The sequence below is a fragment of the Polaribacter sp. NJDZ03 genome, from assembly GCF_019263805.1.
Lineage (GTDB): Bacteria > Bacteroidota > Bacteroidia > Flavobacteriales > Flavobacteriaceae > Polaribacter.
In genome coordinates this window covers 1,405,001-1,866,373 of sequence record NZ_CP079195.1, presented here as the reverse complement: position 1 = coordinate 1,866,373, position 461,373 = coordinate 1,405,001, and the positions used below count along the sequence as shown (strand labels likewise).

Sequence of the window (461,373 nt, the reverse complement as noted above, 5' to 3'; positions counted from 1 at the left end):
GAAGTATTGTTGCTTTCGAGATTAAAGGAGGTATTGAGGCCGGAAGAAATTTTTTAGACAAAATAAAAATGTGTTCATTATCTGCTAATTTAGGAGATACAAGAACTATTGTAACACATCCATCTTCTACTACTCACGGACGTTTATCTGAAGAAGATAGATTAGAAGTTGGTATTACAAATGGTTTGGTACGTGTTTCTGTAGGCTTAGAACATGCAGAAGATATTATAGCCGATTTAAAACAAGCGTTAGCACTATAATAAAAAGATTGAATAAATATTAAACACGAATTATAGAAGTTCTATTTCTATACTTCGTGTTTTTTTATGCGCTTTTTAAAAATAGAGTAAGATTTTAATAGCTTTTAGGGGTAATTATCTATTCGTTTGATGCGTTAAAAAATAGATAAAAAAAGTAAAGTTTCTAAATGGATTTTATTTTAATTTGTGTCTTTTATTTTTATTAAAATAATAGATTGAAAAAAGACAAAATAAAATTCCAATAATCCAGTAATATCTATTATTTATATCATTATTAAAAGGAATAGCATCAGTATTTCCTATAATATAAAAACTGCCCCAATAAAAAGGGTTTGTGTAAAATGCCTCAGTCGTTTTTAGATAATTTAATTTTGCTTGTTGTAGAGCTTTAGGTTTAGTCATTCCTTTTTTTAGGTTAGAATAAAAATATTTCATTAATTCGGGTGTAGTTTTATCAGAAACTTTCCATCTACTTAATAACAGACTTTTAGCTCCTGCGTATTGAAAAGCATTTCCTAAGCTCATTAAGCCTTCTCCATTAGCAATTTTACCTATTCCTGTATCACAAGCACTTAATACTACAAGATCTGCAGGAATGTTTAACGCAAAAAGTTCATGATTGTATAAAATATTATCCTCTATAGAATCTTTACTTTCTGTAAAGTATAATCTAGATTCTTGTGGATGCTCATCATCTACTTCCCCATGTAATGCTAAGTGTAGTATATTGTATTTATCAGCATTTTTTTTAAAATTTGCTTCCGCAGCTTCCGAATCATAAAAATATTGACCATCTATAATTTTAGAGATCGCTTTTAGTTCTTTTCTGGTTCCTGGTAGATCCTCTTTTAGAGTTGTTATTTGTTTAATATTCGTTTCATTTGAAAACGAAAAAGCGAGACATTCTTTTCTTATTTTAGATTGTTTCTTATTATTTATAGGATTAAATAATAGGTCTATTGTGTTAGCATACGATATTGTGTATTTTTTTAGTAAATAAAATAAATTTCTAGTATTTTCTTTCTTAGCTTCTTTAGTTAGTAATAAATCGAAATTTAGGTACCATAAAGATCCATCTGGTATAATAATTAAATTATCTCCAATTAGTTTATCTTTTATTGGTTTTATAAGTTCTTTATACAAACTGCTAGCTATTTTTTTATAATCTTCTATATTTTCTGAAGTAATAGTATTTCTAAAATAATCTATTTTTTTAGACAACTCAGACACTTTAAATTCTTTTATTGAAATATTCTTTTTTGAAATTGTAAAAGCGTATGTTCTATCTTCAGTTGTAAAAAATTCTAGGATTGTAGTATTTTTATTTATTTTTTTCTGAATATCAGTAATAGATAATTTTTTGTTTTTATGGCTTAGTTGATAATATTTAGGATACTCTTTTTCAAGTATTTTAATTAGAGAATCGTTTTTTTGATTTATAGCAAATAATTCATCTTCAAAATGTTTAATTATTTCTGAATCTGTACTGTTTTTAGATCGTTCAGAAACTATTTGTGATTGATAATAGGCACGATTAGATCTTATGTTTTTTTCAACTTCTAAAAGAGTATCTGGTATCCCCGAAAATTTTTTAGAAGATGCATCATTTAATAAATCTTTTAAAGTGTTTGATTTACTCTTTTCTGAAAAATACCAGGCATCTTCTAAATACTTGTTTTCTTTAGTGTTTTTATATTTCAATAAATGTGATGCAATAGCATCTGCATAAATTGCTTTTGCTTGTTTTGATAGCAACAATTTATCTTGATGATTATTAAAAGATTGACGGATGTAGTCTATGATAATATCTGCCTGGTAATATAATTGTATACTTTGGTTTAAATTGTTGTTTTCTTTAGTTTGTAAATAGTATAAATTTAGCGTTTGAGCTTTTTTGTGTACTATATTTAATGCCAATTGATAATCATAATAAGTATCGTTAATCTTCTTAGAATTCGCCTTTAAAGCTTTATTAAAAAAGTTTAAAGCTAATTGGTATTCTTTTATGTTTTGATGAATAATTCCTATTTTAAAATAAAAATTAGAGGTAAGAATGTGGTTAACTCCATAGTTGTTTTGTATTATTTCTAGACCTTTTTTATAGTATTTTAAAGCACTATTATAATCTTCTTTTTTATTATAAAAGTTGGCAAGTAGTTTATATGAATTTGCTGTAATAGGGTTGTTGTTTCCAAATATATCTTTGTTAATTTTTAAAGCAATTTTAAGATACTTTAATGCTTCTGCATATTCTTTTTTAGAAGATAAGTTATACCCAATAATTTGGTAACTATTAGAAACCTTGGGGTGTTTTTCTCCGTAAACGTTTATATAATTATTTAATGCTCTTTTTTCAAAAATTATGCCATTTTCAAAATCTGCTTTATTAGTGTAAATACTAGCAATACCACTAATTATGTCGCTTGTTATAGGGTGGTTTTCTTTGTAGTAATTAAGGCTAATATTTAAACTCTTATTAAAATATTGTAATGCTTTATTATTTTCTCCTTTACTACGATAAACGATGGCTATAAATTGGTAGGTAGATGTTAGAAATCTTTCTCCTTTTTTATTATTTAAAATTGGAATGGCTTTAAATAAGTAGTCAAGCCCTTCGTGAAACCTTTGTAATTCAATTAATGTTATAGCAATATTGTTCATATTAGTACCTATATGTAAAATATTACCTTTGTTTTTTTTCTTTATTTCTAAACTTTTTTTAAAATATTTTAAAGCTAAATTTAATTTTCTTGTTTGTGTATATATGGTTCCAATATTATTGTAGTTACTAGATATCTCTTTGTTTTTTTTGTGAAGAATATTAATTTTTAAAGCTTTTTTAAAATAGGAAATAGCTAATTCAAATTTTCCTTTTTTATTATATGTAGCGCCAATACTGTTGTAGGATAATGCTAACTTAGGATGGTTTTTAGGAAATATTTTTTGTCTAATAACTAGACTTTTGTTTAAATAATAAATAGTTTTATCTAAATCTAATATTCCGTAATAATAGAACCCTATGTTGTGGTAAGTATCTGCCGCTTGTTCACTTTCTTTAGGTAGGTATAGGGACGTAAGTTCTAAGGCTGTTTTTGCATACGATAAAGAGGACTCTAATTTTCTATTATACCTGTTAATTTGAGATAATCGGTTATAACAATCAACAGTTCTTTTCCATGCGCTGTTTTTTTTATAAGTGGGTAATGCTTTATTATAAAAAAAAATGGCCTTGTTATAGTTTTTTATTTCTTGTAATGAATCTGCTTTGTTGTAATACTTAGAAGCTATTAAAGTATCATTTTTTATTTGAGAAAATATTTTTGAAGTAAAAATGAGAATAACCAATACTCCCCAAATAATTTTGTTTTTATACATTATTTATAATATTAAAGGGGGGAGTATGTTGTATGTGCTAGTTGTGTTGTATAACTAGTGTTCTAAGAGTTGTAATTCTTTTATGTTGTAGTTAGGTAATTTTAAAAACTTGCTAGCTGCTTTAGTATTTCCTTGTTCGAGATAAATAAGCCCTTGATACCAATTAGCAACCTTAGATTTTTTACCAGTATGATAATTAGAAAGTGTATCTAATGTTTTTAATGCAATATCTATTTTGTTTTTTTTGTAGTAAGAAAGTCCTCTAAGCAATAAAACATCTTCATAATACAAGGTACCTGTTTTATAATTACTTACTTGATGAATAGTAGATTGATAATCTTTTTTGTTATAGGTCTTAAAAGCCATTGTAATTTTGTCTTTTATAGAATCTTTACTAGCGCTACGAGTAATGTTTTGGTTGAGGCCAATTTTTTTATCCCAAGCATTGGCTAAGAGTTTATTTATATCTGGTTCTTGTAATGTATTGTTAAGTACCCAAAATGAAAATAAGAGTGCAAATCCTGCAGCAATAGCTCCTATCCACTTCCAATTGGTTTTTTTGGTAGATTTTATCGTTTTATCAGTCTTTAAAATTGCTTTCCATTTATCTGTTTTAGCTTGTTTATCATCATCCAGATAATGTTCATTTACTATATGATTAGCTTCTTTGTAGGTCTCTAATTTTTCACGAAACTCTACATCATTCAATAACCTTTGTTCTAGCTCTTTTAATTCGTCATCAGAAAGAGCTAAGTCAAAAAAACGCGTAATTAAGTCGATGTCTTTTTCTTGAATCATGATTTTTAAGAATTATTTTTTTTCAAATTAGTTAAAGCCTCAAAAACTTTTTTGACTAGTTTTTTTTTACAATTATATTTTGCCTGTACTAAAGCTTGGTAATTGGCATAGCCCATTTCTTGCTGTAGATCTTTTAATTTTATATTCTTATCTAACTCTGTTTCAATAAGTTTTGTGCATTTATCGCATAACAAATTAATAGCAATAGATAAGGCTTTATGTTTTAGTAAATTACTGTTTTCTATGTCTTCTTTATTTTGTGCTGTATCTAAATTATCATCATTAGATTTAGTAAGGATGTATGTGTTGTTGCTATCTAAAATTACCTTACTCCATGGTTGTCTTTTATTTAAGAACCATGCATTTCTGCACATCATATAAATGTACCCTGTACTATTATGAGGTAACTTTTCTTGTTTAATAACAAAACGTTCCCAAAATTTATGCATAGATGTTACAAAAATTTCTTGTGCATCATCATTAGAGTTAGTAAGGACAGTTAGTTTGGGTAGTAGTTTTTTGAAAGTATCTTCAAAAAACCTATTAAATAGAAGTTCATTTCCATTAATAGCACTACCAATTATTTTTTTGAGATTAATTTCTGTCATATAAGAACTGCAATGATACTAAAAATAGATACATGTCATTCTAGGTTTTTTATAATTATGAGAAAAATAAAAAAAAACTTGTTATTATTATTTTAATCTGCATCATATACGTGGGAAGCGATGCTAGTGGATTAAGTTTCTGTGTAAACTGAAACTGATTTATAAATATTGTATTCTAAAAAGCGGGAGCCGAAAAGCTTATATGAATAGAGTAGGTATAATAATTAAATAATTTAAAAAATTATGACAAAATTAGATTTAAAAACAACAACAGAAGTTAAAGGAGGGAAAAAAGGGCCAACAGGGAGAAGATGTGCTAGATTGTTTCGAAGAGGTTATGGAATTGGAGGTTCAGATTCTGCAGCGAGAAGATATGATCGTATTTGTATGTAATAGGTATTAATAATAATTAAAAAATAAAATTATGACAAAATTAGATTTAAAAACAACAACAGAAGTTATAGGAGGGATATCAGGGCCATCTCCAAGAAGATGCGCTAGACTAATGCGTCGATTCTTGAAAGGTTCTTGGCGTGCTGGTAATACTCATGCTAGAATTTGTAATTAAGTTAAATATTCAAAAAAAGAGAGTTATTTATTTTAATAAATAACTCTTTCTGTTTTTTTTATAATTCTTAATCTCTATAAATAGAATACCTTTTTTAGAACTTATTTTTTTGATACAATAATAATAATAATAAAGCTAGTAAAAAGGCTCACTAAAATCGGTAGCCGAAAAGCTTATATGAATAAAGTAGGTACAATAATTAAATAATTATGATAAAATTAGATTTAAAAACAACAACAGAAATTAAAGGAGGAGGGCCGTCACCCAGAAGATGGGACAGGTTGTACCGTAGAGGCATGAATGGTTCCGTAAGCGCTATTGAAAGATTCCTTAGAATTTGTTAAGAGAAACTATCTTATTTTAAAATTAGATAATAAGAAAGCTGTTTATTCGTTGTAATAAATAGCTTTTTTTAAAATCAAATTATGAAAAAAATTATACTTATTTTTCAATTATTTTTTATTTCCATATTATATGGGCAAGATCCTATAAAAGGGGTTATTCTAAATACAGAAACAAATACTCCTGTTGTAAATGCTAACATATATTTTAACAACACATCAATAGGGACTATATCTAATGAAGATGGAGCGTTTGTATTGAGAATCTCTGAGAAACTTAGCAACAAGACTCTTATGTTTTCTTCATTAGGATTTGAAACTCAAGAAATAGAGGTTTTAAAATTAAAAAGACATAGCGATATAATAATAAAACTAAAGCCTATCAATGTGCTTCTTGATGAGGTGATAATCACTACAAGTAAAACCAAGCTAGATGGGTTTCAAATTGTTGAAAAAGCGTTTGAGAACTACGAGACCAATCTTCCTATAGAACCTTATGTAGCAAAAGGATTTATAAGGCACACAGAAAAAACAGAAAAAGAATACAAATGGCTTGTTGAGGGCGCATTTGAAATGTATGACCCAGGCTTTGATGAAAAAAGAGGAGTAAAAATTAATGTACTAGAAAATAGAAAATCTTTAGACAACAGGGTTTTAGATACAGCATATATGGTGAGAACTTATTTACGTGATGTTAACAATTCTAGCTTCAGAAAAAATTATAAAATAGCTAAAGATTACAAAGCTATTTCTCCAATAGAATTAGATAAAGCTTTTGTTTTCTATGATAACCATTATACATCTGGCTATAATAAAGAAATGGGACTAATAGAAAAACTGCTATCTACAGATATAAATAAAATTCGCTACTTTAATAAAAATGAAGCTTCGTTTAGTAAAAAGAACTTAAAGCTATATAAGTTTAAAATAGATACCGTTTTAGGGTATGGAGACGAAAGAGTTTACAAAATAAAATTCTCTAAATTAAATAAAAAATCAAGTAGGTTAGATGTTGGGTATTTATTTGTGCAGAATAAAAGTTATGCTATAACAGAAGTAGAGTATTCTGTATTGTTAGCAAAACCTCATCATCGACGAAAAGTCACAGGTCAAAAAATGCTATACGCTACAAATATTAAATTTAAAGAATATAACGAAAAAATGTATCCCTTCTATATATCTCACAAAACATTTAAAACAAACAATCTTCGTTTGTTAAGAAATATAGAAAATAATAAAAAAGAAGTTCCATCAATTGGTCATATATCTCATCAAGAAATTTTATTCTCAGAAATAATAAATCAAAAGAATGCAATTTCTAAAATAACTTCAAATCTTAAGCTTTGGAATGATAATTTATTCCTTAAAAAAAAGTATAACCCTTCTTTTTGGGATAATTATAATATTTTTTTAGAGAGTAAAGAGCAACAAAAGCAAGTAAAGGATTTAGAACAAAAAATGAATTTAAAAGAACAATTCTTAAACAATAATTAATATTTTAATGAAAAAATTTTTAAACAGTAATCTTTTTTTAATAGCACTAATAATCATTATTATCTGCTATATTATTTCGTTTATATCAACAGATGTGGTATTAAGCGATGAGGTTTATAATAAATATTTGAACGAGAAATTTGAAACAAAGTATAATGATTTTAAAGATTTGGACTTAGATTTATCTGATTTCGAAGATGAACTTCAAGAGTTTGAACAAAACGCAGCAGAAACAAATACTTACGGGTGGGATTATCTTTATATTGATTTAATAGCAATATTAGTGCCTATGTTAATTGTTGTTTTTGGTTTTAGTGGTACGTTCTTAATTTTATTATTGTTTCATAAAAGGCTTCATATTATAAAATTTTCTCACTTATTAAAAGCATCTTTTCTAAGTTATGTTTTATTTTATTTCACAGAAATTATATCTGCAATATATTTTTTAATTTTTAACAATAGTTATCAGTTAAATGATATTCAATCTTTTTCAAGTAAGTTTACTTTTAGTACTTTTTTTGTTAAAGAAGAAACATCTACTTGGTTGTGGAAAATAGTTTCGCAAACAGATTTTGTATTTTTCTTATTCCCTTTATTTGTTGTATTACTTATAAAAGTATTTTATGCCAACTTTAAATTAAGTCTATTGCTAAGGTATTCTTATATAAGTTACTTAATTGTATTTGTTTTTTATAACACCGTATTTTGGTACCTTTTTGACCTTTTTTAATGATGAGAAAAATAATAATTAGTATAATAGTTCTTGGTTTGTCTGCAATTATTTTTGTAGTTGCCCACAAGGCTTTAAGCATAAAAGAAATAGAAAAAGAAAAAACAACTTTTACTAAAAGTAATAGTACTAAACTTCCTTTATTTGAGTTTTTTACACTTGATTCAATTCCTTATTCTAGATATAGTTTAAAGAAAGATAAGAGTTTGGTTTTGGTTTATTTTGATCCGGATTGTGGTCTTTGTAATAAATCTGGTAAGGTTTTTGGTTCCTTTAAGAAGTTTCACGAAAAGTCTCAGGTTTTGTTCGTTTCTTATAGTTCAAAAGATAAAATTGAGGCTTATAAAAAGCGACATAATTTAAACCTTGTTCCAAACATTAAATTTTTACAGTGTAGTTCTGAAGATTTTTATGCACTCTTTAAAGAATCTATTACACCTACATATTTTATTTATAATACAAAGCAGGAACTTATCAAAAAAATTAATGATGATGTGCCAGTAAAAACTATTTTAAGATATATTAAAGCGGCACAAGTTGATGAACAAGTATAAGAAATATGTTGTTTTGCAACATGACCAAAAAGATTGTGGTTGTGCCTGTTTAAAGATGGCACTCCGTTACTACGGAGGTGATGCAAACTTAGAGTATCTTAAAGAAATTAGCGGAACAAACTCTGAAGGCACCTCATTGTTAGGTTTAATTCAGGCTTCAGAAAAAGTAGGTTTGTTGTCAGAGGCTTATCAAGCTAGTATTGAAGATATAAAAAAAATAAAAGAACCATTTTTTCTTCATGTTGAACTTAATGGCTTTTTACATTATTTAATTTGTTTTGATTATCATGAAAAAAAGGGGTTTACAGTTGTAGATCCAGGCATTGGTTTGGTAACGTATTCTGAAGAAGATTTATTGGAAATCTGGAAAGATGGTTATATCCTTATCGTTAAGAAAGAAAAGGGTGGTGTTTCGTTAAAAACGTCAGGTAAAGGATATTTGAACTGGGTTTTAAATATGATGAAAAAAGACGCGTCATATTATATTTCTGCTGTGTTTTTAGGGATTGTTATTGCGTTACTAAATATGACTACTTTAGTTTTTACAGAAAAACTAATAGATGTTGTATTGCCTTCCAGAAGTTTGTCGTTACTATTTAAAACACTAACTATATGGTTTGTCTTACTTTTAATTACAATAGCACTAAATTATGTTCGGTCTGTTGTTTTAATTCAGCAAGCTTACAATTTTAACGTTCGTGTTTTTCGTTTCTTTTTTAAGCGATTATTAAAAATGCCTAAGGTTTTTTTTGATAGTAAAAGACAAGGAGATATGATTGCTAGGATGAATGATACAGAACGTATTCAGCAAAATATTAAAACAATTATAGCCGATTCTTTTATTCAGTTTTTTATGATAATTGTAGCAGTAGGTTTTTTAATTTATTATTCAGTAGAAGTTGCATTAATAGTCTTAGCCTCTTTTCCTATCCTTTATCTCTGTTCTTGGCTTTTTAATAAGAAAATAAAGAAACTTCAACATAAAATGTTTAATGATTATGCTCAAACCGAGTCTAATTATATCGATACAATAAGTGGAATAGAAACTATAAAAGTATTTAATAAAGAAAGCTTTTACTTTAAAAAAAATGCAAGCTTTTATAAGTCTTTTCAGAATTCAATATTAAGTCTATTTAAATATGAAATCAATCAAGGTACTTTAATTGAAATTTGTAGTACAATTATTAGCGCTTCTGGAATTGCATATGCTGTTTTGTTAGTCTTTAATAGAGTTTTAGAGGTTGGAGATTTAATAGCTATTATCTCATTGATATTTATGATTATTGAAGGAATGAAAGGTATTGTTCAGCTTAACTTTGAAATTTTTGAAAGTAAAATAGCTATTGAGCGTATGTTTGATTTTGTAGAGAGAAGTGATGAAATTGATGAAAAGAAAGTAAGCTCTAATTCTAAAATAATTGAAGATATACAGACCATTTCTATCAATAATTTATCTTTTTCTTACCCAGGACAAGATTTTCTAATAACTGCAGCTAATTTAACCTTAAATAAAGGACAAATAACTTTTCTTAAAGGCCAAAGCGGAAGTGGAAAAAGTACCTTGTCTCAACTCTTATTAAAGTTCTATAAGCAGAATACAGGTACTATTACAATAAATAACAACTATTTACTTGAGTCTATAGAAACAAATCTATGGAGAAATCAAATAGCCTATGTGCCTCAAAATATTAAAATTTTTAATGAAAACATTTTATATAACATATCTTTAAATGATAAAAAAGATGATAATGAGGTTATGGATTTTTGCAGAAATGAGCTAAAAATTGAAAATATTTTTTCAAAATTTAAAGACTCTTATTGGACAGTTTTAGGAGAGGAAGGTGTAACGCCTTCTGGAGGAGAGAAACAGATTATAGCTATAGCAAGGGCTCTGTTTTTTAAACCAAAAGTTTTAATTTTAGATGAAGCAACAGCTTCAATGGATATCGCTACTCAAAATCGAATCTTAGAAATTCTAGATGTGATTAAAAAAGATATGATAATTCTTTTTATTACTCATAATGAAGAATTATCTTCTAATAATTTAGCAAACACTTATTTGTTAAAGGATAAAATAATTTCACTAAAATAGGCTTAAAATGTTTAGAACACCTGAGATTTTAAGTGCTATCTATAAAAATAAAGATAAAAGCATTATTGCTGGCATTACAGTGGCATGGGGAATTATGTTGTTAATTTTGTTAGTAGGTACTGGTCAAGGCCTTCAAAATGGCGTTAAAAAAATTTTCTCGGATTACACGGTTAAAACAATTGAAGTCTTTTCTGGTGAAGCTTCTATATCAGACATTAGTGTAAATAAAGGAGATTTAATTACTTTTAATATTTTAGATATCAAAAAAATATCTTCTACTTTTAACTATATAGAGAATATATCACCAGTTGTTGATGTTAAAATACCAGCAATTACTTCAGAAAGAAAAAGTATTAATCGATTTTCTCTAAAAGGTGTTAATGAAAAATATTTCAATATAAAAACACTTAAATTAAATAAAGGAAGAGTTTTTAATACTAGAGATCGTAGTAGGAAAAATATTATTTTAGGTTATGAAATTGCAAAAAATCTCTTCAATAATATTAATTGTGTAGGTAGAATTGTTTTTTTAAATAATGTTGGTTATAAAATTATAGGTGTTATTGAAAAAGATAACTTATTTAATAACTCAGGTTACAATGCTTATATCCATTATGAAAACGCATTAAATATAAGCACTCAAAGAAGTTTTAATGAATTTATTTTATCGTTAAAAAGTAAAGTTAACACAGAAGAATTTCAAAAAACACTTAAAGTCTATTTATCAATAAAAAAAGGAATAAACCCCAAAGATAAAACAGCTTTCTTTTTTAATAATATCGAAAATACATTAAAAACGTTCAATACTTTATTTAATGCTATAAATCTGTTTTTATGGTTTATCGGAATTTCTTTTTTAATAAGTGGCATGTTAAGTATTTTTAATATAATGACTGTTATTGTTAAAGATAGAATAGGGGAGTTTGGTATACGAAAAGCTTTAGGAGCTACACCAAATTCAATTCAGATTATGGTTTTAATAGAATCTTTAATAATTACGGTGGTTTCTGGAGTTATAGGCTTAATTGTTGGGTTCTTTTTAATATATCTTATCAATTTATATATAGAAATTAGTGGTGGAAATAACGAGTTTCTAATTTTAGATATTAACAAGTATGTTATTTTATCAGCAATATTTTTATTAACAGTGTCAGGATGTATTGCCGGTATAATACCTGCAAGAAAAGCTTCAGAAATTTTACCAATAGAAGCATTAAGAACTTTAAACAATTAATACGTAGATGAATAAAGGAATCATTTTTTTTATAATACTATTAATAGGGGCTGGGTTTGCCGTTATTACTTTTAAAAACACACAAAAAACAATTCCTAACGAAGCTCCTAAATATAGAGACATTAGTAAAACCAACTTCTTTTTGGGTAAATTTAAACCTTATGAAATGGTATTGGTTCAGCCAGAAATATCAGGCATTATTGATTCAATTTATATAAAGAGTGGAGACAAAGTATCTGTAGGAGATAAAATTGCAAAATTAAGAATTGTTCCAATTCCTGAAGAATTAGAAAGAACAAAAAAGGCTTTAAGAATTGCAAGTACAGACTTAAAGCAAAAAATAATCAATCATAATAGAAATACTAATTTATTTAATAAAGGAGTAATATCAAGAATGGAATTTGAAAATACAGCATTAGAACTTAATTTTGCTAAAATCGAAAATTCTAATGCTCAAAATAACTACAATATTTCTCAAAAAGGGTTTTCTAAAAATGTTAATGCATCACCAAATATTGTAAAAGCAACTATTAATGGAGAGGTTTTAAATGTATTAGTAAAAAAAGGAGTAAACGTAACAAAAAGAAACACGTATAATGATGGTAATACGATTGCTACAATAGTTAACACTAGTAGTTTTATGTATGAATTTGAGATTACAGAGTCAGATATTTCTCATATTAAGATCGGAGATACTTTTAGTGTTTCTATAAAGGCTCTAAATAATAAATTGGTAAATGCAAGGGTTAATGAGCTAATTCCTTTAATTAAGAAAGATGAAAGTTTTTATTATTTAGTAAGTGCTATTGTTTTAGATACTATCTCTACTCTTAAACCTGGTTTTACTGGTTTAGCAGAATTTACGCTTCAACATAAAGAAGATGTATTAAGTGTTAAAGAGAAAAATATAATTTTTAGAAATAGAAAGTCATTTATAGAACTTATTGGTGAAAATGATGTTATCGAAACTGTTGAGGTAAAAGTTGGTATTTCAGATGGTGTTTACACAGAAGTTTTGTCAAAACTAAAAAAATCAGATAAAATCAAAATTCAGTAATTAAAAATAATAAAGCGCCTTTTTATAGTTGATACAAGTATAAATGGCATTAAAATATTAAAATATTGAATTTCTATTTCTATAATTCGTGTTTTTTTTACTCTAAAAGAGTGTCCTACTATTTTACTATAGTAATCACTTTTATTTACGTATTTTTGTTTTATGCTATCTAAAAAAACAAAATACGGTATTAAAGCGCTAACATATCTAGCAAGGCAAAAGGATAAAACACCTGTTTCTATTGCAATAATATCAGAAAGTGAAAACATTTCTTTAAAGTTTTTAGAAAGTATTTTGTTAACACTTCGTAAAAACGGATTATTAGCCTCTAAAAAAGGAAAAGGTGGTGGTTACTACCTTTTAATGGAGCCTAAAGATATCCAGATGACAACTATTATGCGGGTTCTAGAAGGGCCTATTGCTATGATTCCTTGCGTTAGTTTAAACTTCTATGAAAAGTGTGCAGATTGCCCAGACGAAAACCTTTGTGCAGTTAATAAATTAATGATTCAGGTTAGAGATAGTTCACTTCAAATTTTTAAAAACACTACATTATCAGATCTTTGTAGCTGTAATTAATAGCTATTTTTCTCTTAAACTGATATAAAATATTTTAGCACTATAACCTTGTAGTAGTGAAATATCCTTAAATTTTTCACCTTTTTTTTATTAATCTACTAATTCTGTAGGGTTTTAGAAATTATTAACAATTTTTCTCGACCTATTAGAAAGTTTTGAAGTATGTTTGCATACCCTACTAAAGTAGTAGGATAATTATTTGAATTAATTTTTTTTATGATTTTAGACCAAATCATTTTTAGCAAAAAAGCACAGAGTAAAGGTTTTGAAGAAGATAAGTCTTCAGAAAAACCTTTACGAAGTGTGCTAAAAGCATTAAGCTGGAGAGTTGTTGGTACTGTAGATACTTTAGTGGTATCTTATTATGTAACCGGTGAGTTTACATTGGCAGCATCAATTGCTTCGGTAGATTTTTTAACAAAATTAGTTTTATACTTCTTTCACGAGCGAGTATGGAATAAAGTAAAATGGGGAAAATAATGAGTTTAAACTTAGCACAAGTTAACGAAGAATTAAAAGGTAAAAGTCCAGCAGAAATAATAGCTTGGGCTATTTCTTTTGCCAAAAATCCTGTAATAACAACAAACTTCAGACCATATGAAGTAGCTATTTTAAAAGCAGTTACAGATGTACAAAAAGATATTAAAGTAATTTGGTGCGATACCGGTTACAATACGATGCAGACGTACAAACATGCAGAAGAAATTATAGGAAAACTGAATTTAAACATTCATTTATATACACCAAAACAAACGGCAGCTCATAGAAACGTTGTTTTAGGAGTGCCTTCTGTAGAAGATCCTAAACATGTTTTGTTTACAGAGCAAGTTAAGTTAGAGCCTTTTTCTAGAGCTATGAAAGAACATCAACCAGATGTTTGGTTTACAAACTTAAGAAAAGGTCAAACTGCATTTAGAAACAGTATAGATATTGTTTCTCAAAGTAAAGACGGTGTCGTAAAAGTGAGTCCGTTTTATAACTGGACAGATGAAGAGTTAGATGCTTATTTAGTAGAACAAAATCTACCAAATGAGTTTACCTATTTCGATCCAACAAAAGTAGAAAGTAACCGCGAATGTGGTTTACATTCATAAAATATTTAAGACCGCTTCGCTGTTAGAACCAAGAACCAAGACAAAATTATTATGAGTAACAATATAATACAAGTAGATGCTTTAGAAAGTGAAGCAATTTTTATATTTAGAGAAGTAGTAGCGCAGTTCGAAAAACCTGTTTTATTATTCTCTGGTGGAAAAGACAGTATAACTTTAGTGCGTTTGGCACAAAAAGCATTCTATCCAGCAAAAATTCCTTTCCCTTTAATGCATATCGATACAGGTCATAACTTTCCTGAAACAATAGAATTTAGAGATCGTTTAGCAAAAGAATTAGGTGTCGAGTTAATTGTAAGAAATGTACAAGACAATATAGATTCTGGTAGAGTAAAAGAAGAAACTGGTAGATATGCAAGTAGAAATATGTTGCAAACAGAAACGTTGTTAGACGCTATTGAGGAGTTTGGTTTTGATGCATGTATTGGTGGAGCAAGAAGAGATGAAGAAAAAGCAAGAGCAAAAGAAAGAATCTTTTCTGTAAGAGATGATTTTGGTCAGTGGGATGAGAAAAACCAACGTCCAGAGGTATTCGATATGTTAAACGGACGAATAGATTTAGGTCAGAATGTACGTGTTTTTCCAATTTCTAATTGGACAGAATTAGACGTTTGGTCTTATATAGAACAAGAAAACATCGAAATTCCTTCAATCTATTTTGCACACAAAAGAAATATTTTTGTGAGAGACGGAATGATTTGGTCTGCAGATGATGAAGTTGTTTTTAGAGATAAAGAAGAAGTAGTAGAAGAAAGAATGGTTCGTTTTAGAACCGTAGGAGATATGAGTTGTACGGCAGCAGTTTTATCCGACGCAGTCGATATAGCAAAAGTTGTAGAAGAAATTAGAGATTCTTCAATTTCAGAAAGAGGCGCAAGAATAGATGATAAACGATCTGAAGCAGCAATGGAAAAACGTAAACAACAAGGGTATTTTTAGAATACTTTGGGCGTTTTAACAGGCTTTCCACTATATCTTTTTTTGAAAAAAAATCAAAAAAAGGATGTCGTTTCAATCCCTAACGCAACTATTTGCAAACACCTTACAAAATTTAATCGCTTTGTAAGTATTAAAAATGAATACAAATTAAGCTAAAAGCCAAAGGCTAATAGCGAACAGCTCATAAGAATGAAAGTACTAAAAATAGCAACAGCAGGAAGTGTAGATGATGGTAAGAGTACCTTAATTGGTCGTATTTTATACGATACAAAATCATTGACAGACGATAAGTTAGAAGCGATAGAAGAAAAAAGTAGACAACGTGGTTTTGACTATTTAGATTTCTCTTTAGCAACCGATGGTTTAGTTGCAGAACGCGAACAAGGAATTACTATTGATGTTGCACATATTTATTTTTCTACACCTTCAAAAAGTTTCATTATTGCAGATACTCCAGGGCATATTGAATATACAAGAAACATGGTTACTGGTGCATCAACAGCACAAGCTTCTATTGTTTTAATTGATGCAAGAAACGGAGTTATAGAGCAAACTTACAGACACTTTTTTATCAATAATTTATTGAGAATTAAAGATGTAGTAATTGCTATAAATAAAATGGATTTAGTAGATTTTTCTGAAGAAAAATACAATACCATTAAAGCAGAGATTGAATATTTAGCAAGTAAAAGTGAATATAAAGGTCAGAATTTAACGTTTATACCAATGTCTGCTTTACAAGGAGATAATGTTGTAAATAGATCTGAAAATACGCCTTGGTATAAAGGAGAAACTTTAATGCATCACTTAGAAAAATTAGATATAGAAGATATTGATGATGCTTCTCAAGTTCGTTTTCCTGTACAAACTGTAATTAGACCTAAAACAGAAGAATATCACGATTTTAGAGGATATGCGGGTAAATTGTATGGTGGAGATTTAGCTGTTGGAGATGAGGTTGCTGTGTTACCATCGCAAACAAAATCTAAAATTAAGACAATTAATTTCTTCGATAAAGAATTTCAAGAAGCAAAAAGAGGAAGTTCTGTTACCATTACGTTAGAAGATAACGTAAATGTAAGTAGAGGAGATATGTTAGTAAAAGTAAATGAAGAGCCAACAGTTGCTAAAGAATTAACAGCAACTATTTGTTGGATGGACAAAGAGCCTTTACAAGCATCACAAAAATATTATATTAAGCATGGTGTAAATGATGCGCAAGCAAAAATCACAAAATTGTCTAGTATTATAAAAACAGATTTTTCTGGGATAGAAGAAAATCCGTCAGAATTAGTTTTAAATCAAATAGGAGATATTCAGTTAAAGTTAAGTAAACCATTAGCTTTTGACTCTTATAAGAATAATAAATCAAACGGGTCGTTTATCTTAATCAACCCAAAAACAAATAATACAGTAGGAGTAGGTTTTATCAAGTAGAAAGAATCAAGAATTAAGTACAAAGTAAAACTAAAGTAGAAATTAAGGGTATTAAGAGTTACTTGATACTTAATACTAACTACTAAATACTAGAAAAAATGCAGAGTTTTAGAACAGAAATAGAAAACCAAGTTGTAGAAAAAGATATTATTGATTTAGCAGATAAAATTGCAAAATTCAATAACCTACAAATAGACGAAGAAAAATTTAGAAGTTTACGTTTAGCTAGAGGGGTTTACGGTCAGCGTCAAGAAGGCGTGCAAATGATTCGTATTAAATTGCCTTATGGTAAAGTAATGAGTAATCAATTACGAAGAATTTCTGAGGTTTCAGATGAGTATTCTAGAGGTAGGTTGCATATTACAACGCGTCAAGATATTCAAATTCACTATGTAGATTTACAAAGAACGCCAGAATTATGGGCAGAATTAGAAAAAGATGATGTTACGTTGCGTGAAGCTTGTGGTAATGTGGTAAGAAATGTAACTGCTTCAGAAACAGCAGGTATTGATGTTGATGAGCCTTTTGATGTTTCTCCGTATGCAGATGCTTTGTATAAATTCTTTTTACGTAACCCTATTTGTCAAGAAATGGGACGTAAATTCAAGGTTTCTTTTTCTTCTACAGATGCAGATACGGGATTATCTTATTTACATGATTTAGGATTTATTGCTAAAATTGAAAACGGAGTAAGAGGTTTTAAAGTGATGGTTGCAGGAGGATTAGGTTCTCAGCCAAGACATGCAGAAACTTTATATGAGTTTTTACCATCAGATAAAATTATTCCAGTAATGGAAGGTGTTTTAAGAGTTTTTGATCGTTATGGTGAACGTAAAAGTAGAGCCAAAGCAAGAATGAAATTCTTATTAAAAGACATCGGTTTAGAAGCTTTTAAAGAATTAGTAGCACAAGAACAAAAGGCTATCGAATTAAAATCAGTTGCTATTGATGCAGATGGTTATGTTGCGTCAACTCCAGTTTCTGTTGAAGCACCAGAAGCAGTTATAAAAGACCAAGCAGCATTTGAGTTATGGAAATCTACCAACTTAATTCCTCAAAAGCAAGCAGGTTATGTTGCAATCGGAATTAAAGTTTTATTAGGAGATTTTTATACAGATAAAGCTCGTTTATTAGCAGATTTAGTTGATGCATATGCAGCAGGTGAAGTTCGTTTAACCTTGCGTCAAAATATTGTTATTCCTTTTGTAAAAGAAGATTTAGTTCCTTATTTCTATCAAGAATTAGAGAAATTAGGTTTTGTAGCAGCAGGTTATAATAAAGCGGTAGATATTACAGCTTGTCCAGGTACAGATACATGTAACTTAGGTATTGCAAGTAGTACAGGTATTGCAGACGAATTAGAGCGCGTTATAAAAGCAGAATATCCTCAGTATTTAAAAAATGAAGACCTTGTAATTAAGATTAGTGGTTGTATGAATGCTTGTGGACAACACAATATGGCAAACATTGGTTTTCAAGGAATGACTGTTAGAACACCAGATAAATTAGTGGCGCCAGCGTTACAAGTTTTATTAGGTGGAGGAAATTTAGGAAACGGAAATGCATTATTTGCAGATAAAGTAGTAAAAGTACCAAGTAAAAGAGGACCAGAAGCATTGCGTAGAATTTTTAATGATTTTGAAGCAAATGCTAAGGGAAAATCTTTTGTAGACTATTATAAAGTGACAGGAGAACGTTATTTTTATGATTTATTAAACGATTTGCAAGATGTTACTAATTTAACTCAAGAAGATTTTATCGATTGGGGAGAAGAAGAGAAATATCTAAAAGAAATTGGTATTGGAGAATGTGCAGGTGTTGTAATCGATTTAATTGCTACTTTATTTTTAGAAAGTGATGAGAAAATTGAAAATGCAAACGAAGCTTTTGAAAACGGAGTGTATTCTGGTGCAATTTATTATGCATATCAGTCTATTGTAAATTCAGCAAAAGCATCTTTGTTAGCCGCAGATAAGAAAACAAATACGCATGCAAGTATTATTTCTCAATTTGACACTGAATTTATTTCATCAGAAAAAATAGATTTAGGAGGTTCTTTTGCAGATTTAATTTATCAAATTAATAAGTTTGCTCCAACAGAAGAATTTGCAAAGAAGTATATTAGCGATGCAAATACGTTTTTACAGAAAGTAAGAGCTTATAGAAATGCTGAAACTGCAATTGCAGAGTAAGTTATAAAAGAATAAAATGAGTTTTAAAACACCAAAGTTAACTGTAGTAGGTGCAGGCCCTGGCGATATAGATTTAATTACAGTAAAAGCCATTAAGGTTTTAAAAATGGCCGATGTAGTTTTATATGATGCTTTGGTGAATGAAGAATTGTTAGCATATATAAACCCAGAAGCTGAACAAATTTTTGTTGGAAAACGTAGAGGGTGTTATAAATATCAGCAAGAGCAAATTAATGAGTTGATTGTTACACGTGCAAAAGCAAGCGGACATGTAGTTCGTTTAAAAGGTGGCGATCCGTTTATTTTTGGAAGAGGAGCAGAAGAAATGGAGTATGCTGCAAGTTTTGGTTTAGAAACAGCAATGGTTCCAGGTATTTCTTCTTCTTTAGCAGTAGCTGCTTATCAAAATATACCGTTAACAAAACGTGGTAGCGCAGAAAGTTTTTGGGTAATTACAGGAACTACAAAAGACCATAAAATTTCTAATGATATTGAGTTGGCTGCAAAGTCTAACGCAACTGTAGTTGTTTTAATGGGCATGAGTAAGTTGCCTCAGATTGTAAAATTGTTTCAAGCAGAAGGTAAAAATAATTTACCTGTTGCAATTATTCAAAGAGGAACCACATCTGAAGAAAAAGTAGGAATTGGAACTGTAGATAGCATAGAAAAAATTGTTGCGGATAATGATTTAAAAAATCCTGCAATTATTGTTTTGGGTGAAGTTGTAAAACATCGTGAAACAATTTCAGACGTTCAACAACAATTTGCAAACGAATTAAAAGGATAGATTTATGGAAAAAAATAATTTATATCCTATTTTTTTAAAAACAAAAAATCTTCAAGTTTTAATAATTGGAGGAGGTTTTGTGGCAGAAGAAAAATTAACTTTTTTGTTAAAATCGAGTCCAGATGCAAATGTAACAATAGTCTCTCCTATGTTTAGAGAAGGCACAACTGCATTAGCAAAGAAGGGAAACGTAAAACTGATTAAAGAAAAATATAATAAACGGTATTTAAAAGGAAAGCATATTGTTGTGGCAACAACAGAGTTTCCAGAAGTAAACGAAAAGGTTTATAAACATTGTAGAAAGAGAAGCATATTGGTAAATGTTGCTGATAATCCTCCTTTTTGTGATTTTTATATGGGCGGCATTGTAACGAAAGGAAATGTAAAAGTAGCCATTTCTACCAATGGTCAATCACCAACAACAGCCAAAAGATTACGTCAGTTTTTTGAGGATGTAATTCCCGAAAATGTAGATGACTTGGTGCAGAATTTAAACGAGTTTAGAAAAACAATAAAAGGAGATTTCGAAGAAAAAGTGGAAACATTAAACGAATTCACCAAAGGATTAATAGAGAAAAAAGAATCTTAAGATGATTACAACAGACATACTTATTATTGGAGCAGGACCAACAGGGTTATTTACAGTTTTTGAAGCTGGTTTATTAAAATTAAAATGTCATTTAATTGATGCGTTGCCTCAACCAGGAGGGCAGTGTTCTGAGATTTATCCGAAGAAACCAATTTATGATATTCCTGCATATCCAGAAATTTTAGCTGGAGATTTAACACATAAATTAATAGAGCAAACAAAGCAATTTAAGCCCGGTTTTACCTTAGGTGAAAGAGCAGAAACAATAGACAAGCAAGATGATGGTACTTTTATTGTTACTACAAATAAAGGAACAAAACACCATGCTAAAATTGTTGCAATTGCTGGTGGTTTAGGTTCTTTTGAGCCAAGAAAACCATTGATACCTAACATCGCAGATTTTGAAGATAAAGGTGTTGAATACATTATTAAAGAACCAGAATTTTATAGAGATAAAAAAGTAGTAATTTCTGGTGGTGGAGATTCTGCTTTAGATTGGGCCGTTTTCTTATCCGATGTAGCATCAGAAGTAACTTTAATTCACAGAAGAAATGAATTTAGAGGTGCTTTAGATTCTGTAGAAAAAGTACAAGAATTAAAGAATTTAGGTAAAATTAGAATGATAACTCCTGCGGAAGTAAAAGGAATTATCGGTACAGATAAAGTAACGGGAGTTGCTGTAGAGAAAAAAGGAGAAGATGCTTTTATTGTAGATACAGATCATTTTATTCCGTTATTTGGATTATCACCAAAATTAGGGCCTATTGCAAACTGGGGATTAGAGATAGAGAAAAATGCAATTAAAGTAAATAATGCGTTAGATTATCAAACAAATATTCCTGGAATCTATGCTATTGGAGATGTAAACACATATCCTGGTAAATTAAAGTTAATTCTTTGTGGTTTTCACGAAGCAACTTTAATGTGTCAGAGTGCTTATCAAAGAATTTTTCCAGATAAGAAATACGTTATGAAATATACTACAGTTGGTGGTGTAGAAGGGTTTGATGGAACAAGAAAAGATGCACCGAAAGCTGTTGTAAAAGCGATTGAGTAATTTTTACTACAAGTTTTAAAAAACCTTATAAGTATAAAATTGTTAGGTTTACTTAATTTAGTAGACAATTAATAAAGAGAATAAGAAAGACCTTAAAGGTTTTTAAAACCTTTGAGGTCTAACCAAACAAATTTATTACTTTTGACTTTGGTAAAAAATGTAAAATGAGCGTAGATATAAATATAAAAATAACTGATAGAAATGGTGTAATGCATGAAATTGTAGCACCTACAGACATGGCAATGAACCTTATGGAGGTTGTTCGTTCTTACGAATTAGCAGAAGAAGGTACCATAGGTATTTGTGGCGGTATGGCCATGTGTGCTTCTTGTCAGTGTTATGTAAATTCAGATACCGAATTACCAGAAATGTCAGATGATGAAGATGCTATGTTAGCAGAAGCATTTAATGTAGAAGACAATAGTAGATTGGGCTGTCAGATACAAATGACCCCAGCAATGGAAGGGTTAGAGGTTACTTTAGCACCAGAAATGTAAAAGGCTATAATGAAAGAAACAGCACAAATAGTTACGTTTAAAAACTACAGCATGTGTTTAAGAGATGCGGTAGAAGTTTTTACTAAACAGTTAATTAATAACTTGTTTGATGAACTCCATTTGTCTGAAAGTGGCCAAGAAACAAGATTAAAATTTTTAAAAATTCTAGAAAGATTATCCGTTGAAAACGGAGAGAATTTGTGGAATGATTTTGAAAATTCTTTTGTTACTATTCGTCAAAAATTAGATTTAGATGCTGCTGCTGCAGAAAAAAATGATCCTGCTGCTAAAAGTTTAGAAGAAATTTATTTAGCATATCCAGGGTTTTATGCCATTGCAGTGTATCGCTTAAGTCACCAATTATTAAATTTAGGAATCCCTGTTTTTCCAAGAATAATGAGTGAGTTTGCACACAGCAAAACTGGTACAGAGATTCATCCAGGAGCACAAATAGGAGCTTCTTTTCATATAGATCACGGAACAGGAACTGTAATAGGAGAATCTGCTATTATAAAAGATAATGTACAGATTTTTCAGGGAGTAACTTTAGGAGGAATTCAGGTAAAGAAAAGTTTAGCATCAACAAAAAGGCATCCCACTATAGAGAGTGGTGTTGTTATTTATGCAAACGCTACTATTTTAGGAGGAGATGTTGTAATAGGAAAAAACTCTGTAATTGGAGCCAATGTTTGTATTATGGAATCCGTTCCAGAAAATTCGGTGGTAACAGTACAATCAGAAAATAATATTTTTCAAAAAAGAAATTAGAATGAAAACCAAGAGTATCATAGATTTTGTTGGAAATACACCACTTGTAGAAGTGCAAAATATCTTAAAGAAAGAAGGTGTTACTTTATTATTAAAACTAGAAGGAAATAATCCAGGAGGAAGTGTAAAAGATAGAGCAGCCTACTATATGATTTCTGAAGCAATTAAAAGAAAAAACATAAAGAAAGGTGATACTTTAGTAGAAGCAACAAGTGGAAACACGGGTATTGCATTGGCTTTAATGGCAAAAGTTTTAGGTGTAAATATGGTGCTTACAATGCCAGAAAACTCTACCATAGAACGTGTTAAAACAATGCGCGCATACGGAGCAAAAGTAATTTTAACTCCTGCAGATAAAGGTATTGAAGGAGCAATTGATTATGCTTTAAAGTTAAAATATAAAAAAGGATACTTTCGTTTAAATCAGTTTGATAATTTTGACAATCCGAAAGCACATTTTAATACAACAGGACCAGAAATTTGGAGAGATACAGAAGGAGAAGTTACTCATTTTGTTTCTGCCATGGGAACTACAGGTACCATTACTGGCGTTTCTGATTATTTAAAATCACAAAACGAAAATATTACCATTATTGGAGCGCAGCCAACAGAAGGAGCTAAAATACCTGGAATTAGAAAATGGTCTGAAGAATATATGCCCGCTATTTTTAAACCTAAAAAAATAGATCAAATATTTGAAGTAAGTGAAGAAGAAGCAAAAGAAATGACGGTTCGTTTGGCAAAAGAAGAAGGCATTTTTGCAGGAATGAGTAGTGGAGGATCTGTTGCTACCGCGTTAAAAGTAGCAAAATCAATAGATAAAGGTGTTATTGTTGCTATTATTTGTGATAGAGGAGATCGTTACTTATCATCAGATATCTACGAATAAATTATTAAAACAAGAAAAAAGTTCGTTACTTTGTAACGTAATTTAGTTCATTTATTAAATATTGTTATCAAGAAAGGTTGAGGGATTAGACCCGAGGAAGCCTTGGCAACCCTTTATCTTTAAAGAAGGTGCTAATTTCTACTGATTCTTTCTGAACTAGGTTCAGAACCTTTCAGAGAGATAACGGAAAAAGTATCAATTCTTCTTTTCCTGATAACACAAAAATTAATTTTCAGGAATGTCAAATATATACAAAGCTTTACAAGAAAGAATTTTGGTTTTAGATGGTGCTATGGGTACTATGCTACAAGCCTATAAATTCACGGAAGAAGATTTTAGGGGAGAACGTTTTAAAGACTATCCATCACCTTTACAAGGTAATAATGACTTGTTGTCAATAACGCAACCAGAAGCAATAAAAACCATTCATGGTAAATATTTTGAAGCTGGTGCAGATATTATAGAAACCAATACTTTTTCTGGAACTACTATTGCAATGGCAGATTATCAGATGGAAAATTTAGTGTACGAACTAAATTATCAATCTGCAAAAATTGCTAAAGAAGTTGCAAATGAGTTTACAGCAAAAGAACCACACAAACCTCGTTTTGTAGCAGGTTCTATTGGCCCAACAAACAGAACTGCAAGTATGTCTCCAGATGTAAATGATCCGGGTTATAGAGCAGTTACTTTTGATGAATTAAGAATTGCCTATAAACAACAAGTAGAAGCTTTATTAGATGGTGGTGCGGACTTATTGTTAGTAGAAACGGTGTTTGATACTCTAAATGCCAAAGCAGCATTATTTGCTATTGAAGAAGTAAAAGACGAGCGTAGTATTGATGTTCCAATTATGTTAAGTGGTACCATTACGGATGCTTCAGGTAGAACTTTATCTGGGCAAACTGCAGAAGCTTTTTTAATTTCTGTATCTCACATTCCTTTATTATCTGTAGGATTTAATTGTGCCTTAGGAGCTAATTTATTACAACCTCATTTACAGGCTATTGCAAACAAAACGGACTTTGCTATTTCTGCACATCCAAATGCTGGATTGCCAAATGCTTTTGGTGAGTACGACGAAACTGCAGAAGAAATGGGCGAGCAGATAGAAGAATATTTAAAGAAAGATTTAATCAATATTATCGGTGGATGTTGTGGAACATCACCTGAGCATATTAAAGAGATAGCAAGGATTTCGGGAAAATATAAGCCAAGAAATTTTGTAGTTATTCCAAGTAGAATAGAAAAAACTGTATAAATTAATAGACTTTACAAGCTTTTAAAACCAGTAAAGTATTATCATAATAAAAAAATCGATTATTTCTGTAGAGTCAGAAATTTCGTTATAAGTTAGAAGGAATAATGATACTAGAAGTTGCTACATTAAATATTAAAAAAGGTCTTTCAGATGCTTTTGAAAATCATTTTAAGAAGGCAGAAAAGATTATTTCTTCTATGAAAGGATATAACTCTCATCAATTAAAGAAATGTATTGAAGAAGAAGATAAATATATCTTATTAGTGAATTGGGAAACTCTAGAAGACCATGAAATTGGATTTAGAAAGTCTGATGAATATCAACAATGGAAAGAATTATTACATCATTTTTATGAACCTTTTCCAACAGTAGAACATTATAAATAATGAAAATAAAACAAACTAAATATATGAGATTGTCTGGTTTAGAACCTTTAATTCTAAACGAAAACAGCAATTTTATAAATGTTGGAGAACGTACAAATGTTGCGGGTTCTCGTAAGTTTTTAAGATTGATAAAAAACGAGCAATTTGATGAAGCTTTAGATATTGCTAGACACCAAGTAGATGGAGGAGCACAAATTATAGATATTAATTTTGATGACGGTTTAATTGACGGGAAACAAGCCATGGTTCGTTTCTTAAATTTAATTGCTGCAGAACCAGATATTTGTAGAGTGCCAATTATGATTGATAGCTCTAAGTGGGAAATCATAGAAGCTGGTTTACAAGTTGTGCAAGGAAAATGCGTTGTAAATTCAATTTCACTTAAAGAAGGAAAAGAAAAATTTATTTGGGAAGCAAAACAAATAAAACGATATGGAGCTGCCGTAATTGTCATGGCTTTTGATGCCGAAGGACAGGCAGATAACTATGATCGTAGAATTGAAATTGCTAAAAAGTCGTATGATATTTTAGTAGATGAAGTTGGTTTTCCTAGTGAAGATATTATTTTCGATTTAAATATATTTCCTGTTGCTACAGGAATGGATGAGCACAGAAGAAATGCCATCGATTTTATTGAAGCTACACGTTGGGTAAGAGAAAACTTAACCAACGCAAGTGTTAGTGGAGGTGTAAGTAATGTGTCGTTTTCTTTTAGGGGAAATGACGGAGTTAGAGAAGCGATGCATTCTGTATTTTTATATTATGCTATTCAGGCAGGTATGAATATGGGAATTGTAAACCCTGCACTTTTAGAAGTATATGACAATATTCCGAAAGATTTATTAGAGCGCGTAGAAGATGTGATTCTAGATAGAAGAGAAGATGCAACGGAACGTTTATTAGATTTTGCTGATACTGTAAAAGGTTCTAAAGTAGAAAAAACGGTAGATTTATCTTGGAGAGAAAACCCTTTACAAGATAGAATTACACATGCTTTGGTAAAAGGAATAGATGCTTTTATTATTGAAGATATAGAAACAGCAAGACAAGAAGCAACCTCACCAATTGAAGTGATTGAAGGTCATTTAATGATTGGTATGAATGTGGTTGGAGATTTATTTGGAGCAGGAAAAATGTTTTTACCGCAAGTAGTAAAATCTGCTCGTGTAATGAAAAAAGCAGTTGGTTACTTAAATCCCTTTATTGAAGCCGAAAAAGGAGACAAGCAAGAGCCTGTTGGTAAAATATTAATGGCAACTGTAAAAGGGGACGTGCATGATATTGGTAAAAATATTGTGAGTGTTGTTTTAGCATGTAATAATTACGAAATTGTAGACTTAGGCGTAATGGTTCCGCCAGAAAAAATTATTGAAATGGCTATTAGCGAGCGTGTAGATGCTATTGGTTTGTCTGGTTTAATTACACCGTCGTTAGATGAAATGGTGTATTTGGCAAAAGAAATGCAACGTCAGAATTTTGTATTGCCATTGTTAATTGGTGGTGCAACAACCTCTAAAGCGCATACTGCTGTTAAGATTGATACACAATATAAAAATGCGGTTGTGCATGTAAATGATGCTTCTAGAGCAGTAACTGTTGTAGGTGATTTATTAAATAAGAAAACATCACATGAGTACGTTGCCAAAATGAAAAAAGATTATGATGAATTTAGAACCAAGTTTTTAAAACGAGGGAAAGAAAAATCATACATTTCATTAAAGGAAGCACGTAAGCGTAAATATAAAATAGATTGGAAAACGTCTGAGATTGTAAAACCTAATGAATTAGGTATTCAGACTTTAGAACAATTAAGTTTAAAAGAATTATTACCTTTTATAGATTGGAGTCCGTTTTTTAGAAGTTGGGATTTACATGGTAAGTTTCCAGCTATTTTAAAGGATGAGGTTGTTGGTGAGCAAGCTACTATTATGTATGATGAAGCTCAGGCAATGATTAAAGAAATTATTGCGAAACAATTGTTAAAACCAAAAGCTGTTTTTGGTTTGTTTGAGGCAAATACTATAAATGATGATGATATTGCTGTAAAGAAAAAAGGAGGAGAAGAATTTATTTTTAGAACTTTACGTCAGCAATTAAAAAAGAGAGAAGGAATTCCGAATCATGCGTTATCAGATTTTATTGCACCAAAAGAAACTGGTAGAACAGATTATATAGGATCATTTTGTGTAGGTATTTTTGGAGCACAAGAATTAGCAGAAAGTTATAAGGCAAAAGAAGACGATTACAATGCAATTATGGCACAAGCAATTGCAGACCGTTTTGCAGAAGCAATGGCAGAATACTTGCATAAACAAGTTAGAACTAGACATTGGGGTTCTGATACAGATGAAGGTTTAACAAACGATGATCTAATAAAAGAAAGTTACAAAGGGATACGTCCTGCACCAGGATATCCTGCATGTCCAGATCATTTAGAAAAAGAAACCATTTGGGAATTGCTTAAAGTGGAAGAAAATATAGGTGTTACTTTAACAGAAAGTATGGCAATGTGGCCAGCTGCAGCAGTATCTGGTTATTATTTTGCAAACAAAGAATCTAAGTATTTTGGTCTGGGTAAAATTACCGATGATCAAGTAACAGATTATTCAACAAGAAAAGGAATTACAAAGGAGAAAGCTAGAAAATGGTTGCATCCAACACTTGCTGAAGAATAAAAGTTCACCTGAACTTTTACAAAAGGAAGGAAAGGATTATACTATTGTGAGACCCTTCAGGTTTTTAAAACCTGAAGGGTCTAAAAGAAGAGTTTTATAATAGGTAAGAAAAAGGTTTTAAACCCTTCCAGGATTAATCTTACAAAATGAGTATATATGGAATTTATAGAATTACATTTAGGAAGTTATGTTATTTCTCATGGTTTTGATAAAAACAATAAGGAGAAAATGACTCCAATTGCTGCAGAGAAGTTTGGAAAGAAGTTAATTGCAGTTTCTAGAATTAAATCTTTAAGCGAAAAATATATTCTGACTGATTATGTAGACGGAAGATGGATTTATTGGGAATACAAAGAAGATTTCGAAGCTGTAAAAAAGCTGCTAAAGAGCCCATCCTAACTTTCCCGAAGGGAAGGAGCACTCAGATGGAATCTAATAGGTTAGAAAGAGTGTTGGTAAAAATAAATTTAGATAAAGCAAGGAGTTGTTTTTTGTTGTTGAATTGACGCAGGCTTTAACCTGTGTTATAATTAATGAAAGGAATATTGGCTTTAGCCAAACGTTAAAAGGTAGAAAATATTCAGGAAAAAGGATTATTAACAGTTCTATTTTAACGCAAGAGTAAGTTTTGCATTAGCGATTAAAACCTTTCGACTACGCTCAAGACAGGCTCTATCCTTTTTGTTTTTTCGGCAAAAAGATATAGTCTTTCGGCTCAGCTCAAGATAAATTACAAGCGCCACCCTTGTGGTAACGCCCAAAAAGATAAAATAAATATTAATACAAAATAACCCGCAACAGTTTTCCTCCTTCGGAGGGATTAAGGGAGGCTAATGAAAGTTACAGATCACATTAAAAAAGCAAACGGAAAAACATTATTTTCTTTTGAGGTAATTCCGCCACAAAAAGGAAAAAATATTCAAGATTTATATAACAATATAGATCCTTTAATGGAATTTAATCCACCTTTTATAGATGTAACAACTTCTAGAGAAGAATATGTTTATGTAGACAAAGGAAACGGACTTTTAGATAAGAGAATTACTAGAATGCGCCCAGGGACGGTAGGTATTTGTGCGTCTATTATGCATAAATATAAGGTAGATGCAATTCCGCATTTATTGTGTGGAGGTTTCACCAAAGAAGAAACAGAATATGTTTTGGTAGATTGTCATTATTTAGGGTTGGATAATGTGGTTGCTTTAAGAGGAGATGCTAGAAAAGATGAGTCTTATTTTAAGGCAACCGAAGGAGGTAATGCCTTTGCAAGCGATTTGGTACAACAAATATCTGATTTAAATAAAGGAAAATATTTACATGACGATATTATAGTAGAGCATAATTATGATTTTTGTGTAGGTGTTGCAGGATATCCAGAAAAACATATGGAATCTCCGTCTTTAAACACAGATTTAAAACGTTTAAAACAAAAGGTAGATGCGGGTGCAGATTATGTGGTAACGCAAATGTTTTTTGATAATAATAAATATTTCGAGTTTGTTAAAAAAGCAAGAGAAATAGGTATTACAATACCAATTATTCCAGGAATTAAGCCGCTTGCAGTAAAAAGACATTTACAAATATTGCCTCAAGTTTTTAAAATAGATTTACCAGAAGATTTAATAGATGCTGTAGAGGGTTGTAAAGATAATAAGGCTGTAAGACAAGTAGGTATTGAGTTTGCTATTCAGCAATCTAAAGAGTTAAAAGAAGCAGGTGTGCCGTTTTTACATTATTATTCTATGGGTAAAAGTGATAATATACATGCAATTGCATCAAAGTTATTTTAGGCAATAATTTACGGGGAAGCATTAAAAAAAAAATAGGAATTCTTATTTTTAATTTGGTGAAGTTTAATGTGGGAGTTGTTTTTTAAAGCAAAAAATATAGCTGCTATTAAAAATAGGTATACTGAATTTATCTGAAGTTTATGGCTATTTTTTTATTGTAAGGATAACTAGTATTGATAGACAAATAAGAAAAAGTAATTTTTTAGAAAACTACGAAGTAAATAAAATGATTACTTTTGTAGTTCGAAACTAAAATAATAATTTAAAAATATAAAAATGGCATTAGAAATTACAGACGCAAACTTTGACGAATTAGTATTAAAATCTGACAAACCAGTATTAGTAGATTTTTGGGCAGCTTGGTGTGGACCATGTAGAATGGTAGGGCCAATTGTTGATGAAATTTATACTGAGTATGAAGGAAAAGCCATTGTAGGTAAAGTAGATGTTGATGCTAATCAAGAATTTGCAGCAAAATACGGAGTGCGTAACATACCAACTGTTTTAATCTTTAAAAACGGAGAAGTGGTAGACAAGCAAGTAGGTGTTGCACCTAAAAATGTGTATACAGGTAAAATTGATGCTGCTATATAAGTAGTATTCATTTTTTATAATATTAAAAAGGTTTGGCTAACGTCAAACCTTTTTTTATTTTAGTGAAACTCAATTTTGATACATAGCGAAGCTATGAAGTCAAAATTGTAAGTTGAACTAATCCCGCTTTTTAGCGGGATCTTATTATACTATTTTAAGATATTATTGAAATTGTTTCTCTGGTTTTTATCGAAATTGGTTTACGATTATAATTTAAAAAAAGAATTTGAATGAGATTTTATATTTACGTTTTATGTATAATCATTTTTATTTCTTGTGATAAACAAGAGAATCAATTAAAATTAGAAAAAGGAATTTCTTTTGAATTAGCACAATACAGAAAACAACAAATTACAGATGTTGTTTATGATATACATTTTAAAATTCCGAAGGAAAAAGAAAAGAAGATAGCATCTAAATTAATAGTTAATTTTACTATCAATGATTTAAAAAATAATGTTTTTCTTGATTTTAACGAAGATGCTTCTAAGTTGAAGTCAATAAAAGTAAATGGAGAAACATCCATAATAAATCATCAGAAAGAACACGTTATTATTGATAAGAAACGATTGAGTTTAGGTGAAAACTCAATAGAAATATTATTTGAAGCAGGAGAAAAATCACTCAACAGAAATGAAGAGTTTTTATATACCTTATTAGTTCCGGATAGAGCAAGTACGTTGTTTCCTTGTTTTGATCAGCCAGATATAAAAGCCAACTACAATTTAAGGATTACAGCGCCAAAAGATTGGAAAGTCTTGTCAGGTGGTTTTGAAGAAAGTAGTTTAGAAATAGATGGTTTTATAGAGCATACTTTTGCAACTTCAGATTTAATGAGTACGTATTTATTCTCTTTTGTAGCAGGTAAATTTACAGAAGAAACTCAAAACCCAGGAGCGTTTGATATGCGTTTTTTGTACCGAGAAAATAATAAAGAAAAGATAAGTGAAAGTGTAGATGAGGTGTTTAGCATTCATCAGAAATCGATTGACTTTTTAGAAGAATATACACAAGTTAAATTCCCGTTTCAAAAAATGGATTTTGCTGCCATTCCGCCTTTTCAGTATGGAGGAATGGAACATATTGGTGCTATACAATACAGACAATCGGCTTTATTTTTAGATAAGAATGCTACGTTAAATGCTAAATTAAGAAGGGCAAAATTAATTGCCCATGAAACATCGCATATGTGGTTTGGAGATTTGGTTACCATGAAATGGTTTAATGATGTTTGGATGAAAGAGGTGTTTGCTAATTTTATGGCAGATAAAATTATGAATCCTGTTTTTCCAGAAGTAAATCATAATCTTAATTTTATGATGTCTCATTACCCAAGTGCTTATTCTGAAGACAGAACAAAGGGAACAAATGCAATTAGACAGTATTTAGGCAACTTAAAAGATGCAGGCTCTTTATACGGAAGAATTATTTACAACAAAGCGCCAATTATGATGCGTCAGTTAGAAGCATTATTAGGTGAAGAGACTTTTAATGAAGGAATTCAAGAATACATAAAAAAGTATGAGAACTCTAATGCAGACTGGAACGAGTTGGTTGCTATTTTAGATAATAAATCACCAGGAAATATTAAAAATTGGTCTGATGTTTGGGTAAATTCATCTGGAAGGCCTGTTTTTTATGAAGAAATAGAATTGAATGATAAAGGAAACGTAACGAAGTTTGTAATCCATCAAAAAGCAGAAGATGGTTCTAATAAAATTTGGACACAATCTTTTAAAATTAAATTGATTGATAAAAGAGGGTATGAGAAAATTATCAACCTTAAGAATATGGGCAAATCTTTTGATATTACATCAGCAACAAAAGATTTTAAACCCGGACAAGTTTTGTACAATATAAACGGATTTGGTTATGGAGTTTTTCCTATTTATAATAAGGAAATAGACAGATATCAAAATATAACAGATGAGGTTTCTAGAGGTTCTCAATACATTAATTTATATGAAAACATGCTAATAGGAGAAGTTAGCCCGTTAGAAACCTATCAAATTTATTTGAATGCGATTCAAGTGGAAGAAAATGAATTGATAACAAGTTATTTGTCCGGAAGAATACAGACAATTTTTTGGACTTTCTTAACTGAAGGACAGCAAAATAATATTCAGAAGACAACAGAGAATCAGATTTATAAACTATTAGAAAAAGAGTTGCCTAAAAATATTAAGAAGACTTTGTTTAAATTGTATCAATCAATTGCAATTTCTGAAGTCGGTAAAGATCATTTATACCAAATTTGGAAAGAAAATAAGCGTATTAAGAATCTTCTTTTAAATGAAGATGATTTTACTTCTTTGGTGATGAAGTTGGTAATTTTTAAGCATTCTAAATCATTAGATATTTTAAAGCAACAACTAGTTAAAATAACCAATGAAGATAGGTTAGAGCGTTTTAATTGGTTGATGCCATCTCTTTCTGATGATGAAAATGTAAGAGATCACTTTATGAAGTTGCTTTTACAAAAAGAGAATAGGGAAAAAGAACCTTGGGTAGAAACTGCTCTGATTAATATACACCACCCGTTAAGACAAAAATCTTCAGCAAAACATTTAAAATCGGTTTTAGAAACATTAGAAGAAGTGCAATTAACAGGAGATATCTTTTTTCCTAAAGGTTGGTTGGCAAGTTCCATTGGTCAATATTCTTCTAAAGAAGCAAAAGTTGTGTTAGATCAATTTTTAGAGGAACATCCAGATTATAATGCTATCTTATTAAAGAAATTATTACAGACGACAGATAATTTAACGCGAGCTCAAAACATTAAAAAATAAGATGGATTTATCTGAAGTAAAATCAGAAATAAAAAACTTAGACTTACTTGCAAAACAAGTGGTAGAGGGTTTTATTACCGGAATTCATAAAAGTCCATTTCACGGGTTTTCTGTAGAGTTTTCTGAGCATAAATTATACAATAAAGGAGAAAGTACGCGTCATATAGATTGGAAGCTTTTTGCAAAGACAGAGAAGTTGTACACTAAAAAATATGAAGAAGAAACCAATTTAAGGTGCCATATTATCATAGATAATTCTGCTTCTATGCATTATCCTATTGTAAAAAAGCAAACGGTAGACAATTTAAACAAAGTTGGATTTTCTGCAGTTGCCTCGGCGTCATTAATGGAAATACTAAAAAGACAAAGAGATGCAGTTGGTTTAAGTATTTATGGCGATAGTTATGAATATTATGCTCCAGAAAAGGGGAGCGATCGGCACAGAAAGATGTTGTTGCATCAATTAGAGCAATTATTGGTTTCAGAATCTAAATCTTCTACAGAGACCTATAAATACTTGCACGAAATTGCAGAGAAAATACACAGGCGTTCATTAATTTTTGTTTTTACAGACATGTTTCAGCCAAATAAAGATAATGAAACACTTTTTGAAGCTTTAAAACATCTTAAATTTAATAAACATGAGGTTGTTTTGTTTCATACGTATGATGGAGAAACGGAATTTAACTTCAATTTTGACAATAATCCTAAAAAGTTTGTAGATGTTGAAACTGGAGAAGAAATTAATATATACGCAGAAAATATTAGAGAAAAGTACACTGCATTAGTTGGCGATTATTTTAAAGAATTGAAAAATAAATGTTTACAATATAAAATTGATTATATCCCTGTAGATATATGTAAAGGATACAATGCAGTTTTAACGGCATATTTAATTAGTAGAAAAAAAATATAAACTTTTTTTAATTTTATGCTTGTGTATCTAGAAATACATTGTATATTTGCAACCGCTTAAAGCAACGGTCTGGTAGTTCAGTTGGTTAGAATACCTGCCTGTCACGCAGGGGGTCGCGGGTTCGAGTCCCGTCCAGACCGCAAAAAGCACTTCATTTATGAAGTGCTTTTTTTGTGTCTAAATTTTAGTTGAAAAGCATTAAAATTATATAAAATGAAATTATTTTAAAATTATTTCATTTTTTTGTTGCGTATGTAAAAATACATTGTATATTTGCAACCGCTTAAAGCAACGGTCTGGTAGTTCAGTTGGTTAGAATACCTGCCTGTCACGCAGGGGGTCGCGGGTTCGAGTCCCGTCCAGACCGCGAAAAGCACTTCATTTATGAGGTGCTTTTTTTGTGTTTATAAGTTTCTGTATCGCTATAGTTGTTTGCGGTGTTTTTAAAAGCTATTGAGGTAATGTTAATGGATCAAGTCCAAAAGTTGTGGGATTTAGAAATTAGGCATAAATATTTGAGAGTCTAAAAAGGAAAAATTTGATGTTTCTAACACCTCTAAATTGTGCTCTAAATGCTTTTATTTTAGCATTAAACGATTCTGCAGAAGCATTTGTACTTCTATTGTCAAAATAGTTGAGTATATTCTGATAATGTATAGACATTGTTCTAGCAATGGTATTAAAGCTTTTAAACTTCGCTTGTCTTACATTTTCATCCCATTTAGCAAGTCTAGTTAAGGCAACGGTTTTATCTTTTGTTTGATTGTAAATCCAGGATAAGTTTTGACATAAATTGTATGCCTTTTCTATATCTGGATAAGTTTTAAAAAGTATTTCAGCTCTTTCTTGTTGGGAGTTAGTCCATTTGTTACTAGATTTATACAATAGGTATCTACTTCTAGCTAATAATTGTTTTAGAGTATCTCCATTTGGTAGTAGTTTAGGAACATATTTTAAGGAGTTGTTTCTAGCATTTTCTATGGCGTCGTTATCTTTATCTATTGCTTCCCAACGATGTTTAATGGATCAAGGGATCAAGTCCAAAAGTTGTGGGATTTAGAAATTAGGCATAAATATTTGAGAGTCTAAAAAGGAAAAATTTGATGTTTCTAACACCTCTAAATTGTGCTCTAAATGCTTTTATTTTAGCATTAAACGATTCTGCAGAAGCATTTGTACTTCTATTGTCAAAATAGTTGAGTATATTCTGATAATGTATAGACATTGTTCTAGCAATGGTATTAAAGCTTTTAAACTTCGCTTGTCTTACATTTTCATCCCATTTAGCAAGTCTAGTTAAGGCAACGGTTTTATCTTTTGTTTGATTGTAAATCCAGGATAAGTTTTGACATAAATTGTATGCCTTTTCTATATCTGGATAAGTTTTAAAAAGTATTTCAGCTCTTTCTTGTTGGGAGTTAGTCCATTTGTTACTAGATTTATACAATAGGTATCTACTTCTAGCTAATAATTGTTTTAGAGTATCTCCATTTGGTAGTAGTTTAGGAACATATTTTAAGGAGTTGTTTCTAGCATTTTCTATGGCGTCGTTATCTTTATCTATTGCTTCCCAACGATGTTTAATTCTAATTTCTTGCAAAGCATCTAAAGCTAATTTTTGCACATGAAATCGATCTATAACTAGTACTGCTTTTGGAAATGATTTTTTAACGATTAACCCCATGTTTGCTGCCATGTCTAAGGTTACTTCTTTTACTTTTTTTCGTTGTTTTAAAGAGATTTTATTAAGGATTCTAATAACATCTTCTGCTTTAGTGCCTTTAATCATGGCCAGTAAAGCACCTTTTTTTCCATTCGCATTTTTATTAGTCACGATAGTATATAAATCTCCATTAGAAAATGCTGTTTCATCTATGGAAAGATAGCTTCCAGTATTTTCAGGAAAAAGCAACCATTGTTCAGCATGTGGTTTTTGGTTCCATTGCTTAAAATCACTTAAATAATCTTTGTATTGTCTCTGTAAGTTTCTAGGGCTTACTCCGTAAAAGGTTGCTACAACAGATGTACTTGTAGCATTATTACAGACTGATTTGTTTTAAAAAAGCAGCAAATTCACTAGTAATTCTAGTGCCTTTTGCTACTAACTGCCAATCTCTTATCACTAATTTTTTAGAATTATCATCAATCCAACGCCTTCTAATAACATGTAGAAAAACGTTTTTACCTCGAATAGGAAAATCTTGAATAGTGGCTTCTGGAAAAAATCCTTTAGAGCTTAATTTAAGTGTTTTAAATTCTTCAGGAATTGTGTTTAACTCAGTGAAATAGAAATGGAGTTCTTCATTTTTAACTTCGTGTTTGGTAAGTTTAAAATAGTTAACAAGTATTTCTGGTAGTAATAATTTAATAAGCTCAATTGAAGTATCCAAAATAGAAGTAATTTAAAAGTCAAAGTTCTTCCTTTTTATTTTACTCCACAACTTTTTGTGTTGATCCTGTTTAATTCTAATTTCTTGCAAAGCATCTAAAGCTAATTTTTGCACATGAAATCGATCTATAACTAGTACTGCTTTTGGAAATGATTTTTTAACGATTAACCCCATGTTTGCTGCCATGTCTAAGGTTACTTCTTTTACTTTTTTTCGTTGTTTTAAAGAGATTTTATTAAGGATTCTAATAACATCTTCTGCTTTAGTGCCTTTAATCATGGCCAGTAAAGCACCTTTTTTTCCATTCGCATTTTTATTAGTCACGATAGTATATAAATCTCCATTAGAAAATGCTGTTTCATCTATGGAAAGATAGCTTCCAGTATTTTCAGGAAAAAGCAACCATTGTTCAGCATGTGGTTTTTGGTTCCATTGCTTAAAATCACTTAAATAATCTTTGTATTGTCTCTGTAAGTTTCTAGGGCTTACTCCGTAAAAGGTTGCTACAACAGATGTACTTGTAGCATTATTACAGACTGATTTGTTTTAAAAAAGCAGCAAATTCACTAGTAATTCTAGTGCCTTTTGCTACTAACTGCCAATCTCTTATCACTAATTTTTTAGAATTATCATCAATCCAACGCCTTCTAATAACATGTAGAAAAACGTTTTTACCTCGAATAGGAAAATCTTGAATAGTGGCTTCTGGAAAAAATCCTTTAGAGCTTAATTTAAGTGTTTTAAATTCTTCAGGAATTGTGTTTAACTCAGTGAAATAGAAATGGAGTTCTTCATTTTTAACTTCGTGTTTGGTAAGTTTAAAATAGTTAACAAGTATTTCTGGTAGTAATAATTTAATAAGCTCAATTGAAGTATCCAAAATAGAAGTAATTTAAAAGTCAAAGTTCTTCCTTTTTATTTTACTCCACAACTTTTTGTGTTGATCCATGTTAATCTATGGCTCAATTATTTATTTTCATTCCATCAGCTTGCTGTAAAAACGAAAAAAGGCGCATTGTTGAATGCACCTTTTTAAAATATGATAATAAAGTATTTTTGTTTTAGAATCCTTGAGCAATTTTGTCTAATTCAATACTATTTAATATTGAAATATCCTTTCCTTTAAACTCAATAATTTTCTTCTTTTTTAATTCAGATAATAAGCGAATAGCAGACTCTGTTGCTGTTCCTATAATGTTGGCAATATCTTCTCTAGAAAGGTGAATATTTATAGATCCGTCTGCATTTGTACCAAACTTTTTATGTAGATTTAAAAGTGTTTCAGCCAAACGTTGCTTTACTGTTTTTTGAGCCATATCTACAATAACATTATCAGCTTGCTTTAAGGTTTGAGCCATGTCTTTAAGCACATTCATTGTAAAGTTTGGGTTTTTAGATAAATCCTTTAAAATTTCTTCTTTAGGAATAAAACAGACTTCCATGTCGTTTAAAGCAACTGCTTTAAGGTTAGATACTTCGTCAGAGATTAAACTTCTTTCTCCTAATAAATCACCTTTGGTTACCAAACTAATAATTTGATTTCTACCATTTTCACTCATTTTAGAAACCTTACAAACACCATCTTTAATGCAGAAAACACCTTTTAATCGCTCTCCTTCTTCAAAAATAGCCTCTCCCTTTTTTATAACTTTAGATGTTTTGCAGTTAGATATCTTAACCAGTTCTTCTTTAGTTAAGTGTTGTAAGGAATTAAATTGACGAATAATACATTGCTCGCATTTACTCATAATGACTAATGGTATTTGAGAGTCAAAGATATTAAAAATGTGATATATATCATGTTCTAAAGCATGATTCTTATTGTAAATTTGCAAAAGGCAAAAGAGTAAATATGAAATCTACACAATGTTATCACTGTGGTGATTCTTGTGATGATAATTTAATTAAGTTCGATGAAAAGAGTTTCTGTTGCAATGGTTGTAAAACTGTTTATGAAATTTTTTCTGAAAATGATTTAACTTGTTATTACAATTTTCAAGACAATCCAGGGGCAATTCCTACCGAAATTAAAGGGAAATACGACTTTTTAGAGAATATAGAAATCGCTGAAAAGTTATTAGACTTTAATGATGGTAATACACAAATAGCGACGCTTTATATTCCGCATATTCACTGTAGTTCTTGTATTTGGGTGTTGGAAAATTTAAATAAATTAAATCCTAAAATTTCTACATCTCAAGTAGATTTTCCAAAGAAAAAAGTAAGAGTTACATTTAATTCAGATAAAACATCTTTAAAAGAAATTGTACTTTTATTAAGTTCTATTGGTTATGAACCCTACATTAGTTTAGATGATTATGAAGGTGGAAAAAAAGCAGTAGATAGAAGTCTTATTTATAAATTAGGAATTGCAGGTTTTGCTTTTGGAAATGTGATGTTTCTTTCCTTTCCAGAATATTTTGAAGTAGATGGTTTTTGGATAGAAAAGTACAAACATATCTTTAGATGGTTAATGTTTGCTTTTTCATTACCAGTTGTTTTTTATGCCGGTCAAGGATATTTTATATCTGCTTTTAAGGGCTTACGTTCTAAAATATTAAATATTGATGTTCCTATTGCATTGGGTATTCTTGTACTATTTATTAGAAGTACTGTAGAAATTATTTTAGACCTCGGTACAGGTTTCTTTGACAGTTTAACAGGCTTGGTATTCTTCCTTTTATTAGGGAAGTTTTTTCAGCAGAAAACGTACAATTTTTTGTCTTTTGAGCGAGATTATAAATCCTATTTTCCTATTGCAGTTACCCGTGTTTCTAAGGACGGAAAAGAAGAAAATGTTGCTATTTATGATATTGTAAAAGGAGACAGATTACTTATTAGAAACCAAGAATTAATTCCTACAGATGGTATTCTTATCAACGGAACTGCAGATATAGATTATAGTTTTGTTACCGGAGAAGCGGAACCAGTTTCTAAAAAATCTGGCGATAAATTATTTGCTGGTGGTAAACAACTTTCAGGAATCATAGAAATGGAAGTTTTAGCCTCTGTTTCTCAAAGTTACTTAACGCAATTATGGAGCAATGATGTGTTTAACAAAGATAATCAATCTCATTTTAAGACAATTACAGATAAAATTAGTAAGAATTTTACCATCATAGTATTATCGGTTGCTTTGTTATCAACCACATTTTGGTTATTTTTTGATGCTAGTAAAGCTTTAAACGTATTTACTGCGGTTTTAATTATAGCGTGTCCTTGTGCAATTGCTTTAGCAGCTCCATTTGCCTTAGGTAATATGTTACGCATTTTTGGGAAGGAAAAATTTTATTTAAAAAATGCAACTGTTGTAGAGCAGTTGGCAGCCATAGATTCTATTATTTTTGATAAAACAGGTACATTAACCACACATAAAGAAAATACGATTTCTTATGATGGAATTGAGTTAAATAATCAAGAGAAAAGTGTTTTAAAAAGTTCTTTAAGAGCTTCTAATCATCCGTTAAGTAGAACTTTGTATGATAGTTTAGGAGAGGTAGAGGTACTTGCTATTTCTAATTTTAAAGAAATTGTAGGAAAAGGTATTGAAGTAAGTTGTAAAGATGTAAAATTAAAGTTAGGTTCTTCTTCTTTTGTTAATGATAATACAGATATCTCTGCTTTAGATACTGCTGTATATGTTAGTTTTAATGAGGTTTATAAAGGGAAGTTTGTCTTTAAAAATTCTTATAGAGAAGGTGTAAAAGACTTATTTACTTCTTTAAAAGTAGCATATCAATTATCAGTTGTTTCTGGAGATAATGAAGGTGAAAGAGTTTATTTAGAAGATAATCTACCAGAAGGCACCCATTTATTATTTAACCAAAAACCAGAAGATAAATTAGAAGTCGTTGCAGATCTTCAGCAAAAACATCAAAAAGTAATGATGATTGGAGATGGTTTAAATGATGCAGGTGCTTTGGCAAAAAGTGATGTTGGTATTGCGTTGTCAGAAAATATTAATGTGTTTTCTCCAGCTTGTGACGGAATTTTAGATGCATCAAAATTTAATAAAATAGGAGTTTATATATTGGCTTCAAAAAAAGCTATTAAAGTTATCAAATACAGTTTTATACTGTCTCTATGTTACAATGTAATAGGATTGTATTTTGCTGTAACGGGACAATTAATACCAGTAATGGCAGCGATTTTAATGCCTTTAAGTTCTATCAGTATTGTGGTTTTTACAACAATCTCTACCAATTTAATCGGAAACAAAATAAAATAATTATGAGTGTTCATATCGAAGCAAAAAAAGGAGAAATAGCAGCAACAGTTTTGTTGCCTGGAGATCCTATGAGAGCCAAATGGATTGCAGATACTTTTTTGAAAGATGTTAAGCAATACAATGATGTGAGAGGTATGTTAGGTTTTACAGGTACTTATAATGGTAAAAAGGTATCTGTGCAAGGAACGGGAATGGGCATACCATCTACCCTAATTTATGCTACAGAATTAATTACAGAATATGGTGTAAAAAACCTAATTAGAGTTGGTTCTGCAGGCTCTTATCAGAAAGATGTAAAAATAAGAGATATTGTTTTGGCAATGTCAGCTTCTACCAATTCGTGTTTAAATACCATTCGTTTTAACGGAGCAGATTATGCACCAACTGCGAGCTTTAAATTATTTCAGAAAGCAGTAGAAGTTGCAAAAGAAAAAAATATAACTGTAAATGCTGGAGGGGTTTTAAGTTCAGATGAATTTTATGCAGATGAATTTGATAGTTATAAAAAATGGGCAGATTATGGTGTTTTATGTGTAGAAATGGAAACTGCTGGTTTATACACGGTAGCAGCAAAACACAATGTAAACGCATTGTCTATTTTAACTATTTCTGATAGTTTGGTTACCAAAGAAAGAACTACCGCAGAGGAGAGAGAACAAACCTTTAAGGAAATGATAGAAATTGCTTTAGAGCTTACTTAAAAATATTTAAAATGAAAAAATCACTAGTACAAAAATATAACATTCCAGGACCAAGATATACCAGTTATCCAACTGTGCCTTATTGGAACAAAGCAGGAATAGATAAACAAGATTGGATACAGTCTTTTCAAACCTCTTTTAAAGAAAGTAATGCATCCGAAGGAATAAGTATTTACATTCATTTACCTTTTTGTGAAAGTTTGTGTACGTTTTGTGCGTGTCATAAACACATTACAAAACGTCATGAAGTAGAAGATGAATATATAGATACCGTTTTAAAAGAATGGAAATTATATGTGGCTTTGGTAGATGAAGTTCCGGTTGTAAAAGAATTGCATTTAGGAGGTGGAACTCCAACTTTTTTCTCAAAAGAAAACCTAAAATATTTAATGGATGGCATTTTCGAAATTGCAAAAAAACATCCAGAAGCAGAGTTTAGTTTTGAAGGACATCCTAATAATACTACCAAAGAACAATTACAAACGCTGTTTGATGAAGGCTATACAAGAGTAAGTTTTGGTGTGCAGGATTATAATGAAAAAGTACAAAAAGCAATTCATAGAGTCCAGCCTTTTGAAGCTGTAGAGCAGGTGACTAGATGGTCTCGAGAAATTGGGTATACTTCTGTCAGTCACGATTTAATTTTTGGATTACCACACCAAACCAAAGAAAACGTTATTTATAGCATTAACAAAACAAAAGAATTACAACCAGACAGAATTTCATTTTATAGTTACGCACACGTACCTTGGGTAAAAGGTGTTGGGCAAAGAGGTTTTAATGAAGATGATTTACCCAAAGATGATGAAAAAAGAGCCTTATATGAAATTGGGAAAGAACTTTTTGCAGAGTTAGGGTATGTAGAAATTGGTATGGATCATTTTGCACTAAAGACCGATAGTTTGTATAAAGCCACCATCAACAAAACATTGCACAGGAATTTTATGGGCTATACTGCCAATAAAACAAAGCTAATGATTGGTTTAGGAATGTCTGCAATTTCCGATTCTTGGTATGCATTTGCGCAAAATGTAAAGACAGTAAAAGAATATCAGAAAATTGTAAACGAAGGAGAAATTCCAATTTTTAGAGGACACCTTTTATCTGAAGAAGATAGAGTTATTAGAAAACATATCTTAAATATTATGTGTCATTTTTCCACTTCGTGGGAAGACAAAACAATGAACATCAATAATATTGAAGAACATTTAGCATTGTTAAGCGAAATGGAGCAAGACGGATTGGTTAAAATTGATGTAAAATCAAAATCTTTATCAATACCAGAAGAGGCAAGACCTTATGTACGAAACATTTGTATGGCATTTGATTTGCATCTTTTAAAAAATAAGCCAAAAACACAGTTATTTTCTATGACTATTTAACAAAAAATTAAGATATTTACTAAACATGATATTTGTCATGTTTTAAGAAACGGACCAATACTATTTTTGACAAATCAATTATCAGGCAAGATATGAGCGTAATATACCTACTACTAACTATTAGTATACTAGTAGCAATCTTATTTTTTATCGCATTTATTTATTCAGTAAAAACTGGGCAATTTGACGATTCTTATACTCCATCTGTGCGCATGTTATTTGATGATGAATTAGTAAAAGATAAAAAAGAAAAATCAACTAAAGACTAAACATTAAATTATGGAAATGCAGCAATTTTATTACGATAATAAGATCGTAAAGAAATTTATCTATGCCACCCTATTTTGGGGTGTAGTAGGGTTTACAGTGGGCTTATTGCTTGCTTACATGTTTTTGTTCCCTGGGCTAACAGAGGGGATTTCATGGCTAAGTTTTGGGCGTTTAAGACCATTACATACCAATGCCGTAATTTTTGCCTTTGTAGGGAATGCAATTTTTGCAGGTGTTTATTATTCGCTTCAACGTTTGTTAAAAGCAAGAATGGCTAGTAACTTTTTAAGTAATTTTAACTTCTGGGGTTGGCAAGCAATTATAGTTGCAGCAGCCATTACATTACCTTTAGGCTACTCATCATCTAAAGAATATGCAGAGTTAGAATGGCCAATAGATATTGCTATTGCTGTGGTTTGGGTTGTGTTTGGTGTAAACATGATTTGGACTATTTTACAAAGAAGACAACGTCATTTATATGTAGCTATCTGGTTTTATTTAGCAACATTTGTAACGGTTGCTGTATTACATATCTTTAATAGTTTGGCTTTACCTGTTACCTTTTTAAAATCATATTCTGTGTATGCAGGGGTTCAAGATGCCTTAGTACAATGGTGGTACGGACATAATGCTGTAGCATTTTTCTTAACCACACCTTTTTTAGGGTTAATGTATTACTTTGTACCAAAAGCAGCCAACAGACCTGTGTATTCTTATAGATTGTCTATTGTACATTTTTGGTCTTTAATATTTATTTATATCTGGGCAGGACCTCACCATTTATTATATACTTCATTACCAGAATGGGCTCAGAATTTAGGAGTTGCATTTTCTATAATGTTATTAGCACCTTCTTGGGGTGGTATGATAAACGGTTTGTTAACATTAAGAGGCGCTTGGGATAAAGTAAGAACAGATCCTGTTTTAAAATTTATGGTTGTTGCAATTACCGGTTATGGTATGGCAACTTTTGAGGGGCCAATGTTATCTTTAAAAAATGTAAATGCAATTGCACATTATAGTGATTGGATTATTGCCCACGTTCACGTTGGTGCATTAGCATGGAATGGTTTCTTTACTTTTGGTATGTTATACTGGATGGTACCAAGAATTTTTAAAACAAAATTATATTCTGTTGCTTTAGCAAACGTGCACTTTTGGATTGGTACTTTAGGGATTATCTTATACACGTTACCATTGTATGTAGCAGGTTTTGTACAAGCTTCTATGTGGAAACAGTTTAATCCTGATGGATCTTTAACTTATGGTAACTTTTTAGAAACAGTAAGTGAAATTATACCAATGTATTGGATGCGTGCTATTGGTGGTAGTATGTATATTATTGGTGCATTTGTAATGCTTTACAATGTTATTTTAACAGTAAGAGCTGGTAGTAAAGTAGAAGATGAGTTAGCAGAAGCAGCTGCTTTAACAGTGGTGCCTAAACACAGAACTAAAGGAGAGGGATGGCACACTTGGATTGAAAGAAAACCTATTAAATTAACTATTTATGCAACGATTGCTATTTTAATTGGAGGAGCTGTTCAAATTATTCCTACCTTATTAGTAAAATCTAATATCCCTACAATTAGTAGTGTAAAACCTTATACACCATTAGAGTTAGAAGGACGAGATATTTATATTAGAGAAGGCTGTGTTGGTTGTCACTCTCAAATGATAAGACCTTTTAGAAGTGAAGTAGAACGTTATGGTGAATATTCTAAGGCAGGTGAATTTGTATATGATCATCCATTTTTATGGGGATCTAAACGTACAGGACCAGATTTACATAGAATTGGTGGTAAATATTCAGATAGCTGGCACTTAAACCATATGTATGATCCACAAAGTACTTCTCCAGGTTCTATTATGCCTTCTTATAAATGGTTAATTACAGATGAGCTAGATAAATCTAATATTGAATCTAAAATGGAAGTGATGGTTACTTTAGGGGTTCCTTATTCAGAAGAAGAAATAGCAAATGCACAACAGCACATGTTAGATCAGGGAACTGAGATTGAGCAAAACTTATATGCAGATCCAGATTTTGCAAAAAATTATGAAGCTGATAAAAAATATGCAGAAGAAAATGGAGAGGCTTTTATTGAAATGAGAAACAGAGAAATTGTAGCGGTAATAGCATACATACAACGTTTAGGAACTGATATAAAAGTAAAAGATGAACAGAAAACCGCTAAAAAATAAGCCACATGTTTAAATTTATAAAAGGACATCTAGAGAGTATTACCGGCATAGAGATTTATCCTATGATATCATTAATCATATTCTTTACTTTTTTTGTAGTCTTATTTTTATGGGTCTTTACAGCAAAAAAAGAATATATAAATAAGGTAAGTCATTTACCGTTAGATAATTAAAAACTAGAAAAAATGAAAAAATATTTTCAATCTACAATCTATATAATCTTTGTAATTGCTACGTTTTTAGCGCTTGCAAAGTCGTTTATGGTGTACGAAAACCCGTTTGATATTTATGAGAATCCATTAGTTTGGATTGCTCTAATTGGTTTCGTTTTAGTGGTTGTTTTAAAGGAAATGGTAAATGTAATTGCCATAGCTAAAGCAACAGAATTAAAAAATGAAAAATTAGGTATTGTTCCTGAAGAAAGTAATGCTTGGGTTAAAAAACTATTACAAACTTGGACAAAGTCTAAAGATATTGAGAATGAGCAAGAAATAATCTTAGAGCATAACTATGATGGAATTCAAGAGTTAGACAATACATTACCACCTTGGTGGGTGTATATGTTTTATGCATCTATAGTTTTTGCAATTGTATATTTAGTTAGATTTGAGGTTTTAGATGGCGATAATCAAATTGTAGAATATGATAAAGCCGTTGCAGAAGCTAAAGCAGCTCTAAAAGAATATAAATCTACTGCACCTGCAACAGATTTTATAACAGCAGAAAATGTTACTTTATTAACTGATGCTAAAGATTTAGGTAGAGGTAAAGCCGTTTTTAAATTAAACTGTGCATCTTGTCATATCGCAGATGGAGGTGGTGCTATTGGACCAAATTTAACCGATGAATTCTGGATTTTAGGAGGTGGTATTAAAAATGTTTTTAGTACTATTTCTAATGGAGGTAGAGATGGTAAAGGGATGATTGCTTGGAATAAAACATTAAAAGCAGATGATATTGCTAAAGTGGCTAGTTATGTAATTTCTTTACAAGGTACTTCACCTGCAAATCCTAAAGCAGCTCAAGGTGATAAATGGGTAGAAGAAGGGGTAGAGGTTCTGCAAGAACCAGAAGAGAACAAAGAAGAAACAGAAGCTTCTACAGAAATAGAAGTAATAGCACAAATTAATTAGTAAAGTTATGGAAACTCCTAAAAACGAACAATTTAGAGATAGTATTGGTACAATTGATAAATCGGGTAATCGTTCTTGGGTTTTTCCTAAAAAACCTAGTGGTAAATTTTATAAATACAGGTCTTATGTAAGTTACTTTTTATTAGCTTTTCTTTTAGCAGCTCCTTTTATAAAGATTAATGGTAATCAGTTTTTGCTGTTTAATGTTATAGAACGTAAGTTTAATATTTTTGGATTTCCTTTTTGGCCACAAGACTTTTACTTATTGGTAATTTCAATGATTGTAGGTGTTGTGTTTATCATTCTATTTACAGTTATTTTCGGTCGTATTTTCTGTGGATGGATTTGTCCGCAAACTATTTTTTTAGAGATGGTTTTTAGAAAAGTAGAATATTGGATTGATGGAGATAGAGGAAAACAAATACGTTTAGATAAACAAGCCTGGAACGCAGAAAAAATTAGAAAAAGACTTTTAAAATGGTTTATTTTCTTTGTCATTTCTTTTCTTATTGCCAATGTGTTTCTAGCATATTTAATTGGTGGAGATACGTTAATAAGTTACATAACAGGCAGTCCTTTTGATAATACTAGTACGCTAATTTCGTTAACTATATTTACATGTGTTTTCTATTTTATTTTTGCTTGGTTTAGGGAACAGGTTTGTATTATAGCTTGTCCGTATGGTAGGTTGCAAGGTGTTTTATTAGATAATAAAACCATTAACGTAGCATACGATCATAAACGAGGTGAACGTGAGGCAGGAAGAGCTAAGTTTAAGAAAAACGAAGATAGAGAGGCTATTGGTAAAGGAGATTGTATAGATTGTAAACAATGTGTTGTTGTTTGCCCTACCGGGATAGATATTAGAAACGGTACACAATTAGAGTGTGTAAATTGTACCGCTTGTATTGATGAATGTGACCACATGATGGAAAGTGTTGGGTTGCCAAAAGGCTTAATCAGATACGAAAGTGAAGAAAATATAGAGAAAAAGAAACCTTTTAAACTAAACGCAAGAATTAAAGGATATTCTGCTGTCTTATTTATTTTAGTAGGAGTTTTAATAGGAATGTTGTTTTTAAGAAATGATGTGGAAGCAACCATTTTAAGATTACCAGGACAATTGTATCAGCATAAAGAAAATAACATTATTAGTAATGTGTATACTTTTAAGGTGATTAATAAAACAACCAAAGATATAAATGATGTCAGTTATAAATTACTGTCTCAAAAAGGAACTATAAAATTAGTAACCAATCAAGATTTTAGTATTCCGAAGCAAGGTTTAGCAGAAGGAACTTTATTTATAGAAATAAATTCATCAGCATTAAAAAAAGATAAAATCAAGTTAGAAATAGGTGTTTACAGCGGTGATAAATTGATTGAAACTACCATAACCAACTTTTTAGGACCTAGAAGTTATAAATAAATAACATTATGAAAATTAATTGGGGAACAGGTATTACTATTGCAATAATAGCTTTTATGAGTTTTATTTTATACATGGTTATTACTATGAGTACAGATAAATCTTATAGCTACGATTTAGTTACTGAAAATTATTACCAAAAAGAAGTTCATTTTCAGGGAGAAATTAATGCAGAACAAAATGGTATAGAATTTAAAGATAAAGTAACTATTCAAAGAACAATAGAAGGTTTAAAAATAGAATTTCCTAAAGAGTTATCTCCAAATGAAATTAAAGGAAAAGTGTTCCTATATAGACCGTCTAATAAACAATTAGATTTTGAAATACCTATTTCAATCTCTAATACATATTTGCTCGTGCCTGAGAAACGTTTATTAGATGGTCGTTGGAACATTAATTTAGCTTTCAAATATAAGGATAAAGACTACTTAATTAAAAGAGAAATACTGTATTAATGTTTTTATCGGCACTATTATTTGGCTTATTAGGTAGTTTCCACTGTGTTGGTATGTGTGGTCCTATAGCTTTTATGTTGCCAATAGATAGACAAAACAAGACCAAAGGTTTTCTACAGATTTTAAGTTATCATTTTGGTCGATTATTTAGTTATAGTCTTATCGGTTTATTATTTGGGTTTTTGGGCAAAGGATTTTATTTCTTCGGATTTCAACAACAATTATCTATAATTGTTGGTATTAGCATGATTTTGATGGTGCTTTTTCCTAAGTTATTTTCTAAAGTAAATTTTTCTAAGGGAATTAATAAAGTCATTTTTAAAGTAAAGAATGCCTTAGGAAAAGAGTTGAAGAAGAAAAGAAATGATACTTTTTTTACCATCGGTTTTTTAAATGGATTTTTACCATGTGGTTTGGTATACATGGCTGTTTTTGGTGCTATAGCAACAACAAATCCTTTTTTAGGAAGCTTATATATGTTTTTATTTGGTTTGGGTACAATTCCTTTAATGACGGCTGTTGTTTATTTAGGTAATTTTACAAAAGGTACTCTTAGAAAAAGAATTCAAAAAGTAATACCAGTTTTCGTTGTACTTATTGGAGTTTTATTTATTTTAAGAGGGCTTGGTTTGGGTATTCCATATGTTTCTCCAGCCCCTGTTTTAGATATCATAAATGCTAATGATGCTTGTCATTAGTTATTTTTATACTTTCCTTTTAATTTTTACTGTATTAATCATAAATTTAGTATGTTAAGTGAAATATATATAACTTATTGAGTAAAAAATTTAACTTGAAAAGTGTTTTCTATAAGAAAAAGAATATATTTGATAACTTATAATACTTTAGGTTTAATGAAATTAAATTATGTAAAATATTGTTTATTGTGTGTGATGTTTTTTTCTTTTAAAAATTATGCCCAAGAAACATTACCAATTTATCAAGATTATTTATCAGATAATGTGTATTTAGTACATCCATCTGCTGCAGGTATTGGTAATTCTAGTAAATTACGTTTTACAGCAAGACAGCAATGGTTTGGCATCTCAGATGCTCCTGCTTTGCAAACTATAAGTTTCCATTCTAGATTTGGAGATGAAACAAATGCAGCCTTTGGTGTGGTTTTGTTTAATGATAAAAATGGATATCATTCTCAAAAGGGAATACAAGGTACGTATGCATATCATTTACCTTTAAATGATAATGGTAATTATTTTGAGCAATTATCTTTTGGATTGTCTTTTACATTTGTTCAAAACCAATCAGATCAAAGTAGTTTTACAGGAGATGCAACTTTTAGTCAAACAATAGAAAGTAGTAGTTATTATAATTCAGATTTTAGTGTTGCTTACCATAGAGGAGGTTTCTCTTCTTATTTTACCGTGAAGAATTTATTATTAACAGCTAAGAATAATTTAAATATTTTAGAACCTTTAAATTTAAGGAATTACGTTTTTTCTGCTGGTTATTATTATGATGAAAATTATTACTTTCAATTAGAGCCTTCTTTTATGCTTCAAGTAAAAGAAAATACTGGACAGAAGATTGCAGATTTTAATTTAAAAGGATATAAAACACTTAATAACTATCAATTGTGGTTAGCATTGTCTTATAGAAGAAGTTTTGATGCTGTTAATAATTCGCAATTTATATCTCCAATAGTTGGTTTAAATTATAAAAACGTAATGTTTTCATATACCTATACAAATCAAATAGGTGATGTAGTCTTAACAAAATCTGGCTTTCATCAATTAACTTTAGGAATTAATTTATGGACTAAAGATAAAAATTGGCGTAGTATGCCAAATATTAATAATTCATTTATCGGTTTCTAAAAATCTTTTTTAGTTACTATTGTCCAGATGCTTTTATCAGAAAGTAACATTTCTAATACCTTTTTTTCTTTATTGATAAAAAATTGATAGGTACCTTTTTCTTTACTCTTATTAATTAGCAAGTGATTTTCTAAAATACTTTTGGTCTGTCTAGCTACAGCTTGTCCAGAATCTATAATTTGTATTTTATTACCAACCAATTCCCGTATCTGTGGAATTAAGTAGGGGTAGTGTGTGCAACCTAAAACTAAGCAATCTGCGTTCTCTTCTATTAAAGGATTAATATAAGTAGACAATAACGCAGTCATTTCCTTAGAGTGTAGTTTACCATCTTCTATAAGCTCTACTAAGCCTGTTCCTATTATTTCTTTACGTATAATTTTTTGATTGATAGAGTGTGATGTTTTTTCAAACAATTCACTATTTAAAGTTCCTTTGGTAGCAAGTATACCAATGGTATATGTTTTTGTTTGTAAAGCAGCAGTTTTAATGGCTGGTTCTATACCTATAAAAGGAATGTTGTATTTTTCTCTTAAAACTTTTATGGCGTTTGTAGTTGCTGTATTACAAGCTACAATTATAATCTTACAATTTTGTTTTAATAAAAACTCAGTGTTTTTTATTGATAAATCAATGATCTCTTGCTTGGTTTTCTCACCATAAGGAGCATTTTTACTATCAGATAAATAAATAGTATTCTCTTGCGGTAAAAGTGCGTTAACTTCTTTCCAAATGGAAGTACCACCTACACCAGAGTCGAATATGCCAATAGGAAATTTATTAGTTTTTACCATGTTCTGTAAAAATAAAAAAACCTACTGAATTTCAGTAGGTTTTAATTTCTATTATTAAGTAGTTTTATTAAAAACCTAATTTAGTTTTTACAGCGTCAAATAAATCTTCACCTTTTTTAACCAATAAACCTTTACCTACAGAAGCGTCTAAAACATATACTACACTTTTAGAAGCAGCTACAGCATCTATAGCAGTTTGTGCTTTTTCTATGATTGGTTGTAAGCCTTCATTTTGTTTTTTCTGCATATCTTGGTAAGCAAATCTTCTTGCTTGTTCAATTTTTGCAGCTTCTTGTTGTAACTCTTGAGCTCTTTGGTCATTCGTCTCATTAGTTTGACCTTTAGACTCAGCAACATACTTTTGTCTTGTTGCTTCAATTTTCTTTTCCATTCCTGTAATCTCATCTTGGTAAGTTTTACCAAGCTTCTCCATGTCTAATTTTAGTGTCTTAGTTTGTGGCATTTCTGCAACTAATTTTTCAAAGTCTATATGACCTATTTTTTGTGCATTTGCAACACCTGCTAATCCTAAAGTAAATACAGCAATTAATAGTAACGATTTTAAATTTTTCATTCTTGTTTTAATTTAATTATTATTCTTGTTCTTTTTTTTGTTCCTCTTTTTTCTTTCTTAAAGCTTCTATTTTTACTCTTAACAACTCTCTTTTTTCTTCTCGGTTTTGTGACAGTTTTTCTCTTTTTTCAGCTATTAGTTTCTTTTTTGCTTCTGCATCTGCAACTCTCTTTGCCTGTGCTTCTTCTTTTTTAGTAATAACTTCTTTTTGTCTATCTGTTAGCTCGTTTGTAGGAGCAAGATTTCTTTCTTCTCTTTGTCTTCCTTTTTCAGCTATTAATCGACTTCGATCTATAGTTGCTAAAACAAGGTCGCTAATATCGTATTTTTTATTTGAATATAGCATTACCAAGTCACTAGATTTATCAAAAACAAAGTCATAATTTTTTCTTAAAGAAATACTTTGTATTGCATTGTAGACTTGGTCTTGTATTGGCTTTACCAATTGTTTTCTTACAGAAAACATATCTCCATTTGGTCCAAAGTACAAAGACTCTAGTCTTCTTAATTCTATTTGTTTTAAACTAATCTCTTCTTCTTTTTCTTCAATTAAATCTTTTGTTAGAATTGCTTTTTCATTTGCCAAATCTGTTTTTAAGATTTCTATATGTCTAGCTTGTTCATCTAATTTTTTTCTCCATTTAGCAACTTTAGCATCAAGGGTGTTTTGAGCATCTAGATATTCCGGAACATTTTCTAGAATATACTCCATATCTATATAAGCAATTGATTGCCCTCTTTGAGACCAAGAAAAAGTAACACTAAGTAAAAGAACTATTAATAAAAATATTTTTTTCATTTGTATTAAGTATTTAGAAAAAACCGTGCCAAAAAAACTTTTCCCTTACAAAGTAGCAGTTTTCTTAGAATTGTTTTCCAATTATAAAGTGCGTTTGCCAACCAGATTTTTCAGTTTGCCCAGGTAATGGATCAAAACCATGTGCAAAATCAATTCCTAATAATCCAAATGCTGGCATAAAAATTCTTACCCCAACACCTGCTGAACGTTTTATATCAAACGGGTTAAACTCATCGAAATCGTCATAAGAATTACCTGCTTCTAAGAACCCAAGTGTATAAATTGATGCAGAAGGTGCATCTGTAATTGAATAACGTAATTCTAATTGAAATTTATTATAAATGGTTCCACCATAGTTAGATGAAAGTCCACTGTTTTCATAACCTCTTAAACCTACTGTTTCTCTACCGTCTAATTGGTAAGCAGCAATACCGTCACCTCCAACAAAATAACGCTCTACAGGTGTTGCTCCTAAATCATTATTATAAAAACCTAGGTATCCTGCCTCTGCATTGGTCATTAATACCAATTTATCTGTAAATGCAGTGTACCATTTTCCTTTAAAATTTAATTTATAGTATTCTAACCATTTGTATTTGTCTACAGCATCTAAGCTACTATCTTTATAATCTTTATTATTTAATAAAGAATATGGAAATGTTGCTTTTGCTCCGATTGTAAATTCAGATCCATACGTTGGGAATATTAAACTAGGTCCTGCAGAATTTCTTGTTAAAGAAATATTGTAAGAAAGGTTGTTTAAAGTACCGTTATTTAAGTTTAAACCTGCTAAACCAAAATTATAATTATTAGATTTTAATGCTTGGTAACTAATAGACTGAGATAATTGGAAAAAATCATCTGGCCAATTTAAACGTTGTCCTAATCCTACAGATGCTCCAATAATTCCTAAACTTTTACTTTTATCTACATCATAAGTATTAAAATCTAATTGATATTGATTAGAAGAATATACAGAAAAAGACAATGATTTTGGTTTTTTACCACCTAACCATGGTTCTGTAAAAGAAAAACTATAGGTATTATAGGTTCTACTTGTTTGTAACCTTAAAGATAGTGTTTGACCATCTCCCATTGGTAATGGCTTGTATGCAGATTTGTTAAAAATGTTTCTTATAGAAAAGTTATTGAATGATAAACCTAATGTTCCTATAAAAGAACCACCACCGTAACCACCTTGTAACTCTATTTGACTTCCACCTTTTTCTACAACAGAAAAGTCGATATCTGCCGTTTTATTTTGGTAATCTGGTATTACATCCGGAGAAACATTGGCGTCAAAGAAACCTAATTGACCAATTTCTCTAATAGATCTAATAATTGCACTTCTACTAAATAAATCTCCCGGTTTTACGCGTAATTCTCTAAATAAAACGTGATCATTAGTTTTGTCGTTACCAGTAACGGTTACTCTTTTTATACGAGCTTTTTCATCTTCTCTAATTCTAATTTCTACTGTAATAGAATCATTTTGAACTTTAGTTTCTACAGCATTAACAGAAGAGAATAAAAAACCGTTGTCTTGATATAAAGTAGAAATATCTTGAGATGTTGGACTACCATCACCTTTAACACGTTCTTCTAAAACGGCACCATTATATACGTCTCCTTTTTCTATTCTTAAATATAATTGAAGTTGTTCTGAAGTGTATTCTTTATTACCAACAAAAAATATATCTGCAAATCTATACTGTCTTCCTTCTTCTAATGCTATATCAATATCGATAGTATTGTCATCGTTCCAACTAATTTTATCACTAAGAATACGTGCATCTCTGTAACCTAATCTACTATATTTATCTAAGATGCTTTCTAAATCTTCTTGAAAATCTTCTTCTATATATTTAGATCCTTTCCAAAAACGACCAAGAAATTTTTCTTTGGTGTTTTTCATCGTTTTTTTAAGTTTCTTATTAGAAAGCGCTTTATTTCCTGTAAAATTAATGTCCTTAATTTTAATCTTTTTTCCTCTATCAATAAAAATAGCCATATTAACAATGTTAATGTCAGATGTATCTTTTTTAACATCTAAATTAACTTTCGTTTTTAGGTAACCTTTATCTGTATATTTTTTTGTAAAGTAGTTTTTAGTAGTAACAATAAGGTTATCAGTAACCATTGCACCTCTTTTTAGTTCAGCATCTTTTTGTAGTTCTTTTGCTTTCCCTTTTTTAATACCTGCTATAGTAATGTTGTTTAATTGAGGTAATTCTAATACATCAAATTGTAGGTATACTGTACTGCCATCTAATCTAGCTAGGTAAACATCTACGTTACTAAATTGTTTACTTTCGTATAATTTTTTAATGGCACTTGTAAGTTTGTCTCCTGGTAGTTTTATAGGTTGCCCGTTTCTTAAGCCCGTAAAAACCCTAACAGTTTCTTCACTAAACTTTTTTAAACCAGTTACACTGATGCTGCCTAGAGTATATTCCTTCCCTTTCTCAAAAGAAGTGTCTTTAACAGAAGTGGTGTCTATTTTTACTGTTGATAAACTATCTATTTCAGTTTGTGCTTTGGCACTAAAAGTAAAAAATAATGCTATAAACATTATTGATGCAGAAAATAATTTCATAAAAAATTTATTCTGTAATTTGTTCGCTTGTTTTTCCAAATCTTCGTTCTCTATTCTGATAATCTATGATAGCATCGTAAAAATGCTCTTCTCTAAAGTCTGGCCAAAGTATATCTGTAAAATATAATTCGGCGTATGCCATTTGCCATAATAAGAAATTACTAATGCGTTGTTCTCCACTAGTTCTTATCATTAAATCTACGTCGGGCAAATTAAACGTATATAAATGGTTATTTATAGTATTTTCATCAATTTCTTCGATATTTATCTCATTATTAACAACTTTTTTGGATATGTTTTTAATAGTATTAACAATTTCTTCTCTAGAACCATAGCTAAGAGCAAAGGTTAATACAATATCTGTGTTGTCTTTTGTTTGAGAAATTACATCGCCTAAAACTTTTTGAGCTTTTTTAGGTAGACTTTCTATTGATCCAATTGCGTTTACTTTTACTCCATTCTTCATGAAGCCGGGTAATTCCTTTTTTAAAGAATTAATTAATAAACTCATTAGAGCGTCTACTTCTAATTTAGGTCGTTTCCAGTTTTCTGTAGAAAAAGCATAAAGAGTAATTGCCTCAATATTTACTTGAGAAGCTGCGCTAACAGATTCCCTAACGGCTGTTAGTGCATTTCTATGGCCAAAAATTCTATTCATTCCTTTACCCTTGGCCCAACGGCCATTACCATCCATTATAATAGCAACATGTTTTGGCGTTCTTTCTAGGTCGATTAGTAATTTTTTATCCATATTTTTTTTATAATCCGTTTGTATAACAAGCAGGTCTACCAAAGGTATATATTAAAGAAACACCTGTAAACATATACCAATCGTTACCTGTGCCGTCTAAAATTACATTTGGTGTATCTTTAGAAAGGTAGTCTAAACCATCGTCAAAAGTATATCTAAATTTTGCTTCAATTGCAAATGCTAAAGTACCATATAATTTAGACTTATAACCAAAACCAAAAGGAATAGCCAGAGAGGTTTTCTTCTTAAATTCGTTTATTCCTCCTGTTGGTAAGTATGAACTTACGCTTGTATGATTAAAAACAGCTAATTCTAAGATTAGGTAAGGTGTCCAAGTTTTATCATAAGAAGATAAATCATACTCATAGAAATTATATTCGATACCAACAGCTAATTCATTTATATTGTTAGAAAACTTGTATGTTTTTCCGCTAGCGTCTAATCGATCTCTTCTAAACCCTGTATCTGCATCTGCATCATTTCCTGTAATAGGTAAAAGGCTGTAAGTTGCTCTTAAAGCAATTCTAGGATTCCAATTGTATTTATAAGTAAGTCCTCCTGCTAGTCTGTTTGGGTAGAAATAGTAGTTTCTACCAATGTCACCAACATAGTTAGTGCCTCCAATAGTAAGGCCTACTTCATGAAGTTGCCCCAAGAAAATGGAGGTGAAGCTTACAAATACAAAAAATAATATTCTTTTTTTCATTATAAAATAGTGGGCAAATATAGAAAATTCCAATTGCTTTATAAAGTTAATATATAGTCTTTTTTGAATAACAACTTTTTTAAACAAATATTGTAAGCACTACGTTAAACATTTGTTTTGTTTCTAATGTCTTCTCCCCACAAAAGTTTACTTCTTAATGTCTTTAAGAAAGATTGATTTTTTGGTAAAATACTCTTTATGGTAAAGTCAGTTTTTTCTATAAAAATCTTAGTATTGTTTGGTACACTAGTTACTCTAGAGTCTAATGATATTAAGAAACTTTTTTCTCTAGAATCTACTTTTAATTCTATTTTAGTTTCATCGGATATTACTATAGGTCTTGCATTTAAGTTGTGTGGTGCAATTGGCGTAATTACTATGTTTTTAGAGTCTGGTAAAATAACAGGGCCGTTGCAACTTAAAGAATAACCTGTAGAACCTGTTGGTGTAGATATTATTAAGCCATCTGCCCAGTAATTGGTAAGGTATTCTTCGTTTAAATACGTTTTTACACCAATCATAGAAGTAGTGTTCTTTTTGGCTATGGTTACTTCATTTAAGGCAAAATTTAACTCTTCAAAATCTTTTGTTTTAGGTTCTGTTTTAACAGATAAAAGAGTTCTTTCTTGTATAGTGTATTCTCCTTTTAAAACCAGATTTATACTTTCTTCAATAACATCTTTGGCAACGATGGCTAAAAAACCTAATCTACCTGTATTTATTCCTAAAATAGGAATGTCTAAATCTCTAATATGTGTTGCAGAACGTAAAAAGGTACCGTCTCCACCAAGCGTAAGCATTATATCAAAAGTATTGTCTAAATCATTAAAGTTATCAAATGATTTGTAAGAATCTTCTAATACTTTGTGCTCAATTAAAAGGTTGTAAAACCCATGTTCAATATAAAAATCAATCTTATTTTTTTGTAAAACATGTATTAATGTTTTAACTTCTTTTTCTGATGTAATCGCGTATGATTGACCGTAAATTGCTGCTTTCTTCAATTCGTTGTTTTTTTTGGTAAATGCCCTCTTAAAGGTTTACATTTCTAAGTATTTCTGTAAATATTCAGACCTACTTTTTAAGTCTTCTAAATAAATATCATTTTCATGCATAGATATAATTTTATAATCATACCTTCTAAAAGTTTGCATAATTTCATTTATTTCTTCAGAAACTACCTTAATAGTAACTTGTATACTATCTACATCTTTTTCTGATATGTATAAACCGAGTAATTGGCCGCCACTTGCTTCTATAATTTGTACAACCTGACTCATAGAGTAGTCATTCCTTAATTTTTCTATAATTAAAGTTTCGCTTTCTTCAACCATAAACGGACTTGTAGAAAAAACATCTAAGACATCTCGCAAATCAAAATAACCAATATAGTCTTTAGTTTCGTTTAAAACAGGTATAATATTGGTGTCATTATCTGCAAAGATCTTTAATAGTTCTAAAACAGTTGCTTTTTCATCAGCAAAAAAAGAATTTAATAAATGTGCGTGTTCAACTAATTCATCTTCATTATTTTCTATTGTTTGTACATCTTCTTCAGCAAAAGAACCTAATAATTTATTGTTTTCAATAACAGGGAAATGTGTTATATGATAGTCACTAAACATTTTTTGAGCACTTTTTACAGTGTCTTTTAAGCGAAGTGGTTTTATTTGATCTAATAAGTAGTCGTTCATATTCATGCTTTACGAATATAGGATAAAATGATTTAATAAATTATATTTGCAGCCTAATTTTAGACAATGACAAAGTTAAGTGTAAATATTAATAAAATAGCAACTTTAAGAAATTCTCGTGGAGGAAATGTCCCTAATTTGTTAAAAGTTGCCAGTGATATAGAAGCGTTTGGTGCTCAGGGAATAACAATTCACCCAAGACCAGATGAAAGACATATTCGTTATCAAGATGCTAGAGATTTAAAAAATATTGTTACTACCGAGTATAATATTGAAGGAAACCCGATACAGTCTTTTATGGATTTGGTTTTAGAAGTTAAGCCAACACAAGTTACTTTGGTGCCAGATGCTTTAAATGCAATTACTTCTAATGCAGGTTGGGATACCATTAGACATCAATCTTTTTTACAAGAAGTAATTAAAGAGTTTCAACAAAACGGAATTAGAACTTCTATTTTTATTGATACAGATGCAAAACTAATTGAAGCAGCTGCAAAAACAGGAGCAGACAGAATTGAATTATATACAGAAGATTTTGCAACACAATATGATTTAGGAAATTTTGATGCTATAAAGCCATATACAGAAGCGGCTATTTTAGCTCATAAATTAGGTTTAGGTATTAATGCTGGACATGATTTAAGCCTAGATAACATTAAATTCTTTAAAGAGAATATTCCTAATTTGTCAGAAGTTTCTATTGGGCACGCGCTTATTGCAGAAAGCCTTTATTTAGGTTTAGAGAATGTGGTGAATATGTATTTACACAGGTTGAAATAAGTTTACAGTGTTCAGTCTAAGTGACAGTAACAAACAAAACTCTTTGCGCCTTTGCGAGAAAAATTATAAAATATGTCAAAAAACCCAATATTACATTCAACCATAAAAGGAGAAGGAAAACCATTATTAATTTTACATGGTTATTTCGGGATGTCTGATAACTGGAAAACAATTGGAAACCAGTTCTCTGAAGACTTTGAAGTTCATTTAATAGACCAAAGAAATCACGGACGTAGTTTTCATGAAGATGAATTTAATTATGAGGTTTTAGTAGAGGATTTACATAATTATATTCAGCATTACCAGTTAGAAAAAGTAAATATCATTGGCCATTCTATGGGCGGCAAAACCGCGATGTTGTTTGCTGTTACGTATCCAGAATTGGTAGATAAATTAATTATTGTTGATATTTCTCCAAGAATGTATGAACCACATCATAATGCTATTTTAGCAGGTTTAAATTCAATTGATTTCTCTGTACAAAATACGAGGACTTTGGTTGATAAAAAACTAGCAGAATTAATTCCAGAATTTGGAGTGCGTCAGTTTTTATTAAAGAATGTTTATTGGGTAGAAAAAGGACAATTAGGTTATAGATTTAATTTAGAATCTCTAACCGAAAATAACCCGGAAATAGGTGAAGGTTTACCTTCTTTTACGGTTTTCGAAAAAGAGACGTTATTTTTAAAAGGAGAAAAATCTGATTATATTACACAAGACGAAGAACCAATTATTGAAGCACATTTTCCGAATTCTAAAATTATTGAAATTAAAAATGCAGGTCATTGGCTGCATGCTGAAAATCCGAAAGATTTTTATGCTGAAGTTTCTGAGTTTTTGAAGTAAATGAAAAGGAAGTAAAAATATAACTACATTAAGTTTTATTGGTAGTAGTATTTTTTTAATCGTAGTGAAACCTGCACTTCGCAATTAATATCTCGCTTTCGTTATATTGGTAAATCAGTCTATGCTCACTATCAATTCGCCTAGACCAAAATCTAGCGTATTTGTGTTTTAACGGTTCTGGTTTACTTATTCCGTCAAATAGATTTCGTGATATTTCTTTCAGAAGTTCATTAATTTTTTTTAGTTTTTTCTTATCGGTTTTTTGCCAATATAAATAATCTTCCCAAGACTCATCAACAAATATATACTTCATTTTAATTTTCGATTAGCTCTTTATTTAAAGTCGTTCCGTTTTTTAGTTTGTCAATTGCCGCATCTAATAGCAATTCATTTTTTCGAGAAGAAAGTTCGTGATTTGTAGCCATTAAAGAATTATATTCTTGTAATGACATTACTACAATTCCAGAATCTTTTCCTCTATTTATAAATAAAGTTTCAAAGTTCTTTGTTACTCTGTCTAAGTTATTTTTAATATCTTTTCTAAAGTCAGAAACATTTGCTATTTGCATAATATTGTATTTTATATTGTACAAAAAAAGATGTTTGGAATTTTTTTCGTATTGCTGACAATTGAAATAATATAACGTCTGTTTAAATCATTAATTTTAGAGGTAATTGAAGTTCGTTTTTTTACCCTCAGAAACAAACTAAATAATTTTAGAATCAATATCTTTGAATCTTACAATTTTTCAATCTTTTAACACAAAAAAATGAACATAGAAAACGCACAAAAACAAGTAGACGATTGGATTAAAGCTCATGGGGTTCGTTATTTTAATGAGTTAACAAACATGGCACAATTAACAGAAGAAGTTGGTGAAGTTGCACGTATTATTGCAAGACGCTATGGAGAGCAAAGTGAAAAAGAATCTGATAAAAATAAAGATTTGGGAGAAGAATTAGCAGATGTAATGTTTGTGGTTTTGTGTTTGGCAAACCAAACAGGAATCGATTTGCAAGATGCTTTCGAAAAGAAATTAGATATTAAAACAAAACGCGATCACGATCGTCATCACAATAATCAAAAATTAAAATAATGACATTTTCAGAAAAAATAAAACAACCACTTTTTTGGTCTAATTTTGCAAGAGTTGCAATACCTTTCTTTATTATAGTTACTTTAGTTTCCTTATTTATGGCTAGTTTTAGCGATATTTTTTCTGGAGATTTTACTAAAGTTGCAGAAACCAATTTTACAGACGGCAAATGGAAAAACTTTTTTGGTTTTAAAGTGGTCTTTAGTGCTGTTTATGGTTTTTATATGACTAATAAAAAAATGGTTTAATTATTTTCTTAGTATCTTTTTAAAAGACTTTATTCCTGCTTTTATTTCTACATCTAAATGATTTTTTCTTGGTGTTATTGGGCAGGAATACTTTTCGTTATAAGCGCAATAAGGGTTGTAAGTGTTGTTAAAATTTAAGCTTATCGTACTTTCTGCAGTAATATCTGTAAGCATTACATCCATATAACGCCCGCCACCATAAGATTCTTCACCAGAAGTGTCATCTGTAAAAGGTAAAAATAAATAGTCTTTATATTTTTCATCAGTTAAATCATCCTGACTTTGATAAATGGTTAATTCACATTTTTTTCCTTGCAACGTAAAATGTAATTTCCCGTATTCTTTGTACAAGGGCTTTCTGTCTGTAGTGGTTGCCATTTCAAAAGTGGGTGCATTTTCTGTTCTAACTAATTTTGAAGTTACAATAAAGGTAGAGTCAATATCAAAAAAATCTAAGCCTTTAAATTTTTTTAAATCTTTCTTTTTTAAAGGTGATTTTGAGGCATCTTTATAACTCGCGTTTAGTTCTTGTTGATAAATAGTTTTACCTATTAATGGGCGTTTGCCTTGTGAGTTACAAGACATCAATAGAAAAGTGACAGAGAGTAGAATTACTATTTTTTTCATTATAATTTATTTACAAATCAAAAATACAACATTCAAATAATTTTATGTAGCTTTGGCATATTAATAAATTAATTATGAACAGAGTCATTACATATCTTACCAAGTTATCGCGTAAAACGCGAGAATATCGGTCTGTTTATATGTTTTGATATTATCAATATAAAATAAAACAAATAAAAAAGTCCGACTTCACAGTCGGACTTTTTTATTTTTACCATATCAGCTAAACTAAAATGAAAAAATTTTACAACAATTATATAGACACTTTTAGAGGACTCTCTACAGAAGTTTGGTGGTTATCATTAATCACTTTTATCAACAGATCTGGTACAATGGTCATTCCTTTTTTATCATTATATCTTACAAAAAGCCTTCATTTTTCATTAATAGATGTGGGATGGATCATGTCTTTCTTTGGGTTAGGTTCTGTTGTAGGAACTTGGATTGGGGGAAAGTTGACCGACATAGTTGGTTATTATAAAGTAATGTTGGTCAGTTTATTTGGTACAGGAATTCTATTTGTTTTTCTGCAATTTGCAACCACTTTTAACGAATTTTGTTTTGGTATTTTTACGGTTATGTTAGTTGCAGATGCTTTTAGACCCGCAATGTTTGTGGCTTTAAGCGCATATAGTAAACCAGAAAATAAAACGCGTTCTGTAACTTTAATTCGTTTGGCTATTAATTTAGGTTTTTCTGCAGGTCCTGCTATTGGAGGTTTAATAATTACTGGAATTGGTTATGCAGGCTTGTTTTGGATGGATGGAATTACTTGTGTCTTGGCAGCTTTTTTATTACTAAAAGTATTACATCCTAAGAAAGCAAAAGTACAAGATGAAGTAAAAGTAGAAAACCCAATTTCTGTATATAAAGACAAAGCTTTTTGGGTCTTTTTTATTGCCATGTTTATTTTCGGATTTGTATTTATGCAATATTTTTCTACAATACCTTTATATTATAGTGATAAGCGCTTTTTATCAGAATTTGAAATTGGGTTATTAATGGGCTTAAGCGGACTTTTTATTTTCTTACTCGAAATGCCTTTGATAAAATGGTTAGAAGATTTAAAAAAATCTAAAGTCAAATTAATTGCTTTAGGTCTTTTTCTGGTCGGTTTTAGTTTTATTATTTTAAACTTAACAGGTTGGGTGGGTATTTTAATTATCGGAATTTTATTAATGTCTGTAGGAGAAATGATTGCTTTTCCGTTTTCGAATGCTTTTGCTATAGATAGAGCAGAAAAAGGAAATAAAGGAGAATACATGGCTTTGTATAGTATTGCGTTTTCTTTATCACATATTTTCAGTCACAATGTTGGTATGCAATTGGTGGCTAAATTTGGTTTTGAAACCACTTGGACACTCGTTACAGCATTTGCTTTTCTTGGCGTTTTAATTCTATTTTACCTTTTAAGAGTTTTAAGGAAAGAGGTGATATAAAAAAATCCATCAAGTTTTCTTGATGGATTTTTTTAAATTAAATGTTTAATATTTTATTTCAACACAGAAAACTCAATACTAGAATCTGTAAAAACGGTATGTGTTTGTGTTTTAAAATCTTTTTCGTCTGCTTTGTAAATATTGTCTACATACGTTTGCGGATTTAAATCAATTAAAGGAAACCAAGTACTTTGCACTTGCACTTGTACTTTATGACCTTTTTTAAATGTATGAAAAACGTCTTGCAAGGTAATGTTTACATCCGTCTTTTTATTCGGAATAAAAGGTTCTGGATGCTCAAAACTATTTCTGAATCTACCTCTTAACACCTCACTTCTTACCATTAAATGATAATTACCCATTTTTAAATGATCTTGTAATTTATCATTATTTTCTTCTGCGTCCGCAGGATGAACGTCAATCACTTTTACAATCCAATCTGCAGCAGAACCCGTAGTTGCTACTTTTAATTTTGCTAAAATATCTCCGGCTAACGTAAAATCATCTGTTAAAACATCCGTTTCAAAAACCAAAACATCAGGTCTTCTAGCCGCAAAACGTTGGTCGTCTGTCATGTATTTACGAGGTGTAAAAACCGTTTTAATATCTTCAGAATACGGAACAGGATGTTTTATATCACTAATAAAATTAATTTTTTCTGTTGCTTTTTTATCCGAAGTTAATTCTTGGTTTTCAGACAAAAACCAATCCTGTTTTACCACATTCTTAGGAGGCCAAGTATCAAAAGAATTCCATTCTTTTTTACCAGAATCAAAAACATATGCTTCTGGCAAACCAGAATTTTTATCCCCATTTCCTTTTAAGAAATGATTAAAGAATTTTGTTTCTACATCAGACTGAAATTTTAAAGAAATAGAATCTCCAAAATAATAATTGCCCACATAGTTTTCTACGGTATTTCTAGACCATTTTCCGTGATCCCAAGGCCCAAAAACTAAGGTGTTGTAATTGTCTTTTCCATTTTTTTCTATCGCTTTGTATGTAGATAAAGGTCCGTATAAGTCTTCTGCATCAAACTCACCACCAACAATCATGGTTGCAACCGTAGAAGGGACTTTGTCTAAATGCTGAATAATTCCTTTGCTTTGCCAAACAGAATCGTAATTAGGATGTTCTACAAGTTCTTTCCAGAAAAAATCATCGATGCTATCATTATTCTCAGCCGTTTTAACATCTAATTTATCATTCTGAAAATATTCGTTTAAGTTTTTTAAAGGTCCTTTGTCTAAGAAAAACTGATATTGATCTTCAGAATCCATTTTAGGAAATGAATACCAAGCAGAATCAGTCGGAGTGTCTTTATAGGTACCAAATAAAGAAATCGCTCTAAAGTAACTTAACATAAACGCGCCATTATGATGAAAATCATCAAAGAAAAAATCGCCAATACACGCTTGTGGAGAAGCCGCTTTTAAAGCCGGATGCGCATCAATTGTAGAAATTGTTGCATAATGCCCAGGATATGAAATTCCCCAAGTACCTACATTTCCGTTATTGTTTTCTACGTTTTTCACCAACCAATCAATCGTGTCGTAGGTGTCAGAAACCTCATCAGATTGTTTGTCTGTTTTATTCGGAAGGTAAGCACGCATATTATCATAAACGCCTTCACTCATCCAACGACCACGCACATCTTGATACACCACAATGTTCAATTCTTTCATTAAATGAACATTCGGACCAATTTTAGTTTTCATTTTTCCATCTCCGTAAGGCGCAGAACTATAAGGCGTTCTTTGCATTAAAATAGGATATTCTTTGCTCGTATCTTTTGGCGAATAAATAGTTGTATGCAATTTTGTACCATCTCGCATTACAATATTTACTTCCTTTTTGGTGTAATTATCTGCTACAAAAGCGTCTTTTTTAGCTTCTTTTTCTACGGTAGAATTACAAGAAGTTAGTAAAAAAAGACTTAAAAATGTTAAAAGTAAAAGTTTCTTCATATAAAGGTAAATTAGTTTTGGCTAAATCTACAAAACAAAAAAGAGGTGGTAAAAATTCTTCTGTTAAAATGAAAATTGTTTTTTTAGTAGCTATTTCCTGCTTTCACTACTCGCTTTTTTTATTCAGAAAAAGAATAAAAAAGAGCTCAAACAGACCGTTCAATCAGGGCTAGACATCTTTAGTATCTTTTTAGCTGATAAGAAATACATGTCTTCTTAAATTTATTAGAGAAATTAGATAAAACAAAAATGAATTTGAATACTTTTATGGCTGCTTAAAACATATAAAATGAAAAGAGTTTTTTTATCCTTATTGCTAATTACTGTTATAGGTTGTCAATCTAAAAAAGTAGAAAAAAAGACTGAAAATATAAAAGAAGTTCAGGTTAAAAAAGTGTTTCCAAAATTAGAAAAAGACAGATATAATGTTGCTTTTTTAATTATGGATGGAACCTTTAATACAGAATTAACAGCACCTTTCGATATTTTTCAGCACACCATTTTTAGAAAAAATATTAAGGCAATGAATGTGTTTACGGTTGCAAATACAGACAACCCAATTACTACTTTTGAAGGAATGAGAATTTTACCCGATTTTAATTACTTAAAAGATTCGCTACCAAAAATTGATATTTTAGTAGTTCCGTCTGCAGAACATCATTTAGATTCCGATTTAGAAGATACTGCAATGATAGATTTTGTAAAACGAGTAGATAAAGATGCAACATATATTACTTCTCATTGCGATGGTGCTTTTGTTTTAGCAAAAGCAGGAGTTTTAAAAGGAAAGGTTTCTACAACATTCCCGAGTGATATTGATAAAATGCGAGCAACTTTCCCAAATTTAGATATTAGAAAAAAAGTGTTATTCGTACACGACGGAAAATACATTACTTCTGCCGGTGGCGCAAAATCTTTTGAAGCTGCGTTATATTTATGTGAATTTTTATACGGAAAAGAAGTGGCTAAATCTTTAGCTGGTGGTTTGGTTATTGACTGGAATGTAGATAACGTTCCGCATTTAATCGTAGAGTAGTTAATTTGTTTCTTAGAAGAAAGTATATTTTTTTTACACAATTGTCATTTCGACTTTAGGAGAAATCTCATAAAGTTTGGTTAGTGTTGCGTTATCACTGTTATGAGATTTATCTTTTGCTCGCGCTCGTTTTTAACGAGTGCCAATGATATATAGAACATTAGGTTGGGTACTCGTTACAAACGAGCACTAGCGGAGACAAATTTGTGTGAATATGCATTTAAAAAAGACCTCACAGGTTTTAAAAACCTGTGAGGTCTGAATACGTTTAGGTAATCTTAAAAAACCTTCCTTATTAGGTTTTTAATACGCGTTAAGAATTGAAACCGTTCGAATAACTGTTGCTATTCTTAACCTTTTTTCTTTAATTTCTTTTGCTCGCGCTCGTTTGTAACCAGTGCCAAAAATATGTAGAATATTAGGTTCGATACTCGTTGTAAACGAGCATTAGCGAGGATAAAATGTTTTTTTTACACAATTGTCATTTCGACTTTAGGAGAGATCTCATAAAGTTTGGTTAGTGTTGCGTTATCATTGTTGTGAGATTTATCTTTTGCTCACGCTCGTTTGTAACGAGTGCCAATAATATATAGAACATTAGGTTCGGTACTCGTTACAAACGAGCACTAGCGGAGACAAATTTGTGTGAATATGCATTTAAAAAAGACCTCACAGGTTTTAAAAACCTGTGAGGTCTGAATACGTTTAGGTAATCTTAAAAAACCTTCCTTATTAAGTTAGCAATACGGGTTAAGGATTGAAGGCGTTCGAATAACTGTTGCTATTCTTAACCTTTTTTCTTTAATTTCTTTTGCTCGCGCTCGTTTGTAACGAGTGCCAAAAATATGTAGAATATTAGGTTCGATACTCGTTGTAAACGAGCACTAGCAGAGGATAAAATGTTTTTTTTACACAATTGTCATTTCGACTTTAGGAGAGATTTCATAAAGTTTGGTTAGTGTTGCGTTATCATTGTTGTGAGATTTATCTTTTGCTCACGCTCGTTTTTAACGAGTGACAATAATATATAGAACATTAGGTTTGGTACTCGTTACAAACGAGCACTAGCAGAGGCAAACGGAATAAAGCGTATTTTTTTAAAAACAATTGTCATTTCGACTTTAGGAGAAATCTCATAAAGTTTGGTTAGTGTTTCAATATCACTGTTATTAGATTTCTCCCCAAAAGGTCGAAATGACAAATTTGTGGTGAATTGTGTGTTTAAAAAGACCTCACAGGTTTTGAAAACCTGTGAGGTCTGAATACGTTTTGGTAATCTTAAAAAACCTTCTTTATTAGGTTTGAAATACGCGTTAAGGATTGAAACCGTTAGAATAACTGTTGATATTTTAACCTTTTTCCTTTTATTTCTTAGATCGCGCTCGTTTGTAACGAGTGCCAATAACATATAGGGTACTCGTTACAAACGAGCACTAGCTGAGCATTTAATTCTTATATTTAGAACAGTAAAGAATTATAGTATTGATAGATGGAAGTTTTTTAATCCGACAGATGTAAATTATAAACATTACGATATAGGTCGATTTGCCTTCCAATAATCCTTTTAATGTGGAAGATTGCTGTTTTTTAGGGTTTTGGCTAAAGCCGATAATTTACTTTTTAATATAAACAATAGGCTGAAGCCTATTGCTATTGATTTGTTTTTAAAACAAAAATTTCTACACTAATTCCTCGCAATAGATCAATTGCCTATGGATTTATCCATAGGGTATTAGAATTCAAAAAGAAAAGGGCTTTAGCCAAAATATTTATTTAATAGATATGTATTTAATTTTTAGTTTTCAAAAAGCGTGCAAACAAGTCTAGCCCTGATTTAAGCATTTGTTTGAGCTCTTTTTTATTCTTTTTCTGAATAAAAAAAGCGAGTGCGTAAAGCAGGAAATAGCTTCAAATACTATTATAAGAGAGATTTAAAAAATAAGTGTTTATTCAATAAAATTTCTTGTATTTTTGCAAACTATGCAAGAACCTAAAAGACATCAGTTAACAGATTGGTTACCAACTACAAACAAGGAAGTGAAAATTCGTGGTTGGGATGAACTAGACGTTATTTTATTTAGTGGAGACGCTTATGTGGATCATCCATCATTTGGACCTGCAGTAATCGGTCGTATTTTAGAAAGTTATGGCTTGCGAGTGGCTATTGTGCCGCAACCAAGTGTAAACGATAATTTACAAGATTTTGAAAAACTAGGAAGGCCTCGTTTATTTTTTGGAGTTACAGGTGGTTGTATGGATCCTATGGTTTCTAATTACACGGCTAGTAAGCGAAGTAGAGACAAAGATGCGTATACGCCAAATGGTGATAAAGGGTTTAGACCAGATTATGCAACGTCTGTTTATTCTAAGATTTTAAAGGATAAGTTTCCGGATGTACCTGTTTTAATTGGTGGTATTGAAGCTTCTTTAAGACGTGTAACGCATTATGATTATTGGTCTGACAAGTTATTGCCTGGTATTTTAGAGACTTCTAAAGCAGACATGTTGGTGTATGGAATGGGAGAGCAGCCTTTGCGAGAAATTGTAGAATTATTGCAAAAAGGAGTTCCGTTTTCTAGTTTAAAAAACATTAAACAAACGGCTATTTACGTTAACGAAAAGGTAGAGAAATTACCTGTTGTTAACGGTTGGGAAGATGTTACTATTAATTCTCATGAGGCTTGTTTAAAGGATAAAAAGACATTTGCTTCTAACTTTAAAGTAATAGAGCAGGAGTCTAATAAATTAAAAGCGCGTAGGGTTTTACAAAAAGTTGGTGAGAATACTTTGGTGATTAATCCGCCTTACCCAACAATGACAGAAAAGGAAATTGATGGTTCTTTCGATTTGCCTTATACACGTTTACCGCACCCAAAATATGACAAACGTGGACCAATACCTGCGTTTGAAATGATAAAATTTTCTATTAACATTCACAGAGGATGTTTTGGTGGTTGTAGTTTTTGTACAATTTCTGCACACCAAGGAAAGTTTATAGCAAGTAGAAGTCAGGAATCTGTTTTAAGAGAAATTGATAAAGTGGCAAATATGCCAGACTTTAAAGGGTATTTATCTGACATTGGTGGGCCTTCTGCAAATATGTATCAGATGAAAGGGAAAGTACAATCTATTTGCGACAAATGTGTTGCGCCGAGTTGTATTTCGCCTGTAATTTGTTCTAATTTAGATACGTCTCATAAGCCTTTAACAGAATTATATCAAGCAGTTGATAAGCACCCCAAGATTAAAAAATCTTTTATTGGAAGTGGAATTAGACATGATATGTTGGTGCCAGAATTCAATAAAAACGCTGACCCAAAAGAATTGGATGCGTATACCGAAGAGGTAATGACCAAGCATGTTTCTGGTCGATTAAAAGTAGCACCAGAACATACTTCTGATCCTGTTTTAAAACTGATGCGTAAACCGTCTTTTAAATATTTTCACATGTTTAAAGAGCGTTTTGATAAGATAAATATTAAGAAGAAATTAAATTTACAATTAATTCCGTATTTTATTTCTAGTCACCCAGCAAGTGAGGTAGAAGACATGGCAAACTTAGCGGCAGAGACCAAAGATATGGGCTTTCAGCTAGAGCAAGTGCAAGGTTTTACACCAACACCAATGACGGTTGCAACGGTAATTTATTATTCAGGATATCACCCGTATACTTTAAAACCAACTAAAACACCGAAGACTAAAAAGGAACGTGATGACCAACATAAATTTTTCTTTTGGTACAAGAAAGAAAATAAAGATTGGATTAAAAACACGTTGAACAAAGTTGGAAGACAAGATTTATTACAGAAATTATTACCAGAAAATAATTCTTGGAAAAAGAACAAAAGCGCCAAAGAAGTAAAGAATACTTTTGATGATGCTGTTCCGGTTCCTTTTAATAAGAGAAAGAAAAAAGCTACAAGAACAACTTCTTCTAAAAAGAGAAGAAGGTAATTCTTGTAGAATTTTATATAACAAAAAAAAGTCTGGTTTTATTAAAAACCAGACTTTTTTTTGTTATATTATTTTTTGAAATTCAGGTGTAATGGTAAGAGTGAGTCGCTCGCACTAGTGTTTATGTCTTGTCTATTTTTGCTAACTCGAGCGTCTCGATCGTGTAAATACTGATGCTGTTTTTTTTAACGCATTCATTATTATATAGCGGTAAAATTATTAAAAAAAGAGAACTAATTAATCCTTTCCAAAATCTTTAAAAGCAGCCTTTAATTTTTCATCATTTAAAATATATTTCTTGTATTTTCCATCTCTGTATCTATAGTAAATAAAGAAAGGCATAAATAGAAAAGAAAAGTAAAAGACACCTAAACCCATTACAATTTGTGCTTTTTCGTGACTTGTATTTATAAGGTACATTCCAATTGCCATCCAAATTAAAAAGATAGCAAACATTATTTTTAACGTTAACTTCATCTTGCAAAATTACAAAAGTTATATCTTTAATTTCTAATTTTAATAGAAATGAACTCAATTTCATTATTTTTGATTGGTTTGCTACTTATTTCTTGCAATCCATCTAAAAAAAACACGAATATGAACAGTAAAATTGTGATTGCTCACAGAGGTGCTTCTGGTTATTTACCAGAACATACCATGGAAGCTAAAGCGATGGCGTACGCTATGAATCCTCATTTTATTGAGCAAGATTTGGTGTTAAGTAAAGACAATGTGCCTATTGTAATTCATGATATTTATTTAGATGATGTAACAAATGTTGCGCTAATGTTTCCGGATAGAAAAAGAAAAGACAATCGTTTTTATGTAATCGATTTTACTTTTAATGAATTACAAACGCTAAAAGTTACAGAGCGTTTTAATCCCGAAACAGGCAAACAGTTTTACCCAAACCGTTATCCGAAGGGAAAAGGAAATTTTAAACTGCATTCTTTTAAAGAAGAAATAGAATTGATACAAGGCTTAAATAAGTCTACAGGAAAAAATATAGGGATTTATCCAGAAATTAAAGATCCAGCTTTTCATAAAAAAGAAGGAAGAAAGATCACTGAAATTGTTTTAGAAATTCTAGCTGATTATGGTTACAAAACTAAAAAAGACAATTGTGTTTTACAATGTTTTGATGCAGCAGAGTTAGAGAGAATTAGAAAGGAATTAAAATCTGACTTATTTTTGGTGCAGTTAATTGAGTTTGAAGAAGAAACAAAACAATTGGCTCATTTTGCAAGCTATGCAGACGGAATAGGTCCTTGGTATAAGCAAATACTAGATAAAAAAGTAGGAGAGAAGTGGCAGTTTACCACGTTAGTTTCCGATGCGCATAAATTGGGGTTAAAAGTGCATCCTTATACTTTTAGAGCAGATTCTTTAGATGAGTTCACTACCTTTGAAGAAATGATGGAAACCCTCTTAATAGAAGCCGATATTGATGGTGCTTTTACAGATTTTCCAGATTTGATTGTCAATTTTTTTAAAAGAAAGTAATTTAATGAATACTCATTTATATAAAATAAAACACTTTAATAATACTTTAGATCTTTTTTCATCTGAAGAAAAATTATACACTTCTAAGTGGTTTATGGATTTTGGGAAATTTGGTTCTGAGGTTTTTAATTTAGACGATAAAATAATTTATAAGATTACCAAACAATTTCAATTTTGGAAATGGAAAATGGTGTTTACCATAAAGAATAGTCAGGACGTTTTAACCGAATTAATTTCTCAGAACAATAGAAAAACCATCTTTTCTATAGATGTTGATGAGGTTACTTATGAAACGAATATTCATTTTAAAAAGAAAATATCTATTCTAAAAAACGGAGAAAAAATTGCAGAAATTGATGAATCTTTTTCTGATAATGATTTTAAAGACAGTATTAAGTTACAACTTTTAGATAAAAATGATTTAGCGATTTGTTTCTTATTATTTTCTTGTTTAAAAATAGGGGAAACTGAACAAGGCTCTAAAAGAATTATGCCTAGTCAGAAGCAATTAGAGCCTAATGAAGAACCTTGGAGTTAGTTTTACAGGTTTCTAATGCAAATTTTATTATAACAAAACCAAGTATTCGTCGCTATTTTTTTATAGAATCTTCTAAGTCCTTTGCGTAATTAATAACAGCAACTGTATACTGAATTTAAAATTCTTCTATATGTTTTTTGCCTAGATATATTGTGCCACAAAAAGCAAGAATTATATAGGTGTAAAAACTATTGCTCTAAATTTTGAGTTAAAAAAAGAAAGAAAATAAGGGCAAATACAATAAGTATTGAAATACCTAATATTTTCCATATTTGTTTATTTTTATGGACTAAATTTTTTCCTAAATGGGTATTCCAAAAATATTCAGACAACACGGTATACCCAATAATATTCAATATTAAAGTTGTAAAAAAAGATTTGGGTAAATAGTTTAAAAGTATGGTAGAGCAAATGGTATATAATATTCCAAAAATAAGTACTTGATTCCTTACTTTTGGTTTGTTCATTTCTTTTAAGTTTTGCATCAATAAAACAGCACCAAATATGGTGGAAAAGAAAATGGTAAAACCTAGTATGGCATTTTTAGAATATAAAAGAGGTACTTCTAGTTCTTCAAAAGGACTTTTATTACTTTCTATTTTTTCTTTATAAATTGGCGTTTCAGATAGGGTGTTTTCTGTAGACGTATCATCTATAACTACGATTGGTTTTTCTAATATGTTTCTATCTTCTAATTCCCAAGTAACGGCTTGTAAGGCTTCTTCTGTATATATATCTTTTTCTTCGAGAATTGATTCTAACTCTTTGGTAGATTTTATTCTCATATTTGTTGAAAAACTATTTCTCCTCATTTTCTTCTATAGCTTTATGCTGTAACTTCAATTAGCTTATTTCTATAAGCTGTTAATAATTTAGATTTTGAGATAAAACCAATGTATTTTCCTTCTTTAACAACAGGTAAATTCCAAGCTCCGCTTTCTTTAAATTTCCTCATAATATCAGTCATTTTATCAAGACCTATTATAATTATTTCTGGTGGATGTTGCATAATATCTCTTGCAAAAATTGTTTTATATAAGGTTTGGTCAAACATAATTGGTCTTAAATCGTCTAGAAAAATAATACCGGTTAGTTTATTGGTGTTTTTACTTATCACCGGAAAAATATTTCTGTTAGATTTTACAACTGCTTGTTTAATCATACTTTCTAAATCCATATCTGAATAAACAGGTACAAAATTATTTTCAATAACTCTATCAATATCCATTAACGTTAATACAGCATGGTCTTTGTTATGTGTAATTAATTCTCCTTTTCTACCTAATTGCATTGCATATACAGAATACGGATGTACAAATTTAGCGATCAGGTAAGAAATTGTAGCTGTTAACATTAACGGAATAAAAAGTTCATAACCACCGGTTAATTCAGCAATTAAAAAGATAGCCGTTAAGGGGGCGTGTAGTACTCCGGCCATTAAACCAGCCATTCCTACTAAGGTAAAATTGCTTTCAGAAACACTAGACAGGCCAGTTGTATTAATTATTTTAGCAACACAATTTCCTAAAAGACTTCCCATAAATAAAGTAGGTGCAAAAATACCACCAACTCCACCAGCTCCAAATGTTAAAGCACTTGCAATCACTTTAAATAAAACTAAGCCAATTAATAACATAATAACAACCCAAACATTAGATAAATCTAAGTTCATAAAGTTGTTTTTTAGAGCTTCTTCTGGGTTACCCGCAATTAAATTATTAATGACTTCAAAGCCTTCTCCATATAAAGGCGGAATTAAAAAAATTAATCCCCCTAAACCAATACCACCAACTAATAAGCGTTTTATTGGAGAATCTATTTTATCAAAAAGGTTCTGAATTCTATCATAAACCTCTGTAAAATAGATAGAACCTAAACCGGTTGCAGTAGCCAAAATAAGGTAAAAAGGAATGTTGTTTATGGTAAAAGCATCTTCTATTTTAAACGGAAGTAAGACATCTGACCCAAAAAAGAATCTAGAAGTAATAATTGCAGATAAAGAAGCCAAAAGTAAAGGCATCATAGAAGCAATTGTTAAGTCTAAACTAAAAACCTCTATAGCAAAAATAATAGCAGCAATAGGTGCTTTAAAAATAGCGGAAAGGGCACCAGCAGAAGCACAACCAATTAATAAGGTTCTTGATGTTTGGTTTAAATGAAATAATCTGGCAACATTAGAACTAATTGCCGCACCTGTTGCAACAGTAGGTCCTTCTAGTCCTACAGAACCACCAAAACCAACAGTAATAGGAGCTGTTAAAATAGAACCAAACATTTGAAAGCGTTTCATAATTCCTTTTCTCTTAGAAATAGCATATAGCGTAGAAGGAATACCGTGACTTACTTTGTTTCTAATTACATATTTTATAATAAAGTATACAATTGTTAAACCAATAATAGGGAAAACAAAGTAAAAAGCATGGTAATAATCTCTTACTAAATTTCCTTCTAAAAGATGTTGAAAAAAGTGTGTTAAATTTTTTAAAATAACAGCTCCAAAACCGGCTAAAAAACCAACAAGGATGCTAAGTATGTGTATAAATTGTTTTTCAGAGATGTATTTATATCTCCAAATTAATATTTTTCTGTATATTTTTTTTGTTGTTGGCACTTGTTTTATCGATAAGAAATTATAGTATAAAATTATTTTTTTTCTTGATGCTTTACATCCTTCAATAAGTCTAACGCAAAGTAGGTTATTAATACGCCTACAAAAATAATACAAACCCACATAAAAACAGCCGTTTCCCAAAAAGGTTTCTCTTTTATAATTACAGGTGTTGCTTTCGTTTTAATAAAATTATTTACGGATACTTCTTCTTCTATTATTGATGTTTTTTCTGATATAAAATTACCTAAATCATAAGAAGGTTTAGAAAAAGTAGTATCTATTATTAATTGATATTGCTGCTTCTTTTTTAAATTAGATATAATATAAACTGGTTTTTGTAATAAGGTAATGTTTGTTATTTTTAAACTAGGATTGTCTTTGTTTTCGATTTCTATAATAAATTCTTTTTCATTTAAATTATTTAAGAAAAAAGTATTTTCTATTTTAGAACTTAACTGAAAGTTAGCAACTACTTGCTGATAAGTTTCTACTCTCTTTTTTATCTTACGTTCTTTATTTATAATTAGCTTTGCATTACGTAGAAAAAAAGCAGTGTTAACATCAATAGAAATACTGTTAATTTGATGAGAATTATTAGCAATAAATTTTATTTGAGTTATTTTGCTGTCTTTTAATTCCGTAATTTCTTGTTTATAGTTTTTGATGGTTATTGGATCTTCAGAAAAATAGTTGTTGATATATTTACCAGCATCCAAAATATTTATTGGTAAAGAATTTTTATCATTAAATTCTATTTTTAAAAATTGATACGTAGTTGTTGGAAAATTTATTCTTTTTTCTACAGATGATTTTTGAGCAGAATTATTAAGATAAAGAATATTGTTAGCGGTAATACCAAACCAATTTTTAGCATCATTACTTCCTAGAAGGTGATATCTTTTAGAAATATCTGCATTTGCAATTCTTAAAATAAGACTTGTTAGTTTTTCAGTTGCTTTATTTTCTATAATAACAGAAGTTACAGAATCTTTAATTCTTTTGTTTGATAAAATTTTTATCGGCACAAAAGTAGAAAATAATTGATCTGAATGATATTTTAAAACATAAGGCACTTCTTTGTTTGCGCTATCTTTTATTCTGATAAAATTAAAATTATCTCTACTTGCAGACCTAATTTCTGGAGTCAACATTATTTTATGTAAACCCTCTTTTTCTACACTATTTAAAGAGCCTTTATAATTTTGACTAAAACAAGTTAGTCCGATAAAAAAAACGATTAAAAAGCTATATTTCTTCATCTTCTTGAGTTTTGTCATTTACTAATTTTTTAATTTTCTGATACACAAACGAAATAATCAATATTAAAACACCTAATAACATAAAGGCGACTATTTTCCCTGTTTCGGAAGCATTTTTAATATCGTATGCAAATAGTTTTATAATGGTTATTCCTAATAAAGAAAGTGCAATAATTCGTAAGTTTTTCCACTGTTTTTTAATACCTATAATTAAAAATATAAAAGAGAAAATTCCCCATAAAATAGGATACCCAATTTTAATTATTTGGTCTTGTACTGCGTCTATTTTGTTTTCTATAAGATCGTATTTTGAGTAATTATTTGTTTGTGCAGCTAATTCAGAAACAATGGAAGAATTATCAGAAAAATGAACTCCATGTACCATCACTTCGTTACTTAATGTATAAACAATAGCAAAGACAAATACCCAAGGCAGCCATTTACTTTGTTTCGGTTTTATATTAAAAAGAGTCGTGGTCTTTTTAAATAATTGAAATCCAAAATAAATAAGACATGCTAAAATTATATAATGAAAATAGAATGCATAATTACTATGTATTGATAATGCTAAGTTTTCTGCAATTTCATCTGTAGGCAATTTATAGAAGTACCCTATATAAGCGAAAATTGAAATACAACTGATTAATAAAACTACTTTTTCTATATTTTTATGCTTCAATTTTTCTGTAAAGAATAATAAAATTGCAATAAATACAAAATGATACGTAACAGGAAAAGATAGGGACGATGCAGTGTTCTCTAAAAATTGATGTGCCTGATAATTCGTTTCTAAAGCACCAGTAAAATAAGCGACTAATACAAATGCAATTAAAACAATGGTTCTGTAAACCTTTATGCTTAATGTAAAATATTTAGTGACCATATTTCCTTCTTTTTTTAATAACCAATAGGTTACCAATAGAGAAATACTTACTACTAAACCAGCAATAAATAACGGATTAAAAATTACAGATAATTCTTCTGAATACGCGTACAATTCCCAATCTAACAGTAAGCTAATAATAGATAAAACTTGTACTATGATGGCACCTAGTTTAAAAGATTCAATTTTAGATTTTTTAGACAACCAAAATAGTAAAACTACTTCTGCAGCCCAGAAAAGAGTTATCTGGTTTCCTTTAAATTGAATAGGGATGGTTAACGTAACAAAAGTTAAAGCCAAACCAATTAGAATGTAAATAGCATTTTTGTCTAATCCAAATTTCTTGTATAAGGTAGTTGCATAAGCTACATTATAAACTGCTAATAATAATGTGAATAACCCTGTAAAATTAGATTCCAAATCTTTAAGAATTACCATGCCAATTCCGAAGAAAACAAACGTGTTTGCTATTAAAATAAAATATTCAATTTTAGAAAATACACCTTTATTTTTTAAGTTATTTAAAACAATAGTAAGACTAAAAATAAAGTAAAAAATGGTAGCAAAAGTTAAAGCACCATTATGCTCAAAACTATCTTTATCTATATTTAATAGACACCAACCACCAAATAGAATAATGGTAAAAGCAAAATCTACAATCGTTGCTATTTTCCATTTTTTAAAGTATGAGATGGCAAGGATTCCTAAATTTAAAATAGCAATGTAACTAAATAATACCACATAATTTCCTTCGCCAGTACTTAACATAAAAGGAGCTGCAAAACCACCAATTAAAGATAAAATAGCCAATTCTTGTCTGTTGTAAGAAACGGAAACCAAGGCACTAAAAGCCGTTATTACTGCCATAATAGAAAAAGCAACTGTCTGGCTAAATAATTGATATTCATGAAAAGCAATATAGATAGTAAGGTAAAAAACACTAATGGCTCCGGCTACTAAAACAGAGCTAAAGGAAGCGTAATTTTTCTTTAATTTATGAGCAATCATCATTATTAGAGAACCACATAAAACACCAATTCCTACTCTTGCAGGTTCGTTAATCCAATCTTTATCAATAGCAAATTTCACAAAGAAACTAATTCCTAAAACAAGAATTAAAACTCCTATTTTGTTAATTAAGTTCTCTCCAATAAACTTCTCTAAATCTGGGTTTTTTTCTTTAAAAGCTGCTATCCAAGATTTTTTAGGAATCGCTTTTTCTTTCTTTTCCTCTTCTTTAAAAATTGTTTTTTTATCAGCAATTATTGGTGTTACTTTAGTATCCGTATTAAGGATTGGTTTTACTACTTCAGGTATGTCAGAAACAAAAATAATAGGCTCTTCTTTTGCAATAACTATTGGTTCTGTTTTAGTTAAAGGTTTCGTTTCTTTTTGAGAAACAGGTTCGCTTTTAGTTTTTAATATTTCTTCTTTAGAAGTTGATTTTTGCTGTAAGTGTCGTAATTTATCATCTAATTGAAAAACAGAAGTCTGTAAATCTTTCAATTTAGAACTAATGTTTTTGTTTGTAATTAGAAGATAAATAATGATAAAAATGAGTAATACTATTTCCATAGTTAGCAGCGTTTTTTTTAGAATTAGAATAAAGTAATGTCTTGCATTTATTTTTGTGAAGATAAAATATCGGTTCCTAAATAACCATTATCTTTATTATAGTACCAAGCTCTATTTTTTGGCATTTTCACTCCATTTATAGTTTCTAAACCAGAAAGTAAAATGTATTCTCCGCTATTTTTTGTGTCTTTAAAAAACTGATACACTTCCATAGCATATGTTTCTGGATCAAAGTAAAAGTACCAAGTATCTTTACCAACTTCTTTATTGTAGGTAGCTTTTAAAACCAAATAGTCTTTTCCTTTAAATATTTTTTGTGCTACTTTTTTATCAATAATTGTTCCTTCATCTTTCAATTTCATAGGTAAACCATACAAATAGGTATAATAGTTTTTATACATGTTTGCGCGTTCGGCATTCAAATTAAATTTCTTTCTAGTTTCTTCGGATGGATTGCTATCACCATTAAAAGTAAAGCTAGAAGTGGTTTTTTTTACCGTATATTCAGTAGTAATCGTATCTCTAATTGCCTTTACATAAAAATATTCTTCGGGTAAATTAATTTTGATAACACTTTTTCTTGGAGACTTCTTAGGAATTTCCATAATAACAGATAATTCACCATTAAAAGTAGCCCAATTATTATTTGGGTCATGAAACTGAATTGATTTTTCTAACAATTCATTACCAGTTAATTCTTGAGAAAAAGAAACTACAGAGTTAAAAAAGAGGATAAAGCAAAGAAAGTTTTTCATAATCTTAAAAGTAATAAAAAATCCCGCAAAAGCGGGATTTAAAAATTTTATGCCTTTATATCTAAGCGAAGACTAAGCTCTTTTAGCTGTTCATCATCTATAAATGCAGGTGCATCTATCATAACATCACGTCCAGAATTATTTTTCGGGAATGCAATAAAATCTCTAATTGTTTCTTGTCCGCCTAAAATAGCAACCAATCTATCCAACCCAAAAGCCAATCCACCGTGAGGAGGCGCACCATATTCAAAAGCATCCATTAAGAAACCAAATTGTGCTTTTGCATCTTCCTCAGAAAAACCTAAATGTTTCAACATGGTTGCTTGCATTTGCTTGTCGTGAATTCTAATAGAACCACCACCAATTTCATTTCCGTTTAACACCAAATCGTAGGCATTTGCTTTCACAGCTCCTGGGTCTGTGTTTAACAATTCCATTTGCCCAGGTTTTGGCGAAGTAAACGGATGATGCATTGCGTGGTAATGCCCAGTTTCTTCATCTAATTCTAATAAAGGAAAGTCAATTACCCAAAGCGGCGCAAATACTTTAGGATCTCTCAAACCTAAACGTGTTGCCAATTCCATACGTAAAGCAGATAATTGTGCTCTTACTTTATTGGTATCACCAGATAAAACACACACTAAATCACCAGGTTTTGCACCCGTAATTTCTGCCCATTTTGCTAAATCTTCTTGGTCGTAGAATTTATCTACAGAAGATTTAAAAGATCCATCTTCGTTTACACGAGCATAAATCATACCTAAAGCACCAACTTGCGGACGTTTTACCCACTTAATAATATTGTCTATTTCTTTTCTTGTATATGCGTTTCCACCAGGTACAGCAATACCAACCACTAATTCTGCGCTATTAAAAACACCAAAATCTTTATGTTGTGTAACTGCATTTAACTCGCCAAACTCCATACCAAAACGGATATCTGGTTTGTCATTTCCATACAATTTCATGGCATCGTCATATAACATTCTTGGGAATTTCTCCACCTCAACATTATTTACTTCCTTTAGTAAGTGACGCGTTAATCCTTCAAAAATATTTAAAATATCTTCTTGCTCCACAAACGCCATTTCACAGTCAATTTGTGTAAACTCTGGCTGTCTGTCTGCACGTAAATCTTCATCTCTAAAGCATTTTACAATCTGAAAATATTTATCCATTCCACCAACCATCAACAATTGTTTAAAGGTCTGTGGAGATTGTGGTAATGCATAAAACTGACCTTCATTCATACGAGAAGGCACCACAAAATCTCTAGCACCTTCTGGCGTAGATTTTATTAAATAAGGCGTTTCAACTTCAATAAATTCTTGGTTAGACAAGTATTTACGCACTTCCATTGCTACTTTATGACGAAAGATTAAACTGTCTTTAACAGGATTTCTTCTAATGTCTAAGTATCTGTACTTCATTCTAATGTCTTCACCACCGTCCGTTTTATCTTCAATTGTAAAAGGTGGGGTAATAGATGCATTTAAGATTTCTAATTTAGAAACCAACAATTCAACGGCACCAGTAGCCATTTTATCGTTTTTAGACTCACGCTCAATAACGGTTCCTGTAACCTGAATCACAAATTCTCTACCAAGAGATTTTGCTTTGTCCATCATTTCTTTTGGCGTACGCTCTTCATCAAACATTAATTGCGTAATTCCGTATCTATCACGTAAATCTACCCAAATCATAAAGCCTTTATCACGGCTTTTCTGTACCCAACCCGCTAAGGTAACTTCTGTATTTATATGCGATGCGTTTAACTCGCCACAAGAATGACTTCTATACATTTTCTATTAAAATTAGCTTCCTAAAACGGAAATCTTTAAAACTGTCATCCTGAATTTATTTCAGGATCTTTCAAGCTGCAAAAATAATCATTTTCTAGTGAATATGAGTTTTTTGGGCGTTCATTTCTAAAGAGAAATGCCCCGCTTTCCGCACTCGCTTTTTTTATTCCGAAAAAGAATAAAAAAGAGCTCAAACATTATTTTATACTGAGCGTAGTGGAAGTACTGCAATCGGTAACGCAAAATCCGTCTAATGCTCATTAAATAGATAGTATATCGGTGTTTTTTATAGTCAATAGAGCGTTTTACTAATAGAAATCTATAATATTTAATAAAAAGTAGCGGAAATAAAATTATCCTTAGATGAAGGCTTTTCTTCCAATAGAAACAATTGAATATAAAACTTTGCCATCATTTTTTATGTGTTTAAATGTCATCGACATGTATTGGTAAAACGATTATACAGACGATGTGTTTTGTAAGATTAAAAATTATATTGATAAGAAAAGAAACCTTAAGAAGTAGAATTCAATTTAGAAACTAACGTAATTAAAGACTTGAGAGCAGAGGTGTAAAGTGTTGAAAATAAGATTTTAATAGAATTAAGGTAAGAGTTTGGTTGAGAATTATTACCTTAATGGATTAAAAAAAATGAAAATTTCAGACTAAAATAAATGTTTCGTATGTATTGAGATTACTAATACGAACAAGAGGGTCTGAATGGGAAAAAAAGAAAGTATAACACTTTAAAAATAGCATCTCATGAGAAAATTAGTTATTACATTTTTAATTATTCTGTGCAGTTATTCTATAAACGCACAAAAATCAAATATTGTTGGTAATTGGCTTATAACTAAAGTAGAGTCACCAACCAATACTAAACATTTATTTAAAATTATTGAGTTCTCTGATAGGGGAAGAGTTATGATGAAAGGAGTGTTAATTGCTGCTTGGCGTTATAATAGTAGAGGTAATGAAATAGAGATGAGATCTAATGTTGAAAAAGATTTTAATGGTGTCAATGAAATAGTAAGTAGTACTAATAAAGAAATGGTATTAGAAAAAGAGGGTGTAAAAACAACCTATTTAAAATTAGATCTAAATAACATTGCGAAAGAAAATGCAATGTCAAAATTAAAAGGAGTTTGGCAATTAGAAAGTGATTTTGATAGTATTCAATTACTAAAAATGGAACTACCAGATACTTTTTCGATAACAACAATTTCTTCAAGAGATGGTATAAAATCTACAACTAACGGAACTTGGATGTACAATTCTAACGAAAAATCTATAATTTTTATAGGTGAGTCAAAATTATTAAATGGAAAAAGTATGCTAAAAGAGCAATCAGAAAAAGCATTTGTACTAAATATAAATGGAAAAGAAATCATAGCTAAAAAAGAAGTTTCATCTACCACTTTAGAGCGTTTAACTTTTAATATTGATAATTTTCCGGCAAGACCTAACGAAAATTCTCCTTGGTCAGATTTTGATTCTTTATTAATAAAACTAGAACATGTAAACTATTTAAAGTATAAACAAAGCCGGTTAATACAAAACACAACAGATTTTAAAATAGATACTTTATTGACTAAAATTACCATAAATAAAGAAAGAAAAAGTATCACTCTAAATAATTTAGTCATTAATGAAAAAGATACTCTAAAAGGCTCTGAAAGTTTTAAAGGAGGACTTTTAAATAGGAGTAATGATTTTTTTCCTCAAGAAAAACTTGGTCCGTTTAGAGTAATTACAACGGAGACGATTAAAGTAATCGCAGGCGAATTTGAATGCAAAGTGGTAGAAGGTTTTTATGGAGAAGTAAAATTTAAATATTGGATGATTATAGATAAACCAGGTGTTTATGCGAAAGTAATTAGAGAAAACATAACTATTTTTGATAAATTAGATTATCTAATACTGGAGTTGGTAGCATTAAAGTAAGTGCAAAAGATAGTTTCTTTTTTTATTGTTTGAACTAGTTTTATTAAATATACGGATAATGTGATTATAAATATTTTTGTAAATTCTATTTAAATTCAACTATTTGTTTTTGAGTCCAACTTGAAAGCTTAAATTTGAAACTTGAAATCCGAAAAATGAGTAAATTATATTTAGTCCCAACACCAATAGGTAATTTAGAAGACATGACTTTTAGAGCCATTAGAATTCTAAAAGAAGTAGATTTTATTTTAGCAGAAGATACCCGTACAAGCGGTAAACTCTTAAAACATTTTGAGATTGAAACACAAATGCACAGTCATCATATGCATAATGAGCATAAGTCTGTAAAAGGAATTGTACAAAGAATTAAAAATGGAGAAACCTGTGCCTTAATTTCCGATGCTGGAACACCTGCAATTTCCGATCCTGGTTTTTTATTAACCAGAGCCTGTGTAGAAAATAATATAGAAGTAGATTGTTTACCTGGTGCAACAGCATTTGTACCTGCATTGGTAAACTCTGGTTTGCCAAATGATAAGTTTGTTTTTGAAGGTTTTTTGCCTGTTAAAAAAGGAAGACAAACCCGTTTTTTATTATTAGCAGAAGAAACAAGAACTATCATATTTTACGAATCTCCGCATAAATTGATTAAAACATTGGGGCATTTTGTAGAATATTTTGGTGCCGACAGACAAGTCTCTGTATCAAGAGAACTCACTAAAATGTTTGAAGAAACGATTAGAGGAACTGCAACAGAAGTTTTAGCACATTATACAAATAAGCCACCAAAAGGGGAAATTGTTGTAATTGTAGAAGGGAAGAAGTAACTTCTTTACTCATATTAGACCTCACAGATTTTAAAAACCTGTGAGGTCTTTGAAAATTTAGCCACTTTTTATTACTATTAAAAATAGCGTTTCTAAGTGAGTTTTAACGATTGAGAAATCTATAAACTGAATAATTTTGAGAGACATTTTTTATGCTTCACAAATAATAGAAAAGTAAACTAAACAAAACTATTTATTATTCTTGTGAAGTCTAGAATCTAAAGGTTCATTTTGTACTATGGTCTTTATCTAAAAAGGGTGTTGCTTATTTCTATAGAATCAACCAAATTATTTCTAGAAACCAAATAATTAAAAGTAAAAAAAGATTTATCATTTTTATTAAATTATCAGCCAAAAGCTGAGGTTTTGATTATTGTTTAAATAAAAAAGGAATTATTATATCAAACGAATTTAGTCGATCATTTTGATGCTTACTAGTTATTAATCCTCTTCAATATCAAATAAATACTCTACTGTCACATTAAAAAGACGCGCCATTTTAATAGCTAAAGTTACAGACGGATTAAATTTATTATTTTCTATTGCATAAATAGTTTGTCTAGAAACATCAACCTTTTTTGCCAAATCAGCTTGTGTTAAATTATGCCTTGCACGTTCTACTTTTATTAAGTTTTTCATTTAGTAAATGCGTTTTTTAAGTGCGAAAATTATGAGGTAAAACCACAGGAAAAGAATAATAAAATAATCTAAAGTTAACTTTATCTCTTCAGAAATTGAATAAGAAATTATAGTTATTGCTAATCCAATGAAAGATGTTAATTGAAATGATTCTAATCGTAATTTGTTAATATAATCATCTTCTATTTTTTCCATAGACATTAAATATATGACCATACCTAAAATTGAAGCAATCTCTAAAAAATGAATAGCTGAATTGGAAAGTAAGTTTTCAAAGTAATTAAATTTTGTAACATTTGGTAGTTCTCCTGTAAATCCTAACATAAAATCCTTGTAGCCAGAAATTGTAAAACCAACAATAAATATTAATAATCCTAATTTCTTACACCAATTTGGTAACATTTTAATTTTCATAAAGCTATTATTTTTATACAAATGTAAACAATACTTTACATTATGAAAATAAAAGATGTCTTTATTTTTAACTAGATGTTTCTGTTGTAATTAATAATATATAAAAACAATTTATATGTAAATGTCTTGCTGAGCTTGTCGAAGCATAATTTAAAAAGAATTATAAAAAAGGTCCTAGATAAGCTTAGATTGATGCCTTTTTTTTAAATTGTTATGAATATAATTAGCAGTATTTTTGATTTTAATTAAAAACATTTCGGTAATCTATTATTTTATTGAAATCTAAAAAAAAAACTAATGATCATTCAACAATTCATAACAAAACTAAAAGCAAACCCAACTTCAATCTTATTTGCAGAAACCATGCAAGTAATTGAAGACAACTATAATTTTACTCCAACTACTTTTACAAACGGAGATATTAAAAACAAGGCAGGAGAAAACTCGGGTTCTTGTAAGTTATTTGCATTTGCTAAAATTCAAAAAATGACAAAAGAAGAAACGTTATTTTGCTTTGGAGAACATTATAAAAATGTTTTAGAAGATGTAAACGGAGACTCTCATCAAAATATCAGAAATTTTATGAAGTTTGGTTTCGATGGTTTGTCTTTTGAAAGTGAAGCTTTAGAGGTCAAGTAAGAGTTTTTTTTAGAGTTCGAAAGTCATTTCGAAATGAGCTTTTTTGCGATTGAGAAATCTCATAGTATTGTTACGTTTTAGATTCTTCTTCTTCTTCTGTCATTCAGAATTACATTCAGTTTGTCATTTCGAAATGAACTTTTTTGCGATTGAGAAATCTCATTAATAATTATATCTTCTTTAAAAGAGAGATTCCTTGTCTTTCGCCTATTGGTATGTTAAAAAACTGTATTTTTAGAAAATGCAACACCTTTTATCAGAAATAAAACAATGTAAAATTTGTGAGCCACATTTAGATTTAGGAGCTAACCCTGTTGTTACTGCACATAAAAAATCTAAAATTGTAATTATTGGTCAAGCACCCGGAACAAAGGTTCATAAATCTGGGATTCCTTGGGACGATGCAAGCGGAAAACAATTAAGAAAGTGGCTCAATGTTTCTGATGAAGATTTTTACGATGTAGAAAAATTTGCAATTGTGCCCATGGGGTTTTGTTATCCTGGTAAAGGAAAAAGTGGTGATAAACCGCCCCGTAAAGAATGTGCTCCACAATGGCATCAGCAGTTATTTGAATTAATGCCAAACTTAAAAATGATAATTTTAATAGGAATGTATGCACAAAACTATTACCTAAAAGACAAAGCCAAAAGAACGCTTACAGAAACGGTAGATAATTATCCAGAGTATTTGCCTAAATATTTTACACTTCCGCATCCATCACCCAGAAATCGTTTTTGGTTGACTAAAAACCCCTGGTTTGAGAAAAATGTAATTCCAAATTTACAAAACAGAGTTAGAAAGATTATTATGTAAAAAAGTGGCAGAAAGTTTTATTTTTCGATTTTCAATTTTTTGAGAAAGAGTATTAAAGAATTTCTGTCTATCTACAGCAGCATCTCCAGAAAGGTTTTTAGAAAACTCTAATTGAGTTTTTAAATGTAGCTCAATTTGGTTTGTAGTATTTTCATCACTTACCTTAAAGTAACTTAGATTGGTATAAGGAACAAAAACTTTTTTATTAGTTTTTGTTTGCATAAGCACCGTGTTTAATAGAGGAACAAGGTTGTTATGGTATAAATGATAACTATTTTCGCTTTTGTCTCTTTTTTGATTCTTTGCTTGTTTTTCAATTATTAACAGAGAGTCTATTAAACCATCCGCAATTTTTATAGATTCTTCTTTTGTAGTGAGTCCAACGTCAAAAAAGTATTGAATTTGATTTAAAATATTATCGATGGTAGAGTCACTCCAAATTTCTATAAGAGCAACCTTATTGTATTTACTTAAAAAAGTATTATGATTTTTTAGAATTTCTTTAGAGGGAGTAAACTCAGAAAAAGGAAGTTTTTTTACCTTAGAATCGCTAGTAGACATATTTATTAAAGCGAAGATTCTAAACTTAGCAAAATAACTATTACCCGCATGATAGAGAGGGTAATCTTTAAGTGAATTAATTAGTAGCGCTTCTTTAGATTCTAATAAATTTTGAATTTCTTTTACAGCTTCTTTAAAAAAGACATGTAAAAAATCATTTGAAATTATATGATGAGTCTTTTCCACAACAATTTTTTGAGCATTATTTTTTGTTTCAATCAATAATGTGTTTAAACTAATATTGTAATGGTTAGAAAGTTGTAGTGTTTCTGTTAGGTTTAAGGGGGTTTTTCCTTTAATTCTGCGGTAAGCAGCATCATAACTTAAATCTAAAACATCCGAAATTTCGTCTATAAAAGAAACGTTTTTGGGGAGTTTTAGTTTTATTAAGTCAAATAATTTTTCTTGTTCTTTTTTCATAGGGATATTTAAAACTTAAATAATACAAAAAAATAAAATAGATTTTGCAGAATATACAATATTAGAGTAATCTTATTTCATTATTTTTGATTGTTAAATTTGACGAGGTTGGGGGACCTTAATAATTTATTTTAACCTTCTCATTCTAAATGAGGAGGTATTTTTTTGAGAATAAATATACTATTTTTATTGATGTTTACCTACTTCAAAGCCATGTTTTCCTAAATATTGATCTCCACTTTCAATTGCATCTTTTTCTAGTGTTGTTCCCATAGAATCATTCCAACGATTTAAGTATCCAAAAAGAGAAATAACACCTAACATTTCTACTATTTCACCTTCATCCCAATATTTATATAACTCATTTTTAATTTTTGTATCAACAGCATTAGGGACCATAGAGGCAGCTAATGAAAAATCTAAGGCAGCTCGTTCTGCATCAGAAAAAGCAGCATGTGTTTTGTATTCCCAAATATTATCTAATTGTTCTTGTTCTGCGCCATAACGTTCTGCGGCTCTAATGGCGTGGGCTTGGCAATATCTACAACCCGTAGCATTACTAGAAACCCAAGCAATCATTCTTTTTAATGCAGATGTTACTCTACCTTCATTAGCCATAACTGCTTTGTTTAAGTTTATGAAAGCTTTAGAAATTGCGGGTCTGCGTTGCATTGTTAAAACAGAATTAGGACAAAAACCTAAGGTTTCATTAAAGAATAGTGCTAATTCTTTTGTTTCCATGTCGTGTTCTGAAGATAATGGGGTAACTAATGGCATATTTATGATTTTAAATTTATTTATAGAATTCTATTTTATAACTTTACGATAAATATAACGGTAAAAAAATGAAAATAAAACTGCATTCTTATAATCTTCAATTAAAACACACATTTACAATATCTAGAGAGTCTCATGATTTTCAACCAAGTTTAGTTGTAGAGTTAATTTCAGATGGTTTTTCTGGTTTTGGTGAAGCAACTTCAAACCCTTATTATAATATTACGGTTACAAATATGAAGGCTATTATTCAAGAAAACTTGGCTTTTATTGAATCTTTGTCAGGCGAGAAACCTGCTGATTTTTGGCGAAAATTGCAACCGTTATTTGCTAAAAATATGTTTGCATTATGTGCTTTAGATATGGCTTTTAATGATTTGTACGCTCGTAAACAAAACAAAAAGTTATATGAAATTTGGGGTTTAAATATCGGTAAAAATCCAATGACAGATTATACTATTGGTATCGATTCTGTTGAAAAAATGGTAGCGAAGATGAAAGAACTTCCTTGGCCAATTTATAAAATAAAATTAGGGACTAAAAATGATATTGAAATAGTAACTGAATTAAGAAAACATTCTGATGCAATTTTTAGAATTGACGCCAATTGTGGTTGGACAGCAGATCAAGCAATAGAAAACTCTTTTAAATTAAAAGAATTAGGTGTAGAGTTTTTAGAGCAACCTTTAAAAGCAAATGATATTGAAGGGGCTAAAATATTATTCAAAAATTCTGCTTTACCAATCATAGCAGATGAAAGTTGTATTGTAGAAAGTGATGTAGAAAAATGTTTTGGTTTGTTTCATGGTGTAAATGTAAAGTTGACAAAATGTGGAGGACTAACACCAGGTAAAAGAATGTTAGAAAAAGCAAAAGAGTTAGGTTTAAAAACAATGGTTGGTTGCATGACGGAATCTACCGTAGGTATTTCTGCAATTGCACATTTATTACCGCTTTTAGATTATGTAGATATGGATGGTGGTTTGTTGTTAAAAAAAGATATTGCCAAAGGAATTACCATACACAATGGTGTAATTTCTTATGCTGATGAGAATGGAACTGGTGCTTCATTATTATAAATATGCAATTAGAAAAAGCACCAACTACAACAGCTTCTTTAAACGAAAAAGAATACTTGTATTTTAGTGGAACTTCTTATTTAGGAGTTGCTACTTTACCCGAATTTCAGGAATTAGTTTTTAAAGCAATTCAGAAATGGGGAGTTTCATACGGAAGTTCTAGAGGAGCAAATATAAAATTAGCTGTTTATGAAAAAGGTGAAACTTATTTGGCTAATTTTTTACAAACAGAAACAGCTGTAACTGTTTCTTCAGGAACTTTAGCTGGACAATTTGCTATAAAAAAAATAGACACGTTTGTAGATGTTTTTTATTTTATGCCTAAAACGCATCCGGCAATTTTACCGGAAAATTCGTTACCTATTTTTAATAACTTAGAATTACATCCTTCTTTAAAATCAATTAAAAACAAAAAAATAAGTATTGTTTTAGATGGAATTGCAGCATTTGAAACAACGCCGTTTTCTTTTGATTTTTTAAATGAAATTGACAGTTCTAATACTATTTATTTGGTTATAGATGAATCGCACAGTTTAGGAGTTTTAGGAGAAAACGGAAACGGAATTTCTAATTTAGTGCCAAAGAGTAAAAATATAAAAGTGATTATTACTTCTTCTTTAGGGAAGGCTTTTGGTATTAATGGCGGTGTAATTGCTGGAGATTTAAGTTTTATCAATCTTATTAAAAAAGACAATCTTTTTATTGGGGCTGCTGGTATGAGTCCTGCTTTTTTAGAGGTTTTTATAAATGCTCAAGAAATTTATAAAAGGCAATTAGTAAAGCTGAAAAGTAATATGGAGTATATGTTTGATCAATTAAAAAATAATACAGCCATTACTATTGATAAAACGTATCCTGTTTTCTTTCATTCTGATGAAAAAATAGCACAAATTTTATGGGATAAAAATATTTTAATTACTTCTTTTTATTATGCTACAAGTAGTAAGAAATTTAATAGAATAGTTCTCAATGCAAATCATACTAAAGAACAGTTAGATTTTTTATGTAAAAGTTTCATTTTTAATTAAATGAAGTCTTGTATTTTACGTTCAATAGATTTATTCAATTTATCCCTTAACTTATAAGGGTTTTCTTATTTTTGTAAGAACAAGCACAATTTACTATTTCAATTTATAAAAAAACGATAATAATACAATCTAATATGGCTACAAATATTGTAAAAACTACCTGGAAAGAAAACATGCAATTCGAATCTGATAATCCGAGTGGATTAAATTTAACGATGGATGCAGGAGAAGAAAGTGGAGGAGAAGGAAAAGGGTATAGACCAAAAGCTTTAATGTTAGCATCATTAGCTGGTTGTTCTGGTTTAGATGTAGTGTCTTTGTTAGCAAAAATGCGTGCTGAGGTTGCCGATTTTAAAATTGATATTACTGCAGAATTAACAGAAGAACACCCAAAATTTTATAAGAAAGTAAAAGTAGATTATCATTTTACTGATACAGACTTAAAGCCAGAAAAAATTCAGAAAGCTGTAAATTTATCGGTAACAAAATACTGTGGTGTTATGGAAATGTTTCGTCAATTTGCTGAGGTAGAAATTGAAATTCATTTACATAAAATTGAAAATTAAGTGATAAACCAGCTATGAGATGGACGTTAAAACCAAAAGCAGATAGGGAAAAAATAGAAAAATTAGCAAAAGAGCTTCAGGTAGATAAAACCATAGCAGCAATTCTTTGTCAAAGAGGTATCGAAACATTTGAGGAAGCTAAAAATTATTTTCGCCCTAGTTTAGATGAAATTCACGATCCTTTTTTAATGAAAGATATGGATTTGGCAGTTGCTAGAATTGAAACGGCAATTGCTAACAATGAAAATATTCTTGTTTTTGGTGATTATGATGTAGATGGAACAACAGCTGTTTCTTTGGTTGCGTCTTATTTAAAAACGATTTATCCAAATATTGCAACTTATATTCCAGATAGGTATGCAGAAGGTTATGGCGTTTCTTATATGGGAATAGATTTTGCGCATGACAATGATTTCTCTTTAATTATTGCCTTAGATTGCGGAATAAAAGCTATTGACAAGGTTGCGTATGCTACAGAGAAAAATGTCGATTTTATTATTTGCGATCACCATAAACCGGGAGATGAAATACCGAAGGCAGTTGCCGTTCTAAATGCAAAAAGAGAAGATTGTTTTTATCCGTTTGATGAGCTTTGTGGTTGTGGAGTTGGGTTTAAGTTAATTCAAGCTCTGGGAAGCTCTAGAGGTCAAACGATAGAAGATTTTGTTCCGTATTTAGATTTGGTTGCTACAGCAATTGCTGCAGATATTGTACCTATGAATGGCGAAAATAGAGTTTTGGCGTATCATGGTTTACAAGTAATTAACCAAAGTCCAAGAAACGGAATTAAGGCAATTATTCATCAAACTAAAAAGTCTGAATTAACAATTACCGATGTTGTTTTTACCATTGCACCAAGAATAAATGCAGCTGGTAGAATGAAGCATGGTAATTATGCGGTAGAATTATTAACAGAAATGGATTTTGACTCGGCGGTGGAGTTTGCTGCTGCCATAGAAATTTTTAATGCAGATAGAAAAGATTTAGATAAGAAAATTACAGACCAAGCTTTAATTCAGATTATTGACAATGAAGAGGAAGATCGTTTTACTTCTGTGGTTTTTCAACAAGATTGGCATAAAGGAGTTATTGGTATTGTTGCTTCTCGTTTAATTGAAAAATATTATAGACCTACCTTAGTTTTTACCAAAAGTGGCGATAAATTAGCGGCTTCTGCACGCTCTGTAAAAGGTTTTGATGTTTATAATGCATTGCATGCTTGTGAAGAGTTTATAGAACAATTTGGCGGACATAAATATGCCGCAGGTTTAACTTTAGCACCTGAAAACTACGAGAACTTCAAAAATAAATTTGAAGAAGTTGTAAAAGCTACAATTGATAAAGAGTTGTTAACTCCTGAGATTTCTATAGATGCAGAAATAGATTTGTTAGAAATTACACCTAAGTTTTTTAGAATTATTCAGCAAATGGCACCGTTTGGTCCTATGAATATGCGACCGACTTTTAAAACAAGTTGTGTAAGAGATAATGGTTACGGAAAACAAGTTGGTGCAGATAAAACGCATTTAAAACTAAATGTTTTTCAGGGGGATAATAAAAGAACTTTTAATTCCATTGGTTTTGGTTTAGGTGATAAAATGGAGTTTGTGCAAAACGATTTTGATATCGTATATGGCTTAGATGAAAATGATTGGAATGGGAATAAATCGATACAATTATTATTGAAAGATTTAAGATAGATAGCAATTGTCATTCCGACAGAGAGACGCAGGAACGACGAGGAATCTAGAATTTTCGTATTTATAATTTAGATTCCTCAATCGGCAAAAAGGCCTTATTTCAGAATGACATGTTGAGTTTTAAGTTTAATTTATCGTTACAATTGTCATTCGGATAGAAAGACGCAGGAGCGACGAGGAATCTAGAATTTTCGTAATTGTAATTTAGATTCCTCAATCGGCAAAAGGCCTCATTTCGGAATGACATTTTGAGTTTTTAAGTTTAATTTATCGTTACAAATGTCATTCCGACAGAGAGACGTAGGAACGACGTGGAATCTAGAGGTTTCGTAATTATAATTTAGATTCCTCAATCGGCAAAAGGCCTCATTTCGGAATGACATTCTGAGTTTTTAATATAATTGATTATATTTAAGAATGTTTAAACAATACTTTATTTATATAATTACAAACGAAAAGAAAACAGTTTTATATATAGGAGTTACAAACAATATTCAAAAAAGAATTTCCCAACATTATTTTGATAGTCAGAATGCAAAGAAATCATTTGCAGGAAAATACAATTGTTATTATTTACTGTATTATGAAACTTTTGAGGATATCAACTTGGCTATTTTACGTGAGAAACAGTTAAAAGGTTTAAGAAGAGAAAAGAAAGATGAAATTATCTCAGATTTTAATCCGAATTGGGATTTTTTAAATAATGATGTTTTATAATGAATGTCATTCCGACAGATAGACGCAGGAACGACGAGGAATCTTGAATTTTCGTAATTGTAATTTAGATTCCTCAATCGGCAAAAGGCCTCATTTCGGAATGACATTTTGAGTTTTTAATATATTTGGTTATATTTAAGAATGTTTAAACAATACTTTATTTATATAATTACAAACGAAAAGAAAACAGTTTTATATATAGGAGTTACAAACAACATTCAAAAAAGAATTTCTCAACATTATTTTGATAGTCAGAATGCAAAGAAATCATTTGCAGGAAAATACAATTGTTATTATTTACTGTATTATGAAACTTTTGAGGATATCAACTTGGCTATTTTACGTGAGAAACAGTTAAAAGGTTTAAGGAGAGAAAAGAAAGATAAAATTATCTCAGATTTTAATCCGAATTGGGATTTTTTAAATAATGATGTTTTATAATGAATGTCATTCCGACAGAGAGACGCAGGAACGACGAGGAATCTAAAGGTTCTGCAATTGTATTTAGATTCCTCAATCGTGAAATACTCATTTCGGAATGACATGTTTAGTTTTTAAGTTTAATTTATCGTTCCAATTGTCATTCCGATAGAGACTTAGGAGCGACGAGGAATCTGGGTTTTTATAATTATAGTTTTAGATTCCTCAATCGTGAAATACTCATTTCGGAATGACATGTTTAGTTTTTAAGTTTAATTTATCGTTCCAATTGTCATTCCGACAGAGAGACTTAGGAGCGACGAGGAATCTAGAATTTTCGTATTTATAATTTAGATTCCTCAATCGCCAAAAGGCCTCATTTCGGAATGACATTTTGAGTTTTAAGGTTATTTTGTAGTTCCAATGTCATTCCGACAGAGAGACGCAGGAACGATGAGGAATCTAGAATTTTCGTATTTATAATTTAGATTCCTCAATCGCCAAAAGGCCTCATTTCGGAATGACATTTTGAGTTTTAAGGTTATTTTGTAGTTCCAATGTCATTCCGACAGAGAGACGCAGGAACGATGAGGAATCTAGAATTTCTACAATTATTATTTAGATTCCTCAATCGGCAAAAAGCCTCATTTCAGAATGACATTCTAAATTTCTAAATATTTATTTCAATAAAAAACCCACTCCTAAATTAGAAGTGGGAAAATTGCTATGAAAAAGAAAATGATAAGAAAGTATCTTACCATAATCATTAAGACGATCCTTTTTATTAAAACTTACACTTTATTTTAAAATAATTAAAATTAATTTTCCATTGACATTAAAACCATTCTTAACTCCATAAAAGTGAATGATTTATCTACTTTTTCTTTTAGGTCTGTTAAGCTTTTAAATTCTGTATCTTCTATAGCATTTACTATTTGCTTATACTTTTTAGTGTCTATTAATTCTAAAATATCAACATCTCCAGAAGGAATATAACTCGCTAAATGACTTTCTATAGTTCCGGTAGTTAAGCTTCTTTCTTTAACGATTTCTTTAATTGAAAGCCCAGATTTAAACAACTCAAAAGTAATTTGTTTGGTAGGTTTTTTATCTTCTTTCTTTTGCTCGTTTAATTTATTGATTCCGTTTTTTTTACAATAATCTTCAATGACTTCTAAAATTTGCTCACCATATTTGGTTACGCGAGTTTTCCCCATTCCAACAGTGCTTAACAATGCTTTTTCTGTTCTAGGTAAGTCATCACACATGGCGTATAAAGCTTCTTGTGTAAATATTTGAAAATGCGGAATTCCTAAATCTTTAGAAATATCATCTCTTAGCTGGCGTAGTTTTAACGCTAAAATTGGGTCGCGTTTAGAGGCTACTGTTTTCTTTTTAACCGGTGATGATTTTTGTAAAACAGCATTTGCTCTTACTTTTAAATAGTCTCTTACTTTAAAACCATTGTTTATTTTTTGAAGCGCAAACAGTTTTTCTAATAGCTTTTCTTGTAAGCTGTCAAACTGTTTGGTAAAATCACTTTTTACTGTTTTATTGTCTGTAGAAAATTGAATGGCATTTAAAGGTTTTAGAATATTACCTTTTGTTTGTGTTACAAAATAATCTACTGCTTTTGTAAAACGTTCTTGAATTTGAGAACTATTTTCTGGTAAGATATTGTCTTCACAAATTTGTGCTAACTGATTTTTAAATCCGTTAGAAACTTTCATTAAAGCTACAACACCATCATCTTTTATAGTTTGTAAATGATCTATAACATCTCCTTTTATACTTGTATGATTTTTATAAAAAATATCAATTAATCTAGATATTGGGTATAAAAATGGTTGATAATCGAATAACTCAGAAATTAAATTCAGTTGAAAATGTCTTTCAGATTCGTTTAAAACACGTTCATCTGGGTGATTTTCTTCTACACTTTCATTAAAAACACTAACGGTTCTGTCATTAATAATTGCACTGCTGGTAATTGGTGTTTTTAAAACCAAACCTTCTAAAGAAGTACATCTACTTAAGGCAACATACGTTTGTCCGTGGGCAAAAGAAGCTTCTGCATCTATAATGGCTTTTTCAAAGGTTAAACCCTGACTTTTATGAATGGTAATTGCCCAAGCCAATCGCAAGGGAATTTGAGAAAAAGAACCAATTACGTCTTCTTTAATCTCTTTAGTTTCTTCATTAATGGAATAATTTACATTGTCCCAAGTTTCTCTTTCTGTAACAATCTCATCAATTTCATTGGGACACTGTACTGTTACATTTTGTAGCGAAATATCTGTTATAATTCCTATTTTTCCGTTGTAATATCTCTTATCTGGAGAGGAGTCATTTTTGATAAACATTACTTGTGCTCCCATTTTCAATTCTAACTTTTCATCATTCGGAAAAGCATTATCATTGAATTTACCAGAAACATCAGCTTTAAAAAAGTAACTTTTGGTATTGAGTTTATTTAATTCTGAACTGTTAATTAAATTGGCTCTATTATTATGAGTTGTTAAGGTAATATAACCATCATCTTTGGTAGGAGAGAAGGTGGGATCGTAATTTCTATTTAAAATTTCAGCAGATTTTTCTGATAAGGTATCGGTTCTAATTTCATTTAAAATGGTAATGAAATCTTCATTTTTCTGACGATAAATATGTTTCAATTCTATGGAAACAACATCTGCTTCTTGATACGCTTTAGAACTAAAAAAGTAAACAGTATTGTAATGCTGCTGCAACAAACTCCATTCATTTGGCCTAACTACTGGCGCTAATTGTTGTAAATCTCCAATCATTAAAACCTGTGCACCACCAAAAACTTTATTTCGGTTTTTATAACGACGCATCACTTGGTCTATTCCGTCTAACAAATCGGCACGAACCATAGAAATTTCATCAATAATTATTAAATCTAACGATTTTATAATATCAATCTTCGTTTTAGAAAACTTACGTTGCTGGTTTGTATTTGCAATCTGATCTGGTAAAATAGGACCAAACGGCATTTGAAAAAAAGAATGAATTGTTACTCCTTTTGCGTTAATTGCTGCAACACCCGTTGGTGCTACAATAACCATTCTTTTTAAAGATTCCTTTTTAATTTGATGTAAAAAAGTAGTTTTTCCTGTACCTGCTTTTCCTGTAACAAAAATATTTCTATCTGTTTTATCAATAAATTGTAGAGCAAGTTCTAATTCAGGATTTTTTGACATTTTTACTTTTTGGTGCAAGGTAAATAAACATTATTATAAATAATAAAATAATTATTCTTGATTTAACATGTAATTTAACCAATTTTTAAAGAATACTATTGTTTACCTTTTTCGCCATTATAGTGATACACTTTAATGCTGTTTATTTTAGGTTGTTAGGATCTAGTTGTGAGAATAGCCAGCAAACAAGTTTAGCGCTGATTAAGCCTTTCGTCAAGCTCAAGAAAAGCTATTTGTTTGAGCTCTTTTTTGAGGAAGGAAAAGAAAGCGAGTAGCGAAAGCAGGAAATGGCTTCAAATAAAAAAAACCAAGCAAAAGCTCAGGGTTTTATTATAAATAAGTAGTAGGAGAAACGCTATTTATTAATATCTATAAATTTAAGTATCTCTTTGTAATTCTTATTCCATGGCCAAAAGAATTGGCTCATCATTGGTATGTGTTTCTTTTCTTGAAAATTGATGTGAACGCTTGGTTGAAATGTATGTAACTTTTCTACAAATTCTTTATTTTGAGAAATAATTGATGGAAATGTTTTTGTTCCGGTTATCATAAATATAGGTGGTGTTTTTTCTGATACAAAATAAATGGGTGAAGCATCTTTCCAATTTTCTTCTTTGCTTGTCCAAGTTACATCATAATTATGTTCTTTAGTTGGTGGGTATTTCTTTAAAAAAGAATACATATCTAGCCCTGCAGCATCATTTAAAATGATTCCTTTAACCATCTCTTTATTGTTTAAATATTTAGGATTCGTTCCTACCAACGCAATTAAATGTCCGCCTGCAGAATGGCCCATTAAAAATATTTGTTCAGGGTTTCCGTTGTACTTTTCGATGTTTTCATAAGTCCATTTTATGGCTGCAGTAACTTCTTTTGCCATCGTATCGTAATTACCATTAGGGCTTAACGTATAGTTAGGAATAACAGTTACCACACCTTTTTTGGCGAAATTTCTACCTAAAAATCCGTAGATTCCTTTTTTACCTTCATTCCAATAACCACCATGAATAAAAATTACAACGGGGTTGTCTTTAGACTTTCGAGTCTTGTATATATCTAATTGAGGAAAAGAAGTTACTAATGCTTTTGAATCTTTTACATAAGTTATATCGCTTATTTTTTTAGACGCACAGCTAGATAATAAAAAGATACATAAAACTACAGCTAGTCTTTTAAAATAAATAGGTTTACGAATTGATGCTATTAATTTGTTCATTCCTTTTTAAATTTTATTATGCTTTAAGCAATTTTAAAGAAGTTTTTTAATAATATTAAAATATTTAAAAGGGATATATTTTAAAGGTAAATCTATCCAAGTTGGGTTGGTAACAACGGCTCTTTTATGGCTAAAAGCAAAAAAACTGTTTTGTCCGTGATAGTTTCCTAATCCGCTATTTCCTACACCGCCAAATGGTAAATTGTGGTTGCTTACGTGCATTAACGTATCATTAATACAAGCGCCACCAGATGAGGTTTTGGCTAAAATATCTTTTGCATTTTTGTTTTTTCCAAAATAATAGAAAGCCAAAGGTTTTTCATTTTTATTGATGTAATCTATAGTTTCATTAATATGACTAAAACTCATTACAGGCAATATTGGTCCGAATATTTCTGCTTGCATGATTTTAAAATCTGGCTGAACATTATCTATAATAGTAGGAGCAATAAATTTTTCTTTCATATCGATTTCTCCACCTGTATGTATCGTTCCTTCGTTTAATAAGCCACTCAAACGCATTACTGCATCGTCATTTACAATGCGCGGATAAAAACGACTTTGTTTAATATCATCACCATACATCAATTTGATGTTTTTGGCAATTTTATTTAGTAATTCGTCTTTAATAGATTCGTGTGCAAAAAGGTAATCTGGCGCAATACATGTTTGTCCTGCATTAATTAATTTTCCCCAAATAATTCGTTTAGCGGCAATGTCTATATTGGCATCGGCATCTACTATACACGGACTTTTACCGCCTAATTCTAAAACAACTGGTGTTAGATTTTCTGCGGCAGCTTTCATAACTACTTTACCAACTTTAGGACTTCCTGTAAAGAAAATAATATCGAAACGTTGTGCAAATAATAAGGTATTGGTTTCTCTACCGCCATGCACGACACTTATATAATTAGAGTCAAAGTTTTCTGCAATCATATCGTCCATAACCTTAGCAACTGTTGGTGTGTCTGGAGATGGTTTTAATACACTACAACAACCAGCCGAAATTGCTCCAACTAAAGTGTTTATAAGCAGTTGAAAAGGATAGTTCCAAGGAGCAACAATTAATGCTGTACCCAAAGGCTCATACATAATTTTACTAGAGGCTGGTTTTAAATGAAGTGGTGAGGCAACTCTTTTAGGAGCTGCCCATTTTTTTAAATGTTTAACATGGTTGTCAATTTCACCAATAACAAGACTTATTTCTGTTAAATATGCTTCTTCTGGCGATTTGTGTAAATCTTGCCATAAAGCAGCTTCAATTTTTTGTTGATATTGAAGAATGGCTTTTTTTAACGTTTTTAATTGCGTTAATCGAAAGCCAATATCTTTTGTTTTATGTGTAGAAAAAAATGTTTTATGTGCTGCTATATTTTTAAGAATAATATCTTTTGATGTTTCTGTCATTAGAATGTGTGTTTAATTACTTTTTGCGACCTGTAAAATGTTCCATAGTTTTATAAATACCTAATACGGTGCCGGCAAACCAATCGAACATGTTAAGAGACATAAAACCTTGTCCTATTCTTGTAAGTCTATATATGTAGCCTGGAATGGTTACCATTCGTTTATTATTCTCTATTGCTTTAATAATGGTAAGGGAAGCTGCCTCAGGATCTAGAATTGGTATTTTAGATTGTACGCCGTCAAACATTCCTGTATTTATATAGTAAGGCATTATGGTAGTTACATGAATACTCTTTTTTAATTGTTTCATCTCTAAACGTAAACTATCAGACCATCCAATTAAAGACCATTTACTTGCTGCGTATACAGACATTTTAGGGTTAGAAATTAAGCCTCCGGAAGAAGCAATATTACAGATGTGTCCAGAATTTTGATCTAACATCCCTTCTAAAAACTCCCTAGTTATAAACATTGGCGCATTGGCATTAATTTCCATTGTTTTTACTATATCCTTTGTCGTGTGTTCATGAAAAAACTTACCAGCAACAATGCCTGCATTATTTATAAGAATATCTACGGTGCCAGTTTCTTGTATTACTTTTTTAGCAGTTTCTTTAATTTGATTGATATCAGAAACATCAACTACATGACCAACAAGATCACCTTTGTTAGCGAATTCTAAAATAGTTTCATGAATTTTAGAATTGTTGATATCCCAAATAATCACTTTGGCTCCGCGTTCTAATAGTAAACGAACCATTATTTTACCAATACCAGATGCTCCGCCGGTTATTAGTGCTGTTTTACCTTTTATTTGTTTCATGTATTTAAAATTATCAGAATTTAGCTAAGTTATCTTTTTGACAGCTTAGAAACTAATGAAAAGATAAAAGTCTAAACATAAAATTAAATTTAGGAAAAGGAATAAATGAACAAACAAGTCTAGCCCTGATTGAAACTCCATCCTTTTTGCCTTTTTGGCAAAAAGATATAGTGGAAAGCAGGAAATAGCTACAAACAAAAAATCCCAAGCAAATGCTCAGGATTTTAATATTTATAAGTCAAAATGTTTGACTACATTTCTAATGCTTTTGCTGGATTGTTGTCCATCAATAATTCCATTGGGTTTTCTAAAGCCTCTTTAACAGCAACTAAGAAACCAACAGATTCTCTACCATCTACAATTCTGTGATCGTAAGATAAAGCAACATACATAATTGGCTGAATTACAATTCCGCCATTTACTGCCATTGGTCTGTTTACAATGTTGTGCATTCCTAAAATTCCACTTTGTGGAGGGTTTAAAATAGGCGTAGACAACATAGAACCAAATACACCACCGTTAGTGATTGTAAATGTTCCACCAGTCATTTCATCTATAGTTATTTGTCCGTCTCTTGCTCTAATTGCTAAACGTTTTACTTCAGATTCTACACCTCTAAAAGATAAGTTTTCTGCATTTCTAATTACAGGAACCATTAAACCTTTTGGTCCAGAAACTGCAATAGAAATATCTTGAAAATCATTTTTAATTTGGTAATCTCCATCAATCATAGAGTTTACATCTGGAAATAATTTTAAAGCTCTAACCACTGCTAATGTAAAGAAAGACATAAAGCCTAATCCTACTCCGTGTTTCGCTTTAAAAGCTTCTTTATATTCTGTACGTAGATCAAAAATTGGTTGCATGTTTACTTCGTTAAAAGTAGTTAACATAGCCGTTTCGCTTTTTACAGCTACCAAACGCTCTGCAACTTTTCTACGTAACATAGACATTTTTTTACGCTCTGTTCCTCTAGAACCACTTGCTGGTTGTGTTCCCATAGATGGTACTGCTTTTACAGCATCGTCTTTGGTAATTCTTCCATCTTTTCCACTACCTTTTACAGCAGAAGGAGCAATTCCTTTTTCAGCTAATACTTTTTTAGCTGCCGGAGAAGCTGTTCCAGTTGCGTAAGTAGCTGCTTTTGGCGCTTCTTTTACTTCAACTTTCTTTTCTTCTTTTGGCGTTTCTGTTTTAGCAGGTGCATCACCATCTGGTTTAGCAGCGCTAGTGTCAATTAAACAAACAACTGCACCAACGGCAACAGCGTCACCCTCTTCTGCTTTTAAAGTGATAATTCCACTTTCTTCAGCAGGCAATTCTAAGGTTGCTTTGTCAGAATCTACTTCTGCAATTGGTTGATCTTTTTCTACATAATCACCATCTTCTACTAACCAAGTTGCAATTTCTACTTCTGTAATTGATTCTCCTGGAGAAGGAACTTTCATTTCTAAAACACTCATGCTTTCTTAATTTATTAATACCAAAATTAATAAGGTACTCTATTTAATTATTTTATATTTTCTTTTAACTATTTGGGCGTTTTAACAGGCTTTCCATTATATCTTTTTTACTTCTGTTCTCGATACAAATTTGCAAAAGAGCAAATTTACTCGAACTGACAGCAAAAAAGGATGTCATTTCAATCCTTAACGCAACTTACTCAGTATCAAAAACACTGTCTATAACAGCTTTATGACGTTTTTTAAATCTTGTACTAGAACCAGCTGCAGGTACTGCATAGTATTTACGAGAACGAACTGTTAATTTTACCAACTCAAAACGTTCTAACATATAACTCCAAGCTCCCATGTTTCTTGGTTCTTCTTGTGCCCATATATATTCTTCCACATTAGGATATCTGTCTATTACTTTCTGTATTTTCTCTAAATGTAAAGGGAATAATTGCTCAATTCTTACTAGTGCAATATCGTCTCTTTCTAAGTTTTCTCTTTCTTCCAATAAATCATAATAGAATTTACCCATACAGAAAACTATTTTCTTAACTTTTTTAGGTGCTAGTGTATCATCTATAACTTCTTGAAATTCACTAGTAGCTAAATCTTGAATCGTATTAACTGCTTTTGGATGACGTAATAAACTTTTAGGTGTAAATACAATTAAAGGTTTTCTATACGTACGTTTCATTTGTCTACGCAATAAATGATAAAAGTTAGAAGGTGTTGTACAATTTGCAACCGTCATATTATCTATGGCACATAATTGTAAATAACGTTCTATTCTAGCAGATGAATGCTCAGAACCTTGTCCTTCATAACCGTGAGGTAATAAGACTACAATTCCGTTTTGTAATTTCCATTTATCTTCTGCCGCAGAAATATATTGGTCAAACATAATTTGTGCACCGTTAGAGAAATCTCCAAACTGCGCTTCCCAAATTGTTAATGTATTTGGGTTTGCCATGGCGTAACCATAATCAAAACCAAGTACACCGTATTCAGACAATAACGAATTGTAAATCGTCATTTGTCCTTTATTATTTGGGTTTGTGTTTAGTAAGTTGATGCGTTCTTCTGTAACTTCATCACGCAAGATAGCATGTCTGTGAGAAAACGTTCCTCTTTCTACATCTTGTCCAGAAATACGAATGTTATATCCTTCTTCCATTAAAGAACCGTAAGCTAACGTTTCTGCCATTCCCCAATCTAAATTATTGGTTTCAAAAGCCATTTTTGCTCTTCCTGCTAATATACGTTCTGCTTTTCTAACAAAATTTGCTCCTTCTGGTACTGTAGAAACTACTTTTGCAATTTCTTTTAATTTTACTTCAGAATACTTTGTATCATCTGTAAGTAACATTGCATCTAAATCTTGGCGTTCAAAACCTTCCCAAGTAGATTGCATAAACTCTCTAACAATAGATTTTTCTACTTTTTTAGCTTCATCAAATTCTCTTTCAAGCATTTGTTTGAACTCTGAAGTAATTTCTTTTAAATATGAATTATCTATAGCTCCTTCTGCAATTAATTGTGCAGCATAAATATCTTTTGGATTTTTATGTTTTGAGATTGCTTTGTATAAGGTTGGTTGTGTAAAACGAGGTTCATCACCTTCATTATGGCCATATTTTCTATAGCCTAATAAATCGATAAAAATATCTTGTTTAAACTTCATTCTAAACTCTAACGCCATTTCCATTGCATGACAAACAGCTTCTGTATCGTCTGCATTTACGTGTAATACTGGCGATAAAGTTACTTTTGCAACATCTGTACAGTACGTACTAGAACGTGCGTCTAAATAATTAGTTGTAAAACCAATTTGATTATTTACAACAATGTGAATTGTACCACCTGTTTTATAACCATTTAATTTTGCCATTTGAGTAACCTCATACGCAATACCTTGGCCTGCAATTGCAGCATCTCCATGAATTATAATTGGTAATATCTTACTAGAATCACCATCGTATTTTCTGTCTATTTTAGCTCTAGTAATTCCTTCTGTTACTGCAGCTACAGTTTCTAAATGAGATGGATTTGGAACTAAATTCATTTTAATTTCATTACCATCTCTGTAGGTTTTACTTAACGTTAACCCTAAATGGTATTTTACATCTCCATCAATATCTTCATCTTCAAAATCTTTACCTTCAAATTCACTAAATAAATCTCTTACAGGTTTTTTAAAGATATTAACCAAAGTGTTTAAACGCCCTCTATGAGCCATTCCTAAAACACATTCTTTAACTCCGTATATTTCTGCAGCATCTCTTAAAAGAACACTAATACCAGGTATTAAAGTTTCTCCACCCTCTAAAGAAAATCGTTTTTGACCAACGTATTTAGTTTGTAAAAAACTTTCAAAGGTTACTGCTTGATTTAATTTTCCTAAAATATATTTTTTAGCTTCTGTAGAGTAGTTAGGGTGGTTGTCGTTTTTATTAAAACGTTCATGCCACCATTTTAATTTTTCTGGGTTACGCATGTACATGTATTCTACACCAATAGAATCGCAGTAAATACGTTGTAAGTTTTTTATAATTTCAGAAAGTGTTGCTTTTCCTAAGCCTAAAAGCTCACCTGCCGAAAATTCTTTGTCTAAATCGATTTCGGAAAGACCAAAGTTTTCAAGATCTAAAGTTGGGTAATATTGTCTTCTATCTCTAACTGGGTTTGTTTTTGTAAATAAATGACCACGTGTTCTATACCCATTAATTAAATCTACAACAAAGAACTCTTTACGAACTTCTTGAGGTATTTCTGATGAAACTTCTTCTTCATCTTTTAAAGAATAATTCTCATTTGCTAAATCATATCCCTGAAAAAAGCTTCTCCAGCTTGGTTCTACGGCATCTGGGTTTATCAAATACTTATCATATAAATCAGCTATAAAGCCTGTGTGTGCTGCGTTTAAAAACGAAAATTTATCCATATTATAGTTTCTACTTTTTTAAAGTATGTAATGCAGAATCAAAAATACAAATTTTGTAGTAAACCCGTATTATTTATTGATAATAATACAAAATACTTTTTTTTGTATTATTTTAATCTTTTTTTTAAAATTGTTTGGTGAAGTTAAAAAAGGATGTATATTTGCACTCGCAAAACACATTTATGTGTCGCAAACTCCTTCTTAGCTCAGTTGGTTAGAGCATCTGACTGTTAATCAGAGGGTCCAAGGTTCGAGTCCTTGAGAGGGAGCAAAAAAGTCTTATCTTTATTGATAAGACTTTTTTTTTGTTCTAAATTTTTTTTGATTTTTTTAGTGATTGAGGATTAGCTTGGGGGTAAGACTAAAGTTAAAAGCAATGGATCAAGTCCAAAAGTTGTGGGATTTAGAAATTAGGCATAAATATTTGAGAGTCTAAAAAGGAAAAATTTGATGTTTCTAACACCTCTAAATTGTGCTCTAAATGCTTTTATTTTAGCATTAAACGATTCTGCAGAAGCATTTGTACTTCTATTGTCAAAATAGTTGAGTATATTCTGATAATGTATAGACATTGTTCTAGCAATGGTATTAAAGCTTTTAAACTTCGCTTGTCTTACATTTTCATCCCATTTAGCAAGTCTAGTTAAGGCAACGGTTTTATCTTTTGTTTGATTGTAAATCCAGGATAAGTTTTGACATAAATTGTATGCCTTTTCTATATCTGGATAAGTTTTAAAAAGTATTTCAGCTCTTTCTTGTTGGGAGTTAGTCCATTTGTTACTAGATTTATACAATAGGTATCTACTTCTAGCTAATAATTGTTTTAGAGTATCTCCATTTGGTAGTAGTTTAGGAACATATTTTAAGGAGTTGTTTCTAGCATTTTCTATGGCGTCGTTATCTTTATCTATTGCTTCCCAACGATGTTTAATTCTAATTTCTTGCAAAGCATCTAAAGCTAATTTTTGCACATGAAATCGATCTATAACTAGTACTGCTTTTGGAAATGATTTTTTAACGATTAACCCCATGTTTGCTGCCATGTCTAAGGTTACTTCTTTTACTTTTTTTCGTTGTTTTAAAGAGATTTTATTAAGGATTCTAATAACATCTTCTGCTTTAGTGCCTTTAATCATGGCCAGTAAAGCACCTTTTTTTCCATTCGCATTTTTATTAGTCACGATAGTATATAAATCTCCATTAGAAAATGCTGTTTCATCTATGGAAAGATAGCTTCCAGTATTTTCAGGAAAAAGCAACCATTGTTCAGCATGTGGTTTTTGGTTCTATTGCTTAAAATCACTTAAATAATCTTTGTATTGTCTCTGTAAGTTTCTAGGGCTTACTCCGTAAAAGGTTGCTACAACAGATGTACTTGTAGCATTATTACAGACTGATTTGTTTTAAAAAAGCAGCAAATTCACTAGTAATTCTAGTGCCTTTTGCTACTAACTGCCAATCTCTTATCACTAATTTTTTAGAATTATCATCAATCCAACGCCTTCTAATAACATGTAGAAAAACGTTTTTACCTCGAATAGGAAAATCTTGAATAGTGGCTTCTGGAAAAAATCCTTTAGAGCTTAATTTAAGTGTTTTAAATTCTTCAGGAATTGTGTTTAACTCAGTGAAATAGAAATGGAGTTCTTCATTTTTAACTTCGTGTTTGGTAAGTTTAAAATAGTTAACAAGTATTTCTGGTAGTAATAATTTAATAAGCTCAATTGAAGTATCCAAAATAGAAGTAATTTAAAAGTCAAAGTTCTTCCTTTTTATTTTACTCCACAACTTTTTGTGTTGATCCAAAGCAATCTTAAAAGTTGAAGAATTTTAGAACTATGCTTAAATATTAGGGAAGTATAAGTGGAAGAAATAGATGTTTTTCAACTAGTTTAAACAGTATTTTAAAAACTTTCTTTTTAGAGTGAAAAAAAATGAAGAAACACTTGTGGATGTAATAAAAAGATTTATATTTGCACTCGCAAAACACGTTTATGTGTCGCAAACTCCTTCTTAGCTCAGTTGGTTAGAGCATCTGACTGTTAATCAGAGGGTCCAAGGTTCGAGTCCTTGAGAGGGAGCAAAAAAAGTCTTATCTTTATTGATAAGACTTTTTTTTATGCTTATAATTTAACTTTTAATTTGTAAGTCGCAGTAAAATAGCTTATTGTGTTTTTTTTTTAATTAATATATTTTAAGGTGGTAGTTTTTTTGTTTTATAGTTTTTTGCTCTTTTGTGTGTTGTCGTTTTAAAAAAGGTTCTTGTAAAATCAAAAAAATATGATATTGATGAAGATCAAGTTAATGAGCTGTTAATTGTAACATACAAGATACTGTGGGGAAAAAAGAATATAGCGTTAAAAAATACCCTTAAAATAGAAGTGGAAGTAGAGAGTGAGGACTAAAAAATTATATAACAACTAAAAACAAATGGTTGAATCCTACAGATAGTTTTGGGAAATTTGAAAAAGGTGTTGAAAAAGCATAAGTGAACTGTTAATTGGTGTAATTTATATTAATAATAGCTTTTATTGACTTCAATTTTTAGAATGATCACTGCGTGAAGGATAGAAAAGAAAAGCCCATAGTGAGGTACGAACGAGGACTTGTAGTGGATAGCCTGACCATTTTTAACGCAAAATGTTTGTTGTTCTAAATAGTTTCTTGAAAAATGGACACGCCCAAAATATTGTTGCTGTTTTAAAATAAAAAACTCATCAATAATTAAATTGATGAGTTTTGATATGTTTTCGATACTATTCTGAAAAAAAATAGAATTACTCGTATTGTAGTTTACATAGCAACTAAATCTCCAGTAGTATCTTTAGAAGGTAATTCTGTTTTACCCATTAAAAATAAATCTACTTGTCTTGCTGCTTCTCTTCCTTCAGAAATTGCCCAAACAATTAAAGATTGTCCACGACGCATATCTCCAGCAGTAAAAATGTTTTTTACGTTTGTTTGATATTTTCCGTATTCCGCTTTGTAATTAGAACGTCCATCTTTTTCTAGACCTAATTTGTCAGCTAATGTGCTTTCTGGACCTGTAAATCCTAAGGCTAATAAAGCTAAGTCACAAGGCCAAGTTTTTTCTGTACCTGCAATTTCTATTAATTGAGGTCTTTGACCTGGAACCATTTTCCATTCTACATTAACTGTTTTTAATGCAGTTAATTTTCCGTCTGCATCTTTAACAAATTCCTTAGTGTTGATTAACCAATTACGATCTGCACCTTCTTTGTGAGATGATGAAGTTTTTAATTGTAAAGGCCAAAAAGGCCAAGGAGTAGTTGGTGAACGGTGTCCTGGAGGTTTTGGCATAATTTCAAAGTTAACTACAGATTTTGCTCCGTGTCTATTTGATGTACCAATACAATCTGAACCTGTATCTCCACCACCAATAACAATTACGTCTTTGCCAGTAGCTTTTATTTGATCTTTTACTTCTTTACCTAATACAACTTTAGTTTGTTGTGTTAAGAAGTCCATTGCTTGTACAACACCATCGGCATCAATACCTGGTGTTGGTAGGCTACGTCTTTCTGTAGATCCTCCACATAGTACAATACTATCAAAAGCTTTTAGGTCTTTTACATCATAATTAACACCAACATTAATGTTTGTTTTAAATATAATTCCTTCTGCTTCTAAAATAGCAACTCTTCTATCAATAATTCCTTTTTCTAATTTAAAGTTTGGAATACCGTAACGTAGTAATCCACCAACCTCATCGTCTCTTTCAAAAACAGTAACGGTATGACCAGCTCTGTTTAATTGTTGAGCTGTTGCTAAGCCTGCTGGTCCAGAGCCAACAATTGCAATTGTTTTTCCTGTTCTATTTTTTGGAGGTTGAGGTTTAATCCATCCTTCTTTAAATGCACGTTCTACAATGTTTTTTTCAATATTTTCTATAGAAACTGGGTCTTCTATAATACCTAATACACATGATTGTTCACATGGAGCAGGGCATAAGCGACCTGTAAATTCTGGAAAATTGTTTGTAGAATGTAGTATCCATGAAGCTTTTTTCCATTCGCCTTGGTGTACCATGTGATTAAAATCTGGAATTAGATTTCCTAATGGACAACCACTATGGCAAAAAGGAATACCACAATCCATACAACGTGATCCTTGTTTTGTTATTTCGTCTTCAGAAAGAGGAACGGTAAATTCTTTATAATTTTTTACACGATCTTTTACAGAGGTGTATGTTTCATCCTGTCTTTCAAATTCTTTAAATCCTGTTATTTTTCCCATGACATTATGCTTTTGTTAATTCTTCGAACATTGGTTCTTCTGTTTCTAAACGTATTAATGCTTTCTTATATTCAGTTGGCATCACTTTTACAAAGTTTTTTAAACTTGTATTCCAATCTGCTAATAATGTAGCACCTCTATTACTATCCGTGTATAAAACGTGTTTCTCTATAGTTGCTTTTAAGTCATCTGCAACTTCATTAGAGATTTCTTCGAATTCTATACCTTCAGTATTACAAAGTCCGTTTACAAACTTGTTTTCTGGGTCGTATACGTAGGCAATACCACCACTCATACCTGCAGCAAAGTTTCTACCTGTTTTACCAAGAACCACTACTTTACCACCTGTCATGTATTCACAACAATGATCTCCAACACCTTCTACAACCGCAGTTGCACCAGAATTACGAACTGCAAAGCGTTCTCCTGCAATTCCGTTTATATAAGCTTCACCTGCTACTGCTCCAAACATACAAACATTACCAACAATGATATTGTTTTCTGCTAAAAAGTCTGCTTTTGCTGGTTTCTTAACAATTAATTTTGCTCCAGATAATCCTTTACCTAAATAATCATTGGTGTTACCATCTAATATAAATGTTAATCCATGTGCTCCAAATGCTCCAAAACTTTGACCTGCAGAACCTGTAAAGTTGATATTTAATGTGTCTTCAGGTAATCCTAAATGTCCGTAAATTTTTGAAATTTCATTACTTACAATTGCACCAACAGTTCTATTTGTATTTTTTATTGGATACGCTAAGTTCATTTTTTCTTTTCTATATAAAGCTCTGTGAGAATCTTTTAATATAGTAAAGTCTAAAACTTCTTCTAAGTTATGGTCTTGGCTTTCTGTATTTTTAACAATCATCCCTTTATAACCAGTTGGTCTATGTAAGATGCTAGATAAATCTAAACCTTTTGCTTTGTAATGCTTAATAGCATGATTTGCATTGATTTTATGTGTTTGACCAACCATTTCGTCTAGTGTTCTAAAACCAAGTTGTGCCATAATTGCTCTTAATTCTTCTGCAATGTAAAAGAAGAAATTAATTACGTGTTCTGGTGTTCCTTTAAAGTTTTTACGTAACTCTTTATCTTGAGTTGCAATACCAACCGGACATGTATTTAAATGACATTTACGCATCATGATACAGCCAGAAGCTACTAAAGGAGCGGTTGCGAAACCAAATTCTTCAGCACCTAATAATGCAGCAATTGCAACATCTCTACCTGTTTTTAATTGACCATCACATTCTACAACAATTCTACTTCGTAAGCTATTCATTACTAAAGTTTGCTGTGCTTCTGCTAAACCAAGTTCCCATGGTAAACCTGCGTGTTTTAATGATGTTAAAGGAGAAGCTCCTGTTCCACCATCATAACCAGAAATTAAAACAACATCTGCTTTTGCTTTTGCAACACCAGCAGCAATTGTACCAACACCAACTTCAGAAACTAATTTTACATTAATTCTTGCTTCACGATTGGCATTTTTTAAATCGTAGATTAATTGTGCTAAATCTTCGATTGAATAAATATCGTGATGTGGAGGAGGTGAAATTAAACCTACAAATGGAGTGGAGTTACGGACAGCAGCAATCCAAGGATATACTTTTGTTCCAGGTAATTGACCACCTTCACCAGGTTTTGCTCCTTGAGCCATTTTTATTTGAATCTCTTTCGCATTTGTTAAATAATGAGAAGTTACCCCAAAACGACCAGATGCTACTTGTTTAATAGCAGAGTTTCTGCTATCTCCATTGATATCTTTTTGAAAACGTTTTCTGTCTTCTCCACCTTCACCTGAATTAGATTTACCTCCAATTCTGTTCATGGCAATAGCTAAATTTTCGTGTGCTTCTCTAGAGATAGATCCATAAGACATTGCACCCGTTTTAAAACGTTTTACAATTTCTGTCCAAGGCTCTACTTCTTCTAAAGGAATTGGATCTAAGTTATCAAACTGAAACAAACCACGAATTGTCATTAGGCTTTCTGCCTGATCGTTAATAGCTTTCGCGTAAACATCATAACTAGCTTGGTCACTTAATCTTACCGCTTGTTGTAGTTTTGCTACCGTAGTTGGGTTAAATAAATGACGCTCTCCGTTTCTTCTCCATCTGTAATCTCCACCAACATTTAAACCTAAGTTTTTGTCAATTTGATTGTCTGGGTATGCTTGTTTGTAACGTTGATCTATTTCTTTTTCAATTTCATACAACCCAATACCTTCTATTCTTGAAGCGGTGTATGGGAAATATTTTTCTACAAATTGAGAATTGAATCCTACAATTTCGAAAATTTGAGAACCTCTATAAGAATGTAATGTAGAGATTCCTATTTTGTTCATCACTTTTAAGATTCCTTTACCAATTGCTTTGTTGAAATTATCAACCGCTTTTTGCTCGTCCATACCGGTAATGAAACCTTCTTTAACTTGCGTTCTAATAATTTCATTTACCATATATGGGTTTACGGCACTTGCGCCATAACCAAATAAAGTAGCAAAATGATGTGGTTCACGTGGTTCTGCAGATTCGATAATTATATCGAAAAAAGAACGCTTACGTAAACGGTTTAATTGATGATTAACAAAAGAACATGCTAATAAAGCAGGAATAGGAGCAAACTCTTGGTTTACACCACGGTCTGATAATATAATGATGTTGTTCTTGTTTTCAATTGCTTTTTCAACCTGAATAACAATTGCGTCTAATGCATTTTCAAGTCCGTTTAGTCCTTGTGCTTTTGGATATAAAATTTCAATAGTTTTTGCTTTGAAACTTTCAATATCTATATTTCTTATTTTTTCTAAATCGGCATTTGAAATTACCGGATTTTGAATTCTTAATTTTCTACATTGTCTGTCTGTAATGCTGAAAATATTTCTGTCTTTTCCTAAATTTAAACTAATGTCAGTTACAATTTCTTCACGAATACCATCTAAAGGAGGGTTTGTAACTTGTGCGAATAATTGTTTAAAGTAGTTTGATATTAATTGAGGTCTGTCTGATAAAACTGCTAAAGGAGTATCAATTCCCATAGATCCTAAAGCTTCTTTACCTACTATTGCCATTGGTGTAATTACTTCTTGAATATCTTCAAAAGTGTAATTAAATAAACGTTGACGCGTTTTTATGTCAATTGTTTCAATTGGGCAAGTTTCACCTTTATAAGGAACATCTTTTAAGTGTAAACGAGATTTATCTAACCATTCTTGATAAGGTCTTTCAGAAACAATTTTACTTTTTATTTCTTCATCCTCAATGATTCTTCCTTCGTTCATGTCTACTAAGAACATTTTTCCTGGCTCTAACCTTCCGTGTTCTTTAATGTCTTCTGGCGCAACATCTACAACACCAATTTCTGATGACATAATTAAACTACCACTTTTGGTAACTGTGTATCTAGAGGGTCTTAAACCATTTCTGTCTAATAAGGCTCCAATGTAATCTCCATCTGTAAAAGGTACAGAAGCAGGTCCATCCCAAGGCTCCATAATACAACCATTGTATTCGTAAAAAGATTTACGCTCTTTAGACATTGTTGCGTGTTTTTCCCAGGCTTCAGGAATCATCATCATCATAATTTCTGGTAATGAACGACCGGTATGAGTTAATAACTCAACCACCATATCCATAGAAGCAGAATCTGATTTTCCTGGTAAAATAATTGGAAATAATTTGTCTATTTGTGGCCCAAAGACATCACTTTTCATGATTTCTTCACGTACACGCATTCTACTTACGTTACCACGTAAAGTGTTAATTTCTCCATTCTGACACATGTGTCTAAATGGTTGCGCAAGCTCCCAAGTTGGCATTGTATTGGTAGAGAAACGTTGGTGTACAAGTGCCAAACGTGTTACTAAATCTATTTCTTGTAAATCTTTATAATAAGGTCCAATATCTTCTGGCATAATAATACCTTTATAGATGATAGTGGTAAGTGATAAACTTGGAATGTAGAAATATTTACTTTCAGAAATTTTAGATTTTCTGATGGTATGTTCTGCTATTTTTCTAGCAGCATATAGCTTAGCTTTAAAAGTAGCTTCGTCAATTTCATCTGTTTTTCCAACAAATAATTGCTCAATATTTGGTTCTGAAGCTAAAGCAATCTCTCCCAATTGAGAAGAATCTACAGGTACTTCTCTCCATCCTAAGATGGCAAGTCCTTGTTGTTTTATTTCTTCTTCAAATGTGGTTTTACAAAAATTATATTGGTTGCTAACTTTAGGAAGAAATACCATTCCAACAGCATATTGTCGTTGTTCGGGTAAGGGGAAATTACAAACTCTTCTAAAATAATCGTGAGGTATATCTATTAATATTCCGGCTCCATCTCCCGTTTTTCCATCTGCACTAACACCTCCTCTATGTTCTAGTTTTACTAGAATTTCTAGGGCATCGTGTATAATTTGATTTGTTTTATCTCCATTCAAATTACAGATAAAACCAGCACCGCAATTTTCGTGTTCAAACTCTGGTAAGTATAATCCTTGTTTCTCCATATTGTGTTCAATTATATATACAAATCTATGTATTTTATTGAAAAGGATTCAGTATTCTCGCTGTTTTAATGTGATTTTTGTGATGAAAACAATAAAACTGTGTAAAAAGATTACTTATGACAATCTAATGGATTTTTATTATCATATTCATAAAATAAGAAAAAAAGTCTGCAAATTTTTAAGTTTGCAGACTTTTATAATCATTTAATGATTTGATTAGTGCTCATTTAAGCGAAAATCAGGGTATGCATCCATACCATGTTCATGAACATCTAATCCTTCTAATTCCTCTTTTTCACTAACTCTTATACCCATTGTTTTCTTTAGGGTGTATATGATGATGAATGAAGTTGATAAGCAAAATACTGCATAAGATGCAACACCAATTAGTTGACTTATAAATTGATCTACACCTGCAAGGTTACCAAATAAACCAACAGCTAAAGTTCCCCAAATACCACAGATTAAGTGAACTGCAATAGCTCCAACAGGGTCATCTAATTTTAATTTATCTATTAAGCTAACTGCAAAAACAATAATTACACCAGCAATAGCCCCGATTAAAATTGCGTCTGTAGGAGACATTTGATCTGCTCCTGCAGTAATACCAACTAACCCTCCTAAAATACCATTTAAGAACATTGTTAAATCTAAATTTTTATACATTATAGTAGAAACGATAGCCGCAACAACTCCTCCTGCAGCAGCAGATAAACAAGTGGTTACAAGTGTTAAAGATGTTAATCCTGGGTCTGCAGATAAAACAGAACCACCGTTAAAACCAAACCATCCTAACCAAAGTATTAAAACACCAGCAGTTGCTAATGGTATGTTGTGACCAGGGATTGCTTGTATTTTTCCTTTTTTAAATTTTCCTATTCTAGCTCCTAATAAACATACAGCTACAACGGCAGCCCATCCTCCAACGGAGTGTACTAGTGTAGATCCTGCAAAATCGTAAAAAGGTGTTGCTAGTTGATCTAAAAATCCACCACCCCATTTCCAAGAACCTGCAATTGGGTAAACGATTCCTACATAGATTACTGCGAAAATCATAAATGGAAGAATTTTCATTCTTTCTGCAACTGCACCAGAAACTATGGTAGCGGCAGTAGCAGCAAACATTCCTTGAAATAAGAAATCTGTCCAGTAGGTGTAGCCTTCATTGTAAGCTAAGTCTAAAGCGCCTTCAGCTGTTAATGGAGATGATAATCCAAATCCTGCAAAACCAAAAATTCCAGAAGAACCTTCTGCGAAACCAGGGTACATTAAATTAAAACCTACTAGTGCGTATAGTAGAAGTCCGGTTGTTATGATGAATATATTTTTAAAAAGTATGTTAAGTGTGTTTTTCTGTCTCGTTAAACCAATTTCTAAAAATGCAAAACCTAAATGCATAAAGAAAACTAGTGCTGTACAGATCATCATCCATACATTGTTAATTGTTAATAATTCCATGTTTTTTTTATTTTGATTTTTTCTTTAAAGTTTCACCACCTTTTTCTCCGGTTCTTATTCTGTATACTTCTGTGATGTCTGATACAAAAATTTTACCATCACCAACATCTCCTGTGGCAGCAGATTTAAGTAATGCGTCTATGGTTATTTGTTCAAAATCATCATTTACTACTATAGATACATGTCTACGTTGTATATCGCTTGTGCTGTAGCTGATGCCTCTGTATACGTGTCCTTCTTTTTCGTTGCCTAAACCAGTAACGTCCCAATAAGAGAAGAAATTTACGTCAACTGCGTGTAGTGCTTCTTTTACATCGCTGAATTTTGATTTTCTTATAATCGCTTCTATTTTTTTCATGATATAGTTAATTGTTATTTGTTATTATTTAGTTTATCGTTTTTTTTTGTGTGAAAATCACACAACTTATTTTGGTAAGTTATGTGATTTTTAAAAAATAATAATAACTAAACTTTTTTTTTGATGATTTATTTATCGTCAAACTCTCTTTGTCTAACTCCTGGGTATGCGATAGATCCGTGTTCGTGAACATCTAATCCTTCGATTTCTACTTCTTTACTTACACGTAATCCCATTGTTGCTTTTAAGATTCCAAGAACAATAAATGATAAGCCAATTGCCCAAGCAGCATACGCTAATACTCCAGTTGCTTGAACTCCTAATTGAGCAGCGCCACCACCATTGAATAATCCAATAGCTGTGTCTCCATCTACGCCCCAAAGACCGATAACTAAAGTACCCCATGCTCCGGCAACACCGTGAACAGAAGCAGCTCCAATAGCGTCATCAATTTTTAATTTCTTTTCTATAATTTCAATTGCAAAAACTACAATGATACCTCCAATTAAACCGGCAAGTACAGCGCCTCCTGCAGTCATGTTTCCACAACCAGCAGTAATACTTACCAAACCAGCTAATACGCCGTTAAGAGTTTGTGCTAAATTAGGTTTTCCGTACCAGATCCAAGTAGTAATTAATGCTCCTAATCCACCAGCAGCAGCTGATAAGTTTGTGATTAATACAACGTTTGATGCAGCTATAGAATCTGCGCCACCCCAAGCTAGTTGAGATCCACCGTTAAAACCAAACCATCCAAACCAAAGGATAAATACACCTAAAGTTGCTAGTATTTGATTATGACCAGGAATGGGTAATACTTTTCCGTCTACGTATTTTCCAATTCTTGGACCTACCATAAAAGCGGCAACTAAAGCAGCCCATCCACCAACAGAGTGTACAATTGAAGAACCTGCAAAGTCGATGAAGCCCATTTCTGTTAACCATCCACTACCTTGCCATTGCCATCCTCCAGAGATTGGATAAATAACAGCAGTCATTACAATAGAGAAAATAATATATGTAGAGTATTTTGTTCTACCTGCAATTGCACCAGAAACGATGGTTGCAGTTGTTGCAGCAAACATAGTTTGGAAAAACAAATCTGCTCCTTCACCTTGAAATAAACCGCTCCAGAAGAACCATCCGTTAGAGGTGTCACCATACATTAAAGAGTATCCAACTAACCAAAACGTTAATGAGCCTACGCAAATATCTAATAAGTTTTTCATTGCAATGTTAACTGCATTCTTAGATCTTGTCATACCAGATTCTACTAATGTAAATCCTGCTTGCATTAAGAAAACCAAGATACCTGCAATAAGCATCCAAAGCATTCCCATATCTCCATTTATTTGTTCAACAGCTTTTGAAACTTCTGTTACTGGAGTGTCTTGAAATAATGTTAAAAATAAACTCATATATGTTTAAAGTTTTAGTGAATGAATTGTTATATTGATCTTTGTCTTTTCTTAGAAAGAATAAACTGCTGCCATTGTTAAGGTAGAAGTGTTTTTCTTTGTTGGAAAAGCTTCGATAATATAATCGTCAGAATTATCAAACCTTAAATCAGTTATAAATTTTAAGTTGCTTGTTAAGTTGATGTTAGAGGTTAAAGTGAAAGCAGTTACATTGCTATCTACGCTTCCTGCGCTAGTTGTAAAAAGTTCTGGTCTTAATCCTAAAGAGAATTTGTCAGAAAAAGCATTTTGTAAGTATAGTGCTACACCTTGGTATCCTTCGTTAGCGTCACTAGAGTCTGCGTAAGCAGCGTTTATACCTACATAAAAAGTGTCTGTTAAATCGAAACCACCTGTGTAGTCTAAAAATATCCAGTCTGTTGCTCCGCCAGCACTTACAGCACCTGTAATAAAGTTTAAATATTGACCTTTATATCCTACTTGAGCACCTAACTGAGTGTCATCAGTAAGATTTCCGTCTGCGCTAGAAATTCCATGTGCGTTTGTTACAGCTAACATAAAAGATAAGTCTTCAGAAACTGCGTAGTCTGCTTTTACTCCTGTATGAGAAAAAGGACCTGCGTTAAATAGGTAAGATACTGTGTAGTTAAAGTTTGCTGAAGGATTGATAACTTCATATCCTAAAAAAGTATTGAATTGACCTGCTGTAATTGTTAATTTATCAGATACGTTGTAGTAAGCGTATAATTGATTAATTGCTCCTGCCATGTTTGCATCATCTGCTCTTGGTCCAAAAGCAATATCTGCAACAACACCAGCTTTACCTTTTTCGTAAGCAAATACGGTGTTTGCAAATCCTAAACCAAATGCATTTGCATTTTCTGGAGCTGCAATTAATATTCCTGGAGTTCCAGAGTCTCTTGTAAAATTAGTTGTGCCGTATACATCTACTGTACCGCTTAATGTAAAAGTTCCTTTGTCTTCGTTTTCTTGAGCTGTAGCTATTAGGCTGGTTGCTAATAATAATGTGAAAATTACTTTTTTCATAATGTTGTTCTTTTAGTGTTAAATGATTTCTATATTAATTGAACTGGGTCAAAAGTAAATATTAAATTTAAACTGACAAGGGGGTGGTTTTTTAAAATAGGGTGTTTTAGATGTTACACCCTCAAAAAAATAGGGGTTAAACTGAGATAACTTCATTTTGTGGTTTTTGAGGGGTTTGAAATATTGGGTATGTAAAAATGTATATCATAATTTTAGGATATCCATAAAAATGTGCCTTTTGTAAAAAAAAATGCAATTATTGTATATTCGCACCTATGAAATATTCATTTTCTTATATAGTGAGGTTACAATTTCTTGGTTTCCGGTTTTCTGGATGGCAAAAACAAACAAATGCTAAAACTTTGCACGATATGGTAGATAAAACCTTGTCTTTTGTTTTTGAAGACATTCATTATAAGACGATTGGAGTGGGGCGGACGGATGCTAAAGTTTCTGCAAATACATACTATATTCAGATGTTTACAGATAAAATAGTGGAGGAGGATACTTTTATAGAATCTTTAAATGCTAATTTTTCACCAGATTTTAAGGCGATTTCTATACAAAAGGTAGATAGAGGTTTTAATGTAATTAACGCTCCGAAGATTAAAGAGTATCATTATTACTTCTCTTTTGGTGAGAAAAACCATCCTTTTTCTGCGCCTTTTATTGTAAATGTTGATGAAAATCTAGATTTAGAAACGATGCAAGAAGCGGCGAAGTTGTTTGCTGGTGAGCATTATTTTCATAAATACTGTACAAGGCCTTCAGAAAAAACGATATTTAAAAGAATAATTGACTCTTGTGAAATTATAGAGAACGATGTTTTAACGGCTAATTTTTTTCCAGAGAAGTCTTATATATTTAAGGTAAGAGGAAAGGGATTTTTGCGTTATCAGATTCGATTGATGATGGCGACGTTGTTTGAAGTTGGAAAAGGAAATTTGGATTTGCAGTTTATTGAAGCTTCTTTGAAAGAGGATAATGATAAAAAGTATATGAGAAATAATGCGCCCTCCTCTGGTTTGCAATTGTATGATATTGAGTTGGAGGTGTAGTGGTGATAATTTTGTATTGTAACTTGCGTAAGGGGTTCAAGGTGAAATTAGAATGACAAGATTGGTTAACTAAAAAAAGACCTCACAGGTTTTAAAAACCTGTGAGATCTGGAATTAATATAGAATAGTTTAGATAAACGAGTTTGATTTGAAAGGTTGGATGTAAAAGAAAAATCCACCTTTTAAAAAGATGGATTTTTGTACCTTATATGTATAAGGAGTGATTTAACCTTTGATAATTCCACGAGAGATTACAATTTTCTGAATCTCGGAAGTGCCTTCATAGATCTGTGTAATTTTTGCATCTCTCATTAAGCGTTCTACGTGGTAGTCTTTTACAAAACCGTTTCCTCCGTGAATTTGAACCGCTTCTACGGTGTGTTCCATAGCTACTTTACTTGCGTAGAGTTTTGCCATTGCGCTAGACATGTCGTAATTATTACCTTGGTCTTTATCCCAGGCAGCTTTCATAACCAGCATTCTTGCTGCTTCTATTTCTGTGTGCATGTCTGCTAATTTAAAGGCAATTGCTTGGTGATTGCAAATTTCTGTACCGAAGGCTTTACGTTGTTTAGAGTATTTTAAAGCTAATTCGTATGCGCCAGCTGCAATACCTAAAGCTTGAGCTGCAATACCAATTCTTCCGCCAGAAAGTGTTTTCATGGCAAACTTAAATCCAAAACCGTCTTCGCCAATTCTGTTTTCTTTTGGTACTTTTACATCGTTAAATTGTAAAGTGTGTGTGTCTGAACCACGAATTCCTAATTTGTCTTCTTTTGGACCTACGTGAAACCCTTCTGTTCCTTTTTCTACAATAAATGCATTGATGCCTCGGTGCCCTTTTTCTCTGTCTGTTTGTGCAATTACTAAATACACATCTGCACGTCCGCCACTTGTAATCCAGTTTTTGGTTCCGTTAATGATATAGTGGTCTCCTTTGTCTATTGCAGTTGTTGCTTGTGAGGTTGCATCTGAGCCTGCTTCTGGTTCGCTTAAACAGAATGCGCCAACAAATTCTCCTGTTGCTAATTTTGTTAAATATTTTTGCTTTTGTTCTTCATTGGCATATGCTTCTAGTCCGTAACAAACTAAAGAGTTGTTTACGGAAACGATAACAGAAGCGGATGCATCGATTTTAGAAAGTTCTTCCATAATTAATACGTAAGAAATAGCATCCATTCCGCTTCCTCCATATTTTGGATCTACCATAATACCAAGAAAACCAAGATTTCCCATTTTTTTGACTAGTTCATTTGGAAATTCTTGTTTGTTGTCTCTTTCTATTACGCCTGGTAATAATTCTGTTTGCGCAAAGTCTCTTGCGGCATCTCGAATCATGATGTGTTCTTCTGTTAAACTAAAATCCATCTGTATGTGTATTTGTTATATTCGTAATATTTGATTCCAAAGATATCGATTTCGTAACATATTATCAATAAGGATTTGTTATTTTTACAGATATGAATATTGATGAGGTTTTTATAATAGGGGTAATGTCTGGAACGTCTCTAGATGGTATTGATTTGGTGTATGTTCGGTTTGATAAAAATAAGTATCAAGATTTTAGTATTTTATACTCAAAAACGGTTTCGTATTCAGAGAAATGGAAAGCTACTTTACAGGATGCAATTCATTTTTCTTCGGATGATTTAAGTATTCTGGATGTAAATTATGGAAAACTTTTAGGTGAGGAGATTGCTGTTTTTGTTGATGAGTTTCAGATTGAAAAAATCGATTTTATTGCGTCTCATGGGCATACAGTTTTGCATCAGCCAGAAAATGGAGTTACACTTCAGGTGGGAGATGGGCAAACAATTGCAGATGTTACTCATCAAAAAGTTATTTGCGATTTTAGAACACAAGACGTTAATTTAGGAGGACAAGGAGCGCCTTTGGTGCCAATTGGAGATGAATTACTTTTTTCTGATTACGATTATTGCTTAAATCTTGGTGGTTTTTCTAATATCTCATTTCATGAGGATGGTAAAAGAATTGCGTATGATGTTTGTCCGGTAAATATTGTGCTGAATAAATATGCAAAGGAATTAGGTTTTGAGTATGATGATAAAGGACAAATTGCAGCAAACGGAACTTATTTAATGCAGTTAGAGTCAGATTTAAGATTGTTGGATTATTATCAGCAAAAACCACCAAAATCTTTAGGTTTGGAGTGGGTGCAAAAAGAAATTTTTCCAAGATTAGAATCCATAAAAAGAAAACCAGAAGATTTATTAAGAACATTTACAGATCATGTTGCTTGGGCAATTGCGGCAGTTTTGCCTAAAAATGCAAGAGTTTTGGTTACGGGTGGAGGTGCTTTTAATGAGTATTTAATAAATAAAGTAAGAGCAGAAAAAGAAGTAGAACTTATTGTTCCTGGTCATCAATTAATAAATTTTAAAGAAGCACTTATTTTTGCTTTTTTAGGTTTGTTAAAAAGTCAGGGCAAGGTAAATTGTTTGAGTTCTGTAACAGGTGCAAGTGAAAATCATTCTTCTGGAGAGGTTTTTTACCCAAAGTTATAAGAATTGGTGTTTATAAAAAGTTTGTTTCATAGGTTTTTAGGAGGGAATTCTTTTAAAATAAAAAATTTGAACAATCGTTTTTTTACTGTAAGTTTGTAAGGAATCAGCTTAATAAGAAAAATATAAAATTTTAAAAATGAATCAACTTTAACTTTTCCCCTGAAGGGGATTTTAACCAAAAATAAAATTGTTTTAAAAAACAAAAAGAAAAGTGAATTTATTTAAAATTTTATTATGAAAGAATTATTAAAAATATACGAGAATAAGCAACCAGAAATCGTTTTTAATTGGAAAGATCCAGAAACGGAAGCAGAAGGTTGGGTAGTGATCAACTCTTTAAGAGGTGGTGCCGCTGGTGGTGGTACAAGAATGAGAAAAGGGTTGAATATGAATGAGGTTTTGTCTCTGGCAAAAACAATGGAGGTGAAATTTACAGTTTCTGGTCCTGCAATTGGAGGTGCAAAATCTGGTATTAATTTTGATCCGAGTGACCCAAGAAAAAGAGGTGTTTTAGAGCGTTGGTATAAAGCTGTTACGCCGTTGTTAAAACATTATTACGGAACAGGAGGAGATTTAAATGTAGATGCAGATAAAGATGTAATTCCAATCACAGAAAGTTGTGGAGTTTGGCATCCGCAAGAAGGAATTTTTAACGGACATTTTAAACCGACAGAAGCAGATAAAATAAATAGAATTGGTCAATTACGTATGGGCGTAATTAAGGTGATTGAAGATAAAACTTTTTCGCCAGATTTGTCTAGAAAATATACGGTGGCAGATATGTTAACTGGTTATGGAGTGGCAGAAGCAGTGAAGCATTATTATGCAATTTACGGAGGAGAAATAAAAGGAAAAAGAGCAATTATTCAAGGGTTTGGAAATGTGGGGGCTGCGGCAGCTTATTATTTAACCCAGTTGGGTGCTAAGGTTGTGGGGATTATAGATAGAGATGGAGGAGTTATAGATGAAGATGGGTTTACGATGCAAGAAATGACCGCATTGTTTTTGGCGAAAGATGGAAATCAATTAGTGTCTGATGATATGATTCCTTTTGAAGAAATTAATGAAAAAATATGGAGCCTGCCTGCAGAAATATTTGTGCCGGCTGCTGCTTCTAGATTGGTTTCTCAAGATCAGGTTCAACGAATGATAGATACTGGTTTAGAGGTGATTTCTCCGGGAGCGAATGTTCCGTTTGCAGACAAGGAAATTTTCTTTGGTCCAATTATGGAATATACAGATGAACATTTAAGTTTATTACCAGATTTTATTTCAAACTGTGGTATTGCAAGAGTTTTTGCCTATTTAATGGAATCAAAAGTAGCTTTGCCTATGCAGGATAAAGCGATTTTTAATGATACCTCAAATATTATAAAGAAAGCATTGCAAAGAACTTTTAAAAGAAGTGCGTCTAAAACAAAAATTTGTTCAACGGCATTTGAAATTGCTTTAAAGCAATTAATTTAAAGTTATTAGTTAAATTTGTATTCTAAAATTGGGTTGTGTGTTTTAATAAGACGTTGTTAATTCTATGTTTCTATCAAAATGCATTGTAACGAATAGTATCGCTATTAATTTTAGGAGGTACAAAGGGATAAAAAAAATAAATATAAAAATGTCATTTTGTAATATGGCATTTTTTTTGATGTAAAATAAAGACGATTATTTTAAGTTGAAACAATTTAAAAATAGAAAGGTCGTTACTTAAATAGAACTTAAAAATAGAATTAAATGTTGTTGTTTTTTCAAGAGAATAAAGAGGTTTTAGAAGAGGTTGTTTCGGAAGAAAAAACACTTTCTATCTATAAATTAATTATGGATGGTGGTTTAGGAGGTCAAATAATTTTAGCACTACTTTTTGTGTTGTTGGCTGTAGCGATATATATTTATTTTGAAAGATTCTTTGCTATAAAAGCAGCGTCAAAAATGGATGAGAATTTTATGAATCAAATTAAAGATTTTGTTTCTAATGGAAAATTAGAATCTGCAGATGCGCTTTGTAAAAGTAAAAACACACCAACAGCAAGATTAATTGGAAAAGGAATTTCTAGAATAGGAAAACCTTTAGATGATATTAATACCGCAATTGAAACAGCAGGGAAGTTAGAAGTTTATCAATTAGAAAAGAATGTAAGTGTTTTAGCAACAATTGCTGGAGCGGCACCAATGATTGGTTTTTTAGGAACCGTAATCGGTATGATTGTTGCCATTCATGAAATTGCAAATGCAGGTGGTCAAATAGATATTAAATTGCTTTCAGATGGTTTGTATACAGCAATGACAACAACAGTTGGAGGGTTAATTGTGGGTATTATAGCGTACATAACCTATAATCATTTAGTGGTAAGAACAGATAAAGTAATTTATCAAATGGAAGCAAAATCTGTTGAGTTCTTAGATTTATTAAACGAACCAGTATAAGTAGTTTTAGATTCAAAGTTTGAAAAATAATATTTTATGAATTTACGCGGAAGAAATAAAGTAGATCCTACATTCAATATGTCATCAATGACAGATATTGTTTTTCTATTATTGATATTTTTTATGCTTACCTCTACATTGGTTACTGTAAGTGCTATTGATGTTTTATTGCCAAAAGCAGGAGGGAAAACAGAGAATAGTAAATCTGTTGCAGTGTCTATTACTAATGAGTCGTTGTTTTATATTGATAAAACAAAAGTGAGTTCGGCAAGTTTAGAAAGTGAAATTCTAAAAAGTGTTGGAGCCGATAAAAAGAAGACAATTATTATTAGAGGGGATAAAGATGTACCTTATAAAAATGTAATGCAGGTAATTGATATTGCAAATAAGAACAAGTTAAAAATGATTTTAGCTGTAAAAGGCAAGTAAAATGCAAATACTAAATACAACACATAAACGTAAATCTGCTGTAATTACAGCGGTTATTCTGGTGCTTGTTATTTTCGGAATTCTAAATTACGGAATGCATTATTTAGATCCTCCGGAAGAGTACGGATTGGCTATTAACTTTGGAACCTCAGAAGTTGGGAGTGGAGAACCTGTAGAAGATACAAAGAAAATTTCTGCACCAGAAGTGGTAGAGGAAGAAGTTGTAGAAAAAGAGGTGGTAGAAGAAGTTGTAAAAGAAACTCCGCAAGAAGTGGTGAAAGAAGATATTATTACGGAAGAGACTTCAAAAGAGGTTCCTGTCGTAGAAAAGGTGAAAGAAGTAGTGAAAGAACCTGTTAAAAAGGTTGTAGAAAAAGTGAAAGAGGTTGTAAAACCCGTGGAGAAGGAGGTTGTTAAAGAAATTCCGAAAGAAAAGCCGAAACCATCTAAAGCAACTCAAGATGCGTTGAATAATTTATTAAACGGAAATTCTTCTGATGGAAAACCACAAGGAGAAGGAGATGATGCAAAACCAGGTGTAAAAGGAAAAGAAACTGGTGATCCGGCTTCTTCTAAGTACTATGGAAATACCGGAAGTGGTGATGGAGGTGATTATAATTTAGCTGGTAGAAGAGCACTATCTAAACCAAAAGTGCAACCCGATTGTCAGGAAGAAGGTACTGTTGTGGTGCAAATTCAAGTAGACAAAAACGGAAAAGTAATTTTTACAAAACCAGGGTATAAAGGAAGTACTAATACTGCACCTTGTTTACTTAAAGCAGCAAAAGAAGCGGCCTTAAGTACTAAGTGGAATCCTGATGATAATGCACCAGCAAATCAAGTGGGGACTATTATTTATAAGTTTACTTTGTCTCAATAATTACTTACATTTGTTACTTGTTGTGCTTCATTTTGAAAAAAAATAAGCGGAAACAAGAACGTGATATGAGTAGTTGTTTTGTCATATAGACACATAGAGATCAGCGCCTATGTTTTCTGTCTTTCTATTTAGTAGGTTTTTATAATTATTAGATAGTGCGTTAAAATTAGCTCGAATAAACATTATTTTTATCAATATTTAATGACTTATAAACAAACATTAGATTGGATGTTTGCACAATTACCGATGTACCAAAGAGAAGGTAAAACAGCATTCAAAAAAGATTTAACCAATACTTTAGCGCTTTCTAAAGAATTGCAGTTCCCAGAAAAAAAGTTCAAATCAATTCATGTTGGTGGTACCAACGGAAAAGGATCTACAAGCCACATGTTGGCCTCTATTTTACAAGAAGCAGGTTACAAGGTGGGTTTGTATACTTCGCCTCACTTAAAGAATTTTACAGAAAGAATTAGAATCAATGGTTTTGAAATTCCTGAAACAAAAGTTTCATCTTTTATAAAAGAACATAAAGGTTTTTTAGAAAAACAAAGACTGTCTTTTTTTGAAATGACGGTGGGTTTGGCTTTTGATTATTTCGCAGAAGAAAAAGTAGACATTGCTATTATAGAAGTCGGTTTGGGAGGAAGATTAGATTCTACGAACATTATTACTCCAGAGGTTTCTGTAATTACCAATATTGGTTTAGATCATACGCAGTTTTTGGGAGAGACCTTGCCTGAAATCGCTTTTGAAAAAGCAGGTATTATTAAAATGAATGTTCCTGTGGTAATAGGAGAGGAGCAACAAGCTGTTAAAAAGGTTTTTATCGGGAAAGCGGAAGAATGCAAAGCGTCTATTTGTTTTGCTTCGGATGATGGTAAAAGTTATCAAACAGATTTGTTAGGCGATTATCAAAAGAAAAATACAAAAACAGCTGTTGCAGCCATTCAAAAATTAAAAGGATTCACGATATCTACAGAAAACATCGAACAAGGATTGTTGAAGGTTGTTGAGAATACCAATTTAAAAGGTAGGTGGCAGATTTTACAAGAGCAACCAAAAGTAATTTGCGATACTGCGCATAATAAAGATGGTTTAAGTATTGTTTTAAAGCAATTAGAAAAAGAATCATTTAAAAAGATACATTTTGTTTTAGGGGTTGTTTCGGATAAGAAATTAGAAGAGGTTTTACCACTTTTTCCTAAAGACGCACATTATTATTATTGTAAACCAGATATTCCAAGAGGTATGTGTGAGGCTGTTTTGCAAGAACAAGCAAAAGAATTTCATTTAATTGGAAAAAAATATCCTTCGGTAAAAGAAGCCTTTGAAGACGCGTTACTGAATGCAAATCAGGCAGATATCATTTATGTAGGAGGAAGTACTTTTGTGGTAGCTGAAATTATTTAAATAAAATATCATTTTTTACTTGGTAGAACTAAAATAAGTTCTATATTTGCAACCGCTTAGGGCAATTAGCTCAGTTGGTTCAGAGCATCTCGTTTACACCGAGAGGGTCGGGGGTTCGAATCCCTCATTGCCCACCAAAGCAAAATCCTTCACATTTATGTGAAGGATTTTTTGTTTTTAGATAATTTCAAAAAAAAATGAAATTATTTTTAGTTTTATTTGGTAGATCTAAATAATGTGTTATATTTGCAGCCGCTTAGGGCAATTAGCTCAGTTGGTTCAGAGCATCTCGTTTACACCGAGAGGGTCGGGGGTTCGAATCCCTCATTGCCCACCAAAGCAAAATCCTTCACATTTATGTGAAGGATTTTTTGTTTTTAATAGGTTTTGGTAAAGTCGACAATGATTCTTTTATTATATTTGTTTCTTTATAAAAAAAAAAGCTAAAAAAATATTAATGGATATAAAATTATCAGGAAAAAAAATACTTGTTACAGGTGGAGCTGGTTTTATCGGTTCTAATCTTTGCGAGGTTTTACTTGAGAAAAAGAATACAGTAGTCTGTTTAGATAATTTCTCTACAGGGAAAAGAGAGAATATTGAACATTTAAAAGAAAACCCGAATTTTACGTTAATTAATGGGGATATTAGAAGTTTAGAAGACTGTAAGTTGGCTGCTTCTGGAGTAGATTATATTTTGCACCAAGCAGCACTGGGTTCTGTGCCAAGATCTATTAAAGATCCTATTACTACCAATGATGTTAATGTTACTGGTTTTTTAAATATGTTAGTTGCGGCAAGGGATAATGATGTAAAAAGATTTGTGTTTGCAGCAAGTTCGTCTACGTATGGAGATTCTGAATCGTTACCAAAAGTAGAAGACGTAATAGGGAAACCTTTATCTCCTTATGCGGTTACCAAATATGTAAATGAATTATATGCAGATGTTTTTGGTAAAACGTATGGTTTAGAAACAATTGGCTTAAGATATTTTAATGTTTTTGGTAGAAAGCAAGATGCTAATGGAGCGTATGCAGCAGTAATACCTAAGTTTGTAAGTCAGTTTATGAATTTAGAATCTCCTGTTGTAAATGGAGATGGTTCTTTTTCTAGAGATTTTACGTACATAGACAACGTTATTGAGGCAAACTTACTAAGTTTAGTAGCAGATAAAGAGGCTGCTAATGAAATATACAACGTAGCATTTGGAGATAGAAATACTTTAATACATTTATGTGATTCTTTAAAGGAATACTTATCTAAGTATAATTCTAAAATTAAGGATGTAGAAGTTGTTTTTGGTCCTAATAGAATTGGAGACATTCCGCATTCTCATGCAGATATATCAAAAGCTAAGAAATTATTAAATTATAACCCAAAATTTTCTTTAAAAGAAGGATTAAAAGAATCAATAGATTGGTATTGGAAAAACTTAAAGGATGAGTAAAATTAAAATAGGTATTATTGGTTTGGGCTATGTTGGCTTACCATTAGCAAGGCTTTTTGCAACAAAATTTTCTGTTGTTGGTTTTGATATCAATCAAACTAGGGTAGAAGAATTGAAGCAAGGTAAAGATGTTACTAGAGAGATTTCTAAAGATCTTTTAGATAAAGTGATTCTTACTGAAAATAACAATGATTTAGGGTTGTTTGTAACTTCTAGTTTAGAAGAATTAAAAGAATGTAATTATTATGTTGTTACGGTTCCTACGCCAGTAGATAAAAATAATAGACCTGTTTTAACGCCTTTAATAAAAGCAAGTGAAACGGTTGGAAGCGTTATGAAAAAAGGAGATATCGTCATTTATGAATCTACGGTATATCCTGGTGCAACAGAAGAAGACTGTGTGCCTATTTTAGAAAGAGTTTCTGGTTTGGTGTTTAATAAAGACTTTTTTGTGGGGTATTCTCCAGAAAGAATAAACCCGGGAGATAAAAAGCACACCGTAGAAAAAATATTAAAAGTTACCTCTGGTTCTACAAAAGAAGTAGGCGAAAAAGTGAATGATTTATATGCTTCTGTAATTACTGCAGGTACACATTTAGCACCTTCAATTAAAGTTGCTGAAGCTGCAAAAGTGATAGAGAATTCTCAGAGAGATATTAATATTGCATTTGTAAATGAGTTGGCTAAGATTTTTGGATTAATGGATATCAATACACAAGATGTTTTAAAAGCTGCGGGAACAAAATGGAACTTTTTACCTTTTAAACCAGGTTTAGTTGGTGGACACTGTATTGGTGTAGATCCTTATTATTTAGCTCAAAAAGCACAAGAATATGGGTATCATCCAGAAATAATTTTGGCAGGTAGACGTGTAAATGATGGAATGGGGAGATATGTTGCTTCTGAGGTTGCTAAGTTGATGATTCAGAGAGATGTTGAAGTAAAAGGAGCTGAAGTTTTAGTTTTAGGAATTACTTTTAAAGAGAATTGTCCGGATGTTAGAAATACAAAGGCAGTAGATCTTATTTATGAATTAAAAGAATACGGAGCTAATGTAACTATTTTTGATCCTCATGCAAATGCTGCGGAAGTTCAAAGAGAGTATCAGTTAGAGTCTAGTACTGTTTTACCTAAAAAGAAATTTGATGCTGTTATTTTAGTTGTTGCTCACAAAGAGTTTCTTAGCTTGGATTTTGCTGACATAAAAAAAGAAAAATCAATAGTATACGATGTAAAGAATTTCTTAGATTCTAAACTCGTAGATAAATCACTATAAAGAATGAAGAATTTTGCATTAATAGGAGCTGCAGGGTATATTGCGCCAAGACATTTAAGAGCTATTAAGGAAACAGATAATCAGCTGATTGCAGCTTTAGATAAGTTTGATAGCGTTGGTGTGATGGATAGTTTTTTTCCGAAAGCAGATTTTTTTGTAGAATTTGAACGATTTGATCGTCATATAGAAAAACTAAAAAGAGGAGGTACGCATTTAGATTACGTAAGTATTTGTACACCAAATTATTTACATGATTCTCATATTAGAATGGCTTTAAGAAGAGGTGCGGATGCTATTTGTGAAAAACCTTTAGTTTTAAACCCTTGGAATGTTGATGCGTTAAAAGATATAGAAAAAGAATCTGGTCAGAAAATACATACCATTCTGCAATTAAGATTACACCCAAGTATTATTGCTTTAAAAAACAAAGTAGCTTTAGAAAATAAAGCTGGTAAGTACGATGTAGATTTAACATATATTACCTCTAGAGGCAAATGGTACGATATTTCTTGGAAAGGAGATGAGAGTAAGTCGGGAGGAATTGCTACAAATATTGGAGTCCATTTTTACGACATGCTGACTTGGATTTTTGGAGAAGTACAAGAAAATATTGTACATCTTAGAGAAAAAGATAAATCTGCCGGATATTTAGAATTTAAAAACGCTAGAGTACGTTGGTTTTTATCCATTAATGAAGAAGATTTACCGCAAGACATAAAAGAAAAAGGACAAAGAACTTTTAGATCTATAGCTATTGATAATGAAGAATTAGAGTTTAGTGCGGGTTTTACAGATTTACATACTATAAGTTACCAAGAAATATTAAAAGGAAATGGGTTTGGATTAAAAGACTCGGAAGAATCTATTAAAATAGTTCATAATATTAGAAATGCGGCAATTAGTACAATGGGTGAAAAACATCTGTTTGTTTAATAAAAGGAATTTTCTAAATAAAAATTAACTTACCTATAATTTGTTATTATTGATGATAAGGATGGTTTTCCTGAAAAAGAAACATCATAATGTCAAATTATTTTGAATAAAAATAATGAAAAAAAAGAACCTTTTAATTTTCGGAACAAGGCCAGAAGCTATTAAAATGGCACCTTTAGTAAATCAGTTTTTAGCAGACAAAAGGTTTGAAACTAAAGTTTGTGTAACGGGTCAGCACAGAGAAATGTTAGACCAGGTTTTAAGTTTTTTTGATATTACTCCAGATTTCGATTTGTGTTTAATGAAACCAAATCAAAATTTATACAACTTAACAGGAGAAGTAATTTCTGGATTAAAACCTATTTTAGAATCGTATAAACCAGACTATGTTTTTGTGCATGGAGATACCACTACTACTATGGCAGCAAGTATTGCCGGTTTTTATGCCGGAGCAAAAGTATGTCATGTAGAAGCAGGTTTGCGAACCAATAATATGTTGTCTCCTTTTCCGGAAGAAATGAATCGTCAGGTTGCTGGTAGAGTTGCAACCTATCACTTTGCACCTACAATAAAATCTAAAGAAAATCTTTTACAAGAAAATATATCCGAAGAAAATATTTTAATTACTGGTAATACGGTTATTGATGCTTTATTAGAAAGTTCTAGTAGGGTAGATAATTTAGATAATAATGATGTTAAAGAAATTAAAAGTAAAGTTAATTTTGATAAAAGAATTATATTAGTAACAGGACATAGAAGAGAAAACCACGGTGAGGGATTTATAAATATTTGTGGAGCACTTAAAGAAATTGCTGTCAATAATCCTGATGTGGAGATTGTGTATCCGGTTCATTTAAATCCGAATGTTTTAAAGCCAGTAAATGAGTTGTTGGGTGATGTAGATAATATTCATTTGGTAAAACCATTGTCTTATCCATCATTTGTTTGGTTAATGAATCAATCGTACTTAATAATAACAGATAGTGGAGGTGTGCAAGAAGAAGCACCAAGTTTAGGGAAGCCTGTTTTAGTAATGCGAGATACCACAGAAAGACCAGAAGCGGTAGAGGCTGGAACCGTTATTTTAGTTGGTACAGATAAAGCTAAAATTGTAAAAGAAGCGCAAGGGTTGTTAGATGATATCCAAAAATATGAATCTATGAGTTCTTTACATAATCCTTATGGAGATGGTAAAGCGTGCATGAGAATCATTGAATTTATTTCAAATTTAGAGTAATGAAAAAAGTAGAAGTTGTAACGATAGGTTTAGGGTATATTGGTTTGCCAACATCCGCATTAATTGCGCAAAACGGAATTCAAGTTCATGGTGTTGATGTTAATCAACATGTTGTAGATACCATTAACCAAGGAAAAATACACATTGTAGAACCAAGTTTAGATGTTGCTGTAGAAGAAGCCGTAAAAAAAGGTTTTCTAAAAGCAGACATAAAGCCAGTTGAAGCAGCTACTTATTTAATTGTGGTACCAACCCCTTTTAAAGGAAATCATGAACCAGATATTTCTTATGTAGAAGTTGCTACTAAAAATATTATTCCGCTTTTAAAAGAAGACGATTTATATATTATAGAATCTACATCACCGATAGGTACAACAGAAAAAATGATGAATCTTATTTATTCATTAAGACCAGAGCTAGAAGGGAAGCTACATATTGCTTATTGTCCGGAAAGAGTTTTACCTGGTAATGTAATGCATGAGTTGGTTTATAATGATAGGGTTATTGGTGGAGTGGATGAAAAATCTACTCAAAAAGCCATTTATTTTTACAAACAATTTGTAAAAGGAGCGTTACATTCTACAAATGCAAGAACGGCAGAAATGTGTAAGTTGACAGAGAATTCTTCTAGAGATGTGCAAATTGCGTTTGCGAATGAGCTTTCACTAATTTGTGACAAAGCAGATATAAATGTTTGGGAGTTAATTAGTTTAGCAAACAAGCATCCGAGAGTGAATATCTTACAACCCGTTTGTGGAGTTGGCGGACATTGTATTGCGGTAGATCCTTATTTTATTGTGTCAGATTATCCAATGGAATCTAAGATTATTGGTACGGCAAGAGAGGTAAATAACTATAAGTCTTTTTGGTGTGCAGAGAAAATTCAGAATGAGAAATTAAAATTTGAATTAAAGCACGGAAGAAAACCAAGTATTGCTTTAATGGGGTTAGCATTTAAGCCAAATATTGATGATTTACGAGAATCTCCAGCAAAATACATTGCCCAAAAAGTTTTACAAAATACGAATAACGAAGAGTATTTTATTGTAGAACCAAATATTACAGAACATAATATTTATAAAATCACAAATTATAAAGAAGCATTTAGCAAGGCAGATATTGTTGTTTATCTTGTTGCGCATAACGAATTTAAAACATTGCCTATCGATAGGGATAAAGTAGTTTTAGATTTTTGTGGAATTATTAAATAGGATACTGATTAAAGTAAGCTAATTATTAAATAATTATTCGAACAGAATTTTCTCAAATTTCATTGTTTTTCAAGTCTTGAAATATTCATGATTTTTATCGTTTTTAAGTAGTAGTATTTGAAGTTTTAGAAGAAGGGAAAATCTTTTTTAGTCTTAATAAAAATACTATTATGTTGTTGTTAATTAGTTGGTTGTGTTTTTATTTAGTCTTTAAGTAACTAAAGAAATTAAAGAAAAAACTACTGTATAATAAATTATTAAATAATTAACATATATTTGCCAAAAAAGAAACTTATGAAAGTTGGGATAACCTTTAGTGCTTTTGATTTATTTCATGCAGGGCATGTAAAAATGTTAGAAGACGCAAAAGAACAATGTGATTATTTAATTTGTGGTATACAGACAGATCCTACTTTAGATCGTCCGGAAAAGAATATGCCAGTACAGTCGGTCGTAGAAAGATACATACAACTAAAAGGATGTAAGCACGTAGATGAAATTGTACCATATGCAACAGAACAAGATTTAGAAGATATCTTAAGATCTTTTAAGGTTGATGTTAGAATTATAGGGGACGAATACGCGAGTAAACAATTTACAGGTAGAAAATACTGTGAAGAAAAAGGAATCGACTTGTACTTTAATAAAAGAGAACACCGTTTTTCTAGTAGTGGGCTGCGTAAAGAAGTTCAGGAGAAAGAGAATTTAAAAAAGAAAGAGAAATAAATGTTTTACAGGTTTTGGGGATAAGTTGTCATTTATATGGCGATTTAATAATTGACCAAAAATTGAGTGAAAACACCTATTTTTCTGATAGATAATTTAATTTATATTTGCAAAATAAATGAAAAAACTTATTATAGTATCAGGATATTTTAATCCAATTCATAAAGGGCATCTTGAGTATTTTAATAATGCAAAGGCTTTAGCAGATGAATTAATTGTAATTGTAAATAGTGATTTACAACGAGGCTTAAAAGGTTCTAAGGAATTTCAAAAAGAAGAAGAACGCTTGTTTATTGTGCAGAACATTAAATCTGTAGATAAAGCGATGATTTCGGTAGATAACGATAGAACGGTTTGTGCATCTATACGTGCTATTCATGAAAAGTATGGAAAAGAGTATCAAATAGGTTTTGCTAATGGAGGAGATCAAGATAATAATTCTATTCCTGAAGTACCTGTTTGTAAAGAATTACATATTGACTTGATTGATGGTTTGGGTGATAAAATACAATCATCATCTTGGTTATTAAAAAATAATTAGAAAAAACACTTATTTTTAAGTGTTTTTTTATGATAATATCTTAAATAAAATTGAATATTAAAAAATAAAAAGGATTATGAATATTGCTGTAGTTGGTTCTGGTTATGTAGGTTTAGTATCTGGTACTTGTTTCGCAGAAATGGGGAACAAGGTTACTTGTGTAGATATAGATCAGAAGAAAATTCAAAAATTAGAGGAAGGAATCATTCCTATTTTTGAACCTGGTTTAGAACAAATGGTTTTAAAAAATGTAAAAAATAAAAATTTATTTTTTACAACGAACCTAGGAGAAGCTATTAGTGATGCCGAAATTGTTTTTATTGCAGTTGGTACCCCAATGGGTGATGATGGCTCTGCTGATTTACAATATGTTTTAGCCGTAGCAAAGTCTATCGGAGAAACTATGAATAAAAGATTGATTGTAGTAGATAAATCTACTGTGCCAATTGGTACAGCAGACAAAGTAAAAGCGACTATTCAGACAGAATTAGATAAAAGAGGATCTGATTTAGAGTTTAGCGTTGTCTCTAATCCAGAGTTTTTAAAAGAAGGAGCAGCTATAGACGATTTTATGAAGCCTGATAGAGTTGTTATCGGTGCAGATTCTGACTATGCTTTTGATTTAATGAAGCAATTATATTCTCCTTTCTTTAGAACCCATGATCGTTTTATAACGATGGATATTCGTTCTGCAGAAATGACAAAATATGCTGCAAATACAATGTTAGCAACAAAGATTTCATTTATGAATGAGATTGCAAATATTTGTGAAAGAGTAGGCGCAGATGCAAATATGGTGCGTATCGGTATTGGTTCAGACAAGCGTATTGGGTATAGTTTTATTTATCCAGGTGCAGGTTATGGAGGTTCTTGTTTTCCTAAAGATGTAAAAGCTTTAAAGAAAATTGCAGAAGAAAACGGTTATAAAGCAAACTTAATCGAGTCTGTAGAAAATGTAAATGATGCTCAGAAATTAGTAATTGCACATAAAATTGTAAAACGTTTTGGAGAAGATTTATCAGGAATGACTTTTGGTTTATGGGGTTTAGCCTTTAAACCAGGTACAGATGACATGAGAGAAGCACCAGCAATTTATATTGTAAAAGAATTAGAAAAAAGAGGCGCAAAAGTGAAAGCTTATGACCCTAAAGCAATAGAGGAAGCAAAAGAATTCTATTTAAAAGATGCTAAAAACATAACGTACTGTACTTCTAAATACGAAGTTTTACAAGACGCAGATGCATTAATTTTGTTAACAGAATGGAAAGAATTTAGATCTCCAGATTTTGTAGAAATTAAGCAACAATTAAAGAATCCTATTATTTTTGATGGAAGAAATCAGTACAATGCTTTCAATTTAGAAGAAAAAGGATTTGAGTATTTTCAAATAGGGAAATAAAACCGATTTCCGATGTTCGATATTCGTTTACCGCTTAAACGAAAAACGAAAAACGAACATCGAACAACGAGACATCAGATAAGAAAAAAAAGATGAAAAAGGATACTAAAATTTATATTGCAGGTCATAGAGGTATGGTTGGGTCTGCAGTATGGAGAACTTTAGAGAAAAAAGGATACACTAACTTAATTGGTAAAACGAGTAAAGAGTTAGACTTAAAAAATCAAGAAGCAGTTCTTAATTTTTATGAAAAGGAGAAACCAGAAGTAGTTATCGATGCTGCTGCAAAAGTTGGTGGTATTTTAGCAAATAACGATTTTCCATATCAGTTTTTGATGGAAAACATGCAGATTCAAAATAATTTAATTGATACTGCATTAAAAGCAGGGATCGAGAAATTTATTTTTCTAGGTAGTTCTTGTATTTATCCAAAGTTAGCTCCACAACCTTTAAAAGAGGAGTATTTATTAACAGATTCTTTAGAGCCAACAAATGAATGGTATGCTATTGCAAAAATAACAGGCGTAAAAGCATGTCAGGCAATTAGAAAGCAATTTCAAAAGGATTATGTAAGCTTAATGCCAACAAACTTATATGGTACGCATGATAATTTCGATTTAAAGTCTTCTCATGTATTACCTGCCATGATTCGTAAATTTCACGAGGCAAAAATGAATAATAATTCAGATGTTACTTTATGGGGAAGCGGAACGCCAATGCGTGAATTTCTGTTTGTAGATGATATGGCAGAAGCTGTTGTGTATGCTTTAGAAAATGAATTACCAGAATACCTTTACAATATAGGTACAGGTGAAGACTTAACGATTAAAGAATTGGCAGAAACAATTCAACAAGTTGTTGGGCATGAGGGAAAATTAGTTTGGGATAGTTCTAAACCAGACGGAACGCCAAGAAAACTAATGGACATTTCTAAAATGCACAACTTAGGTTGGAAACATCAAATTGATTTAAAACAAGGAATTGAAAAAACCTACAAATGGTTTATAGAAAATATAGAAAATTTTAAAGAAGTTAAGCTTTAAAGATCGTTTGGCGTTTATCGTCCAACGAGTAACGAAAATCGTCCATCGTTTACCGTTTACCGTCCATCGAGTAACGAACAACGAAAATCGTCCATCGTTTATCGTCCATCGTTTATCGTTTACCGTCCATCGAGTAACGAACAACGAACAACGAGTAACGAACAACGAACAACGAGTAACGAAACACGAATAACGAAACACGAATAACGAAAACCGAATAACGAACAAAAAAATGGAATGTAAACTAGAAGTTTGGAAACTAGCGCATCAATTAACGCTTGATGTATACCAAGTTTCAAAAAACTTTCCTTCCTCAGAAAAATTTGGGTTAACCAATCAAGTAAGAAGAAGTTCTAGTAGTGTTCCAACAAATATAATAGAAGGGCAAGGGAGGCAGTATAAAAAGGAGTTTATCCAATTTTTATATATTGCAAAAGGCTCTTTAGAAGAAGCTAATTATCAATTGTTTTTGGCAAAAGATTTAGGGTATATTTCTAATGATGAGTATACTAAATTATTAGATCTTTGTACAAGAATTAAGATGATGCTGTATAAATTAATAAAATCACTAAAGTGAAAAATCGTTCTTCGATTTTCGTCCACTGTTTATCGTCCAACGAAAATCGTCCATCGTTTACCGTTTATCGTCCATCGAGTAACGAACAACGAAACACGAACCACGAACAACGAACCACGAACCACGAACCACGAAAAACGAACCACGAACCACGAATAACGAAAAACGAACATGAAAGTAGCATTAATTACAGGGATTACTGGACAAGATGGCTCATATTTAGCAGAGTTATTATTAGAAAAAGGATATGAAGTACATGGTATTAAAAGAAGATCATCGCTATTTAACACAGATAGAATAGATCATTTATACCAAGATCCACACGATCCTGATCAAAGATTAAAATTACACTATGGTGATTTAACCGATGCGATGAATTTAACGCGTATCATCCAAGAATGTCAACCAGATGAAATATACAATCTAGGGGCAATGTCTCATGTTGCTGTTTCTTTTGATACTCCAGAATATGTTGGTAACGTAGATGGATTAGGTACTTTACGTATTTTAGAAGCAGTAAGAATTTTAGGTTTAGAAAAGAAAACAAGAATTTATCAAGCTTCTACTTCAGAATTATATGGAGGTATGCCAGAGAATAAAAATGAAAGAGGTTTTTATGATGAACTTTCTCCATTTTATCCACGTTCTCCTTATGGAGTTGCAAAAATATATGGTTTTTGGATAACTAAAAACTATCGTGAAGCGTATGACATGTTTGCTTGTAACGGTATTTTATTTAATCATGAGTCACCACGAAGAGGGGAGACTTTTGTAACAAGAAAAATTACCCGTGCAGTAGCTAAAATAGCATTAGGTTTACAAGAAAAAGTTTTTTTAGGAAACTTAGAAGCAAAACGTGATTGGGGACATGCAAAAGATTATGTTCGCATGATGTGGATGATTTTACAAGCAGATAAACCAGAAGACTGGGTAATTGCTACAGGAGTAACTACAACAGTAAGAGATTTTGTACGTTTAGCTTTTAAGGAAGTTGGTATCGAGGTAGAATTTAAAGGCGAAGGAGTTGAAGAAAAAGCATATGTTACAGCATGTAATCATGAAGATTTTCAAATAGAAATTGGCAAAGAAGTCTTATCTGTAGATCCTTCTTATTTCCGTCCAACAGAAGTAGATTTGTTAATTGGAGATCCTTCTAAAGCGAAGAATAAATTAGGTTGGGTTCCAGAGCATGATTTAGCGTCTTTGGTAAAAGACATGATGCAAGGTGATGTTGCAATTATGAAAAAAGATGTTGTTTTGCTAAAAGCAGGTCATGAAATTTTAAAACAAGCTGAGTAAAAAATATCAATATTTAATAGTTGTATGAATTACTTGTTTCTTTCATAAAATAAGTAATTCATATTTTCTAACAAACGCTATAATTGTAGATAATTAATAAATGAGTAAAAGTCAGTTAAAAAAAGGAATATTATTATCTTATGTTGTAATAGGATTAAATACAATTGTAGGTTTAAGTTATACTCCATATATGTTACGTATGCTAGGTAAGAATGAATATGGACTTTATTCACTTGTTATTTCAGTTATAGGATATCTTACAATTTTAGATTTAGGTTTTGGTAACGCTATAGTAAGGTATACGGCTAAGTATAGGGCTGAAGGAAAATTAGAAGAACAGTATTCTATGTTTGGAATGTTTCTTTTGATGTATTCAGGAATAGGTGTTGTAGCACTTTTAATAGGTCTTTTCTTCTATTTTAATGTCAGTTATCTGTTTGGGAACACAATGACGGAAGTAGAATTGACTAAAGCAGGTATTATGGTACTGATAATGGTGTTTAATCTTGCAATTTCTTTTCCATTTAGTATATTTGGTTCTATTATTACTGCATATGAAAAATTCGTTTTTCAAAAAAGTATTCAAATTTTACGAATAGTTTTAAATACATTGATTATGGTTCTTATTCTGGAAATGGGATACCGTGCAATTGGAATGGTTGTTGTTGTTTCTGTTTTTAATGTTTTAACATTATTTATAAATTATATTTATTGTAAATTTAAGTTACATATTAAGATTATTTTTAAAAAAATTGAATTAGTTTTCTTTAAAGAAATTGCTATTTATTCATTTTATATTTTTTTAGGGGTAATAATGGATAAAATATATTGGAGCTCTGGTCAATTTATATTGGGTGCAGTTATAGGTACTGCAGCAATAGCTGTTTTTGCTGTAGCAATTCAGCTTCAAGGTTTATATATGAGTTTTTCTCAAGCAGTTACAGGGGTATTTCTTCCTAAAATAACAGGAATGGTTGTAGAAAAAAATTCAGAAACCGCTGTTTCAGAAGTTTTTATAAAAACAGGTAGAATACAGTTTATAGTTATGTCATTTATTTTGACAGGTTTTATTTTATTTGGTAAAAATTTCGTGATATTATGGGCAGGAAAAGGATATGAAAAAGCTTATTATATGGCTCTTTTGTTTTTTATCCCGTTAACGGTTCCTTTGATACAAAATTTAGGAATTGCCATTCTTCAAGCTCGTAATCAAATGAAATTTAGGTCAATTATGTATTTTTTGATTTCTATCTTAAGTATAGTTTTACAGATTCCTCTAGCTAAGAAATTTGGTGGTATTGGAATTGCTATTGCCATTTCAATATCAATATTTTTAGGACAGATTATAGTTATGAATATTTACTATCACATAAAGCAAAAAATTAATATTTTGAAATTTTGGTCAGAAATATTTAAAATGGCTATTGCACCAATACTTGTAGGTGCACTTATTTATTATTTAAAAACTCTATTTCCAATTAACACTTTATTAGAATTCTTAATAGGTATACTGTTTTTTGCATTTTTGTATATACCATGCTTTTGGTTTTTTAGCATGAATAAATATGAGAAAAACATTATAATACAACCATTAAAAAGAATATTAAAACTAAGAAATTAATGATTAAACAAGAAGAAAATAAACAACCAGAAGTTATAGATTTTGTTGTAAACCCAAATATGTGTATTGGTTGTGGAATGTGTGTTCCTGTTTGTCCTACAAAATCACTTGAAATGGCTTGGAGTGATGAAGGCTTTAAGGTTCCTGTTAAAGTAAATGATTGTGATTCAAGTGGGGAATGTATAACTGTTTGTCCTTTTAATCCTTTTCCAGAAGAAGCAGTGAAAACAGAAACAGAAATAGCAGATATCTTTCTAAAAGATGAAACAGAATCTCATCCTAGAATTGGTAAGTACAATGGTCTTTATGCAGGGTATTCAGAATCTCATAGAATAACTTCCTCTTCAGGTGGTACCGCTACTTATATTTTTGAAAACCTTTTTAAACAAAATATAGTGCAGCATGTTATTTCTGTTAAGCAATCAAATACTAAAGATGCTCATTACGAATTTGCTATTTCAAGTTCGTTAAATGATATTTTATCAGCATCTAAGACTAAATATTTTCCTGTTTCAATGGATACAGCACTGTTAAGAATTAAAGAGCTAGAAGGTAAGGTCGCTATTACAGGTGTTGCATGTTTTGTTAAAGCAATTAGATTAGCCCAGTACAAAGATGTTGAGTTGAAAGAAAAAATTTCATTTATTGTTGGTATTATTTGTGGTGGAGTTAAAAGCCGATTTTTTACTGAATATCTAGCTGAGAAATCAAGTGTAAACAAAAATGATTACGAGAAGCCTCAGTTTCGTATTAAAAACCATAAAAGTACAGCTGGTGATTATTCCTTTGGCTGTGTAAGTTCTTCTACTAAAGAAGAAAAATCCATAAGGATGAAAACTGTTGGTGATATGTGGGGTACCGGCCTTTTTAAGGCTAATGCTTGTGATTTTTGTGATGATGTAACAACTGAACTTGCCGATATTTCTTTAGGAGATGCTTGGATGCCTCCTTACCTTAAAGATGGTAAAGGGACAAATGTTATTGTTACTAGATCTCTTTTAGCAAAGAAGATTATAGAGGAGGGGTTGATTAAAAAAGAACTTGTAATTGATCGTATATCTTTAGAAGCTTTTTTAAAATCTCAAAAAGGTAGTTTTAATCATCGTCAAAGAGCACTTGGTTTTAGGATGAAGAAAAAAAATATAAAAATTCCAAAAAGATTTAATAATGAAAAAATTACAATAGCATTTAAAATTGTGCAAAGTTTAAGAATGAAAATGCGCTCTAATAGCTTGAAAATATGGAAAAATTCTCCAAATGCTATTACATTTGATAACGAAATAAAAAAAGATTTAATTAAATTAAAAAAATTTACAAAATATTATCATTACTATGATGGCATTATTAATAGAGTTTTTGTTTGGAAAAAAAAATAATTTATAGAATATGAAAAAAATTGGAGTTTTAACATTACCATTGAAAGGAAACTATGGAGGCGTTTTACAAGCTTTTGCATTAACTACTTTTTTAAAGGAAAATGGTTTTGATGCTTATTTAGTAGATAGACAGTGGAACCAAACACAAAAAAATCTAAAGTACTATATCCAAAAAATTATATACCACAACCTTCTTATAGGTAAAGTTAAAAAATTTAATAAGAAATGGATTAATCCTAAAACTTTCGAAATAAGATCACAAGAAAGAATGTTAGATCTTAATAATGAGGGGTTTGATGCTTTTGTTGTTGGTAGTGATCAAGTTTGGAGAGTTGAGCATACTGGTGGTGTAAAAAATAATTACTTTTTAGATTTTATTAAAGATAAAAATGTTAAAAAAGTGGCATACGCTGCTTCTTTTGGAAAAGATAGTGTTGATGGAACTGAAGAATCGTTAAATGAAATAAGTTCTCTTTTAAAACAATTTAATGCTATCTCCGTAAGAGAAGAAAGTGGCGTTAAAATTTGTTCTGAAACATTTGATGTAAAGGCAGCACATGTTTTAGACCCCGTTTTATTACTAAATAGTGATGATTACCTTCCTATTATTGATAAATCTAGCCCCAAACTAGTAAATACAATGACAACTTATGTTTTAGATGCATCTAAAGTTAATAACGATATTATATCGGATGCTGCTGCGGCATTAAATTTAGAAGCGGTATCTATAAATTATAAAAAAGATCCGGGATTATTATTAAAGAATAAATCATTAGATTTTTATAATTATATATATCCATCTGTTTCTAATTGGCTAAGAGGTTTTAGAGATGCAGAATTTATAATAACAGACTCATTTCACGGAACAATATTTTCAATCTTATTTAAAAAACAGTTTCTTGTTATAGGTAATGAAAGAAGAGGGCTTGCTAGGTTCAATTCTATTTTAAGTAAATTAGGATTAATGGATCGATTAATAACAAGTAAAAATCCTTATAATAAAGAGATGTTATTTAAAAAAATAAATTTTAATGAGGTACAAGAGTTATTAAATAAAGAAAAAGTTGCTTCGAAATCTTTTTTATTAAGTGCTTTAAAGTAATTGAAATAGTTTTTATATAATTTAGTTGATAATACGTTTTTAATGAATATTTTATTTATTATAGGAGGAAATGACAAAGGCGGAGTTTTAACTTGGTTGGTTGATTTAGCAAAGGAATTAGATAAAGCAGGAGTTAATTTATCTTTTGCAGCTTCATTAAAAGGAGCAAGTTATAAAGCTTTATCTAATTATGGTAAAGCGTATATATTACCCAGTAAAAGTAAAATGTATAACCCAAAAGTAGTTGCAGGAATTCCTTGGTATTCGCCAAGAGTAATGCTTCATAATTGGAAAACTAAAAATTTAAATTCTATTGAAATTTCTAAACTTGTAGATGAAAATGAAATAGATAGACTTATTACAATTGGTTTTAGTGATATACCTAAGTTACGTGTTAAAAGAAAAGACGTACAAGTAATATCTGTGTTACATACTGTACCGCGTATAGATACTACGCCTTTTAAATTGAAGAGTAGGTTTATAACTTATAAATTATCAAAAGTTGATAAAGTGGTTGCTGTAGGCGATGTTATTAGACAAAGGTTAGAAAAGTTTTTAAAAGAAGAAATTATCTTAATACCTAACAGTTGTAAAGATTTTTCAGTTTTTAAGGATAAAAAAATAATATTAAAAGAAAAGTTTAACATACCTTTAAACACAAAGAGTATAGGTTCTTTAGGAAGGTTTTCTAAAACGAAAGGTTTTTTAGAATTGATTAACATATTCGAAACCTTAGCTTTAGAGCATCAAAATCTACACTGTGTATTAGGTGGTAGCCCATCTAGTGATAGTGAAAAAGAATATTTTAAAGAAGTAAAGTCTTTTGCAAGTAAAAGTGATTATGCTAATAGAATTCACTTTCTTGGTAATGTAAATAATGAAGATTTTTATCCAATAATAGATATATATCTTTTAATAAGCGTTAATAGTATAGAAAGTTTTGGTTTAGTGGCTATTGAAGCTATGTCTAGTAATATACCTGTTATTGCTACAGGAAAAGGTGGGCCATTAGAAATTATAGATCATAAAAATACAGGTTTTCTAGTAGAAGATAATAGTGTAGAAAGTTTTAGTAAATACATTTCGGCATTATTACTAAGTAATGATTTGTATGACAAAATAGCAAGTAATGGTAGAGAAGCATTTCTTAAAAGATTTACCAATGAAATTTGGGGTAAGAAATGGTTGCGCTTATTTAAAAGCACTATTAAATCATAAGAAATGAAAAATAAATTATTTTTTGTGCTTATTAATATTTTCTTGTGTTTAATCATAACGCTTTTAAATCAAAGACAAGAATTTATTTGGCTATTTTGTTTTGGTTATATTTTTGTTTGTTTTATATTTTTTACGTTAGTAAATAACGATCTATTATTTAAAAACTCAATTCCTGTTAAAGCTTCAGCATTGTATGTCATTTTTTTTATAGCGATAATAGCAAACAATACATCAAACAATTGGCTTAAATATGTTTCTTTAGCTTTTTTTCCTATAGTAATGTTTCAAACCAATTTTTATTTGTTTAAAAAGCGGTATTTAAGTATTAATGTATTTATATTGTTAGTATTGTTACTTGCTGTGTTAGCTAGTTACAAAGTGTTTTTTGTTACTAAATTATTGGTAGATTCAAATAGCAATACCCTGCAAACAAATTGGTCTAACTTATTAAGTGCTTGTCTTCCAGTAGTTTTTTTAATAAAAAAAAGAAGTTTGCAATACGCTTTTTTATTATTTATAGGAGCTTTTATTATTATAGGCTTAAAAAGAACAGGTTTAATTTCTCTATTTGTAACGCTATTTATTATGGTGTTTTTTAGAGTTCAACAAGGCAAAGTAATTTTTAGTTTAAAATGGGCTGTTTTAACAATACTTTTGCTAATGAGTGGTTACTTGTTTTTTTTACAAGATAAAAGTTCAGAAAATTTAGACAAAGCTATGGGGCGTATAGAACGCTTGTCTGAAGATGGAGGTTCAGGTAGAGATAATTTATATATAGTTGGTTTTAATAATTGGATAGATAATAGTTATGTGCCTTTAGAAAACAAAATTATTGGTTCTGGTTATTATGGGTTTAGAAGAAAATCGGGGCTCTCAAATTATGAGTCATCCCATAATGATATATTAGATTTTGCGTATGATTATGGTATATTTGCTGTACTATGTTTATTATTATTTTATATTAGATTATTTAAAATTTTAATAATACTTTGGGGTAAAAAAAATAAACACTTTCAATTTGTATTAAGTACAGTATTAATTTTTTTAATTTACAGTGTTTTTTCTGGGTTCTACCACTTTTTTTTCTTTTTTATACCATTAATACTTAGTTTTTCTTTAATTGAAGTTATTGTGAATGATGATTTTGGTAAAAGCTGTTCTGTATATAAAATTAGAAGAAATAACAATGATTAATAGATTTTATTATATAAATTACCAGAAATATTATAGTGGAAGTGTGTAAAATAATAGATTTAGAGTTTATATATATCAGAGTACTAATTAAAACTACATGCAAAAAAAAATACACAACTTTACTAACATTCCTTCTCACTACAGAGGCTTGTTATGGGAGAAATTAATAAAATCTAATTTTTTTGAATTTCATTTCTTTTTTGCAATAAAAAATAAGTTGAATATAAAAGAGATTGACTTTAATAAAGAAAGTTTCGAAAAAGATTCTGATAGGCTTCATATCATAAAAAATTATTGGTTAAAGAAAAGAATTTTAATTTGGCAAAGTGGTGTTATTAAAAGTTGTTTCAAAGATGATTTTCATACAGCTATTTTTTTGGGTGAAATTCAAGTTATTTCCACTTGGTTAGCAATGATAATTTGTAAAATTAGGGGGATACAAGTAGTGTATTGGACGCACGGTATTTATGGTAATGAATCTAATCTAAAAAAGAAAATTAGGGTTTTCTTTTATAATACCGCTGATAAAATTTTATTGTATGAAAGAAGAGCCAAAAAGTTATTAATTGCAGAAGGTATTAAATCAGAAAAAATGCTAGTTGTTTTTAATTCTTTAAATTATGATAAGCATCTTAGTATTAGACATAAGCTACAGTCTTTAAATGATTTTCAAGCTGAAAGTAAAGAATTTACCTTTTTGAATCAAGATTTACCCTATCTTATTTTTGTGGGTAGGTTAACACGCGTTAAAAAATTAGATCTATTAATTAGTGCAGTTTCCAATATAAACAAAACAGATAAAAAATTAAATCTCTTGTTGATTGGACAGGGAGACTCAGAAATAACAGGAAACCTAAAAGAATTAGTCAAAGAGTTAAACATAGAGACTAATGTTCAGTTTTACGGTGCTTGTTATGATGAAGAAAAGTTAGCTAGTTTTATCTATTATTCAGAACTTTGTGTATCACCAGGAAATGTAGGTTTAACAGCTATACATTCTTTAAGTTTTGGCACACCTGTTTGTACACATTCAAACTATTTAAATCAAATGCCAGAGGTAGAAGTTATAGAAGAAGGTGTAACTGGTTGTTTTTTTGAAGAAAATAATATTCAGTCACTAGAAAATGTAATATCAAATTGGGTGAATTTACCTAAAAATAGAAGTGTAATTAGAGATAATTGTTACCAAATTATAGATGATTTGTATAATCCATACAATCAGTTAAATGTTATTAAAAGTCTATTAAATGAATAAACAAAGTAAAATTCTTTTTTTTGGACCTTTTCCAGAACCTTATACAGGTCAGTCAATTTCATTTAAACAAGTTTTTGAGAATTTTAATTCTGATAAAATTTTATTTAACACAACTAATTTTAAAAAGAACAAGATAATTAATTCATTATATTGTCTGTTTTTTTTGCCTATAGTTTTCGTCTTCTATAAATTTGATAAAATATATTTTACTTGTACAAGAAGTAAATTTGGTTTTATAAAAGATTTTCAATTATTATTATTCGCTAAAATTTTTAATAAAAAAGTTGTTAATCATTTACACGGTGCTGATTTTATAGATTTTTATAAGAATTCTGGTTTTTTAAAGAAATTAATTAGGTGGAGCTACAATCATATTAATACAAACATTGTTTTATTACCCTCAATGAAAGATCAGTTTAACGAGTTTTCTTCTTCAAAAATAGAAGTAGTTGCTAATTGTTATTCGTCAGATTTTAAAGACTATAAAGTTGATTTTTCATTGAAGAAAAAACAACTTGTTTTTTTATCAAATTTAATATATTCAAAAGGTGTTTTTGTTTTTTTAGAAGCTATTAAAGAGTTATTAGATAAGGATAAAGATTTAATTATAAAGATTGCGGGTTTGCCAATGGGTGATGAATTGATGTCTACAAAAAACGTAAGCATTAAATTTAAAGAAATATCAGAAGAGTTAAAATTATTATATCCTAAAAGATTTTTATATCTAGGTGTTGTTCAAGGAAAGGATAAGGAAGATTTATTAAAAGAAAGTTCTATTTTTGTTTTACCTACATTTTACAAAACAGAAGCTTTTCCACTGACTATTATAGAGGCAATGTATTTTGGGAATGCAATAATAACTACAGATCATAATTATTTAAAAGATGTAATTGATTTAAAAAATGGTGCCCTAATAAAAACGAAGTCATTTAATGATATCGTTGATAATGTTACAATTTTATTTCAGGATAAAAAAAGATTACAGAAAATACAAGGCTTTAATCATAAAGAAGCTATGTTAAAATATAATCCAAATACTTTTGATATGAAAGTTGGAGAAATAATAAATAATTTATAATTAATGAAAATCTCTATAATAACAGTCTGTTACAATAGTGCAAAAACCATCGAAAAAACCTTTAAATCAGTACAAAATCAAACGTATAAAAACGTAGAATACATTGTAGTAGATGGGGGTTCTAAAGATACTACTATAGATTTAGTAAAGAAATACATGTCTATGGTGTCTCAATGGGTTTCTGAACCAGATAAAGGTTTGTATGATGCCATGAACAAAGGGATTGAAATGGCTACAGGAGATATTGTAGGGATTTTAAATTCTGATGATATTTTTACAGATGAAAAAGTGTTAGAAAATGTAGCTAATTTTCATTTAAAAAATAAAAATATTGATGCTTCTGTAGGTAATATTTTACAATTTAATGAAGAAGGGAAAACGGTAAGAAAGTATTCCGCTAAAAATTGGAATCCAGAGAAGCTGAAAATAGGTTTTATGCCAGCGCATCCAGCGATATTTTTTAAAAGAGATTTGTTTAAAAAATATGGACTTTACCATTTAGACTTTACCATTGGTGCAGATTATGAATTGATTACTCGTTTTTTCTTACAACATAAAATCACTTGGAAATTTTCTGATATTACCACTACGTCTATGTTAATAGGTGGTGTAAGTAGTTCTGGTTTTAGTAGTTATCAATTAATTTCAAAAGAAATAAAAAAAGCATTGACCAGAAATAATATAAAATTTAGTTATTTAAAAGTACAGTTAAGAGGCTTTTGGAAAATAATTGGGTTTTTAAATAAAAAGTAATTGATGAACAGTAACTTACATATAATTACAGGAAATAAAGGTTTTGTTGGTCTTAATTTGATAGACTATTTTAAGAGAAATAAAAAAGAAACTGTTGGTGTATCTAGAACGCCAAAGAATGAAGAGCTTAGTTATGAAACTTTAAGTTTAGAAAAATTGAACCAAGCTAAGAGTTTTATTCATTTAGCAGGGAAAGCGCACGATTTAAAAAAGATATCTGAAGACTCAGCATATTTTGAAGTAAATACAGAATTGACTAAAACACTTTTCAATCAATTTTTAAAGAGTGATTGTGAAGTTTTTATTTACATGAGTTCTGTAAAAGCTGCTGCAGATGAAGTAGAAGGTGTTTTAACCGAAGATGTAACGCCTAATCCTGTTACAGTTTACGGCAAATCTAAATTAGCCGCTGAAACGTATATTTTATCACAAGAAATACCTCAAAATAAAAGAGTGTACATTTTAAGACCTTGCATGATTCATGGTCCTAATAATAAAGGGAATTTAAATTTGTTGTATAGTTTTGTATCTAAAGGAATTCCGTATCCTTTTGGTAAATATAAAAATGCAAGATCTTTTGTTTCTGTAGAAAATTTATGTTTTGTAATTAATGAATTGATAGAAAATACGGGTGTACCTTCTGGCATTTATAATGTGGCAGATAATGCCTCTTTATCTACAACAGCTTTGGTTAAAATTATAGGAGATGTCATAGAAAAACCTGCTAAGGTTTTAAATATTCCAAAGTTTTTTGTTGGGCTTTTAGCAAAAGTAGGAGATGTGTTACCATTACCCGTTAATTCTGAAAGGTTACAAAAATTGACAGAAAATTACGAAGTATCTAATGTAAAGATTAAAAAGGCACTTCAAAAAGAATTACCTTTATCAGTAGAAGAAGGAATCAAAAAAACAATCGCATCATTTTAAGTTTATGGAGAAGAATTTAATTGTTTTATGTATATTAATTGCAGCATCTTTTGTGTATTTAAAGTTAGCTAAAAAATTTAATATTGTTGACAAACCCAATGAAAGAAGTTCGCATACGAAAGTAACGATTAGGGGAGGTGGAATTATTTTTCCGATTGCAATTCTATTATTCTTCTTTATGAATGATTTTCAATATCCCTTTTTTGTTTTAGGGCTATTTTTAATTTCTTTTGTTAGTTTTTTAGATGACATCTATACGTTAAGTTCAAAGGTTCGGTTTCCTTTTCAAATCATTGCTATATTCTTAATTTTATATCAAGCAGCGTTTCCTGTTTTTCCATTGTATTATTCAATATTTTGCTTAGTATTTGGAGTTGCAGTAATTAATATGTTCAATTTTATGGACGGGATTAATGGTATTACTGGTATTTATAGTTTGGTAGTATTGTCTGGTATGTATTTTATCAATTTAAATGAAACGATTGTTCATACAGATTTAATTGTGTATTCGGGCTTGTCATTGATTGTATTTGGTTTTTATAATTTTAGAAAAAAAGCACTTTTTTTTGCAGGAGATATTGGTAGCATTGCCATAGGAATGTTGCTTTTTTTTATCGGATTTTTATTTGTTATAAAATTAAATTCAATAATATTTTTATTGTTAATTCTAGTATATGGAGCAGATACAGCACTTACAATGCTTTATAGGCTTATATATACCAAGGAAAGTGTTTTAGATCCTCATAGGCATCACATGTATCAAAAATTAGTGGATGTGTCTAAAATATCTCATTTAAAAGTTTCTTTAGGATATGGTGTACTTCAATTAGTAGTTAATTTTATCATTCTTAAATCCTATAAATTAGAGATGTCAATCCAATTAATAGTGTTTTTTGGTATGATTGTTCTTTTTATCATACTTTATGTTTATCTTTTTAGAGTGTTAGCTAAAAAAGCAAAAATGAGTAATGCGTAATAAAATTCCTTTATCGGAGTCTATTATATCTATTGATTTAAAAACTACTTTTTCATCAATAGATATTGGTGTTGTAGCAGAATTTGAAAAATCTTTAGAAGCGTATTATGAGGGGAAGAAAAGTGTTTTGGCCTTAAATTCTGGAACTTCGGCTATTCATTTGGCACTGATTTTAAGTGGTGTAGCAGAAGGAGATGAGGTTTTATGTCAGTCGTTAACCTATGTTGCCACTATAAACCCAATTATCTACCAAAATGCAACTCCTGTTTTTATTGATAGTGAGAACGATACTTGGAATATGTGTCCTATTCAATTAGAACGTGCTATAAAAGATAGAATCTTAAAAGGTAAAAAACCAAAAGCAATTATTTTTGTGCATTTGTATGGCATGCCAGCAAAAATTGAAGAAATAGTTCGTATTTCTCGTAAATACAATATTCCATTAATTGAAGATGCTGCAGAAGCATTGGGAGCAACCTACAAAGGTAGAAAATGTGGCTCTTTTGGAGATTTTGCAATACTTTCTTTTAATAATAATAAGATTGTATCTACTTTAGGTGGTGGTGCTTTAATATGCAATACAGCAAAAGAAAAAGAAAAAGCCTTTTTTTATGCTACCCAGGCCAAGGAGAAAGAAAGTCATTACGAGCATACAAAAATAGGGTATAATTATAGGATGAATTCTTTAGGAGCACTTATTGGAATAACCCAACTTAAAGAGTTGAAAAATTATATAAGAAAGAGACGTACGATTAATGATTTTTACAAAGCGTATTTTATTAATTTTAAAGAAGTATATTTTTTAAAAGAGCCTTCATCAGATTTTGTATCAAACCATTGGTTAAGTTGTATTCTTATAAAAGTAAAAGATGTTGAGACTAAGAAGCTAAAACTTCTAACGTTTCTTAAAAACAACCATATTGAAGCCCGTTTTTTATGGAAACCGATGCATTTGCAACCTGTTTTTAAAGATTTTCCATTTTATGGTGCTGAGGTAGCTGAAAATTTATTTCTACACGGACTCTGCCTTCCATCTGGATCTACCCTTAATAAAAATGATTTAATAAGAATCTCAGAATGCATTAAGAAATTTTTGTAGATTTGTAAAAAAAATCAACTAGAAAACTAAAAAATGATAAGAACCTTTTTTCTAAGAACCTTAAATAAATATGCATCTAAGTGGCTCGTTTTATTCGTAGACTTATCCTTAGTTTTTATCTCTTTTTTTATCGCTTATTTTATACGTTTTAATGTAAGTTTTAATTTTAATGTTTCTAATTTATTAAATCAAATACCTTATGTTTTAGGTTTTGCGCTGATAAGTTTTTTAACAGTAGGTTCTTACAAAGGTATTATTAGACATACAGGTATTAGAGATGCTTTTAATGTTTTTATAGCAAGTTCTTTAGTTTGTCTGTTACTGCTTTTAGCCATTACTTTTAATGTCTTTTTTAAAGCAATCGATTCTTTTTACATTCCTAAATCTATAATAGTTATCCACTATTTAGTAACTACTTTAGTACTTATTTTAAGTAGGTTTATCTTTAAAGCTTTTTATGAAGTTTTGTCTACGGAGATAGAAACCATTCATAATGTTTTAATTTATGGAGCAGGAGACTCTGGTATTATTGCTTTAAATGCCTTAAATAGAGATAAAAAAAATAATTATGATGTTATTGGATTTATAGATGATAATAAAAATAAAATTGGAAAAAAAATTGATAGAGTAAAGATCTTCAATTCTAATGTGGTGACTAAAAAGTTTATAGAAAAAAATTCTGTAGATGAAGTTATTATTTCTATTCAGAATATTAAACCGAATCGATTATTGGCGATTACGGATAAATTTATAGGGTTAGATGTTGACGTAAAAATTGTACCACCATTATCTAAATGGATTGATGGAGATTTAAATGCAAACCAAATAAGACAGGTTAAGATTGAAGATTTATTGGATAGAGCACCTATTATTATAGACAATCCGATTGTACAAAGAGAGGTAAATAATAAAGTAGTGTTGGTTTCTGGTGCTGCAGGGTCTATAGGTAGTGAGATTTCTAGGCAGTTAAGTTTATACAACTGTAAATTAATTGTATTAATAGATCAGGCAGAATCTCCTTTATATGATTTACAACAAGAATTAATTCAGAAAGGAATCACCAATTTTGTAGCGATTGTGTCTGATGTGAGAGATCGATTTAAAGTAGAGCGCATCTTTAAGAAATACAAACCGCAAAGAGTCTTTCATGCGGCAGCATATAAACACGTGCCTTTAATGGAAAAGTCTCCTTATGAGGCAATTAAAGTAAATGTGTTAGGAACAAAAAACATTGCAGATTTATCTAATGAATATGGCATAGAACGGTTTGTGATGGTTTCTACTGATAAAGCTGTAAACCCAACAAATGTTATGGGAGCTTCTAAACGTATTGCAGAATTATATATTGGATGTGTAAGTAAAGCCTCTAAAAAAACAAAGTTTACAATTACACGATTTGGTAATGTTTTAGGATCTAATGGTTCTGTTATTCCGTTGTTTAAAAGACAAATTGAAAACGGAGGGCCTTTAACGGTTACACATAAGAAAATTACAAGATACTTTATGACCATTCCTGAAGCGTGTAGTTTAGTTTTAGAAGCAGGAACGATGGGTAAAGGAGGTGAAATATATATCTTTGACATGGGGAAATCTGTAAAGATTTTTGAAATAGCCAAAAGGATGATCTATTTATCTGGTTTACGATACCCAGAAGACATCGATATAAAAGTAACAGGATTAAGACCTGGAGAGAAATTATATGAAGAATTATTAGCTGATGGTGAAAATACTACAAAAACCTATCATGATAAAATTATGATAGCAAAGACTCAAAAAATTGATAATTCATTGTTTAAAGTAAAGATTGATGATTTATCTATGAACTTTAATAAGTTAGACAATAGTGATCTTGTAAAATTAATGAAAGAATTAGTGCCAGAATACGTTTCTAATAATTCTGAGTTTGAAATTTTAGATACAAGGCCAAAAGAAGTCAATATAAAATAGTATTTTTGCAAAAAAAAAGAAAATATGAATAGAATTTTAACTACGCTATTTTTACTAGTTCTTGTAATGTCCTCTTGTGTTTCTAACAAGAAAATAGCATATTTTCAATTTGATGAAATAGAACAAGCTAAGGTGAGTAATAAGTTTCAGACTGTTTTTAAACCTGATGATTTATTGCAAATAACAATATCTTCCGATAATATTGAAGCAACTTTACCATTTAATTTGCCGGCTGTAACCTTTGGTACTTCGGGTTCTGCAACAGGAACACCGAAACAACAGACGTATTTAATAGACAGTAAAGGTGAAATAGATTTCCCTATTTTAGGAAAACTAAAGTTAGGAGGATTGTCTAGAGAAACTGCTTTAGAATTATTAAAAGAAAAATTGTCTCCAGACTATATTACCAACCCTACTATTAATATAAGTATTGCCAATTTTAAAGTAACGGTGTATGGAGACGTTAAAAATCCAGGTACCTTTACGATCCCGAATGAAAGAGTGAGTATCTTGGATGCGATTGGTTTGGCTGGAGATTTGAATATTTCCGGTAAAAGAGATAATGTTTTGGTACTTAGAGAAGAGAATAATAAAAAGGTACAATACAGAGTGAATTTATTGTCTAATAAAACATTAACATCACCTGTGTTTTATTTACAACAAAATGATGTGGTATATGTTGAGCATAATAAAGCAAGGATTCAATCTGCTTCTTCCAACTCGAATACAACCTTAATTATATCCGTTACAAGTTTGATTATTACTTTAGTATCTATTTTAACAAGATAAAAAATGCAGACACAAAAAGAGAACACGAGTTTTAAAAGTAACGAAGAGGGGGAAACTTTAAATATTCGTGAGGAGTTGGAAAAGTACTTATTTCATTGGAAATGGTTTGTTCTTGGTGGAATTATTTCAATTATTGTTGCATTTGTTTATTTAAGATATAGTACACCGCAGTATACTGCTTCTACTTCCATATTGATCAAAGACAATCAAAAGTCAGGGATATCTGCAGAGTTAGAAGCTTTTAAAGACATGGGGATTGTTGGTGGAGGCTCAGCTAATAATACAGATAATGAAATTCAAATTTTAAAATCTCGTAAAATTATTGGAACGGTAGTAGATACATTAAACTTAACTACTCTTTATTTTCAAGAAGGTAGAGTAAAAAGAACAGAAGTTTATCAAAACAATGCTATTAGAGTAATATATAATACGGATAAAGAATCTATAATAAAACAGAGCAAAGACACCTCTTTTACTGTTAATATTGTTTCAGAAAATAAATTTGAATTAAAAGATGCAGAAGATAATTTTGTGTCAGCCCATAACTTTAATGAAACAATTTCTTCTGGGATTGGTGATTTTAAAGTGATACAAACAGAAAGTTTTAATTTTAAAGAAGAGCATAAAATTTATGTGACCATTTTAAAAAGAAGTAAAGTAATTGATGCCTATAAGGTGGCTGTCAATGTGAGTGCAGTAGATAAAAATTCTAGTGTTTTAAACTTGTCTCTTAAACATCCAATAAAAGAAAAAGCAGAAGATTTTTTAAATGAACTAGTTAAGCAATACAACTATGATGCGATTAAAGATAAAAGTGAAGTTTCTCAAAAAACAAAAACCTTTATAGATGAACGTTTGTTTGCCATTGGAAAAGATTTAAATGAGATTCAAGACCGCGTAAAGAATTTTAAAACAGATAATAATATTACTGGTCTTTCAGCTGAAGGAGAACTTGCTTTACAAACAGCTTCTTTAAATAATGAAAAATTAATTAATATTAAAACGCAGTTAAATATTGCTGAGGGTGTACTAAATAATTTAAAAAAACAAACCAATACGGATGAAACCTTACCTCAAAACTTGGGTTTTTCAGAAGGTTCAATCTCAGAGTCTATCAAAGCATATAATGAGTTAGTCGTTTTTAAGAATCGTTTAAGTGTAAATGCAGGTGATAAAAACCCACAAATTATACAATACCAGAAAGAAATTAACTCCTTAAAAAACAATTTAAGAAATAGTATTTCTAATTCAATTTCATCATTAAAAACACAGTATGCTCAAATTAGTAATGAGGCTAATAAAATAAACTCTAAAGTCTCTGCAATCCCTCTTTTAGAAAGAGGCTATATAAATATAGGAAGAGAACAAGAAATTATTTCTGGTTTGTATTCATATTTACTAAAGAAAAAGGAAGAAACGGCTATTTCTCTTGCAGTTACTGTTGCGAATGCTAAAATTATTGATGTTGCCTATAGTGATGGGATTCCGGTTTCTCCTAAAAGGAAAATTATATTTTTAGCAGCATTATTATTAGGTGTATTAGTGCCTTTTATTATAATTTACATTAAAAATTTATTAGATACTAAGATACATACAAGAAAAGATATAGAAGAGTTAACTACAATACCTTTTCTTGGAGATGTACCGCATTCTGAAACCAATGAGAAAATTGTGATTGGAAATGATGCAAGAACAAGTACAGCAGAAGCTTTTCGTTTGTTACGAACGAACTTAGATTTTATGTTGCCTACTAAAGAGAATGATTTAGGTAAAACCATTTTTATTACTTCTACCACAAGTGGTGAAGGAAAATCGTTTATTTCAATTAATCTTGCAGCTGCATTGTCTCTTTCTAATAAAAAAGTATTATTAATGGGGATGGACCTTAGGGCTCCTAAAGTAACAGAATATTTAGGGATACCAGAACGAAAAGGAATTACCAATTTTATTACAAATGAAAAGGTATCATTAGAAGATATTAAATTTTCAATTCCAGAAATTAAAGGATTAGATATTATTGCATCTGGTGTGATTCCGCCAAACCCTGCAGAGTTGTTATTACATGCTAAGGTAAAAGAATTGTTTGAAGAGGTTAAAAAAGACTATGATTATATTATTGTAGATACTGCTCCTGTAAATTTAGTAACAGATACCTTATTAGTTTCTAAGTATGCAGATATGTTTTTGTATGTTTCTAGAGCAAATTATTTAGACAAACGCATGTTAAATGTTGCCCAGACTTTATATAATGAAAAGAAATTAGTAAATATGGCAATCATTTTAAATGATACAGACATGACAAGAGGTTATGGTTATGGTTACGGATATGGCTATGGTAATGCGTACGTAGAAACAATTAAGAAACCATGGTATAAAAGAATATTAAGTTAATAAAGCTACCTAAGAAATGGTTAAACTTATTATGCTGAAGTTAAACTGGTCATGCTGAACTTGTTTCAGTATCTTAAGTCACCAAGATTTAATACTCGTAAGAAGCTAAATATAAATTAACAATAAAAAAGCATCCATTCGGATGCTTTTTTTATATGAATTTTTTATTATTATCTAAAAGATGTTTAATTTTTTCTAAATTCTTTTTGGTTCCAATCTTTTTTAAAACTTCTAAATGGTTTCTATGATGCGCATCGGTTCCTGCAAAATCATATAAATTTTCTTTTAAAATCTTTTCACAAATTTTTTGCACTCCTTTACCATATTGTTCGGTAAGGGATAATAAGTTTAACTGAAATAAACATCCTGCTTTTTTTAATTTATAATAATGGTTAAAGTCATTGTGAAGAAAACTATAGCGTTCTGGGTGTGCTAAAACAGGTTTGTACCCTTTAACTTGTATTTCAAAGAGAATTTCATAAAGATTAATGGGGGCACTGAAATAAGACATTTCTACCAGAACATAATTATCTTTTAAGGTAAGAATGTCCTTTTTTTCTAACAATTCAGAAAACTGCTCATCCATCATGTATTCGGCAGCTGCTTGTATAGAAATATCTGTAATATCTCTTTTTTGCAGCTCTTCTTGTACTTCCCTAAGTTTGTCTTTTATCGTATCAGTGGAGTTTTGATAAAGATCCCCCAACACATGAGGTGTCGTGATAAAGTTTTTAATACCGTAAGAACGCATCTTTGAGATTAATGCAATTGAGTTCTCTAAGTTTTTTGCACCATCATCTATTCCTGGTAGTAAATGAGAATGAATATCTATAAAACCTTTTGGGAAAAAATCGATTAAAGGAATTTCTTTCTTTTTAAAAAAGATCATATCATTATATTTATTACAAATTTACAATAATTTAAGATGCTTTATAAATCTTATTCCATTTCAATAAAAAATTTTTAATACGAAAACGATTGAATATTGATTTCCTATTGGATATCAATTTTACTTGTAATATCTTTGAGTAAAACAAAATAATTATGATTTTAATTGCAGATGGAGGTTCTACAAAAGCAGACTGGATTGCTATAAATAAAAATAAAGAAGAGGCTTTTAGAACAAGGACACTTGGTTTAAACCCTGCTATAGTTCCAGCAGAAGAGCTTTATAACAGAATCATTAACATGTTTCAATTAATTAATGTTAAAGACGATGTAGAAGAGATTCATTTTTATGGAGCGGGTTGTGGTACTCCAAAGCCTATTCAGATTTTAAAAACTATTTTAGAATCTATCTTTGTAAATGCAAAAATAGTTATTTCAGAAGATATGTTAGCAGCTGTGTATGCAGCTACCGGTAAAGATCCGGCATTAGTGTGTATTTTAGGTACGGGATCTAATAGCTGTTATTTTGATGGTAAAAACATGGAAATGTTAGTCCCTTCTTTAGGATATATTTTAATGGATGAAGCAAGTGGTAACTACTTTGGGAAAAAATTGATTATCGATTATTTCTATAACAATATGCCTACAGAGATTTCTGAGAAATTTAAAGAAGAGTTTGATCTTGATCCAGATTATATAAAGAAAAACTTATACAGAGAACCTAACCCCAACATGTATTTGGCTTCTTTTGCAAAGTTTATGTTCGATTTTAAAGAAGAAAAATATATTAAAAAAATTATTACCGAAGGTTTTCAAGAGTTTTTTAAATATAGAGTTTTACCGTACAACAAAACTGCAGAAACCCCCATTTACTTTATAGGTTCTATAGCACATTATTTTAGAGATATTTTAGAAGAAATGGCTGCTAAAAATAATCTAGTAATTACCGATGTGATACAAAGACCTATTGATAATTTATTGGAATATCATAGAAATAATATCAATTAATAATAATGTCCGATTAAATATATTTCTAGTTTGATAAAACTTTTTAAAATTAGTGATTTTACCTTTTTTTTAAAGAACACTTTTCTTTTTAGAAATATTTTTATTCAGATATGGCAGACATTTTATTTTAAATTATCACTATTTAGAATAAAGTTAGATTTTAGTCTTGATTCTTGTTTCCAAAAGCGAAGCGGTCTTATCTCTTTTTTGGGGACAATAATATTAACGAATACTATCCAATAGTCTTTCTAAACGCATTCCTCTTGAACCTTTAATCAGTATTGATTGATCTTTAAGAGGATTGTTTGTTAGATGGTTCAACAAGTCTTCAAACGTTTTAAATAAAGAGTTCTTTGTTTTAGTTTGATAAAAATTTTCTCCAACGAAAAAGCAATGGTCAAAGTGAAGATTTTCTACAAAGTCTGCAATATTTTGATGTTCTTCTAAGCTTGTTTTGCCTAACTCAAACATATCGCCTAAAATAACGGTTTTACTTTTAGCTTTAATTTCTTCAAAATTTTCTAAAGCAGCTTTCATACTCGTAGGGTTTGCATTATACGCATCTAAAATAATGGTATTCGCTGTTTTTTTAATGATTTGCGAACGATTATTTTCTGGAATATAGTTTTCTATGCCGGCTTTTATTTCTTTGTTAGAAACCTTAAAATGATGCCCAATGGTGCAAGCAACAGCGATGTTAGTGTAATTATATTTCCCAATAAGATTACTCTGTATAGTGCTGGTATTTAGAGCTAATTTTACAAACGGATTTACCTCCATAAATTGCAAGTTTTCTATAAACGGAATGGATTCTATAGTATTCGTTTTTTCAACTTGTAATGAATCTTGTGGATTTATAAAGGCCGATTTATGATGCTCTTTTAAATAGTTATATAATTCACTTTTTGCAGCTATAACACCTTCAATTCCTCCAAAACCTTCCAAATGTGCTTTACCAAAATTGGTGATGTAACCAAAATCTGGATTACAAATTGTACACAAAAAAGCAATCTCTTTTTTATGATTTGCACCCATTTCTACAATGCCTATTTCAGTATTAGGAGTCATAGAAAGTAGGGTAAGTGGCACGCCAATATGATTGTTTAAATTTCCTTTGGTTGCAGTTGTTTTATATTTTGTAGATAAAACAGCATTTATAAGTTCCTTTGTGGTGGTTTTACCGTTACTTCCCGTTAGACCAATAATAGGAATATTTAAAATCTTTCTATGGTATTTTGCTAATTCTTGTAGTGTTTCTAAAACATCATCAACCAAAATAATATGAGAGTTGTTGTTCTTGTATTTTTCTTCATCTACAATGGCATAAGATGCACCTTGCTTTAGTGCTTCTGCAGCAAATGCATTTCCATTAAAATTATCGCCTTTTAGGGCGAAGAAAATAGTGTTTTTTCTAATAGTTCTCGTGTCTGTATCTACAAGAAAATGTTTGGTATATAATTGGTAAATGTCTTCGAATTTCATTTTTTATAAATAAAAAAACCTCACTGTAATACATACAGTGAGGTTGTGTTCTTTAATAAATAGTGTATTATCTCGCTGAGTTTCTTGCTTTCTTATTCTTAGATGAAGACATAGGACCTACTTTGTCTGTAACACATCTAAAACCAATAAAGTTTGTTGCCATATATTCTGGCAAGTATCTTCTTTGAGCTGGATCTAACCAATATTCTCTATCAGACCAAGCACCACCTTTGTATACTCTTGTTCTGTTACTAATTAAAGTAGTTCTTTTTTGATCGTCATTTACTGAAATCTCTCTACCCGTTTCTGGATCTATTTCCTTCGTTGGGTTTTTAGGAGAGTTGTACATACTTGGTTTAGAACCAAACTGGTCTTGTTCATCTTCGTAGAACCTAGAAGAGTTTAAGTCGCCATCACCTATATCTGTATTGTCTGAAACAGAAAAGTTTCTTCTTAAGGTAGCATCGTTTTTCGTAATTGGAATGTACTTAATAGTTCCTGGTAATTGTTTTGGAGTGATAATACCGTTTGGCAAAGTGTCATATTCTACTTCTGCGTTACTATTGCTATTCACAATAACAACTTTACCATCTTTATCAATCATCTTTTTGGTGAAAATATTACCTCTAAAATAATTAAAATCATTTGCTTCACTGTCTATAATAGGTCTGTAAACATCAGCTACCCATTCTGCAACGTTTCCAGACATATCATACAATCCGAATGCATTTGGTGGATATGATTTTACTTTAATAGGAATGTCTGATCCATCTGAACTCCAACCAGACAAACCACTATAGTTACCTTTTCCTTGTTTAAAGTTAGCCATTTGGTCTCCTCTATGTCTTTTGCTTGTTTCTCTAGAATATTTACCATCCCAAGCATATTTTTTTCTACCTCTAATATTGTTATATTCTCTATTTTCAATATTGGCTTTAGCAGCAAATTCCCATTCTGCTTCTGTAGGCAATCTGTATTTCTGACTTAAAACACCATCTGCTTGTGTAATTTTTCTACCCTGAAAAGCATCTCTACCTCCTTTAGCAGAACCACCAGTTCTAATACCTCTTCTGTAGATGGTAGAATCTCCATCAAAAAGATTATCAGAATCAGCTAAGAAAACATCAGTATCAAAAAAGTTTCTAATACTATCGTTTTCAAAAATATTTTTAACATATCCTTTATCTATTAACTTTTTTAAATTAACAGCATTGGTACGCCATTTACAGTATTGGTTAGCTTGTAACCAACTAACACCAACTACCGGATAATCTGAATATGCTGGGTGTCTTAAGTAATTTTCAGATAAAATATCTGTATTACCTAAACTCTTTCTCCAAACTAAAGTATCTGGTAAAACAGAGTTATAAATATGTTTGTATTTTTCTTCTGAAGGAGGAAAAACATCTTTTGTATTCTGTACATATAAAAAGTACTCAGAATTGGTAACTTCGGTCTCATCCATATAAAAAGAACGGATGTGCATTTTTTTAGGAGTTGTATTCCAATCAAACATAACGTCATCTTGTACTTGCCCCATTGTAAATGAACCACCTTCAATGGCAACCATTCCTAAAGGAATTTCTTGTCCGGCAGTTTCATTTCCTCTTATATAGTTACCATACTTAGCATTGTTAAAAGGCAATCCTGTAAGTGTCGATTTTCCTGAAGTTGATTTACTGCAACTAGCCAAGGTTAAGGCTGATAGTACAACTAAAGATATTTTTAATACGTTTCTCATTTCCTAATTAAAAATTAGTTTAAGGTTTTTATTATAGCGATGCAATTTACAATAATTCTACATTCATACAAGTAAAAGAGAAAATTTAACGCTGCATTTTTCTTCCTACAATTAATTAAACGATTGCTTTTTAAATTTAGTATAATTTATCTTTGTAAGACTTAAAATATCTATAAATTATTTGCGTTATTTGAATACTATTATGAGAAAACAATATTTACCCCTTTTTTTTATTTTTTTAGTGCAAGTAATTTCTGCTCAGACCACTAATTCTGTGCTTTCTACAGGAGATTGGTTTCAGTTTTCTGTGGATACTACCGGTGTTTTTAAAATAGATAGAAGCTTATTACAACAAATAGGAATCTCTACAAACGGTTTAAACCCTAAGAAAATAAGCATTTATGGAAATGGTGGCGCCATGTTACCGGTTTTAAATTCTGATGTTAGATTTACAGATTTACAAGAAAATGCCATATACATAGAAGGGGAAGATGATGGTTCTTTTGATGCGAACGATTTTATCCTTTTTTATGCGCAAGGACCACATGATTGGGATGTAAATGCGGCAAGTAGTTCTGCAACACATAGGCAAAATATTTATTCGGATGTTGCATATTACTTTATTACTGTGTCTAACAATGATGGAAAACGGATTCAAGAAAAGACACCAATAACAACCACTGCTAGCAAACAAATTACCTTTTTTGATGATTATACTTTTTATGAAAAGGAAGAAAGAAACTTAATTGCTGCAGGTACTCAATGGTTTTTTAATACCGATTTTAATATAGAAAATACACAGAATTTTAAAATACCATTTAATAATGCGGTTGCTGGAGCGCCTATTTCTGTTGGGGTTAGAGCTGTTTCTACGTCTATCTCTCCTTCTTCTATGGCAGTGAAAGTGAATGGAGAAGACCTTTATAATCTTAATTTTTCATCTGCAAATACTACAGATAAAGCAAAAACTTCTCAAAGAACAGTGAGTATTGTAAACTCAGCAGATGTTTTAGATGTTTCTATTACTTATAATAATAACGGAAACCCATCTGCTACAGCATTTTTAGATTATATTGAAATTGTAGGTAAAAAAGAATTAATTGCAGCGTCAAATCAATTTTCTTTTAGAAGTTTTGAGCAAGCAAATTCCACAGGTACTGTAGCGTACCGAATTGAGAATAATTCAGCTATTTTTCAAGTTTGGGATGTGTCAGATCATGTGGCGCCTAAAACAGTTCAAAATAATAGTACAGACAATAATTTTACTTTTATTGCTAATGGAGGTACGTTAGAGGAATATATAGTTTTGAATGACAATGATTATTACACGCCAAAAGCACTACAAAACAGACGCGTTGCAAACCAAAATCTACATGCTTTAAAAGACCTTAATTATGTTGTAATTACAAATAAGGCACTTTCTAGTGAAGCCCAAAGATTGGCAGATTACCATCAAGAAAATTCTGGACTCACTACCAAAGTAATTATTTTAGAAGACATCTATAATGAGTTCTCTTCTGGATCAAAAGATATTACCGGAATTAGAGATTTTCTAAGACATCTTTATTTGACAAATTCATCCGAAGAAACTAAACTAAAGTATGTGTGCTTTTTTGGAGATGCTTCTTATGATTATAAAGATAGAATTACAGGAAATAATAATATTGTACCTGTAAAATTGTCTTTCGACAGTTTTAATTTAGCGACTTCTTGGGTTACAGATGACTTTTATGTAATGTTAGGTAATTCTGATGGAGGCATGAATACTAGTGATCAAATAGATGTTGCTTCTAGTAGAATCCCGGTCTCTAGTTTAACGCAAGCCAAAGATGTGGTAAATAAAATTTTGTCATATTATGATAAAAGCTCTTTAGGAGACTGGCGAAATACAATAACCATGTTGGCAGACGATATAGATGAAAGTGGAGAGGAAGTTTTACAACAAGGAGTAGAGTCTATTGCTGATGAAATTAAAGTTAATAAACCAATTTTTAATATTAGTAAAATCTATTTAAATAACTATGTACAAGAAAATTCTTCTGGAGGTGAACGTTATCCAGAAGTTAATGGAGCTATAATCAATGCTATAGAAAAAGGAACCTTAATATTTGATTATTTTGGGCATGGAGGTGAAGATGGGTTTGCGTCAGAAAAAATATTGACAAAAGCTGAAGTTCAGGATTTTAATAATCCCAATACTTTGCCACTTTTGATAACGGTTACTTGCGATTTTTCTAGATTTGATAATCCAAATAGAATTACCGCAGGAGAACTTACTTTATTAAATACAAATGGAGGAGCTGCAAGTATGATTACCACTACAAGAGAGGTTTATATATCAACAGGGCAAAAGTTTAATGAAGAATTAATTCGGGTTTTACTTGAGTTTAAGGATGAAGACTTATCAATTTCACAATCTTTAATGGAAACAAAGAATAGTTTTTCTAGCTCTAGCGCTCAAAAATTCTTTATTTTCCATTTTGGAGATCCAGCCATGAAATTAGCAATACCCAAGCCTAATGTACGTGTTACTCAAATGAAAATAAATGACACTATAGTTAGTAGTACCGATGATTGGCTTTTAAAAGGTTTGACTAAAGTTAGTTTTAAAGGTGAAGTTTTAAATGATGCTAACGTGTTGTTCTCTGGTTTTAACGGAACCTTATCTACCACAGTTTTTGATAAAATAATTGATAAAACTACTTTAGATAATGATAATTTTGGAATAACAATGACTTTTGATACTCAAGATAGTAAAATATTTAGAGGAAAATCTACAGTAACCAATGGTGAGTTTGAGTTTGGTTTTATTGTACCAAAAGACATAAAATTTGCAGAAGGAAAAGGGAAATTAAGTTTTTATGCAAGTGATTCTATTCATAATATTGATAGAGCTGGTTATAATATAGATATTATTGTTGGTGGAATTGATGAAAATGCTGCAGATGATACGGTTGGACCAGAAATAAAACTCTATATGAATGATGAGTCTTTTATTGATGGAGGAAACACAAATGCATCACCAAATTTAATAGCTGTTTTATCTGATTTAAGCGGAATTAATACTTCTATTACTGCGGTAGATCATGATATTATAGGGGTTCTAGATGGCGATAATACCAACCCAATTATATTAAATGACTTTTATGAAACAGAATTAAACGATTTTACAAAAGGAAAAGTTACTTATAAATTAAGAGATTTAGAAGTTGGCCCACATACTTTAAAAATAAAAGCTTGGGATACGTATAATAATTCATCTGAATTAACGTTGAACTTTGTGGTAGTTAGTGATGCTGTATTAAATTTAGAAAATGTTTTAAACTATCCGAACCCTTTTGTAAATTATACAGAGTTTTGGTTTAACCATAACAAACCAAACGAGAATTTAGAGGTACAGGTGCAAATTTTTACGGTTTCTGGTAAATTAGTAAAAACCATCAATCAAAATATACCCAATGCAGAAACTCTGGTAAGAAGTATATCTTGGAATGGCTTAGACGATTTTGGTAACAAAATAGGAAAAGGAGTGTATGTTTATAAATTAAGAGTAAAAGCAACAGCAAGCGGTCTTGTTTCAGAGAAGTATGAAAAATTAGTAATACTTCAATAAAAATTAGATATTTGTCAAATTAAAATAAGAATAAAAACTCAAATGAAGAAATTAGGAATCTATTTTATACTATGCGTATTTGCAAGTGTTAAAGTGTCTGCACAATCAACAATTAATACAGACGATATTGGAGGAATTACTACTGCAATGCCATTTCTTTTAATAGTGCCAGATGCAAGAGCAGCAGGTATGGGAGATGCTGGTGTAGCCACTTCTGCAGATGCATTTTCTCTTTTTCATAATGCTGCAAAAATGGCATTTAGTAATAGACAAATTAAGGCTGCTATAACGTACTCACCATGGCTACGTCAATTAACAGACGATATTTTTACAGGAAGTGCTTCTTATATGAATCGTTTTAGTGATAGAGCAGCATGGGGAGCAGATTTAAAATATTTTTCTTTAGGGCAAATAGATTTAACAAATAATGATGGTAGTGATAATGGAACAATAAACCCAAATGAATTAGCCTTAACAGGGGCGTATTCTTTAAAATTAAGCGAAACGTTTTCTATGGGAGTTGGTTTAAAATATGTGAGATCTAACTTAACTTTTAATGGTACAAATAGTACTTTACAACCAATTAATTCTTTTGCTGTAGATGTTTCTGGATATTATCAATCGTTCGAAGAAAACTACGGTAACTTTAATGGACGTTACAGATTAGGGTTCAATATTGCTAATATTGGTCCAAAGGTTTCTTATGCTCCAGGTACGGGTGAAGAAGACTTTATACCAACAAATTTAAAATTAGGTGGTGGTTTCGATTTTATTTTAGACGATTACAATACCATTTCTACCACAGTAGAATTTACAAAATTATTAGTACCAACTCCACCAATTAGAGATACGGACGGTAATATTACTGATGGTAAAGATGACAACGTTGGTTGGGTAAGTGGTATTTTTCAATCTTTTGGAGATGCTCCAGGAGGATTTAGTAGTGAAATTAAAGAATTTACCTATGCGTTAGGAGCAGAGTATTTATACAACAATGCTTTTGCTTTAAGAGGTGGTTATTTTCATGAAAGTGATACAATTGGAGGAAGACAATATTTTACGCTAGGTGGTGGTTTTAAAACCAATGCTTTAAATATAGATTTGTCATATTTAATGAATTCTTCAGATGTAAGTAATCCATTAGAAAACTCTTTACGTTTTTCATTATCATTTGATTTAGGAGAAGTTTTTGATGATTATTAAAAGTCATTTATTTTTAGTAATTTTATAACAATATTTAAAAGCAGTCAAATAAGGCTGCTTTTTTTGACGAACAGATTTTTATGAAAAAAATTGAAGTTTCAACATCCGCAACAATCTATAAAGATATTTTAGAACTTTCTGTAGAAGACCAAAATTTAATGCAAAAAGCAATAGAAGCTAGAAAAAAAGCCTATGCTCCGTATTCTAAGTTTCATGTAGGTGCTGCCTTGTTGTTAGATAATGGAGAAATAGTTTTAGGAAACAACCAAGAAAGTGCTGCATACCCTTCTGGTATGTGTGCAGAAAGAGTTGCTATTTGGAAAGCGGGTTCTACATATCCAGACATGAAAATTATAAAACTAGCAATTACAGCAAGTTCTACAATAACCAACGTAAACAAACCAATTGGGCCTTGTGGTGCCTGTAGGCAAACTTTGTCTGAATACGAAATCAATCAAAAATCACCATTTCAAGTCCTTTTTATGGGAGAAGTAGGTGAGGTGGTTGTTACAGAATCGCTACTTTCATTATTGCCTTTTTCTTTTGATAGCAAGTATTTATAATCTTTTTATAACAACTGTCATTGCGAAGTTTACTTTTTTGTAAACTGTGGCAATCTCATAATTAAGAAGATATTACTTCGATCCTCGTAATAATGTCTGCTTAAAAAAGTAAAAAGGATGTCATTTTAATCTCTAACGCAAGCAAACAGCAACCTTGTAAACACATGTACTATTTAAAGAATCTTTTAGGTGTTCTAAAAATTAAAATATGAAAACAGATATTTCTTCAAGAGAGGATATAAAATTTATCATCACAAAATTTTACGACTTATTATTATCAGATAAAAAAATGATTCCTTTTTTTGAAGATATTGTAGCGGAAAACCATTTAGAAGAACATTTAGAGGTTATTTCAGACTTTTGGAACGACATTCTTTTTGATACAAATACGTATGCTAATAATGTGATGAAAAAACATGTAGATAAAAACGTTTTTGTAGCTTTTAAGAAAGAACATTTTACCATCTGGATGTCGTATTTTTATAAAACTATTGATGACAATTTTGATGGTGAAAAGGCACATAATATGAAGAACAGAGCAAGGTCTATTGCTACTGTAATGGAGTTAAAACTGGACGTGTATAAATAATATAAACGTAAATTTTCTCTTTTTATATATTCCCTTAAAAAGTAGTTTTGAATATCATTTTTTATACGGTTTTTTAATTCTATGTATAGTGAAATTCGTACTTTAGAGGGCTAATATTTTTTAAGTAAAATAATATTTAATATCAATTATGATTTCATCAAAAATAACAGGAACAGGTACTTTTATTCCTTCTATAACTAAAGAAAACAAAGATTTTTTAAACGAACATTTCTTAAATGAAGATGGTTCGCCTTTTAATTCTGATAACGATGTAATTATAGAAAAGTTTAAAGCGATTACTGGTATTGAAGAAAGAAGATATGCTAAAGCAGCATACACTTCTTCGGACTTGGCTTTCTTTGCGGCTCAAAAAGCTATAGAAGATGCTAATATAGATAAAGAAGAGTTAGATTATATAATTATAGCTCATAATTTTGGAGATGTAAAAGCAGGTGGAAGTCAGAGTGATTTATTACCAAGTTTATCTACCAGAGTAAAACATAAATTGGGTATAGAAAACCCTAATTGTGTTGCTTATGATATTCTTTTTGGTTGCCCAGGTTGGATAGAAGCAACCATACAAGCACATGCATTTATAAAGGCTGGTATGGCTAAAAAATGTTTGGTAATTGGTGCCGAAACATTATCTAGAGTAGTAGATAAATACGATCGAGATTCTATGATTTTTAGTGATGGAGCCGGAGCTTGTATTTTAGAAGCTACGGAAGAAACTGGAACCGGTATTTTAAGCCATGCAACTCAAACTTTTTCAAAAGACGAAGCTTATTATTTATATTATGGAAGCTCTTTTAATAAAGAAGTAGACCAAGATGTACAATATATAAAAATGTTAGGAAGAAAAATTTATGAATTTGCTTTGGTTCATGTTCCTGCAGCTATGAAATTTGCTTTAGATAAAAGTGGTGTTGAAATAGATGACGTTAAAAAGATATTTATTCATCAAGCTAACGAAAAAATGGATGAAGCAATTATGAAACGTTTCTTTAGATTATTTAAAAAGAAAGTTCCAGAAGGGGTTATGCCTTTAAGTATTACTAAATTAGGGAATAGCTCTGTTGCAACTGTGCCTACACTTTTAGATTTAGTTCTAAAAGGTAAAATAGAAAATCAGGAAGTAAATAAAGGAGATGTAGTTATTTTTGCCTCTGTTGGTGCTGGAATGAATATAAATGCAATTGTATATAAGTTTTAAAAGATAAAGCTATTAATCGATACTTTGTTTTTATAATAGAAAATAAATAGTGTAAAGTATTTATAAAAAAACTCAAGAAGATAATTTTCTTGAGTTTTTTTAGGTTTTATATTTTAGGATATAGTAAGATGTAATTGTAATTATTTTTTCTTTATAATCTTTACTAAAATTCTTTGCGTCCTTTGCGTTTAATTTCAATTCAAAATATTATTTTTGCGCATGCAACAACACAACGTACTTATTTTAGATTTCGGATCGCAATACACACAGCTAATTGCGAGAAGAGTAAGAGAATTAAACATTTATTGTGAAATTCATCCTTATAACCATCCACCAAAAAATCAATCAGAGTTTAAAGCAGTTATCTTGTCAGGTAGCCCAAACTCTGTAAGAGGAGAAAATGTTTTACACCCAGATTTATCAGAAATTAGAGGAAAAAAACCTGTTTTAGCAGTTTGTTATGGCGCGCAATATTTAGCGCATTTTGCAGGCGGACAAGTAGCTCCTTCTAATACAAGAGAATATGGTAGAGCAAATTTATCATACATAAAAAGTGGTGAAACTTTCTTTGAAAATATTTCAGAAGGAAGTCAGGTTTGGATGAGTCATTCAGATACCATAAAAGAATTACCAACCAACGGAGAGTTATTGGCGAGTACTAAAGACGTTAAAAATGCGGCTTATAAAATTAATGGTGAAGAAACTTTTGCTATTCAATTTCACCCAGAAGTATATCATTCTAAAGATGGTAAACAATTATTAGAAAACTTTTTAGTTAAAATAGCAGGTGTTGCACAAACATGGACGCCAGATTCTTTTGTAGAAAGCACAGTAGCAGCAATTAGAGAAAAAGTAGGTAACGATAAAGTTGTTTTAGGACTTTCTGGAGGAGTAGACTCTACCGTTGCAGCCGTTTTATTAAACAAAGCAATAGGCGAAAACTTATACTGTATTTTTGTTAATAATGGTCTTTTACGTAAAAATGAGTTCGAAAGTGTACTTACGCAATACGAAGGGATGGGATTAAACGTTAAAGGTGTAGATGCATCGGCACGTTTTTTGAAAGCCTTAGAAGGAATTTCAGATCCAGAGAAGAAAAGAAAAGCAATCGGAAACTCTTTTATAGAAGTTTTTGATGATGAAGCACATAAAATTACAGACGTAACTTGGTTAGCACAAGGAACAATTTATCCAGATGTAATAGAGTCTGTTTCTGTAAACGGAGGACCATCTGCAACCATTAAAAGTCATCATAATGTGGGAGGTTTACCAGATTATATGAAATTAAAAATTGTAGAACCTTTACGTATGATTTTTAAAGACGAAGTAAGAAGAGTAGGTGCTTCTATGGGGATTGATCCAGAATTATTAGGTCGTCATCCATTTCCTGGACCAGGTTTAGGAATTCGTATTTTAGGAGATATTACTGCAGAAAAAGTTAGAATTTTACAAGAAGTTGATGCTGTTTTTATAAACGGATTAAAAGAAGACGGTTTGTATGATAAAGTTTGGCAAGCAGGCGCAATGTTACTTCCAGTAAACTCTGTAGGTGTAATGGGAGATGAAAGAACATACGAAAAAGTAGTTGCTTTAAGAGCCGTAGAAAGTACAGATGGAATGACGGCCGATTGGGTAAATTTACCTTATGAATTTTTGCAAAAAACATCTAATAAAATAATAAATCAAGTAAAAGGTGTAAATAGAGTTGTGTATGATATTAGCTCAAAACCACCTGCAACTATAGAATGGGAATAATGTATATGAAACATGTAAAGTTTTTTGTATTTCTGTGTATTTTAACGTTTACCGTTTCTTGCGGTCAACAAAATAAATACGTACAGTATAAAGTAAAAAAGGGAGAAACAATTAGTGGTATTGCTCGTAGATTAGATATGAATACCAAAGATTTACTTCGCCTTAACCCAGATGTGGGTAGTAATCTAAAAGTGAATTCTGTAATTGTAATTCCTAATAAAAAAATTAAAGCAACAACTTCTACCCAAGATAAAACGGTAGAAGATGTTGCAATGGATGCTAAAGATAAAGAAGCTGCTTTAAAAGAAAAAAAGAATGAGCTTATAGCCGAACTTAAAACAAATTTTGTTGTTTATGAGGTGAAAAAAGGAGATACTTTTTATAGTTTAACTCGTTTTTATAATGTTACTGAAGAAGCGTTAACAACGCTTAATCCTGTTTTATCAGAAGGACTAAAAGTGGGGCAGATTATAAAAATAAAAGCCATAGAAGAAGGAGAAATCGTTATCGAAAATAATATCTATGAAGATGTAATTGATCGTAAAATTCATTTAAAAGCTGCGTTATTACTCCCTTTTAGAACAGATGAATTTGAATCTTTTACAGCAAAAGATATTTTTCAGAAAAGCAAATTGGCAGATATGGTTACAGACTTTTATTTAGGTGCACAAATTGCGATAGATTCTTTAAGAGGTCAAGGAGTTAATGTAGAATTAAATGTCTTTGATACCGGGAAAAATAGTACAAAAATTAAAGCTATTTTGTCTGATAATAACCTTAATAAGAACGATGTTGTAATTGGTCCTTTGTATTCTGAGGAAGCAGAGTTGGTTGCGAATAAGTTAAATGTACCTGTTGTTTTTCCTTTTTATTCTACAAAGCAATCTCAATTTACAGCTTCAAAACTGATTAAAACATCACCAGAGAAAAAAGTTTTTAGAGATGAATTAACTACGTATATAAAAGATAATTTTACAAAAGGAAATTTAATTTTGGTTGGAGACGGAGAATATGAATCTAATATTTCTAATGCAGCCATAAAACAGTCCTTACAATCTCATGATTCTATTGCGGTTGTTCATGTTATAAAACCTTCTAAGGGATATATTGCTAAAAATCGTTTTTTAGAAGTCTTAAAACCAAATCAAAATAATTGGGTTGTTTTAACTTCTAGCAACACTATTTTAGTGGCAGGTGCTATAAATAGTCTAATTAGCTTACCAGATAATACAAATGTTCAGTTATTTACCTATAATAAAGGGGATGCTTTTGATAAAATTGAAAATTTAAAATTGGCAAAAGTTAATTTAACGTATGTAAGCGATGAGTATGTAAATGAAGCTTCAGTTTCAACACAACAATTTAACAGTCAATATTTTCGTAAAAACAATGCGTTGCCTTCATTTTCGGCAACCAAAGGATTTGATATAACGTACGATGTTTTAATTAGATTGGCTTCTGGAGATGATTTAAAAGACACATTTAAAGAAGGTGCCTCTTTTAGAATAGAAACTAAATTTGATTATTCAGGAAAATCAGGAGGTATCTCAGAAAACAAAGGATTATTTATTGTAAAATATAATAAAGACTTAAGTTTAACAAGGTTAAAGTAGTTAAGGTTTAGCTTGTAGTAGCAGTGTTATTTTACTGTTTTTTAGAAGCTATTTCCTGCTTTTACTACTCACTTTTTTTATCCTAAAAAGGAATAAAAAGAGCTCAAACAAATAGCTTGTCTTGAGATTGACGAAAGGTTCAATCAGGGCTAAACAATCTTATTAGCTTTCTGTTTAAATAAGCTCTTGGAAGTTTTTATAAGAAAGTAAGAAGTACATATAAGTCAAAAAAAATCCGCTAAACAGCGGGTTTTTTTTATCACTAAAATGTAAGTGTTAGATTTTTTTTACCTGATTTTTCATTATCTTGATTTAGTCTTTTAACATACCGTGTTTGTCTAATTTTTTATCTTCATCCTATTAAAGTTAGTTGCCTCAGGTTTGCGTCTTTTTGTTATTGAAATACCTGCTAACTGTAATAATTATAAGGCATAAAAAAATCCGCTAGATAGCAGATTTTTTTTATATCAGTAAAAAAGAGAAAGTATTAGATTTTTTTCATCTGATCTTTCATCATCTTCAATTGGTCTTTTAACATACCGTGTTTGTCTAATTTTTTAGCTTCAGCCATTAGGTTCGTTGCTTCACGCTTACGTCTTTTTGTCATTGCAATACCAGCCAGTTGTAATTTAGCCATTGCTAAATCATGATCCATAGGTAAACCTATTTTAACGGCTTTACGTAAAAATTTTTCTGCTTGTGTAATATTCGTCTGACTTAATATAATACCATGTAAATAATTAAAATAACCTTGCTGTTTAACGATTAATGCAGCTTCTGGGTTTTTAATATAGTCTAACCATTTTTTAGTTCCTTCAAAATTTTGCTTACGTAATTGTAAAAAAGCAAGTAAAATAAATTCGTTTTTAAAATAAAATAACACAAAAATTCCTGCCAAAAGTAAGATAGAAATTCCGTTCATTATATTACCTAAGGTAAATTGATACACTGCGAAAGCTGTTATTAAACCTGCTAAAATTAATTTTATATTTTTATGAAACATATTGTTTTTTATTGTTATTAAATCAGTTGCAAAAGTACATTTTATTGCTAAAATATGTATTACTTTTTATAGTATTTCTTGTATTTAAACCAAGCTAAAATTCCTAGAATTATGGTAAACCCAACAGAATAATAAACAGTAGTTGGCGTAATAACTCTATCCCCACTTGCATACGAGTGTAAGCCTGCTAAGTAGAAGTTTACTCCAAAATACGTCATCATAATAGAAAAATAGGCTATTATAGACCATAAATTTATAGTGTATCTACCTCGTAAACCAGGTATTAAACGCATGTGTAAAACAAAAGCATAGATCATAATAGAAACTAAGGCCCAAGTTTCCTTTGGGTCCCAACCCCAGTATCTTCCCCAGCTTTCATTAGCCCACATACCTCCAAGAAAGTTACCGATAGTTAACATTACCAAACCAACGGTCATTGCCATTTCGTTAATAATTGTAATTTCTTTAATATTCAAATCCATTTTGTTTTTGTTCTTTTTGGTTGTAAAAACCATTAGAAATAAAGCAAAAATTCCAAGAATCATAGCCAATGAAAGAGGTCCGTAACTGGCTACAATTATAGAGGTATGTACTAAAAGCCACCAAGAATTTAAAACAGGTTGTATGTTTGCAATTGCTGGATCTAACCAGTTCTGACCAGCAAAAAACAATGTAATTGCTGTTAAAAATGCAGCAGCTGCAATTGTTAAAGCAGATTTTCTTCCTATAAATAAACCGAATAACATTGTTGCCCAAGCAACAAAAATAATTGATTCATAAGCGTTTGTCCAAGGTGCATTTCCGCTAATATACCAGCGGGCAATTAAACTTAAATTATGAACAATAAACAACCCAATTATAATTGCTATTAATCCTTTTACTGTATAATTAATCCATTTTTTAGAATTGAAAATTTGCCACAAAACAAAAATTATTAAAAGTAAACTTACTAAACCGTAGTATTTTACTAGTTTTTGAAAAGGTTGATGTTTGTTATAAGAAATTTCTAAACTAATTTGTTTTTCTGAAGGGTATACTTCAGATCCAAATTTTTGTTGAAACTTTTTAATTCCGTCTAAAATTTGATCTGCTTTTGTATAATCGTTGCTCTTTTTTGCTTCTTGTAAAAGTTGAATGTAAACAGGTAAAGATTGACGAACGAAAACAGAATCTGTAGCTTTAAAACCTGCCGTAGAACTTTCTGGTTGAGAAACCCAGGTATTATTATCATCATTAGGAATTGGATAAATACGTAAAATACCACCACCAATTGCGCTGTATAATAAACCAACACGTTGATCTATTTTAATTAAATCTTTCTCAAATTTATTTTTTACATTTTTCTTTTGAGCTTCAGCAACTTCTTCTTTTATTTTATAAGAACCAGTTGGCGTTATAAAATCTGATAAACGAGCATATTCTGCATCTTTAGATAAACTTAAAGATTCTCTAATATGTGTATTTCCTTTTTCTAAATAAATAACAGGTACTTCAAACCAAAGTCTTGGATTTTCTATTATAGATAATAAAACTTGACTCGGTTGCATTCCATTAAAAGTTTCTGTCTTACTTACTTTTCTAACCAATTCAGAAGCAAAAGTATGAGCAGGTTTCATTCTACCTCCAGCATCTTGAATAACCAATTTATTAAAGCTTTCAGCATGATGAACATCTACTAAATTAGCTTGTAGTATTGAGTCTATTTGATGGTCTGTAATTTTGCTTTCTTTATGCGGAGCATGTTGCGCAAAACTAAAACTAGAAAACATTAATACTGCAATAACAGATAAAGTCATTTTTTTCTTTCTAATCTTTTTTAATCCTTTTTTTAAGTCGTCAAAACGAGTGTTCTTAGCAAATAGAATACAAATTAAACCTGTGTATAAGAAAGAATACCCTAGGTAGGTAATGAATGTGCCTAAAAAATCATGATTTACAGAAAGATGTGTCTCTTCTACTGGTCCAGACAAGTCGTAACTAGATTGGAAGAATTTATAGCCTTTGTGGTCTAAAATGTGATTCATAAAAATTCTATAATCAAAAGTTTCATCTCCATCTATTACGGTTACTTCACTGGCGTAAGACGCAGCACTTTCAGACCCTGGGTATTTTTCTAGTTGAAAGTCATTTAGTTTTATTGAAAAAGGTGTTTCTAAAATTTTTGCACCATATAATACTCTAAAATTTAGTCCTCCAACAGTAACTTCTTTAGAACCCTGAGAGTTAAATTTACCTCCTGTTAATTCTACCCTTTCAGTTTGGCCATTACTTTTAATGTCTACAACAACAACGTCTAGTTTTTTATCGTCTTTAGGGCCACTAGTAGTTTTCATGACACCTTTTTCTGCTGGTCTTGGAATTACAAATTGTAAACCCGACACATTGTGTAAAGTTAAATATTGAAAGTTTTGTAGAGAGTCTTTAGCAATATTACCTTTTTTCTGATCTGCCATTCTAAACCAATCACCATCATCTTTAGAAACCATTTTTAAGTTTCCATTTTGTTCTATAAAGTTAATAGAAGCATTTTCGCTCTCAACATCAAAACCAACTAAAACTCCGTGAATATTTTCAATTGTTCCTTTTTGAATCCAATGTTCATGACGGCTTCCATCCGAAGATTCTACAAAAAACAAATGTTCAATTCCATTTTCATCTTCTACTAATTTTCTTTCAGCCCAAGGAATGTATTCAACAAGCTCAAAACTAAAATCTTGTTCTGTGTCTTCGGTTTTAAAGTGATCTGAGTAGGACCAAGAATTTTTACCCCAAGCAGATAATAACATTGGTTTATTTATTTCTGGCTTTTGTACCTTACCATTATCAATGATAGCGTTTAAATAAGTGGTTTCAGATAAGAATTTATCGGTAGATTCTCCTTCTTTAATTAACATAATACCTTCAAAACCAATATAACGGGTTACTCCTGCACCAACAAGAATTAATAAAAAAGATAAATGAAACATTAAAACGGCCCATTTTTCTTTCTTATACAATCTATATCTAAAGATGTTTCCAAAGAAATTAATAACAAAGAACAGCATAATTAGTTCAAACCACCAGGTGTTATAAACAAGTGCTTTAGAGGTTTGCGTGCCAAAATCGTTTTCTATAAATGTTGCAACTCCCATTGCAACCGCAAAAAGGATAAATAAAACGGCCATTAAACGAGTCGAGTAGAGAATACTAATAATTTTTTTCATCCTTCTGAAATGCTTTTTAAAAGAGCTACAAATTTAAGCATAAAAGCACAAATGAACTTCTAGATATGGGTATATTTATGTATTAAAGTTTTAAAAAAATCATAAAGTTTATGCCTAAATATCATGTAATTCCTAAAACCATAAAAGCGGAAGTAGAAACTGCACTAAATTATTATCCGCAGTTAAAAAACATACACATTCAGTTTAAATTTAAAAAGAATATTAAAAAGTCTACAATGCAAGCAAGACCCACTTTTGATAGTTTTTTTAAATCTACACATAACAGAAAATTTTTAATTTTAATTAGTGAAAAATTTAAAATTTCTGATAAAGAATTTTCTACGCGAGATATTCCTAAAGATATTTTTATTGGTTGGATAGGTCACGAATTAGGGCATATTATGGATTATCAAAATAGAAGTAAGTTAAATTTAATTTGGTTCGGACTTAAATACTTGTTTTCGGATACTCATATTGTGGCCGCAGAAAGAGCCGCAGATGGTTTTGCAGTAAAGCACAAAATGGAATCGTATATTATAAAAACAAAGAATTTTATTCTGAATCATGCTGATATTTCAGAAGCATATAAAAATCGGATTAAAAGATACTATTTGTCTCCAGAAGAAATTATGGTTTTGGTGGATGATCGAAATAAGTTAGAAGAAAATTTAGAGCATATAAAATAAGCATTCTTATTATAAAAGCAAAAACCACCACAAATTTGTGATGGTTTTTACTTTGTTTCAATTTTAGAAAAATTAATCTATCCAAATAGATTTTGTGTTTACAAACTCTCTAATTCCGTAGCTAGAAAGTTCTCTACCATAACCACTGTTTTTAATACCTCCAAAAGGTAATCTTGGGTCTGAAGTTACTAATTTGTTTACAAAACTATTTCCTGCTTCTAATTGTAAAGCAATTTTTTCTCCTCTTTTAGTATTATTTGTAAATACACCAGAACCTAAGCCAAAAGTAGAATTATTGGCTAGTTCTATAGCGTGCTCTTCGTTTTTTGCTTTAATAACAGAAGCTACTGGTCCAAAAAGTTCTTCATCAAAGGCTGTCATGCCAGGTTTTAAATCTGCTAAAATTGTTGCAGGATAATAAGCTCCTTTTCTATCAGGAATTTTTCCTCCTAAAATTAACTTTCCACCTTGTTTGACTGTTTTTTCTACTTGTTTATGAATTTCGTTACGTAAATCTATACGCGCCATAGGGCCATAATAAACATCTTCGTCTGTTGGAGCTCCCATTTTTGCAGCTTTCATTTTCTTTGTAAAGAGTTTTAAGAAGTCATCATAAATTTCTTCTAAAACAATAAAACGTTTTGCAGCAATACAAGTTTGCCCGTTATTTTGTAGTCGTCCAAATGTTGCTAAATCTGTAGCTTTTTCTAAATCTACGTCTTCAAGGATAATGTAAGCATCACTTCCACCTAATTCTAAAACGGTCTTTTTTAAGTTTTTTCCAGCAATTTTAGCAACGGAACGTCCTGCAGGTTCACTTCCAGTTAATGTTACTGCAACAATGTTTTTATCTTCAATAATTGCTTCTATGGCATCTGATGCTACATTTAGGTTTGTAAAAACTCCTTCGGGGAAACCTGCTTCTGTAAAGGCTTCTTCTAAAGCAAAGGCACAATCTTGTACGTTAGATGCGTGTTTTAAAACACCTGTATTTCCTGTCATTACTGCAGGAGCAGCAAAACGAATAACTTGATAAAAAGGGAAATTCCATGGCATTATGGCTAAAGTAACTCCTAAAGGTTTAAATGTTACGTAACTTTTACTTGCTTCAGTTTCTACTATTTTATCGGCTAATAATTCATCAATATTATCTGCATAATATCTACAGATTAAAGCACATTTTTCTATTTCTTTACGAGATTGTTCAATTATTTTCCCCATTTCTTGGGTGGCCAATTGTGCATATTTCTCTTTGTTTTCATCAAAGATATTTGCTAGTTTGTGCATCAATTTAGAGCGTTCGTCTAAACTTGTTTTTTTCCAAGTTTTATAAGTATCGTTCGCTTTTGCAATTTTATCTGTTGTTTCTTTTTTTGAAATTCTGTTATAACTAGTAATTTCTGCTTCTGTAGCAGGATTGATCGTGGTGATCGTTTTCATAATTTTATTTTTTAGAATTTTTACTTAGTAATACATTTAATATTTCATGATTTAGAGAATAATCTACGGCTAAATCAATTACATGTACTCCTTTTAAGCTTAATGTTTTTGTTAAAATTTCTTCGAATTCTAATACAGATTTTGGTCTGTGCCCTATAGCTCCAAAACTTTCTGCATATTTTACAAAATCTGGGTTGTTATATTCTAGTCCAAATTTAGGGAATCCTTCTCCTTCTTGTTTCCATTCAATCATTCCGTAGGCATTATCATTTAAAATAATAATTACCAAATCTAAATCCATTCGAACAGCAGTTTCTAATTCTTGCGAATTCATCATAAAACCACCATCACCATTTACAGAAATAACTTTTTTATTAAGATATAATTCTTTTGTCATAATTGCCGAAGGAAAACCGGCACCCATTGTTGCCAAAGCATTGTCTAAAAGTAAGGTGTTTTGTGCATAAGCAGGGTAATTTCTGGCAAACCATATCTTATAAATTCCGTTGTCTAGTGTTACAATTCCGTCTTCGGGTAAAATATTCCTTGTAATTTTTACTAAACGCTGAGGTAGTATTGGGAAGCGATTGTCTTCTTCATATTTAGATAAATGACGCAATACATTCTCTTTTACTTTTATAAAAAAATCTATATTCCATTTTTTTGCATTCGATGCTAGCTCTTTTGTTAATTGATGTATACTTGTTGCAATATCTCCAATTACATTTAACTGCGGAAAATAAACTTCATGAACTTCTGCTGCAAAAAAGTTAATGTGAATCACTTTTCTGTTGTCATCGGCATTCATAACAAATGGTGGTTTTTCTATGGTATCATGACCAACATTTATAATTAAATCTGCTGCTTCTATGGCTTCATGTAAAAAATCGTTAGAAGATAGAGCGGCAGTTCCTAAATAAAGCGGATTTCTTTCATCAATAATTCCTTTACCCATTTGTGTGTTAAAAAAAGGAATTTCTAATTGATCTACAAAATTAGTTAAAGCTTTACTGGCTCTTTTTCTATTTGCACCAGCACCAATTAATAATAACGGTTTTTTTGCTGAAAGAATCATTTCTTTTGCTTCTAAGATGGAGTTTGTATTTGCAGAAGGAATTTTGGACTTATTCACATTAAAATACTGTGGATTCTGTACGACTTCTTTAGAAACATCTTCCGGAATTTCTATATGCACTGCACCAGGTCTTTCTTCTTGAGAAACTCTAAATGCTTCTCTAATTATAGCACTAGCATTCTTGCCATAGGTTATTTGTTTAGAAAACTTTGTAAGCGGTTGCATCATCTCTAAAATGTCTACAATTTGAAATTTACCTTGTTTGCTTTCTTTTATCGGTTTTTGTCCCGTTAACATTACCATTGGCATTGCACCTAATTGCGCATAAGCAGCAGGCGTCATTAAATTGGTTGCACCGGGTCCTAAAGTAGACATGCAAACTCCTGGTTTACCGGTTAATCGACCATAGGTTGCTGCCATAAATCCGGCACCTTGTTCATGCCTAGTTAATATTAGTTTTATTTTATTAGATTTTCTGATGGATTCTAACACGTCTAAATTTTCTTCACCAGGTAAGCCAAATATATATGCTACGCCTTCATTCTCTAAAGATTTTATAATTATATCTGAAGTTTTCATTTTAGTAAGTTTAAAAGTTAATTTTAGTTTTTTTTGAATTATGCTTTTTGAACAAAATTTTCCCAATCGGCAAACTTTTCTTCTTTCATTACACGCTCCATTTTTACTTGTCCACCTTTTTTCTTGTTATTATCATTCCAATCATGAAATTTTTCAACAGGAATTATGGCAACCTTTACACCTTTTAAGGCTTTACTTCTTGCAACTTTATAATTATTATTTGCTTCTTTTAGAAAATCATCTAAAGCTGTTGCAATTTTATCATTATCACCTTTTAGATCGGAACCTAAATACCAAGAATGATAAAACTCACCATCTTTAAACCGTTTTGCACAAATGGTATATTCTGTAATTGTTGTTGAAAATTTTTCTTCTATATGGTTTATCGCATCATCCATTTTATTGACGGATAATTGAGAACCAACAGTATTTAAAAAGAATTTTGTACGACCTGTAATTTTAATTTCTGCTTTTTCTACATCAGTAAATTCAATTGTATCACCAATTAAATAACGCCAAGCACCACTAACGGTACTTATAATTAATATATAATCGGTGTCTGTTTCAACTTGTTCTAAAGTTAAAGAAGGTGCATTTTGTTTGATAGATCCATCTTCATTTATATAATCTGGATTCATGGGTACAAACTCAAAATAAATACCATTTTCAGTATTTAACTGCATTGCATCAGTTTCAGGTCTTACTTGTGTCGCAATATATCCTTCGGAAGCCAAATAAGTATCTATAACCGTAACGGGTTTCCCTAATAAAGCTTTAAAACTTTTTTCATAAGGACTAAAAGCAACGCCACCAGAAGTATACACTTGTAAATTTGGCCAAATTTCATGAATGTTTTCTAAATGATGAAAATCAATAACTTTCTGCATCATTAATTCTATCCAAGAAGGTATTCCGCTTAAAGCACCAATATCCCAAGATTTTGCATTTTCTGCAATATGTTGTACACGCTCGTCCCAATCTTCAATCTTTGCAATTTCTTCTCCAGGCTTATAATAACCTTTAAACCAAAAAGGAATATTACTAGCACTAATTCCACTTATTTCTCCCTCAAAATGATCTTCCTTTTCATCTAAGTCTGTAGAACTACCTAACATCATAATATCTTTTTCGAAGAAATCTACAGGCAAATCAAAGTTATTTAAAGAAGTAACTTGTTTAATTCCAGAACTTTTTATAGCAGCAATCATTTCATCAGTAACCGGAATTCTTTTACTCGTTTTTCCGGTGGTACCAGAACTTAGAGCAAAATAAGACGGACTTCCAATCCAAGTTACATTTTCTTCACCATTATGAATTTTGTACCACCATTTTTCGTTTAAGGAGTTATAGTCAAAATAAGGAACTTCATCAGCAAAGGAAGTTTGTAAGTCATCACTTAAAAGAATGGATTCAAAATTATAAGCTTCACCAAATTGAGTTTCTTTAGCTGTTTCCAATAAGTTTTTTAAAACCTCTTTTTGAGCTTCGATGTGGTTTGTTTCAGATGAAAGTGTATCTGTTAAATTGATGATTCCTTTAATAATATTTCCTAAGGTTGCCATGATTTTGTTTTTATACAAAGATCAAGTTTATGTAAGTATTAGATTAACTCGTATCATAGAAAAAGGAGTGCATTAGAGTTTTTAAAATTTGGTTTGAGTTAACATCTAAATTGTTTGCAATACCTCTTTATTCATAAATGTTATTATTTTGTGATGAACTTAAATTAGAAATAAAATGAATACAGATAAAAACGAATTAGAAATTATTAAGAAATACGAAGAAAAAGGATACACCAGTAATTATAGAGTTGTGGATGGGATACTAATTGATAACAAAACAAAAAGTACATACAAACCTACTGAGATTTTTATTGTTGCAGAACATCGGTTTGAAGGAATGAGTAACCCTGCAGATATGTCTATATTATATATTGTTGTAACAAAAGATGATTTTAAAGGAACTTTTTTAGCATCTTATGGAGGAGCCTCGAGTACTGAAGCTGCTGAGTTCTTTAACGAGATTCCAAAAGAAAATGTATCAAATAAAGAAAATGTATTTATGTAAAAAGTATCTTTTTATTCTGATGTGCTATCAATTAAAATAGTGAGTAAGTCAATGGCAGCTTGTGCAATTTTTGTTCCTGGACCAAAGATGCCAGCGGCACCAGCATCCAATAAAAATGGATAATCTTGAGGAGGTATTACACCGCCAACAATAACCATAATGTCTTCTCGTCCGTATTTTTTTAGTTCTGCAATAACTTGCGGAACTAATGTTTTATGACCTGCCGCTAAAGAAGATATTCCTAAAATATGAACATCATTTTCTATGGCTTGTTTTGTGGCTTCTTTTGGTGTTTGAAATAGTGGACCAATGTCTACATCAAAACCTAAATCGGCATAACCAGTAGCCACCACTTTTGCGCCTCTGTCATGACCATCTTGCCCTAGTTTGGCAATCATAATTCTTGGACGTCTTCCGTCTAACTCTGCAAATTTATCAGATAATTCTGCAGCTCTGTTATAAAGTTTATCGTCTTTTATTTCTTTACTATATACCCCAGAAATTGTTTTATGAACTGCTTTGTGTCTTCCAAAAACGATTTCTAAAGCATCAGAAATTTCTCCTAAAGTTGCTCTGTTTTTAGCTGCTTTTACAGCTAAATCTAATAGGTTTTCTTTTCCTGATTTTGCAGCTTCTGTTAACGCTTCTAAAGACGTTTTAACTGCAGTGTTGTTTCTAGTAGTTTTTAAATGGTTTAATCTTTTAATTTGAGAACTTCGTACAGCTTCATTATCAACTTCTAAAATATGTAAAGGATCTTCTTTTTTTAACTGGTATTTATTAACCCCTACAATTACATCTCTTTCGCCATCTATTTTAGCTTGTTTTATAGCTGCAGCTTCTTCAATACGCATTTTAGGAATTCCCTTTTCAATGGCCTTTGTCATGCCGCCAAGTTCTTCAATCTCACAAATTAATTTCCAAGCATTGTTGGTTATATCTTCTGTTAGTTTTTCTACATGATAACTTCCTGCCCAAGGATCTACTGTTTTTGTTATATGTGTTTCTTGTTGTAAATATATTTGTGTGTTTCTTGCAATTCTTGCAGAAAAATCTGTAGGTAAAGCAATAGCTTCATCTAAAGCATTTGTGTGTAAACTTTGTGTGCCACCAAAAGCGGCAGCCATTGCCTCAATAGTTGTTCTGGCAACATTGTTAAAAGGGTCTTGTGCGGTTAAAGACCAACCACTAGTTTGGCAATGCGTTCTTAAGGCTAAAGATTTTGGATTTTTAGGATTAAATTGTTTTACAATTTTTGCCCATAACATTCTTGCAGCTCGTAATTTTGCAATTTCTGTAAAATGATCCATACCAATTGCCCAGAAAAAAGATAATCTAGGAGCAAAAGCATCTATTTCCATGCCTACTTCAATTCCTTTTCTTATATATTCTAAACCATCTGCAAGGGTATACGCTAATTCTATTTCTGCAGTAGCACCTGCTTCTTGCATGTGGTAACCAGAAATAGATATAGAATTAAATTTTGGCATTTTACTGCTTGTAAATTTAAAAATATCTGCAATAATTTTCATAGATGGAGCAGGAGGGTAGATGTATGTATTTCTAACCATAAACTCTTTTAGAATATCATTTTGGATAGTACCAGATAATTGTTCTAAAGAAACACCTTGTTCTTCTGCGGCAACAATATAAAAAGCTAAAATGGGTAAAACAGCACCATTCATAGTCATGGAAACAGACATTTTATCTAACGGAATTTGGTCAAATAAAATCTTCATGTCTTCTACAGAATCGATCGCAACACCAGCTTTACCAACATCTCCTTGTACTCGTTCATGATCGGAATCATACCCCCTATGAGTAGCTAAATCAAAAGCTATAGACAGTCCTTTCTGGCCAGCTTTTAAATTTCTTCTGTAAAAAGAATTGCTTTCTTCTGCAGTAGAAAAACCCGCATATTGTCTAATAGTCCAAGGTCTTCTAACATACATAGTAGCATATGGACCTCTTAAATTTGGAGCAATACCAGCTACAAAACCTTCTTGTATAAAAGAAGGTTTTGTGTTTTTATCTGAGTTTTTGAGTTTTATATGTTGTAATTCTTTTCTACTCATTTTTAGGGAGGCCCTCGTCTAGTTTCATTAATTTATACAATTCAACTCCAATATTTTTTACTTTTTTTTGTCTTTTCTTAATTTGAATATAACTCTTTAGGATAAAAGCTAAAGAAAATACGCACAATAGCATAACAGTACTAAATATAAAGTTGACACTGTTTCCAAAAAAATGATAAAACTTGTCTTCTAAAAAATAAAGACTGACTGCAACGAAAAAAATAAATCCTATTATAAGTGTAGGAAGTCTCTTTTTTAATTGTTGAATCTCTAGTTTTAACTCATTTTGTTTTTTCTGTTTAAATAGAATTTCTTTGTTTTTGTCCATTTTCATTTTATTATAAACTTTTTTCAGAATGTAATCGATCCTTTTCTAATAATTCTGAAAGCCGTTTTCTAGTTAATGGGGGGACTAGTGTTTTTATATTTCTTTGCTTAACAAAAGGATACAACTCTAAATCTTGTTGCATTTTATCTTCCTTATTTTGTTGCAAATTTATACCTAAAAGTATAATTTCTTTTTCCTTAAAGCTATTTTCTTCTTTTAATGCACTCTCTTTAATTTTTTTCTGAATGATGCCGTTCTTTAATTGTTTTAAAAAACCGCCACTTTTTTCTATTTGCTTAAAAAGAGTTAATGCGTTTTCTGCTAATTGTTGTGTTATAGATTCTATATAATAAGAACCTTCGGCAAACCCCTGGGCTTCTGCTAAGTAACTTTCTTGTTGTAATATTAATAATTGATTTCTAGAAATACGATTTCCGAATTCGTTAGATTTATGATAAATTGCATCGTAAGAAACATTAGAAATGGTATTTGATCCGCCTAAAATAGCGCTCATACATTCTGATGTTGTTCTTAATAAGTTTACATTATAATCATAAATAGTTTTGTTTCTTAAACTTGGTTGCACAAAAATATGAGCTTCTAAATCTTCAATTTCATATTCTTTTATAAGTGTTGACCATAAAATTCTAAAAGCTCTTAATTTTGCAATCTCAAAGAAATAATTGCTTCCTACAGAAAAAGAGAAATTTATTTTTTCAGCAACGGTACCTCCAAACTTATTTAGATACTCATTTGCATGCGCTAATGTATAAGCGAGTTGTTGTGTAATTGTTGCTCCACAATTTTGATATAAATCTCCAGAAACAACAATACAATTTGTGGTGTTTTTCTGAATTCTCTCTAGCTTTATAAAATCTTCTTTTAAATTAAAAAACCAATTACCTGTTTCCGCTAAGTTACCGATTATATCAGTTTGAAAATATGTTTTTTCTGAATTTATAAATTTAGAAACTTCTAGCTGAAAGGTGTCTTCTAAAAAATGAAACTGAAAGTAGATGAAAATAGATTTTACATCAATATTAAGAAGTAGTTTTCTATAATCAAAATTCTTATAAGCAATAAATTGAACTGAATTTGCGCCTCTTTTTAAAGCGTCTATAGCTAGTAAATTTGCTATTTTTTCATCACCAACAAAAATAGTTTCACAAATATTAAATCCTTTTTTTGGAGTTTCTGTTTTAAGACTAGATCTATCTTCTTGTGTGTAAAATGGTTTTACAACAATACCTTCTTGAGTTTTCCATAACAACGTGTCATTATAATCTGCACCTTTTAAGTCTACTTGAATTTTATTTTTCCAAGCAGCGGGTGTAGTTTTTAGAAAGTCATCAAAAAGAGAATTTTTCATTTCTTATTTTATGGTATCAAATTCTATTAAATAAATTTCTTCATTTTCTTTTTTCATTAAATACTTTTCTCTTGCAAATCGTTCTAATTGAATAGAGTCTTGAAGTTTTTTTATGGTAGCCTTGTCTTCTGCTATTTTCTTTTGATAAAATGAAATTGTACTTTCTAAGTCTTTAATTTCGTTGTCGAATTTTCTATGTTCTAAATAAGAATTTTCGTCAAAAAAGAACATCCAAATTAAAAATGGAATTAAGATTAAAACAAAAACATTTGTTAGAATCTTTACTGCCTTGTTATTTTTAAATTTGTTAAAAGTCATACTAAATTATAAACGATCGTTAATTACTGTTCTAACTACATCAATTGCAACTGTGTTATGCTTGTTATTAGGAATAATAATATCTGCAAAATTTTTAGTTGGCTCAATAAATTGAAGGTGCATTGGTTTTAAAGTATCTTGATACCTGTTTAAAACTTCGTCTATGTCTCTTCCTCTTTCTGTAATATCTCTTCTAATTCTTCTAATTAAGCGTTCGTCTGTATCTGCATGTACAAATATCTTTATATCAAATAAATCTCTTAATGCTTCATTATTTAAAATTAAAATTCCTTCTACAATAACCACTTTTCTTGGGTGTGTTTTAATGGTATCTGTAGTTCTGTTGTGTGTTACGAAAGAATAAACAGGTTGTTCTATTGTTTTTCCTGATTTTAATTTTTTAAGATGCTTAACAATCAAATCAAAATCGATAGCTCTTGGATGATCAAAATTTATTTTTGTTCTCTCTTCATAAGATAGGTTTACAGTTTCGTTGTAATACGAATCTTGAGATATTACACAAACCTCATCGGTAGGTAGTTGTTTAATAATTTGATTTACAACTGTAGTTTTTCCACTTCCTGTACCTCCAGCAATTCCAATAATGAGCATATAATTATGATTAAGATAATTAATTGTCTAAAATAATAAAGATTTATAAATATTTAGGATTTATTTAATCTTAAATAGTTCCTATTGTTAAAAAAGTGCTGTTTTTAATTAGCTGCATTTTTTAAAATAAAAATTAAATTATTATTTAGACTGATTTTTAGGGTTTTACATAAAAAAAGTCTCAAAAAATAATTTTTGAGACTTTTTAATAAATTGAGCCGATGGAGGGACTCGAACCCACGACCTGCTGATTACAAATCAGCTGCTCTAGCCAGCTGAGCTACATCGGCTTTTATTTTGAGAGCGCAAATTAAAGACTATTTTTAGTTACTACCAAATTAAATTTCACTTTTTTTTAATAAAAAAGCTTCAATTTACATTGAAGCCTTTAAAACAAGAATAATTTTACATAAAATAGAAGAAAATTGAATGATCATTTCCGTATTCTATATTTTAGAAACGTTAATTTATTTTATTTGTTGCTTTCCTATTTTTTAATTTTTTAAAAATTTCTATATGTGTCGTAAGTTAGAAATCTGCCAAAGCTTTTTTATAGGTGGTTAAACAACGTTCTCTAGCAGATTTATGTTCTACAATAGGAGCAGGGTATGTAAGTTCTTGAAAGTCTGGAACCCATTTTTTGATATAGTTTAAATCTTTATCAAATTTTTTAATTTGAGTAGTTGGGTTAAATATTCTAAAGTAAGGCGAGGCATCCACTCCTGTACCTGCAACCCATTGCCAATTACCTATGTTGCTGGCTTGTTCGTAATCGTGTAGTTTTTCTGCAAAATAGGCTTCTCCCCATCTCCAGTCTATTAATAAATGTTTGCAAAGAAAACTACCTACCAACATTCTAATTCTGTTGTGCATAAAACCTGTTTGGTTTAATTCTTTCATGCCTGCATCTACTAAAGGATAACCTGTTTCGCCGTTACACCAAGCTTTAAATTCTTCCTCATTATTTCTCCAAAGAATTCTATCATATTTTGGTTTAAAACTCTCTTTAACGGTATGTGGAAAATGCCATAAAATCTGCATAAAAAACTCACGCCAAATTAATTCTTTTAAGAAAGTAATGTTGTTGCTTTTAGATGCATCGTCAACCATTTTACGAATACTAACAGTACCAAAGCGTAAATGTGTGCCTAATTTAGAGGTACTATCTTTTGCAGGGAAGTTTCTAGTTTCTTCATATGTATCAATTAATTGAGATGTTACTTTGTATGAAGTAACTTTTATAGTAGATTCTATAAAACCAATGGCTTCTAATTTTAAAATAGCTTGATTTTCGCTTTTGATAAAATTCTCTAGCAATGTTTCTGATGGAAAAAATTGAATTCCCTTAAAATGAAACGCTTCTATCCATTTTTTAGAATAGGGTGTGTAAACTTTATACGGTGTCCCATCTTTTTTTACAATTTCATTTCTTTCAAAAATTACTTGGTCTTTATAGGTTTCAAAATTGATGTTTTTTGTTGATGAAAATTCCTTAATATCTAAATCTCTTTTTATCGCATAAGGTTCATAATCATGATTTGTAAAAACGGTATCAATGGTATGTTTTTCTGATAAAGAGTTGAAAATTTCTTTAGGTTTTCCGTGATAAACTTCTAAAACGCTACCTACTCCTATTAATTTTTTATGAATATTCTCTATTTCTTGATGAATAAATGAAACACGAGCATCCTCTTTATTTAATTTACTTAAAATTTCTTCGTCAAAAATAAAAATTGGTAGTACTTTTTTTCCGGAGTTTAATGCATGATACAATCCGCAATTATCATCTAAACGTAAATCTCTTCTAAACCAAAAAATATGTATTGCTGTCTTCATTTATTGTTGTTATCTAATTTCTATAGATTAAAAATTTATTTAATTGGTGGGTAGTATTGTCCAAAAAGTTCAATTAATTTTTTTTGTCGGTATTCAAAGATTTCTTCTAATTTAGGTGCTACTAGTATTGGGTTTGCTATTTGACCTAAAATACCCATAGGAACTTTATAGTCTATAATGTCTTCCATTTCTACGCCACCTTCAATTTCTTTGATAAAATGTTTGTGATGCCATAATGCGTAAGGTCCAAAACGTTGTTCATCTACAAAATATTCATTTTCTTTTACGTGTGTAATTTCGGTTACCCATTTTGTTTTTATCCCAAGAATTGGGGTAACAATATATTGTATAATCTGACCAGCAAACATGGGTTTTTCTGCTCCCGAAAGAATGTCAAAACTCATATAAGTAGGTGTAATTACTTTTAAGTTTTTAGGGCTAGATAGAAACTCCCAGGCTTTTTCTAACGTAATTGGTAATTTTTGTTTTCTGTGGAATGTGTATATTTTCATGTTAATTATGAATTAGAATGTAGAGGTTTAATGAAGTTGCAATACAAAGCCAAATCATGTATGGCAATAGTAGATATTTATAACCACCTGTTTTGTTACTTATTTTAAAGAAATAATAAAATAATGTAGCGGTAAGTAATACAATTGATATCAAGCCAATTAATACTAAATGTTGATTGAAGAAAATGTAGTTCCAACTAACGTTTAGAATAAATTGAATTATAAAAACGGAAAGTATTTTTGAGTTGTAATTGGTTGTAAATTGTTTACCTAAAAAGATAGAAAAGCAAATCATAATAAATGTCCAAGCAATTCCAAATACAATTCCCGGTGGTGTCCAAGGAGCTTGGTTTAGATTTGTGTACCAATCGGTAAGTGGTCCGTTATTCATTAACCAGCTTCCAATAGCTAGGGCTCCAAAATTAATTACTAAAAATAATAATGTAAGTTTTACTTGCTTCATGAGTGTATTATTTAGATTGTAAATACTCAATTTTTTTTTAAAATCTTATTTGCTTTTAGATGGCTTGTCGCAATATTTTCTATTAATAGCTTGTAATTTAAAAGCTTATTCATTGGCTATTTGTAAGAATCTTGTGGTTTTTTTATTTCAATTTTCTTTTTAAATATACAACAGAGATCTTTATTATTTTAGGTGTTTTGTTATTTTTGAACTCAACGGATTTGTAATTGAAAAATAATAATCAACTAATTCTCCTTCTGGTGAGACTAAATATTTTTGAAAATTCCATTTTACAGAAGAACTTTTTTTATTATTTAATTTCTTAGATGTTAGCCATGTGTATAACGAATGTTGGTTTTCTCCTTTTACATCAATTTTTTCTGTAATTAAAAAGGAAACACCGTAATTTACTTCACAAAACTCTTCAATTTCAGAAGAGGATCCAGGTTCTTGTTTTCCAAACTGATTACAAGGAACACCAATTACAACTATTTTATCTTTATATGTTCTATACAACTCTTCTAAGTCTTTGTATTGCGGTGTAAAGCCGCATTTAGAAGCTACGTTTACAAAAAGAATGTGCTTGCCTTTAAAATCTGACAAAAGAATAGGGGTATCCTGGAGACTATTAATCTCTATATTGTAAATATTCATATACTTTTGATTTATTTATATTTTAAAACTGACAATTCCGCAGTCTAACTCAAAAATTTGGCCAGAAATAGCACTCGCTTTTTCTGAGATTAAGTAAGATGCTAGGTCTGCAACTTCCTCAGGTGCTAAATATTTTTTTAGAGGATGACGTTCTTTTATGTTTTCAATCATTCGCTCATTGCGCAATAACTTAGAGGCTAACTCTGTATCTGTTACCGTTGGTGCAATGGCATTTACACGAATTAATGGTGCTAATTCTGCTCCTAAAGATTTAGTTAATCCTTCTACGGCAGATTTTGCAGTGGCTACACTTGCGTGAAAAGGCATTCCTAATTTTGCAGCTACTGTGCTAAATAATAGTATGGAAGGTTTGTTTCCTTTTTTTAAAGAGGGTAAATAATGTTGAATTGCTTTTACAGCACCAATTACATTAATCTCAAAGTCTTCTCTGAAATCATTTAATTTTAATCTAGAAATTGGTTTTAGGTTGATGCTTCCTGGGCAATAGATTATAGTATCTATTGCATCTATTTCAGGTAAATCATCTGTAAGGATATCACAAGTAAAGTGATTGAGGTTAATGTGGGAAAGTAAAGGAGCTGTTCTACTGATATTTATAATTGAATTTTCATCAATTAAACTATCAATAATAGCTTTTCCAATTCCTTTACTTCCTCCAATTACTAAAATTTTATTCATTTGCTTTTAAGGTCTTCCTTTTAAGCGCTTTTCAATTTTTTGTTTAACTGCTGTAAGGCGCTTCATTTGATCCATTATTTCAAGATCTTTTTCTGCTTTATATACTTCATTTAGCTCTAAAATTAAGGCTTTTACCTCTCTAGAAGCTACAATTCTATCACTAGTTGTTTTAAATGAGAACTTTCTATGTTCAAATTCTTCCGCTCTTTCTAATAAGTTCATTCTATGTTTCTCTTTTTTGATCTATAATTTGTGAATATAATTATAAAAGTTAGAAAAACAAGAGAAATCTGTAATTATTATGCAGTTAACGGTTTTCCTTTTAAACGTCTCTCTATTCTTTGTTTTATAAGGGTTAAACGTTTCATGATATCCATAATTTCAGAATCTTTATTCTTTTTGTATACCTCGTTTAAGTCTAATATTAAAGCTTTTGCTTCTCTAGCTGCTAAAACACGATCACTTGTAGTTGGAAATCTCATTTTTCTAGTTTCAAACTCTAATGCTTTTTTAATTAACTCCATAATTTAATTTTTCTGTATTGAACATTTAAATCTTCCTTTTTGGAAAGTTCTTAACTTTAAATGTTTTGTTTTTCTTCCCTGAACCTTTTTTCTCCACATTACAAAGCTTTTAGGCTTCATTTCTTTTCGCATTAAATCAATTACTTCTTGTTCTTTTAAGCTGAATTGATATTTTATTGCTTCAAAGGTGGTTGTATCTTACCAGGCGATTTCTATTATACGGTCAATAGTTGTGCCGTTTAATTGCTTCGTGTATAGATTTATCTTATAGTTCTATAGAAGTAACTTTTTATTACTTTAATATGTTTACAGCATTCAACGACCATAAACATATTAAAATAAATTACTTTTTTCTATTATTAAAAAATATATAAAGAAATCAGAGGACTATGTTTTTTATTAACAGTCATTTACAATTCAAAGGTAATAAATGTTTAACTGATATGCAAAGTAATTAAACAAAATTAACGTTTTAAATGATTGTGTTTTTTATTTTGATAAAACTTTGTAAAGTTAAATAGTTTTTAAGTGAGAAATAATGAGCTTCTAAATAATTTGTCGCTATGTTTTTTTGTGAATTTTTCTAAATTGATTATAGATAAAGATGCTTATAAGCTTTGTAAATAAAAGGGGCGTCTTTAAATGCGGTTATTTATTAAGCGTCTTTATTTATATTGTTAATCATACCGTTAAAAACAAACCAATGAAAAGGCATTACGGCATACCAATAGAGTCTACCCGCTAAACCATGAGGTCTAAATGTTGCTGTTTGATATAATTTTCCGTTATCAATTTTAAACTCTAACCAAGCTTCACCAGGCATAATCATTTCTGCATAGAGTAAGAGTTTTCCGTTTTCTTTATCAGCATAAATTACTCGCCAGAAATCTAAAGCGTCACCTACATTTAATTCTGTAGGGTGTCTTCTGCCTCGTCGTAAGCCTGCTCCTCCAAAAAATTGATCTAAGAAACCACGAATTTTCCATAGAAAAGTACCATAGTACCAACCTGTTTCTCCTCCAATTGCCCAAATTCTATCTAATGTTCTTTTTTTATCTTTTACAACTCTTACTTTATGATCTTTAAAACAGCCATATTCTGGAACGTTTACAAACTCGTGGACAAAGTTTTTTAATTTACCACTACTTATATAAGAATCTTTCCAACTAGAAACAATACTGTTTTGTTCAATTTTTTTAAAAGCTAATTTTACAGCTTCTTTGTAAGGCATTGGGTTTACATCTAAAATGGTATTAATGTTACTTTTGTTTCCAATAACTTCTACGCCCATAGAATTTACTAAAGAGCTTGCTAGTTTATAAGAAGTAGAGGTTACAAAGTAGAGCCAATAAGAAGATAGTTTTGGCGTCATTACGGGCACTGTTAAGATGTGTCTTTTTAGTTTTCTAACTTCTGCAAATTGCAGTAACATTTCTTTATAAGTTAAAATTTCGGGTCCAAAAATATCGTGTGAAGTATTATATAATTCTTTTTTATTTAATGCTTTATGTAAAAAAGATAAGACATCTCTAATAGCTAAAGGTTGTGTTTTTGTATTTAACCATTTAGGAGCTATCATTGCAGGTAATTTTTCTACAATGTCTCTTATAATTTCAAAAGAAGAACTACCGGATCCTACAATAATTCCTGCCTTAAAAGTGGTTAAGGCATATTTGTCTGACGCTAGTGTAATTTCTACGTTTTTTCTAGATAATAAATGTTTAGACAGCTTGGTGTCGTTGGTTATTCCGCTTAAATAAATAACTTGTTTTATGTTTGTTGTTTCTGAAAAACGTTTAAAATTGAGTGCGCATTTTTCTTCTAAAAGATGAAATTCTTTTGCAGAATTAGACATTGAGTGAATTAAATAATAAGCGGCGTCTATATCTTTCGTTATATTAAGAAGACTGTCGTTGTCTAAAAAGTCAGCTTCAACTAATTGAATATTTTTTTGATTTCTGTAATAATTTTCAGCTCTTATTTTATCTCTTACAGGGCAAATTATAGTATGTCCATCATTTAATAATAACGGAATTAAACGTTTACCAATATAGCCAGTTGCACCTGTTACAAGAATTTTCATAGACTTTGTTCTTTTTTTTTGATACGAGAATTATTTCTTTAATTTGGGTTTGGAATAACAGTCTAAACCATTAATTAATTGAAACAACATTCCTTTTAGATAAATTGATGACCCATCTTTTTCTAACAATTTACCTATTATATAAAACTCTTCTTGATATTTTGTTGATGTAGGATGTGCGTCTTCAATACTATTTTCATAAATATGATTGATAGTAAAGATAGCATTTTCTTTTATGTTTTTATAAATATCTGTTGGGGGTAATTTTAGGCTTTAAAATAAAGTAGGGGAGCTTAAAGCTAGGGTAACTGTTTATAAGTTTTATTTTATAAACAGCTGTTCTAGGTCTTGGATATTCTTATGATTAAAAAAGGCTCTTACAGCGATTTAAAATTATTGATTTTTATATCTTTTGCTTTTAAATCGTGCATTAAATTATACAAGCCAAAAAAGGTTCTATTAATATAAATAAAGTGTTTAGATCCTCTGTTTCCATTCATATCTTTTAGTTCTGTACTTTTTGCGTATTTAGCACCCAAGTCAGAAAGTTTACCAAAGAAAACGTCATCAGAAAAATCGAAAGTTTCTTGGTGAAATGGCTGCGTAAATAAACTTAGCATCTCGTGAAACATAGCTCTAAAAAATACGAGTTCTTCGTTAGAATCATCCTCTCTTAATATTTCTAACTGAAATAATTTTTCTTCAAAAAACGTAGGGTTGGCTATGTTATCTTTTTGAGCTAATTCAAAATAAGGCACATAAAAGTCTTCTGGAATGGTTTTCATACAACCAAAATCAATGACAATTAATTCGTTTTCTGGTGATATTAAAAAATTTCCAGGATGCGGATCTGCATGTACTTTTTTTAATTTATGAATTTGAAACATGTAAAAATCCCACAAGGCTTGTCCTAATTTATTTGCAACTTCTTGGTTGTCTGTGTAAAATTCTGATAAATGGACACCGTGCATCCAATCCATCGTTATAATTCTGTCAGATGATAATTCAGGATAATAATTTGGAAAATTTAAATTAGGAATGTGTTTACAAGCGGCAACTATTGCCTGACTTTGTTCTACCTCTAATATATAATTGGTTTCTTCAACCAATTTGTTTTCTACCTCTTTAAAATATTTATCAGAATCTTTTCCTCTTATATTAAACATTTTTATAGCAATAGGTTTCACTAAAGCTAAATCTGAAGCGATACTTTGTGCAACACCTGGGTATTGAATTTTTACAGCCAATTCTTTTCCGTCCTTTTCTGCTTTATGAACCTGACCAATACTTGCTGCATTTATAGAAACAGTATTAAATTTGTCATAAATTTCATTTGGGTTTTTTCCAAAATACCTTTTAAATGTTTTGGTTACCAACGCTGGTGAAAGTGGAGGTACGGAGAACTGAGAAAGAGAAAATTTTTCTACATACGCTTGTGGTAAAATACTTTTTTCCATACTCAACATTTGAGCTACTTTTAAAGCACTTCCTTTTAAGGTTTTTAACCCATCATAAATATCTTCAGCATTATTTTCATTTAAACGTGCTTTTGCTTCCTCTTCTGTTTTTGTTATTTTATCTCCATAATATTTAAGATAATTTACTCCAATTTTAGCACCAGTAGTAACTAATTTAGAAGCTCTCTGAATTTTAGAAGTTGGTATAGAATCAATTGTTTTCATAGGCTGCTTAGTTAAAATTTACTTTTTCTTTTAAAATGAATTTTCCAAAATCGATAATGCTTTGTAAGGGTTTAATGTCCATTAAGTCAAAGCGAGCATTGGTTGATTTTTCAATAAAAATATCCGTTTTTTCAAAGGATGGGGAAACGTCATCTAGCCAAAACTTCATAGTTACTAATAAATGAAACCAAGAAGATTCTTGAATAGATTTATCTTGTATTTTTTCTAACTTTTCGTGTTTTAAGTCTATTTTTTCTATGCCAATATTTTTAACGTAGCTGAGGTAGTTTTCTCTTAATTTTTTTAGTGATTTTAGTTTCTTAAAATCTTTTTTGCTGTTTTCTAACGCATACACAACATAACTTCTATTTGCAGTTAGTATTTCGAAAAAAGTAAAATAAAAACTGAGTAATTTGTTTCTTGCATCAAAGTTTTCATAGTCTTCACTTTTAGCTAAAACAGTTATGGTGTGATTAAAAAATTCAGAAAAGATAGCTTCTTCAATAGTTTCAAAAGAACTATAGAATTTATAAAAATCAGCTTCATCAAAATTATTTTCTTTCGCAAAACTATATACAGACTTTGGTTGGTGGTTGTTTTCTAAGACAAATTCCATATACCAAGATATTAAATTGTCTTTTGTAATATTTTTCTTTTTTGCCATAATCTTTTGATATTTATGCAAATATACAATTGTTTAACAATATCTTTGTTTTGTTAAACAATAATTTTATGTTAAATTAAATTGAGAGATTTAGAATTAAAAGAATAAACATCAATAGAATCTCTATATTTGTGTGCAATCTTAATTTATTATTGATGAATTTTAATTTGAAAACAGTATTAATTACCGTACTATTATCAATAACTCTTTTTAGTAGTTGTGATAAAAAACAGTCAGAAAAAAGTAAAAAAATAACAGTACAAAGTAATGCTTTAGCTCAACAGGTTAAAACACCAGAAGGTATGGTGTGGGTTTCAAGCAAAACGTTTTTAATGGGTGCTAAAGAAGGGGATAAATATGCGATGCAGCGAGAAAAACCAGCTCATAAAGTAACGGTAGATGGTTTTTTTATAGATACTCATGAAGTGACTAACAAACAATTTCGAAAATTTGTAGATGCAACTAAATATGTTACTGTTGCAGAGAGACCAATAAATTGGAATGAAATTAAAAAAGATTTACCAGCAGGAACAGAAAAACCTGCAGATTCAATATTACAACCCGGAAGTTTAATTTTTAACAAACATGCTAAAGGAGTTGTTTCTATGGCGAATTATGGACAATGGTGGAAATGGCAAATTGGTGCAAATTGGAAACAACCAGAAGGACCTGGTAGTTCTATTAAAGGGCAAAATAATTTTCCTGTTGTGCATATTGCTCAAGAAGATGCTTTGGCGTATTGTAAATGGTCTAATAGAAGGTTGCCAACAGAAGCAGAGTGGGAATCTGCAGCGCAAGGTAAATTTGAAGATAATATTTTTACTTGGGGAAATAAAGCAGAAGATTTAAACGCGAATGCAAATACATGGCAAGGTAAATTTCCCACAGAAAATATTTCTGAAGATGGGTTTGATTATATTTCTCCTGTAGGATCTTATCCTGCAAATAATATTGGTTTGTATGATATGGCTGGTAATGTTTGGGAAATGACAACCGATTTATTTAATGTAAAATATTATGAAACTTTAGATCCTTCTGTGGTTTTAACAAACCCTACAGGAGCAGATAAATCGTATACGCCAAGTAATCCGTATCAAATAGAGTATGTTATGAAAGGCGGTTCTTTTTTATGTCATGCATCTTATTGTGCTAGTTTTAGAATTTCAGCAAAAATGGGTATGGAGCCTAATTCTGGTTCAGATCATATTGGTTTTAGAACAGTTGTTACTAAAAAAATGTTGCAAGAATAAATTCTTCGTTTAGGTATTTTTTAAATTGTCCCTTACTATTTAATGATGGTAAGGGACAATTTTTTATAAGTATTTATTACATTAAAAAAGATTTTTATTTTAATGAGCTGTTAAATTCACTCTAAATTTAGTTACTAAGCTTATTGGAAATGCATATGTTGAGTATAAGTTGTTAGAAAACGATTGAAATAGCTCTTTTTAAGAGTTGTTGATTTTTATGATGAAAGAACTTTTTTTAATATAGATTTTACTTAAACAATGCTTAATTAACCGATAAGTATACTTCATTGCGTAATTTTCTTTAAAAACTACTAAAATCTATAAAAGAGACGTTAACTTAAAAATTTACGTAAACGTTTACGTAAATTTTTAAAGTTGTAGTAAAATACCTTTAAAGTATTGTGAATATTGGTTTTTTTATACAATAAAATCTAAATATGAAAAGCAATATTAAATTGTTAATTTATACGGATTTCTCATTTTTTATTACAAGTAAATGCAAATTTGATACTTTTGAGAGGTATAATTATTCGATTATCTAAAAGACATTTATTTGTTTTGTCAACTTAAAAATCAACTAAGAAACTATTAATTATGAAAAAACGTATTTTAAAATTCAATTAGGAATTTTCATTATGATTGGTTCTAATGTTTTTTTTAAATATTACAGGGAATGTTGAGTGAGACTCAGGGCCTATAACAGAATTTGCTGTTATTGTAAAAGGTTCTATTAATTGAATATTAACAGGTTTTGATGTGAATTTTAGTTTTAAAGGAACTAATTAGGTGGTTGGTTAATGATGTGGTTTACCATATAGTAAATCCAAATACAACAACAGCAAATGGGCAGCCTTACCCTTTTAATGATGAATTTTATTTTGCTTTTGCTTTATCTGTAGGTGGTAATTTACCGAGTGTAAAACCAACTATACAAGATTTTCCAGATTATTTAATTATTGATTACGTGAGAGTTTATAAAGCAAATTAATAGATAAAGAATGTTATTTGAATTTATTGGTTGTCACTTAAATAGATTATTAATTGTATTACACTTATAACTTAAAACAGTATCGTTAGATGAAAAAATCATTATTTGTTGCTTTTGTTGTTTCTTTAGGAGGTTTTTTATTTGGTTTTGATGCCGGAATTATTTCTGGTGTAATGTCTTATGCTGGTCCCGAATTTAATTTAACAGATGCTCAATTAGGTTGGGCGGTAAGCTCACCATCATTTGCAGCAATGATTGCAATGTTAGTATCAGGCAGGTTAAGTGATATTATTGGTCGAAAAAAAATATTAATTTTAGTAGCACTGCTGTATGCCGTTTCAGCAATATTATCTGCTTTAGCAACTTCTTTTGAAATGCTTTATATAGCAAGAATGATTGGAGGGGTGGCTTTTGGAGCCGCTTTAATACTTGCGCCTATCTATATCTCAGAAATATCATCTTCAGAAAATAGAGGGAAATTAGTATCTATTCAGCAATTGAACATTGTGTTGGGCTTTTTTGCCGCTTTTTTAAGTAATTATTTTTTTAATAAGGTTTTTACTTCTGGAGAGAGTACCTTTTTAAACCAAGATAACGTTTGGCGTTGGATGTTGGGAGTTGAATTGTTACCAGCATTATTATACTTTTTTTTATTGTTTTTTGTACCAAAAAGTCCAAGATGGTTATTCCTAAAAAAGAAAAATCAAGAAGCAACTTCTGTTTTAATTAATATACACGGTAAAACTTTTGCAGAAAAAGAAGTAGTAACAATTTTAGATGGTTTAAAATTATCAGAAAATAATGAAAAGATTAGAATAAAAGATTTATTTAAACCATCATTAAAGTATGTATTGATTGTAGGGCTTACCATTGGTATACTGCAACAAATTACAGGTATAAACGCAATTTATTTTTATGCTACTTCTATTTTTAAACAAACTGGTATTGGTACAGATGCAGCTTTTGCATCCGGAATATTATTAAGTTTAACAACATTAGTATTTACTGTGGTGGCAATTTTACTTATAGATAAAATTGGAAGAAGACCGTTGCTGTTATTTGGCACTTTGGGTATTTCAATTAGTCTGTTGTTATGCGCATATGGCTTTAACCAGGCAACTTATAAATTAACTACAAAAAAGATAGCTCAACTTAAATTTCCTAGCAAAGAGAACTTACTTCAATTTTCAGATAAAACTTTTACAAATGATGTGTCATTTAAAAATACAATGAAATCTACTTTAGGAAATAAAGTGTATTTAGAAAACGAAGGAGATATTTTAGAGGTAGCAACTACCATGAATGCAACATTGGTTTTAATTGGTGTTTTAGGATTTATTGCGTGTTTTGCTTTCTCTCTAGGGCCAGTAATGTGGGTAATGTTGTCTGAGTTATTCCCTAACTTATATAGAGGTTTAGCAATAGGTTTTATAGGATTCGTAAACTCTTTTGTTAGTTGGGTTGTTCAGTTAGTTTTTCCATGGGAATTATCTAATATAGGTAATACATTGAGCTTTTTTATATTTGGAATAATCGCGCTTATTGGCTTTTTTATTATGTTAAAAATATTACCAGAAACTAAAGGAAAATCCTTAGAAGAATTAGAAATTGAACTTTTGAAATAGAAATGAAAAATTATATAGAAAACCCAATCTTAAAAGGATTTAATCCAGACCCATCAATATGTAGAGTTGGTGATGATTATTATATTGCAACTTCAACATTTGAATGGTTTCCAGGTGTGAGAATTCATCATTCTAAAGATTTAAAAAACTGGAATTTAGTTGCCCATCCATTAAATAGAGAATCTCAATTAGATATGAAAGGAGTGCCAGATTCTTGTGGGGTTTGGGCGCCATGTTTAAGCTATAGTAAAGGTCTTTTTTATTTAGTTTTTACCAATGTAAAATCATTTGATGGTGTCTGGAAAGATACCCCAAACTTTGTGGTAACGGCAAAGGATATTAAAGGAGATTGGAGTGAGCCTGTTTATTTAAATTCAAGTGGTTTTGATGGATCATTTTTCCATGATAGTGGAAAAACTTGGTTCTTAAATATGCTAGTAGATCATAGAAAAGAAAAGTTTTTTGGGGGTATAGAATTACAAGAATACAATTTAAAATCTAAAGCTTTAGAAGGAGATGTTTTTTATTTAACAGACGGCACTAAATTAGGCTTATCAGAAGGTCCTCATTTATATAAACGTAATAATTATTATTATTTATTATTAGCAGAAGGAGGAACAGAATACAATCATGCTGCGACAATATTAAGATCTAGAAATATAAAAGGTCCTTTTGAAGAACATCCTCAAAACCCAATATTAACCTGTAAGAACGAAGAAAATCATCCTTTGCAAAAAGCAGGACATGCTTCTATGGTAGAGACTCAAGCTGGAGATTGGTACATCGTTTTTTTAATAGGGAGGCCTTTAAGTGTAAGAGGTAGGTGTATTTTAGGAAGAGAAACTGCAATAGAGGAAATAATATGGGAAAATGATTGGCCAATATTAAAATCTAAAACGAATTTACCTAGAGTTAAAATACCTATGGCAGATTTAAAGGAATTTAAATATAGTAAAGGTGATTTTCATGACGATTTTAACTCTACAATACTTCCTAAAGATTATCAATCATTAAGAATTCCTATAAACGAGAATTGGTTATCGTTAAAAGAAAGACCAGGTTTTTTAAGATTAAAGGGTAAGGAGTCTTTAAGTTCATTACATACGCAAGCAATAATAGCAAAAAGATTACAACATCTAGAAGCAGAGGTATCAACGGCTATAGAATTTGAACCTGAAAATTTTCAACAACTTGCCGGATTGGTGCTATATTATAATACAGGGCATTATCACTATTTACATATTACAACTAATGGAATAGATAAATATATTTCTATAATTTCTTGTAATTATTTTATAACAAAAGAGCAAGATGAAAAATATATTATAACTGGAAAAAAAAGTGTTGTTTTAAAAGCAACAATTATTAGAGAGAAACTTCAATTTAGCTTTAGTTTAGATGCTGTAAACTTTAAAAATATCGGGGTAGTTTTAGATATGAGTATTTTATCTGATGATAATGTAAGGGATGGTAGTGAGCGTTATAGACCTGCTTTTACAGGAAGTTTTATAGGGATTTGTTGTCAAGATTTAAAAACGAATAAACTTCATGCTGATTTTGATTGGTTTGAATATAAAGAAATAATACAAAAAAAATAAAATTATGAATTTAAAAACGATCACACTTATTGTCTTTTGCGTCCTTTTTTATCAATGTAAATCTAACGATACAAAAGAGAATAAAGAAGATTCTTTAGAGGTTAAAAAAGATAGAAAACTTGCAAAATTTGAACCTAAAGAAGGAGTGTTACTATTTGTAGGGCAAGAGTTAGAAGCGGTTGGGGGTCTAAAAGATTATAATGATGGTTATTTAGATCATTATAAAAAACCTGCAGGATGGACGACTTATACAAGCATCAACCCTGGAGACAACTCCTTTGGTTTTACTCATAAAGGTCTAGATGGTCTATGGAGTACCGATGATTGGGGGGATAATGATTATAATGCTACTTTACAATTAGAAAGTTCAAATTTTAAAAATATGGCTCTAGCTATAGGTTTAGCTTTTGTAAATCATGAAGAAAAAATAGCAAACGGAACTCATGATAAATACATAAATAAACTTGGTGATTTTCTATTGTCTTTAGGAGATCGTCCTGTTTTTTTAAGAATAGCTTATGAGTTTGATGGAGAGCCATGGAATCATTATGATAAAAAAAATACGATAAAAGCATATAGAAGAATGGTAGATATGCTTCGTGCAAAAGGTGTAACGAATACTGCTTTTGTTTGGCAGTCTACAGGATTTATGTCTAGTCTAAATGAATTGGAAGATTGGTATCCTGGAGATAATTATGTAGATTGGTTAGGGTTTTCGTTTTTTAACGGTTGGAAAAAACAAAATATGATTGAATTTGCAAGAACTAAAGGAAAGCCTGTTTTTATTGCAGAAGCTTCACCAACTTCTTCTGATAAAATTTTAGATCCAGAAGAAAATAAAGGAATTACAAAAAAAATGAACCTTTCAAATCCACAGGAAGCAGAAATGGCATGGAACGAATGGTTTGTTCCTTTTTTTAATACAATTGATAATAATTTAGATGTTGTAAAAGCCGTTAGTTATATTAATTGTCATTGGGATGCGCACCCAATGTGGCAAAACAACCCTACCTTTAAAGGGATAGATGCACGCTTAAATTTAAGCGATACTATTAGTAAACGTTGGGTAAAGAAAATATCTGAGAAAAAATACATCCAGTCATCACCAAATTTGTATCATGAATTGTATAACAATTAAGGTAGTTTTAAAACTAGGTCTTTAATTTTTTACAACAGAAAATGTATGAGACAATTAGAACAATATTGAGAGGTAATAAGGGTTTTTTGCTCATTTATAGGTAAGTAAATAAGCAACTATATTACTCAATGAAAACAAGTTTTAACATGTATTCTTGGGTAATTTAGACTCTTATGTTTATATAATAGTTGGTCATTTAAAGTAATTGATGTGTAGAGTTTCTTAAAATTAAACTTGTTTTAATTATTTTAGTTTCAAAAATATTATCACTATCGTTGGTGTCACTTTCAATGCGCTCAATAAGTTTTTCTGTAGCTTTTTGACCTATATAAACAGCGTGTTGATTTATACATGTAATTGAAGGGTTTACGTATTTAAACAAGTTTCCATTTGTGTATCCGATAAAAGATATTTCTTCGGGAATTTTATATCCTCTAGATTTTGCAATAAACATTGCTTCTATTGTAGATTGTTCTTCTAGTCCAATAAAGGCATCTACGGTATTATAATCTAATAAGGTTTTAATTTCTGTTTCAAAATCATACCCTTTTTTTATCAACACAATTAACTTTTCATTTAATGCAATACCATTATCTTTTAGTGCCTGTTTATAGCCATCTATCCTTAACCTTACAATTCCTAAATTATCTAGTACAGAAACAATAACTATATTTTTACAACCGGTTTTTATAAGGTACTCAGTAGCATTGTATGCACAATTAAAATCATCAACAATTATTTTATCACATTTAATACTATCTGCAACCCTGTCAAACATAACTATTGGACCTGCATCTTGTATAAAATTTTGTAAATGGGTAAAATCTTTTTTAGATTGTGTTTCTTCACATAACGAAATTAAAAGACCATCCACGGTCCCTTTTTCAAACATATTTGTTGATTCAATTTCTTTTTCTAAACTTCCATTAGTTATAATAATAATTATATTGTATCCTTTTTCATTAGCAATTTGTTCGATGCCACTAAATATTTTTACAAAAAAGTGATTTAATAAGGTAGGTATAATAACACCAATTGTTTTAGTCCTTTTATTCATTAGACTTAAAGCAATACTATTTGGTTTGTAATTATGTTTTTTTGCGTATGTTTTTATTTTTTCTTTGGTACTAATACTTATTTCATGGCTATCTTTTAAAGCTTTTGAAACAGTTGCAACTGATACATTAAATTCAGTCGCAATTTGTTTAAGTGTCATTCTTTTTTTCATAGCTTATTTTTGAAATTTAAACCTTGTAAAGCTAATTTAAAGAAAATAAATACAAAAAGAGATGATTTAAAATATATGTTTTATTGAGTGTGAAAAGTAAAAATTTTAAAACCGAATCAAGACGTATCTTTAATGTTTCTGATGTTTTTTGAATTATTAGGGATCAACACAAAAAGTTGTGGAGTAAAATAAAAAGGAAGAACTTTGACTTTTAAATTACTTCTATTTTGGATACTTCAATTGAGCTTATTAAATTATTACTACCAGAAATACTTGTTAACTATTTTAAACTTACCAAACACGAAGTTAAAAATGAAGAACTCCATTTCTATTTCACTGAGTTAAACACAATTCCTGAAGAATTTAAAACACTTAAATTAAGCTCTAAAGGATTTTTTCCAGAAGCCACTATTCAAGATTTTCCTATTCGAGGTAAAAACGTTTTTCTACATGTTATTAGAAGGCGTTGGATTGATGATAATTCTAAAAAATTAGTGATAAGAGATTGGCAGTTAGTAGCAAAAGGCACTAGAATTACTAGTGAATTTGCTGCTTTTTTAAAACAAATCAGTCTGTAATAATGCTACAAGTACATCTGTTGTAGCAACCTTTTACGGAGTAAGCCCTAGAAACTTACAGAGACAATACAAAGATTATTTAAGTGATTTTAAGCAATGGAACCAAAAACCACATGCTGAACAATGGTTGCTTTTTCCTGAAAATACTGGAAGCTATCTTTCCATAGATGAAACAGCATTTTCTAATGGAGATTTATATACTATCGTGACTAATAAAAATGCGAATGGAAAAAAAGGTGCTTTACTGGCCATGATTAAAGGCACTAAAGCAGAAGATGTTATTAGAATCCTTAATAAAATCTCTTTAAAACAACGAAAAAAAGTAAAAGAAGTAACCTTAGACATGGCAGCAAACATGGGGTTAATCGTTAAAAAATCATTTCCAAAAGCAGTACTAGTTATAGATCGATTTCATGTGCAAAAATTAGCTTTAGATGCTTTGCAAGAAATTAGAATTAAACATCGTTGGGAAGCAATAGATAAAGATAACGACGCCATAGAAAATGCTAGAAACAACTCCTTAAAATATGTTCCTAAACTACTACCAAATGGAGATACTCTAAAACAATTATTAGCTAGAAGTAGATACCTATTGTATAAATCTAGTAACAAATGGACTAACTCCCAACAAGAAAGAGCTGAAATACTTTTTAAAACTTATCCAGATATAGAAAAGGCATACAATTTATGTCAAAACTTATCCTGGATTTACAATCAAACAAAAGATAAAACCGTTGCCTTAACTAGACTTGCTAAATGGGATGAAAATGTAAGACAAGCGAAGTTTAAAAGCTTTAATACCATTGCTAGAACAATGTCTATACATTATCAGAATATACTCAACTATTTTGACAATAGAAGTACAAATGCTTCTGCAGAATCGTTTAATGCTAAAATAAAAGCATTTAGAGCACAATTTAGAGGTGTTAGAAACATCAAATTTTTCCTTTTTAGACTCTCAAATATTTATGCCTAATTTCTAAATCCCACAACTTTTGGACTTGATCCATTATTAGCCACTTAAAAGAGTTCTGTTTTTACTTACTATTTTTTTTAATACTCTTTGCTTAAATCTGAGTATTAGAAATAAGAGAATGCCCTGAAAGTGAGGTGTAATTTTAACGGATACTTTATTGGTTAAAATAACTGTAGGTATAAATGTCTTAAGTGTAAGGTAAAATGTACTTTTTTTGTTTAAAATCAATCAAGTTTTAGGATTGTTTAAAAACTTAAAAACCTTGATAATCATTTGATTATCAAGGTTTTTAAATACTGTGACATTTAAATCTGTCGGGGTGGCAGGATTCGAACCTGCGACCTCCTCGTCCCAAACGAGGCGCGATGACCGGGCTACGCTACACCCCGAAAATTGATACACTCAATTTGCGAGTGCAAATATAGAATAATATTTGTATATTTATTGAAATATTAATTTTATTTTTAAAAAAATGAAGCAATTTATTTATATTCTTATCATCTATTTCGGTGTTCTTGTATCTGGTTTTTCTCAAAGTAAAGAGTATGAGTTAATTGTGCCTGATTTAACGAATCCGTGGGGTTTTACTTTTCTACCAGATAACACTATGTTAATTACAGAAAAAGAAGGAAAGCTTATTCATTTTAAAGATGGTGTAAAAATAGAAGTACAAGGTGTTCCAGAAATTTACCTTAGAGGTCAGGGTGGGTTTTTAGACATTGAACTGCATCCGGATTATCAAAAAAATAACTGGATCTATTTTACCTACGTATCATCCGAAGGAACAGGAAGTGGAGGAAATACCGCTTTAATGAGAGCAAAACTAAAAAACAATCAATTAATAGATAAAGAAGTCTTGTACAAAGCGAGTCCTAATACTACAAGATCACAACATTTTGGCTCTAGAATAACTTTTGATGAAGAAAACCATGTTTATTTTAGTGTGGGAGATAGAGATAATAGAGATGAAAATCCGCAAGATATTACAAAAGATGGAGGGAAAATATATCGGTTAAATGATGATGGTACGATACCAAAAGACAATCCTTTTGTAAAAATAAATAATGCTAAAAAAGCAATTTATAGTTATGGGCATAGAAATCCACAAGGGATGAGAATGAACCCATTAACAAAAGAAATTTGGTCTCACGAACATGGTCCAAAAGGAGGTGATGAAATAAATATTATTAAGATTGGTAAGAATTATGGTTGGCCAAAAGTAAGTTATGGCGTTAATTATAGTGGTACTAAATTTACAGATAATACTTCTCTACCAGGTATGGAAAACCCCATTTATTATTGGACACCCTCTATTGCGCCAAGTGGTATGGCTTTTATAAACAGTGATAAATATGGTAGCTGGAAAGGTAATTTATTAATAGGTTCTTTAAAGTTTCAGTATTTAACAAGATGCATATTAAAAGGAAATAAAGTTTTTAAAGAAGTAAAAATGCTAAAAGGTATAGGGAGAGTTCGCTCTATAGCGCAAGGTTTAGATGGATTTATGTATGTTGGTGTAGAAAATTTAGGAATTATTAAATTACTTCCAAAATAATATTTCAATTTTATAAACTTATTTTTCCATTGTTAAAACTTATAAACAATCGTCTTTTAAAGGAATAAAAAAGAATATTTTTGTTTCCTATAATCAAATAAATTTAATATGTCAGATACAATAGAAAAAATAAAATGTTTAATTATTGGTTCTGGTCCTGCCGGTTATACAGCAGCAATTTATGCAGCAAGAGCAGACATGAAACCTGTAATGTATACAGGAATGCAGATGGGAGGTCAATTAACAACAACAACAGAAGTTGATAATTTTCCGGGATATCCAGAAGGTACAGATGGTACTGCAATGATGACAGATTTACAAAAACAAGCAGAACGTTTTGGTACAGAAGTTCGTTTTGGATTGGTAACTAGTGTTGAGTTAAGTGATAAAGTTGGTGGAATTCATAAAGTTATTGTAGACGAATCTAAACATATTGAAGCAGAAACAATTATTATTTCTACAGGAGCTACTGCTAAATATTTAGGATTAGAAAGTGAACAACGTTTAATAGGTGGTGGAGTATCAGCTTGTGCAACTTGCGATGGTTTTTTCTATAAAGGACAAGATGTAGTAGTTGTTGGAGCAGGAGATACTGCTGCAGAAGAGGCTACTTATTTATCTAATATTTGTAGTAAAGTTACCATATTGGTTCGTAAAGATTTTATGAGAGCTTCTAAAGCAATGCAACATAGAGTTAATAAAACTAAAAATATTGAAGTTTTATACAACACAGAAATAGATGAGGTTTTAGGATCTAATGTTGTAGAAGGAGTTAGAGCAATTAACAATAAAACAAAAGAAACTACGAATATTTCTGTAACAGGTGTTTTTATAGCAATAGGACATACGCCAAATTCAGACTTATTTAAAGGAGTTTTAGATATGGATGAAACAGGGTATTTAATTACCAAAGGTAAATCTACAAAAACAAACTTACCAGGAGTTTTTGCTGCAGGAGATATTCAAGATAAAGAATATAGACAAGCAGTTACGGCAGCAGGTACAGGTTGTATGGCAGCTTTAGATGCAGAACGTTATTTAGGAGCCTTAGAATAAGTAACCTTATATTAGAGCATAAAAAAAGAGATTACATATTAATGTAATCTCTTTTTTTGTTTATTGATAATTGTCATTTCAAAATGAGCCTTTTCGGGCGATTGAAAAATCTTATTATCTTAGATAAATAAGATTATTTCAAAATTATTTTTCATTCCTTGTTTAGAAGGAAACTTTTAACAATAGTATTTTTATAATTCTTTTAAACAGTAGCAGAAGCTTTCATAGATTTTCTGTATGTAAAAGAATTAAAAATATTTCTTTTACCAAAATTGTTCATAGATTTTGCGTTTACAAATTTTCCAAAAAGTATTTTACTAACACCAAAGTATTCGTATTTATTTCCGTCTGTAAAAGTAACTTCTAATAACATACTTTTATGATGCCAGTCTGCAACTTGAAATTCTGTTATAGTTGTTTTGTAAGCATCTAAATTAGCTGCTTTTGTTTCTGGAGCGATACTAACTAAGAAATGATACCCATCTATAATTTGAGTACTCATTAGATCTGCTTCCTCTTTTTTAGAGTCATCAGTAAATTTATCTGGATGCCATTCCTTTACTAAACCTCTATAAGATTTTTTTAAATCTTTTAAATCAATAGCTCCTTCTACTCTAAAAAGTTTTTTATATTCTTTAATACGTTTCATTCGTGTGTTTTCAAATTGCGTGCAAAAGTACTGATATTAAATGGATTGTAGTGCAATAAAAGTTTATTAAATTATAAATAGAATTCTTTAAACTTTAATTTCATTTTATCATAAGGTATTTAGCTCCTTTGAAAACAGTTTTTTAATTGTTAAAGTTGATAGTTTACTGATTTTTATCATTTTATTATCATTTCTTATTTTGCATCTTTAGAAATATCTTTAAAGCATTTTATTATGAAAACAAGCATTTCTTATTACCAAAGCAAAAGTGAGTATCGTCTTTTTGTAACAAAATCATTTTCTAGTTTGGTAAAACTAAAAAAGGAAGATAATCAAACCGATTTTAATCAATTAGTTTTAAAAATTTTGCCAGAAATTAGAAATTATGTAAATCAAAGATTGAATACAGCGATAAAAAAAGGTCATTTTTCTAAAAAGAAATACAAAGCAGATGATATTATAGATCAACTTTTTATCACAATTTACGATACGATTGATGAGGTAGAAAATGAAGGTAATTTCTATTTATGGTTGTTTAAAAAAACAAATGATTTACTAGAGGATGTTATTGTTGAAGAAGAGTTTAATGAATTGTTTTTTAAAAACATTGATGATTATTCCAAGCCAGAATGGGATGAACTACAGGAAGAATTTAGTACAGATGGAGGAGGAGATTTAGTGTTGCTAGAAGAGTTAGATGATGCAACTTATAACCATAATGATTATAGCTTAGACCATGTATTTGTAGAGGATGATGAGAAAGATTTAGCTGATAAATTAGATACGCAGTTAGGTGAAGACAAAGTGAACGAACATATAGCATTAGTGCTGCACAATATGCCTGCTGCTATGCGAATTGTTTTCTATTTGTTTACAAATCAAAAATTAAAAATAGAGGAAATTGCAGAAATACAGAAAAAATCGATTCCTGAAATTGAAAAACTTCTAAGTGATGCTAAAAAAGCAATACAAAGAAGTTTGTTTAATAGATATTCTGTCGATCGTTAATGTTTTTAATTGATGTGTAAATCGTTTTTACAGCGAAGCAATTAACGGTATTGTTTATCATTTAAAATAACCAATATGTCTGTTTAAGCGGAGTTGATGCCTCTATCACTTTTTATAAGATTGATAAAAAAATGAACTTAATAAGAAGTGATTCTTTTATGTCGGATAGAGTCTTTTTGAGCATTTGTCCAATTATAGTTTCCTTCATAAATACCTTTTGTTTCCCAATCTCCATACATTGGGTTTGGCAAAACAATATATTTATTACCAAAAGAGGTATGCAAACTATCTGTGTTTTTGTTTCTTTTATCAGTAGTGCTATTTTCAAATATTGATGAAAAGTCAGATAAATTATCGCCAATAAGTAGCACTATTTCATGTGTTTTGTTCACAATACTTCTTCTTGTTCCTTTTTCACTACTGTTTGTTTTTAAAAGTACATGAGTTTCATCAGCAAAAGGAAAATCCTTTAATTGTAGGTTTTCGATGGTTTCTTTTGTCTGTGCTGCAGATCTGTTAGAAATATAAAATACAGCTACATTTTTACTTTTTGCATACTTAAAAAAAGCGAGTGCTCCTGGTATGGCATTTGCCTTTTTCTGGGCTACCCATTCTGCCCATCTATCTGAAGTGTAGTTTTCATCTAACTCAATTTGTTTGCCAGAATACGGACTATTATCTAAAAGAGTTTCATCTATATCAGTAACAATAGCAATTGGTTTTTTAGAGGTATTATTTGCAAGAATTTGATCTAAACGAAGTTGCGCTAAATTGTATGCTTGGTACGTTAATGCTTTGTATTCAGCTGCATTTTGAACCCATAATAAAGATTGAATGGTATGTTCTTTAATAGGAAGGTTGCCTGTAATTTGTTGTTTTATGGTTGTAATTTGAGTTTTACACCCAAAGAATATGAATGCTGCAAAAAGAGAAAAAAATATTTTATTTTTCATTGTGGCTTCTAATTTAGGAAATATGAAAGAGTTTCAAAATTAATATAATTTTAATTATTCTATGAATATTTAGAGTATAAAAAAACCATCATTAAAAATGATGGTTTTTACAACAAACAACTAATTTAATCTAAAATTAAGATTAATTTTTTACTATATTCTGATAGTCAGTTGAGTTTGAAGGAGAATTTGAAAACTTCGACAAACTCAATTTGACATCAAGAGATTCTTAGAAGCAGTATTTGTTTTCTGCTTTGACTTTTTCTGCTATTTCGTCACGTAAATCTACAATGTCTGGGTAGTTTTGGTACTTCGTAAAACGTTTTAAGCCCATTAACATCATACGTTGTTCATCACCTTCCGCAAAAGAAATAATACTTTCTTTTCCTTTTTCCTCAATAATATCTACTGCATGATATAAATATAATTTAGACATTGCAATTTGAACAGATTGTGCTTCTTTGCTAGTGCGTTTTACATTTTTTTCTGTTCTTAATATAGCTGATTCAGCCATGTAGATTTCAATTAAGATATCTGATGCTGCAATTAATAATTGTTGATGTGATTCTATTTCTTGACCATATTTTTGAAGTGCTGCACCTGCAACCATTAAAAATGTTTTCTTCAACTTAGCAATCATATGTTTTTCTTCAGAAAATAATTCAGAATAATCTGGAGTATCAAAAGAAGGTATTCCCATTAGGCTATTTGCAACTTCTGTTGCAGGACCTAATAAATCTACATGACCTTTCATTGCTTTTTTAATTAACATACCAACAGAAAGCATTCTGTTAATTTCGTTTGTTCCTTCATAAATACGAGCAATTCTTGCATCTCTCCAAGCAGATTCCATAGGTGTTTCTTCAGAGAACCCCATTCCACCAAAAATCTGAATTCCTTCGTCTGCACAATTTTGTATGTCTTCTGAAACGGCTACTTTTAAAATAGAACATTCAATAGCATATTCTTCTACACCTTTTAATTCTGCTTCTTGATGTGTGTTTCCTGCTGCTACTCTTAAAGCAATTCTGTCTTCAATATCTTTAGAAGCTCTATATGTAGCAGATTCACCAACATAAGCATTGGTTGCCATTTCAGCTAATTTTACTTTAATGGCACCAAAATCTGAAATAGGTGTTTTAAATTGTTTACGTTCGTTTGCATATTTTACTGCATGTGTAACAATTCTTCTTTGAGAATCTAAACAAGCAGCGGCTAATTTAATTCGTCCAACATTTAAAGCATTCATGGCAATTTTAAAACCTTCACCACGCCCTGCTAACATGTTTTCTACAGGAACTACAGTATCGTTAAAAAAGACTTGTCTAGTAGAGCTTGCTCTAATACCTAATTTATGTTCTTCCTCTCCCAATGTAATTCCATTCGGATTTTCCTTATCAAACTCAACAATAAAACCAGTAATATTTTTATCACCTTCTATGCGAGCAAAAACAATCATTAAACGACAAAAACCTGCGTTAGAAATCCACATTTTTTGACCGTTAATTTTGTATGACTTTCCATCAGCAGATAATTCAGCGGTAGTTTTACCAGAATTTGCATCAGATCCAGCACCTGGTTCTGTTAAGCAGTAGGCACCAAACCACTCACCAGTAGCTAATTTTGGTACGTATTTTTGTTTCTGTTCTTCGGTTCCATATAAAGTAATAGGCATAGTTCCAATTCCTGTATGTGCACCAAAAGCAGTACTAAAAGAACCTGTACCAGAAGAAATATAATCACACGTTAAAACGGTAGAAACAAACCCCATTCCCAATCCTTCATAAGCTTCAGGAACAGCTACACCTAAAAAACCTAATTCACCAGCTTTACGCATTACTTCTTCTGTAAGTGCAAAGTCTTTAGCTTCAAAGCGTGCTTTATGAGGAATGATTTCTCTATCATTAAATTCCATCACTGCATCTTTCATCATTTGTTGCTCTTCAGAAAAATCTTCTGGAGTAAATATATCTTCACAGTTTGTTTCCTTAACAAGGAATTGTCCACCTCTTAATAAATCTGCCATATTTTTGTTTTTTTAGATTATAGAAGAAAGAAAATAGAAAAAAGACCATTATTGGAGGTTCCTTTGAAATCCCATAGTCATCCGTTGGAATTCTTCTATTTTTTCTTCAATTTTTTTTAAATTAATTTCAGTAATATACTGCCTATGTTTTGCTACTAATAGTTGAGTTCCTAATTCAAAAGAAGAACCTAAAGAAATATCTAAGAAATGACTGAAAGATTTATTTGTTCTAGAAGAGCCTTCAGCAATATTACTTGGCATAGACACGGAACACCTACTTATTTGTGAACTTAAATCATATCTTTCGTGCTTTGGAAAGTTTAATAACAAGTCAGAAATATCATTTGTAATCTCTAAACCGAGTTTCCAAATTTTTAGATTCTTGTAATTATGTCTTTGTTTTGCACACATCTATTTATCTCTTATCTTTTTTCTTTGTTCTCTTTTTTATTTTATGAAAGAAACTCAAACACACCTGCAGCACCTTGTCCAGTACCAACACACATGGTTACCATTCCGTATTTGTTTTTCATTTCGCGCTTGCGCATTTCATCAAATAATTGCACAGATAATTTTGCGCCTGTGCAACCTAATGGATGACCTAAAGCAATGGCTCCACCATTTACATTTACAATGTCTTGGTTTAAATTTAGCTCACGCATTACTGCTAAAGACTGAGAAGCAAATGCTTCATTCAATTCAATTAAATCAATATCTTTTTGTTGCAAACCTGCTTGTTTTAAAACTTTAGGGATTGCAGCAACAGGACCAATTCCCATAATTCTAGGTTCTACACCCGCAGCAGCATAATTTACTACTCTGGCAATTGGTTCTAGATTTAATTCTTTCACCATTTCTTCACTCATTACCATTACAAAAGCAGCTCCATCACTCATTTGAGATGAGTTACCAGCAGTTACACTTCCGCCAGCAGCAAAAACCGGACGTAATTTATTTAAAATAGCTGTTGAGGTTCCTGCTCTTGGACCTTCATCTTTAGTAACTGTATATTTTTTTATAGCTTTCTTTCCGTTTTCATCTAAATATGTTTGTTCTACTTCTATAGGAACAATTTGATCTTGAAAACGATTTTCTGCTTGTGCTTTTAAAGCTTTCATGTGAGATTTAAAAGCAAATTCATCTTGGTCTTTTCTAGAAACCTTAAATTGATTTGCTACCGCCTCTGCAGTGTTTCCCATTCCCCAATAATAATCTGCATGACCAGATTTAATGGTATCATAATTTAATTCTGGTTTAAAACCTGTCATCGGTACAGAGCTCATGCTTTCTGCTCCACCTGCAATAATACAACTTGCCATTCCTGCATTAATTTTAGCTGCTGCCATGGCAATGGTTTCTAATCCAGACGAACAGAAACGGTTTACAGTAACTCCAGGAACATCCACAGAGTTTAATCCTATTAAAGAAATAAAACGTGCCATGTTTAACCCCTGTGCTCCTTCTGGCATTGCGTTACCAACCATAACATCATCTATACGTTTTACGTCTAAATTTGGTAACTCTTTCATCATGTGCTGAATGGTTTCTGCACCTAATTCGTCTGCTCGTTTAAAGCGAAAAACACCTTTTGGAGCTTTTGCAACTGCTGTTCTATATGCTTTTACTATATATGCTTGTTTTGTCATTAGTATTAAGATTTTAGTATAAAGAATTAAGACTTAGTAAGTGATTTTTGAAGAGAGAAATTCATTCTTGTTACTTCAAGTATTTCATTTATAATGGGTCTTACATTTTCTTCAGTAATTAAATTTAATCTTTTAGATAAATATAATTGAGTTAATAATTCATAAGAAGAACCATTTGCAATTCCTAAAAATTGCTTAAATTCTCCATTGGTATTTCTTCCTGCTCCTTCAGAAATGTTAGAAGGTATAGAAACAGCACTTCTTCTTAGTTGAGATGTCAATCCATATTTTTCCTCTTTAGGAAAATTTATGGAAGCTTGATAACACTTTTCTGTTATATCCATTGCTTTTTGCCATATTTTCAAATCTTCAAACCTGTGCATATTAATTAGTATTAAGATTGTTAGTAATAAGAATTAAGTACAAAATATTATAGAAAACCTTTTTCATAAAGATGCTCAGTCTTAATACTTTGTTCTCAATACTTAATTCCTAAGTGGTTTCCCCGTCTTCAACATTGCTTGAATTCTCTCTAACGTTTTTCTTTCCGTACATAAACTCAAAAAAGCTTCCCTTTCTAAATCTAATAGATACTGTTCTGTAACTAAAGTAGGTTCAGATAAATCTCCTCCAGCCATTACATAGGCCAGTTTATTAGCTATTTTCATGTCATGTTCAGAAATATATTTAGAATGTTCCATAGAATCCGTTCCTACTAAAAACATACCCAAAGCTTGTTTACCTAAAACCTTAACATCTTTACGTCTTGCAGGTTGAGTATAACCACTTTCTGCCATTAATTTTGCGTGTGCTTTTGCAGTTGCTATTTGTCTCTCTTTATTAACAACAATAACATCTTTTCCTTTTTGAAGTAAACCTAAATCAAATGCTTCATACGCAGAAGTAGATACTTTTGCCATACCAATAGTTAAGAAGTTTTCTTGTAAAACGTTTAATTCAACGTCTCCTTTTTGAAAAGAATCTGATGCTCTTAAAGCCATTTCTTTAGAACCACCACCACCAGGAATTACACCAACTCCAAATTCTACTAATCCCATATAGGTTTCTGCAGCTGCAACAACTTTATCTGCGTGTAAAGAGATTTCACAACCACCACCTAAAGCCATTCCATGAGGAGCAGAAATAGTTGGTATAGATGAATATCGCATACGCATCATCGTATCTTGAAAATGTTTGATGGCATAATTTAATTCATCATATTCTTGCTCTACAGCCATCATAAAAATCATACCAATGTTTGCCCCAACAGAAAAGTTTGCTGCTTGGTTACCAACAACCAAACCTTGAAAATCTTTTTCAGCTAAATCTATTCCTTTATTAATACCGGCTAAAACATCACCACCAATCGTATTCATTTTAGATTGGAACTCTATATTTAAAATTCCGTCTCCAATATCTTCTATAACAACACCAGAATTTTTAAAAACTTCGTTTGATTTTCTAATGTTATCTAAAATAATAAAACCATCTTGACCCGGTTTTTTAGTTTGAGATTTAGAAGGAATATCATAAAAATAAGTAGCACCTTCTTTAACTGAATAGAAAGATTTAGAACCAGAAGCTAACATTTCTGTTACCCAAGTTGCAGGTTCTGCTCCTTCAGCTTTCATTAATTCAATTCCTTTTTCTACACCAATTGCATCCCAAATTTCGAAAGGACCATTTTCCCAACCGAATCCCGCTTTCATGGCGTCATCAATCTTATACAATTCATCAGAAATTTCTGGAATTCTATTTTGAACATACGCAAACATTGCTGCAAAGTTCTTTCTGTAGAATTCTCCAGCTTTATCTTTTCCTCCAACCAACACTTTAAAACGGTCAATTGGCTTATCAATCGTTTTCGTAAGTTCTAAAGTTGCAAATTTTGCTCTTTTAGAAGAACGATATTCTAAAGTATCTAAGTCTAAAGTTAAAATTTCTTTTTTACCTTCAGTATTTACTGTTTTTTTATAGAAACCTTGTCCGGTTTTACTTCCCAACCATTTGTTTTCCATCATTTTATTGATGAATTCTGGAAGTTTAAATAAATCGTGAGCTTCATCATCAGGACAGTTTTCATAGATTCCGTTTGCAACGTGTACAAGCGTATCTAAACCAACAACATCCACAGTTCTAAAAGTAGCAGATTTTGGTCTTCCAATAACCGGACCTGTTAATTTATCGACTTCTTCAACTGTTAAGCCTAATTCTTTTACTTGATGGAATAAAGATTGAATTCCGAAAATTCCAATTCTATTCCCAATAAAAGCAGGAGTATCTTTTGCTAAAACAGAAGTTTTACCTAAAAATTTTTCTCCGTACATCATTAAGAAGTCAGTAACTTCTTGTTTACAGTCTGGACCAGGAACAACCTCAAAAAGTTTTAAATATCTTGGAGGATTAAAAAAGTGAGTAACCGCAAAATGTTTCTGAAAATCTTCACTTCTTCCTTCATTCATAAATTGAATAGGAATACCAGAAGTATTAGAAGAAATAATTGTACCAGGAGTTCTGTATTTCTCTAGTTTATCAAAAACAATTTTTTTAATGTCTAGTCTTTCAACAACAACCTCCATAATCCAATCTACATCCGCAACTTTTGCAATATCATCATCTAAATTACCAGTGGTAATTCTATTTGCAAATTTTTGATTATAAATAGGAGATGGTTTAGATTTTAGGGAAGCTGTGAGTGCGTCATTTACTAAACGATTTCTTACAACTTTGTCTTCGAGAGTTAGTCCTTTAGCCTTTTCTTTGTCGTTTAATTCTCTTGGCACAATGTCCAATAAAAGAACTTCAACTCCAATGTTTGCAAAATGACAAGCAATTCCGCTTCCCATAATCCCAGAGCCAATGATTGCTACTTTTTTAATTCTTCTAGTCATTTGTTTTTAAAATTTTTTGACGTATGATTTAAAAAGAAATAAGATGTAAGACTTTTGTATTCAGTCTAATTATCTCAGGTCATTCAGTCTTTAGTCAATTTTGTTATACTGCTTTATTTTTGTTAGTATTTTCGTAAATATCTTTATCTGCAATTAGTTTGTTAATGGTAGATGTTACTTTAAAAAATCCTGCTAAATCTTCTTTAGAAACATTTTCCATTACGGTTTCATTAAACTGTATTACATACGCTTTAGATATTTTACGCATTTCTTTGCCATACTCAGTTAATTTGATGATGACACTTCTACCGTCATCTGGGTTTTTCTCTCTAGAAATAGCCCCTTTATCTTCCATCGTTTTTAATATTCTAGAAAGACTTGTAGGTTCCATTCCCATTAAAGGGCCTAAAGCTGTAGATGGTGTACCGTTTAGCTTGTCTATATTTAATAAAACAAATGCGGTAGCCATTGTACTATCATGTTTTACGGCCTGCTCGTTATACACTTTAGCGACTGCTTGCCAAGTTGCTCTGAGCTCATGATCTATTGATTTTAATTTATTCATTATGTCAAATATATAAAAATTTATTATGCATGCATAGTAAATTTAGAAAAAGTTATGCGTGCATAGTAAATTTTAACAAATAATTTAGCCTTTTTAAGACCACATACTTGTGTTTCTTAAGTTGCGTTTTTATAATTATTATCTAAAAGGAGACCTTTTGTTTTTATTAATTGAAGTCTTTTTAAATTATATTGTAACGTTTTATCAAGTTTTTATACTAATCTTTTTAAAATATGTAAGTTTGTGATTACTGAGAACTTTCAGAAAAAAATTATTAAGAGGCAATGAAAAATTTATTAGAAGTTAATAATGTTGTAAAAAATTATGGTGATTTTAGAGCATTAAATGATGTTTCATTACATATACCTAAAGGATGTGTTTTTGGATTATTAGGTCCAAATGGAGCAGGGAAAACATCTTTAATTAGAATTATAAATCAAATAACAATGCCAGATAGCGGATCTATTATTTTAGATGGAGAAGTATTGGCACCTCATCATACAGCACAAATTGGTTATTTACCGGAAGAACGTGGTTTGTATAAATCGATGAAAGTAGGAGAGCAAGCCTTGTATTTAGCACAATTAAAAGGATTGAGTAAAGCTGAAGCAAAAAAACGTTTAAAATATTGGTTTGATAAATTTGATATTTCTGCTTGGTGGAATAAGAAAATTGAAGAACTTTCTAAGGGAATGGCACAAAAAGTACAATTTATTGTAACGGTGATGCACAATCCTAAATTATTAATTTTTGATGAACCTTTTTCTGGATTCGATCCTATAAATGCGCAATTAATTGCTAAAGAAATTTTACAACTTCGTGATGAAGGTGCAACCATTATTTTTTCTACCCACAGAATGGAATCTGTAGAAGAAATGTGCGATGAAATTGCTCTGATTGATAAATCGAACAAAATTTTAGACGGTAAGTTAGACGATATTAAGCGTCAGTTTAGAACGCATACGTTTCAAGTAGGCTTGCATACTGATCATCCTAAGGAAGTGGAAGCGAAATTAAAAGAGAATTTTGAGGTTTTTCCATCAAACTTTAAATTATTGAATGACAGTTTAACAATGAATATAAAATTAACAGAAGGAAATACTGCAAACGATTTGTTATCATTTTTAACAAGTAAGGGAGAAGTGCAGCATTTTGTAGAGTTGATACCAAGTGCAAATGATATTTTTATTCAGGCAATAAATAAGAACAATTAATAAAATGAGCAAGTTAAAACTAATTATACAGAGAGAGTTTATTGCAAAGGTTCGTAACAAATCTTTTATAATGATGACTTTTTTAAGTCCGTTATTAATGATTGGTATGGGGGCTTTGGTGTATTTTCTGATGCAAAAAAATGATGAGAAAGTTAAAGAAATCGTTTATGTAGATAATTCTGGGTTGTTTTCTAAAGAAGATTTTAAAGATTCTAAAACCATTCATTATACAGATTATACTGCTTTAGGAATTGAAGAAACAAAGAATAAGGTTGAAGAGGGAGATTATTACGGAGCACTAATTATCCCGAAACAAGATAGTTTAGAATTGTTGGCAAAATCGATAGAGTTTTATTCTACAGACTCCCCGGGAATGTCTGTTATGAGTTCTATGGAAAATAAAATTGAAACTAAAATTAGGCATGTAAAATTGAATAATTTTGGTATTGATATAGAAAAAATAGAAGCTTCTAAGATTAATACAGATATTAAAATGTATAATTTTTCTGGTGAAGAATCATCCAAATTAATAAACGGATTAAAAATAGGAGTCGGGGCTATTGCTGGTTACTTATTAATGATGTTTGTAATGATTTATGGTACTTCTGTAATGAGAAGTGTTATTGAGGAAAAGACAAGTAGAATTATAGAAATTATTGTTTCGTCTGTAAAACCATTCCAACTAATGTTGGGTAAAATTTTAGGAAATGCCTCTGCCGGTTTACTGCAGTTTTTAATTTGGGGTATTATACTATCTGTTATTTTGTTTGTTGCTCAGTCTGTTTTTGGAGTAGATATGGTAGAAGTACAATCTGCAAGAATACCTGCGGAACAAATGGATGCTGTACAACAAGCAACAGCAGGAGATAAAGGTCAGATGATTGTACAAGAAATTCTGAAACTACCAATTTTAAAAATGTTTGTGTTATTTATTTTTTACTTTCTAGGTGGTTTTATGTTGTATAGTTCTTTATTTGCAGCTGTTGGTGCTGCTGTAGACAATGAAACAGATACACAACAATTTATGATGCCAATAATGTTACCTCTTATTTTAGGAGTTTATGTTGGTTTTGCAACCGTTATAAATGATCCTCACGGATCTATTGCCGTATTGTTTTCTCATATTCCATTTACAAGTCCTATTGTAATGTTAATGAGAGTTCCTTTTGGTGTTTCTTGGTATGAATTGGTAATTTCTATGGCATTATTGTTAGTTACATTTGTATTTATGGTTTGGTTAGCAGCTAAAATTTATAGAGTAGGTATTTTAATGTATGGTAAAAAAGCTACCTATAAAGATTTGTATAAATGGCTAAAATATAAAGGATAATACTAGTTTTAATGAGAAAAATATTAGATTTTATAAATTCAAACTATGTAATAACAGATACTTTTAGTATCAGTATTCTGGATGTTCTTATTTTGACAATTACTTTAACAACTGCTTCTGTAGTGATAAGATTGTTAAAAAAAATAGTTAATAGAAAATTACTGCCAGAGAATGAATTAAAGGTTAGAAGTATTTTTTCTTATTTAACTTGGATTATCTATGTAGTTATTTTTTTAGTAACTATAAGTAAAATGGGGGTAAACTTAACGGCCCTTTTTGCAGCATCTGCAGCACTTTTAATTGGTGTTGGTTTGGCTTTGCAAACGTTATTTCAAGATATTATTTCGGGTGTTTTTATAATGATTGATAAATCTGTGCATGCTGGTGATATTATTGAGTTAGAAGGGAAAGTTGGTAGAGTAGAAGAAATAAAATTAAGAACCACTAGAGCGGTTACCTTAAATAATAAAGTATTAATAATCCCTAATCATTTATATTTAACCAACAGTTTGTATAATTGGACACAAAATGGCACTACCACAAGAGAATCTGTAAAAGTTGGAGTTGCTTATGGTAGCGACGTACAATTGGTAAAAGAATTGTTAATTAAAGCTGCAAAATCTCACCCAAGTGTTTTAGTTAGTCCACCAGTTTCGGTGCTTTTTGAAGATTTTGGAGATAGTTCGTTAAACTTTAAAGTAGTTTTTACACTTGCAGATAGTTTTAAAGCACAATATCCACAAAGTGATATTCGTTTTGAAATAGATAGATTATTTAGAGAACACAATATTTCAATTCCATTTCCTCAAAGAGATATTCATGTTTATTCTAATACGCAAGGACTTGTTAAATAAGGATTAAAATGAAGAGATGTATAATTGTTTTAGTATTATTTGTTAGTTTAATAACAAATGCACAGTTAACAGATTTGGCTAGAATAGAATATTCTTTTATTCCTAAAAAAGAATCTGATGATCAATATACTAGAATTAGAGCGTTGTTTAATTATCCTATAAAAATAAAAGAAGATAGTTATTTAATAATTGGTTCAGAATTTAATAGAATTTTTTTAAATTTAAAAGATGAATATCCTTTTGATACCTCGTTATTAGAAAACATTAATGTTATTGATTTAAATTTAGCATATACTCATAAAATGAGCGATCATTGGAGAGTTGCTTATAGTTTTACGCCTAGGTTAGCTGCAACCTTAACCCACAAAATAACAAGCGAAGATTTTTTTATTAACGGAGGTCTTTTTTTTATAAAAGATAGAACAAAAGATAAAAGCTTAGCAAAACCATATCGTTTAACTTTGGGCTTAACCTATAATACAACTGCGGGTATTCCTTTTCCATTACCATTAATAAATTACTTTAGGCAAGTAGATGAGAAATGGTCTTATACGGTTGGTGTGCCTAAAATGAATATAAAGTATAAAATAAACCCAGTAAACAGTCTACAATCTTTTGTAGGTTTAGATGGTTATTTTGCACATTTAAAGACGCCAATAATTATAAATAATAAAGAAGCAGACAATATATCTTTATCTGTATTGGTAGCAGGTTTAGGCTATGACTATCAGTTTACAAAGCATTTAGTGTTATTTGCTTATAGTGGTTACACTGTTAGATTGAGTAATGTTTTAAGAGATAAAGACAGAAAGAATGTATATACTTTAGATAAAGTAAATGCGTTTTATTTAAGAACAGGTATTAAATTTAAAATATAATGTCAAAGATTTTAATTATAGAAGATGAAGCTGCTATTAGAAGAGTTTTAACAAAAATTATTTCTGAAGAAAATGAAACTTATCATGTTGAAGAGGCAGAAGATGGTTTGTTAGGGATAGAGATGATTATGAATAATGATTACGATTTGGTCTTATGTGATATTAAAATGCCAAAAATGGATGGTGTTGAGGTATTAGAAAAGGCGAAGAAAATAAAACCAGAAATTCCTATTGTTATGATTTCTGGGCACGGAGATTTAGACACAGCTGTAAATACAATGCGTTTAGGTGCTTTTGATTATATTTCTAAACCACCAGATTTAAATAGACTTTTAAATACAGTTAGAAATGCTTTAGATAAAAAAGTATTGATTGTAGAAAATAAAAGGTTGAAGAAGAAGGTTAGTAAAAACTATGAAATGATTGGTGAAAGTGCTGCAATTTCTCAGATAAAAGAGATGATTGAAAAAGTAGCACCAACAGATGCAAGAGTTTTAGTAACCGGACCTAATGGAACAGGAAAAGAATTGGTTGCACATTGGTTGCACGAAAAATCTGATAGATCTAAAGGTTCTTTAATAGAGGTAAACTGTGCTGCTATTCCATCAGAATTAATAGAAAGTGAATTATTTGGTCATGTAAAAGGTTCTTTTACCGGAGCAAATAAAGACAGGGCAGGTAAGTTTGAAGCAGCAAACGGGGGAACTATTTTTTTAGATGAAATAGGGGATATGAGTTTGTCTGCACAAGCAAAAGTATTACGTGCTTTGCAAGAAAATAAAATTCAGCGTGTTGGTTCTGATAGAGATATTAAAGTAAATGTTAGAATTGTTGCTGCGACTAATAAAAACCTTAAAGTTGAAATAGAAGAAGGTAGATTTAGAGAAGATTTATACCACAGGTTAGCGGTTATCTTAATTCAAGTTCCATCTTTAAATGATAGAAGAGAAGATATTCCGTTATTAGTGGATTTTTTTACTGATAAAATTTCTGTAGAACAAGGAACTCCTAAAAAAGCATTTTCATCTGCTGCCATAAAGTTATTACAAGAATATGATTGGACAGGTAATATACGAGAATTAAGAAATGTAGTAGAGCGTTTAATTATTTTAGGAGAAAAAGAAGTCTCTGCAAACGATATTAAGATGTTTGCAAGTAAGTAGCTTACGTAGTTTCTAATAAGCTAATAATTTCTGTAAAACCTTTTGATTTTGCAATATCTAAGGCAGATTTGTTTTCTTTGTCTTTAAGAGATAAATCTGCATTTTGTTTCAATAAAAATGCCACCATTTTTGGTTGATTATACATGGTTGCAAAAATTAAAGGTGTATAACCAAGATTATTTTGTACGTTAATATTTGCATTATTTTTTAAAAGGAGTGCTGCTATATCAGTATTTCCTTTAAAAGCAACACCTAATAATGCAGTGTTTCCTTTTGCATCACTATAATTTACATTTGCCTTTTTATTAATAAGGGCTTCTGCAATTTCTATTTTATTAAAATAGGTTGCAAAAACTAATGGTGTAAAACCTCTTTTATCTAGTCTATTTGCCAATTCTGGAAACCTTTTTAAAAGTGTTTCTATTACATCGATATTTGCAGATTGAATTGCTTCAAAAAAAGTATTTAAAATATTCATAAGTAGTGTGTTTATTATAAGAGACTGTTTAAAAAGCATTAAATCTTGTCATGCTGAATTTGTTTCAGTATTTTAACTTACTGAAATTCAATCTTCATAAGAATCTGAAATAAATTCAGATTGACAAAAAAACGTGCTTTTTAGCCAGCCTCTTTTTTAAAATTAATTATTTAACATCAAATCTATCAGCATTCATCACTTTTGTCCAAGCTTTTACAAATGCATTTACAAATTTTTCTTTATTATCATCTTGCGCATATACTTCCGCGTAAGAGCGTAAAATAGAGTTAGAACCAAATACTAAATCTACACTGGTTGCAGACCATTTAAAAGTATCCGTTTTACGGTCTCTAATTTCATATAAACCTGCACCAACAGAATTCCAAGTATTTCCCATATCTGTTAAATTTACAAAGAAATCATTGGTTAAAGCACCTTCATTATCTGTAAAAACGCCATGTTTAGTTCCGTCGTAATTAGTACCTAGAACTCTCATTCCTCCAATTAAAATTGTCATTTCTGGAGCAGTTAAACCTAAAAGTTGTGTTTTATCTAACATCAATTCTTCCGGACTAACAATGTACTCTTGCTTTAACCAGTTTCTATATCCGTCTGCAATTGGCTCTAAAGGTTCAAAAGAGGCTGCATCTGTCATTTCATCTGTAGCATCTCCACGACCAGCAGTAAAAGGAACAGTGGTATTAAAACCTGTATTTTTAATTGCTTTTTCTACACCAACATTACCCGCTAAAACAATGGTATCAGCAATACTAATTCCAAATTCTGTGGCTATAGGAGTTAAAATACCTAAAACTTTGTTTAATCTTTCTGGTTCATTACCAGCCCAATCTTTTTGAGGAGCTAAACGAATACGAGCACCATTTGCTCCTCCACGCATATCAGAACCTCTATAAGTCCTTGCGCTATCCCAAGCAGTAGCAACTAATTCTGGTATCGTTAAATCGGTATTTGAAATTTTTTCCTTAACTAGGTTTACGTCATATTCTTTCTTTCCTTTAGGAATTGGATCTTGCCAAATTAAATCTTCAGAAGGTACATCCGGACCGTAATATCTAACTTTTGGTCCCATATCTCTGTGCGTTAACTTAAACCAAGCACGTGCAAACGTTTCAGAAAAATATTGGTGATCTTTACTGAATTTCTCACAGATTTTACGATAAATAGGATCTACTTTCATGGCCATATCTGCATCCGTCATCATAGGATTCAAACGAATAGAAGGATCTTCTACATCTACCGGTTTATCTTCTTCTTTAATATTAATCGGTGCCCATTGTGTAGCTCCTGCCGGACTTTTTGTTAATTCCCACTCATAACCAAACAAAAGGTCGAAATAACCATTATCCCATTTTGTAGGTTCTGTAGTCCATGCACCTTCTATTCCACTTGTTACCGTATCTCTACCAACACCAGATCTGGTAGGGTTAGACCAACCTAAACCTTGGTTTTCTGTAGGGGCTGCTTCTGGTTCTGGGCCTAATTTACTAGCATCTCCATTTCCGTGTGCTTTACCAACTGTATGACCTCCCGCAGTTAAAGCCGCTGTTTCTTCATCATCCATTGCCATACGAGCAAAAGTTTCTCTAATATGTAGCGCTGTTTTTGCAGGGTTAGATTTACCGTTAACACCTTCTGGGTTTACATAAACTAATCCCATTTGTACAGATGCTAATGGGTTTTCCATTGTGCTAGGATCTTCTACATCATTATAACGCTCATCACTTGGTGCTAACCATTCTTTTTCATTACCCCAATAGGTATCTTTTTCTGGTTGCCAAATATCTGGCCTACCAAATGCAAAACCATATGTTTTTAAACCCATAGATTCATAAGCAATGGTGCCAGCCAAAATGATTAAATCTGCCCAACTTAATTTGTTTCCATATTTTTTCTTAATCGGCCAAAGTAAACGTCTTGCTTTGTCTAAACTAGCATTGTCTGGCCAAGAATTTAAAGGCGCAAAACGTTGGTTTCCGCCACCACCACCACCACGTCCATCACTAACTCTGTAAGAGCCTGCAGAGTGCCAAGATAAACGAATCATTAATCCTCCATAGTGCCCCCAATCTGCTGGCCACCAATCCTGACTATCAGTCATTAATTTTGTTACATCTTCTTTTAAAGCATCAATATTTAAGCTTTTTAACGCTTCATGATAATTAAAGTCTTCACCAAGTGGGTTTACTTTTGTGTCATGCTGATGTAAAATATCTAAATTTAAAGAATTAGGCCACCAGTCGTTATTTGTTTCATTCGTAGTATTTCCTCCGTGAAAAGGACATTTAGAAATATCGCCAGAAGTATCTTTTAAGTTTTCCATTATGTATATATTTTAAATTTTATGTTTTAATTTTCGACAAAACTACAACATGTTTTCAAATAAATTTTATCTATTGTTTTTATATTTAAATAGTTAAAAACTATAAATATGATTTTTTTTAAAAGCATTATTTTTTAATACAGAATATTTAGTATAGCGTTAATCTATTTACAGTTCTTCTAAGTATAGTAAATAGTTATAGTGATATCAAAAGTTACCATTATAATTTCTACTTTTTTTTTTCTTTATTTTTATCTTTGTACCAGTAAAAATTAGAACATTAATAATTATAAAATTTATATAGAATGGCAACAGCAGTTGGAAAAAAATTCCCAGATTTAAATGTAGACGCAATGAATGAAATGGGAGATACGTTTAAGTTAAACGTATTGGAAGAAGCAGTAAATAACAAAAAGAAAGTGTTATTGTTCTGGTACCCAAAAGATTTTACATTTGTTTGTCCTACAGAGTTACATGCTTTTCAAGCAGCTTTAGGAGAATTTGAAAAAAGAAATACTATTGTAATTGGTGCTTCTTGTGATACTCCAGAAGTTCACTTTGCATGGTTAAGTACTTCTAAAGATAATGGAGGTATAGAAGGTGTTACATATCCAATTTTAGCAGATAGTAACAGAAACTTATCATCTATCTTAGGTATTTTAGATATTACGAATGAAACTTTTGATGAAGCTTCACAAACAATTCAAGTAGAAGGAGATAATGTAACTTATAGAGCTACTTATTTAATTGATGAAGAAGGAACTGTTTTTCATGAAGGTATTAATCACATGCCAGTTGGTAGAAATGTAAATGAATTTTTACGTTTAATTGATGCTTATGCGCACGTACAATCTCATGGAGAGGTTTGTCCTGCAAACTGGGAAGAAGGTAAAGAAGCAATGGCTCCTAATGCAAAAGGAACAGCTGCATATTTAGCATCTAACTAAAAAATAATTTGTTAAAAGGAAAATGTTCGTGTGAATTCGGGGGAATAAGCACGGGCTACTTTCCTATTATATATTAAAATATGGTACAAGAATTAAGTCAAGATAATTTAGCAAATATAGTTGCTGACAATAAGAAAGTAGTAGTACAGTATGCTGCAACTTGGTGTGGAAACTGTAGAATTATGAAACCAAAATTTAAAAAATTATCTTCAGAAAATGAAGAGATGGTTTTTGTAATTGCAGATGCAGAAAAATTTCCTGAAAGCAGAAAATTAGCAGATGTTAGTAATTTACCAACATTTGCCACTTTTGTAGACGGAAAACTTGTAAACCAAACACAAACAAACAAGTTAGATGTTTTAAAGGAACTTGTAAACGAAGTTGTTTAATTATGAAACTACCTGTAATAAAACATTTAACTAATTTTATCGAAGAAAACGATCAAGATTATGTGTTAGAAACAATTGAAACTTTAGAAGCTTTAACAGAAGTTCCTTCTTTAAAAGATGACGAATTAGATGTTATTGGCGAGATAATTTCTAATATGTATGGTGCTCTTGAAGTTGATAAAATGGTAAAAGATGGTACTCCAAAGAAAGAGGCGTTAAATACTTTTATGAAACGTGTTTTAGGTTCTATTGATAAATAAATAGTAACTATGTGTAGTGTATAGAATCTCAAGTGAAAGCTTGAGATTTTTTTTGTTTTATAATGCCTGGTAAAGCGTAATAGATTTTTTTTTCTGATATTGTTTTACGAGAGATGTGTTATTCGATTTATTATAACAGCTATAGAAATTTATTTTGCAGTTGTGCTGTAACCTCATTTCCTCTATAAATGGCACCTTCCATATAACCACCGTAACTGGTTGAAGTTTCTGAACCAGCAATTATAAATTTACCTTTTAGAAATTCTTTCTGATAAACGGAATGTCCATTATTAAAATGTGGATTGATAAAATTGTTGTTTTCAAAATTTAAAAGACCTTCTTTATTCCATACTTTTTCTTCATAAGAAAGATAGTTTAGTCCATCTTTACCAAAGAATTTAAAGAGTTGTTCTTGTATTTTTTTCTCTCTATTTTCTTTTGATTCATTTGACAAAGCACCATTTAAAAATCCCATTAAAGCAAAACGGTTATTCTCAAAATTAGAATGATCGTACATTTCTGTAAACGGACCAATATTACTAAACCCAACACCAGATAAACCTTGTTCTTTCCAAAACGGAGTTTTATAAACGATTGCAAATTTTATAGAATCTTTCATCCAGGTGTGTGTGTTATTTGCAATTTGTATGAGCTTTGTGTCTAATTCTGAAGTAAATAAAACTGAATTCACTAATAGTTGAGGTGGAATTGTAGAAACAACTACATTAGCAATAAATGCTGATTTTTCGGTGCTTACTTTTATACCCGTTTTAGTATCGTCAATTTTTAAAACTTTCTCGTTTAATTGAATTTCATCTTCAGTAAAATCTTTTATCAATTCGTCTAATATTGTTGCCGTTCCGCCAACAATTCTATAACTAATTTCTTGGTTTTTTGGCACTTTAAAACGCTGTGGTAAATTGTTGCTTTCTGCTTCAAACAAAGCGTCTCCATTCATATTTTGTTCAAATAAAGAGATGTTTAATTCTTTACAAACTTTTAATAATGCTTCATTATACCTCCAAAGCCAAGTTGCACCTAATTCAACTTTTGTATCATTTACTTTTTTAGTGTAAACTCTACCACCAATTCTATTGTTGGCTTCTAAAATTTGGATTGAAAAGCCCGCTTTTTTTAATTTATAGCCTAAATAAATACCTGAAATTCCTGCGCCAAGAATAATAATTTTTTTCTTCATTTTGATAAAAGAGAACCTTACTTATTTAATTTCGATTTAATAAAAAGACCCATTTCTTCACCCCAAACTTTATAAGTCAATTCTGATGGATGCACGCCGTCACTAAAATAAATTTTAGAATTATTTGTAGGTAAACTATGTTTTTTACTCCAATTTTTTAGCGTGATAACTTCATTGTAATAGAAAACGTTCTTTTTACTTTTAGTTATTGTCTGTAATCTCTCTCCTAAAATCTCTACCAAATTACCTATTACAAACTTTATAGGTTTTGTAAATGCAGGAAATTCTTTTATCGGAGGCATGTTTGTAAAGAATAGAGGAGTACCAGGAAATTTATTTTGTAATAAATTGATGAGATTTTCTATTGAATCAGCCCATTTTTTTGGGGAATTTAAGGTAAAGGCATCATTACCTCCCATACCTATAACAATAATATCTGTGGAAGTTTCTTCAATTTTAGGAATAATTTTTTCACAAACTTTTGCTAGAGTATAGCCACTTCTAGCATATACCCGCCAATTTATATTACTTTTTAAATTGATTGCGAGTGTATTTGATAAAGAACCGGTAAATCCATTTTTATGGTAGTCTACACCAACACCCGCAATAGTACTTTCTCCAATAGAAAGTATATGTAGCGTTTTATTAAAATTACCATTAACATAGCCTGTAGGTTCTTTTGCTTCGGGAAGTTTTGGTACTTTTTTTCTAATGTTTTTACCTTGAAAATATAAAAAGGGTAGTAATGGTACAGAAACTAATGCGCCTAAAAAGTATTTTACTTTATTCTTCATCCTTTTTTGCGTCATTTACTTTTTTAATGATGGCTTTTAAGCGTTCTCTATTTAACTGTTTTTCTAGCTTCACCTTATTAATTTTCTGATTCATCAATTTAGTGTGTTTTGCTTTATTAACAGAGTTTTTAGCTTTTCCTTTCCCTTTTTTTGGCATATTGTTAAATTATAGGTTTATTATTTTCTGTGGAATAACCACCAGTTCATATCTCTACTCAATTTAAAACCTAATTTCTCATATAGAGGAATTGCAGCATTCCCTTTATTGGTATGCAAGATAGGTAGTTTTTTTTCTTTTAATATTTCTTTTGTTGTATGATATATCAGTTGTTTAGCAAATCCTTTTCTTGTATAATCTGGATGTGTAACGACAGAACTAATTTCAATAAAATCATCAGTTTGCATTCGTTGTCCTGTAATAGCAACTAGTTTATCGTCTTTAAAAATACCAAAGAATTTCCCCATTTCAAAACCTTTCTTTTGATAAAAACCTGGCATCACCAACCAAATTAAATCATATACTTCATTTATGTGTTCTTGTGTTAATAACACAATATCTTCTGTAATTTCTACAGCTATTAAGTTCTCTAATACCATTTGGCATCCGTTTATTTTTTTCTCAAGAACTACATACCTATCATCTATTGTAGGGGTATCTTTTTCTGAAACTAAAAAGAATTTTTCTGCAATTTTAGAATGGGCTGTTAAAGCATTGGCTGTTTTTTCGGCATCAAAAAAAGAGCCAAAAGAACAGGTCTCTGCCTGATAGAACTGCACGCCATCATACTTTAATAAAGAGGTGTTGTGGGTTTCATTTAATGAATACCAAACAGGGTTTTTTAGTTTTTGTTCTAAGTCTTTCATCAGAAATAAATATATAAAAAAAAGCTCACAAACTGCGAGCCTTTTATTTTGTTTCTCGTTTTAAAAAAGTATTATAATTCTTTTTTAAATAGTTTAGAGTTCTCTGTAAACTGAGTTAAAAATATTTTAGCGTCTCCGTATACTTCAGTTTTGCTTTTATCTGAAGCTTCTATAGTAATACTTTCTGAAGCGTTTATAGTAATCGTAGCTGAGTCTTTTATATTACTTGTGCAAGTAGTTGTACTTAGTTTTTCTCCGTTTAACGCTGAGTTTTCTAGTGTAATTGCATTAAATAAATTAGCCGTTCCTTCAATATTTAAAGTAGAATTACCAATCATTCTTGTGTTTAAGTTTTCTGCTTTAATAATCATATCTACCTTACAAGATTCAGCTAAATCTAGGTCTACATCTTTACTTTCTATATTTAATTTACTTTTAGATCTCAATTGAATTCGAGATTTATTATTATTTAAGAGCTTAAATCTATCAGCTTGTATCTTTAAATCTGCTATTCCATAATCGTTTATTTTAAGTAACATAGAGGTTGTTTTTATGGTACTTAAAGACTCTATTTCTGCATCATCATTTAAAGTTATTTCTTTTAATGCGTCTTTATAATTTAAAGTAATATTTAATTTTTTTGCTTTTAACTTTTTATCAGTAGTTATTGTTAAGATAGAGTCTGTAACACTAAAAAGGATATGTTTATGTAGGTTTTTATCAGTTTCTATGTCTATTGATGAAGACATATTAGAGATTGCTAATTCAACTTTAAAATCATTATTTATAACCACACTATGAAAAGGAGCTAAGTCTGTTTTTATCTTTGATATTAATCTATTTCCTTTTATTTTTTCTTGACTATAAGTTGTGTTAAATAAAGCGAATACTAATATTAATAATAATGTAGTTTTCTGTTTCATATTTTTTCTTGCTATAAAAATTAAAAACCATTTCAAAAAAATATTGAAATGGTTTTTATTATAAAAATTAAGGTAAACCTTAAGCTAACATTGTAACCGGGTTTTCAATAAATGTTTTTAATGTTTGTAAAAATTGAGCTCCAACAGCACCATCTACAGTTCTGTGATCTGATGTTAAAGTTAAATTCATTGTATTACCAACAACTATTTGTCCGTCTTTTACAACTGGTTTTTGTACAATTGCACCAACAGATAAAATAGCTGAGTTAGGTTGGTTTATAATAGAGTTAAAGCTACCAATACCAAACATACCTAAGTTAGAAACCGTAAAAGTACTTCCTTGCATTTCTGCTGGAGCTAATTTTTTATTTCTAGCTTTACCTGCTAAATCTCTTACACCTGCACCAATTTGAGTTAAACTCAATCCGTCTGTATGTTTAATTACCGGTACTAATAAACCATCATCTACAGCTACAGCTACACCAACGTGTATATGACTGTGATAAATTGTATTTGCCTCGGTCCAAGAAGTATTAACTTGTGGATGCTTTTTTAATGCCATTGCACATGCCTTAACTACCATATCGTTAAAAGATACTTTAGTGTCTGGCATTGCATTTATTATTTTTCTAGATGCCATTGCATTGTCCATATCAACTTCAATATTTAAACTGAAATCTGGAGCTGAGAATTTAGAGTTACCTAAAGACTTAGCAATTGCTTTACGCATTTGAGAATTCTTAACTTCTTCTGAGTTTTCTACACCAGTAGCAGCAACATTTGCAGTAGTAGGAGCAGCCTCAACTTTAACCGCAGGAGTATAGTTTTCTATATCTTTTTTAATGATTCTTCCGTTTTCACCAGAACCCTTTACATCTGCTAAATTAATTCCTTTATCAGAAGCTATTTTTTTAGCTAATGGAGATACAAAAATACGTCCGTTAGCTGTATTGTTTGTAGTAGAAACAGTTTTAGTTTCTTCTACTTTAGCAGCTGGTTTTGTTGCAGCCTTTTCTTCTGTTTTAGCAGCAGGAGCAGTTGTGTTTTCTGTAGCTGCTGATGCATTACCTCCATTAGCAACTAGTGCAGAAACATCTGTTCCAGCAGGGCCAATAATAGTTAATAAGCTATCTACAGGAGCAGTTTCTCCTTCTTGTACACCAATGTAAAGAATAGTTCCTTCATAGAAACATTCAAATTCCATTGTTGCTTTATCTGTTTCAATTTCAGCAAGCATATCACCTTCAGAAACTTCATCTCCAACTTTCTTTAACCAAGTTGCAATGGTTCCATCAGTCATTGTATCACTTAAACGCGGCATTGTAATTACTTGCACTCCTTCTGGAATTGTAGTAGATTCTGTAGCACTTGTTTCTGTAACCGTTTCTTCTTTTACTTCTTCAGTAATAGTTTCTTCCTTTGCAGGTTCTGAACTACCGTTTATAATTGCAGAAATGTCTTCACCTTCTTCACCGATAATCGCTAATAATACATCAACAGGAGAAGTTTCTCCTTCTTGAATACCAATATATAAAAGAGTTCCTTCATAGAAAGACTCAAATTCCATTGTTGCTTTGTCAGTTTCGATTTCGGCTAAAATATCACCTTCCTCAATTTTATCTCCAACATTTTTTAACCATTTTGCCACAACACCTTCTTCCATGGTGTCACTTAGTCTGGGCATATTTATAATTGTAGCCATATCTTAACTTATAAAAGGATAATCTTCTTGTTCATAAACCATATCATACATTTGTTCAGGTTCTGGGTAAGGAGAATCTTCTGCAAATTGCTCACATTCTTTTACTTTTACTTTTACCTCTTTATCTACTGCAGCTAATTCTTCTGCGGTAGCATACCCTTTTTCTAAAATAATGTCTTTTACTTGCGTAATAGGATCTATTTTTTTGTACTCTTCTACTTCATCTTTCGTTCTGTAGTGTTGTGCATCAGACATTGAGTGACCTCTATATCTATATGTTTTCATTTCTAAGAAAGTTGGTCCATCACCACGTCTAGCTCTATCTAAAGCTTCGTCTATAGCTTCGGCAACTTTAATAGGGTTCATTGCATCTACTGGGCCACAAGGCATTTCGTATCCTAAACCAAGTTTCCAGATATCTGTATGGTTTGCTGTTCTTTCTACAGAAGTACCCATTGCATATCCATTGTTTTCACAAATAAAAATAACAGGTAATTTCCATAACATAGCTAAATTAAAAGCTTCGTGTAAAGAACCTTGTCTTGCAGCACCATCTCCAAAACATGTTAATGTTACACCACCAGTATTATTGTATTTATCACCAAAAGCAAGACCTGCACCTAAAGGAATTTGACCTCCAACGATACCATGACCACCATAAAAACGGAATTCTTTTGAAAAAATATGCATAGAACCACCCATTCCTTTAGACGTTCCAGTAACCTTTCCATATAATTCTGCCATTACACGTTTAGGATCTTCTCCCATACCAATTGGTTGTACGTGGTTTCTATAAGCCGTAATCATTTTGTCTTTAGATAAGTCCATTGCATGTAATGCACCTGCTAAAATTGCCTCTTGCCCATTATATAAGTGCAAGAAACCTCTAACTTTTTGTTGAATGTAAACAGAAGCAAGTTTGTCTTCGAACTTACGCCAAAAAAGCATGTCTTTGTACCAATCTAAATAGGTCTGTTTGGTGATTTCTTTCATTTTTAGTGATATTGTTTGTTTTAAGGTTATTAAAATTTACTCTTTCAATAACCAGTCACAAAAATAACTGTTTTTGATAGAATAAAAAAACTAGATTAGTTTAAAATAAAACAAAATATTTTAAGAGTATTATTTGTCTTTAGCTATTACTATCGTGGCTTTAGCGCCAGTTGCTAAGTTCCATTCATTAGAAGAGAGTAGTGTACCGGCGTCATTATATACCTTAAAAGCGGCTGTATTTGGTCCGGATGTACCTTGGTTTAGTGCTTTAAAGGCAATTTTATTAATACCAACTTCTAAAGGGATATTAAATTTTTGATAGCTTCGTTTTAAGGTAATGTTATGTACAACGGGTACGTCGTTTACAAGTATAGTAACCATGTCTCCATCAGGATATTGAAAATCTCTGCAAATAATATTTACACTTTTAGAGTCTGTTCTAAAACTACCTAGATCTTGATCTATTACGGGGTAAATATATTGACCGTTTATTTTTTTAAATGCTTTTAAAAAACGCTCTTCTCTTTGCTTTTCTTGTGTTATAATACCTTTATTATTAAGGTCATTTTCTTCCTTTTGCTTTTTTAATTTATCATTTTCTTTGTCAAAAGCATTTTTAAAACCATCGTTTCCTTCTAATTCTAATGCTTTCGGTTTTGTAACTTCTTTAGAGTTATTTAAAACTACTCCTTTAATTTTGCCTTTTTCTCGGGTTCCAGAATTAGAATCTAATTGTGCAGATAATTGAAATACAGTGAATAAGGAAATGGAGAGAAAAAGAAGAAAATTATTTTTTGTTTTCATTATATATAATACTTTCAAGCATTTATGCAAATATAATGCCGATTTTTAGTGAAGCTGTTTCTATTTTGTTAAAAATTCTTATTCTATTGGGAAATTAAAGTAGGTATTAGGAAAAGGTTCATTTCTTAAAGTAAAATGCCACCATTCGTTTTTATAAGGTCTAAAATTATTTTTTATCATTATAGTACGGAGTAGCAACCTACTTTTTTGTTGCTCTGGAGTGATGTTTTTTGGTAGGTAATGAGATTTTATACCAAAAAAATCATACGGACACCCCATGTCTAATTCTTTACCTGTTTTAATATTTATAATTGTTAAATCTACGGTGCTTCCTCTTGAGTGTCCAGATCTAGATGCAATATAACCTCGTTTAAATAATTGAGATTTTGGTGTATTTGGATAATACGCTTTTTTCATTAACGTATCTTCTAGTACTTTAGCCCATTTAACAAAATGGTTTACTGCTTGTTGTGGTCTGTATGCATCAAATATTTTAAGACTCAACCCTTCTTTTTGTAGACTCTGTTGTATTTTAGTTAAAGCATTTGCAGAAGATTTAGTAACTATAATACAATTTTTATGATAGCCATCAATGGGTTTCCCTATAAAGTTATTGTTTCCTAAATAGCGCAATTCTTTTTCAATAGTTTTATCAACATCAGATAAATAAACAAAACCATCTGGAAGGTTTTGTGAATTTACAAAGAGTGTACTTAAAATAAAAAATAGTGTTATTAATCTTTTCATCTCATCAAAAATACATAAAAAAAATACCTGAGAAATATTTCTGCAGGTATTTGTTTAAAGACTATCTAATTTTAATGTACGGGTTTGGTGTTGTTTAATTAGGTAATAATACCGTATCTATAGCATGTATTACTCCATTATTTGCTTGTACATTGGTTGCAATTATTGTACTTACTCTATTTCCTTCGTCCGTTAAAGTTGCTCCGCCAGTTACATTGGCAGTTAATATTTCTCCGGAAAGAGTGGTAAGTTGCAAGGCATCACTTAATGCTGTGTCTTGTGCATTTATACCTGTTAATACATGTGTTTTTAATGTTGCATCTAAAGTACTTTTTGGTATTTCTGCCAATGTTGTAAGTTCCAATTCACTTAAAACAGCTACAAAAGCATTGTTAGTTGGTGCAAAAACGGTATAAGGTGCAGTTGTGCTAGTTTCTGGTAAAGAGAGTATACTAACAAAATCGGTATCTAAATCGCTTCTTGTAAGTGCTTGAACTAGTATTGAAAAGTTTGGGTCTGCTGTAGCAAAAGTAACTACAGTAGGTAGGCCAATTACTTTATTAATAATATGTACCGTTCCGTTGTCTGCAGAAATATTTGGTACCGTTACTGCAGATGATCCGTTAAATAAAACCCCATCTTCTGTATTAATATAAAGAGACATAGCTGTGTTTGAAGCAGCACTTGTTGCTTTTGTGCTTGCATAACCGGTAGATAAATCTGTAGACTTTAAGCTACCGTCTATTACGTGATTTAATAGTATTTGTTGTAAAACAGGTACCGGGACGTCCTCTACAGAGTTAAAATTATTTTCTGTTAAAAATTCAGAAAAAGCTTCATTGGTTGGCGCTAATACTGTAAAAGGTCCAGGTCCGCTTAAGGTAGTTGCTAATTCTGCCCTTTTTACTGCCGCGACTAAACTACTTAAGTTTCCATCAATGGCTACATCTACAATTGTATTTGTTTTAATTACGGTCTCATGATCGTTATCATCACTACATGAGATTAGTACTGCTAATAAAGTTAAAATGCTTAAAAATTTTGAAATTGTTTTCATTCTATGAGTGTTTATGGTTAAAATATAAAACTGTTTAACAAAAATAGGTAAATATTAAACAGTTTTATATTTTATTTTGTTAAAGTTTTTCATTAAAAGATTAAACAAAAAAGAAGTTCTCAACAATTACTTACTTAAACTAGCTTAAAAAAGTCTAATTTTGTGTTTAATAAATGAATTAAATGAATCAAACTACAAATACAATTCTAATGATTCGTCCTATTAATTTTAGGATGAATGAGCAAACTGCTGTAAATAACTATTATCAAAAAGAAATTGATAATATACTTCCATCAACAATAAATACAAAAGCACAACATGAGTTTGATACTTTTGTAGAAAAATTACAGAGTTTTGGAATTCATGTAATTGTTGTTTCTGATACCAAGGACGCTGATACACCAGATGCTATTTTTCCTAATAATTGGATTTCTTTTCATGAAGATGGTACTGTTGCTATGTACCCAATGTTTGCAGAAAATAGACGTTTAGAAAGACGAGAAGATATTTTAGAAGAGTTAGAAAAGGAGGGGTTTTTAATAGAGAATATAGTAGATTATACTTCTGCAGAAGAAGATCATGTATTTTTAGAAGGAACTGGAAGTATCTGTTTAGATAGAGTTAATAACAAGGCATATTGTGCACTTTCTCCTAGGGCAGATGAAGAATTATTTATAGAGTTCTGTGAAGATTTTGAATATACACCAGTAGTTTTTACGGCAAATCAAACAGTAGACGGTAAAAGGGCAGCAATTTATCATACCAATGTTATGATGTGTGTGGGAGAAACATTGGTTATTATTTGTTTGGCTTCTATTGATGATAAATCTGAACGTAAAAATGTATTGAAGCATTTAAAAGAAGATGGTAAAAAAGTAATTGACATTACAGAAGAACAAGTAACCAACTTTGCCGGAAACATGTTAGAGGTTCATGGTAAAGATGATGAACGTTTTTTAATTATGAGTCAAGCTGCTTTTAATAGTTTAACGCAATCTCAGAAAGCACAAATTAACAATCATTGTAAAATTATTTCTAGCCCTTTAGATACTATTGAGTTTTGTGGAGGTGGTAGTGCACGTTGCATGATGGCAGAAGTTTTCTTGCCTAAAAAATAAGGCTAGCTACTAATTAAGTATAAAGATACTAGGCAAACGCAAGGTTGATAAAGGAATTATAAGAATCTTCTTTACAAAACTTTGCGTTTTTTTTATTTAAAAAAAAACAATTTAATCTTCTCTATGCATTTACTTCTCCTTGCTATTGCTCCTGCAACCATCATTATATTATATATTTATTTTAAAGACAAGTTTGAAAAAGAGCCTATTTCTTTTTTATTTAAAAACTTTCTTTTAGGAGCAACGGCAAGTGTGTTAATTACTGTAATTCTTGGTGGTTTTGCCGCAAGGTTTCTTCCAGTTACTGATGCAACAAATATATTTCAACAATTTGTTAAGGCATTTATAGTAGTTGCCTTGGTAGAAGAGTTTTCTAAATATGTAATTGTAAAATATTATGCACAAAGAAATAAAGAATACAACGAGCCTTTTGATGGTATTGTTTATGCTGTAATGGTTTCTATGGGTTTTGCTACCTTAGAGAATGTCTTATATGTTTTTCAACACGGAGTTTCAACCGGCATATTAAGAGCATTTACTGCGGTTCCGGCACATGCTACATTTGCCATTTTAATGGGGTATTTTATGGGGAGAGCAAAATTTTCTAAAAATAGAATAGTTTTAAACATAACAGGTTTGTTTTTTGCAACACTTTTTCATGGAGCGTATGACTTTTTTCTGTTTATCAACTTTATTCCAGGAATTTCTATAGGTGCATTTATTTCTTTAATAATTGGAATTCTACTTTCTAGGAAAGCGATAAAGAGCCATCAAAATAGTTCTGTTTTTAAATTTTTAATCAAAAAGAAACCCCAAAACTAAGTCTTGGGGCTTTTTAATAACTTATTTCCGTTAGAAAGAATTATAAAATAGAACTTATTTTACTTTTCTAAAACTTCATCAACTACAACTCCGGTTGTTCCGTTTGGTGATTCTATATTTAATAAATTAGCAATCGTTGGTGCAATGTCTGTAATATTGTATCTTTTAGATGATGAACCTTGTTTTATTCCATTTCCATAGAAAATAATTGGTACATGTGTGTCATAAGAATAACCAGAACCATGGCTTGTGCCTGTTCTTCCGCCAGTTAAAGTAGCCGGATTAGGTATCATTAAAACATCTCCAGATAATTTTTGATTATACCCGTTTTGAAGCGAATTTAATATACCAGAAGAAAAATGTGTTGTTTGTAAAGTTCTTGCAGTTACTGCTTTATAGATTCCATCAAAATTAATTATTTCATCCGCTAGTTTTTGAGCAACCGTGTTTACTTCTAAACCTAAAGATTCTACTTTATCTTTATCTAAAAATATTTGATAGTTAGAAACGTTTTCAATTAAATCTACAGAATTAAAATATTTTTTAGTGGTTTCTAAAACAAAATCCCTAAATTTTGTCATCTCTAAATAATGAGCAGGTATTTTTAAAGACTGTAAATAAGCTGGTACATGAACTGCTGCGTGATCTGCAGTTAAAAATAATGTGTAATTATCTTTTCCAACTTGTTGGTCTAAAAATTGAAATAAATCGGCTAAATCTTTGTCTAAACGTAAATAAGTATCTTCTGTTTCTATGGCAGAAACTCCGTATTTGTGACCAATGTAATCTGTAGAAGAATAACTAACGGCTAAAAAGTCTGTATGTTCACTTTTACCTAAATTTTCACCTATAATTGCAGCCTTTGCAAAATCTGTTGTATAGGTATTACCTGCAGGTACTGTTTTTATTAAATCGAAATTTCCATTTCTAGAGCGTAAGGCTTTTAGATTTTTAGGGAAAGTTGGAGATTCTTGGCCTTTTAATTTTCCTTCATAAATATTATCATCAACTCTACTACTTGTGTATGTTTTTATATCGTAAAGTGTTTCCCAAGGTGTATTAAGGTATTTATCTGCATTATTATTTCCATTGAAATCTTTTACCCATTTAGGCAATTCATTCATATAATATGTACTGGTAATCCAAGTATTAAAATTACCACCATCATACCAATAAGCTGCATTTGCAGTATGACCTGCAGGTAAAATTGCAGATCTATCTTTTATAGAAACACCAATAGTTTTACCAAACATATTTTGAGCCAAATGTAATTGATCTGTTATGGTTGATGTATAAAGTCTTTTAGGAGATTTTTGTCCATATTTACCTTCATTACCAACCGTTTTATAATTGTTGTCATCTACGCAATAAATAGATTCTTTTTGGTATTTATCATACCAGTTGTTAGAAATAATTCCGTGTTCGCTTGGTGTTGTTCCTGTATAAATAGAGGTGTGCCCAACTGCAGTATAGGTTGGTATGTAGTTGTAATGAGCATTTTCTAAAGAAAACCCATTTTGTAAAATTCTATTAAATCCGTCTTTTCCATATCTATCAGAATACCTAGTTAAATAATCGTACCTCATTTGGTCGATAACAATACCAACTACTAATTTTGGTTTTTTATTTTGCGATGATATTTTGCTGTTTCCTAAACAAATAAATAGACAGATAAAGCTAAAAAGTAATTTGAATTTCATGAGTAGATATATAAATTATAGGTCAAAAGTAATTATTTTTTGTTTTGATTTGGTCAATTCAACCTAGTATTAATGATAATTTAATACTTTAGCACAAAATTAAAATGAATGGGTTACCTAGAACATATTGGTAAATATTTTCTGATGTTAGGTCGTGTTTTTAAAAGACCGCAAAAGGGAAAAGTTTTTTATGAAGCTTTGGTAAAAGAGATTGATGAATTAGGCTTAAAATCTTTAGGGATTATTATGTTTATTTCCTTTTTTATTGGAGGTGTAATTGCATTACAAACGGCTTTAAATTTAGACAATCCTTTTATTCCAGAATCTTTAATAGGTTTTGCCGCAAAACGTTCTATTATTTTAGAATTTGCTCCCACTTTTTGTTCAATCATTTTGGCAGGTAAAGTAGGTTCTTATATAACATCTAGTATAGGTACTATGCGTGTTACAGAGCAAATTGATGCTTTAGAAGTGATGGGAATAAATGCTTTAAGTCATTTAGTACTGCCTAAAGTGATTGCAACTGTTTTCTTTTATCCTTTTTTAATATCATTAGGGATGTTTTTAGGAATTTTAGGAGGATGGGTTACAGGTGTTTTATCTGGACTTTTTTCTGGTGCAAGTTATATTGAAGGAATTCAAACAGATTTTGACCCTTTTTTACTAGCGTATGCGATTATTAAAACTTTAGTTTTTGCATTTTTAATTGCTACTGTACCTTCTTATCATGGTTATTATGTAAAAGGAGGTTCTATAGCAGTAGGGAAAGCAAGTACGCAAGCTGTAGTTTGGACTACCATTTTAATTGTAATAGCCAACTATTTTTTAACTCAAATGCTTTTAACCTAAAATATGATTGAAGTAAATAATATACACAAAGGTTTTGGAGAAGCAAAAATATTAAAAGGTATTTCTGCCACTTTTCTACCAGGAGAAACTAGTTTAATCATTGGAGAAAGTGGTTCTGGTAAAACAGTGTTTATAAAGTCTTTAATAGGCTTACATACACCAGAAGAAGGTACTATTTCTTTTGATGGTAGAATAAATACTCAATTTACAGAAAAAGAGAAACAGCAATGGAGGCAAGAAATTGGTATGGTTTTTCAAGGAAGTGCGCTTTTTGATTCTCAATCTGTAGAAGATAATGTGATGTTTCCTTTAAAAATGTTTACCAGTCAATCTCAAGCAGAAATGTTAGAGCGTGTAAATTTTGTTTTAAATAGAGTTAATTTAGAAAATTCTAATAAAAAGCTGCCAGCAGAATTATCTGGGGGAATGCAAAAAAGAGTTGCCATTGCAAGAGCAATTGTTATGAACCCTAAATACCTTTTTTGCGATGAACCAAATTCTGGTTTAGACCCAAGAACATCAATTGTAATTGATAATTTAATTCAAGAAATTACAGATGAATATAAAATTACAACCGTAATTAATACACATGACATGAATTCTGTAATGGAAATTGGAGAAAAAATAATTTTTTTAAAAGAAGGTCAAAAAGCATGGCAAGGTACTAGTGAAGATATTTTTAAAACTGACAATGAGGCGGTTGTGAGTTTTGTGTATTCTTCTAATTTATTTAAAAAAGTAAGAGAAGCATATTTAAATGAAAAAAAATATAAATAGATTTGTTTTATCTAAAATAAAGTATATCTTTGCAGCCGCTTAAAAGGAAATAAACGACCTGGTAGCTCAGTTGGTAGAGCATCTCCCTTTTAAGGAGAGGGTCCTGGGTTCGAGCCCCAGCCCGGTCACAAAATTTAAAAATTTCATAAATATTTTGAAGTTTTTTTATTAAAGTAATTGCATCGAGAAGCGTTGTTTTTCGAATTTTAATTAAGCGTATCTTTTAGTCATTAAGATAAAATAAATGACCTGGTAGCTCAGTTGGTAGAGCATCTCCCTTTTAAGGAGAGGGTCCTGGGTTCGAGCCCCAGCCCGGTCACATTAAATTAAAAGCTTCACAGAAATGTGAAGCTTTTTTTATGCAAAAAAAGTTAGGGGCTGTTTAATTGTCAATTTTAAATTTTTGTATCTTTCCCAAGTTAATAAGAAACTTAATTTTGATGGAAGAAGAAAATAAGGTAGTTGAGGAAAAGGTAGATCAATCTAAGCAAGGAATGAAAGATGAAGCTAGAGGTTTGCTCTTTAGTATCAGAAAATATTTAATAGAACTTTTAGATTTTAGACACGATACAGACCATGAAGCTACCATGGAGGCTATTAAAGCAGATATACCTTTTAAGGGTGCTACTGCTTGGATTCTTATTTTTGCGGTCTTTGTGGCTTCTATAGGATTAAATGCTAACTCTACAGCAGTTGTTATCGGTGCCATGTTAATATCGCCCTTAATGGGGCCTATTTTGGGAATAGGAAGCGCTTTTGCAATTAATGATATTGAGGTGTTTAAAAAATCATTAGTCAGTTTGGCAACGATGATTACTTTAAGTTTACTTGCTTCATTTGTTTTTTTCTATTTCTTTCCATTAAGTGAAGATACATCCGAATTGTTAGGGAGAACAAAACCAGATATTAGAGATGTATTAATTGCCTTTTTTGGTGGTTTGGCTTTAATGGTTGCAAGAACAAAAAAGGGAACGGTAGCTTCTGTTATTTTTGGAGTTGCTATTGCTACTGCATTAATGCCGCCTTTGTGTACTGCAGGGTTTGGTTTAGCAAAAGGTTTTTCTGGAGATACTGTTGGTTTTACCTATGCTTTAGGAGCCATGTATTTGTTTACAATTAATACCATTTTTATTGCTTTGGCAACATTTATTGTATTAAAACTGTTAAGTTTTCCAATGCATAAATATGCGAATGCAGCAAGAAGAAAACGATATGCTACTATTGCAACGGTAGTAGGTATTGCTGTTATGATTCCTGCTGTTTACACTTTTTTACATGCCTTAGAAGAAAGTAGGGTAAATGCACAGTTAAAAACGTTTGTTAAAAATGAGGTAATGACCATTGATAACTATCAATTAATTGATGAAGATTATGATTTTGATACTAAGGTTTTAAAGCTAAATTTCTTTAACGAAGTAACTGCTGTAGAGAAAAACATGTTAGAAAGCAGTTTGATTAATGATCCGAGATATGATCGCTTAAAAGAAGTGAAAATTAATATTAAAGGAAGTGATACTAAGAGTTTCGAATTAATTACTACAGCGTATACAGAAAAAAGAGAAGAGTTGAATGAAAGTAAAAAGCGAATACAAGAACTTGAAGATAAGATTATTGAGCTAGAAGGTATCATTTCTGGTTTAAATATAAGGATTGAAGATGATGCGCTTCAAAATGATAAAAAAGCAATTGCTTTTAGTAGAATTTCTAAAGAGGCAAAAATTCTATATAGTGAAATAGAAGAAATAGGGTTTTCTAAAGTTTTATTTTCTAAAGATTTTATAAATATAGATACCATTCCTACGGCAACAGTAAAATGGAATTTAAAAGTGTCTGATACTATTATTCGTGTAAAAGAAAAGAAATTACGTACTTGGTTGCAAAAAGAAATGGACTTAGATACGTTGTTTATTAAAAGAGAAAGATAAGCTTTAAGGAGCTTTCTAAAAGTTTTGAATATTGTCATACTGAACTTGTTTCAGTATCTTAACGTATCTATATTCAATATTCATAAGAATCTGAAATAAATTCAGATTGACAAAAAAATCACTTGTTAGATAATCTCATTTGTTAAACGAATTACTCTATAATTGATGTTATTAGGTTAAATAAACTCTAACCGTTTTTGTAAAACTCTATTTCTACATTTTGGTTGAATAGATATACTTTTTTATTGCTCATATTCATGCATTCATATCGGGTTCTACGTTTGTTTCCTCTTTTGTAGATGGTGTTTTTAAATACAAATAAACTCCCAAAAGGGATGTCAAAAATAAAGTGCTTGCCAGTTTCTGCTACATTTCCTCTTAGCGCTAAAGATAAATCGGCATCTGTATCTGTGCTTGCTTTAGGGTTTTTAAAATATCTTGCTAAAAAAGGTAGCATTTCTATAGGGTAAATTTCTGGACGTAAAAAAGGCAGCATTAAATGCTGAAAAACCATTTTCCATTCTTTACCATGAGGCTGCACGCGTCCAAATTTTTGATGCGTAACATGATGTGCAATTTCATGCACTAGCGTAAGTAAAAACTGATATTTATTAAGGTTATTATTTACTGTAATTTGAAATCTTCCGTCTGGTAATTGCCTAAAATCACCATGTTTCGTTTCTCTCTGGTTTACAATTTTTAGCGTAAAAGAATGCTCGTTTATTAGAAATTCTATAAACGGAATTGCTTTTAAAGGAACGAAATTTTGATAATTTGAATTCAATTTTTAAGATTGCTTACGGCGTTGTTGTTGAAACTTGTAATACTCTTCCGTTATAAAATTTATTTCCAGTTAAAGAGAAATCAAAAATATAATTAGCCATTTCTGAGGCAGATGTAGGTGCTTCATACCCAGGGAAAGCTTCTTCTAGCATTTCTGTTTGTACAGCTCCTAAAGCCAGAACATTAAAAGCTATTTGTTGGTCTTTATATTCTTCTGCCAATAATTCAGATAGCGTAATTACTGCGCCTTTGGCAGATGAATATGCTGCTAATCCTGGGAATTTTATACTTCCTTGAATTCCGCCCATAGAGCTTATAGTAACTACATGACTTCCTTTTTGCATAAACGGAATCATTAATTTTGTGATCTCTGCAACAGCAAAAACATTTACTTTGTAGACTTCTAAGAAATCATCCGAAGATAAATCTGTAAAAGGTTTGTTGATTAATTTACCAGCGTTATTGATTAAAATATCAACTTGTTTCCAATTATTTTTAATATAATCGGTTACCTTTTCTAAATCTGAATTCACAGATAAATCAACAGAAAGTAAAGTGATATTTTTATGATTAACCTCAGACAGTGGTTTTGTGTTTCTAGATAAGGCCAACACATTATGTCCGCTTTCTGCAAATTGTTTTGCGAGTTCAAAACCAATTCCTCTGCTTGTACCTGTAATTACAATGTTTTTCATTTCAATAAAAAAATTTGAACGAGCAATTTACTCATTTTTTCAAACATTTAAACTCAAAATCATTACAAATGAAACCTGCAGTAGTTTAATTTAGATCTCCAAGGGTTTTAAAAAACATTAAGGTTTATCTGTGTTTTTTAATTAGAAGTAACGAGTAGGGCTTATAAATAAATTATTTAAGTAATTCCTGTAAAGGTAGAAACTTATAATTCAATATATTTAGAGGATACTATAATCTCATAAAGGTTAATTTCACCTAATAGCAGAAATATTTACTCTTCCGCATCAAAAGTAATGTGTTGGTAAGCACCAATATCAGGATTTGTAGTTCTATCAACACCTAAAATATCCGTAGAAAAAGAAGTTGCTTTTGCTTTGTTAATAGCATTAGATTCTTCTCCAATTATAAAATCACTCTTTTGAGTATTTCTAAAATGAGCATTTCCATTTATTATGTTGTCTTGGTAAAAAGTATTTGTAAAATCTAGTTCGGTATTGTCTTTAAAAGCATCATTATTATCAGTAAATTTAATCATAGAATTACTAACGGTATAATTAAATATTCCGCCTCCATCAACTTTATCTAAGATAAATTCTATGTTGTTATTTCCATCAAAAATACAATTGGTAAAATTTGCTGCATGTAAATTTCTTGTTTCAATAATTTCTTGTCCAGTTTCATTGGTATAAGTAAGAAAATTATTGATTAAAACAGCAGGTAATTGACGTATACTATTGTTCCAGTAGTTTGCAAATGTAGAATGGGTAAAGTTATAGGTTCCTCCAATAGTTGCAGCTAAAGAAACCTGACCTGCAGCGCCAATAACTACATTGTTACCTGTAATATTTGCTTCTCTACCTAAAATTCCATAACTAGAATGGTTATAGATTTCTGTGTTTTGTAATTTTAAAGTTGGGGTAGAAGGAGTGCCAATACTATCAACCAAAATACCTATTGTACCGTTTTTAATAATAGTGTGGTTTATTTCATTGTCTTTACTTCCTGCACGCATCCAAATAGTACCCCATTGTCCGGCAGTTTCACTAAAAGAATGTTCTAAACGGTCTCCTTCAAAAACAACTTTTTCAGTTAAAGTTCCGTTTACTTTTAAAGTAGCTTTATCATCTACAATTAAACCAGAATTATCATGGAAATAAATTTTTGCTCCGGCTTCTATAGTTAATGTTTTATTTGCTGGTACTGCTACAAAGCCGTAGATAACAGTTGGTTTTATATTTGTAATTGTTAATTCTGTGTCTGTTAAAAACCGGCCTTTTAAAGAGGTTGGCTCTCCGTTTAAAGTTAGGCTATCAATTTTCATAGTAACAGCATCTTTACCCGGATAAATAAAATTAGCATCTTGTACTAAAGTGACTAAATCTACATTTTGTTGAGAACTACCAGAGTCAAATAAAATTTTGTCTGTGTAAAGCGGATTAATAACATTACTAGCGTTTATAGTTGTTTCTACAAAAATAAAAATACTGTCTTTAGCAAGAATATCTATGTTTTTAAAATCTTTTCCAGGAATTCCATCAACATTTAATCGGTAGTTAGAATTTGTACCGTTTTCTAGTTTAATTTCTGGAATTGTAATGGCATTTTGCCCTCTATTATATACTTTTAAATTATACGTTGCAGAGCCAATGTTTGTAAATATAGTGTCTAAAAAAATGGTGTCTTTAGAGAATTCTAATTTTCCAGAACTAAGAGTTGTATCAAAATCTTTTCTACAAGAACCTAAAGAAGCAACAATAATAATTAAGAAGAGGTATATAGTGTATCTCATGTTGTTTTTATAAAAAATCACCACATAGAAACATAGTATACATAGCACTATGTTGTCTATGTTTCTATGTGGTAAAACTTGTTTTTATTTTTAAATATTAAAATGTATTAGAGTGATAACTTTTTAATACCTCAATTATTATTTTTTAATCAATTCAATTTCAAATAATTTACCCCAATGTTTACCTGTTACAAAAAGACGGTTATTCTCTTCATCATAAGCAATACCATTTAAAACTTCATCATGAGGAACCAATTTTTGCGTTTTTTCCATTTCAGCATGTAAGCCTTTTAAATTTGCAATACCTTCTACAACCCCAGTTTTTGGGTTTATAACAACAATAGCATTTTGCTGATATTTATTTGCATAGATTTTTCCTTTAATCAATTCTAGCTCATTTAAATCGGCTACCGCGTATTTGTTTGTATACACTTGAATCGATTTTTCTTCTTTTAAAGTTTCCGGATCTAAAAACCAAATTTTAGAAGTACCATCAGATTTAATTAATTGAGTTCCGTTATGTGTAAAGCCCCAGCCTTCTATACTTTTATCATAATTAAATTCTTTTTCTTGTTTAAAAGTATCTAAGTCGTACACAAAACCTTTTTTTGCTTGCCAAGTTAACCAGTAAATTTTATTGTTAAGAATGGTCATTCCCTCGCCAAAATACTTTTTATCTAAATCTATTGTTTGTAAAACTTTACCCGTTTTAATTTCAACTTTTCTTAGTGTAGATTGTCCTCTACGTCCTGTAGTTTCATACAAAAAACCATCATGATATTCTAAACCTTGTGTGTAGGCAGTTTTATCATGCGGATATTCATTTATAATTTTATAGCCATATACAACAGGTGCTTTGTTTGCTAAAACTTCAAAAAAACTGTTTTCCTTTTTTGTCTTTTCAGCATAAAAAACTAAGGCAGAAACTTGGTGTTTTCCAACACCTAATTCAGTTGTGTTAATAGAAATAGTATTTCCATCTGAAGAAACCTCATTTCCATTCACAAAAAACTGAACACTTTTTATAGCTTTCTCTTCTTTCTCTTTTAAAGTAACTTCAATATTAGAATTTAAAGCGACTTGTTTTTTATGCTCTAAGCTAAATTTATAGACATCAGAGCAAGATGTAATTAGCAGAAAACACGCAAAAAATGCAACAAGTAAGGTATTCTTTTTCATTTTTGTAATTTTTTATATTTATTTTTAGTCTTTTTACTTTTTAGAAAAGTGATGAAAAACCACTATTCATCAACGAAATCTGATGTAAAAATAACGAATGTGATTGTTAGACCAAATAAAAACAAAATATTTATTTGTTAATTAAAAAATATAGTTAAATTTGCATCCTCAAAATAGTAAATAACAACTATTTAGAGAATCGAGTAAGCTTTACCAACTTCACTCATGCAAACATAACATTAAAGTATTAAAATATAATAAAATGAGAAAAGGAATTCATCCAGAAAATTACAGAATGGTAGCTTTTAAAGACATGTCTAATGAAGATGTATTTTTAACACGTTCTACAGTAGACACTAAAGAAACGTTAGAAGTTGATGGTGTTGAGTATCCTTTAGTAAAATTAGAGATCTCTAGAACATCTCACCCTTTTTACACTGGTAAATCTAAACTTATTGATGCTGCAGGTCGTATCGATAAATTTAAAACGAAATACGCAAAATTCAAAAAAGAGTAATTCTTTTAGAATTTTCAATATATTTAAAACTCCAACATTTATTTGTTGGAGTTTTTTATTTGCCTTCAACTTAATTTCTATTAATTTATTTATAATTTTAATAATTTGGGCGTTACCTAAAGGTCGGGTTTTACGCTACAATCTTTTTTTAACTTGTTATTTATAAGAAAGTTTTTTGCTTTCTGCAGCAATCTTACCTTTCTAAAAACAGATTGCTTCGTTCCTCGCAATGTTATTATAATAAAAAAAGGATTTCCACTGCAACCCCTAACGCAAAATATTTGTAAGGGTTGTTGCTAAATTTCGTACTAAATAAGTATTTTTAACATCGTTTAAAACAACTATAATTATATTAGAAATACAATCCTTTTTATTTCTTAGTATATGATGTCTGCAAAAAGAGTGTATCAGTAAAAAAATAAATTAAATAGATAGCTTCTAATAAAGGCAAAGGCAGCTTTTTATGTTGTAAGGTGTTTTGCTATAAGTACATATAAGATTGGTGTAGCAATAAGTTTTATGTTGCATTTAGATGTTGTTCTGGCTAGAGAAAACAACTTATATATTGGTCTAGTTTTTGTAGCAATGCAACATAACGGTTTTATAAAAGCGTTGGTGTAGAAAGGTGAAAATGTACTTATAAAATAATGATTTGCTGTTATATGAAAAGTAGTTGTTATAGATGTAAAAAAGAGGGGGTTTAATTGGTTTAAAAAGAGTTTATTATAGTAAATAAGAAGCGTGTATTTTATGAAAAATTTTGATATTGTTATTATTGGAGGAGGTCCTATTGGTATTGCTTGCGGACTGGAAGCTGAAAAAAAAGGCTTAAGTTATGTTATTTTAGAAAAAGGACCTATTGTAAATTCTTTATACAATTATCCCGTAAATATGCAGTTTTTCTCTTCTTCAGAAAAGTTAGAAATAGATGAAATTCCTTTTATTAGTAAAGAAAATAAGCCAAGAAGAAGTGAAGCTTTAGAATATTATAGAAGAATTGCTTCTTCAAATAAATTAAATATTAAGCTGTTTGAAAAAGTAATTTCTATTTCTAAAGTAGAAAACAAGTTTACTGTTGTTTCAGAAAAAAATAGCTATAAGTCTACAAATATTGTAATTGCAACAGGTTTTTATGATCTTCCTAATACATTAGAAATTCCTGGAGAAGACTTGCCAAAAGTTTCGCATTATTATAATGATCCACACTTTTATTCTGGACAAAAAGTAGTTGTTATTGGCGCTAGTAACTCATCTGTAGATGCTGCTTTAGAGTGTTATAGAAAAGGAGCAGAAGTTACTATGGTTATTAGAGGTGCAGAAGTAGGGCATCGTGTAAAATATTGGGTAAAACCAGATATTATTAACAGAATAGAAGAGGGAAGTATTAAAGTATATTATAATAGCAACGTTAAGGAAATAACAAAAGAGACGGTTGTTATTCAAACTGAAAAAGGGGTGGAAACCTTACAAAACGATTTTGTTTTGGCACTAACCGGTTACAAACCAAATTTTATTCTTTTAAATAAAATAGGAATTACTTTTTCTAATGATAATAGTAAAATTCCTACTTATAATGATGAAACTATGGAAACCAATGTTAGTGGTGTCTATTTAGCGGGTGTAGTTTGTGGAGGTATGGATACGCATAAATGGTTTATAGAAAACTCTAGAATTCATGCAAAAAAGATTGTTGCTGATATAGTGGGCAAGTAATTTTTTTCATTTTTAAAGAACCTGATATATATAAAAAGCCTTCACATTTAATTGTTAAGGCTTTTTAATTTTAGTATTGAGTTTTTTATTAAAATAATTTTTTATAATAATCTGCAGCCATTCTTTGAGTTGTAAACTCCGGAATAACATCATCCATTGCTTTAAATACTATTTTTTGCCAGTTCTTAGGAGCGTCATAATACGTTGGCAATACTTTGTTTTCTAAAATATTATATAAATTATCAGTATCTAACTTATCTTGTTCGTACGTTGGTAATTTATAATCTAGTGCAGGCAATACAAAACAGTTTTCTTCGTCTTTTTTAAATTCTGGAATCCAACCATCATCTGTAGAAACATTTATAGAACCATTCATGGCTGCTGTCATTCCACTTGTACCAGAAGCTTCACGTGTAATTCTTGGTGTGTTTAGCCAAACATCAGAACCGCATTTTAATTTTCTAGACAAGTCTATTTCATAACCAATAAGTACGGCTAAATTTGGTTCTTGTTTAGATTGATGTACTAAATGGTTAAAAGTGTCTATAGCACCATAATCAAACGGATATGGTTTTCCTGCCCAGATAATTTGTACAGGATATTTCTCATTATTAATTAATTTTTTAAAACGATCGTAATCATGTAAAAGTAAATCGGCTCTTTTGTAACCCGCAAAACGTCTTGCCCAAACAATGGTTAATACATTTGGATCTAACTTTTTTCCGGTCTGTTTATACACCTCTTCAAAAAGTTCACTTTTTAATTCAGATTTTTTCTTTTTATAGGCAGTAACATTACCTTTTTTCCAAGAATTTTTGATCGTTTCATCTTGCCAAAATTTCTGATTTTGAGCATTTGTAATCGGAATTATTTTACAAATACCTTCATAATATTTCCACATATCGTTAGCAACAATAGCATGAAGTTTAGAAACACCATTTGCTTTTCTAGCCATTCGTAAGGCAGATATGGTATAATTAATCATGTCTCCATTGACCATTTCTTTGTATAATTCTTCTTCAGAAAGAGATCTGCCAAAGAAACCACATCTGTTTAAAAGACGCGCATCGCGTTCTTCATTTCCAGCTTTTTCTGGGGTGTGTGTTGTAAATACCATTTGTTCTTTGGTTACTCCTTGGTCTTTTAAATAATAAAAAGCTGGTAAAGCATGTCCTTCGTTTAAATGATAGGTGTCTGCGCCTCCTAAGGCTTCTACAACTTTAGCTCCCGCAATACCTAAAACAATACTTTGCGAGATTCTTGTTATCTGATTTTGGTCATATAAATGATTGGTTATCGTTTTAGATAAGTGGTCATTTCCTTCTACGTCTGTGCTTAAAAAATACATGGGTACAGTGCCAAAAATTTCTGGTTTTAAAACATAGGCTCTTACTTTTACATTCGGGTTGTCATGAAGTTTTATGGTTACTTCAATGCCTGTATATTCTAAGAAATCGAAGTGTTTTTCGTTAAATTCTGTTTTTAATGTTTGGTCATCATTTCTTGCTTGGTCGTAGTAACCGTACTTCCAAAGCATACCAATACCAATCATATTTTGTTTTAATTCAAAGCCAGAACGCATGTGAGAACCAGCTAAAAAACCCAAACCTCCAGAGTAAATGTTAAAAGCTTGATCGATACCAAATTCCATACTAAAATACGCGACTTTCTTTTTATATTTTGCTGCCGGTTTGTAAGGGTGATGCCATTTACTATATATATGTTCCATTATATTTTTTTGATTTTAAGTATTAAAAGTAAGAAAAATGCGCAACGTATAATGCTGTTTATGAGTTAAATTTAGGTGAATAAAGTTAATTTATAATGCTTTTAAATTTAAGGTAAATAGTTTGTTTTTAGTTTTTTATGATATCCCTCATTTTTAGTTTGAATAGGTTTTTTAAATTCCTTTTTTAGGGTTTTATGAGATTTCTCAATCGCTTTAAAAAGCTCATTTTGGAATGACATTCGTTTTATTATTCCGAAGAATGAGAGGTTGATAAAAAAGTTAAATAGACTTGTAAATTATTATAAAAACAAAAAAAACCGCTTCAAAAAGAAACGGTTTTAAAATATTTAAAGAACACTACGTATTCTACATATAATCTTCAATAGGGTTACAAGAACAAATTAAGTTTCTGTCTCCAAAAGCATCATCTACTCTACGTACAGAAGGCCAAAATTTATTGTCAGCAATATATGGTAAAGGAAAAGCTGCCTGTTTTCTTGTGTATGGTAACGTCCATTCATCTGCCGTTAACATTTCTTGCGTATGAGGAGCGTTTTTTAAAGGATTATTATCATCCTCTTTAGAGGCATTTTTAATTTCTTCACGAATAGAAATCATCGCATCACAAAAACGATCTAATTCTGCCATAGATTCAGATTCTGTAGGCTCAATCATCATAGTTCCAGCAACAGGAAAAGAAACGGTTGGTGCATGAAAACCATAATCTATTAAACGCTTTGCAATGTCTACCACTTCAATTCCGTTTTGTTTAAAATCACGGCAATCAATAATCATTTCGTGCGCAGCTCTATTCATTTCTCCAGTATACAAACTATTATAATGTCCGTGTAAACGTTCTTTAATATAGTTGGCGTTTAAGATAGCATTCTTGGTAGAATCGGTTAATCCTTTGGCACCTAACATGGTAATATATCCGTAAGAAATTAAACACACTAAAGAAGAACCCCAAGGAGCAGCAGAAATAGCTGTAATTGCATTTTCGCCACCTGTAGCAACTACAGGGTTTGTTGGTAAAAAGGGTACTAATTGTGGAGCTACACAAATTGGGCCAACTCCAGGACCACCACCACCATGAGGAATGGCAAATGTTTTATGTAAGTTTAGGTGACAAACATCTGCACCAATCGTTGCCGGATTTGTTAACCCAACTTGCGCGTTCATATTTGCGCCATCCATATATACTTGTCCGCCGTTGGTATGAATAATTTGCGTAACTTCTTTAATTGCTTTTTCGTAAACTCCGTGCGTAGAAGGATAGGTAACCATTAAAGCAGCTAAATTATCTTTATGTAAAATTGCTTTAGCGCGTAAATCTTCTACATCAATATTTCCTTTAGCATCTGTTTTGGTAACTACAACTTTCATACCAGCCATCACTGCAGACGCAGGATTTGTACCGTGTGCAGAAGCAGGAATTAAACAAATATTTCTGTGAGATTCGTTGTTAGATTCATGATACGCTCTAATAGTCATTAAGCCAGCAAACTCACCTTGTGCACCAGAATTTGGTTGTAAAGACGTACCTGCAAAACCAGTAATAATATTTAATTGATGCTCTAATCTTTTTAAAACTTGTTGATATCCTTCCGCTTGATTTAATGGCACAAATGGGTGAATATTTCCCCATTGTGGGTTGCTTAAAGGCAACATTTCTGAGGCTGCATTTAATTTCATAGTACAAGAACCTAAAGAAATCATAGAATGATTTAAAGCTAAATCTTTACGCTCTAATTTTTTAATATAACGCATCATATCTGTTTCCGACTGGTACGTATTAAAAACATCGTTCTCTAAAAACGGTGTATTTCTTGCTATATTTTCTGTAATAACTTCAAAATCTGCATTAAAAGATTCTTTGGTTAAAATCTGATGAAAATCGTCTACAATTTCAGCATCAGCAGCAGTAGATTTCTTTTTAAGTTGACCAAAAATGGTAAACAAGTTCATTAAATCTTTTTGTGTAGTTGCTTCATTTATAGAGATAGAAATATGTTTATCATCTACATAATTAAAGTTTACTTTAAAAGACTCTGCAACAGATTTTACTTTAATAGATTCTATTTCTACTAATAAAGTATCAAAATAAGAAGTATTTAATTGCTTAAACCCAGCTTTTTCTAAATAATCTGCAACTAACTTTGTTTTATTATGTACAGAATCTGCAATAAACTGTAAACCACTTTTACCATGATAAACAGTGTACATACTTGCCATTACTGCTAATAAAACTTGTGCAGTACAAATATTAGAAGTTGCTTTTTCTCGCTTAATATGTTGCTCTCTTGTTTGCAATGCCATACGCAAAGCACGCTCTCCGTTTCTATCTTTGGTAACACCAATAATACGTCCAGGAATACTTCTTTTATATTTTTCTTTAGTTGCAAAATAAGCTGCATGAGGCCCTCCGTAACCTAACGGAATTCCAAAACGCTGTGTGGTTCCTACAACAACATCAACACCAAATTCTGCAGGTGCTTTTAATTTTACCAATGATAAAATATCAGCTGCAACGGCTACTTTAATATTGTTTTCATTTGCTTTGGCAACAAAAGCAGTATAATCATAAACTTGACCATGTTTACCTGGGTATTGTAAAATTGCTCCGAAAAAGTCATCAGAGAAATCAAAATCCTCATGGTTTCCAACCACTAACTCAATTCCAATAGGAGTAGAGCGAGTTTGTAAAACAGATATTGTTTGTGGTAAAACTTCTTCAGAAACAAAAAACTTATTTACATTGGCTTTCTTTTGTGTTCTTTCTCTAACATCAAATAAAAGTGCCATTGCTTCTGCAGCAGCAGTACTTTCATCTAACAAAGAAGCATTTGCCAATTCCATTCCTGTTAAATCGCAAACCATAGTTTGAAAATTTAACAACGCCTCTAATCTACCTTGTGCAATTTCTGCCTGGTAAGGAGTATAGGCAGTATACCAACCTGGGTTTTCTAAAATATTACGCTGAATTACACTTGGCACAATTGCCTCATGATATCCTAAACCAATATACGTTTTAAAAACTTTATTTTTTTCTGATAATTCTTTTATATGAGCTAAATACTCATATTCGCTTTTAGCAGGCGCTAAATCTAACTCATTTTCTAAACGGATATCATCTGGAACAGTTTGGTAAATTAACTGATCTAAACTATCTGCTTTTATCGTTGATAACATTTTTTCTTGTTCCTTTTTATTAGGTCCAATATGTCTGTTTTGAAACAAATTTGTATTCATGTAATAAAGTTTTGATTTGGCTTATTTCAATCGATATAGTTTGTGTTTTATCACCTTTAAATCAATTGGTTTTAAAAGTCTCAAAAGTAGGGAAAAAATAAAATAATTAGTTCATTTTTTGAGCAAAAAAGGTAGAATTATCAACCAAAAAAGAATGTTATGTACATAATTTCAGATAAATATCAAAAGAACCGATTAAATGAGTGTCTTTTCCGTTACTCTTTTTATCTAAAATAGAATTATAAGTAAGGTTGGTATTTGGTTTTGTATTTTATATTTATAAAAATAAATAAATTTATCATCAATCAGTTTAAATTCATTTGGTATAAAACCTATTTTTGTCAAATGAAATTTTTAAAACAGGTGTTCGATTTTTATATAAATGCAAGTATTCATGTTGCGTTTTCTGTGTATGCGCTACTAAGAATTACAGAAGTTTATTTAGATTTATCTTATGATAGTAACTTAAATTATTTTATGTTTTTTGGAACTATTACAGGGTATAATTCTGTAAAATATGCAGGTGTAGCAAAATTACATCATAAAAGTCTAACCAAAAGCTTAAAGAATATACAAGTATTTTCCTTTTGCTGTTTTTTAGCCTTGTGTTACTTAGCATATCAAATTCCTTTAAAAACACTGTTGTATACCATTCCTTTCTGTTTGTTAACGGTTTTGTATGCAGTTCCTTTTTTAAGTGGAGTAGATAAGTCATTAAGGCAGGTAAGCTATTTAAAAGTTATTATTGTAGCTTTTGTTTGGGCTGGTTTTACGGTATTAATTCCTGCGGTAGACGCAGGTAAAGAAATTACTTTAAATGTGCTTTTTTTAATGTTACAAAGGTTTTTAATAGTAGTGGTTTTAATTTTACCTTTTGATATTAGAGATGTAAAATATGATGCTATTTCTTTACAAACCATCCCAAAAAAAATAGGTGTAGCAAAAACAAAGAAATTAGGATTAATGCTGTTGGTTTTCTCTTTAGTTTTAGAATATTTAATTACAGCCAACGCTATGGTTAAAACTCCTTTTATGCTTTTCTTTTTTCTATTGATAATTTTCTTAATGAGAGCAGAAAAAGAACAATCTAAGTACTTCAGTTCCTTTTGGGTAGAGTTATTGCCTATTGTTTGGTGGTTAATTCTTTTAGGATTCCATAATTTTTAAGGTTGAAAAACTATTATTATGGAAGTATTTTTAATTTATCAGAATAAATAAAATAGATATCATAAAACTGTAAGATAGCTTCTTAATTCCCTACTATATTTGTAGATTTACTCACTTAAATTCAACCAAGATTCTTAAGTAATGATTAGCACAAAAAGAAATTATATTTTCGATTTTGACAGTACCTTAACTAAGGTAGAGGCATTAGATGTTTTAGCAGAAATAACCTTAAAGAACAATCCTAAAAAAGAAGCAATTATTCAAGAAATAATTGACATTACCAATTTAGGTATTGATGGCGAAATATCCTTCACAGAATCATTAGAAAGAAGAATAAAATTATTAAAAGCGAACAAAGCAGATTTGTCTGGTTTAGTAGCAGCTTTAAAAAAGCAAGTATCAAAATCTATAGAAAGCAACAAAGAATTTTTCGAAAACTTTGCAGATGATATCTATGTGATTTCTTGCGGATTTAAAGAATTTATAGATCCTATTGTAGAAGAATACAATATACCTTCAGAAAGAGTGTATGCAAATACTTTTGAGTTTGCTGCCGATGGTGAAATTATTGGTTTTGATGCTAATAACCCATTGTCTCAGCACAACGGAAAAATAAAGTGTTTAAAAGACATGAATCTCGAAGGAGAAATACAAGTTATTGGTGATGGGTACAGCGATTATGTAACTAGAGAAGCTGGTGTAGCAGACAAATTTTTTGCTTACACAGAAAACGTTTCTAGAATTAAAACAACAGAAAACGCAGACCACATTGCCCCAAATTTAGATGAATTTTTATACGTAAACAAATTGCCAAGAAATATCTCATACCCAAAGAACAGAATTAAAATTTTATTATTAGAAAACGTACATCCAGATGCTTTTAACAAGTTGTCTACAGATGGTTTTTCTGTAGAAACAGTTTCTAAAAGTTTGTCTGAAGATGAATTGATAGAAAAAATAAAAGACGTACACGTTTTAGGTATTCGATCTAAAACAAACGTAACGCAAAGAGTTGTAGACGCAGCAGAAAAATTAATGGTAGTAAGTGCTTTTTGTATTGGTACCAAACAAATAGATTTAGAAGCGTGTAAAGAAAGCGGAATAGTTGTTTTTAACGCACCATACAGTAATACACGTTCTGTTGTAGAATTAGCTATTGGAGAAATTATTATGTTAATGCGTAGTGTTTTTCAAAGAAGTACAGAAATTCACAACGGGCAATGGAATAAAACTGCAGAAGGTTCTAGAGAAGTTCGTGGTAAAAAACTAGGTATTGTTGGTTATGGTAATATTGGTAAGCAATTATCAATTTTAGCAGAAGCTTTAGGTATGGATGTTTATTATTACGACGTAGAAGATACTTTAGGTTTAGGAAATGCAACTAAAGTAGATCAATTATCAGATTTATTAGCATTATCTGATGTGGTTACTGTACATATTGATGACAATTCTGCAAACAAAAACTTTATTGGAGAAAAAGAAATTTCTCAAATGAAAGATGGTGCACATTTAGTAAACCTTTCTCGTGGATTTGTAGTTGATATTAATGCTTTAGCAAGCGCTTTAAAAAGCGGAAAATTAGCAGGAGCAGCAGTAGATGTTTATCCTTCTGAACCAAGAAAAAATGGGGAGTTTTATACAGAGTTACAAGGTTTACCAAACGTAATTTTAACACCACACGTTGGTGGTAGTACAGAAGAAGCACAAAGAGACATTGCAGACTTTGTACCAAGTAAAATTATGGCATATATGAATTCTGGAAATACAGTAGATGCTGTAAATTTCCCTAATATTCGTTTACCAAGACAAACAAATGCACACCGTTTTTTACATATTCATAAAAATGTACCTGGTGTAATGGCTAAAATAAATAAAGTTTTAGCAGAATACGAATTAAATATTAACGGTCAATATTTGTCTACAGATCCAAAAGTTGGCTATGTAATTACAGATTTAGACAAAGAATACAACAAAGAAGTTTTAGAAGCCTTAAGAGAAATTGAAGGGACTATTAAATTTAGAGTATTGTATTAATATATAGTAAATGAATAAATATCTATTTATTTTCATTTTATTAATTTCTTATAATTCATTCTCTCAACTTAATTTTAAAACTTATTTTAAAAAAGCAGAGAATGGATTTGAGCTTTTAGCAGACAACAATGAGTATTGTCCGGTTTCGGTTGAGGTAGATTTAGAGTTGGTTAACTTGTCTACATCCAACGGAAATTTTAAAACGTACGTAATTCCTGCAAGAACCACAGGCTTTATAATTACAAATTTAAAAGCCATAAAAGCGGGCGGATACAAATACAATTCAAAAACAAAGTATAATTACGGAGACTTTGCAAAGAAAGAGATAGATACTATTGCCGTAAAGCAGCAAGACACTGTTGCGGTTGAAGAATACATTTACAATCTTCCTTTTAAAAAAGGAAAAAAGTTTAAAGTATCTCAAGGTTATAATGGCACAATAACACATCAAAAGAAAAATGCACTAGATTTTTTAATGCCAATTGGTACGGATATTTATGCAGCAAGAGAAGGCGTTGTAATTAAGGTGGTAGATCATAACACCAAAACATGTGTTACCAAAGGCTGTTTAGAGTTTAATAATTATATTTTAATCTATCATTTAGATGGTACATTCTCCGATTACGTACACATAGATACCAATTCTGCTAGCGTAAAACCAGGTGATAAAGTAGCCAAAGGTCAGTTAATTGCTAAAAGCGGAAACATTGGTTGGTCAACCGGTCCTCATTTACATTTTGAGGTTTTTAAGCAAGAAATTATCAAGCGAGAAACCCTTAAAACCAAGTTTAAAATAAACGACGGAACAGAAGCCCCCGTTTATTTAGAAGAAAAAGTAAAGTATCAAAGAAAGTATGAATAGGCTTTTTTTAAATAGAAAACACCCTTCAGATTTTATAATTTGAAGGGTGTTTTTTTTGAAGCTATTTTCTGCTTTCACTATATCTTTTTGCTGAAAAAGCAAAAAAGAACTCAAACAAATAGTTCAACCAGGGCTAGACTTGTTTGCAAATATGTTATTCTTAATAAGAACCTAGCACTCTGTTTATTTTAATACTGTGCTTTATAGCTGTGTATGTATTTGTGATATTAAAATTTCTAAATTTTTATAAACTGCTACTTTTCAAAGAAAAATATAACTGCTTTGATGAAAGCAAAGATAAATAATTTTAATATCGGTTGCTTACTACAGTCTTTTTCAGGCTATCCTACTTTTTTTCGAATGCTATGTAGTGAGTCGTATTTTCATTGAATAATGGAATTATCTTAACTTCGCATTTATAGGTTGTTCCGTCTTTTTTGTAGTTTACTATAATTTCTTTAAAAGGCTCGACTTGTTGTATTTTTTCCTGAATTCTATTTTTAGTTTTTACGGAAGTTTCTTCTCCTTGTAAGAATTTAGGAGTTTTGTTTATTGCAAATTTTTTAGAATAACCAGTCATTGATGTAAATCCTTCGTTTACCCAAATTATGTTTTGATTTTTGTCAGTTACGATTAATGCTTCATAGTCATTTTCAGAAAAAGCAAGATCTAGGTCATTTTTCCAATTGAACTTTTTAGCAAAAGAAAGCACTTGTTCTATTTCCATTCTCTTTTTAGCTTCTATTAACCTGCTATAGTAATCATCCATAAAAATATCCCAACTCACCAAAGGCGTCGCTTTTACTGTTGAAATTTCAACTTTTGGCTTTATTTCATTATATTCTTCTCTATTAAGACTAGATAAGTAAATATCCAAACATTTCATGTCAGTAAGATTATTCTTCATAGTGTCCTTGGTATTCAATATTGTTGCAATGTGTTTTTAAAAGCTTTGTTACTTGGTTTAAGTAGTGATTCTCTCAAGTGAGTTAAAAGTAAAACAGCATATTTAAAATTACTCCTTTTTATATTTCTTATGTTCTATTTTCTTTTTCTCTAAAATTGCATAAAATTTTCGTGGCGATATTTTTAGATCTTTTGTTATTTCGCTCACTTTTTTCTTTCCTTTTGTATACAGCTTTAAATTTTTGTTTACTTCTTTGTCAAAATAGTGTTTTTCTAATTTCGCAACAATTTGTAATTCAGTCAGATTTGAATCATTTGCATATTTTTCAATTTCCGATTTAATGTCTTTAAAATTACTCATATTTATCAATTTTAATGCTTTTACTCAATGAATTCTATGGTTGGTGTATGTGGTTTATTACGTTGTTTCAGCAGTGAATGTACTAAATAAACTACTAACTACGAAATTCCGAAGGGATTTCTAAAGTGAGCAAAACTATCAATTAGTTATACTAGATATTGGCTTTTCGTTGTTTTATTCAGCAATACTTTTACATCCGATTTAATGAGTAATTAATAACTGACTAAATTACAGATACTGTTTGGTTTTATTTTTTAATTCAGTTTCTGATTTTGTAAACGAGCTAAAATACTTTAATGCTATAAACTTACTAAATTCAAATAATGAGTAAGAATTCTATAAAATTATATTTTTGTATTTTGTTTTTACGTTTTTCTAATTAGATCCGTTAACTGGTTTTGTTACAGGTTCTTGAAAATCACAAGATACTTCTTGAAAATCGTCGATAAAAGGAGGATTATTTCCACTTGGATTATTGGGATTATAATTAGGGTTTGCCTTTGGTATATTTACAACTTTAGTGCAATCATCTTCACAGCTAAAAAATAAAGTTATTACAATTGTTAGAGTTAAAATTTTTGTAATCTTTTTTATTAATTTCATTTTTTATTAATTTTATTTAAAAAGTTCGTTTTTGAATTTATTTGTCAATGAATGCTTACTTATTATACCTAAAGTTTTATTTTTTCTTTCAAATCAACAATCATTTTATCTTTTACACCTAAATAACGTTTACTACCTAAATATCTATTCTTATTAAATTCATCATAATTAGCTTCATCAGCACTCATAGAACTTAAATGCACGTTACCAGAAGAATGAATAAATTCCATTTTATCATTGCCCAACCAAATACCAACATGCACAACACGTTGTTTTTTATCTGATGTGGCTTTTGTACCAAAGAACATTAAATCTCCTTTTTCTAAATCTTTAAATTGTAGGTTTTTATCTACTGTTTTACCTGCGTTAATTTGCTGAGAAGCATCTCTAGGAATGATAAAACCATTCATTAAATAGACCATTTTTGTAAAACCACTACAGTCAACTCCTTTGCTAGAAGTTCCGCCCCATAAATAAGGAGAACCAGTTAATGTTTTTGCTACAGTTTCTACATTTTCTTTGGATGCCTCCACGCTTTCTAACCAAGAATTGTAAATAACAGCTTCCTCTTTTTTAAGAAACCCAATTCTGTTATCAGGATATTTTACTTTATAGAAATTATCGTCCTCAGAAAGATACTGTAGTAATCCACCTAAAGTAATGTCAGAAACAATTTCAGAATCAGTAGATTTATCAACATAAACATAGCCGAAATTTTTGGCAAACATTATTTTTTTAGCATCGTTCCAAGCATTAAAATCGTTTTTAGTTATTAATTGAATTCCACCTTTATCAACCCAAGAAATATAATTATCCGGAGTCTGAATTCTATAGAAGTCGCCTTTTTTATCTAAAACTTTTAAAGACATTCCTAGCAAACCTTGCGTACCTAGTTCTGCAGCATGTTTTGGATTAGAACGAATATTAATTACAGAATTTCTAGCAATTGCATATTGTAGGTTTCCTATGGCAGAATCCGGTAAAACACGTACGTTATTGGTAAATGCTAATTTTCTGTTTTTTAAGCTATCTAAAAAAATAGTAAATGCTTTTTTAGAAGTTGTTTCTCCTTCTAAAATAAGTTGATTGTCTGCAGATTCAATATTAATATCAAACAACTCTACACGTTTGTCAGGTGCAAATTCAGCCTTTAAAGTTGTGTAAATTGTTGTTAATTCATTTGTTGGTTTTTGCTCATTCTTACAAGAAAAAGAAATAAGAAGCATACTTAGCAATAAGTATTTATAAAGTTTCATAAATGTCTATTTTGTGTAAAAATACAAAAAAAGAGAATTTATTTAATTGCTTTATTAATCCAATATTATTGAAACTTATTTAGGATTGTTTTATATTTGGAGACACTCATTTTTTAAGCTGATGAAATATCAAAATAATTTAGAATTTGCCAAACAGCAAGATAAAGAAGATCCTCTTTCTTATTTGCGCAATCAATTTCACATTCCGAAAGATAAAAACGGAAAAGACTGGTTATATTTTACAGGGAATTCTTTGGGCTTACAGCCAAAATCTACTAAAAAATATATCAATCAAGAATTAGAAGATTGGGCAAATTTAGGTGTAGAAGGTCATTTTGAAGCAAAAAATCCTTGGTTACATTACCATGAGTTATTAACCGATAAAATGGCGAAAATTGTTGGCGCAAAACCAATTGAAGTTGTGGTGATGAATACGCTTACCACAAATTTACATTTGTTAATGGTATCTTTTTACAGACCAACAAAAACCAAATATAAAATTGTTATAGAAAGTGATGCTTTTCCTTCAGATAGATATGCAGTACAATCTCAATTAGAATTTCACGGATTTTCTAAAGAAGATGTTATTGAGTGGAAACCAAGAAAAGGAGAAGAATTATTAAATATTGAAGATTTAGAAACCATTGTAGAAGAACAAGGTGATGAAATTGCTTTGTTATTAATTGGAGGCGTGAATTATTACACCGGTCAGTTTTTAGATTTAAAGCGAATAGCCGAAATTGGTCATGCTAAAGAGTGTGTTGTTGGAATTGATTTAGCCCACGGAGCAGGAAATATTCAGCCAAATTTACATGAATCAGGAGTCGATTTTGCCGCTTGGTGTACGTACAAATATTTAAATTCTGGTCCCGGAAGTTTAGCTGGGTTATTTGTGCACAAAAAACATGCAAAAAATAAAGACTTACCACGTTTTTCTGGTTGGTGGAATCACAACAAAACCACCCGTTTTAATATGCGCATGCCTTTTGATGTAATGGAAGGAGCAGAAGGTTGGCAATTATCCAATCCGCCAATATTATCTATGGCAGCCATAAAAGCATCTCTAGATTTGTTTGATGAAGTTGGGATGGATGCTTTAAGAGAAAAATCAGAAAAACTAACCGGTTATTTCGAGTTTTTAATCAATGAAATTGGTTCTGAAGATATTAAGATTATTACGCCAAGTAATCCAAAAGAACGCGGTTGCCAATTATCCATTCAAGTTAAAAATGCCGATAAAAGTTTGCATAATAAACTAACTGAAAAACATATTATTACCGATTGGCGAGAACCAGATGTTATCCGTTGTGCGCCAACGCCAATGTATACTACTTTTGAAGATGTGTACAATATGGTTTCAATATTAAAAGAGTTATTGTAGATAGAAGAAACCTCACAGGTTTTTAAAACCTGTGAGGTTTAATTTTAGAAAAAAATGAACAAAACAGATAAAATATTAATAATCGGTGCAGGTTTATGTGGAAGTTTACTTGCTTTACGTTTAGCACAAAGAGGTTATAAAATTGAATTATACGAAAGCAGACCAGATTTAAGAACCACAGATATTTCTGCCGGAAGGTCAATCAATTTAGCCTTGTCGGACAGAGGTTTTAAAGCGTTGCGTTTGTGTGGAGTAGAAGAAAAGGCTAGAGAAATTTGCATACCAATGTATGGTAGATTAATGCATGACAGAGCAGGAAACACCTTTGCATCTAATTATTCTGGTAGAGAAAATGAATATATCAATTCCATTTCTCGTGGCGATTTAAACGCATTGTTATTAAATGAAGTAGAAAAGCACGAAAACGTAAACATTCATTTTAATAAAAAATGTAAAAATGTTGATTTAGAAAAGAATACGGCACATTTTAAAGATAACAAAACCAAAGAAGAGTTTTCTATAAAAGCAGATGTAATTTTCGGAACAGATGGTGCAGGTTCTTCATTAAGAAAAAGCTATTATTTAGAACGTAAATTTCTTTTTAGCTATTCTCAAAATTATCTAAATCACGGTTATAAAGAATTAGAAATTCCTGCAGATAAAAGCGGAAAACATCAAATTAGCAATCAGCATTTACACATTTGGCCTCGTGGCGATTTTATGTTAATAGCCTTACCAAATTTAGATGGAAGCTTTACAGTAACGCTCTTTTTAAGTTATAATGAAGGCGAGTTTAATTTTGAAAACTTAACATCCGAGGAAAAAATCACTGAATTTTTTGAGAAAGAATTTCCAGATGCTTTGGCAATTATTCCAAATATAACAGCCGAATTTATAAACAATCCAACTGGAGCTTTGGGTACTGTAAAATGTTCTCCTTGGAGTTATCAAAATAAAACTGTTTTGTTGGGAGATTCCGCACATGCAATTGTACCTTTTTACGGACAAGGAATGAATGCTTCTTTTGAAGATATTACCGTTTTTGATGAAATTTTAAATCAAAATTTAGATTCTTGGGAAACCATTTTTAAGACGTACGAAAAAGCAAGAAAACAAGATACGGATGCCATTGCAGATTTAGCGATTGATAACTTTCATGAAATGAGAGACCACGTTGCAAATCCTATTTTTAAAGAGAAAAGAAAGATAGAAATGGATTTAGAAAAGACGTTTCCAACCCAGTATTTTTCTAAATATTCTTTAGTCACTTTTAATGCAAATATTGGGTATAATGAAGCTATGAAACGCGGTAGAGCGCAAGACAAAGCGTTGTTAAATTTAATTGCAGGAGATGACGTTCACACGCATTTAAACATGACCAAAGCCGAATTACAAGTCATTTTAGAGAAAGTAAACACAGAAACAAATAACATTTTAGCAGAAGATAAAATTGCAGGTATGTAGTTTTTTTAGAAGCTATTTCCTGCTTTCCGCACTCGCTTTTTTTATTCAAAAAAGAATAAAAAAGAGCTCAAACAAATGCTTCAATCAGGGCTAAACCAATTAATAAAAGCTATTGCTTAAAGAAAATAAAAGCTAGTCAAAAGATATAAATTTTTAATAGTGTAGAATTAACTAAAAATGTCTCCTCGAGCATTACAGAAATCAAAAAGTATTTTGATTGAAAGTAGCGAACGTAGTTCACTAGAGGATGATAAATATAATAATCAACTAAAAATGTCTCCTCGAGCGCAGTCGAGAGGTAATTATGAAAACGTATTTTGTATACATATTAAAATGTTCAGATAATTTACTTTACACAGGGATTACAAATAATCTCGAAAGAAGGTTTGAAGAGCATCAAAAGGGTTTAAATAAGAGTTGTTTTACTTTTAAAAGAAGACCTTTAGAGTTGATTTTTAATCAAGTTTTTAATGATGTAGAACAAGCCATTTATTTTGAAAAGAAAATAAAAAAATGGAGCTCTAAGAAAAAGTTAGCATTAGCAAATGAAGATTTTGATCTGTTACAAATTCTTTCTGAATGTAGAAATGCAACACATCATAAATAGTTCTCGACTGCGCTCGAACTGACAAGAAAATAATGAATATCTCCTCGAGCATTACTGAAATCAAAAAGTATTTTGATTAAAAGTAACGAACGTAGTTTATCAGAGGATAAAAATATAATATTTTAACTAAAAATGTCTCCTCGAGCGCAGTCGAGAGGTATTTATAAAAACGTGTTTTGTATTCATATTAAAATGCTCAAATAACGAACTGATAAAAAAATAAATGAAAAAATATATAGTTTTACTACGCGGAATAAATGTCTCAGGAAAAAACAAACTTCCAATGGCAGAACTACGCGATTTATTAAACGATTTAGGTTTTAAAAACGTACAAACATACATACAAAGCGGAAACATTATTTTAGAATCAGATGAAGGTAAATCTGTAATTTGTAAGAAAATTAATCAAGAAATTCAAACTAAATTTGGTTACGATGTTCCTGTAATTGCAAGAACAATTCCTCAATTTAAAAAAGCAATTACTAGTTATCCTTTTCCTACAGACAACACCAAAATAGTTGCTTTTGTTTTCTTAAACAAAAAGGTCTATGAAACAAAAGTTGAGGTAAAAGATATTGAGAACGATCAATATTTAATTGATAATGATATGGTATATATTTATTGTGAAAGTAGTTTTTCTAAAACAAAACTTTCTAATAATTTATTTGAGAGAAGCTTGTATGTAAGCGCAACAACTAGAAATTATAATACCACATTAAAGTTATTAGAGTTGGCAGAAAGCAATTAAATTGATATGAAATATACAATTATTGGCGCAGGAATTGGTGGGTTAACGACAGCTTTGGCTTTTGAACAAAAAGGAATCGACTATCAGATTTTTGAAAAAGCAGCTGTTTTAAATGAAGTCGGAGCCGGAATTTGGTTAGCGCCAAATGCATTGCAAGTTTTAGAAAGTTTAGGTGTTTTAGAAGACGTAATTACTAACGGAAATTTTATTGATAGAATTACCATTGGAAAACAAGATTTATCGCCAATTTCAGATAGTCATCAAGATTTTATAAAGGATATTTTTGGTTATACTACAGTTGCAATACATAGAGCAGCGCTTCAAAAATTGTTGTTTGATAAAATTCCGAAAGAGAAAATATTTTTAAATAAAGGATTTGAATCTTTTAAAGAAATAGCAGCCAACAAAATTGAAATTACTTTTAACGATACTTCTAAAACTACAACCGATTTTTTAATTGCTGCAGATGGCATCAACTCTAAAGTTAGAAAGCAATTATTTCCAGAAAGTAAGAAAAGATATTCTGGACAAACTTGTTGGCGAGGAATTACAAATAGGGTGTTAGAAGACCATTTATTACACAGAGGATTTGAGCTTTGGGGCAATAAAATTAGATTCGGAATTTCTAAAGTATCAAAAGATAAAACCTATTGGTTTGCAGTTGTTTTAGCAAAAGAAAATGAGCAAGTTGAGGTTAGTTTGGTAAAAGAGAAGTTGCTAAAAATGTTTTCTGAATTTGATCCTTTAATTACAGATTTAATTGCTGCAACAGATATTGATCGAATTATAAAAAGTGATATTCACGATTTAAAACCGCTTAAAAAGTGGCATAAAAATAATATTTGTTTAATTGGAGATGCAGGTCATGCAACTACTCCGAATATGGGACAAGGAGGCGCACAAGCAATTGAAGACGCGTTTTATTTAAGTAATTTAATTGCTGAAAATAAAGACAAAAATGTGTTTGAGTTGTTTCAGAAAAAAAGACAAAAGAAAGTAGATTTGGTGGTAAATCAATCTTGGATGACCGGTAAAATGGCACATTGGAAATACGGAAGAGGTTTTCGCGATTTTATCTTAAAAAGTGTTCCTAAATCTATTATAAATAAGAAAATGATAGCGTTATATCAGCTAGAAAAATAAGTTATGAATACAGAAATAAAAGAAAAAATAATAGCAGTTTGTGAGGATAAAATAGCTAAAAAAGGAACAAATGTTGGTTTGTCTTTTTATGCATTTTTCAAGAATAAAAATGATAATCCGGTTTTGTTAATGGAAGTCGCTAAATGGTGGATTGAAACTCATAAATTAGATCATTTTGAAAAAGCCGTGAAGATTAAACAGATGGTTTTGGATTATAAATAAGTATCAAGAACAAAGAACAAAGAACAAAGAGACAAATTGCATAGATTGTAAAATGATATAATTTTCGACTGCGCTCGACGGAACATAGAACAAAAAAGATGAATTTAGGATTACAAAACAAAAACGCTTTAGTTTGTGGAAGCACACAAGGAATAGGAAAAGCAACTGCAATTTTATTAGCAGAAGAAGGCGTAAATGTTACGTTAATTGCTAGAAATGAAGAAAAGTTAAAAACAGTTTTAGCCGAATTACCAAACAAGAATCAAAAGCATAATTATTTGGTGGCAGATTTTTCTAATCCAGAAGAGTTACAGAAAGTTTTAGAAACTACAGATTTAAAATTTCATATTTTAGTTAATAATACAGGTGGACCAAAAAGTGGCGCTTTAATTTCTGCAACCTCATCAGATTTAATTAATGCGTTTCAAATGCATGTTGTTTGCAATCAGATATTGGTACAAGCGGTTGTTCCGTTTATGAAAACAGAAAAATTTGGGAGAATTATTAATGTCATTTCTACGTCTGTAAAAGAACCAATTCCGGGTTTAGGGGTTTCTAATACCATTAGAAATGCGGTTGGTAATTGGGCAAAAACATTGTCTACAGAATTGGCAGCCTTTCAAATTACAGTCAATAATGTATTACCAGGTTTTACAGATACGGCTCGTTTAGATGAGATTGTTAAAATAAAAGCTAAAAATGAAAATACTACTGAAACTGAAATGGTTGCAATTATGAAGAGTTATGTGCCCGCAAAACGTTTTGCAAAACCAGAAGAAACTGCTGCTGCTATTGTTTTTTTAACAAGTGAACAAGCAAGTTATATTAATGGAATTAATCTTCCTGTGGATGGAGGTAGAACCAAGAGTTTATAAAAGCCGACCTAAATCCTCCCAAAGGGAGGTAGTTTAATGCAGGAAAAGAATTATATTAGGAGAGTAAAATATATTATTAATAGAAGATTTCAAATTTCACCCAGTTTGGAGTTCCTTCCCTTTGGGAAGGTTAGGATGGGCTTTTTCTTATGAGCAATTTAGTACAGCCTTTAAATTTTAAAAAGTGGATTGATGAACATCGTCATTTATTAAAATCGCCTGTTGGTAACAAGCAAGTTTGGGATAATGGCGAGTATATTGTGATGGTTGTTGGTGGGCCAAATAATAGAAAAGATTATCATTATAATGAAACTCCGGAGTTTTTCTATCAGGTAGAAGGAGACATGATTTTAAAAATAATTGATGATAAAGGCCAACAAATTGATATTGAAATTAATGAAGGTGACATTTATTTGTTGCCTGCAAAAGTGCCACATTCGCCACAAAGAAAAGAAAATACGGTTGGTTTGGTAATTGAGTATCCGCGAAGAAAGAAGATGAAAGATGCTTTGCAATGGTATTGTGAAAACTGTGGAAACCTTTTGTATAGAAAGAAATTTAAGTTAGAAAATATAGAAGTTGATTTGCCAATAATTTTTGATAAATTTTATTCTGATATAGAAAAATGCACGTGTGACAATTGTGGAACGGTAATGGAAGCTCCGAAAAAAGTTGGCAGTTAATCAGTTTCAGTAAGTAGTAAAAAATAAAAAGTTCGTCATTACGAATGAGGAACGAATGAAGTAATCGGTTTGTTAATAAAGAGATTGCTTCGTAAACTCGCAATGACAGTAATCATGGAAAAAAGAAAACTTCGCATAAACGGACATTCACATTTATTGCCTTATCCAGAAGAAATTCCTCAGTTTATGAAGGACAAAGAGATTTTTTGGGTAGACGATGAGCGTAAACACATGTTACAGAAAGGATGGAAACGTCCTGTGACAGATTCTAGTTTTTTCTTAGATGAGAAATTATTGTGGATGGAGAAAAACAAGTTAGATCATGCGGTGGTTTTAAACCTTTCTCAATTATATGGTAACGGTTTACGTTTAGAAGAAATGAAAAAAGCGTTGCGTTTTCAGAATGATTTTAATGCAAAAGTGCAAAGAGAACATCCGTCTAAATTTACGTGTGGTTTTGTGGTGCATCCTGGTTTTATTTATGGTGCTTTAGATGAAATAAAACGTTGTGTAGAAGAATTAGGCTTAAAAGTTTTGTGTTTGCCAACACATTTTATGGATTCGATAGGGCAATGGCGTTGTGTTTTTGATGAAGAAAATGATGCAATTTTTGAATTGGCAGATAAATATAAATTGGCAATTGAAATTCATCCGTATGATGGTGATAAAATGATAAAATTAGAAAATACCAATTGGCGTTTTCACTTAATTTGGATGTTGGCACAATGTGGAGATGCGTATCATTTTTACACCTTAAACGGAATGCAAGAGCGTTTTAAAAATATTAGAACATGTTTTGCTCATGGAGGTCAATTGGCACAAATGAACTTAGGAAGAAGGATACAAGGTTTTGATGGAAGACCAGATTTATTTGAAGGGAAAACGCATCCTAGAAAAGCGGTTGGTCACAAAAATATCTTTTTTGATACTTTGGTGCACGATACAGATTCTTTAAAATTAATGTTTAAAAGGCAAGGCACAAGTCAGGTTTTAATGGGTTTAGACGATCCATATCCGTTAGGAGAAATGGAAAGTGATGCACAGTCTTCTTATCCTGGTAAAATATTAGATCTAGCAATTAGTGAGAATATTATTACCGAAACAGAAAAAGGGCAAATTTGGGAAGATAATGTCTTGCAATGGTTGTTTGGTGATGATGAGGTTGCGAAGCAAGAATTGATTACTAAAATTTTAGGGTAACAATTGTCATTTCGACGATAGGAGAAATCTCATAGGGTTTAGTTTATGAGACTTCTCTTTATATTTCATTCAAAATGACAAATTAATTTTTAGTTTTTAACGATGACTAAAAACTATTTCTCACATTGTTTTAAAACTCCTTCTGCTCTTTTTCGCATAAACTTTGGGTAAAACTCAATATCATTTTTTTCTTTCTTACCAAGGTTAATTGCTCTTTTAATTTCTGCACAATAAGGTTTTGTAGATTTACCGAAGAAACGAGCAGATCCCATATTCCATTCTGCTCGTGCTAAAATAACACGTGGATTTTTAGGTGCAATTTGTAATGCTTTTGCATATAATTGACTGGTTTCTCCAGATAAAGTCATGCCATATTTTTGTCCGTCGAAAGCAATATATCCTAAGTTTAAAAAAGCTTTAGCAACCAAAATTTCTGGGTTGTTTTTAGAATTCGATTTTGCAATATCTAAATACTCCTGTGCTTTAATTAGTTTTGCATTTAAAACAGTTTCGTCTTTTAAACCAAAACATGTAATTGTTTCTATGGTTGCTACATAATAGGCTGGCATCCATTTTTTAGGTGTTGCTTTAGATATTCTTTCAAATAATTGAGAAGCTTCTGTTAAATTCCCTTTTTCCCATAATCCGAATGCTTTTTGCATTCCTTTTTGGTATTTTGTTTGCGCAGCAATCCCTGTCGCAATGAAAATTGCGATGATTAAAATAGATTTTTTCATCTTATAAAATTTTAGGTAGTTGGGTTATATTTTAATTTCAATTGTTTTGTTTGCTATTAATTGAAATTTAGCATCCTTGTACTTTGGAGGTCCCATAAAGCCTCTAGCGTTGTTTGAGCAACCATAGTCTTCTTTAGGGATTTTCATGAAATTGGTGTCCATTTTGTTGTTGCTATTTTCATCATGAATAAAAGAAACAGCATATTCTCCTTTTGGCAAATCTTTAAAAATGACTAATGATTTTTTGTCTTTAATTTTAACAACATCACCTTTAAAATGTTTCTTTAAGAAAGTATCTTTATTGTTATAAAGACCAATTAATAAAGATCCTTTATCAGAATTTAAACCAGAAATATTAATAGTTAAGTTGGCAGTTTCTTCTTGTGCGTTTGTAGTTGAAATTGCACTAAAAATGATAGTGAATATTAAAATTAATTTTTTCATAACTATTTTTCTTTTTTGATATTTCAAATATCAGATGTTTTTAAGGATAATATACAAGAATAATACCGAATTGTTGTTTTTTGTTTCTGAGTTGTAAAAAATACTTGTTTTTTATAAGTAACAAAAAAAAGAGGCTGCCTTAAAAAGTAATAAATCTTGTCATGCAGAACTTGTTTCAGTATCTTAATTTACTGAATATCAAATTTCAAAAGAATCTGAAATAAATTCAGATTGACAAAAAATTACTTTTTAGACAACCTCTTTTAGAAGATGTGTTTAACGTTAATGGTTCATTGCAAAAGAAGCTGCTTTACTTATTTCTTTTAATTCCTTTAATACTAATTTAATCATTTTGTTGAAGTCGAATTTAATTGTAGTTGTTTTCATTTTAGTTGTTTTTATAAAGGATAATATTATCTATTGCTGTTTGTGCGTTTGTGTTTATAATTATTAATTTGTAAGAGCCTTTTTTTAAACTTATTTTTTCATTAAAAAGACACCAACCTTCCGAGTTTGCTTCAGGAAAAAAAGAGATAATTGGCTCTGAGGTATTGTTTAAGTCATTTTCATATATAGCTACTTCTAAATTATAATTTCCCCATTTAGAGAAGTCTCCTGGCTTATAATATTGAAATTGAATGCTTAAATTGTTGCTCGTAAAATCTTCTGTAAAAGTGATTTCTTTTTCTATGGCAGAAACAAAATAACCAAGACAAGTGCCCATATTTGTAGCAACAAAATTAGAATCGTTACCTATATAAGAATAGGTAAGCCAATCTGTAAAATCTTCTTTTTTACCCATGTAAACGGTACCACAGTGGTTTGTTTCTTCGGGAACATTTCTTAATTTTTTTCCAGCAGTGTAATTCCCAAAAAGACTTGTTGTAAAGCCTTCGTTAGAATCTTCAAAATCTAAATTGTAAAGTACTTTTTCATTACTTACACTAAAAGAGATTGACTGTTCGGATGATTGATTATTATTAGTTACCGTTAAAGTGAAGCTATAATTTCCTTGCTCTAAATTTGTTACTGTAATGTCTTTTTTATCATTTTCAAAAAGGGCATTACCACCAGCCGTTTTTTTCCATAAAATACTTTGTATTTGACCAGGTCTACCGGTTATGGTAGCATTTATTTCAATACTATTCTTAGGTAAGAAAATCGTGTCTACAAAATTAATAGCAATTACTGGAGTGCTAAGAGTTTCGTCTTCATTATCTGTACTTGTACAAGAACTGATAATGAAGACAGACAGTAATAATAGTGAGAGCTTTTTCATGATGATAAATAATTTTGGAGTTGTTATTTATAACTACTTTTGTTGACTTTGGTATTAAACGTTTTACTTTATAAAAACCCTCCTTTTTATTTTTTGTAGGGTTTTACCAACTTTAAACGTTTTATAAATAAGAATATATCCTATGAAAGAATTGAAGTCTGTTTGTGATTCTAAAATTTTTGAAGTACTCTATAACAAATACGCAGATGATGTTTATGGGTTTATGTTCTATAAATGTGGCAATAAAAGTTTAGCAGAAGATTTTGTACAAGAATCTTTTGTTAAAATGTGGTCTAATTGTAAAAAGGTAATTTTCGAGAAAGCAAAAGCCTATCTATTTATGGTAGCTAATAATTTATTTATAAGTGATTATAGACATCAAAAAGTGGTTTTAGAACATCAAAAAATAATACCAAATGCTGTTACTTCAGAAACACCAGAATATGTGTTAGAAGAACAAGAGTTTTTAAAAAAACTACAAACGGTTATTGGTAATTTATCAGAAAAACAAAGAGTAGTTTTTTTGATGAACAGAATTGATAAAAAAAAGTACAAAGAAATTGCCTTAGAATTAGATATTTCTGTAAAAACAGTAGAAAAAAGAATGAGTGCAGCTTTAAAAGAAATAAGAACGTATATAAAAGGAATTTAATATGGAAGCTATAGAAAAGTCTGAAACATTGTTGGCTAAATGGGTTTCTGGAGAAATGACTAAAGAAGAACTTAGTGCGTTTAAAAAATCTGAAGATTATAAATTATTTGTTAGAATAAAAGAAGAAGCTACTTTGTTTAAAAGACCAAAGTTTAATAAAGAAGAAGTATTCTCAAAAATAGTAAATGAAATTACAGAAAACAAAAAGGTAATTTCTTTAAAGGCTGATAAAAAAAGTAAAGTTTTTAGTTTAAAAAATATAATGAGTGTTGCTGCAACTTTGTTATTGTTGGTAAGTACTTTTTATTTTTTAAATTTTAATACAGATATAAATACTGGTTTTGGGGAAAAAAGAACAATTATGTTACCAGATAATTCTACCGTTATTTTAAACGCAAAATCTAGTTTATCTTATAATAAGAAAAATTGGAAACAAGATAGAACGTTAGAATTAGAAGGAGAAGGGTATTTTAAAGTAGCAAAAGGAAGCAAGTTTCAAGTAAAGACTACCGAAGGAATTATTAGTGTTTTAGGTACTCAGTTTACTGTCTTTGAAGAAGAAGATTTTTTAACTGTTACTTGTTTTGAAGGAAAAGTAAAAGTAGAAAGAAAGGATATTGTAGTTATATTGACTAAAGGACAAACGTTTTCACAATATAAAGATACTGTTCCTTTAAAAATAGGGACTAAGAAAGTGAATCCGGATTGGTTAAAACAAGAAAGCTCTTTTGTGAGTGCGCCTTTGTTGGTTGTTTTAAAATCTATAGAGAAACAATACCATATTAAAATGATAAATTTAGAATTAAAAAAGGACAAACTTTATACAGGTAGTTTTGTGCATACAAACTTAAAACAAGCCTTAGATGCTGTTTTATTACCTATGAATATAAGTTATACCATTTCTAACGATAAAAAAATTGTTACTTTAAAATAAACATTTTGCAAAAACAGATCTTCTTTTTCTTTTTAATTTTATCCTTAAATATTTTTTCGCAAGAGGATAAACTAAAAGAGACTTCCCTAAAAAAAGTATTAACAACCATTGAAACAAAGTTTCATATAAAGTTTGCGTATGCAAATCATTTAATAAAAGGGAAAAGTATTGTTTTTAATATTGATGATAAAAAAATAGCAGCTATAATTTTAGAATTAAAAAGAGCAATTCATTTAGATATTAAAGAAGTAAGTGATAACAGGTTTTTAATTGTTTTACCACCAAAGGAGATTACTATTTGTGGACAATTACAAAATGCGAATAACATTACAGAAAAATTAAGAGGAGCTTCTATAAAAATAAAAGGGACAAATATTGGTGTACTTTCAAATAATGAAGGTAAGTTTAGTTTTAGTAACATAGAAACTTCTGCTGTTTTAGAAGTCTCTTTTATTGGTTTTAAGACGATAGATATTAGCCTTCATGCATTTATTTTTGAAGACTGCTTATTAATACCAATGCAAGAAGAAGCTACTTTTTTAGAAGAAATAATTATTACTAATTATTTAACAAATTCAATTTCTAAAACAATTGATGGCGCTATTGTATTTAGGCCTAAAAATCAAAATGTACTTCCAGGGCTTACAGAACCAGATGTTTTGCAAAGTGTACAACAATTACCAGGTATTTTAAATGTTGATGAAACTGCTTCTGGTTTGCATGTTCGTGGAGGAACACCAGATCAAAATTTAATACTTTTCGATGGAATTAAATTGTTTAACACCGGTCATTTTTTCGGTGCAATTTCTGCGTTAAATCCATATATAATTGATAAAGTAACGGTGTACAGAACAGCCTCAAATAGCAAATACGGAAATCATATTGCAGGTGTTGTAGATGTAGAAACATCGTCTGACATTGCAACTAAAATATCTGGTTCTGCTGGTTTTAATTTTACGCATGTAGATGCAAATCTTAAAGTACCAATTGATAAAAAGGTAAGTGCAATTCTTTCTGTAAGAAGGTCTATTGCAGATATTGTAAGAACACCAACAATAGATAAATTATCTAACAAAGCTTTTCAGCATTCTTCTGTAACAGAAGACGCTAAAGATGCAGAAGAGTACAATGTTATTAGTGATAATGATTTTAAATTTATAGACTATAATCTTAAAATAAATTACAAACCAACAGAAAATGATTTACTTTCTATAAGTCAGATCGGAATTTTAAATAACTTCGATTATAATTTTCTAAACTTAGATTTAGAAGAAAAAAGATCTGATCATTTAAAATTGAAAAACCTTGGTTATAGTACTCATTGGAACAGAAAATGGACAGAAAAGTTTTCTCAAAACTTAAATGTTAGTTATTCTAAATATAATTTGAATTACAATAATTTAAAGACTTCTAATGATTTAGAATATGCTGAAATAGAAAAGAGAAATGAAGTTGCTAATTTTGAAGTGAAATTAGATTTTTTACAAACAATAGGTGAGTTTCAACAAATGAAATATGGATATCAATACGGATATCAAGATATTTCTTACTTTTTGGAAAGAGAAAATAGCAACCAATTTTCTGGAACTAAATTAACGTTAGATACCAATAGTAATAATATTCATACCTTGTTTAGTGAGTATTCATATAACTTTAAGAAAAAGTATGCGTTAAAAATTGGAGTTCGTGGCAACTATTTTTCATCTATAGATACCTATACTTTAGAGCCAAGAATTTTTATGCAAATAAACGTTTTACCTAAATTCTGGTTAAACAGTTCTTTTGAAGTAAAACAACAAAATATAAGTAAATTATTAGAATTCGATACCATAGATTTTGGTTTAGAAAATCAGCTTTGGGCATTGTCTAACAATGAAGAAATCCCTTTATTAGAAAGTAATCAGTTAACTTTTGGGGCTCTATATTCAGCAAATAATTTTACTATTGATGTAGACTTATATCGAAGAAAAATAAAAGGATTAACTACTTTAACAACGGGGTTCGATAGCTTTATTCAAGAAATTTATACAGGTGAAGCTGTAACGATTGGTTTAGATTTGTTGATAAAAAAAACGTGGCATAATTTTGATACTTGGGTAAGTTACAACACAGGGAGTTCTAGTTTTACATTTAGTGAACTTAATGAAGGAGAAGAATTTAGCGGTAATTTTGATGTCTCTCATTCTTTTTATTGGTCTAATAATTTTAAATATAAAAGCTTTACTTTTTCTACAGGTTTTAGTTATAGAGTTGGTATTCCGTTTTCTTCATCTGGCGGACAAGATGATAATTTTGGTATTATTAGAAATGGAATAAATGATGATCGATTACCTAATTACCATAGATTAGATTTTTCTAGTACCTATGATTTTAGGTTGAATAAAAAAGTAAAGGCCAAAATTGGTCTATCACTATTAAATATTTACAATCAAGAAAACATATTAAAAAGAGAATATGAAAGTAAAAGAACTACTGGTTTTAACGATGTCTTAGTCAAAAACGACACAAAATCTCAAGGTTTTACTCCAAATTTCTTTTTTAGAGTTTCTTTTTAATAAACCTTTCGTTTACAAATTATCTAGCTGATTAGTTTTTTTATGGTTACTTATAGTCCAAAAGAAACCTACAAAAAAGAAGCGATCTGCATTTGGAGTAATTGCTTGTCGCTCGAAATTTCCATTCGGTTCTGCGGAGTTTTTATAGTTGTAACCAAACACATTCTGAGTTCCTAAAACGTTATTTACAGAGAAATATAAAATCTTTTGCTGATCTATTAAATATGCCCAATTTAAACTTAATGAATTGTAGTTTTTTGTTTGATTATTTAAGAATCCCGCTTCGTTAGGATTTGTATAATTTCTGCCAGAAGCAAAGTTATAACTGAAACCAATTTGACTTTTCCAATCTGCTATCCAATGTTTAGCCACCAAAGATAAATTATGTTTAGAAGCAAAATTGGGTCTTGCAGTAGTTGGATAATTTTTATAATCTCTTTCGGTGTCTAAATAAGAGTAAGAAACCCAATAATCGGTGTTTTTAATTTTACCATTTTGTCTCCAGAAAATATCGAGACCTTTAGCAAAACCAGTTCCGTTATTATTAAAGTTGCTTGTAAATATTGGTCGGTTATTATCAAATTTCACCAAGTCTTTGTATTCTTTTAAATAGGCTTCAATTCTAAAAATTTGCCCTTGTTTAGTATGTTGGTAATTGGCGATTAAATGTGAGGTGTTTTCGGCTTTAAAATCTGTATTGAATTTTAAATATTCGTTTTTTGGATTCTGATAAAATTGTCCGTATGCCAATGAAAATTGCGCGTTTTTGTTTACTTTATAAGCTAAAGAGACTCTTGGTGAAATGGTAGACTCCTTTAATAACTCAGAATGTTCTGCACGAACTCCTATTTTTGTTGCCAAGTTTTTAGAGAAGAAAATATCTGTTTCTACAAAGGAAGCAAAGATGTTATTTTGAAATCCATATTCTATTTCATTACTATTATTAGCGGTGTAAGCTTCATTAAAATTGGCCATAAAATATTCTGAACCAAAACTAACTTTAAATCGGTTAGAAAACTGTTTTTTAAGCTTCACTTTAAAGTGCATCGAGTTTTCATTGTCTGTTACTAAATCGTCAATAATTTTAAGGTTAGAATGATCGTTTGTAAAACTAAACCCCGTTTCTATTCTCCAATTATCTCCAAACTTATTCTTATAAGAGGTATTAAAATAGAGGTTTCTGTTTTTTAATCCGAAGTAAAAACCTTCATCATAATTAATATTATCCTGTATAACATCAAAATCTGTATAACTAAATGCGCCATACAATTTTAACAAAGATTCATTTTTAAATTTATGTCTATACACCATTTCTCCACTTAAAGACTGTACCGGATTTTTCCATGTATTTCTATCAGGAAAAGCTTCTTGATAAGGCGCCAGATTAATGTAAGATGTATTTATACTAAATGAGTTGTTTTCCCAAATTTGTGTATTTCCAACGCCTAAACCTAAAGTCATAAAAGAAACGTCTGTTTTTTCTTCTGTAGGTTCATCAATAGTATTTAACTGTAAAACACCAGACAATGCTTGTCCGTATTCTGCAGAATATCCTCCAGTAGAAAATGAAATTCCTTTAAATAAGAAAGGAGAAAAGCGTCCACGACTAGGAATGTTATTTGCACTTGGCGTATACGGTGTAAAAACACGAATTCCATCCACAAAAATCTGAGTTTCTTCTGCTTCACCACCACGCACAAATAATCGTCCATCTTCATCTACCGTAGAAGTTCCAGGAAGTGTTTGCAAAGCACCCATAACATCACCCAAAGCACTTGCCGTGGTAACAATGTCTAAGGGTTTAAGAACAGTCACTTTTGCTTTTTCGTTGGCTTCAAAAGTTCCTGCATTAATAACTACAGCGCCTAGAGAGCTTACATCATCTCTTAATTTTATTTTTAAATTTTTAAGTGATGAAACATCCGCAGTTTTTATAAAAGGTTCAAAAGAAATAAAAGAAATGACTAAGTTTTGAGTTCCTTTCTCATCAGTTTTGAAAGAGAATTCTCCTTTATCGTTGGTCGAAGTTCCATCATACGTTCCATCTAAATAAACATTCGCTCCATTGATAGGATTGTTTTTAGCATCGGTTACATTTCCTGAGATGGTGTTTTGTGCAATTGTAGATAATTGGCAGCTTAAAAATATAAAAAGTAGAATATGTTTCATCTTGTTTGGTTTGGTGCTACAAAGATGTGATGTTATTCATGCTAAAAATAAAAACAAATACTGAGTTGTATTTTTTAAATGATGAGTTGTAAAACTTTTATATAATAAGAAAAACTGTTTTTAATTTTCTAAATGAACGTTTTTGAATGTGATGAATATCTTTTTTTACAAATTTCAGTAAGCCTATAAATTTATCTTATCTAAGTTTTTTTAGTTTGTTGAAAATGAGTAATCCACCGTAGGTTGTCTTTGTAAAGAAAAGAGTATCATCCTTCTTTTCTTTATGTTTACTTAATGTTGTAGCTAGAATTTTACCTATCCGTTAATATTTATTTAACGTTTTTAACAGTAAGGTTACTCAAGATTAAAGGAACAGTAATACTTAGTTAATATTTAATAAGGCTTCAAAAGATATTTTTGTAACCAATTAATTAACCATAATAAATTAAATGATGAACAAGTACATTAAATTATTTTTATTCCTTTTTGTTACAACTTCTGTAAGTACAGTTTTAACTAGTTGTAATCCCGAAGATGGTGTGGATGGTATTGACGGAGTTGATGGCGTTAATGGATCGGACGGTTCAGACGGTAAAGATTTTACACCTTCTCCAGAAATGTTTTCTAACAAATCTTCTTTAGCTCCTTTAGTAACATTAAATCCAGATTTTAGTTCTGTTGAAGCTTTTTCGTTATTAAGTTCTACAGATGTACTTTCTAACGGTTTCCGTTTAGTTGGTGCACAAGATGGTGCTGGATTTTTAAAAGATGGAGATGAGTACATCTATGTGGTAAATGCAGAAGATGATTACGCAGTTTCTAGAATTCGTTTTGACAAAGACCTAAATCCTATAGAAGGAGATTGGTTATTAAATAGTGGTGTTGCAGATTATGCAAGACAATGCTCTGGAACTATGTGGGAAGCGGCAGTTCACGGTGGAGATAAAGATATCTTTTTATCTGCTTCAGAGAGTTATGCTAATGATGTAAAAGGTATAGACCCTTGGGTTGAAACACCTACACCTACAGCAGATTTTGGTTTAGATGCTTTAGGTGAATTTTCTTGGGAAAATGCAGTGCCTTTACCACAAGGAGCGTATGCTGGTAAAACAGTAATTGTTGGAGGCGATGATGATTCTGATGGGTCTGAAGGACAGGTTATTATGTATGTTTCTGAAAATGGAGATGCCGATTTAGAAAACGGAAAAGTATATGTTTTAAGATTTAAACAAGTGTCTAACGGGGCAGGTGGAGCAATGGATGTTGCTGCTAATACTGTTTATAATGAAGGAAGTTTAGATTTTTCTAAATCGTATGATATAGAATTTGTTGAAATTGTTGATGGAGCTAGTTTAACTAAAGGTGAAATGGAAACAGCTTGTACAAATGTGTTTGCTTCTCAGTTTATGCGAGTAGAAGATGTAGATTATAGAAAAGGTAGCGATGCCAATGCAAGAGAGGTGTTTTTTGCAGTAACTGGTAGAGGTCCAGGAAGAGGAACTTATAATGATTGGGGTACAGTTTACAAAATTGAATTAGATGCAACCAATCCATTAGAAGGTAAATTAACGCAAATTATTAGCGGTAATACAGATACTAATAATATGGATGGTAATCTATCAGAATTACAAAGTCCAGATAATCTTTGTGTAACAGAAAACTATATTTATACGCAAGAAGATCCAAACTCTTTTTCTAGAAATCATGCTGCTCAAATTTATCAAAGTGATTTAAATGGTAACAACACTAAAGTTGTTTTATCATTAAAAATTGAAAGCAACTTAGACCCAAAAGGTTCTACAGGTTTTTCTGGTGAGTTTGGTGCATTAACGGATATTTCTGATAAAGTAGGAGTACCAGGTACTTTTATGTTAAACCTACAACCACATTATTGGAAAAGTGATGATTTTGTTTCAAGCAGTTTACCACATAATGAAGGTGGGCAAATTGTGTTGTTAAAAGGATTAGATAGATAATATAGACCATATTTTAAATAGTAAGAATCTTCATTTTTATAATGAAGATTCTTTCATTTTATAACTTTCAACATGTTTAGATATTTTAAATCGTTATTTTTTTTATTAACTGGTATTCTTTTAATATCCTGTAATCAGGATAAAAAAGAAATGATTCCTATTGTTAATTGGTCTTTTGCTCAAGAGTACTATGCTCAAAATTTAGATATTGCTTTGCTGTATATAGATAGCTTAGAAGTTGAAGGAATGCATGGCCAAAAATCAAAAAAGTATTTTGCGTTATCTAGAGCCGCATTTAAAAAAGCAGAACCTTATGCCTCTTACTTAAACCCAGAAGTTGGTCACAGAGCTAACGGACCTGCTTTATCAATTTATAAGGATGATACTGGTAAAATAATAAAACCAGTAGGGTATCAAAAAATAGAAGAAAGTGTTTTTGATGATGAAACTACAGAAGCAGATTTTAAACAAGAATTGTATGTGCAAAAGGGCTTGCTTTCAAACCTAAAAAAAGGGATTCTAAAACGACCATTAAATCCGCAACGTTTTTTTATAGCAACACATCAGCAGCTTTTAAGAATTGTAAGTTTGGCTATTTCTGGTTTTGATACACCCGTAAGTCATTTAGGAATTAAGGAAACGATTATTTCCTTAGAAAGTTTACAAAATGTTTATAAGGAAACAATACAGGGTGTTGTAAAAGAGAAAAATAAGGAGTTAGACGCTGCTTTTAACAGTAATATTGAAAACGCTATTTCGTTTATTAAAACAAATGAAGATTTTGATACGTTCGACCGTTTTACATTTACAAGAGATTATATGAATTCAATTACTAGAAATTGGGTTGAAATAAGAAAAGTGAGTGCGCTTTGGAAACCCATAAATACAACGCCTTTTAATTTTGATGCGCCTACCTTTTTTGAAGATAATAGCTTTAATCTAAATTATTTTACGCCAGCGATCAACCAAAATCCAACCGATAAACAAATAGCTTTAGGAAGAAAATTATTTTCAGATCCTAAACTTTCCGAAAATGGAAAAATGGCTTGTGTTAGCTGTCATTTAGAAGACAAAGGTTATGCAGATAATGTCGATTTTAATTCAGATAATCAGGGGAATCCTTTGCAAAGAAATACACCAACACTTATCAATACTGCTTTTCAACAAAGTTTCTTTTTAGATGGAAGGTCAAATACATTAATAGATCAAATTTCAGCTGTTTTTACAAACGATAAAGAGTTTAATTCTAACGTTCATAAATTTTCTAATGCTATTTTAAAAGATTCAACGTATACATCTCTTTTTAAAGATGCTTTTGGTAAAGTATCCTCTAATAATACAGATGTTATAAAAGCAATTTCATCTTATGTTTCCACTTTAAATGGTTTCAATTCTAAATTTGATAAAAATATTAGAGGAGAAGAAAATAATTTTTCTGATGAAGAAAAACTTGGGTATAACTTATTTATGGGAAAAGCTTTATGTGCCACTTGCCATTTTATGCCGTTAACAAATGGTACAGTACCTCCATTTTTTACGGAGACAGAAAAAGAAGTTATTGGAGTTCCGGAAACAGCAGAAAATAAAAAATTAGATGATGATTTAGGATTTTATTGGAGCTTTAAAGAAGAACTGCATAAGGGAATGTTTAAAACACCTTCTATAAGAAATATTGAATTAACTGCTCCGTATATGCACAACGGTGTTTACAATACTTTAGAGCAAGTAGTAGAGTTTTATAACCTTGGCGGTGGAGGTGGATTAGGTTTTGATTTGGAGCACCAAACCTTACCTTTTGATGAATTGAATTTAACTGCAGAAGAACAAAATGCTATTGTAGCTTTTATGAAAACTTTGACGGAAACGCTTGATGAAAATTATGATGAGCATGAATAGCTAATTCATCGTATTTTATTTTTTGATATCTTCTTTAGAGTGATTTTTTGATTGATCAAATTAACATTTTAAAGAAGATATTCTTTTTCTATACTACGTGGTTTTAAGTAAAATGTTTTAAAAGGTAGATAAAGTATTAAAACGTATCCTTTTTTCTATGGATAAAAATCTGTAATACTTCATACATTTCAACTTTATCAGAATTCATTTTTTAGTTTTTTGAAAATAGTAGAATATAAAACCGCTTGTAAAATAAAGAATAATATCAATAAAGTCTTTGGTATATCTTGCTAAATATGTAGAGAAAATAAACTCAAACAATAAGCTATATAAAAAGCAGACATATAAAATGATAGGTAAACTCAAAGTATATTTTTTATCATTTTTAGACCATTTTAAAACATACAAACAGATATAAAGTACAATGGGAATAATTAAAAAATCATTTACATAATGACGAACAATTCTTGGTAATTGAACATTAAAAAAGGAACAGAAATAGATAAAAGTACCTGTACTTATTGAAAATATAAAATAGTAAAAAAGTGTTTTTTTCATATTTAACCCGCAGCAACCATTGCAACTAACCAAGCTAAACCAGCACCAATAATACTAACAATTGTAAAGGCAGAATATAAAATCCATCCAATAATTTTATAAAAAATATTAGAATGGTTTTTTAATCTTTCCGTTAAATTAGGATTTTCTCTTTCATAAATAACCTTATCAATTTCTTTTTGCTTTACAATGTTGGCTTTGAATTCTCTTTTCTTTTGATGAGAAATTAGGGTGTTGCAGTTTGTGCAATACTCTTTATTAGTATTGAAAACCCCACAGTTCGGACATTTTATAATTCTTTTTTCAGCCATTTATTTTCTAAAACTAAAGCTGTTTTTATTCTTATAAGGCCTAATAATTAAACGTGTTTCTCTATCAAAACGAATGTAATTATACACCCAATTTAGAAAAACAATGGCTTTATTTCTAAAACCAATTAAAGAAAATAAGTGGACAAACATCCAAACAAACCAAGCAAAAACTCCTTGAAATTTCCAGTTTTTTAAATCTACAACCGCTTTATTACGTCCAATAGTTGCCATGGAGCCTTTGTCTTTATAAACAAATGCTTCTTGTTTTTTATTGAAGAGTTTTGCCAATATGTTTTTTGCAACTAATCTACCTTGCTGAATTGCAGGTTGTGCCATCATTGGGTGTCCGTAAGGATTTTTCTCTGAAGACATACAAGCAACATCACCAATTGCATATACGTTTGGGTGCCCTAAGACTTGATTGTATTCATTTACTTTTATTCTTGCGGCTCTTTCTATAACACATTCTGTGTTCAGGCCATCAATCATTTCACCTTTTACACCTGCAGCCCAAATAACAGTTTCTGCTCTAAAATGATCTACACCATTTGTCGTTACTGTTTTTCCATCATAATCTAAAACACGCAAGTTTTTCCAAACATGAACGCCTAGTTTTATTAGAAAATCTTCTGCTTTTTCAGAAGCTTTTGCGCTCATTCCTTTTAAAATACATTCAGAACTTTGAATTAAGTTTATCTGCATTTGTCGGATATCTAAATCAGGGTAATCTTTAGGTAAGATTCCTTTTTTCATTTCGGCCAAAGCACCAGCTAATTCTACACCTGTTGGTCCACCACCAACAATTACAAAATTCATTAAAGCATTTCTTTCTTCAATATTTGAAGTTAATAAAGCTTCTTCAAAATTTTCTAAAATTAAACTTCTAATATTTAAAGATTGCGGAATGGATTTCATTTCCATCGTGTGTTTTTGGATGTTTGTATTTCCAAAAAAGTTGGTTGTAGAACCTGTAGCAATAATTAATTCATCGTATTCTAAGTTTCCTATAGAAGTTTCAATGGTATTATTTTCAGGGTTTATTTTTACTACTTCTGTTAGTCTAAAATAAAAATTATCTACATCGTTAAAACGCTTTCTTAACGGAAAAGCAATAGAATCTGGTTCTAAACCACCTGTTGCAACTTGATATAACAAAGGTTGAAACGTGTGATAATTATGTTTGTCTATTAAAACAACCTGTAGTTCTTGTTCTTCTAACCCTCTGGCTGCTGCCAAACCAGCAAATCCGCCACCAATAATTACAACTCTAGGGAAACTTGTTTGTGGAATGTTCATTTCTTATTAGATGTTTAAAAAGTGGTGTTATTAGATTTTTAGAAAAGCAAATTTACTGAAAAGTGATGGTTTCTTATTTGAAACTTCTTTTTATTTCTGGAAGTGATTTCTTTGAACTTATAAATTCTGTAATCACTTTAAATCGAATAGTGTCTATATCATCTTCAAAATAGTTTGCCCATTTTGTTTCTTTAAATAAAATTGAGATTTGTTTTGTTTTTTGTTGTGCTTCATTTAAAGTAAAAAGTAAGTTATTGGCACCTGTTTCTTTAGGTTGAATTCTCGCTGTTTTTTCTTCAAAATTGACATCAATAAAAAATATTTTTTCAGTAGAATTGATAGGGTAAAAGTCCTTCCATTTTGCAAAACCAATCACTATTTGTTGGTTTTTATAATCTTCGTTAGCAATTAATTTCCATCTGCAATTTGCCACACGTCCCCAATGATTAGATTTTCTATACACACCTTCATCTGTATAGAAATACATACTTTCTGATTTGCTTTTATAATTGGTGTTTTCTGGAAATTGAAAATTATCAACTTGGTTAAATTCGCAGAAGGTATGTTTAAAGAAGTTGGTTTTGTTGTAGGTTTTCAAAAATTTTCTTTTTAATAATTTAGACCCTTCAGGTTTTTAAAACCTGAAGGGTCTTTTTTTTGTGGCAAATTTAATAAAGGAATCTGAATTATCGTATAGAGTTTGCTTCGTTCCTCGCAATGACGCATAAAAAAACGCAATCAAATTAATGATTGCGTTTTAGTTATTTTAAGAAAAAATGTTTTTCTTTTTAGAAGATCTCTCTTTTATCGGGATAAGTTCAATAACGAATTTTGATTTATCAAAATTCTATTTCACTTACTTTACTTCTTCGAAATCTACATCTTCAACATTGTCTCCCTGAGCATCAGCTTCTGGTTGACCTTGTTGTGCACCAGCATCAGCTCCTGCAGCACCACCTTGAGCAGCATACATCTCTTCAGATGCAACCTTCCAAGCTTCATTGATAGTTGCTAAAGCAGTATCAATTAAAGTTAAATCTTGAGATAAGTGAGCAGCTTTTAATTCTACTAAAGCAGCTTCGATTGGTGCTTTTTTATCCGCAGATAATTTATCACCAAATTCAGTTAATTGCTTTTCTGTTTGAAAAATCATAGAATCTGCTTCATTGATTTTTTCTGCAGTTTCTTTTGCTTTTTTATCCGCATCAGCATTTTCTTCTGCATCTTGCTTCATTTTTGCAATTTCATCTTCAGATAAACCAGAAGAAGCTTCAATTCTAATCTCGTGAGATTTGTTTGTTCCTTTGTCTAAAGCAGAAACTTTAATAATACCATTTGCATCAATATCAAAAGTTACTTCTACTTGAGGTACACCTCTTTGTGCAGGAGGTAAACCATCTAAATGGAAACGACCAATAGTATTGTTATCTGCAGCCATAGCTCTTTCACCTTGTAATACGTGAATTTCTACTGATGGTTGGTTGTCTACTGCTGTAGAGAATACTTGAGATTTTTTTGTAGGAATTGTTGTGTTTGCATCAATTAATTTTGTGAAAACATTCCCCATAGTTTCAATACCTAAAGATAAAGGTGTAACGTCTAATAACAATACATCTTTAACATCTCCAGATAAAACTCCACCTTGAATAGCAGCTCCTAAAGCAACAACTTCATCAGGGTTTACACCTTTACTTGGTGCTTTTCCAAAGAATTTTTCAACAGCTTCTTGTACAGCAGGTATTCTTGTAGAACCACCAACTAAAATAACTTCATCAATATCAGAAATAGTTAAATCAGCATTTTTTAATGCAGTTTGACAAGGCTCGATAGTTCTTTTTACTAAATCGTCAATTAATTGCTCAAATTTAGATCTAGATAAAGTTCTTACCAAGTGTTTTGGTCCACTAGCAGTAGCAGTAACATAAGGTAAGTTAACTTCTGTAGAAGCAGAAGAAGATAATTCAATCTTCGCTTTTTCTGCAGCTTCTTTTAAACGTTGTAAAGACATTGGGTCTTTACGTAAGTCTAAATCTTCATCCGCTTTAAACTCATCTGCTAACCAGTTAATGATTTTTTCATCAACATCATCACCACCTAAATGTGTATCACCAGCTGTAGCTAATACTTCAAAAACACCATCTCCTAATTCTAAGATAGAAACATCATGTGTTCCACCACCAAAATCAAAAACAGCAATTTTTTTATCGTCGTTAGACTTGTCTAAACCATAAGCTAATGCTGCAGCTGTTGGTTCGTTTATCATTCTTTTTACAGTTAAACCTGCAATTTCACCAGCTTCTTTTGTAGCTTGTCTTTGTGCATCGTTAAAATATGCTGGTACAGTAATAACTGCTTCAGTAACCTCAGTTCCTAAATAATCTTCAGCAGTTTTTTTCATTTTCTGTAACACCATTGCAGAAATTTCTTGAGGTGTATATAAACGACCATCAATATCTACTCTAGGTGTATCATTATCTCCTCTTACAACTTTATAAGGTACTCTTCCTGCTTCTTTTGTAGATTCAGAAAATTTGTTACCCATAAAACGTTTAATAGAATAAACAGTTTTTGTTGGGTTTGTTACAGCTTGTCTTTTAGCTGGGTCACCAATTTTACGTTCTCCTCCTTCTACAAAGGCAACGATAGATGGTGTAGTTCTTTTTCCTTCTGCGTTAGGGATTACAACTGGCTCGTTTCCTTCCATTACAGAAACACAAGAGTTTGTTGTACCTAAATCAATTCCAATAATTTTACTCATAATATTTATTTTAATAAATTTTAATTCAATTTTACATTTTCTATTAGGCAAATGCTGTGCCAACCGCTTTTATACTAGCAAATGTCAGTTATTTTAAAAAAAAATTTTAAATTAATGTGACATAATGACACAAAATGTATCTAATAGATTGGATAGGAAGAATATTTGAATATAATTTTTAATTCCTTATATTTGGATAGTTCTATTTGAGATAAAGTAAATCTATAAGTTATAATCTAAAATTCTAAAAAAAAATCATGAGTAAATTTGACGAAAAAGTAGCGCAGTATTCTAAGTTTATGGACGATAAAGGTCTAAAATATGATGCAGACTTATTAAAGGCTGTAACAAAGGGATTAGGTCCATCTATTTATAAAAAAGATGCTGAAACCGTGTCTGGTTCAGATGCAAAAGAATTGTTAACGGTTAAAAATAATTTTTTAATTAAAAAGTTAGGTTTAGCAGATGGTCCAAAATTAGATGAAGCGATCAATAAAGTAGTGGAGGCAATTGGTAAATCTGAAAGAAATAAATACAGAGCAGTCTTTTATTATATGTTAGCTGTAGAATTTGGAAAGGAATCGATATACAACTAATATAAAATATAATTTTAATAAAAAAATCCAACTCATTGAGTTGGATTTTTTACATTTACCACAATTCTTAATTAAATCTTACGAATGTCGCAATTTATTAGTGTTTTTGATATGCTCAAAATAGGTGTTGGTCCCTCAAGTTCTCATACACTTGGGCCTTGGCGAGCTGCCGAACAATGGATCCGTCAATTAAAAGAAAATGAAAATTTTCATTTAGTTGATGCAATTCAGGTAGATTTATATGGTTCTCTATCTTTAACAGGTAAGGGGCACGCTACCGATTTGGCAATTCAATTAGGGTTAACAGGAGCAGATCCAGAATACCTGCCTATTGAAAACATTGCTACTATTATTGATGACATTAAGGAATTAAAAATACTTTCTTTAAACGGAGAAAAAGAAGTGCCTTTCTATAAAGAATCTATTGTATTTAATAGAGCATTTTTACCATTTCATGCAAACGGAATTACTTTTAGAGGTTTTTTTAAAGGTGATGAAATTTCTACACAAACCTATTTTTCTATTGGAGGAGGTTTTATTGTGCAAGAAAATGATCATTTAGAAGAAGAAATAGAAATCAATAAAAAGAATTTTCCTTTTCCAATCAATAGGGCTTTACAACTAGAAGAGTATTGTGAAAAAGAAAATTTATTAATTTCTGATATCGTTCTTCTAAATGAATTAGAATTAAATTCTGCAGAACATATAGATAAAGAATTGCACAGAATTTGGGATACGATGCTAGAATGTATGTTTACAGGCTGTCATACAGAAGGAAGGCTTCCTGGAGGTTTAAATGTAAAAAGACGTGCTTTTGATACACATAAAAAATTAATAAAAGATACCAGTTATACAAACCCAAAAGAATGGTTAACTGCCATAAGAAGCACAGAAGTAAAATTTAGAGAAATTTTAAAATGGGTTAGTTGTTTTGCATTGTCTGTAAATGAGGTAAACGCCGCTTTGGGTAGAGTAGTTACCGCACCAACAAACGGAAGTGCAGGTGTTATTCCGGCAGTTTTAATGTATTATATGGTGATAGAAAATCATGAAGCCGATTTTAGTCACGTTAAAAAATTCTTATTAACGGCTGGTGAAATTGGGAGTGTTTTTAAGAAAAATGCTACAATCTCAGCAGCAATGGGAGGTTGTCAGGCAGAAATAGGTGTTTCTTCTGCAATGGCAGCAGCAGCTTTAACAGAATTATTAGGCGGTACAGCAGCACAATGTTTGTCGGCTGCAGAAATTGCTATGGAACATCATTTAGGTTTAACCTGCGATCCTATTGCTGGTTTGGTACAGGTGCCTTGCATAGAACGTAATTCTATGGGCGCAATAAAAGCGATTCATGCCGCTGAAATTGCTTTAGAAACAGATCCTAAAGAAGCTTTGGTGCATTTAGACAGTGTAATAGATACCATGTGGGAAACCGCAAAAGACATGAATAAAAATTACAAAGAAACCTCAGAAGGTGGTTTGGCAGTTACCGTGAGAATTGTAGATTGTTAATCAGTCTTCAGTTAGCAGTCGTCAGTCAGTTTGTGACAGCAAACTGCGTACTGAAGACTGCTAACTTTTTTTAACGTGTAAAAACCAAATCATTTCCAGAAGATAACTCTTCAGAAAAACGGTATTTATCAACATTAAAACCTTTTAAATCTTCTATAGTTTTAACGTTATTGTCAATAATATAACGCACCATTAAACCACGAGCCATTTTAGCGTAGGTCATTACAATTTTATATTCTCCGTTTTTATAATCTTTAAAAATAGGTGTAACCATTGGTACTTTTAAAACCTTTTTAGGAATTACTTTAAAGTATTCTGTACTTGCTAAATTTACTAATAATTCTCCGTCTTCTAATTCTTCATTTAATGCATTGGCAACAGTATCACCCCAAAACTTGTACAAATTTTCTTTAGTACCTACTTTTAAACGAGTTCCCATTTCTAAACGATACGGCTGAATTAAATCTAAAGGTTTTAATAAACCGTATAAACCAGATAAAATTCTTAAGTTGTTTTGAAGTAAAGGTATTTTTTCTTCTTCAATAGAGTTTACATCAATCCCTTTAAAAACAGCACCTGTAAAAGAGTAAATAGCTTGCTTTGCATTGTCTTTGGTAAAAGGAGTTGCCCAAGTTTGATTTCTATCATAATTTAAAGCAGACAAATCATCAGAAATTTTCATCAACTCAGATAAGTTTTTTTTAGAAAGTGTTTTTAGTTTCTTATTTAACTTTTCAGATTGGTCTAAAAAACGAGGTTGCGTATGTAAACTTGTAGGTACTTTACTTTCGAAATCTAAAGATTTTGCTGGTGATATTATGATTTTCATATAATGTAATTCAGAAATAATTAAAGTATAAAAATACAAATGTTTATAGATTTCTTAAATGTATTTTAAGAGTAATATTTAATACTGTTATAATTATTTGTAATAGTTATAGTGTTTTTTGATAAGTAATTTCTTTTTTAAAATTAGTTAATCTAAATCTATATCCTTAGAATTCTCAGAGTAGGTTCTCCATTTTTCTAAACACTCTGTAATATCTGACGGTACTTCAGAATTAAAACGCATAAACTCACCCGTTTTAGGGTGCGTAAATCCTAATGTTTTTGCATGCAACGCTTGTCTTGGTAATACTTTAAAACAGTTGTTTACAAATTGCTTGTATTTGGTAAACGTTGTACCTTTTAAAATATCATCTCCACCATAACGCTCATCATTAAAAAGGGTATGTCCAATATGTTTAAAATGCGCTCTAATTTGGTGTGTTCTACCAGTTTCTAGTTTACATTGTACCAAAGTAACATACGTTAAACGCTCTAAAACTTTGTAATGTGTAACAGCATGTTTTCCAAAATCACCATCAGGAAAAACAGCCATTTGCAAACGGTTTTTTAAACTACGTCCTATATTTCCAATAATAGTACCTTCATTATCCTCTACATTTCCCCAAACTAAAGCATAATACAAACGCTCTGTAGTTCTGTCAAAAAACTGTTTCGATAAATGTGCCATTGCAAATTCTGTTTTTGCAACTACTAATAATCCACTAGTATCTTTATCAATTCTGTGCACCAAACCTGGTCTTTCGTTAGAATTGGTTGGTAAGTTTTCTATATGATGAATTAAGCCATTCACTAAAGTCCCAGAATAATTTCCGTGACCAGGATGCACTACCATACCTGCAGGTTTGTTTACTACAATTACCGTGTCATCTTCATAAACAATGTCTAAAGGAATGTCTTCTGCCACCAATAAGTTTTCTGCTGGCGGATATGATAAAACAACTCTAACAACATCATTTGGTTTTACTTTATGATTCGATTTTACAACCGCATCATTCACTAAAATATTACCTGCTTTTGCTGCTTGTTGAATTTTATTTCTGGTAGCGTTTTCTACAAAATTCATTAAAAATTTATCTACTCTTAAAGGTTCTTGTCCTTCACTAGCTGTAAATCTATGATGTTCGTACAAATCGTCGTTTTCTATATCTTGAGGTTGATTTTCTTGCAAAATTTATTTTTTAAGTCGAAGTAAATATTCATCGAATATCAACCTTTAACAGTTTAATTTTTTATTTTTGAATACTGAATACTGAATACTGAATACTGAATACTGAATACTGAATACTGAATACTGAATACTGAATACTGAATACTGAATACTGAATACTGAATACTGAATACTGAATACTGAATACTGAATACTAGTTCCCGTTTCCGTCACCTAAAACTAAATCTACAATAGAGTTTAAGGGTAATTTATCTCCGTGATTTAGAATTTCTCCTTTGTAGCGCAATCCACGTACAACATCTTTACCAATATCTCTAACAGAAATTGGGTTTGTACCAATATTAAAACCAATTGAGCGTAAATGAGAAGTAGCTTGTCTCTTAGTTCTTCCGTTTAAATCAGGAACAGTAACATCTCTATATTTAGATGGGTTTAATGTTAAGTAAATTTTACGTTTTTCTTTTACAAAATCTCCTGTTTCTGGAGATTGCTCAATGACAGATTTTTTTGGATAATCTGGATTGTAACTCGCGCTATCTATAACAATAAAATCTAGATTTAATTCTTCTAACTTTAGTTTTACATTTTCTAAAGACATTTTATGTAAGTTAGGAACTTGAATTTTTTGATGATGATTGGTAGAATAGCCTAACCAATATTTTAAGGCAAAAATAAATACCAATAAACCTACAATTGCAATAGCAACTTGTATAAAAAAGGATTTACTTTTAATAAATTGAAAAATACTCATTTTTTGATTTTTAGAACGCACAAAGATATAAAAACTAAACGTTGCTATTTCTATATTTATTTTGATAAATTTGTTTTATTATTTTAGAATCCATGAAACAGAATATTGCTATTGTAATGGGTGGTTATTCATCCGAAGTTAATATTTCCCTAACCAGCGGAAATGTAGTGTACAACCACTTAAATAAAGAGAAATACAATCCGTATAGAGTCCATATTTTAAAAGATAAATGGGTTGCATTAGATGCTGATAATAAAGAATATTTAATAAATAAAAGTAATTTTTCTTTTAATCTTAATGGTACGCCTGTTATTTTCGATTGTGTTTTTAACGCAATTCATGGTGCGCCAGGAGAAAACGGAACCTTGTTAGCGTATTTAAAATTGATTAATTTAAAACACACTTCTGCTCCTTTTTATCAAATGGCATTAACTTTTAATAAACGAGACACGTTAAGTGTTGTTAAAGAATATGGCGTTAAAACGGCACTTTCTGTTTATTTAAATAAAGGAGATGTTGTAGATTTAGACGCTATAATTAGCAAAGTTGGGTTGCCTTGTTTTGTAAAACCAAATAATGCGGGTTCTAGCTATGGAATTTCTAAAGCACATACAAAAGCAGAAATGTTGCCTGCTCTAGAAAAAGCCTACAAGGAAGATTCAGAAATTTTAATTGAATCTTTTTTAGACGGACCAGAAGTTTCGGTTGGGGTTATTCAGTATAAAGGAGAAACAAAAGTATTACCAATTACAGAAATTGTTACAGAAAATGATTTCTTTGATTATGAAGCTAAATACGAAGGGAAATCTCAAGAGATTACTCCTGCTAGAATTTCTGATGAAGAAAAAATTAAAGTAGAAGAAATAGCTATAAAGGTATATAAAATTTTAAATATGTCTGGTTTTTCACGTTCAGAATATATTTTAGTGAACGGAGAACCGCATTTCTTAGAAATGAATACAGTGCCCGGTTTAACCGAAAATAGTATTTTACCGCAACAAGCAAAAGTAGCAGGTATTTCTTTAGAAGAGTTATTTGATAACGCAATAGAATCGGCTTTTTTATAGAAGCAAGATTATCACAGTTGTGTCGTTGAATCAGGATGTTTTTGAAACAAGACGTAAAAACTAATTTATGTATATTGTAGAAACCAGAATAATTCTTGGTTCGAAAACATCAAAAAATACAAAGCTATGAAAAGACATAATTTTAAAAAGTTACAAATTTGGCAAGAAGCAATAGAGTTAGTTACCTTAAACTATAAATTTACGTCAACTTTACCTGATTTCGAAAAATTTGGTTTGGTGAGTCAATTAAACAGATGTGCTGTTTCTATTCCTTCTAATATATCCGAAGGAACAAGTAAAAGGACTAATAAACATTTTGTTTCTTTTTTAGAACATAGTTTAGGTTCTGCTTTTGAATGGGAAACTCAAATTATAATTTGTAATAATTTAAACTTCATGTCTCATGAAGTTTTTCTCGATTTAGAAAAAAGAATTCAGAAATTACAACAAAAAATATCAAATTTTATTTCAAGAGTCTTCGTTCGTGGTTCAAAAACATCATGATTCAAAAAAATCTAATAACATCAAATTTTTAAATAAAAAATGAAAAGAGCAATTTTCCCCGGATCCTTTGATCCAATAACATTAGGTCATTTTGATATCATAGAGAGAGGTGTAAAATTGTTTGATGAACTAATTATTGCCATTGGTATAAATGCTGATAAAAAATATATGTTCAGTTTAGAAGAGCGTAAAAAATTTATTGAAGATTGTTTTAAAGATAATCCGAAAATAAAAGTAGTAACCTACGAAGGTTTGACGGTTCATTTTTGTCAAAAAAATAACGTAGATTTTATTTTTAGAGGATTAAGAAACCCTGCCGATTTTGAATTTGAGAAGGCAATTGCACATACAAACCGTGATTTAGCACCCATTGAAACCGTTTTTTTACTAACAGCAGCAAGTACTTCTTATATTTCATCATCTATTGTAAGAGATGTAATTAGAAACAACGGAGACTATACAAAATTGGTTCCAGAACCGGTAAGAGTTAAATAAATATGGATAAATTTTTTAAGGGAGTCTTTTTAGTTATTGTTTTATTTTTGATGTTTTCTTGTGATAATTTATCCAAAGAAAAAAAAGATTTTACAACACTTTTCGAAAAGTCTGATGGAACCGAAACGCCAGAATACAAAGAGATCATTTCATATTATAAAGATCTTGCAGAAGCACATACTTCGGTTGCTTTATTTTCATTCGGACAAACAGATTCGGGAGAACCTTTGCACCTCGTTGTTTACAATAGAGAAGGTGTCTTTAATGTAGATGAAATAAAAAAATCAACCAAAAATAGAATTCTTATCAACAACGGTATTCACCCAGGAGAATCAGACGGAATTGATGCATCTATGTTGTTGCTTAGAGATATTGTACAAAGTGATTCTTTAATAGAAAAGTATAAAAATACTGTTATTTGTGTAATTCCGGTGTACAATGTTGGTGGTTCTTTAAATAGAAATTCGCATACAAGAGCCAATCAAAATGGTCCAAAAGAATACGGATTTAGAGGAAATGCAAGGAATTATGATTTAAATAGAGATTTTATAAAACAAGACTCTAGAAATTCAGCAGCTTTTGCAGAAATTTTTCATACTATAAATCCAGATGTTTTTATAGATAATCATGTAAGTAATGGTGCCGATTATCAATATGCAATTACACATTTATTTACACAACACAATAAACTAGGAGGTAAGTTAGGTAACTTTTTAGAGACACAGATGCGTCCGGGTTTAGAAAAATCATTGCAACAAAAAGGAATTTCAATTACACCTTATGTAAATGTTTGGGGCACCACGCCAGAAGCAGGGTTTTCTCAGTTTTTCGATTCTCCAAGATACTCTACAGGATACACAACTTTGTTTAATACTTTAGGATTAATGGTAGAAACTCACATGTTAAAACCTTATAAAATAAGAGTGGAGCAAACGTATGAATTGTTGTTTTCTGCGTTAGATTTTACAGAAGATCATTCTGATAAAATTAAAGAATTAAGAGCCAATGCTGTTGATGAGGTGTTGTCTAAGAAAACCTATCCTATTAGATTTAAGGTTGATAAAGAAAAACTTACAGAATTACAATTTAAAGGCTACGAGGCCGAGTATATCGATAGTAAAGTAACTACAGGAAAACGTTTGTTTTATGATACTACAAAGCCGTACACAAAACCCGTAAAATATTACAATAATTTTGTAGCGACGCAGTCTGTAAAAATTCCGAAAGGGTATATTTTAGAACAAGGTTGGCATAAAGTTTTAGAGCGCTTAAAAAACAATAAAATTGAATTTACTCGTTTAAAAAATGATACAATTATTGCAGTGGAAGTAAATCATATTGCTGAATTTGAAACTCGAAAAACAGCCTACGAAGGTCATTATTTACATTATAATACCACGATAAATGCATCAATTCAAAAATTTCAATTTAGAAAAGGAGATATTTACATTCCTACAAATCAAAACGGAGTTCGGTATTTGTTAGAAACGTTGGAAGCTGCAGCAACAGATTCTTTTTTTAATTGGAATTTTTTCGATACTATTTTACAACAAAAAGAAGGATATTCTGCCTATGTTTTTGAAGATATTGCAGCTTCTTTTTTAGCTGAAAACCCTTCAATAGAAAAAGAATTTTTAGAAAAACTGAATACAGATACTGAGTTTGCAAATAATCCAAAAGCGCAACTAGATTTTATCTACAAAAAATCACCTCATTACGAACCAGCACATTTACGTTTGCCAATTTTTAAAATATTTTAAATTATGAAAGTACTACCAATCGTTTTGTTATCCATATTTTTCTTCGGATGTAAATCTGAAAAAGTTAAAACAGCAACAACAAACACAGATGTTAAGACTAATTCCTTTTATGTTGGTACGTACACCAATAAAGATTCTAAAGGAATTTATAAATACGAACTTTCTGAAAAAGGAGAGTTACGAAAAGTAGGCTTGGTTGCAGAAACCGTAAATCCTACTTTTTTAGCAAAATCGAAAGATGGTAAAATACTTTTTGCAGTTGGAGAAACCAATGTAAACGGAACAGGTTTTGTAAAATCTTTTAAAATTGAAAAAGATTCTTTACAATTGATAAGTAACGAAGAGTCTGGTGGAGCAGGTCCTTGTTTTGTTGCTATAAATGATGATAATTATTTGATAACCGCAAATTATGGCGGCGGAAGTGTTGGTTTACTAAAAGCATCTGCTTCTGGGAAGTTATCGAAATTATTAAATGTGCAGCAACATGTTGGTAAAGGAACAACAGACAGACAAAAACATCCACACGCACATTCTGCGTGGTTTCATCCAACAAAAAAAGAAGTTATTTCTGTAGATTTAGGAACCAATGAATTATTGTTTTCTAACATCAATGAAGATAAACTTGTTTATACAAAACAAAAGTCTTTAAAAATGGCAGAAGGAGCAGGACCAAGACATGTAACGTTTCATCCAAATAATAAGTGGATTTATGTTTTAAATGAATTAGACAATACGGTTTCTTTGGTAAAAGAAAAAGAGGAAGCGTATTTTGTAGATTTTACAATTTCTACCTTGCCAAAAGACTTCACAGATTATAGCAAAGCAGCAGATATTCATATTTCTAAAGATGGAAAGTTTTTATATGCTTCCAATCGCGGACACGAATCGATTGTTATTTATGCGGTAAATGCTGAAGATGGAACCTTAACCACAATTGGTTACGAATCTGTTTTAGGAAAAAATCCTCGTAATTTTTCTTTATCTCCAGATGAACAATTTTTATTAGTTGCAAATCAAGATACGGATAATATTGTTTCTTTTAAAAGAGATATTGCTACGGGTACATTAACTTTTGTAAGTGAGATTGCTGCACCAACTCCGGTTTGTATTTTGTTTTAGGTTTGTAGTAGTTACAATTCAGTTAGTGCGTTTTCTGTCTGATTCTGTCAAAGACTTTGTACGTGTTAAAAATCCTTCGACAAGCTCAGGAGGACATTTTGCCTTTAAATTGGATTCAGATATATTATTAGTTATATTTTGTTTTCAAGAGTTATCAGTTTAAAAGCAATGCAATGCTAGTGCGAGCGTCTCGCTCGTACTTTCTTAATTCAATTTGCAAAAAAAAAATAGTATGGATTGGTAACAGAGAAGTATTGTTGATGTCACGAGCGGGACGCTCGCGTTAGCAGATATTTATATATGAGTCTGTGTATTTAAATTGGTTTCAATTTTGCGCGTGGTAAAAATCCTTCGACAGGCTCAGGAAGACATTTTGCGTTTAAATTGGATTCAGATATATTACTAGCAAGATTTTGTTTTCAAGAGTTATCAATTTAAAAGCAATGCAATGCTGGTGCGAGCGTCTCGCTCGTACTTTATCATGTATACATGATAGGTGCTCTCTTGTTAGCAGATGTTTATAAATGAGTCAATACGTTTAATTGGTTTCAATTTTATAAAACAAAACCTATGTTTACTATGTGTCTATGTGTTTGATTTTATGTGTGTTAAAAATTCTTCGACAAGCTCAGGAGGACATTGTGAATTTAAATTGGTTTCAGGTATATTATTACAAAATCTATGTGTCAATTTTATAACGACATGTCAGTCAGAGCTTGTCGAAGACTTTTTTGAGCATAAAATATTCTGCGATTAGCTTAGGAAGACAATGTGAGTTTATATTGGGTTTAGATATATTATAACATAAAATCTATGTTTTCTATATACCTATGTGGTCAATTTTTATAAGAGTTGCCTGTTCGAGCACAGTCGAGAACAATTCAATATTTAACGAAGTAGAAAATTATTTTATTCGTAACTTGTAATCTCTAAAATCAATTTTAAAACAACACATGCTTTTAATTTTAATTAATTGGATTTATATTTTTATATCCTGCTTAAGCTTTGGTTTTTTATTAAAAAAACTATTTAAAATTGAATCCCAAAATTTTACCATCCACCATATTTTAGGACTATTTTCAATTACATTATTCAGTTGGTTATATGCTTTTTTCTTTGCCTTAGACCTTGTTTATTATGGGGTAATGAGCAGCATCACTCTTTTTTGTCTTTATTTTTTCAGAAATTATATTAAGATCCAGTTAACGCAGTTTAAAAAGAGTTGGTTGTCATTTAGTAAAACCTATAAATTTGGACTTCTTTTTATTTTTATCATTGCTTTGGCAATGTCTTCGGTTACACCTTCTATTTTTGATAATGAGAGTTATTACCTGCAAACCATTAAGTGGTTAAATGAATATGGTTTTGTAAAAGGATTAGGTAATTTACACATCTTTTTTGCGCAAACTTCTAGTTGGCATATTTTACAAGCAGCGTTTACTTTTCCGTTTTTAGAAACGAATTTTAACGATTTGAATGGTTTCTTTTTAATCATTTTTTCTTTTTACAGCTTTCAGCAGTTGCATCAATTTAAGACAACAAAAAAAATACATCAATTATATATAGGAAGTGTGTTGGTTAGTTTGCCTTTTATTATTTTTTTCATCAACGCACCATCTCCAGATTTACCGGTTTTTTTAATAAGTCAGTTGTTATTTTATCTTTTTTTAAAGCATTTTAAGAAGATTGAATACTCTAATTTTATACTTATTCTATTGCTCACAATTTTTTTATGTGTTATTAAAATTACTACTTGTATATTGGTTTTATTACCATTGATTTTATTTATAAAACATTATAAAGTACTGAAAAGTAGTTTGGTAAACCCCATCGTATTCTCACTTTTTGTATTGGGATTGTTTTTAATGAAAAATGTAATTCTTACAGGTTACTTGTTATATCCTTTGCAAATTTTAGATGTTCTAAATGTAGACTGGAAAGTACCTACAGCACTCATTCAATTGTTTAAAGTAGGTACGTATAATGCTGCTTTCGATTATCAAGAGTTAGCAAATCTTTCTACCTATCAATTATTTATTGCTTGGATAACTTCGTTTAAGTTTAACGGAATTATAAATATGATATTTATGTCGCTTTTAATCTCTTTCCCTTTTTTATGGTATTTTAAAAGTAAAGAAAAGTCCGTGTTTATATTGTATGTAATAGGTGTTTTAAATTTTGTATTGGCTTGGATTTTCTCTCCTCAATACAGATTTTTCTTTTTTTATATGTTATTCTTTGCCATGCAAATCTGTGTTTGGTTTTTTAGAAAAGAAAAAACAATTGTATTTTTTATGGCTGTGAGTTTGTTATTAAGTTTGGTTCCTTTTTTAACAGAATTAAAGCTAAGTAATTATACCACTATTAAAAAAACGAATACTAAAACAAGCCTTTTAAAACTTGAAAATATTTTACAACCAAATGTAAATTCTAGCATGAGTGCCGACTTTGAGCAGCATATAGAAAACGGGTTTCACTACAATTCTCCCACAAAAGAAAGTTATTTCTGGACGGTTGGTATTGTGCCTTTACCAGCAGTGAATGTCAAACAAATTTCTTTTATAAAAAAGCACTATAAAATTGTTCCGAGTTTAAGAACTGAGGATGTTGGAGATGGTTTTATGAGTTTGGTTAGTGAATAGTGGATTTTTATAGGAAAAGAAGATAATATTATTTATTTTAGAAAATAGTTTAAATAAAATTGAAAACAAAAACACCCCTTGTTACTTGTGCAATCATCCATTTTGATGACAAAATTTTAGCTGTTCAACGAAGCGATACAATGAAACTTCCTTTGAAATGGGAATTTGCAGGTGGAAAGATTGAAAAAGGTGAAACTGAAATTGATTGTATAAAAAGAGAAATATTTGAGGAGCTAAACATTATTATTGATGTAAAGAAAAGACTTACTCCTGTCATTCATCAATATTCTGATTTTAAAATTAAATTAATTCCATTTATTGCTGATTATGTTTCAGGGGAATTGTTATTTAAAGAGCATTCTGATTTTGTTTTAGTTAATAAAAACGAATTAATTAACTTAGATTGGGCTGATGCAGATTTACCAATTTTAAAAGAATTTTTAGCATTATGAATCAAGGAATTTACGAAGAATTAATAACACAGTTAGTTTCTGCGAATTTAAATAAGCTAGACAAAGAAAAATTCTATTTAAAGAAAATTAAAATTGATAAAGAGGAGGCTTCGAGTATTTTATCTAAACATTTAGCACTAACGGTAAAACATGCTTTTCAGCTTATAAAAGGAAAAATAGAACTACAAATAGAAATTGCTAATAAAATAATTAAGTTACTAAAAGAAGAGCTTAACAAACAAGAGTTTGAAGGAGATTTAATAAATATTGAAGGAGAAATTTTAAAAGCTGTTTTTTCTAAAACGGATGCACATTTTTTTAATTTAGATTTAAGACTTAAAGAAATAACGCCCTATACAAGGTTAACCCAAAGCGAATTATTTACAGGAGGAAATGGCGGTTTATCTTTAGAAAGTGAACTTAAAAAAGAAATCCTTTCTTCAAATCAAATAAACCTATTAGTATCTTTTATCAAATTTAAAGGCATTATAATTCTTGAAAAAGAATTAAGAGAGTTTACAGAACGTGGCGGAAAATTAAAGGTAATAACAACCACATATATTGGCGCTACAGATTATAAAGCCATTCAATTACTTTCTAAACTACCAAATACAGAAGTTAAAATATCTTACAACACATCTAATGAAAGATTACATGCTAAAGCTTATTTATTTTACAGAAACACGGGTTTTCATACAGCATACATAGGTTCTTCTAACTTTTCTAGATCTGCTCTTACGGATGGTTTAGAATGGAATCTAAAAATTACAACAAAAGAAGTTGGTCATATTATAGATAAATTTCAAAAAACTTTTGATGCTTATTGGCTAAGTAAAGATTTTGAAACGTTTGATGATTCTATTCATAAAGAAAAACTTCAAAATGCATTAAAACAAAGTAAATTTAGCAAGCCTTACGTGAATACAACTGCTTTATTTGATATTAAACCATTTCCTTATCAAAATGAAGTTTTAGAAAAATTAGAAGTAGAAAGAACTGTACATAACCGATTTAGAAACCTTGTAGTTGCAGCAACAGGAACTGGTAAAACAGTTATTTCCGCATTTGATTACAAACGTTTTAAACAAAATAACAAATCATCTAAACTCTTATTCCTTGCGCATAGAAAAGAAATACTACAAAAATCATTATCTACTTTTCAAGGAGTTTTAAGAAACAATAATATTGGCGAATTATGGGTGGACGGTATGGTTCCTGATAATTTCGAATTTGTTTTTGCTTCCGTTCAATCAGTAAATAACCAACTAGAAAATTCTAATTTATCACCAGATTATTATGACTTTATTATTGTTGATGAATGCCATCATCAAACAGCAAATAGCTATCGAAAAATAATCAACTATTTTAAACCAAAAGTTTTACTTGGCTTAACCGCAACACCAGAACGTATGGATGGTGGGGATATTCTTGATGATTTTGATAATAAAATTGCCGCAGAAATTAGGTTACCTGAAGCAATGAATAGAAAACTGCTTTGTCCTTTTCAATACTTTGGAATTACAGATAGTATTGATTTAACAAACGTAAGTTGGGTAAAAGGTAAATATGTAGCTAGTGAACTGACAAACCTTTACACAGGAAGTGATAGAAGAGTTAGAGAAATAATAGGTGCTTTAGATAAATATTCAAAAGACATAAATGATGTAAGAACATTAGGATATTGTGTTTCTATAGAACATGCCAAATACATGGCACAAAAATTCACTTTAGCAGGTTTAAGAGCAGCTTATCTTACAAGTAATAATAGTAATGAAAGAGTTTTTATCCGTCAGCAATTAGAGAAAAAAGAGATTAATTATTTATTTGTTGTTGACATGTTTAATGAAGGAATTGATATTCCGGAAATAGACACAGTACTCTTTTTAAGACCAACAGAAAGCTTAACGGTATTTTTACAACAACTAGGAAGAGGTTTAAGACTTCATGAAGAAAAAGACTGTTTAACGGTGTTGGATTTTGTTGGAAACTCTAAACCAGAATATAATTTTGAAAGTAAATTTAGAGCTTTAATTGGTAAAACAAATACTACTGTTTCTAAAGAAATTGAAGATGATTTCCCTCATCTTCCTTTAGGTTGTTCTATTATTTTAGAGAAAAAGACAAAAGAAACTATTCTTGAAAATATAGCAGCTGCCACTTCTCTAAATAAAAAGAATTTAATTAGTAAAATTAAAAGTTTTCAGCATGATACAAACTTACCTTTAACTATTGGAAACTTTAGCAAGCTCTACTCGATTCCTTTACAAGATATTTACAAAAGAGGTAGCTGGAAAAGACTATGTCAACTTGCAGGAAAAATAGAAGATTTTAATACCGAAAATGAAAAGGCTATTGTTTCTGCTATTTCTAATAAATGGTTATCTACAAACTCATTAAGTTATTTTACTTTCATTTTAAAAATTGCAAAACAGAATTTTAAATTGGTTTTATCTGAATTAAAAGAAAATGAAAAAACAATGCTTTTAATGCTTCATTATGATATTTGGTTAAAAAAAGGTTCTTTTAATTCTTTAGAAGAGAGTATCAAACAAATTGGAAACAATCCTACTTTAGTGGAAGAAATAAAAGAAGTTCTTGAATTCTTAATTGAAAATATAGATTTTAAAGAATTACCAATTAATCTTCCGTATCTACAACCTTTAAAATTACATAGCCGTTACACTAGAGACCAAATATTAGTAGCTTTTAAATTTAGTAGTTTTGATGACAAATCTACTATCAGAGAAGGAATAGCAGAAAAAAAGGATATAAATACTGAACTTTTATTTATCAATTTAATAAAATCAGAAGAAAACTTCTCCCCAACAACGATGTATGATGATTATGCTGTAAATGAATTATTATTTCACTGGCAAACTCAAAATTCTGCTAGACCAGATACAGGAAAAGGATTGTCTTATATAAATCATAAAATAACCGAAAAAAGAATATTACTTTTTGTTCGTGAAAAAGCAAAAAATGAATTCGGAAATACTAATGGATATGTTTTTATTGGAGAAGGAAATCTAAAAGATTATTATGGTTCTAAACCAATGAGTATCAATTGGGAATTAAATGAGCCAATGCCACATTATTTATGGAAAGATGCTGCAAAATTAGCAATAGGATAAACAACAAAAAAGCTCAACTTTTAAAAGTTGAGCTTTTTTAACAATCTATAAATACCTTCTTCTAAAACTTATATTCCCCCAAAGGTTTAGGGAAATCTTCAGGATTTGCAGCTAAATGATAACGAGGGTCATCAATATCTTCTAAAATAACCTCAGAAAAAACAGGGCTCGATTTAAATAGCAACAATTTACAATCTTCACTTAAGTGTTTTAGTGTAATTTTTTTTCCAGCAGCTTGGTATTTTTCAACCAAATTAAAGATAGCTTCTATGGCAGAATGGTCGGTTACACGAGCTTCTACAAAATCTATTTCTACAACGTCTGGATCATTTTTGATGTCAAATTTCCCATTAAATTCAGTGATACTTCCAAAGAAAAGTGGTCCCCAAATTTCATAAATTTTTGTTCCGTCTGCTTTAAAACGTTTTCTAGCTCTAATTTTCTTAGCACTTGTCCATGCAAAAGATAAAGCAGAAATAATAACCCCAACAAATACTGCAATGGCTAGGTCAAAGAAAACTGTTACGGCAGACACTATAATTAATACAGCAGCATCAGACATTGGTATTTTCTTTAAAATTCTAAAACTAGACCAAGCAAATGTTTCTATCACCATCATAAACATTACACCAACAAGCGCTGCAATAGGTACTTGCTCAATATATTTATCGGCAAATAAAATAAAGGTAAGTAGGGTTAAGGCCATCATAATACCAGATAAACGTCCACGTCCGCCAGCATTAATGTTTATCACCGTTTGCCCAATCATACCACAACCACCAGTTCCTCCAAAGGCACCACTTACAATATTTCCTGCACCTTGCGCAATACATTCTCTATTTCCGTTTCCTCTAGTTTCTGTTAACTCATCAACTAGATTCATAGTCATTAAGGTTTCTATTAAACCAACTGACGCTGCTAAAAATGCATACGGAGCAATAAATTTTAAAGTATCTAAATTAAAAGGAAGGTTGCTCCATAATTCTAAAACATTTAAGTTTTTAGAAAGTTCTGCAATTCCGTTTAAACCAGCTCCACCACCGTCTCTAATAAAATCTCCAACATTAATTGAGTTTAATCCGCTAAAAATAGAGATTAAAGTAACTATTAAAATAGCTGTTAATGCAGCCGGAATTTTTGTTGTAATTTTAGGTAAACCCCAAACGATTAACATGGTTAATAATACCAAGCCAATCATTATATATAAGGTGTTGCCTTGCATGCTATATTTTACAACTCCAGAATCTTTTACAGCATAAAAGCCTTCGTCAGAAACATTAAAAACTACTTTTTTAGTGTTAAGATCAAAAACCTGACCTTCAGAAATTAAAAATAACTCTTCGTTGGTAGTACTATTTTTAACGATATTATCATCAATAGTAAATATTACCGTGTTAGAAACTAAATCTTTAACTTGGTTATTAGATACGCTATAAACCAATTCTTTAGATTCGGTTTTACGCATATTTTGTCCGTAGAAATCTTTTTTATTTTCTTTAAACATTCCCAATTGTGCCATAAAAATAACAATGGCCAAACCGTTTACAAACCCCATCATTACGGGATGCGGAATTAGACGTACAAATTTACCTAACTTAAAGAGTCCTGCAAAAATTTGTATCACCCCCATTAAAACAACGGCGGCTAAGAGATAAAAATAGCCCATATTTTCTACCGGATTGTCAAATAACAAGCCTTTTGCATGTCCTTCTTGTATCATGTGTACAAAAATTACTGCTACGGCACCTGCGGCTCCAGAGATTAAACCTGGTCTTCCACCAAAACTTGCTGAAATAATTCCTACTACAAAAGCACCGAACAATGCCACAATAGGACTTATTTGTGCTACAAAGGCAAAAGCTACAACTTCTGGTATCATTGCTAAGGAAACGGTTATTCCGGCAAGTACATCATCTTTTGCGTTTGGTAATATTTTTCTAATAAATTCAGTCATAATTTGGTAATTTTTAAAGTCGGCAAAGATAGACGGTTTTTTTAAAAAAAGACCTTTCTTGTGAGGATTGTTAATCCATACAAATGTATTTATCAGATAAGTAGGTTACCAATTCATAAATATGAACTAACTAAAAAAGAAGTGTTTAACGGAGTTAAGAAGAAAAAATAATATAAAAAAGTACCTTAACTTTCAGATTTAACCTAAATTAATCTTCAGTACTTTACTAATTAGTGGTTTCTAAATAGGTGTTATACACTAATTGAATGTTAGCGTACGTATTTTCTAATGCAGCTTCAATGGCTGTTTTATTTTTAAAAACAACTTCGGTAATGCCTTCTTCTAGTTGAGGTGTTAATTTTTCTGAATAATTAGAAGTCATTAAATACCAATAAGTCTGTTTTAATTTAACTCCTTTATGAAAATAAATATGATAAGTAGTAATTAAAGGTTTGATAAGTTGCAGGTTAGAAATGCCACATTCTTCTGTTACTTCCCTAATTGCTGCGGTTTCTATTGTTTCTTCTTTTTCAATCCATCCTTTAGGTAAATCCCAAACACCGTTTCTTAAAATAAATAAAACTTCTTTTTTGGGGTTTAGCACTAATCCGCCAGCGGCGGGAATTACTTTCATATTTGTTAAAAAAGATTTCCAATCATTCTCTAAGTCAGTCGAGTAAAAAATAACTCCTTTAAGTTCATTGTTTTTTAGTTTCAGAATAATTTCATCAAAAACAACATTCTTAAAATTGTAAACAGGAAAAATATTTTCTTTTTGTGAAGAAGAAGTGAAAATTATTGGCGTATCATTTACAAAAACTTTATACATTTGCGATATGATTTTAAACAAAGATACGGCAAAAAAAACAGCTGAACTTTTATTGCAAATAAAAGCAATAAAGTTAAGCCCAAATGATCCCTTTAATTGGGCGTCAGGTTGGAAGTCTCCAATATATTGTGATAATAGAGTTACTTTATCTTATCCTCCAGTTCGTGTTTTTCTTAAAGAAGAAATATCAAAACTTGTAGAATTAGAATATGGTAAGCCAGATGTTATTGCTGGTGTTGCTACAGGTGCAATTGCTATTGGGGTTTTAGTAGCGCAACAATTAGGTGTTCCTTTTATTTATGTTAGGCCAGAGCCAAAAAAGCATGGTAGAAAGAACCAAATTGAAGGGCATTTAGAAAGCGGACAAAATGTTGTTGTAATTGAAGATTTAATAAGTACAGGTAATAGTAGCTTAAATGCAGTGGAAGCTTTAAAAGAAGCGGGTGGTGTTGTAAAAGGTATGGTTGCTATTTTTTCTTATGGATTTGATATTGCAAAGAAGAATTTTGAAGAAAAAAATGTAGGATTAACTACTTTAAGTAATTACGAAAACTTGTTAGAACAAGCTTTAGATAGTAATTATATTACAGATAAAGAGTTGGCAACATTAAATGATTGGAGAAAGAACCCAAGTGAGTGGAAACAATAAAATTGAAGCATGAATATTAACGGAAATACAGTTACTATAGAGAAATCTGCTGAAGAAGTGTTTACTTTTTTTACAGATTTAAAGAACTTTGAGCAATTAATGCCAGAGAATATTCAAAAATTTGAAGTTGATGGTGAATCTTTTATATTCGGTTTGCCTGGTATGCCAGAGATTAGACTCGTTTTAAAAGAAAAAACACCATTTACTAATATTACATTAGGTGCTGCAAGTAGTAAATTACCTTTTACTTTAGCTGCGGATATTAACGAAATTGCAGAAAATAAAACAGAGGTAAGCTTAAAATTCGATGGAGAATTTAATGCAATGATGGCAATGATGATTAAAAAACCATTGACAAAATTTGTAGATACGCTTACAGAAAATATAGGAAAACTTTAAAGAAAAGAAATTTCTTTAAGTCCAAATTCTTGGATAATATCATCTTCTAATAGAACTTGTAGTTTTCCGAAATCTGAAATTCCAGAAATCATTCCCATAAAAATTTCATCCTTACTATTTTTAAACATAGTAGGGATATTTTTTTTATACAATACATCTAAATATTTTTCTTCCAAAAGTTTAAATTTTTGAGAAGTTAAGCATTTTATGTTTTTTTGAATTTCTTCTAAAATATTAGATAATAAAAGATCTAAATTAGACTCTAAACCCGTTTCTAATTTTAAAGAAGTAGCGTTCTTTAAGTGTTCAGGGAAAATTTCTTGGTTTACATTTAAGCCAATTCCTACAAAAGAATTTTTAATACGATCACCAGAAAAGGTGTTTTCAATTAAAATGCCACAAATTTTCTTGTTTGCTGACAGAATGTCGTTAGGCCATTTTATAGATGGTTTAGGTAAGTTTTTAGCTAATAAAACAGTATAAATAGATAAGGAAATAGCAAAGTTTAAATATTTTTTTTGAACTACCTTTAAATCTTTAAAACTTATGAATACGCTGAATGTTAGGTTTTTATGTGGTTCGGAAACCCACTTATTTTGTTGCTGACCTCTCCCTTTTGTTTGGTTTTGAGTAACAACAGTTGTAAAATTCTCTAGGGTAGAATTTTGAGCTAAATCCTTTAAAAAAGAATTCGTAGAATCGGTGGCACTAAGTTTGATTGTTTTCAAGTGTTAAATAAAGTGTAAACTACTGTAATAATACACAAAATACTCGCAAAAAAATAATAACTTTGCGTTAAATATAGAAAAAAGTTAATGACAAATAAAAAAGTAAGTACAGATGATTTAATTGCTTTAATTATTAAAGGGATTGATGAGGTAAAAGGAGAAAATATTCAATTATTAGACTTACGAGATATAGAGAATACTGTATGCGATTATTTTGTAATCTGCTCGGGAAACTCAAATACACAAGTAAATGCAATTTCTGGTTCTATTCAAAAAATAGTAAGCAAAGAACTTAAAGACAAACCTTGGCATATAGAAGGCCAAACAAACTCTGAGTGGGTTTTAATGGATTATGTAAACGTAGTGGTACACATTTTTCAAAAACAGGTTCGTGACTATTATGATATTGAAAGTCTTTGGGGTGATGCTAAAATTACAGAGATAAAATCAGTTTAATCTTTTTATTTTTTAAATAAATGAGTGATTCAAAAAAAGATAGTAATTCTAATATGCCTAAATTTAAGTTTAACGCGTATTGGATATATGGTGCAATATTTGTTGTAATAATGGCATTTCAGTTTTTTAGTAGTGGAGATTTAGCTACTAAAAGTATTTCTAAAAATGAGTTTAATGATATCTTAAAAGATAATGATATCTCTAGAATTGTTGTTTTAAATAACAATTTAGCTCAGATTTATATTAAAGAAGAAGCACAAAAAAAACAACGTTATAGTAAGATTATAAACTCTGCTTTTTATACGCAAGGATCTTCTTTTTATGACTATAATTTTGGGGATTTACAAAATTTCGAAAATAATGTTGAAAAAGCAAGACAAGCAAACGAGCTAGACTTTGATATAAAAAATGAAAACAAAACAAGTATTTTTGATACTATTCTAGGTTTTTTACCTTTTATAATATTAATTGCTGTTTGGTTGTTTTTTATGAAAAGAATGTCTGGCGGTGGAGCTGGAGCTGGTGGCGGAGGTCAAATATTTAGCATTGGTAAATCTAAAGCAAAATTATTTGATAAAGACACAAAGGTAAAAACTACGTTTGAAAATGTAGCCGGTTTAGAAGGTGCTAAAGAAGAGGTACAAGAAATTGTAGACTTCTTAAAAAATCCAGAAAAATATACTTCATTAGGAGGTAAAATTCCAAAAGGTGCTTTATTAGTAGGACCTCCAGGAACAGGTAAAACCTTACTAGCTAAAGCGGTTGCAGGTGAAGCAGATGTTCCTTTTTTCTCTTTATCTGGTTCAGATTTTGTTGAAATGTTTGTAGGTGTGGGTGCTTCTCGTGTAAGAGATTTATTTAAAAAAGCTGCAGAGAAATCTCCTTCTATTATCTTTATTGATGAGATAGACGCTATTGGTAGAGCTCGTGGTAAAAATAGTATGACTGGTGGTAATGACGAGCGTGAAAACACGTTGAATCAATTATTAACAGAAATGGATGGTTTTGGTACAGATGTAAATGTTATTGTACTAGCAGCAACAAACAGAGCAGATGTTTTAGATAGTGCGTTAATGCGTGCGGGTCGTTTTGATAGACAGATCTATGTAGATTTACCAAACATCAACGAAAGAAAAGAAATTTTTGAAGTACATATTAAGCCTTTAAAATTAGCAGGAGATGTTAAGATAGATTTCTTAGCACAACAAACACCTGGTTTTTCTGGGGCAGACATTGCTAATATGTGTAATGAATCTGCATTAATTGCTGCCAGAAATGGTAAAAAAGCAATTCATCATCAAGATTTCTTAGATGCTGTAGATAGAATTGTTGGTGGTTTAGAGAAGAAAAATAAAGTAATTACACCAAAGGAGAAAAAAGTAATTGCTTTTCATGAAGCAGGTCACGCAACTATTAGTTGGATGTTAGAGCATGCTGCACCATTGGTTAAAGTTACTATTGTACCTAGAGGACAATCTTTAGGAGCTGCTTGGTATTTACCAGCAGAAAGAATGATTGTGCAGACAGAGCAAATGTTAGATGAAATGTGTGCTACCATGGGTGGTAGAGCTGCAGAAAAGGTAATGTTTAATAAAATATCTACAGGAGCTTTAAGCGATTTAGAAAAAGTGACCAAGCAAGCAAAAGCAATGGTTACTGTTTATGGTTTAAATGAAGCAGTTGGTAATGTTACGTATTATGATTCTTCTGGAAACGATGGTTTTGTTAAACCTTATAGTGAAGAGACCGGTAAAACAATAGATCAAGAAATTTCTAAAATTATTGAAGCTCAATATGTAAGAGCAATAGAAATTTTAGAAGAAAATAAAGATAAATTAACGACTCTTGCAGAATTATTATTGGAAAAAGAAGTTATTTTTAAAGACGATTTAGAAAAGATATTCGGTAAAAGACCTTTTGAAGAAGCTCTTGAAGTAGAAATCGTTGAAGATAAAAAAGAGATTCCTCCAGTAGAATTAAAAACTGAAGAATAATAAATGAATTTTTTTAAAAAGCTATTCAACATACCCAATAAAGAAGAAAAGGACATCCAAAGACAAGAAGTAGATCTTTCTTTGGATGATCTTTTTGTACATAACTTTCTTGATAAAGGAGGTAAGTTTTTATATTGTTTAAAAGAAAGTGAAGTTGTAGAGAACTTAAAGAGTATTTTAAAAGAGAATAATTGGAATCAATTAACGCTTTTAGATGACAAGTTATCTTCCTTTTTAAATAGACATGAGGTAGCAATGAATAGAAATTTCAATTCAAATTTTCCTGTTTTCTTAAATTGCGAACATTTAATTGCAGATAATGGAGATATTTTATTTTCATCAAAACAATTAAAAAGTATTAAGTTATCAGAGATGCCTCAAAACTTTATCGTTTACGCAACTACGAGTCAGTTGGTTAAAGATATGGGAGAAGGGTTAACAGGTATTAAAATTCATCATAAAGATAATTTGCCTACCAATATTTCTGCCATAAAAAATTATAACATCCATAAAAATGATGATAATTTCTTAAACTACGGCAACAGTAACTCAAAAAACTTATATTTGCTGCTATTAGAAGATTTATAATATGAGTAACCTTTTAAAAAGGAGTCTTTCAGGCATAATTTACGTTTTAATTTTTATATCAGCGATTCTTTTTTCAAAAGAATCGTATGTGGTTCTAACAACTATTTTTGGGTTGTTGTGCGTTTGGGAATTTTCTAAACTCATTAAATTTAAAGGATTGATAGGGTATATTTTCTTTAGCTTAACATTATTTTTAATGTTAAAAAGGCCAGAAAGCTATGCCGTAATTATTATTTTAGGAATTACAATAGTTTCTTCTTTATCTCTTATCTATTACTTATTTACTAAAAAAGAAATTTCTTTCTCTAATGATAGATCTAAATCTGGTTTACTAATTAGGTACCCTATTTTTTCTATGATTTTTTTAATCCTTCTACCTATTTATAACGGAGAATATAATCGGTATTTAATAATTTCTATTTTAATTATGATATGGGTAAATGATAGTTTTGCTTTTTTAGTGGGTAAAAATTTTGGGAAAAGAAAATTATTTGTTTCTGTTTCTCCAAAAAAGACACAAGAAGGTTTTTTAGGTGGGTTGGCTTTTGCTTTAATTGCGGCCTTTATAATTAGTAAATTAAATACCGATTTTACAGTAGTAAATTGGTTAGTTATAGCTGTTATTGTTAGTGTAATTGGTACTATTGGAGATTTAGTAGAATCTAAATTTAAAAGACAAGCCAATATTAAAGATAGTGGTACTATTATGCCTGGGCATGGTGGTATTTTAGATAGATTGGATAGTTTGTTATTTGCAGCACCATTTGTATATTTGTATATTAATTTTATAATTTAAGTATGATTCGTTTTCACAAAGAAGGGTATAAAATAATTGTTATTACCTTTATAATAACAATAGTAGGTGTATTGCTAGCCGATAATTTAATTAGTATACCTTGGCTTGTTAAAGCAATTCAAGTTTTATTACTTGCTTTTTTAGTAATTGTACTACAGTTTTTTAGAAACCCTAAAAGAGTTGCTCCATTAAATGACAACGTATTAGTTGCACCGGTAGACGGTAAAGTGGTTGTTATAGAAGAAGTAGAAGAACCAGAATACTTTAAAGGAAAAAGATTACAAGTGTCTATTTTTATGTCTCCTATTAACGTGCATGTTACCAGATACGCTATGAGTGGAGTTGTAAAATATAGTAAATATCATCCAGGAAAATATTTGGTTGCATGGCACCCGAAAGCATCTACAGAAAACGAAAGAACTACGGTAGTTGTTAATAATGCAGCTTTTGGAGATGTTTTATACAGGCAAATAGCAGGTGCATTGGCAAAGAGAATTGTTAATTATGCAAAAGTTGGTGATACAGCTGTACAAGGAGCAGATGCAGGTTTTATTAAATTTGGTTCTAGAGTAGACCTTTTTCTTCCATTAGGTACAAAGCTAAATGTATCTTTAAATGATACAGTAAAAGGAGGAGTTCAAGTAATTGCAGAAAAATAGTAAGATATGGAATCTGATTTAGACAAAGATTTTAACGAAGCTTTCTATAGAATTTCTAAATTAGAAAAAGTGATTGCTCCAGACATTATGCTAAAATTTTACGCTTACAATAAGCAAGCCAATTTTGGTAATAAGTTTTCTTTTAATGACGAGCATAACGTTAGAAGCGCATTTAAATTAAATGCATGGATGCAATTAAACGGCATGAAATCTGACGTAGCAAAACAAGAATATATTAATTTAGCAAAAATAGTTTTAAACAGTAAACAATAACATTATGAAAAGAGTAGTAGTTTTATCATTATTAATGATTGTAGCGTTTAATTTTTCATCTTGTAAATCAGATAAAAAATCTGATAAGAAAGTAGAAGATACAATTAAAACAGAAAAGAGTGCAGCAGCTTTTTCTTTAGAGAAGGCAAAAAATGAAATTAACTTTGTAGCGTATAAAACTACAGATAAAATTCCAGTAGGAGGTCAATTTAATAAAGTTGATATTATTTCTGGAGGAGAAGGAGCTTCTATTAAAGATGCTATTAATAATACAGAGTTTTCAATTCCTGTAAGTAGTATTTTTACAAAAGACACTAGTAGAGATTTTAAAATTCAAAAATTCTTCTTTGGTGTAATGGATAATACAAAATTACTTTCTGGTAAATTATTGATAACAGATGACGTTAATGGTGTAGCAGAAATTAAAATGAATGGAGTTACAGAAAAAGTAGCTTTTACGTATACTATTGTAGAGAATGTTTTTAAAATGACAGCTACTATGGATATCACTAAATGGAATGCTTCTGAGGCTTTAGCATCATTAAATACAGTTTGTAGTGATTTACATAAAGGTGCAGACGGAGTTTCTAAAACATGGAGTGATGTGGCTTTAAATATTACTTCTACTTTCTAAGAAGCATTATAAATTATTCAACGCTTTTTTAAGTGTTTTAAATCGAAAAGAATATCCGTTCTTTTCGATTTTTTTTGCCGAAATTTTACTTCCTTCTAATAATATTTTTGCCATATCGCCAAATACAAGCTTCAACATAAAACTAGGAACTCCAATTCCTAAATAAGGTTTGCCTATGCTTTTTGCTAATTCCTTAGAGAATGTTTTACTAGTGTGGTGTTCTGGAGCAACGGCATTAAATACACCTTCTAAATTATCATCAATAACTTTTATATAGATGGCACATAAATCATCTAAATGGATCCAAGGTAAAAATTGTTTTCCAGAACCTAAAGGAGTTATAATAGGTGTTTTCATTTTGTCTAATGCACCGCCTTTATCTGTTAAAACAACGCCGGTTCTTAAGATTGTTACCGGAATGTTTTTTGTTGAAAATTGCTGTGCGGCGTTTTCCCATTTTTGGCAAACTTCACCTAAAAAATCAGTACCTGCTTTGTCTGTTTCTTCATATATTTTATCTGTAGTAACAGCGCCGTAATAACCAACGCCAGAAGCAGAAATAAAACCTTTTAAATTAATTTTAAGCTCATTAATTTTATCATACAGTAAATTGGCGCTTTTTACTCTGCTATCAATTATTATTTGCTTTCTTTCTTTAGTCCAACGTTTGTCTGCAATTCCTGCTCCGGCTAAATGAATAATATAATCGGTATCTAAAAGTGCTATTTCATCAATGTAATTAGAAGAAATATCCCATTTAAATTCATTTTCTTCTTTGGGATTTCTACTTAAAATTACAACTTCATGATTTTTATCAATCAGTAATTTTGATAATCTTTTGCCGACTAAACCCGTACCACCTGTAATAATTATTTTTGCCATATGGTAAATATAATTAATTTTTGTCTAATGTTTTTAGAATATTATAAAACAAATTTATGCATACATATAGTAATCCAATGTTAATTTTTATTTTTCATCCGTATAAAATTGTACTTTTATAGTGATGAAAAAAAATAATAAAAGAAAAGGTTTTGTCTTTAAAACCTATGAAGCAGAAAATCAATCTCCTTTCGAAAAATTATTCGAAATTTTTAAGGAATTGATAACACATACCTCTGGAGATTTTGATGAAGCCATAGATTGGTTGCGTTCTTTAGATAAAGAATATAAATTAACGGATGAAAATTATACTATTGATGACTTTATTGAAGATTTAAAGAAGAAAGGCTACATAAAGGAAGAGGTAAAAGGAGATGGGACTGGAGTTAATAAGATTACTCCAAAAACAGAACGTGCTATTCGTCAGCAAGCATTGAATCATATTTTTGGAAAAATAAAACGAAGTGGTGCTGGTAATCATAAAAGTAAATCTCCAGGAATAGGAGATGAACATACCGGAGATTTAAGAGAATATCAATTTGGTGATGCCTTAGACAAAGTTTCTATGACAGAAAGCATTAGAAATGCGCAGGTAAATAACGGAATAGATAATTTTAGTCTTACCGAAAACGATTTGGTGGTGGAAGAAACCATGCACAAAAGCCAAATGAGTACGGTTCTAATGATTGATATAAGTCACTCTATGATTTTATATGGAGAAGACAGAATTACTCCTGCTAAAAAAGTAGCGATGGCGTTGGCAGAATTAATTACTACTCGTTATCCTAAAGATACCTTAGATATTATTGTTTTTGGAAATGATGCGTGGGCAATTAAAATTAAAGATTTGCCTTATTTACAAGTAGGACCATATCACACAAATACGGTTGCAGGTTTGCAGTTAGCGATGGATTTACTCCGAAGAAAAAGAAATACCAACAAACAAATTTTTATGATTACCGATGGTAAGCCAAGTTGCTTGCGTTTGCCAGACGGACAATATTATAAGAATAGTAATGGTCTAGACAAATACATTGTAGACAAATGTTATGGAATGGCACAGCAAGCCAGAAAATTACACATTCCGATAACTACTTTTATGATTGCGCAAGATCCGTATTTAATGCAATTTATAAAGGCGTTTACAAAAGCAAATCAGGGTAAAGCATTTTATACAGGTTTAAAAGGTTTGGGAGAAATGATTTTTGAAGATTACGAAACCAATAGAAAAAAGAGAATTAGAGGGTAGAATAAATCCTGTTTTTTTAGAAAAAAGAATATAGAACAGAGAAGAAAGAATAGATTGCAAAGAACTTATTAATATTAGAAATAAAAAGACATAATTATAAAAAAACTAAAAATTTGGCAAATAGGTTTAAAATTGTCCTTTTTAATTTCTGATATTTTAGAAAATTTCCCTAAAAATGAACGATATGATTTGACTTCTCAAATAAGCAGATGTTCAATTTCTATTCCAAGTAATATTTCAGAGTGATCTTAAATAACTGATAAGTCTTTCAGTCACTTTATAGATATTTCTCTTGGTTCTAGTTTTGAGTTAGGGACACAAATATTAATAGCACATCATAAAAAATATATTAACATAAAACAATTAGAAGAGTTAGAAAGTTTAATTGCTGAATGGCAAAGAATGACTATGGGGTTCCAAAATGGACTCAAAAATTAGTCTTTTCTCTTTTTTCTTTGCTCTCTTATCACACACATAATATGAATATACATACATTAGGAGAATTAAAAGCATCAGGATACAAATCTAAGTCAATTAAAGACGAATTAAGAGAAAACCTGATAACCAAAATAAAAAATAAAGAAACCGTTTTTAAAGGAGTTCATGGATATGAGAATACGGTTATTCCGGAATTAGAAAGAGCTATTTTAAGTAAACATAATATTAATTTATTAGGATTAAGAGGGCAAGCAAAAACACGTTTGGCTAGATTGATGGTAGATTTATTGGATGAATACATTCCGGTTGTTGCAGGTTCTGAGATTAATGACGATCCTTTACAGCCAATTTCTAGGTTTGCTATTGAGTTGATTAAAGAAAAGGGAGATGATACACCTATTTATTGGCTGCATAGAAACGAACGTTTTGCAGAAAAATTAGCAACGCCAGATGTAACGGTTGCCGATATTATTGGTGATGTAGATCCTATAAAAGCAGCCAATTTAAAATTAAGTTATGCAGATGATAGAGTAATTCATTACGGAATGATTCCACGTGCAAACAGATGTATTTTTGTAATTAATGAATTACCAGATTTACAAGCAAGAATTCAGGTTGCACTTTTTAATATTTTACAAGAAGGAGATATTCAAATTAGAGGATTTAAATTACGTTTGCCTTTAGATATGCAATTTGTGTTTACAGCAAACCCAGAAGATTATACCAATAGAGGAAGTATTGTTACACCTTTAAAAGATAGAATTGGTTCGCAAATTTTAACACATTACCCAGAGGATATTGAAACAGCTAAAACAATTACACAACAAGAAGCAAATAAGGTAGGTTCTCAAAAAGACTTTATAGCAGTGCCAGAATTGGCAAAAGACTTGTTAGAACAAATTGTTTTTGAAGCGAGAGAAAGTGAGTATATAGATGCTAAAAGTGGTGTGAGTGCCCGTTTAAGTATTTCTGCTTTCGAAAATCTATTAAGCACAGCAGAAAGAAGAGCATTGCTTTCTGGTGATGAAAAAACAATGATCCGTTTAAATGATTTCGACGGAATTATTCCTGCAATAACAGGAAAGGTAGAGTTAGTTTATGAAGGAGAGCAAGAAGGCGCACAAGTTGTGGCAGAAACCTTAATAAAGAATGCAATTAAAACGTTGTTTCCAAGTTATTTTCCGGAGATAAAAAAGTTAGAAAAACAAGGAGAAGAATCTCCTTATGATGCTATTATTTCTTGGTTTTTTAATGCTGATGAAGATTTCGAATTATTAGATGAACATACAGAAGCGCAATACAAAGCAGAATTAGATAAAGTAAAACCTTTAGATGCTTTTATAAAAGAATTTCAACCAGATATGAATGAAGCAGATGCTTATTTTATGAAAGAATTTGTGTTATGGGCATTGGTGGAGTTTAAAAAATTAAGTAAGTATCGTTTTGCAGAAGGTACTCAATTTAAAGATCCTTATGGAAACTTTATAAGCGGACTGTAAGTTTTAAATACACTTTAGATATGAATGTCAAATTGAGCTTGTGGAAACTTTGTAAAAAGAACTTCGACAAGCTTAGTTTGACATTCTTAATTTTAATTAGTTTTTTAGATGAAGAAGTAAGATATTCCTAAAAAACAATTGAAGCTATAGATGTCAGTCTGAGCTTGTCGAAGACCATAACTACAAATTACCTATAGCTTACTTATTTACTTCAAATAATTGAATAATCTCTATAATTATTTTTTGTCATTTCAACTTTAAGGAGAAATCAGATAAAGCAACATTATTTGGTTTTCTAAATGAATTTTAATCTTATGCTCAAATAAAACTTCGACAAGCTCAGTTAGACATTCTTAGGTTTAATTGTTTTTTTAGATGAATAATATAAAAGTATTCGCAAAAACAATTCAGCATACAAATGTCTGTCTGAGCCTGTCGAAGACTAAAACTACCTATTTCCTCTACCTTTTTTATTAGCTTCACATAATTGAATAATCTCCGTAATTCTTTTTTGTCTTTTCGAGTTTAAGGAGAGATCATATAAATCAACATCCTTTGGTTTTCTAGATTAATTTTAATCTTGTGCTAAAATAAAACTTCGACAAGCTCAGTTTGACATCGTTAGTTTTAATTGTCTTTTTTTAGATGAAGAATTAATGTATTTCTAAAAAACAATTGAACATATAATATGTACTGTTTTTACACAGTTTTGTCATTTCAACTTTAAGGAGAAATCAGATAAAGCAACATTATTTGGTTTTCTATATGAATTTTAATCTTATGCTCAAATAAAACTTCGACAAGCTCAGTTTGACATCGTTAGTTTTAATTGTCTTTTTAGATGAAGAATATAAAAGTATTCGCAAAAAATAATTCAGAATACAAATGTCTGTCTGAGCCTGTCGAAGACTAAAATTACCTATTTCCTCTAGATTTTTTATTTGCCTTACATAATTGAATAATCTCAGTAATTCTTTTTTGTCGGGTTGTTTCTCTCTTTGCTTGATGTATCCAATACAAATAACTCTTTTTATAACTAGGTGCAAAATTATTGTAATTGTTAAAAGCCGTTTCGTTTTTAGCAAAGGCAATTTGTAAATCATCAGGAATAATTCCTTTTTCGACAGCATCTAAGGTGGTCCAACAACCATTTTGTTTTGCAATTTCTATAATGTCTAATCCACTTTGATGCATTAAATTATCAGCAATTAAATTTTGAATATAATTTTTATTCACAGCACTCCAAACACTTTTTTGTTTTCTTGGGCAGAAATATTGCCTGCGTTTTCCTGCTCCTAAACTTTTTACAGTTGCATCTATCCAGCCAAAACATAAAGCAATCTTAACGGCTTCTTCCCAACGCATAGATGCTTCTTTATTTTCTACTTTATAAAAAATTAGATAAATTCCTTCTGATAAATTATAATTTTTAGACAACCAAAGGCGCCATTCAGCATCATTTTTAAAGTAAAATTCTTCAACTTCATTCATAATTTAGAATACTAAGAGCAACTTGCCAGTTTTTTATTCAATTATAAGTAATTAAAATTTATAATTAAAAAGAGTTGTTTATAAAGAGAGGTTAAATAAGAAAATAATTTTTATCATTCTCTATTTACTATTTTTTGATAGCCATAATTATCACAATCATAAAAATGGAGGTACAAATAACGATAGATAGCTCAAGTTTTGGTTACGCTATATTTTTTAATTAAATTCAGTGTTATTAATGATTCTATCATAAAAACACAATGAAATGACTGAAAACAGCTTAAATAATGAAAATAAAATAAAATTATTATCATTTGATATTGACAACACTTTAATTGATTTTCATACCTATAAAAGTAACTTTAAAAAAATATGGGAAAAGTATCATCATCAAAGTGATGTAATTTTAACGTATAATACAGGTCGTTTAATAGATGACGTTTTAGATTTAATAGATAAAAAGGTGCTTCCAGAACCAGATTATATTATTTCTGGCGTAGGTACACATATTTATAATTATAAAAAAGGTGAAATAGTAAAAGAGTTTAATGATGTTTTAGATGATGGTTGGAATTTAGAGTCTGTAGAAAATATCATTCAGAAAATAAAACATCCTATTAGTGATCAACCAACAAAATTTCAGCATTCTTATAAAAGAAGTTACTTCTTTCATGATGCCAGTAACGAGCTTATTGAAAGTATAGAACAAGATTTTGCAGATGCAGATATGGATGTAAATATTGTGTATTCGGGTAATAAATTTTTAGATGTTTTACCAAAATGGGCCAATAAAGGAAATGCTTTACGTTGGCTATTAAGAAGATTAAAATTTAAATCTAATGAGGTTTTAGTTGCTGGAGATAGTGGTAACGATTCTGCAATGTTCGATTTAAAAGATGTGTCTGGTATTGTGGTTGCAAATGCACATGACGAATTGTACTTGTATACAAAACATAAAAAAGTTTATCATACAGAAAAAGAAAAAGGAGATGGTATTATAGAAGGGTTAATTTTCTATAAAATATTACCAAAAGAAGCGCTTGAAGATACAAACATCGATCACTCGGAAGATTTTTTTATCAAAAAAGAAAAAGAAAATATTACTCAAGAAGATACAGATGAAAAAGTTGCATTAATTAAAGAGGGATATGTAAAAGCAATTGAAGCGCTTAAGAAAAATATTACACCGCTTGGTTTTTCCGCTTGTTCTATAAAGGATAATATACCTAATGGTACCGATGAAAATTATCATAGTGTTTGGGCCAGAGATGGCGCAATTACTGTTATAGGTTCGTTGTCTTTAATAGATGATGAAGAAATTCATCAATGTCAAAGACAAACATTGGTTACGTTGATAGAAAACATGTCTAGAAACGGACAAATACCTGCAAATGTTAGACTAAAAGATGGTGAGCCAGATTACTCTGGAGTTGGAGGAATTTGTTCTATAGATAGTGGTATTTGGGTAGTAATTGCTTTCTATGAATATGTAAATGTTACTAAAGATATTCAGTTTTTAAGAAAATATATTGGAGATATTAAGGAAACCATGCGATGGTTAGGAGCCCATGATAGTAATAATGATGCACTTTTAGAAATTCCGGAAGCTGGAGATTGGACAGACTTATTTGGAAGAAGTTATAATATTTTATATGATGAAATTCTTTGGTATAGATCTAATGTGTGTTTTGGACGTATGTTAGAAATGTTAGGAAGCCATGAGGATGCTGGGGAATATATTAGATGGTCTCAGGTGATTAAAAAAGAGATTGTACAAAACTTCTGGCCTTCTACGCAGCAAAAATTATTTCAATCGGTTTCATTTGCAGAAAAGCAATTTACATTAGGAGACACTTCTTATTTAATAGCACAAACTACACCTTTCGATTTTAGCTGGCGTTGTGATGTTTTAGGAAATGTGTTGGCTTTTTTACACGGAACCATAGATGCAGAAAAAGCACATCAAACTTTTAAATTTATGCTAGGTGTTGGTGTAAATGATCCTTTTCCGGTTGCAAATGTATATCCGGTGGTAAGTCCTGGAGATCCAGATTGGAAACCTTATTACACCGTAAATCTTCTGAATTTACCCAACCATTATCACAATGGTGGAATTTGGCCTTTTGTGGGTGGTTTTTGGGTAAAGTTTGTAAATAAATTAGGGTTTAAAGACATTGCAATAGAAGAATTGCACAAACTAGCTTTAATCAATAAAGAAGGAATTAATGAAGAGTGGGAGTTTACAGAATGGGCACATGGAACCACAGGGAAACCAATGGGGAAAGCATACCAAGCTTGGTCTGCTGCTCAATATATATCAGCTTGTAACGATTTAAAAATAATTAAAACTATAACTAAAAAATAGAAATATGAAATCAATATTAATGATTTCTTTACATGGATATGTAGGGGCGCATGCAGAATTAGGAAAACCAGATACAGGAGGACAAGTTGTATATGTTTTAGAATTAGCAGATAGATTTAGTAGATTGGGTAAACGTGTAGATCTTTTAACAAGACAGTTTGAAGAGCAACCAGAATATGATATTGTAGATGATAATTTTAGTGTTTGGAGAATTCCTTTCGGTGGAAAAAAATTCATTAGAAAAGAAGACATGCACGATCATTTAAAAAAGTTTGTAACTAATACTTTAGCAGCAATTAAAAAAGAAAATAAGAAGTATGACGTTGTTTATTCTCATTATTGGGATGCAGGTTGGGCAGGACAAAAAATTGCAGAAGAATTAGGTATTTGTCACGTGCATACGCCACATTCTTTAGGTTGGTGGAAACAACATTCTATGGGAAGTGATATGGACGAGAAAGTGATGGAAAAAACCTATCGCTTTAAAGAACGTATTAGAAAGGAATATTTTGTGTATCAGATGTGTAATTTTGTGATTGCAACCACACTTCCGCAGGTAGATTTATTAGTACAACAATACGATGTATTGTCTAGAAATTGTAGCATGATTCCTCCAGGAATTGATGAAAACAGGTTTTTTCCGGTACCGTCTAAAGAGAACGATAAAATTAGATTAAAGTATGATATTAAACCAACCGATATCTTGGCGTTGGGTAGAATGGCGCATAATAAAGGCTACGATTTATTAATACGTTCGTTACCAACAGTTTTTGAATTATGTCCGGAAGCTAGATTGGTTGCTGCTATTGGTGGAGATTCTCAACAAGATAGAGACGGAATTGAAACTTTAAAAGTATTGGCGAAGGAGTTAGGTGTTATGGATAAAATTAAATGGAAAAATTATATTGCAGATGAAGATTTAGCAAACGTATATAGATCTGCAAGTATCTTTGTAATGCCATCTAGATATGAGCCTTTTGGTATGGTTGCTATTGAAGCAATGGCATGTGGAACGCCAAGTGTAATTACCGTGCATGGTGGTTTGTGTGATTTAATTGATTTTGGAAACCAAGCTTTATTTGCAGATCCACACAGGCCAAAAGAATTTGGAGCAATGATGGCAATGCCTTTACTATACCCTAAATTAAGAAACGAAATGTCTGTAGAAGGCGCACGTTTTGCACGTAGAAATTTTGGTTGGACAGGAATTGCAAAAAGGATGTTAACCATTTTTAATAGTTCTATAAATCAAAACACTATGGAATCTAATATTTATTAGTAAAGCTAATAACGTAAATGTATTATGTTACATAGTAAGTTTTTTATAGTTGAATACATTCCGGTTTTTATCGGGATCTAAATCCTTGGTTAATGATGTCTAAAATAGTCTGTTTTGGTGAAGTTTTGTGGGATGTTTTTCCTACACATAAAAAAATAGGAGGAGCGCCTTTAAATGTTGCAGTTCGTTTAAAATCTTTTAAGAATGATGTTGCTATGGTGAGTGCCATTGGTAATGATGAATTAGGAAAGTTGATTTTAAATTACATAAACGATTTAAAAATAAATACGGATGGTGTAGTAATTTTAGAAGATTATACAACAGGAGAAGTTGCTGTAACATTAAATGAAAAAGGAGCTGCTACCTATGAAATTGTACATCCAAGGGCTTGGGATAAAATTCCACTTACAGCAGCAGCTGCAACACTGGTAAAACAAGCTGATGCTTTTGTTTTTGGAAGTTTAATAACAAGAGATGCTATTTCTAAAAACACATTGTATCAACTTTTAAAGCTTGCTAAATATGCCATTTTTGATGTGAATTTAAGAGCACCTTTTTACACAAAAGAAATATTGGTAGATTTAATGTATAGGGCAGATTTTATAAAATTAAATGATGATGAGTTGTATGAAATAAGTGATTTTTTAGGTTCTCCTTTTCATAATTTAGAACAAAACATACATTTTATAGCTCAAAAAACAAAAACAGCACATATTTGCGTTACAAAAGGCGAACATGGTGCTGTTTTATTATATAACAATGCATTGTTTTACAATAGTGGTTATAAAATTAAAGTAGTAGACACTGTTGGTTCTGGAGATTCTTTTTTAGCCTCATTAATAAGTCAATTAATTAATGGTTCAGCTCCACAAAAAGCAATTGATTTTGCTTGTGCTGTTGGTGCCTTAGTTGCTCAAAATGAAGGAGCAAATCCTATTATTACAGAAAATGAAGTTGTTCAGTTTAGTGGTTTGTAGAGTGTTTTTTCTAATTATTAAAAGCGTATTTCCTTTTTTTATATCTTTTAGAAGGAATAGAATCTAAAATATAATGAATAGAAATTATTTTAGAAAATATTAATTTATTAGAATTTTCCCACAATTAATTTCGTGGTCATTAATTTTGTAAATTAGTTCTTCTTTTTGTAATTCAAATCGAGCTCTTACTGTTCCATTTAGACCTTTGTTAGAAATAGCAACCGTATAAAAAAGATGCGAACTATTAGGTTTAATTATTGTTCTCAATTTGGATGGTTTATTCATATTTTCTTTAAGAAAATTTATTATATCCAAACCATAATTCGGAAATGATTCTTTCTCAAGAGTCATCTCGTTATTTGGTATATACAAATTGAAGTTTATGTTAGGTGCGGAAGGTATTATAAATGAATTGGCAGAAAAAACTATTTCTAATTCCAAATTAGAAGCCGAATTATTAGATATAGAAGTCCAAAATGTTACATAAACAAATTCTTTTCCGTTTGTTGTTGTAAATCTTTGTCCGCCTTTTGGATAACTATTCTGAATTGTAATATCCTTATTAATAGAATTTTTATATTCAAATTTGGTATGAAAATTTTGTCCTATTATTGTATTTGTGAACAGAAATATAGTAAATACGATAGAGAGTTTCATTAGTTTACCTGTTTTTTCGGCTTACGTACAATGTGTTTCTGTATTGGAAGTTACGTTTTTAATGAACGGCTATTTTCCGAAGGAAAATTGAAATTTTAGGTAGAACACTAAAATAGCAATTTTAATACATGGTGTTGTTAGTATTTTATTGTTTGACTTTTACTTCAAAATCTATATTCTCAGAATAATAATCTAGGTAAATAAAGATTGGATTTTTCGTGTCAAGTAATTTATAACTTTCCACAATACCATTTTCACCAAAGCTTAAATTTGTAAAATTTTCATAAGGATGTAAACAGCTAAACCGGAATAGTGAGAATAAGTTATAAGGAATATTTTTTATTTTCAATTCAGCAATACTTGTTATTATTTTCTTTTTTTTGTTCTTGTATTTAATTAATTTTACTGTTTTTGATAAGCTGTCTTTAGCTATAACTTTAAAATCAAAGACTGTATTAGGTAAATCTCTATAAAATACATTTGAGGTATTTTCATATTTAAATTGATGATGAATCTCTTTTTCATATCCCTCACTTTCAATTACTTTAAAAAAGTGATGTTTTGATTTTTTTAAATCAACAATTTCTCCAATGTTTTTATCTTTAAATTTATATATATATAAGAAATAGCTATTGTCGTTTTTGTTAGAATAAATAATTTTCTGCTTATAGAAACCGTTTTCTGATTTATAGTTAGTCAATAAGTTAAATTTATAATTCTGAGCTAAACAATTAACCGAAATCATTAGTGTTAGAATAAGTATAGTTTCTCTCAAATTATTATTATTTAATTACCTACGTTGTTGTATAAACTTTACTGAGTTGCTTAAGTACTGAATTTACTAAATAAAACACGAACTACGAAATTCTATGGAAATTTCACAAGTGAGCTAAAATCAGTAATAAAATTTATTTTTTGTTAGCAATAGTTATATTTTTATGATCTTCATATTATATTTTGTAAAATAATCAAGAATAAATTGTACTTTATCTTTATCAGAATTTTTCATTTCTTTGTAAAGTTGCTTTCCTAGTATTTTTGGGAATTGTTTGAAATCTGATTTAGAATCTATTATATGCAATCCATCCAAATCTTGAAAGTATAATGTTTTGGATTCAATAAATTGATCTTTTTCCAGATCCATATGTGATGGCCACTCTACACTTTCTTCAAAAGATAAAACTTTGTTTTTTAGATAAATATAATCATGTAAATATAAATTTAGTTTCCCTTCTTTAAGTTGATTTTCTGAGTTTTCAATTAAAACAGTCATAAAAGCATTTTTTTTTACCGCACGACTAAATGTTTTTATTTTAAATGGTAAGGATTTTAAAGTTAAAGTTTTTCCTTCTGAATTTTTCATTAATAAATATGTGAAATTATCAGGGTTTATTGTTTTTTTATCTCCTTTTTCTGTAATATAGACAAAACCTCTTTGTATTGTTTTAATCGGCAATACTTCACCTTTTATTAGTGTTGTATCATTCTTTTTATTTACTAAATAATAATTTATTGGTTTTTTAATATTTGGATTCAGCTCATCTATACTTTGAAGTGCTTGAGAATAACTTAAGGATATAAAACCTATTGATATAGCAAAGAATAATTTAGTTTTCATAAGTTTTTTATTGAGATTGGTTTAAATTATTGATTTTCAATGAAAAAAAATCAAGAATCATACCAAATTATTTAATAATTGGTGTGATTCTTAGATTCAGTTTTTATTATTGCCAAATGTTAATACTTTAAGCATATAACTACTATCTCATTATCTCATTAGGAAAAACAACAACACTTTCATGTCCATTTTCTCCAACAGCTGCCACACCAAAAAAGAAGTTGTCAATAACAATTCCGTCTAAAGTAAATTCTGTAGCTTCTACATACCTAGCATGGTCCCAAGTAGGAGAGGTGGTATCTCGCCAATAAATTTTATAACCTTTGGCTCCGTCAACTTTATCCCATTTTAATTTTACAGCTGCTTCTACAATTCCGCCAATAGCTACTTTTTTAGGAGCTTCTGGTGCCCAAGCTAAATTGGCCATAGTAATGGCGTTTACGGCAGTTAGTTTTTTTGCATATTCGAAATTTACATGCTCAAAAGTATCTCCGTATGCAATACCTTTTTCAGTTCTAATATCTTGATGTTGCTGTGTGTAGTTTTCATGCGCTTCCATAATTCTAATTCCTGCAAAACCTAAATCGTTAAAAGGTCTGTGGTGTCCTCCTCGTCCAAATCTATCTAATCTATAAATCATCATTGGGTTCATTTCTGGCATATATGTTTTTACATTTTTATGAATATATCTTGCCAATTGTCTAGAAACCCCATCTACCTCACCGCCATAAAAACGTCTTGCTTTGCGTTGTTTTTCCGTTTCATTTGCAGGCACCGGTTCCGAGAAAATTCTAAAACTACGATTGTCAATTACACCATCTACACCTTTAATATTACCAATCATATCGTTGTTTAAAACTCCGATAATTTCCCAATCTTGTTCTTTTGCATAGTTGGCCAAACCAGCACCACCAAACAAACCTTGTTCTTCACCAGAAAGACCTACATAAATAATACTGCTTTCAAATTGATACTTACTTAAAACTCTTGCGGCTTCTATGGTTCCTGCCATTCCGGAGGCATTGTCATTAGCACCAGGAGCATCTGTGGTAAAATCCATTGCATCGCTTGCACGAGAATCAATATCACCACTCATAATAATATATTTGTTTGGGTATTTTGTTCCTTTTTGAACTGCCACAACATTTACAATCCAAGCATCGTGAGGTACTCTTCTATTCCCTTTTTTTGTTACAAAATCCTTTTGATAAAAAGTGTTGATACAGTTGTTACAATTGCTAGATATTTTATCGAATGCGGCTTTTATCCAGCGTCTAGCTGCACCAATACCTTTAGTTGTAGAAATGGTATCTGAAAAAGTATTTCTTGTACCGAATTCTGTTAGGGTTTTTATGTCTGCTTTAATATTGTCTGCAGAAACTGCATTTATGATATCGTAAATTTTAAGATCTGTTTGTGCAGAAATAGAAATTGACATCAATAAAAATAAGAGTGTAATTTTTTTCATCCGAAGGAAAGTTTAGGAGACTAAATTACAAAACAAAAAAGAGAACAGATTAAAAACCGGTTCTCTTTTACTATTTTATTTAAAATGCTATCTGTTATTTGAAATCTATCGTTAAACCTTCGTTTAGAATAGTACTTGTAGCATGTACGTTATTCATCTATACTAACATGAAATAATGCATCACCTTTATTTACAATTGGAGTTTTATTAATACAGAAAATATTACAATCAAATGGCGCATAAATTTTCTTTTTAAACTCACCAAAAGGATCTTGTATTACGCCTAAAACTTCTCTCTTTTTTACAAAGCTTCCGTTGGCAACTCTAATTTTAAACATCCCAGAATCAGAGGCTCTTAACCATTTTGCTTTATGCACAAAAACAGGAGTTGCTCTAACCGTAATATCGCCTTCAATAAGACCTAAACGGATTAATACATTTCTAGTTCCGTTAACACCTTCGTTAATAATTGTAGGGTTTAGTTCTTTAGATTTTCCACCTTCAAAAAGTAACACGGTTTTACCCATTTTATGTAACGTATCTCTTAGTGATTTTGTAATGTTTTCAGAAAAAACAATCATTGGTGGGTTAAAAACCTTTGCCAATTCTAATGCTTTTTCATCATCTTTACTACATCTAATTTGTGCAATATTGTCACGATCTCCACCACCGGTATGAAAATCAATGACATAATCTACAAGTGGTGCAATTTCTTTTGTAAATTGATAAGCAAACTGGCTTGCTAAAGAACCACTAGCAGAACCAGGAAACATTCTATTTAAATCTCGTCCGTCAGGAAATTCTCTAGTCTGAATTAAATAGCCAAAAATATTAAAAACAGGAATACAAATAATGGTTCCGGTTTTCGGTTTATTAATCTTTAAATTAATAATTTCTCTAATAATACCAACACCATTTGTTTCATCTCCATGTATACCCGCTAGTAATAAAACTACGGGACCAGGATTCTGAGAACGTTCTATAATTATAGGCACCTTTACAGTGGTTCTGGTATGTAGTTTTGCTACTTCTAAATCTAAAACAGTACGTTTTCCTTCAGGAATTACTTTTCCTAAAAGGATAAAAGGTTTACTCGACATGAATTTCTAAAAAACGGATTATTTCTTTTGCAATATTTTTACCTGTAGCTACTTCAATACCTTCTAAACCAGGAGAAGAATTTACTTCTAAAACCAATGGTCCTTTAGAGGATTGTAACATATCTACACCAGCAACTCCTAAACCTAAAGCTTTGGTTGCTTTTAAAGCTGTTTTTTCTTCTTCGTCTGTTAATTCTATAACAGTAGCATTACCACCTCTGTGTAAGTTAGAGCGGAATTCTCCTTCTTTACCTTGACGTTTCATAGCTCCAACGACTTTACCATCTACCACAAAAGCTCTAATATCTGCACCGCCAGCTTCTTTAATAAATTCTTGCGCAATTACTCTTGCACCTAAACCATTAAAAGCTTCTAAAACAGAAGTTGCAGCATTTTTAGTTTCAGCTAAAACAACCCCTAAACCTTGTGTACCTTCTAATAATTTTAAAATTAAAGGAGCGCCACCAACAGATTCTACAACATGCTCTACATCTTTAGTGTAATTAGCAAATACTGTTTTTGGTAAACCAACACCAGCTCTTGCTAAAATTTGTAAACTGCTTAATTTATCTCTAGATTTTACTAAAGCTTGAGAAGAAACTGCAGAAAATACTTTCATCATTTCAAACTGACGAATAACAGCAGTTCCGTAAAAAGTTACAGAAGCACCAATTCTAGGTATAATAGCATCTATATTTTCTATGTATTCACCCTTATAAAATATTTTTGGAGATTTTCTTTCTATTTCAATGTTACATTTTAAATGGTCTACAACCATTACTTCATGACCTCTTTTTTCAGCGGCTTCTACTAATCTTCTAGTTGAATACAATTTTGGATTTCTAGACAGAATTACAATTCTCATTATATTTTATTTTTTAATTTGTGTGATAAATCTTCTTTAGCAGTATCTATCACAAATTTTTTGTTTAAAAATTTTCTTCCCAATAATACAGGATATTTCATGTCTTTACGTTCACTTAATGTTAAATGAATTGGAAAGTTTATATCAAACATGATGATTTCTGTCTCAATCATAAATCTTTTTTCAGAAATACCATTAGAGCTTTTAACCAATTTAGAAGCATACTTTTTTGTAGAAAACTCTTTGTTGTTGTAAAACGAGTGTTCTGGATCTAATAATGTAAATCTAATAAAATTTTCATCACCTACAGTAATTTCTTCAATATTAGAACAATGAATTGATGATGTATATGCGCCAGAGTCAATTTTTACGTCAATATCTTCTAAAATTAATTCAGGAAAATCGGCTTTATCAATTCTACCAATTGTAATCTTCATTTGTAAATTATATTAAGAAGTAAAATTACAGATACTTATTGATTAAAAAAGAAAAACTTTTATAATTTTGAAATGGCTGCTTCTGCACAACGTTCTCCATCCATAGCAGCAGAAACAATTCCACCAGCATAACCACCACCTTCTCCACATGGGTATAAACCTTCTATTTCTGTATGTTCTAAACTTTCTTTTCTTGGGATGTTTACTGGAGATGAAGTTCTAGATTCTACCCCAATAATATTCGCTTCGTTGGTATAATAACCATGCATTTTTTGTCCGAATGCAGCAAAACCTTTCCTTAATCTACCGCCAATAATTTTTGGCAATAAAGAATGTAAAGGAGCCGATTTTAATCCCGGTTGATACGAACAATCATTTAAATCGTTAGAAAGTCTTCCATCCACAAAATCTACCAATCTTTGTGCGGGTGCAGTTTGTGTTCTTCCTCCTGCCAAAAAGGCTATTTTTTCTAAATCCTTTTGAAATTCTAACCCTTTTAAAGGGCCAAATTCTTCGTATTTTTTAAAATCTTTATCAATATCTAATTCAACAACAATTCCCGAGTTTGCAAATCTATTATTTCTACGAGAAGGCGACATTCCGTTTACAACAACCTCACCATTTGCTGTGGCTGCAGGGACAATAAAGCCTCCAGGACACATACAAAAAGAATACACGCCTCTGTTGTTTACTTGATGCACCAAACTATACGCTGCAGCAGGTAACAATTCGTCTCTTTCTCCTGAGCAATGATATTGAATTTGATCTATAATTTCTTGCGGATGTTCTACACGAACGCCCATTGCAAAAGACTTTGCCTTTAAAGCAATTTCTTTTTTATGTAACAATTCGTAAATATCTCTTGCAGAATGACCTGTTGCCAAAATAACGGAGTTTACAGCCATTTCTGTTCCGTTTTTCAGCTGAATAGCTTGTAATTTATTATTTTTTATGGTAAAATCTGTAACGCGAGTTTCAAAATGAATTTCTCCACCATACTTTAAAATATTCTCACGAACATTTTCGATAATTTTAGGTAGCTTATTGGTTCCTATGTGCGGATGCGCATCTACCAAAATTTGCTCTGTTGCTCCATGAAAAACCAAGTTTTCAAAAATTCTTCTAACATCGCCACGTTTTAAAGAGCGAGTATATAATTTTCCATCAGAATAAGTACCTGCGCCACCTTCTCCAAAACAGTAATTAGAATCTTCGTTTACAAAATGATCTTGATTAATGGCTTTTAAATCTCGCCTTCTATCTTGTACATTTTTTCCACGTTCTAAAACAATTGGTTTGTAACCTAACTCTATACAACGCAAGGCAGCGTACATTCCTGCAGGTCCAAAACCAATAATATGAATTTCTTTTGCATTAGAAACGTCTTTGTATTCAAAAATATAATCAGATTTATCTGGAATATTTTCGTTGATGTAAACGGCTACTTTATAATTAAAAATGATGTCTTTTTTACGTGCATCAATAGATTTACGTAAAACTTTTACGGCAGAAATTTCACTTTTATCAAGGCTTAATTGCTTAGAAGCTTTGTATAATAAGATGTTTTCTTTACGTTCTTCTATTAAATTTACTCGAAGTTGAATTTCTTTTACCATGTTGCAAAAATAACAAAATTTAAAGGTTAATAAATAAATAACTTTATGCTAAAATTAAGAATTAGATATTTAATTTTTTATAATTTTAAGTGATAACATAATTGTGAATATTATTCTCATAAAATGCAATGAAAATCAAAGGAAAAAATCACGATTTTATCTATCTTTAAAAAATATTTAAAAGAATGCTAGATCAAGAGAAATATAAGGTTAAAAACACCATTCAACTTACTGATTTTAATACAAAAGAGGTAGTTGAAAAGGCAGAGAAAAAGCTAAAAAAAATTAGAAAAAAGCTAAGTAAAATTCAGGATACCATGTATGCAGAAGGCAAATATAGTATGCTTATTTGCTTGCAAGGAATGGATACTTCTGGTAAGGATAGCTTAATTAGAGAGGTTTTTAAAGATGTAAATGCACGTGGAGTAGAGGTGCATAGTTTTAAAGTACCAACAGAGTTGGAATTAAAACACGATTTTTTATGGCGTCATTATATTGCGCTTCCTGCAAAAGGGAAAATTGGTGTTTTTAATAGAACACATTACGAAAACGTTTTGGTAACAAGAGTGCATCCTAGTTATGTTTTTGGAGAAAATATTCCGACTATACATACGTTAGAGGATATCAATGATGCTTTTTTCCATGAAAGAATGGAAAGAATCAATAATTTTGAAAAACATATTGTAGATAGTGGAACCATCATATTAAAGTTCTTTTTAAATTTATCTAAAGACGAACAAAAGAATAGATTATTAAGAAGATTAAATCTTCCTGAAAAGAATTGGAAGTTTTCTGCAGGCGATTTAAAAGAACGCAAACTGTGGGATAAATATCAGTTTTGTTATGAGGATTTACTAAACAGAACGTCTAAAGAAAACGCACCTTGGTTTGTAATTCCTGCGGATGATAAGCCATCTGCTAGATTAATTTTAGCAGATATTGTATTAGAAGAATTAGAAAAATATAACTTTAAAGAACCTACATTGCCTGTAAAAATTCAGGATCAGGTAGCCGAATTTAAAACACAATTAAATAACGAGTAAGAGTTGTCTTTTCTGTGAAGTCAGTAAGTACACTCTAACGAAATAAATTAAAAATAGCTTCTTGCTTTTGCAAGATTGATAAAAAATAAAAATGAATTTAGATTTAAAGAAGCCAATCGTATTTTTCGATTTAGAAACAACAGGAGTAAATATTGCAACAGATAAAGTTGTTGAAATAGCTATATTAAAAGTTTTTCCAAACGGAAATAAGGAAAGTAAAACTTGGTTGGTAAATCCGGAAATGGAGATTCCACAAGGATCTATAGATGTACACGGAATTACCAATGAAAAAGTAGCTTCGGAACCAACTTTTAAAGAATTAGCACCACAAATTAATGAAATGATTGCAGATTCTGATTTGGCAGGTTTTAACTCTAACCGTTTTGACATTCCGCTTTTAGCAGAAGAATTAATGAGAGCTGGTATCGATTTTGATATGAAAAATAGAAAAGCCATTGATGTGCAAGTTATTTTTCATAAAAAAGAACAAAGAACCTTAAGTGCTGGTTATCAGTTTTACTGTGGTAAAGAATTAGAAGGAGCACACGGAGCAGAAGCAGATACCAATGCAACCTACGAAATTTTGTTAGCTCAGTTAGATAAATACGACGATATAGAAAACTCTGTAGATGCATTAAGTGAATATTCTACACACGGAGAAAGAGCAGATTTTGCTGGTTTTATTTTAATGAATGATGAAAAACAAGAGATTTTTTCTTTCGGAAAATACAAAGGTAGAACGGTAGAAGAGGTTTTTAAAGAAAACCCAGGGTATAATAACTGGATGCAGAATGCCGATTTTCCTTTATACACCAAAAAGGTGTTAAAAGAAATTAAAGAAAGAATGACTGCTCCCAAAAAGCAAATGTCTGACAAAGAAAAATTGGAAGCTTTACAGCAGAAGTTTAATTTACGTTAGGTTTAATATTATTAGATATCTAAAGTATTGGTTTTTTTTGTCATTTCGAAATGAGCCTTTTTAGGTGATTGAGAAATCTCATAATTAATTAAGAACTTAATTTTTACTCTTGTAATTTAAATAGGTTAAACCAAACTGACAATTACACAGTTAAACACATAAACAGTTACACACAACAATTATGTTTACAGAATATAAAAATTTACCAAATAATTCTCGCGTTTGGATTTACCAATCCGACAGAGAATTTACTACAAAAGAAATTGAATTTATTGCAGCAAAGGCAGAAGATTTTATCAACCAATGGACACGTCATGGAGACGATTTAAAAGGTTCTTTTACTATAAAATACAATCAGTTTTTGGTGTTGGCGGTAGATGAGAGTTTTAACAATGTTTCTGGATGTTCTATAGATAGTTCGGTTCGTTTTATTAAAGAGTTAGAAAACGAATTAAAACTAGACTTAATGGATAAGATGAATGTTACGTTTAAAGATAATGACAATATTAATCTAGTAAAATTGTTCGATTTTCAGAAGTTTGCAGAAGTACAAAAAGTAACCGCAGAAACCATTGTTTTTAATAATATGGTAGCTACCAAAGAAGATTTTGAAAACAATTGGGAAATTAAGGCAGAAGATAGCTGGCACAAAAGATTTTTGGTATAAAAGTTGTTTTTAAATTAGTAAATTAAGTTAGCAAATTATTGCGTTAAGGATAGAGCGGTCTGTTTGAGCTCTTTTTTAGGTGCGGTTAGAGTGATTACGCTTTTTTGCGTAATTGTACCGAGAACAAACCTAGAAAAAGCGAGTAGCGAAAGCCTGTTAAAACGCCCAAAAAATAGGTTCGAAAATAAGATGAAGAAAGAGTTACTGATTATCCTTTTTATAGGTTTTGTTTTTAATTTATCTGCACAAAGTGTAGATCCTTTATTAACAAAAGATGCCGAGGCGCAAGATGTTTGGGTAGATAGTATTATGAAAAATATGTCGATTGATGAAAAAATTGGTCAGCTTTTTATGATACAAGCCTATTCTAATAAAGACCAAAAGCACGAAGCTTATATAACCAATATGATTCAAAAATATCATGTAGGTAATTTAATTTTTATGCAAGGTACTCCAGAAAAGCAAGCAGTACTTACTAATACATTTCAAGATGCGGCAAAAGTGCCTTTGTTAATTGGTTTTGATGGAGAATGGGGCTTAGATATGCGTTTGAAAAATACGTACAGATTTCCTTGGAACATGACTTTGGGTGCTATTGAAAAAGATTCTTTAATTACTGAATTTGGTAAGCATTTGGGGATGCATTGTAAGCGATTGGGCATTCATGTAAACTTTGCGCCGGTTGTAGATATTAATACAAATCCAGAAAACCCAATTATAGGAAACAGGTCTTTTGGTGAAGATAAAGAAAACGTAACCGAGAAAGCGATTGCGTTTACAAAAGGGATGCAAAGTCAAGGCGTTTTGGCAAACGCAAAACATTTTCCTGGTCATGGAGATACCGCAACAGATTCTCACCATACATTACCTGTTTTAAATTTTGATTTGGCACGCTTAGATTCTATTGAATTGTATCCGTATAAAAGGGTTTTTGATGCTGGTATGGCAAGTGTTATGACGGCACATTTAAGTATTGCTAGTTTAGAGCCAGATAGTAGATTGCCTACTTCTTTATCTAAAAATGTGGTGACTAATTTATTACAGCAAAAATTAGGTTTTTTAGGCTTGGTAATTACCGATGGATTAAATATGAAAGGTGCTGCAAATTATGCTACTTCGGCAGAAATTAATTTGGCAGCCATACAAGCAGGGAATGATTTATTGTTAATTCCGCAAGAAATTCCTGCTACGGTAAACATGATTAAAAAGGCTATTGAGTTAAAGACACTAACGGAAGAAAGAGTCAATTTTTCTGTTCGTAAAATATTAAAAGCTAAATATTGGGCAGGTTTAAATGAGTATAAACCAGTTGTCTTAAATAATTTGCATGAAGACTTAAATTCAATTGATGATGAATTATTACATAGAGAATTGGTGAAGAATTCTTTAACGGTTGTCAAAAATAAAAACTACAATATACCTATTACCAATTTAGAAGAAAGAAAAATTGCATATGTAAAATTAGGCGACGATTCTGGATATCCTTTTATTGATATGCTTCAAAATTATGGGCAAGTAGATGAGGTTTATAGTGAAAATTTAGACGGACTTATAACAAAATTGAAACCTTATAACTTGGTAATTGTTGGTTTTCATAAATCCAACGCGAACCCATGGAAAAGTTATAAGTTTACAAATAAAGAATTGGTTTGGTTGCAAGAAATCTCTAGAGAGAATAATGTAATTTTAGATGTTTTTGCGAGTCCTTATAGTTTATTACAAGTAAAATCTTTTACAAATATAGAAGGCATTATTGTGTCTTACCAAAATAGTAAATTGGCCCAAGAACTCTCTGCTCAATTAATTTTTGGAGCTTTTGGAGCAAAAGGAAAGTTGCCTGTTTCTATTAAAGAAGATTTTTCTGAAGGGAGTGGTTTTTTTACCTCAAACTTAAGTAGATTTGAGTATACTATACCAGAAGCTGCCCAATTATCATCTATCAAATTAAAGAAGATAGATTCTTTAGCTAAGATTATTTTAAAGGAAAAAATGGCACCAGGTTTTCAGGTTGTGGTAGCAAGGCACGGTAAAATTGTTTTAGAGAAAAGTTACGGACATCACACAGATGATACGTCTAGAAAAGTAAAAAATTCTGACGTTTACGATTTGGCTTCGCTTACTAAAATTTTAGCCTCTTTACCTTTGGTGATGAAAGCAGAAGAAGAAAATAAAATTTCTTTAAATGAAAAACTTCAAGATCTTTTACCAGGTTTTAAAGGCTCTAATAAAGCATCGGTTTCTGTTAGAGAAATCCTTTCACATTACGGACGTTTAAAAGCGTGGATTCCCTTTTATGTGGCAACTCAAGATAGTATAACACATGAAAATTTACCTGCTTTTTATAGTAATAAACAATCGGAAAGATTTTCTCTAAATGTGGCAAAAAACTTATATATAAACAAGAGTTATAAAGACAGTATTTATAAATATATTAGAGATGCAGACCAAAGAACAACTCCAGGCTATAAATACAGCGATTTAGGATATTATTTACTACAAGAAGCTATAGAAAAAACGTATCAAAAACCTTTAAATACCTTGGTAGATGAAGAGTTTTACCAATCTTTGGGCGCTAATAGAACCACGTATTTACCGCTTCAAAAGTTTCCTGCAAACGAAATTATACCTACTGAAAAAGACAACTATTACCGCAATCAATTAGTGCAAGGTTATGTGCATGATATGGGAGCTGCTATGTTGGGTGGAGTAGGTGGACATGCAGGTTTATTTGCCAATGCAAACGATGTTGCAAAAATTATGCAGATGTATTTACAGAAAGGATATTATGGAGGTAAAAGATATTTAAAAACAGAAACCTTAGACAAATTTAACCATCGTTATTTTTCAGATATGCAGGTGCGTAGAGGCTTAGGTTTCGATAAACCGCAGTTAAACCCTAAAGTTAAAGCAACTTGTGGCTGTGTATCCGACGAGAGTTTTGGGCATTCTGGTTTTACAGGTACTTATACTTGGGCAGATCCTCAAAGTGGAATTGTATATGTGTTTTTGTCTAATAGAGTGTATCCAACGGCAGCAAATAGAAGTTTGGTAAGAAGCAATATGCGTACAGAAATTCAGCAAGTAATTCAAGATGCTATTATAAATTAAGAGGAATAAAATAGTTATTTTTAGAAGCTATTTCCTGCTTTCACTACTCGCTTTTTTTGAGAAAAACAAAAAAGAGCTCAAACAAACCGTTCAATCAGGGCTAGACCTGATTGAACGGTTTGTTTTTTTTCTAAGAACTAGCCTCTGTATTTGTTGGCGCTAATTTGCTGTATAAAAATATAATTAATAAGCTAAAAGAAAAATAGAGTAACGCAATCTTATCACCAAAAAAATAGGATACTATAAACGCTTGTAGTGCATAAAAAACAGGTAAAATAAATAGGTTGTACGTAAATCTAAAAGTATCTATGAAATCGATATCAGGGTTCTTTTTTGCTTGCTTTTTGTAAATTAGATAATGAACCAAACTATTTAAAAGAATTACATAATACAAGAGTTTTAAATAGTTTGTACTACCTTCTTTTTTAGGCGGAAACGTATTTTTTTTAATCATTTCTTGTACCTTTTTTACTTCTGTAAAATCTACTTGAGCATCATTTAGCTTCGTTAAAATAGCATCATAGTTTTCATCTTTTTCTATATGAACAGATAATTCTTTTAACTGATTTACAACTTCGTTTTTTAGAATATTAATAGATTTACTAGGAATATTGTTTGCGTAAATTTCGCTAGCATTAATAGGTGATCCGTAATGCAAAGCCACTTTGCAAGGAAAATGAGATGCATTTTGATACGTAATTCCTACAGGTACTACTTGTATTTGTAAATCTGGGTATTTTTCTATAGCTCCATATACAATTCTAGTAAAACCTTTACTTAAAGGTCTAACGGTTCTGTCTCTACAATCACTACCTTCTGGAAAAATCATTAAAGATTTTCCGCGGTTAAAAATGTTATAACAGGTATTAAAAACTGCCTCGTTTTTTGCCAATTGATCGATGCCGTCTCGCATTCTATAAATGGCAATTAGATTTAGGGAGTTTAGAATCTTTTCTATAATAGGGTTTTTAAAAGCTGCCGCTTTTACTAAAAAATAACTAGCTCTTGGGTTATTTGTGGTCACAATTAGAGGATCTATCAATCCGTTTGGGTGGTTTATTGCAAAAAGTACAGCCCCTTTTTTAGGTACGTTTTTTAAACCAACTACTTTTATTTTTTTAGTGTAAAAAAAAAGTCCGAGTTTAACGTATAAACGCACCAAGCGAAACCATATTTGTGAATTTTCCATATTTTAATAATTATTTTAAAGATGATTTTCTGCCCCAATAAGTTGCTAATGCCATGCCCGAAAAGACATCCCAAACTCCCCAAAAAGCAGCCAGTAAAGCCATTCCACCTAAACCTTCAAAGAAGCCAAAAATAAGTAACAAACCTAAACCGCCGTTTTGTATGCCAGTTTCTATAGCAATTGTTTTACAATCTTTTTTATTCAATTTAAAACTTTTTGAGGTATAAAACCCTAAAATGTAGGCAAAAATATTATGAAAAATAACTAAGAAAAATACATGGTGAATATGGTGTATAAAAACATCTAAATTCTGAGAAAAGGCAATAAAAATTAAAGCAATAAAAACCAACATAGACAATGGTTTTAAAACTTTTTCAATTTTGTGAGCCATTTCCGAATGGTAATGTTTAATAACCATTCCAAGAATTAAAGGGATTCCTAAAATTATAGAAACGACTTTAAATAAATCATACGGATTTAAAGACACCGTTTTTAAAATGATATTGGTTGGTTCATATAAACTTCCCCAAAACTGTAAATTAAGAGGCGTCATAACAATGCAAATTAAGGTTGCAAAAGCAGTTAAACTAACAGATAAAGCAGCGTTTCCTCCAGCCATTTTACTAAAAAAGTTAGAGACATTTCCGCCAGGGCAAGCAGCAATCATTATCATTCCTAATGCAAAACTAGGATGCGGTTTTATAATTAGAATTGCCAAAAAAGTAAAAGCAGGTAACAATATAAATTGCGATAAAACACCTACAAAAACTATTTTAGGATTTTTAAATAGCCTTTTAAAATCTTCTACAGAAATACCCAAAGCGACGCCAAACATAATAATGGCAATGGCTATGTTTAAAACCCATAAACCACTTTCATCAAAGTTTATTTTAATAGCGTCTATATCTATGTTGTTTTGCATTTTTTAAAGTTTCAGGTTTTCTTGATTCTTGTTTCCAAAAAATCTTTTTTCGAAGTTTTTGTCTTTGCCTAAAGTTTACTTAATTCTTAAAAGCAAACTCAATAATGTTCGCCCCCATTTTTAAAGCAGTTTCTCGCACACTTTTTAGGTTGTTGTGTATGATTTCATCTTCCCAACCATCGCTTAAATCTGTTTCATAATCGTAAAAAATAACCAACCTTCCTTCATAAAAGAAACCAAAACCTTGGGCAGGTTTTTTATTGTGTTCATGAATTTTAGGAATCCCATTAGGGAATTTAAAAGTCTGATTAAAAATAGGATGATTATTCGGAATTTCTTTAAATTCTAGACTCGGAAAAACTTTCTTTAATTCTCTTCGTATAAATTTATCTAATCCGTAATTGTCTGAAATATGCAAAAACCCACCAGAAATTAAGTAATTTCTTAAGTTGTTTGCTTCATCATCAGAAAATAGTACATTTCCATGCCCCGTCATAAAAATGATAGGAAAGTTAAAAATATCTTCACTATCAATATTTACTGCTTGTGGATCTTTAGAAATATTGGTACCAATATTTGTGTTTGCAAAGTCTATTAAATTAGGAATTGCTGTTGGGTTAGCGTACCAATCTCCACCTCCATTATATTTTAAAATGGCTACATTCTGTGCGTTTGTAGAAAGTGAGAGTAAAAAGAGAAAAACGAATATTTTTTTCATTAAAGTAAGAGTTCTCGATAAATTTCTATAAAAATAGAATTTACTCGAACTAACATTTAGTTATTAGAAAGCAATATAGTAAAAATTACTGATTGATAAACGAAATGGTATTTACAGCTACCAATGCAGCAGTTTCTGTACGCAATCTACTTTCTCCTAAAGAAATAGGAGTCATGTTTTTTGTTAAACATTTTTTAATTTCATCAATAGAAAAATCACCTTCGGGGCCAATTAAAATGGTGGTTTTTTCTGAAGGCTTTACAACAGATTGTAATAAGTTTTTATCTTTTTGATCTTCGCAGTGTGCAATACAAACGTTACCTTCAAAGTCTTGTTTTATAAAATCATTCAATTTTATGGGTTCATTCAATTTAGGAAGCGTGAATTTTAAAGATTGCTTCATGGCAGACTGAATAATTTTTTCGAAACGTTCTAATTTTACAACTCTACGTTCTGAATTTGAACAAATAATTGGTGTAATTTCATCGATACCAATTTCTGTTGCTTTTTCTAAAAACCATTCAATTCTATCATTTAATTTAGTAGGAGCAATGGCAATATGCAAGTAATAATTCCAAGGTTTTGGTTTTTCTTCAAAACCAATAACTTCTGCCAAACATTTTTTGTCGCTTGCAAGTATAATTTTTACATCAAACAAAAAACCTTTACCGTTTGTAATTTTAAGAATGTCATTTTCTTTTTTACGTAAAACGCGCACAATATGTTTACTCTCAATTTTATCGAATGTAAGTTGCGTTGTTTCTGTAGAAATTTCTGAATTATAAAATAGTTGCATTTTTTAAAATAGTTTCATGGTTTTGTTTTCTCGCAAAGTCGCAAAGGCGCAAAGTTTTTTATTTTTGCCAACTGCCTGCTGAATACTCTTTCTATACGTTCTTCGTCTTTTATGCGTTACAGGATCAAAATTTTCCCATAATTTTTTAATAGCTTCATTGTCTTCTAACTCGGGAGTTCTAATACAATTTTCTATTCCTAGAGGTGCAAAAGTTTTTGTGTATTGATCAAATATTATTGCATGTACCCCTTTATTTTGATAATCTGGATGTACGCCGATTAAGTAAAAAGTAACGTCTTTAGAGTGTTTTCTAGCTTTTAATAAGTGAAACAATCCGAATGGAAATAATTTTCCTTTTGCTTTCTGTAATGCTTCAGAAAAAGAAGGCATTACAATAGCAAAAGCAACGAGTTTATTATTTTCATCAACCACAAATTTTATATATTCGGGGTTGATAAAGCTGATGTATTTCTTCTTAAAAAAAGCAATTTGAGAATCTGAAATAGGTACAAAAGAAGACAGTTTAGAGTAGGATGCACTAAAAACATCAAACATATCATCTACATAAGGCATAATGTCTTTGGTCTTTGTGAAATCTAATGCTTTTAGTTTTAACCTTTTTTTTAAGATTTTACTTATTCTATCAAAATAAACACCATCTACATTTTTAAACTTGAATTTATTTTCTAAATATTCCTTCTCTTTTACAAAACCTAATTGTTCTAAATGATCCTTATAATAAGGATAATTGTACCAGGTTATCATGGTACCAATATGGTCGAAACCTTCTGTTAAAACTCCGGTTTTGTCTAAGTTATTAAAACCTATAGGTCCTTCTATATATTCTAAGTTGTTTTCTAATCCTATTTCTTTTACTTTTTCTAATAGAACTTTACTTACTTCAATATCATCAATAACATCAAACCAACCAAAGCGCATTTTTTTAATTTGTTGTTTTTCAACCTCAAACCAATTGATTATAGCAATAACTCTTCCTACAATTTTACCATCTCTTAAGGCAACAAAAAACTGAGCATCTGCATTTTCAAAAACAGGGTTTTTTGCTGGATCAAAATTGTCTATTTCATCTTTAATAATAGGAGGAACCCAATACTTATGGTCTTTATATAACGAAAAAGGAAATGTTACAAATTGTTTCATTTCCTTTTTGGTGGTCATTTTTTTAATTGTAATCATATTACAAAAATAGTATTTCTAATTGTTATTTTAATCTTCTTCAACTTCTTTCTCGAGCTCTTTAATTTCTCTTTCTAGTTTTTCTATATCCGTTTCTTTTTTTGCCTTTTTCTTCCCAAACAGACCTAAAAATCCCCCTTTTTTCTCTTTTGTAGAAGTTCTTGTTCTGCTTCTTTTTCTAACAGCTTTCTTCTTGTCTTTTTTCTTAAACATTCTAGAGAAAAAACCGTTTTGTTTTTTATTGTACCTGCTAATTGGCGTGTCTTTAATTACTTTACCGCTATCGTCTAAATCTGTATAAGAATCAGAATGACTATCTATTCTATATGAAATACCTACACTACCATAAACGCCTTTAGATTTTCCTTCTTTTAGAAATCTAGCTGAGGTGTTAATTTGAAAATCTTCATTAATAAGATACGCTAATCCTGCACCTAAATTTAAATTATTTTGCTCATTTTTAAAAATTGCTTGGTGTTCTATAAAACCAGACCAATTGTAATTTAAGTTCTGTGTAGCGGTAATAATGTATGAAAGTTCAAAGAAATCGGTTCCTATTTTATCGTAATATCCATTGTAAACAATATTAAATCGATCTGTAATGTTTTGTTGTAATAAAATTCCTAATTTAGGAGAAACGCTTCCTGTTTTATAAATGTCATTTACTTCATCTGTATTTACCCCTAAATACAAAGCAACTGAAGGAATTAATCGTTTCTTATCAAAAGCATGTCGCCTTCTCCAACTTCTTACTTCTTTTGTTTTATCTGTATATTCTGGTTGAAATAACAAATATTTTGCACCGATTGTAAATTTACTCAATCCAGAAGTTGAATACTGTGATGTAAAAATGTTATTAAACGTAACTTCGTCTTTTTGGTAGGTTAACTGCGCATTTAATTCTAATTTTTCAAGAAAAAAACTTGTTCTAAAAAGTAAATCTGCTCCAAAAGATTCTGGTATAGAAAAAGTAGGCTCTATATTCGTCTTTTTGTAGAAAAAACTAGTTTCAAATTGATATACGCCTGTACCAACACTATAAGGACTCTCTGAAAAACCAGGATTATTAGAGTTTATTACATCTGTGTATTGTGCTTGTGTAGAGTAGGTTATGGATACGGTGAGCGTAATAAAAAATTTCAGGAAAAGGTTTTTCATAAATTAGGATAATATATTATTGGCAGTATCTACTTATTACACAAACATAGTATAAAAATGCTATTTTATAAAAGCAAACGATACTTTTTTGAGTTTATGAAAGTTTTATAGTTTGTAAACGCTCCAATTGTATTCAAATTGTTATTTTTGATTGATTTTTTTATAAATAAATATTTGAATGGGATTATTAAGAACCATAGCTATTATTGTTTTTTGCTATTATGCTTTTAAGTTTTTAGCAAAGTTATTCGCACCTTTTTTAATTAAAAAAGCTGCTGAAACAATTAAAAAGAAAGCAGAACAGCAATACGGTGGCGGACAACAACAAGAACCGCAAAAAAATACTGTGCCAGAAGGGAAAACAGTAATTGATAAAACTCCAGGGAATCAACAGCAAAGTAAAAACTCTGTTGGTGAATATGTGGATTTTGAGGAAATAGATTAATTGAGTTAGTCATTTAGTTTCCGTATCTTATAGCTTTAAAACATTGATATATGGATAATTTTGAAGGTCAAGATATACTAAACTTTATAAAAGAACTACCAAATGATGAAGCCTGTAAAGCTTATTTATCAAAAATAAAATGGCAGGATGGTTTTAAATGTAGTAAATGTGGACATACAAAAGGTTGTGAAAAAGCTGGATATAATTATCACTGTTATGCTTGCCATCATGTAGAAAGTGCTACTGCAAATACACTTTTTCATAAAGTTAAATTTGGATTGCAAAAAGCGTTTTGTGTTGCTTTTGAAATGAGCACAAATAGTAAAAGTACTTCAAGTATTCAAATGGGTAAACGCTTTAGTATTCGTCAAGGAACTGCATGGTATTTTATGCAAAAAGTTCGTAAAGCAATGAAAAGTAGTCAAAAATATCCTCTAGAAACCTTAATTCATGTTGATGAGTTTACTGTTGGAGGAAAAGAAGAAGGAAAACAAGGTAGGAGTTACGATACAAAAAAGAAAAAAGCCGTAATTGCAGTAGAATTAACAGATAACAATAAGGTGAAAAGAGTTTACATTAAATCTATAAACGACTATTCTGCAAAATCATTAACACCAATTTTTGAAGAACACATAAGTAAATCTGCTAAAATAATAACAGATAAATGGAGAGGATATGAACCTTTGAAAGAAGTTTATAACATTGAGCAAATCTATAGTAATAATGGTGCTAACTTTAAACAATTACATGTCATGATTATGCAAGTTAAGTCTTGGCTTAGAGCAATACCAACTCATGTAAGTAAATGGCATATTCAAGCTTATTTTGATGAATTTTGTTTTAGAATTAATAGATCTCAATTTCAGAAAAGTATATTTCATAAAACAATTGAAAGAATGGTAGTTGCCAAACCAGTTTATCAAAATCAAATAAAACAGAAGCTAAACGTATAACTCAATAGATTAATTTATGAAGTTTACTAAAATTTTACCTTATTTAGGTGCTATTGCAATTTTTGCTTTGGCATCCATTATCTATTTTCATCCTGTTTTAAAAGGAGAGAAACTAAATCAGTCAGATATTACTCAGTTTACCGGAATGGTAAAAGAGATTAATGATTTTAGAGCAGATAAAAACACAGAACCTTATTGGACAGGCGCTTCTTTTAGTGGAATGCCGGCGTATCAAGTAAGTGCTTATTATCCGAATGATTTTGTAAGAGGATTAGACAGAACTTTACGTTTTTTACCAAGACCTGCAGATTATACTTTCTTATATTTTTTAAGCTTTTTTGTGTTAATGATGGCTTTGAAAGTAAATTGGAGATTGGCTGTTTTTGGATCTCTTGCCTTTGGTTTTTCAACCTATTTAATAATTATTTTTGGAGCAGGACATAATGCAAAAGCTCATGCAATTGCTTATATGCCGTTGATTTTGGCGGGATTGTTATGGATTTTTCAGAAGCGATATATACTTGGTTTTATGGTGACTGGAGTTGCAATGGCTTTAGAAATTTATACCAACCATCCTCAGATGACCTATTATTTAGGTTTTGCACTAATCATATTAGGTATTGTAGAATTTATTCATGCAATTAAAGAAAAAATTATTCCTACTTTTATAAAACAAGTTGCCATAATTTTTGCTGCAGTTTTATTAGGTATTGGTGCAAATGCACCTCGTTTAATGGCTATGAAAGAATATGCAGATCATAGTACCAGAGGGAAATCTGAATTGACCATTACGCCAGATGGAAGTAAAAAAGAAGTTACAAAAGGTTTAGATAAAGCCTATATTACAGAATATAGTTACGCAAAATTAGAAACTTTTAATTTATTCATTCCTCGTTATATGGGCGGAGGAACCATAGAAAAATTAGGTGAAGGTTCTAATTTTTATCAACTTTTAGAAGAAAAAGCAGGTAGAAATGCTGCTAAAGAATACTCGGAACAAGCACTTACGTATTGGGGAGATCAAAATATTGTTGAAGCACCCGCTTATATTGGTGCTGTAATTTTCTTTCTATTTTTCTTAGGGATATTTTTAGTAAAAGGACGCTTGAAACAATGGTTAGTTACTGCAACCGTTTTTTCAATTTTAATGAGTTGGGGAAGAAATTTTGATGTTTTAACCAATTTCTTTATTGACTATTTTCCGTTGTACAATAAATTTAGAGCAGTATCCTCGATACAAATAATTGCAGAATTATGCGTGCCTATTTTAGGAATATTAGCATTAAAAGAATTCTTTTCGTCTAAGATTTCTTCGGATGAAAAACTAGACGGATTAAAAAAAGCAGTCTATGCTTTTGGAGGATTAATTATTGTTGGTTTTTTATTAGCACACGGGTTTTCTACTTTTGAAGGAATACGAGATGCACAATATAAACAGTTACCTGGTTTAGCAGATGCTATTATTTCTGATAGAAAATCGATGTTATTTACAGATACATTGCGTTCTTTATTTTTAATGATACTTTCTGCAGGTATTTTATGGATGTTGTTAAAGGATAAATTAAAACAAGGTGTTGCTATTTTAGCATTAACTGTCTTTTTGTTATTCGATTTAATTTCTGTTGATAAAAAATATGTCAATGAAGATGATTTTAAATCTGCAAGAAAAATTGATAAACCATTTATAGCTTCAACAGCAGATAAAATTATTTTACAAGATAAAAGTCATTATAGAGTTGGTAACTTTACGGTAAACCCAATGAATGATGGAAGTACATCTTATTTTCATCAATCTATTGGTGGGTATCACGCAGCGAAGTTAGGTCGCTATCAAGAGTTATTCGATTTTCAAATTGCCAAAAATAACATGCAAGTTTTAAACATGTTAAATACCAAATATTTTATTATTGGTAATGATAAAGGAGAGAAGCAATCGCAATTAAACCCAGATGCTAACGGAAATGCTTGGTTTGTAGAACGTGTAAAAATTGTAGATTCTGCAAATAAAGAAATGCTTGCATTAGATTCTTTAAACACAAAAAATACTGCTGTTTATAAGAAAGATGTTGCTAGTGGAAATCAAATTACTTTTCCTAAAGAAATTGATAGTACTGCCAAAATAGAGCTTTTAAATTACGATGTAACAACGTTAACATATCAAGCTAAAACATTGAAAGATCAGTTTGCTGTTTTCTCTGAAATATATTATAAAGATGGTTGGAATGCTTATGTTGATGGAAAATTAACGCCTCATGTTCGTGTAAATTATGTGTTACGTGGAATGACAATTCCTGCCGGAGAACATACGATTGAATTTAAGTTTGAGCCAAAAGTAATTCAGCAAGGAAAAATTATTTCATTAGCTTCTTATGCGTTGTTAATTTTGATAACAGCGGGTTGGTTTTTTTATGAAAAGAAGAAAGAAAAACAATGAAAATAGGGATGATTTTAGATGCTCCTTTTCCGCCTGATCCAAGGGTAGAAAACGAAGCCGTTTCTTTAGTAAAAGCAGGTCATGATGTTTTTCTGTTCTGTTTAAAATATGGAAATGAAAAATCGTCTGAAGTTATAAATGGAATTCAGGTTAAAAGATTTGTTTCAAATCAACTAGAATATAAATTATCCGCTTTAGCGTATACCGTCCCTTTTTATGGTGTTTTGATGAAAAAAAAGATTCATCAATTTATAGAAGAAACTAAAATTGATGCGTTACATATACATGACATTAGAATTGCAGAAGCTGTTTTTAATGCAAACAAATCTTTCAATGTACCTGTAGTTTTAGACTTGCATGACAACATGCCAGAAGTGATGAAATTGTATCCGCACTTGCAGAAATTTCCAGGAAAGTATATTATTTCACCAGCAAAATGGAAAAAGAAAGAAAAGGAATTTATTGAAAAAGCAGATAAAGTAATTTCGGTTTCTCCTGAATTTTTAGATAATTTGGTAGAAAGAATTCCATCTGTAAAAGAAAAGTTAGTTTTAGTGCCTAATACCATTAGAGAGTCATTTTACAAAGATTATAAAATTGATAAAACGATTTTAGAGAGATATAAAGACAATTTTGTACTCTTGTATTTAGGAGACACCCATTTAAGAAGAGGCTTGCAAACTGCCATTGAATCTCTAACTTCTTTAAAAGAAACCATCCCAAATATTAAGTTGGTTATTGTAGGAAAGAATACGACAGATGTTGTTTTAAAACAACAGGTAGCCGACTTAAAATTAGAAAAATTTGTAGATTTTGAAGGTTGGCAAAATGTTTCTTTATTTCAATCTTATATTTTGTCTAGTGCTATTTGTATTTCGCCTTTGCATAGAAACTTACAACACGATGTTGCGTATGCAAATAAGATTTTTCAATATATGAGTTTAGCCAAACCACTTTTAGTGAGTGATGCTACGGCTCAAAAAAGAGTTGTAGAGAACAATAAAACAGGTTTAATTCATAAAGACAGAGATGTTAAAGATTTTTCTGATAAAATTATAACGCTCTATAAGGATGAGGAATTAAGAAATGAGTTAGGACAAAACGGAAAAGAGTTTATAGAAAATGAATTCTCTTGGGAGCAGACTTCTAAAAAACTGCTACATTTATACGATAATCTACCATCTTGAAAGTATTAATAATTACATATTATTGGCCGCCTGCAGGAGGTTCTGGCGTTCAGCGTTGGTTAAAATTTGTAAAATATTTACAAGAATTTGGCATTGAACCTGTTGTGTATACGGTTGATAATGTAAAGTATCCGAAGGAAGATAGCACCTTAATTAATGAAGTCCCTAATGATATAGTAGTTTTAAAACAACCTATTTGGGAACCTACAGATGTTCTTTTTTGGAAAAAGAATAGACCTCAGAAAAGTGGGATTTCCAATGCAAGTAATGGAGGGATTTTATCATTTATAAGAGGGAATTTTTTTATTCCAGATCCTAAAGTATTTTGGGTAAATTCTTCTGTAAAATATCTTCAAAAGTATTTAGATTCCAATAATATTCATACAATTATTTCTACTGGTCCGCCGCATAGTATGCATTTAATTGCTCAGAAATTACATCAAAAAAACAACATAAAATGGCTTGCAGATTTTAGAGATCCTTGGACAGATTTGTACTATAATAAAGATTTTAAGCAATTGTCTTTTGCGAAAAATCGAAATAAAAAATTAGAAGAGAAAGTTTTAAAAAATGCAGATTGTGTATTAACGGTTAGTAATGCTCTAAAAACCGAATTTGCTAAAAAAGCGAGTAGAGTAGAAGTGATTACTAATGGTTTTGATGATGAAGTTTTAACCAATAGCACAGGTGTTTTAGATACGGATTTTTCTGTTTCCTACATCGGTTTGTTGCCAAAACAAAGCAATCCTAAGGTGTTGTTTAAAGTTTTAAAAGATCTTTGCTTGCAAAGTGCTGATTTTAAGAATGATTTAAAATTGAATTTTATTGGTGATATTTCTGATGAAGTTAGAGACGAAATTTCTAAAAATAACTTAACAGAGAACTCCAATTTTATTGGATATGTTGCGCATGATAAAGCAATAGCATATCAGCAGAATGCTCAGGTTTTGTTGTTGTTAATTCCGAATGTAGAAAAGTCAGAAGGAATTTTAACAGGAAAACTATTTGAGTATCTAACTGCCAAAAGACCTATTTTAGCAATTGGACCAGAAGATGGAGATTTATCAGAAATAGTAAAAGAAACAAATGCAGGTGTTGTAATTGACTTTAATAATGAAGAAAAAATGTCTTTAGAAATATTAAAATTATATCGTCAATATAAAAAAGGAAGTTTACATGTGAACTCTAAAAATATTGAGAAATTTCACAGAAAAGCTTTGACGAAAGAGTTGGCTTTGATTCTTAAAAGTTTACATTCGTAATATGGGAGTTGTATTTAAACAGTCTTTAAAAAACACACTTTTTATTTATCTTGGTTTTGCCTTTGGCGGAATTAATACCTTGTTTTTATATACTCGTTTTTTAGAAGATGAGTACTATGGTTTGGTGACTTTTCTGTTATCTACTTCTAATTTATTAATGCCGCTAATTGCATTAGGAATTCACCACACCATTGTAAAGTTTTTTTCTAGCTATTTTACAAAAGAAGAGAAAGATAGTTTCTTGTCATCTGTACTTTTTTTACCACTATTCATTGCAATTCCAATCGCTTATTTTGGCAACCTATTTTATCAAGAAATAGGAGATTATTTATCCGTAGAAAATCCTATTATAAAAGATTATACGGTTGTTATTTATCTAGTAGCTGTTGCTTGTTCTTATTTCGAGATTTTTTATTCTTGGGCTAAAGTTCAGTTTCAGTCTGTATTTGGTAATATTTTAAAAGAGCTGTATAACCGTGTAATGGTAATGATTTTGTTATTTGCAGTTTACTTTGAGTTGATAACAAAGCAGGAATTTATTTATTATTTAACCGGTGCTTATTTTCTAAGAATGTTTATAATGATGTTTTATGCATTAAAATTATATACGCCAAAATTCACCTTTTCTAGACCAGATAACTTTAAGGAAGTAATTCGTTATTCTGGCTATATTATTTTGGCAGGAAGTGCAGGAGCCATCATTTTAGATATTGATAAATTTATGATACCTGGTAAAGAATCTTTGGTTATTGCAGCTTATTATTCAGTAGCCGTTTTTATAGGTTCTTTTATAGAAGCACCAAGTAGAGCAATGTTAAACATTTTACAACCTTTAACATCTAAAACATTAAATGAAGAAAATCATAAGGAAGTAGCTTCCTTATATAAAAAGAGTTCTATTAACCTATTATTAATTAGTGGCCTTTTCTTTGTCTTGATAAATGCAAACGTTGGTCAATTATTTAACTTACTTCCTAAAGAATATGGTGGTGGTGCATTGGTGGTTCTTATGATTTCTGTACTGAAGCTATATAATGGTTTCTTAGGGAATAATGGAGCAATCATAAACAATTCTAAGTTTTACAAGATTACATTACCCATTAGTATTTCTATGGCGTTATCGGTTTACCTTTTAAATAAACTTTTTTATTATGAATTAGATATGGGAACAGATGGATTAGCATTGGCAACTTTAATCGTTATCTTTTTAGCAAATACGTTTAAACTGTTTTTTGTAAAACGTAAGTTTTCTATGACACCTTTTACAGACAAGTCGTTAAAAATGATTGTAATAATTACTGTTCTTTATCTTGCTTTTATTTTTTGGGATTTTACAATAAGTGATATTTATTTATGGAAGTTTCCTGTTCATCCTATTATAAATATTGCTTTAAAAAGCATTTTAATAACGGTAGTGTATATCGTTATAGTGCTTAAACTTAATATTTCTAATGAGTTTGATTTACTTTTAAAAAAATATTATAAATAGCAATCTATATAATCTGTAAGCATGTGAAATAACAATGCAATACAGAGTGTTCTGGTTTTTTTTAAAAACAAACCTACTGTATAAAAGCCTATAGCTATGTAAGAATGCAAGGGGTGAAAGTTAATGCTACATCTATTCTCTTTAAAAATTGGAGTGGCTAATAAATGATCTAAATCTACTAACATAGAACATAAAAAGATGAAGTAAACCTTTTTCCAATTATCTTTAAAAAATAAATAGGCTATAAGAGCAGGTATTATAAAATGTAGGGTATAATGTATTATAAATTTTGACATAAAAAAAGGTTTACTCTTTTTACAAAATAAACCTTTATTTTAGGGGTAGTAATTCTTGGGGGTTTTTAGAATTCTTACACTGCTAATTTAGATATAATTTGTTTATTTATTCTTTACCTATGTTAATAGAATTATTTTGAATATATTTTTTTTCTAATTCTACTTAATTGCACAGCAGAAATATTTAAATATGATGCTATGTGGTACTGTGGTATAATATTTTCTATATTAGGTATTTCTTTTTTTAGCTCTTTATACCTTTCTGTTGCATCTAAAACGGATAAATTATATATCTTTTTTTCGAATAATAAAAAAATACTTTCCAAAGCATTTGCATACATAACTGCAATGTCATTATCAACTAAAGCGAGTTCTTTTAATTTTTTATAATTTATAACATATAATTCACAATCAGTTAAACATTGGTAGGTTAACAAAGAGTTTTTATTAGAAACTAAAGCTCCAAATGAACCTGTAGAACTAAAAGGTACAAATAGACTTCTTATGTATTCTTTTCCATTTTCATCTTCATAATAAGATCTAACAATTCCTTTTTTTAAAATATATAAATCGGTGGGTTTATCTCCAGTTTTAGTTAAAGTATCTTTATTATTAAATTCTTTTAATTCTGTTAATTCTAAAAATTTTTGATACGATTTAGGAGGTAATTTATGGAAATTATTAATAAAAAAGGACAAAATATTCATTAAAGAAGAGTTTTTATTTATAAATAACTAATTGCATTTGGTCCTTCCATAAAGATTAAGTCTAAAATTGATAAATTAGGAATAAATCCATGCTTGTCATCAAACATCTGTATGTAAGATTCTGTTGTTTTTTTTGGTTTATTTTTAGCATTTACCAGTTCTCTAAAATCAGGTTCTGTAGTTTCTACAAGGTATTCTTGAGTTTTAGAGTATTGCTGAGAAATTTGTAATGCATCAGTAATAAACAGATGTGTATCTATATTTACGTCTTGTAAAAATGTATATTTTTTCTGGAATATTTTAATCAAATCATCTTCGTAAAACTCGTAAAAAGGAGAGGTTCTATAAGCTGTTTGTAACGATTTTAAATGATGATCTTGCCAAATAGCGTCATTGTCTACCAATAAATCTTTTGTTTTTTTACGTTGAGAAGTACCTTTATTTTTATCTTTAACAGGAATGTTTAATAACTGTTTTCCATTAGAATTATAAACGTAGCATCTGTTTCTATAGCTTTGTTTCTGAAAATTATCTTCCATTTCAAAAATAACAGCATCAGATTTTACAATCTCAGTATATTGAGAAATTGGGCCAAAATAAGTGGGTATAAATAGTGACATTTTTAATGTTTTTTATCTCTGCTTTAGTAGTGATTTCTAACTTGTTATTTCTAAAAACTAGAAACCGCTACTTAAAACTGAATACTATTTTGTAGCTTTCTTTCCTTTATAAAAACTATATCCAATATATAGCGCTATTAATCCAAAAACAATATATCTATAAGAAACAGGTTCTCCATCGCCACCAACAGTTGTAAACATTCTGTCCCAACGAATAGATTTTATCTTTGCTCCCATAGTAGGTGCGTTTGCATCCCAACTAAACCATATCATTACGGGTTTACCAAGTACATGATCAAAAGGAGTGTAGCCATAATAGCGTGCGTCTAAAGAGTTGTGTCTGTTATCTCCCATCATCCAATAATAATCTTGCTTAAAGGTATAAGAATCTGCTTTTTCACCATTAATAAAAATATTGTCACCAACAATTTGTAAATCGTTGTTTTCGTAATTTTTAATAATTTGCTCGTAATATGGTAATGATTTTGCATTAATCTTTACAGTTGCTCCAGCTTTAGGAATATAAATTGGGCCCATATTATCTTGGCTCCATTGATTTTCTTTTATATGAGGAAAAATACCAACATCAGTTCTATAATTTACTTTTTTTAGAGATACTGTAGAAGGAAGTTTTTTTAGTTGGGTAAACTCTTCTTCAGTTAAATTAATATTTATTTTGTTAGCCACATTGGTCATTTTTAAGCGGCTAGCTAACCCTTGAGAAATACGTCCTGCAACTTCTGTATATAAAGAGTCTGAATCTATTTTAGATAGGTCTGCACTTTTTTCAAAAGCTTCCTGAATCTTAGGGTTGTTCCAATATTCATTTAAAATCTTATATACATTCGTTCTATCTTTATTGATTAAAAACTTTGGAAAGTTATTTATATCAATTGTAGATTTTGCTTCGTAAGTATAGTAAAATTGAATTTTTGCTCTGTATGGTAATTTATTTTTTTGTCCGTTAATATATACGTAACCATCTTTAATTTCTAAAGAATCTCCAGCAATACCAACACTACGCTTTACATAATTGGTTTTTTTATCTACTGGTTTGTATGTAAATTTACCAGAATGATCTCCCCACATGGTTGCTAAAGTATCTGCAGGCCAATTGAAACAAACAATATCGTTGTTTTTAATTTGCTGTAAACCAGGTAAACGTGTATATGGTAATTGTGGACTTTTTAAGTAAGAAGCAATTCCTGTAAATGGTATAGAATCATGTACCATTGGTGCAGCGATTACTGTAGATGGAACTCTAGCTCCATAATGAAACTTACTTACAAAAAGATAATCTCCTACCAATAAAGACTTTTCTAAAGAAGAAGTTGGTATGGTAAAAGGTTGCATAAAATAAGTGTGTACCAAAGTTGCCGCAATAATTGCAAAAGCAATAGAACTAACCCATTCACCTAGTTCAGAACGTGGTTTTAAGCTTCTTTCTGCATTGTACTTTGCTTCTGTAGCATAATTGATGTAAAAAATATACAGACCTAAAGTAACAATAACTAATAACGAATCTAATTTTTTATAGAAACCAAAAGTTCTAATAGTTTCAATCCAAATAACAGGAAACATTAATAGGTTTACAATTGGTATAAATAATAAGATTATCCACCATTTTGGTCTATTTATAATTGGCATTAAAATAATTCCGTTGTAGACAGGCACTGCAGCTTCCCATGCTTTTCTACCCGCTTTAACATATAATTTCCAAGTACCTAAAAAATGAATTACTTGTATTGCTAAAAAAAAGATAAACCACTCTATATAAGTCATAATAGTACTATTTATTGTCTGTTCAATCGCAGTTGAGAACTTGATGTTTCATAATAAAAAAATAAACCTCTCAACTGCGATTGAGGGGTTACTTATATTTTTATTAGTAGTTTTATTATTAATTTGTTACAGTCTTTAACGGATGTTTAACACATCTTTCATAGAGAAAACTCCTTGTTTTCCTACAATCCATTCAGCTGCTACAACGGCACCTAAAGCAAAGCCTTTTCTACTGTGTGCAGTATGTTTTATTTCTATAGAATCTACTTCAGAATCATACCAAACGGTGTGAGTTCCTGGAACTTCAGGAATTCTTTTTGCAACAATTGGAATGTTTTCTTCGGATGTTTTTTCGTCTAACTCCCAATTATTTTTAGAAGAATTTTCTATGATTCCTTCCGCCAAAGTAATTGCGGTTCCACTTGGTGCATCTAATTTTTTTGTATGATGAATTTCTTCCATAGAAATATTATAATCTTCTAAAGAGCTCATCATTTTTGCCAATTGTTTGTTCAATTCAAAAAAGATATTTACTCCCAAACTAAAATTAGAAGCATAAATAAATGCGCTGTTTTTTTCTTTACAAAGTGCAACGGCATCATTGTATTTGTCTAACCAACCGGTAGTTCCAGAAATTACAGGAACATTATTGTTAATACAGTCGCTAATATTATTGTAAGCAGAAGTAGGTACACTAAAATCGATAGCAACATCAGCTAGTGTAATATCAATTACATCATCTACGTCTTTTTTTATTACGATTTCATGTCCGCGAGATAAAGCAATTTTTTCAATTTCTTTCCCCATTCTTCCATAACCTAATAGTGCAATCTTCATTTTAAAAATTATATTTAATTGTTAGACCTACTTTTGGAGCTTCAAAATAAGTAGGATCGTTAATAAAAGTAGGTTTAAACGATAAATCATCATCTGTATTAAATTGTAATAAATGTGCATTAACACTTGCTTCTACAATTTGTAATACATAGAGTATAACGGTTGTTAACAAAGACATATCTCTATTTTCGCTTAACTGTTCTTGTGCTCTTTCTAAAGTTTCTAAAGAAAGTATTTCTAGACCATTCACCGTAAATTCGTCTACTAAATTATTTTTTCTAAGTTTGTAGGCAGTTCTGTATCTGTGGTATTCTTTATTATTGTCTAAATAAAAATAAATACTTGTACCCATAGCAGCCCAAACAATTGGTGCTTTCCAATATTTTTTATTATAAACCTGACCCATTCCTGGAAATATAGCAGAGTAAAATGCGGCCTTAGACGGTGCTAATGCATCGTAAACGCCTCCTTTTTCAATTTTTATATCTCCTTTTATTTTTAAATCTTTCACATTCACAGAATCTTTCTGTCCAAAAATAGAGGCAGAAATAAATGCAAGGAATAAAACAAATATTATTTTTTTAATAGACACTTATTTTAATAAGTTTTTGATGCGGTTAAAATCTTCTTCAGAATGAAAAGGAATAGAAATTTTTCCTTTACCATTAGTACTAACAGTAACGTCTATTTTATGCCCAAAGTATTCACTAATATCTTTAACACTACTTTTAATGTAGTTAGGTACTGGTTTCTTTTTTGGTTTTGCAATAGCGCCAGATTTTAAGCTTTTTACTAAATCTTCTGTTTGTCTTACAGATAATTTATCTCTTAAAATTTTCTCGTAAATAGCTAATTGATCTTCTGTATTTTCTACATTAATCATAGCACGACCATGTCCCATAGAAATAAAACCATCTCGCATACCTGTTTGTAAGATTGGATCTAATTTTAATAAACGTAGATAATTGGTTACCGTAGAACGTTTTTTACCAACTCTTGTACTTAATTCTTCTTGCGTTAATTGAATTTCATCTATTAAGCGCTGGTAAGATAAAGCAACTTCTATTGGGTCTAAATTTTTACGTTGAATGTTTTCTACCAATGCCATTTCTAGCATTTCTTGGTCATTGGCAAGTCTTATATATGCCGGTACTGTTTTGTTTCCAATTAATTTAGAGGCTCTAAAACGACGCTCACCAGATACTAATTGAAATTTATTTCCTTCTAATTTTCTAACTGTAATTGGCTGAATTACTCCTAATTCTTTTATAGAATTTGCTAGTTCTCTTAATGCTTCTTCGTCAAAATAAGTTCTAGGTTGAAACGGATTTACATCAATTAAATCTAATTCTATTTCAATGATACTTCCAACAAGTTTGTCAGCATTTTTATCTGATGCAGAAATTACGTTAGAAGATTCTTGCAATAAAGCAGATAATCCTCGTCCTAAAGCTTGTTTCTTGGTTGCTTTTGCCATTTTACGAATTCTTTTTTAATAATTCTTGTGCCAAATTTAAGTAATTTACGGCACCTTTACTGGTTGCATCGTAAGCAATAATACTTTCTCCGTAACTTGGTGCTTCTCCTAAACGGGTATTTCTTCTAATTATAGTATCAAAAACCATACTAGAAAAATGTTTTCTAACTTCATCAACGACTTGATTAGAAAGACGTAAACGAGAATCGAACATGGTTAAAAGTAAGCCTTCTATATCTAAATCTGAATTATGAATATTTTGTACACTTTTAATTGTATTTAGTAGTTTTCCTAATCCTTCTAGCGCAAAATATTCACACTGAATAGGAATTATTACAGAATCTGCAGCAACTAAAGAGTTTAAAGTAATTAAACCTAATGATGGAGCGCAATCTATTAAAATATAATCGTAATCTTCTTTTAGATCGACTAACGCTTTTTTTAACATATACTCTCTATCTTCTTTGTCTACCAATTCTATTTCAATAGCAACTAAATCTATATGTGCAGGTATAATATCTACATTTGGAGAGTCTGTTTTAACAATTGCGTCTTTTGCAGAAACAGAATGTTCTAAAACTTGATAGGTTCCATATTCTACAGTTTCAACATCAATACCTAAACCAGACGAAGCATTTGCTTGCGGATCTGCATCAATTAACAAAACTTTTTTCTCTAAAACACCTAAAGAAGCAGCTAAATTTATGCTTGTAGTTGTTTTACCAACACCCCCTTTTTGATTTGCAATAGCAATTATTTTACCCATTATAAAAGTTTAGTTTATAGGTAGTAAAATTACGTTTTTTTCTGTCTTTAGAAAATGAAAGATGTTAACAAAAAGATAAAACTGTAAATTTCTGTATTTCAGTTATTTGTGTTTATTTTTATTGACTTTTTAAACAAATTCAAGCAAAAAAAAACCGAAGCGTAAACTTCGGTTTCTAACAGGTGATATTGTACTATTTCTTTGGAATGTTCTTTAATATAGCTACTAAAAATTTCCAGAATTTTTGTGTTGATGAAATAGATGCTTTTTCGTCTGGAGAATGTGCTCCTCTTATAGTTGGTCCAAAAGAAACCATATCCATTTCTGGGTAATTCTGACCTAAAATACCACATTCTAAACCAGCATGACAAGCTGCTACATCTGCTTTTTCACCATGTAGTGTTTCATATAAATTAGAAACTACATCTAAAATTGCTGAATTTACATTCGGTTGCCATCCTGGGTATTCACCAGATAGATCTACATCAAAACCAGATAATTCAAAAGCAGATTTTAAAGAATTTGCCAAATCTAGTTTGTTACTTTCTGATGATGATCGTGTTAAACAACCAATTTTTATGCTTCCGTCTTTTACAATTACTCTGGCAATGTTATTAGAGGTTTCTACCAATCCTTTAATATCCGGACTCATTCTATAAACTCCGTTATGAGCAGCGTAAATAGACTTTAATAAACCTTCTTGAACGCCCAATTCCATAATTTTATTTGGAAGTGTAATTTCTTGAATGTCAACTGTTAAGTTAGGTTCTATTGTTGAGAACTCTTCTTTTATATTGTTGATAAGTAAATTGGTTTCTAAAAGAAAAGCTTCTTTAGAAATGATGTCTACAGTTACAATTGCAGTACTTTCTCTAGGAATTGCATTACGTAAACTACCTCCATTTATTTCAGAAATTTGTAAACCAAAATTGGTAAAACCATCAAATAATAAACGGTTCATAATTTTGTTTGCGTTTCCTAATTCTTTAATGATATCCATTCCTGAATGTCCGCCATTTAAACCTTTTACAGTAATTGAATAAGCTGTAGCATTTTCAGAAACTTCTTCTTCTGCATAGCTTCTTGTTGCTGTAACATCTACACCACCAGCACAACCCATACCAATTTCATCATCTTCTTCTGTGTCTAAGTTTAAAAGAATTTCTCCTTCTAAAATTCCACCTTCAAGTCCCATTGCACCAGTCATACCAGTTTCTTCATCAATTGTAAAAAGCGCTTCTAGGTTTGGGTGTTCAATATCTTCAGAAGAAAAAATAGCCATAATTGCAGCAACACCTAAGCCGTTATCTGCACCTAATGTTGTTCCGTCTGCAGTAACCCAATCACCTTCAATTAGCATTTTAATACCTTCCTTATCAAAATCGAAATCAGTAGCTGAATTTTTTTGATGAACCATATCTAAATGACTCTGTAAAACAACAGTTTTTCTGTTTTCTAAACCTTTTGTAGCTGGTTTTTTAATAATTACATTTCCAACTTTATCTACAAAAGTTTCCAGGTTTAATTTCTTACCAAAATCTACCATGAACTGAATTACACGTTCTTCTTTTTTAGAAGGACGCGGCACTGCATTTAAATCTGCAAAGTGATTCCAAACAATTTTAGGTTCTAAATTTCTTACTGCTTTACTCATTTTTTTGATTTTTATTATGAATTTTAAAGGCGTTTTAAAGCCTTTAAAAAGTTTAATTCTAGCTAGTAAAATTACAATATTTCTACTATAGTTTCTGTTAAGTCTTTTCTAACTTTTGTTAAATCTTTCATGTAGCAATCATCGGCTCTAAAACCAACGGGAAGTACTAATACAGATTGTAAATTTTGAGCGGTTAAATTCAGAATTTCATCATATTTTTCAGGAATAAAGCCTTCCATAGGGCAAGCATCTATTTTTTCTACTGCACAAACGGTCATTAAATTACCAAGTGCAATATAGGCTTGGTTTTTATTCCATACGGTTAATTCTTCTTGCGTTTTTTTCTCAATATCTGCTGTTAGAAATTCTTTAAAAGGCTTTATAACCTCACTAGGTGTGTTTCTTATTTTCTGTACCAAACTAAAGTAATTTTCTACTTCTAAGCTTGTGTAATTTTTAGGAATACAGATAACTAATACGTGAGAAGCATCTAATATTTGAGCTTGGTTCCAAGAATGCGTAACTAAGTTTTTTTGAACTTCTTTGTTTTTAATTACCACTAACTTTAAAGGTTGTAATCCGTAAGAACTAGCTGTTAAGTTAAAAGCTTCTTTTAAGGTGTTTATTTGAGTCTCTGAAAGTTGTTTTTCTGAATCAAATTTTTTAACAGCATAACGCCATTTTAAACTATCTATAATATTCATTTATCTTAATTAGGTTGCAAAAATAGTTCATTCTTTTTGATGAACTCTGTTCAAGTGATTATAAATATAAATAAAGGTATAAATGATTTTTTGTATCTTGAAAACAAAAAAAAAGATTATGAATGAGGATTTTCTTCATTATGTATGGAAATATCAATTGTTTTCTGTTCACTATTTAAAGACAACTTCTGAGGAAGATGTTGTTGTTTTAAAAGTAGGAACACATAATTACAACTCAGGTCCAGATTTTTTGAATGCCCAACTTAAAATTGATGACCAATTATGGGTTGGCAATGTAGAGATTCATTTAAAATCGTCTGATTGGTATGCACATCACCATGAAATTGATGAGAATTATGATGCCGTTATTTTACATCTAGTTTGGGAAGATGATGCAACTGTTTATATGAAAAATAACAAACCGTTGCCTGTTTTAGTTTTAAAAGATTTTGTGTTTGCTACTGCTTTAAATAATTATCGAAATTTATTTTCGGCCAAACAAAATTGGATTCCTTGTGAAAAAGAAATTAGTACTGTAGATAATTTTACTATTGATAATTGGAAAGAACGTTTATTTTTTGAACGCTTAGAACGAAAATCTATTGAAATAAATAGGGTTTTGTCAGACAATCAAAATGACTTTGAAGCAGTTCTATTTCAGTTATTAGCCAAAAACTTTGGCTTAAAAGTAAATGGAGAAGTCTTTTTTAGCTTATCAAAATCTTTTGATTTTTCGATTCTCAGAAAAGTAAGTTTAGATGAAACTCAATTAGCTGCTTTGTTATTTGGACAAGCAGGTTTTTTAGAGGAGGTTGTTGAAGACGATTATCATCAGCAATTAAAAACCGCGTACAACTATTTGCAACATAAATACAACTTAGAACCGATAGCAAAAGTGCAGTTTTCATTTTTTAGAATGCGACCGCCAAATTTTCCTACCATTCGTATTGCACAGTTAATTACTTTGTATCATTTACATCAAAATTTATTTTCTAAAATGATGCAAATAGAAACCTTAAAGGGATTTTACGACTTGTTTGAAATTGATGTACATCCTTTTTGGAAAACACATTATACGTTTGATAAGGTATCTAAAACATCACCTAAAAAGTTAACAAAGTCCTTTGTAGATTTATTATTGATCAACACTATTATTCCACTAAAGTTTTTATATCAAAAAAATAGGGGGGAAGTAAATGAAATGGGGTTTTTATCGATTCTAAAAAAAATAAAACCAGAAAAGAATAGTATTATTTCTAAGTTTAATGAAATTAAGATTCAATCTAAAAATGCTTATGAAACACAAGCTTTATTAGAGCTTAAAAACAACTATTGCGCAAAGAAACGATGTTTACAGTGCGCAATAGGAGTTCGGTTGTTAAGTGAAAAATAATGTTATTTCTTAGGATTTAAGATTTCATTAATTTTAGCATAACAATCTTTATAATGATATTTTGTAATTGTGTTTATAGCTCTTTTACTTGCTGTATTTACTTGGTATTTTAAAGCTTCTAATTCTCCTCTTATTATAGAAGAGATGTCATTATTCTTAGATTCTTCATTAATCATTAAATTCTTCATTTTTTCAATAAATGATTTTTGAAGAGTTCTTCTTTGTAAGTCAACATTTTTAGTTGCATTTGTTTCAGAAAAAACACCTTTTCTTAAATCTTTAATCATGTCTGATGCTGCATAAAATTCATTTTGAATTACTTCTGCTTCTATCATTCTATTTAAAGTACGGTAATTTAATAAAGTACTTAAAAATCTATTTTGATAACTACCTAATTTTTTAGTGTAATCAGTTTCTTCAATCTTGTTTAAAATGTCTTTATCTAGTAACCAATATTGTGTTTTAAAAACATTTGTTTGTAACCAAACCATTGATTCTTTTTGTTTTGCTTTTGTAACAGGAACATAAATATCGCCAGATTGAGATGGTTTTTTGTTAAACTCGTAAACACCACCAATATTACCAACAACGTGTCCAGAATATCTTCCCCAAACGCTTAATAATTCTCCGTATAATTCACTTAAATCTTCGTAATTATTTGTTTGATCTGATGTCCAATTTGGAAGGTTTTTAGCTACAATTTTTAAGTTTTTAACTCCGTAAGTGCTTGCTTTTACTTGGTCGTTACCAATTCCTTCAGTTTGTGCAGAAGGATCAAAACGTTGTCCACCAAATCTATAAATTGGGTTATCTGCTTTATCTTCAATCCATTTATCTAAAGTTTTTACTTCGTCCTCTGGAGTATTTGCATTTGGCACAACTCTGTATCCCCAATTAATTGCATAATGGTCATAAGGACCTAATTGTCTTATAAAGCGGATGTTTTTATCACCAGGTTGTGCAATGTAATTGTAACGAGCATAATCCATAATGGTTGCTGCAATTCCGTTTTTCTGAGTAAAACTTCCAGAACGTAAAGAGTCTACAGGGTAGGCGTAACTTGCAGCCATATTATGAGGTAAACCTAAAGCATGACCAACTTCGTGAGAAATTACCATACGCATCATTTCTCCAATATCTTCTGCAGGCGTGTCTAAAGTTCTTGCAGACGGATTTGCTGCTCCTGTTTCTAATAAATACCTGTTTCTGTAAGAGCGTAAGTGGTTGTGATACCAAATAATATCACTTTCTAATATTTCTCCAGATCTTGGATCTGCAACACTTGGTCCGGTTGCATTTCTTGTGGTACTTGCTACGTATCTAATTGAAGAATAACGAGCATCTTCCATACTAAACTCTGGGTCTTCTTCTTTTGTTGGAGGCATTTTTGCTGTAATGGCATTTTTAAAACCTGCCGTTTCAAAAACTTTTGCCCAATCATCAACTCCTTGCTTTATGTATTTTCTTAGTTTTTCTGGCGTTGCAGGATCTAAGTAATAAACAATTTGTTTTTTTGGTTCTACTAATTCTCCACGGTTATATGCTTCAACATCTTTAGGTTCTAACCTCCAACGTTTAATATATCTTTTACTATCAGCTTTTAAAGCTTCTGAACTATAATCTACATTTTCTAGAGAAAAATAACCAACTCTTTTGTCTGAAATTCTAGGCATCATTGGTTTTTCTGGAAGTAAAATCATAGATTGATTCACACGCATTGTAATGGTGTTTGTATTTTGATTGCTTGGTGGAGCATCTGCATCAAATGTAAAATTCTGAACGACTTCTACATTTGTAGGGTAACTTTTAATGCTGCTAACAAAACTTCTATCTGCATCTAATCTTTTTACTTTATATGTTTTTCTAAATCTTGAAGATAATCCTGAGATTGCTTTTACATCAGAAGAAAAGAATTTAGTAACATCAACTATGACAGAAGTAGAATCTGCATTTTGAGTTTTAATATCAAAAGAGTAAATAATTGGTTCTAAATTATTAGCTTCTACAGATTTAAAAATCGGTAAAGAATCGTTTGCAACGGCGTTGTAAGATTTTACTTTTAATAAAACTTTATTTTTATATTTTTCCCAAACAACAACTTGTGTGTTAATTTTAGAACCTGCATTTACATAACCACCACCCAAGCCAGCAGGTATGTCTTTTAGTCTAGTAACTAATAACATTTCTTTACCCAAGTAAGATTTAGGGATTTCGTAGATAAATGTATCTTTATTAAAATGAACTTTAAATAAACCTTCATCAGTTTTTGTATCTTTATTTACAAAATCTGAATATTTTGGTATTTTTGATTTAGTTGTTTTAGCTTCTGAATTTTCTTTCTTTTTATCTTTTGATTTTCGTTGAGCTTCAAGAGAATTAGAAATCGTAAAAAGAGAGAGTAATAATAAAAGTAGTGTTTTTTTCATATTAGAGTTTAATGATGTGTAAGGCACTAAATTACTTAAATGTGCTTGTTATTTTCTTAACATTTTCTTATAGTTATGTTAAAAAAAAAGCCCAAAAAAATAGTTTTTTTGGGCTTAATAGAATTTATGTATTGTATTTTAATACAGACTTTTATATTTATTAGGATTCGCTTCATTCATGATTTCATAGATTTTTTCATAAATATCTTCTGCAGATGGTTTAGAAAAATAATCTCCATCTGTACCATAAGCTGTTCTGTGTTCTTTGGCTGTTAAGGTAGCGGGTTTACTATCTAAAAACATGTATCCATTTTGCTTTTCTACGATTTCTTGTAGAAGATAAGCAGAAGCTCCACCAGGTAAATCTTCATCAATGATTAACAATTTATTCGTTTTTTGTAAACTTTTTACACAATCATGATTCAAGTCAAAAGGCAATAAACTTTGTGCATCTATAATTTCTATATTAATATCTGCTTGTAGTAATTCTTTTGCAACTTCTTCTACAATTCTTAAGGTAGATCCGTAAGAAACAACAGTTAAATCTGTACCTTCTTTTACTGTTTCTACAACACCTATTTGTGTTTTGTAATCACCTAAATTTACAGGTAATTCTTCTTTTAATCGGTAGCCATTTAAACATTCAATCACTAATGCCGGTTCATCTCCTTCTAGTAAGGTGTTGTAAAAACCAGCTGCTTTTGTCATGTTTCTAGGTACTAAAACATGAATACCTCTAACATTATTTATAATTCCTCCCATTGGAGAACCTGCATGCCAAATACCTTCTAGTCTGTGGCCACGTGTTCTAATAATTAAAGGCGCTTTTTGTTTACCGAAAGTTCTATAATGTAACGTTGCTAAATCGTCGCTCATTATTTGTAAAGCGTACAGTAGGTAATCTAGATATTGTATTTCTGCAATAGGGCGTAAGCCACGCATTGCTAAACCAATACCTTGGCCAATAATTGTAGCTTCTCTAATACCTGTATCTGCAACTCTTATTTCACCATATTTTTCTTGAAGCCCTTCTAGTCCTTGGTTTACATCACCAATAAAACCAGCATCTTCACCAAAAATAATTACTTCTGGATGTTTTTTAAGAATAGCATCAAAGTTATCTCTCATAATTATTCGTGCATCTACTAATGTTTTACTATCAGAATATATAGGCTTCTTTTCAGAAACGTTTAATGCACTAAGGTTTGACTCACTATGTAAGTATGAAGAAAATTTTTCAGAAGCACTTTTTATTGCGTTTTTTATAAAATTTTGTAGTAATATTTTTTCAGCAAAGTTTTCATCACTTAAATATCGTAATGTTTTTCTAGTGGTAGATAAAACATCTTTTCTACTAGGTTCTACAATAGAAATTAAATCTTTTTTATGTTTATTGATAAAACTACTGTTTTTACTTTTTTCAGCAACCTTGTCTAATAATTGGCAAGCAGTATTTACTTCTGTTTTTATATCATTAATAAAAGCGTTCCAAGCATTTCTTTTTGCACTTAAAACTTCTTTTTTTGCTTCTTTTTCTAAAATAATAAGATCTTCTTCAGATTCTACAAAGCGTAAAGTTTCTCCCGTTTCAGTTTCTAATTCGAAGTCTAAAATCCAGTTTCGCATTTTTGTAATACAATCGTGATCTTTCTCCCAATTTAATCTTTTTTTATCTTTATACCTTTCGTGAGATCCAGAAGTAGAATGGCCTTGTGGCTGTGTTAATTCTTTTACGTGAATTAAAACAGGAACGTGTTCTTCTCTGGCAATTTTTGCAGCTTTGCTATATATGTCAACAAGTTGAACATAATCCCAACCATTTACAACAAATATCTCGTAACCAGCTTTGTTGTGTTCTCTCTGAAATCCTTTTAAAATTTCTGAAATGCTTTCTTTTGTAGTTTGATGTTTCGCATGTACAGAAATTCCGTATTCATCATCCCAAACACTCATTACCATTGGTACTTGTAAAACACCTGCTGCATTTATAGTTTCAAAAAATAAACCTTCACTAGTACTAGCATTACCAATAGTACCCCAAGCAACTTCGTTTCCGTTTATAGAAAATTTAGATTTATGTTGTACGCTTTTTTCTGTTCTATATATTTTAGAGGCTTGTGCTAAACCTAATAAACGTGGCATTTGACCTGCTGTAGGAGAAATGTCTGCACTAGAGTTGTATTGTTTTGTTAAGTTTTTCCAGCTGCCGTCTTCGTTTAAACTGTGTGTTGTAAAGTGACCACCCATTTGTCTTCCTGCAGACATAGGTTCTGCTTTAATATCTGTGTGAGCATATAAACCAGCAAAGAATTGTTGTGGAGTTAACTCTCCAATAGCCATCATAAAAGTTTGATCTCTATAATAACCAGATCTAAAATCGCCCAACTTAAAAGCTTTAGCCATTGCTAGTTGCGGCACTTCTTTTCCGTCACCAAAAATCCCGAATTTAGCTTTACCTGTTAAAACTTCTCTACGTCCTAATAAACTACACTCTCTACTAATTTTAGCTATTTTATAATCATTTAAAACTTCTGTTTTAAAGTCTTTAAAAGATAGTTTTTGTTTATTATCTATAGGTGTTTCTTGCAACATTTTTATGAGCTTTTGTGTGTGTTACAAAGATAGTTTTTTTAGTTGATATTTAAAAATTTATATATTTATTAAGAATTATGTAAAATTATTAAGGATTATGTTGTTTTTGTTGAAAATATTTTAATAAAAACAAAACCTGTACTCATTGTTGTTAATTTATAGAAATAGATATTTTAGAAAGCTCTAAAAAAAATAAGATACAGATAAAGAGAAGTTTGTTTTTAGAGTGTAAAATTAATAATTCTTCTTGTCCTTTTTTAAAATAGAGGTGCTTTAGTTATAAAGAAGTGATTGATATTAATAGCAATTTTTTTAAGTTTAATATTTTTAAAACTCTTAAAATTAAGCTCATTTATTAACTTATACTTTTCTAAGTAGAAGCAATATTTTTTTATACGGTGTTAATAATGAGTGTTCTAAATTATTTTAGGGCGTAAAATTATGGCAGGTAAGTCTATAAAAAACCTCTCTTAAAAAAGTTGTAAATAGATTTTACATCTGCAGATAAAGAGAATCTTATTTTTTCTGGATACGCATTCTGAGATATTTCCCAACCATTGTTAGAATATAAAGGAAAGTAAATTTCGAAAATTTCATGTACAAAATTAAAACGAATTCCGTTTTCGTAGGCAAAATACAGCGGATGATTTTTATTTTTTAAGAAAGCCACATCATTATAAACTTCTATCCATCTCCATAAACCGATGCTAGAATTATTAGAAACCATAAATTGATTTGCAAACCGTGTAGGTAATACAGATTTAAAACCACCTTCGGTGATGATATATTGTTGACTAAAAAAACCAGAACTTTCAGATCTACCTAAGTAATTTAATTGAAAAAGGTAGTCATTACTTCTATCTAAACCAAAACTAAAATAATCTCCTTCCGTTTTGTTGTTAAGGAATACACCTGCAAAAAATCTAAAATCTAACTGTGTGTCTGTTGTTGTTAAGGTTCTAAACCTAAGATCTAATGATGCTTTAGAGAATTTTTTAGCAAACTCAGTACTAAAACTGTATCTAAATTCTTTAATGATATCTGGGTTAGAGTAATTGTAACTTAGACTAAGAATGCTATAATTATCTTGGTCTGTTTTTATAGCATTAGGCGCAATTTCTTTATCTATATGAATTAATTTTGCTCTTAAAGACTCTGATGAAATATCTCTTAATGTTTTTCTTTTAAAAGTAATGTCTACATAAGGAACAAGAGATTTATACGATAAATTAGGTGCGTAATCAGAGGTGCCTCCAGACAAACCGTAAGCTACTTTGTAGATTTTTGTTTTTTCAAAAAACTGATTATAAAGCAAAGAAAAACTACCTATAAGTGTTTTACTTTTTGTAGCATAATAAGGAGATATTTTAAAATCAAAATTTCTTTTTATCAGTGGTTTGTTGTGTAATTTTACACCAAGAATTAAACCATTGTAAAAATTATAATTTGCGTCAGGTTGGTAAAAAACTTGATTGTAATTTGGACTGCTTATGTCTTTTAAAAATGAGAATTTTAAAGGTTTATTAAGAATTTTTTTGTCAACCTTTTTCCAGTTATTTAAAGTATTTAATTCTGGATATAGGTTTTCATAATTTAACACAAAAGTGTCGTAGTCTCCTTTTTTAAATTTTACGGTTTTAGTGCTATCAACATCAGCTATCCATTTTTTTAATATAATTTCTTTATCTTTTATTGCATAAAGAGCCAAAGGAGTAGTAATATTTCTTTTGTTTTTAATGGTTACAGAGATGCTATCTTTTTCTTTTGTTATACTTTCAATTTTATGATCTATTTTTTTATTGGTCTTTACAAAATCATCAAAAAACCAGTCTAAATCTTTAGTAGTCTTAGAAGATAGTAATTGATTAAAATTAGTACTTCTTATAATTTTTAATTGGTTGTTTTGGTAGAACTCTTGTATTGTCTGGTTTAGAATGCTATCACCTAAATATCCTTTTAAAAAACGAAAACCTAGGCCAGCTTTGTACTTGCTTACAATTTTTCTATTAAAATTAGAAAGAGAGTCTGCGGAAGTATTTAATGCTTGGTCTAAAAATTTACGTGCTGTAAATTGGTATACAAAAGGATATTTATCATTAAAATCTAATTTAGAAATATTAAATCTTTTTAAAAACCAAGAGTTAGATACTTTACCTAAAAGTTTTACTTCTGGATAGTACTGCTCTACATATTCTATCATTAAATAGTTTTGTATTCCGTCCATTAACCAGTAATCTTTTCTTTTGTTTAAGAGTAAGGTGTTTTCTATATACCTTTTTGTAAGTGCCTTAAACATTGTAACATCCCATTTAAAAGTATCGGAAAATGGGCGTAAAAAATTAGGCAATTGATTTAAGCCATAGATTGGATTTTTACTTTGAGTTGTTTTATCAATAAAAATTTCTACATGAGGGTATTTTCCTAAATATTTTTGAATAAAAAGGAGTTCTCTATTTAAAATACTGGTTGTTAAATTGTAATCTAATTCTTTAGAGAAAACATCTGTATGTACAGTAACTGTTTTTGTGGTATAGGTTTTTAGTTGTTCGGTTTTGTTGATTCCAAGAATAATATCGGTTTTATTTTTTCCAATTAAATAGTAACTGTTTGTGTTTTCTTTTTTTGTTTTATATTGATATAAATTAGATTCTACAATTAAATCTTTAGGTACATCGATTTCTATTTTAAAATCAGTGCTTTTCTCATATAAATCATCTAAATTTAAATTACTCATTAATTGCCAACCATTGTCGTAAACAGCGGGTGTTAAATACCAATTTCTAAGGTGATAGCCTGTTTTTGTTTTACCATATTTTGTAAAACGAGCATTGGGTATTTTTACAATATAGGTTATAGATATAGTGATTTTTGAATTTGGATATAATGGCTTGTCAAGGTCTATTTCTATAATATCTGCCTGTTTGTCTAATTCTTTAAAATAGACGTTTTCAAAATCTACAGAAAGACTTTTTATGAGAGATGAGCCTAATTCTTCAGCTTTAGCAAAGTATAGATCTTTTCTAAAATCCTTAATAAATCTTTTAGATAACGGCGTTTTTCTGTCTCTATAGCTGTTTGCCCAATTATGAAGATAGACTTTAGTTAATATAGAGTCTGATTGGTTGTAGAAAATAATTTCTTGTTGAATTTTAAGCTCGTCTTTTTTGGTGTCTAATTTAGATTTTATGCTGATTGAATTCTGCTGCGAAAACACAAAAGAGGATGCTAAGAAGCAAATTAGTAATATGTAATAACGATTTTTCAATTAAATCTTTATTGGGTTAAATCAGGGTTTATATTATAATAGCCTATCTTACTATAAAAAAGACAGGCTATATAAAAGTGTAAATTAATATAATATTTTAGAAATTAGGTTTAAAATGATATTTATCGTAAAAATTATTAAGATGTTCAATAGCTTCTTCTGCGGTATCTACCAATCTAAAAAGATCTAAATCTTTTTCACTAATATTTCCTTCTTCTATAAGAGTATTTTTTATCCAATCTAATAAACCTCCCCAGAACTTTGTTCCTACTAAAATAATTGGAAAACGACCAATTTTATGGGTTTGTATTAGTGTAATAGCTTCAAAAAGCTCATCCATGGTACCAAAACCACCAGGCATTACAACAAAACCTTGCGAGTATTTTACAAACATTACTTTACGTACAAAAAAGTAATCGAAGTCTAAACTTTTTCCTTGGTCAATCCATGGGTTATCATGCTGTTCAAAAGGCAATTCAATATTTAATCCTACAGAACTTCCTTTTCCTCTATGAGCACCCTTATTCCCTGCTTCCATAATTCCTGGTCCACCACCAGTAATTACACCGTAACCGTTTTGAGTTAATTGAAAAGCAACTTCTTCTGCTAATTTATAATATGGATGATCTGGTTTTGTTCTTGCAGATCCAAAAATAGATACTGATGGTCCTATTTTACTTAAACGCTCGTAACCATCTACAAACTCTGCCATTATTTTAAAAATAGCCCAAGAATCATTTGTTTTTATCTCATTCCAGGTTTTTGTTTGTAATTTTTCTTTTATTTTTCTGTCATCACTTGTCATTATCTGTAATTTTTTAAAATTTATTTTTCTTTTAGAAAAAAAGAAAGCTTGCTAAAGTAGCTCTTTTTTAACATTATATAATGCTAAATGACTTAATTTTTAATTCAACTCTTTTTTAAGGAATTTAGCAGTATAGCTTGTTTTATGTTCTGCAACTTCTTCTGGTGTTCCTGTGCAAAGAATTTTCCCACCTTTTTTTCCGCCTTCCATACCAACATCTATAATGTAATCTGCTAATTTTACAACATCTAAATTGTGTTCTATAATTAAGACGGTATTTCCTTTATTGGCAAGTTTATTAAGAACATCCATAAGTACTCTAATATCTTCAAAATGAAGACCTGTTGTAGGTTCATCTAAAATATAAAAAGTGTTTCCGGTATCTCTTTTAGATAGTTCTGATGCTAATTTAATACGCTGCGCTTCTCCTCCAGAAAGTGTGGTAGATTGTTGCCCTAGAGTTATGTATCCTAAACCAACATCTTTAATGGTTTTTAATTTTCTGTGTATTTTTGGTATGAGTTCAAAGAAATTTGTAGCATCTTCAATAGTCATATTTAAAACATCAGAAATCGACTTTCCTTTATAACGAATCTCTAAAGTTTCTCTGTTAAAACGTTTTCCTTGGCAAGTTTCACATTCTACTTGTACGTCTGGTAAAAAGTTCATTTCAATCACACGTACTCCACCACCTTGGCAAGTTTCACATCTTCCACCTTTTACATTAAAAGAAAAACGACCAGGTTTATAACCACGAATTGCAGCTTCCGGAGTTTTTGCAAACAAACTTCTAATTTCACCAAAAGTACCTGTATAGGTTGCTGGGTTAGAACGTGGGGTTCTACCAATTGGAGATTGATCGATGTCTATTACTTTATCTACATGCTCTAAACCTTCAATTTTCTTATATGGCATCGGTTTTTTGACACCTCTATATATATGAGCGTTTAAAATAGGATATAAGGTTTCATTTATTAAGGTAGATTTTCCACTTCCAGAAACTCCTGTAACACAAATCATTTTTCCTAAAGGAAATTCTACAGAAACATTTTTTAAATTGTTACCTGTTGCTCCTTTTAGTTTGATAAACTTTCCATTTCCTTCACGACGTTTTTTAGGAACCGCAATTTCTTTTCTTCCTGTTAGATAGTCTGCCGTTAAGGTATTTTGTTTTTTTAACTCTTCAAAAGTGCCAGAACTTACTATTTCTCCACCATGTCTTCCTGCTCCAGGACCAATATCGAACACGAAATCGGCATGCTCCATCATATCTTTATCGTGCTCAACGACTAAAACAGAGTTACCAATATCTCTTAATTTAACTAACGAGTCTATTAATTTTTGATTGTCTCTTTGATGCAATCCAATACTTGGTTCATCTAAAATATAAAGAACACCAACTAATTGTGATCCTATTTGAGTTGCCAAACGGATTCTTTGTGCTTCTCCACCAGAAAGTGATTTAGAGGTTCTGTCTAACGTTAAGTAATCTAAACCAACATCTAATAAAAACTGAATTCTAGTTCTAATTTCTTTTAAAATTTCAGCAGCAATAATTAGTTGTTTTTTTGATAAACTTTTTTCAATATTTGCAAACCATTTAGCAAGTTCAGTAGCATCCATTTGTGCTAAGTCGCTAATGTTTTTGTCTATAATTTTAAAATGAAGCGCTTCTTTTTTTAATCTTTTTCCACCACAGGTAGAGCAAGAAACTTCATCCATAAAACCTTTTGCCCAACGTTTTATTGTCGTGCTTTCTGCACTGTCATATTGGTTTTCTATGAAAGAAATAATTCCTTCAAAATCTATTTTATAATTTCTTGTAACCCCAGCAGCTTTAGATTCAATTTCAAAAGATTCGTTACCGCCATTTAAAATTACGTCTAACGCTTCTTTTGGAATACTTTTTATTGGGTCTGTTAATTTGAATTGATAACGTTCTGCAATATTTTCTATCTGTTTAAAAATCCAACTACTTTTTTGTTCTCCTAAAGGAATTATTCCTCCTTTTTGTATGGAAATAGAGTTATCTGGAATTACTTTGTCTAGGTTAATTTCATTGGTAATTCCTAATCCGCTACATTTATCACATGCACCTTTTGGCGAATTAAAAGAAAAAGTATTAGGTTCTGGATTCGGATATGCAATACCCGATGTTGGGCACATTAATTCTCTACTAAAATAACGAGGTTCATTGTCATCAATGTCAATAACCATCATAATATTATTCCCAGAATATAAGGCCGTTTTTATGGTTTCTTCTAAACGTTTTTCTGCAGATTCATTAATTAAAAGTCTATCTATTACAACTTCTATATCATGCGTTTTATATCGGTCTAAACGCATTCCTTTTTCTATTTCTTTAATTTCTCCATCTACTCGAACACGTAAAAATCCTTGTTTAGAAATTTGCTCAAAAAGTTCTCTATAGTGTCCTTTTCTAGATTTTACCAAAGGTGCTAAAACAGCAATTTTTTTATCAGCAAAATCGGTTAAAATAAGTTGTCTTATTTGTTCATCAGAATAACTGACCATTTTTTCTCCAGTATTGTAGGAGTAAGCATCTGCAGCCCTTGCAAATAATAGCCTTAAAAAATCGTAAATTTCTGTAATGGTTCCAACGGTAGAGCGCGGACTTTTATTAGTTGTTTTCTGCTCTATGGATATTACTGGCGATAGGCCATCAATTTTATCAACATCTGGTCTTTCTAATCCACCTAAAAACTGACGTGCATAGGCAGAAAAAGTTTCAATATATCGCCTTTGTCCTTCTGCATAAATAGTGTCAAAAGCTAAAGAAGATTTTCCGCTTCCGCTTAAGCCAGTTATTACAACTAGTTTTTCACGAGGTATTTTTACATCAATATTTTTTAAGTTATGGACTCTTGCTCCATATACTTCTATATATTCTTGGTCTTTCAAATGAGATCTTTTTGGAAAAACGCAAAGTTAAAGAAACCAATTTTAATTTAAGGATGATTGTTTAACGCTTTTGATAGTAAACTTTTATAGTGAGCAGATTTAATAAATAACAGTAATTTAAAAAATGTTGTTATCAATTGATAAAATACTATATTGCATCTAAATTATTTTAACCTAAATGATAGATAATATTCGACATTTTTTTGAGAGAAATGGGTTTCATGTTTCGTCAAGATTAGCAGATAGAATAGGTATGAGAGCCTTAAATGTGCGTTTATTTTTTATTTATGTTACTTTTTTTACAGTAGGTTTGTCTTTTGGTTTTTATTTAACAATGGCATTTGTTTTTAAGCTTAAAGACATGATATATACTAAAAGAAGTTCTGTCTTCGACCTATAATATATGAAGATAACTGTATTAGAATCTAAAATTAATAAAACCTTATTTTTAGTTATTGCGATACTATCTTTAGGTACAATAGGGTATATGACGCTTTCTAATTACTCTTTTATAGACGCCTTGTATATGACGGTTATTACCGTTACTACTGTTGGTTTTGGAGAGTTAAGACCATTTTCTCCGGAAGAAAAAGTGTTTACAATATTTTTAATTTTAACAAGTATCACCGTTTTTGGATATGCCGTTTCTGCTTTTTCAGAATATTTAGTTAGCGGTAAATTATTTGAACAGTTTAAGCACAGAAAAGTGGAAAAGAAAATAGCAAGTTTAAAAGGGCATACTATTGTTTGTGGATATGGAAGAAATGGTAAACAAGCAATTTTAAAATTAAAAAATTATAATAAAGACTTTGTTGTTATTGAAAAAAGTAAAGAACGAATAGAAGTTTTAGATGCAGCTGGGGTTTTAAATATAAGTGGAGATGCAACTTTAGATGAAACTTTATTAAGAGCGGGTATAGAGAAAGCATCTTATTTAATTACTGCTTTACCTTCGGATGCTAATAACTTATTTGTAGTTTTAACGGTTAGCCAATTAAATAAAGGATGCAAGGTAATAAGTAGGGCTTCTAATGAGTCTTCTTATAGTAAGTTAAAAATTGCAGGAGCAAGTAATGTAATTATGCCAGATAAACTAGGGGGAGATCACATGGCTTCTTTAGTAACTACACCAGATGTTATTGAGTTTGTAGACCGGTTAACTATAGAAGGAGAAACTACTGCTAATTTAGAAGAAATAGCGGTAAATGATTTGCCAGAAAAATATATAAATAAGACACTCTTAGATTTAGATTTAAGAAAAAAAACGGGATGTACTGTTATCGGTTTTATAGACCCCAATAAAGAATATATTATAAATCCGGAAGCAGATTGCCTACTTATTAAAGGGTCTCATCTAATTGTCTTGGGGAGACCAAATCAAATAATTAAATTAAGAGAGTTGTTTTAGTTTAATAAAACTTTAAAAAAGAGCTTTAGGAATTTCATGGCTAAAATAAAATTCTAAAACAGATAAAATAAGAAATCTATTTATGGCTAAAGTTGTTATTACAGGAAGTAATGGATTGTTAGGTCAATCTTTATTAAATTTATTGCTTAAAGAAAAAGAAACTTACCAAGTTTTTGGATTTTCAAGAGGTGAAAATAGATGTGGAAGAAATGATTTTTCTTATGTTTCTATTGATATTACTGAAGAAGAAAATCTTAAAAAAGCACTATTAGAAATTCAGCCAGATTTTATTATTAATACAGCTGCCATGACGCAGGTTGATGACTGTGAAAACAAAAAGGACGCATGTGATTTGCTAAATGTAACGGTTGTAAAATGGTTGGCAGAAATATCAGCAGAACTAAATGCTCATTTAATTCATATTTCTACAGATTTTATTTTTGATGGAATACAAGGTAACTATAAAGAAACGGATATTGCAAATCCATTAAGTTATTACGGATCTTCGAAATTAAAATCTGAAGCACTTTTATTAGAATCAAGTATCAATTACACCATATTAAGAACTATTTTAGTCTATGGAAAAGTGTTTGACATGAGCCGAAGTAATATTGTACTATGGGTTAGAGAGATGTTAGAAAAGGGTAAAGAAATTACTATTGTAGACGATCAATTTAGAACACCAACTTATGTAGAGGATTTAGCCTTAGCTTGTAAGGTCTCTATGGATAAAAAAGCAACAGGTATTTTTAATATCTCATCAAATGAATTATTAAGTGTTTATGAAATTGCACAACAAATAGCAGTTGCTTTTAATTTAGATAAAAACTTAATTAAACCCATATCAACATCAACCTTAAATCAAACAGCAGCAAGACCTGGAAAAACGGGTTTCGATTTATCAAAAACAAATAAAGAACTAGAATTTTATCCAAAATCCTTTAAAGAAGATTTGCAAAGATTTAAAGAAATCTTATTATAAAATTTTCATTTATCGGTTAAAAGTTGTGAAAAGAGCAAATTTTTAGGATATTGCGGGTTACTAATTGAAAAAACAATAATTTTATATATTATGAAGAAACGAATTCTGTCAATGTTTTTATTGGCAATCCCCATGTTAACATTTGCACAAGAAAAAGGATTAGACCAACAAATAGATAAAGCTTTTGGAGATGCAACAGGTTGGTTTGTAAACCTTATCTTTTATCAAATCCCTTTTACAGAAACAATTAGTATTTATTGGGTTTTATTTCCACTTGTTTTTGGGGCAGTTTATTTTACATTTTACTTTAAGTTTATAAATTTTAGAGGTTTTTTTACATCTATAAACATTGTTAGAGGTAAATATGACGATTTAGAAGAAAGACAAAATCATAATGTAGAGATTTCTAAATCAAAATTTACAGATGAAGAAGATAATCCAGATACTATAAGAGTAGAAGGGCATGATGGAGAGGTTTCTCACTTTCAGGCATTAACTGCTGCATTGTCTGCAACTGTTGGTTTGGGTAATATTGCGGGAGTTGCAATTGCTGTTTCAATTGGTGGTGCAGGTGCTACTTTTTGGATGATTATTGCTGGGTTTCTAGGAATGGCATCTAAATTTGTAGAATGTACATTAGGTGTTAAATATAGAGATATAGAAGCAGATGGAACCGTTTATGGTGGTCCGATGTATTACTTAACAAAAGGATTAAAAAATAAAACCTTAGGTAAAATATTAGCAGGCTTATTTGCAATATTTGTTATTGGAGGTTCTTTTGGAGGAGGAAACATGTTTCAAGTAAATCAAGCTTTTCAATTAGTAGAAAGTATTACAACTCCAGTTGGAGGTGTTTCTATTTTACATGGTAAAGGTTGGTTATTTGGTTTGGTAATGGCTATACTAGTAGGTATTGTTATTATTGGAGGAATTAAAAAAATAGCAAAAGTTACCGATAAAATTGTACCTTTTATGGTGGCAATTTATGTAGCCGCTTCGTTGTTCGTGATTTTTGTAAATTATGATATGATTGGTGATGCTTTCGCACAAATTTTTAATGGAGCATTTAGCCCAGAGGGAATTGCAGGTGGAGCAGTAGGAGTACTGGTGCAAGGATTTAGAAGAGCTTGTTTTTCAAATGAAGCAGGTATTGGTTCTGCTTCCATAGCGCATTCTGCTGTAAAAACAAAATACGCAGCTAGTGAAGGTATGGTTGCATTATTAGAGCCATTTATAGATACAGTTGTAGTTTGTACAATGACAGCTTTGGTATTAATTATTACAGGTAATGTTGCTGCAGAAAACGCTTCTTTAAATGATGCACAGGCTATTTTATTAACCTCAGGAGCTTTTGAATCTGCTATTTCTTGGTTTCCGTATGTGTTAACAGTTGCAGTTGTATTATTTGCATTTAGCTCTATGATTTCTTGGTCTTATTATGGTTTTCAAGGTTGGGTGTTTTTATTCGGAAGGTCTAAAAAAATGGAATATACATATAAAATAATTTTCTGTATATTCGTAGTAATTGGTGCGGCAGCGAGTTTAGGTTCTGTAATTGGTTTCTCTGATGCAATGGTTTTTGCAATGATGGTTCCAAACATGATCGGTTTAATAATTCTTGCACCTAAAGTAAAAGAAGAACTAAATAAATATATGGCTGCTATAAAGTCTAGGACAGAAGCATAAATCACTTTTTATGAAAATATTAAAATCCCATTTCTGGTATCACAAAAGCCAAAGAAATGGGATTTTCTTTTTAATACTACTTATCCTTATCGTACAGTCGATAATTGTTTTTGGTAATTTTTCTTCGGATGACAAAATAGACCTCAATTCTAAACAGGTTTTAGCATTTCATCAACAAATAGACAGTTTACGAACGATTGAAATAGAAAATAGAAAGCCTAAAATTTATCCCTTTAATCCTAACTATATTACAGATAGTAAAGGAGAGCAATTAGGGATGTCTATAAAAGAAATAGACAGGTTATTAACGTTTAGAAAAACAAATAAATTTGTCAACTCAAAAAGTGAGTTTCAAAAAGTAACCCAAATTTCTGATTCATTATTACATAAAATTGCACCGTATTTTAAATTTCCAGATTGGGTTGTAAATCAAAATTTAAATTCTTCATTAAAAGGAGCAAAGCAATCTTATTATAAAAAGAAGGAAAAGAAAGTTTCTACTACTGATATCAATAAAGCAACTGCAGAAGATTTTAAAACGATTAATGGAATTGGAGATGCTTTCTCTGAACGAATTGTAAAGTATAGAACAAGATTACAAGGCTTTTCTATAGAAGATCAACTGAAAGAGGTTTGGGGTTTAGATAAAGAAGTTGCAAATAAAGTCTTATCAAAATTCACAATTGTTGATAAACCAATTATCAGCAAAATAAATGTAAATACAGCTACATTTAAAGAGCTTTTAAAGAATCCTTATATAGATTATACGCTTTGTAAAAAGATTTTTGAATATAGAGATGAAGTGGCCGAACTTCAAAATATTTCTGAATTAAAAAATATCAAAGATTTTCCTTTAGATAAATATGAGAGAATAGTCTTATATTTGGAGACTGAATAATAAACACAAACACATTTATTTGCTTATGAGCAGTATGTATTTTACTGAAGAGCACGAAGCTTTCCGTGCAAGTTTTAAAGAGTTTTTGAAAAAAGAAGTAATTCCTCATATAGATAAATGGGAAAAAGAAGGTAGTATAGAACGTTTTATTTGGAAGAAATTCGGAGAAATGGGCTATTTCGGTTTAAATACTCCAGAAGAGTTCGGAGGCTTAAATTTAGATCTATTTTATACAGTTATCTTCTTAGAAGAATTACAGAAAGTTAATTCAGGTGGTTTTGCAGCAGCAATGTGGGCACACGAATATTTAGCCATGACACATTTAGCTAAAGAAGGAGATGATTTTATTAAAAATAAATATTTAACACCAAGTATAGAAGGAAATATGATTGGTTGTATGTGTATCACCGAACCATTTGGCGGGTCAGATGTTGCGGGTATGCGCTCTACAGCAATTAAGCAAGGAGATACATATATTTTAAACGGTTCTAAAACCTTTATTACAAACGGAGTTTATTCAGATTATTTAATTGTAGCTGCAAAAACAGATCCTTCAGATAAGTATAAAGGAATTAGCATTTTTGTGGTAGATAGAGCATCAAAAGGACTTACAGCAACAAAGTTAGACAAGTTAGGTTGGAAAGCATCAGATACGGGAGAGATCGCGTTTGATAATGTAGAAATTCCTGCAGAAAATTTATTAGGAGACGAAGGGAAAGGTTTTCCTTATATTATGCAGCATTTTGCATTAGAAAGATTGGTAATGGGGGTAAATGCACATGCAAGAGCAGAATTTGCACTAGACTATGCTTTAACCTATATGCAAGAACGAATTGCTTTTGGTAAGTCTTTAGATAAATTTCAAGTATTAAGACATAAAATAGCAGAAATGGCAAGTAGAGTAGATATGTGTAAAGAATACAACTACTCAATTACAAAACGACTTAATGACGGACAATATGTGGTAAAAGAAGCAAGTATGTCTAAATTGCTCTCTACTAAAATGGCAGACGAAGTTATTTATGACGCACTGCAAATGTTAGGTGGTTATGGTTATATGGAAGATTATCCGATGGCACGTCTATTAAGAGATAGTAGATTAGGACCAATAGGAGGAGGAACCTCAGAAATCTTAAAAGAGATTATCGCAAAGATTGTAATTGATAAGAAAGAATATAAACCAGCAACATAAGGTTTCCAAAATACCCTGCAAGGTTTCCAAAACCTTGTAGGTATCAATTCAAAAATTTTAATTTTTGAATACACTGAACACTGAACACTGAACACTGAACACTGAACACTGAACACTGAACACTGAACACTGAACACTGAACACTGAACACTGAACACTGAACACTGAACACTGAACACTGAACACTGAACACTGAACACTGAACATTGAACACTGAACACTGAACACTGAACACTGAACACTGAACACTGAACACTGAACACTCTTTTTAAGGCGTTCCCAAAAGGTCGGGCTTTCACTACTCGCTTTTTTCGTACCTCAAAAGAGCTCAAACAAGCCGTTCAATCCCTAACGCAAAAACATATTTAAAATATATTGTAATAACTAATTGTCAATTCATAATTTGTAATTACATTTGCAATCCAAAAAATAAAAATAATAGTTTAAATACTATTCTAAAATATAAAGAGACTATGAAGGGAGGTGCCAACTTATGTTAATTATACCAATTAAAGAAGGAGAGAATATCGATAGAGCTTTAAAACGTTACAAGAGAAAATTTGATCGTACAAAAACGATGAAAAACTTGCGTGCAAGAAAGAACTTCACAAAACCTTCTGTAGCAAACAGAGCTCAAAGAATTAAAGCTTCTTACGTTCAGAGATTAAGAACACAAGAAGAAGTAGGTTAATGAAACTCAATTTTAATAAGTCTGTAAGACGAAATTAAAATTGTAAGTTGAATTAATCCCAATTTTTATTGGGATCTCTACTTAATTCTAAGAAATAAAACCCGTATTGAATCTTCAATACGGGTTTTTTGTGTTCAATTTTTTGTAATTTTACTTACACTTAATGCTAATAATTTGATTGATCCTTTTCTAGAATACCTGTCCTTAGAGAAAAAGTACTCTATACATACTATTACTGCTTATAAAAACGATTTAATCTCTTTTAGAGATTTTTTAGAGACAGCCTATGATCAAGAAAGTTTATTAGAAGTGCATTATCCACAAATTAGAAGTTGGATTGTTTTTTTAGTAGATACTCAAATATCAAACAGAACCATTAATAGAAAGGTAAGTTCTTTAAAGTCTTTTTATAGATTTTCACAAAAAACAAAACAGATAGCATTAAATCCGCTTTCTAAACATAAAGCCTTAAAAACAGAAAAGAGAGTTCAGGTACCTTTTACTGCAAAAGAAATTAATGAGGTTATCAATCAAATAGAAAAAGAGGTAGATGTTACTTTTACTTCTATTAGAAATAAATTAATTGTAGAGTTATTTTATTCCACCGGTATTCGAAGAGCAGAGTTAATTAATATAAAAGAAAGAGACGTTAGTTTATCAGATAAAACGATAAAAGTATTGGGGAAAAGAAATAAAGAACGCTTTGTACCTTTATTAGATACTGTTATTCAAACATTAAAACGATATTTAAAATTTAAACAAGAATTTACAATTGGTTTAGATGAGCTTTTTATTACTGAAAAAGGAAATAAAATTTATGAAACTCTTGTTTACAGAATTATTAATACTTACTTTAGTCAAGTCTCTTCAAAGCAGAAAAAAAGCCCTCATATATTAAGGCATTCTTTTGCTACACATCTGTTAAATGAAGGCGCAGATATAAATTCAGTTAAAGAGTTGTTAGGGCATTCATCTTTAGCATCAACGCAAGTCTATACACAAAATAGTCTTACAGTTATTAAAAAAGTATATAACCAGGCTCACCCTAAGAGTCATAAAACACAGTAAAATATGAAAGTATTCACGCAATCAGTTAATTTTAATGCAGATAAGGAACTTATAGCATATGTAGATGAAAAGGTTTTATCATTAACTAAATTTCACGATAAGATAGTTGACGCAGAAGTTTTTTTAAAAGTGATCAATACTAGCGATAAAGAAAATAAAGTTACAGAAGTTAAGATAAATATACCTGGAAGTGAGCTTATCATAAAAAGAGAGGCAAAAACCTTTGAAGAGGGCGTTAATGCTGCTGTTGACAATTTAAAAAGACAGTTAAAAAGGTCTAAAGAAAAGCTTCGAGATTCTGTTAATTCATAAAAATGAAAAAAAAAGTAAAAAAACTTTAAAAAAAGTTTTGAAAACTGAAATAACTTCGTACATTTGCAATCCGTTAGAAATAGCGGATTGTTTTTTGCATCAAAAGCCGATGTAGCTCAGCTGGCTAGAGCAGCTGATTTGTAATCAGCAGGTCGTGGGTTCGAGTCCCTCCATCGGCTCAAAAACAATAAAATTGCGAAAGCAATTAAGTTCATTAAAATAGTAAATTAAAGGGGAGATACTCAAGCGGCCAACGAGGACGGACTGTAACTCCGTTGACTACGTCTTCGCAGGTTCGAATCCTGCTCTCCCCACAATTTACATGTTAACGCGAAAGTAGCTCAGTTGGTAGAGCGTCAGCCTTCCAAGCTGAATGTCGCCGGTTCGAACCCGGTCTTTCGCTCAAAATTATCAACAGGCCGGTGTAGCTCAGTTGGTAGAGCGCATCCTTGGTAGGGATGAGGTCGTGAGTTCAAATCTCATCGCTGGCTCATTTAAAGGGTATTTTTTACACATTATATATATTTAAACTAAGAATTAAAATTAATAAACATGGCAAAGGCAACTTTCGATCGTTCAAAACCACACCTTAACATAGGTACTATTGGACACGTAGATCACGGTAAAACAACTTTAACTGCTGCTATTACTAAAGTATTAGCTGATGCAGGATTTTCTGAAGCAAAATCTTTCGATCAGATTGATAATGCACCAGAAGAAAAAGAAAGAGGTATTACAATTAACACTTCTCACGTAGAGTATCAAACAGCTAATCGTCACTACGCGCACGTTGACTGTCCAGGTCACGCGGATTACGTAAAGAACATGGTAACTGGTGCTGCTCAAATGGACGGTGCTATTTTAGTTGTTGCTGCAACGGATGGACCAATGCCTCAAACTAGAGAGCATATCTTATTAGGTCGTCAGGTTGGTATTCCTCGTATGGTTGTATTCATGAATAAAGTGGATATGGTTGATGATGAAGAATTAATCGAATTAGTAGATATGGAAGTAAGAGAATTACTTTCTTTCTATGAATATGATGGTGATAATGGACCGGTAATTGCTGGATCTGCATTAGGTGCACTTAACGGTGAGCAAAAATGGGTTGATACTGTTTTAGAGTTAATGGAAGCAGTTGATAATTGGATCGAAGAGCCTTTAAGAGAAGTTGATAAGCCTTTCTTAATGCCAGTTGAGGATGTATTCTCTATTACTGGACGTGGTACTGTTGCAACTGGTCGTATTGAGACTGGTATTGCTAACACTGGAGATGTTGTAGATATTATTGGTATGGGAGCTGAGAAAATGACTTCTACTATTACTGGTATTGAAATGTTCCGTCAAATCTTAGATAGAGGTGAGGCTGGAGATAATGCAGGTATCTTATTAAGAGGTATTGCTAAAGAAGATATAAAAAGAGGAATGGTAATCTGTAAGCCAGGTTCTGTAACTCCTCATGGTAAATTTAAGGCAGAAGTTTATGTTCTTAAAAAAGAAGAAGGTGGACGTCATACTCCATTCCATAACAACTATCGTCCTCAGTTCTATGTAAGAACTACAGATGTTACTGGTACAATTAATTTACCTGATGGTGTTGAAATGGTTATGCCAGGAGATAACTTAACTATTACAGTAGATTTAATCCAACCAATTGCATTAAATATTGGTTTACGTTTTGCAATCCGTGAGGGTGGTAGAACTGTAGGAGCAGGTCAGGTTACTGAATTATTAGACTAATATTATTAGACTAATATTATTAGTTTTTAATAAATAAATTCTAAGGGTGTTCCGTTTCTAACGGAACGCCTTTAATATTGAATTAAAATACGGGCGTAGTTCAGCGGTAGAGCACTGGTCTCCAAAACCAGCTGTCGGGAGTTCGAATCTCTCCGCCCGTGCAATTAAAAATAAGAAAAATGAACTTTATACAATACATCAAAGATTCTTTTGACGAATTAAGCAATCACATGACGTGGGTAACTAAAGAAGAAGCTCAAAAAACTACAGTAACTGTTGCTGTTTTTACGATTGTATTTGCTTTAGCTGTAGCTGGTATAGATTATGTTTTTCAAACAGGATTAGATAACTTTTTTGGAATGTTTAAATCTAACTAATTATGGCAGCTGATTCAGTAATGAAGTGGTATGTTGTTAGAGCCATTGGAGGACAAGAAAATAAAGTAAAAGCTTACATAGAAACAGAAATTTCTAGAGTAGGATTATCAGATTATGTTAGTCAGGTAATTGTACCAACTGAAAAAGTTATTCAGATTAGAAATGGGAAAAAAGTAAACAGAGAAAGAGTATATTTTCCTGGTTATATTATGGTTGAAGCTAATCTATCTGGAGAAGTTCCTCACGTAATTAAAGGTATAACAGGTGTTATTGGTTTTTTAGGAGAAGTTAAAGGTGGTGAACCTGTTCCTATGCGTAAATCTGAAGTTAACAGAATGTTAGGTAAAGTTGACGAACTATCAATACAAGATGAAAATATTGCAATTCCTTTTAATATCGGTGAAACTGTAAAAGTTGTAGATGGTCCTTTTAATGGATTTGATGGAACTATTGAGAAAGTGAATGAAGAAAAGCGTAAGCTTGAAGTAATGGTGAAAATATTCGGAAGAAAAACACCATTGGAATTAAGTTATATGCAAGTAGAAAAAATATAATTGTTACACAAATATATATTGATATCGATTTATTTTTTGGCTTCCAACTAAGAATAAATCATTAAACATTTTTAAAATGGCAAAAGAAGTTAGTAAAGTAGTTAAGTTACAAGTAAAGGGAGGCGCAGCGAATCCATCGCCGCCGGTTGGACCTGCTTTAGGAGCTGCTGGTGTTAACATTATGGAGTTCTGTAAACAGTTTAATGCAAGAACGCAAGACAAACAAGGTAAAGTTTTACCTGTTGTTATTACTGTTTTCAAAGATAAATCATTCGATTTTCTTGTAAAGACTCCTCCTGCAGCAGTTCAGTTACTAGAAGCAGCCAAAATTAAAAAAGGTTCAGGAGAACCAAACAGGAAAAAAGTAGCATCAGTTACTTGGGATCAAATTAAAGTTATTGCAGAAGACAAAATGGTAGATTTAAATGCCTTTGAAATTTCTTCAGCAATGCGTATGATTGCAGGTACAGCTCGTTCTATGGGATTAACAGTAAAAGGTAATGCACCAGCATAAACTTTATAAAAAGTAGTAAAATGGCAAAATTAACAAAAAAGCAAAAAGAAGCTCACGCAAAGTTAGATAGCTCTAAATCTTATGATTTAGCAGCGGCTTCAGCGCTAGTCAAAGACATTACTAATGTAAAGTTTGATGCATCAGTAGATTTAGCAATACGTTTAGGAGTAGATCCTCGTAAAGCTAATCAAATGGTTCGTGGTGTAGTAACATTACCTCATGGAACAGGAAAAGATGTAAAAGTTTTAGCATTAGTAACTCCAGATAAAGAAGCAGAAGCTACAGCAGCAGGTGCAGATTATGTTGGGTTAGATGAATACCTTCAGAAAATTAAAGGAGGATGGACAGATGTAGACGTAATTATTACCATGCCAAGTGTAATGGGGAAATTAGGTCCTTTAGGAAGAATTTTAGGTCCTAGAGGTTTAATGCCAAACCCAAAAACTGGTACGGTAACTATGGATGTTGCAAAAGCTGTTACAGATGTAAAAGCTGGTAAAATTGACTTTAAAGTTGATAAAACTGGTATCGTTCATGCTGCAATTGGAAAAGTATCTTTTGATGCTCAAAAAATTGAGGAAAATGCAAACGAGTTAATACAAACAATTCTTAAACTTAAACCAACAACAGCAAAAGGAACGTATGTAAAAAGCGTTTTTATGTCTAGTACGATGAGTCCTAGTATAGCTGTTGAGGTGAAAACTGTTTAATACGTTAAAACTTATAATTATGACTAGAGAAGAGAAATCACAAGTAATACAAGATTTAACAGCAGTATTAGCAGATACAAATACGTTATATTTAGCAGATATTTCTGGGTTAAATGCACAAACTACCTCTAATTTACGTAGAGCTTGTTTTAAAGCAGGTATTCAGTTATCAGTTGTTAAAAATACATTACTTGCAAAAGCAATGGAAGCTTCAGATAAAGAATTTGGAGACTTACCAACAGTATTAAAAGGTAATACATCAATGATGATTTCTGAAGCAGCAAATGCTCCAGCAAAATTAATCAAAGAATTCAGAAAGAAAACTAAGAATAAGCCTGTTTTAAAAGGTGCATTTGCAGAAGAATCTGTTTACATTGGTGATGATCAATTAGATGCTTTAGTAGATATTAAATCTAGAGAAGAGCTTATTGGTGAAATCATTGGATTATTACAGTCTCCAGCTAAAAATGTTATTTCAGCATTACAGTCTGGTGGACAAACAATTTCAGGTATCCTTAAGACTTTATCTGAAAAATAATTACGCGCACAAATAAACTATAATAAACAAAATTTTTAAAAACAATTAAAATGGCAGAATTAAAAGATTTCGCAGAGCAATTAGTTAACTTAACAGTAAAAGAAGTTAATGAATTAGCTACTATTTTAAAAGATGAATATGGTATTGAGCCAGCAGCAGCAGCAGTAGCAGTAGCAGGTCCAGCAGCAGGAGGAGAAGAAGCAGCAGATGAGCAAACTGAATTTGATGTTATCTTAACAGCAGCAGGTTCTTCTAAATTAGCAGTTGTAAAATTAGTTAAAGAATTAACTGGTTTAGGATTAAAAGAAGCTAAAGGTATCGTAGATAGCGCACCAGCAGCAGTAAAAGAAGGTATCTCTAAAGATGAGGCTGAAGGTCTTAAAAAATCTTTAGAAGAAGCTGGAGCTGAGGTAGAGCTTAAGTAATCATTTACTCCCGAGTTCGAGTAATCGAAACGGGAAAACAAATTTAGGTTTAGGTACTAAGAACTAACGTTTTTAGACCTAAACCATTTTGTGTATATATTCGTTTTTTATTTTTATTTCAGATTTTAATCAAAAAAATATTCTCTTTTGGCAACGAAAAACACTACTGAAAGAATCAACTTCGCTACTTCTCAAATGATTAAGGAATATCCAGACTTTTTGGATATTCAGGTAAAATCTTTTCAAGATTTTTTCCAACTTCAAACTAAGGCAGAAGAAAGAGGTGAAGAAGGTTTGTATAAAACCTTCATGGATAACTTTCCAATTACAGATACAAGAAATCAATTCGTTTTAGAATTTTTAGATTACTTCGTAGACCCACCAAGATACTCTATACAAGAATGTATAGAAAGAGGTCTAACGCACAGTGTGCCCTTAAAAGCACGTCTAAAATTGTACTGTACAGATCCAGAACATGAAGATTTCGAAACTATTGTACAAGATGTATATCTTGGTACAATACCTTATATGACTAACTCTGGTACCTTTGTAATTAATGGTGCAGAGCGTGTTGTTGTTTCTCAATTACACAGGTCTCCTGGTGTATTCTTCGGACAATCTTTCCATGCAAATGGTACAAAATTATATTCAGCAAGGGTAATACCTTTTAAAGGTTCTTGGATAGAATTTGCTACCGATATCAATCAAGTAATGTATGCTTATATTGATAGAAAGAAAAAATTACCAGTAACAACATTATTCAGAGCAATCGGTTTTGAAAGAGATAAAGATATTTTAGAGATATTTGACCTTGCAGAAGAGGTAAAGGTTTCTAAAGCTGGATTAAAAAAAGTATTAGGTCGCAAATTAGCAGCTAGAGTTTTAAAAACTTGGCATGAAGATTTTGTGGATGAAGATACTGGTGAAGTTGTATCAATCGAAAGAAATGAAATAATTTTTGATCGTGATACAATTTTAGATAAAGAACATATTGATGAAATAATAGAGGCAGGTGCTAAAACCGTTTTACTTCATAAAGAAGATAACGATATGGCAGATTATGCTATTATTCATAATACTTTACAGAAAGATCCTACCAATTCTGAAAAAGAAGCAGTAGAGCATATCTATAGACAACTACGTAATGCAGAACCGCCAGATGAGGAGACTGCAAGAGGTATTATAGATAAGTTATTCTTTTCTGAACAAAGATATAATTTAGGTGAAGTTGGTCGTTTTAGAATGAACACTAAACTTCAGTTAAATGAACCTATTGATCAAAAAGTATTAACAAAATTAGATATTATAACTATTATTAAATATTTAATTGAGTTAATCAACTCTAAAGCAGAGGTAGATGATATTGATCACTTATCTAACAGACGTGTAAGAACTGTTGGTGAGCAATTAGCAGGTCAGTTTGGTGTTGGTTTAGCTCGTATGGCTAGAACAATTCGTGAGCGTATGAATGTACGTGATAACGAGGTGTTTACACCAATCGATTTAATTAATGCTAAAACATTATCATCTGTAATTAACTCATTCTTTGGTACCAACCAATTGTCTCAGTTTATGGATCAAACGAATCCATTAGCAGAGATTACTCACAAGCGTAGATTATCTGCACTAGGGCCAGGTGGTTTATCTAGAGAAAGAGCTGGTTTTGAGGTACGTGATGTTCACTATACTCATTATGGTCGTTTATGTCCAATTGAAACTCCTGAGGGACCGAATATTGGTTTAATTTCTTCACTTTCTGTTTTTGCAAAAGTGAATAATTTAGGATTTATCGAGACTCCATATAGAAAAGTTGTAGAAGGTGTTGTTGGAAATGAAGAGCCAATTTATTTAAGTGCAGAGGAAGAAGAGGGAATGAAATTTGCTCAATCTAACTTAGAATTAGATAAAGATGGAAGATTTGTTGCTGAAAGAATGATTTCACGTGAAGGTGGTGATTTCCCAGTTGTTAGTCCAGAAGAGATTAACTTCATGGATGTTGCACCTAATCAAATTGCTTCAATTTCTGCATCTTTAATTCCTTTCTTGGAACATGATGATGCGAATAGAGCATTGATGGGATCTAACATGATGCGTCAAGCAGTTCCATTATTAAGACCAGAATCTCCAATTGTAGGTACAGGTTTAGAGCGTAGAGTTGCAAAAGATTCTCGTATCTTAATCAATGCTGAAGGAGCTGGAGAAGTTACTTATGTAGATGCTAACAAAATTACAATTAAGTATGATAGAACAGAAGAGGAAAAACTTGTAAGTTTTGAATCTGATGAAGTTTCTTATAACTTAATTAAATTTAGAAAAACGAATCAAGGAACAAACATCAACCTAAAACCGATTGTAGAAAAAGGTGATAGAGTTGAAGAAGGACAAGTTCTTTGTGAAGGTTATGCAACACAAAAAGGAGAATTAGCTTTAGGTAGAAACATGAAAGTAGCCTTTATGCCTTGGAAAGGGTATAACTTTGAGGATGCGATTGTAATTTCTGAAAAAGTAGTTCGTGAAGATATATTTACATCTATTCATATTGATGAGTATTCTTTAGACGTAAGAGATACAAAATTAGGAACTGAAGAGTTAACTAATGATATCCCTAACGTTTCTGAAGAAGCTACCAAAGATTTAGATGAAAATGGAATGATTAGAATTGGAGCAGAAGTGAATCCTGGTGATATCTTAATTGGTAAGATTACACCAAAAGGAGAATCTGATCCTACTCCAGAAGAAAAATTATTACGTGCTATTTTTGGTGATAAAGCAGGTGATGTAAAAGATGCATCATTAAAAGCTTCTCCATCATTAAGAGGTGTAGTAATTGATAAAAAATTATTTAGAAGAGCTGTTAAAGATAAAAACAAGAGATTAAGAGATAAAGAAGCAGTAGCTAAGTTAGAAGCTTCTTTTGTATCTAAATTCGAAGGTTTAAAAGATGTTTTAATAGACAAGTTGTTTTTACTTATCAGTGGAAAGACTTCGCAAGGAGTTTACAATGATTTAGGTGAAGAAGTTTTACCAAAAGGTAAAAAATATACACTTAAAATGTTAAATTCTGTTGATGATTATATTCACTTAACAGGTTCTTGGACAACGGATAAAGACTTAAATAGTTTTGTAGGTGAATTAGTTCACAATTACAAAATTAAAGTAAACGATTTACAAGGTTCTTTACGTCGTCAAAAATTTACAATCTCTGTTGGAGATGAATTGCCAGCAGGTATTTTAAAACTTGCTAAAGTTTATATCGCTAAGAAACGTAAGTTAAAAGTGGGTGATAAAATGGCAGGACGTCACGGAAATAAAGGTATTGTTGCTCGTATTGTACGTGCAGAAGATATGCCTTTCTTAGAAGACGGAACTCCAGTTGATATCGTATTAAATCCATTAGGGGTACCTTCTCGTATGAATATTGGTCAGATTTATGAAACTGTTCTTGGTTGGGCAGGTCAAAAATTAGGAACTAAATATGCAACACCAATTTTTGATGGAGCATCTTTAGACCAGATTAATGAGATTACGGATACAGCAGGTGTACCAAGATTTGGACATACTTATTTATATGATGGTGGAACAGGAAAACGTTTCGATCAGCCGGCAACAGTTGGTATCATTTATATGATTAAGTTAGGTCACATGATTGAAGATAAAATGCATGCGCGTTCTATTGGACCATATTCATTAATTACACAACAACCTTTAGGTGGTAAAGCACAATTTGGGGGTCAGCGTTTTGGAGAGATGGAAGTTTGGGCACTTGAGGCTTATGGTGCATCAAGTATCTTAAGAGAAATCTTAACTGTGAAATCGGATGATGTTATGGGAAGAGCTAAAACATACGAAAGTATTGTGAAAGGTGAAGCTATGCCAGAACCAGGTTTACCAGAGTCGTTTAACGTATTAATGCATGAACTTAAAGGTTTAGGTTTAGACGTTAGATTAGAAGAATAAATTTTTTCAGTAACCAATAACCAGTTACAATTTTGTAACTGGTTATTGAATACTGCCAACTGAATACTTATCAAAAGACATGGCAAGAAAACAAGAGAAATACACTGTAAAAAAGTTTAACAAAATCTCAATTGGTTTATCCTCACCAGAAGCTATTTTAGAAATTTCTAAAGGTGAAGTTTTAAAACCAGAAACTATAAATTACCGTACACACAAGCCAGAAAGAGATGGTTTATTTTGTGAGCGTATTTTTGGTCCTGTAAAGGATTATGAATGTGCTTGTGGAAAGTACAAAAGAATTCGCTACAAAGGTATCGTTTGTGATAGATGTGGTGTAGAAGTAACTGAAAAGAAAGTACGTAGAGAAAGAGTAGGGCATATCAACTTAGTTGTGCCTGTTGCTCATATTTGGTATTTTAGATCATTACCTAACAAAATGGGGTACCTTTTAGGTTTGCCATCTAAGAAGTTAGATATGATTATTTACTACGAGAGATACGTAGTAATTCAACCAGGTATTGCAAAGAATGTGGAAGGAGAGCCATTACAAAAAATGGATTTCTTAACGGAAGAGGAATATTTAGATATTGCTGATGAGTTACCACAAGATAACCAATATTTAGATGATACTGACCCTAACAAGTTTATCGCTAAAATGGGTGCTGAATGTTTAATTGATTTATTAGCGCGCATCGATTTAGATGGGTTGTCTTTTGAATTAAGACATAAAGCAAATACAGAAACGTCTAAACAACGTAAAACGGAAGCTTTAAAACGTTTAAATGTTGTTGAAGCATTTAGAGACTCTCAGAAAAATAGAGAGAATCATCCAGAATGGATGATTATGAAAGCTGTACCAGTTATTCCACCAGAATTAAGACCTTTAGTTCCTTTAGATGGTGGACGTTTTGCAACTTCAGATTTAAATGATCTTTATAGAAGAGTTATTATTAGAAACAATCGTTTAAAAAGATTGGTTGAAATAAAAGCTCCAGAAGTTATTTTACGTAATGAGAAACGTATGTTACAAGAATCAGTAGATTCTTTATTTGACAATACACGTAAATCATCTGCAGTAAAAACTGAATCTAACAGACCTTTAAAATCTTTATCAGATTCATTAAAAGGTAAACAAGGACGTTTCCGTCAGAATTTATTAGGAAAGCGTGTTGATTATTCTGCACGTTCTGTAATTGTTGTTGGACCAGAAATGAAATTATCTGAATGTGGATTGCCAAAAGATATGGCAGCTGAACTTTACAAGCCTTTTGTAATTAGAAAACTAATTGAAAGAGGAATTGTAAAAACAGTTAAATCTGCAAAGAAAATAATAGATAGAAAAGAACCAGTTGTTTGGGATATTTTAGAAAATGTAATTAAAGGACATCCAGTTTTATTAAACAGGGCTCCTACATTACACAGACTAGGTATACAAGCTTTTCAACCAAAATTAATTGAAGGAAAAGCAATTCAATTACACCCATTAGCATGTTCTGCATTTAATGCGGATTTTGATGGGGATCAAATGGCAGTTCACTTACCATTAGGACCAGAAGCTATTTTAGAAGCGCAATTATTAATGTTAGCTTCTCATAATATTTTAAATCCTGCAAATGGTGCACCAGTAACAGTTCCTTCTCAGGATATGGTACTTGGTTTATACTATATGACTAAAGAGAGAATCTCTACTCCAGAAGTTAAAATTAAAGGAGAAGGATTAACTTTTTATTCACCAGAAGAAGTAACGATTGCTTTTAACGAAGAAATGGTTGACTTAAATGCTGGAATTAAAGTAAGAACTTACGACGTTGATGAGAACGGAGAACAAGTTAGAAAAATAATTCAAACTACTGTTGGTAGAGTTTTATTTAACGAAGTTGTTCCTGCGAAAGCTGGTTACATTAACGAGGTATTAACTAAGAAAAACTTACGTGGAATTATTGGTGGTATTTTAAAAGCTACAGATATTCCTACAACAGGAGAATTCTTAGATAATATTAAAAATATGGGATATAAATTTGCCTTCCAAGGTGGTTTATCTTTCTCATTAGGGGATATTATTATTCCTAAAGAAAAACAATCTATGATTGATGAAGCCAACAAAGAGGTAGATATCATTGTAGGGAATTATAACATGGGTATGTTAACGCAAAAAGAGCGTTATAATCAGGTAATTGATATTTGGGGTAGAACCAATAACGATTTAACTGAATTATCTATGAAACGTTTACGTGAAGATCAACAAGGTTTCAACTCGGTATACATGATGCTTGATTCTGGTGCAAGGGGTTCTAAGGAGCAGATTCGTCAGTTAACAGGTATGCGTGGATTAATGGCAAAACCTAAGAAATCTACTGCAGGTGGTGGAGAAATTATTGAGAACCCGATTCTTTCTAACTTTAAGGAAGGTTTATCAATTCTTGAATACTTTATTTCTACTCACGGTGCTCGTAAGGGACTTGCGGATACGGCTTTAAAAACGGCAGATGCTGGTTACTTAACTCGTAGATTAGTAGATGTTTCGCAAGATGTTATCGTTAATGAAGAAGATTGTGGTACATTAAGAGGGTTAGAAGTAGCTCCTTTAAAGAAAAATGATGAGATTGTAGAATCTTTATCAGAAAGAATTGAAGGTAGAGTTTCATTAAATGATGTATATCACCCGTTAACAGAAGAGGTTCTTTTAAAAGCAAATCAACCAATTTCTTATCAATTAGCAGTAGCTGTTGAAAAGTCTGGAATTGATGCTGTAGAAGTAAGATCTGCTTTAACTTGTGAATCTACAAAAGGTATTTGTGCTAAATGTTACGGACAGAGTTTATCTACTCTTAACAAGGTACAAATTGGTGAGGCAGTTGGTGTAATTGCAGCACAATCTATTGGAGAACCTGGTACACAGTTAACATTACGTACATTCCACGTTGGTGGGGTTGCAGGTAATATTTCTGAAGAGAATAAATTAATTGCTAAGTTTGACGGTAAAGTTGTTATAGATGATTTACGTACAGTAACTGGTAAAGACAATGAAGGTAAAGAAATTGACATTGTAATTTCTAGAACAGCAGAGATTAAAATTATAGATAAGAAAACAGGAATTACTCAAAGTACAAATATCCTTCCTTATGGTTCTATTATTTTTGATAAAGATATAAAATCAATTAAAAAAGGAGATGCTATTGTACAATGGGATCCATTTAATGGTGTTATTGTTTCTGAGTTTGGAGGAAAAGTGAAGTTTGATAATCTACAACAAGGTATTAACTACTCTGTAGAAGTAGATGAGCAAACAGGTTTCCAAGAGATTGTAATGATCGATTCTAAAAACAAAAAAATCATTCCATCTTTAATTATTGAAGATAATGATGGTAATGCTTTACGTTCTTATAGTTTGCCTTTAGGTGCACACTTAATGGTAACTGATGGAGATAAAGTAGAAAGTGGTCATACTTTAGTTAAAATACCAAGAAAATCTGGTAAAGCTGGGGATATTACAGGAGGTTTGCCACGTGTAACAGAATTATTCGAAGCACGTAATCCTTCTAATCCATCTGTTGTTTCTGAGATTGATGGTGTTGTTTCTTTCGGTAAAATTAAACGTGGAAATAGAGAAATCATCGTTGAGTCTAAAACTGGAGATATTAGCAAGTATTTAGTAAAACTTTCTAATCAGATTTTAGTTCAAGAAAATGACTTTATTAAAGCTGGTATGCCATTATCAGACGGAGCAACCACTCCTTCAGATATTTTAAGAATTCAGGGACCATCTGCAGTACAAATGTACTTGGTAAATGAAATTCAAGAAGTATATCGTTTACAAGGTGTAAAAATTAATGATAAGCATTTTGAGGTTGTTGTTCGTCAAATGATGCGTAAAGTTAAAATTATAGATTCTGGTGATACTTTATTATTAGAGAATCAATTAGTTCATAAAATTGACTTTATCAAAGACAACGATGATATTTTTGGAATGAAGGTTGTTGAAGATGCTGGAGATTCAGAAAACTTAAATGCAGGTCAAATTATTACTGCGCGTCAATTAAGAGATGAAAATTCTTTATTAAGAAGAAATGATCAAAACTTAGTAACTGCAAGAGAGGCTAAACCGGCAACGGCAGAGCAAGTTTTACAAGGTATTACAAGAGCATCACTTCAAACAAAATCGTTTATTTCTGCAGCTTCTTTCCAGGAAACTACAAAAGTATTAAACGAGGCTGCTGTTAGTGGTAAAATAGATACATTAGAAGGCTTAAAAGAAAATGTAATTGTTGGTAAGAGAATTCCAGCAGGAACAGGTATGAGAGCTTATGAAAACATTCTAGTTGGTCCTAAAGACGAAATAGAAAAAAGTTTCTAAATAAACTTAACGTGAAAACGTTTTAAAGTTAAATTATTTAAAAGTTGAATTGTTTAGACGTACTTAGGTGCACTATTCAATTCAACTTTTTTCTATTTTATATCTTTTATTATATATAAAGGTGAAGTTTTACGCGTATAATTCATTTTTTTTTACGATTTTACAGCTACTAGAATTAACAAAGAGACAAATTTAATTATGGAAGAAAATACAAACAAAGACGGACAAATAAATATTGAGTTAGATCAAGAAATTGCGGAAGGTACATATTCTAATTTAGCAATTATTAATCATTCTATGTCAGAATTTATTGTAGATTTTATTAATATCATGCCAGGTGTACCCAAGGCAAAAGTAAAATCTAGAATTATATTAACCCCACAACATGCAAAAAGGTTAACACAAGCTTTGGCAGATAATGTTAGAAAGTTTGAAGAGCAGCATGGTGAAATTAGAGATTATGAACAACCTCCAATTCCTATGAATTTTGGACCCACAGGTCAAGCATAAAAAAAAAGCGAAACTTTTAAAGTTTCGCTTTTTTTACTAATTAAAATCTAAATTGTTGTTTCTATCTGTCTATTTTTCCGATTTAAAACATCATAATATAAAAAATCTATAATCTCTTTTTTACATTGATAAATAGGTCTAGCATTCCAACTATGATTTCCATTTTTTACGCTGTACAAATAATAGGGTTTATTTATTGACTTTAATTTACCTGCAATTGCTTTAGAACCAAAAAGATTTAAATAGCCTACAGATTTTAACTTACAATAATGATGAGAATCTATGTTATAAGGAACTAAATTATCTTGTACGCCATGAAATAACTGTGTAGGAATTGCTGTTTCTATTGTTATTTTGTCAATAGAAGTTACAGCACCAGACATAGCAATAACACCTGCAAATTTAAAATTTGGATTTAAAATTTTATTGCTATAAACATATGCTAAATTTAAAACGGCTTCAGCACCTGCACTAGAACCCACTAAAATTATTTTATCAGTATCTATTTTAAACTTGTTTTTACGACGTAAAAAATATTTTACAGCATAACTTATATCTTGAGACACATCGTTAAATGCTTCTATTTTTAATGCTGATTTTATCTTACAACCAAAACCTTTGTTTTTCATGGTTAACCTGTATGAAATGGAAGCTACTGCATAGCCATATTGTACCATTTCTTCGGCAAAATCTGTTGCAATTTTATCTTTTCTATCACCACCAGAAAAACCTCCTCCATGAACATATATTAATAAAGGAACTTTTCCGGTTCTTTTTTTAGGTTTATAAAATTCGAACTTCAAATTTTTCTCTTTTTTTATTCGATGATAAGTATACGTTCTCTTAGAGAATTTAGTATTCTTTTCTAAGTACCTTTCTTGAGAAAAGCTGGACAAAAAAAATAAAATTAAAAAAAAAGATAATAGTGCTTTCATTTTATGCTTTTAGTTTCAATTTATGAAAGAGTTTTCTTAAATTTAAATATAAAAAAGTATTTGTTTTTGCGTAATAAAAAGATAATAAACAAACAGTTACTAAGAATAGTATTGCCCCAGGTATTGCTTGCATTGGAGTTAAGTTTTTACCAATTATACTATTTAATCCATACCCCGTAAAGCTGCCATAAATAATTATGAAATGAATAACATAAATTGACAGTGTTTGTTGTCCTACTTTTAAAATTAACGGTTTTTTAAAATATTTTTCTAATCCGTAAAAAAAAGAAAAAATCAGTAATACATTTCCTAGTCTAGTAAACAAGTAGTTATAGCTAGCCGAATCCATTAATAATTGGTTGCGAAATAGTTTTGAGAAGTAAACAAGTATATCTGAGGAGTAAAAAATTAGAATACCTCCAAAAATGGTAAAAGAAGTAATAATTATTTTTTTAAAACTTTTTTTAAATACATTTTTATTAAAAATTGTTGCTAAAAATGCACCAAAACAGACATAACCAGACCAAGGAATAATTGTAAATACAGATCCATTGGTTTTAGAAACATAATTGTTTAAAAATATGGGAATAGAGGTTAGGTTTAAGTTTCTATACAAAGGTTCTGTAATAAATATAGTAAAGCCAAAGAGTAATGTTACTATAGAAAAAAGTATTGTTTTTTTATTACAGATAAAATAGAAACATATAATTAATATAAGACTTAATCCTATTATTTGTAGTACATCAATGATCAAAAAGTAAGGATCAAATTTTCCGGCTAACCAACAAAAAAAAGGAATTCTTAATAAATAACCAATACCAATTAAAAAGAACCCCCTAGTTATTCCTTTTACCATTCTTTGCTTTTCTAATCCTTTCTCTTTTGCTTTTAATAAAAGATAAGTGAAAATTAATCCAGAAATAGTAAAAAAAGTTGGAGCTGTAATACCTCTAAAGTATGACCAAATAATAAAAATAGGATGATTTAAATCTCGATAAGAAGTATCTAAAAGTGTATCAATAAAATGCCCTTGTAGCATCATTAAGATAGCAAAAGCCCTAACAATATCAATAAAATATAATCTATTTATATCCATAGAAATAATCTATTTACCGTTAAAGGTAAGGCCATTTAGAGTTTTTATAATTTTGTTATGTTTTAAAAAGTATGTAAACTATATTTGTCTCGTTTTATTTAATAACCAAAAGTCAGCTAATACTAAAGCTGTCATAGCTTCTACAATAGGCACAGCTCTTGGTACTACACAAGGGTCATGACGACCTTTACCTGTAATTTCTGTAACTTCATATTCTGAGTTTATGGTTTGTTGAGAGCTCATTATGGTGGCAACAGGTTTAAAAGCAACTCTAAAGTAAATATCCATGCCATTACTTATACCTCCTTGTATACCTCCAGATAAATTAGATTGTGTAGAGCCATCTTCATTAAAAACATCGTTATGATCTGAACCTTTCATTTTTGCGCCACAAAAACCACTTCCAAATTCAAAACCTTTTACTGCATTTATAGATAACATTGCACTACCTAATTGTGCGTGTAATTTTTGAAATATAGGTTCTCCTAATCCTACAGGTACATTTTGGGCAACACAAGTTACGGTACCTCCAATAGTATCTCCTGCTTTTCTGATTTCCTGTATCTTATTGATCATTTTCTCTGCAGAATCTTCATCCGGACAACGCACAATATTACTCTCTGTTTTAGAAAAATCTAAATCTTGATACGGTTTATCTATAAAAATATCTCCTACAGAAGATGTAAATGCATTTATATTCATGCTTGCAATAAGCTGTTTTGCTAAAGCACCAGCAACTACCCAATTGGCGGTTTCACGTGCAGAACTTCTTCCGCCACCTCTATAATCTCTGTTTCCAAACTTTTTATCATATGTAAAATCTGCATGAGAAGGTCTATAGACATTGGTATTGTGGTTGTAATCTTTAGATTTTTGATTGGTGTTTCTAATAATAAAGCCAATAGAAGTACCTGTTGTTTTTCCTTCAAAAATACCTGAAAGAAACTCGACGGTATCTGGTTCTTTACGCTGTGTAACAATTTTAGATTGCCCAGGTTTACGCCTATCTAACTCATTTTGAATTGCTTCAAAATCTACCTCTAATCCTGCTGGGAACCCATCTATGACTCCGCCAATAGCAGTTCCATGAGATTCTCCATACGTTGTTACTTTTAATAAATTTCCAAAGGAATTAAATGACATAATTATATAATTAGAATAATAATGGCAAATATAATGAACTAGTATACAAGAATTCTAGATTTAGACTTTTTTGTAACGATTTCTAAAAAAAAAATAATAAATTAAAACACTTGATTTATAGGGAGATATGAATTTTCAGTAATGATATTCAAAAAAAAAATAAAATAAATCGTTTTTTATTTTCATAAACTAAAAAAGCTTTCTATATTTGCAGCCGCATTCAGAGCATATCTGATGAGACGCACTGGAGAAATGGCAGAGCGGTCGAATGCGGCAGTCTTGAAAACTGTTGACTGTAACAGGTCCGGGGGTTCGAATCCCTCTTTCTCCGCAAAAAGCCTTACATTTATGTAAGGCTTTTTTTTATTAAATATTATTATGATAAAATTACCGAATTATTTATAAGCAAGAGTTTACTTGTAGGTTGTTTAGCATTTTTATGGATTAAGATAATTTGAACTGTTTTCGGTTAAATTTCAATGCTTTCAAATTCACAGTATTTCTTGTATCTTTCTTTAATATTTTTTATTGAAATGTGCTTTCTCTAATTTTTTAATTTAGGTTAAAAGTCGTTTTTTAATAGATATCATTGGTTTTGCAGTTTACTAAGAAAAGTGAATGTTTTATTTGGAGTTAAGAATCTTTTATAAGAAAGATATATTAAGGAATGTTAGTTGCCCTGTTTTTAGTTAAATTTTTCTTAACTAAAATTTTATTATTTAATTTAGTGTACCTTTGTTATCAATATGAAGCAAGTTTCCCATAAAATAATGTCCTTTATAATGGCCATTGTAGTGTTATTCTCTACAATGTCTTTTGCTGTAAGCATGCATTATTGTGGCGATAATTTAGTGGAAACGGCCATGTTTCATAAAGCGAAAGGTTGCGGAATGGAAATGGAGAAGCCTTCTACTGAGGATTGTAAAGTAATCAAAAAGAATTGTTGTAGTGATAAACAATTTATGGTAGATGGTCAAGATGAATTACAGCTCCAAGTAGATGTTATTTCTTTTGAACAACAAGTGTTTTTAGCTTCATATATTTACTCTTATATCAACCTTTTTGAAGGTTTAGAAAACAATGTATCTTCTTACGGAGAATATGAACCACTGCTAGCTAACAGGCAAATCTTTAAGTTAGACGAGACCTATTTAATTTAATTTTAAACAATAGACTGTATTATCCAGTGATTTATTTCATTAGGATGATTTTTTGTATTCGGTGTTTTTTTTAACGCCACTTTCTAACTGTTTAATAATTAAACTTCATGCTAAATAGAAGCATCAAATTCTTAATAGAGAATAAAATCGTAGCCGTATTATTACTTGTCCTTTTTGTAGGATGGGGAACTGTAAACGCACCTTTTAATTGGAATACTGGTTTTTTACCAAGTGATCCTGTGGCCGTAGATGCCATTCCTGATATTGGTGAAAATCAACAAATTGTATTCACAAAGTGGGATGGTCGTTCGCCACAAGATATCGAAGACCAAATTACTTATCCTTTAACCACCTCCTTATTGGGTATTCCTGGAGTAAAAACCATTCGTAGTTCGTCTATGTTTGGCTTCTCTAGTATTTATATTATTTTTGAAGAAGACATTGAGTTTTATTGGAGCCGAAGTCGGATTTTAGAAAAACTAAATTCACTACCAAGCGGCTTATTACCAGAAGGCGTTAACCCTGCTTTAGGACCAGATGCAACAGGATTAGGTCAGATTTACTGGTACACTTTAGAAGGTAGAGATAAAGACGGAAACGTTACTGGTGGATGGGATTTACAAGAATTACGAAGCATACAAGATTACTACGTAAAATATGCATTATCTTCCGCAAGTGGCGTTTCAGAAGTAGCTTCAATTGGAGGTTATGTTCAGGAATATCAAGTAGATGTGAATCCGGAATTAATGCGTCAGTATAATATTGGTTTAAACCAAGTTGTAAAAGCGGTTAAAAGTAGTAATCAAGATATTGGTGCACAAACCTTAGAAATCAATCAAGCAGAGTATTTAGTACGTGGTTTAGGATATATAAAATCGGTAGAAGATATTGAAAATGCAGTGGTAACTTCTAAAGATTTTACAGCTATTAAAATTAAAGACATTGGTAAAGTTTCTTTAGGTCCTGCAGCACGACGTGGATTATTAGATAAAGAAGGTGCAGAAGTTGTTGGTGGTGTTGTAGTTGCTAGATATGGAGCAAATCCTATGGAAGTAATTACCAATGTAAAAGAAAAAATAGCCGAACTAAAAGGAGGTTTACCAACGAAGGTATTAGCAGACGGACGAACATCTCAACTAACAGTGGTTCCTTTTTACGATCGTTCTGAACTTATTGTAGAAACCTTAGACACACTTACCGAAGCATTAACTTTAGAGATTTTAATTACCATTTTGGTAATTATAATTATGGTTTTTAATTTAAGAGCTTCTATTTTAATTTCTGGTTTGTTACCTGTAGCTATTTTAATGGTGTTTGTGACGATGAAACTATTTAATGTGGATGCAAATATTGTGGCACTTTCGGGTATTGCAATCGCTATTGGAACTATGGTAGATGTAGGCGTCATACTTGCCGAAAATATGATTCGCCATCTTGATGAGGAGAAAGTGAAGAGTGAAAAGTTAAGAGTGAAGAATGAAAACGTCATTCCGACAGAGCAAGGCACGAGCGACGAGGAATCTATGATTTCTACTGTTCAAAACAACAAACTTTCAATAAATGAAATTATTTACAACGCTACCGCGGAAGTTTCCGGAGCCATATTAACAGCGGTTTTAACAACTATTATTAGTTTTGTGCCTGTATTCACAATGATAGGTGCAGAAGGTAAATTGTTTAGACCTTTGGCTTTTACAAAAACAATGGCATTATCTGCTTCTTTAGTAATTGCTTTGTTTATAATTCCGCCTTTAGCAGCTTTTTTATTCCGTAAAACAACGCTAAAAAAATCGTTTAAATACATTGTAAGCGGTGTTTTAATTCTTGCCGGACTTGTAATTGTAATAAGTGGGTTTTGGTTAGGTTTTATAGTAGTAGCTTTCGGAATTGTGTCCTTTTTAAGTTTGTATTTTAATAAAACTGAAATAAACTTTTCGCTTTTCACTTTTCATTTTTCACTTTCAAAAAACCTTGTAAATATTATTATTTCTTCGGCGGCAATTGTATTTCTATTGGCTGAATATTGGAGACCTTTAGGTTTTAATAGAAGTATTTTTATCAACTTAATTTTTGTGGCTATTATTTGCTTCGGAATTTTAGGACTGTTTTCTATTTTTAGAAAATATTACGGGCAAATCTTAGAATGGGCTTTAGCGAATAAGATGTTCTTTTTAATGGTTCCGATCACCGTTCTTGTTTCTGGATTTTGGATTATGAACAATACTGGTAAAGAATTTATGCCTTCTTTAAATGAAGGATCTTTTCTTCTGATGCCAACATCGTTGCCACATTCTGGAGTTGAAGAAAACAAACGTGTGTTACAGCAATTAGATATGGCAGTTGCCACCATTCCAGAAATTGAAACTGTGGTTGGAAAAGCTGGTAGAACAGAGTCTGCTTTAGATCCTGCGCCTTTATCGATGTACGAAAACATGATTCAGTATAAATCGGAATACATGCGTAATTCCGAAGGAAAAAGACAACGTTATAAAGTGAATGCCGATGGTTATTTTATATTAAAAGACGGTAGTTTGTGCGTAAATAATTCTATGCAAATGGAAAAGACCTCACAGGTTTCAAAAACCTGTGAGGTCTCTAGCGAACAACTAATAGAAGACAGCGACGGAGAATTTTACCGCAACTGGCGACCAGAAATTAAGAATCCAGATGATATTTGGAAAGAAATCATAAAAGTAACTAAGTTACCAGGCGTTACATCTGCTCCCAAATTACAACCTATAGAAACCCGATTGGTGATGCTTCAAACAGGGATGCGAGCACCTATGGGAATTAAGGTAAAAGGACAAGATTTAAAACAAATTGAAGCTTTTGGACTAAAACTAGAAAGTCTTTTAAAACAAGCGGAAGGCGTTAAAGTAGAAGCTGTTTTTGCCGATAGAATTGTTGGTAAACCGTATTTATTGATTGATATTGATAGAGAAAAAATAGCACGATATGGAATTTCAATCGAAGATGTACAGAGTGTGCTAAAAGTGGCTATTGGCGGAATGGAATTAACCCAAACTGTGGAAGGTAGAGAACGTTACGGAGTTCGTGTACGTTACCCAAGAGAATTACGTGGCAATCCAGAAGACATTAAAGATATTTATATTCCTGTAGAAAAAGGGAGTCCTGTGCCATTAAGTGAGTTGGCAACGATTCGTTATGAACAAGGTCCGCAGGTAATAAAAAGTGAAGACACCTTTTTAGTCGGTTATGTTTTGTTTGATAAAATTGACGGTTTTGCAGAAGTAGCGGTGGTAGAAAATGCACAAGCCTTATTTCAGCAGAAAATAGATTCAGGAGAATTAATTGTTCCTAAAGGAATCAGTTATAAGTTCACAGGAACGTATGAAAATCAATTACGTGCAGAAAAAACATTGGCTATTGTAGTTCCTTTGGCGTTGGCTATCATCTTTTTAATCTTGTACTTTCAGTTTAAATCAGTGACTACTTCATTAATGGTGTTTACCGGAATTGCAGTAGCATTTGCGGGTGGTTTTATTATGATTTGGTTATACGGTCAAGATTGGTTTTTTAATTTTAGTTTCTTTGGCGAGAATATGCGAGATCTTTTCAATATGAAAACTATCAATTTAAGTGTAGCTGTTTGGGTTGGTTTTATAGCCTTATTCGGAATTGCAACAGATGATGGTGTTGTTATGGCAACCTATCTTACACAAACTTTTGATCGTGAAAAACCTTCGGATAAAATGAGCATTAGAGCTTCGGCCTTAGAAGCTGCTAAAAAACGAATTCGCCCGTGTTTAATGACTACAGTTACTACCATTTTAGCCTTGTTACCAGTTTTAACATCCACAGGAAAAGGAAGCGATATTATGATTCCGATGGCAATTCCAATTTTTGGAGGAATGGTGATTGATATCACTTCTTACTTTATTGTTCCGGTTTTATATAGCTGGAGAGAAGAGGTTAAGTTAAAAAGAGTGAAAAGTTTAAAGTGAAAAACTAAAAGTGATTAATGAAAAATTAAAAGTTTAAAATCATGGAAAAAAGTATTTTAAAAGATAAAAGTTATGCCTTTGCTATTTTAATTGTGAAGTTATCTCAATTATTAGTTTCTAAAAAAAAGGAATATGTTTTAAGTAAACAACTTTTAAGAAGTGGTACAGCTGTTGGTGCGTTAATTCGTGAAGCAGAATTTACTCAGAGTAAAGCAGATTTTATTCACAAAATGAGTATTTCTCTAAAAGAAGCAAATGAGACATTGTATTGGATCGATTTATTAAAAGACACCAATTATATTGATATACAACAGTATAAAATTCATTATAATTTGAATAAAGAATTAGTAGCTATGTTAGTGAGTTCTATAAAAACAGCAAAATCTAAGTTATAATGAAAAAGCATTTAAAAAAAATATCGCCTTTCAAGATTTTTAATTTTCCATCTTGCACTTTAAAATTAAAGCGTATTGCTACTTTTAGTTTTTCACTTTTCATTTTTCACTCTATGAATAGTCAAGAATTAGAAACCTATATTAAGGAGGCTTTAGAAAATAGTCCTGAAATTCAGAAATTCGAGTTGCATTATCGTATTGCTACAGAAAAAGTAAATGAAGTAAACACGTTACCGAACACCGAATTTAGTGCAGGTTATTTTGTGTTAGAACCAGAAACGAGAACAGGAACTCAGCGATTTAAAGTATCAGCAAAACAAATGTTGCCTTGGTTTGGAACAATTACTTCTCGCGAAAATTATGCAAGTTCTTTGGCAGATACTAAATACGAAGACATTGTAATTGCTAAACGAAAATTAATGGTTTCCGTTTCTCAATCTTATTACAAATTATACGTAAACAAAGCAAAACAGGCTATTTTAATTGAAAATAGTAAACTGCTTAAAACTTATGAAACGTTGGCTTTAAAATCGATTGAAGTTGGTAAGTCTTCTGCAGTTGATGTTTTTAAACTGCAAATGCGTCAGAATGAATTAGAGCAATTAAGACTGGTTTTAGAGCAACAATATTTATCAGAACAGACGGTTTTTAATAATCTGTTGAATAGAGAAAAGGATATTCAAATTGAGGTTATTGATGCTTTGCTAATGCCCTCTAAAGATTTTGAAATTACTTCTAGTAATTTAGGATTACATCCTGAATTATTAAAATATGACAAACTATTTCAATCCGTAGAACAATCCGAATTTCTGAATCAGAAAGAAAGTAACCCATCATTTGGTTTTGGGGTCGATTATATTAATATTCAAGCAGGACCCGACATCACTTTTAGTGAAAAAGGTAAAGATATTTTTATGCCAACCGTATCATTATCTATTCCGATATTCAATAAAAAATATAAATCGAAAACGAAACAAAACGAGTTACAGCAACAAGAAATTGAAGCTCAAAAACAAGAACGTTACAATACTTTAGAAACGCTTTTAGATAAGGCGATAAACGATCGGTCTTCTGCAAGAATTAGTTACAATACACAAGTTAAAAATTTACAGCAAGCTAAAGATGCGGAAGATATTTTAATTAGAAGTTACGAAACTGGAACGATCGATTTTAATGATGTTTTAGATATTCAAGAATTGCAATTGAAGTTTCAAATGAATCAAGTTGAAGCCATTTATAATTATTATATTCAAACAACGAGTATTCACTATTTAATTCAATAAAAATGGGACAAACGTTAATTATAAAAAATATGGTTTGTGCTAGATGCAAATCTACAATTATAGCATTATTAACACGTAATGGTTTAGATATTGAATCGATAGAATTAGGAAAAGTTGTTGTCAAACAAGATTTAAACAGCAATTATGATACTATAAAAACAGCTCTTAAAGACCTGGGATTTGAGTTGATTGAAGATGAAGCTAAAGTGTTAGTAGAACAAGTTAAAGTGATTGTAATTCAGTGTATTTCAGAAAACAATTCAGATCATATTATTTCGAAAATCACAAAAGAGATTGGTAAAAACGATTCGGCAATTAGTAAGCTTTTTAGTAAATCGGAAGGTATTACGCTAGAGAAGTATATCATCAACTTAAAAATTGAAAAAGTAAAAGAATACATACAATTAAATCAATTAAACTTTTCTGAAATAGCATACAATCTCAATTATAACAATAGCAGTCATTTAGCAAAACAGTTTAAATCTATAACAGGAATGTCTATGTCTGAGTATCGAAAATCACAAGATTGGGATCGGAAAGAATTAGACCAAATTGTATAAATTATAATCAGAATTAGAAAAACTTATTTTTTAAAACAGCGATACCTTTGTTTGTAAATTATAAAGAACTAACAAAATGAAACATACATATCACATACACGGAATGACTTGTAACGGTTGTCGTGGACACGTAGAAGAAACACTTTCTAAAGTTAAAGGTGTTTCTAAAGCTACAGTTAATTTAGAAAAAGCAGAAGCTACTATAGAAATGGATTCTCATATTTCATTAAAAACCTTCCAAGAAGCTTTAAAAAATGATGGTGGCCGCTATAGTATTCACAAACCGGGAGAACATCATCATATTAAAGAAGTAAAAAAAGAGCTTCCGAAAGGAAAAGGCACAGGTACATTTTATTGTCCTATGCATTGTGAAGACGATAAAACGTACGATAAGGCAGGAGATTGCCCTGTCTGTGGAATGGATTTAGTAGAAGAACAAAACATTTCTATTAACACCGCAGAACAATGGACTTGCCCAATGCATCCTGAAGTTATAAAAGATGAAGCTGGAGACTGCCCTATTTGCGGAATGGATTTAGTGCCTATGAAGCCCGATCTTTCATCAGAAGAAAAAACATACCAAAAGATCATAAAAAAGTTTTGGATTGCAGTTGCTTTTACCTTGCCAATATTTTTAATTGCCATGAGTGAAATGATTCCAAACAATCCATTATATACAATTTTGGAACAAAAACATTGGAATTGGATTCAGTTTACACTGTCTATTCCGGTGGTTTTTTATGCTACTTGGATGTTCTTTGAGCGTGCGTATAGAAGTATAAAAACATGGAATTTAAATATGTTTACACTTATAGGGATTGGTGCAGGTGTATCTTGGCTATTTTCTGTTTTCGGACTATTTTTTCCAGATGTTTTTCCTGCTCAATTTAAAACGGAATCAGGAGCTGTGCATGTTTATTTTGAAGCAGCAACTGTTATTTTAACATTGGTGCTTTTAGGTCAATTATTAGAGGCGCGTGCACATGGAAAAACGAATTCAGCCGTAAAAGAACTCTTAAAATTAGCACCTAATAAAGCCATAAAAGTAGTAGATGGCGAAGATGTAAAGGTTTCTATTGATAAAATTAAATTACATGATGTTTTAAAAGTAAAACCTGGTGATAAAATTCCTGTTGATGGTGTTATAACTGAAGGAAATACAACCATTGATGAATCGATGATTTCTGGAGAACCACTTCCGGTAGACCGATCTAAAGGCGATAAAGTAAGTGGCGGTACTATTAATGGGAATCAAGTTTTTTTAATGAAAGCAGAGAAAATTGGCAGCGATACGTTACTCTCTCAAATTATTAAAATGGTGAATGATGCAAGTAGAAGTCGTGCTCCAATTCAGAATCTAGCAGATAAAGTTTCTGGTTATTTTGTACCTGTGGTGGTGCTTATTTCTTTAATAACATTTGCTGTTTGGGCTATTTATGGACCAGAACCTGTGTATGTATATGCTTTTGTAAATGCCATTGCCGTATTAATTATTGCGTGTCCTTGTGCATTAGGTTTAGCAACGCCAATGTCTATAATGGTTGGTGTTGGTAAAGGAGCACAAAACGGTGTCTTGGTTAAAAATGCAGAAGCTTTAGAAAGAATGGCTAAAGTAGATACTTTAATTATTGATAAAACAGGAACCATTACCGAAGGAAAGCCAACCGTAGAAAAAGCTGCTGCGTTTAATGCTGTTTTAAGTGACAAGGAAGTGTTGCAATATATTGTGTCGTTAAATAGTAATAGTGAACATCCTTTAGCCGAAGCCACTGTAAAATATGGTAAAGAGCAAAACACGGAAGTTTTAAAATCGGAAGGATTTAGTGCTGTTACAGGAAAAGGTGTGGAAGCGACAATAAACAATAAAAAAGTAGCTTTAGGAAATCCTAAAATGGTGGAGTATGTAAATGCTGTAATCACTCCTAAAATGGAGGAAGAAGCTAAAACGTATCAGAAACAAGGGAAAACGGTTTCCTTTTTATCAGTAGATAAAAAAGTTGTTGGTTATGTGGTTATTGGTGATAAAATTAAAGCAACGAGTGCAAAAGCAATAAAAGCACTTCAAGATAGAGGCGTTTCGGTAATAATGTTGACTGGTGATAATTATGATACCGCACAAGCTGTGGCTACCGAATTAAATCTAGCCGATTTTAAAGCAAGTATGTTACCAGAAAACAAATTGCAAGAAGTAACCAAATTACAAGAGCAAGGAAAAGTAGTTGCAATGGCTGGAGACGGAATTAATGACGCACCTGCACTCGCAAAAAGTGATGTTGGTATTGCCATGGGAACGGGTACAGATGTAGCAATTGAAAGTGCTATGATTACTTTGGTAAAAGGAGATTTACATGGTATTGTAAAAGCGCAACATTTAAGTGAAGCTGTTATGAAAAACATTAAACAAAACTTATTTTTCGCGCTGTTCTATAACACATTAGGCATACCAGTTGCAGCAGGAGTTTTGTTTCCTTTTTTCGGAATTTTGTTATCTCCTATGATTGCTGCTTTGGCTATGAGCTTTAGTTCGGTTACAGTAATTGCAAATGCCTTACGTTTAAGAAATATTAAAATATAAATAATAAGATAATTAACCTGCAAGGTATTGCTGACAAAGGAAGCTTCCTTGTAGGTTTTAAAAACAAAGAAACTTATGAAAAAATATAGTGTTTATATAGGTTTAATAGCTGTTGGATTACTTTTAGGCTGGATGCTTTTTGGAGGATCATCAAAAACAGAAGAAATACACAAGCATGATGCTGTAGCAGAAACAAACCAAATGTGGACGTGCTCTATGCATCCACAAATTATGCAACCAGAAGCAGGCGATTGTCCTATTTGTGGAATGGATTTAATTCCGGCAGAAAGTAGTGCAGAAGGGTTAATGGCAGATCAATTTAAACTTTCAGAAAACGCAATGGCATTAGCCAATATACAAACGTCAATAGTAGGGAATACTATTTCTGACGTTGATACTGGTTTTATTTTATCAGGAAAAATTACAGAGAATGAAGATGAAACAGCAACCATGCCTGCTCATTTTGACGGTAGGGTTGAAAAACTGTATGTTAACTCGTTGGGAGAACGTGTTAGAAAAGGACAAGCCGTTGCTCAAATATATTCGCCAACATTGATTGCTGCACAGCAAGAATTAATTACAGCCTATAAATTAAAAGTATCTCAACCACAATTGTATACTGCGGTTAAAAATAAGTTTAAAAATTGGATGATTCATGGGCCACAATTAAATGAAGTAGAACAAACGGGTAAAGTAAAAAATAGTTTTACCATTTACTCGCATGTCTCTGGTGTTGTTACAGAAATTTCGATAAATGTAGGTTCGCATATTATGGACGGAAAACCAATTTTTAAGGTTTCTAATCTAAATACCGTTTGGGCTAATTTTGATGTGTATGAAAATCAAATTAGTCAATTTAAAAAAGGTCAGGATGTTGTGGTAACCACAAATGCATATCCGAATAAAACCTTTAAAGGAAAGGTCAATTTTATAGATCCTATTTTAGATACGCAAACAAGAACGGTGAAGTTAAGAGTGGTTTTAAACAATAAAAAAGAGATTTTTAAACCTGGGATGTTTGTAGAAGGAAAAATTAAAGGCATTATTTCTGGAAGCAAAGAACAAGTAATTACAATACCTGCTTCTGCAGTTTTATGGACAGGAAAACGCTCTGTAGTATATTTAAAAACGAATGCTAATGAATCCGTTTTTGAAATGAAAGAAATTACTTTAGGTAATCAGATAAATAATAATTATCAGGTTTTAGAAGGGTTAAATAAGGGGGATGAAATTGTAACCAACGGAACCTTTACGGTAGATGCTGCGGCGCAATTACAAGGCAAAAAATCGATGATGAATAAAAAAGGCGAAAAAACAATGACAGGTCATGAAGGACATCTTGGTATGGAAATGAGTGATTCTGTTGAAGGAAAAACTATAAATAAAAACGAAAGAATAAAAGTGTCTAAGGAATTTCAAAATCAATTAAAAGTGGTTTTTAATGATTATATATCATTGAAAGATGCATTAGCAAAAGACAATACTAAGCGTGTAATTGCAATATCAAAAACGTTGTTAGACAATTTATCTAAAGTTGATATGAAGCTATTAAAAAGTAAAAATGAGCATGAACATTGGATGCCTTTACACAAAGAAATAAAAGCAACCACAAATTTGATTTTAAATACAGATGCTATTAAAATGCAAAGAATCTATTTTAAGCATTTATCAGCTAACATGGCAAATGTTATAGAAATATTTGGAATCAATGAAAAAGTGTATCATCAATTTTGCCCAATGGCAGATAATAATAAAGGAGCCTATTGGTTAAGTAAAGACGAAAAAGTAGTAAACCCTTATTTTGGAGGTGCCATGCTAACTTGCGGAGAAGTAAAACAAATAATAGAATAAATAAAAATTAAATATTAATAATTAAATTAAAATCAATGAAAAAAATAATTTTAAGTCTAGCTATTATAGCAGCAGTAGCTTTTACAGGTTGTAAAAATGATACAAAACAAAAAACAGAAACTACAGAAGTATCTAATAAAATGGCAAAAGTAGATCTTTCTTTTGGTGTTAGAGGAAACTGTGCTATGTGTAAAAAAACGATAGAAAAAGCAGCAAATGCTGTAGATGGGGTGTCAAATGCAATTTGGAATGTAGAAGAAAAGAAAATAGAGATCTCTTTAGAGAACCCTAAAACCGATACAATGTCAATTCACAATGCAATTGCTGCTGTTGGTTATGATACTGAAAAAGTAGCAGGAAGCGAAGAAGCTTACAAAAATTTACCTGGTTGTTGCCAATATGATCATACAATGAAAATAAATTAGTCTGGTAAGATAGCAGTAGATGAGCATTCTAATAAATAGTCTCATCAAGTTTTTGTGCATGTATATATTATTGTTTTTTTATAAGTAATCAATTAAAGTTAAAAGTGTATTTTTATTTTATGGATTTATTTTTTTCAGAAACTATACGTAATATTTTACCTTTTGATGGTATTACAAATTATCACGGAATAATTTTAGATAAAAAACAATGTGAGTTTTATTATCAGAAATTAATGGCAACCATCAACTTTAAAAATGATGAAGCTATTATTTTTGGTAAAAAGATACGTACTAAAAGAAAAGTAGCTTGGTATGGAGAGTCTGAATATTCGTACACCTATTCTAAAATAACAAAAACTGCAAACATTTTTACCAAAGAATTGTTAGAACTTAAAGAAATTGTAGAGAAGGAAAGTGGCGAAACCTATAATTCTTGCTTGTTAAATTTATACCATTCTGGTGATGAAGGAATGGCGTATCATTCCGACGGAGAAAAAATGCTAAAGAAAAACGGAGCAATTGCTTCGTTATCTTTAGGTGCAGATCGTAAGTTTTCTTTTAAACACAAAGAGAACAAACAAAGAATAGATATTATTTTAGAAAAAGGGAGTTTGTTGGTTATGAAAAAAGGGACACAAACTAATTGGTTGCACAGATTACCGCCAACTAAAAAGGTAAATTCACCTAGAATTAATTTAACTTTTAGAACAATAGAATTGTAATGTTAATTATCAATTTTTTTAATAAAATCGTCTCTATAATTTAACCCAATAGGTATCCAATTGTTATCAATAATAATTCTATTTCTTTGCACAGAATAAATATGTTTTATTGAAACAATGTAGGATTTATGCACACGGATAAAATTTAATCGCCCTAATTTTTCTTCAAAACTCTTAAGGCTGCTAAGTGTTAAAATAGGTTTTTCTCTATTGGTATGAATTTTAATATAATCTTTTAAAGACTCTATATATTTTATGTCTGCTAAGTTTATTTTTAAATTCTCATATTCAGATTTCACAAAAATAAACTCAGGTGTTGTTTCTAAATTTACAATAGGTGTTTCTTCTTCTGTTTTAGACTTTAATAAGCTTTGCGCTCTTGTTGCTGCTTTTAAAAAGCGATGAAAAGGAATTGGTTTTACCAAGTAATCGATGGCATTTAAGTTAAAACCTTCTACCGCATAATGAGAGTATGCAGTTGTAAAAATAAATAGTGGTTTGTTGTCTAAAGATTTTATAAAATCGATTCCAGAAAAATCGGGCATTTCTATATCAGTAAAAATTAAATCTATTTTTTGTGACTGTAAAATAGTTGTTGCTTCAAATCCATTAGAGCAAGAACCCACTAATTCTAAAAACGGAACTTTAGAAATAAAGTCTTCTAATAATTCTAATGCTAGCGGTTCATCATCAATAATTATACACTTCATTTTTTATTTTTTTAAGTTGATTTTTAGGTTTACTTCAAATGATTTTTTAGTATTCGAAATCTCTAAAGTATGCGCATTTGGGTACAGTAAATTCAATCTGTTTTGTATGTTTTCTAAACCAATACCAGAGTCTTTATTTAAAGCATTTTGTAGTGATGATAAATTGTAAACAGTTAAATGTAATTGATCATCATTTGTAGATATTTTAATAGTAATATCTGTTTTTCCTTTATAATTTGTTCCGTATTTAAACGCATTTTCTATAAAGGAAATAAGTAGTAGAGGTTCTATTTTATAGTTTAAATTTCCATGAACGTTTATTTTTACACCGCTAGAATCCTTTAATCGTAATAACTGTAAAGAGATATAGTTTTTTATGTATTCTATTTCTTTTTCTAAGCAAATATAATCTTCATTGGCTTCGTAAATCATATATCGCATGAGTTCAGATAGGGTAACAATGGCAACCGTTGTATCATCAGATTTTTTATTAGCTAAAGAATAAATACTGTTTAATGTATTGAATAAAAAATGAGGGTTTAATTGTGCTTTTAAAAAAGATAACTCAGAATTTACTTTTTGAGAAGCGGCAATAGTTCGTTCTTTTTCAGATTTATACCATTCTGCAACTAGCTTTACACAGGTACTTAAAGCAAAAAATAACAGCAGTAAAATGGGGGGCCTTAAATTGAAGTTGTTTTCTCTAGATCTTCTAAAACTAGGGTTAAAATCGCCTTGTGAAAAAGGAGGTCTTAAAGAGAATTTTAAGGAAGATTTCATTAAAAAAAATATAGAAATAATAATTCCGAATGAAATAATAATGTATAAAATAATTTTTTTATTCAGTAAAAATTGTGGGATTAACACCAAATAATTCAAATAAAAAACAGCAATAAAAGTGAAGTTTAAAATATAAAACGCATTCGGAATTGTGCTTAGTCTAGCATAGGATTGAACGGCAGTTATCACCAAAAAGAAAATCCATATAAGACAATGGACAATTATTATGGTGTTATTTTTTTTTAATAAAGAACTCAATGTTTTCATTATTTAACAAATGCAAAATTATAGTAGACGTTTCTTAAAACTCTCCCAAAAATGTGTTGTTTTTATCACAAAAAAGATTGAAAATTAAATTACTTATAATAGTAACTCAATCTTCAATCTTAAAATATTTTTTTAAAAGAGAGGAGTATTAATCATCTTCGTTTTCTAATTCATAAGGTTTAAACTCCCAAACATCATCAAAATAATAAGTACCACTTCTTCCCATTAATACAAATGCTTTTGTTTCAAAAGTAAAAGTAGATGCATTTTGTCTTGCAGAACCTTCAAATACAGGTAACTCTTCCCAAGTATCTGTAGCAGGGCTATATTCCCAAGCATTGGTGTTTATAGAACCTGCAATACCTGTAGTTACATATCCTTTTCCGTCTAAAGAAAAAGCTGCACCACTGCTTAATAGAATGCTATAATCGTCATCATCATCTTCATCGTCATCTAAATCTGTTAATCGTGTCCAAGTAGCTCCATTAAAAGCATAAAAATCTTCTTCGTAAGCATTATTATGGATTCCTAAACCAATATAAGCAACATCATCAATTGTAAAAACAGAAGCACCTTGACGCTTTTGCCCTCCAAAACCTACAGACTGTTCCCAGGTATCTGAGGTAACATCATATTTCCAAAAATCTTTTTGTTCACTTCCATCATAACCTGTACCTATATAACCATCATTACCAATAGCAAAACCAATGGCAGCGTATCTTGCAGATCCTCCAAAATCTGCTTTTTGAGTCCAAGTATCTGATGTAGGATCATATTCCCAGAAATCATTTAATTTATCTACACCATCATAACCGGTACCTAAATACCCTTTTCCGTTTATAGCAAAACCAACAGCACCACTTCTGGCTACACCAGGAAATGTAGCTTTTTTTACCCAGTAATCACTATCTGAATTATACTCCCAAGTATCAGCTAAATAATCATCACCATCATAACCAGTTACTAAATAACCTTTAGTACCAATGGTAAAGCTTACAGAATTTGCTCTAGAATCACCATCAAAAGTAGAGCTCTCTACCCAGTTTCCGTACTCATCATCATCGTCATCATCACTACACCCTATAAAAAATAGAGACATTATTAATGTTGCTAAAAAGAGCATACTACTCTTTTGTATTAAATTTGTTTTTCTCATTAGATTTAATTTATTTGCTTAATTATTGGGCAAACTTAAAAGCTAATAAATAGGTAACATTACAAAATAGACAAACAAGGGTATTTTATAGATAAACATGTAAACCAAATGTTAATTTTCTTAAAAGGTGTTAATTATAAGGTTTAGCGGTGTTTTTTAGTGGTAAGTCTATAAAAAAAGACTGTTTATATATTTTATGATTTTTAATGATATCTCTACTAATATTTTTGCTTGAAAAAGTAAAATGAGGTATTTAATTTTTGGTATTATAGGTATTGTCTTTTTAGCATCTTGTGCTACCGACGATACTACTTATGAAGTAGGAAGTGATTTTATTGAAAACAGTATTCAAGTTAGAGTTTTAGATACGTTTTCTATAAAAACAGGAACCTTTAAATTAGATTCTATTATAACTTCTAGCACTAATAGAATTTTAGTAGGTAATGTAGTGGATGAAAAGTTAGGTACTTTATCTGCAAAATCTTATTTAGAATTAATAACTTCTAATTTTTCTATAAGTACAGATGCGGTGTATGATTCTATAGGGATGATTTTAAATTATGATACTTACTATTATGGCGATACTACAAAAGTACAGACCTATACATTACATAGAATTACAGAAACAGTAGAGCCAGAAGACGATGCTACTAGTTTTTACAATACATCTTCGTTAGAATACGATGCTGCTATTTTAGGACAACTTTCATTTACGCCAAGACCTAATAAATCTACAGATTCTTTATTTGTTAAAATAGATGATATTTTAGGGGAAGAGATTTTTGATAAAATTGTAAACAATGATATTAATAACACAGACGATTTTTTACAATATTTTAAAGGATTGGTAATTGCGCCAGATACGTCTGTAAATAGTCATGTTTTAGGTTTTAATGCACAAACTACAACGGGTACAGGGAATTCTATAATGCGATTGTATTATTCTATAATTGATGATGACAGTGAGAATAATGATTATTATATAGATTTTGTAATTTCTGCAGCAGGACAGCAGTTTAATGAAATAAAAACAGATTTGTCTAGTACCGTTTTAGGTGATTTTGAAGATGGTGAAGAAATTAAATTAAGCACTGTTACTGATAATTTATTGTTTGCACAATCTGGAACAGGAATTTCAGCGAGAATAGAAATGCCTTCTATTAAAAGACTTTCTGAGTTGTATGAAAATGCTGCTACTTTAAGTGCCGAATTAACCTTTAGCCCATTAAAAGGAAGTTATAGTGATGATAATCCGCTACCAGAATACTTGTCGGTTTATATTGTAGATCATAAAAATAGAATTATACAACAACTTACAGATATAGACGGCAATACTGCTTCAGCAATTTTAATAGCAGATACAGATGAGTTTAATGAAGACACTTATTACTACGTTAATTTAAGTGGTTTTGTTGAGCAAATTTTATATTCAGATACCGATTTAAATTATGCCTTAATGATTCAGTCGGAAAACTTCTCTAAAGAAGTAAGTAATGTAGTAATAGAAAATAACGCAAGTACCAATAGAGAAGTAAAATTATCAGTAAAATATTTAAACTATTAAGATGAGAAAAAAGATATTAATACTAGTGTTAGTAGTTTCAGGACATACTTTATTTGCCCAAAGTAACACAAATACACCTTATTCTTTATTTGGTTTAGGTGTAGAAAATAAAACAGCAACCGGTGGTTTAACAGGTTTAGGGAACACTGGTATTGCACAATCTAATCCGTTTGAAATAAATTTATTTAACCCAGCGAGTTTAAGTGGTATTTTACCAAAATCATTTTTATATGAATTTGGTTTAAACGGTACCTATTCTACCTTACAAACAAACAGTGTAAGTGAAAGTAGTAGTAACGGAAACATCTCTCACCTTGCAATTGCGTTTCCTATAAAACAAGGTTGGGGTATGAGTATTGGTTTGCTTCCGTATACAAAAACAGGGTATAATATAGATGTAGAAAATGCTATTGAAGGTTCTGCAGATACCTATATTACTAGAATTACAGGAGAAGGAGGTTTAAATAAATTTTATTTATCTACGGGGTTTAAAGTGATTAAAAATTTATCTTTAGGTGTAGATGTAGCTTTTCTTTTTGGATCTATCAATCAAGAAAGTATAGCGTATACAGGTTCTTTGGTTTCTATTAGTGATCAAAATCATTACGGAGGCGTAAAATTAAAAACAGGACTTCAATATAAATTACCATCAATTAAAGGTTTTAAAAACACTATTGGCGCTACGTTAGAATTGCCTTCATCTTTAGGAGGATCTCAAACCAGAACTTCTTATAAAACATCTTCTAGCGGAACCTCAATAAGTATAGAAGAAGATGTAGAAAATGATTTAGAAAATTTCGAATTGCCATTTTCCTACGGAGTAGGACTTACTTCTGTAATCAATAAAAAAATTACTACAAGTTTAGATTACCGAAAATTACTTTGGAGCGACACTGCACAACCTCAAAATAACGAAAGTTATGCAGACCAATCTATCTATGCTTTTGGTGTAGAATATGTGTCTACATCAACAACAAATAATTATTGGGCTAACGTAAAATACAGAGCTGGTATTAATTACAATACAGGTTTTTTAAAGATTTCTAACCAACAAATAGATAGTTATTTTGTGTCTTTTGGGGTAGGTTTACCAATGAGAAAGTATAGTAATGATAATTTTAATATTTCTTATTCTTACGGTAGAGAAGGTACTTTAGATAGCAATTTAATTCAAGAAAATTTTCATAAAATTACTTTAAACCTAAATTTTGTAGGGCAATGGTTTCAAAAAAAGAGAATAGATTAAGTAAATAGCACTGTAATTCTATTTTCAACAAGGGGTTTAAACTCCTTGTTAATGAAATGTTGTATTTTTGCAAAAAATTATATTCTTTTGGATACTACAAATCATAAATCGACAAACCTTAATAAATATATCAGCTCATCTGGTATGTGCTCTCGTAGAGAAGCAGAAAAATTTATAAATGAAGGTAGAGTTACCATCAACGGTAAACCAACTCAATTAGGTAATCGAGTTGCTAAAAAAGATGTTGTAAAGTTAGACGGACGATTAGTAGAACCTAAAAATGTTACGTTATATATTGCTCTAAATAAGCCGGTAGGTATTGTTTCTACCACCGATGATAGAGAACCAAATAACATTGTAAAACACGTAAATTATCCAGAAAGATTATTTCCAATTGGACGTTTAGATAAACCGTCTGAAGGATTAATTTTTTTAACCAATGATGGAGACATCGTTAACAAGATTCTACGTGCAGGTAACAACCACGAGAAAGAATATTTTGTTTCTGTAGACAAATCTATCACCGATGATTTTATTGATAAAATGGGGAGCGGAATTCCTATTTTAGGTACTATGACCAAAAAATGTTTGGTAGAAAAAGTAAGTGATAAAATTTTTAAAATTATTTTAACGCAAGGATTAAACCGCCAAATTCGTAGAATGTGCGAATACTTAGATTACGAAGTAACTAAGTTAAAACGTACTAGAATAATGAATGTTGAGCTTGGTTATCTACAATCTGGAGATTGGCGAGAATTAACAGATGAAGAGATGAAAGAAATTAATAAAATGATTTCTAGTTCATCAAAAACTCAAGAAGCATCTGCAGTTAAAGAGAAGCCTAAAAAGCAAGTCTCTAAGAAAAAAGCAGCGCCAACTAAAAACGATTTCAATAAAAAAAGTGCCTCTTTTAGAAAATCATCTCCAAAAAGTAAAAGAAATAACGCTGGTGCTTCCTCTAAAAAGAAACGCTGGTAATCTTTTTTGGACGTTACCTTGCAGGTCAGGCTTTACGCTATATCTTTTTTTATAATTTTAAGCAAAAGCTTAAAATTATAAAAAAAGGATGCCGCTTCAATCCTTAACGCACATTTTAGCCAACCAAAATAAAGCCATAATTTTTTGCCTTTTTTATAACAGTTCATTTTATTTATCAATTCTTAAATAATAGTATCTTTGCAGGCAATGAAATGGAAATTTATTTTAAAATAAATAAATGAGAGAATCAATTAATCATATAGGTTCTAAACTTTTGTAATTAATTATAGTTACAAAAATCATCAAAAATTAAACGATTGAAATTCGACTTAAAAATTACCGACCCAAAAAGTAAGGCAAGAGCAGGAGTAATAACAACTGATCACGGAGTAATAGAAACTCCTATTTTTATGCCAGTGGGAACTGTTGGAACCGTAAAAGGAGTACATCAAACAGAATTAAAAAACGACATAAAACCAGATATAATTTTAGGAAACACCTATCACTTATACTTACGTCCAGGAATGGATATTTTAGAAAAAGCAGGTGGTTTACATAAGTTTATGAATTGGGATAGTAATATCTTAACAGATTCTGGGGGTTACCAAGTATATTCTCTTTCTGGAAGAAGAAAAATTAATGAAGAAGGCGTAAAGTTTAAGAGTCATATAGATGGTTCTATGCATTTCTTTACTCCAGAAAACGTAATGGAAACGCAACGTACAATTGGTGCAGATATTATTATGGCGTTTGATGAATGTACACCATATCCTTGCGATTATAATTACGCAAAACGTTCTATGCATATGACGCATAGATGGTTAGATAGATGTATTAACCATTTAGATAAATTGCCTTATAAATACGGTTTCGAGCAAACTTTTATGCCAATTGTACAAGGTAGTACTTATAAAGATTTACGTAGACAATCTGCAGAATATATTGCAAATTCAGGACAGCAAGCAAATGCAATTGGAGGTCTTTCAGTTGGGGAGCCAGCGGAAGAAATGTATGCAATGACAGAGGTTGTTACAGAAATTTTACCAGAAGACAAACCAAGATATTTAATGGGAGTTGGTACGCCAATTAACATTTTAGAAAACATTGCGTTGGGTATAGATATGTTCGATTGTGTAATGCCAACTAGAAATGCTAGAAATGGTATGTTGTTTACAGCACACGGTTCTATCAATATAAAAAATAAAAAGTGGGCAGAAGATTTTAGTCCAATAGATGATATGGGAATTACTGGAGTAGATACCATGTATACTAAAGCCTATTTACGTCATTTATTTGCAGCAAAAGAAATGTTAGGAAAGCAGATTGCCTCAATTCATAATTTAGGTTTTTATGTTTGGTTAACACGTGAAGCAAGAAAACATATCTTAGCAGGAGACTTTAGAGAGTGGAAAGATATGATGGTAAAACAAATGGATAAACGTCTTTAAAAAGTAAGCAGTGAGCAGTCTCAGTTTACAATTAGAATAGTAACGTTTTAAGAAAGAATTAGAATAAAAGATAATATAATAAGTAAAAAAAAATCACTTCGTAAAAGTCCTTCCCTTCGGGAAGGATTTAGGATGGGCTTATGAAAATAATAGACTGGTACATATTAAAACGATTTTTGGTAACTTTTTTGTTCACCTTATTAATCTTGATTCCTATTGCTATTGCTATAGATATATCAGAAAAGATTGATAACTTTTTAGAACATACAGAATTAGGATTGTACCAAATTATAGATGAATATTACAAAAATTTTATCATCTATTATACCAATACTTTTATGCCTTTGGCATTATTTATTGCTGTAATTTTATTTACATCTAAACTATCAAATAATACAGAAATTATTGCTATTACAAACGCAAGAGTTTCGTTTACACGCTTTTTATATCCTTATTTTCTTGGAGCTACTTTAGTTACCATTATTTCTTTAGGAATGAATCATTTTGTGGTTCCTAATAGTAGTAAGGAAAGGAAAAAGTTTGAAAGAGAGTATATTAAAAATAATAGGCAAAAGCACGAGTTAAAATATGTTAGAGAATTTAGTTTGCAACTTACAGATAGCACCTACATCTTTATACGTAATTTTGATACAGAAGTAAATTCTGGTTATGATTTTACATCAGAAGTATATGATGGAATAGAAATGAAATCTAAATTAGTTTCTGATAGAATAACGTTTAGTGATAAAGATTCTACTTTTACCTTATCTAATTGGAAATTACGTAAGATTTTTAAGGATAGAGATAGCATTTTTTCTGGGACTAAAATAGATACCACTTTTAACTTTACTCCAAGAGATTTAATTTATAAATCTGCTTTAGCACAAGAAATGCCTTCTGGAGAATTACTACGATTTATTGGAGTTTCTAAAAAGAGAGGTGTTAAAAACTTAAATGCATACTTGGTAGAATTTCATAAAAGAACAAGTTTACCAATAGCTTCATATATTTTAACAATTATTGCCGTTGCTTTAGCTTTTAGAAAAAGAAGAGGTGGTACTGGAGTAAATTTAGCTATAGGTATTGGGCTTATGTTTATGTATGTTTTTCTAATGAAAATAGCGGAGGTTTTAGGTGCTGTTGCAGGAGTTAATTCTCTACTTTATGTTTGGCTGCCTAATATTGTTTTTGGCTGCGTAGCTATTTATCTCTACTATAATGCAAGAAAATAAGTTAAACAATTATTTACAGTTACACCTTATCGTTTTTATTTGGGGGTTTACTGCAATTTTAGGTGCATTAATTAGTTTAGATGCCGTTCCATTGGTTTGGTATAGAATGTCTTTAGCGGTAGTTTTTATTGTGCTATATTTTATTATTAAAAAGAAATCATTTAAAGTAGATAAAAAAGGAATTTTAAAGTTTTTTCTAACAGGAGTTATTATAGCCCTACATTGGATCTTTTTTTTTAAAGCCATAAAGGTTTCTAATGTTTCTGTTGCGCTAGTAACTATAAGTACAGGTGCATTTTTTGCAGCTTTAATAGAACCTGTTTTCTATAAAAGAAAAATTAATCCATTAGAAATGGTGTTGGGTTTAATTGTTATTTTTGGGCTTTATATCATCTTTAATTTTGAAAGTCAATATAAATTAGGAATCATCTACGCATTAATGGCATCTTTTTTAAGTGCATTATTTTCTGTACTTAATGGTCTTTTTATTAAAGAATATGCTGCGAATACAATATCATTATATCAGTTAGTTTTCGGGGTACTTTTTATAACTATTTATCTTTTAGTTACAAATGGTTTCTCTGCCTCTTTTTTTATAATTCCAAATTCAGACTGGGTATACCTTTTAATTTTAAGTAGTATTTGTACCGCATATGCATTTATAGCTTCTGTTAAAATAATGAAATATATATCGCCTTATACAGTGATGCTAACCATCAATTTAGAACCTATTTATGCAATTATTTTAGCATTACTTATATTTGGTGAAAAAGAAAAAATGAATCCAGAATTTTATTTTGGAGCATTTATAGTACTCTTTGTAGTTTTATTAAACGGAATTATAAAGAATAAAACAGTGATAAGAAATAAACTAAAAGCAAAGACTGTTAGAAAAAAGTAACTTCTTTTTAAAAAAAACAACTAATTTTATAGTATGTTTGTCTATTCAAACAACTAAAATCAAATAATTACAATATGGAATATTTAGATTTTGAAATGCCTATTAAAGAGCTTTTAGATCAACTAGATAAGTGTGAAATTATCGGTAAAGAAAGTGATGTAGATGTAAGTGCTACTTGTAAGAAAATCGAAAAAAAATTAGATAAAGCGAAGAAAGATATTTATAAGAACTTAACGCCTTGGCAAAGAGTTCAATTATCTAGGCATCCTAATAGACCTTATACTTTAGATTATATTAAAGCTATTTGTGGAGACACCTTTATGGAGCTTCATGGAGATAGAAATGTAAAGGATGACAAAGCCATGATTGGTGGGCTAGGTAAAATTGGCGATCAATCTTATATGTTTATTGGTCAACAAAAAGGATACAATACAAAAACACGTCAATACAGAAACTTTGGGATGGCAAATCCTGAAGGTTACAGAAAAGCATTGCGTTTAATGAAAATGGCAGAGAAATTTAGCATTCCTGTAGTTACTTTATTAGACACGCCTGGTGCATACCCTGGTTTAGAAGCAGAAGAACGTGGGCAAGGAGAAGCAATTGCTAGAAATATTCTTGAAATGACTCGTTTAAAAACACCTATTATTACGGTTGTTATTGGAGAAGGAGCTTCTGGTGGTGCTGTAGGTATTGGAGTTGGAGATAGAGTATACATGATGGAAAATACTTGGTACACTGTTATTTCTCCAGAATCTTGTTCTTCTATTTTATGGAGAAGTTGGGAGTACAAAGAGCAAGCTGCTGCTGCTTTAAAGTTAACAGGTACAGATATGAAGAGGTTAAAATTAATTGACGGAATTATAGATGAGCCAGTAGGTGGTGCACATGCTGATAGAGAAGGAGCTTTTAAAGCGGTACAAGAACAAATTGTTGCTGCTTTTGATGAATTAAAAGATTTAACTAAAGTAGATTTAGTTTCTAAAAGAATGGATAAATATGCAGCAATGGGAGTTTACAAAGAGTAATCTCTTTTTGTTAAGTATAAAAAAAAGGCGAAATCTACATGTAGATTTCGCCTTTTTTTATGAATTTACTAAATTCAAGAGATATTTAAACTAACTTTTTTAGAGTATTAGAAACACAACTAATCTTGGTTTTTGATTCTAAAAGTAAAGTGGTCTAATATCTTTTATGGAATATAAATATTAAATATCTAAAGATTCTAATAATGTTTTAAGTCTAGGATCTGAAGGTCTTGGTGCATTTGCATCTACAATGTTTCCTTGTGGATCAATTAAAATAAATCTTGGAATACCAGAGATTTGATATGCTTGCTGAAAACTAAAATCTTGTCCAGCCCAAAGTTGCACTCCTTTTAATTCGTTTTCTTTTACAAAATCTCTCCATTTTTTTTCTGCAGCTTCCCAAGAACCACCACTTCTTCTAGCTTCATCAGTAGAGATACTTAAAAACGCTATGTTTTTATTATGAAATTCTTTTTCTAAACTTTTTAAAGAAGGTATTTCTCTAATACATGGTCCACACCAAGTTGCCCAAACATCTATATATACATATTTTCCTTTAAAAGAATCTAAAGATTTTTTTCCTCCTTTAACATCTACATAGTCTTCAAATTTAGGAGATACACTTCCTTTTCCCATACTTTTACTTGATACATATGTTTTTTCAAAGTAATCAAACATTTGTGCGTTTTGTTTAGAAGCCATGTCAACTAGAGAACTATCTAAATCATTATAAGAAGATAAAAGACTATTAAAATCTTTTTTTAATGAGATCATTTTAGCATCAAAAGCTTCTTGGTCTAAAGCAAAAAGATCTGCAGGGTTTCCTATATGTTCACTTTGTTCTATTTGTGCAACTATAAAATTAGAGTTAGAAGATCCAGTTCCTGAATACTTAAAACTTTTCATAAATTCTTCTGCATTACCTTTTACTGTAATGTCGAATCCATTTTTTAAATATAATGGAGCTCTTTTTTGAGTACTAGTTTGAAAAGTATAAACATCTACTTTTGGTACTTTTAAAGAATCTTTAAAAGAACCATCTTTATTAATTGTAATTGTTTTAAGGATTCCCATTCTATTAGAGATTGTTAAAATAGAATCTGTATTGTTTTCTAATTTACCTGATAAAGAAACGTATTCTTTAGAATGTTCTTTTGTACAAGAAGCAATTGCTAATAATGTAAAAAGTGCAAGTGTTAATTTTTTCATTTTTTTTTATTCTTAAATTTAATTACAAATATATGATATATGCATAAATAAATATAGTTAAAATTCTTTGCATACGCAGAATAGAAGTAATGTTTTTGATCGTTTGTTAAATAAGAAATAAGTATAAAAGTAGTTGATTTCTAAAACTATAATTCAGAGAGTTTAAAAGGAAAGACTTATTTCTCTGTTGCGCTTAAATTAACCTTAATCCTAATTTATAGAATTAATCTACGTCAATAACTATAACTTCTATTCCTAATTTTATGAGTTCTTTTTTGTAGCTGTCTTCTATTCCAGAATCTGTAATTATTTGATCAACCTCTTCAAGTCCACAAATTCTTCCAAAACCTTTTCTTCCAAATTTCGAAGAATCAGCAAGAATTATTATTTTCTGGGCAGATTTTATCATTATTTGATTAATAGATGCTTCCATAGAGCTCGTTGTGGTTAAGCCAAAATCAAGATCAATTCCATCAACCCCTAAAAATAATTTTGAACATGTAAATTCAGAAAGCATTTTTTCACCTAATGGACCAATTACAGACGAAGAGCTTTTTCTAATAAGCCCTCCAATTTGAATAACTTCAACATCGTTTAATTTAGAAAGAATTAAGGCTGCGTTTAAAGAAGCTGTTAAAACGGTTAACCCTTTTGTAGGGGGTATCTGTGCAGCAAGTTCTGTAATGGTTGTTCCGGAGGCTAGAATTATACTATCGTTTGGTAAAATTAATTTGCTTGCTTTAGAAGCTATTCCTGTTTTTTCACTTCTATGTATCTTTTCTTTTTCAGTAACTGTTTTTTCTTGCGTATATGGGTTTGTAGGAACTGCTTTTCCGTGTGAACGAAATAATAAATTTAATTCTTCAAGATGTTTCAAATCCTTTCTTATTGTTACAGCCGAAACTTTAAACTCTTCGCTTAACTCTAGAACCGTAACAAAACCATTCGTTTTTAACTTGTCAAGTATTATTTTATGTCTATCACCTATGTTTATATACATATTTTATTTTATTAAACAAATATAGTCACTTTTAGAATGTAAATAAACTAAAAATAGATGTTTATGTTTCGTTTTGTAAGCTATTGAAACATAAAAAAACACTTAATTACCTTTTTTATGATCAATATTACCATTTACAACACTATGTAAAGCCTTGTGAAACCTGAGTAACTTAAAATAATAAAAAAAAACCTTCATATTGTTTCGTTTTGTTTCAAATTGATTATATATTTACAATCAGAATTTTAACAAATGTTTAATAAATTGATATTATGATTAGAGATGAAATGATAAAAAAGGTAAGTAATAATACTGAGGAGTATGATTTCATAATAATTGGAGGTGGAGCTACGGGAATTGGTATTGCTTTAGAGGCATCGGCAAGAGGGTACTCTGTAGTGTTGTTAGAAAAGTCAGATTTTACAAAAGGAACATCTAGTAAGGCAACTAAGTTAATGCATGGAGGTGTTAGATATTTGGCTCAAGGAAATGTTGGTTTGGTTAGAGAAGCCGTTGTAGAAAGAGGTTTAATGCTTAGAAATGCGCCTCATATTGTTAAGAGTCAGTCATTTATTATACCTACGCATGGTTTGTATGATGAAATTTTGTATACAGTAGGTTTAACTTTTTATGATTTATTAGCAGGGAAATTAAGTTTAGGTAGATCTAAAAGAATTTCAAAAACTAAAACTTTAAAGCGTATCTCTCTTATTAATCCAGATAAAATATCTGCAGGAGTTGTTTATTTTGATGGTCAGTTTGATGATTCTCGTATGGCGATAAATACGTTACAAAGTGCATCAGAAATGGGAGCTACTGTTATAAATTATTGTAACGTGAATAATTTAATTAAAGATGCTGCAGGAAAGTTAACGGGTGTTTCGTTTACTGATGAAGAAAGTGGTAAGATTCATGAAATTAAAGGGAAGCAAATTGTAAATGCGACAGGAGTATTTGCAGATGATGTGTTAAGAATGGATTCTCCAGGTGCTAAAAAAACAATAGCGCCAAGTCAGGGTGTTCATTTAATTTTAGATAAATCATTTTTACCAGGAGATGATGCCATTACAATTCCTAAAACAGATGATGGTAGGGTATTGTTTTTAGTGCCATGGCATAATAGAGTTATCGTTGGTACAACAGATACACCTATAGCAGAAGAATCTTTAGAGCCTGTTGCTTTAGAAGAGGAGGTTGATTTTATTTTAAAAACAGCTGGTAGATATTTAACAAAAGCACCAAAGAGGAGTGATGTATTAAGTGTATTTGCAGGTTTACGTCCTTTAGCAGCTACGCAAGGGGATGGAGATAAAACAAAGGAAATTTCTAGAAGTCATAAAATTTATACTTCAGAATCTGGTATGTTAACGATGGTTGGTGGTAAATGGACCACTTTTAGAAAAATGGGTGAAGATTTAGTTGATAAATCAGAAAAACTACATGGTTGGGCACACATTCCAACAAAAACAAGAAATTTAAAAATTCACGGATATAAGGAAAATGTAGATTTTACAAAGCCTTTTTACTTTTATGGTTCTGATGAAGAAAAAATGTTAAAACTGGCAAAAGATAAAAATTTAGAAGCTTTTGTAGGTCCTTCATCAAAAGTAATTGAAGCGCAAGTTGTGTGGGCTGTTCAGAATGAAATGGCTAGAACTGTAGAAGATTTCTTAGCAAGAAGAACGCGTTGTCAATTATTAGATGCAAAAGAGAGTTTAAAAATGGCACCAAAAGTAGCAGAAATTATGGCAAAAGAATTAGGGAAAGATATTCATTGGCAAAAAAGTCAAATAGCAGATTATCAAAAAGTGACCTCTAATTATATTTTGTAAGCAATTATAAGTTTAACTAAAACAATTAACTAACAACATGAAAGACAAATTAATTTTAGCGTTAGATCAAGGTACAACATCGTCAAGAGCTATTCTGTTTAACCACAACGGAAAAATTGTTAGATCATCTCAAAAACCATTCGAGCAAATTTTTCCTAAACCAGGATGGGTAGAGCATTGTCCGAATGAAATTTGGTCTTCACAGATATCTGTAGCAGCAGAGGTAACAGCACAAGAAGGTATTTCTGGTCAAGAAATTGCAGCTATTGGAATTACAAACCAAAGAGAAACTACTATTGTTTGGGATCGAGAAACAAGCGAACCTATTTATAATGCTATAGTATGGCAAGACCGTAGAACTGCAAAATATTGTGATGAATTAAAAGCAGCAGGTCATATAGATATGATTAAAAAGAAAACAGGTTTAGTTTTAGATGCGTATTTCTCTGCAACAAAATTAAAGTGGATTCTTGATAATGTTGAGGGAGCAAGAGAAAAAGCAGAAGCTGGTAAGTTATGTTTTGGTACTGTAGATACTTGGCTTGTTTGGAAGTTAACAAGAGGTAAAATGTTTATTACAGATGTTTCTAATGCAAGTAGAACTATGTTATTAAATATTCACTCATTAGAGTGGGATGAAGAGTTGTTAGAATTATTTAATATTCCTAAAGCAATACTACCTGCAGTTAAAGAAAGTAGTGAGGTTTATGGTACTACGGCTACAACGTTATTTTCTAGTAAAATTCCTATTGCTGGTATTGCAGGAGATCAACAAGCAGCTTTATTTGGACAAATGTGTACCAAGCCAGGAATGATAAAAAACACCTATGGTACAGGTTGTTTCTTATTAATGAATACCGGTGAGAAAGCAGTATATTCTAAAAATAATTTATTAACAACAATTGGTTGGAAAATTAATGGAAAAACTACATATGCTTTAGAAGGAAGTGTTTTTGTTGGTGGAGCAGCTATACAGTGGTTGCGTGATGGAGCAAAAATAGTAAAAACAGCTCCCGGAATAAATCATTTAGCAGAAACAGTACCCGATAATGGAGGTGTTTATTTTGTTCCAGCAATGACAGGTTTAGGAGCTCCGTATTGGGATCAATATGCACGTGGTGCTATTTTGGGAGTTACAAGAGGAACTACAGATGCTCATATTGCACGAGCAACATTAGAAGGTATTGCTTTTCAAGTTTATGATGTTGTAAAGGCGATGGAAGCAGATTCTGGAGAAAAAAGTATTGAATTAAGAGTAGATGGAGGTGCAGCTGCAAGTGATTTATTAATGCAAATTCAGTCAGATTTATTTGGTTTTAAAATTTTGCGCCCTAAAACTTTAGAAACAACAGCGTTAGGAGCTGCTTATTTAGCAGGTTTAGCAGTTGGTTTTTGGGATAGCGTAGATGATATACATGCACAATGGGTTATCGATAAAGAATTTTACCCAAAGGCAGATAAGGATACCGTAGAAAACATGTTGCATTATTGGCATAAAGCTGTAAAATGCGCACAAAGCTGGATAGAAGAATAGCAAAACTTAATAATTTTAAAAACTTAAATTATGTCAATTTTAGTAGCAGAAATATTAGGGACCATGTTAATGATTTTATTAGGTAATGGTGTGGTAGCTAATGTAGTATTAAAGGGAACGAAAGGAAATGATTCTGGATGGATTGTTATAACAACCGGTTGGGCTTTGGCTGTGTTTGTAGGTGTTGTGGTTGCAGGGCCTTATAGTGGAGCGCATTTAAACCCAGCTGTAACCATTGGTTTGGCTACAGCAGGTAAGCTTTCTTGGAGTTTGGTTCCAGAATATATTATGGGTGAGTTTATAGGTGCAATGTTAGGCGCTTTCTTAGTGTGGTTGTTTTATAAAGATCACTTTAAAGTAACGGAAGATGAGGGAGGTAAGTTAGCGTGTTTTTGTACAGGACCTGCAATTAGAAATACTTTTTCTAATCTAATTAGCGAAATAATAGGAACCTTTGTATTGCTCTTTGTAATATTCTATTTAGCAGGACCAAGTATAGAGATTGCTGCAGATGCCCAAGCCATAGTTGGTTTAGGATCTTTAGGAGCTGTGCCTGTTGCTTTTTTAGTATGGGTAATTGGTTTGTCTTTAGGAGGTACTACAGGATATGCAATTAATCCGGCAAGAGATTTAGGACCTAGAATTATGCATGCAATCTTACCTGTAAAAGGAGGTAGTGATTGGGGTTATTCTTGGATTCCTATTGTGGGACCAGTTATTGGGTCTGTTTTAGCTGCTCTTCTATATGTAGCTTTAGTTTAAAATTATTCCATAAAAGTTAAAAATATATAAAATGAAAAAAGTATTAATAATACTTGTAGCTGCATTTGCGGCGCAGATAGCTATTGCTCAAGAAAAAACGTTAAAAGAGAGTCCAATTGATTTTTCTGTAGACTTAAAAACCAATCATCTGTGGAGAGGGTTAATTATAACAGACAAGCCAATGGCTGCTGTTTTTGTGAAGCTTAAGCTAAATGAATCGGGAAGTTTTACCACTGGTTTTTGGGGAGGAATGTCTTTTTCTAATGAAAGTGATGGGACTTCATATAAGGAAATTAACTACTATGTGCAGTATGCTAAAAACGGACTTTCTATAGGTTTGTGGGATTTGTTTAACACTAGAGGTGCTGTTAATCCTGATGTTTGGGATTATGATAAAACATCTACAGGTCATTTGTTAGATCTAAGAACTTCTTACAAGTTTAAAGAAAGTTTTCCGCTAACTGTGGAAGCCGATGTACTTTTATTTGGAGGTAAAGATGCACAGTATTCTAATTTAGATTATGAGCAACGTTACTCTACATATGTTCAAGTATCTTATCCTTTAATAAAAGAATCTAAAGTAGATTTAGATGGTTTTGTAGGTGCTGGTTTTTCATTAAATGGAGATACTCATTTATATGGAGATGGAAATGAAAACTTTAATTTAGTAAACGTAGGTTTAACGGCTTCAAAAATAATTGAATTAGGGAATTACAACGTACCTGTTTCAACGACTATAATGTGGAATCCTTCTTTAGAATATGCAAGAATTCAATTAGCAATTAGTCTTTTTTAAAGAAAGATAAATAAAGTGTTTGTATAATAATTAGTTATTGTATAATAATAACAAAAAAAAAGTCTTCTTTTAAAGTAGTTTTACTTTAAAAGAAGACTTTTTTTGGTTAAATAAATCGTGGTTTATTTATTTTTTACAAAAATTAATTTGTGTCTGCTCTTTGAATTTTCTCTTTGGTCTAAATCAAATTTACCAATAGACTTAATTAGTGGAGTTAATTTATCGAAACCATAATTTCTAGAATCAAAATTGGGTTGTTTTTTTTGAAGTAAACTTCCTACGTCACCAAGAAATGCCCAACCTTCTTCATCCGATAAATCTTCAATTGTTGTAGATATTAGTTTTATAACTTTTGATGTTATTTTATCGACACTATCTTTTTCGCTATCTTTAGTGTTAACACTTTCTTTCTTTTCAGTTTGTTTTCTAAGAATTTCTATATAAATAAATTTATCACAAGCAACAATAAAGGGGGTGGGAGTTTTTTTCTCTCCAATACCAATAACTTGCTGGCCTGCTTCTCTTAATCTAGTAGCGAGTTTGGTAAAATCGCTATCGCTAGAAACTAAGCAAAAACCATTTACTTTTTCTGAATAAAGAATATCCATCGCATCAATAATCATAGCAGAATCTGTAGCGTTTTTACCTGTAGTATATGCATATTGCTGTATAGGAGTAATCGCATTTTGTAACAGTAAATTTTTCCATTTAGATAAATGCGGACTCGTCCAATCTCCATAAATTCTTTTAATAGTTGGGTTGCCATACTTTGCAATTTCTTCCATCATTTCCTTAACGTGAGCAGACGGTATGTTGTCTCCGTCTATAAGTACTGCTAAATTTATATTGTCTTGGGCCATTTTATTTTGTTTTGTAATTGCAAAGAACATAAATATGTTCTGCATTTTTTATTCTATTAATTATAAATTAAAAGTAAAGTTAGTTTTTTGATTTCATAAAATCAACAAGTACTAAATATTTGTTTTAATCAAAATTGAACAATTAAATTAATTTAAAGTTTTCATTTTTACTTTAAACATTTTTGCAGCAGAGGTGTAGCCTCCTTCTGTTCCGTCTACAAAGTGTGCATGTTTTGTTTTTCTGTCTAACACGTAACAAGACATTACGGAAGCATGTGTTATATGAATACCATAAATAATTTTATTTTCTTTTTCTAATTGATTAAGGTAGGTTGTAAAAAGATCTATTTTAGGTTGTTCTGCTGTAAATATTGTATTAATCATACCGTCTAACATAAAAGTGTGTGATAATTGACCAATTTGATTTAAGTATTGCTTTCCGTCTTCAGACATGTTAAAATACCACTTACCAATTAAAGTTTTAAACCAATTTTTTAATAAATATTTTAAGTTTTTATTGTCAAGAGTTACTTTCATCTCTTCCCATATTTTAGAAATGCTAAAATTTAATTTTAAATTTGTTGTCTTTATAGGTTGTCTGTTATTAAAGGAGCCAAAAATAGTATCCATTTTTGTAAGTACCTCTTTATAAATTGCTCTTTGATCATTTTCGTTTACAGTATCTAACAGTAAACAAATAACTTTTTTTTGGGTTTGTCTTGGGTTTATTTCTTTCCACCTACATTCCATCCCTTCTAGGTTTAAAAGGTCTTTTTTAAAATGAATATCTTCTATTACAGTAAAAGTGTTTTTAATGATTTCTTCTGCTTTTTTTAAACCATTTCCAAGAATAATAGGAATTGCTAATTGATCTGTTAATTGATGTTTTGCTATTTTTAAATAAGCTTTTTTTTCTGATAATTCTGTTATAGAAATATGTCCAACTCTAAGTATTAAATCGATGTTTTTTTTAATATGAAGACTGTAATTTTCTAATACTAAGGTGATTTTATTTAGAAGTATCGTCGGTATAATAAAAGTAGCTCCATCTCCACCAAAAAAATAAGGAATTTCTATGTTTTTCTTCTCTTTTCTAATGGTGTTTAATACAGAAATTATTGCTCCGGTTGCTGTTAAGTTTATCTGATGATGCTTGCCTTCATCAACAGCTTTGGTTGAGTTTTTAACATCAACAACTACTACATGCCAAGTGTTTGGTAATTCAGAAAAATCAGATTCATCTGCTAATAAATCTACAAGAGTTTTATTAGATTTTTTTAATTTGGTGTAGTATTTTATATTTTCCATTAGTGTAAATACAGATTAATGAGATATATGTGTGGATTGCTAAGTTAGTTTTTTTTAAAATAAATAAGAAGTTAAAAATGATATGGCTTTGTTAAGAAAAGGTTGAATCAAAAAAAATCTCAAAATGTACATTTTGAGATTTTTTATAACTAATTTATGTTTTAAAAAAGGATCCTTTTTATTTTTTAATTATTTTCTTAGAAATATGTAATCCATTTTCAAATGTAAAATTGATAAAATAGACTCCAGAAGGAAGTGTACCTATTCGTATATTTTGATTTTCGCCTACGTTATTCATTTTTTTCTGAATCAATTGCTTTCCAGAAATATCACTAATAAAAACGTTATAGTCTTCATTATTGTTGGTTATATCAAAATATAAAAAATCCTGAGTAGGGTTTGGGAATAGTTTTATGTCAAAACTATTTGTTGAAATATCATCGATACTTAAAGTACTAGGATTTATATTCCAAAGTGTCGTAGAGAAATGTACCGTTTCATGATTGTCAACTTTAAGTAATGTAGTTTTATCTTCAATAGTTGCCAGTAGTTGATTATTTCCACTCGCTAAATCTTCTTTTGAAATAGAGACCGTATAGTCTTCACTATTTATTACAGTTCCGTTTAAAGTCCACGTAATATCTAAGGTATTTGGAAGTGGATTTATAGTGTTTATTGTAAGATCTATAGTTGTAGATAAATCTATAGAACCTGTGTTTTGTGGAGCATAGTTTTCTATTACCGAGGTTAAAGAATGTATTTTTTCTATAGTTCCCTCTGTACAAACTGAACAAAAAGGACTATTTAAAGATTCCATTTTACAATTTTGATGTGGTTTATACCAGCTTGCAGCTGTTCCGGATGTACCATGCGGATAAATACCAACTCCATTTTGGTTCATCCAATTTTTCCATTTTACATTTGTTGGGTTTGTTTCTTGGGTCATGTTTATGCCTTCTCTTACATAAATATCTCCAGGGTAATACTCATCAATAAGATTTGCAAAAGAGTGTCCTAACTCATGTATGGCAATTTGGTTAGCTGACGCATGCAAGGATGCTACGGCAATTTCACCACCACTACCACCATAATAAGGGCTGTTTACTAAAACTAAAACAATGTCGTAATTAGGAAAATTATTAGCTAAAACAGTGTTTACTATAGCGTTGTTAGCTACTAAAAGTCTATGAACATCATATGCATCAAAAGTCGATTCAAAATAATTATCTACTGTAGCTGTAGGTTGATTGTTAGAAGTAGCTTCATCTGATGCTGTACGTGGGTGTTTTGCGCCACTTTCATTAGAAGGTACTTTTATGGCATGCACATTAAAGTAATTTTTATATTCTTTATAAGGTGTTTCTGCAAACAGCGCATTTGAAAAATTAGTAGCATCTGTTATAAATTGATTCAGTTCTGTACTTTGGTATCCGTCTGATAGAATTACAACATTAATTCTACTATCATTAGAACCAGATTGTGTAATTGTGGTTACATCAAAAGTTTGTGCTTTAACAGATGCGCATAAAAATAGAATAGATAAGAGTAGTATTTTTTTCATAATTGTATTTTTAAAAGACTGTTATTGGTTTCACTTAGCAATTTAAGTGTTATAAATTTTGTTTGTGGTTTTAAACCCATTCGAATAGATAGGGTAGTGCTGTCTAATTCAATTGTTTTTCGACTTAATTTACCAAAATCATCTATGTATTCGAAGTTTTTTATTAATGGGTTTTCTATCTGAATACTATCAATAGCTACAGAATTTACATCTTGTTGAATACAGATTAAATCTCCTGCATTACTGTCTGTTCTTTTTTGGAAATTCTTTTTAAGACTTCCTTCTGTAATTATTTTATCAATAAAAGTAAGTTCTATATTTTTATCCTTAGAAACTTTATAAGTTAAGAAAATAATTTGAGAGGCTATCGGTTTAGTTTCCTCAATGGTAGAATTGTTGGTCGTATTCTTTTTTAAAGAAGTACAACCTATTAAAGCTAGAAATAAAAGTATGTAAATAGATTTCATTTTAATTATAAATAAGCAAAGTTAGCATATTTCAATTAAAAGACAATAGTGGGTAAATTGTTCTTTTATAGAAAAAAGAAATCCCAAACTTTCGTTTGGGATTTTTATAATTTTTAAGATTCCTTTTCGGTCTCTGTCCTTATTTCTGGTTTCTTTTCACCTTTTTCAATGGTAATGGTGAGTTTATTTTCCTTCTCATCCAAATCCATATTTATGGTGTCACCTTCATAGAGTTTAGAATTTACAATTTCTTCTGCTAAAGCATCTTCAATGTATTTCTGTATCGCTCTTTTAAGTGGTCTTGCTCCATATTTTTTATCAAAGCCTTTATCCGCAATGTAATCTTTAGCTTTTTCGCTTAAGTTTAAAGTGTAGCCTAAATCTGATATTCTATGTAATAATTTATCTAACTCGATATCTATAATTTTATGAATATCGTCTCTTTCTAGAGCATTAAATACAATTACATCGTCTATTCTGTTTAAAAACTCCGGAGCAAAAGATTTCTTTAAAGCACCTTCTAGTACAGATTTTGCATGTTCATCTGCTTGTGCCGCTTTAGTAGCTGTACCAAAACCTACACCACCACCAAAGTCTTTTAATTGACGAGCACCAATGTTGGAAGTCATAATAATTATGGTATTTCTAAAATCGATTTTTCTACCTAAACTATCGGTAATGTGACCGTCATCTAAAATTTGTAGCAACATATTAAACACATCTGGATGCGCTTTTTCTATCTCATCTAACAAGACTACAGAATATGGTTTTCTTCTCACTTTTTCAGTTAACTGTCCGCCTTCTTCATAACCAACATATCCTGGAGGCGCTCCAATTAAACGAGAGATAGCAAACTTCTCCATGTATTCACTCATGTCAATTCTAATTAAAGAATCATCAGAATCAAATAACTCACGAGCTAAAACTTTAGCTAATTGTGTTTTACCAACACCCGTTTGTCCTAAGAAAATAAAAGAACCAATTGGTTTGTTAGGGTCTTTTAACCCAACTCTATTACGTTGTATGGCTTTTACTACTTTGGTAACCGCTTCATTTTGGCCAATTACTTTTCCTTTAATTAAGGCAGGTAATTCGTGTAATCTATTGGTTTCTGCTTCTGCAACTCTATTTACAGGAATTCCAGTCATCATAGAAACTACTTCTGCAACATTATCTTCCGTTACAATTTCTCTATTTAATTTAGAATCTTCTTCCCATTGGTTTTGAGCAGAATTTAAAGCAGCTTCCATGTTTTTTTCATCGTCACGTAACTTAGCAGCTTCTTCATATTTCTGTCCGTTTACAGCTTTGGTTTTTTGATCTCTAATAGTTTCTAACTTAGATTCTAATTCTAAAACTTGTTGCGGAACCACAATGTTTGTAATATGAATTCTAGATCCGGCTTCATCTAAAGCATCAATAGCTTTGTCTGGTAGGTATCTATCGGTCATGTATCTGTTTGTTAATTTTACACAAGCTTCAATAGCAGCATCTGTATAATTAACATGGTGATGTTCTTCGTATTTATTTTTTATGTTTTGTAAAATCTGTATCGTTTCGTCTACGGAAGTTGGGTCTACAATTACCTTTTGAAAACGACGTTCTAGCGCGCCATCTTTTTCGATATTCGTTCTAAATTCATCCAACGTAGTTGCACCAATACATTGTATTTCTCCTCTTGCTAAAGCAGGTTTTAGCATATTAGATGCATCTAAAGAACCGGTTGCTCCACCAGCACCAACAATGGTGTGAATTTCATCTATAAAAAGAATGATATCATCATTTTTTTCAAGTTCATTCATTAAGGCTTTCATACGTTCTTCAAACTGACCACGATATTTTGTACCCGCAACTAAGCTTGCTAAATCTAAAGAAACAATACGTTTGTCAAATAAAATCCTTGATACTTTTCTTTCAATTATTCGCAACGCTAAACCTTCTGCAATGGCAGATTTACCAACACCAGGTTCTCCAATTAACATTGGATTGTTTTTCTTTCTACGACTTAAAATTTGAGAAACGCGTTCTATTTCTTTTTGTCTACCAACAACTGGGTCTAATTTCCCTTTTTCTGCTAAATCAGTTAAATCTCTACCAAAATTATCTAATACCGGAGTCTTCGATTTTTTTACGTTTTTACCCTTTTGAGGTTGGTCAAAAGGATTTGATTTTTCTGAAGCAAATTCGTCATCAGAAGGTGTTTCTGCAATAGGGTTTAGAGGCAATTCGATATCCTCTACATGTAGCTGTTTGTAAAGCGCTTTAGCTTCGTCATAATTTACATGATATTTGTGAATTAACTTTGTAGTTGGGTCGTTTTCATTTCTTAGAATACAAAGTAATAAATGTGCCGTATCTATAGATTCGCTTTGATATAATTTAGCTTCTAAAAAAGTTGTTTTTAAGGCTTTTTCGGCTTGTCTTGTTAATCGTAAACTTGGCTTATCTGTGCTTTCTGTAAACGTTGGGTTTACAGGGTTTAATTGTTCTAATTTTTTACGCAATAAAACAAAATCAACATCAAATGCTGTTAATATTTCTACTGCTTTTCCTTCTCCTTGTCTTATTAAACCTAGTAAAAGATGTTCTGTTCCAATAAATTCTTGCCCTAAACGTAGCGCTTCTTCTTTACTGAAAGTAATTACATCTCTAACCTTTGGTGAAAAATTATCGTCCATATTTCTATCTGTCTATTATTGATGTGTTGTAAATTTAGTCCTTTTTTTTTATAGATAATTACAAAAAAGATGCCAATGCTAAAAAACTGACAGTTTGACTAAGATACCAAGGTAGAAAACTATTGTAAATCAGGCAAATAAATTCTTGTTAAAAATTATGAAATAATGTTGATAACTCTACTGAATTACAAGTGCTAAAACCTTTGTAAAAACAAGTAAAAATAGTAACTTGCCTTGTTTTAAAAAAATGACGTAAAATTAATCAAATATAAATATGGCAGACGGAGAAAAGTTAATTCCGATTAACATTGAAGAACAGATGAAAGCTGCGTACATCGATTATTCGATGTCAGTAATTGTTTCAAGAGCATTACCAGATGTAAGAGATGGGTTAAAGCCTGTTCATAGAAGGGTTTTGTTTGGTATGCATGAGTTAGGAATTAAAGCTACAGGTTCGTATAAAAAATCCGCAAGAATTGTTGGGGAAGTTTTAGGTAAGTATCACCCTCACGGAGATACTTCTGTATACGATTCTATGGTACGTATGGCACAAAGCTGGAGTGTGCGTTATATGATGGTTGATGGTCAAGGAAATTTTGGTTCTGTAGATGGAGATTCGCCAGCAGCAATGCGTTATACTGAGGTTAGAATGCAAAAAATATCAGAAGACATGTTGGCTGATATTGAAAAAGAAACAGTAGATCATCGATTAAATTTTGATGATACTTTGCAAGAACCAACCGTTTTACCAACTCGTATTCCTAATTTATTAGTAAACGGAGCTTCTGGTATTGCAGTAGGTATGGCAACAAATATGGCACCACATAACTTAACTGAAGTTATAAATGGTACCATGGCTTATATTGATAATAGAGATATTGAGATCGATGAATTAATGCAACACATTACCGCACCCGATTTTCCTACAGGAGGAATTATTTATGGTTACGATGGTGTAAGAGAGGCGTTTCATACAGGTCGTGGACGTATTGTAATGCGTGCTAAAGCTATTATTGAAGAGGTTAAAGGACGTGAGTGTATTATTGTTACGGAAATTCCTTACCAAGTGAATAAAGCAGAAATGATTAAAAAAACTGCTGATTTAGTTAATGATAAAAAAATATCTGGTATTGCGAATATTCGTGATGAGTCTGATAGAAACGGAATGCGTATTGTGTACATTTTAAAACGTGACGCAATACCTAACATCGTTTTAAATAAATTATTTAAGTATACACAATTACAAACTTCTTTTAGTGTAAATAATATTGCATTGGTAAAAGGAAGACCAGAACAATTAAACTTAAAAGAATTAATTCATTATTTTGTTGAACATAGACATGAAGTAATTGTTCGTAGAACTGAGTTTTTACTTAAAAAAGCAGAAGCTAGAGCGCATATTTTAGAAGGATTAATTATTGCTTCAGATAATATAGATGAGGTAATTAAAATTATTAGAGCCTCTAATAATGCAGATGAAGCTAGAGAAAGTTTAATTGAGCGTTTTGAATTATCTGAAATTCAAGCAAAAGCAATTGTAGAAATGCGTTTGCGTCAATTAACAGGACTAGAGCAAGATAAATTACGTGCTGAGTTTGATGAAATTATGTTAACGATAACTGATTTAAAAGATATTTTAGCAAACGAACCAAGACGTTACGATATTATAAAAGAAGAATTATCACTTATTAGAGATAAATATGGTGATGAACGTAGATCTGTAATAGAGTATGCTGGCGGAGATATGCGTATAGAAGATATGATACCTGATACCAAAGTTGTGGTAACTATTTCTAACGCAGGATATTTAAAACGTACAAACTTAGAAGAGTACAAGGTTCAAAATAGAGGAGGTAGAGGACAAAAAGGAGCAACGACAAGAAATGAAGATTTCTTAGAGCACTTATTTGTAGGTACAAACCACCAATACATGATGTTCTTTACGCAAAAAGGAAAAGTATTCTGGATGCGCGTATATGAAATACCTGAAGGTGGTAAAAATACCAAAGGTAGAGCAATGCAAAACCTTATTAATATAGAACAAGATGATAGTGTAAAGGCATTTTTAGTAACTCAAGATTTAAAAGATGAAGAGTATGTAAACAGTCATTATGTTATTATGGCAACAAAGAAAGGTCAAGTTAAAAAGACTTCTTTAGAGCAGTATTCTAGACCAAGAACAAATGGTATTAATGCAATTACTATTAAAGAAGGAGATGAATTATTAGAAGCGAAGTTAACTACTGGAGACAGTCAAGTAATGTTAGCGTTAGCATCTGGTAAATCTATTCGTTTCGAAGAAGCAAAAACGCGCCCAATGGGAAGAACTGCTTCTGGAGTAAGAGGTATTACTTTACAACATGAAAATGATGAGGTAATTGGTATGGTTGCTGTAAATGATATGGAAAGCAATATACTTGTTGTGTCTGAAAAAGGATATGGTAAGCGATCTAAATTAGAAGATTATAGAATTACCAATAGAGGTGGTAAAGGTGTTAAAACATTAAATATCTCAGAGAAAACGGGTAATTTAGTAGCTATTAAAAATGTAGATGATTCTAACGATTTAATGATTATCAATAAATCTGGATTAACAATTAGAATGGCTGTTGAAGATTTAAGAGTTATGGGACGTGCAACACAAGGGGTTCGTTTAATTAATATTAAAGATTCAGATAGTATTGCTGCAGTTGCTAAAGTGGCTCATGAAGAAGAGGTAGAAGAAGAGCTTGAAGGTGATGATATTGAAGGCGCAACTGAGAATGGCACGGAAATTGAAAATGATTCAAATGAAAATCAAGAATAATAATAAATTAATAATTAGTAAAATGAAAAATCAAATATTAGCGTTAACGGTTGGTTTCTTATCAATAGCTTCTTTTGCGCAAAAAGATGAAATAAAAGCTGCTGAAAAGGCAATTAAAAAAGGTGAATTTAAAGAAGCAAAAGCGGCATTAGCAGGTTTAGAAGCTACGGAAGATTCAATGGATTCGAAATATAAAGCAAAGTATTACTTTTTAAAAGGATCTGCTTATGGAGAGTCTGATGTTGCAAAAGCATCTGAAGCTTATAATAAATTAATTGCTTATGAAAAGGAAATTGGAAAGCAAAAATATACAAAAGAAGCAGAGCCTAAATTAAACGAGTTAGTACAATTCGTTTCTAAAAAAGCAATCAAATCATATAACGAGCAAGACTATAAAGATGCAACAAATAATTTTTATTTAACGTATAAGTTAAGTCCTACGGATACTTCTTTCTTATATAATGCAGCTTTAAGTTCTTCTTTAGCTAAAGATTATGATGCTTCTTTAAAGTTTTATAAAGAGTTACAAGATATTAATTATACAGGTATTACAACTCAATATATTGCAATAAATAAAGAAACAGGTAAAGAAGAAGATTTGGGTACTAAATCTAATAGAGATGCTATGCTTAAGTTTGGTGGGTATACAGACCCAAGTGAAAAAACTACAGAATCTAAACAAGCAGAAATTATTAAAAATATTGGTTACATTTATGTAAATCAAGGGAAACCAGAATTAGCAGTTGCTGCTTTAGAAGAAGCTAGAAAGTCTAATCCTAAAGATATTAACTTATTGTTAAATCAAGCTCAAATGTATATCCAATTAGAGCAGATGGATAAATTTGGTGAATTGATGGGAGAAGCTGTAAAACTTGACCCTACAAACCCAACGTTGTTTTTTAATTTAGGTGTTGTAAATGCACAAGAAGAGAAGAATGAAGAAGCAATTGGATTTTATAAAAAAGCGATTGAATTAGATCCAGAATATGGAGATGCTTACTTAAATTTAGGAGTTACTATTTTAAATAAAAGAATAGCAGTTATTAATGAGATGAATGAAAATTTATCGAATGAAAAGAAATATACAGAATTAGAAGGAGAGTTAAAGGTTATTTGTAAAGAAGCTTTACCTTATATTGTTAAAGCAGATGAACTAGCTAGAACAGAAGGAACTGTAAGTACTTTATTAAATATTTATGATACTTTAGAGATGACAGCAGAAGGAGATGCTTTAAGACCTATTTATAAAGAAATGAGAGGTCAGTAATTTAGACTTTCAATTTTATAAAAAAACCGAAACTAATTTTAGTTTCGGTTTTTTTTATATCATTTTTTTTATAATTCTTAATTTGTGAGTATGTTTTTGAAGTTCGGCATTAAAAATACCACTATGATCTAAAGTGTCTATTCTTACTTTACCGTGAGCGTGTATAATGTTGTAGTCGCTTAAAATAATTCCAACATGAATAATTTCTCCTTCTTCATTATCAAAAAAAGCCAAATCACCAGCTTCACTTTCTTCTATAAAACTTAAAACTTCACCTTGTGTAGCCTGTTGTCTGGCATCTCTTAAAAGTTGGTGGCCACACAGTTTATAAACCATTTGTGTAAAACCAGAACAATCAATACCAAAAGGAGTTTTACCTCCCCATAAATAAGGTGTGTTTAAGTAATTAAAAGCAGTTTGTGCAATTTTATTTTTAGATTTTTCTTCTGCTAAAACATTTCCTTCGTATACGTATAACTCTGAGTTTATTTGTAGTTTACCTGCATTATAAAATGGCAAATTAGATCCTAAAGGAATCGTGGTAAGCTCATTTTTACTATTGGTAATAAAATCTATCATTTCTGCTGATAAATATTGCTTTTCAGATTTTAGTTTTGAATAGAAATCTGCAGAGATTTCTGTATATTGTTTATTATCTATAAATCCTTCATAGTTATCAAAAGTCAAACGAATTTTACTCCATTCTTTCTGTTTTTCAATCACCTCAAAAGTTTCACCAAATAAAACTTGGCTAGTCATTTCAGATTGGTTTGATTCTTCTGCTCTTAAAGGAACAATGCTTAAATTACAAATGCCGTATAACAAGTTATGTGTTTTGAGTTTTAAATGTTCAATTAAATTTATTACTAAATTCTTTCTATAACAAATGCACTTGCTCCACCGCCACCATTACAAATAGCTGCAGCACCAATTTTAGCTTTATTTTGTTTTAAAATAGACGTTAAAGCAATTACTATTCTAGCTCCAGAAACCCCTAATGGATGTCCTAAAGAAACAGCGCCACCATTTACATTTACTTTATCATCTGTAATCCCTAAAATTTTCATATTTGCCAAACCAACAATAGAAAAAGCTTCATTTAATTCAAAATAATCTACATCATCAATAGAAATATTTGCTTTTGCTAAGGCTTTTGGTAATGCTTTAGCTGGTGCAGTTGTAAACCACTCTGGTTCGTGAGCAGCATCAGCATAACTTAGTACTTTAGCTAAAGGTTTAATATTTAATTCTTTTGCTTTATCTGCAGACATTAAAACCAACGCTGCACCACCATCATTAATTGTAGAGGCATTTGCAGCAGTAACAGTTCCGTCTTTTGTAAACGCAGCTCTTAAGGTTGGAATTTTATCCATCCTTACGTTGCTGTATTCTTCATCCTCAGAAAAAATAATTGGTTCTCCTCGTCTTTGAGGAATTTCAACAGGTACAATTTCATCAGCATATTTTCCATCACTCCAAGCTTTAGCAGAACGGTTGTAAGATTGTATAGCAAATGCATCTTGATCTTCTCTAGAGAAATTATATTCAGTAGCACAAGTATCTGCACAAACACCCATTGCAACATTGTTATAAGCATCTACTAAACCATCTTTTTGAAGTCCATCTTCCATGGTTATAGCTCCAAATTTAGATCCTTTTCTTGCATGTTGATAGTGCGGAATAGCACTCATGTTTTCCATACCACCTGCAACAATAATATCTGCATCACCTAAAGCAATAGTTTGAGCTGCTAGCATTATAGCTTTCATTCCAGAAGCACATACTTTATTTACGGTAGTACATGGTACAGTATTAGGTATTCCTGCAAATATAGCTGCTTGTCTTGCCGGTGCTTGACCAAGACCTGCGGAAACAACATTTCCCATAAAAACTTCTTCAACTAAATTTGGGTCTAAATTTATTTTTCCTAAGGCTCCTTTTATAGCGATTGCGCCTAATTTAGGAGCAGGAGTGGTAGATAAACTTCCCATAAAACTCCCTATTGGTGTTCTAGCTACAGATACAATTACGACTTCTTTCATAAATAATAGTGTTTACTTTGAATAAGATTTGTTGTGCTAAATTAACTATTTTTAATCAATTTAAGTTTTATTATTCAACTTGAATTTTTGAGCGTGACATTTTTATGGTAAGTTTGTAGTAAGAAGATAAATTCTATGAGTAATATAGTTAATAAACTGTACCAAAACAATGCCATTATTTATAAGGTAATTTTGTTTTTAGTAGCCACTGTTGCAATTGTTTATTTGTTTCCAAAAGGTGGGCAATTTAAATACGATTTTAATAATGGGCAACTTTGGAAATATGATAATTTATATGCACCTTTTGATTTTTCTATTCAAAAAACGGCAGATGAAATAGCTGTAGAAAAAAAAGAAATTGCAGAGAACTCTAAAGTCTATTTTTTACATGATTTTGATGTAGAAAATAATGTGAAATCTAATTATAAAAGAAGAATTTCGTTATTAAAACAATCAGATTCTTTAAATTCAGATCAATTATTAAACATCTCTAAAATTGGTCAAAAAGTTATAGATAATATTTATAAGCGAGGTTTTTTAGAAGTAGTAAGTCAAGAAAGGGTTTCAAATAAAAATGAAATAGTTGCGCTTAGAAAAGGCAATGAAGTAGAGGATATCTTGTTTAAAAACCTTTTAACATCTAAAGAAGTTTTAGAAATAATTAGAAGTAATTTAGAAGAGGAAAGGTCTTTTTATGGTAAAAAAATATTATTAGATTTATTATCTGAAATTATAAAACCCAACATCTATTTTGATACTATTTATACAGATAAAGTAATTGAAAATGCTATAAAAAGTATTTCTTATACGAAAGGAATAGTAGAGGCAGGTAAATTAATTATTTTAAAAGGAGATATTGTAGAGGGAAAAAAACTAGCTGTCTTAAATTCTTTAAAAAGTGAATCTGAGTCTCAGGTTTGGACCGACTCAAATTATAATTGGATTATTTTAGGATATACAATTTTAGTTTCTCTAGCTTTATTGATGCTTTTATTATTCTTAAAAAAATATAGAGTAGAAATATTCGACAATAATAACCAGGTTACCTTTATTTTTTTCAATGTTTTTTTAATGATATTTATACAAACATTGGTTATAAAATACAATGCAGATTATTTATATATTGTTCCTTTAAGTATACTACCTATAGTTTTAAAAGCTTTTTTTGATGCCCGTTTAGGTTTGTTTACACATGTTTTAACAGTGCTGCTTTTAGGGTATATTGTGCCTAATAGTTTTGAGTTTATATACTTACATATTATTGCCGGTATGGTTACAATACTTACCGTTTCTGAGCTCTATAAAAGAGGTAATTTGTTTATATCTGTAGCGCAAATTACACTTATTTATATGTTAACTTATTTTGCTTTTTCAATTATTAAAGAAGGTAATGCTTCTCAAATAAACTGGAATTACTTTATGCTTTTTGCAGCCAATGGTTTGCTGTCTTTTTTATCTATAATTATTATTTATATGTATGAAAAAGTTTTTGGTCTGGTGTCTGACATTACTTTATTGGAGCTTTCTAATACAAATGCGAAGCTTTTAAGAGAGTTAAATGAAAAAGCACCTGGTACGTTTCAGCATTCTATGCAAGTGGCTAATTTGGCAGAAGCGGCAGCGAATGAAATAGGAGCGAATTCTATGTTGGTTAGAACTGGTGCTTTGTATCATGATATTGGTAAAATATTAAATCCAATGTATTTTACAGAAAATCAATCTACAGGGGTTAATCCTCACAATGACTTGTCTGCAAGAGATAGTTCTAAAATAATTACAGATCATGTTATTAAAGGAGTGGAGCTTGCTAAAAAATATAAGTTACCAGATAGAATTATAGATTTTATAAGAACACATCACGGAACAAGTTCTACTTATTATTTTTATAAAAAGGAACAAGAGCTTAATCCTGACACAAAAGTAGATATAAAGAAGTTTCAGTACCAAGGACCTATTCCTTTTTCTAAAGAAACAGCAATTTTAATGATGTGTGATGCATCGGAAGCTGCGTCTAAAAGTTTAACAAAACCTACAGCTTTATCTATTAGTAATTTGATAGATAAAATTATTAGCAAGCAAATGGCTGATAATCAGTTTTTAAATTCGAATATTACCTTTAGAGAAATAGAGATTATTAAGAAAGTAATCAAGAAAAAGTTGATGAATATCTATCATTTAAGAGTAGAATATCCTGAGTAAAAAAAAATAATTTAAAAAAATGTAAAAAAGTCTTGTGAGATCCTTTTTCTAGTTGTAAATTTGCACTCGCAATTCTAGGTCATGCTTTTTGTATGACGTCCGAAAGGAGAGATGGCAGAGTGGTAATGCAGCAGATTGCTAATCTGTCGACCTTAGGGTCGCCAGGGTTCGAGTCCCTGTCTCTCCGCAAATAATTGCCTCGGGGTGTAGCGTAGCCCGGTCATCGCGCCTCGTTTGGGACGAGGAGGTCGCAGGTTCGAATCCTGCCACCCCGACACAGTTGGTCGTAACAACTTAAAAATTACGGGCTCTTAGCTCAGCTGGATAGAGCACCTCCCTTCTAAGGAGGCGGTCGCAGGTTCGAATCCTGCAGGGCTCACTTAAACCTTACTAGAAATAGTAAGGTTTTTTGTTTTATATAGGTTTTCAATATTACTTCCCAATTAATTAAATTTCAGTCTCGTCTTATTTTAATAGTTTTTTTATAACGGGTAACATATTGCTCAAATAGCGTGTATTTGTGTAATATACTACAAGTTATGTCTAAAAATAATTCAATATTACTACCTAAGCTTGATCGTTTGTAGGAGCAAATGGGAGAGCAAATAAAATTAGCACGTCTAAGGGATCAACACAAAAAGTTGTGGAGTAAAATAAAAAGGAAGAACTTTGACTTTTAAATTACTTCTATTTTGGATACTTCAATTGAGCTTATTAAATTATTACTACCAGAAATACTTGTTAACTATTTTAAACTTACCAAACACGAAGTTAAAAATGAAGAACTCCATTTCTATTTCACTGAGTTAAACACAATTCCTGAAGAATTTAAAACACTTAAATTAAGCTCTAAAGGATTTTTTCCAGAAGCCACTATTCAAGATTTTCCTATTCGAGGTAAAAACGTTTTTCTACATGTTATTAGAAGGCGTTGGATTGATGATAATTCTAAAAAATTAGTGATAAGAGATTGGCAGTTAGTAGCAAAAGGCACTAGAATTACTAGTGAATTTGCTGCTTTTTTAAAACAAATCAGTCTGTAATAATGCTACAAGTACATCTGTTGTAGCAACCTTTTACGGAGTAAGCCCTAGAAACTTACAGAGACAATACAAAGATTATTTAAGTGATTTTAAGCAATGGAACCAAAAACCACATGCTGAACAATGGTTGCTTTTTCCTGAAAATACTGGAAGCTATCTTTCCATAGATGAAACAGCATTTTCTAATGGAGATTTATATACTATCGTGACTAATAAAAATGCGAATGGAAAAAAAGGTGCTTTACTGGCCATGATTAAAGGCACTAAAGCAGAAGATGTTATTAGAATCCTTAATAAAATCTCTTTAAAACAACGAAAAAAAGTAAAAGAAGTAACCTTAGACATGGCAGCAAACATGGGGTTAATCGTTAAAAAATCATTTCCAAAAGCAGTACTAGTTATAGATCGATTTCATGTGCAAAAATTAGCTTTAGATGCTTTGCAAGAAATTAGAATTAAACATCGTTGGGAAGCAATAGATAAAGATAACGACGCCATAGAAAATGCTAGAAACAACTCCTTAAAATATGTTCCTAAACTACTACCAAATGGAGATACTCTAAAACAATTATTAGCTAGAAGTAGATACCTATTGTATAAATCTAGTAACAAATGGACTAACTCCCAACAAGAAAGAGCTGAAATACTTTTTAAAACTTATCCAGATATAGAAAAGGCATACAATTTATGTCAAAACTTATCCTGGATTTACAATCAAACAAAAGATAAAACCGTTGCCTTAACTAGACTTGCTAAATGGGATGAAAATGTAAGACAAGCGAAGTTTAAAAGCTTTAATACCATTGCTAGAACAATGTCTATACATTATCAGAATATACTCAACTATTTTGACAATAGAAGTACAAATGCTTCTGCAGAATCGTTTAATGCTAAAATAAAAGCATTTAGAGCACAATTTAGAGGTGTTAGAAACATCAAATTTTTCCTTTTTAGACTCTCAAATATTTATGCCTAATTTCTAAATCCCACAACTTTTGGACTTGATCCCGTCTAAGACGAAAGCTAAGTGCAGATCAAGTTGCAGAACGAGCAGAGACGAGTAGAAGAACATTGTATTCTGTAGAGAAGGGAAAAAGTTCTGTTAGTATTGGTACGTACATTAAAGTTTTAAATGTACTTAGTTTAGAGAAAGACTTTTTAAATTTAGCAAAAGATGACGTTCTAGGTCGAAAGCTTCAAGATATTGGGTTAACTGCTAAAGAGCGTGCTCCAAAAAGAAACTAAAAATGAAAAGAACTCTATATGTTTATGCAGATTGGGTAGAATTAGGTTCGCCTATATTAATAGGGGAATTATATTCAGATACTTTAAGGGGGAAAGAAATATTTTCTTTCTCTTATCATAAAGATTGGTTGCAATCTGATTACGCATATCATTTGGATCCTGATTTGGGTTTATTTGAAGGGATACAATATTTGAATGATGAAAAGTCGAATTTTGGGTTGTTTTTAGATTCTTCTCTAGATCGTTGGGGTAGAGTGCTAATGAAAAGAAGAGAAGCTGCACTTGCCAGAAAAAAAGAGCGGAAAACTGAGAAATTATTCGAAACAGATTTTTTATTAGGCGTTTTTGATGGACATAAAATGGGAGCATTGCGTTTTAAATTGGATAAAGAAGGATCTTTTTTGAATGATAATAAAGCATTAGCAAGTCCGCCGTGGACTTCAATTAGAGAATTAGAGCAAATAAGTTTGCGTTTGGAAGATGATGATAGTTTAGATGATCCGGATTATTTAAAATGGTTGCAAATGTTGGTTTCTTCTGGTTCTTCTTTAGGAGGAGTAAGACCAAAGACAGGTTTAGGAGGAGCAAGACCAAAGACAGGTGTTTTAGATAAAGAAAGTAATTTATGGATTGCGAAGTTCCCGAGTAAAAATGATGGTGATGATATTGGTGCCTGGGAAATGGTTACTTATGAACTAGCTATTCAATCGGGAATTGTAATGGCAGCATCTAAAGCCGAAAAATTTAGCAGTAATAAACACACGTTTTTAACGAAGCGTTTTGATAGAGCAGCTGATAGGAAAAGAATTCACTTCGCTTCGGCAATGACATTATTGGGCTACACAGATGGCACAGATGCATCCTCAGGAGCTAGTTATCTAGAGTTGGTGGATTTTATATCTAAGTACGGTGCGCGTCCAGAAAATGATCTGAAACAATTATGGCGAAGAATTGTTTTTAGTATTTGTGTTTCTAACACTGATGACCATCTAAGAAACCATGGTTTTTTATTGACAGAAAAGGGTTGGGTGCTATCACCTGCTTATGATATAAATCCTGTTGAAACAGGGATGGGATTAAAATTAAATATTTCTGAAGATGATAATGCTTTGGATCTAGACTTAGTGCTGTCGGTTGCTCCTTATTTTTAGAATAAAAAAGGCCGAGGGAAAAAATATAATTGATGAAATTAAAAGTATTGTTTCTCAATGGAAATTGTATGCTAATAAATATGGAATTTCACGTTTGGAACAAGAAAATAAATCACAAGCTTTTATGTAATTATACCAAATGAATTTAATCAGTCATTTTGATGTTCATTTGGTATTAGATGTGTTTTTACCAACTTTACCAAGTAAAACAAGCAAATATTTAAGATTAATAGAATACATAGATGCTGAATCTAGTTCAACACAGGCTTAGTGATAATTTTTCGTAGTTGAAAGTGGTAAGGTTATTCCAAATCTCTTTCCGCTAAAAGCTTGTCTATTTTTGCTGATAACACATCTACTTTATGTTCTAGAGTATCATTATTATCACTAACCATAGCATCTACAAAAATGGAGTTTACCAAAGACAGCCCAAAAATACCACCAGTTATTACAATAAATATAAAATAGAGATACGTAAAAAATGAAAGTACTGGCGAGAGGTTTTGTGCTAATACTTCCGGAATCTCAAACCACCCCTCTACAGTAAATATTTTAAAGATAGAGTACAAAGCCGTTAACGGATTGCCAAAGTATTCGGTAGAAACGCCTTTAAATAAATAAAAGGTAAAAATACCGATGATAAAAATGTAAATCATAAAACCAAGCAAAACGATTACAGATGATTTTAATGCTCTGCTAATTCCTTTTATAAGGTGTTCTATATTGGGTATAAATTTTAAGAATCTAAAAGACTTAAATAAACGCATCACCCTAAAGACAAGCAAGAAACTAATACTTGTAATTTCTAGGTTGCTTAGGTAGGCTATTAAGGTAGGAAAAGACAAAATAACTAAAACAAAATCGAACTTGTTCCAATGGAAGCTAAAGTATTTTTTAGCGCCATATTCTTTTAGTTTTATGCTTATTTCTATAACAAACAAAATGGTAATGGCATTGTCTATTAGCTCGAAAGCAAATTTTTGGTTGGGCAATAACTGAAAGCCGCTCATAAAAATAGTAAACGCATTTACTAAGATTAAGAGCAGTATAAACTTTTCATTTAAGAAGAGCTTCTTTATTTCTTGTATCATCATACTAACTATTGGCAATAATTAAGATTTATATCTATTTAATAATTTAAAGTCGTAAAAAAATCATTTAGCCTTATGAGATTTCTCACTATGTTCGAAATGACAAAATAGGGTTGCTAATTGTCACTTCGACGGAAGGAGAAGTCGCATAACAGTGATAGCGTAACATGCTTTATAAGATTTCTCTCTACGTTCTAAATGACAAATTCGTAACTTATTACTATTTTCTTTGGTATTCATAAATCTTAAGAGTTTTCTACAATCTGTATTTCATCGGCTGTTAAGCCATACAACTCATACACCATAACATCTATTGCTGCGTCTGTTTGGTCTATTTGTGTTTTTAGAGCGACTGCTTTTTGTTGTTCTTGTAAAAAATAATCTTCCCATTCTGCTTCTTCACTTAAGCTTAATTTTATTTTCTTCTTTTTTAGTTCTTTTACAAAATCGGCAAAAGTGAGCAAATACCAACTGTCTAATTTTTTGGGTAGTTTTTCTAAACCTTCAAATTTTCTTTGTAGGGTTCTTTGGAATTTGGTAATCTTCTCAGATAAAGTAATATTGTCTTCTAATTGAAAAATTACTTTTTTTGTAACTTTTTCTGAAATTAAATTAAGATTTTTTGATATAGGGATTGTATCAATTTTATCTCTTCTAAAATCATAATAGCCACCTTGTAAAGTGGTGCAAATGTTTTTTAGATAATAGAAAATCAATTTAGAATTTAATAAACCTAAAAGAGGTTTACTGTCACTTTTAATGTAAAAGTTATTGTCAGATAAATAATAGCTATTAAAGTCTAGTTGAAAATTACAGTTGTTATTAGTTCTTGGGTAAATAATTTTTATATCTTCAAAATCTTTATAGTATGCGATATTATCTTGAACTTCAAACCATTTATACGGTCCAGCTTTTCTACCTTTACTTTCTCCATTATTTCTAGGTTTTAAATCCTCATAATATTCATTTAAATAATTTTTAATAACAGGGTAATTTTCAATATCAACTCCGCGTCTTGTAAATAATATAAAATCATTTGAGGCATTTGTGTTATATCTTTTTATAGCACTTCCTAAGAGTATTGGCTTAATCAGTTCTTCATTTGCGCCATCTTTTAATAAAGAATCTCTTAGCTCCTTTTTGAAAATAAAAACATCGTTTTTGCCTGTTAAAACACCTCTATTTATTTTGCGATCAACCAGTTTTGATAATTTAATTGAGTTACTTTTTATTTTTTCTAATAAATTAAAGTCATTCAGAGTAATGAAATTCCACATATCGTCATTTAAAGAGCTATATGATACTTTATGTTTTTTTATTTCTAATAAACTTATAGGGTCGTTTGTTTTTATCCTTTTATTGATTTCAGAATAATATAAAAAATTATTACTGTAATCTTTCTTTTTATTTAAAACATATATTATAGGATATGTTGTAGCATCAGCAAAAACAGGATAATCATCAAAATCTAATAACAATTCTAAATTAGCATCTTCTTTCATCACTTTTCTTATGTTTTTACCATAAGTTGCTTTTAGAAATTTATTAGGAAGAATGAATGAAAACAATCCATTTACATTTATTAAGTTTATTCCTTTTTCAATAAAATAGGTGTATAAATCAGCTACACTATTGTAACATTTATAGTTTTTCTCTAAATAAGGTTTTATTTCTTTAAACAACTCTTGTCTCACATAAGGCGGATTCCCAATAATCACATCAAAACCACCTTTTTCAAATATTTTAGGAAACTCAGTTTCCCAATTAAAGGCTTTTTCACCAGCAACTTCTGGGTCGTTAATTAAACTATTTCCACATTTAATATTGCTGTTTAAATCATTTAACTTTCTGTTAGGTTGTGCAGTTCTTAACCATAAAGACAATTTGGCTATTTCTACAGATTCATTGTTTAAATCTACGCCAAACAAGTTGTTTTCTAAGATGCTTTTTTCTACATCACTCAAAATCATGGCATCGCCAAATAATTTGGCTTGTAATTCGTCTATATACCCATGCTCATTAATTAAAAAATCTAACGCTTGGTTTAAAAAAGCACCAGAACCACAAGCAGGGTCGCAAATGGTAATTTGTAACAACCAATTTCTGTACTCGGTTAATTTATCAATTAAACCTTTAATGGTTTTCTTTTGTCTTTTTTTGTCTTTGGTGTAGTCATCTTCAATAATTTCTAATGCCAACTTTTTTTCATCACAAAGTTTACCTACCGTATTGTCTACGATGTATTTGGTAATGTATTTAGGCGTGTAAAAAACACCATCTTTTTTTCTTTTGGTTTTAGACTTGTCTATTTCTTGTCCCTCTAATGCTGCTTTAACTTCATCTAATTCATTTAAAGAGTTTTCAAAAATGTGTCCTAAAATATTTACATCAACTTCACTGTCAAAATCATATTCAGACAATTTTAAAGTGTGTTTGTAAAGTAAATCATCATCAATAACAACTGTGTCTAAAATTTCATTAGGTTTAAACAAACCACCATTATAGGCAAAGACATCAAATTGCTTTCCTTTAAAACCTGTGTTTAAGTAGCCAAAGTATTTTTTAAATCGATCAAAAAGTGGGGTGTAGGCATCTAATTCTTGTAGTTTGTTCCATTGGTTTAAAATAAGCCTTACAGAGTTTGGCGGTAGTAATTGCCTGTCTTCTGCAAAAAATAAAAATAGAAACCGATCTAATAATGTTTGCGATTCTTTAAAAAGCGTTAAACTGTCATATTGTGGATTTAACTCCACTAAATTTTTGTGTAATTCTCTTTTAAATAAGCTGTAATCTTTATAGAGTTCTTTGGTAATTTTATCTTCTTGACTAACAGATTCTTTTTTAATAAGGTTAGCAGTATCTTTTTGTATGTTTTGGTAAGCCAAACACAAGTATAAGATTTCAAAATCTTTTTCTGATAAAGTAAACAGATTAAACTCTATATGCTCTATGGCATTGTCTATGTAAAAACGTAGTTTTTCGAAATTAGACGTAATAACATACCTACATTCTGGTTGGTTATTTTTATAGCCAAAAGCTTGTGCTTCTACTTTACTTAAATCTGTAGTTTTTGTGCCTTTTAATTCTATTACTGCCTTTACAACATCATTTACAATAATGGCGCCATCTGCTTTTTTGCTATCTTTTACATTTTTGTATTCTGTAGTAATATTAAAATTAGGAGTCGGGTTTTTTGTATAACCTAAAATAGTAACAAATAGGTCTATAATAAAACCACCTTGGTATTGCTCTTCTTTACTATTTCTAATATTTTCTTGAATACTAGAATTCTGAAAATGGTTTTTAAAGAGCTGCCATTTGGCTGCAATTTCTTCTTTATTCTGATTTTTTAAATACTTAGTAATTACGGTATTCTGAAATAATGGCATAGCTTTTTTTTGAAGAGTATAAATTTAGTTATAATAATTGTTTTTTTAAGATGAAAAGTTAGTTGTTTAAAGGCAGAGGTAAAACTATTGAATATCCGTTTTTTAATCCCCAGCAAAAAAACCTGTCAATATCTACGTAATTAGCGGGTAATAATATACAAGGTAGCGTTACCTCGCAGATTTTATAGATTTACGTAAAGTGAAAATAAAAGTAGGTTGTAACATTTTTCAATCGCAAAAAAAAAAGCTCATTTCAGATAACATTCAGAGTATTATTGCTATTCAATTATCTAATATAGAAACACAATTAAAACTCAAAATGTCTTACTTAGCGTGTCTAATTATATTCAATAGCAGTTCCATAGCTAAGTTAAGCTAATTAAAAAGTAGGTGTAAAATCTACCTACTTCTATAAATTTAATCCATCATTTTTATGTTCATTTGGTATTTATACCAAATGAATTTTAAAATGATTGATGATAAATTTAAATTATTTTTTCTTAATAAGAGATATAAAATGGAATCATAGCCATAGCTACGATTCTATTTTATATTGAATTAGTAAGGAAAAAGAAATGAATTTAATCCATCATTTTGATGTTTATTTGGTATTACATAATTAAGGCCCTTTTTTCATCAAAAAGAATCCCCTAAAAGTATATATTCGCACTCCCTTTTTTTAATCTATTAACGCCAATTCTTAACACATACATGAGCAACGTAAAAAACTGGTTAAATTATTATAAAAACAGTTTAACAGACAGTGAAAACTTAGCGGTAGACATCTCTAGAATTAAAAATTTATTTCATCAAAATTATTGCGATTTAAGCAAAGCAACCATTAGTGCTAAAAATGCTGAAGAGATGCTTGATGTAGAAGAGAAGAGAATTAATAGGTTAAAAGGAGTTACTAAAAAAGAGAGCGATAATTGGCATAAGGTATTTGATGCCGAGGTAATTATAGCACCTTTTCAGTTAGATTTTCAATCTGATGATCCTAATTTTAAACAAAAAACAATTCATCCCTTTTGGATCACGGCAAGAGTAAACCGTTTAGGCCAATTATCTGCACCAAGAGAAATATTTCCATTAATAGTTCGTAATTATTTAGCGCCTGTTGCAGAAGTTGGTAACGATTTTATTTTTTCATCCATAGAAACAATCGCAGAAGCTAGAGATTTAGAAGAACCAGAAGTAGAGGAGGAGGAAGAATTAGATTGGGCTTCTTATTGGGAATATATTAGTTTAGTTTTTTCAGAAATTACGGGTATTGGTATAGAAGATTATAGGGCAGAAGGATATAAAACCAATAACAAAGTCACTTATTTTGCACGAAGTTCTAAAATATCAGCAGCAAAAAGTATTCTGTTTCTGTATGAGAATTTAATAAATGAAACAGAAGAACTTCCCTTAATTTCAAAAATAATAAACCCAAGAAATAGAGAGCGAAGAGATCCTATTACCGATAAAGGCTTTTTAGATTACAACCATTTACATTTAGGGCAAATGTCTAACGAATTTCCACTTTCTATAAGTCAACGTAAAACCTTGTTATCTTATTTAACCGCAGAAGAAAATGGAATTACTGCTGTAAACGGACCTCCAGGAACCGGAAAAACCACTTTATTGCAAAGTTTGGTGGCTACAGAAGTGGTGCGGGCTGCAATTAATGGAGAAGAAGCTCCGGTAATTTTGGCATGTTCCACAAATAACCAGGCGGTAACCAACATTATAGATAGTTTTATAAACTCTAAAAGTACCATGGGTAATTTAGCAGAACGCTGGATTCCTGGTTTTAATGGCTATGCCACGTATTTACCATCGAGCTCTAAAAGTGAAAAATCTTTAAAAGATATCAATTACTTAAAAGGGAATATGTTTGGTAATGAAGGTACTTTGTGCGATTTAGAAAACGAAAATTACCTGCATGATGCCAAGAATTTCTTTTATAGTAGATATCTAGATTATTTTGGTTTCGGCGCAAACTCATTAGAAGATATCTGTAATCATCTACAAGAAGAAATTTCTGTGATAGAAGATAATTTAATGGAGGGCGTACAAATTTCTCAAAATTATTTATCCTCCATAGAAAAGGTAAATAACTTATTGCTCGATAAAGAAAACCACATTAAAAAAAATGTAATTAAAATATCAAAATTACAAGAGTGGCGAGATATCATCGTCAAGATAAAAGCACTCGCTAAAGAGGGTAATTTCATTAACGAAATAAAACGCTATTTTAAAGCAGATTCAGAAGAAAACACGAACAACCCAGAACATCTTTTTATTGTAAATAAAGAAACGCTTGCAGATGATAAAACAGCACTAACCTTTATAAAAAAATGTATTGCAGATCTTAATTTAGCTTTGTCATCAAACTTAAAGTTAAAAAACTGGAAACACTTAAATGAAATTACAGGCTATCCTTTTATTTCAGAAGAACAAATGTGGGAGTTCGAATATGAAAAAATGGAATCTAAAGATAAAACACATCGTTTTTTTTATGATGAAATAGATTTAAGCCTGCGTCACAAAGCCTTTTTATTAGCAACCCATTATTGGGAGGCAAGGTGGATTTTAGAAACAGAAGATGTCTTAGAAAATGAAACCGAAAAAGGAACCGGAGAAAAAACCGTCATTGCAAAATGGAAACGAAGAGCAATGCTTACACCATGTTTTGTGGCAACCTTATATACAGCACCAACACATTTTTTATTCAGCCAGTTTCAAGGAGAGAATGAAAACGGGAAACCAATTTTCGAGTACCTTCCTTTATTTAACTTTCTAGATTTATTAATTATAGATGAAGCAGGTCAAGTAACACCAGAGGTTAGTATTCCTATTTTTTCATTAGCACAAAAAGCTATAGTGGTGGGAGATTTAAAACAGATAGAACCAATTTGGTCTATTCCACCAAAAATAGATTATGGTAATTTAACCAACCAAAATATTGTAACAGACCACTCTCAAAAAGAATATCTAAATAATATAGGGTTTTTAGCATCTAGTGGAAGTATCATGAAAATGGCTCAAAATGCCTGCGAATACGAAACCCCTTTAGTGAGTAAAAAAGAAAACGGATTGTTGCTATTAGAGCATAGAAGATGTAATGATGAAATTATTGGTTTTTGTAATGAACTAGCTTATGATGGTATCTTAAAACCGATGAAAGGTAAAGCGCATAAAGATCAAATATTTGCGTCTATGATGGCATATCATGTAGAAGGAGTTAGTGAACGTAAATTTAACAGCCGTCATAATATGAATGAGGTAAAAGCCATCATTTTATGGATAAATAGACATAAAGAAGACATTCAAAAGGCTTATAATGTAGTTAATATAGAAAGTGTTTTAGGTATTATTACACCATTTGCAAGTCAGAAAACAGAACTGTCCAAAGCTTTAGTTCAATCTGGGTTTAAAGTAAATGATATAAAATTAGGTACCGTGCATGCACTTCAGGGTGCAGAGCGAAATATTGTATTATTTAGTTCTGTATATAGTAATCAAGATGAAGGTGTACTGTTTTTCGATAGAGATAACAAACCAAACATGTTAAATGTGGCAGTTTCAAGAGCCAGAGATAGCTTTATTCTATTTGGAGACACTAGAATTTTTGATGAAACCAAAAACACACCTTCCGGAATTTTAAAAAAGCATTTAAATATGTTTGAAATGCCTACTTAAAAATCAGTACTCAATTTTATAGACTAAATAAGTAGGGGCTATATGTCTATTTTTTAATAGATTCACCAAGTAATACCCAATAGAGAATAATTCAAAATATTTTTTTCTTTTGGGTGTTTCCTTTTTTTTCGTCTATACCATATAAGTATCGTTTTTATTTAATGACCAACATCAATTTAAAGAACGTCTTAGATAAAAAAGGTCGGGCTTTCCACTATATCTTTTTGTATGCTTATTTCAGCTATCGCATCAATAATCATATAAAAAGGATGCCGTTTCAATCCCTAACACTGCTAACTTGCAGATTGAAGTTCTCTTTTCAGATTTCTTTCCTATATAAACACTAGCTTAATACTTAAGAAAAAATATACCTTCTTTCCTTAATATTTAAGACAACATTATTGTTCAGCCCTCACAGGTTTTTAAAACCTGTGAGGGCTTAGAGTTCTAATGATTAAAAAATAAGCTATTTATTTTTTGAACCTATTATACTGTTCCCCTTCAAACTAATACACCTTGCTTCATATAATACATCCCAACCTATGTTTCTATGCGTTAAAAAAACTTGCTTAATCCTTTTTTTACCATTTGTAAAGTACCCAATTGGTCAAATTCATACCATTTTATAAATATGCACCTATATATAAGAGCTTATAATATTCCGGTTTTAAATAATTACTATGGAGAAATTCTCATTTCAAATACCTATAGAGTTGTCAGTCCAAGTACTTTTTTACTGAAAGTATCATATAATGAACAAGTTTAGCACCTAAAAAAGTGGTTACTTCAAGTAGTAAAACACATTTTAACCACACTATTTCTAAGAATCATCCAGGTTTCTTCAAATACCAAAGAACAAAAAGGCTTAAATAGAACCTCGAGACACCTTATGTTTTCTATATCCCTATGTGTTAAAAACAAGCATCCACCACCAAAACCACGCCAATCCCCAAACCCAAAAAAATAACCTCAAAAAAACCTCCCTCATAAACTACTAAAAACAAGCTTATTAAAACCCATTGTAAAATTAAATGAAAATAAAGCTAAAAAAATAGTTGTCAGGTTAAAAATGAGTTGTAAGTTTGCACCCGCTAACAGGATTATCACACAGTTAGCAACGTTCATTGAAGAGTTGTAATTAGATTGAGTATTAGTTGTTTATCTAAATAAAATATCAAAATTTTATTAAAAATAAATTTTAATATTCATTAGGTTTCTAATTAAAAATAGTTGTATGTTTGCAGTCCGAAATTTTCGGCAAAAACGTTCAGAGATTTTTAGTTTTACAGCAAACAAAAAGAAATAAAAAAAAGTTTAATTTTTTATTGTCAGATTAGAAATAGTTTGTATGTTTGCAGCCGCTAAGAATTACAGCGAAAACGATCAAAGAAAATTTGGAATGACTATTAAAAAAGTCAGTTAGTTCGAGTCTAACATTTCTACAAAGTTTTAACCGATTAACAACTTTAAGTTGTTAATTAAGATTGAAACAAAGTTCATTGAAAATATTGAAATTGACAGCGTAATTAAAGAGTAGAATAACCATGTTTAGATTTATTTAAACAAATTCTTTTGAAACTTATTCATTAAAATATTTAAAATATACAATGAAGAGTTTGATCCTGGCTCAGGATGAACGCTAGCGGCAGGCTTAACACATGCAAGTCGAGGGGTAACATTGTGCTTGCACAGATGACGACCGGCGCACGGGTGCGTAACGCGTATAGAACCTACCTTTTACTGGAGAATAGCCTTTAGAAATGAAGATTAATGCTCCATAGTATTGAGACTTGGCATCAAGTTTTAATTAAAGATTTATTGGTAAAAGATGGCTATGCGTCCTATTAGTTAGATGGTAAGGTAACGGCTTACCATGACTTTGATAGGTAGGGGTCCTGAGAGGGAGATCCCCCACACTGGTACTGAGACACGGACCAGACTCCTACGGGAGGCAGCAGTGAGGAATATTGGGCAATGGAGGCAACTCTGACCCAGCCATGCCGCGTGAAGGATGACTGCCCTATGGGTTGTAAACTTCTTTTATACAGGAAGAAACACTGGTATGTATACCAGCTTGACGGTACTGTAAGAATAAGGACCGGCTAACTCCGTGCCAGCAGCCGCGGTAATACGGAGGGTCCGAGCGTTATCCGGAATCATTGGGTTTAAAGGGTCCGCAGGCGGTCAATTAAGTCAGAGGTGAAATCCCATAGCTCAACTATGGAACTGCCTTTGATACTGGTTGACTTGAGTCATATGGAAGTAGATAGAATGTGTAGTGTAGCGGTGAAATGCATAGATATTACACAGAATACCGATTGCGAAGGCAGTCTACTACGTATGTACTGACGCTGAGGGACGAAAGCGTGGGGAGCGAACAGGATTAGATACCCTGGTAGTCCACGCCGTAAACGATGGATACTAGTTGTTGGGTGTATGCTCAGTGACTAAGCGAAAGTGATAAGTATCCCACCTGGGGAGTACGGTCGCAAGACTGAAACTCAAAGGAATTGACGGGGGCCCGCACAAGCGGTGGAGCATGTGGTTTAATTCGATGATACGCGAGGAACCTTACCAGGGCTTAAATGTAGTCTGACAGCTTTAGAGATAGAGTTTTCTTCGGACAGATTACAAGGTGCTGCATGGTTGTCGTCAGCTCGTGCCGTGAGGTGTCAGGTTAAGTCCTATAACGAGCGCAACCCCTGTCGTTAGTTGCCAGCATGTTATGATGGGGACTCTAACGAGACTGCCTACGCAAGTAGTGAGGAAGGTGGGGATGACGTCAAATCATCACGGCCCTTACGTCCTGGGCCACACACGTGCTACAATGGTATGGACAATGAGCAGCCATCTGGCAACAGAGAGCGAATCTATAAACCATATCACAGTTCGGATCGGAGTCTGCAACTCGACTCCGTGAAGCTGGAATCGCTAGTAATCGGATATCAGCCATGATCCGGTGAATACGTTCCCGGGCCTTGTACACACCGCCCGTCAAGCCATGGAAGCTGGGAGTGCCTGAAGTCGGTCACCGTGAGGAGCCGCCTAGGGTAAAACTGGTAACTAGGGCTAAGTCGTAACAAGGTAGCCGTACCGGAAGGTGCGGCTGGAACACCTCCTTTCTAGAGAAAGATGGTGAGTTACAAAAAAAGGTCATTTTTACTCTTTGCTGTTAATTTTAAAATAAAAAGTATTTAAGCTATTATAGTCTCGTAGCTCAGCTGGTTAGAGCGCTACACTGATAATGTAGAGGTCGGCAGTTCGAGTCTGCCCGGGACTACAAAAAAGCAAAAATACTAAGGAAATTCTGGAAGTAAGAGGATTCTACATTCATAATTTAGAATTTATTCTGAATTTCATAATGGGGGATTAGCTCAGCTGGCTAGAGCGCTTGCCTTGCACGCAAGAGGTCATCGGTTCGACTCCGATATTCTCCACAACGGCTTAATGTTGTTGCTGATTTAATTATCAGTGGCGATTCGCCTCAAGTTCATTGACATATTGGTAAAATGATATCGTAAGAATCAAATAGATAGAGAACGATTAGAGTAATATCTAATTAAATAATTTTTTTATAAAAATATAAAAGAGTTCATTATAGTGTGGCAACACACTGTAGCAAAAAGTACAATAAGTTAAGTAAGGGCGTATGGCGGATGCCTAGGCTCTCAGAGACGACGAAGGACGTGATAAGCTGCGATAAGCTACGGGGAGGGGCACATACCTTTTAATCCGTAGATTTCCGAATGGGGCAACCCGGCATGTTGAAGACATGTCACCTAGCAATAGGAGTAAACCCGGTGAACTGAAACATCTAAGTAACCGGAGGAAGAGAAAACAATAGTGATTCCGTTAGTAGTGGCGAGCGAACGCGGATTAGCCCAAACCTATTTTGTTACGGCAAAATAGGGGTTGTAGGGCCACGATATTCGAAGATAAGTGAATTAGAATTGTTTGGAAAGACAAACCATAGAGGGTGATAGTCCCGTAAAAGTAAACGAATTTAAGATAGTGGTACCCTGAGTAGTGCGGGACACGAGTAATCCTGTATGAATCCACCGGGACCATCCGGTAAGGCTAAATACTCCTGAGAGACCGATAGTGAACTAGTACCGTGAGGGAAAGGTGAAAAGAACCCTAAGTAAGGGAGTGAAATAGAACCTGAAACCGTACGCCTACAAGCGGTCGGAGCAACTTCGAGTTGTGACGGCGTGCCTTTTGCATAATGAGCCTACGAGTTACTGTTTCTAGCAAGGTTAATTGATTAAGT

The 461,373-nt window shown here is 30.8% G+C and carries 388 protein-coding genes, 21 tRNA genes, 2 rRNA genes, 4 pseudogenes and 1 riboswitch (2 of these 416 only partly in view); of the genes and pseudogenes, 247 read left to right on the top strand and 168 right to left on the bottom strand.

Translation table 11 applies throughout. The features are described from left to right. On the top strand, positions 1–260 hold the 3' end of the coding sequence (locus KV700_RS08045; protein WP_218599731.1) for a PLP-dependent aspartate aminotransferase family protein. It extends 907 nt beyond the left edge of the window; the window shows 260 of its 1,167 coding nt (coding positions 908–1,167); the start codon falls outside the window, past its left edge; it ends in the stop codon at positions 258–260. A gap of 174 nt (positions 261–434) precedes the next feature. On the opposite strand, the gene KV700_RS08040 is transcribed toward KV700_RS08045, so the two are convergent. Genes KV700_RS08040 through KV700_RS08030 form a run of 3 tightly spaced genes read right to left on the bottom strand, consistent with a single transcriptional unit; the run spans position 435 to position 5,041 of the window. Continuing rightward, positions 435–3,635, bottom strand: a complete 3,201-nt coding sequence (locus tag KV700_RS08040; RefSeq protein ID WP_218599730.1) for a CHAT domain-containing protein — start codon at positions 3,633–3,635, stop codon at positions 435–437. Between the two features lie 54 nt (positions 3,636–3,689). After that, entirely contained in the window at positions 3,690–4,433 is a 744-nt protein-coding gene (locus KV700_RS08035) for a tol-pal system YbgF family protein (protein ID WP_218599729.1), read from the bottom strand. A gap of 5 nt (positions 4,434–4,438) precedes the next feature. Then, on the bottom strand, positions 4,439–5,041 hold the full coding sequence (locus tag KV700_RS08030; RefSeq protein ID WP_218599728.1) for a hypothetical protein: 603 nt from the start codon (positions 5,039–5,041) through the stop codon (positions 4,439–4,441). A gap of 243 nt (positions 5,042–5,284) precedes the next feature. Between KV700_RS08030 and KV700_RS08025 the strand changes: the two genes are divergently transcribed. The 29 genes from KV700_RS08025 to KV700_RS07885 all read left to right on the top strand — a co-directional run bounded on the left by KV700_RS08025 (position 5,285) and on the right by KV700_RS07885 (position 34,735). Then, the gene (locus KV700_RS08025; RefSeq protein WP_218599727.1) at positions 5,285–5,434 is read left to right on the top strand and encodes a hypothetical protein; all 150 of its coding nucleotides are present in this window, start codon (positions 5,285–5,287) and stop codon (positions 5,432–5,434) included. A 600-nt stretch (positions 5,435–6,034) separates the two neighbouring features. Beyond that, a complete protein-coding gene (locus tag KV700_RS08020; protein ID WP_166386921.1) occupies positions 6,035–7,444 on the top strand; it encodes a carboxypeptidase-like regulatory domain-containing protein in 1,410 nt (469 codons plus the stop codon). 7 nt (positions 7,445–7,451) lie between these two features. Beyond that, entirely contained in the window at positions 7,452–8,174 is a 723-nt protein-coding gene (locus tag KV700_RS08015) for a hypothetical protein (RefSeq protein WP_166386923.1), read from the top strand. A gap of 2 nt (positions 8,175–8,176) precedes the next feature. Then, entirely contained in the window at positions 8,177–8,728 is a 552-nt protein-coding gene (locus tag KV700_RS08010; RefSeq protein ID WP_166386925.1) for a peroxiredoxin, read from the top strand. Further along, entirely contained in the window at positions 8,715–10,820 is a 2,106-nt protein-coding gene (locus KV700_RS08005) for a peptidase domain-containing ABC transporter (RefSeq protein ID WP_218599726.1), read from the top strand. Before KV700_RS08010 ends, KV700_RS08005 begins: the two co-directional genes overlap by 14 nt. Positions 10,821–10,827: 7 nt before the next feature. Beyond that, positions 10,828–12,054, top strand: coding sequence for an ABC transporter permease (locus KV700_RS08000; protein ID WP_218599725.1), 1,227 nt, complete (start codon positions 10,828–10,830; stop codon positions 12,052–12,054). Positions 12,055–12,061: 7 nt separating this feature from the next. Further along, positions 12,062–13,111 carry an efflux RND transporter periplasmic adaptor subunit gene (locus KV700_RS07995; protein WP_218599724.1) on the top strand — a complete coding sequence of 350 codons (1,050 nt, stop codon included), beginning with the start codon at positions 12,062–12,064 and terminating at the stop codon, positions 13,109–13,111. A gap of 162 nt (positions 13,112–13,273) precedes the next feature. Then, positions 13,274–13,690 (top strand): Rrf2 family transcriptional regulator, encoded by a 417-nt coding sequence (locus KV700_RS07990; RefSeq protein ID WP_166386933.1) that lies wholly within the window; start codon positions 13,274–13,276, stop codon positions 13,688–13,690. A gap of 216 nt (positions 13,691–13,906) precedes the next feature. Continuing rightward, positions 13,907–14,170 carry a DUF2061 domain-containing protein gene (locus tag KV700_RS07985; protein ID WP_166386935.1) on the top strand — a complete coding sequence of 88 codons (264 nt, stop codon included), beginning with the start codon at positions 13,907–13,909 and terminating at the stop codon, positions 14,168–14,170. Next, positions 14,170–14,784, top strand: a complete 615-nt coding sequence (locus KV700_RS07980; protein ID WP_166386937.1) for a phosphoadenosine phosphosulfate reductase family protein — start codon at positions 14,170–14,172, stop codon at positions 14,782–14,784. Before KV700_RS07985 ends, KV700_RS07980 begins: the two co-directional genes overlap by 1 nt. A 51-nt stretch (positions 14,785–14,835) precedes the next feature. Further along, positions 14,836–15,741: a sulfate adenylyltransferase subunit CysD gene (gene cysD, locus KV700_RS07975; RefSeq protein WP_166386939.1), complete on the top strand. Its 906-nt coding sequence runs from the start codon at positions 14,836–14,838 to the stop codon at positions 15,739–15,741. A gap of 189 nt (positions 15,742–15,930) precedes the next feature. Next, positions 15,931–17,178, top strand: a complete 1,248-nt coding sequence (locus KV700_RS07970; RefSeq protein ID WP_218599723.1) for a sulfate adenylyltransferase subunit 1 — start codon at positions 15,931–15,933, stop codon at positions 17,176–17,178. Positions 17,179–17,276: 98 nt separating this feature from the next. Continuing rightward, on the top strand, positions 17,277–19,370 hold the full coding sequence (locus KV700_RS07965) for a HEPN domain-containing protein (RefSeq protein ID WP_218599722.1): 2,094 nt from the start codon (positions 17,277–17,279) through the stop codon (positions 19,368–19,370). Between the two features lie 16 nt (positions 19,371–19,386). Next, positions 19,387–20,157 (top strand): uroporphyrinogen-III C-methyltransferase, encoded by a 771-nt coding sequence (gene cobA / locus KV700_RS07960; protein WP_218599721.1) that lies wholly within the window; start codon positions 19,387–19,389, stop codon positions 20,155–20,157. A 4-nt stretch (positions 20,158–20,161) separates the two neighbouring features. Further along, positions 20,162–20,746, top strand: coding sequence for a bifunctional precorrin-2 dehydrogenase/sirohydrochlorin ferrochelatase (locus KV700_RS07955; protein WP_218599720.1), 585 nt, complete (start codon positions 20,162–20,164; stop codon positions 20,744–20,746). 1 nt (position 20,747) lies between these two features. Beyond that, the gene (locus KV700_RS07950) at positions 20,748–21,803 is read left to right on the top strand and encodes an NAD(P)/FAD-dependent oxidoreductase (RefSeq protein WP_166386949.1); all 1,056 of its coding nucleotides are present in this window, start codon (positions 20,748–20,750) and stop codon (positions 21,801–21,803) included. Between the two features lie 164 nt (positions 21,804–21,967). Then, positions 21,968–22,300: a 2Fe-2S iron-sulfur cluster-binding protein gene (locus KV700_RS07945; RefSeq protein WP_166386951.1), complete on the top strand. Its 333-nt coding sequence runs from the start codon at positions 21,968–21,970 to the stop codon at positions 22,298–22,300. Between the two features lie 9 nt (positions 22,301–22,309). Next, positions 22,310–23,068 carry a serine O-acetyltransferase EpsC gene (gene epsC / locus KV700_RS07940; RefSeq protein ID WP_166386953.1) on the top strand — a complete coding sequence of 253 codons (759 nt, stop codon included), beginning with the start codon at positions 22,310–22,312 and terminating at the stop codon, positions 23,066–23,068. A 1-nt stretch (position 23,069) separates the two neighbouring features. Continuing rightward, complete coding sequence (gene cysM / locus KV700_RS07935) at positions 23,070–23,957, top strand: cysteine synthase CysM (protein ID WP_166386955.1); 888 nt, start codon at positions 23,070–23,072, stop codon at positions 23,955–23,957. 61 nt (positions 23,958–24,018) lie between these two features. Further along, positions 24,019–24,144, top strand: a riboswitch (SAM riboswitch). A 51-nt stretch (positions 24,145–24,195) separates the two neighbouring features. Continuing rightward, positions 24,196–25,218 carry a homocysteine S-methyltransferase family protein gene (locus KV700_RS07930; RefSeq protein ID WP_218599719.1) on the top strand — a complete coding sequence of 341 codons (1,023 nt, stop codon included), beginning with the start codon at positions 24,196–24,198 and terminating at the stop codon, positions 25,216–25,218. Between the two features lie 104 nt (positions 25,219–25,322). After that, positions 25,323–25,604: an antibiotic biosynthesis monooxygenase gene (locus KV700_RS07925; RefSeq protein ID WP_166386959.1), complete on the top strand. Its 282-nt coding sequence runs from the start codon at positions 25,323–25,325 to the stop codon at positions 25,602–25,604. Next, positions 25,604–28,279: a methionine synthase gene (metH, locus tag KV700_RS07920; protein WP_166386961.1), complete on the top strand. Its 2,676-nt coding sequence runs from the start codon at positions 25,604–25,606 to the stop codon at positions 28,277–28,279. The genes KV700_RS07925 and metH overlap by 1 nt, the downstream gene beginning before the upstream one ends. Before the next feature lie 156 nt (positions 28,280–28,435). Next, the gene (locus KV700_RS07915; protein ID WP_218599718.1) at positions 28,436–28,678 is read left to right on the top strand and encodes a hypothetical protein; all 243 of its coding nucleotides are present in this window, start codon (positions 28,436–28,438) and stop codon (positions 28,676–28,678) included. 434 nt (positions 28,679–29,112) lie between these two features. After that, entirely contained in the window at positions 29,113–30,069 is a 957-nt protein-coding gene (gene metF, locus KV700_RS07910; RefSeq protein WP_166386965.1) for a methylenetetrahydrofolate reductase [NAD(P)H], read from the top strand. Positions 30,070–30,345: 276 nt separating this feature from the next. Continuing rightward, entirely contained in the window at positions 30,346–30,663 is a 318-nt protein-coding gene (gene trxA, locus KV700_RS07905) for a thioredoxin (protein WP_166386967.1), read from the top strand. Positions 30,664–30,893: 230 nt separating this feature from the next. Further along, positions 30,894–33,452, top strand: coding sequence for a M1 family aminopeptidase (locus KV700_RS07900; RefSeq protein ID WP_218599717.1), 2,559 nt, complete (start codon positions 30,894–30,896; stop codon positions 33,450–33,452). Between the two features lies 1 nt (position 33,453). After that, a complete protein-coding gene (locus KV700_RS07895; protein ID WP_218599716.1) occupies positions 33,454–34,368 on the top strand; it encodes a DUF58 domain-containing protein in 915 nt (304 codons plus the stop codon). 66 nt (positions 34,369–34,434) lie between these two features. Next, a tRNA-Asp gene (locus tag KV700_RS07890) sits at positions 34,435–34,508 on the top strand. 153 nt (positions 34,509–34,661) lie between these two features. Beyond that, a tRNA-Asp gene (locus tag KV700_RS07885) sits at positions 34,662–34,735 on the top strand. Between the two features lie 134 nt (positions 34,736–34,869). Here KV700_RS07885 and KV700_RS07880 read toward each other — a convergent pair. The 6 genes from KV700_RS07880 to KV700_RS07855 all read right to left on the bottom strand — a co-directional run bounded on the left by KV700_RS07880 (position 34,870) and on the right by KV700_RS07855 (position 38,506). Continuing rightward, positions 34,870–35,349, bottom strand: a complete 480-nt coding sequence (locus KV700_RS07880) for a transposase (RefSeq protein ID WP_218599830.1) — start codon at positions 35,347–35,349, stop codon at positions 34,870–34,872. An 82-nt stretch (positions 35,350–35,431) separates the two neighbouring features. Next, positions 35,432–36,280, bottom strand: coding sequence for a transposase (locus KV700_RS07875; protein ID WP_218598260.1), 849 nt, complete (start codon positions 36,278–36,280; stop codon positions 35,432–35,434). Positions 36,281–36,407: 127 nt separating this feature from the next. Further along, a complete protein-coding gene (locus KV700_RS07870) occupies positions 36,408–36,758 on the bottom strand; it encodes a transposase (protein WP_218597728.1) in 351 nt (116 codons plus the stop codon). A gap of 12 nt (positions 36,759–36,770) precedes the next feature. After that, positions 36,771–37,160: a transposase gene (locus KV700_RS07865; protein ID WP_254712992.1), complete on the bottom strand. Its 390-nt coding sequence runs from the start codon at positions 37,158–37,160 to the stop codon at positions 36,771–36,773. Positions 37,161–37,287: 127 nt separating this feature from the next. Then, positions 37,288–37,638 (bottom strand): transposase, encoded by a 351-nt coding sequence (locus KV700_RS07860; protein WP_218597728.1) that lies wholly within the window; start codon positions 37,636–37,638, stop codon positions 37,288–37,290. 181 nt (positions 37,639–37,819) lie between these two features. Beyond that, positions 37,820–38,506, bottom strand: coding sequence for a Crp/Fnr family transcriptional regulator (locus KV700_RS07855; RefSeq protein WP_166386973.1), 687 nt, complete (start codon positions 38,504–38,506; stop codon positions 37,820–37,822). 104 nt (positions 38,507–38,610) lie between these two features. Between KV700_RS07855 and KV700_RS07850 the strand changes: the two genes are divergently transcribed. From KV700_RS07850 to KV700_RS07805, 11 genes are all read left to right on the top strand, one after another. Further along, positions 38,611–40,986 (top strand): heavy metal translocating P-type ATPase metal-binding domain-containing protein, encoded by a 2,376-nt coding sequence (locus KV700_RS07850; protein WP_218599715.1) that lies wholly within the window; start codon positions 38,611–38,613, stop codon positions 40,984–40,986. Positions 40,987–40,988: 2 nt separating this feature from the next. Next, positions 40,989–41,687, top strand: a complete 699-nt coding sequence (deoD, locus tag KV700_RS07845; RefSeq protein ID WP_218599714.1) for a purine-nucleoside phosphorylase — start codon at positions 40,989–40,991, stop codon at positions 41,685–41,687. 11 nt (positions 41,688–41,698) lie between these two features. After that, positions 41,699–43,069, top strand: a complete 1,371-nt coding sequence (hemN, locus tag KV700_RS07840) for an oxygen-independent coproporphyrinogen III oxidase (protein WP_166386979.1) — start codon at positions 41,699–41,701, stop codon at positions 43,067–43,069. Between the two features lie 92 nt (positions 43,070–43,161). Beyond that, positions 43,162–43,338, top strand: coding sequence for a cbb3-type cytochrome oxidase assembly protein CcoS (gene ccoS, locus KV700_RS07835; RefSeq protein ID WP_068450341.1), 177 nt, complete (start codon positions 43,162–43,164; stop codon positions 43,336–43,338). A gap of 10 nt (positions 43,339–43,348) precedes the next feature. Then, positions 43,349–45,544 carry a cytochrome-c oxidase, cbb3-type subunit I gene (gene ccoN, locus KV700_RS07830; RefSeq protein WP_166386981.1) on the top strand — a complete coding sequence of 732 codons (2,196 nt, stop codon included), beginning with the start codon at positions 43,349–43,351 and terminating at the stop codon, positions 45,542–45,544. Between the two features lie 5 nt (positions 45,545–45,549). Beyond that, on the top strand, positions 45,550–45,717 hold the full coding sequence (locus tag KV700_RS17275) for a CcoQ/FixQ family Cbb3-type cytochrome c oxidase assembly chaperone (RefSeq protein WP_166386983.1): 168 nt from the start codon (positions 45,550–45,552) through the stop codon (positions 45,715–45,717). Positions 45,718–45,729: 12 nt separating this feature from the next. After that, a complete protein-coding gene (locus KV700_RS07825; protein ID WP_218599713.1) occupies positions 45,730–46,677 on the top strand; it encodes a cbb3-type cytochrome c oxidase N-terminal domain-containing protein in 948 nt (315 codons plus the stop codon). A 7-nt stretch (positions 46,678–46,684) separates the two neighbouring features. Next, complete coding sequence (gene ccoG / locus KV700_RS07820) at positions 46,685–48,106, top strand: cytochrome c oxidase accessory protein CcoG (protein ID WP_166386987.1); 1,422 nt, start codon at positions 46,685–46,687, stop codon at positions 48,104–48,106. Positions 48,107–48,114: 8 nt separating this feature from the next. Then, positions 48,115–48,561, top strand: coding sequence for a FixH family protein (locus KV700_RS07815; RefSeq protein WP_166386989.1), 447 nt, complete (start codon positions 48,115–48,117; stop codon positions 48,559–48,561). Further along, positions 48,561–49,259: a sulfite exporter TauE/SafE family protein gene (locus KV700_RS07810; RefSeq protein WP_166386991.1), complete on the top strand. Its 699-nt coding sequence runs from the start codon at positions 48,561–48,563 to the stop codon at positions 49,257–49,259. The genes KV700_RS07815 and KV700_RS07810 overlap by 1 nt, the downstream gene beginning before the upstream one ends. A gap of 129 nt (positions 49,260–49,388) precedes the next feature. Then, positions 49,389–50,396 carry a type IX secretion system membrane protein PorP/SprF gene (locus tag KV700_RS07805; protein WP_240914627.1) on the top strand — a complete coding sequence of 336 codons (1,008 nt, stop codon included), beginning with the start codon at positions 49,389–49,391 and terminating at the stop codon, positions 50,394–50,396. Here the strand turns inward: KV700_RS07805 and murI are convergent. The 8 genes from murI to KV700_RS07765 form a co-directional block, all read right to left on the bottom strand. Continuing rightward, positions 50,393–51,190 (bottom strand): glutamate racemase, encoded by a 798-nt coding sequence (murI, locus tag KV700_RS07800; protein ID WP_218599712.1) that lies wholly within the window; start codon positions 51,188–51,190, stop codon positions 50,393–50,395. The two genes, KV700_RS07805 and murI, sit on opposite strands and share 4 nt — an antisense overlap. A gap of 67 nt (positions 51,191–51,257) precedes the next feature. Continuing rightward, positions 51,258–51,764: an OmpH family outer membrane protein gene (locus KV700_RS07795; protein ID WP_218599711.1), complete on the bottom strand. Its 507-nt coding sequence runs from the start codon at positions 51,762–51,764 to the stop codon at positions 51,258–51,260. 19 nt (positions 51,765–51,783) lie between these two features. Further along, positions 51,784–52,563, bottom strand: coding sequence for an OmpH family outer membrane protein (locus tag KV700_RS07790; RefSeq protein WP_218599710.1), 780 nt, complete (start codon positions 52,561–52,563; stop codon positions 51,784–51,786). A gap of 64 nt (positions 52,564–52,627) precedes the next feature. Then, positions 52,628–55,159: an outer membrane protein assembly factor BamA gene (bamA, locus tag KV700_RS07785; RefSeq protein ID WP_218599709.1), complete on the bottom strand. Its 2,532-nt coding sequence runs from the start codon at positions 55,157–55,159 to the stop codon at positions 52,628–52,630. 7 nt (positions 55,160–55,166) lie between these two features. Beyond that, a complete protein-coding gene (locus tag KV700_RS07780) occupies positions 55,167–55,910 on the bottom strand; it encodes an isoprenyl transferase (RefSeq protein ID WP_218599708.1) in 744 nt (247 codons plus the stop codon). Between the two features lie 7 nt (positions 55,911–55,917). Continuing rightward, a complete protein-coding gene (locus tag KV700_RS07775) occupies positions 55,918–56,616 on the bottom strand; it encodes a DUF6089 family protein (protein ID WP_205860441.1) in 699 nt (232 codons plus the stop codon). Positions 56,617–56,720: 104 nt separating this feature from the next. Next, positions 56,721–57,620, bottom strand: a complete 900-nt coding sequence (locus KV700_RS07770; RefSeq protein ID WP_166387003.1) for an NAD kinase — start codon at positions 57,618–57,620, stop codon at positions 56,721–56,723. A gap of 36 nt (positions 57,621–57,656) precedes the next feature. Next, positions 57,657–58,310, bottom strand: a complete 654-nt coding sequence (locus KV700_RS07765; protein WP_240914628.1) for a CBS domain-containing protein — start codon at positions 58,308–58,310, stop codon at positions 57,657–57,659. Between the two features lie 66 nt (positions 58,311–58,376). Here KV700_RS07765 and KV700_RS07760 point away from each other — a divergent pair, with 66 nt between their 5' ends. Both KV700_RS07760 and KV700_RS07755 read left to right on the top strand, forming a co-directional pair. Then, positions 58,377–59,090 (top strand): pyridoxine 5'-phosphate synthase, encoded by a 714-nt coding sequence (locus KV700_RS07760; RefSeq protein WP_218599707.1) that lies wholly within the window; start codon positions 58,377–58,379, stop codon positions 59,088–59,090. Between the two features lie 72 nt (positions 59,091–59,162). Then, positions 59,163–59,936, top strand: a complete 774-nt coding sequence (locus KV700_RS07755; RefSeq protein WP_218599706.1) for an alpha/beta fold hydrolase — start codon at positions 59,163–59,165, stop codon at positions 59,934–59,936. A gap of 55 nt (positions 59,937–59,991) precedes the next feature. On the opposite strand, the gene KV700_RS07750 is transcribed toward KV700_RS07755, so the two are convergent. Continuing rightward, a complete protein-coding gene (locus tag KV700_RS07750; RefSeq protein WP_218599705.1) occupies positions 59,992–60,249 on the bottom strand; it encodes a Txe/YoeB family addiction module toxin in 258 nt (85 codons plus the stop codon). A 1-nt stretch (position 60,250) separates the two neighbouring features. Next, positions 60,251–60,505 carry a type II toxin-antitoxin system Phd/YefM family antitoxin gene (locus tag KV700_RS07745; RefSeq protein ID WP_218599704.1) on the bottom strand — a complete coding sequence of 85 codons (255 nt, stop codon included), beginning with the start codon at positions 60,503–60,505 and terminating at the stop codon, positions 60,251–60,253. A gap of 201 nt (positions 60,506–60,706) precedes the next feature. Here KV700_RS07745 and KV700_RS07740 point away from each other — a divergent pair, with 201 nt between their 5' ends. Both KV700_RS07740 and KV700_RS07735 read left to right on the top strand, forming a co-directional pair. After that, positions 60,707–61,033 (top strand): nucleotide pyrophosphohydrolase, encoded by a 327-nt coding sequence (locus KV700_RS07740; RefSeq protein WP_166387013.1) that lies wholly within the window; start codon positions 60,707–60,709, stop codon positions 61,031–61,033. Next, positions 61,033–61,281, top strand: coding sequence for a hypothetical protein (locus KV700_RS07735; RefSeq protein WP_166387015.1), 249 nt, complete (start codon positions 61,033–61,035; stop codon positions 61,279–61,281). The genes KV700_RS07740 and KV700_RS07735 overlap by 1 nt, the downstream gene beginning before the upstream one ends. Here KV700_RS07735 and KV700_RS07730 read toward each other — a convergent pair whose 3' ends face one another. Continuing rightward, positions 61,282–61,908 carry a DUF1684 domain-containing protein gene (locus KV700_RS07730; RefSeq protein WP_218599703.1) on the bottom strand — a complete coding sequence of 209 codons (627 nt, stop codon included), beginning with the start codon at positions 61,906–61,908 and terminating at the stop codon, positions 61,282–61,284. Positions 61,909–62,141: 233 nt separating this feature from the next. Here KV700_RS07730 and KV700_RS07725 point away from each other — a divergent pair, with 233 nt between their 5' ends. After that, positions 62,142–63,347, top strand: a complete 1,206-nt coding sequence (locus tag KV700_RS07725; RefSeq protein WP_218599702.1) for an MFS transporter — start codon at positions 62,142–62,144, stop codon at positions 63,345–63,347. A 53-nt stretch (positions 63,348–63,400) separates the two neighbouring features. Here the strand turns inward: KV700_RS07725 and KV700_RS07720 are convergent, their stop codons facing one another. Further along, positions 63,401–65,314 carry a CocE/NonD family hydrolase gene (locus KV700_RS07720; RefSeq protein ID WP_218599701.1) on the bottom strand — a complete coding sequence of 638 codons (1,914 nt, stop codon included), beginning with the start codon at positions 65,312–65,314 and terminating at the stop codon, positions 63,401–63,403. A 289-nt stretch (positions 65,315–65,603) separates the two neighbouring features. Here KV700_RS07720 and KV700_RS07715 point away from each other — a divergent pair, with 289 nt between their 5' ends. Both KV700_RS07715 and KV700_RS07710 read left to right on the top strand, forming a co-directional pair. Beyond that, positions 65,604–66,350 carry a DJ-1/PfpI family protein gene (locus KV700_RS07715; protein ID WP_218599700.1) on the top strand — a complete coding sequence of 249 codons (747 nt, stop codon included), beginning with the start codon at positions 65,604–65,606 and terminating at the stop codon, positions 66,348–66,350. A gap of 1,980 nt (positions 66,351–68,330) precedes the next feature. Continuing rightward, positions 68,331–70,304 (top strand): YgiQ family radical SAM protein, encoded by a 1,974-nt coding sequence (locus KV700_RS07710; protein WP_166387025.1) that lies wholly within the window; start codon positions 68,331–68,333, stop codon positions 70,302–70,304. A 237-nt stretch (positions 70,305–70,541) separates the two neighbouring features. On the opposite strand, the gene KV700_RS07705 is transcribed toward KV700_RS07710, so the two are convergent. Continuing rightward, complete coding sequence (locus KV700_RS07705) at positions 70,542–70,781, bottom strand: hypothetical protein (protein WP_166387027.1); 240 nt, start codon at positions 70,779–70,781, stop codon at positions 70,542–70,544. A gap of 48 nt (positions 70,782–70,829) precedes the next feature. Between KV700_RS07705 and glpQ the strand changes: the two genes are divergently transcribed. Together glpQ and KV700_RS07695 are read left to right on the top strand one after the other, a co-directional pair. Then, complete coding sequence (glpQ, locus tag KV700_RS07700) at positions 70,830–71,807, top strand: glycerophosphodiester phosphodiesterase (RefSeq protein WP_218599699.1); 978 nt, start codon at positions 70,830–70,832, stop codon at positions 71,805–71,807. 4 nt (positions 71,808–71,811) lie between these two features. Then, positions 71,812–72,345 (top strand): hypothetical protein, encoded by a 534-nt coding sequence (locus KV700_RS07695; RefSeq protein WP_218599698.1) that lies wholly within the window; start codon positions 71,812–71,814, stop codon positions 72,343–72,345. A gap of 188 nt (positions 72,346–72,533) precedes the next feature. Here KV700_RS07695 and KV700_RS07690 read toward each other — a convergent pair whose 3' ends face one another. Genes KV700_RS07690 through aspS form a run of 6 tightly spaced genes read right to left on the bottom strand, consistent with a single transcriptional unit; the run spans position 72,534 to position 81,230 of the window. After that, positions 72,534–73,130, bottom strand: a complete 597-nt coding sequence (locus KV700_RS07690) for a hypothetical protein (protein ID WP_240914630.1) — start codon at positions 73,128–73,130, stop codon at positions 72,534–72,536. Between the two features lie 41 nt (positions 73,131–73,171). Then, positions 73,172–74,956: a chloride channel protein gene (locus KV700_RS07685; RefSeq protein ID WP_218599697.1), complete on the bottom strand. Its 1,785-nt coding sequence runs from the start codon at positions 74,954–74,956 to the stop codon at positions 73,172–73,174. Positions 74,957–74,988: 32 nt separating this feature from the next. Further along, positions 74,989–76,233: a hypothetical protein gene (locus KV700_RS07680; protein ID WP_218599696.1), complete on the bottom strand. Its 1,245-nt coding sequence runs from the start codon at positions 76,231–76,233 to the stop codon at positions 74,989–74,991. After that, complete coding sequence (locus tag KV700_RS07675; RefSeq protein ID WP_218599695.1) at positions 76,202–78,673, bottom strand: DUF2339 domain-containing protein; 2,472 nt, start codon at positions 78,671–78,673, stop codon at positions 76,202–76,204. Before KV700_RS07675 ends, KV700_RS07680 begins: the two co-directional genes overlap by 32 nt. Before the next feature lie 47 nt (positions 78,674–78,720). Next, on the bottom strand, positions 78,721–79,428 hold the full coding sequence (locus KV700_RS07670) for a DUF6503 family protein (protein ID WP_166387039.1): 708 nt from the start codon (positions 79,426–79,428) through the stop codon (positions 78,721–78,723). Positions 79,429–79,475: 47 nt separating this feature from the next. Continuing rightward, entirely contained in the window at positions 79,476–81,230 is a 1,755-nt protein-coding gene (aspS, locus tag KV700_RS07665; protein ID WP_218599694.1) for an aspartate--tRNA ligase, read from the bottom strand. 762 nt (positions 81,231–81,992) lie between these two features. Here aspS and KV700_RS07660 point away from each other — a divergent pair. Both KV700_RS07660 and rsmI read left to right on the top strand, forming a co-directional pair. Further along, positions 81,993–83,174, top strand: coding sequence for a hypothetical protein (locus tag KV700_RS07660; protein ID WP_218599693.1), 1,182 nt, complete (start codon positions 81,993–81,995; stop codon positions 83,172–83,174). A 155-nt stretch (positions 83,175–83,329) separates the two neighbouring features. Then, positions 83,330–84,001 (top strand): 16S rRNA (cytidine(1402)-2'-O)-methyltransferase, encoded by a 672-nt coding sequence (rsmI, locus tag KV700_RS07655; RefSeq protein WP_166387045.1) that lies wholly within the window; start codon positions 83,330–83,332, stop codon positions 83,999–84,001. A 441-nt stretch (positions 84,002–84,442) separates the two neighbouring features. Here rsmI and KV700_RS07650 read toward each other — a convergent pair whose 3' ends face one another. Continuing rightward, on the bottom strand, positions 84,443–84,640 hold the full coding sequence (locus KV700_RS07650) for a helix-turn-helix transcriptional regulator (protein WP_218599692.1): 198 nt from the start codon (positions 84,638–84,640) through the stop codon (positions 84,443–84,445). Further along, positions 84,641–85,054: a hypothetical protein gene (locus KV700_RS07645; protein ID WP_218599691.1), complete on the bottom strand. Its 414-nt coding sequence runs from the start codon at positions 85,052–85,054 to the stop codon at positions 84,641–84,643. It lies immediately after the preceding gene. Positions 85,055–85,351: 297 nt separating this feature from the next. On the opposite strand from KV700_RS07645, the gene KV700_RS07640 reads away from it, so the two are divergent. Both KV700_RS07640 and KV700_RS07635 read left to right on the top strand, forming a co-directional pair. Continuing rightward, complete coding sequence (locus KV700_RS07640; RefSeq protein ID WP_218599690.1) at positions 85,352–85,693, top strand: HopJ type III effector protein; 342 nt, start codon at positions 85,352–85,354, stop codon at positions 85,691–85,693. Between the two features lie 241 nt (positions 85,694–85,934). Next, positions 85,935–86,507, top strand: a complete 573-nt coding sequence (locus tag KV700_RS07635; RefSeq protein ID WP_218599689.1) for a uracil-DNA glycosylase family protein — start codon at positions 85,935–85,937, stop codon at positions 86,505–86,507. Here the strand turns inward: KV700_RS07635 and KV700_RS07630 are convergent. Both KV700_RS07630 and KV700_RS07625 read right to left on the bottom strand, forming a co-directional pair. After that, entirely contained in the window at positions 86,475–87,488 is a 1,014-nt protein-coding gene (locus KV700_RS07630) for a helix-turn-helix domain-containing protein (protein WP_166387051.1), read from the bottom strand. The two genes, KV700_RS07635 and KV700_RS07630, sit on opposite strands and share 33 nt — an antisense overlap. Before the next feature lie 186 nt (positions 87,489–87,674). Continuing rightward, the gene (locus KV700_RS07625) at positions 87,675–88,265 is read right to left on the bottom strand and encodes a carboxymuconolactone decarboxylase family protein (protein ID WP_166387053.1); all 591 of its coding nucleotides are present in this window, start codon (positions 88,263–88,265) and stop codon (positions 87,675–87,677) included. Between the two features lie 68 nt (positions 88,266–88,333). Here KV700_RS07625 and KV700_RS07620 point away from each other — a divergent pair, with 68 nt between their 5' ends. From KV700_RS07620 to KV700_RS07595, 6 genes are all read left to right on the top strand, one after another. Beyond that, the gene (locus KV700_RS07620; protein ID WP_218599688.1) at positions 88,334–89,344 is read left to right on the top strand and encodes a dipeptide epimerase; all 1,011 of its coding nucleotides are present in this window, start codon (positions 88,334–88,336) and stop codon (positions 89,342–89,344) included. Positions 89,345–89,346: 2 nt separating this feature from the next. After that, positions 89,347–90,372, top strand: a complete 1,026-nt coding sequence (locus KV700_RS07615; protein ID WP_166387057.1) for an aminotransferase class I/II-fold pyridoxal phosphate-dependent enzyme — start codon at positions 89,347–89,349, stop codon at positions 90,370–90,372. Between the two features lie 134 nt (positions 90,373–90,506). Further along, positions 90,507–90,938: an OsmC family protein gene (locus tag KV700_RS07610; protein WP_166387059.1), complete on the top strand. Its 432-nt coding sequence runs from the start codon at positions 90,507–90,509 to the stop codon at positions 90,936–90,938. Between the two features lie 14 nt (positions 90,939–90,952). Continuing rightward, complete coding sequence (recJ, locus tag KV700_RS07605) at positions 90,953–92,638, top strand: single-stranded-DNA-specific exonuclease RecJ (protein ID WP_218599687.1); 1,686 nt, start codon at positions 90,953–90,955, stop codon at positions 92,636–92,638. A 417-nt stretch (positions 92,639–93,055) separates the two neighbouring features. Continuing rightward, positions 93,056–93,355, top strand: coding sequence for a GIY-YIG nuclease family protein (locus KV700_RS07600; protein ID WP_218599686.1), 300 nt, complete (start codon positions 93,056–93,058; stop codon positions 93,353–93,355). Positions 93,356–93,496: 141 nt separating this feature from the next. Further along, positions 93,497–93,796 (top strand): GIY-YIG nuclease family protein, encoded by a 300-nt coding sequence (locus KV700_RS07595; RefSeq protein WP_218599685.1) that lies wholly within the window; start codon positions 93,497–93,499, stop codon positions 93,794–93,796. Between the two features lie 797 nt (positions 93,797–94,593). Here KV700_RS07595 and KV700_RS07590 read toward each other — a convergent pair. From KV700_RS07590 to KV700_RS07565, 6 genes are all read right to left on the bottom strand, one after another. Next, on the bottom strand, positions 94,594–96,996 hold the full coding sequence (locus KV700_RS07590) for a helix-turn-helix domain-containing protein (protein WP_218599684.1): 2,403 nt from the start codon (positions 96,994–96,996) through the stop codon (positions 94,594–94,596). Between the two features lie 355 nt (positions 96,997–97,351). Beyond that, complete coding sequence (locus KV700_RS07585) at positions 97,352–98,212, bottom strand: alpha/beta hydrolase (RefSeq protein WP_218599683.1); 861 nt, start codon at positions 98,210–98,212, stop codon at positions 97,352–97,354. Positions 98,213–98,245: 33 nt separating this feature from the next. Continuing rightward, entirely contained in the window at positions 98,246–99,622 is a 1,377-nt protein-coding gene (locus tag KV700_RS07580; RefSeq protein ID WP_218599682.1) for an aldehyde dehydrogenase, read from the bottom strand. 16 nt (positions 99,623–99,638) lie between these two features. Beyond that, the gene (locus KV700_RS07575) at positions 99,639–100,445 is read right to left on the bottom strand and encodes an SDR family oxidoreductase (protein ID WP_218599681.1); all 807 of its coding nucleotides are present in this window, start codon (positions 100,443–100,445) and stop codon (positions 99,639–99,641) included. A 251-nt stretch (positions 100,446–100,696) separates the two neighbouring features. Further along, the gene (odhB, locus tag KV700_RS07570) at positions 100,697–101,908 is read right to left on the bottom strand and encodes a 2-oxoglutarate dehydrogenase complex dihydrolipoyllysine-residue succinyltransferase (RefSeq protein WP_218599680.1); all 1,212 of its coding nucleotides are present in this window, start codon (positions 101,906–101,908) and stop codon (positions 100,697–100,699) included. Between the two features lie 196 nt (positions 101,909–102,104). After that, positions 102,105–104,840, bottom strand: coding sequence for a 2-oxoglutarate dehydrogenase E1 component (locus KV700_RS07565; protein ID WP_166385519.1), 2,736 nt, complete (start codon positions 104,838–104,840; stop codon positions 102,105–102,107). A 195-nt stretch (positions 104,841–105,035) separates the two neighbouring features. Here KV700_RS07565 and KV700_RS07560 point away from each other — a divergent pair. After that, positions 105,036–105,109: transfer RNA gene (locus KV700_RS07560), tRNA-Asn, on the top strand. Between the two features lie 141 nt (positions 105,110–105,250). Here the strand turns inward: KV700_RS07560 and KV700_RS07555 are convergent. Both KV700_RS07555 and KV700_RS07550 read right to left on the bottom strand, forming a co-directional pair. After that, positions 105,251–106,099 (bottom strand): transposase, encoded by an 849-nt coding sequence (locus KV700_RS07555; protein WP_218598260.1) that lies wholly within the window; start codon positions 106,097–106,099, stop codon positions 105,251–105,253. Between the two features lie 127 nt (positions 106,100–106,226). Beyond that, entirely contained in the window at positions 106,227–106,577 is a 351-nt protein-coding gene (locus KV700_RS07550) for a transposase (RefSeq protein WP_218597728.1), read from the bottom strand. A 270-nt stretch (positions 106,578–106,847) separates the two neighbouring features. Between KV700_RS07550 and KV700_RS07545 the strand changes: the two genes are divergently transcribed. Further along, positions 106,848–106,921: transfer RNA gene (locus KV700_RS07545), tRNA-Asn, on the top strand. Positions 106,922–107,633: 712 nt separating this feature from the next. Here the strand turns inward: KV700_RS07545 and KV700_RS07540 are convergent. The 6 genes from KV700_RS07540 to KV700_RS07515 form a co-directional block, all read right to left on the bottom strand. Further along, the gene (locus tag KV700_RS07540; protein WP_166385517.1) at positions 107,634–109,097 is read right to left on the bottom strand and encodes a glutamate synthase subunit beta; all 1,464 of its coding nucleotides are present in this window, start codon (positions 109,095–109,097) and stop codon (positions 107,634–107,636) included. A 4-nt stretch (positions 109,098–109,101) separates the two neighbouring features. Then, positions 109,102–113,613, bottom strand: a complete 4,512-nt coding sequence (gene gltB / locus KV700_RS07535) for a glutamate synthase large subunit (RefSeq protein ID WP_166385515.1) — start codon at positions 113,611–113,613, stop codon at positions 109,102–109,104. A 216-nt stretch (positions 113,614–113,829) separates the two neighbouring features. Beyond that, on the bottom strand, positions 113,830–115,071 hold the full coding sequence (locus KV700_RS07530; RefSeq protein ID WP_166385513.1) for an ammonium transporter: 1,242 nt from the start codon (positions 115,069–115,071) through the stop codon (positions 113,830–113,832). 7 nt (positions 115,072–115,078) lie between these two features. Further along, positions 115,079–115,429 (bottom strand): P-II family nitrogen regulator, encoded by a 351-nt coding sequence (locus KV700_RS07525; protein ID WP_166385511.1) that lies wholly within the window; start codon positions 115,427–115,429, stop codon positions 115,079–115,081. Positions 115,430–115,557: 128 nt separating this feature from the next. Then, positions 115,558–116,847, bottom strand: coding sequence for an ammonium transporter (locus KV700_RS07520; protein ID WP_165733019.1), 1,290 nt, complete (start codon positions 116,845–116,847; stop codon positions 115,558–115,560). Between the two features lie 51 nt (positions 116,848–116,898). Then, on the bottom strand, positions 116,899–117,894 hold the full coding sequence (locus KV700_RS07515) for an outer membrane beta-barrel protein (protein ID WP_218599679.1): 996 nt from the start codon (positions 117,892–117,894) through the stop codon (positions 116,899–116,901). Positions 117,895–118,169: 275 nt separating this feature from the next. On the opposite strand from KV700_RS07515, the gene KV700_RS07510 reads away from it, so the two are divergent. Further along, entirely contained in the window at positions 118,170–118,952 is a 783-nt protein-coding gene (locus KV700_RS07510) for a tRNA pseudouridine(38-40) synthase TruA (RefSeq protein ID WP_166385505.1), read from the top strand. A gap of 225 nt (positions 118,953–119,177) precedes the next feature. On the opposite strand, the gene KV700_RS07505 is transcribed toward KV700_RS07510, so the two are convergent. Next, positions 119,178–120,320: an acyl-CoA dehydrogenase gene (locus KV700_RS07505; RefSeq protein WP_166385503.1), complete on the bottom strand. Its 1,143-nt coding sequence runs from the start codon at positions 120,318–120,320 to the stop codon at positions 119,178–119,180. A 92-nt stretch (positions 120,321–120,412) separates the two neighbouring features. Between KV700_RS07505 and KV700_RS07500 the strand changes: the two genes are divergently transcribed. From KV700_RS07500 to KV700_RS07340, 33 genes are all read left to right on the top strand, one after another. Next, positions 120,413–121,477 carry an anhydro-N-acetylmuramic acid kinase gene (locus KV700_RS07500; protein ID WP_218599678.1) on the top strand — a complete coding sequence of 355 codons (1,065 nt, stop codon included), beginning with the start codon at positions 120,413–120,415 and terminating at the stop codon, positions 121,475–121,477. A 234-nt stretch (positions 121,478–121,711) separates the two neighbouring features. After that, positions 121,712–122,944 (top strand): Glu/Leu/Phe/Val dehydrogenase dimerization domain-containing protein, encoded by a 1,233-nt coding sequence (locus tag KV700_RS07495; RefSeq protein ID WP_218599677.1) that lies wholly within the window; start codon positions 121,712–121,714, stop codon positions 122,942–122,944. A gap of 264 nt (positions 122,945–123,208) precedes the next feature. Then, the gene (locus tag KV700_RS07490) at positions 123,209–123,898 is read left to right on the top strand and encodes a MotA/TolQ/ExbB proton channel family protein (RefSeq protein ID WP_166385497.1); all 690 of its coding nucleotides are present in this window, start codon (positions 123,209–123,211) and stop codon (positions 123,896–123,898) included. Between the two features lie 36 nt (positions 123,899–123,934). Next, complete coding sequence (locus KV700_RS07485; RefSeq protein ID WP_166385495.1) at positions 123,935–124,327, top strand: biopolymer transporter ExbD; 393 nt, start codon at positions 123,935–123,937, stop codon at positions 124,325–124,327. Position 124,328: 1 nt separating this feature from the next. Then, entirely contained in the window at positions 124,329–125,207 is an 879-nt protein-coding gene (locus tag KV700_RS07480) for an energy transducer TonB (RefSeq protein ID WP_218599676.1), read from the top strand. A gap of 201 nt (positions 125,208–125,408) precedes the next feature. Beyond that, a complete protein-coding gene (locus KV700_RS07475) occupies positions 125,409–126,617 on the top strand; it encodes a folylpolyglutamate synthase/dihydrofolate synthase family protein (RefSeq protein WP_218599675.1) in 1,209 nt (402 codons plus the stop codon). 59 nt (positions 126,618–126,676) lie between these two features. Continuing rightward, positions 126,677–126,754, top strand: a tRNA-Val gene (locus KV700_RS07470). A gap of 122 nt (positions 126,755–126,876) precedes the next feature. Beyond that, positions 126,877–126,954, top strand: a tRNA-Val gene (locus KV700_RS07465). A 120-nt stretch (positions 126,955–127,074) separates the two neighbouring features. After that, on the top strand, positions 127,075–128,064 hold the full coding sequence (locus KV700_RS07460; protein WP_218599674.1) for an SDR family oxidoreductase: 990 nt from the start codon (positions 127,075–127,077) through the stop codon (positions 128,062–128,064). Next, entirely contained in the window at positions 128,057–129,340 is a 1,284-nt protein-coding gene (locus KV700_RS07455; protein ID WP_218599673.1) for a nucleotide sugar dehydrogenase, read from the top strand. Before KV700_RS07460 ends, KV700_RS07455 begins: the two co-directional genes overlap by 8 nt. Positions 129,341–129,343: 3 nt before the next feature. After that, on the top strand, positions 129,344–130,273 hold the full coding sequence (locus tag KV700_RS07450) for a Gfo/Idh/MocA family protein (RefSeq protein ID WP_218599672.1): 930 nt from the start codon (positions 129,344–129,346) through the stop codon (positions 130,271–130,273). A 115-nt stretch (positions 130,274–130,388) separates the two neighbouring features. Beyond that, the gene (gene wecB / locus KV700_RS07445) at positions 130,389–131,510 is read left to right on the top strand and encodes a non-hydrolyzing UDP-N-acetylglucosamine 2-epimerase (protein ID WP_218599671.1); all 1,122 of its coding nucleotides are present in this window, start codon (positions 130,389–130,391) and stop codon (positions 131,508–131,510) included. Then, the gene (wecC, locus tag KV700_RS07440; protein ID WP_218599670.1) at positions 131,510–132,721 is read left to right on the top strand and encodes a UDP-N-acetyl-D-mannosamine dehydrogenase; all 1,212 of its coding nucleotides are present in this window, start codon (positions 131,510–131,512) and stop codon (positions 132,719–132,721) included. Before wecB ends, wecC begins: the two co-directional genes overlap by 1 nt. A gap of 294 nt (positions 132,722–133,015) precedes the next feature. Further along, on the top strand, positions 133,016–133,447 hold the full coding sequence (locus tag KV700_RS07435) for an adenylyltransferase/cytidyltransferase family protein (protein WP_218599669.1): 432 nt from the start codon (positions 133,016–133,018) through the stop codon (positions 133,445–133,447). 118 nt (positions 133,448–133,565) lie between these two features. After that, entirely contained in the window at positions 133,566–133,988 is a 423-nt protein-coding gene (locus KV700_RS07430; RefSeq protein WP_218599668.1) for an adenylyltransferase/cytidyltransferase family protein, read from the top strand. A 76-nt stretch (positions 133,989–134,064) separates the two neighbouring features. Continuing rightward, positions 134,065–135,387 carry a UDP-glucose/GDP-mannose dehydrogenase family protein gene (locus tag KV700_RS07425; protein ID WP_218599667.1) on the top strand — a complete coding sequence of 441 codons (1,323 nt, stop codon included), beginning with the start codon at positions 134,065–134,067 and terminating at the stop codon, positions 135,385–135,387. Positions 135,388–135,479: 92 nt separating this feature from the next. Next, complete coding sequence (locus tag KV700_RS07420; RefSeq protein WP_218599666.1) at positions 135,480–136,430, top strand: GDP-L-fucose synthase; 951 nt, start codon at positions 135,480–135,482, stop codon at positions 136,428–136,430. A 232-nt stretch (positions 136,431–136,662) separates the two neighbouring features. Beyond that, positions 136,663–137,007: a four helix bundle protein gene (locus KV700_RS07415; RefSeq protein ID WP_218599665.1), complete on the top strand. Its 345-nt coding sequence runs from the start codon at positions 136,663–136,665 to the stop codon at positions 137,005–137,007. 171 nt (positions 137,008–137,178) lie between these two features. Further along, complete coding sequence (gene gmd, locus KV700_RS07410) at positions 137,179–138,306, top strand: GDP-mannose 4,6-dehydratase (protein ID WP_218599664.1); 1,128 nt, start codon at positions 137,179–137,181, stop codon at positions 138,304–138,306. A 100-nt stretch (positions 138,307–138,406) separates the two neighbouring features. After that, complete coding sequence (locus KV700_RS07405; RefSeq protein WP_218599663.1) at positions 138,407–139,927, top strand: oligosaccharide flippase family protein; 1,521 nt, start codon at positions 138,407–138,409, stop codon at positions 139,925–139,927. Beyond that, positions 139,927–141,303: a Coenzyme F420 hydrogenase/dehydrogenase, beta subunit C-terminal domain gene (locus tag KV700_RS07400; protein ID WP_218599662.1), complete on the top strand. Its 1,377-nt coding sequence runs from the start codon at positions 139,927–139,929 to the stop codon at positions 141,301–141,303. The genes KV700_RS07405 and KV700_RS07400 overlap by 1 nt, the downstream gene beginning before the upstream one ends. Positions 141,304–141,313: 10 nt before the next feature. Continuing rightward, complete coding sequence (locus KV700_RS07395; protein ID WP_218599661.1) at positions 141,314–142,405, top strand: polysaccharide pyruvyl transferase family protein; 1,092 nt, start codon at positions 141,314–141,316, stop codon at positions 142,403–142,405. Between the two features lie 42 nt (positions 142,406–142,447). Beyond that, positions 142,448–143,623 (top strand): glycosyltransferase family 4 protein, encoded by a 1,176-nt coding sequence (locus KV700_RS07390; RefSeq protein ID WP_218599660.1) that lies wholly within the window; start codon positions 142,448–142,450, stop codon positions 143,621–143,623. A 3-nt stretch (positions 143,624–143,626) separates the two neighbouring features. Beyond that, positions 143,627–144,817: an O-antigen ligase gene (locus tag KV700_RS07385; protein ID WP_218599659.1), complete on the top strand. Its 1,191-nt coding sequence runs from the start codon at positions 143,627–143,629 to the stop codon at positions 144,815–144,817. A 97-nt stretch (positions 144,818–144,914) separates the two neighbouring features. Then, positions 144,915–146,072 (top strand): glycosyltransferase, encoded by a 1,158-nt coding sequence (locus tag KV700_RS07380; protein ID WP_218599658.1) that lies wholly within the window; start codon positions 144,915–144,917, stop codon positions 146,070–146,072. After that, positions 146,065–147,150 carry a glycosyltransferase family 4 protein gene (locus tag KV700_RS07375; protein ID WP_218599657.1) on the top strand — a complete coding sequence of 362 codons (1,086 nt, stop codon included), beginning with the start codon at positions 146,065–146,067 and terminating at the stop codon, positions 147,148–147,150. The genes KV700_RS07380 and KV700_RS07375 overlap by 8 nt, the downstream gene beginning before the upstream one ends. Positions 147,151–147,153: 3 nt before the next feature. Next, on the top strand, positions 147,154–147,903 hold the full coding sequence (locus KV700_RS07370) for a glycosyltransferase family 2 protein (RefSeq protein WP_218599656.1): 750 nt from the start codon (positions 147,154–147,156) through the stop codon (positions 147,901–147,903). Positions 147,904–147,906: 3 nt separating this feature from the next. Continuing rightward, complete coding sequence (locus KV700_RS07365) at positions 147,907–148,830, top strand: NAD-dependent epimerase/dehydratase family protein (protein ID WP_218599655.1); 924 nt, start codon at positions 147,907–147,909, stop codon at positions 148,828–148,830. Positions 148,831–148,834: 4 nt separating this feature from the next. Further along, positions 148,835–149,806, top strand: a complete 972-nt coding sequence (locus KV700_RS07360) for a glycosyltransferase family 4 protein (protein WP_218599654.1) — start codon at positions 148,835–148,837, stop codon at positions 149,804–149,806. After that, positions 149,799–150,905: a DegT/DnrJ/EryC1/StrS aminotransferase family protein gene (locus tag KV700_RS07355; protein ID WP_218599653.1), complete on the top strand. Its 1,107-nt coding sequence runs from the start codon at positions 149,799–149,801 to the stop codon at positions 150,903–150,905. Before KV700_RS07360 ends, KV700_RS07355 begins: the two co-directional genes overlap by 8 nt. A gap of 33 nt (positions 150,906–150,938) precedes the next feature. Beyond that, positions 150,939–152,852, top strand: a complete 1,914-nt coding sequence (locus KV700_RS07350) for a nucleoside-diphosphate sugar epimerase/dehydratase (RefSeq protein ID WP_218599652.1) — start codon at positions 150,939–150,941, stop codon at positions 152,850–152,852. Between the two features lie 24 nt (positions 152,853–152,876). Continuing rightward, positions 152,877–153,641, top strand: coding sequence for a polysaccharide biosynthesis/export family protein (locus KV700_RS07345; protein ID WP_218599651.1), 765 nt, complete (start codon positions 152,877–152,879; stop codon positions 153,639–153,641). Positions 153,642–153,644: 3 nt separating this feature from the next. Next, positions 153,645–156,032, top strand: coding sequence for a polysaccharide biosynthesis tyrosine autokinase (locus KV700_RS07340; protein ID WP_218599650.1), 2,388 nt, complete (start codon positions 153,645–153,647; stop codon positions 156,030–156,032). Between the two features lie 151 nt (positions 156,033–156,183). Here KV700_RS07340 and KV700_RS07335 read toward each other — a convergent pair whose 3' ends face one another. Further along, complete coding sequence (locus KV700_RS07335) at positions 156,184–156,921, bottom strand: tyrosine-protein phosphatase (protein WP_218599649.1); 738 nt, start codon at positions 156,919–156,921, stop codon at positions 156,184–156,186. A 155-nt stretch (positions 156,922–157,076) separates the two neighbouring features. Here KV700_RS07335 and KV700_RS07330 point away from each other — a divergent pair, with 155 nt between their 5' ends. Then, complete coding sequence (locus KV700_RS07330) at positions 157,077–157,928, top strand: N-acetylglucosamine kinase (protein ID WP_166385434.1); 852 nt, start codon at positions 157,077–157,079, stop codon at positions 157,926–157,928. Between the two features lie 222 nt (positions 157,929–158,150). Here the strand turns inward: KV700_RS07330 and murF are convergent, their stop codons facing one another. Both murF and gldJ read right to left on the bottom strand, forming a co-directional pair. Beyond that, positions 158,151–159,410 (bottom strand): UDP-N-acetylmuramoyl-tripeptide--D-alanyl-D-alanine ligase, encoded by a 1,260-nt coding sequence (murF, locus tag KV700_RS07325; protein WP_218599648.1) that lies wholly within the window; start codon positions 159,408–159,410, stop codon positions 158,151–158,153. 67 nt (positions 159,411–159,477) lie between these two features. Further along, on the bottom strand, positions 159,478–161,151 hold the full coding sequence (gldJ, locus tag KV700_RS07320; protein WP_218599647.1) for a gliding motility lipoprotein GldJ: 1,674 nt from the start codon (positions 161,149–161,151) through the stop codon (positions 159,478–159,480). A 202-nt stretch (positions 161,152–161,353) separates the two neighbouring features. On the opposite strand from gldJ, the gene porU reads away from it, so the two are divergent. From porU to KV700_RS07285, 7 genes are all read left to right on the top strand, one after another. Then, a complete protein-coding gene (porU, locus tag KV700_RS07315; protein WP_218599646.1) occupies positions 161,354–164,764 on the top strand; it encodes a type IX secretion system sortase PorU in 3,411 nt (1,136 codons plus the stop codon). Between the two features lie 42 nt (positions 164,765–164,806). After that, the gene (gene porV / locus KV700_RS07310; protein ID WP_218599645.1) at positions 164,807–165,967 is read left to right on the top strand and encodes a type IX secretion system outer membrane channel protein PorV; all 1,161 of its coding nucleotides are present in this window, start codon (positions 164,807–164,809) and stop codon (positions 165,965–165,967) included. An 80-nt stretch (positions 165,968–166,047) separates the two neighbouring features. Further along, positions 166,048–166,530: a cytidine deaminase gene (gene cdd / locus KV700_RS07305; RefSeq protein WP_166385424.1), complete on the top strand. Its 483-nt coding sequence runs from the start codon at positions 166,048–166,050 to the stop codon at positions 166,528–166,530. A 208-nt stretch (positions 166,531–166,738) separates the two neighbouring features. Then, positions 166,739–167,119, top strand: a complete 381-nt coding sequence (locus KV700_RS07300) for a group III truncated hemoglobin (protein ID WP_166385422.1) — start codon at positions 166,739–166,741, stop codon at positions 167,117–167,119. A gap of 148 nt (positions 167,120–167,267) precedes the next feature. Further along, on the top strand, positions 167,268–168,332 hold the full coding sequence (locus KV700_RS07295) for a 3-oxoacyl-ACP synthase III family protein (protein WP_166385421.1): 1,065 nt from the start codon (positions 167,268–167,270) through the stop codon (positions 168,330–168,332). Positions 168,333–168,551: 219 nt separating this feature from the next. Further along, positions 168,552–170,087, top strand: a complete 1,536-nt coding sequence (gene guaA, locus KV700_RS07290) for a glutamine-hydrolyzing GMP synthase (protein WP_166385419.1) — start codon at positions 168,552–168,554, stop codon at positions 170,085–170,087. Then, positions 170,078–171,700: a LysM peptidoglycan-binding domain-containing protein gene (locus tag KV700_RS07285; protein WP_218599644.1), complete on the top strand. Its 1,623-nt coding sequence runs from the start codon at positions 170,078–170,080 to the stop codon at positions 171,698–171,700. The genes guaA and KV700_RS07285 overlap by 10 nt, the downstream gene beginning before the upstream one ends. 487 nt (positions 171,701–172,187) lie before the next feature. Here KV700_RS07285 and KV700_RS07280 read toward each other — a convergent pair whose 3' ends face one another. Both KV700_RS07280 and ccsA read right to left on the bottom strand, forming a co-directional pair. Next, complete coding sequence (locus KV700_RS07280) at positions 172,188–172,703, bottom strand: DUF2892 domain-containing protein (RefSeq protein WP_218599643.1); 516 nt, start codon at positions 172,701–172,703, stop codon at positions 172,188–172,190. A 59-nt stretch (positions 172,704–172,762) separates the two neighbouring features. Beyond that, positions 172,763–175,906, bottom strand: a complete 3,144-nt coding sequence (ccsA, locus tag KV700_RS07275; protein ID WP_218599642.1) for a cytochrome c biogenesis protein CcsA — start codon at positions 175,904–175,906, stop codon at positions 172,763–172,765. Between the two features lie 110 nt (positions 175,907–176,016). On the opposite strand from ccsA, the gene KV700_RS07270 reads away from it, so the two are divergent. Next, positions 176,017–176,592 carry a hypothetical protein gene (locus KV700_RS07270; protein ID WP_166385412.1) on the top strand — a complete coding sequence of 192 codons (576 nt, stop codon included), beginning with the start codon at positions 176,017–176,019 and terminating at the stop codon, positions 176,590–176,592. 72 nt (positions 176,593–176,664) lie between these two features. Here the strand turns inward: KV700_RS07270 and KV700_RS07265 are convergent, their stop codons facing one another. The 3 genes from KV700_RS07265 to KV700_RS07255 are packed head-to-tail and all read right to left on the bottom strand — an operon-like array spanning position 176,665 to position 181,248. Beyond that, positions 176,665–178,032 (bottom strand): NAD-dependent succinate-semialdehyde dehydrogenase, encoded by a 1,368-nt coding sequence (locus tag KV700_RS07265; RefSeq protein ID WP_218599641.1) that lies wholly within the window; start codon positions 178,030–178,032, stop codon positions 176,665–176,667. Between the two features lie 4 nt (positions 178,033–178,036). Continuing rightward, complete coding sequence (locus KV700_RS07260) at positions 178,037–179,686, bottom strand: acetolactate synthase large subunit (protein WP_218599640.1); 1,650 nt, start codon at positions 179,684–179,686, stop codon at positions 178,037–178,039. Between the two features lie 38 nt (positions 179,687–179,724). Next, the gene (locus KV700_RS07255) at positions 179,725–181,248 is read right to left on the bottom strand and encodes a GH3 auxin-responsive promoter family protein (protein ID WP_218599639.1); all 1,524 of its coding nucleotides are present in this window, start codon (positions 181,246–181,248) and stop codon (positions 179,725–179,727) included. 175 nt (positions 181,249–181,423) lie between these two features. Here KV700_RS07255 and KV700_RS07250 point away from each other — a divergent pair, with 175 nt between their 5' ends. Then, entirely contained in the window at positions 181,424–181,753 is a 330-nt protein-coding gene (locus tag KV700_RS07250; protein ID WP_218599638.1) for a hypothetical protein, read from the top strand. Between the two features lie 11 nt (positions 181,754–181,764). Here the strand turns inward: KV700_RS07250 and scpA are convergent, their stop codons facing one another. From scpA to KV700_RS07165, 17 genes and pseudogenes are all read right to left on the bottom strand, one after another. Further along, positions 181,765–183,828, bottom strand: coding sequence for a methylmalonyl-CoA mutase (gene scpA / locus KV700_RS07245; protein ID WP_218599637.1), 2,064 nt, complete (start codon positions 183,826–183,828; stop codon positions 181,765–181,767). After that, positions 183,821–184,162 carry a hypothetical protein gene (locus tag KV700_RS07240; RefSeq protein ID WP_166385400.1) on the bottom strand — a complete coding sequence of 114 codons (342 nt, stop codon included), beginning with the start codon at positions 184,160–184,162 and terminating at the stop codon, positions 183,821–183,823. The genes scpA and KV700_RS07240 overlap by 8 nt, the downstream gene beginning before the upstream one ends. 4 nt (positions 184,163–184,166) lie before the next feature. Next, positions 184,167–185,525, bottom strand: coding sequence for a methylmalonyl-CoA mutase subunit beta (locus tag KV700_RS07235; RefSeq protein ID WP_218599636.1), 1,359 nt, complete (start codon positions 185,523–185,525; stop codon positions 184,167–184,169). 3 nt (positions 185,526–185,528) lie between these two features. Next, on the bottom strand, positions 185,529–185,843 hold the full coding sequence (locus KV700_RS07230; protein ID WP_166385396.1) for a septum formation initiator family protein: 315 nt from the start codon (positions 185,841–185,843) through the stop codon (positions 185,529–185,531). Between the two features lie 6 nt (positions 185,844–185,849). Then, entirely contained in the window at positions 185,850–186,455 is a 606-nt protein-coding gene (gene udk / locus KV700_RS07225) for a uridine kinase (RefSeq protein WP_166385394.1), read from the bottom strand. Positions 186,456–186,671: 216 nt separating this feature from the next. Next, positions 186,672–186,745: transfer RNA gene (locus tag KV700_RS07220), tRNA-Thr, on the bottom strand. 238 nt (positions 186,746–186,983) lie between these two features. Then, positions 186,984–188,291, bottom strand: coding sequence for a deoxyribodipyrimidine photo-lyase (locus KV700_RS07215; RefSeq protein ID WP_218599635.1), 1,308 nt, complete (start codon positions 188,289–188,291; stop codon positions 186,984–186,986). Between the two features lie 35 nt (positions 188,292–188,326). Further along, the gene (locus KV700_RS07210; protein ID WP_166385390.1) at positions 188,327–188,803 is read right to left on the bottom strand and encodes an SRPBCC family protein; all 477 of its coding nucleotides are present in this window, start codon (positions 188,801–188,803) and stop codon (positions 188,327–188,329) included. Between the two features lies 1 nt (position 188,804). After that, positions 188,805–189,266, bottom strand: a complete 462-nt coding sequence (locus KV700_RS07205; RefSeq protein WP_166385388.1) for a TspO/MBR family protein — start codon at positions 189,264–189,266, stop codon at positions 188,805–188,807. 183 nt (positions 189,267–189,449) lie between these two features. Next, positions 189,450–189,920: a glutathione peroxidase gene (locus KV700_RS07200; RefSeq protein ID WP_218599634.1), complete on the bottom strand. Its 471-nt coding sequence runs from the start codon at positions 189,918–189,920 to the stop codon at positions 189,450–189,452. A 15-nt stretch (positions 189,921–189,935) separates the two neighbouring features. Continuing rightward, positions 189,936–190,619, bottom strand: a complete 684-nt coding sequence (locus KV700_RS07195; protein WP_166385384.1) for an SDR family NAD(P)-dependent oxidoreductase — start codon at positions 190,617–190,619, stop codon at positions 189,936–189,938. Between the two features lie 6 nt (positions 190,620–190,625). After that, positions 190,626–190,841, bottom strand: a complete 216-nt coding sequence (locus tag KV700_RS07190; protein WP_068448590.1) for a hypothetical protein — start codon at positions 190,839–190,841, stop codon at positions 190,626–190,628. Between the two features lie 77 nt (positions 190,842–190,918). After that, the gene (locus KV700_RS07185) at positions 190,919–191,143 is read right to left on the bottom strand and encodes a hypothetical protein (protein ID WP_165732956.1); all 225 of its coding nucleotides are present in this window, start codon (positions 191,141–191,143) and stop codon (positions 190,919–190,921) included. 3 nt (positions 191,144–191,146) lie between these two features. Continuing rightward, positions 191,147–191,407, bottom strand: a pseudogene (locus tag KV700_RS07180) (TIGR03643 family protein). 391 nt (positions 191,408–191,798) lie between these two features. After that, entirely contained in the window at positions 191,799–193,226 is a 1,428-nt protein-coding gene (locus KV700_RS07175) for an SDR family oxidoreductase (RefSeq protein WP_166385382.1), read from the bottom strand. Between the two features lie 377 nt (positions 193,227–193,603). Further along, the gene (locus KV700_RS07170) at positions 193,604–194,908 is read right to left on the bottom strand and encodes an AarF/ABC1/UbiB kinase family protein (RefSeq protein WP_166385380.1); all 1,305 of its coding nucleotides are present in this window, start codon (positions 194,906–194,908) and stop codon (positions 193,604–193,606) included. 7 nt (positions 194,909–194,915) lie between these two features. Then, positions 194,916–195,572, bottom strand: a complete 657-nt coding sequence (locus KV700_RS07165) for a TetR family transcriptional regulator C-terminal domain-containing protein (RefSeq protein ID WP_166385378.1) — start codon at positions 195,570–195,572, stop codon at positions 194,916–194,918. Between the two features lie 155 nt (positions 195,573–195,727). Here KV700_RS07165 and KV700_RS07160 point away from each other — a divergent pair, with 155 nt between their 5' ends. From KV700_RS07160 to KV700_RS07140, 5 genes are all read left to right on the top strand, one after another. After that, the gene (locus tag KV700_RS07160) at positions 195,728–196,822 is read left to right on the top strand and encodes a formylglycine-generating enzyme family protein (protein ID WP_166385376.1); all 1,095 of its coding nucleotides are present in this window, start codon (positions 195,728–195,730) and stop codon (positions 196,820–196,822) included. Between the two features lie 802 nt (positions 196,823–197,624). Continuing rightward, positions 197,625–197,810, top strand: coding sequence for a hypothetical protein (locus tag KV700_RS07155; protein ID WP_218599633.1), 186 nt, complete (start codon positions 197,625–197,627; stop codon positions 197,808–197,810). Between the two features lie 89 nt (positions 197,811–197,899). Further along, the gene (locus KV700_RS07150) at positions 197,900–199,435 is read left to right on the top strand and encodes a sugar porter family MFS transporter (RefSeq protein ID WP_218599632.1); all 1,536 of its coding nucleotides are present in this window, start codon (positions 197,900–197,902) and stop codon (positions 199,433–199,435) included. Positions 199,436–199,437: 2 nt separating this feature from the next. Further along, a complete protein-coding gene (locus KV700_RS07145) occupies positions 199,438–201,033 on the top strand; it encodes a glycoside hydrolase family 43 protein (protein ID WP_218599631.1) in 1,596 nt (531 codons plus the stop codon). 4 nt (positions 201,034–201,037) lie between these two features. Next, a complete protein-coding gene (locus KV700_RS07140) occupies positions 201,038–202,171 on the top strand; it encodes a glycoside hydrolase family 26 protein (RefSeq protein WP_166385362.1) in 1,134 nt (377 codons plus the stop codon). Between the two features lie 196 nt (positions 202,172–202,367). Here KV700_RS07140 and KV700_RS07135 read toward each other — a convergent pair whose 3' ends face one another. Beyond that, a complete protein-coding gene (locus KV700_RS07135; RefSeq protein ID WP_166385360.1) occupies positions 202,368–203,399 on the bottom strand; it encodes a LacI family DNA-binding transcriptional regulator in 1,032 nt (343 codons plus the stop codon). A 227-nt stretch (positions 203,400–203,626) separates the two neighbouring features. On the opposite strand from KV700_RS07135, the gene KV700_RS07130 reads away from it, so the two are divergent. Beyond that, the gene (locus KV700_RS07130) at positions 203,627–203,977 is read left to right on the top strand and encodes a transposase (protein ID WP_218597728.1); all 351 of its coding nucleotides are present in this window, start codon (positions 203,627–203,629) and stop codon (positions 203,975–203,977) included. Between the two features lie 127 nt (positions 203,978–204,104). Continuing rightward, positions 204,105–204,953 (top strand): transposase, encoded by an 849-nt coding sequence (locus KV700_RS07125; RefSeq protein WP_218598260.1) that lies wholly within the window; start codon positions 204,105–204,107, stop codon positions 204,951–204,953. Between the two features lie 314 nt (positions 204,954–205,267). Here KV700_RS07125 and KV700_RS07120 read toward each other — a convergent pair. Further along, positions 205,268–205,342 (bottom strand) — tRNA-Pro (locus tag KV700_RS07120). Positions 205,343–205,425: 83 nt separating this feature from the next. Here KV700_RS07120 and KV700_RS07115 point away from each other — a divergent pair. Then, positions 205,426–206,508, top strand: coding sequence for a PQQ-dependent sugar dehydrogenase (locus tag KV700_RS07115; protein ID WP_218599630.1), 1,083 nt, complete (start codon positions 205,426–205,428; stop codon positions 206,506–206,508). A gap of 108 nt (positions 206,509–206,616) precedes the next feature. Further along, positions 206,617–207,564, top strand: coding sequence for a thioredoxin-disulfide reductase (gene trxB, locus KV700_RS07110; RefSeq protein ID WP_218599629.1), 948 nt, complete (start codon positions 206,617–206,619; stop codon positions 207,562–207,564). Positions 207,565–207,766: 202 nt separating this feature from the next. On the opposite strand, the gene KV700_RS07105 is transcribed toward trxB, so the two are convergent. After that, positions 207,767–208,213: a KTSC domain-containing protein gene (locus KV700_RS07105; RefSeq protein ID WP_218599628.1), complete on the bottom strand. Its 447-nt coding sequence runs from the start codon at positions 208,211–208,213 to the stop codon at positions 207,767–207,769. A gap of 234 nt (positions 208,214–208,447) precedes the next feature. On the opposite strand from KV700_RS07105, the gene KV700_RS07100 reads away from it, so the two are divergent. Then, on the top strand, positions 208,448–209,221 hold the full coding sequence (locus KV700_RS07100) for an RNA polymerase sigma factor (RefSeq protein ID WP_218599627.1): 774 nt from the start codon (positions 208,448–208,450) through the stop codon (positions 209,219–209,221). Positions 209,222–209,358: 137 nt separating this feature from the next. Here the strand turns inward: KV700_RS07100 and KV700_RS07095 are convergent, their stop codons facing one another. The 7 genes from KV700_RS07095 to KV700_RS07065 form a co-directional block, all read right to left on the bottom strand. Further along, the gene (locus KV700_RS07095; RefSeq protein WP_218599626.1) at positions 209,359–210,174 is read right to left on the bottom strand and encodes a 5'-nucleotidase, lipoprotein e(P4) family; all 816 of its coding nucleotides are present in this window, start codon (positions 210,172–210,174) and stop codon (positions 209,359–209,361) included. A 229-nt stretch (positions 210,175–210,403) separates the two neighbouring features. Next, positions 210,404–212,200, bottom strand: coding sequence for an acyl-CoA dehydrogenase family protein (locus tag KV700_RS07090; RefSeq protein WP_218599625.1), 1,797 nt, complete (start codon positions 212,198–212,200; stop codon positions 210,404–210,406). A gap of 48 nt (positions 212,201–212,248) precedes the next feature. Further along, complete coding sequence (locus tag KV700_RS07085; RefSeq protein ID WP_218599624.1) at positions 212,249–212,611, bottom strand: four helix bundle protein; 363 nt, start codon at positions 212,609–212,611, stop codon at positions 212,249–212,251. 41 nt (positions 212,612–212,652) lie between these two features. Beyond that, positions 212,653–213,846 (bottom strand): acetyl-CoA C-acyltransferase, encoded by a 1,194-nt coding sequence (locus KV700_RS07080; RefSeq protein WP_218599623.1) that lies wholly within the window; start codon positions 213,844–213,846, stop codon positions 212,653–212,655. A 26-nt stretch (positions 213,847–213,872) separates the two neighbouring features. Next, positions 213,873–214,229 carry a four helix bundle protein gene (locus tag KV700_RS07075; protein ID WP_218599622.1) on the bottom strand — a complete coding sequence of 119 codons (357 nt, stop codon included), beginning with the start codon at positions 214,227–214,229 and terminating at the stop codon, positions 213,873–213,875. A gap of 102 nt (positions 214,230–214,331) precedes the next feature. Next, positions 214,332–216,737 (bottom strand): 3-hydroxyacyl-CoA dehydrogenase/enoyl-CoA hydratase family protein, encoded by a 2,406-nt coding sequence (locus KV700_RS07070; RefSeq protein WP_218599621.1) that lies wholly within the window; start codon positions 216,735–216,737, stop codon positions 214,332–214,334. Positions 216,738–216,840: 103 nt separating this feature from the next. Further along, complete coding sequence (locus KV700_RS07065; RefSeq protein WP_218599620.1) at positions 216,841–217,302, bottom strand: MarR family winged helix-turn-helix transcriptional regulator; 462 nt, start codon at positions 217,300–217,302, stop codon at positions 216,841–216,843. Between the two features lie 284 nt (positions 217,303–217,586). On the opposite strand from KV700_RS07065, the gene KV700_RS07060 reads away from it, so the two are divergent. From KV700_RS07060 to KV700_RS07040, 5 genes are read left to right on the top strand one after another with little or no spacing between them, the layout of a single operon-like run. Further along, positions 217,587–218,516, top strand: coding sequence for an ABC transporter ATP-binding protein (locus KV700_RS07060; protein WP_166385339.1), 930 nt, complete (start codon positions 217,587–217,589; stop codon positions 218,514–218,516). 4 nt (positions 218,517–218,520) lie between these two features. Further along, on the top strand, positions 218,521–219,846 hold the full coding sequence (locus tag KV700_RS07055; protein WP_166385337.1) for an ABC transporter permease: 1,326 nt from the start codon (positions 218,521–218,523) through the stop codon (positions 219,844–219,846). Positions 219,847–219,857: 11 nt separating this feature from the next. Continuing rightward, positions 219,858–220,700, top strand: a complete 843-nt coding sequence (locus KV700_RS07050) for a mechanosensitive ion channel family protein (RefSeq protein ID WP_218599619.1) — start codon at positions 219,858–219,860, stop codon at positions 220,698–220,700. An 8-nt stretch (positions 220,701–220,708) separates the two neighbouring features. After that, positions 220,709–221,578 carry a DUF6268 family outer membrane beta-barrel protein gene (locus tag KV700_RS07045; protein ID WP_218599618.1) on the top strand — a complete coding sequence of 290 codons (870 nt, stop codon included), beginning with the start codon at positions 220,709–220,711 and terminating at the stop codon, positions 221,576–221,578. Then, entirely contained in the window at positions 221,578–222,741 is a 1,164-nt protein-coding gene (locus tag KV700_RS07040) for a sigma-54 dependent transcriptional regulator (RefSeq protein ID WP_166385330.1), read from the top strand. The genes KV700_RS07045 and KV700_RS07040 overlap by 1 nt, the downstream gene beginning before the upstream one ends. A gap of 1 nt (position 222,742) precedes the next feature. Here KV700_RS07040 and KV700_RS07035 read toward each other — a convergent pair whose 3' ends face one another. Beyond that, positions 222,743–223,219, bottom strand: a complete 477-nt coding sequence (locus KV700_RS07035; protein WP_218599617.1) for an ankyrin repeat domain-containing protein — start codon at positions 223,217–223,219, stop codon at positions 222,743–222,745. A 166-nt stretch (positions 223,220–223,385) separates the two neighbouring features. After that, positions 223,386–225,560, bottom strand: a complete 2,175-nt coding sequence (gene katG, locus KV700_RS07030; RefSeq protein ID WP_218599616.1) for a catalase/peroxidase HPI — start codon at positions 225,558–225,560, stop codon at positions 223,386–223,388. Between the two features lie 305 nt (positions 225,561–225,865). Here katG and KV700_RS07025 point away from each other — a divergent pair, with 305 nt between their 5' ends. The 3 genes from KV700_RS07025 (at position 225,866) to KV700_RS07015 (ending at position 227,156) form a co-directional block, all read left to right on the top strand. Continuing rightward, positions 225,866–226,507, top strand: coding sequence for a peroxiredoxin (locus KV700_RS07025; RefSeq protein WP_218599615.1), 642 nt, complete (start codon positions 225,866–225,868; stop codon positions 226,505–226,507). A gap of 80 nt (positions 226,508–226,587) precedes the next feature. Then, positions 226,588–226,896, top strand: a complete 309-nt coding sequence (locus KV700_RS07020) for a co-chaperone YbbN (protein WP_166385322.1) — start codon at positions 226,588–226,590, stop codon at positions 226,894–226,896. Between the two features lie 2 nt (positions 226,897–226,898). Beyond that, positions 226,899–227,156 (top strand): hypothetical protein, encoded by a 258-nt coding sequence (locus KV700_RS07015; RefSeq protein ID WP_166385320.1) that lies wholly within the window; start codon positions 226,899–226,901, stop codon positions 227,154–227,156. A gap of 139 nt (positions 227,157–227,295) precedes the next feature. Here the strand turns inward: KV700_RS07015 and KV700_RS07010 are convergent, their stop codons facing one another. The 10 genes from KV700_RS07010 to KV700_RS06965 form a co-directional block, all read right to left on the bottom strand. Then, the gene (locus KV700_RS07010) at positions 227,296–228,354 is read right to left on the bottom strand and encodes an FAD-dependent oxidoreductase (RefSeq protein WP_218599614.1); all 1,059 of its coding nucleotides are present in this window, start codon (positions 228,352–228,354) and stop codon (positions 227,296–227,298) included. A gap of 17 nt (positions 228,355–228,371) precedes the next feature. After that, entirely contained in the window at positions 228,372–229,148 is a 777-nt protein-coding gene (locus tag KV700_RS07005; RefSeq protein ID WP_240914586.1) for an SGNH/GDSL hydrolase family protein, read from the bottom strand. After that, entirely contained in the window at positions 229,138–229,305 is a 168-nt protein-coding gene (locus KV700_RS07000; protein ID WP_166385314.1) for a hypothetical protein, read from the bottom strand. The genes KV700_RS07005 and KV700_RS07000 overlap by 11 nt, the downstream gene beginning before the upstream one ends. A gap of 20 nt (positions 229,306–229,325) precedes the next feature. Then, positions 229,326–230,012 carry a GNAT family N-acetyltransferase gene (locus KV700_RS06995; protein WP_166385312.1) on the bottom strand — a complete coding sequence of 229 codons (687 nt, stop codon included), beginning with the start codon at positions 230,010–230,012 and terminating at the stop codon, positions 229,326–229,328. A 71-nt stretch (positions 230,013–230,083) separates the two neighbouring features. Further along, positions 230,084–230,935, bottom strand: a complete 852-nt coding sequence (locus KV700_RS06990) for a DUF2807 domain-containing protein (RefSeq protein ID WP_166385310.1) — start codon at positions 230,933–230,935, stop codon at positions 230,084–230,086. Between the two features lie 79 nt (positions 230,936–231,014). Beyond that, positions 231,015–232,637: a pyruvate dehydrogenase complex dihydrolipoamide acetyltransferase gene (locus KV700_RS06985; protein ID WP_218599613.1), complete on the bottom strand. Its 1,623-nt coding sequence runs from the start codon at positions 232,635–232,637 to the stop codon at positions 231,015–231,017. 3 nt (positions 232,638–232,640) lie between these two features. Beyond that, the gene (pdhA, locus tag KV700_RS06980) at positions 232,641–233,630 is read right to left on the bottom strand and encodes a pyruvate dehydrogenase (acetyl-transferring) E1 component subunit alpha (RefSeq protein ID WP_166385306.1); all 990 of its coding nucleotides are present in this window, start codon (positions 233,628–233,630) and stop codon (positions 232,641–232,643) included. Between the two features lie 129 nt (positions 233,631–233,759). Then, positions 233,760–234,434: a hypothetical protein gene (locus KV700_RS06975; RefSeq protein WP_166385304.1), complete on the bottom strand. Its 675-nt coding sequence runs from the start codon at positions 234,432–234,434 to the stop codon at positions 233,760–233,762. Positions 234,435–234,512: 78 nt separating this feature from the next. Then, complete coding sequence (locus KV700_RS06970) at positions 234,513–235,181, bottom strand: M15 family metallopeptidase (protein ID WP_205860414.1); 669 nt, start codon at positions 235,179–235,181, stop codon at positions 234,513–234,515. Positions 235,182–235,275: 94 nt separating this feature from the next. Next, positions 235,276–236,238, bottom strand: coding sequence for a fasciclin domain-containing protein (locus tag KV700_RS06965; protein ID WP_166385302.1), 963 nt, complete (start codon positions 236,236–236,238; stop codon positions 235,276–235,278). Between the two features lie 182 nt (positions 236,239–236,420). Between KV700_RS06965 and ctlX the strand changes: the two genes are divergently transcribed. Both ctlX and KV700_RS06955 read left to right on the top strand, forming a co-directional pair. Then, positions 236,421–237,356, top strand: coding sequence for a citrulline utilization hydrolase CtlX (ctlX, locus tag KV700_RS06960; RefSeq protein WP_218599612.1), 936 nt, complete (start codon positions 236,421–236,423; stop codon positions 237,354–237,356). Positions 237,357–237,479: 123 nt separating this feature from the next. Beyond that, complete coding sequence (locus tag KV700_RS06955) at positions 237,480–238,178, top strand: PrsW family intramembrane metalloprotease (protein ID WP_166385298.1); 699 nt, start codon at positions 237,480–237,482, stop codon at positions 238,176–238,178. A gap of 59 nt (positions 238,179–238,237) precedes the next feature. Here the strand turns inward: KV700_RS06955 and pafA are convergent, their stop codons facing one another. Then, positions 238,238–239,878, bottom strand: a complete 1,641-nt coding sequence (gene pafA, locus KV700_RS06950; RefSeq protein WP_218599611.1) for an alkaline phosphatase PafA — start codon at positions 239,876–239,878, stop codon at positions 238,238–238,240. 108 nt (positions 239,879–239,986) lie between these two features. On the opposite strand from pafA, the gene KV700_RS06945 reads away from it, so the two are divergent. The 5 genes from KV700_RS06945 to KV700_RS06925 all read left to right on the top strand — a co-directional run bounded on the left by KV700_RS06945 (position 239,987) and on the right by KV700_RS06925 (position 243,429). Then, a complete protein-coding gene (locus KV700_RS06945) occupies positions 239,987–240,727 on the top strand; it encodes an ABC transporter permease (protein WP_166385294.1) in 741 nt (246 codons plus the stop codon). A 3-nt stretch (positions 240,728–240,730) separates the two neighbouring features. Continuing rightward, positions 240,731–241,504 carry an ABC transporter ATP-binding protein gene (locus tag KV700_RS06940; RefSeq protein WP_218599610.1) on the top strand — a complete coding sequence of 258 codons (774 nt, stop codon included), beginning with the start codon at positions 240,731–240,733 and terminating at the stop codon, positions 241,502–241,504. A gap of 55 nt (positions 241,505–241,559) precedes the next feature. Then, a tRNA-Lys gene (locus KV700_RS06935) sits at positions 241,560–241,632 on the top strand. A gap of 118 nt (positions 241,633–241,750) precedes the next feature. Then, positions 241,751–241,823 (top strand) — tRNA-Lys (locus KV700_RS06930). Positions 241,824–241,944: 121 nt separating this feature from the next. Next, positions 241,945–243,429: a DUF389 domain-containing protein gene (locus KV700_RS06925; protein WP_166385290.1), complete on the top strand. Its 1,485-nt coding sequence runs from the start codon at positions 241,945–241,947 to the stop codon at positions 243,427–243,429. A 187-nt stretch (positions 243,430–243,616) separates the two neighbouring features. On the opposite strand, the gene KV700_RS06920 is transcribed toward KV700_RS06925, so the two are convergent. The 4 genes from KV700_RS06920 to KV700_RS06905 all read right to left on the bottom strand — a co-directional run bounded on the left by KV700_RS06920 (position 243,617) and on the right by KV700_RS06905 (position 247,876). After that, positions 243,617–244,213: a SprT-like domain-containing protein gene (locus KV700_RS06920; RefSeq protein WP_166385289.1), complete on the bottom strand. Its 597-nt coding sequence runs from the start codon at positions 244,211–244,213 to the stop codon at positions 243,617–243,619. A gap of 13 nt (positions 244,214–244,226) precedes the next feature. Beyond that, the gene (locus tag KV700_RS06915) at positions 244,227–244,907 is read right to left on the bottom strand and encodes an SDR family oxidoreductase (protein WP_218599609.1); all 681 of its coding nucleotides are present in this window, start codon (positions 244,905–244,907) and stop codon (positions 244,227–244,229) included. Positions 244,908–245,179: 272 nt separating this feature from the next. Next, positions 245,180–246,697, bottom strand: coding sequence for a hypothetical protein (locus tag KV700_RS06910; protein ID WP_218599608.1), 1,518 nt, complete (start codon positions 246,695–246,697; stop codon positions 245,180–245,182). A 138-nt stretch (positions 246,698–246,835) separates the two neighbouring features. Beyond that, positions 246,836–247,876, bottom strand: a complete 1,041-nt coding sequence (locus KV700_RS06905) for a glutaminyl-peptide cyclotransferase (RefSeq protein WP_218599607.1) — start codon at positions 247,874–247,876, stop codon at positions 246,836–246,838. Between the two features lie 262 nt (positions 247,877–248,138). Here KV700_RS06905 and KV700_RS06900 point away from each other — a divergent pair, with 262 nt between their 5' ends. Both KV700_RS06900 and KV700_RS06895 read left to right on the top strand, forming a co-directional pair. Further along, positions 248,139–248,393 (top strand): type B 50S ribosomal protein L31, encoded by a 255-nt coding sequence (locus tag KV700_RS06900; RefSeq protein WP_087520665.1) that lies wholly within the window; start codon positions 248,139–248,141, stop codon positions 248,391–248,393. 750 nt (positions 248,394–249,143) lie between these two features. After that, complete coding sequence (locus tag KV700_RS06895) at positions 249,144–250,106, top strand: YpdA family putative bacillithiol disulfide reductase (protein ID WP_166385281.1); 963 nt, start codon at positions 249,144–249,146, stop codon at positions 250,104–250,106. A gap of 88 nt (positions 250,107–250,194) precedes the next feature. Here the strand turns inward: KV700_RS06895 and glgP are convergent, their stop codons facing one another. Beyond that, positions 250,195–251,835, bottom strand: coding sequence for an alpha-glucan family phosphorylase (gene glgP / locus KV700_RS06890; RefSeq protein WP_218599606.1), 1,641 nt, complete (start codon positions 251,833–251,835; stop codon positions 250,195–250,197). Between the two features lie 366 nt (positions 251,836–252,201). Beyond that, positions 252,202–255,087, bottom strand: a complete 2,886-nt coding sequence (gene gcvP / locus KV700_RS06885) for an aminomethyl-transferring glycine dehydrogenase (RefSeq protein WP_218599605.1) — start codon at positions 255,085–255,087, stop codon at positions 252,202–252,204. A 345-nt stretch (positions 255,088–255,432) separates the two neighbouring features. Here gcvP and KV700_RS06880 point away from each other — a divergent pair, with 345 nt between their 5' ends. The 3 genes from KV700_RS06880 (at position 255,433) to KV700_RS17355 (ending at position 259,150) form a co-directional block, all read left to right on the top strand. Then, complete coding sequence (locus KV700_RS06880) at positions 255,433–256,254, top strand: hypothetical protein (RefSeq protein ID WP_166385274.1); 822 nt, start codon at positions 255,433–255,435, stop codon at positions 256,252–256,254. Positions 256,255–256,395: 141 nt separating this feature from the next. Further along, on the top strand, positions 256,396–258,288 hold the full coding sequence (gene serA / locus KV700_RS06875) for a phosphoglycerate dehydrogenase (protein WP_166385272.1): 1,893 nt from the start codon (positions 256,396–256,398) through the stop codon (positions 258,286–258,288). A gap of 10 nt (positions 258,289–258,298) precedes the next feature. Next, a complete protein-coding gene (locus KV700_RS17355; protein ID WP_218599604.1) occupies positions 258,299–259,150 on the top strand; it encodes a M23 family metallopeptidase in 852 nt (283 codons plus the stop codon). A gap of 346 nt (positions 259,151–259,496) precedes the next feature. Here the strand turns inward: KV700_RS17355 and KV700_RS06865 are convergent, their stop codons facing one another. The 4 genes from KV700_RS06865 to KV700_RS06850 form a co-directional block, all read right to left on the bottom strand. After that, positions 259,497–260,057 (bottom strand): PAS domain-containing protein, encoded by a 561-nt coding sequence (locus KV700_RS06865; RefSeq protein WP_218599603.1) that lies wholly within the window; start codon positions 260,055–260,057, stop codon positions 259,497–259,499. Between the two features lie 108 nt (positions 260,058–260,165). Next, positions 260,166–260,417 (bottom strand): hypothetical protein, encoded by a 252-nt coding sequence (locus tag KV700_RS06860; RefSeq protein ID WP_166385266.1) that lies wholly within the window; start codon positions 260,415–260,417, stop codon positions 260,166–260,168. 375 nt (positions 260,418–260,792) lie between these two features. Further along, positions 260,793–261,020: a hypothetical protein gene (locus KV700_RS06855; RefSeq protein WP_166385264.1), complete on the bottom strand. Its 228-nt coding sequence runs from the start codon at positions 261,018–261,020 to the stop codon at positions 260,793–260,795. A gap of 68 nt (positions 261,021–261,088) precedes the next feature. Continuing rightward, positions 261,089–262,276 carry an NlpC/P60 family protein gene (locus KV700_RS06850; RefSeq protein WP_218599602.1) on the bottom strand — a complete coding sequence of 396 codons (1,188 nt, stop codon included), beginning with the start codon at positions 262,274–262,276 and terminating at the stop codon, positions 261,089–261,091. Positions 262,277–262,397: 121 nt separating this feature from the next. On the opposite strand from KV700_RS06850, the gene kynU reads away from it, so the two are divergent. The 9 genes from kynU (at position 262,398) to KV700_RS06805 (ending at position 270,599) form a co-directional block, all read left to right on the top strand. Next, complete coding sequence (kynU, locus tag KV700_RS06845; protein WP_218599601.1) at positions 262,398–263,657, top strand: kynureninase; 1,260 nt, start codon at positions 262,398–262,400, stop codon at positions 263,655–263,657. Positions 263,658–263,711: 54 nt separating this feature from the next. After that, entirely contained in the window at positions 263,712–265,121 is a 1,410-nt protein-coding gene (locus tag KV700_RS06840) for an NAD(P)/FAD-dependent oxidoreductase (RefSeq protein ID WP_218599600.1), read from the top strand. Positions 265,122–265,425: 304 nt separating this feature from the next. After that, positions 265,426–265,728: a GIY-YIG nuclease family protein gene (locus KV700_RS06835; protein ID WP_218599599.1), complete on the top strand. Its 303-nt coding sequence runs from the start codon at positions 265,426–265,428 to the stop codon at positions 265,726–265,728. A 223-nt stretch (positions 265,729–265,951) separates the two neighbouring features. Continuing rightward, positions 265,952–266,476 carry a DUF1697 domain-containing protein gene (locus tag KV700_RS06830; protein ID WP_218599598.1) on the top strand — a complete coding sequence of 175 codons (525 nt, stop codon included), beginning with the start codon at positions 265,952–265,954 and terminating at the stop codon, positions 266,474–266,476. A 6-nt stretch (positions 266,477–266,482) separates the two neighbouring features. After that, positions 266,483–267,619, top strand: a complete 1,137-nt coding sequence (locus tag KV700_RS06825) for an FAD-dependent monooxygenase (RefSeq protein ID WP_218599597.1) — start codon at positions 266,483–266,485, stop codon at positions 267,617–267,619. Positions 267,620–267,622: 3 nt separating this feature from the next. Further along, positions 267,623–267,841 (top strand): DUF6500 family protein, encoded by a 219-nt coding sequence (locus KV700_RS06820; protein WP_166385249.1) that lies wholly within the window; start codon positions 267,623–267,625, stop codon positions 267,839–267,841. 98 nt (positions 267,842–267,939) lie between these two features. Further along, entirely contained in the window at positions 267,940–268,716 is a 777-nt protein-coding gene (locus tag KV700_RS06815; RefSeq protein ID WP_166385247.1) for an SDR family oxidoreductase, read from the top strand. Between the two features lie 149 nt (positions 268,717–268,865). Beyond that, positions 268,866–269,399, top strand: a complete 534-nt coding sequence (locus KV700_RS06810; RefSeq protein ID WP_218599596.1) for a 3-hydroxyanthranilate 3,4-dioxygenase — start codon at positions 268,866–268,868, stop codon at positions 269,397–269,399. 114 nt (positions 269,400–269,513) lie between these two features. Then, positions 269,514–270,599 carry an amidohydrolase family protein gene (locus KV700_RS06805; RefSeq protein WP_218599595.1) on the top strand — a complete coding sequence of 362 codons (1,086 nt, stop codon included), beginning with the start codon at positions 269,514–269,516 and terminating at the stop codon, positions 270,597–270,599. 113 nt (positions 270,600–270,712) lie between these two features. Here the strand turns inward: KV700_RS06805 and KV700_RS06800 are convergent, their stop codons facing one another. The 3 genes from KV700_RS06800 to KV700_RS06790 form a co-directional block, all read right to left on the bottom strand. Next, positions 270,713–271,336, bottom strand: coding sequence for a hypothetical protein (locus KV700_RS06800; protein WP_218599594.1), 624 nt, complete (start codon positions 271,334–271,336; stop codon positions 270,713–270,715). Between the two features lie 24 nt (positions 271,337–271,360). Next, positions 271,361–271,780, bottom strand: coding sequence for a DUF2141 domain-containing protein (locus tag KV700_RS06795; protein WP_166385239.1), 420 nt, complete (start codon positions 271,778–271,780; stop codon positions 271,361–271,363). A gap of 388 nt (positions 271,781–272,168) precedes the next feature. After that, positions 272,169–273,059, bottom strand: coding sequence for a hypothetical protein (locus KV700_RS06790; RefSeq protein WP_218599593.1), 891 nt, complete (start codon positions 273,057–273,059; stop codon positions 272,169–272,171). Between the two features lie 142 nt (positions 273,060–273,201). On the opposite strand from KV700_RS06790, the gene KV700_RS06785 reads away from it, so the two are divergent. Genes KV700_RS06785 through KV700_RS06775 form a run of 3 tightly spaced genes read left to right on the top strand, consistent with a single transcriptional unit; the run spans position 273,202 to position 277,200 of the window. Then, positions 273,202–273,711 (top strand): RNA polymerase sigma factor, encoded by a 510-nt coding sequence (locus tag KV700_RS06785; protein WP_218599592.1) that lies wholly within the window; start codon positions 273,202–273,204, stop codon positions 273,709–273,711. A gap of 1 nt (position 273,712) precedes the next feature. Further along, a complete protein-coding gene (locus KV700_RS06780) occupies positions 273,713–274,645 on the top strand; it encodes a FecR family protein (protein WP_218599591.1) in 933 nt (310 codons plus the stop codon). Positions 274,646–274,650: 5 nt separating this feature from the next. Further along, the gene (locus KV700_RS06775; RefSeq protein WP_218599590.1) at positions 274,651–277,200 is read left to right on the top strand and encodes a carboxypeptidase-like regulatory domain-containing protein; all 2,550 of its coding nucleotides are present in this window, start codon (positions 274,651–274,653) and stop codon (positions 277,198–277,200) included. A 12-nt stretch (positions 277,201–277,212) separates the two neighbouring features. On the opposite strand, the gene KV700_RS06770 is transcribed toward KV700_RS06775, so the two are convergent. Continuing rightward, positions 277,213–279,369: a TonB-dependent receptor gene (locus KV700_RS06770; RefSeq protein WP_218599589.1), complete on the bottom strand. Its 2,157-nt coding sequence runs from the start codon at positions 279,367–279,369 to the stop codon at positions 277,213–277,215. A 449-nt stretch (positions 279,370–279,818) separates the two neighbouring features. Here KV700_RS06770 and KV700_RS06765 point away from each other — a divergent pair, with 449 nt between their 5' ends. Beyond that, positions 279,819–281,345: a hypothetical protein gene (locus KV700_RS06765; protein ID WP_254712990.1), complete on the top strand. Its 1,527-nt coding sequence runs from the start codon at positions 279,819–279,821 to the stop codon at positions 281,343–281,345. Between the two features lie 72 nt (positions 281,346–281,417). Then, on the top strand, positions 281,418–283,241 hold the full coding sequence (locus tag KV700_RS06760; RefSeq protein WP_218599588.1) for a cytochrome-c peroxidase: 1,824 nt from the start codon (positions 281,418–281,420) through the stop codon (positions 283,239–283,241). A gap of 204 nt (positions 283,242–283,445) precedes the next feature. Here the strand turns inward: KV700_RS06760 and KV700_RS06755 are convergent, their stop codons facing one another. The 5 genes from KV700_RS06755 to dnaK form a co-directional block, all read right to left on the bottom strand. Continuing rightward, positions 283,446–283,799 (bottom strand): hypothetical protein, encoded by a 354-nt coding sequence (locus KV700_RS06755; protein WP_218599587.1) that lies wholly within the window; start codon positions 283,797–283,799, stop codon positions 283,446–283,448. A gap of 2 nt (positions 283,800–283,801) precedes the next feature. Then, positions 283,802–284,110: a hypothetical protein gene (locus KV700_RS06750; protein WP_218599586.1), complete on the bottom strand. Its 309-nt coding sequence runs from the start codon at positions 284,108–284,110 to the stop codon at positions 283,802–283,804. Continuing rightward, on the bottom strand, positions 284,111–285,406 hold the full coding sequence (locus tag KV700_RS06745; protein WP_218599585.1) for an NAD(P)/FAD-dependent oxidoreductase: 1,296 nt from the start codon (positions 285,404–285,406) through the stop codon (positions 284,111–284,113). A gap of 73 nt (positions 285,407–285,479) precedes the next feature. Further along, complete coding sequence (locus KV700_RS06740; protein ID WP_218599584.1) at positions 285,480–286,004, bottom strand: hypothetical protein; 525 nt, start codon at positions 286,002–286,004, stop codon at positions 285,480–285,482. A 258-nt stretch (positions 286,005–286,262) separates the two neighbouring features. Continuing rightward, complete coding sequence (dnaK, locus tag KV700_RS06735) at positions 286,263–288,164, bottom strand: molecular chaperone DnaK (protein WP_218599583.1); 1,902 nt, start codon at positions 288,162–288,164, stop codon at positions 286,263–286,265. Positions 288,165–288,421: 257 nt separating this feature from the next. Between dnaK and KV700_RS06730 the strand changes: the two genes are divergently transcribed. Together KV700_RS06730 and KV700_RS06725 are read left to right on the top strand one after the other, a co-directional pair. Further along, a complete protein-coding gene (locus tag KV700_RS06730) occupies positions 288,422–288,760 on the top strand; it encodes a DUF2853 family protein (RefSeq protein WP_166385214.1) in 339 nt (112 codons plus the stop codon). An 84-nt stretch (positions 288,761–288,844) separates the two neighbouring features. After that, positions 288,845–290,269: an L-serine ammonia-lyase gene (locus tag KV700_RS06725; protein WP_166385212.1), complete on the top strand. Its 1,425-nt coding sequence runs from the start codon at positions 288,845–288,847 to the stop codon at positions 290,267–290,269. A 70-nt stretch (positions 290,270–290,339) separates the two neighbouring features. Here the strand turns inward: KV700_RS06725 and yaaA are convergent, their stop codons facing one another. The 3 genes from yaaA to KV700_RS06710 form a co-directional block, all read right to left on the bottom strand. Continuing rightward, positions 290,340–291,098 (bottom strand): peroxide stress protein YaaA, encoded by a 759-nt coding sequence (gene yaaA / locus KV700_RS06720; RefSeq protein WP_218599582.1) that lies wholly within the window; start codon positions 291,096–291,098, stop codon positions 290,340–290,342. Positions 291,099–291,245: 147 nt separating this feature from the next. Next, entirely contained in the window at positions 291,246–292,286 is a 1,041-nt protein-coding gene (locus tag KV700_RS06715) for an RluA family pseudouridine synthase (RefSeq protein ID WP_218599581.1), read from the bottom strand. Positions 292,287–292,479: 193 nt separating this feature from the next. Next, a complete protein-coding gene (locus tag KV700_RS06710; RefSeq protein WP_166385206.1) occupies positions 292,480–293,037 on the bottom strand; it encodes a PASTA domain-containing protein in 558 nt (185 codons plus the stop codon). Between the two features lie 92 nt (positions 293,038–293,129). Between KV700_RS06710 and KV700_RS06705 the strand changes: the two genes are divergently transcribed. The 8 genes from KV700_RS06705 (at position 293,130) to KV700_RS06670 (ending at position 304,207) form a co-directional block, all read left to right on the top strand. Next, on the top strand, positions 293,130–294,104 hold the full coding sequence (locus KV700_RS06705; RefSeq protein WP_218599580.1) for a D-alanine--D-alanine ligase: 975 nt from the start codon (positions 293,130–293,132) through the stop codon (positions 294,102–294,104). 126 nt (positions 294,105–294,230) lie between these two features. Beyond that, the gene (locus KV700_RS06700; RefSeq protein WP_218599579.1) at positions 294,231–294,608 is read left to right on the top strand and encodes a four helix bundle protein; all 378 of its coding nucleotides are present in this window, start codon (positions 294,231–294,233) and stop codon (positions 294,606–294,608) included. Between the two features lie 39 nt (positions 294,609–294,647). Then, positions 294,648–295,103, top strand: coding sequence for a pantetheine-phosphate adenylyltransferase (gene coaD, locus KV700_RS06695; protein WP_218599578.1), 456 nt, complete (start codon positions 294,648–294,650; stop codon positions 295,101–295,103). A 2-nt stretch (positions 295,104–295,105) separates the two neighbouring features. After that, on the top strand, positions 295,106–296,863 hold the full coding sequence (locus KV700_RS06690; protein ID WP_218599577.1) for a M14 family metallopeptidase: 1,758 nt from the start codon (positions 295,106–295,108) through the stop codon (positions 296,861–296,863). Between the two features lie 3 nt (positions 296,864–296,866). Next, positions 296,867–297,982, top strand: coding sequence for a lactonase family protein (locus KV700_RS06685; RefSeq protein WP_218599576.1), 1,116 nt, complete (start codon positions 296,867–296,869; stop codon positions 297,980–297,982). Positions 297,983–299,208: 1,226 nt separating this feature from the next. Further along, the gene (locus tag KV700_RS06680) at positions 299,209–300,624 is read left to right on the top strand and encodes a hypothetical protein (protein ID WP_218599575.1); all 1,416 of its coding nucleotides are present in this window, start codon (positions 299,209–299,211) and stop codon (positions 300,622–300,624) included. A gap of 59 nt (positions 300,625–300,683) precedes the next feature. Further along, positions 300,684–301,076 carry a (deoxy)nucleoside triphosphate pyrophosphohydrolase gene (locus tag KV700_RS06675; RefSeq protein WP_166385193.1) on the top strand — a complete coding sequence of 131 codons (393 nt, stop codon included), beginning with the start codon at positions 300,684–300,686 and terminating at the stop codon, positions 301,074–301,076. Further along, the gene (locus KV700_RS06670) at positions 301,073–304,207 is read left to right on the top strand and encodes a DUF3427 domain-containing protein (protein WP_218599574.1); all 3,135 of its coding nucleotides are present in this window, start codon (positions 301,073–301,075) and stop codon (positions 304,205–304,207) included. Before KV700_RS06675 ends, KV700_RS06670 begins: the two co-directional genes overlap by 4 nt. Positions 304,208–304,268: 61 nt before the next feature. Here the strand turns inward: KV700_RS06670 and KV700_RS06665 are convergent, their stop codons facing one another. Together KV700_RS06665 and KV700_RS06660 are read right to left on the bottom strand one after the other, a co-directional pair. Further along, positions 304,269–306,161 (bottom strand): SulP family inorganic anion transporter, encoded by a 1,893-nt coding sequence (locus KV700_RS06665; protein WP_166385189.1) that lies wholly within the window; start codon positions 306,159–306,161, stop codon positions 304,269–304,271. A 226-nt stretch (positions 306,162–306,387) separates the two neighbouring features. Next, on the bottom strand, positions 306,388–306,990 hold the full coding sequence (locus tag KV700_RS06660) for an NUDIX hydrolase (RefSeq protein ID WP_218599573.1): 603 nt from the start codon (positions 306,988–306,990) through the stop codon (positions 306,388–306,390). Between the two features lie 7 nt (positions 306,991–306,997). Between KV700_RS06660 and pyrE the strand changes: the two genes are divergently transcribed. Further along, positions 306,998–307,639, top strand: coding sequence for an orotate phosphoribosyltransferase (pyrE, locus tag KV700_RS06655; protein ID WP_165732852.1), 642 nt, complete (start codon positions 306,998–307,000; stop codon positions 307,637–307,639). Positions 307,640–307,648: 9 nt separating this feature from the next. After that, a complete protein-coding gene (locus KV700_RS06650) occupies positions 307,649–308,038 on the top strand; it encodes an SRPBCC family protein (RefSeq protein ID WP_166385185.1) in 390 nt (129 codons plus the stop codon). Here the strand turns inward: KV700_RS06650 and KV700_RS06645 are convergent. Then, complete coding sequence (locus KV700_RS06645) at positions 308,035–308,766, bottom strand: biotin--[acetyl-CoA-carboxylase] ligase (protein ID WP_218599572.1); 732 nt, start codon at positions 308,764–308,766, stop codon at positions 308,035–308,037. The two genes, KV700_RS06650 and KV700_RS06645, sit on opposite strands and share 4 nt — an antisense overlap. 87 nt (positions 308,767–308,853) lie before the next feature. Here KV700_RS06645 and rsfS point away from each other — a divergent pair, with 87 nt between their 5' ends. From rsfS to KV700_RS06610, 7 genes are read left to right on the top strand one after another with little or no spacing between them, the layout of a single operon-like run. After that, the gene (gene rsfS / locus KV700_RS06640) at positions 308,854–309,222 is read left to right on the top strand and encodes a ribosome silencing factor (protein ID WP_166385181.1); all 369 of its coding nucleotides are present in this window, start codon (positions 308,854–308,856) and stop codon (positions 309,220–309,222) included. A gap of 20 nt (positions 309,223–309,242) precedes the next feature. Then, positions 309,243–311,216 carry an ATP-dependent zinc metalloprotease FtsH gene (gene ftsH, locus KV700_RS06635; protein WP_166385179.1) on the top strand — a complete coding sequence of 658 codons (1,974 nt, stop codon included), beginning with the start codon at positions 309,243–309,245 and terminating at the stop codon, positions 311,214–311,216. A gap of 3 nt (positions 311,217–311,219) precedes the next feature. Then, positions 311,220–311,804: a hypothetical protein gene (locus tag KV700_RS06630; protein ID WP_166385177.1), complete on the top strand. Its 585-nt coding sequence runs from the start codon at positions 311,220–311,222 to the stop codon at positions 311,802–311,804. Position 311,805: 1 nt separating this feature from the next. Further along, the gene (locus KV700_RS06625; RefSeq protein WP_218599571.1) at positions 311,806–312,600 is read left to right on the top strand and encodes a phosphatidate cytidylyltransferase; all 795 of its coding nucleotides are present in this window, start codon (positions 311,806–311,808) and stop codon (positions 312,598–312,600) included. A 2-nt stretch (positions 312,601–312,602) separates the two neighbouring features. Then, a complete protein-coding gene (locus tag KV700_RS06620; protein WP_166385174.1) occupies positions 312,603–313,259 on the top strand; it encodes a phosphatidylserine decarboxylase family protein in 657 nt (218 codons plus the stop codon). A 6-nt stretch (positions 313,260–313,265) separates the two neighbouring features. Next, positions 313,266–313,532 carry an acyl-CoA-binding protein gene (locus KV700_RS06615; RefSeq protein WP_166385172.1) on the top strand — a complete coding sequence of 89 codons (267 nt, stop codon included), beginning with the start codon at positions 313,266–313,268 and terminating at the stop codon, positions 313,530–313,532. A gap of 4 nt (positions 313,533–313,536) precedes the next feature. After that, positions 313,537–314,166, top strand: coding sequence for a YceI family protein (locus tag KV700_RS06610; protein WP_218599570.1), 630 nt, complete (start codon positions 313,537–313,539; stop codon positions 314,164–314,166). Positions 314,167–314,172: 6 nt separating this feature from the next. Here the strand turns inward: KV700_RS06610 and KV700_RS06605 are convergent, their stop codons facing one another. Then, positions 314,173–315,048, bottom strand: a complete 876-nt coding sequence (locus tag KV700_RS06605) for a TIGR01777 family oxidoreductase (protein WP_218599569.1) — start codon at positions 315,046–315,048, stop codon at positions 314,173–314,175. A 124-nt stretch (positions 315,049–315,172) separates the two neighbouring features. Here KV700_RS06605 and KV700_RS06600 point away from each other — a divergent pair, with 124 nt between their 5' ends. The 3 genes and pseudogenes from KV700_RS06600 (at position 315,173) to KV700_RS06590 (ending at position 318,234) form a co-directional block, all read left to right on the top strand. Then, entirely contained in the window at positions 315,173–316,297 is a 1,125-nt protein-coding gene (locus KV700_RS06600; RefSeq protein ID WP_218599568.1) for a VWA domain-containing protein, read from the top strand. A 132-nt stretch (positions 316,298–316,429) separates the two neighbouring features. Beyond that, positions 316,430–316,735: pseudogene (locus KV700_RS06595) on the top strand (four helix bundle protein). A gap of 41 nt (positions 316,736–316,776) precedes the next feature. Beyond that, complete coding sequence (locus KV700_RS06590) at positions 316,777–318,234, top strand: magnesium chelatase (RefSeq protein WP_166385164.1); 1,458 nt, start codon at positions 316,777–316,779, stop codon at positions 318,232–318,234. Positions 318,235–319,149: 915 nt separating this feature from the next. Here the strand turns inward: KV700_RS06590 and KV700_RS06585 are convergent. Continuing rightward, positions 319,150–319,725 (bottom strand): YdeI family protein, encoded by a 576-nt coding sequence (locus tag KV700_RS06585; RefSeq protein ID WP_218599567.1) that lies wholly within the window; start codon positions 319,723–319,725, stop codon positions 319,150–319,152. Positions 319,726–319,990: 265 nt separating this feature from the next. Between KV700_RS06585 and KV700_RS06580 the strand changes: the two genes are divergently transcribed. The 3 genes from KV700_RS06580 (at position 319,991) to KV700_RS06570 (ending at position 324,346) form a co-directional block, all read left to right on the top strand. After that, positions 319,991–322,090: an HAD-IIB family hydrolase gene (locus KV700_RS06580; RefSeq protein WP_166385160.1), complete on the top strand. Its 2,100-nt coding sequence runs from the start codon at positions 319,991–319,993 to the stop codon at positions 322,088–322,090. Between the two features lie 4 nt (positions 322,091–322,094). Then, positions 322,095–323,369 carry a glycosyltransferase gene (locus tag KV700_RS06575; RefSeq protein ID WP_166385158.1) on the top strand — a complete coding sequence of 425 codons (1,275 nt, stop codon included), beginning with the start codon at positions 322,095–322,097 and terminating at the stop codon, positions 323,367–323,369. A 92-nt stretch (positions 323,370–323,461) separates the two neighbouring features. Beyond that, entirely contained in the window at positions 323,462–324,346 is an 885-nt protein-coding gene (locus KV700_RS06570) for a carbohydrate kinase (RefSeq protein ID WP_368384768.1), read from the top strand. Positions 324,347–324,445: 99 nt separating this feature from the next. Here the strand turns inward: KV700_RS06570 and KV700_RS06565 are convergent, their stop codons facing one another. From KV700_RS06565 to KV700_RS06530, 8 genes are all read right to left on the bottom strand, one after another. Continuing rightward, positions 324,446–325,003 (bottom strand): hypothetical protein, encoded by a 558-nt coding sequence (locus tag KV700_RS06565; RefSeq protein ID WP_218599566.1) that lies wholly within the window; start codon positions 325,001–325,003, stop codon positions 324,446–324,448. A 145-nt stretch (positions 325,004–325,148) separates the two neighbouring features. After that, positions 325,149–325,703: a hypothetical protein gene (locus tag KV700_RS06560; protein ID WP_218599565.1), complete on the bottom strand. Its 555-nt coding sequence runs from the start codon at positions 325,701–325,703 to the stop codon at positions 325,149–325,151. Positions 325,704–325,931: 228 nt separating this feature from the next. Beyond that, positions 325,932–326,621 carry a hypothetical protein gene (locus KV700_RS06555; protein ID WP_218599564.1) on the bottom strand — a complete coding sequence of 230 codons (690 nt, stop codon included), beginning with the start codon at positions 326,619–326,621 and terminating at the stop codon, positions 325,932–325,934. 142 nt (positions 326,622–326,763) lie between these two features. Then, a complete protein-coding gene (locus KV700_RS06550; RefSeq protein WP_218599563.1) occupies positions 326,764–328,089 on the bottom strand; it encodes a M28 family peptidase in 1,326 nt (441 codons plus the stop codon). Positions 328,090–328,238: 149 nt separating this feature from the next. Continuing rightward, a complete protein-coding gene (locus tag KV700_RS06545; protein WP_166385154.1) occupies positions 328,239–329,189 on the bottom strand; it encodes a succinylglutamate desuccinylase/aspartoacylase family protein in 951 nt (316 codons plus the stop codon). Beyond that, positions 329,179–330,054 carry a 30S ribosomal protein S6--L-glutamate ligase gene (gene rimK, locus KV700_RS06540; RefSeq protein ID WP_166385152.1) on the bottom strand — a complete coding sequence of 292 codons (876 nt, stop codon included), beginning with the start codon at positions 330,052–330,054 and terminating at the stop codon, positions 329,179–329,181. The genes KV700_RS06545 and rimK overlap by 11 nt, the downstream gene beginning before the upstream one ends. Next, positions 330,054–330,491, bottom strand: a complete 438-nt coding sequence (locus tag KV700_RS06535) for a RimK/LysX family protein (protein ID WP_166385150.1) — start codon at positions 330,489–330,491, stop codon at positions 330,054–330,056. The genes rimK and KV700_RS06535 overlap by 1 nt, the downstream gene beginning before the upstream one ends. A 59-nt stretch (positions 330,492–330,550) precedes the next feature. Further along, positions 330,551–332,107, bottom strand: coding sequence for an NAD(P)/FAD-dependent oxidoreductase (locus KV700_RS06530; RefSeq protein WP_218599562.1), 1,557 nt, complete (start codon positions 332,105–332,107; stop codon positions 330,551–330,553). Positions 332,108–332,292: 185 nt separating this feature from the next. Between KV700_RS06530 and KV700_RS06525 the strand changes: the two genes are divergently transcribed. The 4 genes from KV700_RS06525 to KV700_RS06510 all read left to right on the top strand — a co-directional run bounded on the left by KV700_RS06525 (position 332,293) and on the right by KV700_RS06510 (position 337,844). Continuing rightward, positions 332,293–333,150 carry a PPK2 family polyphosphate kinase gene (locus tag KV700_RS06525; protein ID WP_218599561.1) on the top strand — a complete coding sequence of 286 codons (858 nt, stop codon included), beginning with the start codon at positions 332,293–332,295 and terminating at the stop codon, positions 333,148–333,150. A gap of 91 nt (positions 333,151–333,241) precedes the next feature. Next, positions 333,242–334,069: a 3'-5' exonuclease gene (locus KV700_RS06520; RefSeq protein WP_218599560.1), complete on the top strand. Its 828-nt coding sequence runs from the start codon at positions 333,242–333,244 to the stop codon at positions 334,067–334,069. A 181-nt stretch (positions 334,070–334,250) separates the two neighbouring features. Further along, on the top strand, positions 334,251–334,736 hold the full coding sequence (locus KV700_RS06515; RefSeq protein WP_218599559.1) for an ABC transporter ATPase: 486 nt from the start codon (positions 334,251–334,253) through the stop codon (positions 334,734–334,736). A 189-nt stretch (positions 334,737–334,925) separates the two neighbouring features. Next, on the top strand, positions 334,926–337,844 hold the full coding sequence (locus KV700_RS06510) for a glycoside hydrolase family 3 N-terminal domain-containing protein (protein WP_218599558.1): 2,919 nt from the start codon (positions 334,926–334,928) through the stop codon (positions 337,842–337,844). A 130-nt stretch (positions 337,845–337,974) separates the two neighbouring features. Here KV700_RS06510 and KV700_RS06505 read toward each other — a convergent pair whose 3' ends face one another. From KV700_RS06505 to KV700_RS06480, 6 genes are all read right to left on the bottom strand, one after another. Next, a complete protein-coding gene (locus KV700_RS06505) occupies positions 337,975–339,033 on the bottom strand; it encodes a 1-acyl-sn-glycerol-3-phosphate acyltransferase (RefSeq protein ID WP_218599557.1) in 1,059 nt (352 codons plus the stop codon). Positions 339,034–339,043: 10 nt separating this feature from the next. Further along, a complete protein-coding gene (locus tag KV700_RS06500) occupies positions 339,044–339,955 on the bottom strand; it encodes a bile acid:sodium symporter family protein (RefSeq protein ID WP_218599556.1) in 912 nt (303 codons plus the stop codon). Positions 339,956–340,034: 79 nt separating this feature from the next. After that, entirely contained in the window at positions 340,035–340,673 is a 639-nt protein-coding gene (locus KV700_RS06495) for a DUF4159 domain-containing protein (RefSeq protein WP_218599555.1), read from the bottom strand. Between the two features lie 85 nt (positions 340,674–340,758). Beyond that, positions 340,759–341,469, bottom strand: a complete 711-nt coding sequence (locus tag KV700_RS06490) for a 16S rRNA (uracil(1498)-N(3))-methyltransferase (RefSeq protein WP_218599554.1) — start codon at positions 341,467–341,469, stop codon at positions 340,759–340,761. A gap of 3 nt (positions 341,470–341,472) precedes the next feature. Continuing rightward, a complete protein-coding gene (locus tag KV700_RS06485; RefSeq protein WP_254712989.1) occupies positions 341,473–342,666 on the bottom strand; it encodes a GTP cyclohydrolase in 1,194 nt (397 codons plus the stop codon). Positions 342,667–342,696: 30 nt separating this feature from the next. Next, positions 342,697–343,824 carry a transporter gene (locus KV700_RS06480; protein WP_218599553.1) on the bottom strand — a complete coding sequence of 376 codons (1,128 nt, stop codon included), beginning with the start codon at positions 343,822–343,824 and terminating at the stop codon, positions 342,697–342,699. 178 nt (positions 343,825–344,002) lie between these two features. Here KV700_RS06480 and KV700_RS06475 point away from each other — a divergent pair, with 178 nt between their 5' ends. Genes KV700_RS06475 through KV700_RS06450 form a run of 6 tightly spaced genes read left to right on the top strand, consistent with a single transcriptional unit; the run spans position 344,003 to position 351,594 of the window. Continuing rightward, on the top strand, positions 344,003–344,269 hold the full coding sequence (locus KV700_RS06475; protein ID WP_165732817.1) for a DUF4834 family protein: 267 nt from the start codon (positions 344,003–344,005) through the stop codon (positions 344,267–344,269). A 50-nt stretch (positions 344,270–344,319) separates the two neighbouring features. Then, the gene (locus tag KV700_RS06470; protein WP_165734421.1) at positions 344,320–345,222 is read left to right on the top strand and encodes an IS1595 family transposase; all 903 of its coding nucleotides are present in this window, start codon (positions 344,320–344,322) and stop codon (positions 345,220–345,222) included. A 16-nt stretch (positions 345,223–345,238) separates the two neighbouring features. Continuing rightward, positions 345,239–347,656, top strand: coding sequence for a YfhO family protein (locus KV700_RS06465; RefSeq protein ID WP_218599552.1), 2,418 nt, complete (start codon positions 345,239–345,241; stop codon positions 347,654–347,656). Next, positions 347,653–348,843 (top strand): glycosyltransferase family 4 protein, encoded by a 1,191-nt coding sequence (locus tag KV700_RS06460; protein ID WP_218599551.1) that lies wholly within the window; start codon positions 347,653–347,655, stop codon positions 348,841–348,843. The genes KV700_RS06465 and KV700_RS06460 overlap by 4 nt, the downstream gene beginning before the upstream one ends. Beyond that, a complete protein-coding gene (locus KV700_RS06455) occupies positions 348,840–350,105 on the top strand; it encodes a glycosyltransferase family 4 protein (protein WP_218599550.1) in 1,266 nt (421 codons plus the stop codon). Before KV700_RS06460 ends, KV700_RS06455 begins: the two co-directional genes overlap by 4 nt. 1 nt (position 350,106) lies before the next feature. Next, complete coding sequence (locus KV700_RS06450; RefSeq protein ID WP_218599549.1) at positions 350,107–351,594, top strand: lipopolysaccharide biosynthesis protein; 1,488 nt, start codon at positions 350,107–350,109, stop codon at positions 351,592–351,594. Here KV700_RS06450 and KV700_RS06445 read toward each other — a convergent pair. From KV700_RS06445 to KV700_RS06400, 10 genes are all read right to left on the bottom strand, one after another. Then, complete coding sequence (locus KV700_RS06445) at positions 351,585–351,890, bottom strand: DUF6122 family protein (protein WP_218599548.1); 306 nt, start codon at positions 351,888–351,890, stop codon at positions 351,585–351,587. The two genes, KV700_RS06450 and KV700_RS06445, sit on opposite strands and share 10 nt — an antisense overlap. Positions 351,891–352,021: 131 nt before the next feature. After that, positions 352,022–352,597, bottom strand: a complete 576-nt coding sequence (locus tag KV700_RS06440; protein ID WP_218599547.1) for a Crp/Fnr family transcriptional regulator — start codon at positions 352,595–352,597, stop codon at positions 352,022–352,024. A 17-nt stretch (positions 352,598–352,614) separates the two neighbouring features. After that, positions 352,615–353,217, bottom strand: a complete 603-nt coding sequence (locus KV700_RS06435) for a WbqC family protein (protein WP_218599546.1) — start codon at positions 353,215–353,217, stop codon at positions 352,615–352,617. Between the two features lie 84 nt (positions 353,218–353,301). Next, the gene (gene lepB, locus KV700_RS06430; RefSeq protein ID WP_218599545.1) at positions 353,302–354,999 is read right to left on the bottom strand and encodes a signal peptidase I; all 1,698 of its coding nucleotides are present in this window, start codon (positions 354,997–354,999) and stop codon (positions 353,302–353,304) included. Between the two features lie 135 nt (positions 355,000–355,134). Continuing rightward, a complete protein-coding gene (dapB, locus tag KV700_RS06425) occupies positions 355,135–355,836 on the bottom strand; it encodes a 4-hydroxy-tetrahydrodipicolinate reductase (RefSeq protein ID WP_218599544.1) in 702 nt (233 codons plus the stop codon). A 1-nt stretch (position 355,837) separates the two neighbouring features. Further along, entirely contained in the window at positions 355,838–356,428 is a 591-nt protein-coding gene (locus KV700_RS06420) for a DUF5683 domain-containing protein (protein WP_218599543.1), read from the bottom strand. Beyond that, positions 356,429–357,313 carry a ParB/RepB/Spo0J family partition protein gene (locus KV700_RS06415; protein WP_218599542.1) on the bottom strand — a complete coding sequence of 295 codons (885 nt, stop codon included), beginning with the start codon at positions 357,311–357,313 and terminating at the stop codon, positions 356,429–356,431. Position 357,314: 1 nt separating this feature from the next. Next, positions 357,315–358,079, bottom strand: a complete 765-nt coding sequence (locus KV700_RS06410) for a ParA family protein (protein WP_166385106.1) — start codon at positions 358,077–358,079, stop codon at positions 357,315–357,317. Between the two features lie 193 nt (positions 358,080–358,272). Then, complete coding sequence (locus KV700_RS06405; protein WP_218599541.1) at positions 358,273–359,733, bottom strand: aminoacyl-histidine dipeptidase; 1,461 nt, start codon at positions 359,731–359,733, stop codon at positions 358,273–358,275. A gap of 71 nt (positions 359,734–359,804) precedes the next feature. Continuing rightward, the gene (locus tag KV700_RS06400) at positions 359,805–360,437 is read right to left on the bottom strand and encodes an NAD(P)H-dependent oxidoreductase (RefSeq protein WP_166385102.1); all 633 of its coding nucleotides are present in this window, start codon (positions 360,435–360,437) and stop codon (positions 359,805–359,807) included. A 118-nt stretch (positions 360,438–360,555) separates the two neighbouring features. Between KV700_RS06400 and KV700_RS06395 the strand changes: the two genes are divergently transcribed. Beyond that, complete coding sequence (locus tag KV700_RS06395; protein ID WP_218599540.1) at positions 360,556–361,830, top strand: DUF2851 family protein; 1,275 nt, start codon at positions 360,556–360,558, stop codon at positions 361,828–361,830. Between the two features lie 2 nt (positions 361,831–361,832). Here KV700_RS06395 and KV700_RS06390 read toward each other — a convergent pair whose 3' ends face one another. The 5 genes from KV700_RS06390 to uvrA all read right to left on the bottom strand — a co-directional run bounded on the left by KV700_RS06390 (position 361,833) and on the right by uvrA (position 373,840). Beyond that, the gene (locus tag KV700_RS06390; RefSeq protein WP_218599539.1) at positions 361,833–364,256 is read right to left on the bottom strand and encodes a zinc-dependent metalloprotease; all 2,424 of its coding nucleotides are present in this window, start codon (positions 364,254–364,256) and stop codon (positions 361,833–361,835) included. Between the two features lie 138 nt (positions 364,257–364,394). Beyond that, a complete protein-coding gene (locus KV700_RS06385) occupies positions 364,395–366,848 on the bottom strand; it encodes a thiamine pyrophosphate-dependent enzyme (RefSeq protein ID WP_166385096.1) in 2,454 nt (817 codons plus the stop codon). Positions 366,849–367,302: 454 nt separating this feature from the next. Continuing rightward, a complete protein-coding gene (locus tag KV700_RS06380) occupies positions 367,303–370,062 on the bottom strand; it encodes an aminopeptidase (RefSeq protein ID WP_254712988.1) in 2,760 nt (919 codons plus the stop codon). A gap of 148 nt (positions 370,063–370,210) precedes the next feature. After that, positions 370,211–370,918: a TIGR00730 family Rossman fold protein gene (locus KV700_RS06375; RefSeq protein ID WP_166385092.1), complete on the bottom strand. Its 708-nt coding sequence runs from the start codon at positions 370,916–370,918 to the stop codon at positions 370,211–370,213. A gap of 99 nt (positions 370,919–371,017) precedes the next feature. Then, positions 371,018–373,840, bottom strand: a complete 2,823-nt coding sequence (gene uvrA / locus KV700_RS06370; protein ID WP_218599537.1) for an excinuclease ABC subunit UvrA — start codon at positions 373,838–373,840, stop codon at positions 371,018–371,020. Positions 373,841–374,018: 178 nt separating this feature from the next. Between uvrA and KV700_RS06365 the strand changes: the two genes are divergently transcribed. From KV700_RS06365 to KV700_RS06250, 24 genes are all read left to right on the top strand, one after another. Further along, a complete protein-coding gene (locus KV700_RS06365) occupies positions 374,019–374,240 on the top strand; it encodes a PspC domain-containing protein (protein ID WP_166385088.1) in 222 nt (73 codons plus the stop codon). A 3-nt stretch (positions 374,241–374,243) separates the two neighbouring features. Continuing rightward, positions 374,244–375,248 (top strand): TrkA family potassium uptake protein, encoded by a 1,005-nt coding sequence (locus KV700_RS06360; RefSeq protein ID WP_218599536.1) that lies wholly within the window; start codon positions 374,244–374,246, stop codon positions 375,246–375,248. A gap of 82 nt (positions 375,249–375,330) precedes the next feature. Further along, entirely contained in the window at positions 375,331–376,230 is a 900-nt protein-coding gene (locus KV700_RS06355) for an NAD(P)-dependent oxidoreductase (protein ID WP_218599535.1), read from the top strand. 90 nt (positions 376,231–376,320) lie between these two features. Further along, positions 376,321–377,916: a sodium:alanine symporter family protein gene (locus tag KV700_RS06350; protein WP_218599534.1), complete on the top strand. Its 1,596-nt coding sequence runs from the start codon at positions 376,321–376,323 to the stop codon at positions 377,914–377,916. A 10-nt stretch (positions 377,917–377,926) separates the two neighbouring features. Beyond that, on the top strand, positions 377,927–378,814 hold the full coding sequence (locus KV700_RS06345; protein WP_218599533.1) for a helix-hairpin-helix domain-containing protein: 888 nt from the start codon (positions 377,927–377,929) through the stop codon (positions 378,812–378,814). 25 nt (positions 378,815–378,839) lie between these two features. After that, positions 378,840–380,006, top strand: coding sequence for an acyl-CoA dehydrogenase family protein (locus KV700_RS06340; protein ID WP_166385078.1), 1,167 nt, complete (start codon positions 378,840–378,842; stop codon positions 380,004–380,006). A gap of 493 nt (positions 380,007–380,499) precedes the next feature. Then, a complete protein-coding gene (gene rpsU / locus KV700_RS06335; RefSeq protein WP_036822200.1) occupies positions 380,500–380,697 on the top strand; it encodes a 30S ribosomal protein S21 in 198 nt (65 codons plus the stop codon). A 174-nt stretch (positions 380,698–380,871) separates the two neighbouring features. Then, on the top strand, positions 380,872–381,765 hold the full coding sequence (locus tag KV700_RS06330; protein ID WP_218599532.1) for a tyrosine-type recombinase/integrase: 894 nt from the start codon (positions 380,872–380,874) through the stop codon (positions 381,763–381,765). 3 nt (positions 381,766–381,768) lie between these two features. Continuing rightward, positions 381,769–382,077: a ribosome-associated translation inhibitor RaiA gene (gene raiA, locus KV700_RS06325; protein ID WP_165732787.1), complete on the top strand. Its 309-nt coding sequence runs from the start codon at positions 381,769–381,771 to the stop codon at positions 382,075–382,077. A gap of 105 nt (positions 382,078–382,182) precedes the next feature. Continuing rightward, a tRNA-Thr gene (locus tag KV700_RS06320) sits at positions 382,183–382,256 on the top strand. Between the two features lie 53 nt (positions 382,257–382,309). Further along, positions 382,310–382,391 (top strand) — tRNA-Tyr (locus KV700_RS06315). A 16-nt stretch (positions 382,392–382,407) separates the two neighbouring features. After that, positions 382,408–382,480: transfer RNA gene (locus KV700_RS06310), tRNA-Gly, on the top strand. Between the two features lie 15 nt (positions 382,481–382,495). Continuing rightward, a tRNA-Thr gene (locus tag KV700_RS06305) sits at positions 382,496–382,568 on the top strand. A 61-nt stretch (positions 382,569–382,629) separates the two neighbouring features. Continuing rightward, complete coding sequence (gene tuf, locus KV700_RS06300) at positions 382,630–383,817, top strand: elongation factor Tu (protein ID WP_218599531.1); 1,188 nt, start codon at positions 382,630–382,632, stop codon at positions 383,815–383,817. Positions 383,818–383,906: 89 nt separating this feature from the next. Further along, positions 383,907–383,978 (top strand) — tRNA-Trp (locus tag KV700_RS06295). Between the two features lie 18 nt (positions 383,979–383,996). Beyond that, complete coding sequence (gene secE / locus KV700_RS06290) at positions 383,997–384,194, top strand: preprotein translocase subunit SecE (RefSeq protein WP_068450831.1); 198 nt, start codon at positions 383,997–383,999, stop codon at positions 384,192–384,194. 2 nt (positions 384,195–384,196) lie between these two features. Continuing rightward, positions 384,197–384,748, top strand: coding sequence for a transcription termination/antitermination protein NusG (gene nusG, locus KV700_RS06285; protein ID WP_068450834.1), 552 nt, complete (start codon positions 384,197–384,199; stop codon positions 384,746–384,748). A gap of 76 nt (positions 384,749–384,824) precedes the next feature. Beyond that, the gene (rplK, locus tag KV700_RS06280) at positions 384,825–385,262 is read left to right on the top strand and encodes a 50S ribosomal protein L11 (RefSeq protein ID WP_068450837.1); all 438 of its coding nucleotides are present in this window, start codon (positions 384,825–384,827) and stop codon (positions 385,260–385,262) included. A gap of 20 nt (positions 385,263–385,282) precedes the next feature. Further along, positions 385,283–385,972: a 50S ribosomal protein L1 gene (gene rplA / locus KV700_RS06275; protein WP_166385070.1), complete on the top strand. Its 690-nt coding sequence runs from the start codon at positions 385,283–385,285 to the stop codon at positions 385,970–385,972. A 19-nt stretch (positions 385,973–385,991) separates the two neighbouring features. Further along, positions 385,992–386,510, top strand: a complete 519-nt coding sequence (gene rplJ / locus KV700_RS06270) for a 50S ribosomal protein L10 (protein ID WP_166385068.1) — start codon at positions 385,992–385,994, stop codon at positions 386,508–386,510. A 50-nt stretch (positions 386,511–386,560) separates the two neighbouring features. Continuing rightward, complete coding sequence (gene rplL, locus KV700_RS06265) at positions 386,561–386,935, top strand: 50S ribosomal protein L7/L12 (protein ID WP_166385066.1); 375 nt, start codon at positions 386,561–386,563, stop codon at positions 386,933–386,935. Positions 386,936–387,082: 147 nt separating this feature from the next. Further along, positions 387,083–390,892, top strand: a complete 3,810-nt coding sequence (gene rpoB / locus KV700_RS06260; protein ID WP_166385064.1) for a DNA-directed RNA polymerase subunit beta — start codon at positions 387,083–387,085, stop codon at positions 390,890–390,892. A 79-nt stretch (positions 390,893–390,971) separates the two neighbouring features. Then, complete coding sequence (gene rpoC, locus KV700_RS06255; protein WP_218599530.1) at positions 390,972–395,246, top strand: DNA-directed RNA polymerase subunit beta'; 4,275 nt, start codon at positions 390,972–390,974, stop codon at positions 395,244–395,246. A gap of 198 nt (positions 395,247–395,444) precedes the next feature. Continuing rightward, positions 395,445–395,756, top strand: coding sequence for a DUF3467 domain-containing protein (locus tag KV700_RS06250; protein WP_166385060.1), 312 nt, complete (start codon positions 395,445–395,447; stop codon positions 395,754–395,756). Between the two features lie 47 nt (positions 395,757–395,803). On the opposite strand, the gene KV700_RS06245 is transcribed toward KV700_RS06250, so the two are convergent. The 3 genes from KV700_RS06245 to aroC form a co-directional block, all read right to left on the bottom strand. Further along, on the bottom strand, positions 395,804–396,691 hold the full coding sequence (locus KV700_RS06245) for a carboxylesterase family protein (protein ID WP_302849992.1): 888 nt from the start codon (positions 396,689–396,691) through the stop codon (positions 395,804–395,806). Position 396,692: 1 nt separating this feature from the next. After that, positions 396,693–397,787, bottom strand: coding sequence for a heparan-alpha-glucosaminide N-acetyltransferase domain-containing protein (locus tag KV700_RS06240; RefSeq protein WP_218599528.1), 1,095 nt, complete (start codon positions 397,785–397,787; stop codon positions 396,693–396,695). A gap of 78 nt (positions 397,788–397,865) precedes the next feature. Beyond that, the gene (gene aroC / locus KV700_RS06235) at positions 397,866–398,930 is read right to left on the bottom strand and encodes a chorismate synthase (protein ID WP_166385054.1); all 1,065 of its coding nucleotides are present in this window, start codon (positions 398,928–398,930) and stop codon (positions 397,866–397,868) included. 246 nt (positions 398,931–399,176) lie between these two features. Here aroC and KV700_RS06230 point away from each other — a divergent pair. The 10 genes from KV700_RS06230 (at position 399,177) to KV700_RS06185 (ending at position 411,866) form a co-directional block, all read left to right on the top strand. Further along, positions 399,177–399,261: transfer RNA gene (locus KV700_RS06230), tRNA-Ser, on the top strand. Between the two features lie 439 nt (positions 399,262–399,700). Beyond that, positions 399,701–400,090, top strand: a complete 390-nt coding sequence (locus KV700_RS06225; RefSeq protein WP_254712987.1) for a hypothetical protein — start codon at positions 399,701–399,703, stop codon at positions 400,088–400,090. A gap of 107 nt (positions 400,091–400,197) precedes the next feature. Continuing rightward, a complete protein-coding gene (locus tag KV700_RS06220; RefSeq protein WP_218599527.1) occupies positions 400,198–404,055 on the top strand; it encodes an efflux RND transporter permease subunit in 3,858 nt (1,285 codons plus the stop codon). A 41-nt stretch (positions 404,056–404,096) separates the two neighbouring features. After that, on the top strand, positions 404,097–404,450 hold the full coding sequence (locus tag KV700_RS06215; protein WP_218599526.1) for a four helix bundle protein: 354 nt from the start codon (positions 404,097–404,099) through the stop codon (positions 404,448–404,450). A 113-nt stretch (positions 404,451–404,563) separates the two neighbouring features. Next, a complete protein-coding gene (locus KV700_RS06210; RefSeq protein ID WP_254712986.1) occupies positions 404,564–405,733 on the top strand; it encodes a TolC family protein in 1,170 nt (389 codons plus the stop codon). A 2-nt stretch (positions 405,734–405,735) separates the two neighbouring features. Next, positions 405,736–406,293 carry an AraC family transcriptional regulator gene (locus KV700_RS06205; protein ID WP_166387701.1) on the top strand — a complete coding sequence of 186 codons (558 nt, stop codon included), beginning with the start codon at positions 405,736–405,738 and terminating at the stop codon, positions 406,291–406,293. A 76-nt stretch (positions 406,294–406,369) separates the two neighbouring features. After that, entirely contained in the window at positions 406,370–408,868 is a 2,499-nt protein-coding gene (locus tag KV700_RS06200; RefSeq protein ID WP_218599524.1) for a heavy metal translocating P-type ATPase, read from the top strand. A gap of 75 nt (positions 408,869–408,943) precedes the next feature. Continuing rightward, the gene (locus KV700_RS06195; RefSeq protein WP_218599523.1) at positions 408,944–410,719 is read left to right on the top strand and encodes an efflux RND transporter periplasmic adaptor subunit; all 1,776 of its coding nucleotides are present in this window, start codon (positions 408,944–408,946) and stop codon (positions 410,717–410,719) included. 35 nt (positions 410,720–410,754) lie between these two features. Further along, positions 410,755–411,144 carry a heavy-metal-associated domain-containing protein gene (locus KV700_RS06190; protein WP_218599522.1) on the top strand — a complete coding sequence of 130 codons (390 nt, stop codon included), beginning with the start codon at positions 410,755–410,757 and terminating at the stop codon, positions 411,142–411,144. Between the two features lie 119 nt (positions 411,145–411,263). Beyond that, a complete protein-coding gene (locus KV700_RS06185) occupies positions 411,264–411,866 on the top strand; it encodes an alpha-ketoglutarate-dependent dioxygenase AlkB (RefSeq protein WP_218599521.1) in 603 nt (200 codons plus the stop codon). Positions 411,867–411,868: 2 nt separating this feature from the next. Here KV700_RS06185 and KV700_RS06180 read toward each other — a convergent pair whose 3' ends face one another. From KV700_RS06180 to KV700_RS06170, 3 genes are all read right to left on the bottom strand, one after another. After that, on the bottom strand, positions 411,869–412,576 hold the full coding sequence (locus KV700_RS06180; protein WP_166387691.1) for a LytTR family DNA-binding domain-containing protein: 708 nt from the start codon (positions 412,574–412,576) through the stop codon (positions 411,869–411,871). Positions 412,577–412,579: 3 nt separating this feature from the next. Then, positions 412,580–413,356, bottom strand: a complete 777-nt coding sequence (locus tag KV700_RS06175) for a sensor histidine kinase (RefSeq protein WP_218599520.1) — start codon at positions 413,354–413,356, stop codon at positions 412,580–412,582. Between the two features lie 415 nt (positions 413,357–413,771). Further along, positions 413,772–414,779, bottom strand: coding sequence for a kelch repeat-containing protein (locus tag KV700_RS06170; RefSeq protein ID WP_254712985.1), 1,008 nt, complete (start codon positions 414,777–414,779; stop codon positions 413,772–413,774). Positions 414,780–415,023: 244 nt separating this feature from the next. On the opposite strand from KV700_RS06170, the gene KV700_RS06165 reads away from it, so the two are divergent. From KV700_RS06165 to KV700_RS06135, 7 genes are all read left to right on the top strand, one after another. Beyond that, complete coding sequence (locus KV700_RS06165) at positions 415,024–416,343, top strand: DUF4270 family protein (RefSeq protein WP_166387684.1); 1,320 nt, start codon at positions 415,024–415,026, stop codon at positions 416,341–416,343. A gap of 1 nt (position 416,344) precedes the next feature. Then, entirely contained in the window at positions 416,345–417,589 is a 1,245-nt protein-coding gene (locus KV700_RS06160; protein ID WP_218599519.1) for an outer membrane protein transport protein, read from the top strand. 87 nt (positions 417,590–417,676) lie between these two features. After that, positions 417,677–418,567, top strand: a complete 891-nt coding sequence (gene rluF, locus KV700_RS06155; protein WP_240914641.1) for a 23S rRNA pseudouridine(2604) synthase RluF — start codon at positions 417,677–417,679, stop codon at positions 418,565–418,567. A 317-nt stretch (positions 418,568–418,884) separates the two neighbouring features. Continuing rightward, positions 418,885–420,015 carry a tRNA guanosine(34) transglycosylase Tgt gene (tgt, locus tag KV700_RS06150; RefSeq protein WP_218599518.1) on the top strand — a complete coding sequence of 377 codons (1,131 nt, stop codon included), beginning with the start codon at positions 418,885–418,887 and terminating at the stop codon, positions 420,013–420,015. 140 nt (positions 420,016–420,155) lie between these two features. Further along, on the top strand, positions 420,156–421,247 hold the full coding sequence (locus KV700_RS06145) for an LptF/LptG family permease (protein ID WP_166387676.1): 1,092 nt from the start codon (positions 420,156–420,158) through the stop codon (positions 421,245–421,247). Further along, positions 421,234–422,148 carry a DMT family transporter gene (locus tag KV700_RS06140; protein ID WP_166387674.1) on the top strand — a complete coding sequence of 305 codons (915 nt, stop codon included), beginning with the start codon at positions 421,234–421,236 and terminating at the stop codon, positions 422,146–422,148. Before KV700_RS06145 ends, KV700_RS06140 begins: the two co-directional genes overlap by 14 nt. 74 nt (positions 422,149–422,222) lie before the next feature. After that, positions 422,223–423,176 (top strand): acetyl-CoA carboxylase carboxyltransferase subunit alpha, encoded by a 954-nt coding sequence (locus KV700_RS06135; protein ID WP_166387672.1) that lies wholly within the window; start codon positions 422,223–422,225, stop codon positions 423,174–423,176. A 180-nt stretch (positions 423,177–423,356) separates the two neighbouring features. Here KV700_RS06135 and KV700_RS06130 read toward each other — a convergent pair whose 3' ends face one another. Both KV700_RS06130 and KV700_RS06125 read right to left on the bottom strand, forming a co-directional pair. Continuing rightward, entirely contained in the window at positions 423,357–424,385 is a 1,029-nt protein-coding gene (locus tag KV700_RS06130) for a TlpA disulfide reductase family protein (protein ID WP_218599517.1), read from the bottom strand. A gap of 223 nt (positions 424,386–424,608) precedes the next feature. Beyond that, on the bottom strand, positions 424,609–425,385 hold the full coding sequence (locus KV700_RS06125) for a DeoR/GlpR family DNA-binding transcription regulator (RefSeq protein WP_218599516.1): 777 nt from the start codon (positions 425,383–425,385) through the stop codon (positions 424,609–424,611). A 272-nt stretch (positions 425,386–425,657) separates the two neighbouring features. Between KV700_RS06125 and KV700_RS06120 the strand changes: the two genes are divergently transcribed. Genes KV700_RS06120 through KV700_RS06105 form a run of 4 tightly spaced genes read left to right on the top strand, consistent with a single transcriptional unit; the run spans position 425,658 to position 430,309 of the window. After that, positions 425,658–427,217 (top strand): glycerol-3-phosphate dehydrogenase/oxidase, encoded by a 1,560-nt coding sequence (locus KV700_RS06120; RefSeq protein WP_166387666.1) that lies wholly within the window; start codon positions 425,658–425,660, stop codon positions 427,215–427,217. 37 nt (positions 427,218–427,254) lie between these two features. Further along, positions 427,255–428,751 carry a glycerol kinase GlpK gene (gene glpK / locus KV700_RS06115; RefSeq protein WP_218599515.1) on the top strand — a complete coding sequence of 499 codons (1,497 nt, stop codon included), beginning with the start codon at positions 427,255–427,257 and terminating at the stop codon, positions 428,749–428,751. A 30-nt stretch (positions 428,752–428,781) separates the two neighbouring features. Continuing rightward, positions 428,782–429,513 (top strand): MIP/aquaporin family protein, encoded by a 732-nt coding sequence (locus KV700_RS06110; protein WP_166387662.1) that lies wholly within the window; start codon positions 428,782–428,784, stop codon positions 429,511–429,513. A gap of 31 nt (positions 429,514–429,544) precedes the next feature. Next, positions 429,545–430,309 carry a hypothetical protein gene (locus tag KV700_RS06105; RefSeq protein WP_166387660.1) on the top strand — a complete coding sequence of 255 codons (765 nt, stop codon included), beginning with the start codon at positions 429,545–429,547 and terminating at the stop codon, positions 430,307–430,309. A 122-nt stretch (positions 430,310–430,431) separates the two neighbouring features. Here KV700_RS06105 and KV700_RS06100 read toward each other — a convergent pair whose 3' ends face one another. The 5 genes from KV700_RS06100 to KV700_RS06080 form a co-directional block, all read right to left on the bottom strand. After that, on the bottom strand, positions 430,432–431,169 hold the full coding sequence (locus KV700_RS06100; protein ID WP_166387709.1) for an NYN domain-containing protein: 738 nt from the start codon (positions 431,167–431,169) through the stop codon (positions 430,432–430,434). Between the two features lie 147 nt (positions 431,170–431,316). Next, positions 431,317–432,477: a DUF3095 family protein gene (locus KV700_RS06095; RefSeq protein ID WP_218599514.1), complete on the bottom strand. Its 1,161-nt coding sequence runs from the start codon at positions 432,475–432,477 to the stop codon at positions 431,317–431,319. 178 nt (positions 432,478–432,655) lie between these two features. After that, complete coding sequence (locus KV700_RS06090) at positions 432,656–434,038, bottom strand: M64 family metallopeptidase (RefSeq protein WP_218599513.1); 1,383 nt, start codon at positions 434,036–434,038, stop codon at positions 432,656–432,658. After that, on the bottom strand, positions 434,035–434,505 hold the full coding sequence (locus tag KV700_RS06085; protein WP_218599512.1) for a hypothetical protein: 471 nt from the start codon (positions 434,503–434,505) through the stop codon (positions 434,035–434,037). Before KV700_RS06085 ends, KV700_RS06090 begins: the two co-directional genes overlap by 4 nt. A 113-nt stretch (positions 434,506–434,618) precedes the next feature. Next, positions 434,619–437,183 (bottom strand): ATP-dependent Clp protease ATP-binding subunit, encoded by a 2,565-nt coding sequence (locus KV700_RS06080; protein ID WP_166387652.1) that lies wholly within the window; start codon positions 437,181–437,183, stop codon positions 434,619–434,621. Positions 437,184–437,457: 274 nt separating this feature from the next. Between KV700_RS06080 and gyrA the strand changes: the two genes are divergently transcribed. Together gyrA and KV700_RS06070 are read left to right on the top strand one after the other, a co-directional pair. After that, positions 437,458–439,989 (top strand): DNA gyrase subunit A, encoded by a 2,532-nt coding sequence (gene gyrA, locus KV700_RS06075; protein ID WP_166387649.1) that lies wholly within the window; start codon positions 437,458–437,460, stop codon positions 439,987–439,989. Between the two features lie 22 nt (positions 439,990–440,011). Continuing rightward, positions 440,012–441,256 carry a tetratricopeptide repeat protein gene (locus KV700_RS06070; RefSeq protein WP_218599511.1) on the top strand — a complete coding sequence of 415 codons (1,245 nt, stop codon included), beginning with the start codon at positions 440,012–440,014 and terminating at the stop codon, positions 441,254–441,256. Between the two features lie 54 nt (positions 441,257–441,310). Here the strand turns inward: KV700_RS06070 and KV700_RS06065 are convergent, their stop codons facing one another. Together KV700_RS06065 and KV700_RS06060 are read right to left on the bottom strand one after the other, a co-directional pair. Then, on the bottom strand, positions 441,311–442,081 hold the full coding sequence (locus KV700_RS06065) for a C40 family peptidase (RefSeq protein ID WP_166387645.1): 771 nt from the start codon (positions 442,079–442,081) through the stop codon (positions 441,311–441,313). A 41-nt stretch (positions 442,082–442,122) separates the two neighbouring features. Further along, positions 442,123–443,298, bottom strand: coding sequence for an acetyl-CoA C-acyltransferase (locus KV700_RS06060; RefSeq protein ID WP_218599510.1), 1,176 nt, complete (start codon positions 443,296–443,298; stop codon positions 442,123–442,125). A gap of 135 nt (positions 443,299–443,433) precedes the next feature. Between KV700_RS06060 and KV700_RS06055 the strand changes: the two genes are divergently transcribed. The 9 genes and pseudogenes from KV700_RS06055 to KV700_RS17350 all read left to right on the top strand — a co-directional run bounded on the left by KV700_RS06055 (position 443,434) and on the right by KV700_RS17350 (position 449,207). After that, a complete protein-coding gene (locus KV700_RS06055; RefSeq protein ID WP_218599509.1) occupies positions 443,434–445,497 on the top strand; it encodes an HD family phosphohydrolase in 2,064 nt (687 codons plus the stop codon). Positions 445,498–445,602: 105 nt separating this feature from the next. Next, a tRNA-Ser gene (locus tag KV700_RS06050) sits at positions 445,603–445,684 on the top strand. Positions 445,685–445,697: 13 nt separating this feature from the next. Continuing rightward, positions 445,698–445,772, top strand: a tRNA-Pro gene (locus KV700_RS06045). Between the two features lie 30 nt (positions 445,773–445,802). Then, positions 445,803–445,876 (top strand) — tRNA-Arg (locus KV700_RS06040). A gap of 313 nt (positions 445,877–446,189) precedes the next feature. After that, positions 446,190–446,540, top strand: coding sequence for a transposase (locus tag KV700_RS06035; RefSeq protein ID WP_218597728.1), 351 nt, complete (start codon positions 446,190–446,192; stop codon positions 446,538–446,540). 127 nt (positions 446,541–446,667) lie between these two features. Further along, on the top strand, positions 446,668–447,516 hold the full coding sequence (locus KV700_RS06030) for a transposase (protein ID WP_218598260.1): 849 nt from the start codon (positions 446,668–446,670) through the stop codon (positions 447,514–447,516). 44 nt (positions 447,517–447,560) lie between these two features. Then, a pseudogene (locus tag KV700_RS06025) lies at positions 447,561–447,785 on the top strand (helix-turn-helix domain-containing protein); the annotation flags it as partial. A 2-nt stretch (positions 447,786–447,787) separates the two neighbouring features. Then, positions 447,788–449,066: pseudogene (locus KV700_RS06020) on the top strand (type II toxin-antitoxin system HipA family toxin). Between the two features lie 9 nt (positions 449,067–449,075). Then, positions 449,076–449,207 (top strand): hypothetical protein, encoded by a 132-nt coding sequence (locus KV700_RS17350; protein WP_302849991.1) that lies wholly within the window; start codon positions 449,076–449,078, stop codon positions 449,205–449,207. A gap of 31 nt (positions 449,208–449,238) precedes the next feature. Here KV700_RS17350 and KV700_RS06015 read toward each other — a convergent pair whose 3' ends face one another. Next, the gene (locus KV700_RS06015) at positions 449,239–450,027 is read right to left on the bottom strand and encodes an ion transporter (RefSeq protein WP_218599508.1); all 789 of its coding nucleotides are present in this window, start codon (positions 450,025–450,027) and stop codon (positions 449,239–449,241) included. 245 nt (positions 450,028–450,272) lie between these two features. Then, complete coding sequence (locus KV700_RS06010; protein ID WP_218599507.1) at positions 450,273–453,416, bottom strand: N-6 DNA methylase; 3,144 nt, start codon at positions 453,414–453,416, stop codon at positions 450,273–450,275. A gap of 711 nt (positions 453,417–454,127) precedes the next feature. Between KV700_RS06010 and KV700_RS06005 the strand changes: the two genes are divergently transcribed. The 5 genes from KV700_RS06005 to KV700_RS05985 form a co-directional block, all read left to right on the top strand. After that, a complete protein-coding gene (locus tag KV700_RS06005; protein WP_218599506.1) occupies positions 454,128–457,103 on the top strand; it encodes an ATP-binding protein in 2,976 nt (991 codons plus the stop codon). A 1,604-nt stretch (positions 457,104–458,707) separates the two neighbouring features. Further along, positions 458,708–460,225: ribosomal RNA gene (locus KV700_RS06000) — 16S ribosomal RNA — on the top strand. 84 nt (positions 460,226–460,309) lie between these two features. Further along, positions 460,310–460,383: transfer RNA gene (locus KV700_RS05995), tRNA-Ile, on the top strand. An 83-nt stretch (positions 460,384–460,466) separates the two neighbouring features. Beyond that, positions 460,467–460,540, top strand: a tRNA-Ala gene (locus KV700_RS05990). Between the two features lie 191 nt (positions 460,541–460,731). Then, positions 460,732–461,373 (top strand): 23S ribosomal RNA (locus KV700_RS05985) (it continues 2,242 nt past the right edge of the window). The 16S and 23S rRNA genes sit together here with 2 tRNA genes alongside, the layout of an rRNA operon.

What these genes read in the sequence shown, in the direction of transcription:
- rsmI (WP_166387045.1), top strand. Translation starts at nt 83,330, where the DNA reads ATGAGTAAATTATATTTAGTCCCAACACCAATAGGTAATTTAGAAGAC.
- bamA (WP_218599709.1), bottom strand. Translation starts at nt 55,159, where the DNA reads ATGAAATTATTTTCTGCATCAATAATGTTTATAGCATTATTTTTTACT.
- KV700_RS06995 (WP_166385312.1), bottom strand. Translation starts at nt 230,012, where the DNA reads ATGAAAGACTTAGAACAAAAACTAAAAAACCCTGTTTGGTATTCATTA.
- KV700_RS07070 (WP_218599621.1), bottom strand. Translation starts at nt 216,737, where the DNA reads ATGACTAGAAGAATTAAAAAAGTAGCAATCATTGGCTCTGGGATTATG.
- KV700_RS07600 (WP_218599686.1), top strand. Translation starts at nt 93,056, where the DNA reads ATGTTTAAACAATACTTTATTTATATAATTACAAACGAAAAGAAAACA.
- gcvP (WP_218599605.1), bottom strand. Translation starts at nt 255,087, where the DNA reads ATGAATACAAATTTGTTTCAAAACAGACATATTGGACCTAATAAAAAG.
- KV700_RS06900 (WP_087520665.1), top strand. Translation starts at nt 248,139, where the DNA reads ATGAGAAAAGGAATTCATCCAGAAAATTACAGAATGGTAGCTTTTAAA.
- KV700_RS06145 (WP_166387676.1), top strand. Translation starts at nt 420,156, where the DNA reads ATGAAAATAATAGACTGGTACATATTAAAACGATTTTTGGTAACTTTT.
- KV700_RS06600 (WP_218599568.1), top strand. Translation starts at nt 315,173, where the DNA reads ATGAAAAAAAATAATAAAAGAAAAGGTTTTGTCTTTAAAACCTATGAA.
- KV700_RS07640 (WP_218599690.1), top strand. Translation starts at nt 85,352, where the DNA reads ATGATCATTCAACAATTCATAACAAAACTAAAAGCAAACCCAACTTCA.
- KV700_RS07530 (WP_166385513.1), bottom strand. Translation starts at nt 115,071, where the DNA reads ATGGAATTATTAACAATTAACAATGTATGGATGATGATCTGTACAGCA.
- KV700_RS07020 (WP_166385322.1), top strand. Translation starts at nt 226,588, where the DNA reads ATGGTACAAGAATTAAGTCAAGATAATTTAGCAAATATAGTTGCTGAC.
- KV700_RS07240 (WP_166385400.1), bottom strand. Translation starts at nt 184,162, where the DNA reads ATGAAAATGGACAAAAACAAAGAAATTCTATTTAAACAGAAAAAACAA.
- ccoS (WP_068450341.1), top strand. Translation starts at nt 43,162, where the DNA reads ATGAGCGTAATATACCTACTACTAACTATTAGTATACTAGTAGCAATC.
- KV700_RS06490 (WP_218599554.1), bottom strand. Translation starts at nt 341,469, where the DNA reads ATGCAACTATTTTATAATTCAGAAATTTCTACAGAAACAACGCAACTT.
- KV700_RS06945 (WP_166385294.1), top strand. Translation starts at nt 239,987, where the DNA reads ATGGGTTACCTAGAACATATTGGTAAATATTTTCTGATGTTAGGTCGT.
- wecC (WP_218599670.1), top strand. Translation starts at nt 131,510, where the DNA reads ATGAAAAAAGTAGAAGTTGTAACGATAGGTTTAGGGTATATTGGTTTG.
- KV700_RS07090 (WP_218599625.1), bottom strand. Translation starts at nt 212,200, where the DNA reads ATGGCAGATTTATTAAGAGGTGGACAATTCCTTGTTAAGGAAACAAAC.
- KV700_RS06745 (WP_218599585.1), bottom strand. Translation starts at nt 285,406, where the DNA reads ATGAACATTCCACAAACAAGTTTCCCTAGAGTTGTAATTATTGGTGGC.
- guaA (WP_166385419.1), top strand. Translation starts at nt 168,552, where the DNA reads ATGCAACAACACAACGTACTTATTTTAGATTTCGGATCGCAATACACA.
- KV700_RS06205 (WP_166387701.1), top strand. Translation starts at nt 405,736, where the DNA reads ATGGGACAAACGTTAATTATAAAAAATATGGTTTGTGCTAGATGCAAA.
- KV700_RS06465 (WP_218599552.1), top strand. Translation starts at nt 345,239, where the DNA reads ATGAAGTTTACTAAAATTTTACCTTATTTAGGTGCTATTGCAATTTTT.
- KV700_RS06830 (WP_218599598.1), top strand. Translation starts at nt 265,952, where the DNA reads ATGAAAAAATATATAGTTTTACTACGCGGAATAAATGTCTCAGGAAAA.
- KV700_RS07395 (WP_218599661.1), top strand. Translation starts at nt 141,314, where the DNA reads ATGAAAAAAATTGGAGTTTTAACATTACCATTGAAAGGAAACTATGGA.
- KV700_RS06440 (WP_218599547.1), bottom strand. Translation starts at nt 352,597, where the DNA reads ATGAATATTTTGTCCTTTTTTATTAATAATTTCCATAAATTACCTCCT.
- KV700_RS06095 (WP_218599514.1), bottom strand. Translation starts at nt 432,477, where the DNA reads ATGGAAAATATAAAATACTACACCAAATTAAAAAAATCTAATAAAACT.
- hemN (WP_166386979.1), top strand. Translation starts at nt 41,699, where the DNA reads ATGAAAAAATCACTAGTACAAAAATATAACATTCCAGGACCAAGATAT.
- KV700_RS06665 (WP_166385189.1), bottom strand. Translation starts at nt 306,161, where the DNA reads ATGACTGAATTTATTAGAAAAATATTACCAAACGCAAAAGATGATGTA.
- KV700_RS06905 (WP_218599607.1), bottom strand. Translation starts at nt 247,876, where the DNA reads ATGAAAAAGAATACCTTACTTGTTGCATTTTTTGCGTGTTTTCTGCTA.
- KV700_RS06100 (WP_166387709.1), bottom strand. Translation starts at nt 431,169, where the DNA reads ATGGCCCAAGACAATATAAATTTAGCAGTACTTATAGACGGAGACAAC.
- scpA (WP_218599637.1), bottom strand. Translation starts at nt 183,828, where the DNA reads ATGAGTAGAAAAGAATTACAACATATAAAACTCAAAAACTCAGATAAA.
- KV700_RS06855 (WP_166385264.1), bottom strand. Translation starts at nt 261,020, where the DNA reads ATGAAATTAATAAAAAAGATTACAAAAATTTTAACTCTAACAATTGTA.
- KV700_RS06785 (WP_218599592.1), top strand. Translation starts at nt 273,202, where the DNA reads ATGAAAGAATTGAAGTCTGTTTGTGATTCTAAAATTTTTGAAGTACTC.
- KV700_RS06190 (WP_218599522.1), top strand. Translation starts at nt 410,755, where the DNA reads ATGAAAAAAATAATTTTAAGTCTAGCTATTATAGCAGCAGTAGCTTTT.
- KV700_RS06620 (WP_166385174.1), top strand. Translation starts at nt 312,603, where the DNA reads ATGATTCGTTTTCACAAAGAAGGGTATAAAATAATTGTTATTACCTTT.
- KV700_RS07510 (WP_166385505.1), top strand. Translation starts at nt 118,170, where the DNA reads ATGAAATATTCATTTTCTTATATAGTGAGGTTACAATTTCTTGGTTTC.
- rplJ (WP_166385068.1), top strand. Translation starts at nt 385,992, where the DNA reads ATGACTAGAGAAGAGAAATCACAAGTAATACAAGATTTAACAGCAGTA.
- KV700_RS08035 (WP_218599729.1), bottom strand. Translation starts at nt 4,433, where the DNA reads ATGATTCAAGAAAAAGACATCGACTTAATTACGCGTTTTTTTGACTTA.
- KV700_RS06090 (WP_218599513.1), bottom strand. Translation starts at nt 434,038, where the DNA reads ATGAAAAAAATACTACTCTTATCTATTCTATTTTTATGCGCATCTGTT.
- KV700_RS06565 (WP_218599566.1), bottom strand. Translation starts at nt 325,003, where the DNA reads ATGAAACTCTCTATCGTATTTACTATATTTCTGTTCACAAATACAATA.
- dnaK (WP_218599583.1), bottom strand. Translation starts at nt 288,164, where the DNA reads ATGAGTAAAATTATTGGAATTGATTTAGGTACAACAAACTCTTGTGTT.
- wecB (WP_218599671.1), top strand. Translation starts at nt 130,389, where the DNA reads ATGAAAAAAAAGAACCTTTTAATTTTCGGAACAAGGCCAGAAGCTATT.
- KV700_RS08005 (WP_218599726.1), top strand. Translation starts at nt 8,715, where the DNA reads ATGAACAAGTATAAGAAATATGTTGTTTTGCAACATGACCAAAAAGAT.
- rplK (WP_068450837.1), top strand. Translation starts at nt 384,825, where the DNA reads ATGGCAAAAGAAGTTAGTAAAGTAGTTAAGTTACAAGTAAAGGGAGGC.
- KV700_RS06010 (WP_218599507.1), bottom strand. Translation starts at nt 453,416, where the DNA reads ATGCCATTATTTCAGAATACCGTAATTACTAAGTATTTAAAAAATCAG.
- KV700_RS07475 (WP_218599675.1), top strand. Translation starts at nt 125,409, where the DNA reads ATGACTTATAAACAAACATTAGATTGGATGTTTGCACAATTACCGATG.
- KV700_RS06585 (WP_218599567.1), bottom strand. Translation starts at nt 319,725, where the DNA reads ATGAATGAAGTTGAAGAATTTTACTTTAAAAATGATGCTGAATGGCGC.
- ccsA (WP_218599642.1), bottom strand. Translation starts at nt 175,906, where the DNA reads ATGAAAAAAATTATTAGTATTCTCTACTCGACTCGTTTAATGGCCGTT.
- KV700_RS07200 (WP_218599634.1), bottom strand. Translation starts at nt 189,920, where the DNA reads ATGAATATTTACAATATAGAGATTAATAGTCTCCAGGATACCCCTATT.
- KV700_RS06755 (WP_218599587.1), bottom strand. Translation starts at nt 283,799, where the DNA reads ATGAAAAAAACACTTTTTTACTATTTTATATTTTCAATAAGTACAGGT.
- recJ (WP_218599687.1), top strand. Translation starts at nt 90,953, where the DNA reads ATGAGATGGACGTTAAAACCAAAAGCAGATAGGGAAAAAATAGAAAAA.
- KV700_RS07790 (WP_218599710.1), bottom strand. Translation starts at nt 52,563, where the DNA reads ATGAAAAAAATATTTTTATTAATAGTTCTTTTACTTAGTGTTACTTTT.
- KV700_RS07265 (WP_218599641.1), bottom strand. Translation starts at nt 178,032, where the DNA reads ATGAAAACGATCACCACGATCAATCCTGCTACAGAAGCAGAAATTACT.
- KV700_RS08025 (WP_218599727.1), top strand. Translation starts at nt 5,285, where the DNA reads ATGACAAAATTAGATTTAAAAACAACAACAGAAGTTAAAGGAGGGAAA.
- KV700_RS07515 (WP_218599679.1), bottom strand. Translation starts at nt 117,894, where the DNA reads ATGAAAAAAGTAATTTTCACATTATTATTAGCAACCAGCCTAATAGCT.
- KV700_RS07525 (WP_166385511.1), bottom strand. Translation starts at nt 115,429, where the DNA reads ATGAAAAAAATAGAAGCGATTATAAGAAAATCAAAATTCAGCGATGTA.
- KV700_RS07420 (WP_218599666.1), top strand. Translation starts at nt 135,480, where the DNA reads ATGAAAAAGGATACTAAAATTTATATTGCAGGTCATAGAGGTATGGTT.
- KV700_RS07590 (WP_218599684.1), bottom strand. Translation starts at nt 96,996, where the DNA reads ATGTCAAAAAATCCTGAATTAGAACTTGCTCTACAATTTATTGATAAA.
- KV700_RS07415 (WP_218599665.1), top strand. Translation starts at nt 136,663, where the DNA reads ATGGAATGTAAACTAGAAGTTTGGAAACTAGCGCATCAATTAACGCTT.
- KV700_RS07430 (WP_218599668.1), top strand. Translation starts at nt 133,566, where the DNA reads ATGAAAAAACTTATTATAGTATCAGGATATTTTAATCCAATTCATAAA.
- KV700_RS08000 (WP_218599725.1), top strand. Translation starts at nt 10,828, where the DNA reads ATGTTTAGAACACCTGAGATTTTAAGTGCTATCTATAAAAATAAAGAT.
- KV700_RS07580 (WP_218599682.1), bottom strand. Translation starts at nt 99,622, where the DNA reads ATGACAGAAACATCAAAAGATATTATTCTTAAAAATATAGCAGCACAT.
- KV700_RS07165 (WP_166385378.1), bottom strand. Translation starts at nt 195,572, where the DNA reads ATGGCAAAAAAGAAAAATATTACAAAAGACAATTTAATATCTTGGTAT.
- KV700_RS07695 (WP_218599698.1), top strand. Translation starts at nt 71,812, where the DNA reads ATGAATACTCATTTATATAAAATAAAACACTTTAATAATACTTTAGAT.
- KV700_RS06015 (WP_218599508.1), bottom strand. Translation starts at nt 450,027, where the DNA reads ATGATACAAGAAATAAAGAAGCTCTTCTTAAATGAAAAGTTTATACTG.
- KV700_RS06175 (WP_218599520.1), bottom strand. Translation starts at nt 413,356, where the DNA reads ATGAAATCTTCCTTAAAATTCTCTTTAAGACCTCCTTTTTCACAAGGC.
- KV700_RS06350 (WP_218599534.1), top strand. Translation starts at nt 376,321, where the DNA reads ATGAAGAAACGAATTCTGTCAATGTTTTTATTGGCAATCCCCATGTTA.
- KV700_RS07175 (WP_166385382.1), bottom strand. Translation starts at nt 193,226, where the DNA reads ATGAAAATTCTTGTAACAGGTGCAACTGGCTATATTGGTAAACGTTTA.
- KV700_RS17275 (WP_166386983.1), top strand. Translation starts at nt 45,550, where the DNA reads ATGTTTAAATTTATAAAAGGACATCTAGAGAGTATTACCGGCATAGAG.
- KV700_RS07340 (WP_218599650.1), top strand. Translation starts at nt 153,645, where the DNA reads ATGCAGACACAAAAAGAGAACACGAGTTTTAAAAGTAACGAAGAGGGG.
- KV700_RS07745 (WP_218599704.1), bottom strand. Translation starts at nt 60,505, where the DNA reads ATGCAAATAGCAAATGTTTCTGACTTTAGAAAAGATATTAAAAATAAC.
- KV700_RS06685 (WP_218599576.1), top strand. Translation starts at nt 296,867, where the DNA reads ATGAAAGTACTACCAATCGTTTTGTTATCCATATTTTTCTTCGGATGT.
- KV700_RS07400 (WP_218599662.1), top strand. Translation starts at nt 139,927, where the DNA reads ATGATTAAACAAGAAGAAAATAAACAACCAGAAGTTATAGATTTTGTT.
- KV700_RS06575 (WP_166385158.1), top strand. Translation starts at nt 322,095, where the DNA reads ATGAAATCAATATTAATGATTTCTTTACATGGATATGTAGGGGCGCAT.
- epsC (WP_166386953.1), top strand. Translation starts at nt 22,310, where the DNA reads ATGAAAGAAACAGCACAAATAGTTACGTTTAAAAACTACAGCATGTGT.
- KV700_RS07050 (WP_218599619.1), top strand. Translation starts at nt 219,858, where the DNA reads ATGAGAAAAATATTAGATTTTATAAATTCAAACTATGTAATAACAGAT.
- KV700_RS07945 (WP_166386951.1), top strand. Translation starts at nt 21,968, where the DNA reads ATGAGCGTAGATATAAATATAAAAATAACTGATAGAAATGGTGTAATG.
- KV700_RS06390 (WP_218599539.1), bottom strand. Translation starts at nt 364,256, where the DNA reads ATGAAAAAAACACTACTTTTATTATTACTCTCTCTTTTTACGATTTCT.
- yaaA (WP_218599582.1), bottom strand. Translation starts at nt 291,098, where the DNA reads ATGAAAATCATAATATCACCAGCAAAATCTTTAGATTTCGAAAGTAAA.
- KV700_RS07065 (WP_218599620.1), bottom strand. Translation starts at nt 217,302, where the DNA reads ATGAATAAATTAAAATCAATAGATCATGAGCTCAGAGCAACTTGGCAA.
- KV700_RS07630 (WP_166387051.1), bottom strand. Translation starts at nt 87,488, where the DNA reads ATGAAAAAAGAACAAGAAAAATTATTTGACTTAATAAAACTAAAACTC.
- KV700_RS07135 (WP_166385360.1), bottom strand. Translation starts at nt 203,399, where the DNA reads ATGAAAAAAAGAATGACACTTAAACAAATTGCGACTGAATTTAATGTA.
- KV700_RS07540 (WP_166385517.1), bottom strand. Translation starts at nt 109,097, where the DNA reads ATGGGAAAAATAACAGGATTTAAAGAATTTGAAAGACAGGATGAAACA.
- KV700_RS06070 (WP_218599511.1), top strand. Translation starts at nt 440,012, where the DNA reads ATGAAAAATCAAATATTAGCGTTAACGGTTGGTTTCTTATCAATAGCT.
- KV700_RS17350 (WP_302849991.1), top strand. Translation starts at nt 449,076, where the DNA reads ATGAATTTAATCAGTCATTTTGATGTTCATTTGGTATTAGATGTGTTT.
- KV700_RS06940 (WP_218599610.1), top strand. Translation starts at nt 240,731, where the DNA reads ATGATTGAAGTAAATAATATACACAAAGGTTTTGGAGAAGCAAAAATA.
- KV700_RS07215 (WP_218599635.1), bottom strand. Translation starts at nt 188,291, where the DNA reads ATGAAGACAGCAATACATATTTTTTGGTTTAGAAGAGATTTACGTTTA.
- KV700_RS17355 (WP_218599604.1), top strand. Translation starts at nt 258,299, where the DNA reads ATGAATAAATATCTATTTATTTTCATTTTATTAATTTCTTATAATTCA.
- KV700_RS06910 (WP_218599608.1), bottom strand. Translation starts at nt 246,697, where the DNA reads ATGAGATACACTATATACCTCTTCTTAATTATTATTGTTGCTTCTTTA.
- KV700_RS07010 (WP_218599614.1), bottom strand. Translation starts at nt 228,354, where the DNA reads ATGAAGAAAAAAATTATTATTCTTGGCGCAGGAATTTCAGGTATTTAT.
- KV700_RS07365 (WP_218599655.1), top strand. Translation starts at nt 147,907, where the DNA reads ATGAACAGTAACTTACATATAATTACAGGAAATAAAGGTTTTGTTGGT.
- KV700_RS07680 (WP_218599696.1), bottom strand. Translation starts at nt 76,233, where the DNA reads ATGACAAAACTCAAGAAGATGAAGAAATATAGCTTTTTAATCGTTTTT.
- KV700_RS06605 (WP_218599569.1), bottom strand. Translation starts at nt 315,048, where the DNA reads ATGGCAAAAATAATTATTACAGGTGGTACGGGTTTAGTCGGCAAAAGA.
- kynU (WP_218599601.1), top strand. Translation starts at nt 262,398, where the DNA reads ATGAAATATCAAAATAATTTAGAATTTGCCAAACAGCAAGATAAAGAA.
- KV700_RS07725 (WP_218599702.1), top strand. Translation starts at nt 62,142, where the DNA reads ATGAAAAAATTTTACAACAATTATATAGACACTTTTAGAGGACTCTCT.
- KV700_RS07815 (WP_166386989.1), top strand. Translation starts at nt 48,115, where the DNA reads ATGAAAATTAATTGGGGAACAGGTATTACTATTGCAATAATAGCTTTT.
- porU (WP_218599646.1), top strand. Translation starts at nt 161,354, where the DNA reads ATGAGAAAACAATATTTACCCCTTTTTTTTATTTTTTTAGTGCAAGTA.
- KV700_RS07375 (WP_218599657.1), top strand. Translation starts at nt 146,065, where the DNA reads ATGAATAAACAAAGTAAAATTCTTTTTTTTGGACCTTTTCCAGAACCT.
- KV700_RS06840 (WP_218599600.1), top strand. Translation starts at nt 263,712, where the DNA reads ATGAACAAAACAGATAAAATATTAATAATCGGTGCAGGTTTATGTGGA.
- KV700_RS07075 (WP_218599622.1), bottom strand. Translation starts at nt 214,229, where the DNA reads ATGCACAGGTTTGAAGATTTGAAAATATGGCAAAAAGCAATGGATATA.
- KV700_RS06450 (WP_218599549.1), top strand. Translation starts at nt 350,107, where the DNA reads ATGGGAGTTGTATTTAAACAGTCTTTAAAAAACACACTTTTTATTTAT.
- KV700_RS07485 (WP_166385495.1), top strand. Translation starts at nt 123,935, where the DNA reads ATGAATTTACGCGGAAGAAATAAAGTAGATCCTACATTCAATATGTCA.
- KV700_RS06120 (WP_166387666.1), top strand. Translation starts at nt 425,658, where the DNA reads ATGATTAGAGATGAAATGATAAAAAAGGTAAGTAATAATACTGAGGAG.
- pafA (WP_218599611.1), bottom strand. Translation starts at nt 239,878, where the DNA reads ATGAAATTCAAATTACTTTTTAGCTTTATCTGTCTATTTATTTGTTTA.
- KV700_RS06860 (WP_166385266.1), bottom strand. Translation starts at nt 260,417, where the DNA reads ATGAGTAATTTTAAAGACATTAAATCGGAAATTGAAAAATATGCAAAT.
- KV700_RS06130 (WP_218599517.1), bottom strand. Translation starts at nt 424,385, where the DNA reads ATGAAAAAATTAACACTTGCACTTTTTACATTATTAGCAATTGCTTCT.
- KV700_RS06915 (WP_218599609.1), bottom strand. Translation starts at nt 244,907, where the DNA reads ATGAAAAACATTGTAATTACAGGTACAAGCAGAGGAATTGGTTTTGAA.
- KV700_RS07930 (WP_218599719.1), top strand. Translation starts at nt 24,196, where the DNA reads ATGTCAAATATATACAAAGCTTTACAAGAAAGAATTTTGGTTTTAGAT.
- KV700_RS06705 (WP_218599580.1), top strand. Translation starts at nt 293,130, where the DNA reads ATGAAACAGAATATTGCTATTGTAATGGGTGGTTATTCATCCGAAGTT.
- aspS (WP_218599694.1), bottom strand. Translation starts at nt 81,230, where the DNA reads ATGTATAGAAGTCATTCTTGTGGCGAGTTAAACGCATCGCATATAAAT.
- KV700_RS08015 (WP_166386923.1), top strand. Translation starts at nt 7,452, where the DNA reads ATGAAAAAATTTTTAAACAGTAATCTTTTTTTAATAGCACTAATAATC.
- pdhA (WP_166385306.1), bottom strand. Translation starts at nt 233,630, where the DNA reads ATGAAAGAAATCACCAAACAGACCTATTTAGATTGGTACAAAGACATG.
- KV700_RS06160 (WP_218599519.1), top strand. Translation starts at nt 416,345, where the DNA reads ATGAGAAAAAAGATATTAATACTAGTGTTAGTAGTTTCAGGACATACT.
- KV700_RS07350 (WP_218599652.1), top strand. Translation starts at nt 150,939, where the DNA reads ATGATAAGAACCTTTTTTCTAAGAACCTTAAATAAATATGCATCTAAG.
- rplA (WP_166385070.1), top strand. Translation starts at nt 385,283, where the DNA reads ATGGCAAAATTAACAAAAAAGCAAAAAGAAGCTCACGCAAAGTTAGAT.
- gltB (WP_166385515.1), bottom strand. Translation starts at nt 113,613, where the DNA reads ATGGAGAAACAAGGATTATACTTACCAGAGTTTGAACACGAAAATTGC.
- KV700_RS07595 (WP_218599685.1), top strand. Translation starts at nt 93,497, where the DNA reads ATGTTTAAACAATACTTTATTTATATAATTACAAACGAAAAGAAAACA.
- KV700_RS07360 (WP_218599654.1), top strand. Translation starts at nt 148,835, where the DNA reads ATGGAGAAGAATTTAATTGTTTTATGTATATTAATTGCAGCATCTTTT.
- glpK (WP_218599515.1), top strand. Translation starts at nt 427,255, where the DNA reads ATGAAAGACAAATTAATTTTAGCGTTAGATCAAGGTACAACATCGTCA.
- KV700_RS06410 (WP_166385106.1), bottom strand. Translation starts at nt 358,079, where the DNA reads ATGGGTAAAATAATTGCTATTGCAAATCAAAAAGGGGGTGTTGGTAAA.
- KV700_RS07355 (WP_218599653.1), top strand. Translation starts at nt 149,799, where the DNA reads ATGCGTAATAAAATTCCTTTATCGGAGTCTATTATATCTATTGATTTA.
- KV700_RS07610 (WP_166387059.1), top strand. Translation starts at nt 90,507, where the DNA reads ATGGCTACAAATATTGTAAAAACTACCTGGAAAGAAAACATGCAATTC.
- udk (WP_166385394.1), bottom strand. Translation starts at nt 186,455, where the DNA reads ATGCTCATTATTGGAATTGCTGGAGGTACAGGAAGTGGAAAAACTACA.
- KV700_RS06955 (WP_166385298.1), top strand. Translation starts at nt 237,480, where the DNA reads ATGCATTTACTTCTCCTTGCTATTGCTCCTGCAACCATCATTATATTA.
- KV700_RS06625 (WP_218599571.1), top strand. Translation starts at nt 311,806, where the DNA reads ATGAGTAACCTTTTAAAAAGGAGTCTTTCAGGCATAATTTACGTTTTA.
- KV700_RS07230 (WP_166385396.1), bottom strand. Translation starts at nt 185,843, where the DNA reads ATGACTTTTAACAAATTTAAAAATAACAAGGCAGTAAAGATTCTAACA.
- rsfS (WP_166385181.1), top strand. Translation starts at nt 308,854, where the DNA reads ATGACAAATAAAAAAGTAAGTACAGATGATTTAATTGCTTTAATTATT.
- KV700_RS06470 (WP_165734421.1), top strand. Translation starts at nt 344,320, where the DNA reads ATGGATAATTTTGAAGGTCAAGATATACTAAACTTTATAAAAGAACTA.
- KV700_RS06800 (WP_218599594.1), bottom strand. Translation starts at nt 271,336, where the DNA reads ATGAAAAAATCTATTTTAATCATCGCAATTTTCATTGCGACAGGGATT.
- KV700_RS07955 (WP_218599720.1), top strand. Translation starts at nt 20,162, where the DNA reads ATGGAAAAAAATAATTTATATCCTATTTTTTTAAAAACAAAAAATCTT.
- KV700_RS06710 (WP_166385206.1), bottom strand. Translation starts at nt 293,037, where the DNA reads ATGAGTATTTTTCAATTTATTAAAAGTAAATCCTTTTTTATACAAGTT.
- KV700_RS06825 (WP_218599597.1), top strand. Translation starts at nt 266,483, where the DNA reads ATGAAATATACAATTATTGGCGCAGGAATTGGTGGGTTAACGACAGCT.
- KV700_RS07650 (WP_218599692.1), bottom strand. Translation starts at nt 84,640, where the DNA reads ATGAAAAACTTAATAAAAGTAGAACGTGCAAGGCATAATTTAACACAA.
- KV700_RS06820 (WP_166385249.1), top strand. Translation starts at nt 267,623, where the DNA reads ATGAATACAGAAATAAAAGAAAAAATAATAGCAGTTTGTGAGGATAAA.
- KV700_RS07660 (WP_218599693.1), top strand. Translation starts at nt 81,993, where the DNA reads ATGAGAAAATTAGTTATTACATTTTTAATTATTCTGTGCAGTTATTCT.
- KV700_RS07995 (WP_218599724.1), top strand. Translation starts at nt 12,062, where the DNA reads ATGAATAAAGGAATCATTTTTTTTATAATACTATTAATAGGGGCTGGG.
- KV700_RS07195 (WP_166385384.1), bottom strand. Translation starts at nt 190,619, where the DNA reads ATGAATAAAATTTTAGTAATTGGAGGAAGTAAAGGAATTGGAAAAGCT.
- rimK (WP_166385152.1), bottom strand. Translation starts at nt 330,054, where the DNA reads ATGAGAATTGTAATTCTGTCTAGAAATCCAAAATTGTATTCAACTAGA.
- KV700_RS07970 (WP_218599723.1), top strand. Translation starts at nt 15,931, where the DNA reads ATGAAAGTACTAAAAATAGCAACAGCAGGAAGTGTAGATGATGGTAAG.
- cobA (WP_218599721.1), top strand. Translation starts at nt 19,387, where the DNA reads ATGAGTTTTAAAACACCAAAGTTAACTGTAGTAGGTGCAGGCCCTGGC.
- ctlX (WP_218599612.1), top strand. Translation starts at nt 236,421, where the DNA reads ATGAATCAAACTACAAATACAATTCTAATGATTCGTCCTATTAATTTT.
- KV700_RS06340 (WP_166385078.1), top strand. Translation starts at nt 378,840, where the DNA reads ATGAGCAGTATGTATTTTACTGAAGAGCACGAAGCTTTCCGTGCAAGT.
- KV700_RS07140 (WP_166385362.1), top strand. Translation starts at nt 201,038, where the DNA reads ATGAATTTAAAAACGATCACACTTATTGTCTTTTGCGTCCTTTTTTAT.
- KV700_RS07270 (WP_166385412.1), top strand. Translation starts at nt 176,017, where the DNA reads ATGCCTAAATATCATGTAATTCCTAAAACCATAAAAGCGGAAGTAGAA.
- KV700_RS07255 (WP_218599639.1), bottom strand. Translation starts at nt 181,248, where the DNA reads ATGGCAACCTTAGGAAATATTATTAAAGGAATCATCAATTTAACAGAT.
- KV700_RS06105 (WP_166387660.1), top strand. Translation starts at nt 429,545, where the DNA reads ATGAAAAAAGTATTAATAATACTTGTAGCTGCATTTGCGGCGCAGATA.
- KV700_RS07755 (WP_218599706.1), top strand. Translation starts at nt 59,163, where the DNA reads ATGTCAAAAAACCCAATATTACATTCAACCATAAAAGGAGAAGGAAAA.
- KV700_RS07675 (WP_218599695.1), bottom strand. Translation starts at nt 78,673, where the DNA reads ATGGAAATAGTATTACTCATTTTTATCATTATTTATCTTCTAATTACA.
- KV700_RS07295 (WP_166385421.1), top strand. Translation starts at nt 167,268, where the DNA reads ATGATTTCATCAAAAATAACAGGAACAGGTACTTTTATTCCTTCTATA.
- KV700_RS07150 (WP_218599632.1), top strand. Translation starts at nt 197,900, where the DNA reads ATGAAAAAATCATTATTTGTTGCTTTTGTTGTTTCTTTAGGAGGTTTT.
- KV700_RS06790 (WP_218599593.1), bottom strand. Translation starts at nt 273,059, where the DNA reads ATGAAAAAGCTCTCACTATTATTACTGTCTGTCTTCATTATCAGTTCT.
- KV700_RS07170 (WP_166385380.1), bottom strand. Translation starts at nt 194,908, where the DNA reads ATGAAAACAATTGATTCTATACCAACTTCTAAAATTCAGAGAGCTTCT.
- KV700_RS06485 (WP_254712989.1), bottom strand. Translation starts at nt 342,666, where the DNA reads ATGATTACAATTAAAAAAATGACCACCAAAAAGGAAATGAAACAATTT.
- KV700_RS07300 (WP_166385422.1), top strand. Translation starts at nt 166,739, where the DNA reads ATGAAAACAGATATTTCTTCAAGAGAGGATATAAAATTTATCATCACA.
- KV700_RS06250 (WP_166385060.1), top strand. Translation starts at nt 395,445, where the DNA reads ATGGAAGAAAATACAAACAAAGACGGACAAATAAATATTGAGTTAGAT.
- KV700_RS06570 (WP_368384768.1), top strand. Translation starts at nt 323,462, where the DNA reads ATGATGTCTAAAATAGTCTGTTTTGGTGAAGTTTTGTGGGATGTTTTT.
- KV700_RS08030 (WP_218599728.1), bottom strand. Translation starts at nt 5,041, where the DNA reads ATGACAGAAATTAATCTCAAAAAAATAATTGGTAGTGCTATTAATGGA.
- KV700_RS06180 (WP_166387691.1), bottom strand. Translation starts at nt 412,576, where the DNA reads ATGAAGTGTATAATTATTGATGATGAACCGCTAGCATTAGAATTATTA.
- tuf (WP_218599531.1), top strand. Translation starts at nt 382,630, where the DNA reads ATGGCAAAGGCAACTTTCGATCGTTCAAAACCACACCTTAACATAGGT.
- KV700_RS07145 (WP_218599631.1), top strand. Translation starts at nt 199,438, where the DNA reads ATGAAAAATTATATAGAAAACCCAATCTTAAAAGGATTTAATCCAGAC.
- KV700_RS06110 (WP_166387662.1), top strand. Translation starts at nt 428,782, where the DNA reads ATGTCAATTTTAGTAGCAGAAATATTAGGGACCATGTTAATGATTTTA.
- serA (WP_166385272.1), top strand. Translation starts at nt 256,396, where the DNA reads ATGATTAGCACAAAAAGAAATTATATTTTCGATTTTGACAGTACCTTA.
- KV700_RS06385 (WP_166385096.1), bottom strand. Translation starts at nt 366,848, where the DNA reads ATGTTGCAAGAAACACCTATAGATAATAAACAAAAACTATCTTTTAAA.
- odhB (WP_218599680.1), bottom strand. Translation starts at nt 101,908, where the DNA reads ATGAGTGTTTTAGAAATGAAAGTTCCTTCTCCAGGAGAATCAATTACA.
- KV700_RS06805 (WP_218599595.1), top strand. Translation starts at nt 269,514, where the DNA reads ATGGAAAAAAGAAAACTTCGCATAAACGGACATTCACATTTATTGCCT.
- KV700_RS07740 (WP_166387013.1), top strand. Translation starts at nt 60,707, where the DNA reads ATGAACATAGAAAACGCACAAAAACAAGTAGACGATTGGATTAAAGCT.
- gyrA (WP_166387649.1), top strand. Translation starts at nt 437,458, where the DNA reads ATGGCAGACGGAGAAAAGTTAATTCCGATTAACATTGAAGAACAGATG.
- KV700_RS06725 (WP_166385212.1), top strand. Translation starts at nt 288,845, where the DNA reads ATGTCGCAATTTATTAGTGTTTTTGATATGCTCAAAATAGGTGTTGGT.
- KV700_RS06400 (WP_166385102.1), bottom strand. Translation starts at nt 360,437, where the DNA reads ATGAATATTATAGATAGTTTAAAATGGCGTTATGCTGTTAAAAAATTT.
- KV700_RS06200 (WP_218599524.1), top strand. Translation starts at nt 406,370, where the DNA reads ATGAAACATACATATCACATACACGGAATGACTTGTAACGGTTGTCGT.
- KV700_RS07980 (WP_166386937.1), top strand. Translation starts at nt 14,170, where the DNA reads ATGAGTTTAAACTTAGCACAAGTTAACGAAGAATTAAAAGGTAAAAGT.
- KV700_RS07025 (WP_218599615.1), top strand. Translation starts at nt 225,866, where the DNA reads ATGGCAACAGCAGTTGGAAAAAAATTCCCAGATTTAAATGTAGACGCA.
- KV700_RS06375 (WP_166385092.1), bottom strand. Translation starts at nt 370,918, where the DNA reads ATGACAAGTGATGACAGAAAAATAAAAGAAAAATTACAAACAAAAACC.
- KV700_RS06520 (WP_218599560.1), top strand. Translation starts at nt 333,242, where the DNA reads ATGAATTTAGATTTAAAGAAGCCAATCGTATTTTTCGATTTAGAAACA.
- KV700_RS06650 (WP_166385185.1), top strand. Translation starts at nt 307,649, where the DNA reads ATGAATATTAACGGAAATACAGTTACTATAGAGAAATCTGCTGAAGAA.
- KV700_RS06080 (WP_166387652.1), bottom strand. Translation starts at nt 437,183, where the DNA reads ATGGACGATAATTTTTCACCAAAGGTTAGAGATGTAATTACTTTCAGT.
- KV700_RS07210 (WP_166385390.1), bottom strand. Translation starts at nt 188,803, where the DNA reads ATGAAAATATACACATTCCACAGAAAACAAAAATTACCAATTACGTTA.
- KV700_RS07335 (WP_218599649.1), bottom strand. Translation starts at nt 156,921, where the DNA reads ATGATCTTTTTTAAAAAGAAAGAAATTCCTTTAATCGATTTTTTCCCA.
- KV700_RS07645 (WP_218599691.1), bottom strand. Translation starts at nt 85,054, where the DNA reads ATGAAAATTAAAATGTTACCAAATTGGTGTAAGAAATTAGGATTATTA.
- KV700_RS07490 (WP_166385497.1), top strand. Translation starts at nt 123,209, where the DNA reads ATGTTGTTGTTTTTTCAAGAGAATAAAGAGGTTTTAGAAGAGGTTGTT.
- raiA (WP_165732787.1), top strand. Translation starts at nt 381,769, where the DNA reads ATGAAAGTATTCACGCAATCAGTTAATTTTAATGCAGATAAGGAACTT.
- KV700_RS07925 (WP_166386959.1), top strand. Translation starts at nt 25,323, where the DNA reads ATGATACTAGAAGTTGCTACATTAAATATTAAAAAAGGTCTTTCAGAT.
- KV700_RS07425 (WP_218599667.1), top strand. Translation starts at nt 134,065, where the DNA reads ATGAATATTGCTGTAGTTGGTTCTGGTTATGTAGGTTTAGTATCTGGT.
- KV700_RS07330 (WP_166385434.1), top strand. Translation starts at nt 157,077, where the DNA reads ATGATTTTAATTGCAGATGGAGGTTCTACAAAAGCAGACTGGATTGCT.
- KV700_RS06580 (WP_166385160.1), top strand. Translation starts at nt 319,991, where the DNA reads ATGACTGAAAACAGCTTAAATAATGAAAATAAAATAAAATTATTATCA.
- KV700_RS07625 (WP_166387053.1), bottom strand. Translation starts at nt 88,265, where the DNA reads ATGCCATTAGTTACCCCATTATCTTCAGAACACGACATGGAAACAAAA.
- KV700_RS06480 (WP_218599553.1), bottom strand. Translation starts at nt 343,824, where the DNA reads ATGAAAAACCTTTTCCTGAAATTTTTTATTACGCTCACCGTATCCATA.
- KV700_RS06345 (WP_218599533.1), top strand. Translation starts at nt 377,927, where the DNA reads ATGAAAATATTAAAATCCCATTTCTGGTATCACAAAAGCCAAAGAAAT.
- KV700_RS07850 (WP_218599715.1), top strand. Translation starts at nt 38,611, where the DNA reads ATGAAATCTACACAATGTTATCACTGTGGTGATTCTTGTGATGATAAT.
- pyrE (WP_165732852.1), top strand. Translation starts at nt 306,998, where the DNA reads ATGATTTTAAACAAAGATACGGCAAAAAAAACAGCTGAACTTTTATTG.
- cysM (WP_166386955.1), top strand. Translation starts at nt 23,070, where the DNA reads ATGAAAACCAAGAGTATCATAGATTTTGTTGGAAATACACCACTTGTA.
- KV700_RS06460 (WP_218599551.1), top strand. Translation starts at nt 347,653, where the DNA reads ATGAAAATAGGGATGATTTTAGATGCTCCTTTTCCGCCTGATCCAAGG.
- KV700_RS07095 (WP_218599626.1), bottom strand. Translation starts at nt 210,174, where the DNA reads ATGAAAAATAAAATATTTTTTTCTCTTTTTGCAGCATTCATATTCTTT.
- KV700_RS07105 (WP_218599628.1), bottom strand. Translation starts at nt 208,213, where the DNA reads ATGAAACGTATTAAAGAATATAAAAAACTTTTTAGAGTAGAAGGAGCT.
- KV700_RS06865 (WP_218599603.1), bottom strand. Translation starts at nt 260,057, where the DNA reads ATGAAGAATAATCTTACTGACATGAAATGTTTGGATATTTACTTATCT.
- KV700_RS07160 (WP_166385376.1), top strand. Translation starts at nt 195,728, where the DNA reads ATGAATTTTAATTTGAAAACAGTATTAATTACCGTACTATTATCAATA.
- KV700_RS06530 (WP_218599562.1), bottom strand. Translation starts at nt 332,107, where the DNA reads ATGGTAAAAGAAATTCAACTTCGAGTAAATTTAATAGAAGAACGTAAA.
- KV700_RS06195 (WP_218599523.1), top strand. Translation starts at nt 408,944, where the DNA reads ATGAAAAAATATAGTGTTTATATAGGTTTAATAGCTGTTGGATTACTT.
- KV700_RS07285 (WP_218599644.1), top strand. Translation starts at nt 170,078, where the DNA reads ATGGGAATAATGTATATGAAACATGTAAAGTTTTTTGTATTTCTGTGT.
- nusG (WP_068450834.1), top strand. Translation starts at nt 384,197, where the DNA reads ATGGCAGCTGATTCAGTAATGAAGTGGTATGTTGTTAGAGCCATTGGA.
- KV700_RS06750 (WP_218599586.1), bottom strand. Translation starts at nt 284,110, where the DNA reads ATGGCTGAAAAAAGAATTATAAAATGTCCGAACTGTGGGGTTTTCAAT.
- KV700_RS07435 (WP_218599669.1), top strand. Translation starts at nt 133,016, where the DNA reads ATGAAAGTTGGGATAACCTTTAGTGCTTTTGATTTATTTCATGCAGGG.
- KV700_RS06005 (WP_218599506.1), top strand. Translation starts at nt 454,128, where the DNA reads ATGAGCAACGTAAAAAACTGGTTAAATTATTATAAAAACAGTTTAACA.
- KV700_RS06365 (WP_166385088.1), top strand. Translation starts at nt 374,019, where the DNA reads ATGATAGATAATATTCGACATTTTTTTGAGAGAAATGGGTTTCATGTT.
- KV700_RS07280 (WP_218599643.1), bottom strand. Translation starts at nt 172,703, where the DNA reads ATGTTTCATAAAAATATAAAATTAATTTTAGCAGGTTTAATAACAGCT.
- rpoC (WP_218599530.1), top strand. Translation starts at nt 390,972, where the DNA reads ATGGCAAGAAAACAAGAGAAATACACTGTAAAAAAGTTTAACAAAATC.
- ftsH (WP_166385179.1), top strand. Translation starts at nt 309,243, where the DNA reads ATGAGTGATTCAAAAAAAGATAGTAATTCTAATATGCCTAAATTTAAG.
- KV700_RS07455 (WP_218599673.1), top strand. Translation starts at nt 128,057, where the DNA reads ATGAGTAAAATTAAAATAGGTATTATTGGTTTGGGCTATGTTGGCTTA.
- glpQ (WP_218599699.1), top strand. Translation starts at nt 70,830, where the DNA reads ATGAACTCAATTTCATTATTTTTGATTGGTTTGCTACTTATTTCTTGC.
- KV700_RS06765 (WP_254712990.1), top strand. Translation starts at nt 279,819, where the DNA reads ATGATGAACAAGTACATTAAATTATTTTTATTCCTTTTTGTTACAACT.
- KV700_RS07775 (WP_205860441.1), bottom strand. Translation starts at nt 56,616, where the DNA reads ATGAAAAAAAGAATATTATTTTTTGTATTTGTAAGCTTCACCTCCATT.
- KV700_RS06360 (WP_218599536.1), top strand. Translation starts at nt 374,244, where the DNA reads ATGAAGATAACTGTATTAGAATCTAAAATTAATAAAACCTTATTTTTA.
- KV700_RS07405 (WP_218599663.1), top strand. Translation starts at nt 138,407, where the DNA reads ATGAGTAAAAGTCAGTTAAAAAAAGGAATATTATTATCTTATGTTGTA.
- KV700_RS06170 (WP_254712985.1), bottom strand. Translation starts at nt 414,779, where the DNA reads ATGAGAAAAACAAATTTAATACAAAAGAGTAGTATGCTCTTTTTAGCA.
- KV700_RS06880 (WP_166385274.1), top strand. Translation starts at nt 255,433, where the DNA reads ATGAAATTTTTAAAACAGGTGTTCGATTTTTATATAAATGCAAGTATT.
- KV700_RS07855 (WP_166386973.1), bottom strand. Translation starts at nt 38,506, where the DNA reads ATGAGTAAATGCGAGCAATGTATTATTCGTCAATTTAATTCCTTACAA.
- KV700_RS07370 (WP_218599656.1), top strand. Translation starts at nt 147,154, where the DNA reads ATGAAAATCTCTATAATAACAGTCTGTTACAATAGTGCAAAAACCATC.
- KV700_RS07250 (WP_218599638.1), top strand. Translation starts at nt 181,424, where the DNA reads ATGAATACAGATAAAAACGAATTAGAAATTATTAAGAAATACGAAGAA.
- ccoG (WP_166386987.1), top strand. Translation starts at nt 46,685, where the DNA reads ATGGAAACTCCTAAAAACGAACAATTTAGAGATAGTATTGGTACAATT.
- KV700_RS07000 (WP_166385314.1), bottom strand. Translation starts at nt 229,305, where the DNA reads ATGCCAAAAAAAGGGAAAGGAAAAGCTAAAAACTCTGTTAATAAAGCA.
- KV700_RS06770 (WP_218599589.1), bottom strand. Translation starts at nt 279,369, where the DNA reads ATGAAACATATTCTACTTTTTATATTTTTAAGCTGCCAATTATCTACA.
- KV700_RS06505 (WP_218599557.1), bottom strand. Translation starts at nt 339,033, where the DNA reads ATGGAAAATTCACAAATATGGTTTCGCTTGGTGCGTTTATACGTTAAA.
- KV700_RS07390 (WP_218599660.1), top strand. Translation starts at nt 142,448, where the DNA reads ATGAATATTTTATTTATTATAGGAGGAAATGACAAAGGCGGAGTTTTA.
- KV700_RS06700 (WP_218599579.1), top strand. Translation starts at nt 294,231, where the DNA reads ATGAAAAGACATAATTTTAAAAAGTTACAAATTTGGCAAGAAGCAATA.
- murI (WP_218599712.1), bottom strand. Translation starts at nt 51,190, where the DNA reads ATGGTAAAAACTAATAAATTTCCTATTGGCATATTCGACTCTGGTGTA.
- KV700_RS06990 (WP_166385310.1), bottom strand. Translation starts at nt 230,935, where the DNA reads ATGAAACAGAAAACTACATTATTATTAATATTAGTATTCGCTTTATTT.
- KV700_RS06210 (WP_254712986.1), top strand. Translation starts at nt 404,564, where the DNA reads ATGAATAGTCAAGAATTAGAAACCTATATTAAGGAGGCTTTAGAAAAT.
- KV700_RS07085 (WP_218599624.1), bottom strand. Translation starts at nt 212,611, where the DNA reads ATGTGTGCAAAACAAAGACATAATTACAAGAATCTAAAAATTTGGAAA.
- KV700_RS06780 (WP_218599591.1), top strand. Translation starts at nt 273,713, where the DNA reads ATGGAAGCTATAGAAAAGTCTGAAACATTGTTGGCTAAATGGGTTTCT.
- KV700_RS07115 (WP_218599630.1), top strand. Translation starts at nt 205,426, where the DNA reads ATGAAGCAATTTATTTATATTCTTATCATCTATTTCGGTGTTCTTGTA.
- rpsU (WP_036822200.1), top strand. Translation starts at nt 380,500, where the DNA reads ATGTTAATTATACCAATTAAAGAAGGAGAGAATATCGATAGAGCTTTA.
- rplL (WP_166385066.1), top strand. Translation starts at nt 386,561, where the DNA reads ATGGCAGAATTAAAAGATTTCGCAGAGCAATTAGTTAACTTAACAGTA.
- KV700_RS07585 (WP_218599683.1), bottom strand. Translation starts at nt 98,212, where the DNA reads ATGAACAAATTAATAGCATCAATTCGTAAACCTATTTATTTTAAAAGA.
- KV700_RS08010 (WP_166386925.1), top strand. Translation starts at nt 8,177, where the DNA reads ATGAGAAAAATAATAATTAGTATAATAGTTCTTGGTTTGTCTGCAATT.
- KV700_RS06795 (WP_166385239.1), bottom strand. Translation starts at nt 271,780, where the DNA reads ATGAAAAAATTAATTTTAATATTCACTATCATTTTTAGTGCAATTTCA.
- KV700_RS06475 (WP_165732817.1), top strand. Translation starts at nt 344,003, where the DNA reads ATGGGATTATTAAGAACCATAGCTATTATTGTTTTTTGCTATTATGCT.
- trxB (WP_218599629.1), top strand. Translation starts at nt 206,617, where the DNA reads ATGTCAGATACAATAGAAAAAATAAAATGTTTAATTATTGGTTCTGGT.
- KV700_RS06405 (WP_218599541.1), bottom strand. Translation starts at nt 359,733, where the DNA reads ATGAGTAAAGCAGTAAGAAATTTAGAACCTAAAATTGTTTGGAATCAC.
- KV700_RS07575 (WP_218599681.1), bottom strand. Translation starts at nt 100,445, where the DNA reads ATGAAACAAATAAAAGGTAAAACAGCACTAATAACCGGCGGAGCATCT.
- KV700_RS07735 (WP_166387015.1), top strand. Translation starts at nt 61,033, where the DNA reads ATGACATTTTCAGAAAAAATAAAACAACCACTTTTTTGGTCTAATTTT.
- KV700_RS07035 (WP_218599617.1), bottom strand. Translation starts at nt 223,219, where the DNA reads ATGAATATTTTAAATACTTTTTTTGAAGCAATTCAATCTGCAAATATC.
- KV700_RS07565 (WP_166385519.1), bottom strand. Translation starts at nt 104,840, where the DNA reads ATGGATAAATTTTCGTTTTTAAACGCAGCACACACAGGCTTTATAGCT.
- KV700_RS07780 (WP_218599708.1), bottom strand. Translation starts at nt 55,910, where the DNA reads ATGGATAAAAAATTACTAATCGACCTAGAAAGAACGCCAAAACATGTT.
- KV700_RS06415 (WP_218599542.1), bottom strand. Translation starts at nt 357,313, where the DNA reads ATGGCAAAAGCAACCAAGAAACAAGCTTTAGGACGAGGATTATCTGCT.
- KV700_RS06500 (WP_218599556.1), bottom strand. Translation starts at nt 339,955, where the DNA reads ATGCAAAACAACATAGATATAGACGCTATTAAAATAAACTTTGATGAA.
- KV700_RS07730 (WP_218599703.1), bottom strand. Translation starts at nt 61,908, where the DNA reads ATGAAAAAAATAGTAATTCTACTCTCTGTCACTTTTCTATTGATGTCT.
- KV700_RS06925 (WP_166385290.1), top strand. Translation starts at nt 241,945, where the DNA reads ATGGAAGAAGAAAATAAGGTAGTTGAGGAAAAGGTAGATCAATCTAAG.
- KV700_RS07825 (WP_218599713.1), top strand. Translation starts at nt 45,730, where the DNA reads ATGAAAAAATATTTTCAATCTACAATCTATATAATCTTTGTAATTGCT.
- KV700_RS07705 (WP_166387027.1), bottom strand. Translation starts at nt 70,781, where the DNA reads ATGAAGTTAACGTTAAAAATAATGTTTGCTATCTTTTTAATTTGGATG.
- KV700_RS06165 (WP_166387684.1), top strand. Translation starts at nt 415,024, where the DNA reads ATGAGGTATTTAATTTTTGGTATTATAGGTATTGTCTTTTTAGCATCT.
- KV700_RS06965 (WP_166385302.1), bottom strand. Translation starts at nt 236,238, where the DNA reads ATGAAAACAATTTCAAAATTTTTAAGCATTTTAACTTTATTAGCAGTA.
- KV700_RS06835 (WP_218599599.1), top strand. Translation starts at nt 265,426, where the DNA reads ATGAAAACGTATTTTGTATACATATTAAAATGTTCAGATAATTTACTT.
- katG (WP_218599616.1), bottom strand. Translation starts at nt 225,560, where the DNA reads ATGGAAAACTTAAAAGATACTTCTGGCGATATTTCTAAATGTCCTTTT.
- KV700_RS06760 (WP_218599588.1), top strand. Translation starts at nt 281,418, where the DNA reads ATGTTTAGATATTTTAAATCGTTATTTTTTTTATTAACTGGTATTCTT.
- KV700_RS07795 (WP_218599711.1), bottom strand. Translation starts at nt 51,764, where the DNA reads ATGAAAAATTTAAAATCGTTACTATTAATTGCTGTATTTACTTTAGGA.
- KV700_RS06670 (WP_218599574.1), top strand. Translation starts at nt 301,073, where the DNA reads ATGAATCAAGGAATTTACGAAGAATTAATAACACAGTTAGTTTCTGCG.
- KV700_RS06970 (WP_205860414.1), bottom strand. Translation starts at nt 235,181, where the DNA reads ATGAAAAGATTAATAACACTATTTTTTATTTTAAGTACACTCTTTGTA.
- KV700_RS07990 (WP_166386933.1), top strand. Translation starts at nt 13,274, where the DNA reads ATGCTATCTAAAAAAACAAAATACGGTATTAAAGCGCTAACATATCTA.
- KV700_RS07080 (WP_218599623.1), bottom strand. Translation starts at nt 213,846, where the DNA reads ATGACAAAACAAGCATATATAGTAAAAGCATATAGAACAGCAGTTGCA.
- aroC (WP_166385054.1), bottom strand. Translation starts at nt 398,930, where the DNA reads ATGTCATTTAATTCCTTTGGAAATTTATTAAAAGTAACAACGTATGGA.
- porV (WP_218599645.1), top strand. Translation starts at nt 164,807, where the DNA reads ATGAAGAAATTAGGAATCTATTTTATACTATGCGTATTTGCAAGTGTT.
- KV700_RS06135 (WP_166387672.1), top strand. Translation starts at nt 422,223, where the DNA reads ATGGAATATTTAGATTTTGAAATGCCTATTAAAGAGCTTTTAGATCAA.
- murF (WP_218599648.1), bottom strand. Translation starts at nt 159,410, where the DNA reads ATGAAATTCGAAGACATTTACCAATTATATACCAAACATTTTCTTGTA.
- KV700_RS06850 (WP_218599602.1), bottom strand. Translation starts at nt 262,276, where the DNA reads ATGAAACTTTATAAATACTTATTGCTAAGTATGCTTCTTATTTCTTTT.
- KV700_RS07810 (WP_166386991.1), top strand. Translation starts at nt 48,561, where the DNA reads ATGTTTTTATCGGCACTATTATTTGGCTTATTAGGTAGTTTCCACTGT.
- KV700_RS07505 (WP_166385503.1), bottom strand. Translation starts at nt 120,320, where the DNA reads ATGGATTTTAGTTTAACAGAAGAACACATCATGATTCGAGATGCCGCA.
- KV700_RS06185 (WP_218599521.1), top strand. Translation starts at nt 411,264, where the DNA reads ATGGATTTATTTTTTTCAGAAACTATACGTAATATTTTACCTTTTGAT.
- KV700_RS06545 (WP_166385154.1), bottom strand. Translation starts at nt 329,189, where the DNA reads ATGTCGAGTAAACCTTTTATCCTTTTAGGAAAAGTAATTCCTGAAGGA.
- secE (WP_068450831.1), top strand. Translation starts at nt 383,997, where the DNA reads ATGAACTTTATACAATACATCAAAGATTCTTTTGACGAATTAAGCAAT.
- KV700_RS06055 (WP_218599509.1), top strand. Translation starts at nt 443,434, where the DNA reads ATGAGTAATATAGTTAATAAACTGTACCAAAACAATGCCATTATTTAT.
- KV700_RS07380 (WP_218599658.1), top strand. Translation starts at nt 144,915, where the DNA reads ATGCAAAAAAAAATACACAACTTTACTAACATTCCTTCTCACTACAGA.
- KV700_RS07460 (WP_218599674.1), top strand. Translation starts at nt 127,075, where the DNA reads ATGGATATAAAATTATCAGGAAAAAAAATACTTGTTACAGGTGGAGCT.
- KV700_RS06810 (WP_218599596.1), top strand. Translation starts at nt 268,866, where the DNA reads ATGAGCAATTTAGTACAGCCTTTAAATTTTAAAAAGTGGATTGATGAA.
- KV700_RS07765 (WP_240914628.1), bottom strand. Translation starts at nt 58,310, where the DNA reads ATGAACGACTACTTATTAGATCAAATAAAACCACTTCGCTTAAAAGAC.
- KV700_RS07385 (WP_218599659.1), top strand. Translation starts at nt 143,627, where the DNA reads ATGAAAAATAAATTATTTTTTGTGCTTATTAATATTTTCTTGTGTTTA.
- dapB (WP_218599544.1), bottom strand. Translation starts at nt 355,836, where the DNA reads ATGAAGATTGCACTATTAGGTTATGGAAGAATGGGGAAAGAAATTGAA.
- cdd (WP_166385424.1), top strand. Translation starts at nt 166,048, where the DNA reads ATGAAAAAAATTGAAGTTTCAACATCCGCAACAATCTATAAAGATATT.
- KV700_RS06060 (WP_218599510.1), bottom strand. Translation starts at nt 443,298, where the DNA reads ATGAAAGAAGTCGTAATTGTATCTGTAGCTAGAACACCAATAGGGAGT.
- KV700_RS07985 (WP_166386935.1), top strand. Translation starts at nt 13,907, where the DNA reads ATGATTTTAGACCAAATCATTTTTAGCAAAAAAGCACAGAGTAAAGGT.
- KV700_RS06895 (WP_166385281.1), top strand. Translation starts at nt 249,144, where the DNA reads ATGAAAAATTTTGATATTGTTATTATTGGAGGAGGTCCTATTGGTATT.
- KV700_RS06355 (WP_218599535.1), top strand. Translation starts at nt 375,331, where the DNA reads ATGGCTAAAGTTGTTATTACAGGAAGTAATGGATTGTTAGGTCAATCT.
- lepB (WP_218599545.1), bottom strand. Translation starts at nt 354,999, where the DNA reads ATGACTTATATAGAGTGGTTTATCTTTTTTTTAGCAATACAAGTAATT.
- KV700_RS07965 (WP_218599722.1), top strand. Translation starts at nt 17,277, where the DNA reads ATGCAGAGTTTTAGAACAGAAATAGAAAACCAAGTTGTAGAAAAAGAT.
- KV700_RS08040 (WP_218599730.1), bottom strand. Translation starts at nt 3,635, where the DNA reads ATGTATAAAAACAAAATTATTTGGGGAGTATTGGTTATTCTCATTTTT.
- KV700_RS07895 (WP_218599716.1), top strand. Translation starts at nt 33,454, where the DNA reads ATGGATTTATCTGAAGTAAAATCAGAAATAAAAAACTTAGACTTACTT.
- KV700_RS07950 (WP_166386949.1), top strand. Translation starts at nt 20,748, where the DNA reads ATGATTACAACAGACATACTTATTATTGGAGCAGGACCAACAGGGTTA.
- ccoN (WP_166386981.1), top strand. Translation starts at nt 43,349, where the DNA reads ATGGAAATGCAGCAATTTTATTACGATAATAAGATCGTAAAGAAATTT.
- KV700_RS06245 (WP_302849992.1), bottom strand. Translation starts at nt 396,691, where the DNA reads ATGAAAGCACTATTATCTTTTTTTTTAATTTTATTTTTTTTGTCCAGC.
- KV700_RS06515 (WP_218599559.1), top strand. Translation starts at nt 334,251, where the DNA reads ATGTTTACAGAATATAAAAATTTACCAAATAATTCTCGCGTTTGGATT.
- KV700_RS06610 (WP_218599570.1), top strand. Translation starts at nt 313,537, where the DNA reads ATGAAAAGAGTAGTAGTTTTATCATTATTAATGATTGTAGCGTTTAAT.
- KV700_RS07710 (WP_166387025.1), top strand. Translation starts at nt 68,331, where the DNA reads ATGCAAGAACCTAAAAGACATCAGTTAACAGATTGGTTACCAACTACA.
- KV700_RS07760 (WP_218599707.1), top strand. Translation starts at nt 58,377, where the DNA reads ATGACAAAGTTAAGTGTAAATATTAATAAAATAGCAACTTTAAGAAAT.
- KV700_RS06590 (WP_166385164.1), top strand. Translation starts at nt 316,777, where the DNA reads ATGAATATACATACATTAGGAGAATTAAAAGCATCAGGATACAAATCT.
- KV700_RS06550 (WP_218599563.1), bottom strand. Translation starts at nt 328,089, where the DNA reads ATGAAAAAAATTACACTCTTATTTTTATTGATGTCAATTTCTATTTCT.
- KV700_RS06730 (WP_166385214.1), top strand. Translation starts at nt 288,422, where the DNA reads ATGAGTAAATTTGACGAAAAAGTAGCGCAGTATTCTAAGTTTATGGAC.
- KV700_RS06215 (WP_218599526.1), top strand. Translation starts at nt 404,097, where the DNA reads ATGGAAAAAAGTATTTTAAAAGATAAAAGTTATGCCTTTGCTATTTTA.
- KV700_RS07345 (WP_218599651.1), top strand. Translation starts at nt 152,877, where the DNA reads ATGAATAGAATTTTAACTACGCTATTTTTACTAGTTCTTGTAATGTCC.
- KV700_RS06445 (WP_218599548.1), bottom strand. Translation starts at nt 351,890, where the DNA reads ATGTCAAAATTTATAATACATTATACCCTACATTTTATAATACCTGCT.
- KV700_RS07500 (WP_218599678.1), top strand. Translation starts at nt 120,413, where the DNA reads ATGAATATTGATGAGGTTTTTATAATAGGGGTAATGTCTGGAACGTCT.
- KV700_RS07040 (WP_166385330.1), top strand. Translation starts at nt 221,578, where the DNA reads ATGTCAAAGATTTTAATTATAGAAGATGAAGCTGCTATTAGAAGAGTT.
- KV700_RS06435 (WP_218599546.1), bottom strand. Translation starts at nt 353,217, where the DNA reads ATGTCACTATTTATACCCACTTATTTTGGCCCAATTTCTCAATATACT.
- KV700_RS07005 (WP_240914586.1), bottom strand. Translation starts at nt 229,148, where the DNA reads ATGAAGAATAAAGTAAAATACTTTTTAGGCGCATTAGTTTCTGTACCA.
- KV700_RS07450 (WP_218599672.1), top strand. Translation starts at nt 129,344, where the DNA reads ATGAAGAATTTTGCATTAATAGGAGCTGCAGGGTATATTGCGCCAAGA.
- KV700_RS07495 (WP_218599677.1), top strand. Translation starts at nt 121,712, where the DNA reads ATGAAAGAATTATTAAAAATATACGAGAATAAGCAACCAGAAATCGTT.
- KV700_RS06240 (WP_218599528.1), bottom strand. Translation starts at nt 397,787, where the DNA reads ATGGATATAAATAGATTATATTTTATTGATATTGTTAGGGCTTTTGCT.
- KV700_RS07615 (WP_166387057.1), top strand. Translation starts at nt 89,347, where the DNA reads ATGCAATTAGAAAAAGCACCAACTACAACAGCTTCTTTAAACGAAAAA.
- KV700_RS07045 (WP_218599618.1), top strand. Translation starts at nt 220,709, where the DNA reads ATGAAGAGATGTATAATTGTTTTAGTATTATTTGTTAGTTTAATAACA.
- KV700_RS07205 (WP_166385388.1), bottom strand. Translation starts at nt 189,266, where the DNA reads ATGAAGCAAGTAAAACTTACATTATTATTTTTAGTAATTAATTTTGGA.
- KV700_RS07715 (WP_218599700.1), top strand. Translation starts at nt 65,604, where the DNA reads ATGAAAAGAGTTTTTTTATCCTTATTGCTAATTACTGTTATAGGTTGT.
- KV700_RS06495 (WP_218599555.1), bottom strand. Translation starts at nt 340,673, where the DNA reads ATGAAAAAAATATTCGTTTTTCTCTTTTTACTCTCACTTTCTACAAAC.
- KV700_RS07100 (WP_218599627.1), top strand. Translation starts at nt 208,448, where the DNA reads ATGAAAACAAGCATTTCTTATTACCAAAGCAAAAGTGAGTATCGTCTT.
- KV700_RS06690 (WP_218599577.1), top strand. Translation starts at nt 295,106, where the DNA reads ATGGATAAATTTTTTAAGGGAGTCTTTTTAGTTATTGTTTTATTTTTG.
- coaD (WP_218599578.1), top strand. Translation starts at nt 294,648, where the DNA reads ATGAAAAGAGCAATTTTCCCCGGATCCTTTGATCCAATAACATTAGGT.
- KV700_RS07185 (WP_165732956.1), bottom strand. Translation starts at nt 191,143, where the DNA reads ATGGAGTTAATTAAAAAAGCATTAGAGTTTGAAACTAGAAAAATGAGA.
- KV700_RS06140 (WP_166387674.1), top strand. Translation starts at nt 421,234, where the DNA reads ATGCAAGAAAATAAGTTAAACAATTATTTACAGTTACACCTTATCGTT.
- KV700_RS06125 (WP_218599516.1), bottom strand. Translation starts at nt 425,385, where the DNA reads ATGTATATAAACATAGGTGATAGACATAAAATAATACTTGACAAGTTA.
- KV700_RS06220 (WP_218599527.1), top strand. Translation starts at nt 400,198, where the DNA reads ATGCTAAATAGAAGCATCAAATTCTTAATAGAGAATAAAATCGTAGCC.
- KV700_RS07670 (WP_166387039.1), bottom strand. Translation starts at nt 79,428, where the DNA reads ATGAAAAACTTTCTTTGCTTTATCCTCTTTTTTAACTCTGTAGTTTCT.
- KV700_RS06395 (WP_218599540.1), top strand. Translation starts at nt 360,556, where the DNA reads ATGAATGAGGATTTTCTTCATTATGTATGGAAATATCAATTGTTTTCT.
- deoD (WP_218599714.1), top strand. Translation starts at nt 40,989, where the DNA reads ATGAGTGTTCATATCGAAGCAAAAAAAGGAGAAATAGCAGCAACAGTT.
- KV700_RS06225 (WP_254712987.1), top strand. Translation starts at nt 399,701, where the DNA reads ATGTCCTTTATAATGGCCATTGTAGTGTTATTCTCTACAATGTCTTTT.
- cysD (WP_166386939.1), top strand. Translation starts at nt 14,836, where the DNA reads ATGAGTAACAATATAATACAAGTAGATGCTTTAGAAAGTGAAGCAATT.
- KV700_RS07750 (WP_218599705.1), bottom strand. Translation starts at nt 60,249, where the DNA reads ATGAAGTATATATTTGTTGATGAGTCTTGGGAAGATTATTTATATTGG.
- KV700_RS07620 (WP_218599688.1), top strand. Translation starts at nt 88,334, where the DNA reads ATGAAAATAAAACTGCATTCTTATAATCTTCAATTAAAACACACATTT.
- KV700_RS06975 (WP_166385304.1), bottom strand. Translation starts at nt 234,434, where the DNA reads ATGAAAACAAAAAATAATTTTCTTCTTTTTCTCTCCATTTCCTTATTC.
- gmd (WP_218599664.1), top strand. Translation starts at nt 137,179, where the DNA reads ATGAAAGTAGCATTAATTACAGGGATTACTGGACAAGATGGCTCATAT.
- KV700_RS07690 (WP_240914630.1), bottom strand. Translation starts at nt 73,130, where the DNA reads ATGAGAATAAAATCTACCAAAGAGTTAGAATCAATTCTCGAAGAAAAA.
- KV700_RS07055 (WP_166385337.1), top strand. Translation starts at nt 218,521, where the DNA reads ATGAGCAAGTTAAAACTAATTATACAGAGAGAGTTTATTGCAAAGGTT.
- KV700_RS06660 (WP_218599573.1), bottom strand. Translation starts at nt 306,990, where the DNA reads ATGTATAAAGTTTTTGTAAATGATACGCCAATAATTTTCACTTCTTCT.
- KV700_RS07635 (WP_218599689.1), top strand. Translation starts at nt 85,935, where the DNA reads ATGCAACACCTTTTATCAGAAATAAAACAATGTAAAATTTGTGAGCCA.
- glgP (WP_218599606.1), bottom strand. Translation starts at nt 251,835, where the DNA reads ATGGAACATATATATAGTAAATGGCATCACCCTTACAAACCGGCAGCA.
- KV700_RS07915 (WP_218599718.1), top strand. Translation starts at nt 28,436, where the DNA reads ATGGAATTTATAGAATTACATTTAGGAAGTTATGTTATTTCTCATGGT.
- KV700_RS07720 (WP_218599701.1), bottom strand. Translation starts at nt 65,314, where the DNA reads ATGAAGAAACTTTTACTTTTAACATTTTTAAGTCTTTTTTTACTAACT.
- KV700_RS07260 (WP_218599640.1), bottom strand. Translation starts at nt 179,686, where the DNA reads ATGAAAACTTCAGATATAATTATAAAATCTTTAGAGAATGAAGGCGTA.
- KV700_RS06630 (WP_166385177.1), top strand. Translation starts at nt 311,220, where the DNA reads ATGAATTTTTTTAAAAAGCTATTCAACATACCCAATAAAGAAGAAAAG.
- KV700_RS06615 (WP_166385172.1), top strand. Translation starts at nt 313,266, where the DNA reads ATGGAATCTGATTTAGACAAAGATTTTAACGAAGCTTTCTATAGAATT.
- KV700_RS07235 (WP_218599636.1), bottom strand. Translation starts at nt 185,525, where the DNA reads ATGAAAAATTCTCTTTTTGATGACTTTCTAAAAACTACACCCGCTGCT.
- KV700_RS07480 (WP_218599676.1), top strand. Translation starts at nt 124,329, where the DNA reads ATGCAAATACTAAATACAACACATAAACGTAAATCTGCTGTAATTACA.
- KV700_RS06085 (WP_218599512.1), bottom strand. Translation starts at nt 434,505, where the DNA reads ATGAAATCTATTTACATACTTTTATTTCTAGCTTTAATAGGTTGTACT.
- KV700_RS06815 (WP_166385247.1), top strand. Translation starts at nt 267,940, where the DNA reads ATGAATTTAGGATTACAAAACAAAAACGCTTTAGTTTGTGGAAGCACA.
- KV700_RS07015 (WP_166385320.1), top strand. Translation starts at nt 226,899, where the DNA reads ATGAAACTACCTGTAATAAAACATTTAACTAATTTTATCGAAGAAAAC.
- KV700_RS06525 (WP_218599561.1), top strand. Translation starts at nt 332,293, where the DNA reads ATGCTAGATCAAGAGAAATATAAGGTTAAAAACACCATTCAACTTACT.
- KV700_RS06985 (WP_218599613.1), bottom strand. Translation starts at nt 232,637, where the DNA reads ATGGCTACAATTATAAATATGCCCAGACTAAGTGACACCATGGAAGAA.
- KV700_RS07900 (WP_218599717.1), top strand. Translation starts at nt 30,894, where the DNA reads ATGAGATTTTATATTTACGTTTTATGTATAATCATTTTTATTTCTTGT.
- trxA (WP_166386967.1), top strand. Translation starts at nt 30,346, where the DNA reads ATGGCATTAGAAATTACAGACGCAAACTTTGACGAATTAGTATTAAAA.
- gldJ (WP_218599647.1), bottom strand. Translation starts at nt 161,151, where the DNA reads ATGAGAAACGTATTAAAAATATCTTTAGTTGTACTATCAGCCTTAACC.
- metH (WP_166386961.1), top strand. Translation starts at nt 25,604, where the DNA reads ATGAAAATAAAACAAACTAAATATATGAGATTGTCTGGTTTAGAACCT.
- KV700_RS07520 (WP_165733019.1), bottom strand. Translation starts at nt 116,847, where the DNA reads ATGAGTTTATTTTTAACATTATTTCAAGACACTCCAGTAACAGAAGTT.
- KV700_RS06555 (WP_218599564.1), bottom strand. Translation starts at nt 326,621, where the DNA reads ATGAAAACTAAATTATTCTTTGCTATATCAATAGGTTTTATATCCTTA.
- KV700_RS07060 (WP_166385339.1), top strand. Translation starts at nt 217,587, where the DNA reads ATGAAAAATTTATTAGAAGTTAATAATGTTGTAAAAAATTATGGTGAT.
- KV700_RS08020 (WP_166386921.1), top strand. Translation starts at nt 6,035, where the DNA reads ATGAAAAAAATTATACTTATTTTTCAATTATTTTTTATTTCCATATTA.
- metF (WP_166386965.1), top strand. Translation starts at nt 29,113, where the DNA reads ATGAAAGTTACAGATCACATTAAAAAAGCAAACGGAAAAACATTATTT.
- KV700_RS07190 (WP_068448590.1), bottom strand. Translation starts at nt 190,841, where the DNA reads ATGAACTTATTAGAAAGAGCGGAAGAATTTGAACATAGAAAGTTCTCA.
- KV700_RS06510 (WP_218599558.1), top strand. Translation starts at nt 334,926, where the DNA reads ATGAAGAAAGAGTTACTGATTATCCTTTTTATAGGTTTTGTTTTTAAT.
- KV700_RS06535 (WP_166385150.1), bottom strand. Translation starts at nt 330,491, where the DNA reads ATGAAGATTACAATTGGTAGAATTGATAAAGCCGATTTTCCTGAATTA.